This is a genomic window from Algoriphagus sp. CAU 1675 (assembly GCF_029222925.1).
Classification (GTDB): Bacteria; Bacteroidota; Bacteroidia; order Cytophagales; family Cyclobacteriaceae; genus Algoriphagus.
Window position 1 is genome coordinate 462,358 of record NZ_JARHUI010000001.1, and the last position, 459,306, is coordinate 921,663.

At 43.3% G+C, this 459,306-nt stretch carries 383 protein-coding genes, 9 tRNA genes and 1 pseudogene (1 of these 393 only partly in view); 212 read left to right on the plus strand and 181 right to left on the minus strand.

Annotated features, from left to right (window positions below; genetic code table 11):
• Both P2G54_RS02065 and P2G54_RS02070 read left to right on the plus strand, forming a co-directional pair.
• Positions 1 to 464, plus strand: the 3' portion of a protein-coding gene (locus tag P2G54_RS02065) for a dihydrolipoamide acetyltransferase family protein (RefSeq protein WP_275867695.1). It extends 709 nt beyond the left edge of the window; only the last 464 of its 1,173 coding nucleotides appear in the window; the start codon falls outside the window, past its left edge; its stop codon occupies positions 462 to 464.
• Entirely contained in the window at positions 461 to 706 is a 246-nt protein-coding gene (locus P2G54_RS02070; protein ID WP_275867697.1) for an acyl carrier protein, read from the plus strand. The genes P2G54_RS02065 and P2G54_RS02070 overlap by 4 nt, the downstream gene beginning before the upstream one ends.
• A gap of 7 nt (positions 707 to 713) precedes the next feature.
• Here the strand turns inward: P2G54_RS02070 and P2G54_RS02075 are convergent, their stop codons facing one another.
• Positions 714 to 1,667: a pyridoxal-phosphate dependent enzyme gene (locus tag P2G54_RS02075; RefSeq protein WP_275867699.1), complete on the minus strand. Its 954-nt coding sequence runs from the start codon at positions 1,665 to 1,667 to the stop codon at positions 714 to 716.
• Positions 1,668 to 1,764: 97 nt separating this feature from the next.
• Between P2G54_RS02075 and P2G54_RS02080 the strand changes: the two genes are divergently transcribed.
• Positions 1,765 to 2,439, plus strand: coding sequence for a peptidoglycan DD-metalloendopeptidase family protein (locus tag P2G54_RS02080; protein WP_275867701.1), 675 nt, complete (start codon positions 1,765 to 1,767; stop codon positions 2,437 to 2,439).
• On the opposite strand, the gene P2G54_RS02085 is transcribed toward P2G54_RS02080, so the two are convergent.
• Positions 2,425 to 3,195, minus strand: coding sequence for a type III pantothenate kinase (locus P2G54_RS02085; protein ID WP_275867703.1), 771 nt, complete (start codon positions 3,193 to 3,195; stop codon positions 2,425 to 2,427). The genes P2G54_RS02080 and P2G54_RS02085 overlap by 15 nt on opposite strands.
• Positions 3,196 to 3,270: 75 nt before the next feature.
• Between P2G54_RS02085 and P2G54_RS02090 the strand changes: the two genes are divergently transcribed.
• On the plus strand, positions 3,271 to 3,750 hold the full coding sequence (locus P2G54_RS02090; protein WP_275867705.1) for a GNAT family N-acetyltransferase: 480 nt from the start codon (positions 3,271 to 3,273) through the stop codon (positions 3,748 to 3,750).
• Between the two features lie 34 nt (positions 3,751 to 3,784).
• On the opposite strand, the gene guaB is transcribed toward P2G54_RS02090, so the two are convergent.
• From guaB to P2G54_RS02105, 3 genes are all read right to left on the minus strand, one after another.
• Positions 3,785 to 5,263, minus strand: a complete 1,479-nt coding sequence (gene guaB / locus P2G54_RS02095; RefSeq protein ID WP_275867708.1) for an IMP dehydrogenase — start codon at positions 5,261 to 5,263, stop codon at positions 3,785 to 3,787.
• 168 nt (positions 5,264 to 5,431) lie between these two features.
• A complete protein-coding gene (locus P2G54_RS02100) occupies positions 5,432 to 6,364 on the minus strand; it encodes a lytic transglycosylase domain-containing protein (RefSeq protein WP_275867711.1) in 933 nt (310 codons plus the stop codon).
• Positions 6,364 to 7,086 carry a TIGR00730 family Rossman fold protein gene (locus P2G54_RS02105; protein WP_275867712.1) on the minus strand — a complete coding sequence of 241 codons (723 nt, stop codon included), beginning with the start codon at positions 7,084 to 7,086 and terminating at the stop codon, positions 6,364 to 6,366. The genes P2G54_RS02100 and P2G54_RS02105 overlap by 1 nt, the downstream gene beginning before the upstream one ends.
• A 173-nt stretch (positions 7,087 to 7,259) precedes the next feature.
• On the opposite strand from P2G54_RS02105, the gene P2G54_RS02110 reads away from it, so the two are divergent.
• The 4 genes from P2G54_RS02110 to P2G54_RS02125 all read left to right on the plus strand — a co-directional run bounded on the left by P2G54_RS02110 (position 7,260) and on the right by P2G54_RS02125 (position 9,412).
• Positions 7,260 to 7,859 (plus strand): YkgJ family cysteine cluster protein, encoded by a 600-nt coding sequence (locus tag P2G54_RS02110; RefSeq protein WP_275867714.1) that lies wholly within the window; start codon positions 7,260 to 7,262, stop codon positions 7,857 to 7,859.
• A gap of 63 nt (positions 7,860 to 7,922) precedes the next feature.
• A complete protein-coding gene (locus tag P2G54_RS02115; RefSeq protein WP_275867716.1) occupies positions 7,923 to 8,294 on the plus strand; it encodes a phage holin family protein in 372 nt (123 codons plus the stop codon).
• The gene (locus P2G54_RS02120) at positions 8,278 to 8,661 is read left to right on the plus strand and encodes a hypothetical protein (protein WP_275867718.1); all 384 of its coding nucleotides are present in this window, start codon (positions 8,278 to 8,280) and stop codon (positions 8,659 to 8,661) included. The genes P2G54_RS02115 and P2G54_RS02120 overlap by 17 nt, the downstream gene beginning before the upstream one ends.
• Complete coding sequence (locus P2G54_RS02125; RefSeq protein ID WP_275867719.1) at positions 8,633 to 9,412, plus strand: geranylgeranylglyceryl/heptaprenylglyceryl phosphate synthase; 780 nt, start codon at positions 8,633 to 8,635, stop codon at positions 9,410 to 9,412. The genes P2G54_RS02120 and P2G54_RS02125 overlap by 29 nt, the downstream gene beginning before the upstream one ends.
• Here the strand turns inward: P2G54_RS02125 and P2G54_RS02130 are convergent.
• From P2G54_RS02130 to panC, 6 genes are all read right to left on the minus strand, one after another.
• Complete coding sequence (locus tag P2G54_RS02130) at positions 9,398 to 10,324, minus strand: AraC family transcriptional regulator (protein WP_275867721.1); 927 nt, start codon at positions 10,322 to 10,324, stop codon at positions 9,398 to 9,400. The two genes, P2G54_RS02125 and P2G54_RS02130, sit on opposite strands and share 15 nt — an antisense overlap.
• Positions 10,325 to 10,461: 137 nt before the next feature.
• Positions 10,462 to 11,601 (minus strand): acyl-CoA dehydrogenase, encoded by a 1,140-nt coding sequence (locus P2G54_RS02135; RefSeq protein WP_275867722.1) that lies wholly within the window; start codon positions 11,599 to 11,601, stop codon positions 10,462 to 10,464.
• A 95-nt stretch (positions 11,602 to 11,696) separates the two neighbouring features.
• Positions 11,697 to 12,386 (minus strand): zinc metallopeptidase, encoded by a 690-nt coding sequence (locus P2G54_RS02140; RefSeq protein WP_275867724.1) that lies wholly within the window; start codon positions 12,384 to 12,386, stop codon positions 11,697 to 11,699.
• Between the two features lie 32 nt (positions 12,387 to 12,418).
• Positions 12,419 to 13,423 carry a lysylphosphatidylglycerol synthase transmembrane domain-containing protein gene (locus P2G54_RS02145; protein ID WP_275867725.1) on the minus strand — a complete coding sequence of 335 codons (1,005 nt, stop codon included), beginning with the start codon at positions 13,421 to 13,423 and terminating at the stop codon, positions 12,419 to 12,421.
• On the minus strand, positions 13,423 to 13,770 hold the full coding sequence (gene panD, locus P2G54_RS02150; protein ID WP_275867727.1) for an aspartate 1-decarboxylase: 348 nt from the start codon (positions 13,768 to 13,770) through the stop codon (positions 13,423 to 13,425). The genes P2G54_RS02145 and panD overlap by 1 nt, the downstream gene beginning before the upstream one ends.
• 25 nt (positions 13,771 to 13,795) lie before the next feature.
• Positions 13,796 to 14,644 carry a pantoate--beta-alanine ligase gene (gene panC / locus P2G54_RS02155; RefSeq protein ID WP_345795460.1) on the minus strand — a complete coding sequence of 283 codons (849 nt, stop codon included), beginning with the start codon at positions 14,642 to 14,644 and terminating at the stop codon, positions 13,796 to 13,798.
• A 125-nt stretch (positions 14,645 to 14,769) separates the two neighbouring features.
• Here panC and P2G54_RS02160 point away from each other — a divergent pair, with 125 nt between their 5' ends.
• From P2G54_RS02160 to glmS, 3 genes are all read left to right on the plus strand, one after another.
• Positions 14,770 to 15,582 carry a glycogen/starch synthase gene (locus tag P2G54_RS02160; RefSeq protein ID WP_275867729.1) on the plus strand — a complete coding sequence of 271 codons (813 nt, stop codon included), beginning with the start codon at positions 14,770 to 14,772 and terminating at the stop codon, positions 15,580 to 15,582.
• Positions 15,509 to 16,906: a DUF4270 family protein gene (locus P2G54_RS02165; protein WP_275867731.1), complete on the plus strand. Its 1,398-nt coding sequence runs from the start codon at positions 15,509 to 15,511 to the stop codon at positions 16,904 to 16,906. The genes P2G54_RS02160 and P2G54_RS02165 overlap by 74 nt, the downstream gene beginning before the upstream one ends.
• A 122-nt stretch (positions 16,907 to 17,028) precedes the next feature.
• A complete protein-coding gene (glmS, locus tag P2G54_RS02170) occupies positions 17,029 to 18,870 on the plus strand; it encodes a glutamine--fructose-6-phosphate transaminase (isomerizing) (RefSeq protein ID WP_275867732.1) in 1,842 nt (613 codons plus the stop codon).
• A 35-nt stretch (positions 18,871 to 18,905) separates the two neighbouring features.
• Here glmS and P2G54_RS02175 read toward each other — a convergent pair whose 3' ends face one another.
• Complete coding sequence (locus P2G54_RS02175; protein WP_275867734.1) at positions 18,906 to 19,130, minus strand: Kazal-type serine protease inhibitor domain-containing protein; 225 nt, start codon at positions 19,128 to 19,130, stop codon at positions 18,906 to 18,908.
• A gap of 80 nt (positions 19,131 to 19,210) precedes the next feature.
• Here P2G54_RS02175 and prfA point away from each other — a divergent pair, with 80 nt between their 5' ends.
• Together prfA and P2G54_RS02185 are read left to right on the plus strand one after the other, a co-directional pair.
• A complete protein-coding gene (gene prfA, locus P2G54_RS02180; RefSeq protein WP_275867736.1) occupies positions 19,211 to 20,287 on the plus strand; it encodes a peptide chain release factor 1 in 1,077 nt (358 codons plus the stop codon).
• A gap of 85 nt (positions 20,288 to 20,372) precedes the next feature.
• Positions 20,373 to 20,897, plus strand: a complete 525-nt coding sequence (locus tag P2G54_RS02185) for a GNAT family N-acetyltransferase (RefSeq protein WP_275867738.1) — start codon at positions 20,373 to 20,375, stop codon at positions 20,895 to 20,897.
• Positions 20,898 to 20,916: 19 nt separating this feature from the next.
• On the opposite strand, the gene P2G54_RS02190 is transcribed toward P2G54_RS02185, so the two are convergent.
• Both P2G54_RS02190 and P2G54_RS02195 read right to left on the minus strand, forming a co-directional pair.
• Positions 20,917 to 22,155, minus strand: a complete 1,239-nt coding sequence (locus P2G54_RS02190; RefSeq protein ID WP_275867739.1) for a cystathionine gamma-synthase family protein — start codon at positions 22,153 to 22,155, stop codon at positions 20,917 to 20,919.
• Positions 22,156 to 22,371: 216 nt separating this feature from the next.
• On the minus strand, positions 22,372 to 25,185 hold the full coding sequence (locus tag P2G54_RS02195; RefSeq protein ID WP_275867741.1) for a YCF48-related protein: 2,814 nt from the start codon (positions 25,183 to 25,185) through the stop codon (positions 22,372 to 22,374).
• A gap of 141 nt (positions 25,186 to 25,326) precedes the next feature.
• Between P2G54_RS02195 and P2G54_RS02200 the strand changes: the two genes are divergently transcribed.
• From P2G54_RS02200 to P2G54_RS02225, 6 genes are all read left to right on the plus strand, one after another.
• Positions 25,327 to 25,983 carry a DUF3365 domain-containing protein gene (locus P2G54_RS02200; protein ID WP_275867743.1) on the plus strand — a complete coding sequence of 219 codons (657 nt, stop codon included), beginning with the start codon at positions 25,327 to 25,329 and terminating at the stop codon, positions 25,981 to 25,983.
• Between the two features lie 171 nt (positions 25,984 to 26,154).
• Positions 26,155 to 27,111: an SUMF1/EgtB/PvdO family nonheme iron enzyme gene (locus P2G54_RS02205; RefSeq protein WP_275867745.1), complete on the plus strand. Its 957-nt coding sequence runs from the start codon at positions 26,155 to 26,157 to the stop codon at positions 27,109 to 27,111.
• A gap of 19 nt (positions 27,112 to 27,130) precedes the next feature.
• Positions 27,131 to 28,444: a Gfo/Idh/MocA family oxidoreductase gene (locus tag P2G54_RS02210; RefSeq protein ID WP_275867747.1), complete on the plus strand. Its 1,314-nt coding sequence runs from the start codon at positions 27,131 to 27,133 to the stop codon at positions 28,442 to 28,444.
• Between the two features lies 1 nt (position 28,445).
• On the plus strand, positions 28,446 to 29,357 hold the full coding sequence (locus P2G54_RS02215; RefSeq protein ID WP_275867749.1) for a TIM barrel protein: 912 nt from the start codon (positions 28,446 to 28,448) through the stop codon (positions 29,355 to 29,357).
• A gap of 10 nt (positions 29,358 to 29,367) precedes the next feature.
• Entirely contained in the window at positions 29,368 to 30,405 is a 1,038-nt protein-coding gene (locus P2G54_RS02220) for a YCF48-related protein (RefSeq protein WP_275867751.1), read from the plus strand.
• Positions 30,406 to 30,567: 162 nt separating this feature from the next.
• Positions 30,568 to 31,302: a 1-(5-phosphoribosyl)-5-[(5-phosphoribosylamino)methylideneamino] imidazole-4-carboxamide isomerase gene (locus tag P2G54_RS02225; RefSeq protein WP_275867753.1), complete on the plus strand. Its 735-nt coding sequence runs from the start codon at positions 30,568 to 30,570 to the stop codon at positions 31,300 to 31,302.
• Between the two features lie 51 nt (positions 31,303 to 31,353).
• On the opposite strand, the gene P2G54_RS02230 is transcribed toward P2G54_RS02225, so the two are convergent.
• Complete coding sequence (locus P2G54_RS02230; RefSeq protein ID WP_275867755.1) at positions 31,354 to 31,701, minus strand: hypothetical protein; 348 nt, start codon at positions 31,699 to 31,701, stop codon at positions 31,354 to 31,356.
• 73 nt (positions 31,702 to 31,774) lie between these two features.
• On the opposite strand from P2G54_RS02230, the gene P2G54_RS02235 reads away from it, so the two are divergent.
• Together P2G54_RS02235 and P2G54_RS02240 are read left to right on the plus strand one after the other, a co-directional pair.
• Positions 31,775 to 32,113 (plus strand): tRNA-binding protein, encoded by a 339-nt coding sequence (locus P2G54_RS02235; protein WP_275867757.1) that lies wholly within the window; start codon positions 31,775 to 31,777, stop codon positions 32,111 to 32,113.
• Positions 32,114 to 32,171: 58 nt separating this feature from the next.
• The gene (locus tag P2G54_RS02240) at positions 32,172 to 33,680 is read left to right on the plus strand and encodes a peptidase S10 (RefSeq protein ID WP_275867759.1); all 1,509 of its coding nucleotides are present in this window, start codon (positions 32,172 to 32,174) and stop codon (positions 33,678 to 33,680) included.
• A gap of 47 nt (positions 33,681 to 33,727) precedes the next feature.
• Here the strand turns inward: P2G54_RS02240 and P2G54_RS02245 are convergent, their stop codons facing one another.
• The 6 genes from P2G54_RS02245 to tpiA form a co-directional block, all read right to left on the minus strand.
• Complete coding sequence (locus P2G54_RS02245; protein ID WP_275867761.1) at positions 33,728 to 35,257, minus strand: GH3 auxin-responsive promoter family protein; 1,530 nt, start codon at positions 35,255 to 35,257, stop codon at positions 33,728 to 33,730.
• The gene (lptB, locus tag P2G54_RS02250; RefSeq protein WP_275867763.1) at positions 35,257 to 35,994 is read right to left on the minus strand and encodes an LPS export ABC transporter ATP-binding protein; all 738 of its coding nucleotides are present in this window, start codon (positions 35,992 to 35,994) and stop codon (positions 35,257 to 35,259) included. Before lptB ends, P2G54_RS02245 begins: the two co-directional genes overlap by 1 nt.
• 1 nt (position 35,995) lies before the next feature.
• On the minus strand, positions 35,996 to 37,720 hold the full coding sequence (gene recJ / locus P2G54_RS02255; protein WP_275867765.1) for a single-stranded-DNA-specific exonuclease RecJ: 1,725 nt from the start codon (positions 37,718 to 37,720) through the stop codon (positions 35,996 to 35,998).
• 102 nt (positions 37,721 to 37,822) lie between these two features.
• The gene (locus P2G54_RS02260; RefSeq protein WP_275867767.1) at positions 37,823 to 38,017 is read right to left on the minus strand and encodes a hypothetical protein; all 195 of its coding nucleotides are present in this window, start codon (positions 38,015 to 38,017) and stop codon (positions 37,823 to 37,825) included.
• Position 38,018: 1 nt separating this feature from the next.
• A complete protein-coding gene (prmA, locus tag P2G54_RS02265) occupies positions 38,019 to 38,846 on the minus strand; it encodes a 50S ribosomal protein L11 methyltransferase (RefSeq protein ID WP_275867769.1) in 828 nt (275 codons plus the stop codon).
• Positions 38,847 to 38,851: 5 nt separating this feature from the next.
• Positions 38,852 to 39,613, minus strand: coding sequence for a triose-phosphate isomerase (tpiA, locus tag P2G54_RS02270; protein ID WP_275867771.1), 762 nt, complete (start codon positions 39,611 to 39,613; stop codon positions 38,852 to 38,854).
• A gap of 68 nt (positions 39,614 to 39,681) precedes the next feature.
• Here tpiA and P2G54_RS02275 point away from each other — a divergent pair, with 68 nt between their 5' ends.
• The gene (locus P2G54_RS02275; protein ID WP_275867772.1) at positions 39,682 to 40,185 is read left to right on the plus strand and encodes a regulatory protein RecX; all 504 of its coding nucleotides are present in this window, start codon (positions 39,682 to 39,684) and stop codon (positions 40,183 to 40,185) included.
• Here the strand turns inward: P2G54_RS02275 and crtD are convergent.
• Positions 40,182 to 41,651 carry a 1-hydroxycarotenoid 3,4-desaturase CrtD gene (gene crtD / locus P2G54_RS02280; protein WP_275867775.1) on the minus strand — a complete coding sequence of 490 codons (1,470 nt, stop codon included), beginning with the start codon at positions 41,649 to 41,651 and terminating at the stop codon, positions 40,182 to 40,184. The genes P2G54_RS02275 and crtD overlap by 4 nt on opposite strands.
• 330 nt (positions 41,652 to 41,981) lie before the next feature.
• On the opposite strand from crtD, the gene P2G54_RS02285 reads away from it, so the two are divergent.
• The gene (locus P2G54_RS02285) at positions 41,982 to 43,043 is read left to right on the plus strand and encodes a hypothetical protein (RefSeq protein ID WP_275867777.1); all 1,062 of its coding nucleotides are present in this window, start codon (positions 41,982 to 41,984) and stop codon (positions 43,041 to 43,043) included.
• 241 nt (positions 43,044 to 43,284) lie between these two features.
• Positions 43,285 to 44,220, plus strand: a complete 936-nt coding sequence (locus P2G54_RS02290) for a hypothetical protein (protein ID WP_275867779.1) — start codon at positions 43,285 to 43,287, stop codon at positions 44,218 to 44,220.
• Between the two features lie 653 nt (positions 44,221 to 44,873).
• On the opposite strand, the gene P2G54_RS02295 is transcribed toward P2G54_RS02290, so the two are convergent.
• On the minus strand, positions 44,874 to 45,404 hold the full coding sequence (locus tag P2G54_RS02295) for a transposase (RefSeq protein ID WP_275867781.1): 531 nt from the start codon (positions 45,402 to 45,404) through the stop codon (positions 44,874 to 44,876).
• A 199-nt stretch (positions 45,405 to 45,603) separates the two neighbouring features.
• Complete coding sequence (locus tag P2G54_RS02300; protein ID WP_275867783.1) at positions 45,604 to 47,070, minus strand: glycine--tRNA ligase; 1,467 nt, start codon at positions 47,068 to 47,070, stop codon at positions 45,604 to 45,606.
• A 213-nt stretch (positions 47,071 to 47,283) separates the two neighbouring features.
• Here P2G54_RS02300 and P2G54_RS02305 point away from each other — a divergent pair, with 213 nt between their 5' ends.
• Entirely contained in the window at positions 47,284 to 47,943 is a 660-nt protein-coding gene (locus P2G54_RS02305) for a hypothetical protein (protein WP_275867785.1), read from the plus strand.
• Complete coding sequence (locus P2G54_RS02310; protein WP_275867787.1) at positions 47,940 to 48,593, plus strand: hypothetical protein; 654 nt, start codon at positions 47,940 to 47,942, stop codon at positions 48,591 to 48,593. The genes P2G54_RS02305 and P2G54_RS02310 overlap by 4 nt, the downstream gene beginning before the upstream one ends.
• A gap of 327 nt (positions 48,594 to 48,920) precedes the next feature.
• On the opposite strand, the gene P2G54_RS02315 is transcribed toward P2G54_RS02310, so the two are convergent.
• From P2G54_RS02315 to P2G54_RS02335, 5 genes are all read right to left on the minus strand, one after another.
• A complete protein-coding gene (locus P2G54_RS02315; RefSeq protein WP_275867789.1) occupies positions 48,921 to 49,460 on the minus strand; it encodes a hypothetical protein in 540 nt (179 codons plus the stop codon).
• Entirely contained in the window at positions 49,453 to 50,853 is a 1,401-nt protein-coding gene (locus P2G54_RS02320; protein ID WP_275867790.1) for a hypothetical protein, read from the minus strand. The genes P2G54_RS02315 and P2G54_RS02320 overlap by 8 nt, the downstream gene beginning before the upstream one ends.
• Positions 50,854 to 51,199: 346 nt before the next feature.
• Positions 51,200 to 52,909 carry a GMC family oxidoreductase gene (locus P2G54_RS02325; RefSeq protein WP_275867792.1) on the minus strand — a complete coding sequence of 570 codons (1,710 nt, stop codon included), beginning with the start codon at positions 52,907 to 52,909 and terminating at the stop codon, positions 51,200 to 51,202.
• Positions 52,902 to 53,456 (minus strand): gluconate 2-dehydrogenase subunit 3 family protein, encoded by a 555-nt coding sequence (locus P2G54_RS02330; protein WP_275867794.1) that lies wholly within the window; start codon positions 53,454 to 53,456, stop codon positions 52,902 to 52,904. Before P2G54_RS02330 ends, P2G54_RS02325 begins: the two co-directional genes overlap by 8 nt.
• Positions 53,457 to 53,554: 98 nt before the next feature.
• Positions 53,555 to 55,603: an alpha-L-fucosidase gene (locus P2G54_RS02335; RefSeq protein ID WP_275867796.1), complete on the minus strand. Its 2,049-nt coding sequence runs from the start codon at positions 55,601 to 55,603 to the stop codon at positions 53,555 to 53,557.
• Between the two features lie 131 nt (positions 55,604 to 55,734).
• Here P2G54_RS02335 and P2G54_RS02340 point away from each other — a divergent pair, with 131 nt between their 5' ends.
• On the plus strand, positions 55,735 to 57,975 hold the full coding sequence (locus P2G54_RS02340) for a TonB-dependent receptor (RefSeq protein ID WP_275867797.1): 2,241 nt from the start codon (positions 55,735 to 55,737) through the stop codon (positions 57,973 to 57,975).
• Between the two features lie 4 nt (positions 57,976 to 57,979).
• Here P2G54_RS02340 and P2G54_RS02345 read toward each other — a convergent pair whose 3' ends face one another.
• Positions 57,980 to 58,300 (minus strand): Rieske (2Fe-2S) protein, encoded by a 321-nt coding sequence (locus P2G54_RS02345; protein ID WP_275867799.1) that lies wholly within the window; start codon positions 58,298 to 58,300, stop codon positions 57,980 to 57,982.
• 110 nt (positions 58,301 to 58,410) lie between these two features.
• Here P2G54_RS02345 and P2G54_RS02350 point away from each other — a divergent pair, with 110 nt between their 5' ends.
• On the plus strand, positions 58,411 to 59,157 hold the full coding sequence (locus P2G54_RS02350; protein ID WP_275867801.1) for a hypothetical protein: 747 nt from the start codon (positions 58,411 to 58,413) through the stop codon (positions 59,155 to 59,157).
• Between the two features lie 34 nt (positions 59,158 to 59,191).
• On the opposite strand, the gene P2G54_RS02355 is transcribed toward P2G54_RS02350, so the two are convergent.
• The 3 genes from P2G54_RS02355 to P2G54_RS02365 form a co-directional block, all read right to left on the minus strand.
• Positions 59,192 to 60,334, minus strand: coding sequence for a cysteine desulfurase family protein (locus P2G54_RS02355; RefSeq protein ID WP_275867804.1), 1,143 nt, complete (start codon positions 60,332 to 60,334; stop codon positions 59,192 to 59,194).
• A gap of 40 nt (positions 60,335 to 60,374) precedes the next feature.
• The gene (gene glmM, locus P2G54_RS02360; RefSeq protein ID WP_275867806.1) at positions 60,375 to 61,769 is read right to left on the minus strand and encodes a phosphoglucosamine mutase; all 1,395 of its coding nucleotides are present in this window, start codon (positions 61,767 to 61,769) and stop codon (positions 60,375 to 60,377) included.
• A gap of 67 nt (positions 61,770 to 61,836) precedes the next feature.
• Entirely contained in the window at positions 61,837 to 62,067 is a 231-nt protein-coding gene (locus P2G54_RS02365) for a hypothetical protein (protein WP_275867808.1), read from the minus strand.
• Positions 62,068 to 62,138: 71 nt separating this feature from the next.
• On the opposite strand from P2G54_RS02365, the gene mazG reads away from it, so the two are divergent.
• From mazG to P2G54_RS02395, 6 genes are all read left to right on the plus strand, one after another.
• A complete protein-coding gene (gene mazG / locus P2G54_RS02370; RefSeq protein WP_275867810.1) occupies positions 62,139 to 62,939 on the plus strand; it encodes a nucleoside triphosphate pyrophosphohydrolase in 801 nt (266 codons plus the stop codon).
• 120 nt (positions 62,940 to 63,059) lie between these two features.
• Positions 63,060 to 63,440, plus strand: a complete 381-nt coding sequence (locus P2G54_RS02375; protein ID WP_275867812.1) for a RidA family protein — start codon at positions 63,060 to 63,062, stop codon at positions 63,438 to 63,440.
• Between the two features lie 5 nt (positions 63,441 to 63,445).
• Complete coding sequence (locus tag P2G54_RS02380; RefSeq protein ID WP_275867814.1) at positions 63,446 to 63,931, plus strand: hypothetical protein; 486 nt, start codon at positions 63,446 to 63,448, stop codon at positions 63,929 to 63,931.
• Between the two features lie 77 nt (positions 63,932 to 64,008).
• Complete coding sequence (gene fumC / locus P2G54_RS02385; RefSeq protein ID WP_275867816.1) at positions 64,009 to 65,409, plus strand: class II fumarate hydratase; 1,401 nt, start codon at positions 64,009 to 64,011, stop codon at positions 65,407 to 65,409.
• Between the two features lie 349 nt (positions 65,410 to 65,758).
• Entirely contained in the window at positions 65,759 to 66,574 is an 816-nt protein-coding gene (locus P2G54_RS02390) for a Dam family site-specific DNA-(adenine-N6)-methyltransferase (protein WP_275867818.1), read from the plus strand.
• An 8-nt stretch (positions 66,575 to 66,582) separates the two neighbouring features.
• On the plus strand, positions 66,583 to 68,898 hold the full coding sequence (locus tag P2G54_RS02395) for a DGQHR domain-containing protein (protein WP_275867821.1): 2,316 nt from the start codon (positions 66,583 to 66,585) through the stop codon (positions 68,896 to 68,898).
• Positions 68,899 to 70,075: 1,177 nt separating this feature from the next.
• Here the strand turns inward: P2G54_RS02395 and P2G54_RS02400 are convergent.
• The 3 genes from P2G54_RS02400 to P2G54_RS02410 form a co-directional block, all read right to left on the minus strand.
• On the minus strand, positions 70,076 to 71,392 hold the full coding sequence (locus tag P2G54_RS02400; RefSeq protein ID WP_275867823.1) for a serine hydrolase domain-containing protein: 1,317 nt from the start codon (positions 71,390 to 71,392) through the stop codon (positions 70,076 to 70,078).
• A 61-nt stretch (positions 71,393 to 71,453) separates the two neighbouring features.
• A complete protein-coding gene (locus P2G54_RS02405; protein WP_275867826.1) occupies positions 71,454 to 72,248 on the minus strand; it encodes a helix-turn-helix domain-containing protein in 795 nt (264 codons plus the stop codon).
• A gap of 165 nt (positions 72,249 to 72,413) precedes the next feature.
• Positions 72,414 to 73,931 (minus strand): sulfatase, encoded by a 1,518-nt coding sequence (locus P2G54_RS02410; protein WP_275867828.1) that lies wholly within the window; start codon positions 73,929 to 73,931, stop codon positions 72,414 to 72,416.
• A 704-nt stretch (positions 73,932 to 74,635) separates the two neighbouring features.
• Between P2G54_RS02410 and P2G54_RS02415 the strand changes: the two genes are divergently transcribed.
• The 3 genes from P2G54_RS02415 (at position 74,636) to P2G54_RS02425 (ending at position 77,620) form a co-directional block, all read left to right on the plus strand.
• Entirely contained in the window at positions 74,636 to 74,854 is a 219-nt protein-coding gene (locus P2G54_RS02415; protein WP_275867831.1) for a hypothetical protein, read from the plus strand.
• On the plus strand, positions 74,811 to 77,006 hold the full coding sequence (locus P2G54_RS02420; protein WP_275867833.1) for a tetratricopeptide repeat protein: 2,196 nt from the start codon (positions 74,811 to 74,813) through the stop codon (positions 77,004 to 77,006). The genes P2G54_RS02415 and P2G54_RS02420 overlap by 44 nt, the downstream gene beginning before the upstream one ends.
• 140 nt (positions 77,007 to 77,146) lie before the next feature.
• Positions 77,147 to 77,620 carry an acyl-CoA thioesterase gene (locus P2G54_RS02425; protein WP_275867834.1) on the plus strand — a complete coding sequence of 158 codons (474 nt, stop codon included), beginning with the start codon at positions 77,147 to 77,149 and terminating at the stop codon, positions 77,618 to 77,620.
• Between the two features lie 239 nt (positions 77,621 to 77,859).
• Here the strand turns inward: P2G54_RS02425 and P2G54_RS02430 are convergent, their stop codons facing one another.
• The 6 genes from P2G54_RS02430 to P2G54_RS02455 form a co-directional block, all read right to left on the minus strand.
• Entirely contained in the window at positions 77,860 to 79,392 is a 1,533-nt protein-coding gene (locus P2G54_RS02430) for a GMC family oxidoreductase (protein WP_275867836.1), read from the minus strand.
• 6 nt (positions 79,393 to 79,398) lie between these two features.
• Positions 79,399 to 79,815: a hypothetical protein gene (locus tag P2G54_RS02435; RefSeq protein ID WP_275867838.1), complete on the minus strand. Its 417-nt coding sequence runs from the start codon at positions 79,813 to 79,815 to the stop codon at positions 79,399 to 79,401.
• A gap of 181 nt (positions 79,816 to 79,996) precedes the next feature.
• Positions 79,997 to 80,662, minus strand: coding sequence for a heme exporter protein CcmB (locus P2G54_RS02440; protein ID WP_275867840.1), 666 nt, complete (start codon positions 80,660 to 80,662; stop codon positions 79,997 to 79,999).
• 24 nt (positions 80,663 to 80,686) lie between these two features.
• The gene (locus P2G54_RS02445) at positions 80,687 to 82,201 is read right to left on the minus strand and encodes an amidase family protein (protein WP_275867842.1); all 1,515 of its coding nucleotides are present in this window, start codon (positions 82,199 to 82,201) and stop codon (positions 80,687 to 80,689) included.
• A gap of 70 nt (positions 82,202 to 82,271) precedes the next feature.
• Positions 82,272 to 84,059, minus strand: coding sequence for a patatin-like phospholipase family protein (locus P2G54_RS02450; protein WP_275867844.1), 1,788 nt, complete (start codon positions 84,057 to 84,059; stop codon positions 82,272 to 82,274).
• A gap of 85 nt (positions 84,060 to 84,144) precedes the next feature.
• On the minus strand, positions 84,145 to 85,269 hold the full coding sequence (locus tag P2G54_RS02455) for a P1 family peptidase (protein WP_275867846.1): 1,125 nt from the start codon (positions 85,267 to 85,269) through the stop codon (positions 84,145 to 84,147).
• A 213-nt stretch (positions 85,270 to 85,482) separates the two neighbouring features.
• On the opposite strand from P2G54_RS02455, the gene nth reads away from it, so the two are divergent.
• The 3 genes from nth to P2G54_RS02470 are packed head-to-tail and all read left to right on the plus strand — an operon-like array spanning position 85,483 to position 89,149.
• Positions 85,483 to 86,154, plus strand: coding sequence for an endonuclease III (gene nth, locus P2G54_RS02460; protein WP_275867848.1), 672 nt, complete (start codon positions 85,483 to 85,485; stop codon positions 86,152 to 86,154).
• Positions 86,154 to 87,929: an asparagine synthase (glutamine-hydrolyzing) gene (asnB, locus tag P2G54_RS02465; protein WP_275867850.1), complete on the plus strand. Its 1,776-nt coding sequence runs from the start codon at positions 86,154 to 86,156 to the stop codon at positions 87,927 to 87,929. The genes nth and asnB overlap by 1 nt, the downstream gene beginning before the upstream one ends.
• Positions 87,926 to 89,149 (plus strand): glycosyltransferase family 4 protein, encoded by a 1,224-nt coding sequence (locus tag P2G54_RS02470; RefSeq protein WP_275867852.1) that lies wholly within the window; start codon positions 87,926 to 87,928, stop codon positions 89,147 to 89,149. Before asnB ends, P2G54_RS02470 begins: the two co-directional genes overlap by 4 nt.
• On the opposite strand, the gene gldB is transcribed toward P2G54_RS02470, so the two are convergent.
• Complete coding sequence (gene gldB / locus P2G54_RS02475; protein ID WP_275867854.1) at positions 89,112 to 90,116, minus strand: gliding motility lipoprotein GldB; 1,005 nt, start codon at positions 90,114 to 90,116, stop codon at positions 89,112 to 89,114. The genes P2G54_RS02470 and gldB overlap by 38 nt on opposite strands.
• Before the next feature lie 122 nt (positions 90,117 to 90,238).
• Entirely contained in the window at positions 90,239 to 92,611 is a 2,373-nt protein-coding gene (gene ppsA, locus P2G54_RS02480; protein ID WP_275867856.1) for a phosphoenolpyruvate synthase, read from the minus strand.
• Positions 92,612 to 92,969: 358 nt separating this feature from the next.
• Between ppsA and P2G54_RS02485 the strand changes: the two genes are divergently transcribed.
• The 3 genes from P2G54_RS02485 to P2G54_RS02495 all read left to right on the plus strand — a co-directional run bounded on the left by P2G54_RS02485 (position 92,970) and on the right by P2G54_RS02495 (position 95,498).
• On the plus strand, positions 92,970 to 93,557 hold the full coding sequence (locus tag P2G54_RS02485) for a YceI family protein (protein WP_275867858.1): 588 nt from the start codon (positions 92,970 to 92,972) through the stop codon (positions 93,555 to 93,557).
• A gap of 12 nt (positions 93,558 to 93,569) precedes the next feature.
• Positions 93,570 to 94,844 carry a hypothetical protein gene (locus P2G54_RS02490; protein WP_275867860.1) on the plus strand — a complete coding sequence of 425 codons (1,275 nt, stop codon included), beginning with the start codon at positions 93,570 to 93,572 and terminating at the stop codon, positions 94,842 to 94,844.
• Between the two features lie 63 nt (positions 94,845 to 94,907).
• A complete protein-coding gene (locus P2G54_RS02495) occupies positions 94,908 to 95,498 on the plus strand; it encodes a hypothetical protein (protein WP_275867862.1) in 591 nt (196 codons plus the stop codon).
• 6 nt (positions 95,499 to 95,504) lie between these two features.
• Here P2G54_RS02495 and P2G54_RS02500 read toward each other — a convergent pair whose 3' ends face one another.
• From P2G54_RS02500 to uvrA, 6 genes are all read right to left on the minus strand, one after another.
• Positions 95,505 to 95,891 carry a VOC family protein gene (locus P2G54_RS02500; protein ID WP_275867865.1) on the minus strand — a complete coding sequence of 129 codons (387 nt, stop codon included), beginning with the start codon at positions 95,889 to 95,891 and terminating at the stop codon, positions 95,505 to 95,507.
• A gap of 33 nt (positions 95,892 to 95,924) precedes the next feature.
• Entirely contained in the window at positions 95,925 to 97,715 is a 1,791-nt protein-coding gene (locus P2G54_RS02505; protein WP_275867867.1) for a M14 family metallopeptidase, read from the minus strand.
• A gap of 120 nt (positions 97,716 to 97,835) precedes the next feature.
• Positions 97,836 to 99,497: an alpha-glucan family phosphorylase gene (glgP, locus tag P2G54_RS02510; protein ID WP_275867869.1), complete on the minus strand. Its 1,662-nt coding sequence runs from the start codon at positions 99,495 to 99,497 to the stop codon at positions 97,836 to 97,838.
• A 101-nt stretch (positions 99,498 to 99,598) separates the two neighbouring features.
• Complete coding sequence (locus P2G54_RS02515; RefSeq protein ID WP_275867871.1) at positions 99,599 to 101,257, minus strand: carboxylesterase family protein; 1,659 nt, start codon at positions 101,255 to 101,257, stop codon at positions 99,599 to 99,601.
• A 157-nt stretch (positions 101,258 to 101,414) separates the two neighbouring features.
• Positions 101,415 to 103,946: a M14 family metallopeptidase gene (locus P2G54_RS02520; RefSeq protein WP_275867873.1), complete on the minus strand. Its 2,532-nt coding sequence runs from the start codon at positions 103,944 to 103,946 to the stop codon at positions 101,415 to 101,417.
• A 145-nt stretch (positions 103,947 to 104,091) separates the two neighbouring features.
• Entirely contained in the window at positions 104,092 to 106,908 is a 2,817-nt protein-coding gene (uvrA, locus tag P2G54_RS02525) for an excinuclease ABC subunit UvrA (RefSeq protein ID WP_275867875.1), read from the minus strand.
• Positions 106,909 to 107,096: 188 nt separating this feature from the next.
• Here uvrA and pnuC point away from each other — a divergent pair, with 188 nt between their 5' ends.
• Entirely contained in the window at positions 107,097 to 107,714 is a 618-nt protein-coding gene (gene pnuC / locus P2G54_RS02530; protein WP_275867877.1) for a nicotinamide riboside transporter PnuC, read from the plus strand.
• Positions 107,701 to 108,219: an ATP-binding protein gene (locus P2G54_RS02535; protein WP_275867879.1), complete on the plus strand. Its 519-nt coding sequence runs from the start codon at positions 107,701 to 107,703 to the stop codon at positions 108,217 to 108,219. The genes pnuC and P2G54_RS02535 overlap by 14 nt, the downstream gene beginning before the upstream one ends.
• Before the next feature lie 3 nt (positions 108,220 to 108,222).
• Here the strand turns inward: P2G54_RS02535 and P2G54_RS02540 are convergent, their stop codons facing one another.
• Both P2G54_RS02540 and P2G54_RS02545 read right to left on the minus strand, forming a co-directional pair.
• Positions 108,223 to 109,302: a serine hydrolase domain-containing protein gene (locus P2G54_RS02540; RefSeq protein ID WP_275867881.1), complete on the minus strand. Its 1,080-nt coding sequence runs from the start codon at positions 109,300 to 109,302 to the stop codon at positions 108,223 to 108,225.
• On the minus strand, positions 109,299 to 111,368 hold the full coding sequence (locus P2G54_RS02545) for a prolyl oligopeptidase family serine peptidase (protein WP_275867883.1): 2,070 nt from the start codon (positions 111,366 to 111,368) through the stop codon (positions 109,299 to 109,301). The genes P2G54_RS02540 and P2G54_RS02545 overlap by 4 nt, the downstream gene beginning before the upstream one ends.
• A 148-nt stretch (positions 111,369 to 111,516) precedes the next feature.
• Between P2G54_RS02545 and P2G54_RS02550 the strand changes: the two genes are divergently transcribed.
• Positions 111,517 to 112,848, plus strand: a complete 1,332-nt coding sequence (locus P2G54_RS02550) for an acetylxylan esterase (RefSeq protein ID WP_275867885.1) — start codon at positions 111,517 to 111,519, stop codon at positions 112,846 to 112,848.
• Between the two features lie 57 nt (positions 112,849 to 112,905).
• On the opposite strand, the gene P2G54_RS02555 is transcribed toward P2G54_RS02550, so the two are convergent.
• Together P2G54_RS02555 and P2G54_RS02560 are read right to left on the minus strand one after the other, a co-directional pair.
• A complete protein-coding gene (locus P2G54_RS02555) occupies positions 112,906 to 115,230 on the minus strand; it encodes a hypothetical protein (RefSeq protein WP_275867887.1) in 2,325 nt (774 codons plus the stop codon).
• 215 nt (positions 115,231 to 115,445) lie between these two features.
• A complete protein-coding gene (locus P2G54_RS02560) occupies positions 115,446 to 116,987 on the minus strand; it encodes a M20/M25/M40 family metallo-hydrolase (protein ID WP_275867889.1) in 1,542 nt (513 codons plus the stop codon).
• A gap of 360 nt (positions 116,988 to 117,347) precedes the next feature.
• On the opposite strand from P2G54_RS02560, the gene P2G54_RS02565 reads away from it, so the two are divergent.
• From P2G54_RS02565 to P2G54_RS02590, 6 genes are all read left to right on the plus strand, one after another.
• Positions 117,348 to 118,235 (plus strand): EboA domain-containing protein, encoded by an 888-nt coding sequence (locus tag P2G54_RS02565; RefSeq protein ID WP_275867891.1) that lies wholly within the window; start codon positions 117,348 to 117,350, stop codon positions 118,233 to 118,235.
• Positions 118,236 to 118,279: 44 nt separating this feature from the next.
• A complete protein-coding gene (locus P2G54_RS02570; RefSeq protein WP_275867893.1) occupies positions 118,280 to 119,191 on the plus strand; it encodes a TatD family hydrolase in 912 nt (303 codons plus the stop codon).
• 2 nt (positions 119,192 to 119,193) lie between these two features.
• Positions 119,194 to 120,108 carry a UbiA-like protein EboC gene (gene eboC / locus P2G54_RS02575; RefSeq protein WP_275867895.1) on the plus strand — a complete coding sequence of 305 codons (915 nt, stop codon included), beginning with the start codon at positions 119,194 to 119,196 and terminating at the stop codon, positions 120,106 to 120,108.
• 80 nt (positions 120,109 to 120,188) lie between these two features.
• Positions 120,189 to 121,343, plus strand: a complete 1,155-nt coding sequence (locus P2G54_RS02580; RefSeq protein ID WP_275867897.1) for a 3-dehydroquinate synthase — start codon at positions 120,189 to 120,191, stop codon at positions 121,341 to 121,343.
• 20 nt (positions 121,344 to 121,363) lie between these two features.
• Positions 121,364 to 122,578: a metabolite traffic protein EboE gene (gene eboE / locus P2G54_RS02585; protein ID WP_275867899.1), complete on the plus strand. Its 1,215-nt coding sequence runs from the start codon at positions 121,364 to 121,366 to the stop codon at positions 122,576 to 122,578.
• On the plus strand, positions 122,578 to 123,951 hold the full coding sequence (locus tag P2G54_RS02590) for a nucleotide pyrophosphatase/phosphodiesterase family protein (protein ID WP_275868435.1): 1,374 nt from the start codon (positions 122,578 to 122,580) through the stop codon (positions 123,949 to 123,951). Before eboE ends, P2G54_RS02590 begins: the two co-directional genes overlap by 1 nt.
• Positions 123,952 to 123,956: 5 nt before the next feature.
• Here P2G54_RS02590 and P2G54_RS02595 read toward each other — a convergent pair whose 3' ends face one another.
• The 8 genes from P2G54_RS02595 to P2G54_RS02630 form a co-directional block, all read right to left on the minus strand.
• On the minus strand, positions 123,957 to 124,541 hold the full coding sequence (locus tag P2G54_RS02595) for an HD domain-containing protein (protein WP_275867901.1): 585 nt from the start codon (positions 124,539 to 124,541) through the stop codon (positions 123,957 to 123,959).
• Positions 124,541 to 125,434, minus strand: a complete 894-nt coding sequence (locus tag P2G54_RS02600) for a YitT family protein (protein WP_275867902.1) — start codon at positions 125,432 to 125,434, stop codon at positions 124,541 to 124,543. Before P2G54_RS02600 ends, P2G54_RS02595 begins: the two co-directional genes overlap by 1 nt.
• A 230-nt stretch (positions 125,435 to 125,664) precedes the next feature.
• The gene (locus tag P2G54_RS02605) at positions 125,665 to 129,288 is read right to left on the minus strand and encodes an amidohydrolase family protein (protein WP_275867904.1); all 3,624 of its coding nucleotides are present in this window, start codon (positions 129,286 to 129,288) and stop codon (positions 125,665 to 125,667) included.
• A gap of 97 nt (positions 129,289 to 129,385) precedes the next feature.
• Positions 129,386 to 130,159, minus strand: coding sequence for a DUF6090 family protein (locus P2G54_RS02610; RefSeq protein WP_275867906.1), 774 nt, complete (start codon positions 130,157 to 130,159; stop codon positions 129,386 to 129,388).
• Positions 130,160 to 130,163: 4 nt separating this feature from the next.
• Entirely contained in the window at positions 130,164 to 131,210 is a 1,047-nt protein-coding gene (locus P2G54_RS02615) for an adenylate/guanylate cyclase domain-containing protein (RefSeq protein ID WP_275867907.1), read from the minus strand.
• Positions 131,203 to 131,601 (minus strand): response regulator, encoded by a 399-nt coding sequence (locus tag P2G54_RS02620; protein ID WP_275867909.1) that lies wholly within the window; start codon positions 131,599 to 131,601, stop codon positions 131,203 to 131,205. The genes P2G54_RS02615 and P2G54_RS02620 overlap by 8 nt, the downstream gene beginning before the upstream one ends.
• Before the next feature lie 10 nt (positions 131,602 to 131,611).
• Positions 131,612 to 132,973, minus strand: a complete 1,362-nt coding sequence (locus tag P2G54_RS02625; protein WP_275867911.1) for an ATP-binding protein — start codon at positions 132,971 to 132,973, stop codon at positions 131,612 to 131,614.
• Positions 132,974 to 133,044: 71 nt separating this feature from the next.
• Positions 133,045 to 136,692 carry a two-component regulator propeller domain-containing protein gene (locus tag P2G54_RS02630; RefSeq protein ID WP_275867912.1) on the minus strand — a complete coding sequence of 1,216 codons (3,648 nt, stop codon included), beginning with the start codon at positions 136,690 to 136,692 and terminating at the stop codon, positions 133,045 to 133,047.
• A gap of 744 nt (positions 136,693 to 137,436) precedes the next feature.
• Between P2G54_RS02630 and P2G54_RS02635 the strand changes: the two genes are divergently transcribed.
• From P2G54_RS02635 to P2G54_RS02650, 4 genes are all read left to right on the plus strand, one after another.
• Positions 137,437 to 138,639, plus strand: a complete 1,203-nt coding sequence (locus P2G54_RS02635; protein ID WP_275867914.1) for an FIST N-terminal domain-containing protein — start codon at positions 137,437 to 137,439, stop codon at positions 138,637 to 138,639.
• Positions 138,640 to 138,654: 15 nt separating this feature from the next.
• Positions 138,655 to 139,977 (plus strand): adenylate/guanylate cyclase domain-containing protein, encoded by a 1,323-nt coding sequence (locus tag P2G54_RS02640; protein WP_275867915.1) that lies wholly within the window; start codon positions 138,655 to 138,657, stop codon positions 139,975 to 139,977.
• A gap of 77 nt (positions 139,978 to 140,054) precedes the next feature.
• Positions 140,055 to 142,235, plus strand: coding sequence for a hypothetical protein (locus P2G54_RS02645; protein WP_275867917.1), 2,181 nt, complete (start codon positions 140,055 to 140,057; stop codon positions 142,233 to 142,235).
• A 17-nt stretch (positions 142,236 to 142,252) separates the two neighbouring features.
• Complete coding sequence (locus P2G54_RS02650) at positions 142,253 to 143,728, plus strand: hypothetical protein (protein ID WP_275867918.1); 1,476 nt, start codon at positions 142,253 to 142,255, stop codon at positions 143,726 to 143,728.
• Positions 143,729 to 143,731: 3 nt separating this feature from the next.
• On the opposite strand, the gene P2G54_RS02655 is transcribed toward P2G54_RS02650, so the two are convergent.
• Positions 143,732 to 143,896, minus strand: a complete 165-nt coding sequence (locus tag P2G54_RS02655) for a hypothetical protein (RefSeq protein WP_275867920.1) — start codon at positions 143,894 to 143,896, stop codon at positions 143,732 to 143,734.
• 245 nt (positions 143,897 to 144,141) lie between these two features.
• Between P2G54_RS02655 and P2G54_RS02660 the strand changes: the two genes are divergently transcribed.
• Positions 144,142 to 145,068: a bile acid:sodium symporter family protein gene (locus tag P2G54_RS02660; RefSeq protein ID WP_275867922.1), complete on the plus strand. Its 927-nt coding sequence runs from the start codon at positions 144,142 to 144,144 to the stop codon at positions 145,066 to 145,068.
• A gap of 186 nt (positions 145,069 to 145,254) precedes the next feature.
• On the opposite strand, the gene P2G54_RS02665 is transcribed toward P2G54_RS02660, so the two are convergent.
• The 13 genes from P2G54_RS02665 to P2G54_RS02725 all read right to left on the minus strand — a co-directional run bounded on the left by P2G54_RS02665 (position 145,255) and on the right by P2G54_RS02725 (position 164,813).
• Positions 145,255 to 148,713 (minus strand): ATP-binding protein, encoded by a 3,459-nt coding sequence (locus P2G54_RS02665; RefSeq protein WP_275867924.1) that lies wholly within the window; start codon positions 148,711 to 148,713, stop codon positions 145,255 to 145,257.
• A 375-nt stretch (positions 148,714 to 149,088) separates the two neighbouring features.
• A complete protein-coding gene (locus P2G54_RS02670; protein ID WP_275867925.1) occupies positions 149,089 to 151,539 on the minus strand; it encodes an ATP-binding protein in 2,451 nt (816 codons plus the stop codon).
• 213 nt (positions 151,540 to 151,752) lie between these two features.
• A complete protein-coding gene (locus tag P2G54_RS02675; RefSeq protein ID WP_275867927.1) occupies positions 151,753 to 152,556 on the minus strand; it encodes a DUF6090 family protein in 804 nt (267 codons plus the stop codon).
• Between the two features lie 29 nt (positions 152,557 to 152,585).
• The gene (locus P2G54_RS02680; RefSeq protein WP_275867929.1) at positions 152,586 to 153,362 is read right to left on the minus strand and encodes a hypothetical protein; all 777 of its coding nucleotides are present in this window, start codon (positions 153,360 to 153,362) and stop codon (positions 152,586 to 152,588) included.
• A 43-nt stretch (positions 153,363 to 153,405) separates the two neighbouring features.
• Positions 153,406 to 155,862, minus strand: a complete 2,457-nt coding sequence (locus P2G54_RS02685) for a CehA/McbA family metallohydrolase (protein WP_275867930.1) — start codon at positions 155,860 to 155,862, stop codon at positions 153,406 to 153,408.
• Between the two features lie 115 nt (positions 155,863 to 155,977).
• Complete coding sequence (locus P2G54_RS02690) at positions 155,978 to 156,442, minus strand: nuclear transport factor 2 family protein (RefSeq protein WP_275867932.1); 465 nt, start codon at positions 156,440 to 156,442, stop codon at positions 155,978 to 155,980.
• On the minus strand, positions 156,439 to 156,975 hold the full coding sequence (locus P2G54_RS02695; RefSeq protein WP_275867934.1) for a DsrE family protein: 537 nt from the start codon (positions 156,973 to 156,975) through the stop codon (positions 156,439 to 156,441). Before P2G54_RS02695 ends, P2G54_RS02690 begins: the two co-directional genes overlap by 4 nt.
• A gap of 34 nt (positions 156,976 to 157,009) precedes the next feature.
• Positions 157,010 to 159,043, minus strand: a complete 2,034-nt coding sequence (locus P2G54_RS02700) for a S9 family peptidase (RefSeq protein ID WP_275867936.1) — start codon at positions 159,041 to 159,043, stop codon at positions 157,010 to 157,012.
• 41 nt (positions 159,044 to 159,084) lie between these two features.
• Complete coding sequence (locus tag P2G54_RS02705) at positions 159,085 to 160,716, minus strand: arylsulfatase (protein ID WP_275867937.1); 1,632 nt, start codon at positions 160,714 to 160,716, stop codon at positions 159,085 to 159,087.
• A 2-nt stretch (positions 160,717 to 160,718) separates the two neighbouring features.
• Positions 160,719 to 162,104, minus strand: coding sequence for a sulfatase-like hydrolase/transferase (locus P2G54_RS02710; protein WP_275867939.1), 1,386 nt, complete (start codon positions 162,102 to 162,104; stop codon positions 160,719 to 160,721).
• 6 nt (positions 162,105 to 162,110) lie between these two features.
• A complete protein-coding gene (locus P2G54_RS02715) occupies positions 162,111 to 162,923 on the minus strand; it encodes a peptidylprolyl isomerase (protein ID WP_275867940.1) in 813 nt (270 codons plus the stop codon).
• A 41-nt stretch (positions 162,924 to 162,964) separates the two neighbouring features.
• Entirely contained in the window at positions 162,965 to 164,032 is a 1,068-nt protein-coding gene (locus P2G54_RS02720; RefSeq protein ID WP_275867942.1) for a DUF3500 domain-containing protein, read from the minus strand.
• Positions 164,033 to 164,048: 16 nt separating this feature from the next.
• Positions 164,049 to 164,813: a hypothetical protein gene (locus P2G54_RS02725; RefSeq protein ID WP_275867944.1), complete on the minus strand. Its 765-nt coding sequence runs from the start codon at positions 164,811 to 164,813 to the stop codon at positions 164,049 to 164,051.
• Between the two features lie 382 nt (positions 164,814 to 165,195).
• Between P2G54_RS02725 and htpG the strand changes: the two genes are divergently transcribed.
• From htpG to P2G54_RS02800, 15 genes are all read left to right on the plus strand, one after another.
• Entirely contained in the window at positions 165,196 to 167,082 is a 1,887-nt protein-coding gene (gene htpG, locus P2G54_RS02730; protein ID WP_275867945.1) for a molecular chaperone HtpG, read from the plus strand.
• Between the two features lie 307 nt (positions 167,083 to 167,389).
• Positions 167,390 to 167,641, plus strand: a complete 252-nt coding sequence (locus P2G54_RS02735) for a hypothetical protein (RefSeq protein WP_275867947.1) — start codon at positions 167,390 to 167,392, stop codon at positions 167,639 to 167,641.
• 114 nt (positions 167,642 to 167,755) lie between these two features.
• Entirely contained in the window at positions 167,756 to 168,955 is a 1,200-nt protein-coding gene (locus P2G54_RS02740) for a 6-bladed beta-propeller (protein ID WP_275867949.1), read from the plus strand.
• A 218-nt stretch (positions 168,956 to 169,173) separates the two neighbouring features.
• Positions 169,174 to 169,338: a hypothetical protein gene (locus P2G54_RS02745; protein WP_275867950.1), complete on the plus strand. Its 165-nt coding sequence runs from the start codon at positions 169,174 to 169,176 to the stop codon at positions 169,336 to 169,338.
• A 45-nt stretch (positions 169,339 to 169,383) separates the two neighbouring features.
• A complete protein-coding gene (locus P2G54_RS02750; protein WP_275867952.1) occupies positions 169,384 to 170,541 on the plus strand; it encodes a DUF4221 family protein in 1,158 nt (385 codons plus the stop codon).
• 108 nt (positions 170,542 to 170,649) lie between these two features.
• Positions 170,650 to 171,066 carry an Rrf2 family transcriptional regulator gene (locus P2G54_RS02755; RefSeq protein ID WP_275868437.1) on the plus strand — a complete coding sequence of 139 codons (417 nt, stop codon included), beginning with the start codon at positions 170,650 to 170,652 and terminating at the stop codon, positions 171,064 to 171,066.
• A 74-nt stretch (positions 171,067 to 171,140) separates the two neighbouring features.
• On the plus strand, positions 171,141 to 171,413 hold the full coding sequence (locus P2G54_RS02760) for a DUF2061 domain-containing protein (protein ID WP_275867953.1): 273 nt from the start codon (positions 171,141 to 171,143) through the stop codon (positions 171,411 to 171,413).
• Entirely contained in the window at positions 171,388 to 172,092 is a 705-nt protein-coding gene (locus P2G54_RS02765) for a phosphoadenylyl-sulfate reductase (RefSeq protein ID WP_275867954.1), read from the plus strand. The genes P2G54_RS02760 and P2G54_RS02765 overlap by 26 nt, the downstream gene beginning before the upstream one ends.
• Before the next feature lie 144 nt (positions 172,093 to 172,236).
• Positions 172,237 to 173,136, plus strand: coding sequence for a sulfate adenylyltransferase subunit CysD (cysD, locus tag P2G54_RS02770; RefSeq protein WP_275867956.1), 900 nt, complete (start codon positions 172,237 to 172,239; stop codon positions 173,134 to 173,136).
• A gap of 96 nt (positions 173,137 to 173,232) precedes the next feature.
• Positions 173,233 to 174,495, plus strand: a complete 1,263-nt coding sequence (locus P2G54_RS02775; protein ID WP_275867957.1) for a GTP-binding protein — start codon at positions 173,233 to 173,235, stop codon at positions 174,493 to 174,495.
• Positions 174,496 to 174,606: 111 nt separating this feature from the next.
• On the plus strand, positions 174,607 to 176,706 hold the full coding sequence (locus P2G54_RS02780; protein ID WP_275867959.1) for a nitrite reductase: 2,100 nt from the start codon (positions 174,607 to 174,609) through the stop codon (positions 176,704 to 176,706).
• Positions 176,703 to 177,467 carry a uroporphyrinogen-III C-methyltransferase gene (gene cobA / locus P2G54_RS02785; RefSeq protein WP_275867961.1) on the plus strand — a complete coding sequence of 255 codons (765 nt, stop codon included), beginning with the start codon at positions 176,703 to 176,705 and terminating at the stop codon, positions 177,465 to 177,467. Before P2G54_RS02780 ends, cobA begins: the two co-directional genes overlap by 4 nt.
• Positions 177,468 to 177,508: 41 nt before the next feature.
• The gene (locus tag P2G54_RS02790) at positions 177,509 to 178,084 is read left to right on the plus strand and encodes a bifunctional precorrin-2 dehydrogenase/sirohydrochlorin ferrochelatase (protein ID WP_275867963.1); all 576 of its coding nucleotides are present in this window, start codon (positions 177,509 to 177,511) and stop codon (positions 178,082 to 178,084) included.
• 165 nt (positions 178,085 to 178,249) lie between these two features.
• On the plus strand, positions 178,250 to 179,503 hold the full coding sequence (metK, locus tag P2G54_RS02795; protein ID WP_275867964.1) for a methionine adenosyltransferase: 1,254 nt from the start codon (positions 178,250 to 178,252) through the stop codon (positions 179,501 to 179,503).
• A 156-nt stretch (positions 179,504 to 179,659) separates the two neighbouring features.
• On the plus strand, positions 179,660 to 181,834 hold the full coding sequence (locus tag P2G54_RS02800; RefSeq protein ID WP_275867966.1) for a bifunctional alpha,alpha-trehalose-phosphate synthase (UDP-forming)/trehalose-phosphatase: 2,175 nt from the start codon (positions 179,660 to 179,662) through the stop codon (positions 181,832 to 181,834).
• Positions 181,835 to 181,884: 50 nt separating this feature from the next.
• Here the strand turns inward: P2G54_RS02800 and P2G54_RS02805 are convergent, their stop codons facing one another.
• The 6 genes from P2G54_RS02805 to P2G54_RS02830 form a co-directional block, all read right to left on the minus strand.
• The gene (locus tag P2G54_RS02805) at positions 181,885 to 182,742 is read right to left on the minus strand and encodes an N-acetylmuramoyl-L-alanine amidase (protein WP_275867967.1); all 858 of its coding nucleotides are present in this window, start codon (positions 182,740 to 182,742) and stop codon (positions 181,885 to 181,887) included.
• 121 nt (positions 182,743 to 182,863) lie between these two features.
• A complete protein-coding gene (locus P2G54_RS02810) occupies positions 182,864 to 184,645 on the minus strand; it encodes a glycoside hydrolase family 15 protein (RefSeq protein ID WP_275867969.1) in 1,782 nt (593 codons plus the stop codon).
• A gap of 135 nt (positions 184,646 to 184,780) precedes the next feature.
• Positions 184,781 to 185,347 (minus strand): nicotinate (nicotinamide) nucleotide adenylyltransferase, encoded by a 567-nt coding sequence (gene nadD, locus P2G54_RS02815; protein ID WP_275867971.1) that lies wholly within the window; start codon positions 185,345 to 185,347, stop codon positions 184,781 to 184,783.
• Between the two features lie 4 nt (positions 185,348 to 185,351).
• On the minus strand, positions 185,352 to 185,924 hold the full coding sequence (gmk, locus tag P2G54_RS02820; RefSeq protein WP_275867973.1) for a guanylate kinase: 573 nt from the start codon (positions 185,922 to 185,924) through the stop codon (positions 185,352 to 185,354).
• Between the two features lie 5 nt (positions 185,925 to 185,929).
• On the minus strand, positions 185,930 to 186,202 hold the full coding sequence (locus tag P2G54_RS02825) for an anti-sigma factor (RefSeq protein ID WP_275867975.1): 273 nt from the start codon (positions 186,200 to 186,202) through the stop codon (positions 185,930 to 185,932).
• Between the two features lie 15 nt (positions 186,203 to 186,217).
• Complete coding sequence (locus tag P2G54_RS02830) at positions 186,218 to 186,811, minus strand: sigma-70 family RNA polymerase sigma factor (RefSeq protein WP_275868439.1); 594 nt, start codon at positions 186,809 to 186,811, stop codon at positions 186,218 to 186,220.
• A gap of 122 nt (positions 186,812 to 186,933) precedes the next feature.
• On the opposite strand from P2G54_RS02830, the gene P2G54_RS02835 reads away from it, so the two are divergent.
• The 12 genes and pseudogenes from P2G54_RS02835 (at position 186,934) to P2G54_RS02890 (ending at position 205,987) form a co-directional block, all read left to right on the plus strand.
• Entirely contained in the window at positions 186,934 to 187,770 is an 837-nt protein-coding gene (locus P2G54_RS02835) for a lysophospholipid acyltransferase family protein (RefSeq protein WP_275867976.1), read from the plus strand.
• Between the two features lie 33 nt (positions 187,771 to 187,803).
• Positions 187,804 to 190,062, plus strand: a complete 2,259-nt coding sequence (locus P2G54_RS02840; RefSeq protein WP_275867978.1) for a UvrD-helicase domain-containing protein — start codon at positions 187,804 to 187,806, stop codon at positions 190,060 to 190,062.
• Positions 190,063 to 190,150: 88 nt separating this feature from the next.
• Positions 190,151 to 190,786, plus strand: a pseudogene (locus tag P2G54_RS02845) (DUF4290 domain-containing protein); the annotation flags it as partial.
• Positions 190,786 to 192,090: a UDP-N-acetylglucosamine 1-carboxyvinyltransferase gene (murA, locus tag P2G54_RS02850; protein ID WP_275867981.1), complete on the plus strand. Its 1,305-nt coding sequence runs from the start codon at positions 190,786 to 190,788 to the stop codon at positions 192,088 to 192,090. The pseudogene P2G54_RS02845 and the gene murA, both read left to right, overlap by 1 nt.
• Positions 192,091 to 192,337: 247 nt before the next feature.
• Positions 192,338 to 194,056, plus strand: a complete 1,719-nt coding sequence (locus P2G54_RS02855) for an IlvD/Edd family dehydratase (protein ID WP_275867982.1) — start codon at positions 192,338 to 192,340, stop codon at positions 194,054 to 194,056.
• Positions 194,057 to 194,133: 77 nt separating this feature from the next.
• Positions 194,134 to 194,895 carry an SDR family oxidoreductase gene (locus P2G54_RS02860; RefSeq protein ID WP_275867984.1) on the plus strand — a complete coding sequence of 254 codons (762 nt, stop codon included), beginning with the start codon at positions 194,134 to 194,136 and terminating at the stop codon, positions 194,893 to 194,895.
• 171 nt (positions 194,896 to 195,066) lie between these two features.
• Positions 195,067 to 195,708, plus strand: coding sequence for a hypothetical protein (locus P2G54_RS02865; protein WP_275867985.1), 642 nt, complete (start codon positions 195,067 to 195,069; stop codon positions 195,706 to 195,708).
• A gap of 290 nt (positions 195,709 to 195,998) precedes the next feature.
• Positions 195,999 to 201,095, plus strand: a complete 5,097-nt coding sequence (locus P2G54_RS02870; protein ID WP_275867987.1) for an adenylate/guanylate cyclase domain-containing protein — start codon at positions 195,999 to 196,001, stop codon at positions 201,093 to 201,095.
• 37 nt (positions 201,096 to 201,132) lie between these two features.
• Positions 201,133 to 203,322 (plus strand): lipoxygenase family protein, encoded by a 2,190-nt coding sequence (locus P2G54_RS02875; protein WP_275867989.1) that lies wholly within the window; start codon positions 201,133 to 201,135, stop codon positions 203,320 to 203,322.
• 4 nt (positions 203,323 to 203,326) lie between these two features.
• Positions 203,327 to 204,466 carry a hypothetical protein gene (locus P2G54_RS02880; RefSeq protein WP_275867991.1) on the plus strand — a complete coding sequence of 380 codons (1,140 nt, stop codon included), beginning with the start codon at positions 203,327 to 203,329 and terminating at the stop codon, positions 204,464 to 204,466.
• Positions 204,467 to 204,578: 112 nt separating this feature from the next.
• Positions 204,579 to 205,496, plus strand: a complete 918-nt coding sequence (locus P2G54_RS02885; RefSeq protein WP_275867992.1) for a Nif3-like dinuclear metal center hexameric protein — start codon at positions 204,579 to 204,581, stop codon at positions 205,494 to 205,496.
• A 50-nt stretch (positions 205,497 to 205,546) separates the two neighbouring features.
• Positions 205,547 to 205,987 (plus strand): DUF2059 domain-containing protein, encoded by a 441-nt coding sequence (locus P2G54_RS02890; RefSeq protein ID WP_275867994.1) that lies wholly within the window; start codon positions 205,547 to 205,549, stop codon positions 205,985 to 205,987.
• Between the two features lie 32 nt (positions 205,988 to 206,019).
• Here the strand turns inward: P2G54_RS02890 and P2G54_RS02895 are convergent, their stop codons facing one another.
• The gene (locus P2G54_RS02895) at positions 206,020 to 206,613 is read right to left on the minus strand and encodes a gluconate 2-dehydrogenase subunit 3 family protein (RefSeq protein WP_275867996.1); all 594 of its coding nucleotides are present in this window, start codon (positions 206,611 to 206,613) and stop codon (positions 206,020 to 206,022) included.
• Between the two features lie 3 nt (positions 206,614 to 206,616).
• Complete coding sequence (locus P2G54_RS02900; protein WP_275867997.1) at positions 206,617 to 208,323, minus strand: GMC family oxidoreductase; 1,707 nt, start codon at positions 208,321 to 208,323, stop codon at positions 206,617 to 206,619.
• 200 nt (positions 208,324 to 208,523) lie between these two features.
• On the opposite strand from P2G54_RS02900, the gene P2G54_RS02905 reads away from it, so the two are divergent.
• The 4 genes from P2G54_RS02905 (at position 208,524) to P2G54_RS02920 (ending at position 213,054) form a co-directional block, all read left to right on the plus strand.
• Entirely contained in the window at positions 208,524 to 209,018 is a 495-nt protein-coding gene (locus tag P2G54_RS02905; protein ID WP_275867999.1) for a DUF1648 domain-containing protein, read from the plus strand.
• Between the two features lie 61 nt (positions 209,019 to 209,079).
• The gene (locus P2G54_RS02910) at positions 209,080 to 210,369 is read left to right on the plus strand and encodes a M20/M25/M40 family metallo-hydrolase (protein WP_275868000.1); all 1,290 of its coding nucleotides are present in this window, start codon (positions 209,080 to 209,082) and stop codon (positions 210,367 to 210,369) included.
• Between the two features lie 6 nt (positions 210,370 to 210,375).
• On the plus strand, positions 210,376 to 212,241 hold the full coding sequence (locus P2G54_RS02915; RefSeq protein WP_275868002.1) for an alpha-amylase family protein: 1,866 nt from the start codon (positions 210,376 to 210,378) through the stop codon (positions 212,239 to 212,241).
• 12 nt (positions 212,242 to 212,253) lie between these two features.
• Positions 212,254 to 213,054, plus strand: coding sequence for a glycoside hydrolase family 25 protein (locus P2G54_RS02920; RefSeq protein WP_275868004.1), 801 nt, complete (start codon positions 212,254 to 212,256; stop codon positions 213,052 to 213,054).
• An 86-nt stretch (positions 213,055 to 213,140) separates the two neighbouring features.
• Here the strand turns inward: P2G54_RS02920 and P2G54_RS02925 are convergent, their stop codons facing one another.
• Positions 213,141 to 214,775, minus strand: coding sequence for a sulfatase (locus P2G54_RS02925; RefSeq protein WP_275868006.1), 1,635 nt, complete (start codon positions 214,773 to 214,775; stop codon positions 213,141 to 213,143).
• Positions 214,776 to 214,917: 142 nt separating this feature from the next.
• Between P2G54_RS02925 and P2G54_RS02930 the strand changes: the two genes are divergently transcribed.
• Together P2G54_RS02930 and P2G54_RS02935 are read left to right on the plus strand one after the other, a co-directional pair.
• A complete protein-coding gene (locus P2G54_RS02930; RefSeq protein ID WP_275868008.1) occupies positions 214,918 to 216,432 on the plus strand; it encodes a Gfo/Idh/MocA family oxidoreductase in 1,515 nt (504 codons plus the stop codon).
• A 51-nt stretch (positions 216,433 to 216,483) separates the two neighbouring features.
• Positions 216,484 to 217,419, plus strand: coding sequence for a TIM barrel protein (locus P2G54_RS02935; RefSeq protein ID WP_275868009.1), 936 nt, complete (start codon positions 216,484 to 216,486; stop codon positions 217,417 to 217,419).
• A 36-nt stretch (positions 217,420 to 217,455) separates the two neighbouring features.
• Here the strand turns inward: P2G54_RS02935 and P2G54_RS02940 are convergent, their stop codons facing one another.
• Positions 217,456 to 218,610: a DUF4221 family protein gene (locus P2G54_RS02940; RefSeq protein ID WP_275868011.1), complete on the minus strand. Its 1,155-nt coding sequence runs from the start codon at positions 218,608 to 218,610 to the stop codon at positions 217,456 to 217,458.
• Between the two features lie 86 nt (positions 218,611 to 218,696).
• On the opposite strand from P2G54_RS02940, the gene P2G54_RS02945 reads away from it, so the two are divergent.
• Entirely contained in the window at positions 218,697 to 218,921 is a 225-nt protein-coding gene (locus tag P2G54_RS02945) for a VF530 family protein (RefSeq protein WP_275868013.1), read from the plus strand.
• An 82-nt stretch (positions 218,922 to 219,003) separates the two neighbouring features.
• On the opposite strand, the gene dnaN is transcribed toward P2G54_RS02945, so the two are convergent.
• From dnaN to P2G54_RS02970, 5 genes are all read right to left on the minus strand, one after another.
• A complete protein-coding gene (gene dnaN / locus P2G54_RS02950; protein ID WP_275868015.1) occupies positions 219,004 to 220,128 on the minus strand; it encodes a DNA polymerase III subunit beta in 1,125 nt (374 codons plus the stop codon).
• Between the two features lie 214 nt (positions 220,129 to 220,342).
• Positions 220,343 to 222,031 carry a gliding motility-associated ABC transporter substrate-binding protein GldG gene (gene gldG / locus P2G54_RS02955; RefSeq protein WP_275868017.1) on the minus strand — a complete coding sequence of 563 codons (1,689 nt, stop codon included), beginning with the start codon at positions 222,029 to 222,031 and terminating at the stop codon, positions 220,343 to 220,345.
• The gene (gldF, locus tag P2G54_RS02960) at positions 222,028 to 222,747 is read right to left on the minus strand and encodes a gliding motility-associated ABC transporter permease subunit GldF (protein WP_275868019.1); all 720 of its coding nucleotides are present in this window, start codon (positions 222,745 to 222,747) and stop codon (positions 222,028 to 222,030) included. Before gldF ends, gldG begins: the two co-directional genes overlap by 4 nt.
• Positions 222,744 to 223,655: a gliding motility-associated ABC transporter ATP-binding subunit GldA gene (gene gldA / locus P2G54_RS02965; RefSeq protein ID WP_275868021.1), complete on the minus strand. Its 912-nt coding sequence runs from the start codon at positions 223,653 to 223,655 to the stop codon at positions 222,744 to 222,746. The genes gldF and gldA overlap by 4 nt, the downstream gene beginning before the upstream one ends.
• A gap of 157 nt (positions 223,656 to 223,812) precedes the next feature.
• Positions 223,813 to 224,511, minus strand: a complete 699-nt coding sequence (locus P2G54_RS02970; protein WP_275868023.1) for an SDR family NAD(P)-dependent oxidoreductase — start codon at positions 224,509 to 224,511, stop codon at positions 223,813 to 223,815.
• A gap of 149 nt (positions 224,512 to 224,660) precedes the next feature.
• Here P2G54_RS02970 and P2G54_RS02975 point away from each other — a divergent pair, with 149 nt between their 5' ends.
• Together P2G54_RS02975 and P2G54_RS02980 are read left to right on the plus strand one after the other, a co-directional pair.
• Complete coding sequence (locus P2G54_RS02975) at positions 224,661 to 225,950, plus strand: amidohydrolase (protein ID WP_275868025.1); 1,290 nt, start codon at positions 224,661 to 224,663, stop codon at positions 225,948 to 225,950.
• Positions 225,951 to 226,070: 120 nt separating this feature from the next.
• The gene (locus P2G54_RS02980; RefSeq protein ID WP_275868027.1) at positions 226,071 to 227,354 is read left to right on the plus strand and encodes an amidohydrolase; all 1,284 of its coding nucleotides are present in this window, start codon (positions 226,071 to 226,073) and stop codon (positions 227,352 to 227,354) included.
• 93 nt (positions 227,355 to 227,447) lie between these two features.
• Here P2G54_RS02980 and P2G54_RS02985 read toward each other — a convergent pair whose 3' ends face one another.
• From P2G54_RS02985 to P2G54_RS03015, 7 genes are all read right to left on the minus strand, one after another.
• Positions 227,448 to 227,651, minus strand: a complete 204-nt coding sequence (locus P2G54_RS02985; RefSeq protein ID WP_275868029.1) for a hypothetical protein — start codon at positions 227,649 to 227,651, stop codon at positions 227,448 to 227,450.
• A 10-nt stretch (positions 227,652 to 227,661) separates the two neighbouring features.
• Positions 227,662 to 229,200, minus strand: coding sequence for a glutamate--tRNA ligase (gene gltX, locus P2G54_RS02990; protein WP_275868031.1), 1,539 nt, complete (start codon positions 229,198 to 229,200; stop codon positions 227,662 to 227,664).
• 166 nt (positions 229,201 to 229,366) lie between these two features.
• A complete protein-coding gene (locus P2G54_RS02995; protein WP_275868033.1) occupies positions 229,367 to 229,651 on the minus strand; it encodes a hypothetical protein in 285 nt (94 codons plus the stop codon).
• Between the two features lie 84 nt (positions 229,652 to 229,735).
• Positions 229,736 to 230,101: a 50S ribosomal protein L19 gene (gene rplS, locus P2G54_RS03000; protein ID WP_275868035.1), complete on the minus strand. Its 366-nt coding sequence runs from the start codon at positions 230,099 to 230,101 to the stop codon at positions 229,736 to 229,738.
• Between the two features lie 50 nt (positions 230,102 to 230,151).
• Positions 230,152 to 230,868: a tRNA (guanosine(37)-N1)-methyltransferase TrmD gene (gene trmD, locus P2G54_RS03005; RefSeq protein ID WP_275868037.1), complete on the minus strand. Its 717-nt coding sequence runs from the start codon at positions 230,866 to 230,868 to the stop codon at positions 230,152 to 230,154.
• Between the two features lie 3 nt (positions 230,869 to 230,871).
• The gene (gene rimM / locus P2G54_RS03010) at positions 230,872 to 231,402 is read right to left on the minus strand and encodes a ribosome maturation factor RimM (protein WP_275868039.1); all 531 of its coding nucleotides are present in this window, start codon (positions 231,400 to 231,402) and stop codon (positions 230,872 to 230,874) included.
• Between the two features lie 14 nt (positions 231,403 to 231,416).
• Positions 231,417 to 231,974: a 30S ribosomal protein S16 gene (locus P2G54_RS03015; RefSeq protein ID WP_275868041.1), complete on the minus strand. Its 558-nt coding sequence runs from the start codon at positions 231,972 to 231,974 to the stop codon at positions 231,417 to 231,419.
• A gap of 194 nt (positions 231,975 to 232,168) precedes the next feature.
• On the opposite strand from P2G54_RS03015, the gene P2G54_RS03020 reads away from it, so the two are divergent.
• The 3 genes from P2G54_RS03020 to P2G54_RS03030 all read left to right on the plus strand — a co-directional run bounded on the left by P2G54_RS03020 (position 232,169) and on the right by P2G54_RS03030 (position 235,169).
• Positions 232,169 to 232,240: transfer RNA gene (locus tag P2G54_RS03020), tRNA-Arg, on the plus strand.
• Between the two features lie 214 nt (positions 232,241 to 232,454).
• Complete coding sequence (locus P2G54_RS03025; protein ID WP_275868043.1) at positions 232,455 to 233,825, plus strand: S8 family serine peptidase; 1,371 nt, start codon at positions 232,455 to 232,457, stop codon at positions 233,823 to 233,825.
• A 117-nt stretch (positions 233,826 to 233,942) separates the two neighbouring features.
• Positions 233,943 to 235,169: a S8 family serine peptidase gene (locus tag P2G54_RS03030; protein WP_275868045.1), complete on the plus strand. Its 1,227-nt coding sequence runs from the start codon at positions 233,943 to 233,945 to the stop codon at positions 235,167 to 235,169.
• Here P2G54_RS03030 and P2G54_RS03035 read toward each other — a convergent pair.
• Entirely contained in the window at positions 235,144 to 237,354 is a 2,211-nt protein-coding gene (locus P2G54_RS03035) for an adenylate/guanylate cyclase domain-containing protein (RefSeq protein ID WP_275868047.1), read from the minus strand. The genes P2G54_RS03030 and P2G54_RS03035 overlap by 26 nt on opposite strands.
• Before the next feature lie 1,095 nt (positions 237,355 to 238,449).
• On the opposite strand from P2G54_RS03035, the gene P2G54_RS03040 reads away from it, so the two are divergent.
• On the plus strand, positions 238,450 to 238,677 hold the full coding sequence (locus tag P2G54_RS03040) for a hypothetical protein (protein WP_275868049.1): 228 nt from the start codon (positions 238,450 to 238,452) through the stop codon (positions 238,675 to 238,677).
• A gap of 228 nt (positions 238,678 to 238,905) precedes the next feature.
• On the opposite strand, the gene P2G54_RS03045 is transcribed toward P2G54_RS03040, so the two are convergent.
• Genes P2G54_RS03045 through P2G54_RS03065 form a run of 5 tightly spaced genes read right to left on the minus strand, consistent with a single transcriptional unit; the run spans position 238,906 to position 243,235 of the window.
• Positions 238,906 to 239,778: an SMP-30/gluconolactonase/LRE family protein gene (locus tag P2G54_RS03045; RefSeq protein WP_275868051.1), complete on the minus strand. Its 873-nt coding sequence runs from the start codon at positions 239,776 to 239,778 to the stop codon at positions 238,906 to 238,908.
• Between the two features lie 27 nt (positions 239,779 to 239,805).
• Complete coding sequence (locus P2G54_RS03050) at positions 239,806 to 240,690, minus strand: sugar phosphate isomerase/epimerase family protein (RefSeq protein WP_275868053.1); 885 nt, start codon at positions 240,688 to 240,690, stop codon at positions 239,806 to 239,808.
• Positions 240,691 to 240,696: 6 nt separating this feature from the next.
• Positions 240,697 to 241,488: an SDR family oxidoreductase gene (locus P2G54_RS03055; RefSeq protein WP_275868055.1), complete on the minus strand. Its 792-nt coding sequence runs from the start codon at positions 241,486 to 241,488 to the stop codon at positions 240,697 to 240,699.
• A 1-nt stretch (position 241,489) separates the two neighbouring features.
• The gene (locus tag P2G54_RS03060; protein ID WP_275868057.1) at positions 241,490 to 242,524 is read right to left on the minus strand and encodes a zinc-binding dehydrogenase; all 1,035 of its coding nucleotides are present in this window, start codon (positions 242,522 to 242,524) and stop codon (positions 241,490 to 241,492) included.
• 3 nt (positions 242,525 to 242,527) lie between these two features.
• A complete protein-coding gene (locus P2G54_RS03065; RefSeq protein WP_275868059.1) occupies positions 242,528 to 243,235 on the minus strand; it encodes an orotidine 5'-phosphate decarboxylase / HUMPS family protein in 708 nt (235 codons plus the stop codon).
• A 257-nt stretch (positions 243,236 to 243,492) separates the two neighbouring features.
• Here P2G54_RS03065 and P2G54_RS03070 point away from each other — a divergent pair, with 257 nt between their 5' ends.
• Positions 243,493 to 245,421 carry a beta-L-arabinofuranosidase domain-containing protein gene (locus tag P2G54_RS03070; RefSeq protein ID WP_275868061.1) on the plus strand — a complete coding sequence of 643 codons (1,929 nt, stop codon included), beginning with the start codon at positions 243,493 to 243,495 and terminating at the stop codon, positions 245,419 to 245,421.
• Between the two features lie 72 nt (positions 245,422 to 245,493).
• On the opposite strand, the gene P2G54_RS03075 is transcribed toward P2G54_RS03070, so the two are convergent.
• Both P2G54_RS03075 and P2G54_RS03080 read right to left on the minus strand, forming a co-directional pair.
• On the minus strand, positions 245,494 to 246,564 hold the full coding sequence (locus P2G54_RS03075; RefSeq protein WP_275868064.1) for a membrane dipeptidase: 1,071 nt from the start codon (positions 246,562 to 246,564) through the stop codon (positions 245,494 to 245,496).
• Between the two features lie 3 nt (positions 246,565 to 246,567).
• Positions 246,568 to 247,278 (minus strand): SAM-dependent methyltransferase, encoded by a 711-nt coding sequence (locus P2G54_RS03080; protein ID WP_275868066.1) that lies wholly within the window; start codon positions 247,276 to 247,278, stop codon positions 246,568 to 246,570.
• A gap of 87 nt (positions 247,279 to 247,365) precedes the next feature.
• On the opposite strand from P2G54_RS03080, the gene P2G54_RS03085 reads away from it, so the two are divergent.
• Positions 247,366 to 248,700 carry an amidohydrolase family protein gene (locus tag P2G54_RS03085; protein ID WP_275868068.1) on the plus strand — a complete coding sequence of 445 codons (1,335 nt, stop codon included), beginning with the start codon at positions 247,366 to 247,368 and terminating at the stop codon, positions 248,698 to 248,700.
• Positions 248,701 to 248,765: 65 nt separating this feature from the next.
• Here P2G54_RS03085 and P2G54_RS03090 read toward each other — a convergent pair whose 3' ends face one another.
• Entirely contained in the window at positions 248,766 to 249,524 is a 759-nt protein-coding gene (locus P2G54_RS03090) for an alpha/beta fold hydrolase (RefSeq protein ID WP_275868070.1), read from the minus strand.
• A gap of 111 nt (positions 249,525 to 249,635) precedes the next feature.
• Positions 249,636 to 250,352 (minus strand): pyridoxine 5'-phosphate synthase, encoded by a 717-nt coding sequence (locus P2G54_RS03095; protein WP_275868072.1) that lies wholly within the window; start codon positions 250,350 to 250,352, stop codon positions 249,636 to 249,638.
• A 57-nt stretch (positions 250,353 to 250,409) separates the two neighbouring features.
• On the opposite strand from P2G54_RS03095, the gene P2G54_RS03100 reads away from it, so the two are divergent.
• The 3 genes from P2G54_RS03100 to P2G54_RS03110 are packed head-to-tail and all read left to right on the plus strand — an operon-like array spanning position 250,410 to position 252,037.
• A complete protein-coding gene (locus P2G54_RS03100) occupies positions 250,410 to 250,862 on the plus strand; it encodes a GatB/YqeY domain-containing protein (RefSeq protein WP_275868075.1) in 453 nt (150 codons plus the stop codon).
• A gap of 1 nt (position 250,863) precedes the next feature.
• Entirely contained in the window at positions 250,864 to 251,412 is a 549-nt protein-coding gene (locus P2G54_RS03105; protein WP_275868077.1) for a CvpA family protein, read from the plus strand.
• Positions 251,396 to 252,037 carry an aminodeoxychorismate/anthranilate synthase component II gene (locus tag P2G54_RS03110; RefSeq protein WP_275868079.1) on the plus strand — a complete coding sequence of 214 codons (642 nt, stop codon included), beginning with the start codon at positions 251,396 to 251,398 and terminating at the stop codon, positions 252,035 to 252,037. The genes P2G54_RS03105 and P2G54_RS03110 overlap by 17 nt, the downstream gene beginning before the upstream one ends.
• Here the strand turns inward: P2G54_RS03110 and P2G54_RS03115 are convergent.
• The 4 genes from P2G54_RS03115 to P2G54_RS03130 form a co-directional block, all read right to left on the minus strand.
• Entirely contained in the window at positions 251,985 to 252,638 is a 654-nt protein-coding gene (locus P2G54_RS03115; RefSeq protein WP_275868081.1) for an outer membrane lipoprotein carrier protein LolA, read from the minus strand. The genes P2G54_RS03110 and P2G54_RS03115 overlap by 53 nt on opposite strands.
• 32 nt (positions 252,639 to 252,670) lie before the next feature.
• Positions 252,671 to 255,142: a DNA translocase FtsK gene (locus P2G54_RS03120; RefSeq protein ID WP_275868083.1), complete on the minus strand. Its 2,472-nt coding sequence runs from the start codon at positions 255,140 to 255,142 to the stop codon at positions 252,671 to 252,673.
• 54 nt (positions 255,143 to 255,196) lie between these two features.
• Positions 255,197 to 256,237, minus strand: a complete 1,041-nt coding sequence (locus P2G54_RS03125) for a quinone-dependent dihydroorotate dehydrogenase (RefSeq protein ID WP_275868086.1) — start codon at positions 256,235 to 256,237, stop codon at positions 255,197 to 255,199.
• A gap of 66 nt (positions 256,238 to 256,303) precedes the next feature.
• The gene (locus tag P2G54_RS03130) at positions 256,304 to 257,278 is read right to left on the minus strand and encodes a YpdA family putative bacillithiol disulfide reductase (RefSeq protein ID WP_275868088.1); all 975 of its coding nucleotides are present in this window, start codon (positions 257,276 to 257,278) and stop codon (positions 256,304 to 256,306) included.
• Between the two features lie 325 nt (positions 257,279 to 257,603).
• On the opposite strand from P2G54_RS03130, the gene P2G54_RS03135 reads away from it, so the two are divergent.
• From P2G54_RS03135 to ftsZ, 15 genes are all read left to right on the plus strand, one after another.
• Positions 257,604 to 257,972 carry a BlaI/MecI/CopY family transcriptional regulator gene (locus P2G54_RS03135; RefSeq protein ID WP_275868090.1) on the plus strand — a complete coding sequence of 123 codons (369 nt, stop codon included), beginning with the start codon at positions 257,604 to 257,606 and terminating at the stop codon, positions 257,970 to 257,972.
• A 2-nt stretch (positions 257,973 to 257,974) separates the two neighbouring features.
• On the plus strand, positions 257,975 to 260,002 hold the full coding sequence (locus tag P2G54_RS03140; protein WP_275868092.1) for a M56 family metallopeptidase: 2,028 nt from the start codon (positions 257,975 to 257,977) through the stop codon (positions 260,000 to 260,002).
• Positions 260,003 to 260,450: 448 nt separating this feature from the next.
• Positions 260,451 to 260,885, plus strand: coding sequence for a division/cell wall cluster transcriptional repressor MraZ (gene mraZ, locus P2G54_RS03145; protein ID WP_275868095.1), 435 nt, complete (start codon positions 260,451 to 260,453; stop codon positions 260,883 to 260,885).
• A 4-nt stretch (positions 260,886 to 260,889) separates the two neighbouring features.
• Entirely contained in the window at positions 260,890 to 261,801 is a 912-nt protein-coding gene (gene rsmH, locus P2G54_RS03150; RefSeq protein ID WP_275868097.1) for a 16S rRNA (cytosine(1402)-N(4))-methyltransferase RsmH, read from the plus strand.
• Positions 261,798 to 262,178, plus strand: a complete 381-nt coding sequence (locus P2G54_RS03155) for an FtsL-like putative cell division protein (RefSeq protein WP_275868100.1) — start codon at positions 261,798 to 261,800, stop codon at positions 262,176 to 262,178. Before rsmH ends, P2G54_RS03155 begins: the two co-directional genes overlap by 4 nt.
• Positions 262,178 to 264,286, plus strand: coding sequence for a penicillin-binding protein (locus tag P2G54_RS03160; protein WP_275868102.1), 2,109 nt, complete (start codon positions 262,178 to 262,180; stop codon positions 264,284 to 264,286). Before P2G54_RS03155 ends, P2G54_RS03160 begins: the two co-directional genes overlap by 1 nt.
• Positions 264,287 to 265,750, plus strand: a complete 1,464-nt coding sequence (locus tag P2G54_RS03165) for a UDP-N-acetylmuramoyl-L-alanyl-D-glutamate--2,6-diaminopimelate ligase (protein ID WP_275868105.1) — start codon at positions 264,287 to 264,289, stop codon at positions 265,748 to 265,750. It begins immediately after the preceding gene.
• A 1-nt stretch (position 265,751) separates the two neighbouring features.
• Positions 265,752 to 266,963: a phospho-N-acetylmuramoyl-pentapeptide-transferase gene (gene mraY, locus P2G54_RS03170; protein WP_275868108.1), complete on the plus strand. Its 1,212-nt coding sequence runs from the start codon at positions 265,752 to 265,754 to the stop codon at positions 266,961 to 266,963.
• Positions 266,964 to 266,968: 5 nt separating this feature from the next.
• A complete protein-coding gene (murD, locus tag P2G54_RS03175; RefSeq protein WP_275868110.1) occupies positions 266,969 to 268,321 on the plus strand; it encodes a UDP-N-acetylmuramoyl-L-alanine--D-glutamate ligase in 1,353 nt (450 codons plus the stop codon).
• Complete coding sequence (locus tag P2G54_RS03180) at positions 268,318 to 269,484, plus strand: FtsW/RodA/SpoVE family cell cycle protein (protein ID WP_275868112.1); 1,167 nt, start codon at positions 268,318 to 268,320, stop codon at positions 269,482 to 269,484. Before murD ends, P2G54_RS03180 begins: the two co-directional genes overlap by 4 nt.
• A gap of 3 nt (positions 269,485 to 269,487) precedes the next feature.
• The gene (gene murG / locus P2G54_RS03185) at positions 269,488 to 270,597 is read left to right on the plus strand and encodes an undecaprenyldiphospho-muramoylpentapeptide beta-N-acetylglucosaminyltransferase (protein ID WP_275868441.1); all 1,110 of its coding nucleotides are present in this window, start codon (positions 269,488 to 269,490) and stop codon (positions 270,595 to 270,597) included.
• Positions 270,594 to 272,003: a UDP-N-acetylmuramate--L-alanine ligase gene (gene murC, locus P2G54_RS03190; protein ID WP_275868114.1), complete on the plus strand. Its 1,410-nt coding sequence runs from the start codon at positions 270,594 to 270,596 to the stop codon at positions 272,001 to 272,003. The genes murG and murC overlap by 4 nt, the downstream gene beginning before the upstream one ends.
• Positions 272,000 to 272,758 (plus strand): cell division protein, encoded by a 759-nt coding sequence (locus tag P2G54_RS03195; protein WP_275868116.1) that lies wholly within the window; start codon positions 272,000 to 272,002, stop codon positions 272,756 to 272,758. Before murC ends, P2G54_RS03195 begins: the two co-directional genes overlap by 4 nt.
• A 10-nt stretch (positions 272,759 to 272,768) precedes the next feature.
• Complete coding sequence (gene ftsA, locus P2G54_RS03200; protein ID WP_275868118.1) at positions 272,769 to 274,085, plus strand: cell division protein FtsA; 1,317 nt, start codon at positions 272,769 to 272,771, stop codon at positions 274,083 to 274,085.
• Between the two features lie 112 nt (positions 274,086 to 274,197).
• Entirely contained in the window at positions 274,198 to 275,847 is a 1,650-nt protein-coding gene (gene ftsZ / locus P2G54_RS03205; RefSeq protein ID WP_275868120.1) for a cell division protein FtsZ, read from the plus strand.
• Positions 275,848 to 275,850: 3 nt separating this feature from the next.
• Here the strand turns inward: ftsZ and P2G54_RS03210 are convergent, their stop codons facing one another.
• Positions 275,851 to 276,375, minus strand: coding sequence for an NAD(P)H-dependent oxidoreductase (locus tag P2G54_RS03210; protein WP_275868122.1), 525 nt, complete (start codon positions 276,373 to 276,375; stop codon positions 275,851 to 275,853).
• A 93-nt stretch (positions 276,376 to 276,468) separates the two neighbouring features.
• Here P2G54_RS03210 and P2G54_RS03215 point away from each other — a divergent pair, with 93 nt between their 5' ends.
• The 4 genes from P2G54_RS03215 (at position 276,469) to P2G54_RS03230 (ending at position 279,872) form a co-directional block, all read left to right on the plus strand.
• Positions 276,469 to 277,287 (plus strand): purine-nucleoside phosphorylase, encoded by an 819-nt coding sequence (locus tag P2G54_RS03215; protein WP_275868124.1) that lies wholly within the window; start codon positions 276,469 to 276,471, stop codon positions 277,285 to 277,287.
• Positions 277,288 to 277,401: 114 nt separating this feature from the next.
• Complete coding sequence (locus tag P2G54_RS03220; protein WP_275868126.1) at positions 277,402 to 278,136, plus strand: ThuA domain-containing protein; 735 nt, start codon at positions 277,402 to 277,404, stop codon at positions 278,134 to 278,136.
• 76 nt (positions 278,137 to 278,212) lie between these two features.
• Positions 278,213 to 278,794 (plus strand): NifU family protein, encoded by a 582-nt coding sequence (locus tag P2G54_RS03225; protein ID WP_275868128.1) that lies wholly within the window; start codon positions 278,213 to 278,215, stop codon positions 278,792 to 278,794.
• A 10-nt stretch (positions 278,795 to 278,804) separates the two neighbouring features.
• Entirely contained in the window at positions 278,805 to 279,872 is a 1,068-nt protein-coding gene (locus P2G54_RS03230) for a DUF3810 domain-containing protein (RefSeq protein ID WP_275868130.1), read from the plus strand.
• A gap of 21 nt (positions 279,873 to 279,893) precedes the next feature.
• On the opposite strand, the gene P2G54_RS03235 is transcribed toward P2G54_RS03230, so the two are convergent.
• Together P2G54_RS03235 and dusB are read right to left on the minus strand one after the other, a co-directional pair.
• Positions 279,894 to 280,787, minus strand: coding sequence for a DMT family transporter (locus P2G54_RS03235; RefSeq protein ID WP_275868133.1), 894 nt, complete (start codon positions 280,785 to 280,787; stop codon positions 279,894 to 279,896).
• Between the two features lie 111 nt (positions 280,788 to 280,898).
• Entirely contained in the window at positions 280,899 to 281,888 is a 990-nt protein-coding gene (gene dusB, locus P2G54_RS03240; protein ID WP_275868135.1) for a tRNA dihydrouridine synthase DusB, read from the minus strand.
• Positions 281,889 to 281,925: 37 nt separating this feature from the next.
• Here dusB and P2G54_RS03245 point away from each other — a divergent pair, with 37 nt between their 5' ends.
• The 5 genes from P2G54_RS03245 to P2G54_RS03265 all read left to right on the plus strand — a co-directional run bounded on the left by P2G54_RS03245 (position 281,926) and on the right by P2G54_RS03265 (position 285,967).
• Positions 281,926 to 282,885 (plus strand): CPBP family intramembrane glutamic endopeptidase, encoded by a 960-nt coding sequence (locus tag P2G54_RS03245; protein ID WP_275868136.1) that lies wholly within the window; start codon positions 281,926 to 281,928, stop codon positions 282,883 to 282,885.
• Positions 282,854 to 283,060, plus strand: coding sequence for a DUF2007 domain-containing protein (locus tag P2G54_RS03250; RefSeq protein WP_275868138.1), 207 nt, complete (start codon positions 282,854 to 282,856; stop codon positions 283,058 to 283,060). The genes P2G54_RS03245 and P2G54_RS03250 overlap by 32 nt, the downstream gene beginning before the upstream one ends.
• Positions 283,044 to 283,883, plus strand: a complete 840-nt coding sequence (locus P2G54_RS03255) for a phosphatidate cytidylyltransferase (protein ID WP_275868140.1) — start codon at positions 283,044 to 283,046, stop codon at positions 283,881 to 283,883. The genes P2G54_RS03250 and P2G54_RS03255 overlap by 17 nt, the downstream gene beginning before the upstream one ends.
• 69 nt (positions 283,884 to 283,952) lie before the next feature.
• Positions 283,953 to 285,230 carry a Glu/Leu/Phe/Val dehydrogenase gene (locus tag P2G54_RS03260; protein WP_275868142.1) on the plus strand — a complete coding sequence of 426 codons (1,278 nt, stop codon included), beginning with the start codon at positions 283,953 to 283,955 and terminating at the stop codon, positions 285,228 to 285,230.
• 74 nt (positions 285,231 to 285,304) lie between these two features.
• Positions 285,305 to 285,967 carry a phosphatidylserine decarboxylase family protein gene (locus P2G54_RS03265; protein ID WP_275868443.1) on the plus strand — a complete coding sequence of 221 codons (663 nt, stop codon included), beginning with the start codon at positions 285,305 to 285,307 and terminating at the stop codon, positions 285,965 to 285,967.
• Between the two features lie 32 nt (positions 285,968 to 285,999).
• On the opposite strand, the gene P2G54_RS03270 is transcribed toward P2G54_RS03265, so the two are convergent.
• The 4 genes from P2G54_RS03270 to P2G54_RS03285 all read right to left on the minus strand — a co-directional run bounded on the left by P2G54_RS03270 (position 286,000) and on the right by P2G54_RS03285 (position 288,978).
• Positions 286,000 to 286,467, minus strand: coding sequence for a Clp protease ClpB (locus P2G54_RS03270; RefSeq protein ID WP_275868144.1), 468 nt, complete (start codon positions 286,465 to 286,467; stop codon positions 286,000 to 286,002).
• Between the two features lie 98 nt (positions 286,468 to 286,565).
• Positions 286,566 to 287,261: a tRNA (5-methylaminomethyl-2-thiouridine)(34)-methyltransferase MnmD gene (gene mnmD / locus P2G54_RS03275; RefSeq protein WP_275868146.1), complete on the minus strand. Its 696-nt coding sequence runs from the start codon at positions 287,259 to 287,261 to the stop codon at positions 286,566 to 286,568.
• Positions 287,258 to 287,740: a 2-C-methyl-D-erythritol 2,4-cyclodiphosphate synthase gene (gene ispF, locus P2G54_RS03280; RefSeq protein WP_275868148.1), complete on the minus strand. Its 483-nt coding sequence runs from the start codon at positions 287,738 to 287,740 to the stop codon at positions 287,258 to 287,260. The genes mnmD and ispF overlap by 4 nt, the downstream gene beginning before the upstream one ends.
• Positions 287,737 to 288,978, minus strand: coding sequence for a pitrilysin family protein (locus tag P2G54_RS03285; RefSeq protein WP_275868150.1), 1,242 nt, complete (start codon positions 288,976 to 288,978; stop codon positions 287,737 to 287,739). The genes ispF and P2G54_RS03285 overlap by 4 nt, the downstream gene beginning before the upstream one ends.
• Positions 288,979 to 289,182: 204 nt before the next feature.
• On the opposite strand from P2G54_RS03285, the gene bshC reads away from it, so the two are divergent.
• The 14 genes from bshC to P2G54_RS03355 all read left to right on the plus strand — a co-directional run bounded on the left by bshC (position 289,183) and on the right by P2G54_RS03355 (position 308,056).
• A complete protein-coding gene (bshC, locus tag P2G54_RS03290; RefSeq protein WP_275868152.1) occupies positions 289,183 to 290,742 on the plus strand; it encodes a bacillithiol biosynthesis cysteine-adding enzyme BshC in 1,560 nt (519 codons plus the stop codon).
• On the plus strand, positions 290,739 to 291,329 hold the full coding sequence (locus P2G54_RS03295; RefSeq protein ID WP_275868154.1) for a 5-formyltetrahydrofolate cyclo-ligase: 591 nt from the start codon (positions 290,739 to 290,741) through the stop codon (positions 291,327 to 291,329). Before bshC ends, P2G54_RS03295 begins: the two co-directional genes overlap by 4 nt.
• Before the next feature lie 4 nt (positions 291,330 to 291,333).
• Positions 291,334 to 291,831, plus strand: coding sequence for a hypothetical protein (locus P2G54_RS03300; RefSeq protein ID WP_275868156.1), 498 nt, complete (start codon positions 291,334 to 291,336; stop codon positions 291,829 to 291,831).
• A 573-nt stretch (positions 291,832 to 292,404) separates the two neighbouring features.
• Positions 292,405 to 295,611, plus strand: a complete 3,207-nt coding sequence (locus P2G54_RS03305) for a SusC/RagA family TonB-linked outer membrane protein (RefSeq protein WP_275868158.1) — start codon at positions 292,405 to 292,407, stop codon at positions 295,609 to 295,611.
• 18 nt (positions 295,612 to 295,629) lie between these two features.
• Positions 295,630 to 297,273: a SusD/RagB family nutrient-binding outer membrane lipoprotein gene (locus P2G54_RS03310; RefSeq protein WP_275868160.1), complete on the plus strand. Its 1,644-nt coding sequence runs from the start codon at positions 295,630 to 295,632 to the stop codon at positions 297,271 to 297,273.
• An 18-nt stretch (positions 297,274 to 297,291) separates the two neighbouring features.
• Positions 297,292 to 298,239, plus strand: a complete 948-nt coding sequence (locus P2G54_RS03315; protein ID WP_275868162.1) for a hypothetical protein — start codon at positions 297,292 to 297,294, stop codon at positions 298,237 to 298,239.
• 138 nt (positions 298,240 to 298,377) lie between these two features.
• Positions 298,378 to 301,170, plus strand: a complete 2,793-nt coding sequence (locus P2G54_RS03320; RefSeq protein ID WP_275868164.1) for a 2-oxoglutarate dehydrogenase E1 component — start codon at positions 298,378 to 298,380, stop codon at positions 301,168 to 301,170.
• A gap of 73 nt (positions 301,171 to 301,243) precedes the next feature.
• Positions 301,244 to 302,761, plus strand: a complete 1,518-nt coding sequence (gene odhB / locus P2G54_RS03325; RefSeq protein WP_275868166.1) for a 2-oxoglutarate dehydrogenase complex dihydrolipoyllysine-residue succinyltransferase — start codon at positions 301,244 to 301,246, stop codon at positions 302,759 to 302,761.
• Positions 302,762 to 302,871: 110 nt separating this feature from the next.
• The gene (gene lpdA / locus P2G54_RS03330) at positions 302,872 to 304,269 is read left to right on the plus strand and encodes a dihydrolipoyl dehydrogenase (RefSeq protein ID WP_275868168.1); all 1,398 of its coding nucleotides are present in this window, start codon (positions 302,872 to 302,874) and stop codon (positions 304,267 to 304,269) included.
• An 84-nt stretch (positions 304,270 to 304,353) separates the two neighbouring features.
• Positions 304,354 to 305,127: a Rossmann-like and DUF2520 domain-containing protein gene (locus P2G54_RS03335; RefSeq protein ID WP_275868170.1), complete on the plus strand. Its 774-nt coding sequence runs from the start codon at positions 304,354 to 304,356 to the stop codon at positions 305,125 to 305,127.
• 210 nt (positions 305,128 to 305,337) lie between these two features.
• A complete protein-coding gene (locus tag P2G54_RS03340; protein ID WP_275868171.1) occupies positions 305,338 to 305,997 on the plus strand; it encodes a DUF2589 domain-containing protein in 660 nt (219 codons plus the stop codon).
• A gap of 33 nt (positions 305,998 to 306,030) precedes the next feature.
• On the plus strand, positions 306,031 to 307,182 hold the full coding sequence (locus tag P2G54_RS03345; RefSeq protein WP_275868173.1) for a hypothetical protein: 1,152 nt from the start codon (positions 306,031 to 306,033) through the stop codon (positions 307,180 to 307,182).
• An 11-nt stretch (positions 307,183 to 307,193) separates the two neighbouring features.
• Positions 307,194 to 307,727 (plus strand): DUF2589 domain-containing protein, encoded by a 534-nt coding sequence (locus P2G54_RS03350; RefSeq protein ID WP_275868175.1) that lies wholly within the window; start codon positions 307,194 to 307,196, stop codon positions 307,725 to 307,727.
• Positions 307,727 to 308,056: a hypothetical protein gene (locus tag P2G54_RS03355; protein WP_275868177.1), complete on the plus strand. Its 330-nt coding sequence runs from the start codon at positions 307,727 to 307,729 to the stop codon at positions 308,054 to 308,056. The genes P2G54_RS03350 and P2G54_RS03355 overlap by 1 nt, the downstream gene beginning before the upstream one ends.
• Here the strand turns inward: P2G54_RS03355 and P2G54_RS03360 are convergent, their stop codons facing one another.
• The 4 genes from P2G54_RS03360 to P2G54_RS03375 all read right to left on the minus strand — a co-directional run bounded on the left by P2G54_RS03360 (position 308,057) and on the right by P2G54_RS03375 (position 312,454).
• A complete protein-coding gene (locus tag P2G54_RS03360) occupies positions 308,057 to 308,911 on the minus strand; it encodes a pirin family protein (RefSeq protein ID WP_275868179.1) in 855 nt (284 codons plus the stop codon). It lies immediately after the preceding gene.
• Positions 308,912 to 308,987: 76 nt separating this feature from the next.
• Positions 308,988 to 310,280: a Zn-dependent hydrolase gene (locus P2G54_RS03365; protein WP_275868180.1), complete on the minus strand. Its 1,293-nt coding sequence runs from the start codon at positions 310,278 to 310,280 to the stop codon at positions 308,988 to 308,990.
• 73 nt (positions 310,281 to 310,353) lie between these two features.
• The gene (locus tag P2G54_RS03370; protein WP_275868182.1) at positions 310,354 to 311,355 is read right to left on the minus strand and encodes an acyl-ACP desaturase; all 1,002 of its coding nucleotides are present in this window, start codon (positions 311,353 to 311,355) and stop codon (positions 310,354 to 310,356) included.
• Positions 311,356 to 311,572: 217 nt separating this feature from the next.
• Complete coding sequence (locus P2G54_RS03375) at positions 311,573 to 312,454, minus strand: ATP-binding protein (protein WP_275868183.1); 882 nt, start codon at positions 312,452 to 312,454, stop codon at positions 311,573 to 311,575.
• Between the two features lie 260 nt (positions 312,455 to 312,714).
• Between P2G54_RS03375 and P2G54_RS03380 the strand changes: the two genes are divergently transcribed.
• The 4 genes from P2G54_RS03380 (at position 312,715) to P2G54_RS03395 (ending at position 320,156) form a co-directional block, all read left to right on the plus strand.
• Positions 312,715 to 313,965, plus strand: a complete 1,251-nt coding sequence (locus P2G54_RS03380; RefSeq protein ID WP_275868185.1) for a dipeptidase — start codon at positions 312,715 to 312,717, stop codon at positions 313,963 to 313,965.
• 143 nt (positions 313,966 to 314,108) lie between these two features.
• Positions 314,109 to 314,234 (plus strand): hypothetical protein, encoded by a 126-nt coding sequence (locus P2G54_RS03385; protein ID WP_275868187.1) that lies wholly within the window; start codon positions 314,109 to 314,111, stop codon positions 314,232 to 314,234.
• 3 nt (positions 314,235 to 314,237) lie between these two features.
• Complete coding sequence (gene clpB, locus P2G54_RS03390) at positions 314,238 to 316,856, plus strand: ATP-dependent chaperone ClpB (RefSeq protein ID WP_275868189.1); 2,619 nt, start codon at positions 314,238 to 314,240, stop codon at positions 316,854 to 316,856.
• 183 nt (positions 316,857 to 317,039) lie between these two features.
• Entirely contained in the window at positions 317,040 to 320,156 is a 3,117-nt protein-coding gene (locus P2G54_RS03395) for a glycosyl hydrolase (protein WP_275868190.1), read from the plus strand.
• Positions 320,157 to 320,281: 125 nt separating this feature from the next.
• Here P2G54_RS03395 and P2G54_RS03400 read toward each other — a convergent pair whose 3' ends face one another.
• A complete protein-coding gene (locus P2G54_RS03400; protein ID WP_275868192.1) occupies positions 320,282 to 322,459 on the minus strand; it encodes a DUF5916 domain-containing protein in 2,178 nt (725 codons plus the stop codon).
• Between the two features lie 70 nt (positions 322,460 to 322,529).
• Positions 322,530 to 324,923: a TonB-dependent receptor gene (locus P2G54_RS03405; RefSeq protein WP_275868194.1), complete on the minus strand. Its 2,394-nt coding sequence runs from the start codon at positions 324,921 to 324,923 to the stop codon at positions 322,530 to 322,532.
• Between the two features lie 264 nt (positions 324,924 to 325,187).
• Here P2G54_RS03405 and P2G54_RS03410 point away from each other — a divergent pair, with 264 nt between their 5' ends.
• On the plus strand, positions 325,188 to 325,766 hold the full coding sequence (locus P2G54_RS03410; RefSeq protein WP_275868195.1) for a DsrE family protein: 579 nt from the start codon (positions 325,188 to 325,190) through the stop codon (positions 325,764 to 325,766).
• Positions 325,767 to 325,867: 101 nt separating this feature from the next.
• Here the strand turns inward: P2G54_RS03410 and P2G54_RS03415 are convergent, their stop codons facing one another.
• The 3 genes from P2G54_RS03415 to P2G54_RS03425 form a co-directional block, all read right to left on the minus strand.
• Complete coding sequence (locus tag P2G54_RS03415; RefSeq protein ID WP_275868197.1) at positions 325,868 to 328,792, minus strand: prolyl oligopeptidase family serine peptidase; 2,925 nt, start codon at positions 328,790 to 328,792, stop codon at positions 325,868 to 325,870.
• A gap of 132 nt (positions 328,793 to 328,924) precedes the next feature.
• Complete coding sequence (locus tag P2G54_RS03420; RefSeq protein ID WP_275868198.1) at positions 328,925 to 330,631, minus strand: amidohydrolase; 1,707 nt, start codon at positions 330,629 to 330,631, stop codon at positions 328,925 to 328,927.
• A gap of 64 nt (positions 330,632 to 330,695) precedes the next feature.
• Positions 330,696 to 332,777: a T9SS type A sorting domain-containing protein gene (locus tag P2G54_RS03425; protein WP_275868200.1), complete on the minus strand. Its 2,082-nt coding sequence runs from the start codon at positions 332,775 to 332,777 to the stop codon at positions 330,696 to 330,698.
• Positions 332,778 to 332,870: 93 nt separating this feature from the next.
• Here P2G54_RS03425 and murF point away from each other — a divergent pair, with 93 nt between their 5' ends.
• Entirely contained in the window at positions 332,871 to 334,166 is a 1,296-nt protein-coding gene (gene murF / locus P2G54_RS03430; RefSeq protein ID WP_275868201.1) for a UDP-N-acetylmuramoyl-tripeptide--D-alanyl-D-alanine ligase, read from the plus strand.
• 54 nt (positions 334,167 to 334,220) lie between these two features.
• Positions 334,221 to 334,898: a DUF2461 domain-containing protein gene (locus P2G54_RS03435; protein ID WP_275868203.1), complete on the plus strand. Its 678-nt coding sequence runs from the start codon at positions 334,221 to 334,223 to the stop codon at positions 334,896 to 334,898.
• On the opposite strand, the gene P2G54_RS03440 is transcribed toward P2G54_RS03435, so the two are convergent.
• From P2G54_RS03440 to P2G54_RS03470, 7 genes are all read right to left on the minus strand, one after another.
• The gene (locus P2G54_RS03440) at positions 334,893 to 335,708 is read right to left on the minus strand and encodes a Cof-type HAD-IIB family hydrolase (protein ID WP_275868205.1); all 816 of its coding nucleotides are present in this window, start codon (positions 335,706 to 335,708) and stop codon (positions 334,893 to 334,895) included. The two genes, P2G54_RS03435 and P2G54_RS03440, sit on opposite strands and share 6 nt — an antisense overlap.
• Positions 335,708 to 335,980: a hypothetical protein gene (locus P2G54_RS03445; protein WP_275868207.1), complete on the minus strand. Its 273-nt coding sequence runs from the start codon at positions 335,978 to 335,980 to the stop codon at positions 335,708 to 335,710. The genes P2G54_RS03440 and P2G54_RS03445 overlap by 1 nt, the downstream gene beginning before the upstream one ends.
• 17 nt (positions 335,981 to 335,997) lie before the next feature.
• Positions 335,998 to 336,426, minus strand: a complete 429-nt coding sequence (locus P2G54_RS03450) for a hypothetical protein (RefSeq protein ID WP_275868208.1) — start codon at positions 336,424 to 336,426, stop codon at positions 335,998 to 336,000.
• A 146-nt stretch (positions 336,427 to 336,572) separates the two neighbouring features.
• Entirely contained in the window at positions 336,573 to 338,180 is a 1,608-nt protein-coding gene (locus P2G54_RS03455; RefSeq protein ID WP_275868210.1) for a PKD domain-containing protein, read from the minus strand.
• A 470-nt stretch (positions 338,181 to 338,650) separates the two neighbouring features.
• Positions 338,651 to 338,727 (minus strand) — tRNA-Ala (locus tag P2G54_RS03460).
• A 48-nt stretch (positions 338,728 to 338,775) separates the two neighbouring features.
• Positions 338,776 to 339,396 (minus strand): recombination mediator RecR, encoded by a 621-nt coding sequence (gene recR, locus P2G54_RS03465; protein ID WP_275868212.1) that lies wholly within the window; start codon positions 339,394 to 339,396, stop codon positions 338,776 to 338,778.
• A gap of 10 nt (positions 339,397 to 339,406) precedes the next feature.
• Positions 339,407 to 339,691 (minus strand): ATP-dependent Clp protease adaptor ClpS, encoded by a 285-nt coding sequence (locus P2G54_RS03470; RefSeq protein WP_275868214.1) that lies wholly within the window; start codon positions 339,689 to 339,691, stop codon positions 339,407 to 339,409.
• 62 nt (positions 339,692 to 339,753) lie between these two features.
• Between P2G54_RS03470 and P2G54_RS03475 the strand changes: the two genes are divergently transcribed.
• Entirely contained in the window at positions 339,754 to 341,196 is a 1,443-nt protein-coding gene (locus P2G54_RS03475) for a sodium:solute symporter (protein WP_275868215.1), read from the plus strand.
• A gap of 1 nt (position 341,197) precedes the next feature.
• Here the strand turns inward: P2G54_RS03475 and P2G54_RS03480 are convergent, their stop codons facing one another.
• Positions 341,198 to 341,536 carry an MGMT family protein gene (locus tag P2G54_RS03480; protein WP_275868217.1) on the minus strand — a complete coding sequence of 113 codons (339 nt, stop codon included), beginning with the start codon at positions 341,534 to 341,536 and terminating at the stop codon, positions 341,198 to 341,200.
• A gap of 104 nt (positions 341,537 to 341,640) precedes the next feature.
• On the opposite strand from P2G54_RS03480, the gene P2G54_RS03485 reads away from it, so the two are divergent.
• From P2G54_RS03485 to thrC, 6 genes are all read left to right on the plus strand, one after another.
• Entirely contained in the window at positions 341,641 to 342,318 is a 678-nt protein-coding gene (locus P2G54_RS03485; protein ID WP_275868219.1) for an SDR family NAD(P)-dependent oxidoreductase, read from the plus strand.
• Between the two features lie 16 nt (positions 342,319 to 342,334).
• Positions 342,335 to 342,790, plus strand: a complete 456-nt coding sequence (locus tag P2G54_RS03490; protein WP_275868220.1) for a nuclear transport factor 2 family protein — start codon at positions 342,335 to 342,337, stop codon at positions 342,788 to 342,790.
• 6 nt (positions 342,791 to 342,796) lie between these two features.
• Positions 342,797 to 343,252 carry a hypothetical protein gene (locus P2G54_RS03495; protein WP_275868222.1) on the plus strand — a complete coding sequence of 152 codons (456 nt, stop codon included), beginning with the start codon at positions 342,797 to 342,799 and terminating at the stop codon, positions 343,250 to 343,252.
• Between the two features lie 393 nt (positions 343,253 to 343,645).
• Complete coding sequence (gene thrA, locus P2G54_RS03500) at positions 343,646 to 346,093, plus strand: bifunctional aspartate kinase/homoserine dehydrogenase I (protein WP_275868223.1); 2,448 nt, start codon at positions 343,646 to 343,648, stop codon at positions 346,091 to 346,093.
• Positions 346,093 to 347,025 (plus strand): homoserine kinase, encoded by a 933-nt coding sequence (locus P2G54_RS03505; RefSeq protein WP_275868225.1) that lies wholly within the window; start codon positions 346,093 to 346,095, stop codon positions 347,023 to 347,025. The genes thrA and P2G54_RS03505 overlap by 1 nt, the downstream gene beginning before the upstream one ends.
• Positions 347,026 to 347,030: 5 nt before the next feature.
• The gene (thrC, locus tag P2G54_RS03510; RefSeq protein WP_275868227.1) at positions 347,031 to 348,332 is read left to right on the plus strand and encodes a threonine synthase; all 1,302 of its coding nucleotides are present in this window, start codon (positions 347,031 to 347,033) and stop codon (positions 348,330 to 348,332) included.
• Positions 348,333 to 348,373: 41 nt separating this feature from the next.
• Here the strand turns inward: thrC and P2G54_RS03515 are convergent, their stop codons facing one another.
• Both P2G54_RS03515 and P2G54_RS03520 read right to left on the minus strand, forming a co-directional pair.
• Complete coding sequence (locus P2G54_RS03515; protein ID WP_275868228.1) at positions 348,374 to 348,709, minus strand: HopJ type III effector protein; 336 nt, start codon at positions 348,707 to 348,709, stop codon at positions 348,374 to 348,376.
• A 43-nt stretch (positions 348,710 to 348,752) separates the two neighbouring features.
• Positions 348,753 to 349,727, minus strand: coding sequence for a polyprenyl synthetase family protein (locus tag P2G54_RS03520; RefSeq protein WP_275868230.1), 975 nt, complete (start codon positions 349,725 to 349,727; stop codon positions 348,753 to 348,755).
• A gap of 146 nt (positions 349,728 to 349,873) precedes the next feature.
• Between P2G54_RS03520 and P2G54_RS03525 the strand changes: the two genes are divergently transcribed.
• From P2G54_RS03525 to P2G54_RS03535, 3 genes are all read left to right on the plus strand, one after another.
• On the plus strand, positions 349,874 to 350,356 hold the full coding sequence (locus P2G54_RS03525; protein ID WP_275868232.1) for a DUF4199 domain-containing protein: 483 nt from the start codon (positions 349,874 to 349,876) through the stop codon (positions 350,354 to 350,356).
• A gap of 79 nt (positions 350,357 to 350,435) precedes the next feature.
• A complete protein-coding gene (locus P2G54_RS03530; protein ID WP_275868233.1) occupies positions 350,436 to 352,133 on the plus strand; it encodes a 1-acyl-sn-glycerol-3-phosphate acyltransferase in 1,698 nt (565 codons plus the stop codon).
• A complete protein-coding gene (locus P2G54_RS03535; RefSeq protein WP_275868235.1) occupies positions 352,111 to 353,169 on the plus strand; it encodes an NAD(P)H-dependent glycerol-3-phosphate dehydrogenase in 1,059 nt (352 codons plus the stop codon). Before P2G54_RS03530 ends, P2G54_RS03535 begins: the two co-directional genes overlap by 23 nt.
• Positions 353,170 to 353,242: 73 nt before the next feature.
• Here P2G54_RS03535 and P2G54_RS03540 read toward each other — a convergent pair whose 3' ends face one another.
• Together P2G54_RS03540 and fbp are read right to left on the minus strand one after the other, a co-directional pair.
• Positions 353,243 to 354,409, minus strand: coding sequence for a PQQ-dependent sugar dehydrogenase (locus P2G54_RS03540; protein WP_275868237.1), 1,167 nt, complete (start codon positions 354,407 to 354,409; stop codon positions 353,243 to 353,245).
• 45 nt (positions 354,410 to 354,454) lie between these two features.
• Positions 354,455 to 355,516, minus strand: a complete 1,062-nt coding sequence (gene fbp, locus P2G54_RS03545; protein WP_275868238.1) for a class 1 fructose-bisphosphatase — start codon at positions 355,514 to 355,516, stop codon at positions 354,455 to 354,457.
• 58 nt (positions 355,517 to 355,574) lie between these two features.
• Here fbp and P2G54_RS03550 point away from each other — a divergent pair, with 58 nt between their 5' ends.
• Complete coding sequence (locus tag P2G54_RS03550) at positions 355,575 to 356,843, plus strand: aspartate kinase (RefSeq protein ID WP_275868240.1); 1,269 nt, start codon at positions 355,575 to 355,577, stop codon at positions 356,841 to 356,843.
• A gap of 82 nt (positions 356,844 to 356,925) precedes the next feature.
• Entirely contained in the window at positions 356,926 to 358,047 is a 1,122-nt protein-coding gene (locus P2G54_RS03555) for a Gfo/Idh/MocA family oxidoreductase (RefSeq protein ID WP_275868242.1), read from the plus strand.
• A 12-nt stretch (positions 358,048 to 358,059) separates the two neighbouring features.
• On the opposite strand, the gene P2G54_RS03560 is transcribed toward P2G54_RS03555, so the two are convergent.
• Genes P2G54_RS03560 through P2G54_RS03570 form a run of 3 tightly spaced genes read right to left on the minus strand, consistent with a single transcriptional unit; the run spans position 358,060 to position 359,916 of the window.
• Positions 358,060 to 358,554, minus strand: a complete 495-nt coding sequence (locus P2G54_RS03560) for a GNAT family N-acetyltransferase (protein WP_275868243.1) — start codon at positions 358,552 to 358,554, stop codon at positions 358,060 to 358,062.
• Between the two features lie 8 nt (positions 358,555 to 358,562).
• A complete protein-coding gene (locus tag P2G54_RS03565) occupies positions 358,563 to 359,438 on the minus strand; it encodes a fructosamine kinase family protein (RefSeq protein WP_275868245.1) in 876 nt (291 codons plus the stop codon).
• Positions 359,431 to 359,916, minus strand: a complete 486-nt coding sequence (locus P2G54_RS03570; RefSeq protein WP_275868246.1) for a low molecular weight protein-tyrosine-phosphatase — start codon at positions 359,914 to 359,916, stop codon at positions 359,431 to 359,433. Before P2G54_RS03570 ends, P2G54_RS03565 begins: the two co-directional genes overlap by 8 nt.
• Before the next feature lie 180 nt (positions 359,917 to 360,096).
• Between P2G54_RS03570 and P2G54_RS03575 the strand changes: the two genes are divergently transcribed.
• Genes P2G54_RS03575 through panB form a run of 4 tightly spaced genes read left to right on the plus strand, consistent with a single transcriptional unit; the run spans position 360,097 to position 363,625 of the window.
• Entirely contained in the window at positions 360,097 to 361,326 is a 1,230-nt protein-coding gene (locus P2G54_RS03575) for a glycosyltransferase N-terminal domain-containing protein (protein WP_275868248.1), read from the plus strand.
• Complete coding sequence (gene rsgA, locus P2G54_RS03580) at positions 361,326 to 362,249, plus strand: ribosome small subunit-dependent GTPase A (protein ID WP_275868249.1); 924 nt, start codon at positions 361,326 to 361,328, stop codon at positions 362,247 to 362,249. Before P2G54_RS03575 ends, rsgA begins: the two co-directional genes overlap by 1 nt.
• Before the next feature lie 56 nt (positions 362,250 to 362,305).
• On the plus strand, positions 362,306 to 362,797 hold the full coding sequence (locus P2G54_RS03585) for a phosphoribosyltransferase family protein (protein ID WP_275868251.1): 492 nt from the start codon (positions 362,306 to 362,308) through the stop codon (positions 362,795 to 362,797).
• A 6-nt stretch (positions 362,798 to 362,803) separates the two neighbouring features.
• Positions 362,804 to 363,625 carry a 3-methyl-2-oxobutanoate hydroxymethyltransferase gene (gene panB / locus P2G54_RS03590; protein WP_275868252.1) on the plus strand — a complete coding sequence of 274 codons (822 nt, stop codon included), beginning with the start codon at positions 362,804 to 362,806 and terminating at the stop codon, positions 363,623 to 363,625.
• Between the two features lie 38 nt (positions 363,626 to 363,663).
• Here panB and P2G54_RS03595 read toward each other — a convergent pair whose 3' ends face one another.
• The 6 genes from P2G54_RS03595 to P2G54_RS03620 all read right to left on the minus strand — a co-directional run bounded on the left by P2G54_RS03595 (position 363,664) and on the right by P2G54_RS03620 (position 369,919).
• Positions 363,664 to 364,872, minus strand: coding sequence for a glycoside hydrolase family 57 protein (locus P2G54_RS03595; RefSeq protein ID WP_275868255.1), 1,209 nt, complete (start codon positions 364,870 to 364,872; stop codon positions 363,664 to 363,666).
• Positions 364,869 to 366,158, minus strand: a complete 1,290-nt coding sequence (locus P2G54_RS03600; RefSeq protein ID WP_275868256.1) for a glycosyltransferase family 4 protein — start codon at positions 366,156 to 366,158, stop codon at positions 364,869 to 364,871. The genes P2G54_RS03595 and P2G54_RS03600 overlap by 4 nt, the downstream gene beginning before the upstream one ends.
• A 12-nt stretch (positions 366,159 to 366,170) precedes the next feature.
• The gene (locus tag P2G54_RS03605) at positions 366,171 to 368,087 is read right to left on the minus strand and encodes an amylo-alpha-1,6-glucosidase (protein ID WP_275868258.1); all 1,917 of its coding nucleotides are present in this window, start codon (positions 368,085 to 368,087) and stop codon (positions 366,171 to 366,173) included.
• 102 nt (positions 368,088 to 368,189) lie between these two features.
• On the minus strand, positions 368,190 to 368,330 hold the full coding sequence (locus tag P2G54_RS03610) for a hypothetical protein (RefSeq protein ID WP_275868259.1): 141 nt from the start codon (positions 368,328 to 368,330) through the stop codon (positions 368,190 to 368,192).
• Positions 368,331 to 368,421: 91 nt separating this feature from the next.
• Positions 368,422 to 368,497, minus strand: a tRNA-His gene (locus P2G54_RS03615).
• Between the two features lie 78 nt (positions 368,498 to 368,575).
• On the minus strand, positions 368,576 to 369,919 hold the full coding sequence (locus P2G54_RS03620) for a dihydroorotase (RefSeq protein WP_275868261.1): 1,344 nt from the start codon (positions 369,917 to 369,919) through the stop codon (positions 368,576 to 368,578).
• A 45-nt stretch (positions 369,920 to 369,964) separates the two neighbouring features.
• Between P2G54_RS03620 and P2G54_RS03625 the strand changes: the two genes are divergently transcribed.
• From P2G54_RS03625 to P2G54_RS03640, 4 genes are all read left to right on the plus strand, one after another.
• Entirely contained in the window at positions 369,965 to 371,314 is a 1,350-nt protein-coding gene (locus P2G54_RS03625; protein WP_275868263.1) for a DEAD/DEAH box helicase, read from the plus strand.
• 188 nt (positions 371,315 to 371,502) lie between these two features.
• A complete protein-coding gene (locus tag P2G54_RS03630) occupies positions 371,503 to 371,742 on the plus strand; it encodes a hypothetical protein (protein WP_275868265.1) in 240 nt (79 codons plus the stop codon).
• A 90-nt stretch (positions 371,743 to 371,832) separates the two neighbouring features.
• The gene (locus P2G54_RS03635) at positions 371,833 to 372,942 is read left to right on the plus strand and encodes a DUF4221 family protein (protein ID WP_275868266.1); all 1,110 of its coding nucleotides are present in this window, start codon (positions 371,833 to 371,835) and stop codon (positions 372,940 to 372,942) included.
• A gap of 2 nt (positions 372,943 to 372,944) precedes the next feature.
• Complete coding sequence (locus P2G54_RS03640) at positions 372,945 to 374,078, plus strand: alpha/beta fold hydrolase (RefSeq protein ID WP_275868268.1); 1,134 nt, start codon at positions 372,945 to 372,947, stop codon at positions 374,076 to 374,078.
• Between the two features lie 32 nt (positions 374,079 to 374,110).
• Here P2G54_RS03640 and P2G54_RS03645 read toward each other — a convergent pair whose 3' ends face one another.
• Positions 374,111 to 375,607 (minus strand): M28 family peptidase, encoded by a 1,497-nt coding sequence (locus P2G54_RS03645; RefSeq protein ID WP_275868270.1) that lies wholly within the window; start codon positions 375,605 to 375,607, stop codon positions 374,111 to 374,113.
• Positions 375,608 to 375,802: 195 nt separating this feature from the next.
• Between P2G54_RS03645 and gcvP the strand changes: the two genes are divergently transcribed.
• Positions 375,803 to 378,685, plus strand: a complete 2,883-nt coding sequence (gene gcvP / locus P2G54_RS03650) for an aminomethyl-transferring glycine dehydrogenase (RefSeq protein ID WP_275868272.1) — start codon at positions 375,803 to 375,805, stop codon at positions 378,683 to 378,685.
• A gap of 56 nt (positions 378,686 to 378,741) precedes the next feature.
• Here gcvP and P2G54_RS03655 read toward each other — a convergent pair whose 3' ends face one another.
• The 3 genes from P2G54_RS03655 to P2G54_RS03665 form a co-directional block, all read right to left on the minus strand.
• On the minus strand, positions 378,742 to 379,185 hold the full coding sequence (locus P2G54_RS03655; RefSeq protein ID WP_275868273.1) for a DUF1569 domain-containing protein: 444 nt from the start codon (positions 379,183 to 379,185) through the stop codon (positions 378,742 to 378,744).
• Between the two features lie 109 nt (positions 379,186 to 379,294).
• Positions 379,295 to 381,679, minus strand: a complete 2,385-nt coding sequence (locus P2G54_RS03660) for a ribonucleoside-diphosphate reductase subunit alpha (RefSeq protein ID WP_275868276.1) — start codon at positions 381,677 to 381,679, stop codon at positions 379,295 to 379,297.
• 36 nt (positions 381,680 to 381,715) lie between these two features.
• Complete coding sequence (locus P2G54_RS03665; protein WP_275868278.1) at positions 381,716 to 382,696, minus strand: ribonucleoside-diphosphate reductase small subunit; 981 nt, start codon at positions 382,694 to 382,696, stop codon at positions 381,716 to 381,718.
• Between the two features lie 588 nt (positions 382,697 to 383,284).
• Between P2G54_RS03665 and rplU the strand changes: the two genes are divergently transcribed.
• From rplU to P2G54_RS03680, 3 genes are all read left to right on the plus strand, one after another.
• Positions 383,285 to 383,596, plus strand: a complete 312-nt coding sequence (gene rplU / locus P2G54_RS03670; protein ID WP_275868279.1) for a 50S ribosomal protein L21 — start codon at positions 383,285 to 383,287, stop codon at positions 383,594 to 383,596.
• Positions 383,597 to 383,630: 34 nt separating this feature from the next.
• Complete coding sequence (gene rpmA / locus P2G54_RS03675; protein ID WP_275868281.1) at positions 383,631 to 383,891, plus strand: 50S ribosomal protein L27; 261 nt, start codon at positions 383,631 to 383,633, stop codon at positions 383,889 to 383,891.
• A gap of 154 nt (positions 383,892 to 384,045) precedes the next feature.
• The gene (locus P2G54_RS03680; protein WP_275868283.1) at positions 384,046 to 387,111 is read left to right on the plus strand and encodes a glycosyl hydrolase; all 3,066 of its coding nucleotides are present in this window, start codon (positions 384,046 to 384,048) and stop codon (positions 387,109 to 387,111) included.
• A 42-nt stretch (positions 387,112 to 387,153) separates the two neighbouring features.
• On the opposite strand, the gene P2G54_RS03685 is transcribed toward P2G54_RS03680, so the two are convergent.
• From P2G54_RS03685 to lipB, 6 genes are read right to left on the minus strand one after another with little or no spacing between them, the layout of a single operon-like run.
• Positions 387,154 to 387,783 (minus strand): rhomboid family intramembrane serine protease, encoded by a 630-nt coding sequence (locus tag P2G54_RS03685; protein ID WP_275868286.1) that lies wholly within the window; start codon positions 387,781 to 387,783, stop codon positions 387,154 to 387,156.
• Between the two features lie 2 nt (positions 387,784 to 387,785).
• Positions 387,786 to 388,772, minus strand: coding sequence for a polyprenyl synthetase family protein (locus tag P2G54_RS03690; RefSeq protein ID WP_275868288.1), 987 nt, complete (start codon positions 388,770 to 388,772; stop codon positions 387,786 to 387,788).
• Entirely contained in the window at positions 388,735 to 390,936 is a 2,202-nt protein-coding gene (gene rnr, locus P2G54_RS03695) for a ribonuclease R (RefSeq protein ID WP_275868290.1), read from the minus strand. Before rnr ends, P2G54_RS03690 begins: the two co-directional genes overlap by 38 nt.
• Before the next feature lie 54 nt (positions 390,937 to 390,990).
• Positions 390,991 to 391,740, minus strand: coding sequence for a 3'-5' exonuclease (locus P2G54_RS03700; RefSeq protein ID WP_275868292.1), 750 nt, complete (start codon positions 391,738 to 391,740; stop codon positions 390,991 to 390,993).
• 12 nt (positions 391,741 to 391,752) lie between these two features.
• On the minus strand, positions 391,753 to 392,154 hold the full coding sequence (locus tag P2G54_RS03705; RefSeq protein WP_275868295.1) for a hypothetical protein: 402 nt from the start codon (positions 392,152 to 392,154) through the stop codon (positions 391,753 to 391,755).
• 1 nt (position 392,155) lies between these two features.
• Entirely contained in the window at positions 392,156 to 392,872 is a 717-nt protein-coding gene (lipB, locus tag P2G54_RS03710; protein WP_275868297.1) for a lipoyl(octanoyl) transferase LipB, read from the minus strand.
• 88 nt (positions 392,873 to 392,960) lie between these two features.
• On the opposite strand from lipB, the gene P2G54_RS03715 reads away from it, so the two are divergent.
• Both P2G54_RS03715 and P2G54_RS03720 read left to right on the plus strand, forming a co-directional pair.
• On the plus strand, positions 392,961 to 393,317 hold the full coding sequence (locus tag P2G54_RS03715; RefSeq protein ID WP_275868299.1) for a YraN family protein: 357 nt from the start codon (positions 392,961 to 392,963) through the stop codon (positions 393,315 to 393,317).
• Positions 393,318 to 393,337: 20 nt separating this feature from the next.
• Entirely contained in the window at positions 393,338 to 393,865 is a 528-nt protein-coding gene (locus P2G54_RS03720; protein ID WP_275868301.1) for a YSC84-related protein, read from the plus strand.
• Here the strand turns inward: P2G54_RS03720 and P2G54_RS03725 are convergent.
• Positions 393,862 to 394,722, minus strand: coding sequence for a hypothetical protein (locus tag P2G54_RS03725; RefSeq protein WP_275868303.1), 861 nt, complete (start codon positions 394,720 to 394,722; stop codon positions 393,862 to 393,864). The genes P2G54_RS03720 and P2G54_RS03725 overlap by 4 nt on opposite strands.
• A gap of 133 nt (positions 394,723 to 394,855) precedes the next feature.
• On the opposite strand from P2G54_RS03725, the gene P2G54_RS03730 reads away from it, so the two are divergent.
• Positions 394,856 to 396,058: a pyridoxal phosphate-dependent aminotransferase gene (locus tag P2G54_RS03730; RefSeq protein WP_275868305.1), complete on the plus strand. Its 1,203-nt coding sequence runs from the start codon at positions 394,856 to 394,858 to the stop codon at positions 396,056 to 396,058.
• Positions 396,059 to 396,141: 83 nt separating this feature from the next.
• A complete protein-coding gene (locus P2G54_RS03735) occupies positions 396,142 to 396,852 on the plus strand; it encodes a glycosyltransferase (RefSeq protein ID WP_275868307.1) in 711 nt (236 codons plus the stop codon).
• Here the strand turns inward: P2G54_RS03735 and P2G54_RS03740 are convergent, their stop codons facing one another.
• Positions 396,853 to 397,638 carry a glycosyltransferase family A protein gene (locus P2G54_RS03740; RefSeq protein ID WP_275868309.1) on the minus strand — a complete coding sequence of 262 codons (786 nt, stop codon included), beginning with the start codon at positions 397,636 to 397,638 and terminating at the stop codon, positions 396,853 to 396,855.
• Between the two features lie 246 nt (positions 397,639 to 397,884).
• Between P2G54_RS03740 and P2G54_RS03745 the strand changes: the two genes are divergently transcribed.
• From P2G54_RS03745 to P2G54_RS03765, 5 genes are all read left to right on the plus strand, one after another.
• Entirely contained in the window at positions 397,885 to 398,919 is a 1,035-nt protein-coding gene (locus tag P2G54_RS03745; RefSeq protein WP_275868311.1) for a DUF4421 domain-containing protein, read from the plus strand.
• 87 nt (positions 398,920 to 399,006) lie between these two features.
• The gene (locus P2G54_RS03750; protein ID WP_275868313.1) at positions 399,007 to 400,551 is read left to right on the plus strand and encodes an aldehyde dehydrogenase family protein; all 1,545 of its coding nucleotides are present in this window, start codon (positions 399,007 to 399,009) and stop codon (positions 400,549 to 400,551) included.
• 167 nt (positions 400,552 to 400,718) lie between these two features.
• Positions 400,719 to 400,793: transfer RNA gene (locus P2G54_RS03755), tRNA-Val, on the plus strand.
• Positions 400,794 to 400,818: 25 nt separating this feature from the next.
• A tRNA-Val gene (locus P2G54_RS03760) sits at positions 400,819 to 400,893 on the plus strand.
• A 777-nt stretch (positions 400,894 to 401,670) separates the two neighbouring features.
• On the plus strand, positions 401,671 to 402,408 hold the full coding sequence (locus tag P2G54_RS03765) for a hypothetical protein (RefSeq protein WP_275868315.1): 738 nt from the start codon (positions 401,671 to 401,673) through the stop codon (positions 402,406 to 402,408).
• Positions 402,409 to 402,498: 90 nt separating this feature from the next.
• Here the strand turns inward: P2G54_RS03765 and P2G54_RS03770 are convergent, their stop codons facing one another.
• Entirely contained in the window at positions 402,499 to 404,325 is a 1,827-nt protein-coding gene (locus tag P2G54_RS03770; RefSeq protein WP_275868317.1) for a TonB-dependent receptor, read from the minus strand.
• 156 nt (positions 404,326 to 404,481) lie between these two features.
• Between P2G54_RS03770 and P2G54_RS03775 the strand changes: the two genes are divergently transcribed.
• A complete protein-coding gene (locus P2G54_RS03775) occupies positions 404,482 to 406,440 on the plus strand; it encodes a M1 family metallopeptidase (RefSeq protein WP_275868319.1) in 1,959 nt (652 codons plus the stop codon).
• A gap of 39 nt (positions 406,441 to 406,479) precedes the next feature.
• Here the strand turns inward: P2G54_RS03775 and P2G54_RS03780 are convergent, their stop codons facing one another.
• A complete protein-coding gene (locus P2G54_RS03780; protein WP_275868321.1) occupies positions 406,480 to 406,869 on the minus strand; it encodes a VOC family protein in 390 nt (129 codons plus the stop codon).
• 120 nt (positions 406,870 to 406,989) lie between these two features.
• Complete coding sequence (locus P2G54_RS03785; RefSeq protein WP_275868323.1) at positions 406,990 to 408,636, minus strand: S41 family peptidase; 1,647 nt, start codon at positions 408,634 to 408,636, stop codon at positions 406,990 to 406,992.
• Positions 408,637 to 408,796: 160 nt separating this feature from the next.
• Here P2G54_RS03785 and P2G54_RS03790 point away from each other — a divergent pair, with 160 nt between their 5' ends.
• The 5 genes from P2G54_RS03790 (at position 408,797) to P2G54_RS03810 (ending at position 413,744) form a co-directional block, all read left to right on the plus strand.
• Entirely contained in the window at positions 408,797 to 409,555 is a 759-nt protein-coding gene (locus P2G54_RS03790) for a hemerythrin HHE cation-binding protein (RefSeq protein WP_275868325.1), read from the plus strand.
• On the plus strand, positions 409,555 to 409,968 hold the full coding sequence (gene ruvX, locus P2G54_RS03795) for a Holliday junction resolvase RuvX (protein WP_275868327.1): 414 nt from the start codon (positions 409,555 to 409,557) through the stop codon (positions 409,966 to 409,968). The genes P2G54_RS03790 and ruvX overlap by 1 nt, the downstream gene beginning before the upstream one ends.
• The gene (gene def / locus P2G54_RS03800) at positions 409,965 to 410,519 is read left to right on the plus strand and encodes a peptide deformylase (RefSeq protein ID WP_275868329.1); all 555 of its coding nucleotides are present in this window, start codon (positions 409,965 to 409,967) and stop codon (positions 410,517 to 410,519) included. The genes ruvX and def overlap by 4 nt, the downstream gene beginning before the upstream one ends.
• Positions 410,516 to 411,313 carry an amidohydrolase gene (locus tag P2G54_RS03805; protein ID WP_275868331.1) on the plus strand — a complete coding sequence of 266 codons (798 nt, stop codon included), beginning with the start codon at positions 410,516 to 410,518 and terminating at the stop codon, positions 411,311 to 411,313. The genes def and P2G54_RS03805 overlap by 4 nt, the downstream gene beginning before the upstream one ends.
• A 199-nt stretch (positions 411,314 to 411,512) precedes the next feature.
• The gene (locus P2G54_RS03810) at positions 411,513 to 413,744 is read left to right on the plus strand and encodes an NADP-dependent isocitrate dehydrogenase (protein ID WP_275868333.1); all 2,232 of its coding nucleotides are present in this window, start codon (positions 411,513 to 411,515) and stop codon (positions 413,742 to 413,744) included.
• A 38-nt stretch (positions 413,745 to 413,782) separates the two neighbouring features.
• Here the strand turns inward: P2G54_RS03810 and P2G54_RS03815 are convergent, their stop codons facing one another.
• Positions 413,783 to 414,655: a trypsin-like peptidase domain-containing protein gene (locus P2G54_RS03815; protein WP_275868335.1), complete on the minus strand. Its 873-nt coding sequence runs from the start codon at positions 414,653 to 414,655 to the stop codon at positions 413,783 to 413,785.
• A gap of 254 nt (positions 414,656 to 414,909) precedes the next feature.
• On the opposite strand from P2G54_RS03815, the gene gap reads away from it, so the two are divergent.
• Positions 414,910 to 415,914, plus strand: a complete 1,005-nt coding sequence (gap, locus tag P2G54_RS03820; RefSeq protein WP_275868337.1) for a type I glyceraldehyde-3-phosphate dehydrogenase — start codon at positions 414,910 to 414,912, stop codon at positions 415,912 to 415,914.
• A gap of 94 nt (positions 415,915 to 416,008) precedes the next feature.
• On the plus strand, positions 416,009 to 416,629 hold the full coding sequence (locus P2G54_RS03825) for an LON peptidase substrate-binding domain-containing protein (protein ID WP_275868340.1): 621 nt from the start codon (positions 416,009 to 416,011) through the stop codon (positions 416,627 to 416,629).
• A gap of 11 nt (positions 416,630 to 416,640) precedes the next feature.
• Here P2G54_RS03825 and P2G54_RS03830 read toward each other — a convergent pair whose 3' ends face one another.
• From P2G54_RS03830 to P2G54_RS03850, 5 genes are all read right to left on the minus strand, one after another.
• Positions 416,641 to 419,202 carry a M1 family aminopeptidase gene (locus tag P2G54_RS03830; protein WP_275868342.1) on the minus strand — a complete coding sequence of 854 codons (2,562 nt, stop codon included), beginning with the start codon at positions 419,200 to 419,202 and terminating at the stop codon, positions 416,641 to 416,643.
• 113 nt (positions 419,203 to 419,315) lie between these two features.
• Positions 419,316 to 419,388: transfer RNA gene (locus tag P2G54_RS03835), tRNA-Lys, on the minus strand.
• A 39-nt stretch (positions 419,389 to 419,427) separates the two neighbouring features.
• A tRNA-Arg gene (locus P2G54_RS03840) sits at positions 419,428 to 419,501 on the minus strand.
• 13 nt (positions 419,502 to 419,514) lie between these two features.
• A tRNA-Pro gene (locus P2G54_RS03845) sits at positions 419,515 to 419,588 on the minus strand.
• Between the two features lie 44 nt (positions 419,589 to 419,632).
• A tRNA-Lys gene (locus P2G54_RS03850) sits at positions 419,633 to 419,705 on the minus strand.
• Between the two features lie 269 nt (positions 419,706 to 419,974).
• On the opposite strand from P2G54_RS03850, the gene P2G54_RS03855 reads away from it, so the two are divergent.
• Positions 419,975 to 420,559, plus strand: a complete 585-nt coding sequence (locus P2G54_RS03855; RefSeq protein ID WP_275868345.1) for an SH3 domain-containing protein — start codon at positions 419,975 to 419,977, stop codon at positions 420,557 to 420,559.
• A 35-nt stretch (positions 420,560 to 420,594) separates the two neighbouring features.
• Here the strand turns inward: P2G54_RS03855 and P2G54_RS03860 are convergent, their stop codons facing one another.
• A complete protein-coding gene (locus P2G54_RS03860; RefSeq protein ID WP_275868347.1) occupies positions 420,595 to 421,758 on the minus strand; it encodes a homogentisate 1,2-dioxygenase in 1,164 nt (387 codons plus the stop codon).
• A gap of 142 nt (positions 421,759 to 421,900) precedes the next feature.
• On the opposite strand from P2G54_RS03860, the gene P2G54_RS03865 reads away from it, so the two are divergent.
• Together P2G54_RS03865 and P2G54_RS03870 are read left to right on the plus strand one after the other, a co-directional pair.
• Positions 421,901 to 422,701: a glycoside hydrolase family 16 protein gene (locus tag P2G54_RS03865; protein ID WP_275868349.1), complete on the plus strand. Its 801-nt coding sequence runs from the start codon at positions 421,901 to 421,903 to the stop codon at positions 422,699 to 422,701.
• Between the two features lie 72 nt (positions 422,702 to 422,773).
• Positions 422,774 to 423,427 carry an MCP four helix bundle domain-containing protein gene (locus P2G54_RS03870; RefSeq protein WP_275868351.1) on the plus strand — a complete coding sequence of 218 codons (654 nt, stop codon included), beginning with the start codon at positions 422,774 to 422,776 and terminating at the stop codon, positions 423,425 to 423,427.
• On the opposite strand, the gene P2G54_RS03875 is transcribed toward P2G54_RS03870, so the two are convergent.
• The 5 genes from P2G54_RS03875 to P2G54_RS03895 are packed head-to-tail and all read right to left on the minus strand — an operon-like array spanning position 423,428 to position 428,777.
• The gene (locus P2G54_RS03875; RefSeq protein ID WP_275868353.1) at positions 423,428 to 424,333 is read right to left on the minus strand and encodes a TIM barrel protein; all 906 of its coding nucleotides are present in this window, start codon (positions 424,331 to 424,333) and stop codon (positions 423,428 to 423,430) included. It lies immediately after the preceding gene.
• A gap of 56 nt (positions 424,334 to 424,389) precedes the next feature.
• The gene (locus P2G54_RS03880) at positions 424,390 to 424,947 is read right to left on the minus strand and encodes a gluconate 2-dehydrogenase subunit 3 family protein (RefSeq protein WP_275868355.1); all 558 of its coding nucleotides are present in this window, start codon (positions 424,945 to 424,947) and stop codon (positions 424,390 to 424,392) included.
• A 12-nt stretch (positions 424,948 to 424,959) separates the two neighbouring features.
• Positions 424,960 to 426,639, minus strand: coding sequence for a GMC family oxidoreductase (locus P2G54_RS03885; RefSeq protein ID WP_275868357.1), 1,680 nt, complete (start codon positions 426,637 to 426,639; stop codon positions 424,960 to 424,962).
• A 26-nt stretch (positions 426,640 to 426,665) separates the two neighbouring features.
• Positions 426,666 to 427,544 (minus strand): TIM barrel protein, encoded by an 879-nt coding sequence (locus P2G54_RS03890; protein WP_275868359.1) that lies wholly within the window; start codon positions 427,542 to 427,544, stop codon positions 426,666 to 426,668.
• 6 nt (positions 427,545 to 427,550) lie between these two features.
• Positions 427,551 to 428,777 carry a nucleoside permease gene (locus P2G54_RS03895; RefSeq protein WP_275868361.1) on the minus strand — a complete coding sequence of 409 codons (1,227 nt, stop codon included), beginning with the start codon at positions 428,775 to 428,777 and terminating at the stop codon, positions 427,551 to 427,553.
• Positions 428,778 to 429,030: 253 nt separating this feature from the next.
• Here P2G54_RS03895 and P2G54_RS03900 point away from each other — a divergent pair, with 253 nt between their 5' ends.
• Genes P2G54_RS03900 through P2G54_RS03915 form a run of 4 tightly spaced genes read left to right on the plus strand, consistent with a single transcriptional unit; the run spans position 429,031 to position 432,485 of the window.
• On the plus strand, positions 429,031 to 430,200 hold the full coding sequence (locus P2G54_RS03900) for a Gfo/Idh/MocA family oxidoreductase (RefSeq protein WP_275868363.1): 1,170 nt from the start codon (positions 429,031 to 429,033) through the stop codon (positions 430,198 to 430,200).
• 35 nt (positions 430,201 to 430,235) lie between these two features.
• Positions 430,236 to 431,288: a sugar phosphate isomerase/epimerase gene (locus tag P2G54_RS03905; RefSeq protein ID WP_275868365.1), complete on the plus strand. Its 1,053-nt coding sequence runs from the start codon at positions 430,236 to 430,238 to the stop codon at positions 431,286 to 431,288.
• A 26-nt stretch (positions 431,289 to 431,314) separates the two neighbouring features.
• Entirely contained in the window at positions 431,315 to 431,740 is a 426-nt protein-coding gene (locus P2G54_RS03910; protein ID WP_275868367.1) for a c-type cytochrome, read from the plus strand.
• A gap of 1 nt (position 431,741) precedes the next feature.
• The gene (locus P2G54_RS03915; RefSeq protein ID WP_275868370.1) at positions 431,742 to 432,485 is read left to right on the plus strand and encodes a DUF1080 domain-containing protein; all 744 of its coding nucleotides are present in this window, start codon (positions 431,742 to 431,744) and stop codon (positions 432,483 to 432,485) included.
• 272 nt (positions 432,486 to 432,757) lie between these two features.
• On the opposite strand, the gene pafA is transcribed toward P2G54_RS03915, so the two are convergent.
• A complete protein-coding gene (pafA, locus tag P2G54_RS03920) occupies positions 432,758 to 434,386 on the minus strand; it encodes an alkaline phosphatase PafA (RefSeq protein ID WP_275868372.1) in 1,629 nt (542 codons plus the stop codon).
• A 113-nt stretch (positions 434,387 to 434,499) separates the two neighbouring features.
• Between pafA and P2G54_RS03925 the strand changes: the two genes are divergently transcribed.
• A complete protein-coding gene (locus P2G54_RS03925; protein WP_275868374.1) occupies positions 434,500 to 436,098 on the plus strand; it encodes an aminopeptidase P N-terminal domain-containing protein in 1,599 nt (532 codons plus the stop codon).
• A gap of 451 nt (positions 436,099 to 436,549) precedes the next feature.
• Here the strand turns inward: P2G54_RS03925 and P2G54_RS03930 are convergent, their stop codons facing one another.
• A complete protein-coding gene (locus P2G54_RS03930) occupies positions 436,550 to 437,146 on the minus strand; it encodes a carboxypeptidase-like regulatory domain-containing protein (protein ID WP_275868445.1) in 597 nt (198 codons plus the stop codon).
• A 157-nt stretch (positions 437,147 to 437,303) separates the two neighbouring features.
• Here P2G54_RS03930 and P2G54_RS03935 point away from each other — a divergent pair, with 157 nt between their 5' ends.
• The 3 genes from P2G54_RS03935 (at position 437,304) to pruA (ending at position 440,108) form a co-directional block, all read left to right on the plus strand.
• On the plus strand, positions 437,304 to 437,687 hold the full coding sequence (locus P2G54_RS03935; protein WP_275868376.1) for a metalloregulator ArsR/SmtB family transcription factor: 384 nt from the start codon (positions 437,304 to 437,306) through the stop codon (positions 437,685 to 437,687).
• Positions 437,688 to 437,694: 7 nt separating this feature from the next.
• Complete coding sequence (locus P2G54_RS03940; protein WP_275868447.1) at positions 437,695 to 438,390, plus strand: YjjG family noncanonical pyrimidine nucleotidase; 696 nt, start codon at positions 437,695 to 437,697, stop codon at positions 438,388 to 438,390.
• An 83-nt stretch (positions 438,391 to 438,473) separates the two neighbouring features.
• Positions 438,474 to 440,108: an L-glutamate gamma-semialdehyde dehydrogenase gene (gene pruA / locus P2G54_RS03945; protein WP_275868378.1), complete on the plus strand. Its 1,635-nt coding sequence runs from the start codon at positions 438,474 to 438,476 to the stop codon at positions 440,106 to 440,108.
• A 61-nt stretch (positions 440,109 to 440,169) separates the two neighbouring features.
• On the opposite strand, the gene P2G54_RS03950 is transcribed toward pruA, so the two are convergent.
• Entirely contained in the window at positions 440,170 to 441,345 is a 1,176-nt protein-coding gene (locus tag P2G54_RS03950; RefSeq protein WP_275868380.1) for a hypothetical protein, read from the minus strand.
• A 153-nt stretch (positions 441,346 to 441,498) separates the two neighbouring features.
• Positions 441,499 to 442,245: a 3-oxoacyl-[acyl-carrier-protein] reductase gene (gene fabG / locus P2G54_RS03955; RefSeq protein ID WP_275868383.1), complete on the minus strand. Its 747-nt coding sequence runs from the start codon at positions 442,243 to 442,245 to the stop codon at positions 441,499 to 441,501.
• A gap of 294 nt (positions 442,246 to 442,539) precedes the next feature.
• Between fabG and lpdA (P2G54_RS03960) the strand changes: the two genes are divergently transcribed.
• The 8 genes from lpdA (P2G54_RS03960) (at position 442,540) to P2G54_RS03995 (ending at position 453,672) form a co-directional block, all read left to right on the plus strand.
• Positions 442,540 to 443,937 (plus strand): dihydrolipoyl dehydrogenase, encoded by a 1,398-nt coding sequence (gene lpdA, locus P2G54_RS03960; RefSeq protein ID WP_275868385.1) that lies wholly within the window; start codon positions 442,540 to 442,542, stop codon positions 443,935 to 443,937.
• Positions 443,938 to 444,458: 521 nt separating this feature from the next.
• Positions 444,459 to 444,926 carry a hypothetical protein gene (locus P2G54_RS03965; RefSeq protein ID WP_275868387.1) on the plus strand — a complete coding sequence of 156 codons (468 nt, stop codon included), beginning with the start codon at positions 444,459 to 444,461 and terminating at the stop codon, positions 444,924 to 444,926.
• Positions 444,927 to 445,139: 213 nt separating this feature from the next.
• Positions 445,140 to 447,125: a M12 family metallo-peptidase gene (locus tag P2G54_RS03970; protein ID WP_275868390.1), complete on the plus strand. Its 1,986-nt coding sequence runs from the start codon at positions 445,140 to 445,142 to the stop codon at positions 447,123 to 447,125.
• Between the two features lie 129 nt (positions 447,126 to 447,254).
• Positions 447,255 to 447,671, plus strand: coding sequence for a DUF2721 domain-containing protein (locus P2G54_RS03975; protein ID WP_275868392.1), 417 nt, complete (start codon positions 447,255 to 447,257; stop codon positions 447,669 to 447,671).
• Positions 447,672 to 447,706: 35 nt separating this feature from the next.
• Positions 447,707 to 448,720 (plus strand): GntG family PLP-dependent aldolase, encoded by a 1,014-nt coding sequence (locus P2G54_RS03980; RefSeq protein WP_275868394.1) that lies wholly within the window; start codon positions 447,707 to 447,709, stop codon positions 448,718 to 448,720.
• 83 nt (positions 448,721 to 448,803) lie between these two features.
• Positions 448,804 to 450,066, plus strand: a complete 1,263-nt coding sequence (locus tag P2G54_RS03985; RefSeq protein WP_275868398.1) for a replication-associated recombination protein A — start codon at positions 448,804 to 448,806, stop codon at positions 450,064 to 450,066.
• A 199-nt stretch (positions 450,067 to 450,265) separates the two neighbouring features.
• Positions 450,266 to 451,597 carry a pitrilysin family protein gene (locus P2G54_RS03990; RefSeq protein ID WP_275868401.1) on the plus strand — a complete coding sequence of 444 codons (1,332 nt, stop codon included), beginning with the start codon at positions 450,266 to 450,268 and terminating at the stop codon, positions 451,595 to 451,597.
• Positions 451,598 to 451,623: 26 nt separating this feature from the next.
• Positions 451,624 to 453,672, plus strand: coding sequence for a pitrilysin family protein (locus tag P2G54_RS03995; protein ID WP_275868403.1), 2,049 nt, complete (start codon positions 451,624 to 451,626; stop codon positions 453,670 to 453,672).
• A 33-nt stretch (positions 453,673 to 453,705) separates the two neighbouring features.
• Here P2G54_RS03995 and P2G54_RS04000 read toward each other — a convergent pair whose 3' ends face one another.
• Entirely contained in the window at positions 453,706 to 455,346 is a 1,641-nt protein-coding gene (locus P2G54_RS04000; protein ID WP_275868405.1) for a M61 family peptidase, read from the minus strand.
• Positions 455,347 to 455,481: 135 nt separating this feature from the next.
• On the opposite strand from P2G54_RS04000, the gene rpmH reads away from it, so the two are divergent.
• Genes rpmH through P2G54_RS04025 form a run of 5 tightly spaced genes read left to right on the plus strand, consistent with a single transcriptional unit; the run spans position 455,482 to position 458,929 of the window.
• Positions 455,482 to 455,640, plus strand: coding sequence for a 50S ribosomal protein L34 (gene rpmH / locus P2G54_RS04005; protein ID WP_275868407.1), 159 nt, complete (start codon positions 455,482 to 455,484; stop codon positions 455,638 to 455,640).
• A gap of 48 nt (positions 455,641 to 455,688) precedes the next feature.
• Positions 455,689 to 456,072 carry a ribonuclease P protein component gene (rnpA, locus tag P2G54_RS04010; protein WP_275868409.1) on the plus strand — a complete coding sequence of 128 codons (384 nt, stop codon included), beginning with the start codon at positions 455,689 to 455,691 and terminating at the stop codon, positions 456,070 to 456,072.
• On the plus strand, positions 456,072 to 457,733 hold the full coding sequence (locus P2G54_RS04015) for a S41 family peptidase (protein ID WP_275868411.1): 1,662 nt from the start codon (positions 456,072 to 456,074) through the stop codon (positions 457,731 to 457,733). Before rnpA ends, P2G54_RS04015 begins: the two co-directional genes overlap by 1 nt.
• A 3-nt stretch (positions 457,734 to 457,736) precedes the next feature.
• On the plus strand, positions 457,737 to 458,423 hold the full coding sequence (gene tsaB / locus P2G54_RS04020; protein ID WP_275868413.1) for a tRNA (adenosine(37)-N6)-threonylcarbamoyltransferase complex dimerization subunit type 1 TsaB: 687 nt from the start codon (positions 457,737 to 457,739) through the stop codon (positions 458,421 to 458,423).
• Positions 458,420 to 458,929: a DUF2480 family protein gene (locus tag P2G54_RS04025; protein WP_275868415.1), complete on the plus strand. Its 510-nt coding sequence runs from the start codon at positions 458,420 to 458,422 to the stop codon at positions 458,927 to 458,929. Before tsaB ends, P2G54_RS04025 begins: the two co-directional genes overlap by 4 nt.
• Positions 458,930 to 459,306: the final 377 nt, after the last annotated feature.

Consider the following 459,306-nt stretch of genomic DNA (forward strand, 5'->3'; position numbering starts at 1 on the left):
AAGTTCCTGATCTGAATGCCGTCTGGGATAATGGACTGGTTCGTAAAAATGAAATAAATATAGGCTTTGTGGTTTCTCTTCGCTCCGGAGGGATAGTGGTACCCAGTATTCTTCAGGCGGATTCAAAGACGGTTGACGAAATCATGGACGCCATCAATGACATCATACCAAGAGCAAGAGCTTTTCGCTTGAGGAGTTCTGAGCTGAGTGAATCTACATTTACCATCAGCAGTATAGGTGAAGGAGGAGCAGACAAAGTTTACGGGATCATTTACCCACCCCAAGTTGGAATTGCTGGATTTGGTGGGATCAGTGAACAGGCATTCGCTGTAAATGGGATGTTGGGAATACACCCCGTCATGGACATCACTCTTGCAGGAGATCATCGGGCGACTGATGGTCTGATTGGGAGCAGATTTTTAGGAGCCCTTACTAAATACCTTCAAAATCCAGAAAACTTATGAATCAAGAGGAACTTAAGAATACAGTTTTTCAATTGCTAAAAAATATCGCACCAGAAACGGAGCCAAGCCAACTCATGCCAGATGAAAGTATCCGGGAAGCTCTCAACATAGACTCCTATGACGCCCTTCAGTTTATCGTGGCATTGTGTGAAAAACTGGATATCGATATTCCGGAGGAAGATTATGGAAAAACCAGAAGCTTGAAATCCCTGCTAGAGTATCTTTCTAGCAAGGTTGGTTGATGTACTTTCAAAATGGCAATTTTGACAAATCCACATTTCCTCCTGAAAGAATAATGCCTACCCTTTTCCCGGCAAACTGTTCTTTTCTTGCCAAAAGAGCTGCCAAAGGAACAGCGCTGGAAGGTTCGATTACGATTTTCATTCGTTCATAGACCAAACGCATGGCTTCTACAATTTGGTCTTCGGTGGCGATAAGGATATCATCTACATAATGCTGGATCAATTCAAAGTTCAAGTTGCCAAGGGATGTAAGTAGCCCGTCAGCTATGGTTTTGGGATTGGTTTGGGGAATAATATGTCCTGCGTGAAAAGATTTATAGGCATCATCGGCACCTGCAGGTTCTGCTCCAATCACTATAAGTTCAGAATCCCAATAATGGGCTAGCAGGGCAGTTCCCCCAAGTAAACCTCCCCCTCCCACCGGAGCCATCAGAATATCTAGATTTGGCTGGTCTTCCAGAAATTCCAGGGCACAAGTTGCCTGGCCTTCGATGACATCCAAATAATCATAGGGAGGGATAAAGGTGGCCCCTGTTTTTTTGACAACTTCTTCCAGGGTGGTTTCCCGGGATTTGAGGTTGGGTTCACACTCTATGATTTCACCCCCATAGCCCTTGACGGCTTTCTTCTTGATTTCGGGCGCATTTGAAGGCATCACGATATAGGACGGTATTCCCAATACGGAGGCAGCTCTTGCCAATGCTGCTGCATGATTCCCACTGCTGTGAGTGGCTACACCTTTGACCTTGTCCTCATCGGGCAATTTCATTACCGCATTTGCTGCACCTCTTGCCTTGAAAGCTCCTACCTTCTGAAAATTTTCACATTTGAACCAAATTTCACAACCGGCGATCCCATTAATGGCTGAGGAGGTCATTATCGGAGTTCGATTGATGAACGGCTTGATTCTTATCAAGGCAAAGCGGATATCGTTCAGCGTAGGAAAATGCGGCATATTCATAAGGTGAAAATTAGGTACTGAGAATTAAAAATACAGCCCCTGGACGAATAAAATTTCCCTCACTTTTTCAATAGACCAAAAAAAGCTTTCTTCGGGAATGGATTGGTTAGATTTGGATGTTTTTCCCATCATGGGAAAAAAGCTGGATAAGAATAATACCCTTGAGCTGGATTTCTCTCCTTCAAACAAGGCCTTGGAATCTGTGGACTTAGGGAATACACAAGTCTTTGATTGCTTTGTATTTGAGCAACTGGCAAATGCCGGAAAGGAATTCGGAATAGGTGGTTACCTTGAAAAAAGAGCGATTTACAGTAGGTCTGCCGTTTTTGCGACAGCTGAGGAGGATTTTCGGAATATCCATTTGGGCGTTGATATCTGGACCAAAGCAGGGAGTCCGGTTTATGTCCCTTTAGATGGGAAAATCCACAGTTTTCAGGATAATTTAGGGTTTGGAAATTATGGTCCAACCATCATCTTGGAGCATGAAGTGAAAGGACAAAAGCTTTTCTCTCTTTATGGACATTTGCAAAAATCTGACTTAGTCAGCCTCCATGTGGGGAAGGAGTTGAAAGCAGGGGAGGTATTTTGTCATGTCGGACCTTTTCCTGAGAACGGGGATTGGCCCCCTCATTTGCATTTTCAATTGATGCTGGACATGAACGGTAATTTTGGGGATTTCCCCGGAGTAGCTTCCGAAAGAGATCTGGAAAAGTTCAAGGCACTCTGCCCCGATCCGAATGTCTTCCTGAAATTCGACTCAACTGTTAGCTAAAGTGATCAGGCGAAGTCCCTCAAGTGTGAGATTTTTATCGACTTCATCAAACTCTTTCTCTAAAGTGGTCAAAATTGCGGATAATCCTCCGGTAGCAACAATTCGGAAATTCAGGTTGGCTTCCTTTTCAATAATTTCAATCATACCCTTTACCAGCCCGGTATACCCATACAATAGGCCTGCTTGAATGGCATGCGAAGTGTTTTTTCCGATAGCTGATTCAGGAAGTTTGAGTTCCACTTCAGGGAGTTTGGCGGTATTCATAAACAAGGCCTTAATGGCAGTTTTTAGTCCGGGGACAATATTTACTCCCAAAATCTTTCCCCGATCATCCACAACAGTAAAGGTCAAGGCTGTTCCGAAATCCACAATAATTACTGCGTTTTGGTAACGGGAAAAAGCCGCCATCACATTACAGACCAAGTCAGTTCCAATTTCATTGGGCCGGGTTGGCTTGATGGGGAGTTTCGCGTAACTCTTCGGGGAAATTATATACGGGGTAATGCCGAAGTAATTTTCGCAAAACTGATTGATCAATGAATTGATTTCAGGAACGACTGAGCTGAAACCTATGACTTTGATTTCTGATGGTTGGATACCATGCTCCAAAAAATAAAGAGGGACCTTTTTCCCAAGTTGGGAAATCAGCTTGGGCGTTTTGGTTTCCAGACGGAACTGATTCGTCCATTTGTTGCTTTTTTCGTCAAAAAGCGCAAAAACCACATTGGAATTACCGGCATCAATAGCTAAAAACATGTGTTTATCAGGTTTTGACTAATTTAGGCTTTCCGTAAAGGAAAAACCAAATTAACCCCTTGACATAATCGTAATATGTATTCACTCAGAGAAGGAAAAATAGAAGATCTACCCCGTGCACTCGAATTGATTAAAGAATTGGCCTTGTATGAAAAGGCTCCAGAGCAGGTTACCAACACGGTGGAAATGATGAAAGTTGATGGTTTTGGGCCTCATCCGGTTTATGGGTTTTTTGTCTGTGAAAAAGAAAGTAATGGAGACATCATTGGGATTGCGATCTATTACTATCGATACAGCACTTGGAAAGGAAAAAGACTGTATTTGGAGGATATTGTTGTGACTGAATCAGAAAGGGGAAATGGAGCCGGTAAGATGCTTTTTGACCGTGTAATGGAAAAATCCCTGGAAGCCAATTGTACAGGTATGATGTGGCAAGTGCTGGACTGGAATGAGCCTGCGATTAATTTCTACAAAAAATATGGAGCCGATCTTGAGGCAGGATGGCTGAATGCCCACCTGCAGGATTATGAGATCAAAAAATTGCTAAATAAGTAAAAGAAAACCCGGCCAATTGGCCGGGTTTTTATGTTTAGGACTTCAAGCTGTAGTTTGGAGCCTCACGAGTGACGGATACATCATGCGGATGGGATTCTTTGACCCCTGCGGCAGTGATTTTTACAAATCTTCCGTTCTTTTGAAGGTCTTCAACTGTTCCTGTACCACAATAGCCCATACCAGCTTGCAGTCCCCCTACAAGTTGATATAGAACTTCTGCTACTAGGCCTTTGTAAGGAACTCTACCTACGATACCTTCTGGCACCAATTTCTTGATATTGTCTTCTGCATCCTGGAAGTAACGGTCTTTGGAACCTGATTCCATGGCTTCCAAAGAGCCCATTCCACGGTAGGTTTTGAACTTTCTTCCTTCGAAAATGATCATTTCCCCTGGAGCTTCCTCAGTACCGGCCAACAAAGATCCGATCATGATGGAACTTGCTCCGGCAGCGATGGCTTTAACCAAGTCTCCTGAATATCGGATTCCACCATCTGCAATAACTGGAACGTTTCGGGTTTTGAGGGCTTCAGCACATTCAAATACTGCTGAAAGCTGAGGGACACCTACACCCGCAATTACTCTGGTGGTACAGATAGATCCCGGTCCAACTCCGACTTTAACCGCATCTGCTCCAGCTTCTGCCAAAGCAATGGCCGCCTCAGGAGTTGCGATATTTCCTACAATCACCTCTAAGTCCGGGAAAGCGTCTTTGATTTTTTTACAGGTATCAATCACTCCACGGGAGTGGCCATGGGCTGTATCGATGGATACTACGTCCACACCGGCACTTTTCAACGCCTCAACGCGTTCCACGATATCAGCGGTCACACCAACTGCCGCTCCCACTCTCAATCTTCCATATTCGTCCTTACAAGCATTAGGCTTGTCTTTTCTTTTAAGGATATCCTTGTAGGTAATCAAACCGGTTAGCTTGTTTTCCTCATCTACAATTGGAAGTTTTTCGATTTTATATTCTTGAAGAATTTCCTCTGCCTGCTCCAATGAAACCCCAGCTTTTGCTGTTATAAGGTTTTCAGTGGTCATGATTTCCTTGATAGGACGGGAAGGATCTTTGATAAATCTCAGGTCTCTGTTAGTGATGATCCCTTTGAGGACACGGTTTTCATCAACTACCGGGATACCTCCGATGTGATACTCCCTCATGATATGTTCTGCATCCCGTACTTTGGCTTCGATATGCAAAGTAATCGGGTCTAAAATCATACCGGCTTGGGAACGCTTTACTTTACGAACTTGGGCGGCCTGATTTTCAATGGACATATTCTTGTGAATAAAGCCCAAGCCTCCTTCAAGTGCTATGGCTATAGCCAACTCAGCCTCTGTTACCGTGTCCATAGCAGCGGAAACAAGAGGGATGTTTAGTCTGATTTTTTTGGTGAGCTGGGTGGAAGTGTTGGTATCGCGTGGAAGCACTTCGGAATAACCCGGAACAAGGAGCACATCATCATAAGTGAGTGCTTCGTAGAGGAACTTTTCGGAGTTTCGATTCATGGCAAATATTGGTTGTAGGTAACCCTATTTGCCCGTCAAAGTTACAAACAAAATTCATTGAAATTATAAGAGTTTAAAAAATAGTATTGAAATCTTCGATTTTTCCTTCTGATTTTGGAATAAGATTCTAAAAACCATAATTCTCTAAAAAGCTACGGGCAGGGTGTTTTAGTATTCCGGAAGGATCAACTCATAGGTTTTTCCTCTTCTTACATTGAGGTTTTTGTCTCTTAGCCAAGGGTTGTAGAGTTTAAGGTCTTTGTAGGATGAGCCATGACTTTTTGCCCATTCAGCTAAATTTTTGATATCAGCATTGACCTGAATGGTTTTTAGAGGAGGGGTTTGATAATAATCTGATTCTCTCAATGAAAAGCCGAAGTTCTGTGGGTTTTCAAATATCACCTTGAAGGCTAGGATGCGGAACATGTAGCGGCTGGTTTCCTCATTGAGAAGGAGGTGGTAGTAATCATCCTGCAACTGTTCCTGCTGTCTTCTTGAAAATCCATTTTGACCCATATTGTAACTTGCAGCTACAGCTGTCCAATTCCCGAATTTTTCGTGGGCCTTTTTCAGGTATTTTGTTGCAGCAACCGTTGATTTTTGGAAATGGTATCGCTCGTCCACATCCCGGTTGATTTCAAGTCCATATTCTTTTCCTGTAGATTCCATAAACTGCCAAAAACCCTTTGCTCCAGCAGGGGAAGCTACATTCATCAAACCGGATTCGGCTATTGCCAAGTATTTTAAATCTTCAGGAACCTCGTTTTGGCGAAGAATCTCTTCGATTTCCTCTAGGTATTTTCCTGAGCGTTTCATTAGCAAAATCATATTCGACTGCCAATATGCATTCACATAGATTTCCCTTTCCAAGCGCTCAAAAACGTCTTGTATTTCCAGAGGCACTTTTTCTCCAGCAAAAGTCAAATCTTTTGGGATTTCAAAAATCCGGATGGAATCCAAGGGACTCATGGGTTGGTTCGATACGGAAGGGGAAAAGGGTATAGCCTGAGGGGATTGAGATGGTTTGAACCATAAAAATCCGATCAATACCAAACAAAGGACGGTAAGAGAAAAGTGAATTACAGGCTGGAATTTTTTCATCAGAAATTAGGACTAAGTAGGTATTTGGTGTAGAAGTCATCTATTACTTTGACTGCTTCCGTGGCATTGTCCACCAATGCAAAAAGCTCAAGATCTTCTTCCTTTATGTATTGATGTTCGAGGAGGGTCTTTTTAATCCACTCCACCATTCCTCCCCAGTAGGACTTTCCTACCAAAACAATTGGGAATCGGCCGATTTTATTGGTTTGGATCAAGGTAAGTGCCTCGAATAGTTCGTCCATTGTACCAAATCCTCCGGGTAAAACCACGAAGCCTTGGGAATACCGGACAAACATCACCTTTCGAACGAAGAAGTAATCGAATGAGATTAGTTTGTCCCGATCAATATAAATATTGTGGTATTGCTCAAAAGGGAGTTCGATATTTAAGCCTACGGATTTTCCTCCTTCGGAATGAGCTCCTTTGTTACCCGCTTCCATGATACCCGGACCACCGCCCGTGATCACCCCATATCCGTGCCGGACGAGTTTGGCCGCGATTTCTTCGGCGGTTTTGTAATGTTCATGATCTCGGGAAGTCCTGGCTGACCCGAAGATTGTAACGCATGGGCCGATTTTGGCGAGCTTTTCAAAACCTTCCACAAACTCAGCCATAATTTTGAAAATTGCCCAGGAATCTGAACTTTTAATTTCAGACCAATCTCTTTCTTTGAATGCTTTACGGATTTTTTCCTCTTCCTTGTTTTTTACTTTCTCACTCATTTTTCAGGGTATTTGTTTAAAGAAAACGATCGTTGGCCAGAATCGGTCCGATAATTTGGCAGTATTAAAAATAGATCGATTTAACCTATTGATAATCAAAGTAAAAAAATCTTTTTAGAAATGAATCAACGAGCGGCTCCTCAATTAAATTTGCGAATTATTTGACATAAGAGATGAATCTCGCAAAAAAATCTCAGGCCGTTTTGGACTTGTTTGGGACCCTTGAGTCAGAGGCAAAAAAATATGTTTCTGAAGGAGGCTTAAGCTGTATCAATGGTTGTGGGTTTTGCTGCTCTAATCCCAAAATTTCTGCATCCCCGCTGGAGTTTTTACCCTTGGCCTTTGATCTGTATGAAAAGGGCCTTGCAGAAGCGAGCATCAGGATTTTGGAGGCAAATCCAGAACCTTCCAATTGCATCCTTTACCGTCCTCAATCTGAAGACGGCAAAAAAGGCTTTTGTAGCAATTATAGGAATAGGGGGATGATCTGCCGTGTATTTGGTACTTCTGCCAGAAGGAACAAATTCGGTAGAAAAGAACTCATCACCTGTAAGGTTTTAAAAGAAGAGAAAAGTGGGGAATTTATGGTCGCCAGTGAGCGGATTAATGAGGGTTTGGATATTCCCATGGCCGTATCCTATTACACCCAACTCAGGGAAATTGATGAATCCCTTTGTGATGAATATGTGATCAATGAAGCCATCCGAAGAGCTTTGGAACTGGTGCTTAGGTTTAAGTTTTATGAAGAAGGGGAGATGAACCCTGAAACCTGATTTTTTTGGTGCTGGCATTTCGAGTATATTAGTATTCGTTTCAAACAGCAATCAATTTCTTATATGCTCAATGTTGGGGAAATCGTACAGACCGTAAAAAGTCTGATAGAAACCAGAATAGACCTGGTTAAAAATGAAATCCAGGATCAAATGCTTGGGATTGTATCCCGTGTAGTTTTGCTTATGGCCATGGGGGTTTTGTTTTTGTTGGCTTTTTTGTTCTTTAGTCTTGCACTTGCATTTTTATTAAGCACGTATTTTGGGTCTCCTTTTATGGGCTTTTTAATTGTAGGGTTTCTTTACATAGTATTTCTTTTGATCTTATACCTTTTCAGGGATTCCTTGAGTATTCAAAACAAGGTTCAGGTAGGAATGAAGAGTTTTATTTTTAGAAAATCTGAAGAAAAGAAAGAAGACGATGAGCAAGGAGCTTGAGAATAAAGCGCAGGAGTTGGAACAAACGCTCCAGAAGCAGCTCGAATTACTGAAAAAAGATTCCGAAGATTGGGTAAAGGTTGGCGGCGCAATATTGGCTGGAGGCTTACTTGCCTACTCTGTCGTGAAACTCTCCAAAAAACGAAAAGACAAAAAAACCGACAAAGCATTGGAGGTTTTGGAGAGGGAGGGTTTACTCGATAAGGAATTGGAAGAAAAAATCACTCAGCCAAAAAGATCCTCATTTTGGCCCAGTTTAGGTCAGCGTCTCCTGATTTTGGGGATTGCATTAGCTAAAGAGAAATACTTAAAAAATCTGCTGGAGCCAACTTCTGAAGATGATCAAAGCCCAAGAAAAGGTCGCTAAACTCCTAAGGATTTTAACAAAGAGCCGAAAAAAGGGAGTGGCATGGTTAGTGGACCCCGAGAAGCTAACATCAAGTTGCTTTGACTTTTCAGATTTTGGCTGGGTTTCAGAAAGCAGCTTGGATTTGATTTTGGTTGGTGGGAGTAGTCTACAAACCGATAATTTCGATGAAGCTGTTTCCAATTTGAAAAAGCTCGCCGGAAAAATCCCTGTTGTCCTATTTCCAGGCTCTCAACTACAGATTTCAACCCACGCAGACGCCATATTGTTTTTGTCCCTTTTATCGGGGAGAAATCCTGAATTTCTGATCGGTCAGCAGGTCAAGGGTGCACCAAAGGTTCAAAGGTCAGGTTTGGAAGTGCTTCCGACAGCATATCTTCTTGTAAATGAAGGTGAACTGAAAAGCGTGCACCAAACTAGTCAGACGCTTCCTATTCCAAACTCTGAAATAAATGAGGCTGTTGCAACCGCATTAGCGGGAAGTTATATGGGGATGAAGTTTTGTTTTTTAGATGCAGGAAGCGGCGCGGAGAAGACGGTTTCCTCAAAAGTCATCCAGGCCATTCGATCGGCCATTTCTTCCCCCTTGATTGTAGGTGGAGGGATAGACAATCTCCAAAAATTAAATGAGGTTTTTGAAAGTGGTGCGGACCTAATCGTCGTAGGTAACCAAATAGAAAAGGACCCCGGATTTTTATCTGAGGTCCTTAAATATAAAGATTGGTATAATTTATCCCTACACGTTGATTAGGGACTCTCTTCTTCTCATTTTTCCAGCCGGAACACCATACATCATCTTGAATCTACGGCAGAAGTAAGCAGTGTCTTTGTAGCCTACTTCCTTACCAATATCCCTGATGGATTTTTTGGTGGTTCTCAACAATTCAACTGCGGCCTCCATTCTTTGGTATTCTATGTAATCCTGAGGATTGATTCCAGTCAGCATTTTGAAATACTGTCCAACATAGTCTTCAGAAACATTGGCCACTTTTGCCAATACCTTATTGGATAAATCTCCACCCAAATTGGTTTTGATGAAGTTGAATAGATCTATCAATCTTGGGTCTTTGAAATAGGTGGCGTTGGTGGAGAGTTCTTCTAGGAATAATCTGTTTTTCAGAATATGCCTCAAAAGTTCAATCACCAAAACCTCCGTCAAAGCTCTCAGAGCTCGCTCTTTTCCTACATTGCTTACTTCCAATTCCTTGGCCAAATCTTCAATCAACATGGCAATCCGGTCGTTGAACCGGATAATAAATGCCGGAATATCCAGCGAATTAAAGAAGTTGACTACATCAAATACCTTGGACTCAAAACTGATGACTGTTATACAATCATCTTCAGCATTTTTGATATCCTTGAAACTGATACTTTGCAGATATTTCTTTTTGTTGTCCTGAAACTGATCCATGGTGACTTCAGTCTTTTTTGGGCTGCCACCAAAAGTCAGGGTCGTTTTCTTTTCCCCTGGGAGGAAGAGAATTTCTCCTTCATTGACCAATTCTTGATCTTCACCAAACTTCAAGGTTCCATGATGGAGAAGGATCAACATGTTGTCGAACTCCTTGTGATTGCTGATGGTCACAGGTTTTTCGATTAGATAATTGGACCCTCGTAAAAAGCGAACATTTACTGATTCAATTACCTTGTTGTAATATTCCATTATTTTTTTGAATAAAAACTGAATGCAAAAATATGATTTTTCTAATTCATAAACATTAAAAAATCAAATAAAAAATACCTTAATTTTAAAATTAAGGTATATAATTGGAATAATGCCTTTTGAATAATGAAATTTGCTTATCGTAACAATCCTCTGGATATGACTATTTTTTGAATTTCGGAAGTACCTTCATAAATCTGAGTGATTTTAGCATCTCTCATCAATCTTTCTACGTGATATTCCTTTACATATCCATACCCTCCGTGTACTTGAACAGCTTCTATTGTGACATTCATAGCGACTTCTGATGCATATAATTTAGCCATTGCGGAGGCATGTGCATAATCTTCTCCCTGGTCTTTTAACCATGCAGCTTTGTACACCAAAAGACGGGCAGCTTCAATTTGAGTTGCCATATCTGCTAGTTTAAATTGAATTGCTTGATGTTGGCTGATAGGTTTACCAAAGGCTTTTCGTTCTTTGGAATATGCCAAGGCCAATTCATAGGCTCCAGAAGCAATTCCCAAGGCTTGGGCTGCGATTCCTATTCTACCTCCATTCAGGGTTTCCATTGCAAAAGTAAATCCGAAGCCTTCCTCTCCAATTCTGTTTTCAACCGGAACTTTTACATCTGTAAACATCAAAGAATGAGTGTCTGAACCACGAATCCCTAATTTGTCTTCTTTTTTTCCAATCACAAATCCATCCCATCCTTTCTCAACAATAAAAACAGAAATGCCTTTGTGACCCTTACTGGCATCGGTCTGGGCTATGACTAAATATACACTTGCGGAAGAACCGTTTGTAATCCAGTTTTTGGTGCCGTTCAATAGATAATGATCCCCTTTCAGTTCGGCGGTGGTTCGCTGGGATGTGGCATCGGAGCCTGCCTCTGGTTCTGATAGACAGAATGCTCCCAAGATTTCACCCGTAGCTAGTCGAGGGATGTATTTTTCTTTTTGAGCTTCGGTTCCGTATTTTTCCAATCCCCAAAGGACCAATGAATTATTGACAGACATACACACGGAGGCAGACGCATCGACTTTTGAGAGTTCCTCCATGGCTATGACATAGGAAAGTGTATCCATTCCCCCTCCGTTATATTTGGGGTCGACCATCATGCCCATGAAGCCTAATTCTCCCATTTTTTGTACCTGCTCTTTGGGAAATTTTGCTTCAGAATCCCGTTCAATTACCCCGGGAAGTAGCTCTGTTTGGGCAAATTCTCTAGCGGCCTCCTGTACGGCCAAATGTTCTTCTGATAGTTGAAAATTCATGTCGTATTCTTGGGTTTATTTCGGAAGGGGAATTTATGTTAAAAAAAGAAAAGGGACAAAAACCTGTCCCTTTCCGAATTTTATTTTGATTTGAATCAATCTCGATTACCAAAGAAAACAAATATGTAGTATGCTAATGTTGCCAGTGAGGCGAGTGCAGCTACCACATAAGTCATTGCGGCCCATTTTAGAGCATCTCTTGACATCGCATACTCTGATCTTGTAACAATATTTCTATTTTGGACCCATGCAAGTGCCCGGTTTGATGCGTCAAACTCCACCGGCAAGGTCACAAGGGTAAATAAGGTCATAATACCGTAGGCACCAACCACGATGAATCCTACAAATTCATAAGGAAGTCCTAGAGCAAATCCTCCAAATAGGGAAGCTAGTAATACGAAATTGAGGATTTTACCTGATATGTTCTGTAAAGGAACAAGTTTGGATCTTAGGTTAAGCCATGCATAGGAAGTAGCATGTTGCACTGCGTGGCCGCACTCATGGGATGCGACGGCTGCAGCGGCGGCATTTCTACCATAAAATACATCAGGACTGAGGTTTACAGTCTTGGTTAATGGATTATAATGGTCCGTCAATTGACCTTCAACAGATACCACCTGTACATCATGGATATTATTGTCTGCCAACATGAGCTTGGCAATTTCAGCCCCCGAAAGGTTGGCTTCCAGAGCGGTTTGCGAATACTTGCGGAATTTACTTTTCAGCTGATTGCTGACTATGAAGCCAGCGATGGCGAAAACAACTACGATTAATATTAATAGCATAAATTATTTTGTTTGCTTGGTTGGTTACGAAATTAGGCTTTGCCGGGTTTAATCCAAGACGGTTTTCTTATTACAATCAACCAGCTTGTCAAACCGGCAACAAGTACTAAAATTACTTGGGTTCCATGTATGATGGCTGCGAATATTTTACCGTCTTCTTCCGATATTCCGAATTGTATCAAAATAAAGGCCACCAGTGCATGAAAGGTTCCAATTCCCCCCTGAACGGGTGCAACCATGCCAATACTTCCCATTACCATCACCAGTAGGATTTCGCCTGAAGACAAATTGGCAGTACTTGGAATGCCGAGGGATACTGTAAACATGGTCAGGAAATAGATTATCCATATGGCCGCTGAACTGGCCCAAAAGCCAACAGGATTGGATAGACTTCCAATAGCCTTGAATCCTGAATATATTTCCTTGAAAAAATGTTGGGCTTTCTGAATAATCCCGTGGTCCCTGTATTTTCTGAAAAGCAAAAAAAGAAAAATTGCAAAGATCAAAATACCGCCAATAAATATTGGGAGGTTCGAAAGCAATTTTTCCCCGAGAGTTTGAAGATCAATCAGTTGATTTGCAAGCTCTAGAAACAGGTTTGATTCAACAAAAAAGGCTAGTAATATGGTGGCAAGGAGAAACAGCAGGTCAATACTTCTTTCCACCAGGACTGTTCCGACCAAGTGACCCAAAGAAACCCTGTTGGTTCTTGTAAGGACTCCACATCGGGCGACTTCTCCTGCTCGGGGAATTAGCAGATTTGCCAAATACCCAACCATGACAGCATGATAAGCTTCTCCCGAGCTTACTTTTTTGCCTTCCTCCTGACGGATCAACAAAGTCCACCGCCACCCTCTCAACCAATAGCCAAAAAGGGCAATTGACAGGGAAGCACCAATCCAGTACCAATTACTGGATCGAATTTGTGTCAATAGTTTTGTGATGGCAATGTCTTTATACAAAAACCAAAAAATCCAAACAGCAATCCCTAGTGAGACTGTAATTTGAATGGTTTGTTTGATTCTTGAATGAATCATCAAATCAATTTATTTCTTTCATCCGGAAAAATGACGACTGGCTTAAATTTTTTTGCTTCCTCGAAATCCATTCCTGCATAGGAGATGATAATTACTATGTCTCCAACTGCTGCTTTTCGAGCTGCTGGTCCATTAAGGCAAATCTGCCCGCTTCCTCTTTCGCCTTTTATTACATAGGTTTCTAGGCGTTCGCCATTATTCACATTGACGACTTGGACTTTTTCGTTTTCGATGAGGTTTGCAGCGTCCATCAAGTCTTCGTCAATGGTAATTGACCCTACATAGTGAAGTTCCGCCTGGGTGATTTTCACCCGGTGGATCTTGGATTTCATGATTTGGATTTGCATCGGTTTAGTTTTTCAGGGCGCAAAATTAAGAATTAATCGGCATGTTGTCGATCAATCTCACTTCGCCAATGAAAGCAGCAATGCAAACAGAACAGTTAAGGTTTGGAAGCCATGCCTCCAAAAGATCGAAACTTTCTGTCTGAACCAGCTCAACATATTCCAATTGAACTGCCTCTGTATGCTGAAAGTTTACACGGATTTTTTCCTGAATGGATTTCCAGGATTTCCCTTTTAAAAGTTCCTCTTTGGCAAGCATAAGACTTTGAAAAAGTAAAAGGGCTTTTTCTCTTTGTAAAGGGCTGAGTCTTCTGTTTCTGGAAGACATAGCTAGTCCGTCGGATTCTCTTCTAGTGGACACTGTTTCGAGCTGGACGGGAAAGGATAAGTCCTGAACAAGACTTCTGATGACGGCTACTTGCTGAAGGTCTTTCTGTCCAAAAAATGCAACATGAGGCCGAATGATGTTGAAAAGTTTTGATACAACAATTCCAACTCCGTTGAAATGTCCTGGTCTGAAGGCTCCTTCTAGGATTTTTTCCAGTCTTCCAAAATCAACCTTGAGTTGTGGCTGAGTTGGATACATGGTCTCAACGGAAGGTAGGAACACAAAATCAACTCCTTCTTTTTCAAGCAAATCTACATCTGCTGCAGTACTAATCGGGTACTTTTCGAAATCTTCAGGATTATTGAATTGAGTTGGATTGACGAATATCGAGACAACGCTTACCTCACATTGTTTTTTACATTTTTTAACAAGATCCAAATGTCCTTGGTGAAGAGCGCCCATGGTTGGAACCAGGCCGATTGTTTTGTTGGATTGAAGAAGCTGAAGCCAGATTTTTTGCCATTCAGCTCCTGTATGGATAAGCTGCACTGCTCAGGGAAGTCTAATGGGTAAATTGTAGCAAAAGTAGATTAATATCCAGAAAAACAAGGCTTTTCAGGCTTTTTTTATTACCTTTGTGCCGTTGTTATCACTTCAAATTAAAATTACATAGCATGTCTAAATTACGTATCCTCTACGTTGCCAGTGAAATCAACCCATTTCTCCAAACTTCAGAAGTAGCCAATTTCTTAAGATCTCTTCCTCAAGCCATGCAAGAGCGTGGAATGGAAATCAGGATTTTGGTGCCTCGGTTTGGTTTGATTAACGAGCGGAAAAACAGGCTTCACGAAGTGGTTAGATTGTCAGGTATCAATATTGCAGTTGGTGAAGAAGAAAAGCCTTTGGTGATTAAGGTTGCTTCTATTCCTAATGCAAAATTGCAGGTTTATTTCATTGACAATGAAGATTACTTCCAGAGAAAGAGCGTGTTTCATGACAAGCAGCAGAGGTTTTATGAAGACAATGATGAGCGAGCCATATTCTTCTGTAAAGGTGTAATTGAGACAGTTAAGAAATTGGGTTGGGCTCCAGATATTGTTCATTGCAATGACTGGATGACTTCCCTGATCCCGATGTATTTAAAGACCACTTATAAGAACGAGCCACTTTTTAAGGACACTAAATCTGTATTTGCGATTTACAACAACGGATTTTCTCATACCTTTGGCGACGATTTGTTAAACAAGGTTAAGATGGTGGACATAGATGACACTATTTTAGCACCTTTGAAAAGCAAAGACTTCGAAGGCTTTATCCGTATGGGTATGGAATATGCAGATATGGTTGTTAAAGGCAGCGAAGTCTCTGAAGAATTAAACCAACTAATCGAGGATTTCTCTAAAGACAAGAAGTTTGAAATCAGCATTGAAGCAGAAGAACAAGCTCACGAAGAGCTCTACGGCATTTACACCAGTCTTGCCGGCTAAATTGGCCTTTGTGGCCCTCTTGTCCCTAATTTTATCTAGTTCTTGCTCTGACCCTGCTAGGGTCGGCATCGAATTGACTCCCGGTAACAACCAAATTGGGGTTTCCTTCGTGGATTTCGAATTGCCGGCCGAAGTGGTTTTGTTGGACTCCTTCAATACTACTAACCAAAGCGTATTGGTAATTGGAGAAGAAGTAGACTCCTATTTCGGAAAGACTTCTGGTACCGGGTTTTCCCGTGTGTATATAGACCAGGCGGATGACCGTCCCGGACTAAACGCCATTCTAGATTCGATATTTTTCAAACTAGATGTGGTGAGTGTCAACGGACAAAATCTCGAGGAGCCAAAATTCTATTCTATCCACAAGCTAACGGAGCCATTATTGGACACTCTGTACTATAATTTTAACTCGCTGGCTTATGAGGAGGCACCGTTTTCTTCTTCAGAAGTGGAATTTGGAGAAACCAAGGATACTACACTTACTTTTCTGGTAGAAGAAGCCTTTGCAGAGGAAATCTTCGGCAAGATGAAAAGGGGTAATGAATTTGACGACCTATTTAAATTCAGGGAATATTTTCCGGGAATTGCTGTAAAAGCACGCGAGGGGGATAATACGACAATTGGTGTAAATCTTGGTTTTAATACAGGCATATTCACCTATTACCATAACGAAGGAGATACCGTTTCTACCCTTTATGAGATTACAACTGCCTCATCAAGATCTTTCAATGGAGTGGTAAGTGATCGATCAGGCACTCCCACAAGTGTTGTCACAGAAAGGAGTAAAAGCTACAGTACTGGGGAATTTGTAGGATTAAAGTCCAACTTGGGTCTGACCATTAAAATAGATACGTCCCCTTTTGATGCTTTTTTGGATACCTTATCTGGTGTCACTTTCAATAATGCGACGTTCGAAATCGGAGAGATTAATGAAGTTCCTGAAGGACAAAATCCACCGGCATTCTTTGTGATGTATTTTACGGATGATACAAACCAGATTTTGTATCGCTCAAGTGATAATCAACCAATGACTGTGCAGAGAGATGGACAGCCTCAGACCGAAATTGTGAACGAGGATGGAGCTAAAGAACCGGTAATTCGTGCTCCTGCCATTGCCTCTTTTGATTCGGAATCTAAAAAGTATATCGTTCCCATTACTTCTCATGTCAATGCGCTTTTTAGAAATGAACTTCTGAGAAAGGATTGGTTACTTTATGCAAACACTCCGGATTTACCGGGAGATGATTTCAAGAAATCATTAAAGCAAATGGTCGTCAATAAAGGGAAAATTAAAGTTCGAGTGATTTACTCCAAAACGAGCTAATTCAATCGATTTCATAAAATAAGCTAGAGCCCACTTTGAAATTTTAAGAAAGTGGGTTCTTTTTTTTGGCATGAATAGTGTTTATTTGTCAAAGTATAACCAACTGTTACTAATTTTTCAATATGTGTGGAATTGTTGCATATGTTGGGCAACAGGAAGCGTTGCCCATAATTATCAAGGGACTTAGAAGACTAGAATACCGTGGGTATGATAGTGCAGGTGTCGCCTTACTAGACGGAAAGGGTCTTAGTATTTACAAAAAGAAGGGGAAAGTTTCTGAATTGGAAAACTTTCTGGAGTCCAACGGGGAAATCAAATCCAAAATCGGAATCGGCCATACGCGTTGGGCTACCCATGGAGAACCCAATGATGTAAATGCCCACCCTCATTATTCGGCGTCCGAAAAACTCGCAATGATCCATAATGGGATTATTGAGAATTACGAAGTATTAAAAAAAGACTTACTTCAAAAGGGATACACCTTTCAATCGGAAACTGATACAGAGGTTTTCATCAAGTTTATTGAAGATATCCAAGAGCATAATCAATGCACTCTGGAAGAGGCTTTGCGCTTGGCTCTGCACAAAGTTGTAGGAGCTTATGCCATCGTATTGATCAATAAAGAAGAACCGGACACCTTGATCGCAGCCAGAAAAGGTTCACCTCTGGTTATTGGAGTTGGAGAAAATGAATATTTCCTTGCTTCGGATGCAACTCCAATCATTGAGTATACCAATAAGGTTGTCTATCTGGATGATTATGAGATCGCTGTGATCAGAAACAATCATCTTCAGATCAAGACCATCGAAAATGTGGAAACCAACCCCTACATCAACCAGTTGGAGATGGAGCTTGAAGCGATAGAAAAGGGCGGTTTTGAGCATTTTATGCTCAAAGAAATTTACGAGCAGCCCAAGTCCATAGCGGATTGCCTACGTGGAAGACTTGATTCCAAGTCAGGCAGATTGGTTCTTGGAGGGCTAAGGGATTACATGAATAAATTCCAAAATGCCGATAGGATTATTATCACTGCCTGTGGTACCTCCTGGCATGCAGGTTTAGTTGCGGAATACTTGTTTGAAGAATTTGCCCGAATACCTGTGGAGGTAGAGTATGCCTCTGAGTTCAGATATAGAAATCCCGTAATCAATGAGCGTGATTTTGTGATTGCAATTTCCCAATCCGGAGAAACTGCGGATACTCTGGCTGCCATTGAATTGGCTAAGTCTAAGGGAGCCACCATTTTTGGGGTTTGTAATGTGGTAGGTTCTTCTATTCCAAGAGCCACTCATGCCGGCTCTTATACCCATGCAGGTCCAGAAATTGGGGTAGCATCTACTAAAGCTTTTACTGCCCAGATTTCAGTTTTAGCAATGATGGCAATGAAACTCGGCTATCAAAGAGGAACCTTGTCAGAAAGTGAGTATCTAAAACTTTTACATGAACTTGAAGCCGTTCCCTCCAAGATTGAGAAAGTACTTGAGAGTAATGATCAAATCCAGTATATCGCAGGCGAATACAAAGATGTAAGCAATGCGCTTTATTTGGGTAGGGGGTATAATTTCCCAGTTGCCTTAGAGGGAGCTCTGAAGTTAAAAGAGATTTCCTATATCCATGCTGAAGGATATCCTGCTGCGGAGATGAAACATGGTCCAATTGCATTGATAGATGAGGAGATGCCGGTAATTTTCATTGCTACTCAGGATAGTTCCTATGAAAAAGTTGTCAGCAATATTCAAGAAGTGAAGGCAAGGAAAGGGAAAGTGATCGCTGTTGTTACGGAAGGGGATACCCAGGTCCGGGATATGGCCGATCACGTAATCGAGATCCCTCAAACACATGAGGCATTTGTGCCTTTGGTTTCTGTGATTCCATTGCAACTTCTGTCTTACCATATCGCTGTAATGAGAGGATGTAACGTGGATCAACCTAGAAATCTAGCCAAGTCTGTTACTGTGGAATAAACATTAAAAAAGGCCTCTTTAGGGGCCTTTTTTAATTAATTATTCAGGCATTCCCCTTGGCCCCAGCTTTTTAGGCCACTTGATTTCGCATAGCAGGCATTATAATAGGTTTGCCCATCACAACCGCACACTGGGTCATAGACTGCAGCACAGCCAGTCGAAAAGTCAATTAGATCCTTGTCAAAGCAATTGTTGGCTGGTTCATCTTGGCATGAAAATCCCAAAAATGCTATCATGAATATCAATACTAGTTTTTTCATAGGTGGTTGGATGAGTTTGAAATTCTAAACGGCGTATTCCTCCCATGAATTTCACTATTTTTGCCCAGTAAGAAAACAGTATGCTAGACAAATTACAAACCATTAAAGATCGATTCGAGGAAGTAGGTCAATTGATCATACAGCCGGACTCCATGTCAGATATGAGCAAATATGCCAAGCTGACCAAGGAATATAAGGATCTTGAAAAAATCGTACAGGTGTATGATGAGTACAGGTTGGTCTTGCAGAACATTGAGTCCACCAAGGAAATCCTCGATAAAGAAAAAGATCAGGATTTCCGCGATATGGCGAAAGCCGAATTGGAAGAGCTGAAGGATAAGAAGGAAAATTTTGAAGAGGAATTGAAGCAACTTTTAATTCCTAAAGATCCCAATGACTCCAAGGATTGTATTCTTGAAATCCGAAGTGGAACCGGAGGGGATGAGGCGGCAATTTTTGCAGGAGATTTATTTAGAATGTATGAGCGTTTCTGTGAAATGCAGGGTTGGAAATTGACAGTTTTGGATTTGACATTTGGTTCTGCGGGAGGCTACAAGGAAATTATCGCTACAGTTTCGGGAGCTGATGTATATGGGATGCTGAAATATGAATCAGGAGTACATCGTGTTCAGCGTGTACCAGCCACAGAGTCCCAAGGCAGAGTCCATACCTCTGCGGCTACTGTGGCTGTCTTGCCGGAAATGGATGAAGTGGAGGTTCATCTGGATATGAATGACATCAGGAAAGACACGTACTGTTCTTCAGGTCCGGGTGGTCAGTCTGTAAACACCACCTATTCTGCAGTCCGACTGACGCATATTCCAACTGGAGTGGTGGTGACCTGTCAGGATGAAAAATCTCAGATCAAAAACTTTGAAAAAGCCTTGAAAGTTTTGCGGTCCCGATTGTATGAAATGGAACTGGCTAAACATAATGAGGCAGTAGGAGCTCAAAGAAAATCCATGGTTGGAAGTGGTGATAGATCTGATAAAATCAGAACTTATAATTATCCACAGTCCAGAGTCACCGATCATAGAATCAACAAGACGGTTTACAATTTACCTGAGGTAATGGACGGGCATATCGGTGAATTTATTTCTGCACTTAGAATGGCAGACAACCTAGAAAAGATGCAGAGCTCTGGATTGGAAGATTAAGGCCTGTTATTTGCATAATAGTTTTTGGATTTTCGCGGAATCTTCATCGGTTCTGCTAACTTGATTGCTTAATTTTCAACTGCCTATGAATATTTCCGGAGAAAGAGGGATTTGTTTGGAAACTTGGTGCGAAAGGCATTTTCATCAACTTTATCCTCTTGCCAACAATCCCAAAATAGCGATGAATCTCAGGGATAGTTTTCCCCAGCCCTACACGATTCATGATGCCCGTCATTGGATTGAACATAATCAGAAGTTCAATCCTGCTCAGAATTTTGCGATTGAGTTTGAAGGGAAGTTGGCGGGAGCCATTGGGTCGGAAAGAGGCAAGGATGAACTTCGAACCAATATGGAAATGGGCTTTTGGATTGGAGAACCATTCTGGGGAAAGGGAATAGCTACGGAAGCAGTCCGACTCTTTACCGAATACCTTTTTGAAAAATTCGATGTCCAACGAGTGTTTGCCCAAGTCTATGATTATAATGGAAAATCCATGAGCGTCCTCGAAAAGGCTGGATATATACCCGAAGCCATCCTAAAAAATGGTTTTATTAAAAGAGGAATTGTCGGTGACTTATTTCAGTATGTAAAAATCAGAGGCGAGGAATAATTCCCCGCCTCTTTTATTTTTAAACTTTTTCCAGGGCAGTTTGAATGTCCCAGATTAAATCTTCATGATGTTCGACCCCTATTGAGAGACGGACTAGTTTCTCTGAAATTCCCAAAAGGTTACGGTCTTCCTCGCTCACATCACTGTGGGTCATGGTAGCCGGATGCTCTGCCAGGGATTCGGTACTTCCCAAAGACACTGCAAGCTTAAATAACTTTAGATTATCCAAAAACTGGAAAGCTTCTTCCTCTCCTCCTTTGATATCAAAAGACACCATGGCTCCTGCACTGCTCAGTTGCTTTTTGAAAATAGTATACTGAGGGTCCCCTTCCTTTAAATGTCCTAGGTAATATACTTTTTCCACCTTTGGGTGTGAAGCCAGAAAATCCGCAACTTTTGCAGCATTTTTAGCCTGTTGGTTCATTCGGACTTTGAGTGTTTCCAAACTTCTCATGAGCAACCATCCTGTCCAAGGTCCAGCCATATTCCCCAGGAAAGTCCGAAGTGTCCGAACCCTTTTCATCAGGTCTGATTTGCCCAAAACAGCCCCGGCGATCAGATCTGAATGCCCCCCAATGTATTTGGTAGCGGAATACATGACTAGGTCAGCACCATGCTTTAATGGGTGTTGCCAAAGTGGACCCATGTAAGTATTGTCAACTACCAAGGGAACCTCCCCAGAATCTTTCGCAAGTTGATCAGCGATCTTTTTGCATAGAGCAAGGTCAAATAGGGCATTGGTTGGGTTGGCAGGCGTTTCCACATAGACCAGTTTCACCCTGTGTCCTTCGGCCTTTTTGAGAACGTCTTCTTCAGAATCCGAAGTTGTAAAACCTATTCCTTTTATTCCATATTGGGGCAGGACCTTATTGATAAAGTGATCTGTTCCACCATAAACAGGCATGCTGTAAAGAAGGGCATCTCCTGGTCTCAAAAATTCCAATAAAACGGTAGAAATGGCGGACATCCCACTTTCAAAAACTGCACATTCATCTGCTCCGTCCCATAGAGACAAGCGTTCCTCCAAAATCTGAAGGTCTGGATTATTCAGTCGGGAATAGATCAGTCCAGGCTGTTCACCTGGTGATTTTTCCCTTTTCCCATAAGCTAGTTCAAAGAAATCTTTGCCTTCACGGGCATTTTTGAAAACAAAGGTGGATGTCTGAAAGATGGGACATTTTACGGCTCCTTCTGAAAGCTCAGGCTTATAGCCATAAGACATCATCAAGCTTTCCGGATGAAAGGATTTCATAGTCATACTTGGGTATTTTTTTCCAAATCACCGCAAAAGATATGGGATTGTCAACCTTTGAATCCTAAGGAAATTTGGAGCGAAATTAAAGAACAGGGCTTAATTTGGAGAATTTAGAATAAACAGGATTAAATTCTTGACTTACCAAATAAAATTTCGATTAAGAGGAGGTTTTGAAGCCTTGCCTTTGACTTCATTTGTCTGATGATTTTTTCAAAAAAATCATTTCACGACTACTTTTTTTACAGTTTGGCTCTTTTGGCCAATTAATCGTACAAAAAGAATTCCTCTAGGTAACTCACTGAGTTCAATGGAGGTCTGTCCTTGATTGATTGGATTGGCAATCAAGATTTGTCCCAATGAATTCAGTAATTCAAATCGGGACCATTGGGAAAGGGAGCTGGATTCGATAGTTAGTTGACCTTGGCTTGGGTTCGGGTAAATTTTCAAATTCTTCAAATCTGGATCTGGCTCCAAAGCTGTAACCAAACTAACAATAACTGGGAGTATCCTGGCGGGGCCAAAATCACAGGTGTTTTGTGCTCTGACTTGAAGTTCGTAATCTCCTTCTTTTTCCCACAAAACTCGGATTGTCCCGGTTCCTTGTCCCTCCACAATGCGAGCTCCGTCACCGATAATCGTCCATTTGTAAGTCAGTGTAGGGTCGGTTTCAATTTGGTAAAAACTCTCTCCCGGAGCAAGGATAGATTCCCCATCAATTTCTCCAGGTGCCTCTGGTAATTCGTTGACAAAAATTGTTAGCTGAATCAATTCAGCTTCACCACATACATTTTGAGGCAATGCCGTCAAGGTTTGAAGTCCAAGTTCATTCCATATTACCGTTACCTCCGAGGTTCCCTGTCCGGCAACAATTTCTCCTCCAGTAGCTTGCCAAGTATAATTCACTCCCTCCAAATTTGGAAGGCTAAATGTCGCTTCTTTGGTTTCACAAACGGATGCGTTCCCCTCTATCTCTAAACCATAGGGAGGTATGTCGCTGACTATCACTTCCATATATGAGGTTTCTCCTGCTCCACAGAAATTACTTCTACTGACAAATATCCCTTGTCTACCGGTTCGGGTCCATAAAACTTCAACCTCATTACTTCCCTGACCAGACACAATTTCCCCTCCGTCAACTCTCCAAACTAATTTTGAATTTGGAAGATTTGAATCTGGTATTGTATAGGTTTGGGTGTCTAAGCAACTAGAAGTAGGCCCGGAAATTTGACTGAGTCCACTTGGAATTTCGCAAATGAACCTGAGTATGGTTCCATCCTCACCTACAGCAAAGGCAGAATTAAGAGTACCGGTACTGATGCTGATCAAGTCTCTGCTGGTTCCGCTGTCAAAGAATTCCCAGTCTTCTCCTCCGTTATTACTTCCCAGGGTGATTCCATTTTTCCCCGAAATATACCCTCCATCTGCTCCGAAAAAATCTACCGAGAGGAGGTCTTCCTTTGTTCCGGAATTGATTTGTCGCCATGTTCTTCCTTTGTCTTCGGTTTTGAATATCGTCCCTTGATTCCCGACTACAATTGCTTGATCTGCATTGAGCTTGGCAAGAGCATTTAAGTGTTCAGTTGTGAATTGGGGAATGGTTTCCCAAACAGCCCCACCATCCGACCAGGAAAGCTGCCCATTTTCTCCGATGGCAATTCCGTATTGATTATCGAAGAAGATTAAGTTTTTCAGGTTTTCACTCGTGTTCGATTGTAAAGACAAATCCCACGTGAGAGCAGTGTCAAATGAACGGGAAATGAAGCCCCCATTTCCGGCAACGTAAATAATCGATGGAGCGAAAAGGTACATTCCGTTGATTTGGTTTGGGGTCGAAATCGAAGAATTGACCCAGCTGGATCCGGTATTGCTTGTTCTGTAGATTTTTCCTCCTTCCCCGGATACATAGCCAAACCCAGTATTCCAAAAGTTCATTCCCACGATATCCAATGGCTCTGGAAGTGGCCTGCTAACCAAGCTTAGGGCTGCATTGGAGGTGACATAAAAGGCACCGTTTTCTCCTCCAATAAATCCGACACGGTTGGATTTAAAATCTGCTGTTGAAAATCTGTTTCGGATTCCGGCAAGCCTTTGGGAGTAGGAACCTCCCCCATTGGTAGAATAAACGAGGTATCCGTTTTGTCCGGTAACCAATAGCTGGTTAGTACCCGGTCTATAATGTACATCCGTAAGGTTTCTGGTATTTCCTGTTCCTAAATTAACCTTCCCAAAACTTGCTCCTGAATTAGTGGATCGAATTGCAGTTGCTTCATCTCCAACAACTGTAACTATTCTAGTGTCCAGGGGGCTTACTGCCACTTTTTTCAAATTGGTTGAAACCCCTGAACTGATAGGTTTCCAAGTTTGCCCTCCATCTGTGGATTGGATGATCAATCCTCCGTTACCCACGGCATGACCCACTAGGGGGGATGAAAAGGCAATGCCATTTAAATCTTTTGTGGTCCCGCTGTTCATGAGTCTCCAGCTTCGACCACCGTCTTGGCTTCTTAGAATTCTTCCGTTTGCACCCGCCAAAAAAGCAGTGTCTGAATTGTAAAAATGGAGCTCATGAAGCGATGTTATTAATCCCGAAGTAACCGATGTCCAGGTTTCTCCAGCATCTTCGGAATGGATAATCTTACCTTCTTTTCCGGTGATTAATATTGAATTTTGATCCGAGAAGGCTACGGAATAGAAGTCCGAGGTTAAACCTGAAGTTTTCAATTCCCAGGTTTTTCCAGAATCGGAGGTCTTGAGAATCAGGCCAGATTCTCCCACTGCTATTCCAAATTGATCATCCCAAAAGGCAATGGACAATACCCTCTTTTCTAAGGTATAAGAAAGCTCTTCCCAATCGACCCCACTGTTACCAGTACGGATAAGCAGGTTTTCACCTCCAGCAAAAGCCAAAGTATCATTTACCCAGTAGACTGTCTCAAGATCCAGGCCCCAACTTTGCATTCGGGTCCAGGTTTGTCCAAAACTTACTGTTGAAAAAATGAAAGACAGAAAAAGAAGACCCAGGGTTTTTTTCATTTGAAATTTGGGTTGGTTTAACAAAAATAAAGGATTTCATCGCTTCTCAAAGTGTAGATGAATTAGGGTTCAGAAGATTCGACTAAATCATGCAAAAATGAATTCTGATTTGTAGCTTTAATTAACAAATCTTCCACTCCAATGAATAAATCTCTAATCCATTTTATTGTCGTCCTTGTGGTTTTTGGTTCTTGTGGGCCTAGGGAACAAGTCTCCAAAGATGTATTTGAGGAGGTAAATCAGGCAATGGAGGTGAAGAAACTTTCGGAAGCAGAAATCATCGAGGAAGCATTGATTTGGGGGGATTCCATAAGTATGGAAGCCCAGCAGCAACTGGTTTCCAATCTTCAAAAAGCCATTGCAGAGAAAGGTGTGGCAGGGGCGATTGAGTTTTGTAATGTTCAAGCCACCCCAATCCTAAAGGAAGTTGGGCAGAAATATGGAATAGAAATTCGCCGGGCATCCAATCGCTACCGAAATCCTGCCGACCAGCCTGACGAAGATGAAAAGCCTATCCTGGAAGCGTATGAATATAATGTGGAGAATCAAATCGAATCAGAACCCAATATTCAGAAGATCCAAGGGGGCGAGACATTTTTATATACAAGAGCCATTTTAATCCCAGTGGGATTTTGTCTGAGCTGCCATGGGGATCCGCAAAAGGACATTGAACCTGCAACCTTGGAAAAAGTCAATTCTCTTTATCCTGAAGATAAGGCCCAAGGTCACAAAGTTGGAGACCTTCGGGGGATGTGGTCCATTAGAATTCCAAAAAGAGAAGTGGTAAAGCGGATGTGAATCAAATATTTTTTTATTTTCTTGTTTTCTAACAAAGGTTTTTTTGCGAATAAATGAATTCCATCGCAAAGACTGGCAACAAGCTACTATTTCAGACAAAGCAGCATGGTTTGACCGTTTATCAACTACTTCCTTTAAAAACCACTTCAGACAATTAATTTAAGGAAACCTATGATTAAGAAACTTTCCATAATCCTGACGCTTTTGCTACCTGCTTTCCAAGTAGAGCAGTCTGTTTTTCAAGCTTATACACAAAAGATTCCCGGAACCCAGGTCACATTTGACATGGCTCCTATCCCCGGAGGATCTTTTACTATGGGATCTAACTCCAGCAAAAATCAAGATGAACAACCTGAACATGCGGTAAAACTGGATCCGTTTTGGATGGGAACTCATGAAGTAACCTGGGATGCATTCGAACTTTTTCTTGACAAAAATTACGAATTGGCAATTTCTGAGGGACCGATTGGGGAAATAGTAGACGGACTTACCCGTCCCAGTATCCCATATCTGGATATGACTTTTGGGATGGGAAAGGAAGACAAACCGGCCATAGGGATGACCCAGTACGGTGCTATTCAGTATTGCCATTGGCTCTATCTGAAAACCGGGATTTTTTACAGACTTCCCACAGAAGCAGAATGGGAATATGCCGCTAGGGCAGGGTCTGAGTCCAGGTTTTTCTTTGGGGAAAATGAAGCTGAATTGGTAGAATATGCCTGGACCAAGGAAAATTCACCAGAAAGTACCCAGAAGGTCGGACAAAAGAAGCCGAATCCTTGGGGCCTATATGATATTTATGGAAATGTCTTGGAATGGACCTCCGACCAATATGATCCTACATTTTATCAGGACTCTCCGGGACAGAATCCATCCAATCCATCGCTAAAATTATATCCGCGCGTAGTGCGTGGAGGAAGTTTTAAGCATGGCGCTGATGAAATCAGCTCTTCCAAAAGATTCGTGAGTGACCCAAAATGGAAGCAGATCGATCCCCAGATTCCAAAAAGCCAATGGTGGTTCCCAGAAGCTCCATTTTTAGGATTGAGATTGGTCCGTCCCCTGAATCCTCCAAGTCCAGAAGAAATAAAAGCATATTATACAGCTTCACCAATTGACGATTATTAACCCTAAAATCAACCTACCTATGAAAAACCAGAATTCCCGCAGAGATTTTATCAAAACCTCCGCTCTTGTTACGGGAGGCATGCTGACTTCTCCCTTTATTGTTCCCGGAGCTTATGCTGCGCCTGAAAACCATCTTAAACTTGCCTTGATTGGTTGTGGAGGAAGAGGAACCGGAGCGGTTTTCCAGGCATTTGAAACTGGGCATCCCATCAAGTTAGTAGCCATGGCAGATGCTTTCAGGGATCGCCTTGACAATAGTTTGAAGCCTATTCTGGATAAATATGGAGCGGAAAAGGTGGATGTTCCAGAAGATCGGAAATTTGTGGGTTTTGATGCCTACAAGCATGCCATAGCCGAAGCTGATGTAGTAATACTCGCTACCCCTCCAGGTTTCAGACCTTCCCATTTTGAAGAGGCCGTGAAGCAGGGGAAGCAGATTTTTATGGAAAAGCCAGTAGCTACAGACGCTGCCGGTATCCGGAGAGTATTGGCAGCTGCTGAAGAAGCGAAAGCCAAAAAGCTGAATGTGGTCGTTGGTCTACAAAGGCATTATCAAAACAATTACCGAGAAACCATCAAGCGGATTCATGATGGAGCTATAGGAGATGTTATTGGTGGACAGGTCTATTGGAATGATGGTGGCGTATGGGTAAGGGAACGTAAACCGGAACAGACTGAAATGGAATACCAGATGAGAAACTGGTATTATTTCAACTGGCTTTGTGGGGACCATATCACTGAGCAGCATGTCCATAATATCGACATTGCCAACTGGGTGAAGCAAAGCTACCCTGTGAAAGCAGAAGGTACGGGTGGACGATTGGTACGTACAGGAAAAGATCACGGGGAGATTTTCGATCATCATGTTTTGACTTTTACCTATGCAGATGGTTCTGTTATCCACAGCGAATGCCGCCATTTTCCGGGTGCTACCAATAGAGTGGATGAAAGTTTCCAAGGATCTAAGGGGAAAGTGTATCTAAGTGCTGGAAACCACGGAAATATTACTGATTGGAAGGGTAATGCTATTTATACCCACAACCGTGATAATAATCCTAATCCTTATCAACAAGAGCATGATGAGCTTTGGGCTGCTATAGTCAAAGGGGAATACAAATTTGCAGATGCTGAAAATGCGGCAAAAAGTACCATGACAGCAATCATGGGTAGATACGCAACCTATTCCGGAAAAGTATTGACTTGGGATGAGGCACTGAATGGAACGGTGGACCTGTTCCCAGAGACCCTAGCTTGGGATGCAATGCCTAAAATCCTTCCAAATGAGGAGGGTTATTATCCACATGCAATTCCCGGAAAAACAAAAGTGATCTAAGATGAAAAGAAGAGGATTTATCAAAAATATTGGCTTAGGAAGTGCCGTATTTGGACTTTCAGGAGCTGCGGGGTTTCCTGCTTTTGCAGAAGAAAGAAAGGCATCGGCATTCAAAATGGACTTTGCACCCCACTTCGGGATGTTTAAAAATTCGGCTCCCGGTGGAATTGTGGATGAATTGAAGTTTATGGCTGATCAGGGATTCCGTTCATTGGAAGATAATGGCATGCTGGGAAGGTCTGTAGAAGATCAAAACTTGATTGCCAAAACCATGGAGCAACTCGGCATGAGGATGGGAGTATTTGTTGTGGATGGAGGGGACAATTGGAAAGTATCTTTGACTACCGGGAAGCAGGAGTTTTTGGACACCTTTCTTGATACTTGTAGGAAATCGGTGGAGGTTGCCAAGCGGGTAAATGCCAAATGGATGACTGTAGTCCCTGGTTATTTCGAAAGAAGGTTGCCTATGGGAGTACAAACAGGAAATGTCATTGAAGCGTTGAAAAGAGGGGCGGAAATATTTGAACCTCACGGTTTGACAATGGTATTGGAGCCTTTGAGTGATAATCCAGATCTGTTTTTGCGGCATGCAGATCAGAGTTATATGATCTGTAAGGCTGTGGACAGTCCAGCCTGCAAAATCCTGTACGACATCTATCATATGCAGCGAAATGAAGGCAACTTGATCGCTACTATGGAGAAAACCTGGGATGAAATAGCATACATTCAGATCGGTGACAATCCCGGAAGAAAAGAGCCGGGAACAGGAGAAGTCAACTTTTCCAATGTCTTCAAGTTCATTCACGAGAAGGGCTTTAAGGGGATATTGGGAATGGAACACGGAAATGCCCTCCCTGGGAAAGACGGAGAAATGGCCTTGATTGAGGCCTACCGAAAGGTTGATATTGCATAATCCAAAATCAATGATCCGAAAAAATCTCCTTGCGCTATCAGTTTTGATAGCGCTTTTTTCCTGCCAAAAAGCCGAAGTAAAAAGAAAAGCAAGTGCTCCGTCGGGCTGGGAAATATTTGAAGCTCCGGTAAAAGCTTCCTTGAGGGGGCTTGCACCAGTGGATGAGGATGTGGCCTGGGCCAGTGGAAGCGGAGGCACTTGGCTTCGAACAATCGATGGAGGAAAATCCTGGGAGTTTGGAGTGATTGACGGCTTGGATACGGTAGATTTCAGGTCCATTTATGCTTTTGATGCCGAGAAGGCAGTGGCAGTCTCTGCCGGTCAACCAGCAGTAATCTACAAAACCACAGATGGGGGTAAAACCTGGGAATTAAAGCATCAGGAATCTAAAGCCGCTTTTCTGGATGGGATTTCTTTTGCTAATTCCAACAGGGGCTATGTATTCGGTGATCCTGTGGACGGCAAATGGATGATTCTGGAGACCCTGGATCAGGGAGAAAGCTGGAAGTCTCTGGATTCTTTGCCGGAGGCAGCTGAAGGAGAGGCCGGCTTTGCCGCTAGTGCTTCTTCTCTTCTGGCTGAGGGAGATCAAATTTGGCTGGGGAGTGGGGGGTCGTTTTCAGCCCTGTATAGTTCAGCGGATAAAGGAAAAAGCTGGGAAAAGATAAAAAACCCTTTGATTCAGGGAGAATCTTCCCAGGGAGTTTTTGCGCTGACCAGTTTGGGAAAAGGAAGAATTGTGGCAGTTGGAGGAGATTTCTTAAAAGAGAATTCCAAGAAGGGAAATCTGGGACTTTTTGATGGGAAAGAGAAAACCTGGCTGCAAACTCAGGAATCCCCAGAAGGTTATAGGTCCGGGGTGGCCTATTTTCCCGAACAGGATTGGGTAATCACAGTTGGGCCTTCCGGAGGGGATTTTTCCAAAGACGGTGGGCTTAATTGGCTTAGTTTATCCGAGGAAGGCTTTCATTCTGTGAAGCTGAGCAATAATGGAAAGGCAATATGGGCTTCCGGAGGAGGAGGGAAAATAGCCAAAATGAAGTATTAAAAAAGAAGTTTGAGTTTGGAAAGCACTTTTCTGACCAGACAATTTTTTATCAAAAAAATCTAAAGTTTTAAAAGCAGAGATGCTTGGATAGTAAGTCCCTGTATTATCTTTAGGAGAAAGTATATTTTATTGATTATTTGAATATTCAGAATCGGTCTCAAAATGTTTGAAATAGTTCCATCAATTTGGCTCATCAACGGGAAATGTGTTCGCCTCGAAAGAGGGGATTTTTCCACAGAAGAGGTGATTTCCAACAATCCATTGGAGATTGCACAAAGGTTTGAGTCTATTGGACTAAAGCGTCTCCATTTGGTGGATTTGGATGGTGCCAGAAGAGGAGAGCCCAAAAACTACCATATTCTGGAAGCCATTGCGGGTTATACAAATTTAAATATCGACTTTACTGGAGGAATCACTACGGATGGGGATGTGATCAAGTCCTTCGAGTTTGGGGCTAAGAGTGTCACTATTTCATCCGCTGCTGCAAATTATCCAGAGCGATTTGCAGGTTTCATTATGTCCTACGGAAGGGAGAAAATTAATTTAGCTGCCGATACCAATCCAAGCGATCATAAAATCAAAATCCGAGGATGGTTGAAAAAAACCAGTATTGATCTGTACGAGCATATTGAGTTTTTCTATGAGCGGGGGCTCAAATACCTCAAGTGTTCGGATGTCAGTCGGGACGGGGTTATGGAAGGGCCAAATTTTGAATTGTACAAAGAAATCATGAAGCGCTTCCCTTCAATCCATTTGGCTGCAAGTGGAGGAGTTCGAAACATAGATGATTTCAGAAAACTCCGGGATATAGGTGTTCATTCCGCAGTATTCGGAAGAGCTTATTATGAGGGAATGATCAGTTTGGATGACTTACAGGCCTTTTTGGCGGAGATATAAAAAAAAGAGGCAAAACTGCCTCTTTTTTATTGTTATATAAGAAAACACAAATTAGTCTGCTTTGAATTTGTCCACTACGTAAAGGAAAATATTAAAGGACAAAGTGGATGGAACAGGTTCAACTTTTTTCCCTTCCGGGCTGATCACAATTTCTCTTCTTATCGGAGTTGAATTAATTGGAAGAGGAGTTTGCTTTGGAGTCACAACTTTCGGGATAACTACCTCATTGGAAGTAGTATGATCCTCAACCACAGGTCGATCCAAAACTCTTGGGTTTTCGAACTCTACTTTCTCTTGTTCAGTCTGCGCCAAAGAATCTCCTGCCCAAAGGCACATTCCCAAAACAGCAACTGCACAAGTGCCTATTTTTTTAAGTGGAAATGATGAATTGTTGAACATTTCAGTAATTGGATTGCTGAGGGTTAACTTTTAGGTTTGTAAAAGGTTCCTAAAAATAGTAAAAAAATTGTCTATGCAAACGATTGACATGGAAGATTTCGCCAAAATTGATTTGAGGGTGGGGACAATTATTCAAGTAGAGAATTTTGCGAAAGCCCGTAAGCCAGCCTATAAAATTTGGGTGGACCTTGGTGAAACTATTGGCATAAAAAAATCATCCGCTCAAATCACCCAAATTTATAAACCTGAAGAGCTCCTCGGAAGACAGGTGATTTGTGTAGTCAATTTTAAGCCGCGCCAAATTGCCGACTTCATGTCAGAGATTCTGATTACAGGATTTGGGACAGAAGAAGGAGGGATTGTCCTGGCGGGTGTAGAACGCCCGGTTCCCAATGGAGCAAGGCTTCATTGAGGTTTTCTAATTATCTTCAGGGGTCTTAATTTATTTTCTCCCAATCAGTTTCAGCATCATGAAATCCCTTCTTTTCCTTTGTCTATTATTTTCAAGCCTTTTTGGCCAATCTGCTATTGCCCAGGATTCGACAAAAGTCATCCCTGAACCCAAGCGCTTTGAGGCGAGCCATACTGGAACTTTCAATAATCAGAAGATCAACTATAAGTCTGTGGTGGAAGAGACTTTCCTTCGGAATTCAAAAGGTGAGGTGGCAGCTTCCCTTTGGAGTACAGCCTATCTGAAAGATGGAGCAGAGCCCTCTTCGCGTCCTGTGACCTTTATTTTCAACGGAGGACCGGGTTCGGCTTCAATTTGGCTTCATATGGGATTTTTTGGCCCAAAAGTCGTCAAAGTGGATTCTGAGGCACAAGAAGATGACGGTGCCGCACCTTACAGGGTTGTGGACAATACTTCAGCCCTTTTGGATATCACGGACTTGGTATTTGTGGATCCAATTGGTACGGGATATAGTCAGGTGCTTGGTGCGGGGAAAAATGAGGACTATTGGGGATTGGTAGAGGATGCCAACTCCATCGCGCAGTTTATCAGAATTTGGATCAGCAAAAACCAGCGTTGGCAGGCCCCCAAATTTTTAGCTGGGGAAAGTTTTGGAACCACCCGTGCAGCGAAGGTAGCCGAGGTACTGGAGGGAGATGGCCAGCATGTTGCCCTAAACGGGATCATTTTGATTTCCCAGGCCTTGGATTATCAAGGCTCGTCTTCTTGGGAGGATAATTTGACTTCCTTCTTTACCTATATTCCTGCTATGGCTGTGACTGCCAGATATCATGGAAAAGCCGGTCAGGGTAAATCCATTTCAGAATTTGCTGCCGAGGCACGTGATTTTGCTTATACTACCTATTTGCCCTATTTGTATTTGGGGGCAAAGAATTCACCGGAGAAAGATGAAGAGATAGCAGAGAAATTGGCCTATTTCACAGGCTTGAACAAGGCTTATATCCTGCGCTCGGACAATCAGATCCAGATGCACCGATTCAAAAAAGAATTGCTGAGGGAAGAGGGGAAAGCAATTGGGACTTTGGATGGGAGATTTTCCTCGGAAGAGACGGACAAAGCTTCCGAAGGCCCAGTACTCGGGGATCCCAGTGATTATATGACCGAAGGGGCCTATACCGCGGCTTTTAATCACTACCTCGATGTCGGGTTGAAGGTGAAAATGGATCGGCCCTATCTGGCGTCCAATAGTCAGATTGGAGGGGCTTGGAGATGGAGGCCTGTTCCTGATGGACGCTATTGGGAGCCAAGTTTTGTAAGTACTGCAAGAGCATTAAGTGAGGTGATGCATCGCAACCCTAAAATGAAGGTAATGGTGGCAAACGGATATTATGATTTGATCACTCCGTTTTTTGATGCTGAGTTTACCTTTGCCAGATATGATTTTCCTCAGGACCGCATCCAAATGTACTATTATGAAGCCGGCCATATGATGTACAACCGGCAAGAGGATTTTGACAGTTTAGCCCAGGATATTCGAGGCTTTATGAATGGAGTCTTGAAAAGATAAAGTAGGTCTTCCCTGTTTTGGGCTGAATCTTTAAACCATCCCGTGGTTTAGGAATTTCTGTCCAACAAAGGGAGGATTTCTTCCAGGTATTCACGGGTGTTCGAAAGTCGGGGGACTTTGTGTTGTCCTCCGAGTTTTCCTTTACCCCCTAACCATTTTTCAAAAATTCCAGTTGGGGCATGGTGAACCAGTGGTTCCCGGAGTGCCAGATCCTTATACCTTTTGGCATCATAGTCAGAGTTGATTTCCCGTAAATGCCTATCCAATATCTCGTTGAAAAGCTGTGGATCATCGGGTGGAGTGATAAACTCAACTACCCACTCGTGAGCGCCTTTTGCACCAGTTTTGTCAAAATACAATGGGGCTGCGGTAAAATTGGAAATGGTGGCATGGGTTTGTTCCGCCGCAAATTGAATTGCCTTCTCCGCATTTTCCACGATTACTTCTTCTCCAAAGGCATTGATAAAATGCTTGGTCCGTCCCGAAATCTTGAACCGATAAGGGCTGGTCGAGGTAAAACGTACCGTGTCTCCAATTTTATATCTCCAAAGGCCACCATTGGTACTGATCACTAAAGCATAGTTTTTTCCAGCTTCCACTTCTTGCAAAGGGATGATTTTTGGATCTTCTTTTTCCCATTCTTCCATGGGAATGAACTCATAAAAAATCCCATAATCCAAAAGCAAGAGTAATTCGTCAGAATCAGGCTGATCCTGTAGACCAAAAAAGCCTTCAGAGGCATTGTAGGTCTCCATATACCGCATTTTTTCGGAAGGGATCAGCTCATGGAATAAGGAACGATAGGGCCCAAAAGCTACAGCTCCGTGAAAGAAGACTTCAAGATTTGGCCAAACCTCCAGGATATTTTTGGCCTTTTTGATTTCCAGAATTTTGCGGAGCAAAACAATGGTCCAAGTTGGGACTCCGGCAATGCTGACCACATTTTCATCCATGGTTTCCCTGGCCATTTTTTCAATTTTGGCTTCCCATTCTCGCATGAGTGCAGTTTCTAGGGAGGGAGTCCGAACAAATTGGGCCCAGATGGGAAGGTTTTGCATAATTACGGCTGAGATGTCGCCAGCTGATGCTTTTCCCTGTGGGTTGAAAGGGTTCTTTTCCAAGGCTCCCCCGATGGATAAGCTCTTGCCGGAAAAGAGTTTGGAGTCTGGAAAATTGTTGACATAGATAGATACCATGTCTTTTCCGCCTTTATAATGACAGTCTTCCAGGCTTTCCTGAGATACCGGGATATACTTGCTTCGGGAAGAGGTGGTCCCTGATGATTTGGCAAACCAGTCGATATCGGTGTTCCAAAGGACATTTTGTGTCCCCTTCATAGTCTTGTCTATATACGGCTGAATCCCTTCATAGTCCAAAACCGGAACTTTCCGAGCAAAATCCTGATAGGATTGAATGGACGAAAAACCATATTCGTTCCCAAATTCAGTGCGCTTTCCAGCCTCCAACAGGGATTTGAAAATTGCCTGTTGAGCTTCAATGGGGTTTTTCTTAAAGTTCTCTATTTGACCCAGTCGGCTTTTAAAAATCCAGGTCATGAAGCTGTTAAGCACTTCCATCAGTTAAAAACTTTACGTTTCAGCTCAAAATGGCTTCCTAGATAAACTTTTCTTACCTGTTCATCAGCTGCCAATTCTTCTGCTGTCCCAGCTTTTAGTAGTTTGCCCTCAAACATTAAATAAGCTCTGTCGGTAATTGAAAGGGTTTCGTTGACATTGTGGTCTGTGATCAGAATCCCGATGTTTTTGGTCTTCAGTTTGGCGACTATGGTTTGGATTTCCTCAACCGCAATCGGGTCTACGCCTGCAAAGGGCTCATCCAAAAGAACGAATTTGGGATCTACTGCCAGAGCACGGGCGATTTCTGTCCGCCTTCTTTCCCCACCCGAAAGGACCATTCCCAGATTTTTCCGCACATGGGTCAAGCTAAACTCCTCGAGAAGACTGTCAACCTTTTCCTTTTGTTGTTGCTTAGGCAAGTCGGTCATTTCCAGCACTGCCATGATGTTTTCCTCCACAGAAAGTTTTCTAAACACGGAGGCTTCCTGCGCCAAGTACCCAATTCCTAATTTGGCCCTTTTGTACATGGGAAGACTTGTAATGTCCTCTTTTTCCAGAAAAATCTTGCCTTCGTTGGGTTGGATCAATCCCACAATCATGTAGAAAGAGGTGGTCTTTCCAGCGCCATTCGGTCCCAAAAGTCCGACGATTTCCCCTTGCTCGACCTCGACGGAAATATCGTTGACCACTCGTCTTCCTTTGTAAATTTTTACCAAATGTTCTGCCCGGAGTTTCATCTTAGTCAAATTTGATGTCTTTCACATAAAGTTGCAAACTGCTTTTATCTCGGAAAAAATTCTCACGCAATTCAACAACTATATCAAAACGCATTTTTCCCCTGAGCATGTTAACAGTGGTAAGGTCCGGATCCTTAGCTCGGTCGGCCATTCCAAAGCCCAGACAAACCGGAGTAGTCAATTGCCCGTCCTGTACAATTTTAAACCGGAGGTGCTTGTCTTTCAATACGGTGACTTCCTCGGCGTAGACATTGGAAATCCTGAAGATCGGTTCAGTGTTCCCGGGACCAAAAGGAGCCATCTGTTTTAGAATATTGTAGAACTTATAATTGATTTGGTCCAAAAGCAACTCGTCGTCAAATTCGATGACAGGCTTTCGATGAATTTCCTCAATTCTCCTTTTTACCACTTCTTCAAACTTGGCCTGAAAGGCCGGTACATTGTCCACGGAAAGGGTAAGTCCGGCGGCATACTTGTGACCACCAAACTGGTCTAGCAAATCACTGCATTCTGCTATGGCCTCATAAATATTGAAGTCTACCACCGAGCGGGCACTTCCGGTTGCCTTAGAGTTGGATTCTGTCAGGATGATGGTGGGGCGATAGTATTTTTCTATACACCGGCTCGCCACGATACCAATCACTCCTTTGTGCCAGTCTTCCTTGAAAAGAACGGTGGAGTTCCATTCGGCCATTTCCTCTCTTTCTGCGATCATTTCAAAGGCCTCCTTGGTGATGTTTTCATCGAAGTTTCTTCGAGTAGCATTTACCTCATCTACCAGTTTTGCCCTTTCAATAGCCTCCTCCAGATTAGTGGATATTAGGAGTTCCACAGAAGCCTGAGCATGCTCCAACCTTCCGGATGCATTGATTCTGGGACCGATTTTAAATACTATATCGGAAATTCCGATTTCCTTCTCGATTTTGCTTCTCAGGATCAAAGCCTTGAGTCCTGGACGTGGGGTATTGTTGATCTGATCCAATCCATAATATGCAAGGATTCGGTTCTCTCCTGTGATCGGAACTATATCGGCGGCAATACTTACAACCAAAAGATCCAGATAAGGATAAAGACCGGATTCATCCATTCCCCGGCGCTTGGCGACAGCCTGAATAAGTTTGAAGCCAACTCCGCAGCCACTTAATTCTTTGTAGGGGTAGTTGCAGTCCTCCCGTTTTGCGTCCAGTACAGCTATGGCATTGGGAAGCTCTTCACCCGGAGTATGGTGGTCGCAAATGATAAAATCCACACCCAAATCAGTAGCCAGGTTGACTTTGTCTATGGCTTTGATTCCACAATCCAGGGCAATCACCAATCCGAAATTATTTTCTGCGGCAAAGCGCACTCCTCTTTCAGAAATCCCATATCCTTCTTTGTACCGGTCCGGGATGTAAAAATCTATTTCCGGATAAAAACCCTTCAAAAAGCTGTAAACTAGAGCAACTGCGGTCGTACCGTCTACATCATAATCTCCGTAGACCAGGATTTTTTCTCCGTCCTGAACCGCTTTTTCTATCCTCTCCACTGCTGCATTCATATCTTTCATTAAGAATGGGTCATGCAGCTGGCTTAGGCTTGGTCTGAAATAATCCTTGGCTTGGTCAAAACTCTCAACCCCCCGATTGATTAGCATATTTGCCAAAATTGGGTTCACGTTGATTTCTTTCCCCAATTTTTCAATAGTGGCTTGAGTGGCTTTTGGTTTCTTTTTCCAGACGTACTCCATAGGGTTAAATTACGAAAGAATTTGGGTTAGGGGTGCCTAAATGCGATAGGAACATTGAGGATAAAAGGTCAGGTAAGTAGAAAAAGTTTCCTCAATCCCTTTTTACAATGCTGATCCTGAGTTTTTGTATTTGTACCAATAATAGCCCGGGAATATCAGCGCTTTCAGTTTCCAGTCGTTTTTTTCTTGAATGGATAACTTGGGGTTTTCATGAACCTTTCGATACATTTTGCCTGCCAATAGCGTATGACCGATCAAAGCGGCGAAAAGCAGGGCATAAATAATTAATTCTTGCATATCAGGATTTTTGAAGGATCAGGGCCGCCCAATTGTCTTTGCTTTGCTTGTTGATCAAGGATAATCCCAGAGGAGAGGCGACCTCCATTAGGTCATCAATATCTTCGGTATAAAATCCACTTAGCAGCAGATATCCTTTAGGCACAAGCAAGTCGGCATAAATTTTCATCTCATCCAACAATACATTTTTGTTGATGTTGGCGAGAATGAGGTCAAATGGGCCTTTGGGTTTTATTTCCCGAATAGTCCCGAGACCCATTCTTGTTTTCAGCCCGTTTAGGTCAAAGTTTTCGTTCCCGTTTTCTACACACCAGTCATCTATATCAAAGGCCTCAACCTCCCTGGCTCCGAGAAGATGAGCCATGATAGCTAGGATGCCTGTTCCTGATCCCACATCTAGAACCCGTTTTCCCCGATGGTCCAGCATTCCCTGATGTCGCAGCATTTGGAAAGTGGTAGCATGGTGGCCGGTACCAAAGGACATCTTAGGATTGATGACGATTTCGTGTTTGAATCCCGGTTTGGGTTCATGAAAGGAAGCTCTTACATAAACCAGATCATCTACGGCGATGGGGTCGTAGTTTTTTTCCCATTCCTCATTCCAGTTGACTTTGGCCATGGTTCCCTCGAAAACCTCAATCCTTCCCTCTTCACGGTATTTTTCGATCACTCCTTCAAAGGCTTCTCTGTCAAAACTTTCAGAAGGTGCATAAATATCAATTCCTTCCTCTGTTTCGAGGAAGGAATCAAAGCCAATTTCAGAAAGTTCAGCAATCAGGATTTCCCGGAATTCATCCAGGCATTTGATTTTAAACTCCAGGTAATCCATTTACATCAATAAGATTTAATGATTTCTAAGAAGTCACGTGATTTAAGGGAAGCTCCTCCAATCAATCCTCCGTCCACGTCCGGCTTGGAAAGCAATTCTGCTGCGTTCCCTGCATTCATGCTTCCTCCGTAAAGGATTGGAATATTGTTCGCAACCTCTTTTCCATACTTGTTGCCCAAATGTCTCCTAAGTGCAGCATGCATTTCCTGAGCTTGGTCAGCTGTGGCGGTTTTTCCGGTTCCGATTGCCCAGATAGGTTCGTAGGCAATGACTACTTTGGAGATTTCCTCAGCTGTCAAGTCGAAAAGGCTGTCCGTAAGTTGGAATTTCACATTCGGCTCGTGCGTACCGGCTTCTCTTATTTCCAGAGATTCTCCGCAGCAGAAGATCGGAGACAAGCCATTAGCCAAAGCTTGCTTGACTTTCACCGCTAACAATTCGTTGTCTTCTTTAAAATATTCTCTGCGCTCGGAATGTCCAATGATGACATATTCCACTCCAAATGAGGAGAGGATTTTGGCAGATACTTCTCCTGTATAGGCTCCGGACTCCTTGTCGGAACAGTTTTGGGCTCCAACAGCAACTCCGGAAGTTTCTCCTATTAGTTTTTTTACAGGGTGTATGTGAGGAAATGGAGGATTCAGAACCACCGTAACATCCTGGATATTTTCGTCTTTGTACATATTGACGATTTCCGAAGTTAGTTTTTGACCTTCTTCAAAGGTCATGTTCATTTTCCAGTTTCCGGCGATGATTTTTTTGCGCATGATCGATATGAAAATTTACTAGGTTTGAGAAAAGCAGTAAACTGTATTTTCGTCTAAAAGTAATCAAAATGTCCGGTTGGGGAAAAAATTACCCGGACCAGAGTCCAAAAAAGCCCTGGTCCTTTGAAGAAGCCAAGGAAAAACTGGCTTCCTACTGTGCATATCAGGAGCGTTGCATATGGGAAGTCAAAAAGAAGATGTATGAGAAGGGAGTCAAGGATGAGGATAAGGAGGAGTTGATCGCCTATCTGATCTCTGAAAAATTCCTGGACGAGGAGCGCTATGCAATGGCTTTTGCCCGGGGAAAGTTCCTTCTCAAAAGGTGGGGAAAAAGCCGAATTGCCCGGGAGCTGAAAATGCGTCAGATTCCTCAAAGCCTCATCCAAAAAGGATTGTCGGAAATTGATCCTATTGACTATTATGATACCCTTTTGGCTGAGACCGAGAAGAAGTGGGAAAGGACCCCGGAAAAGGATCCCTTCAAAAAGAGATTCAAAGTCATCGGCTACCTGATGGGCAAAGGTTTTGAACAAGACTTGATCCAGGAGGCTATCGAAAATTTGAAAACCTAGTTTGCATCAGGAATCATCTCGGTCATGATCTTGGCAGATAAGAGCGAAAGGGGAATGCCTCCTCCGGGGTGGACACTTCCACCACAGAAATACAGGTTTTTTATTTGTGAGGAATAATTGGCATGCCGGAGAAATGCCGCAAATCTGTTGTTGGAACTATTGCCATAAAGTGCTCCCATGGCGCTTGAAGTTTTTGATTCTATACTTCTAGGTTCCAGGATTTCCTCAACTTCGATCAAACTTTCCAGATTGGTTTTTAAGATTCGATTGATTTTTGAGATGATATTCTTTCTGGCCTCGGGGATAAGTGTATCCCAATCCTGTCCTTGATTGTTGGGGACGTTGATCATGGTAAACCAGTTCATGCACCCCTCGGGAGCATCATCTTTCTTGTAAGTGGAGGTGATGTTAATATAAACTGTAGGGTCTTGATGGATGGTCCCTTTTTTAAATATGTGCTCGAATTCAGCTTGATAGTCTTCACTGAAAAGGATGTTGTGCAGGTCAAGTTCTGGGAAATTTTTTTTGATGCCCCAATAAAAGATCAGCGCTGAACTTGACTTGGGTTGTTCCAATAGCTTTTTAGGTTGTTTTTGTTTTCTCAATATGGTCTTGTAGGCATTGACCATATCCATGTTGTTGACTATGTAGTCTGCCTTATGTAATTCCCCTTTAGAAAGAACCCCCACGGCCTTTCCGTTTTCTACCAGCACTTCTTCAACGGGGGAATTGAAATTGAATTTTACTCCGAGGGAAAGTGCCAACTCGTAAAGGCTTAGGGTAATGTCATGCATCCCTTTTTTAGGGAAGTAGGCCCCGATGTTGAATTCCAAATGGGGAATGATATTTAGTGTGGCCGGGGTTTGGTACGGATCGGATCCATTGTAGGTAGCATACCGGTTGAAAAGTTGCACCAATTTGGGCTGGGTAAAAAGTTCTTCATTGGCTTGGTTCATGGTGGAGAATAAGCCAAGTTTTCCCATTTTAAGGTAGGATTTCATTGCCTGAGGCCCAATCCAAGTACCCAAGCGATGGAGAGACCGGTGCATAAAGAGAGGTGCCAGGTGGTCATAGATTAATTCCGCCCGTTTCAGTGCCTGCTTGATGTTTTTCGCGGGTTCACCTAGTTTAGTCTCTACTTCCTCTGCAAATTGGTCCTGATCTGCCCAAGCCTTAATGCGCTTACCATCTTCCCAGAAATAATGGCAGGCAATGTCCAGTTTCTGGTAATCAAAATGCTCGCTTGGATTTTTGCCTGCCAAATGGAACAATTCCTCAACCTGCTCCGGCAATGTAAAAAGCGATGGCCCCGCATCGAAACGATAGCCTTGGATCTCGATCTCAGAAAGTTTCCCCCCCGGATAGGCATTGGCTTCGAAGACTTCTACTTGATAACCTTTCAGGGCCATTCTTATAGAAGATGCGATTCCGGCAATTCCGGAACCTATGATCAATGATTTTTTCATAAGGTTAATCCGATGTATTAAAATCAGGATTTTGAATCAAATTGTTTAAGGATAAAGAGGGAAATTTAAAATTCAGCTTAGACCAGACCCAAATGTTCTATTTAGGATTCTTTGACCACTCGGCATCTTCTTTTTAGTCTTTGATTTGAAGGAAATGAGAAATCGGGCCATGGATAGATTATTTTTTGGTGGGGCCACGGTGTGATCATGGAAACTCGGAGACTTAACCCCCGACTTTTTTCCCTGAGGAATATCACCTCTCTATGTGACCCGAACTACCCTTACTGGGATTTAGGATGAGTAAATTCAATATAAACAAACCATACAACTATGAAAGCATTCAACACAAATCTTTTGGGATTGACCCTATTGGGGTTGACCCTAAGTGCCTGTAGTCATATGGGTCCTTATGAAACGGTTGACGTGGTCAATGAACAAGCTTCAGCTAAGTCGGAATTCAACTTGATTCCTTTTGGTTCTCCAAGACTTTTAAACGCAAGAGAGTATGAAGGGGCTGATTGCGCCCTGGAATGTATCGTGGCAGGTACTGGGGATTACTTTGTCAAAACTGACACGAAAATAGCTCAGGGAGATGGCAACGGAGGTGGAGAAGGTGGCCCGGGTGGTGAAGGTGGTCACGAAGATGGTCACGATGAAGTAGGTATCACCGATACCCACGAAGAAGGTGAAGGCGGTCATGATGGAGAAGAAGGGGAAGGAGGCGGAGTGAAGAAGGAAATCGTCTACAGGGCTTACAATACTGTAAGTGAGTTTATCGTGGAGGTGGATTACAACATCCTGTCAGAATCAGGACATCCCAATCCAAAGACTTCTATTACGATCACTATTAATGGTGATGTCGCGGAATTTCATGAGATTTCCAAAGGCACTACGGTGTCACATTCCTTCCCGCTAGGGGAAGACTGGGAAGCTTGTGATCTGATGGAGTTTTCTGTGGAAAGCCACGGCGGCGGTCCTAAAGTGTCTTGGATAGATGAGACTTACTCCCTGTTTGATATCTGTTGTGCGCCTGCATCCTTATCCTATCAGACAGAGGATAATTTGAACATCAAGTTTTTCTACAATTCCAGTGAGCTACTCCAAGATGCCGTAGTGCAATTCAACTTCCCACAAATATTGCCTTTGGGAGAAAACGGCAGCTACACTGCGCCAGATGGAAAGGTCTATTCTGTTAATACAAAAGGAAGAAGCTCCGTATTGACTTGGATCGGTAAGGTGCGATGTGGTCCAGGCAGGACTTCCTTCCGATTCTCCGTACTTCCGGACTGTAACGCCAGCGGCAAAGCACTAATCTGGACGGATGCATCCGTCAATGGTGTCAGTGTGAAAAACAAAATGACGCCTAACATTGTAGCTACTTGCAATCAGTAAGTTACGGTTCAGTTCTAATCCCTCAAGCCTAACTTGGGGGATTTTTTTTGCTTGCTATTAAGTAGGATGATTACCTATGAAACCTCAAAATTTTAAGAATTTGGCCGATTTTATGCCAAAATCCCCCTTTAAAGGCTTTAATGGGCGATTTCCAAGAGAAAAAAAATTTTTAAAATAAATTAAAAAACATTTTTTTGTATATAAAATGCATTTATATTTGATTTAAGTTAACGCAACTCGTATGAAAAAAACTTTTACTTCAGGCTTTTTGGGATTGGTGATCTCAGGCTTGCTTTTAGCTTCTTGTAGCCAGATGGCTAGCTATGAAAATGAAGATTTGACACTGGAACAAGCCAGTGCAGACAAGGCGGGATTCAGATTGAATCCTTTTGGTACTACCAATGGAAATGAGAATGCATTTGTGGATTATTATCAAGGAGCTTGTGAATCAGAATGTATTGATCCTAATGATCCAGAAACCTTTTTTGTGTTAAATGGAAGAAAGAATTTTAATAGCAGTGGTCAAATTTTTATAGATTATTCTATATATCATGATGCTTCTGAAATTTATTACACTTTTACAATTGGAACGAATAATTCATCAGAACCCTCTATTGCAACTTTTAATGGTGAATTAGTGGATGCCCCTTCTTATTCTGTCAGCTATCCATTAGAAGAAGGATGGCAAGGATGTGATTTGGTGGAGAGAACCTTTACATTGACCCGTGGCGGTGGGGGAGGAGGGACTACCGTTGTGGAAATTCCTACTAGTTATAATCTGATTCCTATTTGTACTGGTGAAGAAGAAACATGTGATGAGGCTTTTTCTTATGAAAGAGACGAAACTGATCCTAACATTATTACTTTCAAATACACACCTTCTACAACCATTGAAAATGCTGAAATTCAGTTAACCGTTCCTCATATTGAAGCATATGAGCCTATGGATGGCAGAACTTACACTGGATTTGGTGAAGAGGAAGAAAATGTATTAAGATGGAATGGAAAATTAACCTGTGGTGAAGAAATAACCTTTACGATTAAATTTACCCCCATCTCTTGTACTGCAGCAGGGCCTGGAAATGGCTTAGTAAATCTTGTCTCGACTTTTAATGTAAAAGGTTTTGGAAATAAACTTACTGGCAAACCTCTTACAGCACATTGTATTCCTGATTAATCGAAAAATAATCTTATCTATAAATCCCTAAGGTTCTCCTTAGGGATTTTTTTTACCCGCTCCTCGGGATTTGCAATCCCGAGGTATTAACGTAGGATTTGCAATCCGAAACACACTAATCCAAAAGGAGCTAGTTCTATTTTACCTCTTTACTTTTCATAAAAATCATGACCATGATTCAGGTTTGTTTTTCTTCTTGTTTTGTAAATCCTTTGGATGTTAAACTAAAAGTCGGATTAAAAACCCTTCAATATTGCTTCGGAATTGCAAATTCCGAAGAGCAGAAGAGGTTCTTAGGTAGGAGCAGGATTTGTAATCCGAAATCCATTCAACCAAAAGGAACAAGGTCTAACATTCCTTTCCTGACCCCATAAAAATCACCCGCTCCTCGGGATTTGCAATCCCGAGGTATTAACGTAGGATTTCCAATCCGAAATACACTTAATTCAAAAGTAGCTAGCTCTATTTTACCTCTCTCTTTTCATAAAAATCATGGCCCTGATTCAGGTCTAGTTTTCTTCTTTTTTTGTAAATCCTTTGGATGTTAAACTAAAAGTCGGATTAAAAACCCTTCAATATTGCTTCGGAATTGCAAATTCCGAAGAGCAAAAGAGGTTCTAAGGTAGGAGTAGGATTTGTAATTCGAAATCCATTCAACCAAAAGGAACAAGGTCTAACTTTCCTTTCCTGACCCCATAAAAATCACCCGCACTACTCCAGATATATTCTTCTTCTTTATCTACAAAACCAGCTTTTACTGGGTTCTGATGGATATATTCAGCTTTATTGTCAAAAAAATCGACAGAATAAATCTCCTCTCCATGGTAGCCTTCCTCCCAAAACCATATTCTGTCTTCAATACTGAGTAATTTACAAATCCATTCTCTACGACTTTCTTTTGGATTGGTTTGAATTGCTTGGAAAATGCTTTTTGAGGTAAATTTTTTTAAGTCTCGAATTACATCACTCAGATTCTCTTCTTTTGCTCTCAAAATCAAATGACAGTGATTGGTCATCACAACCCAAGAAAAGATTTCTAACCCTTTTTGGTCTTGACAAAACTTTAGACCATCGATAAATTTTTCCCGGTAAATATCACGTGTGAAAACATCTACCCATTGGTGCACGGTAAAAGTCACAAAATGAACAGCACCTTGATCCTGAATTTGATAAGAAAAAGCCATTATGAAAATTAAAATTGACGGATTAAAAATCCTACCATACAGCTTCGGAATTACAAATTCCGAAGAGCCTTAAACTAATGCCTCTCCACCTCCCGCTACTCGGATTTACAATCCCGAGGTACTACCGTAGGATTTGCAATTCGAAACAAAAAAGCCTGTCTGACTAGTCAAACAGGCTTTTTTGTAAAATATTTCCGAATCAAATCTTCTCAAAAATCCTTCTAAAGCTGGTTGCCTCAGCGATTCTTCCATGCAAATCGGAGATAGCTACCCGCTCCTGCTCGGTAGTATCTCTGTGACGGATGGTGACCGTATTGTCTTCCAAAGTCTGATGGTCCACCGCAATACAGAAAGGAGTTCCGATCAAATCCTGACGAGTATAGCGCTTCCCGATAGAAGCAGCATCTTCATAGATGATGTTGAAATCATACTTAAGCAAATCCACGATTTCTTGGGCTTTTTCAGGCAGTCCGTCTTTCTTGGTCAAAGGCAAAATCGCAGCTTTCACCGGAGCTACCGCAGGATGGAATTTCAGATAGGTTCTGCTTTTCTCTTCCGTTGTTTCCTCGGTAAAGGCATTGCATAGGGTCAACAAGAACAGTCGGTCGGCACCGATGGAAGTCTCGATCACATAGGGAATGTAGTTTTGGTTCACTTCCGGATCGAAGTACTGCTGCTTTTTCTTGGAGTATTCCTGATGGGATTTCAGGTCAAAGTCTGTTCTGGAGTGGATTCCTTCCACTTCCTTGAATCCAAACGGGAATTCGTATTCTATATCCATGGCGGCATTGGCATAGTGAGCCAACTTCTCATGGTCATGCTTTCTCAGTTTGGCAGCTGGGGTTCCCAAAGCCAAATGCCAGTTCATCCGGGTTTCTGCCCATTGCTTGTACCAATCTAGCTCGGTGCCAGGACGCACGAAGAACTGCATTTCCATCTGTTCGAATTCACGCATACGGAAAATAAACTGGCGGGCTACGATCTCATTTCTGAAAGCCTTCCCGATTTGGGCAATTCCAAAAGGAACCTTCATTCGGGCTGTTTTCTGCACATTGAGGAAGTTGACAAAAATCCCCTGTGCCGTCTCAGGCCTCAAGTAAATGGTAGAAGCATCTTCGGCCACAGATCCAACTTGGGTGGAAAACATCAGGTTGAATTGACGTACATCGGTCCAATTGGAAGTGCCGCTGATCGGGCAGGTGATGCCAACATTGACGATCAGGTCACGAACTCCATCCAGGTCTTCCGCTTCCAGCAGTCTGGCCAAAGCTGCAGTCAGTTCCCTGGCCTCCTCTACTTTCCCTTCATTTTCCAATTTGGCAGCATGCTCTTCTACCAGCACGTCGGCACGGTAGCGCTTTTTGCTGTCCTTGTTGTCAATCATGGGATCATTGAAGGAATCCACGTGACCGGAAGCCTTCCAGGTGGTCGGGTGCATAAAAATCGCCGCATCGATCCCCACGATATTGGCATGCAGGCGGGTCATGGTTTCCCACCACAATCGCTTCAGGTTGTTTTTCAACTCTACCCCATAGGCCCCATAATCATAGACTGCCTGTAGGCCGTCGTAGATTTCCGAACTAGGGTACACAAACCCATACTCCTTGGCATGGGCAATTATATCTTTTAGTTGGGCGTTTTCCGCCGGAGTCGCTGTCTTTGCCATAGGGCGCAAAATTAAGGAAACAAATTGATATGAAAGGGTTTCTTAAAGTGCTTTAAGGCAAACAAAATGAAATCTACCCTACTGAATCTATCAATTATGGAAAACTTGGACTTGAATGATAGAAGTTCAAAAATTTTACAAAATAACCGAATAATAAAACTAAAGAATTTAATTTTCGTTGACTAGGCTACTGTTCAACTAATCCCATTTTATATGAAGAAATGTTTTCTATTCTTTTTGTCTTTTATGTTGTTGTCCTTCGGTGGATTTGCCCAGTTGGAAAAAGGAAATAAAGTCATTGGAGGATCAATTAATTTTTCCAGCCAAAGTTCTGAAGCATCAGGTCCTTTTGGAGTGTCCTATGACACGGAAAACAGAAACTTCGAATTAAGTCCGGATTTCGGGATTTTTATCATTGACAATTTGGTCCTGGGGTTGACCATCTCCTATTTCAACAGAAATTTTACCATGGATTATACAAACTATAAAGTTGAAAATCTAAGCTCTGGTTGGGGTGCTGGACCCTATATCAGAAAATATTTTCCTTTAGGAGAACAGTTTGCTTTTTTCGGACAGTTGGGCATCTCATTTTCCGGGTCAAGTGAGGAGTATAAAAATGAAAATATAGACACTCCATTTTCCCAAAAGTCGAAGTATAGTGTTTTCGGGGCCAAGACGGATGTTGGTTTTTCCTTCTTTCCCAAGAAGTGGATAAGTCTGAACCTGATGGTAAACCCATTAAATTTTACACAGACTATAAACAAGCCTGAAAACAATCCTGACAATTCCAGGTCGGTCAGCAATAATTTTAGTTTCAATGTTAATACCTCTTCCATTCTTTTGGGGGCTCACTTTTTTATATCTAAAAAATGAAGAAGATTCTAATTGTATTGATCCTGAATTTTGTTGGTGGATTTTCTGCCTTTAGCCAAATGCAGAAAGGAGCTTGGATGCTGAATGGTGAATTGGGACTTTCAAGAATTCGAAATTTGACAAAATCCAATGATCCGGGTTTTCAAACTATGAAATCTAACCCCGTAACAAGTTTTATACTGAATCCGGGTATCGGATATTTCGTTTCCGACAAAACGGTATTTGGAGTTCAAGGACTTCTGGGAAATACGTGGAAAAAAGACGATAGTGATGTCTCAAATTCACCTAATAGCTACAATGTTTTTTCCTTTGGAGGAGGTGTCTTTTTGAGGAATTATGTCCCTTCAGGAGAAAAAACAGCGTTTTTCTGGGAACTTGAATCTGATTATTCGAGAAGGAATTATGTTTGGAGATATAAGAACCCCAGTAGTAAAGAAGTTTCGGGCAGGGATAAATGCATTTCTGCAGGAATGAACTTAGGGCTTCAGTACTTGATCAGCAATCGAATTGGGGTTCATGTTTCAACTCCCATCTTGCAATACACCTCTAGACTAAAAGGGTATTCCAAAGATTTCGAAGGATTTCCCGAGGATTATTTTTCCATCCAATTTTTAAAATCCTTCAACCTAGGAGCATCTATTTTTCTTTAAACCCTAAGCCTCTGAAATTTAAATTCAGAGGCTTTTTTACGTAAAGAGAGTAGTGATTTCCTGTCCCATCACAGAGATAATTTCACAATGGTAACAAATCAGTAAACAAATTGATTTGGAGGGAGAAGCTATTCGGAATTGATGAGGGATTTCTGGAGAATTATCATTTGCATGAAAAATAAAAAAGCCCAAATCTCTCGACTTGGGCCATTCATAATTCAACATTTTCAATTCACCTATCTTAAGGATTTTCTTACATAAACCAAGAACTGACTTCCAAAACAAATGAGGGGATTCAGGAAATTCTGCTCAGAAGGGGGAATTAGATTAGTCAGTAATCACTAAATAGAATTCAATAAAACATTTAATCGCCCATCCATTTAGTTTGTCTCTTTTAAACAATATTAATGTTTCAGCATTGTTTTGTTTGTCAAAAATGTAAGCATAATCATTAATTATTATAGGCTCAGAAATTGACCTTGTAGGATAATACGACCTGGAATTATTTTTTTTTAAAAGATTTTGAGTTAACTCAACATTGGAAGGCAACCTATCTTGTTCAATTGTCTTTATGGAAATTCCACTTGCAGCAACTTTTAATTCTCCCACAATTTCTTGTAGCGAGGATTCTTCAAATGAACAAGGAATAGTATTTTGTTTAAACCTTAAATCAATTAATTCAATCCAGGACTTAAAATCAATGGTTTGATAATAAATAGTGAAATCTATTCCCCTATTGGAAAATAAAGACTCTATTACTTTGTACTGTTCCTCTGATAACCCATTATCAATCTCCTGAGCCTTGACTTTGGCGAAACAAAGACTAATAATAAGCATGGCAGTAATTTTTGAAAATATACTATTCATTACAATTTTCTTTAATGCCCTTAGCTAGACTATTGGCAGTAGCTTCATTTTCCAAAGTCGTAGCAATTGCATCCCAATCTCCATTTGGAATCAAAGGTACTATATCAGAAATGGGATCAGATGTCCCATTCTTTAGTAATCCACCAAACCCCATTTTATAATAGTAGTCAAATCCCAAATTTCCACTTGTTGGTCCAAAATTTTTGTCCCAATTATATAGTGATACAGCCATACCAAGAAGATATTGGCTCATCATTCCATGGTGTGCATCATTCACATTATTATTATGGCAAATATAATAATTATTTAGTTCTATGACAAATTCATAGTTTGTTTTGGATAAATACATAATGTAGGCATGAACCGTTTCATGAATTATTGTTCTTGCAATACTTAGTGATGTTGCATTTTCAATATAGGAATTGTCTAACTGAATTGTTATGTACCCTTCTGAATCTGGAGTAATTGTTCTTGCATTAGGCCGAGTTCCATTTGAATTCATTGGAAGGTTAACATCTTCAATATAATAATAGAATTTTCCTCCTTTCTTAAACAAATCAAGCATCCACGGAAAAATATCTAAACTACCTAAGCCAGTTAGGTCTGTTAGTTTGTTAGCCCCTTTACCTAGTTCTATAAAAATTATTTCAGCACATTCATTGTCTAACTGGTTAATAATAAATTCACTTGGTGCTGGAGCTGATGGTGGATTATAATCACATGACCCACATCCTGAACCAGATGGATCCAATTCTGAGCCATCATAATAATATGTTCCATCAACATAAACTGTTCCGGCGGTAGGAAACTCACCAGCAGCTCCAGTGCAAACAGTTTCGGTTATAGTTGTAGTATTAATTTCAATCCCGAAAGTTCCTTCGATAGGGGTGTAATACACCACCTCCCTAGTTATTTGATAACAATCACCTTGGGTCCTTGTATTTGGCAGGATATCTTTTCCATAAAATATCACTTTTCTTTCATCATTTGGTGAAAATTCAAACGTGACAAGATGATGTTCATCATAAGTTAATAGGTCAACTTTTCCTTCCCAAAATTCATTTATAGCATTATAGGAAATAGAATTAAAATCCATTTCTGAATTTCTATTATTTGGAAAATACCTTGCTATCAGAGGATCAAATCTATTATCTGTTAGATTTTTGATAAACATGATATTTTGGATAACAAAATCTGCTGGATTCCTATCAGGAAAACTGTCCAACATACTTTTTGGGAAGTATTTTGTGGCATTTTCCAAACTCACTTCAAAAACCTCTCTTCCATCCGGGAAAAAATAATGATGAAACTGGTCCCAATCGGGTTCTTTTTCGAAAAAGGGAAGGATTAGTTCCTGAGATTCAGTTCGGAAGTTAGAGCTTCTTTCAGGCAACCGAAGTTTGGTTTTGTTGGCCTCAAACCACTCCCGGACCTGGGCTAATTGGGGAGTTTCGGATAGCTCCAAAGAAGGAGCTTCAGGTTCTTCCACACAGGAGGTGAAAAGAAGAGTCATCGCAACTAACAGGCTGAAAATGCCAAAGTAGCCAGATCTAGCTATCTTTTTGAAATGGGGGGGGGGGTAAAAGAGTCGTTCATAATTTTAAACAATAGTTTTTGAATTAAAAGATTCTGTAAAATAGAAAACTAATTAATTAAAAAAAATCAATTACAGGGAGAATTTTAAAAAAAAGCCCAAATCTCTCGACTTGGGCCATTCTTAATTCTAAATTATCAATTCATCATTTCTTACTCTCCGCCACCGCATGGTGTGCAGCTCTCGCCGCAAAAGCCATATAGGTCAGCGATGGGTTCTGCGTAGAAGTGGAAGTCATGGATGCTCCATCGGTTACATAGACATTTGGTACGGCATGCAACTGATGATTGGCATTGAGCAGGGAAGTCTTAGGATCATTACCCATACGTACACCGCCCATTTCGTGGATGTCCAGACCTGCGGCCTGCTTGCTGTCGCTGGATCGGATATTGGTGAATCCGGCCTTGTCAAACATCTCGGTCATCTGCTCGATGTAGTCCTTGACCATTTTCTCATCATTGTCATCATAATCCACACTGATCCTGAGCTGAGGCATGCCCCATTCGTCTTTCAGGTTAGGATCCAAAGCCACATAATTGCTTTCCTTCGGAATGGTTTCCCCCATCATATGGGAACCCACATACCATGGTCCGTATTGGTCAGGATTAAGCAGGTTGTTTTTCAGATCCATGCCTATGCCTTCGGTATTGGGTCTCACTCCTCTACCGGCAGAGAATCCGGCTGCATATCCTCTCAGGAAGTCGGTTTCCTGCTTGTATACATTTCGGAATCTTGGAAAATATCCGCTGGTCGGTCTGCCTCCGGAAGTCGCGTATTCGGAGTAACCTTCGTATTCTGCCGAAACCCGAGCCCGGTAATTGTGGAATGCCACATATTTACCAAGCAAACCACTGTCATTGCCCAAACCATTCGGGAAACGGTTGGAGGTGGAATTCAACAAGACCAGGTTGGAATTCAGGGCAGCTGCATTCAGGAAGATCACATCTGCATAAAACTCCTCTGTTTCCTTGGTCAATCGGTCGATGATGCGTACACCGGTTGCTTTTCCTTTTTCCTCATCATAAATGATGGAATGTACAATCGCATCCGGTCTCATGGTCAGGTTTCCGGTTTTTAGAGCCCATGGAATAGTGGATGAATTGGAACTGAAATATCCCCCGAAAGGACAACCTCTCTGGCATAGATTTCGGTTTTGGCAGAGGGTTCTACCCTGTTGCGCATAGTAATCCGCATTTCCATGAATATGCGCACAACGGGAAGAGATCATGTGGCGATCATTACCATAGTGCTTTTTAAGTTGCTCCTGGAAATACTTCTCCACCACATTCAGTTCATAGCCCGGCAAAAACTCCCCATCAGGAAGATGAGCCAAGCCGTCCTTGTTTCCGGAAACCCCGGCAAATTTCTCCACATGGCTGTACCAAGGCGCGATATCCTTGTAGCGAATCGGCCAATCCACGGCAAATCCGTCTCGGGCAGGTCCTTCGAAGTCAAAGTCTGACCAGCGCTGTACCTGTCTTGCCCAAAGCAGGGATTTTCCCCCTACCTGATAGCCACGGATCCAGTCAAAAGGTTTCTCCTGCACATAAGGATGCTCAGTGTCCTTTACAAAAAAGTGCATGGCATCCTCCCGGAAAGCATAGCATCTGCTGACTACCGGATTTTCTTTTTTGATATCTTCAGGGATCTGTCCTCTATGCTCAAATTCGTAAGGGAGCATGTTGGTGGTAGGATAATCCTTGACGTGCTCCACGTTTCTCCCTCTTTCCAGCATCAGGGTTTTGACGCCCAAGTCGCAAAGCTCCTTGGCAGCCCAGCCACCGCTGATACCTGAACCGATCACAATCGCCTGATAGGTTCGCTCTTGTTTGCTTCGAATATTGAGATTAGCCATTTATTCTAGGTTTTTGTAGGTCTGAGATCAGGACAGCACCATTGTACTCGCCTGGAATGAGAGAATAGGGAATGATTTCGGTTTGGATGTATTCAGAGGCCATGTAGCCCTGGATGGTAAAGCGCTTGGTAGTATTCAGGAAATAGCTAAGCGCTTTGTTTTCTTCTCCTTCCAGTTTGGTTCCTGCAAGGATGAGTTCTTCTTTTTCCTTTGAGCTCAGGGCATCAAATTTTTTACCTGTAGCACTTTTCACATAGTTGGGAAATGCAGCCAGTCCCTGGGTGAAGAGTTCCTGATTGGAGGTATCCATGCAGTCATTGACCATGACCAGAATAAAATCCGGAACCTCAATATCCAGGGCTCCTTTGATTTCTCCGGCAGGAATTATGGTATCTGAGATTGATCCCAAAAGGGTTTTCTGAGAGGCAGTTACTTTCAGTTTTTCGTAGGCGGCAAGGATATCATCGCTGCTGAAATCACAGGAAGGGATCAAGGCAAGTCCCCCGGAGATCAGTGCAAGATGCCGCAGGGCGATCCGTCTGTTCATAGGTTGGTAAGATTGGGTTTAAAGCGATAAGGGCAAGAAAGTAGGAATTTTTTTCTCAAAAACCCACCTCTTAGCCCTAATCGGTATTTCTAATTGTATTATCGGGTCAAAACCCCGACTTCACCAAAGGTCGCAGGATTGTCATCGACAGTTTTCAAAGCTTTTAGGCGGATATATCTACCATTCTGTTTTTCGAATTGTACTCTTTGTTCGATGGGACTGTTGACGATATTATCGAATTCTCCCCGGCTGACTTCCTTCCAGGTCTTTCCATCCGTACTCAGTTCCAAACTGTACTCCTGGATAAATCCACTTGGATACCGGGCCTGCATGGGTAGGTAAGTCAATCCAGTAAGTTCAAGGGATTCTCCCAATTCTATGGTCAGGGAATTGTCAGTGGAGGTGAAATAGCTGTTTGGGTTTTCATCAAAGGCTTTTTCCCCATCTTTCTGAGAGGAGTTCCAAAGAGCCTTGGCAAGATCCAAATCCACTTGCAGGGTCTCACTTTTTTCTTTTTTGACTGGGTCGTAAGAAATGGCTTTTAAAGTTGCCGCTGCATCAATCGTGAATTCCTGGGAATAAATTGGGCTGGATGGGTCTGGCTCGGTCCCGTCCAGGGTATAGTAGACTTCCAAACCTTCATCCAAGGCTTTGAGGTTTACCTCCCCGGATTTTTTCCTGCCGAAAGCCGGAGGCAACAATAGCTTGGGAGCATTGTAAATCCCCAATTCCGAGATCAGGGGAATATTCTTCCCGTCAATGAAATTCACTCTGGCTTTTTCCGCAGTCACATCCGGGAATCTCAGGATTCTTTTGTAGCCAATGGTGGTTCCCTCGGCTATTTTCTTCCATTGGCCATCAGTTTCTATCTCAAGTTCGAAGGCTGTCACCCGCTGACCCAAGGGAGTATATTCCTGCAAAAGCAGACGGTTGAAAGTAACTCCCTTTCCAAAATCCAGTTCCAAAGAGGCTTGAACCTGAGCATCCGGTAGGGTCCAATAGGTTTCATAATCCCCATCAATTGCCAGTTCGGCTTCATAGCCTTTACCTCTCTCCAGATCTGCACTGATTCTTGCATCCAGAGCCAGGTTGTTTGCGAAATCCTCCCGGATTTTTGCGGCCATCTTTAGGATGGCTTCCTCGTCCTTTTCATGGATCAGTCCGCGGGTATCCACCGGGAAATTGATCAATAGGGAGGAGTTTCTCCCGATACTGTTGTAGTAAATCTCCATGAGTTGGGGAAGGCTTTTGACCTTGTGATCCTCATAGGCATGGTAATACCATCCCGGACGGATGCTGACATCCGATTCAGCAGGAACCCAATGAGTTCCGTTTTCCTGACCGGTAGCCCATTTTTCAGAAAATTCCGGCATTCCTGCATATACAGAATCCCGCATCAGGTTGGACCAGGTGGTTTCGTAGGCAAAACCATGTTCATTTCCTACCCAGCGTACGTCCGGACCGGCATCGCTGAATAGCATGGCATTGGGTTGTAAATCCCGAACCAGGGCATGGGTATTGGGCCAGTCGTAATAGGTCAGTTTATCGACTTTACGCTCTTCATTGGCACCGCCGTACCAGCCTGTTCCTCCATTGGCTCCGTCAAACCAGACCTCGAAGATATCCCCATAATTGCTCAGCAATTCGGTCAGTTGGTTTCTCATGTAGGTGATGTATTCCGGTTTGCCATAATCCGGATGGTTTCGGTCCCAAGGAGAATAGTACAAGCCAACTTTGAGCCCGTATTCTCTGCATGCATCTACAAATTCACGGATCAAATCCCCTTTTCCATCTCTCCAGGGGCTGTTTTTGACAGAGTGCTCGGTATAAGCCGAAGGCCAAAGCACGAAACCATCGTGATGTTTGGCGGTAATGATCAATCCTTTCATCCCGGCTTCTTTGGCAATCCGGGCCCATTGTCTGGCGTCCAGAGCGGTGGGATTAAACTGTTCCGGTTTTTCATCCCCAAATCCCCATTCCCGGTCTGAAAAAGTATTCATATTGAAATGAACGAAACCATAAAATTCTAGCTCCTGCCAAGCGATCTGTCTTGGATGGGGTACTGGCTCCACGGCTGTGGGTGGAGTGACTTTTTCCTGGCAAAAAGTAAGGAGTAAAAGTAGGGTAAGGAAGAGTGGATTTTTCATAAATCAATATTGAATCAGCAGTCTAAGAAATTTGGGGCGCAAAGGAAAACCCAAAATGATTTACTCCCCGAAATCCTATCTAAAGTGTCAATAAGCACAGAATCTCTGTCTGAAAGCCTTACTTTTGCGGGATGAAAAAGTTGCTCACCCTATTAACAGTACTCATAAGCCTCCATCTTCAAGCTCAGGTTCAGCTAAAGGTGATGGATGCCATTACACTCAAAGCCCTGGAAAATGTTCGGGTAAAAACTGCCCAACAGCCCATTTTCAGAACTGATGCAGAAGGAATGATCCTGCTGGAGCAGGAAGGAACCCTAAAGATTTCCTTTGCCTTGGAAGGCTATGAAAACCTTGAAAAAACCTTCCAGCCCGGAAATTATCAGGTGTTATTGATGCCTCAGACCTTGAACCTTTCTGCGGTTACAGTTTCTGCCTTTGAAACAGAACGCCCGGTTCTTGAACAGTCTGCATCCGTTGTTTTGGTCGGTGAGCAGGATTTCAATCGCTTTAATGAGACTTCCATCGTCTCCTCTTTTAATACCAAACCCGGAGTTCGGATCGAAGAACGGGCACCTGCCAGTTACAGGATCTCGATTCGGGGAAGTTCCCTACGTGCTCCATTTGGGGTTCGTAATGTCAAGGTTTATTGGAATGATGTGCCATTCACCTCTCCTGACGGAACCACCGCCCTGAATCTTCTGGACCTGTCCAATATCAAAACAGCCGAGGTGATCAAAGGCCCAAGCGGAAGTATTTATGGCGCTGGAAACGGTGGGGTCATCAATCTCTATAGCCGTGCCAATCCCGTGGGAGGAAAGATCAGCACGGATTACCTGGGAGGAAGTTTTGGTTTAAGCCGATACCGACTGGGCATTAGCCAGCAGGTTGGAGAAGGTGGTTTTGAGGCCTCCTATGTCAGCCAAAAATCCGATGGATATAGAGAGCATTCCGCTGTGGATAGAAAGGTTTTCCAGTTGGGGGGATATTTTCCGGTTTCCGAAAGGCAGGAAATCCGTACCCAGTTGTTGATCTCAGACCTCAACTACCAGATTCCCGGTGCTCTGAATGCCACTCAGTTGGAAGAAGAACCGAGACAGGCTCGTCCGGGGTCGGTAGATCAAAACAGCTCCATTTCCCAGCAGTCTGTCACCGCAACCTTTGGGCATGTGTATCGCTTCTCTGATAAAACGAGCAACACTACCACCCTTTACCTGAATACCAATGATTTCGAAAATCCATTCATTCTGGATTACAAAAAGGAATTGGGATTTGGTTTTGGAGGAAGAAGCAGATTTACCCTGGATACCGACCTGAATGGAAAGGCCCTTCGCCTCATAGCAGGTGGAGAATATCAAACCAGTTTCACGGATGCCCAGAATTTTGGCAACCGATCCGGAGTAGCCGATACGGTTCGTTTCGCGGATAAACTCCGGGCCACACAGGGATTTCTCTTCCAGCAGGCTGAGCTGAATGTTACCGAAACATTGCTCCTGACTTTAGGTTTGAGTGAAAACTTCTCCTCCTTTGAAATCGATCGTCAAATCGATGCAGCCGGAGGTCCTAGGGGATTGCAAACCCGTAAATTCGATCCGATTGTAGTTCCTAGAATTGGTTTGAATTACCAATTCAATGAATTCTCGGCAGTCTATGGTAGCATCAGCAGTGGATTCTCTCCTCCAACCATTGATGAGGTGAGAACCAATGAAGGTAGTCTCAATCTGGACTTGGAAGCTGAAAAAGGAGTGAATTACGAGGTAGGATACCGATTGGGCAAGGAACGCCTGAACCTGGATGTGACGGCTTTCAGTTTCCAACTGAAGGAGACGATCACGACCTATACCAATGAGCAGGGAGTGGTGCTTTTCCGCAATGCCGGCTCTACCAACCAAAGAGGAGTTGAGATGGCTCTGGACTATGCCTTGGTCAAAAACAGCGAAGGCTTTGTCCGAAACCTGAATATAGGAACAGCCTATTCCGGGCATTTCTTCAAGTTTGAGGATTATAAGAAGCGAGACAATGATTTCTCAGGAAACGACCTCACCGGTGTGTCTCCACATACTTTGGTAAGCCGTCTCGATCTGAAAACCACGCCGGGTCTCTATCTGAATTTCACCCACCAGTTTACCGATAAAATCCCGCTTAACGATGCCAATACGGTGTATCAGGATGCGTTTAACCTGGTCAATTTCCGATTGGGCTGGTTCAAAAACCTGAGCGATAAATGGGAAATCGAAGGATTTATGGGAGCAGACAATTTGTTTGATGAGAGCTATTCCCTTGGTAATGACTTGAATCCTTTTGGCGGGCGATATTACCAGCCTGCTCCGGGCCGTAACTGGTACGGAGGTGTGAAGCTTGCTTTCCTTTACTAAGATTTCAACAAAGAATTTTCAATCCCCTCTCGGTCAGTTCCGTAGGGTAAATGGTCAGGTCCCCGCAAAATCCAGCGAGGACCTGTCCTGTTTTTAGGTCAAAGCGATACCGGTGGAGTGGGCAGATCAACTCTTCCGAACCATGGAGGCTACCTTGAAGCAGGGAAGCACCCCGATGAGGACAGGAAGCTTCAAAGGCATAAATGGCATCTGCCGTTCTTAAAACCGCAATGCTTTCTTCTCCAGTAGGAAATTCAATGATTTTATTTTCAGGCAATAATCTGAGAGCTTCCTCTTTGGATTTGCCTAAATAATATTCTTTCATAGCAATTTTTGAAAGGCTAAAAGGGGAAATTCTACCAGTTGAATAGAAATGATTGGTTTTCCCGTTTTTGTTAATGAACTTTTAAAGGAAGTAAGAAAAACCATACAATCATGAAGAAATTCCTTTTGATTCCCTTGCTCTTGATTTTTGGCTTGGTACAGGCGCAAAGTCTGGAAGGTGCCTGGAAGATGACCCATCAAAACGGGCAGCCGGTTACCGATGTGGAGTATATCAAGATTTATCAGGATGGCTACTTTGCATTTGGGGCAAAGCAAGTTTCAGACAACCATTTTATCGGAGCAGGCGGAGGTCCTTTTTCTTTTGAAAATGGAGATTACGTAGAGACGTTGGATTTTTTCACACTGGATCCCTTTCAGGTAGGCACAGTCAACAAATACAAGCTGGACTGGGTGGATGGAAAAATCGTCATCTCCTCCGATATCCGCGGGACTATTTTGGTTGAAATCTGGGAAAAGGTTTCAGATGAAACCGATGATTTGACCGGCAACTGGGTGATCACAGGGAGAAAGCGCGGAGAGGAAATCTCCAGATCTACTCCCGGCGCCAGAAGAACCATCAAAATCTTGTCCGGTGGACGCTTTCAATGGGTGGCTTTCAATTCAGAGACCAAGGAATTTTCAGGATCGGGTGGAGGCACCTATACCGCCAAGGATGGAAAATACACCGAAAAGATCACTTTCTTCTCCCGGGATGACAGCAGAGTGGGGGCAAGTTTGAGCTTTGATTATGAGGTCAAAGACGGGGAGTGGCACCACAGTGGGCTGAGCTCAACAGGTAATCCCATCTATGAAATCTGGACGCCTTACGCTATTGGCTATCCCGGAGCAAAGAAATAAGACAAAAAAAAAGGAGCCCGAAAGGCTCCTTTTTTTATGCTTCTACTGCATATAATTCTTTCAGCTTTCTGACCACATAATCCACTTCATCAGTAGTATTGAATCGGCTAAAGGAGAAACGAACGGAATCTCTTTCCGGATTGTGGTTGAGTGCCCTTAAGACATGAGAACCTACGGTTGCACCAGAGCTGCAAGCAGAACCACCGGAAGCAGATATTCCTTCCAAGTCCAGGTTGAACAGCAACATCCCTCTGTTTGCTTCAGAAGGAGGAAGGCTCACATTCAATACGGTGTAAAGGGACTGGTCCAAATCGGCGGACATTCCGTTGAATTCCACACCGGGGATCTCCTGAGAAAGCCGCTCGATAAAGTGTTTTTTCAGTTGCTGGATATGGGACTGATGTCCGGCCATGTCTTCATAGGCCAGTTCCAGGGCTTTCGCAATTCCGATGATCCCGATTACGTTTTCGGTTCCGCCTCTCATGTTCCTTTCCTGGGCTCCTCCATGAATAAATGGATGGATTTTCTTGTCCTTTTTGACATACAGGAAGCCAGAGCCTTTCGGGCCATGGAATTTATGTCCCCCTGCTACAATGGAATCCACTGGTAGGTTTTTCAGATCATGCACATAATGTCCCATGGTCTGAACTGTATCGGAATGAAAGAATGCTCCGTATTCCCGGGCCAATCCTCCGATTCTTTCCAAATCATTGAGATTACCGATCTCATTGTTGGCATGCATCAGGGAAACCAGACTGTTTGGATTGGCCTTCAACAGCTCTTCCAACTGATTCAGGTCCAATTCTCCCTGCTCATTTACATCCAGAATGCTCAGTTTGATGCTTCCCTTTTTCTCACAAACTTCAAGCGTATGAAGCACTGCGTGATGCTCCAAAGGAGAGGTGATCGCATGGGTAATCCCATGGCTTTCCATTCCACAGACTAAGGCGGTATTATCCGCTTCTGTACCTCCTGAAGTAAAGAAGATCTCGGAAGGGGAGGCATTCAACAATTCAGCGACTTTTTTTCTGGCTCGTTCTATGGCAGTACGTACTTCTCTTCCGTGACTGTGTACCGAAGATGGATTGCCATAGTGATTTTTCATAAAAGGCAGCATGGCTTCGATCACCCGATCGTCCATCGCTGTAGTCGCCGCATTGTCAAAATAAACTTTCATTCTAATTGGATTTGGGTCGCTGGGTTAAAGGGATTCCGGATCAGATCATCGAGGAGCTTACCACTTCCTTGATGTCCTGCATGATTTTCTTTGCCAAATGCTCAGCAGTGGCCTCGGAATCAGATTCAGAATAAATCCGGATGATCGGTTCTGTATTGGATTTTCTTAAATGGATCCACTCTTTTTCAAATTCGATCTTCACGCCGTCAATGTCATTGATCGGGTGCTTTTTATACTTTTCCTTGATTTCTACGAGGATCTTGTCCACGTCGATATCAGGGGTCAGTTCTATCTTGTTTTTGGAAATGTAATAGTTTGGATAAGTTGCTCTCAATCTGGAAATAGACTTTCCGAACTTGGCTAGATGGGTCAGGAAGAGCCCGATACCCACCAATGCATCTCTACCGTAATGGGAGGCAGGATAGATGATGCCACCATTTCCTTCTCCACCGATGACTGCATCCACTGCTTTCATCTGGTTGACCACGTTTACTTCACCTACAGCCGACGCGGTATATTGTCCTCCTCTTTTTTCGGTCACGTCCCTAAGGGCTCGGGTTGAAGAAAGGTTGGAAACCGTATTCCCTGGAGTATGGGAAAGTACATAATCTGCGACTGCTACCAGAGTGTATTCCTCTCCAAAGGCAGATCCGTCCTCGTTTATAAAGGCCAGGCGGTCCACATCCGGATCCACGACAATACCCAGGTCAAATCCTCCCTTTTCCAGTTTCTGGGATATATCTCTCAAATTCTCTGGAAGGGGTTCCGGATTATGCGGGAAGTGTCCATCCGGGGTACAGTACATTTCCTCGATCACTTCCACACCCAGGGCCTGGAGCAATTTCGGAACTGCAATTCCTCCCGTGGAATTTACTGCATCCACCACGATTTTGAACTTGCGGGCTTTGATCGCTTCCACATCAACCAACTCAAGATCCAGCACATGCTGGATATGGCGGTCTATGTAATCATCGATTTGGGTATAGGAACCCAGTTTTTTTACTTCAGCAAAGGAAAAGTCCTCCTTTTCCGCTCTTTCCAACACATCCTTGCCTTCTGAATCGGAAATGAATTCTCCTTTGGCATTCAGGAGCTTCAGAGCATTCCACTGGATTGGGTTGTGACTGGCAGTTAGGATGATGCCTCCTCCGGCTTTTTCCAAAGGCACGGCAAATTCTACGGTAGGAGTGGTACTAAGTCCCAGATCGATCACGTTGATCCCCATTCCCTGAAGGGTAGCGGCAACCAATCTGGAGACCATGTCCCCGGAAATTCTTGCATCGCGGCCGATCACTACTTTGGGGTTTCCTGTTTTTTCGATCACCCAAGCACCATAAGCAGAGGCAAATTTTACTACATCAATTGGAGTGAGTCCATCCCCCGCTTTTCCTCCGATGGTACCTCTGATCCCAGAGATTGATTTAATTAGAGACACGAATTCTAATTGGTTTTGTGAAAAATTTTTAACTGAAAAAATCTTGCCAAGCCGGCAAGATTTGAGATTATTTGAATTTTGCTAGGACTTTGTCGACCTCATTGTCGGGATTGCCACAACTGCTGTTGGCATCCACTGTTTTTCCGCAATAACTGCAGGTTCCCCCATCTTTGTTCAGATAGGGATTTTGTGAGGCACAGGTACCTTTAAACTCCCCGTTTTTCACGAAAAGCAGCCTCACAGACATCAACACGAAGAACAAGGCCACAAAGCCCAGGGTAATCAATACAGTTGCCATAACGGATAAATTTGCGCAAATTTAAAGCTTTACTTTGAAACGTCCACAAATCAAGCTTAGTTTCCCTGACTATGTCCAATTTGAGTACCCGTGCCGAGCAGCTGGCGGCTTTTGATCGCTTATTGACCATCATGGATGAGCTTCGCGCCCAATGCCCCTGGGATAAAAAGCAAACTACCGAGAGTCTCCGCCACCTGACCATTGAGGAGACTTTTGAACTTTCGGATGCTATTTTGGAGGGAAATCCGGAGGAGATCAAAAAGGAACTGGGGGACATCCTCCTGCACATTGTTTTTTATGCCAAAATCGGTTCGGAGGAAGGAAACTTCGACATGGCCAGTCTGATCCATTCCCTTTGTGAAAAACTGATCCGAAGACATCCTCACATCTATGGAGATACGGAAGCAAAGGACGAAGAGACCGTCAAGCAGAACTGGGAAAAAATCAAGCTCAAGGAAAAAGGAAATGTATCCGTATTGGGAGGAGTGCCCAAATCCCTTCCGGCCCTGATCAAGGCGATGCGCATCCAGGAAAAAGCCCGGGGAGTGGGATTCGACTGGGAAGAAAAACATCAGGTCTGGGAAAAAGTGGAGGAGGAAATGCAGGAGTTCAAGGCGGAATTCAATGCCGCTGAGGAATCGGAAATTGATCAGGAAAAGGCCACAGCCGAATTTGGGGACCTGCTTTTTTCCCTGATCAATTACGCCAGATTCATCGATATCAATCCGGAAGAAGCGCTGGAGCGGACCAACCTGAAATTCATCAAGCGTTTCCAGTACCTGGAAAATGCAGCCCGGGAAGCTGGGAAAAACCTTTCCGATATGACCCTGGCTGAAATGGATGTGTATTGGAATGAAGCGAAGAAAAAGTAGGCAGTCCCCTATCGCGGACAGTTTGCCCTAGGCAGTGGAGCTTCGAAAAATTGGGTCTGGGGGCTAATTTCCACGGACTTTTGAATAACAAAAAAATCAATAAAAAGTAAGTAATTACCCATGGCAAATCAAATCATTTTCACGCCGGAGGCTCCGGCACCTATCGGTCCTTATTCCCAAGCGGTATTGGCAGGGAATACCCTTTACGTATCCGGACAAATCCCTTTGGATGCAGAGACTGGGGACTTGATCAACGAAAACATCACCGAGGAGACCCACGCGGTCATGAAAAATCTCGAAGCAGTTTTAAGAGCGGCGGGCTTTGGCTTTTCCGATGTGGTGAAATGCACCATTTTCATCAAATCCATGGATGAGTTTGCGACGATCAACGAGGCCTATGGGCAGTATTTCAAGTCCAATCCCCCAGCACGGGAAACGGTGGAGGTGAGCAAACTTCCCAAAAACGTCAACGTGGAGATTTCCTGTATCGCAGTCAAATAAAAACCTTGAACTTGCTTCCTTTCCATAGCGAAACCCTGGTCAGTGCACTATCCAAAGCCGAAGTCCTCGAGCAGCTGAACAAACAGACCCGAGAAGTGGATTTTCTCGACAAGAGAAGTCAATACGACCAAGCGGTCCTCTTCAACGGAATGGTGGGAAAGCACGGCTTTCGGATTTCCAAAGTGGTGCAAAAAGGAGACAGTTTCTTACCCTTGATCCTGGGAAAAGTCGAGGATACGGCAAGGGGTTCCATCCTCTTTTTGCAGTACAGGCTTTTCCCGGGAGCTTTGTTTTTCATTGTCTTTTGGTCCATAGTCCTACTGGCTTTTTCCGCTTTTTACTTTGCTGTGCTGCAGAATTTCCTCTTTGGAGGCATCTGTTTGGCAGTGGCAATAGTGAACTACCTTTTGGCGATTTTTTTCTTCAGACGCCAGGTCAAAATTTCCAGAAATGCCTTCCATCAACTTATCAACCTTCAAATGAAGGATTAAGGCCTTGCGCTTTAGGGAAAAAGGGCTTTTGGACTTAATTTAGCGTTCCGAAATTCAACTCAATAAATCCATATCTTATGAGCATTCGTATCGAAAAAGACACCATGGGACCTGTGGAGGTTCCTGCTGACAAATACTGGGGCGCACAAACCCAACGATCCATCAACAATTTCAAAATCGGTGGCGAAAAAAACCGCATGCCGATCGAGATCATCCGTGCTTTTGCCATCCTGAAAAAAGCCGCTGCCCAGACCAATGCCGAACTGGGCGTATTGGCTCAGGAAAAAGCAGATATCATCTCTACCGTATGCGATGAGATCCTGGCGGGCAAACTGGACGACCAATTCCCCTTGGTGATCTGGCAGACCGGTTCCGGTACCCAGTCCAACATGAACACCAATGAGGTGATCGCTTACAGAGCACATGTACTGATGGGCGGTTCTTTGGAAGATGCCAAAAAATCCATCCACCCGAATGACGATGTCAACAAGTCCCAGTCTTCCAATGACACCTATCCTACGGCCATGCACATCGCAGCCTACAAGATGGTCGTGGAAACCACCATTCCTGGGGTTCAGAAGCTGAGAGATACTTTGGCGGCAAAAGCTGAAGCCTTCAAAAACGTGGTGAAAATCGGTAGAACCCACTTTATGGATGCGACTCCACTTACCTTGGGTCAGGAGTTCAGCGGCTATGTGGCCCAGTTGGATCATGGACTGAAGGCCTTGAAAAATACCTTGAGTCACCTATCTGAACTGGCCTTGGGCGGTACAGCAGTAGGTACCGGTCTGAACACCCCGCAGGGCTATGCGGAATTGGTAGCGAAGAAAATCGCCGAACTTTCCGGTCAGCCTTTTATCACTGCCCCTAACAAATTCGAAGCTTTGGCGGCACATGATGGCATGGTAGAGACCCACGGAGCCTTGAAGCAATTGGCTGTTTCCCTGATGAAGATCGCCAATGACATCCGCATGCTTTCCTCAGGTCCGCGTTCCGGTATCGGCGAAATCCTGATTCCTGAAAACGAGCCGGGTTCTTCCATCATGCCGGGCAAGGTCAACCCAACCCAAGTAGAAGCCATGACCATGGTTGCTGCCCAGGTGATGGGCAATGACGTGGCCATCTCCATCGGCGGATCGAATGGACATTTTGAACTGAACGTTTTCAAGCCTTTGATTGCGGCCAACTTCCTGCAGTCTGCCCGCCTGATCGGGGATGCCTGTGTGTCCTTCAATGACAACTGTGCGGTCGGCATCGAACCGAACACGCCGATGATCCAGCGTCACCTGGAAAACTCCCTGATGCTGGTCACTGCCCTAAATACCCATATCGGTTATGAAAATGCGGCAGCTATCGCCAAAAAAGCACATAAAGAAGGTACCAGCCTTCGTGAAGCTGCCATCGCCTTGGGCCTACTCACCTCCGAGCAATTCGACGAGTGGGTGAAGCCAGAGGATATGATCGGGAGCTTGAAGTAATTTCGGTCCATAGACCACAGTCAACAAAGCCTTCCCAGCAATGGGGAGGCTTTTATTATTAAGGCATACAGATAATAAGTGACTAAAACAGGAAAAATATGTGCTTTTATTATTGTGTTTTTAGGTAAAGTTTTCTTTTTTAAGGAATTCATTTTTAGCCATGATTTTTTCGGCCTGTTTTTAGCGGGATGAAAGGTGCTAAAAATCTGCTGGGGGAAGTTTTTTGGAAATGGGGAAAAATAAAAGACAGAAAATACAATCTGAAAGAATAATTAGTTACAACATATATCACTTTAAAAGGCTTGCTCTCATCGTTTGCTAAATGTGATATCATTAAATAAATAGTAGAGTGTTAGAATTGAATGATATAGCAAAACCAATTTTGAGATGGGCTGGCGGGAAATCTTGGCTACTAAAACATCTTAATGAAATTCTCCCAGAAAAGGGATTTAACAACTACCACGAGCCTTTTCTTGGAGGAGCATCAATATTTTTGGCTTTGAATCCAAGGTTTTCTTTTTTATCAGACTTGAATGTGGAACTCATTGAGACATATGAGACACTTCGTGATTTTCCGGAACAAGTGATTTCAAGCTTGTCTAAACATATAAACGAGGAGGATTATTATTATTTTCTACGAGATTTTGAACCGCCAAATCAAATAGAAAGAGCTTCAAAATTCATTTTCTTGAACCAAACATCTTACAATGGGATATATCGTGTCAACTTGAAAGGAAAATATAATGTCCCTTATGGTCATCGATCAAAAAAAATTCTTGAGCCTGATAAATTAATTTCAGTAAGTAAACGCTTACAGGCAGTTAAATTTCAAAAAGGTGATTTCTCAATTGTTCTGGAAAATGTTAAAAAAAATGATCTTGTTTTTCTTGACCCTCCATATACTGTCTCTCATAATAACAATGGTTTTATAAAATACAACCATAAACTTTTTTCCCTTGATGATCAAATTCGGCTTAGCATGGTCATTGATGAAATAAAGATTCGGGGAGCATACTATATTTTAACAAATGCAGCACACGAAAGGATCAGGGATATTTTTGATAAAGGTGATACCCTATTAAAAAAGAGCAGGGCAAATCTAATTGGAGGTTCTCAAGCTCAAAGGGGAACTACTGAAGAGTATATTTTTACTAATACCTTATAACCTATTTTATGACAGAAGATCAAAAGGAAAAATTTTGGAGTTCTCTAGTTAACTCGAAAAATATAAGCTCTACCCTCCAAAGGAGAAAAAAAACAGATTTATATGAAAGCATTTTCCCTGAATCGCTTGATCGGTATAAAATTGAAGGTTGGGAAATTGATAGAGAGTTTAAAACAAAAGTCCGGATAAAAAAGCCAAAATCATTTGATATGGCTTTTGAGGACATGGTTTGGTCAACTTTCGCAAACCTTGGATTTGATTTAATGAATAAGGATAGGAATTTCAGGATGCCTTATTCTGATGATTTTACATTAACCCAACAAATAGATGTGTTTGCGGCTGATCAAGAAACAATAATTTTTGTGGAGTGTAAAGCCTGCGAAGGAGAACCAAAAAAAGGGAACTTTAAAGAGGTTATTGAGGCAATTGGCGGTAAAAAGGATGGTATTCATAAGGCAATTCGGATGCTTTTCCCAAATCACAAATTCAAAGTGAAATTTATTCTCGCAACAAACAATTATTACCTCTCAATGCCAGATATTGAAAGGCTTGAAAATTTTGGGATTTTACATTTCGATGAGGAGACTATTCAGTACTATCAAGATCTCACCAAGCACTTAGGTGTATCAGCAAGGTTTCAATTATTGGGGAATCTTTTTGAAGGTCAGGAAATACCAGAGATTCAAAATCAGATTCCCGCCATTGAAGGTAAAATGGGCGGACATACATATTATTCTTTTTCTATCGAACCTGAAAAGCTTTTAAAAATAGGTTATGTCCTACATAGAAATAAGGCTAATAAAAAACTGATGCCGACCTATCAACGCCTCATTAAGAGAACTAGGTTAAATTCAGTACAAGGTTTTGTCGAGGGAGGTGGTTTCTTTCCAAATTCAATTATAGTAAATTTATTGACGGAAGGGAAAAAAATTCGATTTGAGAGAGCAAATACACAAGTGATTGATGCCATCTCTCGGATTGGGATTCTTTTCTTGCCAAAGAAATATAGATCAGCTTTTATAATTGATGGGCAACATCGGCTTTATGGATACGCAAATTCTGAGTATCAAAAAACTAATTCAATACCTGTTGTCGCCTTTGTTAATCTTGACCGAAAAGATCAAGTTCGTTTATTCATGCAAATAAATGAGAATCAGAAACCTGTCCCTAAAAATCTAAGAAACACTTTAAACTCCGATTTACTTTGGGATTCTGATAATCTATCCGATCAAATAAAAGCATTAAAACTTACTATTGCTCAAGAACTTGGAGAAGATAAATCTTCGGCACTTTATGATAAAGTAATTGTTGGGGAGAATCCAAAAACAAGTACACGTTGTATAACAATTGACACAATTAAAATTGGGCTAGACAGAAGTAATTTTTTTGGACAGTTTGGCAAAACGTCAATTAAGGAAGATGGTACTTTTTATAAGGGGAACAATGATGAGACTTATGATATTTTGTTTCCTTTTTTAAAGGATTGTTTTCAATACATAAAAGAGTGTCTCCCTGAGGAATGGCAAAAAGGTGAAAAGGATGATGGTTTTTTATCTATAAATGCTGGAATAGAAAACCTTATAAGAGTATTCAATGATATCATTGATCATTTAACTTTTACTGGAAAAATAAAACCAAAATCAGATTCTCTTGACTTTATTCTTTCAGAAGTAAAATATTATTTGGACCCATTAATTGATTACTTCAGAAGTTTATCACCTGAGCAGAAAATAGACCTAAGAAAAAGCTATGGAACAGGGGGTAGAGTTAGATATTGGCGAATTCTTCAAAAAGCAATTAGCGATTCAAGAAAAGATTTTTCACCTAAAGGGTTGACTAAATATTGGAATGATGAGGCAAAAGCTTTTAATGAAGAATCGTTCAAAATGATTCGCGATTTAGAGACACATATGAAGTCGGATTTTAGAAAACAGTTAAAAGTACATCACGGAGATAATTGGTTTAAGGTCGGATTACCTAAAAACGTTTATGATGAATCAATCAAGAGAGCAGCCGACAAAAATTATGAAGCTAAAACAAAATCTGAAGAGGTTGAGCCTTGGGATTGTTTGAACATCATAGATTATCGTAAAATAGCAACTTACGGAAGAAACTGGAGTGAAATTTTTGAAAAATATTATACTAAACCTGGGGAAGAGAAGATTAGTGGAGGAAAAGAGGCTAAAACAGCATGGATGCAAAAACTTGAAAGAATTAGAAATCAAAACGTGCATTCATATAGTGTAAAAGAAGATGAATATGAATTTCTAATTGAGCTTAACGAATGGCTAATAGAGAAAAAAATTGAAACCGATTTGGGATGAAATTATATAGTCCTCGTCCAGGCGTGGATTCAACCTTAGCCCCCCTCCCAGGGAGTAGAATTTAAGTTGAAACTAGGCCTAGATTGCATCCACAGCTTTTCTATTCCCCCACTAGGCTTTTTTTTCACCCCACCTAGGCGTAGTTTGAAAAACAACCCGCTGTTCGGGATTTCCAATCCCGAAACCCCATCTGGGAGTAGATTTTAAGTTAAAACTAACTCTAATCCCGACCGCTGTGCGGGAGCATTTACACTTTTCTATTTCATTTATTCCAAAGGGCCCAAGGGGGTACTTCCCAAGTGGGGGAGGGTACTTCGGAAGTACTCCTCCCCACTTCCGAAGCCCTCGCGTGAACCTTTTTACTCCTCTCTTGAACCTCTGAGGTCCTCGCTTGCACCTTTTTGGCGAACGGTCGGACCTTTTTGCTCAATCAGTTCGACTTTTTGGCGAATTAGTTCGTCTTTTTACTCAGTGAGTTTACCTTTTTGGTGAATTAGTTCTATTTTTTGCTGAAAGCGTTCACCTTTTTGGTCAATTAGTTCAGCTTTTTGGTGAACCAGTTCGACTAGTTGCCGAAATCTTGTCAGGTTTTGCTCAGTGAGTTCGCCTCTTTTGAAAACGCTTTCGCCTATTTGCCGAATTAGTTTACCGATTAAAGAAATTAGTTTGTCTGAAAGATGAACTGTTTCGCCTTTTTGCTGAATTAGTTTACAGAAAAAGGAAACTGGTTTGCCTCAGAGATGAACTGTTTCGTCTTTTTGCCAAGCGATTTCAGCTTTTTGGCGAGTATTTGTCAGGTTTTGCTCAGTGAGTTCACCTTTTTAGTTCAAATCTGTTTTCCTGACTAGGTGTAATCCCAACAATTTTACAGGGACATCTACTTAACTGTTAGCGATTATAAACGGGGGTGAAAAGGAATTAGAATCGAACCCTTTCTTCCTTTGAAACAGGAATGGTCCGAAGACCATTCCAGCCTGATTCAGGGAAATTGGTTTTTGTTACTTTTTGACGACAAAAAGTAAAGAATAGAAAAGCAATTGAAGAGTTCAAGATGGGTTACTACCCCGACTAGGTGTAGTGCCAACAAAGTATGGGGCCTTATACATCTTCTGGTCCAACCTAATATGCAATTCCCTTTCCAATCAGACCCTGAGGCTAAGTCACCCGCTATACTTTTTTATTCCACCCTCTTCCTTGCCCCCCCCACGACTATGCCCTTCCAACCCATTCGTGCATCATAGCTTCCTGCTTCATTTTTCACAAACTCAAAGGATTCCCGGGATTTGGGGTCTTCAAAAAACACGGTAGGCGATTCCGCCTGAAGCGTGGCAATAATCTCCCCATCCTGCAGGACCACCAAACCGCCGTCTTGGATCGCCACTTCCAGGACCAAGCCATCAAAGTCGGGAAAGGTGTAGGCACCCACATAGTTTTCCAAAACGGATTCCGCCACTTCTATGGCCTTTCGGTTGATTTCCTCGGGATAATTCACCGGTTCGGACTTCATCATCTTAGCCAAATCCTCGACGGCTTGGAAAAAGGGCATTTCATCATAATTGGCTAAGAGTACAAAGCCAAAATCGTGGTTTAAATCCCGGTAAACCTGCGCCCGAATCCCCCGGGAACCGCCATCCTTTTGGATGATTCCCTGATGCTGCAAGGCGCTGGCAAAGGGCTCTTGGGAGACGGCATCCAGGAACTTCTTTAAATCGGAAGTGGTCGAAAACAAGCGGGCCGTACGGAACTCATCCCTCGAAATATTAGGCACTTTCACCAACTTGGAATCCTTCAGCACATGGTTCTTGGCCAAATGGGTGATTTGGGAATCTTGGGTATAAAAATGGACTCCGCTATGGTCCATGTGCAAGGGCACAAAGAGTTCATCCACCACACATTGGGCAAAGGGCTTGCCGTAAATCTGGGCCACAATTTCATACAGGAGTTCATACCCCACATTTGAATATTGCGCATCACTGCCCGGTTCAAAAAGCAAGGGTTCCTTTTTGGCCAGTGCGATGATTTCGGTGGGTGTCAGGTCGATTTCCTCTCCTTCCAAATGAGTTAACTCTCGCGGTAATCCGGATCGATGATCCAAGAGCATTTGCAGCGTGATTTGGTCGCCTTGGGGAAACTCGTCAATAAAAGCATCCAGGGTCTGGTCCATGGATAAGTTACCCTCCGATTCCAATTGCACCAAGAGATAATGGGTCATCAGTTTCGAAACAGAGTGGATATCGAATTGGGATTCCGTAGTCACTAAGGTGGAACTGGTATCTCCCTGAAGATTGTAGGCTTGATGGAGGATCACTTCATCCCCTTGGTAGGCCAGCACGACTCCATTGAACTGCTTCAAGGCTGTCAGTTTGGAAAAATAGGTGTCCACTGAATCCCGAACTCCAGATCCTTCGGAGGCTATTCCTTGATCTTCAGCCGTATTTCTTTGCCCGCAGGCCATTCCCATCAACAGGATAAACAGAAATCCTAGGTACCGCATATGCTTTAATTTTGTGCAAAGAAGGAGCATTCGTGGCTGATAAAATTGTAAAAATGGAAACCTACACATGCCGCAGCATAAATTCGGGCAGCTTATTGAAGAAATGCAGGGGCTGAACCCCGCAAACTTTCTTGAAATCGTTGATAAAATGGGGTTGGTCAAAATAGCCGTACAAATACCCCAATTCGGTCAGGGAAATTTCAGGATTGCTTGCTTTGTACTTGACTAAATCCAAAATGCGGACGGTGATGATGAACTTTTTTAAGGGATAGAGCACCTCTTTCCTGAATACTTTGCCCAAATATTGGCGGGAACGGCCAAACCGATGGCTGACTTCGCTTACCGAAACCTTGCCCTGATGTTCATACACATAGTCACATATTTCCCGGGCCAAGCTCATCGATGGAGATGTTTCCACCGAATGCGATGCCATAAAGCCCTCTGCCAATTGGAAGCGTTCCGCCAGGGAAGAAGCCTCAAACAAGGCTTTCCATAAATTCCCCAGCTTTTCGTTTTCGATATCGAGGATCCCGGTTCCGTTTAACTCCGAAAAAAAATGCCCATTGGCCCAAGGTTGTACCTTGATTGTAAAAAAGGTGAGTTCATCCTCCACTTCAATGCGATAGGGGGGCTGCAAATCATGGATAGTAAATACCTGGTGATGGATGGGCAAGACCGTAGCTTTTGGACCATAGCATAAAGCACCCTTGGCTTCTTTGAAAAAGACCAAATCATAGCAGCAATCATCGATTACCGGAATGCTGTGAAATCTGGAACCCTTTTCTAGGTGGATGTAATAACACTCCTTAAAAAGGGCATTGAAGGGTTTCTCTGGATGATAATTTTGAATGACCAAAGCGGCAATAGTGGAGTTGCGCCTTAAAAATACCGAAAGTTGCCCAATTCAATACTCCTCCTTCATTTGGTACGACTCCCAGCTTAAGTGTAGTCACGACAAAGTACGGGAGCTATCTACTCTGCTGTTCGGGATTTGCAATCCCGAACCCCTATCAGAGGATTTTTAATCTTTATTTTCACTTGTCCCTTCAAAAATCCCGGTGTTTCCCCTTTCCAAAATTAGTTGCAGTTCAGACAAAACCCTCGGATCTCGATCGGCCACATTGATTGATTCGTAGGGATCATTGACCTCATCATAGAGTTCGTATTTAGGTTGAGCTTCCCTGAAATAGCGCGTCAATCGGTAGTTTGCTGTCCGGACGGAATTGCCTTGATTGAAATAGCTGTAGGCGGTATTTCTCCAGGTTTCCAGATTCGGATTCTTCATCAAATCCAAGAGGCTTTTCCCATCCAAATCCCGGTCAGGCTCTTCTCCGATCAACTCCATCAGGGTGGGATAGATATCCACCGAGCTTACGATTTGCTGGATTTCAGTGGCTGCCATTCCGGGAGCTTTGATCATCAGTACCGAATGCAATGACCGATCAAACAAGGTGTGTTTTCCCCAAACCAACTGATCCCCCAAATGCCATCCATGGTCTCCCCAGATGACTACAAGGGTGTTTTCAGCCAAGCCCAAGCGCTCCAGTTCCTCCAGAACCTTCCCTATCTGTGCATCCACATAACTTACAGAAGCAAGGTAGGCATGTCGGAGTTTTCGGGCATAGGAATCCGAAAGTGCATGATCCAGACTCGCTTTTTCCTCACCTAAAGCATATTGGTTGAATTCCCCGCTTTCGATCAGGCTCGCCTTGCTGGATCCCTGGGGAATGGCCGCAAAGGGAGCCAGGGGAATAATGGACTCCGTGTATAAATCCCAATATTTTTTGGGAGCAGTAAAGGGAAGATGGGGCTTGAAAAACCCAACTCCCAAGAAAAATGGCTGGTTTTTTTCTTTCAGTTCCTGAAGTTTGGCCATAGCCAGATTAGCAGATAATCCATCTGCATATCCTTCGTCTGGGACATCGGCCATTTCGTAAGGTTTTACCTGCTTGTTTCTGTCGGTTCGGTTGCTTCCATCCGCATAGCCAAAAAACGCATTGTGACCTGTTTCCCATTTTCCGGGATCAAAAATCATTTCATCCCAGCTCCCCGGTAGTTCGATCAAATCACTTTTGGGTTCCTCGTATTCATAGACATAGCCATCCGGATGATGGGAAATTTTTCCAATTCCCACCGTATAAAAACCCTTTTCCCGAAGGTTTTGAATAAATGTTTTGGGGCGTTGGTCTTTGGGCTTTTTCGCCAGCTGGTGTACGGCTGCCATATTGCCCAGTTCTACCTTGGATTTTGGGAGTTTTCCCACCAGCATGCTGTATCTGGAAGCTCCGCAGGTGGGCACTGTGACATAATGGTTTTTGAAAACCGAACTTTGAACTGCAAACCGGTCCAAATGAGGAGTGATGGCATAGCTTTGCCCATAAGCCCCCAGTTCTGGTCGGAGGTCATCCACTGCAATAAAGAGGATATTGGGTTGCTTGGGGCTGACATTTTGAGAAAAAACCTCGGAAAAAGCCAAGAGACAAAAAGAGACAATCAGGCTCAGATGGAGCATATAAAGGGGGAGATTTTTCCGGTTCATTTGCTTGTTTTCAATGGATACAGCAACTCGATCTTATAGAAAAGGAGGATCCCAAGGATGTTAAAATATAGCTTAATTTCCTGCAATAGTAAAACTCCGTATCGATGCGCAAATAGAATCTGACTTAGAAGCCCCCCTATGGGAGAGGCATGTTAATTGGGATTAAGCATAGATTGGAACTATTCCTTTTTATCCAACCGAATTTGCAATTCACAGGTGAGTTAGATTCAAAAATTACTTAAATGTGCTATGGCTAATTTTTCCACAGCTAAAGCGGACTCTTGCTTAGGGTTTATTTAGGGTAAATTGATATTTTGTTTATTTCAAAGCTATATAAACCCTATACTATAGTTAGCTAAAAACTAAAGATACTATTCAATTAACTTGAGAATGCTTTCATTACCCTACGGCTGCAGAGGATGGACTTGGATTGGATGGGTCTTCGATAGGAATCAGAAGCAATTCCAAGTCTGAAAGGAGATCCTTCAGTTGTATCCCGGACTAGGCCTAAATTGATAGAAGGCTTATTCTTTTTCCAAAAGGGATATGCTATGAAAAACCGTATTCAAGTTCCTTTATAACAAAAGCCAAAAAATCCTTCTCGACTAATTCACAAGTATCATAAAATCAATCCCTAGCAGAAAGTTTCCTTTTTCATGAGCTCTGTTTATATTCAGCTTTACTTTTTCTAAACAAACCAGCCTATGAATCCCAAAAACCCCAATCTCTGGGTTTGGTTTATCGCACTTATTGGAGCATTGCTCTACATCCAAACACTTGGCTATGGATACTCTGCGGATGACGGTATCTATGCCTATTTCAATCGGGTGACGCAAAAAGGATTGGAGGAATTGGACCGAGCTCTTTCGCTATGGCTCTATGAACTTCATTTCTCAGGGGGAATCCAATACCAGCATCTATAGACCCTTTACCTTACTGACATTCGCCTTGGAGTATGCGGTTTTTGGAGAATTTGAGGCTAGCCATGGACATGCGATCAATGTCATTCTCTATTTTATTGCTTTGGGAGTGGTTGGCCTCTTTTTGCAGGAACTGGCCAAACTCAAATCCATCCCGACTTGGGTTCCTCTGATGGCTTTGGCTATTTATGCATTGCATCCTATTCATACTGAGGTAGTGGCCTCTGTTAAAAGCAGGGATACCCTACTGGCTACCACCTTTGCCTTTTCGGCCATTTTGATCTGGCTCCGGTCCCGGGAAAAGATATCCGTTCCCGTTTGGACCCTGATTTTGGCTTTGTTTTTCCTTTCCCTGATTTCCAAAGAGGAAAGTTTGCCGCTATTGGCTTTGGTGGGGCTGGTTTCCTGGTTCTTTTTGAAAAGGAATGTTTGGGAATCGGTGCAATCGGTACTGCCATTTTTGATTCCCACGGCTCTTTATTTGGGGCTCAGGGCATTGTTTTTGGATTCAGTAGATGAAAGCTATTCCTCACAGATCAATTCGGTGCTTTTTGCAGCAGAAGGAGGGGAGCGATTGGCTACCAACCTGTATTTCTATCTGCTCTATCTGAAGCTTCTTGTTTTTCCTCATCCGCTTTCCTGGGATTATTCCTTCTCCCAATTGACTATACAGAGTTTTTCCAATCCATTTGTTTGGCTCAGCTTGGGGGTTTTTGTATTCCTAGGGTATGTGGCGTTCAAAGGCTTTAAAAGCAGAAACCTAATCAGCTTCGGAATTTTATTTTACCTGACATCCTTTTCCATTTTTGCCAACCTAACTACCTCTCTGACAATTGGAGCCAATATTGGAGAGCGCTTTCTGTTTATTCCTTCCTTGGCTTTTTCCTTCTTGGTGGCTTGGGGGATGTATCAATTTGCCAATTTAAAATGGAAGAAAAATCCTGCATTATATGCCTTCTTGATCATTTGTCCGGTTTTGGTTGCTTTTACCTGGAAGACCCTGGACCGAAGCAAGGTTTGGGAAGATAATATGAGCTTGACTGCATCGGGGATCAAAACCGCGCCAAATAGCTGGAGAGCGCATATGATGCATGCCGAAGAACTCAGGTTAAAGGGAAAAGAGCTGGAAAAAACCAGCCCGGATTCGGCCCGTCCATATTTTGAAAAGTCTGTGGTTCATTATGACAGGAGTTTTGAAATCCTGGGGCCAAATCCTCCGGTTTCCCAATATTACAATACACTTGCCGAGTCCCTGATTGGAATTGGGGATTCAGTGAGAGCCAAGAAGGTGTTGAAACTAAGCACCCAGAAAGCACCCAGGTTTCATTATGCTTGGTTTAAACTTGCCATATTGGAATTTGTGGAAGGGAACTACGGGGAAGCAAAAAATCTCTATCTCCAGTCGCTCAAGGCAGAAAACCCGGAATACTTTGCTACTTATAAAAACCTGGCTCAATGCTATCTCAAGCTAAATCAAAATAGGGAAGCCATTGCCAATTTTGAAAAAGCTTTGGAATATCAGAAAGACGAGGAAATCAATAAAATTTTGGCATACCTCTACACTGAGGAGGGAATGACAGAAAGAGCGGAAGCATTGGTAGGTGGGGATTCCACTTTCAATGTCCAGGAAACTGCCTTTTTACTTCGCTTACAATCCGGAAATGAGGCCTTTGAAAGAAGGGATTATTCCGAGGCAGCTGCTAAATACCAAGAGGTGGAGAGCCAAATACATGACTTTGGAGGACTTGAAAAGTATCCCTTTTTCTATGAGGCCTTTGGGAAGTCCCTGCTGGAAACTGGCGACACGCTAGGTGCAAAAGCGAAATTTCTCAAGGCGTTTCAGGCAAACCCAAACAATGCCATGGTCTTGACCAATTTAGGGGTCATTGCTTATTTTAAGGAGAAAAAATACACGGATGCGGAAAGGTATTTTAGACAGGCCATTACCAACAATCCGGAGGATCCTTTTACTGCAAGAATGAATTTGGGGACAGTCCTATTGATTCAAAGAAAGGAAAAAGATGCAGTTCAAGTCTTAGAAGATGCTTTGAATTATGGATCCAGCAAAGCCCTGCTCTCCAATCTTTACCTGGTACACAAATCCTTAGGCAATACCGAAAAAATGAACCATTACCTCCAGCTTTTGAGGCAGTGATCCTTTGGATATTCTTCCCTTTTATTCTCAGCCCATTCTACCTAAATCCAGACAATCTTTTTTATCTTAAATCTATGAAGTGGATTCTCCCTTTGCCCGAATAGCTGGGGCTGAATCTCAAAAAAACAAACCTTGATCCTATGCCTTCCCACAAAACAACCTTTCAATTTATCAGCGAACCCAGAGATGTGAATTTCGGTGGAAATGTACACGGTGGGACCGTGATGAAGTGGATTGACCAAGCTGCTTATACCTGTGCAAGAAACTGGGCCGAGAGCTATTGCGTGACCGTCTATGTGGGAGGGATCCGTTTTTACAAACCCATTGGGATAGGGGAAGTCATCAAGATCGATTCACAGGTCATTTATACCGGGAGTTCCAGCATCCACATTATGGTGGAGGTGTATTCCCGGAATTTTGATACCAAGAAGTTCGAGAAAAAGACGCATTGCATTATCATTTTCGTGGCCGTGGACGAAAAGGGGAATCCCAAAAAAGTAAAACCTTGGGTGCCTAAAACCGATCAGGAAAAGAAGCTCCAAGAGTATGCGCTCAAGTTGAAAACCCTCCGGGAAGAAATCCACGAGGAGATGCGGCCGTTTTTTAATGAATGAGGATTATGAGCTATGATTTTTAACCACGAATTGTTTTGACAGGTGTTTATTTGAAGCAAGAATTGGTCTACACCAAAATAATGTAGTTGAGTTTGGATCTTGTTCTTTTTTCCCGAAAAATCGGGACAGGCATTGGCAAAAAAAGAAACAAAAAGCCAAGCTGCACCCCGATAGGTATTGGGGTTCCGCGCAGAGCCCAGCCCACTGCACTTTTCAAACCACTGATTCTCGCAGTGAATTTAAACCTTACTTTTCAGGTAGTCAGAAAGCCGGAGCGTAAGCGCAACCAAAGTCAAGGTTGGATTGGCCGCTCCTCCGGTAGAAAAACAAGAAGCTCCTGCTATGTAGAGATTGCTGATTCCATGAACCTTGCAGTTGGCGTCCACCACTCCTTGGCCCGGGTCCTCATGCATCCGGGTCGTGCCCATGTGGTGCCATCCTCCGCCTAAGATGGAGGGCCATTCATCATTGGTATCATCCTGCAGCCAATCGATTACCCTCACTCTTCCAAGTCCGGAAATTCCTAGTTGCTGTCCGATCAGGTCATACAATTTCCGGATACTACGTTTTTCCAGAGGCGTCAGTTCCCAGTTTAGAATTACCCGTGGCATGCCTAATTCATCCCTTTCTTGGTCGAGGGTAACTCGGGAGTTTGGATTGGGGGCCTGCTCCATTCGGGTAAAGAGGTTGAATCGAGCATACTTTTTCAGATCTGATTCCGAAGGACCCTTTTCGCTGAAATTCTTTTCACGGTTTTCCCATTTTTCCACGGAGGCTTTTGCATCATCGGAAAAGGTGTCAATAAAGGCCGGAGGTCTGCTTCCTGTAAATGGGGAAAGGGAAGCGGTACCGTTGAGGATTTTTGACTCTTCCTGCATTTGCTTGGTCACCGCAAGTTCCGCACGCATCTTTACGGTGAAAAATTCCCACATATACAGCTTCAATGCAGCTTCTTGGGTTAAAAACAGATCCCCTGAATCCACTTCTAAATGCTCCATAAAATAGCGGCCGACCTGATCGTGATCATTACCCAAACCGTTCTTTGCTATGGAATTTGAGGCTAAAAGAAGCCGTGCATTTTGGATGGAAGAGCAGGCCAGGACCACTGTTTTAGCCCGAACGATATGTTCTTTTCCTGCCAGATTTTTGACTTTTAGTTCTTTTACGCTTTGGACCTGTTCATCTGCAATGATTTCAGTGACATTTGCATAAGAGTATAAATGGATATTTTTTGATTTGAGGATTTCCTCTTTGTACTTGGACCCAAATCGGGTAGGAGGACTAAACTGCCACACCTTGTTCCAGATCACCTGATTATCAAAGGGAAGGGGCACCAAGCTGTCATCCTTCTTTTTCCAGTAATCCAGATTGTATTGATAGGGCCCTAAATCCAGGATTTTTTGTGCCCGCTCGTAAAAAGGATCCAAGTCTGCTCTTTTGATGGGCCAACCGCTGTGAGGCACCCAATCTCTTTTTTCAAAATCTATGGGATCAAAGTCAGAACAGAAGCCCGACCAATGTCCCGTGGTCCCCCCGAAATAATGAAGACGGGCTGATTGGAGGGGGAAATACCGCTGTCCGGTGGTTTTTCCTCTGTATAGGTCCTGAATTTCGGTTTCTACTTGAAAGCCTCCTCCTTCCAGTAGGATTACGTTCTTGCCGGAATTGTTCCATTCCAAAGCCAGGCTGATCCCAGCTGCTCCGGCTCCCACAATACAAATATCGCCCTCGAGAATTGATCCGGTTTCAATTGTTCTTGCGTCGGTATGCATGGTAGATTAGTCTTGGGAGCTTGTTTGTGAAAGAGAAAACAGAGCACATTGACGTGCCTCGGTGATGGAGATGATCCAACCATTAATCTTGATGGTCCGGCCATTTTGAAAATCCCCTGCAACCTGGCTTTGTATAGCCTCTTGAATGAATTGGATATCGGAAGTGGATTTGATTTCATTTCCTAGGCTATCCCGTAAAAGCAATTTCTGAAGGGTTTCCAACTTATCTTCCTCCGGCCTGATCTGCCGGTAAGCACTACCAATTTCATGGAGGGTCGTGGAATCACAAAATTGAATCAATGTGCCTGGAAGGGATAAGGTGCTGGTCAGTTTGGGATCCGGTTTTGAACATGCAGTATGCAAAAGCGGAAATGCCGTCACAGACAATAAGGAGATTTTCAGAAAGGATCTTCGGTCAATCATTAGGGAGAGGGGTGATTTAATTGAGAAGATTTTAAAAATGTAAAATATTTATGAAGAAAAAAATGGGATTTATTTAAACAGATTTCGAGAGGTGGGCCTCCATGTCTCATCAAAGATCCCGAGCGAGACTGCCAGCTGCTACTTGCCTACTGTTTACTTTGACCTGAGCGAAGTCGAAGGTTCAACTCCTCCACAAATAGGGAAACAAAATATAGCCAGCAGCTCCTACTATGGCATTGATGGCCAAAAGGCTAATCAGTTTATCTGCACTGACCGACCAGTCCAATCCATCGAGGGCATTTTTGGAAATCCGAATGGCCATCAACAAAATCGGAATGATCACCGGGAAACTCAAAATCGCCATTAAGGTAGCATTGTTTCCGGCTTTGGAAGCAATCCCCGACACCATGGTCAGGCTGGCCGAAAATCCCATGGCACCCAAAATCAAATTCAATAAAAACAGTCCCTGATCCTGTACGGGATTTCCCAAGATCACCGAGAACACTCCATAGCCCAAAAGGGCCAAAATCAGGGTCAAGCCTGTGTTATAAATGATTTTCGAAAGGATAATTGCCTCGGGTGAAGCGATCATGTAATAGTAGAGTTGCCTTCCCTGATGCTCCTGAACAAAACTTTTAGCCACCGCATTGACCGCCGAAAAAAGAATGATGATCCAGTAAAGGGCATTCCAGGTGGGAACGGAAAGGTTTCCCATTTTGGCACCCACACTGAGGTAGGTGATAAATACCGCCGAAACCACATAGAGCAAAATCCCATTAAGGGCATACTTTTGTCTCCACTCCAGCGTGATTTCTTTTCGGATCAAAAAGGAAATTTCCTTGAACATGGCCCAAAGATAGGGGATGGAAAATTAATGTGGAGCTTTTCTGTGATGGGTGCCCTGTTCAAATCCATAGACCAGTTGGATCAACTTGGGCTCATCAAACATTCTTCCCAGAAACTGCAAACCAGCCGGCAGGTTTCCACTGACAAAACCCATTGGAACCGTAAATGCCGGTTGCCCGGTATGGGGAGCGATAATCTGGGAATTGTCCCCTTTGTATTCCTCCTGAAAATGGTCAATTCTGGCCGCTGGGTGATTCCAGCTCGGATAGACTAAAGCATCCAAATTCAATGAATCCATCACATGCTCAATTGCTTCTCGAAAAGCAATTCGTCTAAGGTCTGTAAAAGCATCTCCGCAAGGGATTTCAGATTCTTCCCATCTTCCCTCGTTGGTCAGAAAGAGATCTATGCGTGACCGGGTATAGTCCGATTTGGTGCCTATACGAATTACATCCTCCAGAGTCGAAACTGTGTCCCGTTTGACATAGGTGGCCAAAAAGTCTTCCAGATCCTGTCGGAAACTGGCGCACCATTGATTTTGACGGAGCTCCTGGAAATTGGCTACTTCCACCGAATCCACAATGACGGCTCCCAAACCTTCCATATCTTTCAAGGCCTGATTGAAAAGTGCGGAGATTTCCGGATTGGGATCGTTTTCACTTAAAGTTCGGAATACTCCAATTCTTGCATTTTCCAATCCATCTTTCTTTAAGAAAGCGGTATAACTAGTGGGAATTTTCCCTTCAGAATGCCGGGTGATGGGATCTTTTGCATCATATCCTGCTATAACATCCAGCATCCGGGTGGCATCTTCCACGGTTCTGCACATAGGGCCAACTACGTCGTTTCTCAGATAAAGCGGGACGATCCCTTCTCTACTGATCAAGCCTAAGGTGGTTCTGAACCCTACCAAGGAATTGTGAGAGGATGGGCCCCGGATAGAATTTCCGGTATCAGTCCCCAGACCCACAGTTCCCAGGTTTGCAGCAACAGCAGCTCCGGTTCCCCCACTGGATCCGGCAGGGACGTGCTCCAAATTGTAAGGGTTATGCGTGGTTCCTTTGGTGGAGCTTTCGGAATGCATGGGACTGAATGCCCACTCTGCCATATTGGATTTAGCCAAGACGATCGCTCCGGCTTCTTTCAATTTCTGAATGATAAAGGCATCGCTTTCGGGGAAAAAGTCAGCCAAGGCCAAGGCTCCAGCTGTGGTAGGTAGGCCAAGGGTATTGATGTTGTCCTTGACGATGACCGGGATGCCGTGGAGGGGTCTCAGTTTTCCCGTTTGGGCAAATTCATTGTCCAGTTTTCGGGCATCTTCCAATGCCTGGGGATTGATTTCGGAGATGGAATTGATCGCGGAATCTTTGCTTTGGATCCGGTCTAGGTAGGCCTGAACCAATTCTTCCGCATTGTAATCACCTTCCGTGTAGGCTTGGTGGATTTCCGCAATGGTCAATTCTTCCAGAGATATTACTTTCTTTTCCGAACAGGAAAAATGCAAAGCGAAAAAAAGAGTGAAATAGAGCCAATTCTTCATTCAGGAAATTAGAATAATTCCTTGGTTTGGTGAAATATTCTTTTTTTAGAGTCAAAATGGAATATTCAAATCAATCTTTTTTTGATTTTTTTATCCAAAACTGCTCCTCATCAGGCAGGCTGTCTAAATATTCCTGTGTCTGTTTATAGCCTTTATCCAGAATTTGCTTCCATTTTTTATCATCCATAAATCCTACTCCTTTCAGGTTTAGTTCGAAATAATGGGATACCTTGGACTTGGTTACTTCCTGCTTTTGGAGGCTGTTGAGGGTCAGGGAATTGATGATCAAGGAACTTATCCCTGGGATTTTAAAGCGTTTTTTGCCTCTTAATTTGTCCCAGAAAAGTGCCCATCCACTTGGGGTTTCCTCATAATTAACTTTTCTGTCCGGAAGGCCGGAAAGAGAAACCGCAATGATCTTGGACACAGGATAGCGATACATGGGTTCAATGGGAAGATTGTCCATCACTGCTCCATCCACATGCAAATAGTGGTCGATGACTACGGGAGGGAAGACGCCGGGGATGGCAATACTGGCCATGACTTGCTTCCAAATCAACCCTCGCTCATGGATTTTGGCAGAGGCACGGGAGAAGTTGGTGGAAACGCAATAGGATTGAACCCAAATGTCTTCCAAGTCATAATCCCGATACATGTTTTGGGCGAATCTTCGGATTTTTTTCCCGGATAAAAAGGAAACCGAAGGCATGGTCATGTCATTGGAGGTGAGTTTGGATTTGACGGCCAATTGGGTTACCTCCTCGATTTTTTTAAAATCAAAATCAGCAAAGCTCATGGAAATCCCATAAATCGCACCGGCACTGGTTCCTCCCAGAAAATCAATTTCAACTCCCCGCTCTTCCAGGGCCTTCACTACTCCAAGGTGGGCATAACCCTTTGCTCCTCCGCCTCCAAGTACCAAACCAATGGCATTGTTGGTAATGATTCTGCAGAACCTTCGGATGTCCCTCAGGTTGTTTTGCCGTACATGGATATGCAGGTTGACATTTCTGGAATCCAGCCAGCGGTGGGTTCCTTTCGGAAAAGGAGCGTCTTCCTCATGCAATAGCAAAAGGTAGATTTTTTTGTTGAGTATGTTCTTGGAATATAGCTTGAGTTCCTTTTCTATAGGGTGAAGTCTGGAATCCTCCTGAAATCCAGTAGCTAAAATCACCAGATCCGCATAGACCATGCATTGGTGGGACCATTCGGGATGGGTTTCACTGCAAACCAAAATATTGATCCCCTCGTGCTGTTCGAGGGAGTCAAAAAATGCCTGGTCGGCATGTTCTGCCTGGGACTCGAAATCATATACCTGAACCGGGATATGGGATTCCCGGAAATATTTCTCCATATCCACTGTCCAGGGACTGAGATCAAAGTCTGGTTGTAGATTGATCAGGGCAATGTTTTTGGGAGGAGTAGATTGGTTTTTTTGAAAAATATTTCTCCTCAGACGGTTGATTACAAATTGGGTCAGGGAGGTGGCCAGGGAAGGGTTGGCAGCAACCAGAGCGAGATATTCTTCCTGGGTAAATTCCAGTACAACAGACTTTCGAATGGCAAGAACCGAGGCCATTCTCGGTTCCCCTGTGAAGAGGGCAAACTCCCCAACGGGCTCGCCTTCTCCGATATCCCCTAAAATCCTGGTTCCTTTGTCATCTTCCAGGATGGCTCTTAGGCGGCCCGATAGAACGATGTAGAGGACGTTTTCCTTTTCCCCTTGATGGAAGAGATAGGCACCTGTTTCCAGTTCTTTTTTTGAGCCGATCTCAAAAATCTGGTCCAGGGTTTTCTCATCCATTCCTCCAAAAAGCTGGTGGAAAAGTTTGTGGTAATGGGCGTTAAAATTCTGCATACAATGCGCTTATTATCTTGGGTTTATCGGTTATTGCTTCTTTTCTTGAGGGAGGGAATTCTCTGTTAAAATTCCGGATTGGAGATTATTGGTGGGCTGCAGTCACCCATTTGACCACTTCTTCTTTGGGCAGGGCTTCTACCAGATGGCCGTCCTTTCCTTCCATAGTTTCTGCCGCAAAAAGTGAATTGACAATTGCTTCTTCAGTAGCCTCAATCACTGCCAAAAACAGGGAGGTCATGTCGTCATTTCTGAGGTATTCAGCGCTTTCAAGTTGGTTTCTCTCCGCTGAATATGGAGAGCGTAAACCTTCAGAGGTTGAAAAGGCGATCACATAATCTCCTGAGCCGTTTGAGGCGATCCCACCGGTTTTTGCCAAGCCCATCATGGCACGCTTGGCCATGCGTTCCAAATTTCTTTCCAATACCGGGGCGTCCGTCGCAATCACGATCATACAGCTGCCGTCGGATTTTTCGAGGGCATCTTTGAAAGGGTATTTTCCAAGCTTTTGTCCTACCGGTACTCCGGATACTTGAAGATTTCCGCCAAAGTTGGTTTGCACCAATACCCCAATGGTATAGCCTCCCAAGCTTTCGGGCAGCTTTCTTGAGGAGGTTCCGATTCCACCTTTCCAGCCAAAGCACACTGTCCCGGTTCCGGCACCCACATTTCCTTCCATGACGGGTCCTTCTTTGGCGTTTTCAATGGCCTGCATGACTTCCTTTGGGCTGATATGCATTCCCCGGATATCATTGAGAAATCCATCATTGGTTTCCCCTACAACGGCATTCACAGATTGTACTTTTTCATTTCCGGGAAGGGATAGGGTATATCGAACCGCTCCTTCTATTCCAGCTGCAACGGAGAGGGTGTTGGTCAGGATGATGGGGCTTTCCAATGTTCCAAGTTCCTGCACTTGGGTGACTCCGGCGAGTTTCCCGAATCCGTTGCCTACGAAAATGGCAGCAGGCACTTTGTCTTGGAAAATATTTCCCCCATGTGGCAAAATAGCTGTGACTCCTGTCCGGATCTCATCTCCTTGGATTTTGGTAAGATGTCCAACTTTGACTCCCGGTACATCCGTGATAGCATTGAGAGTGCCAGGTTTCAGGATTCCAAAAGGGATACCCAGTTGACGGGGACGGGACTGGGAATAAAGCGAGGTGGACATACACAAAATAGAAATCAGGGTACTATAAAGTAGCTTCATTGCATAGAAATTGAAAAGCCTGAATATAGGATTTTTGTAGAACTTCAAACTAATTCGTATTCCTAAATTGTTCTTTGGAGTGTTCCAGAACCCTTGAAAGAAATTGGTATTTAGTCGGGATGGAAATCTTGACTTATGGTGCATATTTATATTTTCACCAAGTAGTTTTTCTATTTATGGTTATCTTAATCCCCACATTCATTTATTGACCAAATGCTGAAAAAAGAACGCTACGAGGCCTTTATCAATTACTTTTCGGAACACATGCCGGTCGCCGAAACCGAGTTGCAATATGAAAATCCATTCCAGTTGCTAATAGCGGTAGTGCTTTCAGCCCAATGTACCGACAAGCGGATCAATCTGGTGACCCCTGCGTTATTCAGGGATTTTCCAACTCCTGCGCATTTGGCTGCCTCCAATTTTGATGAGCTTTTTCCCTATATCAAGTCAGTTTCTTACCCTAATAATAAAACTAAACATTTGTTGGGGTTGGGGAAAATGCTGGTGGAGGATTTTGGAGGGGAGGTCCCCGAGACTGTGGCAGACTTGATAAAACTGCCTGGCGTAGGTCGAAAAACCGCAAATGTGATCACCTCCGTGGTTTGGAATCAGCCAAATATGGCCGTGGATACCCATGTATTCAGGGTGTCAAGGAGGCTGGGTTTGGTGCCCATGACTGCCAAAACTCCCTTGGAAGTAGAGAAGCATCTTGTAAGGAACATTCCCAAGCAATACATTCATGTGGCACACCATTGGTTGATTCTACATGGGCGCTACATCTGTTTGGCCAGAAAGCCAAAGTGTGAAGAATGTCCCATCACTCCGATTTGTAAGTATTTTGAGAAGCATTACGGGAAGGCCGTAGTTGAAAACAACAAAGACTGATGTGTGGCATTCATCTGATATGGGGAAAAGGTGCCAATGAGGCGAGCATTCAGAAAATGCTTGAAATGAGCCGTCACCGTGGACCGGATCAAGAAGCTTCTTATTCTCCCTGGCCTGGACTTTGGGTGGGGGCCAGCAGACTGAAAATCCTCCATACCGGGCCGGATGCAGATATGCCTTTTTGGTCTCCGGACGGGAGATCTCTTTTGCTTTGGAATGGGGAGATTTACAACTACAAGGAGCTCAGAAGTCTTCTGGTCAAAATGGGAATTGAGTTCATTACCCAGTCCGATACAGAGGTTTTGCTTCATTGGCTTCGCCTTTATGGAACCAATGGTTTGGAAAAAATTGAAGGCATGTTTGTTCTGTTTTTTCTGGATTTGAGTTCCCAGTCCGTTTTGGTAGCACGGGATAAAAATGGGGAAAAGCCGCTCTACTATTCCCAGAATCAGGATGTGTTGGTCATCTCTTCCGAATCCAGGGCAATAGCCGAGTTCGGTGGTAGTCAGTTTGACAAGCGGCAGATCGAGAATTATTATTTTCTTCGCACTCCACTTCAGGGAAAGACCTTTTTTAAGGGAGTGAAGGAGTGGAAGCCGGAGCGTTACAGTGTCATCAAACAACATTCTGCATTCCGATGGGATCAGATTCCTTTTCAGGCCAAGAGAAATGATACTCCCAATCAGAATGGATTTAGAGAAGCTTTGCTTAATTCCATTCAGAAGCAATTTCATGCTGATGTGCCGGTAGGAATGATGCTCAGCGGTGGAATGGACAGCAGTTTACTCTACGCCATGTGGTATAGAGAGAGCGGTATACCCTTGAATGCCTATACCATTCAGCTTGAAGAAAAATACAGGAAGAAATATGAGGACTCTACCTATGCTTCGCGCCTTGTAGAAAAGTTTCCTGCTCATCACCACCTGATCCCAATAAATCAAACAATATTTTTCAATAATTGGGAAGCCTATTTGAACGCGGTGGATTTACCCATTGGGGATTCAGCGGGCTTTTTGACCTGGATGATTGGAAAGGAAGCGAAAAAAGATGTAAAAGTCCTGGTTTCCGGTGCTGGAGCAGATGAGCTTTGGGGAGGCTATCAGCGGCACAGGGCTTTTGACCAGTACCTTGAGCATAAAAACTTTCTGCTGAAATACCGCAAGCTTTTTCAGTCCTTGCCATTAGGGAGGGGATGGAAGAAATTTTTCAATGCTCTGGATTCCAATCCTCGAAAGACCTTTTTGAATTTCTCCGCCTTGGAACCTGTATCTGAGGATATGTATTCGGATTATGAACGGGTATTTGATACCAATTTGCCTTGGTATAAGCAGATGCTGGATTTTGACCGTAAGGTCTATTTGGTTCAAGATGTATTGAAAATCCAGGATAATGCCCTGATGGCTCATGGTCTGGAAGGAAGAAGTCCCTATTTGGATCAGGAGATGATTGATCTCTGGGAGCAGGTAAGGGATGAAGAGCAGCTCAAGGGCAAACCCTGGATCAAGTCTTGCCTGAATGATCTGCAATTGGGTTGGTTGGCCAAGAGAAAAAAGATGGGCTTTGGATTGCCTCTGGCAGAGTGGTTTGCAGAAAAGGGTGAATTTTCAAAGCGGGTTTTTTCTGCCTTGGAAGAGTTTCAGGAAGAGTATGGGGACTATTTTCCATCGGAAATGAAAGCCTTATTGACGGATAAGGATACAGCCGGGAAGTATCATTTTTTAACCCTTTATAATCTGTTTCTTTTGGCAGAATGGGTGAAATCGCAAAAGTTATGAAGGTCATTTATATCCATCAGTATTTTCGAACCCCTCAGGAAGGCGGGGCGGTCAGGTCTTATCATCTGGCAAAAGGAATGGTGGATGCAGGAATAGAGGTGGAGGTGATTACCGGAGGAAATTCCAGGGTTTATGATCAGCGATGGATTGATGGAATCAAGGTGCACTACTTGCCTGTGGCCTATCATCAGGGATTTGGTTTTGGGAAAAGGATATTTGCTTTTCTGAGCTTCGTACAAAAAGCCAAGCGATTGCTTCCCAAACTTGGGCGACCGGATTTGCTCTACATCACCTCTACTCCCTTGACTACCGGGCTCATAGGTCTGTGGGCAAAACGGAAATTGGCTGTCCCCTATATTTTTGAGGTGAGGGATCTATGGCCTGAGGCACCTATTCAGGTCGGGGCTATCAGGAACTCCCTCTTAAAAAATTACCTGTACCGTCTGGAAGCCAGAATTTATACAAATGCGCTGAGCATAGTGGCTCTTTCCCCAGGAATAGCAGCATATATCCGCAAAGTGAATCCTCGTTTTCAGATCAGTCTGATTCCCAATTTTTCGGATTTGGAAAGGTTTTACCCTCAGGCAAAAGACCCGAAACTTTTGGCCAAATATGGATTGGAGGAACGGTTGACCATTGCCTATACCGGGGCGATCGGACAGGTCAATGCGGTGGAAGAGCTTTTGGATCTGGCCGAATTGAGCAAGGAAAAAGGGAAAAACTGGCAGTTTCTGATCATGGGAGAAGGCAGCCATGCGGAAGCACTTCGAAAATCGGCTGAAGAAAGAGGTTTGCAGAAAGTAAAATTCCAGCCCTTTGGACCTAAGAAAATGGTAAACGAGGTGCTGGGCTTGGCTGATTTTGCCTGGATATCCTTTGCTCATTTTCCAGTATTAAAGACCAACAGCCCCAATAAGTTTTTTGATGCACTTGCGGCGGGAAAGGCAATTTTGGTCAACCATAAAGGATGGGTATTCCAACTCGTGAAAGAGCATCATCTCGGAGTATCCTGTCTTCCGGGACAAATGAACCAAACATTGGAAATCTTGGAATCACTGGAATCCAATCCAATGGAAATTCAAAAAATGCAGGCCAATTCCCGAGCCTTGGCAGAGACTCATTTCAATAAAGAGCAGGCGGTCAGAAGATTGCTTCATCTGCTGAATCCCGGAAAGTTTCCTCCTACTGCGGGGGACGAGGTCTATATCCTGACTGCCTGAAAATTTGTTCTGCATCCGGATTTGCCATGAGTTCGGGAAGTCCTACGTCTTGATTTATTCTATAATCATCCACAATATTCCAGCCCAGCCATCTGCCTAACCTTCCGGGAGCTTTGGTACTGATGGCGTCCGTAAAAGGGGCTTCGCCTATATACTTTCGGATTTCGAATGGATTGGTCTCGTAGATCAGTTCATTTTCAACAAAATGAGACCAAATGTATTCTTCGTTGGCATAGGATTCGGATATTTCATCTGGGGTATAGCCTATGATGTACTGATCGGAGGTACACGGGAGTATGGCTTTGGTGAAATGATAAGCCTTGCCATAATAAATCATCTCCGCCAAAAGGGTGTTGTCATTGGGGTCGGTTTGGTTGAAACCGGAAGAAATAGCCGTGACAATCATCGGTACGATGTAGGGCCTGTCGTAGCGCTCCGCCATATACCTGGCCAGATCCGGCTGGAATTCATGGGTTGGGGGAAGAAAATAGTCCAGTCCTATGACAATAAGGTCTTCTGTAACCACCAAATCGGAATTGAAACCTGACACGAAAGTATAGACTTGTGGGGCCTGAAATTCAGGGAAATAATATTTGATGTATTTAAAGGCGTTTTCCAGATCATTTTGAATATCCGAAATGTCTGTAAATTCCAATTTTACCGAATCATAGAGTACCCTCATTGCCGAATCCTGATGTGCCAAAAGCAACTCATTGGCCAGGGTGTCGAGGCTTGGATAGAGTTCTGCCTGAAGGTAAGTTTTTGTGAAATCCGGATACTTTTCGAAGAGATGTAGAAAATCCTTTTGGCTTTTTGCCCCGAAAAATTCATCCTCAAGCCGAACTACCTCAAGATTGAGAGGTTGGTCCAGGATGGCCTCATCCAGTTCACAGGTTTCTTCTTTTTTACTGCAGGAAAAAACAAAGAATAAGAGTGATAAAATGAATGAAAATCGAAGGAGTCTCATGTGTTGGTTAATTTCAGAAACTAAAGTAAGGATTCCCTATGGATTGCACAGGTATTTACAAGTGAATCCCTTTTTTGTTTAGGAGAAACGAAAGCATGCTCCAAAAATTTTTGAAGCCGGGTTCAGGTGTTTTTTGATTCGGCGAGCAACATGTTTTCAATTCCTTTCATCAAGGCGTCGGGATTGAAGGAAATACTATTGATTCCCTGTGCGATCAGGAACTGAGCAAAGTTGGGGTTGTCACTGGGCGCCTGTCCGCAAAGTCCGATTTTTTTACCGGAGTTTTTTGCAGCGTGGATGACTTCGCTGATCATGCTTTTTACGGCAGGGTTGTTTTCGTCGAAGAGGCCGCTGAGGACTTCCGAATCCCGGTCTACTCCAAGAGTTAATTGGGTCAGGTCATTGGAGCCTATGGAGAATCCATCGAATATTTCCGCAAATTCCTTGGCCAGGATGACATTGGAGGGGATCTCTGCCATTACGTAAATCTCTAAGTCCTTTTCTCCTTGTTTGAGGCCAAAGGATTCCATGATCTTGATGACTTTTTTGCCCTCTTCCAGCGTGCGGCAGAATGGGATCATGAGTTTCACATTGTGGAAGCCCATTTCTTCCCTGACCCGTTTCATTGCCTCGCATTCCAGGCGAAAACCTTCCTGATAGCGCTCGTTGTAATACCTGGAAGCCCCTCTAAATCCCAGCATGGGATTTTCTTCCTCCACTTCAAACTGCCGGCCCCCGATGAGATTTGCATATTCGTTGGTTTTGAAATCACTCATCCGGACGATCACATCCTGGGGATAAAAGGCTGCGGCAATCATTCCAATAGATTGGGACAGCTTGTCCACGAAATATTCCTTTTTGTCCTCATAGCCGAAGCAGAGTTCCCGGATTTGCTTTTTGACAGCTTTATCCTTGAGCTTGTCAAAGTGTACTAAAGCCATGGGATGGATCCGGATGCTGTTGTTGATGATAAATTCCATCCGCATCAAGCCAACTCCCCTATTGGGATAAAAGGATAGATTAAAAGCCTGTTCCGGGTCCGCCAGAATCAACATGGGATCGGTTTTGGGCATGGGCATATTTCGGAAGTTGTGCTTTCTGGTTTCCCAGTTCAACTTCCCCTTATAGACTTTCCCTGTCTTTCCACCTGAATTATCCAAAGTGATCAGATCCCCGGTTTTGAGGAGGGAAGTGGCATTTTCAGCCCCCACGACTGCAAGGGCTCCAACTTCCCTAGCGACGATTGCGGCATGGCTGGTACGTCCTCCTTTGGCGGTGATGATGGCTCCAGCTTTTTTCATAATGGGATCCCAATCCGGGTTGGTCACTTCAGTAACTAGAATTTCCCCTTTTTTAAGGAGTTGTGCTTCTTGGGGAGATTGGAGTACCCGTACTTTTCCCGAAATAATCCCAGATCCAATAGAATTACCTCGCACTATTTCTTCGCCCTTTTCCTTGAGCAAATATTCCATAACAAGGAAGGGGTCCCGTTCGGAATGAATGGTTTCGGGCCTTGCCTGCACGATGTAGAGCTTTTCGCTTTTTCCATCCTTTGCCCATTCTATGTCCATGGGAACTCCATAATGCTCTTCAATCAAAATAGCCCAATCGGCAAGTTCTGTTATTTCTTCATCATTCAGGACGAACTGACGCTGTTTTTGAATAGGAGTTGGGGTATTTTTGACCCCGCCAGTTTTGGAATAGATCAGGGTTTGGGTTTTGGAGCCGGTTTTTTTGGAAAGTATGGCTCTTTGTTTCTTTCTCAGGCCTGGTTTATAAACCAAAAATTCATCCGGGATTACTTTTCCCTGAACGATATTTTCCCCCAGCCCCCAACAGCCAGTGATCAGGACCACCTCTTTGAATCCTGATTCCGGCTCGATGGAAAAACAAACACCGCTGCTGGCTAAATCCGCCCGGACCATGACTTGAACTCCTACAGATAAGGCAATTTCAATTTTATCGAAACCTTTGTCGATTCTGTATTTGATTGCCCGTGCGTTGTAAAGAGAAGCAAAACAGGAACTGACAGCATGAAGCAAGGCCTTCTCTCCTTGAATATTGAGAAAGGATTCATGTAGTCCTGCGAAACTGGCACCGGGAAGGTCCTCGGCTGTAGCGCTGCTTCGGACTGCCAAATCAGGCTTGAATCCATTGGATTTCTCTAATTCAGCATGTGCCTTTCGGATTTCCTTTATAAGTTGTTCGGGAATATTTCCACTCAGGATTTTCTTTTTAATCCCATTGGAAATCGAAAGAAGATTTGAGTAATTGACTTTGTCGAGTTTGTCCAGCTTTTCCTGTATCACTTCCGCAAGCCTGTTTTCTTCAATAAAAAGTCTGTAAGCGTCCGCAGTAAGTGCAAATCCATCGGGGATTCGTATGCCTTTTGGGGTCAAATTTTGATACATTTCACCCAAAGAGGCGTTTTTTCCTCCGACTAAGGGCAGATCTTTAATCCCTACCTGCGAAAATTTTTTGATCAAGGCTTCCATGATTTTTGAATGTATACAAAAGTTAAGGAATGATTTTCTTATAACTGAAAGGAATTATTCATTCTTCTTTTGTTTAGAGTCAAAACAAAATTCTGAATTAGTCTTCTGCTTTAGTATTGTAGTAAATAAAGAGGAGAGAAGGCAAAACAATTATGTATATATGACTATACCTATAAAAATTGTACTTGATTGATATTTAAGAGAGTTTTTTTAAAAAAAAGAATATTGAATCTAACAAGTAGAGCCCGGAAATTAGGTGATAAAAATCACTTTTTTCTGCAATTCTTGTCAACTTTTAGTTCCGTTGGTGCCTCTACATTTGATCTATCAAAAGGAAAAAACCAAACCTTTAAACGTTATGAAAAGGTCAAATCTAATAGGAAACCTGATACTTATGGGACTGTTGCTATTCCTTGGTCTACAGGTTCAAGCACAACAAACATTCAAGCTTTCTGGAGTTCCTGAGATAAAAGTCTCCGGTACATCTACCATCCATGACTGGCACATGGTTGCAAAAGATGGAATTAAAGGCCAGGCAAGTGTAAGTCTGGAAAACAACAAGATCTCCGGGATTCAATCCTTGGTGCTGGAAGTGCCGGTAAAGAGTCTGAAAAGCGGTAAGTCCTCTATGGACAAAAATGCTTACGAGGCCCTTGTTATGGAAAAATTTCCAGTGATCCGGTTTCAACTCCTTGAGGTCAACCAAATCACAGGCGATCTCATCAAAGCCAAAGGTAAGTTGACGATATCCGGCACTTCTCGGGATATCACAATGGATGTTCGCTATAAATTGACAGGGAACACGGTACAGTTTACAGGAACCCATCCCATAAAATTCACACAGTTTTCATTGGATCCGCCTACTGCGGTATTCAATACCATAAAAACCGGGGATGAACTCAACATCTCCTTCAATACCACATTTTCCCAAGAAATTAATCCTTAATTCAAATTAGCTATGAAAAAGCATCTAACATGGTTAAGTGCTGGAGCATTTGTGCTCGCATCTTTGACCTCCGGGGCGGTTTTTGCCCAGGATCAGGAAACCGACCTTCAGTATTTTAGACAAAACAGCAAAGAAGGTCTGAATGTATTCGAAACTCCAAAAGAGGCAAAAGGTACTTTCGAGAAAGTAAAAGTAGTAGTAGGGGGTGATTTTGCACTGCAATTCCAGTCTATCAACCACTCCAATGCATTGAACAATCTGGTGGATCTGGGTTCTAATATCAACCTTCCAACTGCCAACTTGAATATCAATACCCAATTGGCTGATGGATTGAGATTGCATCTGAGAACTTATCTCTCTGCCAAACACCACAACGAAGCTTGGGTAAAAGGCGGTCACATGCAAATTGACAAGCTGGACTTCATCAAGCCGGGCTTCTTGGAGGAATTCATGAAAGTTGCCACCATTACCGTCGGTATGGATGAGTTCAACTATGGTGATGCTCACTTCAGAAGATCCGACAACGCAAGGGTACTATTCAACCCATTTGTAGGTAACTATATCATGGATTCATTTTCAACAGAAGCATTTGGTGAAGTGACTATTCAGAGCAATGGATTCATCGGAGTGGTAGGTGTGACTAACGGTAAACTTAACCAGAGCGTGGTAGTAAATTCAACTACTGACAACAAACTGTCCTTCTATGGTAAACTTGGCTTTGACAAGCAGATCAATGAAGATTTCAGATTCAGGTTGACAGGTTCTTGGTACATGAACAATGGGCTTTCTACCGGTACTTACCTATACGGTGGTGACCGTGGCGGCTCCAGATACTATGGTATAATGCAGGCATTGGAAGGTACAGCCAGTGACTTTGAAGGCAGATTCAACCCAAGATTTAAGCAAATGACTGCGATACAAATCAACCCTTTTATTAAATTTAAAGGATTGGAGTTCTTCGGAATTATCGAAAATGTTGGAAACTCCGAAGATCAGGGTAACGGATCTTTCACCCAATTGGCTGGTGAAGCGCTCTATAGATTCGGAACTACCGAGCAGTTTTACCTAGGTGGCCGTTACAATACTGTATCAGGAAATTCAGTTGAAAACGGAGACGATATTAAAATCAACCGTGTGAACATTGGCGGTGGTTGGTTTATGACTAACAACGTGTTGATCAAGTTGGAATACATGAACCAGCAATATAAGGAGGGCTTTGCCGCTGACAGCAAATACAACGGCGGTGAATTCAAAGGTGTGAATATTGAAGCTGCTATCAGCTTCTAAGAGTAGAATTTTAAAAATCAAAGCCGGCTCCTGAAGGAGTCGGCTTTTCAAACGTTTCAGGCCATGTTGACAATTCCCAGTATCTGGCTTGCTTTGGGCATGTTGCTAGCAGCACCTGCCAAAGACAAAGAGGTGACCCGATGGAAAGTATCTACCGAAAGTGTAGTGGAAATCCTTGGGAGTACCAACGTAAACGAATTTGAATGTAAATCCATCAGCTACCAAGGACAGGATTATCTACTGGAGACTTTTTATCCTGACAGAAACCAAGTGGAATGGACCGGGGAAATTGTTCTCTCTTCCGGAAATTTTGATTGCTTCAATAAGCTGATGACCCGAGATTTTTACCAAACTGTGAAGGGTGATGAGCATCCAGAAATCCGCGTTCGCTTTTTGGACCTAGTCCGTGAAAACCGCAACTCTTCCCATGAGACTCTAAGTGGAAACGTGGAGATCACATTGGCAGGTGTTTCCAGAAGATTCCCGATTACCTGTGGTTTGATCTCTTCCAAAAACGGCAAAGCCGTTCTCAACGGTGTACAAACCGTGACTTTTTCAGAATTTCAAATTGACCCTCCCGTCAAGTTTTTCGGAACTGTAAAAGTGCAAAACGCCATCAGCGTGCAATTTGGCTTGGTGCTGGAGGAAGCTTGATCGGACTTATACTGTCAATTCTATCCAATTTCCTTCCGGGTCTTCTATGATACTTTCATAATACCCGTCACCAGTAGTTCGGGGTTCTCCGATTATGGTAACTCCTTCTTTTCGGAGTCGGTGGGTATAGGCGTCCACCAGTTCTTTTGATCCTAAGGAAAGGGCAAAATGCGCCAAGCCGATTCTATTGCCCCTATTTTCGCCATGAATAGGAATATCCGCTCTGTGCATCAATTCCAATCGGCTACCGGAGTCAGTACTTAAAAAATAGGAACTAAACCCCTTCTTAGCATTGGTATATTTTTCACCTGCGGAAAAGCCCAGACTGTTGCAATAAAAGTCCTTTATCCGCTCCAAGTCATTTACCCATATAGCGAGGTGTTCAATTGTCATTTTTGTGGTTTTAAATGTAAAGGCTTTTGCTTCTCAGTCCCATTCTCTACCAACTGGGATCACTTTCCAGTTTTGGTCAAAGTAGGGAGTCTGTGAGTAAAACCACTGATACATAGCCCGGGGCGATTTGGCAAATTCCGGATCAGTAGCTTTTTTCTCCTCAAACCTGCTTTTTAATTCAGGGTTCTCCTGCAGCATTTGGGCTATCAACGGCTCCATGATATAGGTCTCCATGTATTCAGTCTGGCTGAAGATAGTATTGAAATATCCCCATTGGAAAAAACTGTCTACTGATTCGGGTTCCATCAGAATGACTGCAAGTTCACCCAAAGCTTGGTCCGTTTTAATCCTTGCGGATCCGGCCGGAAGGGTAATGGTCCTGCTTTCCTTTTCCAGTTCAAAGGACTGTACTCTCATTTTTCCCTCATAAGGCTGAGTTCCCATTTTATAAGTTGTCACTTTTGGAAATTCCAAAGTGATGCTCTTTGGAGAAGAAAGGATTTCCAGTTCTATGCCATGGGTTTTGAGTTTGTCAATCAGGTTCCCCCATTCCGAAGAGATCCAATAGGCTTTGGGCACGGAGACATCATAGGCAGGCTTGTCCATGAGAAGGGAGGGGACTTGCTGGGTAATGGATTTCCCTTCCCAGATGACATAGTCATTCCCGGTAATAGTGGATGTTTCTTTTCTTGATGCTATGCCCTTAAACTCCATGGTATCGGCCGGAGCATCCCGAAATGCATATTTAACAGTCAGGGATTCCTTGGCTTGAGCTTTGTCTTTTTTTACTGCTTCCTGAACCTCTCCAAAATGATCTGCTATGGTCCAAATTGCCTGCTCCAAGAAGATATAGGTTCCCAGGACTCTTTGCTTAAATGGCTTTAAGGAATGGTTTTCGATCAAAATCGAGGGTAAATGCCGGATATCCCCATAGGTGTGTGAGAATCTAGGGCTAAAAGAAAAAGCAACATTGCCTTCTGAAAAATCCTCATTGTTGGCTGCAAAGAGCAAAGGACCGGGGATATGGCCCCAGTCTTTCAAAGCCTGATCAACTTCCGGCTGGAAAATTTGAGAAAGGAATTCGCTGATCGCCGGGGAATAGCCTCCGGTTTTTACATATCCGTAGGTCACATCATATTGGTAATCGGCCCCGTCAGTCACATGCACATCCACGTACAAATCCGGGTCGTAGGCATTGATGACTTCGATGACCGCTTTTGCTCCGGCAGTTTCTATTTTCGTAAAATCCCGGTTGAGATTCAGGTTTCGAGCGTTGGTTCTCCATCCCATAATTTTTGGCCCACGCTGGTTGACACGGCTAAACTCACTGGCCCGCTCATGTCCGTCTACATTGAGTATAGGAATGAACAATAGATTGGCTTCATTGAGCAATTCCCGCTTTCCCCCGAAAGCAATATCACGAAGCAGCATCATGCCGGCGTCTTTTCCATCGATCTCACCGGCGTGAATTCCTCCGTGGAATAAAATCAGCGGCTTAGGAGATTGTGCCAACTCGGCGGCGGTGAAGTCCTGGTCTGCCGATGCAATAATCATCTGAATAGCCCGGCCCTGTTCACTTTTTCCGATCTGATTCATGGCAAAAACCGGAGTGGCTTCCACTAGTTTTTCACACCAGGCCATCGTTTCATCATAGTCTGGCGACTCAGTTAAGTCGCTCAATTCCCCGGGAGTAATCCAGGGATTGGATGGGTCTGCAATGAGACTTTCGGATTTGCCATTCCAAGGAAGCAATGGAGGAAGAACTGCCTGTGCGGAGGCCTTGGCGGATGCCAAAAGAAAAAGAAAAAGAAGCCGGATTTTCATACAATTGGGATTTAACGGAAAAATAAAAGCTCAGATCGGATTTTCCGACCTGAGCTTTTTGATTTATGTGATTTTGTTCCTCTGGGGAAGGTTTCATTCTATTGAAGAAGACTCCATGGCTCAATTTGAATTGTACATGAGCTCGTAATATTCCTTGGCCATTCTGTTGCTTTCAAAGTGGGCTTTTACGTCGCGCATGCCTTTTTGAACCAATTTTCTCCAAGCCTCCTCATTGGAATAGTACAAGGGCAAAATTTCATTTTCCAAGACTTCGAATAGTTTATTCATGTCATAATTGTCTTGCTCTTGAATATTCATGGCAGAATAATTGGCGGGAGGGACGATAAAACTGTTTACGTCACGATCTGCGAATTCGCAGATCCAACCGTCAAAAGTCGAGAAATTGACACCTCCATTCATCGCTGCGGTCATCCCCGAAGTTCCTGACGCTTCTCTAGGAACTCTGGGATTATTGAGCCAAATATCCGAAGCTTGCTTCAATCGCTTGCTTAGTGTGAGTTCATAGCCCACGCAAACCGCCACATTGGGATAGTTTTTACTGAGGTGGACCAGGTGATTGAATACGGAAATAGCGCCATAATCCATGGGGTAGGGTTTTCCAGCCCAGATGATCTGCACAGGACGTTTGGTATTCTTCATCAGCTCATCAAATCGCTTCAGATCTTGTGTGATAAGATCAGCCCTTTTGTAGGTGGCAAACCTTCTTGCCCAGACTATGGTCAGTATATCTGGATCGAAGAGTTTGCCTGTCTGGTCTGCCACAATCTCAAAAGCACGTTTTTTGAGATACCTCTTGCGATCCTTGAATCTTTCTACATCCTCTTCTTCCAAGGATCGATACAGTTGTTTGTCCGCCCAATATTTGAAATTTTGGGCGTTGGTGATGTGTGTGATCTCAGGAATATCCGAGTATTTACTCCACATATCCCTACTTACCTGCCCGTGGAGTTTGGATACTCCATTGGCTTTTCGAGCGAATCTCAGAGCTGCCAAACTGTGATTGAATACATCCCCTTCCATTCCGGTAAGCTGTCGTACTTCATCCATGCTAAAGCCGTTGAAAAAGCTCATTTTATTGAGCAGAGACATATCGTGTTTTTCGTTTCCGGCCTCTTCTGGCGTATGGGTTGTGAAAACCAGCCTTTTCTTTACTTCTTCCTTGCTTCCGAATTTTTTCATTAGGTGGAATACCGAACTCACTGCATGGGCCTCATTGAGGTGGTATACATCCGGATTGAAATTCAATTCATCCAAAAGCTTGGCCCCTCCGATTCCCAGTAGGAGGCACTGGGCTACCTTGGCGGCAGTATCAGAGTCATAGAGTTTGTGGGTAATGGTCTGACTCAGGTAATCGTTTTCAGGTAAGTCGGTACTCAATAAAAAAAGTGGAGCCGAGTTGAAGGTTTCTGGCGCCAAGTACCAAGCTTTTACCCAAACAGGGTTGTCATGGACGATAATTTGGTATTTGATCCCTGTATCCTGTAGGAAGCTGTAGGTCTTTTCGTACCACTCTGGCTTGAGGGTTTGATCTTGGTTTCGGCTTTGATCATAATATCCGTACTTCCATAATATACCTATCCCGATAAGATTTTGGCGGAGTTCGTATGCACTTCTCAAGTGGGAACCAGAGAGGAATCCCAGTCCCCCCGAATAAATTTTCAAAGGTTGGTGTATGGCAAACTCCATAGAGAAGTATGCTACGCGTTTGGAGTATTCTGGAGCAGTCTCGTATGGGACGCAGAAGTTTCTAAAATCAATCATATTTCTGGTTTGAAGGACGCCAATTTATAGCAAAAGCGTTCCCCATCACAAAGAGTAGAAGAAAAAAACCGGTTGTTTTTTATGCAACCGGTTGAAATTGATTAAGATGGCAATGCTGCTAGCCCATTTTGGTCAGGTTTGTTTTTTACTTCACAATTATCGTTCAAAACCATCGTAGCTCCTTGGTCGGAATTGTACACCGGCCAAGAGGGAAGACTACCTTCATTTGGGTTCCCTGTCCGCATGAACGCCAATAGGGAAGAGGACATCTTTTCAGAAAGAGCCCTAGGTCGGCTACCTCCCCCCGTGTGGGTGTACATGCGGTCTGTATTGTCAAACCAGAAGCAAATGTCTATGCAGTGAAATGCCTTCATTCGCCCGTCATACAGGTTTGGTTCCCAACCGAACCAAGCCAGATAAACCGGTGCATCTTGCTGTGATTTTGCATTGGCCGTACGGATAGCTCCCTGTCGGTTGGAGAGGATCATAGCCCAGATATCCGCAGGAGATTCATTTGGAAAATCTTTTCTATAGGCATCTACAATTGCTTGGGATTGATCTCCGAACCTTCCCTTGATTTGCTCTACTACCCCATCGAAGTCGATTTTTTCCAACTCGGCATTGGTTCGGGTCGGATTCCATTCGTGGAAAGTAGTACATACCATCAATGGCATTTCCTCGGCATGGGTAGAGGTTTCTGAAAAAAACTCGCCTTTGGGAATATGAATTCCATCGGCAACTGGTCCAAAACCACCCCGGAATCCGGGCTGAGGAAATTCTTTTCTCATTCGGTCCAGAGCTTTGTTGGCTACATCCAGATATTCCCTCCATGGCATTTCGTGGAGTTTGTCCAAACTATCGGGAGTCAATCCAGCAGCTTCCATGACGTATTTTCCCAAAGTTCGGCTGTAATCCTGGTCATTGGCTGTCAGCATGCTGCCGCTGAGGGCCACTCCTTTATGAACCAATCCTTTGGAGGCTGGCATGGCCATGGAGCAGGTTACTTTGGCACCTCCTCCGGATTGACCCATAATGGTGACATTGTTCGGATCTCCTCCAAAATTGGCAATGTTGTCCCTTACCCATTGGAGGGAAGCAATGATGTCCAACATGCCTACATTTCCGGAATCCTTGTATTTTTCGCCTCCTACTCCAGAAAGGTCTGTAAATCCTATTGGTCCCAATCTATGATTGATGGACACAAATACCACATCGCCTTTTTTGGAGAAATTCTCCCCATGGTACCCATCTTGCTCGATTCCGTTCCCGTTGGTGAAACCCCCTCCGTGAAGCCAGACCATCACCGGGCGTTTTTTGCCATTGGCAATAGCGGGAGTCCAAACGTTGAGTTTTAAGCAGTCCTCACTGACATCATCATAATTCCAGTGGTCAGCAAAGGAATAATGGACATTGGCGTAGCGGTTGTCCATGATTTGGGGTGCGGTATTTCCCCACCAAAGGGTAGGTTTGACGTCGGTCCAGGGCTCTGGTTTTTTTGGAGCCATGAACCTGTTTTTACCTGAAGTGTCTGCTCCATAGGGAACTCCCAAAAATGTATAGACACCATTTAGGATATAGCCTCTTATTTTCCCAAAACTTGTTTCGGCTATGGCAATATCATCTCCGATTTGGAGAAACTGATCCTGTGGAGCCTGATTGGAGTCTGTTGGATTAGTGCTAGCATGGGAGGCAAAAGGAACTGTGGCCGCTAGGGTGCCTACCCCAACTTTTTTGAAAAAATCTCTTCTGTTTGTTTTCATGGAGGTCTTGGTTTAAAGGGTTATTGTTTCATTAGGAAAAAATAGAAAAAGAAATTGAAAATCAAGCGGATAATTTGACCGATGGTGTTTTGCAAGGCAAAAAAATAGCCGGCTACCCGATGGGAAGCCGGCTATGGCAATTTTTCAATGCCTTGATTTATTGTCCAACCATAAATATGGCATTGCTCAAGACCAGTTTTCCGGATTCCCAGAAACCTCTGAAAATCGGGTTGTCTACAAAATAGACCATATGGCCACGTCCCTGTCTTTCAGAGCCGATTGCCATGGATTCACCCATTTTAGACTTGATTTTATAGCCGATGTATCCGGTTCTATAGGAATCATTGGAAAGGATTTTTCCTGCATTTACTCCATTGGTCAGGTATGCGAACTTACTGGAGTTGTTTTTCAGCGTGAAGAATTTTCCTTCGGTTCCATAGCCCAATGGATGGGTTTCATCCATTTCCACCTCATAAATGGCTCCGGCCGCTCCACCTGCAATTGCTAGTCGCTCTCCTTCCTGATAAGGGGCCAGACGCTCCATTTTTGCCAAGGCTTCTGCAGCTTTTTCAGCTTCTTTTTTCTCCTCTTCCGTGTCATAGGTTTTCAGGGCAAAGCCTTCCTGGTTGGCAAAGAAATTCAAAGCCCCGTCTATGGCAATCAGTTTTCCTCCAGCTTTGACCCAAGCGATTACTTTTTCCTGTGCTGCTTTGCTGAGGCTGCCACCTCGGGTTGAAGGCAGGATCAATACATCGTACTTGCTTAGATCATAGCGGCCCAGATTTTCCATTTCCAGGTTGGAAAGCGGGTAGTTTAGATCTGTTTCAAAGAAATGCCAGATTTCTCCATAGTTTAGGGAGGAGGTTCCATCACCTCCGACCAGTGCAACCCTCGGTGCCTGGATAATTCGGATATTTGGAGAGCCAAAGTCTTTTCCTTCCTCCATGTACCCGGTTTGGGTTGTCTCCAGGGTTATGCCAAATTTATTGGCTGCCTCAGTCACCTTTTTGTCAAAGTCAGCTACGTATTCATTACCTCCCTTGGTGATCAGCAAGGTTCCAGCCGGGAAGCTTTTTCCTTCGGTCTTGAAAGGAAATTCAGGGTATTTCACGCGGATTCCCTGATTAAGAAGTGAGGCCAAGAAGGCAGCATCTCTTGTTCCGTTCCATCTTGCTATGTAGGCAACAGGGGTTTTTCCAGCTACATTTTCAGTAAATGCCGGTTTTTCATAAGAAGATGCCGGATCCAATCTGCTTTCAAGGGCATAGGCTTTCAAATTGTAGGCATAGGGAAGTGCCCAACTGGTGATATCATAAGTAATGCTGTCATTCAGCTGTGGGTTGGGCTCAAAAAACACCTGTGCCAAAACGGACTTAGGCTGATAGGCAGAGATCACAATATCTTGATTGCTTGTAGCGAAGGAGGCGGCTTTTCCACTTTGGTACTCATAGCCTTTTAGACCGGATTTGTTTCCAGCCGTTCCATAGCGAATGCCGTTTTTGTCCAATAGTTCCAAAAGTTTGGCTACCTGAGCAGGATTGCTGTCTCCTTTGATGACGAAGCTCTTGTACTTTCCCTTGGGGTTGGATGCGTTTTCTTTGTAAAATTTTGCGTATTCCTCCAGTAGCTTGTCAGCATTTTGACTGGTCACTTCTGCTGCGGACATGGCTGCGGTGTAATGACCCTCGATGCGGTAGCTCAGGGTAACCGTATCACCCACAGCGTTGAATCCACCTCGGCCGGCCTGACCGCCACCACCTTGCTCTATGGTCATCCCAATAGCTCCGTTGTACATGGGATAGGTGTCTCCGTAAGATGGATAAAGCAGGTCGAAACGCTCTTTGGTGAAGTAGAAGCGACCCATTTCGTCAAAATACTTCGCCGTGTTTTTACCGAAAATATCCTGGAATTCATGCTGCCACACAGTCAATTGCTCATGCAAAGGCTCGGCTGCAGGAGCCATGTAGAAGGGATTGTTGATGCCCTGCTCATGGAAATCCAGATGCAGTTGAGGCATCCATTGCTGATAGATTTTCAGGCGTTGCTGGGATTCGACCTGTACCTGCCATGCCCAGTCTCTGTTGAGGTCAAAGAGATAGTGGTTCGCTCTTCCTCCTGGCCAAGGCTCATTGTGCTCCATGGACTGTAGATCCGGCTGCAGGGTAGTGTTCATCTTCTGGTTGTACCACATGGCATAGCGGTCACGGCCATCAGGGTTGATGGCAGGGTCCATGATGATGACCTGGTTTTTGAGCCATTCCTGGGATTTGGAATTGCTCGGATCGGCAAGGGTATGGAAAGCAGAGATGGCGGCTTCCATGCCTACGGATTCATTTCCGTGCACATTGAAAGACATCCAGTTGATAGGAATAGCGGTGGAAGGGGTGCCTTCCATCAGTCCGGCTCTTTTGAGGTTGTCGGTACGGATTTGTTCCAGATTTGCCATGTTTTCCGCACTGGAAAGAATAGCAATAATCAGGGGGCGCTTTTCATTGGTCTCCCCGTATTGGATGAGTTTTACATTTGGGTTTTGGGCAGCTACATGCTCAAAGTAATCCAACATTCTATGGTGAGGGGTAAAGCGGTCACCGGGTTTGTAACCGAGAAACTGCTCCGGAGTCTGGATCTGTGCCTTGGCAAAGCCAATAAAGGCCAGAAGAATCAGGGTAAAGAGTAGGGATTTTTTCATACAGGAAAATTTCTTTGAAAGCCGAATTTAGAATTAAATACCTGCACCCAAAAACCGAAGATGGAAAAGAGGTATTTCAGTCGGACTGGTGATTTTCCTTCTGATTCGTAAAAAATATTGGATTGCCTCGACTTTAAGGGAGAGGTTAAATGAAACTCTCCCTCAAATACTTCGCAGTATAATTCCCTTCTTCTTTTGCCAAATCCTCTGGGGTTCCGGCAAATGTCAAATGTCCTCCTTTATTTCCTCCTTCAGGACCCAAGTCAATTACCCAATCGGCAGATTTGATTACCTCGGTGTTGTGCTCGATGATGATCACGGAGTGACCCTGGTCAATCAGGGCATTGATGCTTTGAAGCAACTTGCTGATATCATGGAAGTGTAGCCCCGTAGTTGGTTCGTCGAAAATAAAGAGGATATGATCCCCTGATTTTGTGCCGCCTTTTCCCAGAAAAGAAGCCAGTTTCACCCGCTGGGCTTCCCCTCCTGAAAGAGTGTTGGAGCTTTGTCCCATGCCGATATAGCCCAAACCTACCTCTTGCAAGGGCAAGAGACGGTTGATGATTTGGGTTTTTCCCTTAAAGAATTCCAATGCTTCATCGATGGTCATATGGAGGACATCAGAGATGTCTTTGTCCTTGTATTTGACATCCAGGATCTCATTCTTGAATCGCTTGCCTTTGCAGGATTCACAGGTCAGGTGGATATCTGCCATAAACTGCATTTCCACAGTAATGGTCCCTTCCCCTTGGCAGGCTTCGCAGCGTCCACCATCCACATTGAAGGAGAAAAAGGCAGGCTTGTAGCCCCGTTGTTTGGAAAGCGTTTGTTCGGAGTAAAGAGTTCGGATGGCATCATAGGCCTTGACATAGGTCACCGGATTGGAGCGGGAGGATTTACCGATTGGATTTTGATCCACAAATTCCACCTGCGTAATGCGCTTGTAATCCCCTTCGAGCTTTTCGTATTTGCCGCTTTCATCGATTACCGTTCCCAGCATTTTGCCTAGGGCAGGGTAAAGGACTTTCTTGATCAGTGTGGATTTGCCAGATCCTGAGACACCAGTGACCACAGTCAGTGTATTCAAAGGGAACTGTACCGTAAGATTTTTCAGATTGTTTTCCTTTGCACCTTTGACGATGATGGAATCCTTCCATTTGCGGTTGCCTTCCTTGTTGAAAATCTTTTCCTCTCCCCTCAGATACCTTGCTGTATGGGTTTGGGCACTGGTGATCAGTTCCTCTATACTACCCTGGAAGAGCAATTCCCCTCCATGTACCCCGGCATCCGGTCCAATATCAATGATCTGGTCGGAGGCTTTCATCACTTTTTCCTCATGCTCTACCACAATCACGGTATTTCCCAAATCCCGGAGGGATTTCAAAACCCCAACCAATCGATCCGTATCCCGTGGATGAAGGCCTATGCTGGGCTCATCCAGAATATACATGGACCCCACCAAAGCCGAACCTAATGAAGTTGCCAGTTTGATGCGCTGATATTCCCCACCGGAAAGGGTGGAGGTGAGTCGGTTTAAAGTCAAATAACCCAAACCCACCTGATCCATAAATTCCAATCGGCTGCTGATTTCTTTGAGCAAACGGTTGGCAACTTTGGCCTCGTGTTCCGCAAGTTTCAGCTGTGAGAAAAATGCCAAAGCCTCATCGATTGGCATCAGTACCAAATCGGTGATGGACTTCCCGTTGATTTTGACATAGGAGGCATCTTTTCTAAGACGGGTTCCCCTACACTCAGGACAGGTCGTTCTCCCTCTGAAACGGGAAAGCATCACTCGGTACTGGATTTTGTGGGTTTTGGTTTCCAGTTCCTTGAAAAAGGCATCCAAACCTTTGAAATACTTGTTTCCGGTCCAGAGCAGTTCCTGCTCCTTTTCGCTCAGGTCTTCATAGGCCCTGTGAATCGGGAAGTCAAACTCAATTCCTTTTTTCAACAAAGGATCCAACCAAGATCTGGAGGATTCTCCCCTCCAAGGAGCAATTGCTCCTTCGTAAACGGAAAGCTCTTTGTTGGGAATCACGAGGTCCGGATCTATTCCCAAAACATTTCCAAAACCTTCGCAGCGCTTACAGGCTCCGTAGGGATTGTTGAAGGAGAAAAAGTTCACTGATGGAAGTTCGAAGCTCATGCCATCCAACTCGAATCGATCCGAAAACTCCCGGGTTTCCTTTTCTGGAACAGTGATTTTGCAATCTCCATGGCCTTCGAAAAGTGCGGTTTGGACCGAATCTGCAATGCGGAATTGATTGTCCTCATCGTCCTTACGAACCGAAACGCGGTCAATGAGGACTTCATACTTGCCTTTGGGTATTTTCTTTTCGGAGAGTAAGTCTTCAACAAAATAAGCTTCCCCATCAATCAAAATTCGGGTATATCCTTTTTGAAGCAGGATTTCCAGTTCCTGCTCAACTTTTCTTCCCCGAGCGACTTGAAGTGGGCAGGAGATCATGACCTTTTCTCCTTCTTCCAAAGAAAGGATGTAGTCCACAATGTCAGAGACCGTATGGTGTTTTACCTCCTTGCCGGAAATGGGGGAATAGGTTTTCCCGATTCGTGCAAAAAGAAGTTTCAAGTAATCGTAAATCTCGGTGGTAGTACCCACAGTCGAACGTGGGTTTTTGGTGCTGACTTTTTGCTGAATGGCGATCGCCGGAGCCACTCCCTTGATGTACTCTACATCTGGTTTTTCCATTCTTCCCAAAAACTGACGGGCATAGGAACTCAAACTCTCCACATACATGCGCTGTCCCTCTGCAAAAAGCGTGTCGAAGGCCAAAGAGGATTTTCCGGAGCCGGAAAGCCCCGTGACCACCACAAATTTATTTCTGGGGATGGCTACGCTCAGGTTTTTGAGATTGTTGACCCGGGCGTTTTTGATGATGATGTATTCCTTAGGGTCGAGAGAATCGAGATCTGTTTTTGCAGAAAGGGTGCTCAAAGTCATAGCCGGCAATTTACAAATGAAACAGGGGAAGTCCTCGAAAAGTTAGAGACGAAGTTGGAAATGTTCGCAGGATATTGGTCATGAAAGATCAGGGTTTTCTGATTAGAGGATGGTTTTAGCAGTTTGATTAGCCTTATAAGACTAACCCGCTTGAAGACAAAGACAACAAATTTCCTTTTCTTCGCAGTATGGATTTACAATTTCTCGAGGAAGGGATTAGGGAAGGCCTGGCGGCAATGACTTGGCTGGAAGCAGTGGCCGTGTTTTTTGGGATTGCCTCTGTGTTTTATTCCATGCGGGAACATATTTGGGTGTATCCTACCGGGATTATATCTACTCTGATTTATGTGTGGATATGTTTTCAGTTTAAACTTTATGCCGACATGGGCATCAATGCCTATTATTTTTCCATGTCCATCTATGGATGGTATGTGTGGAGCCATCCCCAAAAAGATCAAAAGACCTTACCCGTCACCTGGCTTCAGCCGAAGGGTTGGTTTTATTCACTACTGATCTTTTTTGTCTCGTATGTTGTTTTGGTCTACGTGTTGACCAATTATACTGACAGTGACGTCCCTTATTGGGATTCTTTTACCACAGCTTCGGCTTTTGTGGGGATGTGGCTGATGGCAAAAAAGAAAGTGGAAAACTGGATTTGCTGGATCATTACCGATTTGGTGTCGGTACCCTTGTATTTCTATAAGGGACTAATTTTGACCTCTTTCCAGTTTCTTTTTTTTACCATATTGGCCGTGATTGGATTATTTGCCTGGATCAAATCAGCTAGAAAGTATGAAGTCGCCTAAACGAGTTTTGATTCTAGGTCCTGAGTCCACGGGCAAAAGCACTTTGGCTTCTGATTTGGCCGCTCATTTTGGAGAGCCTTGGGTGCCGGAATTTGCGAGGGAATACCTTGAAAATCTGGATAGGCCCTATGAATATGAGGACTTATCCACAATGGCTTTGGGGCAAATTGAATCAGAGGATAGTCTTGCCAAGCAGGCTAGGGAATTTCTGTTTTGTGATACGGATCTGAGAGTTATCCACATTTGGTCGGAACACAAATATGGGAAGACAGAGTCGTGGATTTTGGAAGAAATTGCAAAAAGATCTTACTCCCGAATTTTACTAACAGATATAGATCTCCCTTGGGAGGAGGATCCTTTGAGGGAGCATCCTGAACCTAAGATGAGAAGCTATTTTTTGGAAAAGTATAAACAACTTGCCATGGAAAGTGAAATTCCATTTTTGCTGGTTAGTGGTGGCCGATCCAAGCGATTAGAAAAAGCCCTGGAATTTATCCAAGGCTAACTTTTACCATTTTCCTAGGGATAAGGTAGCAGCTTCCACCAGACGCATCATGTCAGGATGGGCATTGTTGTTGAGGATGATGATGGTTTTGTTTTCCTCGATAAAGCGGACAATGATGGTCTTATATCCAGGATTGCTTCCCGTGTGCATAACCATTTTTCCAAAGGGACTTTTCGGCTCAATTTCCCAACCAAATCCATAATAGCTTCTCGTTCCGTCATTTAGTTTGAAGGGGGTAAAAGCCTCCTGCAGTTTTGAGTTGGGAAGCAGGCGTCCGCTATACAAAGCCTGATCCCAAATCAGCAGATCCTGGGCATTGCTGCTTACTCGGCCAGGACCTTTTCGGTTTCCCAACCAGATGGTATAATCTGAAGAATGGAAGCGGTTGGCATTGACATATTTATTGGTTTCATCCAACAGATGTCCCGCTGCAAAATTTGGGACTGCGGCCTTTTCCTTAGGACTTCGGATATCCGTATTCTTCATGCCCAAGGGTTTAAATATCCATTCCCTGGCCAATTCCACAAAATCTGCCCCCGCTGCTTTTTCCACAATGCTTCCAAGTACCACATAGCCTGTATTGCTGTATTCGTATTTTTCTCCGGGTTCAAAAAGCTTGGGGGGTGCATACTTTCTCAGATAATTCAAAATTTCAGGATTTCCGGCCACCTTGTTTTTGTCCCAGTGCTCATCCATAATGGCTTGATAGTCCGGTATGCCTGAGGTATGGGTGAGGAGATTTCTGATGCTGATGCCCTGATAGGGGATGTCCACATACTTGGAGACCGGGTCATCGAATTGCAACAACCCTTTCTCCTGGCAGAGCATAATCAGCATGGCGGTGAACTGCTTGGATATGGAGGCCATCTCAAAGATGTCATCAGTTTGAAGAGGGATTTGTTCTTCAAAACTTCTCATTCCAGCGGCTTTTTCAAAAAGAATCTCTCCTCCTTCTGCTACTAAAATTACACCGGAGAAGCCTTCCGAGGAAGCGCGGATAAAAGCATCTTCCAGGATTTTTTCTTGGGCAAAAACATTCAGTCCTGCTAGTAGGAAAATTAGAAATGTGGATAACTTTTTCATTTTTTATTCATTTGGTCTTGAATGAACTGAAAGGCTGCTTCATAAGCAGAAACCCAGTTGCGGTGTAACAAGAAGGAATGGACCTCATCTGGAAATACTAATTGTTCCACATGAACTCCTTGCTTTCGCAGGACCTCTGCGAGTTCCACACTTTCAGAAAAAAGAACATTTCGGTCATCATCACCATGTATGAGCAACACCGGATCTTTCCACTTATCCACATGACTCATTGGGGAAGATTTGAAAGCCAATTCAGCCATTTCCGGGAATTTTTCGGGTTGATACCAGGAGGCAAATACCGGGATGTCATTGTTCCAGTTGTGAACCCCGTGAATATCCACTCCGGCCAGAAATTTGCCGGGGCTTTGAGAGAGGGCATGTGCCGTCAAAAAACCGCCATAACTACCTCCCCAAGGGATTATTTTGGACTTATCCACATCGGGACGGCTGGCTAGGTAATCAGCCACTGCCATTACGTCCCTTACTTCACTTGCTCCTCCGGCTCCATAATTTTCTTCCTCTCTGAATTCCAGCCCATAGCCAATTCCGCTTCGGTAATTGAGAGAAACTGCAATAAAGCCCTTAGAGGCAAAATACTGTTGCATGGCGTAGGCATTGCTGTAGTATTGGGAGTAATTGAATCCCAATAACATCTGTCTGCGGCTACCGCCGTGAAGAAAAATCACCGCTGGGTACTTCTTGGATGGGTCATGGTCGGAAGGAAGGAATACCTGCGCTCTTGTCTTGAAACCATCGCTTGCTGTGAGGTCAATCCCAACTGGAGTGACTAGATTTTGTGGATAACTTTTAGGATAATGATTTTCTGCCAAGGCGGATTGCTTCCCATATTGGCGAATTTGGGGCCAAGCAGGTTGTGTAGCTGAGGCAGAAATAAAGGCAAGACCATTTTCCAGGCTAACGGGTCCCCAGTTGATTTTTCCTTTTTCGGAAAGGTCTTCCAAAGAATAGTTTTGTAGATCCAGTCGAAGGATTTTTCTTCTTTCGATATCCCCGATATTGGTGGTGAGCAGCAATTCCCCCTTGAGGTACGAAGTGTTCACTTTTTCCACAATTCCATGACCGGGTGTGAGGTGTTGGGTTTCTCCCGTAGCGGGGTTCAGTGCATACAATTGGACCCAGCCATTGCCTTCCCAAGGGAAGACCAATTCTCCCTTCGGGGTCCACCAAAGTCTTTCATTTTCGGCAGGGAGATCTCTTACAACCACACTGCCAATTCCTGCCGGTGCCTTCCAAACCTCCTTTGCCTGTAAGTTATCCACATTCAAAACACGGATGCTCCAGGGATTGGCCTCTCTATGCGAAGTGAAAGGAAGTTTGTTGTTCACGTTAGGGACTCTTAAGTAGGCCAGCTTTTTCCCATCTGGACTCCAACTCGGGTAGGAATCATGGTCCAGGCTTGTCTCGGGATAAGTCAAGGTCTTCTGCTCCATGTCCCAAAGTCCCACATAGGAATGGTCTCCCCGGTTGGACACGAAAGCCAGTTTTTTTCCATCTGGGGAAAAAGTGTAGTGAGAAACCGAACCCCTTGCAATAAACAACTGCTTATTTTCCCTGCTTGAATCGCCGAGGTTTTTGATATAGAGGTTTTTGCCGATTTTGAAAACAACTGAGGAACCATCTGGAGAAAACTCGGGGCCTGAACCAAGGGTCAGTAAACTACTTTCCATGGAACTGAGGTCGATTTTATGGATTTTAAAATCCGTGTTTTCCTGAAGTTGGGCTGGATTTGCTGCCTCTCCTGCAGGGTTCCGGGAATTTCCTCTCACGAAAAGGAGCGTCTTGCTGTCCGGTGAAAAAGTCAGGTCGGCGATTCCCACTCCAATATCCCCTTGATAATCGGTGATTTGGCTTGCCTTAAAATCAGGCGCTTTTGCAAAGAAAACATTTCGTTCTCCTTCATCATTGAAGACCCAGGCGATGCTCTTGCCGTCGGGGGAGGCAACCAGGTCTGTTGGGAAGGGTGCGGCTAGGTAGTCGGCGATACTTTGAGCCTGGGTGAAATGTAGGCAAAGAGCGAGAAGGAGAAGCAACAAAGGTTTTTTCATAGTCAATCCGTATACAATCTAAGTTAAGGATTATCCCGAATGAAATTTGGTCTTTTGTATGCTTTGGGCACAATTCCTTGCCAATGGTCAAAATGATCAGGGATTTAGGATGGGAATCCTTAAATTTTCCGTATACATGTGATCTGCTATGAAAAGACTTATCTTTTTTGGAGGACTTTTTTTATTCCTCAATACCTGGACATATGCTCAGGTTTCCCAAGCCTATAGGGACAGTATCAATCGTCTTTCAAAAGAAGACCATAACCTGATGATGCAGAGGCTCGGAATTGATAGTCTTCGACCGGGGCCTTCAGGCAATCCTCAGGCACCGAATGCGGCAAATTCGGATGAAAGTAAAGTTAGGCTCGTGAATGTTCCTGACCCTTTGATTTTTGAAGATGGATCAAGAGTTAAAAATCCAAGTGACTGGGATAGGAGAAAATCGGAGCTGTTCGAACTTTTTGACCGGGAAATGTATGGTCGTACTCCTAAAACAATACCCGGAGTCCGATGGGAGATAGTCTGGGAAAAAGATACTCTGATAGGAGGGATCTCTACTCATTATAAGAAAATGAAAGGAATTGTGGATAACTCAAGTTATCCGGCAATTTCGGTTTCCTTGGATTTCGAGTATGCCCTTCCAAAAAATGTGGATAAGTCGGTTCCTTTGGTTTTGGAGTTTGGATGGGTTTGGCCTTTAGGAGTGCAAAGACCTCCGGCTCCTCCCGGACCCACTTGGCAAGAGCAAGTGTTGGCTCAAGGATGGGGATATGGAATTCTTATTCCTACCAGTTACCAAGCCGATAATGGCGCAGGATTGAATTCGGGTATTATTGGTTTGGTAAATAAAGGGCAACCAAGAAAGTTGGATGACTGGGGAACCCTGAAGGCATGGGCCTGGGGAGCGAGTAGGGCCTTGGATTATTTATCCACAGATCCAAAAGTGAATTCAAGAAAAGTAGCAATCGAGGGATTGTCACGGTATGGGAAAGCTGCCTTGGTGACTTTGGCATATGACGATAGATTTTCAATTGGGCTAATTGGTTCATCAGGTGCCGGCGGTGCCAAATTGCTGAAACGTGTTTTTGGAGAACAGGTAGAAAATCTCGCTGGCTCCGGAGAATACCATTGGTTTACCCCGAATTTCATCAAATATGCTGGGCCTTTGAACCAAGATGATCTGCCCATTGATGCCCATGAATTAATTGCACTCTGTGCTCCTAGACCTATGTTTATTTCGGTGGGCTCTCCAACTGTGGAGGGACAGTGGATTGATGGAAAAGGTATGTTTGATGCCGCGGTTTTGGCAGGGCCTGTTTATGAGCTTATGGGAAAAAAGCCCTTGCCTGTGAGTGAGTTTCCACCTATTCAAACGAATTTGGCAGAAGGAGACTTGGCATTCAGACAGCATGAAGGAGGACACACGGTTGGCCCTAATTGGCCCTATTTCATAGAATTTGCCAAAAGGTATTGGGAGTAAAAAGAAAAAAACCTCTGCTTAAAAGTAGAGGTTTTTCTTACTTGTAAGTATTCAGAGTTATTCCCAGATGTAGATTTGTGAACCAGGAATTCCCTCAAAAGTCAATCCTCCGGTTCTTAATGAACTTTCAAATTGCTTGGCTACCGCGATTCCGTGTTGCCCAGAAAAGCGGATTTTTGAGTTTTGGATCAACAAGGATCCTTGAGGAACATTGTCCACAGTGATTGCCGCAGAGAAATTGTTGCTCATGGTTTTTCCGGCATGAAGAATTTCTGCATACTGAATATAATTTTGAGTATTGTCTGTAGAATATGTGATGCCATACCATGAACCACTGCTTTCTTCAGTTCCTTTAATAGTTACCGGAATATTCGGTTGTCCTTCGATTGTCAAATAGCCTAAACGTCCGTTGGCATTTTGGACATCAATTCTTGAACCTGGTTGCATTTTGATCGTCACTCCTTCCTTAATTCTCATTCCAGATTGGATCAGAAGGTCTTTCCCTAATCCTTTGATTACATAAGGGGTTTGGTTGGCAAAACCTTTCCATACAATTTCCCCACCGTCTTTGGCCAGAGCAGTAAATCCATCCACTGCCACCTCGTTGAAGCCGTTGTTGTCCATCACGGTCATGTAATCTAGATATTCAACCATAGCCGCAGAAACAGACAATGGGTGGCCAGCTTGGTTTCTGATGATGTTTCCACTCATCTGAAGTTGCAGGTTAGTTGCCACGGCTTCCATCCCATGTCCATCTCCGTGATCTATTACAGTTCTTTCCATTTTCAAGAATGCCTTATTGCCCAGTTTGATGGTAGCTGCTTCCTGTCCTGCAATTGGATTGCTCCCAGCGTGGTTGATCCGAGCCCAAATGATACTGCTTAATTGCGTATTGGAGTTCTCAATATAAATGCCTCTCCAGGCGCCTGCTTCCTTGGTCTTTCCTTCGATTACCACAGGGGCGGTTTCTTCTCCAAGAATTCTTAGGGCAGAAGATGCAATGACCCGAATGGCTTTGTCATTTGCCATGTTGAGGTGGGCACCATTGGAAAGAGAGAGGGTCGAACCATTGTAAATAACCAAGTCATCCAACACATCATATTCCACATCAAAAGTTGGCCAATAATTCTGGAGGCCGTTAAGAATTTTTCCTTCAGTCACCTGTATGGCGCCATTCTGAAACTGATTTTCAGAGAACAAATCTGAAACTATGCGAGCAGGAATTTGCAATGGAGAGGTGCTGTTGTCGAAAACCTGGTTGTTTTTGAATTCGGAAATAGTGGATCCGATTTCCATGATCACACCTATTCCTTCATTGTTGTGGATTTTTGAGTTGGAAAGGAAAATAGAAACTCCCTCGGCGAACTTTATACCATACCCTAACTTTCCAGCATCTCTTATTTCAATCCCTGATAGGTATTCTAATTGGTTTTGAGAAAGAATTTTGATCCCGTCCCAGAATCCTTTTCCGGGGGTTTTTCCCTGGAAAACGATGGGATTGTTTTCATAGTCAGCTGAATAGGCTTTTAGAAAGCCATTTTCTGCAATAAGCAATTCAGCACCTTCTTCAAATCCGATGCGAACGCCGGGCTCAACGGTTAGTTTTGCACTTCGAACCGCAATGTCTTTGGTCACTAAGTAATCCAGTTTGTTGGCATCCGATACAAAAACATTGGTAAGAGTCCGGTCTTCCAAAATATCTGCATTAAGGATTTGAGGGTCCTCATTGGAGCTCCCTGATATGATGGTGATTTTCACCAGATCCTCGGACTTTTGGCTTCCTGAAGTCAAGGTCAATTTTAGCGTATAGTCCCCAACCTTGTCAGGGCTGAATTGAGCCAAGAGCAGTTCAGAGTTTTGAAGGCTTGCAATGCTGGCATCAGGCTTACTGATGATTTCCCAAAGAACAGTGGTGGCTTGTCCATTTTCAAACACTGAATTTGTGCCGTCAAGGGCAATAGACTGGGTCAATTCTGTTACTCTGTCTTCTCCTGCTTTAGCTACCAGGTTAGGAAATGGATTTTCATTGATGGTGATGGTTACTCGATCTGTATCCTCCCAGTTTAGGAAAGAAACGGTAAGTTGGAAGACATAATCACCGGTTTCAGAAGCCACAAATTCTACCTCCGCTTCATCAGTTGCTGAAATGGTCACCTCTGCACCTGAGGGTTTTTGGAGTAATTCCCATTCGTAACTCATTCCTTGGCCTGTAGAGTTGGTTGAGTTGCTCCCATCCAAAAGGCTAGAACTCCCTAAAAATCCCTCCGCTGCATCTCCTGCATCGGCTGTAAGGGGGTTGACGGGACCGTTGTTTTCTTCCATACAACTCGCCACAGCGAATATTACTGATAGCCAAAAGGCCATCACTTTGAATTTTGACATAATTAATAGATGGTTTAGTTAATCTGAAATGGAATGATTTCCCTGCATGGATTGGAAAAGGCACAAAGAGGTTGCACTGAGGGGGAAAAATCAGAGGGTTTTTAAAGGGAAAAATTTTCTGATTAAAAAACTCACTTAGAAATTGTTGTGGACTGATTAAAAAAAAAGAGGCTTCCAATTTCTTGAAAGCCTCGGGATTTAAATTTTTTATATAGTTAATCCATTCCTCCTTTTCGGGTGGGAGATCTTTTTACTGGCCAAGTGGTAGGCTCACCGTTTCTACCCACTGGGACACGCACTTCTCTGGAAACCAACTCAGGCTCTTCGCAAGCCATGTATACCATGATTGCTGCCATGATAACGTTGTTTTGCACATCGTCAAAAACAATCTTGTCATAGGTGTCCAAATTAGTGTGCCAAGTGTAGTTGAAGTAGGACCAGCTCAGGGAACTTAAGCTGAATGCCGGAACTCCTGCGGCTACAAATGAGGCGTAATCAGAACCTCCTCCACCAGGATTTCCAGGGAAGGTGGTTTGGATATCTTTTGTGATTTCTCTAGGCACTTGGTTCATCCAACGGCCTAAGTATTCATAGCTGTCCACAAAACCCTGTCCGGACACATTGGCTACGCGTCCTGTTCCATTATCCTGATTAAACAAGGCCTGGATTTTATCCATCATTTCCGGGTGATCTTCTACGAAAGCTCTTGATCCGTTCAGTCCTTGTTCCTCAGATCCCCAGTGTCCAACCAAAATGGTTCTTTTTGGATTGGGATATACTTTTTTCAGGATCCGCATCACTTCCATCATCATAATGGTACCGGTTCCGTTATCTGTGGCCCCAGTGCCCCCGTCCCAAGAGTCAAAATGGGCGGAAAGCATCACGTATTCATCAGGCTTTTCAGAGCCTTTGATTTCGGCTATTGTGTTGAAAGTTGGTACAACTCCAGTCTCTGTAGACTGTGCATTTAAGTTAATTACCGGCTTCTTTCCACTTTCCGCTAAACGGAAAAGCATTCCATAATCTTCCAGGGAAAGGTCAACAGTCGGTACTTTTTTGGTGTATGCCGAAAAGATTTTATTTGCGCCAAATCCCCTTGACCAATAGCTGGTGATGATACCCAATGCTCCTGCATTTTCAAGAGCTGCCGGCAATTCACGTCTTCCCAGTCCTGTTTTTTGAACCCGATTAGTCCAAGCCTCTTCGAAGGCAGCACGTTCCGCTTTCATTTTTTCAAAGGATTCTTCAGTGGCCCATTCTTCCCAGTTATAATCAGGTCGTCCTGTAAGTTGGGGAGCTGAGATCATCACGTATTTTCCTTTGGCATTGGGTAGCCAAGCCTGAAAAGCAGCTGAGTCAGCCAAGTCAGGAAGTAAGATTACCTCCCCTTTTGCTCCTCCTTTGGGAGAGGAAGGTGACCAGGCAAGCTGGGTTCCTGCCAGAGAGCGAACCCAAGGTTCCACCATATCGATATGGGTGATTCCTCTGTCCCATCCTCGCCATTCTCCCCACTGTTCATTTCGGGCTTCTATTCCCCAATTTTGGTAGTTTTCCACTGCCCAAGCATGGGCTTTTTGCATTTGGGGAGACCCAACCAGACGGGGGCCGATGCCATCCATTAGCTCATGACCCAAAGTTTTCAGATGGGAGTTTTCCCGGGCTTCCTGAATTATGTTTTCAATGACTTGGTCTTGGGCTTGTGTCTGTATGCCAAAAAGCAATAGGAGCCCCAATCCTAAAAAGAAGTGTTTTTTCATCTGTATGTTTTTCTTTTAAATGTTCAGATGGAATCTCGCATGGAAAATAAGCATCTCAGCCTGAGACGTTCTTTTCATGCTTGATTTCATGTTCTTTGAGTTTATATAAAATAAAAGTATTTCATGTGAGGAGAATTATTCCAACCGTTGGTGGATATTTGGGGGAGGCCAAATGAAATTTCGGAAAAAAGCTCGGGCTCTAAGATTTCCCTAGTCAGACCATCTATCCTCTCATATTTCTGATTTTTGTCAGAAATGCCTGTTTTTACCTCCCATTCTTCCCATTTCTGTTGGAAATTCTCAAGCTTTTGGACTTACTTACGAATTATTACCGGCAAACCATCAATAGCCCTTTTAACAATGCAAGCCCCAACTATCCTAATCGAATTTTTACTGCAGATTCTCCAAAAAAAAGCGGAGGAGAAAGCAATGAATTGGCTTCTTCAGAAAGCAGAGAAGATCCAAAGCACCGGCAATTCCACCCAGTTTTTTCTTGCCTTCAGTCAGGCATCGCGACAGTTTACCAAGAATAAACTCGAGTTGAATGCCGAAGAAATACAAGCCGCAGATGATTTAGTTTCCGGTTTTTCTCCGGATCAATGGAACGAGTTACAGACTGCCCGAACGGTTTTGATGTTGCATTTTCCACAGGAAAAGGAAAGTTGGTTTCATGCGATCAATCAGCTTTTTGAAACAGCCGATATGCATGAGCATCAGGCCTTGTTTGCCGCATTGCCCTTAATGCCTTTTCAGGAAGAATTGCTGCCCAGGGCAATTGATGGATGCAGAACCAACGTGGCTTTGATTTTTGATGCCATAGCTTTGGACAATCCTTATGCTCCAAAGTATTTTCCGGAGGCAAACTGGAACCAATTGGTGCTCAAGGCAATTTTCATGCAGCGGCCACTCTATAGGATCCAAAAGCTGGATGAGCGAAGAAATATGGCATTGGCGAATATCGCTAGAGATTTCGCACATGAGCGCTGGTCAGCCGGAAGGATGGTAATGCCTGAACTCTGGAGGCTGGTTGTTCCGTATTTGAACGAGTACTTTCTAGAAGATTTGGAGCGTGTTTTACATTCCAATGACATGCTGCAGATTCAGGCTGCGGTACTTGCCCTTTACGAATCCGACAATGAGAGGGCTAAAGAAATACTCCTGAATTATCCGGAAATTATTGCCGATATCGAGCAGGGGAAGCTTTCCTGGAGGTCAATTGGGGAAGAATTCCAAGAGACCAGGTTATAAGCGCTCCTATATTTACTTAAATTCACACTCAAATTTTCAAGAAAATGGAAATGTATATAGACCCACATATTCACTTGGTTTCCAGGACTACAGATGATTATGAGGCGATGAGAAAAGCCGGGATTGTGGCTACAATCGAACCTGCTTTTTGGCTGGGACAGCCTCGGACAGAGGTAGGTTCTTTCAAGGATTATTTCAGTACCCTGGTAGGGTGGGAAAGATTTAGGGCAAGCCAGTTCGGGATTGTTCATTATTGCACCATGGGCTTGAACTCCAAAGAAGCCAATAATGTGCCCTTGGCTGAGCAGGTTATGGAGCTTTTGCCTTTGTATGTTGGAAAAGAAGGAGTGGTGGCTATCGGTGAAATAGGATACGATGATCAAACCGAGGCTGAGGACCGATTTTATCGTTTGCAGCTAGAACTTGCCAAGGATGTGGATCTTCCGGTATTGATTCATACCCCTCATAGAGATAAGAAAAAGGGCACCACCCGAAGTATGGATGTGGCTGAAGAACACGGAATGGATCCGGGTTGGGTTATCGTGGATCACAACAATGAGGAGACAGTCAAAGAGGTTTTGGATAGAGGCTATTGGGCCGGTTTTACCATTTATCCCCACACCAAGATGGGCTCTGAGCGCATGGTGGAAATTGTCAAACAATACGGACCGGAGCGAATTATCGTCAATTCAGCGGCTGACTGGGGAATTTCTGATCCTTTGGCTGTGCCAAAAACTGCTCATTTGATGCGAAAAATGGGAATCCCTGAAGAGCATGTTCGCATGGTGACCTATCAAAATGCTCTTTCGGCGTTTTCGCTTTCCGGTCAAATGGATGAAAACGACTGGCTCAATGCTCCTTCCATTGATCAAACCAAAAAGATGAGCGGTAATTCAGTACTCCGAGGAGGGCAGGTTCCGAGAGTGGAAGGACCTTCCGACCGTGTAGAAAATTGATCATGCCGAAAAATGGAATTTTCCCTTATTTACAACTTACCCGTCCAGCTAATGTAGTCACAGCGATTGCAGATATCTGGGCGGGTTTTGCCATTGCTGGAGCCTGGACTTATATCATCTCTGGGAGTTCGGCAGGGAGTGGGCAGCTTTTGCAGGATCTGGCTTGGCTTTCTCTGAGTACCATTGGGCTGTATGCAGGAGGTGTAGCCTTCAATGACGTGGCAGATGCAGAATTGGATGCGATTGAGCGGCCTGAGCGGCCTATTCCCAGTGGAAGGGTCAGTAAAAGATCGGCATTTTGGATGTCGTTTTTCCTGTTGCTTATTGGGGTGAGTTCGGCCTTTATGGTCAATTTTTTAGCAGGAGGAATAGCCCTCGCTGTGGCTCTTTTGGCTGTTTTATATGATTATTGGGGAAAACACCAGAAAATCTTTGGTCCAATCAATATGGGGCTCTGCCGATCCGGAAATTTACTTTTGGGGGTAAGTGTCATTCCGGTTGTATTGGAATCCTATTTATTACTGGGTCTGATTCCTTTGGTCTATGTTGCCTCTATTACGATGATCAGCCGTGGTGAGGTTCATGGGAAAAACAGGAAGGCACTTTATGCAGGTTTGGGGATGTATGCTTCGGTCATTCTGGTCATTCTGGGGTTGGCTGTTTTTGAGAATTCAAACTATTGGCAAGTACTTCCTTTTTTGGGTTTGTTGGCTTACATGATTTTTCCGCCTTTGATAAAAGCCATTCATACCCAAGAGCCCAAACTGATTGGCAAATCGGTCAAAGCAGCCGTTATTTCCCTCATTATTGTCAATGCATCCATTTCTTCTGCCTTTGCAGGATGGTTGATTGGAATAATTGTTTTATTGTTACTCCCGCTTTCCCTTTGGCTAGCCAAAAAATTTGCAGTAACCTGACCTGATTTTAAATCAATTTCAAGCGGTTTTTGTCTTTTCTTCGGGATCGCGTACATTAAAAACCTATTGCCCACAATACCATGAATACTATTCTAGAGCAGACTTTTTCGGTGCCTTTTAGGTATCCGGTTTGTTTTTCCGAAGGCCTTTTCAATCCTTCCAATACCCTGTTCGTGGATGTCTTGGCCAAAGACAGAAAGCCCAAGGTCTTTTTTGTGATCGATAGCGGTGTGTCAGATACTCACCCAAGCCTGAAAGCGGAGATAGAAATCTATGCCAATGCCTATTTAAACGAGTTTACGCTTTGTGCTGCTCCCATGGTGGTTCCGGGTGGAGAGGAATGTAAAAATGATGAGTCAATTTACAAGAGAGTGGTAGAGGCGACCCATATTCACGGGATAGACCGACACTCTTATATCGCTGTTATCGGTGGTGGGGCGGTACTGGATATGGTGGGCTTTGCTGCGGCGATTTCTCATAGAGGAATTCGGCTCATCCGAATACCGACTACGGTGCTTTCGCAAAATGATTCCGCTGTCGGTGTCAAGAACAGCATCAATGCCTTTGGTAAAAAGAACTATCTAGGGACCTTTACTCCACCCTATGCAGTTCTGAATGACTTTAATTTTCTAAAAACCCTGGATGACAGGGATTGGAGAGCAGGCATATCTGAAGCTATAAAAGTGGCCTTGATCAAGGATCTGGATTTTTTCCTCTGGTTGGAGGAAAATGCCGAGGGTATGGCCAGAAGGGAAATGGAACCTATGAAAGCCCAAATTATCCGAAGCGCCCAGATGCACATGGACCATATTGCAGGAAAAGACCCCTTTGAGTTTGGCTCTTCAAGGCCCTTGGATTTTGGGCATTGGGCCGCACATAAACTAGAACATCTAAGCAATTACCGAATCCGTCACGGAGAGGCTGTGGCAATGGGAATTGCTTTAGACACTGCCTATTCCTACTTGCAGCAACGCATTTCCGAAGCAGATCTTCTTCGAGTTATCAAGCTCATGAAGACATTAGGCTTTGAATTATATGCTCCTGAACTTTCTGGGGAAAACCTGATTGATGGGCTAAAGGAGTTTCAGGAACACTTGGGAGGACAGCTGACAATTATGCTACTCGAAAAGCTCGGAAAAGGTGTGGAAGTGCATGAAATGGATCATCAGCTTATCCTTAATTCTGTAGAAATTCTTAAGGGCTTTCACCTCAATGAAATGCTTGTCAAAAGCTAAGTTCATAACCATTCTTTTTCATGAAGATTAATGATTTCCACCTTAGTTACTGTAGCAATATTCATCCCGGCGAAAGCTGGGAGGCCACCTTTGAAAACCTGAAGAAATACATCCCAGAAGTTAGGCAAAGACTGGGAGTGGAAGGTGCCTTTGGTATTGGTTTGAGACTTTCCAATGAGGCAAGTTTAGTGCTGAAGGAGGAGGGAAATCTTAAAGAATTCATGGGTTGGATGGATTCTGAAAATGCTTATGTTTTCACCTTAAACGGGTTCCCTTATGGGGATTTTCACCGTCAGGTGGTCAAGGAAAAAGTTCATTTTCCGGATTGGACTACTACCGATCGCAGGGATTATACCATTCGCTCCTTCAGCATTCTTTCCCGTCTTTTACCATACGGAATGGATGGAGGGATTTCGACATCTCCTATTTCGTACAGACATTGGTTTAAGACTGAGTCTGAATTTTCCGAAGCCATGGAAACTGCTACCCTTCATCTTCTTGAAGTAGTGGAAGAACTGGTGAAAATCCGAAAGGAAACAGGTAAAAATCTCCATTTGGATATAGAACCTGAGCCGGATGGGATTTTGGAAAACTCCGATGAAATGATCTGGTTGTTCACAGATTGGTTGTTGCCCAAAGGGAAACCTTATTTAGCCAAGCGCTTCGGAATAACCGAGGAGGAAGCAGAACTCGTATTGAAAAACCATATCCAGGTTTGTTACGATGTTTGCCATTTCGCAATTGTCTATGAGAGACCTGCTGATACTTTTGCCAAATTCGAAAAAGAAGGAATCAAGATTGGGAAAATCCAGATTTCGGCTGCCTTAAAGTTGATATTGCCGGGAGAGTTTTCTTCAAGGGAAGGACTGAGAGAAAAACTTCAGCCTTTTGCTGAATCCACCTACTTACATCAAGTGGTGGGAAGAAATTCCGACGGGAGTTTACATTCCTATTCGGATTTACCTCAGGCTTTGGAAAAGCTGAATGATTGTGGTGAAGAGGAGTGGAGGATACATTTTCATGTTCCTGTATTTTTAGACAATTATGGTTCTTTCTCTTCCACTCAGAGAGAGATATTGAGTGTTTTGGAGCATTTGAAAGATAATCAGGAGTTGACCAATCACCTGGAAGTAGAAACGTATACATGGGAAGTTTTGCCTGAGGATACCCGACTTGGATTAGGAGAGTCTATTTCAAGGGAATTGGATTGGGTGATTCAAAATTTGAGTAGATGATGAAAAAAACTGTTGTTCTGGATGTAGTGGCTTTGTCCCAACGAGTGATTGGAGCGCATACTCCTTTCTTGAAAAAATGGACCCAAGAAGCTAAGTCTGCTGTGGTAGAACCGGTTCTTCCTGCCGTGACCTGTTCTGCCCAGTCTGTTTACCTCACTGGGAAATGGCCCTCTGAAAACGGGATAGTAGGCAATGGTTGGTATTTCAAGGATGAGTGTGAGATCAAGTTGTGGAGGCAGTCGAATAAACTGGTACAATCCGAGAAAATCTGGGAAGTTCTTCGTAGGGAAAATCCCGGTTTTACAGTAGCTAATCTGTTTTGGTGGTACAATATGTACTCTTCGGTGGATTTTGCGGTGACCCCAAGACCCTTGTACTTACAGGACGGGAGGAAGCTTCCGGATTGTCATACCCAGCCCATGGAATTAAGGGAGAGGTTGCAGCAAGAGCTAGGTCAGTTTCCCCTGTTTTCTTTCTGGGGTCCCAATGCCAATATTGAATCTACCCGCTGGATAGCAAATGCTGCAAAAAAGGTCGATGAATGGTACAATCCAACCTTGAATCTGATTTATCTCCCTCATCTGGACTATGGGTTGCAGAAATATGGAATTGATTTTGACAAAATCGGAAAAGACCTTCAGGAGATAGATGCCATTTGTGAGGACTTGATTACCTATTTTGAAGCTCAGGGAATCCAAGTCATCCTTCTTTCTGAATATGGGATCACTTCAGTCAGTAAACCCATCCATATCAACCGAATTCTTAGAAACGCGGGATTGATTCAGGTCAAAGATGAGTTGGGTTTGGAAACTTTGGATGCAGGCACTTCCAAAGCCTTTGCTGTAGCAGACCATCAGGTCGCCCACGTGCATGTCAATGACCCTTCGGTACTTTCACAGGTTAAAAAACTTTTGGAGGAGACTCCCGGTATTGAGTTGGTATTGGATGAGGAAGGTAAAAAGAAGTATCACTTGGAGCACGAGCGCGCAGGTGATTTGGTAGTCGTTGCTGATCAGGATTCATGGTTTACTTATTATTTCTGGCTAGACGATGCCAAGGCACCTGATTATGCGAGATGTGTGGATATTCACCGTAAGCCAGGATATGATCCGGTAGAGCTAGTGATGAATCCTGAGATAAAATTCCCGTTATTGACTGTAGGAGCTAAAGTTTTAAAGAAAAAACTGGGATTCCGTTATTTGATGGATGTGATTCCTTTGGATGCGACCTTGGTAAAAGGAGCCCATGGGAGGATTCCGGAGTCGGACTTGGACAAGCCTGTTTTCTTCACCAAGAATCAAGACCTGCCTCAAGAGGGTAAAATTCAGCCGACAGAGGTGTTTGACTGGATTCTAAAAGCTGTAAAGGGTTAAAAATCTTACTTTGTGATGATCAGTTTTTCTCTTACTGACTGAATATTCATTTGTTTGATGGGCTCCCTGTATTTTTTACAATACTCTGTATGATAATGGTGCTTCTCCAAAAAAGTCAGTTGGACCTCATTCCAAGCCTGGTCCGAAAGATCGGGGTTGAAGTGGCGGAGTTCTTTTAAAAGGGCATTTCCCTGGATTTCAAACTGGTCTGTTCCCAGATATTCAAGGTCTGCATCGGCCAGGATTTGTTCCAATTGGTTGGTGGGACTTTGAGGGATTTTGGTGGCCATGATCATCCCGCAGATTTTTTTCATGTCCTCATCATTGAGGTCTTTGCCTAAATAATCTCTGGCAATCCCGCATCCTCGGATCTCATGGTCTTTGGGATTGACTATGAATCCTGTATCGTGAAAAAGTGCAGCCAGTTTGAGCAACAAAAGGTCTGCTTCGGATACTCCTGCCTCACCGGCCAAAAAAATGGCCTTGCTCATCACATATTCTGTATGAGCTAGATTATGGTAGGTCAAGTAGGGAGGAAGCTTTTCCAGTATATCCCTATAAATCGTCTTTTTAATTTCTTCAAAAACCATTAGACATGCTTTTTTCCGACTTGTTTGATAATTCCGCCTTTAACTTCTTTAATTGTCTGTACATAAAAGAATGCTTTTGGATCAATTTCCTGAATTGCGACTTTTATTCTATGCACTTCTAAGCGGGTAACGACTGTCATGATGATGTCACATGGATATTTGATGTGAAATGTTTCAGGCAAATAGCCCCGCTCACCTTTATAAACTGAGATTGCCTTTCCAAAATCCTTGACAATCAATTCTTTTACTTTTTCGTGCTCCTTGGAAATAATGGTCAAAGCGGTGTATTCCTCAAAGCCCTCTACTACATAATCGGTCGTTTTGATAGCAGTGAAATAGGTTAGGATAGAATACATTGCCGGTTCAACCCCAAAAACAAACGCTGCTGCCAGCATGATCAGTGAATTCAGAAATAATGTGATTTCACTGGCCGTAAAGGCTGTATTTTTATTGAAATACTCCGTAATGACCTCAAAACCATCAATCAATCCTCCCCCTCTGATGATCAGGCCTATTCCGGTTCCCATGAGAAATCCACCAAAGACAGCGATCAATACCTTGTCTTCGGTAATGGTGGGAATTTCAAGAAAATAGAGCACGATAGTCAGAAGGAATACCGAGAATGTAGATTGTACGGCAAAGGTTTTGCCAATTTTTTTATATGCCATTATTAAAAACGGCAAATTGATTAAAACCAGAAGTAAGTTAAGGTCAATTCCAAAGCCCAAATTGACCAAAATTGCAATACCTGTTACCCCTCCGTCAAGGAACTTATTTGGCAATAAAAACGACTCCAAAGCGATTGCAGCCAATGCTACTCCTGATAAGGTATAGGTGATGGCTGAAGGGGAAAATATGGATTTCCAGTCTATTGAATTTTGTGTATTGGCCATTGGATATAAACCTAATAGAAAAAATTAATTGAAAAAGGGAGATAGACTGGTATTCATTGAAATTTAGAGGATTGCTATCTGAAAGAAAATAAAATTTTAGTGGGCTTACAACATATTCTAATAATTATTTCCCTATTTTTTGGTAAAAATCAATGATTTTTGAGCCGAAGGGAACTAAAATCTCTTAAAAATTAAAAGAGCCGGGAATTTCCCGGCTCTTTCCTTTTTGCTTATTCTTTTACCGAGGTAGTGACCTCTGGGGCTGGTTTAGTCCAGGGGCTTACATCCATCTTTCTTGGTGTAGGAAGTATTTCATCCAAGGTGTTTCCATCGTAAACTCTTCCGTTTTTCACCACATGACTTATAGTGTTGGTGTTTCGGATGTTTTCCAATGGATTGGATTCCATGATCACTAAATCCGCCAGCTTGCCTGGTTCAATACTACCAAGTTCCTTATCCAATCCAAGAGCTTCAGCTCCAAGAATGGTGGCTGTTCTCAGTGCATCATGGGTGGACATTCCTCCACTTGCTACAGACCAAAGCTCCCAATGGTAGCCAAGCCCCTGTAGCTGTCCGTGAGACCCGATTCCTGCCAAACCGCCTTGTTTCACTATGGAATTGATTCCTTGGGCATGCTTGCTGAATACATGATCCTCTGGAGCAAACCAACCTCCCAATCCTCCCGCTCTTCTTCTGGCTTTTGAGTTCAACTCTTCATAAGGAGTAAAACGGTTTAGCTTAGGGTCGTGAAGCGGGCTTTCCGTAGTATAGTAATAATTCTCAGCCCAAGGCCCTCCATAGGCTACCAAAAGTGTAGGAGTGACAGCCATTTTGCTTTCTGCAATGGTACGGGTCACATCGGAGTAGAGTGGATGGACAGGAATAGCATGCTCATGGCCCGGGTAGCCATCAAACAGTTGGGTCATATTGAGTTTATAATCCAGCCCCCCTTCTGTGGTGGGCATGAGTTGCTGTTCTTTGGCAGCCATGATCACCCATTGTCTATGTTCCCGGTTTCCAACCAGATACATTTTGATGTATTGGGTGTTGAAATATTTACTGTATTGTTTGAGTACATTTTTTGTCTGTTCCAAGGACTTTAGGTTGTACATCCAGTACCCGACACCTGGTCCAGTGGAATAAACTCTTGGACCGGGCACCATTCCGGCTTCAACCATGTCACCGTAGGTCAGTACGTCAGTGGTTGCGGTTTGAGGGTCTCGAGTGGTTGTAACCCCATAGGCGAGATTTGCAGCATAAATCCAAACAGAGTTTTTATGCAAACCCCAAGTAGGCCACATATGGGCATGTGTATCCACAAATCCAGGCGTAATGGTTTTTCCGCTTGCATCTATGACTTTTGCATTGCCTGCCTCCAAAGTTCCAGTTTGGCCTACAGCCTTGATCCGGTTATCTTCAATAAGGACATCTCCATTTTCAATTACTTCTGATCCTTTCATGGTTACGATTCGGGCATTTTTCAAAAGGATACTTCCTTTCGGAGTGTCTTTTGCATAGTAAACCTTGATTTGGTATTCAGAAGGCTTATAGCTTTCTTTTTCTTTTTGTTCAGCCTTGTAGATACTGTCTGCTTTGGCTTTCTCCTTGTCTTCTTTGAAAAGCTTGGCTATACTTTCTTTTTGTGCTTTTGCAAGTGAATCGGCCAATTTTACAGCTGCTTCGCCTTGGGCTTTCAAAGTCGCCACGCTGTCAGCATCAGCCAACTTTTTGGCTTTTTGAGCAGCAGAAACCGAATCTTCGACAAACTCTGCCCGATCAATATCATATACCCAGTGTCCATTGCCCAGAGACCAGTGAACCTTTTTGCCATCGGCTTCCCAAGCAGGCCATTCACCGCCTATTTCCGTAAGTTGGCGGGAAGGGAAACTGCTGGATTTTGGATCAGCTACATTGATGGTTGGAGTTTTTCCCACTGTAGGGACAGTTACCACATATACATTGTTGTTGACCTGTGCCAAAGCCAGATTTCCTTCTGGGGCCATCAAAATTGTGCTTGCACTGGATGGGCGCATCTGTGGTTCTCGAGAACTGGATCCCTCAGGAAGCATGCAGTAGTTCACGGCATCTGCATTGGATATAGGCATGCCCATGACATAGCGAACGGTGGAAACTTCCTCCAAAGGTCCATGGTCATGGTCAGCATGGGGGTCTGCAGCTGATCCAAAGGGGGTAATTCCTGTAATCTTTACATGGGTCTTTTCATCTGTTCCGTCCCATTTTACAGACATCAGAGCTCCACCCGGTCCATTCAGATAAATTCGAGAAGGGTCTTTGGTGAAATGCGCATTGCCGTAGTTTCGGGCATCCATAATTTTTTGGGAAGTTCCTCCATTGGCAGATATCCAAACCAATTCTGCTTCCGCCCCATCTACAAATGGCCCTTCTGATTCAAATAAGGCACGATTCGGTCCTTTAAACACCACGATTTTATTGTCCGGGCTCCATACTGGACCCATATATAGGGCGCTTTCCGAAGTCAGTTTGGTTAGAGAGCCTTTGCCTGTAAGTGAAGCTTTGTATAGATGTCCTCCCAGTTTCTCATCCCAAGTAGTAAATACCAATTGGGTGCCATCTGGGCTCCAGGTAGGCATGGCTTCTGTGAAATTATGATTGGAAACTCTCTTTGGTGTTCCTCCAGGAAAATCCATTACATAAAGTCTGTTCAAGGCAGTGAATGCCAGTTTTTTCCCGTCTGGGGATGGAACGGCATCCCGGATTTGAGTGGCTAGTTTGGCGGTAGTATCCTTGATTTCATAATTGAAATATAACCTTGGTCCCATGGCCAATTTCACATCTGCCTCGAAGGGGATTTCTTGGGCATCACTGCCGTCAACTGGCAATTTCCAGATTTTGCCCCCATAGGAAGCAATTACGTTTTTGCTATCCGGTGTGAATGCCATGGCAGGTAAAACACCTTGTGGCGCGATAGATTCCTGCTCGTCCCGCTGTACTGGATAAGCCAGCCAGCGCTCATCTCCTGTTTCTAGGTTTCTAAGTACAAGCCCGGTTTTGTCCTGCCATCTTGAACCATAGACCATCCACTTGCCATCTTTGGAAAGTGTGGGGGTAAAGGCCGAACCATATCGGGAGGTGATACTGGTGATTTCTCCCTTATCAAAATCATAGGTCCCAATTTGGTATTGTGGAAGTAAAGCATTGTAGTTCCAAGATCCGGTTCGATGTGAAAAATAGACCTTTTTCCCGTCAGGACTTACGAAAGGATCTATGGTTTTCATGCTGGAAGGGTTTTCATTGAGCTGGATTCCTCCTCCCCCGTCTTTATGGTACATCCATAGCTTGGTGATACGGCGTCCTTTGCTGACCACGATGTATTCCCCGTCTGGAGTCCAGGCAGCACCTGGTACATCTCCGTTTTTGTCTTTGGTTACCTGTACGGTATCCTTTTTTACCATATCAATGTACCAAAGGTTGTCATTTCCGGCACGGTCTGAGGTAAATAGGATTTTTTCTCCATCTGGAGAAAAACGCGGGTGGGTTTCGTATGCAATTCCGGTTGTAATTGGAGTAGCCTTACCTCCTTCAACCGGAATTGTATAGATATCTCCCATCAGGTCGAAGGCAATGGTTTTTCCGTCTGGGCTGACATCCACACTCATCCAAGTCCCTTCGGTGGTGGAGAATTTAACCTCGCGCTCGGGTTTTAAGGGAAGATCTTTGAATTTAGGGTAATCCAAAGAGTCTTTTTTGGTACTGTCGCTTTGGATCAATTCCTCTAAAGGGAATAGGCCATTGTCGGATTTTGGGACGATTGCAGCCATGCTGATCGAAGCGCCCAAGGCCACTAAAAGAGCCGGTTGGGTAATTTTTTTCATATTCATTTGGGTTTTCGACTGGAAAATCTACTTGGAAAATTTATTATTCTGAAAGAAAATGCTGTAGATGACTTGAAATGGCCCGAATTCGGACAGTTTATCCATCATCTTGCGAATCTAGGCCTATCTCATTTTTCTGTTTGATCAATTCCCTTTCAATTAACCCAATCAGATTATCTAAAGAAGGAATTAAATTTTCAATCCGGCTTTTGAACACATAGGTGCTGTTTTTTTGGATTTGGATCAGATGTAAAAATTCATCCTGATAGATCACCTTTGGGTCTGAAATTTTATTCTGGATTGATTGCTCATTATTGCCGAGAGTGAGAACCATCCGGGAAGTGATGTTTTCTACCAAATCATTTTCCAGGGATTCTTCTGAGTTGATTTTCTCGAAAATTTTTTCAGTTCTCGGGATGATAAACTCGTATAGGTCTGCCATTTGAGACCGGATGGAATCATTGGATATTTTGTCGATTCCTCCGGACTTGATGGAGCCATATGTTCCAGAATTATATTGAAACAAAACTTCGTAGCGAAGTGCTGCAAAATACTGGTTTAGCGTATCCAGATTTTCTTCTTTGTTTTCGCGAAATTCCAAAAGTCGGTTTGCGGCTTTTTGTTTGTTTTGGAGTCTGGGGATTTGATTGGAGAAGTAGCGTTTGTCTTTTTCTAAGGTGTTTTTCAGCTCACTAAGCATTTTTAATTCGTATGTTTTGAGCTTTCTCTCCTCATTCCATGTATTTATTTGCAAAGCGATCAGGATCCCCACCACGACCAAGATGATTTCGCCAATAGCATAAGTCAGGTATTTGGAAATCTGATTTTTATGGATCAGAGACATTCGGAATTTGCGCAGGAAAGAGACCATCTAATTATTTTGATGAAATGACTTCCAAAACTTGTACAGGTCTCACTTTATTCTTCAGGGACATTTCGCCGATTTGTTCAAAGACAAATTTGTCTTTGAGGTGCTGAGCAGGACTCTCCAAAATCAGAATTTGACCGGGTTTTGCAGCGGTCTGAAGGCGGGAGGAAACATTGACTGTGTCCCCGATTACGGTGTAGTCCAATCTGCGAAGTGAGCTCGAGCCGATATTTCCCGAAACCATTTCTCCTGTGTTGATTCCAATGGAAACGCGAGGCCGAAAGTTTGTTTTTTCGGAGTAAACCGGGATGGCTTCCATTTTATCCCGGATGGCCAGGCAGGCTCTGATAGCCCTTTCGAAATGATTTTCTCCCTGAAAAACAGCCATAACAGCATCCCCAATGAATTTGTCAATGCTTCCTTTCTCTTCAATGATTTCTTTGACCATGAGATCAAAATATTCATTGAGCAGATTGACCACCAGATTGGGTTCTTCACTCTCGGATATTTTGGTGAATGCACAGAGGTCTATAAAGCAAACCGAAGCCTGTATGGTTTCATTTTCCATCAAGCTGGCTTCGTTTTCACGGCTCCCCATAAAATTCAATACGGTCTCGTCCACATACATTTTGAGGATGTTGTTTTCTTTCAGAGCTCTTAGGTTGGATTTGATTTGTTGAATGTGTTGGATTGTTTTTTCAAGTGTGATTTCCAAATCCCGAAAATCCACCGGTTTGGTGATGAAGTCGAAAGCACCCAAGTTCATGGCGGTACGGATGTTTTCCATATCACCATAGGCCGAAATAATTACGGTTTTCAGCAGGGAGTTTTTTTCTTTGACTTTTGAAAGGAGGGTCAGACCGTCCATTTCTGGCATATTGATATCACTGAGGATCACATCTATGTCAGGATGGGCATCGAGAACTTCCAAAGCTAATCTTCCATTCAGGGCAAAGTAAAATTCAAATTCTTCACTTCGAATCCTTTTCCTGAACTTTTGCCTGATCAGCATCTCCAAGTCCGCTTCATCATCGACAACGAGGATTTTAACCATTGCTTTGAGAGTTATGCTGAGATATTAAAGTGACAATTTCCGCTCTTAGAGACTCAAAATCAATGGGTTTTGTGAAAAATTCTTTTGCGCCTGAATTCATGGCTTTTTCGAAGTTTTCTGAATCACCATAAGCGGAGATCATACTTACATTTATTTGGGGAAAGCGCTCTTTTATGTTTTTCAGAAGTTCTAGCCCTGTCATTCCTGGCATGTTGATATCCGAAAACACATAGACCACTTTTGGAGGGTTTTCATGACCTAGTAGTTCCAGAGCTTCGTTTCCCGAAAAGGCAAAGCAAAGTTCAAGGCTTCCGCTTCTGACCTCTTTGCGAAACTTTTGGCGGAATAGCAATTCCACATCTCTTTCATCGTCAACAATTAAAATTTTCATGGTCTTTATCTTAAGGTAAAATAATAATAAACTCTGTATACTCCCCTGGTTTGCTTTCCAGGTTCAGTTGTCCACCATGTCCTTTGGTGATGATTTCATAGCTCATTGAAAGTCCCAGTCCTGTACCTTTTCCTGTGGGTTTGGTAGTGAAAAAGGGTTGGAAGATTTTGGATCGAATTTCTTCCGAAATCCCATTTCCATTGTCTCTGACACGTATTTCAATTCCTTTTTTCAGTTTTTTAGTGGTGACAGTTACTGTGGGAATAAAGGTTGATGTATTTGTTTTGGCTTCTGTCAACATGCTTTTTTTCTCCGCTGCCGCATAAAATGCATTATTGATCAGGTTGAGCAATACCCGTCCTAAATCTTGTGGGATGACTTCGATTTTGGGAAGATTGGGATCTAGATCCAATTTGAAGTCAGCCGTAAATGCCTTGTCTTTGGCCCTCAGTCCATGGTAGGATAGCCTCAGGTATTCATCTGCCAAAAGATTGATATCGGTTTCTTCCTTTTGACCTGCGTTGGCTCTGCTGTGTTGCAGCATTCCTTTTACGATAGAATCTGCCCGTTTTCCATGGTGGGCAATTTTCCCCAGATTCTCGATGACATCTTCTGCAATTTCCAGGGCCTCTTCTGAGTTGCCTTCCCTCAACTCAACTTTCATTTCCTGAAGCAATTCAGTGCTTACCTCTGAAAAGTTATTCACAAAATTGAGCGGGTTTTGGATCTCATGCGCAATCCCTGCAGTCAGTTCACCCAAAGAAGCCATTTTTTCAGCATGAATCAGTTGTTCCTGTGCTGCCTTTAATTCCTCCAAAGCCACAACCAGTTCTTCTTTTTGGCGCATGATCTCAGCGGTTCGTTCGGCTACCTGGATTTCCAACTGCTCTTTAATAGCCTCCGTGATTTTGTATTCCTTTTCCTTTTCTTCCGTCTTTCTCCTCTCCAGTTCCAGGGCCTTTCTCTGCTTGGTATTGTTGATCCACATCGCAATGGCCCAGATCAAGGCAAATACCTTGACGGTCCCAAAATATCCCTCCAGTGATTGATAAAGGGATTCACTGATGAATTCCGTCAGATCGGTGAGTAATAATACCCCCATGATCGGGAGCCATGCATAAATCAGCCCTTTTCGATGGTGTAATTCGGGATTGCGAAGAGAGACATAGACGATCAGTGCTGCAAGGATATAGGACAGGGCTGAAAACAAGTAATCCAACAAAGGGATATTTAATGCTTCCAAAGCAAGTAAGGCAACCGAAGCAATCATTCCTCCATTGAAAATCCGCTTCCATTCCTCAGAGACCGTATTTAGGCCGAGTGGCATTTTCAAGTAATAAAGCAGAATCAAGGATATGATATTGATATACATAGCTTGTTAATTCAATGGGGCAATTCTCCAGTTATTAATAAAACCCTTAATTTATGGATTTGACCGCATTATTAAATGGGTAAATAAATTCTGAACTGAGTCCCTTGCTCTGAGCCAGTATTTGTATTCACACTGAGCTCTCCACCATGGGATTTGACTATATCGTAACTCAAAGATAAGCCTAAGCCAGTACCCTGCCCGGTTGGTTTTGTAGTAAAGAAAGGTTGGAAAATCTTCCCGACAATTTCATTGGGTATTCCAGGGCCGTTGTCTGCAACCACAATCTCTATTCCTTTAGGGAGTTTTTTGGTAGATACCGTGACCTTGGGTTTATAGTCGGAAGGGGCAGATCCTGATTTTGCTTTTTCGTTGACGGCGTAAAACGCATTGTTGAACATATTGAGGAGGATCCTTCCGATTTCCTGAGGAATTACCGTGACCAGAGGAAGCTTGGGGTCCAGATTTGTTCCAAAATCCGCATTGAATTCCTTGTCTTTGGCTCGGATTCCGTGGTAACTCAGATGGATGTATTCCTCTGCCAAAGCATTGATGTCTGTTGGTTCTTTTTCTCCTGAACTTGTCCGGCTATGTTGAAGCATCGCCTTTACGATGGAGTCGGCCCGCTTACTGTGAAGGGTGATCCTATCCAAGTTTTGTTTGATATCATCAGCAATGGCCTTTGCTTCCTCCAAATCTCCATTGTCCATTTCCTCACTCATTTCATCGAGAAGTTCATGACTAACCTCGGAGAAATTTTTCACAAAGTTCAAGGGGTTTTGGATTTCATGCGCGATTCCTGCAGTCAGCTCACCCAAGGAGGCCATCTTTTCTGCCTGTATCAATTGGGATTGGGTTGATTTTAGGTTTTCATGTGCTTTTTCTAATTCATTATAGGCTTTTTCGATTTCTTTGGCGTGTGCAAGTTCCCTCTCCTTCACTTTTTCTTGTTCGGCTTTGATTACCTGGTTCCGCTGGTAGATATGAAGAGGATACAATAGAGAAAGACCAAGAATGGTATAAATTGCATAAGCCCACCAGCTTCGGTACCAAGGGGGGAGTACCGTAAAGGTGAAGCTGATCGGTTCGGTCCACTCTCTTGCCTCTACAGAAGCTGGCCCGGTATATCTAGCTTTCACCTTGAAGGTGTAATCTCCTTCCTGAATATTTCCGAAAGTCGCACTGGTTTTTTTCAGAATAGGACTCCAATCCTCATCATATCCTTCCAGCATGTATTGGTATTCGACCAAGAAAGGCCTAGACAATTCATTCGACCCAAATTCAATATTTATATGGTTGTGCTTGTAGGGGAGGGTGAGGTTCTGCGGAATTGGGAAAAAGCCCGAAACTCCATCAAAAGTCAGTCCTTCAAATCGTTGCTGAAGAGCTTCGCGCTGCTCTGGTTCCAGCAGCCTACCCAGGGTAATCAATTGGTCTGTCGTTTGGGTAAAGAGATCCGAAGAAGAATTTTCATCTCCGAGGGTGTGCCAAGGAATGATCTCTTCATTGATCCGGATTTGCTTAACAAGCAAATCTGGTTTTTTTGGGTTTTGGGAAAGTTTGCTGATTTCAAATCTTGAAAGAGCAGTCTTCACGCTTCCAGTTCCTGCCCAGAGTATCCCTTTTTTGTCAAGAAAAAGACCATTTTGTCCATCGGTAAGATCCTTGACGGGGTATCCTGTATTGGAATTGAAAATCTGGATGTTTTCAAGTTTGGTAAAGGTCTGTCCGGGTATTGGAGCATCGAAAAGTGTGATGCCTTGATTGGTTCCAATAGCAATTTTTTGATCTGAAATTGGGACAACCTGCAAGATCATATCATCGGCAAGCCCGTTTTGGGAGGTAAAGGAAAGAAATGCTTCAGCCGGTAAATCATCAGGAGAGGAAGCGATTAGATCCACATTTTTTTTGTCCAAAAAACTCAATCCATGCTTGGTTCCTACCCAAAGGTTCCCATTTTGATCTTCTGCGATACTGAGTACTTCGTTGTCTGCCAATCCTTGGGAGGTGGTGAAATTGATGAAACTCTCTCCATCGAACCGACTGAGTCCCCCATCTAGTGCCGCAATCCATATACCTCCGTTTTGGTCCTCCAGAATTCCGAGAATATCATTGCCCACTAAGCCTTGGTCCTTGGTAAAGTCCGTCAGGGTTTTTCCATCAAATCTGCTGAGTCCACTGTCAGTGCCGATCCAAATGTTTCCATTGCTGTCCCGCTTGAGTGCATAGACTTCATTTGAAAGTAGGCCATCCTCTTTTCTGAGGTTTAAAAAACCGGTTCCGTCGAAAATGCTGATCCCATCCCCACTAGTGCCAAACCAAATCCGCTGCCTTTCGTCCTCGAGCATACTGAATACCAAATCTCCACTCAAGCCCTGGGCTGAGGTATAGGTTTCAAAGGAATTTCCATCAAACCTACTCACCCCATCTCCAGCCGTTCCAAACCATTTTGTCCCTTGATGATCCTCTAAAATACTGAGCACGATATTGCCGGCTAAACCCTGTGCAGTCGTATAGTTTGTAAAGCTTGTACCCTCCAAAATGCTCACTCCACCCCCGTCGGTGGAAAACCAAAGCTTCCCGCTGTGGTCTAAGGAAATGTCCAGAACGTTATTGTCGGCAAGTCCTTGTTCCATTGTATAGGAGACAAATTCACTCCCGTCATATCGACTGACTCCGTTTTCGGTGGCAATCCAAATATTACCGCTCAAATCCTCTACAATAGCTCGGATGACATTACCGGTTAATCCATCACTGGAATTCAGGGTTTGAAAGTTTTTTCCGTCAAAAACACTCACTCCTCCCCCTATCGTCCCTAACCAGAGTTTACCCTCCTTATCAATAAAAACTGACCTTACCCGGTCCGATGCCAATCCGTCTTCCTGGGTGTAATTCGTGAACTTTTCCCCATCGAACTTTGTCAGTCCCCCACCATAGGTGCCAAACCATAGGTTGCCCTCGCTGTCTCCCTGAATGCTGACGACCATATTGTTCCCAATTCCATCGTCTTCGGTAAAATTGGTGAACGTGCTTCCGTCAAACCTGCTTGCTCCGGCACCGCTAGTTCCGAACCAAAGATTTCCGCTTCTATCTTCAGCAATACTGAAAACTATCCCGTTACCGAGCTGTTCGGCCCCGTAGTTGGTGAAGACCTTTCCATCAAACTTGCTGACTCCATTGTCTACCGTTCCCACCCAGATGTTTCCCTTGGAATCCTCGAAAATGCTTCGGATGCTGTTGCCGGCCAATCCCTGTGTGATGGTGTAATTAGTAAATTCCAGACCATCAAAGCGGCTAATTCCGTTCCCGTTTGTCCCAAACCAAATATGCCCCCTGCTGTCAACAATACTACAATTGACAGCATCGAGCGCCAGTCCATCATCTGTGGTATATTTTCGAAACTGGGAAAGCCCTCCATTACCCAAGTAGAAGGGTTTGCCAAGGGAGTTGAGAATGGGCTTACCGTTTTCGTCCAGTAATCTGGGAAGAGGGACTGAAATAGGAGGAGAGGCAAGCTGTGCAGAAGCCAAGCCTTCTATTAGTTTTGGGATTTGGTAAGAGTGGGGTTGATTATCTTCAGGGAGTTCGGCAAGCCGGGTTTTTTGGAGGCTTACTTTGGAAACGGATTGGGCGCTTGGAGCCTGATTCTTTTCCCCTGATGGAGCGCATGCAACAAACAGCAGGCAAAGGATTAAATGCAGGTTCCGGAAAAAATGCTTCATAAGATTAAATCGAACTTTTTACTTTAAAAGTGTTTAATTCACTCAAGTTGTGTGGCTCATCAAAGGCTTGAAGGGAGCTTTCCCAGATTGGAATAGAGGGGTATATGCATTACATAATTCCCAATCCCCTAGGCTGGGAAAGAAAACATAGCTGAATCAGACAATTTTGAATTTTAACTTCCCTCCAAAATTATCAGGGGCACAATTCACATTTGAAAAATCTTAGATATTCAAACTCCGAACTGTCGATTCCCGAAATTTTTCGGTTGGTTCACTGAGATAAAAACCCCGATTTAGGTTTTCCCGGATCAGGGCTTTTCTCTGAATATTGGAAAAATACAAAATGATATGACATAGAGGACATCAGGAAGGGTTTTTTATTTGCAAAACCAATCTCTTTTGCGTCTCTATCCTATCAAAAATCTGCTTTGATTAGCTAAGAACCAATTTTATGTAGAATTTTAGTAATCTAGGTGAAATCTGGTTTAAAGTATTGGAAACCAATTAATCACAAATTGAGAAAAATGTATTGGGATTTTCATCTAATTTAGGAAAGTCAAGTGTTCTTGAATTGAGCAGCATAAAATAATCATATCGGATTTTTTGAGGGATGATTAAGTTTTTGGGAGAAACCTTAGATTTGATAAAAATTCTTTTTGCACAATTATTCTTGATAAATTATTACGTAATTACAAGTACTTCTTAAGTAAATCATATTTTAATCATAAAAATTTTTTATAGAAAATGAAAACAAAAGTTGGAATAGGAGCCAGTAATCAAACTAATTCATTTGCGGCTGGAAAAGAAGCTGCAATGCAAGCCATGGAGCAGGGGGGGATTGACCGCCCGGATTTTGCCTTGATATTTTGTGGAGGAAAACATAGCCCGGAGGAGTTTCTGAAAGGGGTGAATGAGATAATTCCGGATACTCCTAAAGCAGGAGGTTCCTCTTTTGGGATTATAACAGATAGTTTTATCGGGTACGACGGATTTGAAGTTGGGGTGACGATTTTTAGTTCTGATAAAATCAGATTTGAGATTTTTTCCCAGGGCGGGCTAAATGAGAATGAATATGAGGCAGGACAGGGTTTGGGTCAAAAGCTTCAGGGAGCATTGAAAGATGACTCGCGTGGGCTATGGGTTTTCTATGATTCCAGTAAGCAACAAAATCCACCAATGCTCAATTTCGCTACACCCTTATTTGCAGCTTTGGAGCAATACCTTCCCTCAGATCTTGCTGTTGCCGGTGGAGGATTTTTGTCAGACATGATGCTGAGCTCCACCTATCAGTTTGTAAACAATGAAATCTACTCGCAGCATGTAGTGGGTATTTTGGTTTCTGGAGAATGTAAGATGGAAACTGCCATCTTGCATGGTTGTCAGCCGTGCAGTGATTACATCACCATCACCAAAGCAAATGGTCCTTTAGTCATTGAAATCGACAACCAACCTGCCTTGGAAATGATTGATGAGCTCCTGGGCCCGGATCATGGGGTGAAGTTTAAGGATTTCGCCATGAATGTGACCTTGGGAGTCAACAGAGGTGACAAGTTTGGGGATTTCAAGGAAAGTGACTATGCGAATAGACTGACCCTTGCCGTAGATGAAGGAAGTAAGGCTTTGGTGATGTTTGAACCGGATCTCACTGAAGGCACAGAGGTGCAATTGATGCGAAGAAATATGGAGCCAGATTATGTTGAAGAGGTTATTGAAGAAGTCAACAAAAAGCTTTCGGGAAGCGATCCCGTTTATGCTTTTTATATCAATTGCGGAGGAAGAGCCAAGCCATTTTCAGGGGTGAATTTTGAGGATGCAGCCGAGGTACAAAAAGCAATTGGGCCAATTCCGTTGTCTGGGTTTTATTCAGGTGTGGAGGTGGCCCGAGTGGGACAAAACCTGCAGCCTTTGGATTGGACTGGAGTACTTTCTGTTTTGGCAGAGGTTTAATAAAAATTATTTTAAATGAGTTCTCAGTCAAACGACGATTCAGCCCAGCGGGAGATCAATTACTATAAAGAAAGGCTCAAGAAGCTCACAAGCTCCTATATGAGCCTTGAATATAGGAATTCGGACCTTACCAAAGATGTCCTTCAGATGAGCGAAGGACTGAAGGTCATCGCTGAATTGCAGCATGAAAAGGCTGAGAGCAATATGGATCAGTTGTTGGACGGACTGGCCGAAAGCATCAATATCAGGCTCAAAATGGATGTGACCCTGGTGCTGGTCCCTGTCCAGGAAGGAGAGTTCGTTTATCAAGCCAAATTTGTCAAAGCTTATGCAGGTTATCCTGTAAATGAGGTAAAGGGGAAACTGATTACTATTCCTGAGCAATTTTTCGAATCCCGAAAAACCATCATTTTCAATCAAGATTCCAGTGAGGATGAATTTGTCCTGACCTTGTTGAAGGAGTTTGACATGCAGCAATTTATCCTTACGCCAATCATTCATGATCGGAAGGTTTTTGGGTATTTTTTTGCGGCACGGAGGTCCCAGTTACTTCAGTCAGGGACAGGAATTTTGCCTTATCACCAGAATATTTTGGAGGCGATGAGTGGGGTGGTTTCGGCTGTTCAAAATCAGATTGACAGAAATATTATTTTGGAAAGGCTGGTAGAGGAACGGACGAAGGAACTCAAAAGGGAAAAAGAAATCAGTGAGGAGCTTTTGTTGAATATCCTTCCTTATGAGACTACTCAAGAACTGAAAGCCAATGGTTTTGCCAAGGCCAAGGATTACAATGTGGTGACCGTGCTTTTTACGGACTTCAAGAACTTCACTCAGTTCAGTGACGGGATGCCTTCACATATGCTGGTGGCCGAAATCGATTTTTATTACAGGGCATTTGACAAAATCACCGCCAAGCATGGGATCGAAAAGATCAAAACCATCGGTGATAGCTACATGTGTGCTTCAGGGCTTCCTGTGGAGAAAAAACGCCATGCCCAGGATGCAGTATTGGCTGCTTTGGAGATTCGTGATTTTGTAAGTGCCGTAAAGGAGGAAAGATTAAAAGAAAACAAACCGTTTTTTGAAATCCGAATTGGTTTGCACAGTGGGCCTGTGATTGCCGGGATAGTGGGGATCAAGAAGTTTGCCTACGATATCTGGGGAGATACAGTCAATGTAGCTTCCCGAATGGAGTCTTCAAGTGAGGCTGGAAAAGTAAATATCAGCGATGTCACTTATCAATTGGTCAAAGATGAATTTGACTGCTCCTATCGAGGTAAGATCAACGCCAAAAACAAAGGAGATATCGACATGTATTATGTCGAAAGATTAGCTTGATTTTGAATTGCCTGCATTACCATAAGGGTAATGGAAATTGTTTATAACCTGATTTTTTACCAAAAACTTAACACACTATGAGTCAATTTGATTTTCCAAGAATCAACTTTCACGGTTCTGTTCTCCTCGATGTACCAACGGGTAATAATGGGAAGTTTTCTCCTTTAAAAATTTACAACCAAGATGCTGCGCTTCCTTATCGACCTCCACGGGTAAATATTTCCCCGGATCTTATCCCAAAAATTCAGTCACTAGGATATGATGTCCAAATGGATCCAACGGGTCAGGGTTACGTAGAAATTGCTTCTGTAACGGATGAATGCTATGATGCATGGGCAATTTGTTTGCTGGGGAAATCTGGTTATGATGATGATTATGTTACGCTTTACCAAAACGTTCCTTTGGATGGGCCAAGCCCACAGCCCTCACTTTATGATGGATTGGTACAACCGGGGTATTGGAATTATTTTGGAGACTTGAGTGTCTATGCTGAGGATATCCGGATTACTGGTATTCAGATTCCTGATAATCAGGGGAGGGTGACTACATACACGCCTGATAATAGTGCTGGATGTCCGGGAGGTTTAGCACAGCTTTTAGGTCAATCTTTTTCTTTCCATCAGCAATTTTTTGATCCAAATAGTAGGACAACTGCAATGTTTTGCGATGTAGATAGCATCAATGATACATGCACTCAACTTTTCATATCCCTTGCGGGGATCTATGGAAAACCCAATGGGCAGGAAAAGACCTTTTTATCAGGAGTTCCTTGTAAATCTACCTTTACTTGGCTATCCCTTAGCAAGGTTTTAAACTATAATAATGAACTCCTCATGCCAATGAGTGGAGGAACCTATTTTGAGTCGACCATTGCCCTAAATGCAGACCAAACCGATGCCGCTGTTCAGCAGGATTTGAATCAATATGCAGGATTTCAGGTGGATGCCCTCTCTATGAAAATCTTACTTCATCAGGTGTATGAGGTCAGGAATCCGGATTATTCCAAAATGCCTACAACGCCTTTGGGAAACAACCAAACCTCGGTTTATAAGAACCCGGCAAGGGTTGCATTTTCCGGATCACTTTGTCCTTTTGTGGAAGGGGTGGATATGAAAACCCACAATGTGGCCAGAATTTTAAAAAATGAAATTGCGAATAATCCGGCCATTAAGTATGCCGAGTCCAATCCACCGATCCTTGCTCCAACCCCGATGGGCACTGATGAAAAGCCTTTGTCTCTACCAAAAACGGTTCAGCTTCCTCCGGCATTTGTTCGAGTAAATGACAAGGCAAATGTTATCAGCCTTGATGTGATCAATTCCATTTGTGAGTACGGAGTAGGATTTGGACCCTACAGCGATTATGGAGGCGATACGTCTATCCCTCCTTTTATAAGTTGGAAGAATTACGATTTTGGTCAATTGACCCTTATGTTTATTCCGGATGACGGGACAGCCCCTACGAAGGTGGGGAGTATAAATCATGCTCAAGACTATAATATGAGTACGTTCCTGGCCCGGGGAGGAGTAATGGATTTCCCTGTACCAAGTGGAATTTCGGATTTCTCCAAAGGACGGTTTGCGATCTATACCAGTGATCAAAAGGAACTGTTTATGGAGGATGATTACCTGATTATGTCTGACCAGCAAGGGTCATATGCAGAGCAAGGGCAGCTGGCTTCAGAGGGATATAAATCTGACGGAGCTGGGAGAGGGCCAGTCATTTTAAGGTGTTTCTACAGAGGTACTCCTTTAACAAATCCGACATTGGGTAAAATCCGAAATGGGAATACCAATAAGTTTCAGGATTTTTATTTTTCGGATGGGGTGTCTTTTGAATATTTTACAAAAGAAGCGGGATGCGTTCAGTATGTTTTAGGAATCACGCCCGAACAGTATAATGTACCAAGTACGCAGAAAGAAAGATTGTATTTTGCCGCAAATGGATATACCGTGTCCACTCGCGTACTTTCCGCGGATAAAGAATTAGAAGTTTATCTGAATGGGACAGAACCACTCACTTTCCAGGTTTTGTATGACAATATTCTTTCGAATTACAACAATGTACTTCCCATCATGAATGCAATTCTCCCTTTCCAAGAGGAGGTTTGGAGTGAACCGTACACCATGCGTCGCATGCTGATGCTTACCGATGAAAAAAACTGGGGTGGCTATATGTATATGCCTGTCACTCGGGAGCTTTCCAAGAATCAGCAGGCCTTATTGCAAATGTGGGCAAAACTTAAAATCAATTCCTAATCTCAACCCTTTGTAATATGAACTATTCAATCTTTCGAGTATTAGGACTCTTCCTGCTACTTCTTATCAATCAATATTGCGCTCAGCCTACACAAAATGAATCCACTACTGAGATGCTGGAAATGACTGGATCTCCCTTATATACTAAGATTCAGGGGATTTTAGAATTAGATCCCGAGGATAGTACTGTTTCGGATTTCATACAGGTAAGCTTGGAAGAAGTAGATCCAGGTTTTGATATGCCAGAATTACAAAGCCCTGTCTATGCAATATTCGGCAAAAAGTGGGTTGTATTTGGAGGGAGAAAAGGGGGTTTGCACAATATGAATAATGATCCTCCTGCATTTCCTAATTTAATGGCGAATGATTCCATCTGGGTGGTGGATTTCGAGAGCCAAAAATCTACGGGGGTTCCTATTCCTATTCCTTATTTTTATCAGCTTTCAGGCAGCAGTATGCTCCACTATCAGGAGGGAGAAACGCTTTATGCTTCCGGAGGATATACGAATGACGGAACAGGAACTGTCAGTAACATCACTTCCGATTACTTTTTCGAAATTGATGTTCCTAATCTCATCCAATATGTGCTTTCCGGAGGTGCAAATCCAGCCTTGGATCAGATTTTCACCAAGGTAATTCAAGACCCATTTTTACAAGTAACTGGTGGAGAAATGATGGTGGCAAATGGAAACTTTTATCTCATTGGCGGTCAAAACTATGTGGGTTCATACCTTCCAGGGAATACAGGAGAGTATACTTCTGCTCTACGGAAGTTTAGGCTGGTTCAGGAAGGAAGCGGTTGGGGAATCGCAGATACACTATCGGTGATTGATTCAACGAGGCTACATCGAAGGGATTACACCTTAGCTGAGGTGATCACACCGGGACCGGATTCCTTGGGTGCAGTGATTTATGGTGGTGTATTTAATAAACAGGGGTTGGGTTATCCATCGCCAGTTTATCTCAATGATCTTGGCTCTGGAAATCCTGAGGTCACCTTGGATACAATCACCTCTCAAAAAGTGAATTTTTATTCTGCTGCACAGATAGATGCCGTTTTGGCTTTTGGTGACTATCGAGTAAACAGAGTGAGCATTTTAGGAGGAATTACCTATCTGACGTATGACGCGAATTCTGGAACGTTTATAGAGCCGGATATTCCTTTGCCTTTCTCCAACCTGATTTCGACGTATTATACAAATGGGGAAGATGAAACCATCGAGTTGGTTCAGACTCCTCCTCAGGCACAGATGCCTGGTTTTTTGGGAGCCAACGCCATCTTTTTCCCACTTCCTGAATTGCTCTATGGGGAGGCTGCATCCATCATTGATTTGAATAAGGTGTTTCAAGGTGATCCGAGCGGACCGGTATTGGTCGGCTATATGTATGGAGGAATCAAATCTCCCGTTGCCAATCCCATGTCGGGCATGCAGAATTACAATACGAGTATTAACTCCAAGCTATATGGAGTCTACATGAATCTAGCCTATTAGGAATTAGAGCAAGTTGAACAATGCCTTCAAATTCTCAGAGTTTACTGCTGCTTGAAGCACGGAATGCAGTGCCAGATAAGTGCCGGCCAATAGCAGCAGAATACTGGACTCAATGATTAATTTGAAGGAGTTGATTTCAATTCCTGAGTTCTTGTAAGTTTTCGCCATGACAATTAGATGTCGAATTGAAAAAATGTGGCACTGAGGGAATAGTCCTCACTTAAATAACAGATGGTATCTTAATTTAGAGAAAAGAACTTTAAAATCAAGGAAAAACAAAATAAAATTCCTGTAAAAATTAAATTTTACCGAAAATTCTACTTAGAAAAAGCCAATTTTGTTGTAATTCGCACATCTGTTCCGAATGTCCAATTTTGGAAAGGTATTGCCTTTCCATAACCTCTTGAAGTGATTTGAAAAAGATCGTTTTTCCTGTTTTACTGGTTTTTGTGGTGCTACTTGCCATGCTTTACCCAGAGATTTTTTTGAATTGGAGAGGTTTTGAAAGCTCCCTTCTCATAGTACCATTGTTGCAGGTTATTATGTTTGGGGTAGGTACAGAAATGAGCCTGCGTGATTTTCTGGGAGTGATCCAGATGCCCAAAGGAGTGATTGTGGGGATGATTTGCCAATTCACCATCATGCCGCTTTTGGGATTTACCTTGGCCAAGGGTTTTGATTTTCCTTCAGAGATAGCTGCTGGACTTATTTTGGTGGGAAGCTCCCCAAGTGGTTTGGCTTCTAATGTCATGTCTTATTTGGCAAAAGCCAATTTGGCTCTTTCGGTAACCATGACTGCTGTAGCAACTGCAATAGCTCCGGTACTCACTCCGTTTTTGATGAGTATGCTCGGTGGAGAATTCGTTCCGGTTGACTTTTTCGGCATGATGTGGAGCATAGTCCAGATCGTAATTATTCCAGTTTCCTTGGGGTTGGCATTCAATGGCTTCATGAAAGGGAAGATCAAGTGGTTGGATCAATTGATGCCCGGAATATCCATGGGGGGTATTATTTTGATTATAGGCGTGATCACGGCCAACGGAAGGGAAAGTTTAATGGAAATAGGATTGTTGCTCATTCTTGCCTGTTTTCTTCACAATGCCCTTGGTTATATTCTTGGGTTTTTTGCTTCAAAATTGGCGGGCCTGGACCAAAAGTCCTGCAAAACCATCGCATTGGAGGTGGGCATGCAGAATTCAGGACTTGCTTCGGGTATTGCACTTCAAATGGGAAAAATAGCAACCGTAGGCTTAGCTCCGGCGGTTTTCGGACCTCTGATGAATTTTACCGGCTCACTCTTGGCTTCCTATTGGCGGAAAAAGTCAGAGGAAAATCAATGATTAGATTTCCCTCGTTTCTTTATGGGGAAAAACTCCAAAGCTCTCTTGTCAGGGTGAGCATTCATTCTACAATTTTGATTGGTAAGTCCAAGACTTGGAGTTTTCGACAGTATAGCTTGTCATGGTAAATGCTATCCCCGTGCTATTATTAAAGCCGTTGTTCTCTTTTTCCAAAGGTGAATCCTGTTACTCCGAAGTTTTTAGATAAATATAGAATGTGGTGCCTTCTCCTTCTTTGCTTTCCACTTTCAGTTCCCCTCCATGCGCCTTGATGATGTCATAGCTCAAACTCAACCCTAGCCCAGTCCCTGAACCGGCAGGTTTGGTCGTGAAAAATGGCTGGAAAATTTTGTCCCTCACCGAATCCGGGATTCCATTCCCATTGTCTCTCACAAATAATTCAACTCCGTTTTCGGATTGCTTGGTACCTACAATAACGGTAGGCTGGTATCCATTTATTCCTTTCTTGGCTTTAGTATTCACTGCATAAAATGCGTTATTTACCAAGTTGAGGATCACTCTTCCTATATCTTGAGGAGCTACTTTTATTTTTGGAAGATTGGAGCCCAATTCGAGTACAAAGTCTGCATTAAAAGATTTGTCTTTGGCACGAAGCCCGTGGTAAGATAGCCGTACAAACTCATCTGCTAAGGCATTGAGATCGGTTTCTATTTTTTCACCTGAACTGGATCTACTATGCTCAAGCATTCCTTTGACGATGGAATCTGCCCGCTTCCCGTGGTGGTTGATTTTGGAGAGATTTTTTTTGAGTTCCTGAGCGATGCCTTTTACCTCATCCAGGTTTCCATTTTCGATTTCCTCGTTCATTTCTTCCAAAAGTTCCTCACTGACTTCTGAGAAGTTGTTGACAAAATTCAGCGGATTTTGGATCTCATGGGCGATTCCTGCAGTCAACTCCCCTAGAGAAGCCATCTTTTCGGACTGGATCAATTGTTCCTGAGTGGATTTCAGGTCTTCAATGGATTTGTTCAACTGGGCAGTTCGATGATTGACCCGCTCCTCCAATATTCGGTTTTCCTTTTTGAGGTAGTAAGATCTGACTTGAACGATGGTATAGATCACTAAGGCCAAAAAGGCAGCATAAATTAAAAATGCCCACCAGGTAAACCACCAAGGAGGGTTAATGCGGAAGCTATAGGTGCTTGGTTCACTCCAGTTACCATTAAATCCTTTTGTAATTACCTTAAATGAATAATCTCCTTGTAAAAGGTTAAAGTACGTTTTGGAAACTGGTGCCTTGGTGATTTCTGACCATTCTTCATCCGCTCCTTCTAAAATGTAGCGATATTCGATTTCATCCCTACTTTTTATAGCCGGATTAGAAAAAGTGAATGTGATCGAGTTCTGATCGTAAGGAAGTACCAAACCCAATGGAATCTTTGAATTTCTATCCAAACTATCCCATTTGATATTGTTTTTCGCGAGGTAGTTCCTTGCGCTTTCCAAGTCCTGTGGAAGGCTATCAAGCTTTGAAAGGAAGAGACTTGATTCATATTTGGCAAATAGATGGGCGCCCTGATCCATGATTCGTATCCCTGTGATCTCAATTGTAGGAGTTGTCTCATTTTCAAATCTCGGATCATTGAGATTGACAGTTAGGACAGGAGCTGCCCCCCACCAAACTTTCCCATCGCTGGTTACCTTGGCAGTCATCTGATTGTAATCGGTATATGGAAAACCTTCAGCCCGTCCGTAATTCATAAATCGCCAGGCTTGATTGGGATTTTCTTGGGAAGGCTTTTCAATAATTGCGATCCCATTGGAAGTTCCGAGTTGAATTCTTCCTTGAGACTCAACCATATCATACAGTGATTCGGGTTGGAGTCCATGATCACCATTCACATTTATTACCTGGTTTCGATCTTTGTTAATAATGGAGATTCCTCGTGCACCTCCAATAATCATTCCATCCTCAGAACTTCTAATAATGACCGATTGATCTGCTGTGGACAAGCCCTCTATGGTTCCTATAAAAGTGACCGTATTTTTCTCAGGATCGATGTAATTAATGCCGGTATTTGTTACAATCCAGAACTTCCCGAGATGATCCTTTTCGAGCCCCCATACCGTACTCGAGGCCAAACCCGAATATTCATCAAGCTTTTTCATGGTCCCTTCTTCTTGGTCAAATACAAGTAGACCATCATTGGTACCGATCCACATACTTCCATCTTCATGTAGCCTGGCGCGCCAAAAGAACCGTGCTGTTTCTGCACTTCCTTGATAAGAAGTGATCGTGCTTTCTTTTAGGTTTAATAAGCTGAATCCGCCTGCAGATCCAATAAAAAAGATGTCCTCTGAAATCTTCGAAATACCCCGATGATCATTAGCTCCATTTTGCCGAGGAATTTCCAAATACTTGATAGTCTTGGTGGAAGGGTCGTAAATGTTGAGTCCACCATAAGTGGCGAGCCATACTCGATGCTCTTTGTCTTCTTCAATTCCCCAGACATTATCATTTATCAGGCCATCATTGGAAGAAAGGTGCCTGGAATCCATTCCTAAGGGATCGTATAGCTGAACCCCTGATGAATAGGTGCTTTCCCAATACACCTCATTCATATGATCAAATAAGGACATAGAGGGTGCACCCGAGCCAGTCTTTATGGAGTTTGTTTGAAGGGATTTTATGGTAGATTTCGAAGGGTTGTAAATTGTGAAGCCGTTAGTATACCCAAACCACACCTGACCCCTTGAATCAATATTTACATCTAGTGAACCTCCAGAATATCCCTGTTCTTCCCCTAAGATTGAAATAATGCCTTTTTCCAAAGAAACATTTGTAGCACCCCTCTCAAAGGTAGTTAGCCAAACGGAACCATCAGGAGCTTCGGTGATATGGAAAAAATCACCTTCTAGACCCTCGTCTATACCTAATAGTTTTACACTTGTTCGTTCAGGATTAACAATGGCAATTTCACTGCTCATAGGGATCCAAAGGTTGTTTTTCGAATCTAAGCTTACTGTACTGAAGGCTAAACGTAATTCTGAATCAAAGACTAAGGATGAAAGGGTTCGATTTTTTAGATCTATAAACTTGGGACTATCTCCAATTCTGCCGCCCCAATAATTACCATCTTGATCGACCGCTCCTCTTGTGAAGCCCAAGGGGATTTCAAAATTTTCCACCAATTCAGTCTCAGGATCCAGGATCATAAATCCATTTTCCAAAGTTGTAATAACCAATCTTCCTTGGGGGTCATAATCAAGATCGACGATGATATTGGTAACCCCTGAGGAGAATTCAGTAATCACGATTTCATATAAGTGAAACTCACTTCCTATAAATTTCACCAATCCGAGCTCGGTACCAATCCAATGGGTTCCATCTGGCCCGATTATTTGGGCTTTAATGCTTTTACCGGGAAGGCCTTGTGCATCGGTTAACCCTAAAATTCCCGCCTTTGTACGATCAGATTTTTCCATCGTCCCAACTTGTGAAATAATCGGCTCAGGCAAAGGGAAAATGGTGCTTTTGATGGAGTCCATCTCCAGTTCGATAGTCAAAGGCACTTCTTTAAGATTCTCAAAGGAAAAAGATATTTCTGTGAGCGGTTTTTGAAGCGGTTCTTCTTCCTCCAGTGAAAATGGTTTTGAGGGTAATTGATCCCAGTTAAAACGCATTGTTTTTCCTATTGGAACGTACTCTTGGGGAATAATTTTCCACTCTATGGGCTTACCCTCAGGAATTTTAAAAGGGGTCGCGGTAGGAATTTTGAATCCAGATGGGTTTTCTGGAACCGGAATTTCTTCATTTGATTGGCATGAAACTGCAAATCCCAGAGAGAATAAAAAAAGTAAGCGAAAGCAAAATAGATGTGTACTTTTCGTCATATCCAGTTAGTTATAATTTGAAATTCGAGAAGGATTTGAGCCCCAATTCCATCCTCGAAGAAAACTTGATACCTCTCAGTCCAATAGGGTTTGGCAATTTTCAGGTCACTATTGGGGATTTGGGCTAAGTCAAATTCATGGGTCTTCGATAAATGCATGTTTGGGTTAGTTTGGGTAGGGAAGAGAAATTAGAAATGTGGTGCCTTTGGTTTCTTCTGTTTCGACCGATAATTCTCCCCCATGGCCTTTGACAATATCGTAGCTGATTGAAAGACCCAGCCCGGTTCCCTGACCGGAAGGTTTTGTCGTAAAGAAAGGTTGGAAGATTTTGCTTTTGATTTTGGAAGGGATTCCCCCTCCGTTGTCCATGACGGAAATTTCTACCCGTGCATCCTTGCCCAATTCCGGCTTTAGGTATCGGGAGCAAACCTTTACTTCGGGGGTATAATCCGGACCACTGATTTTTGCCTTTTCATTGACTGCATAGAATGCATTGTTGATCAAATTGAGTAGAACTCTTCCGATCTCCTGGCGTACCACTTCAATTTTTGGGATATTCGGATCCAAATCACAGGAGAAGTTGGCATGGAAGCTTTTGTCTTTGGCCCGCAGTCCATGGAAACTGAGTTTCAGGCATTCTTCAGCAAGTGCATTTAAATCGGAAGGTTCTCTTTTGCTTTCACTTTTGCGGCTGTGTTCCAGCATACCTTTGATAATGCTTCCTGCTCTTTTTCCGTGGTGGTGGATTTTGGACAGGTTGTCCTTCAGTTCCTGAGCGAGGGCTTTAATTTCATTCAGATCTCCTTTTTCAATTTCTTCAGTCATTTCATCCAATAGCTCTTCACTTAATTCAGAGAAGTTGTTGACGAAGTTGAGTGGGTTTTGGATCTCATGGGCAATCCCGGCAGTAAGCTCGCCTAAGGAGGCCATTTTTTCGGATTGGATGAGTTGCTGTTGGGTTAATTTTAGATCTCTCAGGGTACGTTCCACCTGAACCTTGGCTGTTTCCAGCTTGACAAAATCCATGTATCTGGCATACGCGGTAGAAAATGTGTCCGCCAAAGACTGAACTAGTTGGAGCTCTTCCTCTTTCAGAGGTGTAGGATTTCCTACATAAAGCATGCCTTTCAAAAAGGGTAGGAAGTGGAGATAAATGCCATCCTTGGGAATGTTTTGTAGGTATTGTTCTTTGGTTTTGATCACCCCCTCTTCGATGAGCGTGTCGGCTTGGATCTGAAAATCCTCGTCCACCCATCGGGTCACATAGCTGATTCCTTCAGTCCAATGATGAAAAACTTCTTTTAGGTTTCTGGCCTTGGAATAGACCAAATCAAATGCTGCAATCGCCTGTCCGTCTGGGGTAGACAGATAGGTGTGAAATTTGTTTTTCTGATCGTCCATGATAAAGACCCCGCATCGGATGAAGGAAATCCCCATACTGGTGAGTTCTTTCCAGATCAGAGGGGTAATCCTATTCAGGTCATCTGCGGTCCGCATGGAGGCAATATCTGCACGAAGCCGATCCAGAGAGGCTTGTTTGATGGCTTCCTTGGTCTGATTTTCTGCTTTTTGAAGGTCCAGAAATCGGGTATAGGTCTGTTCAAATACCCGGGCAAACCGGATCAGGATGTTGTTTTCTGAGATAGAGAAGGGCTGCCCATAATATCTTCCCATATACATCCCGGTATGGGTGTTGAATGCTGATGAAATACAATAGGAAGGACCTCCCAAAACAAATTCTTTTCTTTCCTTGGGGATACTGATCAGGCTTTCAGGATGGTTAAAGAGATGAAGAAACCATTTGTCTTTTTCTTCTTTGGAATAGTGATGGGTAAACAGTTCGATCTTTTCTTCCCGGGCTTTGACAAGATCCCTTCCGATCTGGGAGGATTCGTAATAGGGCATCAGTAGCCTAGAGGAATAGTTCCGGTCTTTGTTTTGGATCCAAACTTCTATATCCTTTGAGTCGGCTTTTGGGATGAGAATGGTGACCGTATCGGTTGCCACTTCCAGTTGCATCAGATTGTCAAAAACAGCATTGACTACCTCCTGAAGTTCCTCACTTTTGTGCATGGCCATGGACCTTGATCGGACCCGTTCCAGGGCTGCCTCTATTTCAAATTCCCTCTCTATAGTTTGTAAATTCTCTTCACTTTTCCTGAGCTCTTTCCTCAACTGAAGGTTTTCTTCTGCCAGTCTTTTGTTTGAAGGGAATTCACCCTCTGGAATAGATTGATGCTGCTGTACTATTTTCCAGCCAAAAGGAGTTTCACTCAATATTGAAGAAATCCGGATAGGGGAGTAGAAAGTCCAGATTCCGTCCTTCAAAAAATGCAAATCTGCCTCTTCTTTGACCAACACCAGATCGCCTACAGGTACCGAAATGATTTTACGACTTTCCAGTCTGGTTTCATGGTTGCCTTTTCTTAATCCGGCTTGAAAAGCTAACGGACCGTCTTCTCTTCCATGTGAAAGCCCTGTTTCCGAAATTCCTATAAATTCAAAATGGTCATCCAAAATGGAAGCAATGGTTTTATAGTCCCCCGAAAAGTAACTTTTCCAGTAGATATGGTATGTTTCTAGGGCTTCAGCCTCTTTTTTTTGGATAGCTACCATGCCAAACCATTTGAGGTCAAGGAGGAATTCTTAATTCTTGTAATCAAGACTAAATGTTTTGAAAAATCATCCGTAATGTATAGGATAATTTAAAGAATTTTTTTTAGTAAATCCTTAATAATCAACAATTAAAAGATTTTTGCTGAAGCCAAGAATGATTATGGGGTACTTCGGTTCTTGATGGTGTGTTTTTGACGGATTTTTCTGAAAAAATTAATCATGGAGATGTCGGTTTATTTCTTCTTTAAGTGCCTTCAATTGCATGGTTCTGACTTCCAGTTGCTCAATCATGTTAAATGTCCTCCCCAAGTCTCCAATCACATAGGATTCAAATTCGGTCTTTTGCAAAAAGGAATTGATCTCTTTTTGAGGATCAACTCCCCTTTCATCTTTGATTGATTCCAACAAGGAATAAAATCCTTTGTTACCCTCATTTATCAATATCTGCTCAGCAGATTCCATCGCCAAAAAGCTATTGGGGACCCCAGCCATCAAAGGTTCAAAGGAATTTTCTATGATGCGTAAAATAGAGGTAAGTACATCCTCAAATTGCTTGAAGTTGGTGTAATATTCAACGAGCTGCTTCAGAAGTGGCTTGTTGGAAAAATTATCGAAGGCCCCGGCACTTTTTGCTGCCTCAAAAGTTGCGTCAAAGCTGATGGCAGACTCGTTGTAATACAAGGGTTCGGTATGTTTCCCAAAATCAACAGAAGAAATTGGCTGAGCCGGATTTCTGATTTGGGATAAAAACCAAGTTAGGTTATCCATTCGATTTTGGTAGAAAATGGTCTGGGATTCCAGTTTTTGCTGATCATTTTCCAAGTCAATTAAGATGGATTTGTAAAATGTTGTTTCCCTGTGTCTATTGGCCCGTTCCTCTTTCCAGGTATTGATTTGGAGTGCTATTAAAATTCCTATAGTCACCAAAATAATTTCTCCCGCCGCATAGGCCAAATACCGGGTGACCCGATTTTGGGAGAAAAGAGATAGGCGGATTTTTCGGAAAAAGGAGATCATAGGCTTACTGAGTGATGCAAAAGTTTTGTTTAGGGGAGTTCATATTCCTTGTGAATCAATTCCAATAGATTTAAAGCATCTTCCCTCAGAGATGCTGCCCGCATACTGTTTCCTAGACACATTTTTGATAAATAATGGACTTGGAAGGCCAGCTCATTCAGGGTCTGAAAATCATCTGTGACCAGCTTTGGATTTGTTGTCGGAAACACAAAATTCATCTCTGCATCCATCGTGGCATTCAATTCCTGGGAGTTAAAAACCTTACCTCCCATTTCCCGAAAAGTAGATTTGGTTTGGTTGTCCTTTTCGTCCCAATCCTGAAGCACTCTCACCTTTTTTTCATACTTGAGCAATTCCTCGACGACCACTCTTTTTTTGATCAGACGAAGATTCCCCGCGTTTTTTAATTGCTGAATGGTGCCATCCGAGTACACAAATGGGCTTTCGTTGAAGACTTGTCTGGCTAAATAATAGATTTGGTTTCCCAAAAGGTGATGATCCTCCGAAACTAGCATCCCTGCCAAGGAGTCCATCAAATGACCTTTGACCTTTTTAAAAGAAATGTAGGTATTCAGGTTTGCCGTGTCTGATTTTAGGTCTTCAATCAAGGAAAGCATGTATTCCTTTTCGATCGTTTTGTTGCTTAAAGATTCGCGGTAATTCTCGGCGAGAAACCCACAGAATACAGCCAAAAAAAGCATAAAGAATTCTTTGAAATAGGAGGTCCAGTTTTTTTTCTTCCAGGGGCTGATTACCTCTTCATTTAAGGCGTCTGGATGATTTTCTGAAGTTTGATTTTTCTCCATTTCTCTAAAGAATCAGTATAGGAAATTTATTCTTTGATGGCATTTATTTTATCATTTCCCTAAGTCTCTTTCTGGCTTCCTCAAACCGACTCATCATTCGATTCATTTCAGTATCGCCGTAGGCAGCTTTAGATATTCCTTCAGCTGCATCAATCGCCCGAATGAGATCTGCTGCAGCTGCTTTACGCGAATTTGGATCGGTACTACCAATAGCTTCGATCCATACTGGAGAGCTATGCGCAAAAGGACGTGCGTGCATACTGGGCCAGGAGTCTTCTCTTTGTTCGCCCGCATAGGCACGTATCGCAACCCATCCACCCTCGGGAAGTGTCACTTTTCCTTTATAATTTCTCGTCTCTCCGGCATTTACTTCATCCAGCTTTTCGACAACCTCCCCGTTTACGATCAACTCAACCACATCAATAGCACTGGTGCTTGCCAGCGTAGCGGTCCAATCTTGGGTACCACTGGAAACGACATCTCCGGGTTTTGCCTTTTCTCCCACTTGGAAAAGTAAGGCAGGACCCGTCGTTACAAATCCTTTTCCGGCCATCGCCGCCTCAAGTACTGCTTCAGAAGTCATTTCTTCACCTTCCAACCGCACGTAATTTCTTCCGGTGCCGACTGCCATGGTACGATGGAAATCCACCCACATGTCTGTCCCTGACATGGCAGCTACAGGACGCCCGATATTCAGAAGTCGATACCAAACATGACTGTTTCCCAAAGGACTTGTCCAGGCACAGACCATTTCAAAGCCGATGCGCTCAGCTAGTACCCCATCAGAAATTAGCTCAATTGGAATTGGATTGTCATCTAAATGGTCAAAAGGATCTAAATCTTCGGTTATGGGGTGGACATATGTAAGAAAAGCTCCTGTTTGATCTGCAAAGTCCACTACCTCTCCATTGCTTCGGTCCGGGTCACCAAGTTTGGGATTGGTGGGTCCCCAAAACCACGGGGCGTAGGCTTTATCTGTTCCCAATAAGCTTACATGGCCATGAAAGTGTGATCTCACTTCTTGGCTTTGAGTGACAATTCGGCCATCTTTTTCTGTTTCCTTCCCAATCAGTGAGGCGTCGATTCTCCGTTCCCAACGGTTCCAAGACATGGGAGCCAGCAGATCAAGGTCCTCGCCTTCCAAGGCCTGAAGGGCGTCTTGATGTGTAGCCCGATGGTGTCCATCACCATTCAGGTGCACGTGGTGATCTGCCGATGCATAGCCTGCAGCCTTTGCATCCCAAATCGGACTGATGGTTAGGCTGACTTCTGTTGATCCTCCATCAATTACCTGGATGGTGGACTGAGTAATTGGGGTCATGGGGCCTTGGACACCTATAACTTGATAATTTCCTGCAGGAAGTGAAAAGCTGGCTTCTCCTTCTAAATAAAAATAATGACGGCCTGTTTGTGGATCTACATACGTGGCATTTTCATGGGAAGGGACAGGATAGCCATCCTCTCGAAGGATGGAGATCCGTGCCGTAATGGGTTTTCCAGATTCATCGGTCACGTTCACTTTCAGAGATCCACTTGCCTCTCTCAAATCCCAATTTAGAATTTTCACCTCCTTGGCTTCTCCTCCATAGGTCGGAATTTGCATCAGTTTGAATTGCCTGTTTTCATCCAATTCGACGAAAAAAATCTGCTCACCATCAGCGCTAAAGGCCGGAGTTAGGGCAAAAGGATTTCCATCTGTAAGGCGGTGTTTCACCCGAGGATCATCCAAATCCATGGTCCAAAGGTGATAGTCATTGTCAATGGGCGCGCTGTAAACGATCAGGCGCTGAGCGGGATGGGCATCTGCAGTCAAATGGTAGGTGAGCGTCTGTGCGAGGGCAATAGAGTCGGTGTTGTTTTGAAAGTTCCTGATTCGAAGTACCCGGTGGGCACCGTTTCCATGGAGGTACATTAGGCTTTCGCCATCGTTTAGCCTTCGGGGATTTCGTTCTACCTGGCGGAGATCGGTCAGCGGTTCGTCTTCTCCGGAGAGGAGGTGATAGCGGCGAAGATTCAGTGAGCCGGTTTTTCCGGAGGTATAATAAATCCATTCTCCATCAGATGAGAATTCCGGGTCTAATTCGATAGTCTCAGTATCAATTCTTTTCTCCTCCCCACTTGCCAAATCGCGAACAATTATGGCTGTGTTTTTCCCCTCATCTCTTACAAAAGTCAGTTTTTTCCCATCGGGTGACCATCTCGGTCGAGAGTCGATACCCGAACCTTTTGTCAATCGAATAGCAGTTCCGGTTTCTAGATTTAGGTTCCAAATCCACCCTCGGGCGGCGAAGGCCAACTGCTTTCCATCCGGTGCAGGAGCGGGATCTGTCGGACCGTAAACCAGAATGGGCAACTCATGCTGTTCCAGGTAAACATGATGTCCAAAGTCAGAGAGCTTGGAATAATGATTGGTCCACTGGGCTGAAACAACCGTCAGCGTAAGGACTTGTACTAAAGCTGAAATCAATAGGCCAGCTACTCTACGTGTGAGATTGTACATTTTGAATTAGGTTTATTCTGCATGAAATACTTCTTGCCCTTGATTTTTCTTGAAAAGAGAAATGGACTTTAAAATGAAATGTCAATCATCTCATTTCCCGTAATTGCGTAATCGATTACTCATCAGTTAAGGTCACAAACAATTGGGATTGAATCAGCCAAGTCCCTGATTTTTTGGTCCATTGTGCGGAATATTTCCCGCCCACCATAGCTTCTTCTGATCCTTCCTGATATCCTTTCCAAGTACCTGTTTCCCAAGCCAATTGTGTGTCGGGATTAACGATGATTTCATCGGGGGTCCGCACCCAAAACATTCTTGATCCCGAAACTTTTTGGATATACTCTATCAATGCTTCTTTTCCTGAAATCAAGGTTCCGGCACCTGTGGTGATCAGTACATCATCTGTTAAAAAGGTATTGTTGAGTTCTTCGTCAAATGCTTTCAATGCTAGATTGGATGCCTGCCGCTGAGTCAAAATGGCTTCGGTCTCAGGGTTTGACTTTTGTGCGTATCCGGGAATGGATAGAAACCCGAAACAAAGCAAACCTATTCCTTGAATGATAGTTTTAAGTGAGGTCATAATACAATTACTTGGTAACCCTTTTGAGTTAAATCTGTGGTTGCTGTAAATCGGGAAGCTGCCAATCTTACTCCCGGATAGATCATTTCAGGAACAAGATTTTGTTTCATCATAGATTGACCACAGACGATCACTTGAACTCCATTTCTCTGAAACTCCTCCAATAAGGCTGCATTAGGATTAGGCAGACCAAATCGCTTCTGGTATTCTTTATTGGAAAGGACCAAGGGAGTAGAACCACTGAATATCACCAGGGCCAACTCTATATTTTCGGCGGGTACTCCGGCATATACGTGGAGATTGTACATTCGAGCAGCATAGTCGAGATCTTCCCCCACTTCTTCTTTGGATTTTAGTTTATTGCCCAATTCAACTACCAGTTTATACTTTTTCGTTGGATCGGGTTTTTCTACCTCAAATGGGACTTCTATAACACCTCCATATTCTTGGATCGCTGGGAAGACGAAGGATTGGGAAAAGCCTTGGGTAAAAGCACTCAAAAAGAGTATTAGGGAAAGGATTTTGTTTTTCATCTTGTTTTGGGAAAGAGTAAAAAAAAGGATCTGCTTATTGCAGATCCCGATAATGATTAAACCAACTTAAAATCGCCGCACTCTTACTCATCAGCATGCTGGGCCGATTGACCAAGCCATGAGAAGCATTCGGGATACGAACCATGGCAGACTCTACACCTTGTAGTTTGAGTGCTGCGTAATATTGTTCGGATTCCGAAATCGGAGTTCGGAAATCCTGCTCCCCGGTCAATAGCATGGTTGGGGTTTTTACATTGCCTACCAAAGAGAGAGGGGATCTTCTCCAATAATTTTCAATGTCTTCCCAAGGCTTTGCACCGAACCAATATTTTGTGAAAAAGACAGGGTTGTCTGCATGAAGCACAAAACTAGTCCAATTAATAACCGGCTTGGCAACCACAGCGGCTTTGAAGCGATCTGTTTTGCCCACGATCCAAGCAGTCAATACTCCGCCTCCTGATCCCCCGGTCACAAAAAGATTATCCGTATCGATGTATCCTTTTTCAATCACCGCGTCCACTCCTGACATCAAATCTTCATAATCATGGTTGGGGTAATCGTGGTGAATAGCATTTCCGAATTCCTGTCCATATCCCGTACTTCCGCGAGGGTTGGTGTAAAGAACCACATAACCTGCAGCGGCATAGGCTTGGATTTCATAGGCAAATGAAGGACCGTACATGGCAAAAGGTCCGCCGTGAATTTCCAGGATGAATGGATATTTTTTTCCTGGATCAAAATCTGGAGGAGTGACTATCCAACCCTGAACTTTTTTCCCGTCAAAACTGGATTTCCACCAGATTTCTTCGGTTTTACCGATTTTACGATAGGAGAAAAGGTCATCGTTGACAGCCGTCAATCTTTTAGTCTGTCCATCTGCCCAGATAGCCAGGTCAGCAGGATGCTCAGGACCGCCTTGGGTATACGCAAATCGGTTTGTGGAGGAAACGGTAAATGTGCCTGCATTGTAAGGTCTTCCCAAATCCAGTCCGCCAAGCCCTTCTACGACAGTTCTGATTTTACCGCTGAGGTTTACATGCCCAATTTTGGTGTCCCCAAATTCATCGTATTGAAAATAGATCCCTTTTCCATTGGCTTCCCATTGGGGATTGCCGGCATCGCGATCCAGGTCGGCTGTAAGGTTTTTGACCCCAGAGCCATCGATATTCATTACATAGAGGTGGGTCACCTGATAGCCTTGGAAAGTGTCGTCATTTCCAGTGAAAGCGATCAGTTTGCCATCTGGAGAGATGGTGGGGTTGGAGTCTGGGCCAAAGCGGGAAGTAAAGGCTTTGATCTCACCACTGGAGAGGCTCAGTTGATAGATTTCAGAGTTAGCTGGTTCAAATTCACTGTTTTCCTTGAGATTGGCCGAGAAAAAGAGGCTTTTTCCATCTTTTGCCCAAACAGGGTTTCCATGATTATTGGAAGTAAATGTACGCTGGCGTGGAGTGCCCCCATCTATTCCCAACGTGAAAATCTGACGGTGACCAGGCTTAAGGTACCCTGCTCCATCACCTCTATAGCGCATTTCATCTATGTAAATAGGTCCTGGATTCCAATTGGCACCCTCTGGTTTGGAAGGAACTTGTAGGAGGGACTTTTTAGCCTCCGGTACAAATTGAGTGAATGCCAATTGCTGATCATCCGGACTCCAGGAAACCGCCCCTGGAGGGGTGGAGGTATTGGTCAGGACTTGGGTTTCTCTACTGTCGACCATCATTAGGTAGAGCTTTACCTTCTCGTCATCCTGGTTGGAAAGGAAGACAAGTTTTTTCCCGTCGTTGGACCATCGAGGTGCATAATCCCGCTGATTTCCCTGGGTGAGTTGACGGATTTGGCTTCCGTCTGCATTGCTGATCCAGATGTTGGAATAGTCCCGGTCAGTCATGATGTCTTTGAAATTCCGGACATAAGCGATCTGCGACCCGTCTGGGGAAATTTGAGGGTCTGTGATATATTCCAGGTCAAAGAGATCGGTGAGTTCTAGGTTGGTTTTTTCCTGGGCCTGGACGTTCAGCCCCAAGCTGAGTCCAATTGCCAAAACCAGAATCCATTTCGTTTTCATGTGTACAATAGTTAAGTTATCTTTTTTGAGTTCTAAACTTGTCAACCTCCGGCTTGAGGGGTGGGTATAACGACCCCTACTTCTTCAGCGTATTTCTTCCATTCCTGAATCATTTCCTCTAATTTTTCCGGGTGACTTGCCTTTAGATCGATTTGCTCTTCCCTGTCTTTCGCTAAGTTATAAAGTTCGAAATTTTTCGGATCAAATGGACTTCTTAGATTCACCAGTTTCCAGTCACCCTTTCGGACCATGACATAGCCCCTGTGTTCCAGAGCAAATACATAAGTAGAATCATGGATCTGCTGTTTCTCAGCAGAGAATAGAGGAAGGAGGGATTTTCCCGGTAATGGCTTCACCTTCTTTGATTTCCAAGTTTCGGGATAGGAAACTCCTGCCAATTGATAAAAGGTAGGTGCCAAATCCATCACCGTCACAAATTCGTTATTGATCTGACCTGCTTTTTCAACTTGGGGACCGGAAATAATCATGGGTGCGACCATCCCTCCTTCTGTGGTATAGCCCTTGAAATAACGGAATGGGGCATTGCTGCTTTCCGCCCATTGGGGGCCATAGGAAATGAAGGAGTTTTCCGTTCCCATTTCCTCATAGGCATCTGTATAATTTTCTTTTAGGAAAGGTCCAAAACTGGAATGGTAAAAGAAGTCTTCCGCAGCGGCTCCATTGTCCGATACGAAGACAATCAGGGTGTTTTCATACAGTCCTTTTTCCTTGAGATAACTGATTAATCGGCCTATGTTGTAATCGAGGTTATCAACCATTCCCGCATAAAGCTCCATCTTCCGGGCTTCCTTCTTTTGTTCTTCCGGAGTGAGGGAATCCCAAGGAGCAACCCGAGGATGCAAAGCAGGAAGAGCGGCATTGAAAGGAATGATTCCGGATTTTTTGAGGGATTCCAGCCTTTTTTTTCGAAGGACTTCATATCCCTCATCGTACCTGCCTTGGTATTTATTCCAAAATTTTTCGTCTACCTGGAGCGGCCAATGTGGAGAAGTGTAGGCGGCAAAGGCAAAAAACGGTTGGCGATCTTCCCGATTGGATTCGATGTAGGAGATCAACTTGTCTGTATAAAAATCAGTAGAATAAGCACCTTCCGGCCAGCTTGCTTTTTGGCCGTTTTCGGTGTAAGGTGACTCCGGTGCCTCTGGAAAAATCCCCCGACTGCTGTAATGATTGGCACCTCCCTCAAGGGTTACGAAGGATTTTTCAAAGCCCTTTTGATGCGGATTGTCTTCGGGTTTCAAACCCAAATGCCATTTACCAACGGTATAGGTATGATACCCGGCTTCTTGCAAGAGTTCGGGAATAGGAACAATCCGGTCGCTGAGATGTCCTTCATATCCCGGAACCTCCGTGACCAAATCCTGAGACCCCATCCCGGCGACATGATTGTAATTCCCAGACAACATCATGGCTCGGCTGACCGCACAAAAAGGAGCTGTAGTATATTGGCTAAACCGAATGCCTTCCTCTGCAAGCCGATCCAGGTTTGGGGTTTCCATGTCTCCACCAAAAGACCCCAAATCTCCATAACCCAAGTCATCCGCCACGATTAAAAGTATGTTGGGTCTTGGCGGATTTGTACTCTTGATTTCTGGGCTTTGGCATGAAAAAATCAGAGCTAAGAGGAAAAAAGAGAGAGGTAATTTTCGCATGATTAGGGGATATTCCTTTTTTCTTCCAAATGTCTGTAATGACTATTATCCTGAGGGCCTCGCACTACTATACTTGGAGGCAAAGGTCCTAATTGCTGCACAGCCAAATCCATTGCCCGTATCATCTGGGCAAGTTTTTCCGGGTTTTCTTTGGCGAGGTTGGTGCTCTCTCCGGGATCTGTTCGAAGGTTGAACAGAAGGGTGTCGTGTGCGGGAACACCTCTCATCCATGGGGCACCTTGAAAACCTCCGAAAGGTCTTTTGATTTTCCATCCGTCTTGCTGATAGGCCCGTTGGTCCGCTCCCATGTAATAGATAAACTCATTGCCTTCCCGAAAACCATTTTCAAATAAAACTGCGCTTAGGTCTTTGCCATCAATGGCTCGGTCCTGAGGGATTTCAGCTCCAACCAAGTTGCAAAAGGTAGGAAACCAATCCATCTGGGTAGCCAGGTCTTCATAGACCTGACCGGGATCAATTTTCCCTTTCCACATGGCCACCGTGGGCACTCGTACTCCGCCTTCGAAGGTAAATTGTTTGCCTTCCCGAAGTGGACCGGCCGAACCCCCGTGGTCTTCCATGACCAACCAGGGGCCGTTGTCTGAGGAAAAGACGATCAGGGTGTTTTCCATCAACCCTTTTTCTTCCAGCTTTTGAAGAATTTCACCCACGCTCCAGTCGATTTCCTGAATCACATCTCCATATAGGCCCCGCTGGGAAGTCCCCTCAAACTCCGGAGAAGCATAGATGGGTACATGGGGCATGTTGTGCGCCAGATAAAGTAAAAAGGGGCTTCCTGCAGCTTGATCAATGAATTCTAGAGATTTTTGTGTGTAGGTTTTGGTGGTGAAGCGCTGATCAACCTGAATAGAGTCTACTTCATTGTCCTTCATATAGACAACAGATGCCATGTCATTACTATAGGGAATCCCATAGTACCTGTCAAAGCCCTGATTGAGCGGAAGATACTTTTCTCTGTGTCCCAAATGCCACTTTCCGACTATGGCGGTTTGGTATCCTTTTTCTTTCAAGACCTCTGCAAAGGTGATTTCCTCTGGTTCCATCCCGGTAAAGCTCTCCGGGAAAAATACCTGATTGATCCCCATGCGTTGAGGCATTCTCCCGGTTAGTAAACCAGCTCGGGATGGACTGCAAACAGGTGATGCTGAAAGGAAATTGGTAAATTTAATCCCCTCAGTTGCCATGCGGTCAATATTGGGTGTTAGGATATCCCTTGCTCCGAAGCAACCCAAATCTCCATAACCCAAGTCATCGGTGAAGATGAACACAATATTGGGCAATTGATTTTCTGTGCTTTCTTTTGGTGCTTCCTTACAGGAAATCAGAAGAACAAACAGGAGGGCCAAATAAGGGGAAGGGTTATTCATGCAGGACTAGGGTTTAGGTGGATTCAACCATTTCATTTTTAGAATGTATACATTTTCAACTGGGCGATCTCGTTGATCAGTCTCTACAGCTGCGATAGCGTCAATCACCTCCAGACCGGAAGTCACCTGACCAAAAACTGTATAGTTCTGGTCTAGATGGGGGGTGCCCCCAATTTCTTTGTACACCTGACGGTGGGCTTCAGGGATGCTGTACTTTTCAAAAGCCTGTTGGTCCACTTTTTCCTCAAATTTTTTGGAAAGTGCCTGCACCCGCAAACTGTCTTTTTCCTCCCGAGCCTGACTTAGGGAGTCTAAAAGACCTTTGTTCGCTGGATTGTTGACAGCATAGTGCCTTTGAAGAAAGGAATTGATCCGTCCTTGATTGTGTGTCAAAAGGCTGTCGTTTTGGATTTTTCCCTGAACAATATAAAACTGGGTGCTGCTGGAGGCTCGTTGTGGATTGTTGGTTCGGGCTGCTCCCAAAGCTCCTTTTTTATGAAAGAGATCAGGATAGAATTCAGCAGGGATCTGATAGGGAAGATCGGAGTTTCCCAATGCTTGCCCAGTTGCTGCGGTTTTGCTTTGGGTATCTCCTCCCTGAATCATGAAGTGCTCAATCACCCGGTGAAAAAGCAGGCTATCATAAACACCCTCTTGTACGAGCTTGAGAAAATTGTCCCGGTGTTGGGGAGTTTCATGATAGAGCTCCAAAACCAAGGTTCCTTTGCTGGTCTGCAATTCGATTTGCGGACGCTCCTGGGCAAGTATAGGATTCCAAATTCCTAAAATAAACAGAAGGGTAATCCAGGTGTTTTTCATATTGGCATTAGGGGGATTAGAACAAGAAAATACTCAAAAAATCAATGGTGGTGTGCCATACGGTGATTTTTTAAGATGTCCACTCCAAAATCATTTCCTTTTTCCCTCAAGATGGAGTGGATGTGGTTGGCATTGTCCAGAAAACCAACGTTGTCATATTCGATCAGAAAATCGGGGCTATGAATGACGTAGTAGTGGGGTTTCATGGGTTCATAACTCCCAATCCAGGCAAAATACACCTCGTCCATCCCATGGGCATGTAACTTGGCCAGGTATTCCTCCGCCTTTTGATGGTCTAGGTTTTGGATGTATTCCTCGATCAGGTAATGGAGTATTTTTTGCTGGGCTTCACTCAGTTCTGACCCTTTGATACCTTTAAACTCTTCCAGCCACTGGGGTCGATTCGGACTGGTAAAGATGTCTCCGGGAACGTCTCCCTCAAGGGTTGCTTTTGCTTTTTGCTCCTCATCCAGGGAATTGACAAACCAAAAACCATAATCTTCCTCTTTGCTCAGCGGGCGTAAGCCTGCATATTGGGTGACTTCGACTACCGCGGGGTCTGAGCCCAAAAAGAGTGGAGTCATGGAAAACTCATTTCCCGAAACTGTCAGATTGATGGAAATATGATGCCCTTCAAATTTCAATCCCCACTTTTCGTCCATTTCCGGATTGCCTAAAATGGCGAGGAAGTAATTTCCATAATCCCAATTGAGTGTACGGATCATTTTGATGGAGTTTTCAGGGATTTCCCCGTTTTGGAATTTTATCTCAAACAATTCATGAAGGATATCGTCCACCTGCATGATGGCAAAGGTTTTCAGATAACCCTGGGAGCTAAACATGTTGCTCAGGATTTTATGAAACGCAATTTTGCTCTGCTCAGACAGGTCTCCATAGCGAAGACCAGCACGGGGGGCCAAGCCAAGGGGAAGGTTGGTCCATTGGGTTCTTGCACTGTCGGTGAACTCCAACATAGCCTGAGCTTTTTCTGCATCATTTAAGGTTTGGATAAAAGAAGTGCTCCATTCCCTCAAGCTACTGACCGTTTGGGCGGAAGCAGAATACAGGAATAGGAAAAAGATAAAGAGGGTTGAGATAATGCGTTTCATAAAATTTTTGTTCGGTTTAACCTAAGAGAAATCTAACTGTTCTTTCCCAGATTGGGGAATCGGTAAGAAATAAATGGAATAATTGAACAGGAATATAAAGTCCAAGAGCCAATGCATAGGGACAGGTTTTTTTCTTTTCCCGAATATCCCGAAGCAGCAAATAGGATAGTATGGAATCCACCAAAATGAATGCTACCACTGCGGAAGGAAGTCCAGGGCCTATGCTATATATTCCGAATAGAAAAATCAGAATCCGATCCACCGTTGGTCCCAGGAATGTGAGTGAGGCTGCGATCATGAAACGCGCATGGATAGAGTGGTTTTTTCTGTGCCAGATAGCAAGACCGTAGAAAACTCCAAGCCAAAACACATAAATGAAGGCTATGGATATAAAGGAAGCGATCCTGCTTCTGCCTTCTTCTAGAGTTTCTGAGGAAGTTCCCTGAACTAGTTCATTTTGCAGGCTGGAAATCTCCACTTCGTAGCTCCATTTCATGATCATCCAAGTGCTGAGAAGAACCAAGGGTAAAATAATGTAACTCATCCTTCCGACTTTTCGATGGAGCTGCAATTTTTTGTTTCGGATCAAAAGCGGCTGGGAAATTACCATTCCCATCCAGATTGCCATCAATCCAAAATGTAGATGTAGGACAGAAGGTTGTGGAAGATGCAGCCTGCTGAAATAAGTGACGTAAAATCCCGCGGCAGTCAGTGGGATAAAGGTTAAAAGCCAGTACCCTAAATTTGGATAGAGTTTGTACGCATTCTCCTTTACAGCCATAGTGAACAGGATTAAAAATATAAATGCCTCTTAATTTCCAGACCTTGGCTTAGTCGATTTTGAATGTAAGGCAGGGCATAATGGGTTAAAATTCTTAGTCAGTCCATATACCCAATAAAAGGTAATGGAAAAATCTAATTTTTCTATAAATAATTCAGGAATTATCAATTAAATCTTTGGAAAAGCCTTTAGTTTCTAAAATTATGTTTGATAAACAATTTTATCTTTTGTCTCTGACTTTAGATTGGCTTCAGCCATTTAGGTTGGTGTTTTCCTTCATTTGTCCTGCCAATTCTGCCAAGATGTCATTTTTTGTCGCTTGGAACGAGCATTGATACTTCCCTGATGTCAAATTTTGTGTTTAACTAAACTGATTTATACCATGCAGGAAAAAGGAAGTATTTCGATCCATACCGAGAATATTTTCCCAATCATCAAGAAATTCTTGTACTCTGATCACGAGATTTTCCTTCGTGAACTCGTCTCCAACGCAGTGGACGCTACCCAAAAGATCAAGCGACTGGCTACTTTGGGACAGTATACCGGTGAACTCGGAGACCTGACTGTAGAAGTGGCTTTTGATGAGAAAAAGAAAACCATCACCATTTCGGATAAAGGACTTGGGATGACCGCCGAGGAAATCAAAAAGTATATCAACCAAGTAGCCTTCTCAGGTGCCGAGGAATTCGTGGAGAAATTCAAAGACTCCAAAGATGCCAATGAAATCATCGGTAAGTTTGGTCTGGGCTTTTACTCTGCCTTTATGGTGGCAGACCGTGTTGAGATTAATACGCTTTCCTATCAGGAGGGAGCCGAGGCGGCAAAGTGGACCTGTGACGGTTCTACCGAATTCGAGATCAGCGAAGGTACCCGCAAGCAAAGAGGTACGGATATTATCCTCCATATCAACCAGGATTCTGAAGAATTTTTGGACAAGTGGAAGCTTCAGGGAATCCTGGACAAATACTGCAAGTTCTTGCCTGTTCCGATCAAGTTTGGCACCAAGACCGAATCTGTGGAAGATGGAGAGGATGACAAAGGCGAGAAGAAATGGAAGTCCGTCGAAGTGGATAATATCATCAATACCACTTCTCCGATCTGGACCAAGTCACCTAGCGAGCTGAAGGACGAGGATTACCTGGCATTCTACAAAGAGCTGTATCCTATGAGTGAGGATCCTTTGTTCTGGATCCATTTGAATGTTGACTATCCATTCAACTTGACTGGGGTACTCTATTTCCCTAAGGTGAAGAATGACTTCGAACTGCAACGAAACAAGATCAAGCTTTTCAGCCGTCAGGTATTTATTACTGATGAGGTGAAGGATATCGTGCCTGAATTCCTCATGCTGCTGCACGGAGTGATCGATTCCCCGGATATCCCGCTCAACGTGTCCAGAAGCTTCCTTCAGGCAGACAGTAATGTGAAGAAAATCAACAATTACATTACTAAAAAGGTGGCGGACAAGCTTTCTGAACTGTTCAAAAAGGATAGAAAAGCTTACGAAGCCAAGTGGAACGACATCGGGCTGTTTGTGAAGTACGGCATGATCTCCGAGGATAAGTTTTATGAAAAAGGCAAGGAATTTACCCTGCTGAAAAACACCAAGGACGAATACTATACTTTGGAGGAATATACCGAAAAGGTAAAGGCCATTCAGACCGACAAAAACGAGCAGTTGATCTTCCTTTATGCCACAGATGTCAATAAGCAGGACAGCTTTATCGAGTCTGCCAACAAGAAAGACTTTGATGTCCTGGTCATGGACTCTCCGATTGACAGCCACTTCATCCAGCACATCGAGTCCAAACTGGAAAAGACCCAGATGAAGCGGGTGGATGCGGATGTGGTTGAGAAACTGATCCAAAAAGAAGACACCTATGCAAATCTGCTGACCGAAGAGCAGAGCAAATCTGTCAAGGAGCTTTTCGAAAAAGCCATCAATAGCCAAACTTACTCCGTGGAAGTAGAAGGATTGAGCCCTGAGGAAATGCCGGTGACCATCACCATGGAAGAGTGGATGCGCCGAATGAAGGATATGGCACAGACCGGAGGCGGACCGATGAGCTTCTATGGAGCTATGCCGGACAGCTACAAGGTCGCTATCAACGGCAACCATCCTGTGGTGGATAAGATCCTCAAAGCCGATGGAGAAGAAGCCCAGCTCAAATTGGCCAAGCAGGCATTTGACTTGGCTTTGCTTTCCCAAGGCTTGCTAACAGGCAAGGATCTGACCGCTTTTGTGAAAAGAAGTGTAGAGATGATCTAAATCTTTGAGGTCAATTAAACCCCAAAGATTTTATGAATCCCCGGCCTTGGTCGGGGATTTTTGTTTGAGCAAAAATCCTCAAATCAATACAAAGGATTGGAATTTTATAAGTGTTTGAATGTCAAAGTTTAACACTTTTTACAACTAATAAAATAAAAATAATAGGGCTGAAAATCAATAAGTTAAGAATTGTGCTGAAAAATAATTAGGTGTAATCTTGACTTTTCGGAAAGGGGGAGCAAGTTTAGTTCAAGTTTTTAGCGCTAAAGCTTTTTAATTGATTTGTTTAACTTAAAAAGGATTTAAAATGAAAAAGAATTATTTGGGCTTCATAGCTCTGGCAATTGTTAAAGTATTTGTTTTTAACCTTGATCCAACGCCCGTTAAAGCAGGGAAAACTTATCTTAAAGAAATAGAAGCGACAATTGTTTATGGGACAACAGGCGAAGGAGGAGTTGAAATTGCAGGAGTCGAGATTCCAGTTGGGTTGACTGGTTCATTTGGAACTGATCCGATTGGAGTTTTCGAAAAATTGCTCTTGGGCTTTAGCTACCTGTGATGATAGTCAAGCGGGATATACTCCTTTTGATTAAAGAATGGCCGGATTTCACTTTGTCAGCCCAGATTTTTCTTTCTCTTCTTCTTTTAAGTCTTTACTAGGTTTTGTTATAAAATGAGAAGTTTTGCTTTAATTTTATTAGTGTTTGTTTTTTTCGCTTGTGCTAAAGAAAATTCATTCGACAGCTATAATTCGCTAAAAGAGGGTTTAATTAATATTAAAGTAGAGGATTTAAACTTCCGAAAATCCATAGTGATTGATTCAATTTTTAATATTAATAAAATTGTAAAATTAGAGTCAAATGAAGATTCTTTCATAGGTTCCTACGATAAAATACTGATTGATGAGGATCGTATTTTCATCATGGATTCAAGTATTTCCTTCTCGATATTTGTTTTTGACTTTAGCGGAAATTTTCTTTTCAAGATTTTTTCTTTCGGAGAGGGTCCTGACGAATATCTTGAATTAAGAGATTTTACTCTATCTTCTGCTAATAATACAATTGATATTTTGGATTTTGGAGGGAAGAAAATCCTGAGTTTTAGCAAGGAAAATGGAGAGTTGTTAGATGTCAAATATATTGATGTAAACACATATTTTAGATCTTTTGAAAGAATTGGCAATGGTTATATCTTCAGCCATGCAAATACTTGTGGTTTTATAGAAGATTGTTTTAATGTTTCTTTTTGGTCTGATGACTTGATCCTTGAGTCAAGATCATTTGAAATGAATGAGTATCTTAAAGGATATGATTTTAAAGGCGATCCACAATTTTCCCGGAGTTATGATCGAGTATTCTACAAAGAAATTTTCAGTGATACCATTTACGAAGTTCAACAAGATTCCAAGCAGCTGAGAACTGCATTTTCAATTGATTTTGGCAAGTTTAGGTTGCCGGATGATTTTAAATATTCTCGAAAAAACTCAAATCTTGCCGAAGCCCTTCAATATTCATTAAATGAAAATATGACACTTGGAATCAAGGATTTCTTTGTGTCAGATCAGTATCTTTATTTTACCTATGGGACACCAGGATTAAGAGAAGTTTTAATTGATTTAAAAACTTTGGACAATGTTTCCTTTCAGCGGTATATTACATCCAACTTTCTCTATACTGGAACCGTACGTGCAATACATAAAAATCAATTGGTGAAAGTGATTTCTTCTGAAGAAATAATTTCCATAGTAAGTAAATTTTATAATACTAAAGATTCTCTAAAAATACGACAGGAGTATAATGAATTTTATACTTTGGCTAAAGATATTGATTCTGGTTCCAATGGACTAATAACATTTTTGGATCCAGATTTTTAATTAGGTTAAATAAAATTATTTATTAAGTGATTGTATGTTTAGTTTAAGTTTTTAACGCTAAAGCTTTTTAATTGATTTATTAATCTTTAAAATTTAAGTTATGAAATCAAAATTATTAGCCCTAGGAGGCCTGTTACTCCTTCTATTTGCTCTTGAATTTTCTATTAACCTCGTTTCAAATAGAGGAGCGGAACTATCCACAATATTTAATATGACCAATGCGCAAAGTCTGGATGATGAAGGTGGTGGTGAAAAGACAGAGTGGTTTTATTTTGACTGTGAATATGTTCAAGGAAAGTATTGCAGCTCTGTTTCGAGTGATTCATCATGCGGTAAATCAAAGACAAAGCCTCTTGGGGCTTGTTGAAAAAGATTATTTGTAAAATCCGGCTCAGAGATTAACTCTGGGCTGGAATATTTTTATCCGAATGAAACAATATAAATTCTTCTTAAAAAGTAAATTAGTTCTATTTATAATTTCAAGTTTTTGTTTTGGGTCTTGCGATGATTCAGCTAAAAAGGATGTCGTTTTTAAGACCTCCATTCAGCCGAAATACATTGATACCGGCAAATCTCTTGGCCAATTTTATTTTTTTAATCAGGTACGAAACGATTCTCTTTTTCTGTTCAATGTATTTAATCAATCATTGGAAGTAGTGGATCTTCGGGTAGATTCAATCATCCATTCTTTTAAATTTGAATTCAATGGGTTAAACGCTGTGAATGATATCAGTAGCTTCTATTTTCACAACAAAGACTCCATTTTCTTAGCTGAAGAAAATTCGGCTATTGTTTTAGTAAATGGTAAAGGGGAATTAAAGAAAAGGTTCACGGACTTAGAAGGTAGTTTAGAGTCTGTTGAGAGAGCTGAATTGTACGATAACCAGCCTTCATTTAGATTTAGTTCCCAGCTTATATTTAATCCGTCCCAAGATGAATTGTTGCTGTACTTTATGAGCTTTGATCAAACTGAAAAGAGAAAAATTTTTGCTTCTTACTCCTTAAATTCTGGTGAATCCAGATCATTACCTATTTACTATCCAGAAATTTATCAAGAACGGAGATTGGATTTGAGCAAGCTTTTTCTTACTTCCGCTACAATGGATAGTGAAGGTTTTGCCTATATTTTTTCTGGAAGCCCAATGGTTTATCGATATAGCTATAGCGAGAATAAAGTGACTTCAGTTGAAGCCAATCCTCCATGGAAAAAGACTGTGGCAGATCATATCCCTTTTGGTGAAATGAGCACAGAAGAAAAGCAGGCTTTCATGGCGGACAATCCTTTTTACTATAAGATTTATTTTGATCCTTATCGAAATTTATATTACAGGTTAAGTAGTCCACCAAGACCAAATTCATATGAAGATGACTTTCATTACGTGAATTATAATAAGATTTTGGTATCTGTTCTTGATAAAGATTTAAGGCACATCTCCGATTTTTTCTTACCGAAGGAGAATATTTATAATGTTGGGTTCTCTTTTATTACTTCTGAAGGTTTATGGATCAGCTACAACAGTAAGAATCAAACTGATGAGCAATTTATTAAAGGGGATTTAATTACAATAGAAGAATTTGTTCCCTAATTTTTTTGACGAGCTTGATCATAATCTTAAAATAACCCCAGACCATCGGGGATTTTTCATTCCCCACCCCCGTACTAGGCTATTTGGGAAATTCCTTTATTTTTGAATATGCTTTCCAAAAAGACCAAGTATGCCTTGCATGCCCTAACCTACCTGGGCAAACATAAAGATGAAGGAACTGTCCTGATTCATGATATCGCAGAAGAGTACGGCATTTCTCATAAGTTTTTGGAAAACATCCTGCTCGAACTCCGAAAGGCAGGCTATCTCGGCAGCAAGAAAGGAAAGGGTGGAGGATATTACCTGATCAAAGAGCCCAAAGACATTCCCCTTTCCCGTATCATCCGCCTCTTGGATGGCCCCATTGCCCTGCTTCCCTGCGTGAGCCTCAACTACTACGAACCTTGCTCCGAATGCAAAGATGAATTCAAATGTGGGATAAATAAGGTGATGGTTCAGGTTCGAGACGAAACGCTTAAAATACTGGAAAACAAGAGTTTAGCAGATATTTTGTCTGGAGAATAAAATTTTTTTCCAATAAACCCTATAAAATAAATAGGGTTTATATACTTTTGAGACTTCAACCTGTCAGTAGTTTTATGATTTTAGATCAGCCTATCAAAAAATGGTTCGTCTCCAAGAAGGGGTCAGACAGTAATCTTAAAAGTTTGTTGAAGTCTATTTCCTGGAGAATTGTCGGCACGCTCGACACCATCATTATTTCTTTTCTAGTTACCGGACAATTGACCATGGCTCTTTCCATAGGTTCTGTTGAGGTGGTTTCCAAAATCCTCCTTTACTACCTCCATGAAAGAGTGTGGGAGTCTGCTACCAAATCAAAAATCAATGAACCGGAAAAAGAATATGCTTGAACTCGAAGAAAGGCTAGAGCAACTGAATCCTGTTGAAGGCTTGACCTTGCTGGCTGATCTGTTTTCCGGGAAAGTTGTTTTTTCTACTTCCTTGGGTCAGGAGGATCAGGTGATCACTCAAATGATTGCTTCCCAAAACCTTCCCATCCGGATATTTTCCTTCGATACAGGCCGCCTTTTCCCCGAAACCCTGGATTTATTGGCCCGGACAGAAAGTAAATACAAGACAAAGATTCAGGTCTATTATCCCAATACCTCCGCTGTGGAGAACTGGGTACAGGAACATGGGATCAATGGCTTTTATGAATCTGTGGAAAATAGGAAGTCCTGTTGCTATGTCCGTAAAGTTGAGCCTTTGAAAAGGGCATTGGCTGGAAATGAAGTTTGGGTCACTGGACTTAGGGCGGAGCAAAGTCCCAACCGGAGTGCCATGAAGCGGATCGAATGGGACGAGGCCAACCAGATCCTCAAATACAATCCCTTGCTGGACTGGACCTATGAACAAATGATCCAATACCTGAATGAAAATAACATTCCCTACAATCCATTGCATGACAGGGGTTTTATCAGCATCGGATGCGCTCCTTGTACCCGGGCTCTATTGCCGGGGGAGGATGCCCGGGCCGGCCGCTGGTGGTGGGAAGAATCCAAAAAAGAATGTGGACTTCATTCCAGGTAGCAGTAGACAGTTTGCAGATTAGTTGGTCAACACCCGAAAGGGCTATAGAGAAGACCTTGAATTTGTGTAAAACATCTATTCCTGAAAACTGAAAATCGCTTGTCGAGTAAGTCCGAAATCAAATATCAGAAATCAAAAATGACTATGTCAAACCTATTTATACCCAATCCCAAAGAAGCAGAGTCCATACATATCCTTCGGGAAGTGGCCGCTCAATTTGAACGTCCGGTTTTGTTGTTTTCCGGAGGAAAGGATTCTATCACCTTAGTGAGGCTGGCTCAAAAAGCCTTTTTCCCTGCGAAAATCCCTTTTCCTTTATTGCATGTGGATACCGGACACAACTTCCCGGAAACTATTGAGTTTCGAGACCAATTGGTGGAAGAACTCGGTCTGGAATTGATCGTCCGTAAGGTACAGGACTCCATAGATCAAGGAAAAGTCAGGGAAGAGAGAGGCCGATATGCCAGCCGAAACAGTCTTCAGACGACCACCCTTCTGGATGCCATCGAGGAGTTCAAGTTTGATGCATGTATTGGAGGTGCCAGACGGGATGAAGAAAAAGCCCGTGCGAAGGAACGTGTATTTTCCGTTCGGGATGACTTCGGACAATGGGACGAGAAAAATCAGCGTCCGGAATTATTCGACATGCTTAATGGCAAGATTCACGTGGGGCAAAACGTTCGTGTGTTCCCGATTTCCAACTGGACCGAACTGGATGTCTGGGAGTATATCCGAACAGAGGACATCAAAATCCCAAGCATCTACTTTGCCCACAAGCGGGAAGTGTTTTTCCGAGATGGACTGATTTGGACGGCCAATGAGCATGTCTTTCGGGAAGACCATGAAGCAGTGGAAGAACGTATGGTCCGATTCCGGACCGTGGGTGATATGACCTGTACGGCAGCAGTGCTCTCGGAGGCAACTTCCCTGGATGATGTGGTTTCCGAAATCAGGCAATCCACTATTTCCGAAAGGGGAGCAAGGATTGATGACAAGCGATCCGAAGCTGCCATGGAGACCAGAAAAAAGGTAGGATACTTTTAACCTTTATCTATGCTGCTCTCAAGAAGCAGCACCCACAAAAATCATGTCCTGCATCTAGGGGGCCGGGGCAACAAACCAATAAATAGAAAATGTAAAATGGATATACAAGGAAGAAAATTGATCAAAATCGCCACAGCCGGATCTGTGGATGATGGGAAAAGCACCCTGATCGGACGCCTGCTTTACGATACCAATTCCCTGACCACTGACAAGATTGAGGCAATCGAGCGGAGCAGCAGGCAAAGAGGCTACGATTACCTGGATTTTTCTTTGGCTACCGATGGCTTGGTTGCAGAAAGGGAGCAGGGTATTACTATTGACGTGGCACATATTTATTTTTCCACAAACAAGACCAATTTCATCATTGCAGATACTCCAGGCCATGTGGAATATACCCGAAACATGGTGACCGGGGCTTCCACTTCTCAGGTAGCCATTATTCTGATCGATGCTCGAAAGGGAGTGATTGAACAGACTTATAGGCATTTCTTTATCAGCAACCTGCTGCGAATTTCACATGTTGTTGTAGCGGTCAACAAGATGGATTTGGTGGAGTATGAGGAAGATGTGTTTCTGAAGATCAAGGCAGATTTTGACCAGCTCGTAGCAAAGAGTGATTTCAATGAGGATCAAATTACATTTATCCCTGTTTCCGCCTTGAAAGGTGAAAATGTAACCCGCCCGTCTGAACATATGTCTTGGTATGTTGGGAATACCCTATTGGACCATTTGGAGGTTTTAGAGCCAGAGGACCTTCAGCAAAGTAATTTGGCCAGATTCCCTGTTCAATATGTGATTCGCCCAAAGACAGAAGCCTATCATGATTTTCGTGGCTTTTCTGGGAAACTTTATGGTGGCAAGTTTCAAGTGGGTGATGCGGTGACTGTATTGCCATCTGGAAATGAGTCTAGAATTAAAGGCATCCATTTTTTTGATCAGGAGCTGGAAGAAGTTGCGCCAGGATCTTCCGTAGTAATCACTTTGGAAGATGAAGTGGATTGCAGTAGAGGAGATATGATCGTGAAAAAGGGTGAAGAGCCCAGAAGTGAGAAGATCCTCTCGGCTACAATTTGTCAGGTAAACAGCAAGCCCCTACGTGTAGGCCAAAAGTACATCCTGCAACATGGGGTAAACCGCGTCCTTGCGAAGGTGGATCATATTGAAGCAAAAGTCCATGCAGACTTTTCAGGGGAGGAAGAAAGTGAGCAATTGAAACTGAATGATATCGGAAGAGTTCACTTCCGCCTAAGCAAATCCATTCATATGGATTCCTATCAAAGCAATAAATCCAATGGGGCCTTTATCCTGATTGATGAGGGGACTTTTGACACGGTAAGTGTGGGGTTCATTGAAAATTGATAAATCTCGATAAACCCCTTTTTAAGGAAACTTAAACCAGTCCGGTCTATCCCGGGCTTTTTATTCAAACCTAAAACCTACAAAACCCATAGGGTTATTAAATAAAAGCCTATGCAGAGCTTTCGAACCGAACTCGAAAACCCGATTGTTGAAAAAGATATTCTTGAGTTGGAGCGTAAAATTGCCCTTTTCAAAGAAGGGAAGATTGATGAAGAAAAATTCCGAAGCCTTCGCCTAGCGAGGGGTGTATATGGACAGCGTCAGCCCGGAGTGCAAATGATCCGGATCAAGCTCCCTTATGGAAGGGTGACGGCCCCCCAATTGCGAAGAATTTGCAAGGTTTCCGAAGAGTACTCCACAGGAAGATTGCACATCACTACACGGCAGGATATCCAAATCCACCATGTGAGTTTGGACCGGACGCCTGAGCTTTGGGCCGAACTCGAAAAAGAGGATGTGACTTTACGAGAAGCATGCGGAAACACCGTTCGGAATGTAACAGCATCCGAACTAGCGGGAATTGATCCAAAGGAGCCATTTGATGTGACTCCCTATGCGGATGCTACTTTCCGGTATTTTCTCAGAAATCCCATTTGCCAGGAAATGGGTAGGAAGTTCAAAATGGCCTTCTCTTCTTCAGAAGAAGATACGGCACTGACCTACCTGCATGATTTGGGTTTTATCCCCAAACTGAGGGAAGTGGGGGGAAAGCAGGTCCGTGGGTTCAAGGTCCTACTGGGAGGAGGTTTGGGTTCCCAGCCCAGGCATGCGGACATGATCGCTGAGTTTTTGGAAACTGACCAACTTATTCCATTCATCGAGGCAGTATTGAGAATCTTTGACCGATATGGAGAACGATCCCGAAGAAATAAGGCCCGGATGAAATTTCTGTTGAAGGACATGGGGCTGGAGGCATTTCTAAGTTTAGTTGAAAAGGAAAAAACTGCGCTTCCCTTCCAATCCTTTCCTTTGGACTTTGAGGATTATGAAAAAGGGAAAACCCTTCCAAATCCAGCTTTCGTTAAGGCAGATCAGGATTTGGGTCTTGACTATGAACTATGGAAGCTGACCAATGTGCTTCCTCAAAAGCAGGAAGGTTATGTGGCAATTGGAGTGAAAGTTCCTTTGGGGGATTTTTACCTTTCCCAAGCAAGGGCCTTGGCCGATTTGATCGAAAAGTATGCAAACAAGGAACTGCGGTTTACGCTCAGGCAGAACTTCCTGATTAGGGATGTACGGGAGGATTTGATTCCTTTTTTCTATCAGGAACTCCAGAAAATAGGTCTGGGACAAAGGGGCTATAATACCTTGGGGGATATCACTGCATGCCCGGGTACAGATACCTGTAATTTGGGGATTGCCAGTTCTACGGGAATTGCTGTAGCGTTGGAAAAAATAATCCTTCAGGAATACCCACAATATTTACAAAATAAGGATCTGGTGATCAAAATATCCGGCTGTATGAATGCATGCGGTCAGCACAACATGGCCCACATTGGATTTCAGGGCATGTCCATGAAGGTCGGTAAGACGGTCATTCCAGCATTACAGGTATTGCTAGGGGGAGGAAATCTCGGAGATGGAAATGGACGGTTTGCGGACAAAGTGACTAAAATTCCCAGCAGAAGAGGACCTGAAGCTTTGCGGATTTTGCTGAATGATTTTGAGCAAAATTCCGGGGAACTTGATTTCCTAGCCTATTATGATCAACAAGGCCAACTCTATTTCTATGAGTTGCTGAAAGGACTGGCTGATCCGACCAAAGTGAAGGAAGAAGACCGGGTGGACTGGGGGCATGAGGACAATTATGAGGTGGCTGTTGGAGTTGGAGAGTGTGCCGGTGCGGTCATTGACTTGGTGGCTACCTTGTTGCTGGAGGCCAAGGAAAAATTGGATCTCGGACAGGAAGCTCTGGAGCAAGGGCGTTGGTCTGACAGTATTTACCATCACTATGCAGGACTGATCAATGCTGCCAAAGCGGTATTGTTGGGAGAGGATATCAGTACCAACAGCTACGCCAATATCATCGCTCTCTTTGACGAACATTTAGTAACCAGCGGAAAGATAAAGTTGGAGGGTACGTTTGCGGAGCATGTTTATAGGATCAACCAAGAGCAGCCTTCTGAGCAGTTTGCAAAAGCTTATGCAGGCCAAGCCCTAGAAATCTTTGGAGTGATCAAGAGCTATAGAGAAGAGGAGGTGCAGGTATGATTGCCATCAGTCCAAAAGTAACTTTGGTGGGTGCAGGTCCCGGAGATCCGGAACTGATTACCCTAAAAGCCATTTTGGCTCTGAATACTGCCGATGTGGTATTGTATGATGCCTTGATAGATCCTGTTTTGTTGAAGCATGCCCCGGCAACGGCCCTGAAGATTTTCGTGGGAAAACGCGTAGGAAAACATTCCATGCCTCAGGAGGATACCAACCACCTTTGTGTGACCCTGGCCAAAAAACACGGTCATGTAGTCAGGCTAAAGGGAGGAGATCCTTTTGTGTTTGGCAGAGGCTCCGAGGAGGTAGATTATATTGAGGCATTCGGGATTCAGACTTCTATAGTCCCTGGGATCACATCTGCTATTGCGGTTCCTGCAATGGCTGGAATTCCTGTGACCAAAAGAGGGGTTTCGGAGAGTTTCTGGGTGGTGACAGGCACGACCACCTCAGGTGAGCTTTCCCGAGATTTGTGGCTGGCTTCGCAATCAACTGCTACTGTTGTGGTTTTAATGGGGACAAAGAAACTGGCTGAAATTGTCTCCATTTACAAAAATGCCGGGAAGGAAAACCTTCCCATAGCGATCATTCAAAGTGGAACCACCCGGGAGGAAAAGATCACTGCTGGATTCATTTCGGATATTTTGCCCAAAGCCTTAGAAAATCAGGTTCAGGCTCCTGCGATCATTATCATCGGGGAAGTAGTCCGGGAAAGTTTGAAACTTGCTGAGGTATATCGCGAAGTGATTCAATTAAAGTAAGTAGTCCGAGCAATCAGTATGCAGTTCAAATAATCCATTTCATGAACGAACTCTATCCCGTCTTCCTCAAAGTCCACGAACTCAATATTCTTTTGGTTGGTGGAGGTGCTGTTGCGACTGAAAAGCTACAGTTTTTACTCAAATCAAGTCCCAAAGCCCATGTGACGGTGGTGTCAAAAGCCTTTAGTTTGGACTTTCTGGAAATAGCCTCCCAAACTGATACAGTGACTCTCATCGAGGATGCTTATGATGAAAAATACTTGGGGGGTAAACATCTCGTCATTGCGGCCACAGACGATAAGACTGTCAACGAGCAGATTCAAAGGGAATCCAAGGAGCGCTTTCTTTTGGTTAATGTTGCCGACACTCCCGAGCTATGTGATTTCTTTCTGGGAGGAATCGTGACCAAGGGCAATCTCAAAATTGCCATCAGTACCAATGGCAAGTCTCCAACTACTGCTAAGCGATTGAGGCAATTCCTGGAAGATGTGCTTCCGGAGGAAATCGATGAACTATTGGAAAATCTCCATGCCTATCGAGAGACGCTCAAGGGAGACTTTGAATACAAGGTAAAGGCAATGAATGACCTGACAGAGGCTTTGGTGAAAAGGGTATAGGTAAGGGGTTTTATTCAGTTCGGTCAAATGTTTAAGTCAACATAGGTACCAAATCCGGTTGGAGTGATTCAGATACCCTTCCCTCATATCCTAATCCCTTTTTTTATTTCCCCGGCATCCCCTATTTTTGGGCTTTCTTAGAAGAACGCATTACAACAAACGTTTATGGCATATTTATTTACCTCAGAATCAGTTTCTGAGGGGCATCCGGACAAGATTGCTGACCAGATTTCTGACGCACTGATTGACAACTTTTTGGCCTTTGATCCCAACTCCAAAGTTGCTTGTGAAACGCTGGTGACCACCGGACAGGTAATCTTGGCAGGAGAGGTGAAGTCGGAAATCTACCTGGATGTACAGAAGATCGCAAGGGACGTGATCAACAGGATCGGTTATACCAAGAGTGAGTACATGTTTGAGGGGGATTCCTGTGGGGTTTTATCTGCCATCCACGAACAGTCAGCGGATATCAACCAGGGAGTGGAGCGCCAAAACCCGGAAGATCAGGGTGCTGGTGATCAGGGGATGATGTTTGGGTATGCTACCAACGAGACCGAAAACTACATGCCTCTTCCCTTGTATCTTTCCCATTTGATTCTTAAGGAATTGGCAGAATTGAGAAGGGAAAACAAGGAAATTACCTACCTGCGTCCGGATTCAAAGGCACAGGTGACCATAGAATATAGTGATGAAAATGTGCCTCAGCGAATTGATGCCATCGTAGTTTCTACACAGCATGATGAGTTTGACTCGGAAGCAGCTATGCTTGCCAAAATCAAATATGACATCATTTCCATTCTAATTCCCCGAGTAAAGGCCAAACTGGATCCATCCCTGCACGGGCTTTTTACCGATCAGATTACTTATCATATCAACCCTACCGGGAAGTTTGTCATCGGAGGGCCACACGGGGATACAGGTCTGACAGGAAGAAAAATCATCGTGGATACCTATGGAGGTAAAGGAGCCCATGGTGGGGGAGCTTTCTCAGGAAAAGATCCTTCCAAGGTGGACCGGTCTGCAGCCTATGCCACCCGTCACATCGCCAAAAACATGGTGGCAGCCGGGGTAGCTGATGAAATGTTGGTTCAGGTTTCCTACGCAATCGGAGTTGCCAAGCCTATGGGTATTTATGTCAATACCTATGGGACCTCCAAAGTTGGGATGTCAGACGGGGAGATCGCCAAGAAAGTGGAGCAGCTATTTGACATGAGTCCTTACGCCATTGAGCAGAGATTGAAGCTGAGAAACCCAATCTATGAGGAAACCGCAGCCTATGGCCATATGGGTAGAAAAAATGAGGTGGTGACCAAGACCTTCTATTCTCCATACAGAGATGAGATTAAGATGGAGGTTGAGCTTTTCACTTGGGAAAAACTCGACTATGTAGATAAGATCAAATCAACCTTTGGTCTTTAAAGATTTCAAGCCCCGGATTTTCCGGGGCTTTTTTGTTGCTGTTGGTGGGGAATAAACCAGTTTGTTTCCCGGGATTTTACCATGATTTATTTATATTTAAGCATATCACCTTTTTGTTGAGGGCTTGGCCCTTATCATGTTTTTAAACTTCATACCATGGCAAAAACAATCATCGTTTCCAATCGGCTTCCCATCAGCCTGCGTCACCGCAACGGGCGGTTTGAGTTCAAACCTTCTGCCGGAGGTTTGGCGACAGGTTTAGGATCTATCTACAAGACCGGGGACAATATCTGGATAGGTTGGCCGGGAAATACCGTGGATGATCCCGAGCAGCGGGCAGAAATCATCCTGGAACTCCATGAACTCAAGATGGCACCAGTTTTCCTTTCGAGGGAAGATGTGGAGCAGTTTTATGAAGGTTTCAGCAATGAAACCCTCTGGCCGGCATTTCATTATTTTACCCAATACATGGTCTATAATCCTGAACACTGGGAGGCTTATGTTCGGGTAAATCAGAAATTTTGTGAGGCCATTTTGAAAAAGGCTGATCCGGATGACACCATTTGGGTTCATGATTATCAGTTGCTCCTATTGCCTCAGATGCTGCGGGAAGTACTCCCAAATGCTACGATTGCGTTTTTTCAGCATATCCCATTTCCTTCTTATGAGATCATCCGGATGATCCCCTGGAGAAAAGAACTTTTGGAAGGAGTTTGTGGGGCGGATTTGATCGGATTTCATACCTACGATGACATGCGCCACTTCCTGAGTGCGGTAAGTAGGATCACCGGACTTTCCTCTGAGAGTGGATATATACAGGCCGAAAACCGCATCATCAATGTGGATTCATTCCCTATGGGGATTGATTATGACAAATTTGCGAAGCAGGCGAAAAGTAAAAAGACCCAAAACATCGTCCGGGATTTCAGAAATCAAGTCGGAGACCAAAAACTGATTCTCACCATTGACCGATTGGATTATTCCAAAGGAATCCCTCAGCGCTTGCATGCTTTCAATCAGCTTTTGCTAGACCATAAAGAACTTCATGGCAAAGTGTCCATGATCATGATTGTAGTTCCCAGTCGTGACAAGGTGCAATCCTATAAGGAACTCAAGGAGGAAATTGACCTGCTGGTAGGGAGAATCAACTCCGATTACTCTACCCTGAATTGGGTTCCCGTTCATTATTTTTATAGGAGTTTCCCTTTCGAAGAACTCAGTGCTTTCTACAATTTATCCGATATCGCCTTGGTCACCCCACTTCGGGATGGGATGAATTTGGTGTGTAAGGAATATGTGGCCAGTCGAACTGACCAGACGGGAGTTTTGATTCTTTCTGAAATGGCCGGAGCATCTAAAGAGTTACAGGATGCTATCCTCGTAAACCCCAATGATCAACGGGGAGTAGTGGATGCGATATACCAAGCCCTGACCATGAAGCTTGCCGAGCAAAAAGCCCGTGTTGTTTCCATGCAGGAAACCTTGCAAAAATACGATGTATTTCAGTGGGTGAAGGTCTTCATGGATCGGGTGGAGCATGTGAAGGGCAAACAGGCCGAACTCACTTCCAAAGATGTGGATGCCAAAGTCATCACCGAAATCCAGAGCAAATTCAAATCCTCTGTCAGTCCGGTATTATTTCTGGATTATGACGGAACTCTTACCGGATTTACGGCAAACCCACAGGATGCTTCACCGGATTCTGAATTGAGGGCCTTGATCAAAGGACTCAGTACCAAAGCGCAGGTGGTGATCATCTCAGGAAGGGATAAGGACACCTTGGGGAAATGGTTTAAGGGAATGTCTATAGATATGATTGCTGAGCATGGTGTATGGGTGAAGCATAAAGAGAGCAAAGCTGAGTGGGAACTGTATGCCGATGTGGATGCAAGTTGGAAAGAGGACATCAGAAAAGTCATGGAATATTATGTGTTGAGAACGCCCGGGGCCTTTATAGAGGAGAAACACCATTCCTTGGTTTGGCATTACCGCAAAGTGGAAAGCGGACTCGGTGATCTCAGAATGCGAGAGCTTTTCAGCCACCTGAAGTATATGGCAAGAGGACATAATCTCCAGGTATTGGAAGGAAATATGGTATTGGAAATCAAGCGTCCGGATATCAACAAAGGCCGAGCGGCAACTTCCCTCATGAAAGGTCATGAATATGACTTTGTACTTGCCATTGGAGACGATTGGACAGATGAGGATACCTTTAAGGCTATGCCAAAAAATGCCTATTCCATCCGGGTAGGTTATGCCTACACCCAGGCCAATTACAATATCAAATCTTTCCGCCAGGTAAGAAACTTATTGGCTAAGTTGATCCAATAAGGGGTTTCTGATTTTTAATAAAGCCTGTAAAATACCTCTGGGAGTCTATCTCAGAGGTATTTTTTATACAGGTTGTACAAGATCAGCTGGTCCAAATAGGAAAGGTCTTTGTCCACATCCCGTTTGATAAAGTGGAGTTTAAAGGAAAGTATGGCTGCTTCAGGATCACTGATGTCATATCCGATGATCCGGAGTGCATCCATGGCGTTGAAATTTTCAGGCAGGGGATGTTTTGACTGCTCAAAGCCTGGACTCATAAGTTCCTCATCATACCAAAAACCAAACCCCGCATCCGCCAGTCGTTTCCAGGGGAAATATACGTTGGGGTCAACTTTCCTGCCGGGAGCCAAATCCGAATGCCCTATGAAATTCGCAGTAGGGATGTTGTACTTTTCTTTTAGGCGCCCCAATAGCAGCAGCAAACTTTCAATTTGCTGTTCGCTGAAATATTCCGAGCCATTGTTGTCCAGTTCTATCCCTATGGAAGATGAGTTCAGATCGGTGTCATTTCCCCATTTTCCCCGGCCGGCATGCCAGGATCGCAGGTAATCGTTGAGCATCTGCACGATGGTTCCGTCCCTTCCGATCACATAGTGGGAACTTACCTGGGTTCGGGTGAGTGTAAAAGTCGTGATGGTTTGGTCCAGGGATTCCTGTGCCGTATGGTGAATGACCACGAAATTGGGTCTCCGTATACTGAAATTCGTCGTCCCAATCCATTGGTCATTGATAGTCAGGCTATCGGTATTTGACTGTTTTGTGCTGGGGATTTCCAGAAGGGATTGGATTCTATCTTTTACCTGTTTTTCATGGGCTTTGTTATTGAGAAAGTAGCTGTCTCTGGTGCAAGAAAACAGAAGGGTTTGGGTCAGTAACAGGACCGGAACAAGCAATCGCTGAACACGCATGGCATGGGATTTTTAGTAAGCCAAAACTAATTATAGGAGTATACAAAACCCAGTTGGATTATGGGAGTGGATAAAGATGTGCCCAGTCCGGTATTTGTTGCTGTAATTCCTGAAATTCAGCTTAAAGAAAATTAGGTCTATCCAGTTTTTTTCCAATTCTAAAGGCCGCGTTCATCAATCCTACATGGGAATAAGCCTGCGGGAAATTCCCCCATTGACTTCCTGTATGCTGATCCACATCCTCAGAGAATAGACTCAGGTGGTTGCAGTATTTGGAAAGGGTTTCAAAACCTTCCACAGCCTCTTCCAGTCGGTTGACGCAGGCAAGGGCTTCAATATACCAGAAAGCGCAGATCAGGAAAGTAGTCTCCGGCACCCCAAAATCATCCATATGTTTGTAGCGGTAAAAGAGATAGTCTTTGGCCAGCAATTCCTTTTCCAACTCCTTCAGGTGGTTGTTGGCCCGCTCCAGATCATCTCCGAAATACCCCATGGTGATCAACTGGAGAGTGGAGGCATCCATGTGCTTGGCTCCAATGGCCTGTGCATAGGCCTTGCGGTCCGGAAGGTAGCAGGCTTCGATTTTTTTTGCGGCCTGATCCCGGAGGTATATGGCCTTTTGGTACATGGTGTCGTTATTGAGTCTTTTGCCGATTTTGGCAGCAGCACAGGCTCCCGCCCAATGAAACAAAAAGGTATAGCAATGCTCCTGGGCCAGGTTTCTGAACTCCCAAAGTCCTGCATCTTTTTCATCCATGGTGGCCTCTATTTTGTCCAGGAGATTCATGATCATGGGTGCGGAATAGCTTCGCTCGGATTCTGTAAATCGCTGGTCTGAATATAGGGGCAAGAGGGAGACCAGTACCTGACCATATAGATCATTTTGGATATGGGTATAGGCTTGGTTTCCAAATCGGACCGGTTTGTTTCCAAGATAGCCTGCCAGTTCGCTGATCTCCTCGGTGAGCAGGGAATTTCCAGTGATAGAGTACAGGGGTTGATACCTCCCCCCCGGGCCTGTAGGCAGATTTTGGATGTATTCGAAGTATTTTTCCAGTTCCTCAAAGTGCCCGATGCTGTTGAATGCTGTCAGGGTATAGTAACTGTCCCGGATCCAGCAATAGCGGTAGTCCCAGTTGCGGGTAGAGCCTGGGGATTCCGGAAGAGAAGTAGTGGATGCAGCAATGATGGCTCCGGTGTCTTCAAATTGGTGGATTTTTAGGATTAGGGCAGATCGCAATACCAGCTTTTGGTGAAAGTTGGAAATGCTTGTGGATTTGACCCAGGATTGCCAATAATCTGTCGTGGATTTGAGAAAGCGCTCACAGGTAGATTCTATGGGGGCTTCCAAAGGTCTCCCATAGGTCAGTACCAGGTAAACCGGTCTTTGCAGCACAAAAGATTTCCCTTCACAGATGTAGCTGAGTGGGGCATTGGTGGTCAGACGGATTTCATGGTCTATTCCCATGAAGCGGATATGGTTGCTGCCTTGGCTGGGGCTGAGCTGAACCTGTCCCCGCTCGGTGACCGGTTGGCATTTGATTTTGATCCGTGGGGATCCTGCCAGGGGCTCGATCTTACGGATGAGCATCAGGGGTTTGTAATAGCGATCGTAATTTTTGAACCTCGGGGCAAAGTCCGTAACCAGATAAGCCTCTTCTCCAGTGCTTATCTTGGTCTGGAGAATGTTGGTGTTTTCCACATAGGACTGGTAGGTCTCGAAAGTATCCGCATGGGGAAGAATGGTGAATTCCCCGCCCTTTTCCCGATCGAGCATGCCTCCGAAGATAAAGTCAGAATCAAATCTTGGGAAACAGAGCCAGGAGATATTGGTGTCCTTTTCTACATGGGCGATGTAGGCACAGTTGCCGATGAGTCCGGAGTCATAGGTATGTTTCAGCATAGCATATAGGTTTGGATTAAAAAAGTGAGGCTACAGGGTCAGTAGTCAAGAAAGTAAAAAAGGGGATAGGATGCAAAAATATCAGGCTCAATTGAGTCTGTCCATGTATTATGCTATTTGAAAAAGTGAGGCGACTTACAAATACAGCTTTTTGTCCCGGATATACTCTTCTACTTTCTGGGGGAGCAGGTATTTGACGGAATAGCCTTTTTGAACTGATTCGCGGATAAAAGTCGCCGAAACATCCAGTAGGGGGGCATTTACCCAATGCACAGCAGGATGGTCAAATTCCTGTTTTTCTCCGGGTCGGGGATATACATAGATTTCATAATGCTCCAGAATCTGTTCGTAGTTTTTCCATTTCTTGAACTGACTGAGATTGTCCGAGCCCAAAAACAGGCAAAACTGGTGCTGGGGGTGTTGTTCACTCAGGTAGGTCAGCGTGTCGATGGTATAGCTGGGGCGGGGCATGTGAAACTCCACGTCACTGGCCCGAAAATGATAATTATCTTCTATTGCCAACTCCACCATACGAAGTCGGTCGTGCTCGTGGATAAGGGACTTCCGCTTTTTAAAGGGATTCTGAGGGCTGACCACAAACCAAACTTCATTCAGATCAGTGCGATCGTAAATCGTATTGGCAATGATTAAATGCCCGATATGGATAGGATTGAAGCTGCCGAAAAAAAGTCCGATTTTCAATGGATTAGGAAGCTAGGAAGTCCTTGACCAGTTTTTCGGCTTCGGCTGATGATTTTTCAAAGTCATCATTGACCACGGTCACGTCAAACTGGGGTTCAAACTTCATTTCAAATTCTGCCTTGAATACTCTTCTGGAAAGGGATTCTTCGGATTCCGTACCCCGGTCGTTGAGGCGGGTTTTGAGGACATCCATAGAGGGGACTTTCACAAAAATCGCCAATGCCTGATCCCCGAAATATTTTTTGAGTGCCAGACCTCCTTTGACATCTACGTCAAAAATCACGGCTTTTCCGGAATCCCAGATACGCTGGATTTCCTCTTTTAGGGTGCCATAAAAATTGCCTTCGTATACTTCTTCCCACTCGATAAAGGCGTCCTCGTCAATTTTTTTCTTGAAATCTTCCTGGGTCAGGAAGTAGTAATCTTTGCCATGCTCCTCATGTCTTCCTCTTTTGTCCCGGGTACAGGCGGATATGGAAAAACCCAGATTGGGGACGTGTTGGATGAGGTGTTTGACCAAAGAGGTTTTTCCGGATCCTGAAGGAGCGGAAAAAATGATGGCTTTGCCTTGCGTCATTTTGCTTACTTGATGTCCTGAATTTTTTCGCGGATGGACTGCGCCAGTTCTACGGGCACAGACTGCTTGGTGCATTTGGTTTTGAGTACTTCCCGGATGGCCTGCTCCAGGTGAAAGTGCTCAAAGCAGGGTTGGCATTTGTCCAGCTTTTCCTGAAGAATGTCCTTTCCGCCATCTCCCATTTCTCCGTCCAAAATACTTTCCAGTAGCTGAAAGCACCTGCTGACATCACTGCACTGCATTTTCCGCTGTCCGGATGAATCTTCCTTCATATCCATATGTAATCGTATTTATTATTCCTCCTCGTCCGTATTGTAGCCCATATGCTGGGCATATCCTTTTAGTTTATCTTTCAACAAATTGCGGGCTCTGTGAAGCCTGGACCGAACAGTCCCGATAGGAATATCGAGAATTTTGGCCATCTCCTCATAGGTAAAGCCCTCCAGATCACACAGAATGATCACCGTCCTAAAGTCCACAGCCAGACTGTTCAGAGCATTGGAAATCTCATCCCCCAACATGTCCTTGACAGATTCTGCCCGGAGATCAGTGGTTCCCTGGAAATCAACATCATCTGAGTTGTAATAAGTTTCAACTTCCTGATAATCTACTTTAGCAGGCTGCTTACTTTTCTTACGGTACTCATTGATAAAGCTGTTTTTGAGGATTCGAAACAGCCATGCTTTGGCATTGGTTCCTTTTTCAAAGGAATTGATAAAACGGTAAGCTTTGAGATAGGTGTCCTGTACCAAGTCCTTGGCATCATCCTCATCGAAGGTGAGCCTGTAGGCAAAGTTGTACATGGAGTCTATGTGCGGCATAAACTCACCATCGAAGATGGCGTTTTTCTCTTCTTGAGAATATTTTCTGCGCTGAACTTCCGACATATGATTCAAAAGTAATGATTGGGTCAATTTATAACTAGGAAACGGGAACTTTTCCCCTCTTTTCCTTTATTTTGTCCTCAGAAAAGGCTTTGAAAGCCACCCCACTCCCTGGATTTTACGGTATGTTTTTCTTTCGGCTGCTTTCACGTCTTCCGCTTTCGGTTTTGTATCTCTTTACTGATGTACTTTATCTTTTGGCCAGGTTTGTGATCCGGTACAGAAAGAATGTCATCGAAGAGAATCTGCGTTTTGCTTTTCCAGAACTAAATGAACTAGAGCGAAAAACGATCCGAAACCGTTTTTACAGGAATTTCACTGACACATTTGCCGAAACCATCAAAATGCTGACAATTTCGGAAAAGGAACTTCGTCAGAGATTCCAAGTGGTCAATCAGGAAGCCATAGACGGGGAGGTTCTGGCCGGGAAAAGTGCTTTGATGATGGCCGGTCATATTTTCAACTGGGAAATGGCCATCTTGGGAGTAGCTTTGCAGACAAAGGTCACTGCAGAAACCGTTTATCTCAAACTGAACAATCCCTTTTTCAATCGTCTGATGTTGGAAATCCGCACCCATTTTGGAGGAGTGATGACCGAAAAGAAGGATTTTCGAAAAAGTATGATCAGTTTGCGGTCCGAACCGAGGATTCTCCATTTGGCGGCAGATCAGCGGCCTCCGGGAAAGGAAAAGCGCTATCAGCGCTTATTCATGAACCGGCCAGCCTATTTCTTTGAAGGGGGAGAGTTTATGGCCAAGCGGATGGGCCTCCCGGTTTTTTTTGGAAAAATAACCAAGCTCAAAAGAGGGCATTACCGCATGGAATTCTCCAAACTGGCAGAGCCTCCTTATGAGCAAGATGCACCGCATAGCATCACAGATGAATTTTGCAGAAGACTGGAAGAGAATATCCGGAACCAGCCAGAACTCTACCTTTGGAGCCACAAGCGCTGGAAGGTTTGAACTAACTGAAGTATAGAAGAAGTTGTAAATAAGATGGATTACCTAAAAGAACTCAATCCTCCTCAGCGTGAAGCAGTAGAGCATACCGATGGTCCGGTGATGATTATCGCGGGTGCAGGATCAGGCAAAACCCGGGTACTGACCTACCGGATAGCTCACCTGATTTATGCCAAAGGGGTGGATCCTTTCCAGATTCTTTCCCTGACCTTTACCAACAAGGCGGCCAGTGAAATGAAGCACCGGATCGAATCCCTGGTGGGATTGGATGCCCGTAATACCTGGATGGGGACTTTTCACTCCGTCTTCGCAAAAATTCTACGGGTAGAGTCCGAAAAAATAGGCTACCCCTCCAATTTTACGATTTACGATACCGATGATTCCAAGTCTCTGATCCGGACCATTGTCAAGGAAATGAGACTGGATGATAAAGTCTACAAACCCGGAGTGGTACTTTCCCGGATTTCCGGGGCCAAAAACCGCCTGATTTCCTGGCAGACCTATCTCAACGATCCCTTTGTCAAAGCCGACGATGAAGCGGCGATGAAACCCAAAATGGGGGAAATCTATCAGCGCTACCAGGACCGGCTCTTCAAGGCCGGAGCCATGGATTTTGACGATTTGCTCTTCAATACCAATGTGCTCTTCAGGGATCATCTGGATGTGCTCAACAAGTATCAGCAGCGCTTCAAATATGTGATGGTGGACGAGTTTCAGGACACCAATCTTTCCCAGTACCTCATCACCAAAAAACTTGCGGCTGTACATCAAAACATCTGCGTAGTAGGTGATGATGCTCAGAGTATCTATGCCTTCCGGGGAGCGGATATTCAGAATATTCTCAACTTTGAAAAGGATTACCCGGATCTGTTTGTGGTCAAGCTGGAGCAAAACTATCGTTCTACCAAGACTATTGTGGAGGCGGCCAATTCCATCATTGACAAGAACAAAGCCCAACTGAAAAAACTGGTTTGGACCTCCAATCCCGATGGAGACCAGGTGGAATTGATCAAAGCAACTTCAGACAATGAAGAAGGCAGAATTGTTGCGACAACCATCTTTGAGGAAAAGAACAACAAAAAGCTCAACAACAGTGATTTTGCTGTCCTTTACCGGACCAACTCCCAGTCCCGTGCGATAGAAGAAGCCTTACGTAAAATGAATCTGACCTACAAGATTGTAGGTGGTCTTTCCTTTTATCAGCGCAAGGAAATCAAGGATTTGATGGCGTATTTGCGCTTTACGGTCAATCCCATTGATGAGGAAGCCTTCAAGCGCATCATCAATTACCCAAAAAGAGGAATAGGGGATACTTCCGTGGAAAAAATTCTGGTTGCCGCCTATGACCATGATGTGCCCCTTTGGGAGGTAGTCCAAAATGCTCCCAGCTTTCTTTCAGGCAGGGCAGGAACATCGGTGGATGATTTTTCCACAATGATCAAAGCCTTTCAAATCGAGGTGGAACGCAAAGATGCCTATGAAGCAGCTAGTTCCATTGCCAAGCAAAGCGGATTGCTAAGGGAACTTTATGAGGACAAGACTATAGAAGGACTCAACCGATACGAAAACGTCCAGGAATTGCTGAATGCGATCAAAGAGTACGTGGACAATGAGGAAAATGAAGATAAAAGCTTAGGCGCATTCCTTCAGGAAATTGCCTTGTTGACCGACAATGACCGGGACAAGGATACCACAGACGCGATCACCCTGATGACCATTCACTCTTCCAAAGGGCTCGAGTTTAAGCAGGTGTTTGTGGTAGGAATGGAGGAAGACCTGTTTCCTTCTCAGATGATGATGCAAAGCCGGGAAGATTTGGAGGAGGAAAGAAGGTTGTTTTATGTGGCCACGACTCGGGCTATGGAAAAACTCTACTTGACCTACGCCCTGACCCGTTACCGTTTTGGTCGCCTGCTCAACTGTGAGCCAAGCCGTTTTCTGGAAGAGGTGAACCCAGATTGCATCAAGGTCAATAAGCGGATGGCTACTAGGGAAATGCCGGGTGCCTTTCGGTCGGAAGGTCTGCCTGGAAGTTCTGGATTTATAGGGATCAAAAAGAAACCTGAGACCCGTGTAGCTCCTACGATGAAGGTTCATACGCCAAGCCCTGATTTCAAGCCCAGCAATACCAATAACCTGAAAGCAGAACAATTGGTAGAGCATCCAAAATTTGGATATGGCAAGGTGCAAAAAGTTGAAGTGGAGGGGCTTAACCGGAAAGCTACTATCCAATTTGAGCATTTTGGAGAAAAAACATTATTACTTAGCTTTGCGAAGCTCAGAATAATAGATTAATCACCTGCCTCCCTACTCTTTGGTAGATTTTTTGTTACCTGTAGAAAGACAAAGGCGGAGGCCAAAGCGAGCTAATTGAACAAGACATAAACAATTCATTTTGAAAGAATACGGAAAAAATATCCAAGGGCTTGTAGATCATATCTGCAGCATCGAAGATCGTGAAAAGCGTACCCAAAGCGCCTATACAGTGGTTGAGGTCATCAAGCAACTTAATCCTAGCCTAAAGCAGGAAAACGACCAAAAGATTTGGGATGATCTTTACATCATGTCAGATTTCAAACTGGATGTGGATGGTCCTTACCCTATGCCAGAAAAGGAACTGCTTGGAAAGAAACCTTTGCCGATTGGCTATCCTAAAGGAGAGGTGAAGTTCAAACACTATGGTAGAAACATCGAGAAACTGATCGAAAAAGCCATTGAGATCGAGGATGACGAAGAGCAGGAAGCAGCGATCATTTACATAGGTCAGCTTATGCGGAGTTTCCATTCCACTTGGAACAGGGACAATTTCGATGACGGAATTATCCTGGATGATATCAAAACCCTATCCAAAGGCAAGCTTCACATCGACCTGGAGAAGGTGAAGGAAAACGGACTTTTTGAATCCAATACCCGTCGGGACTTCAAAGTGCCTATGCAGGAAGAGTCTGGAGCAAAAGGCAAGCGAGGCCACCAAGGCAAAAGAAGAAACAACGGCCACAACAAAAAACGCAGAAATTAATGGCATCTTTTCGCGTCAAAGGGGGAAATCACCTGAAAGGAGAGATCATTCCCCAAGGAGCAAAAAATGAGGCGCTTCAGATTCTCTGCGCAGTATTACTAACTCCTGAAAAGGTCACCATCCACAAAATCCCCAATATCCGGGATGTCAACAAACTTATCGAGTTGTTGGGGGATATGGGTGTTAAGGTTACCAAATTAGGGCCTGAATCCTATTCATTTCAGGCGGATGATGTAAATCTTGATTACCTGGAAACAGATGAATTTCTTCAGAAGGCATCTGCCCTTAGAGGTTCTGTGATGATACTGGGGCCGCTATTGGCCCGTTTCGGTACGGGTAAACTTTCCAAGCCGGGAGGGGATAAAATCGGTCGCCGCCGTATGGATACCCACTTTTTCGGATTCCAGAAGTTGGGGGCAAAATTCCGATACGATTCCAAGAATGAGATCTTCCACATTGACGGTAAACATCTTAAGGGGGCCTATATGCTTTTGGATGAGGCTTCCGTGACAGGAACTGCCAATATCGTGATGGCTGCTGTTTTAGCTGAGGGCAAAACAACCATTTACAATGCCGCCTGTGAGCCATACTTGCAGCAGCTCTGTGATATGCTCAATAGAATGGGGGCAAAAATCACCGGAGTAGGTTCCAATCTTCTCAATATCGAAGGTGTGGAAAAACTCGGCGGTACGGAGCACAAAATGCTTCCGGATATGATTGAGATCGGTTCATTCATTGGGCTGGCTGCGATGACCCAATCCGAAATCACCATCAAGGATGCACAGATCCACAGATTGGGGATCATCCCAGACACTTTCAAGCGGATGGGTATCCACATGGAATTCAGAGGAGATGATATCTACATTCCATCACAGAAGCATTACGAGATTGAGACCTTTATCGATGGGTCGATTTTGACCATTGCGGATGCCATTTGGCCGGGCTTTACCCCAGATTTGCTGAGTATAGTATTGGTTACAGCCACACAGGCCAAAGGGACGGTGTTGGTTCACCAGAAAATGTTTGAATCCCGTCTCTTCTTTGTCGATAAATTGATCGATATGGGAGCGCAGATCATTCTTTGTGACCCGCATAGAGCAACTGTGATTGGTTTGGACAGGAAATATCCACTACGTGGAATCCGAATGACTTCACCAGATATTCGTGCCGGGGTTTCCTTGCTAATCGCTGCACTTTCAGCCAATGGTACTTCCATCATCGATAATATTGAGCAGATCGACCGGGGATACCAGTTTATTGACCAGCGTCTCAATGCACTGGGAGCTGAGATCGAAAGGATCTGATCGGATCAAAAATGAGAAGAAAAAGAGGCTGGTGATTTTTCACCAGCCTCTTTTTTTATGCCTTTTCTTTCTTCTGGAGCGGAAAGGCGAAATTGCTTTAGAGGAGGAGTGATTCGGTTCTGATTTTTCAGCCTATTGGGTTTATTATGAAATACCTTTTTCTTTTTAGCTCCATTCATCAGATCGCACAGGTTCTGTTTTGATTTTTTTGGTAACTTCTAGCCAATTATCTCAACCCAAATTACCTATGTCAAAGAAAAAGCTCCGTAGCCAAGAATGGTATGGACGTACCGGAAAAGACGGTTTTATTTATCGGTCCTGGATGAAAAATCAGGGGTTTCCCCATCATCTTTTTGAAGGGGACAAACCTGTGATCGGGATTTGTAATACCTGGTCCGAACTCACTCCCTGTAATGCCCATTTTCGGGACTTGGCTCAAGCCCTTAAAAGAGGGATTTGGGAGGCGGGGGGATTCCCCTTGGAGTTCCCGGTGATGTCTCTGGGTGAATGCTCCATCAAGCCCACGGCCATGCTGTTTAGAAATCTGGCATCCATGGATGTGGAAGAAAGCATCCGGGCCAATCCCATGGACGGTGTCGTACTCATGTGCGGTTGTGATAAAACCACCCCTTCTTTAGTGATGGGAGCGGCCTCAGTTGACTTGCCGACCCTTGTTCTATCGGGCGGTCCTATGTTGATTGGAAGATTCAAAGGAAAGAAAATCGGCACTTCAGACGTGTGGAGATTTGCCGAGGAATATAAAATGGGAAAACTTTCCCAAGAGGATTTTATTGAAGCGGAGGCGGCGATGTCCCGTTCGGTTGGGCATTGTGCTCCCATGGGAACGGCCTCAACCATGGCTGCCATGGTAGAAGCATTGGGGTTGGCCCTGCCTGATAATGCCACTATTCCGGCAGCGGATTCCAGGAGGAAAGTTTTGGCGCATATGGCCGGAATGAGGATAGTGGAAATGGTCAATGAGGACATGAAAATGAGTAAGATTCTGACCCGAAAGGCATTTGAAAATTCCATCATGGTCAATGCCGCTTTGGGTGGTTCCACCAATTTCATTCTTCATCTGACAGCAATTGCCAAACGTATCGGTGTGGATTTGGACCTGACGGATTTTGATGAGTTTTCCTCCAAAGTCCCCTTGATTGCCAATGTGCAGCCTTCCGGGGAGCACTGGGTGGAGGATTTGTTTTATGCAGGTGGTTTGCCTGCAGTTATGAAGGAGATTGATAAAATCCTTCATACCGAAGCACTTACGGTTACCGGAAAAACTTTGGGAGAGAATATTTCCAAAGCTGAATGTTATGACCGGAACCTGATCGGAACTCTCGAAGCACCAATCAAACCGGATTCTGGAATCGCTGTACTAAAAGGAAACCTCTGTCCCAATGGAGCAGTGATTAAACCCTCTGCCGCAAGTCCTCAATTGCTCAAGCATACCGGGCGTGCGGTTGTGTTTGAAAATATAGATGATTACAAAGCCAGGATAGACAGTCCGGAATTGGATATTGACGAGACTTGTGTGATGGTCATGAAGAATGTCGGTCCAAAAGGCTACCCGGGAATGCCTGAAGTGGGCAATATGGGCCTTCCCAAAAAACTTTTGGAAAAAGGAACCAAAGACATGGTTCGCATTTCCGACGGACGTATGAGTGGAACTGGTTTTGGAACAGTAGTACTGCACGTTTCCCCCGAATCAGCCATTGGAGGGCCATTGGCATTGGTGCAAAATGGGGATATGATCGAATTGGATGTGCCCAATCGAAGTTTAAACCTCCTGATATCGGAGGAAGAATTTGCAAAAAGAATGTCGGAGTTCCAGCCGGTCGAACTTCCTTACGAAAGGGGGTATGTGAACCTTTTCCTAGACAAGGTTAATCAGGCCCACGAAGGGGTTGATTTTGATTTTCTTCAGGGAAGCTCTGGTTCCGAAGTGAAAAGGGATTCTCATTGATTTTAAAATCTTTTTCGGGTTTTCGGTGTACAACCGGAATCCCGAAAAGAAATATTGAATACTAAAACACCATTACTATGAAAGGCCATAAAGTCGCGATTGTCACTGGAGCGGGCCAGGGAATTGGTTTGGAGATCGCTAGAAAATTAATTGAAAACGGGAATCACGTAATCCTCAATGATCAGGAAAAAAGCCTGACAGAAGAGGCCGTCGCTTCTCTGAGCAGGATGGGTACAGGATCCGTAGTTGGATGTTCCGGAGATGCTTCTGAGGAAGAAGTGATCCGTGAGTTGGTAGACCTGGCTATGAAAAACTCTGGTCGAATAGATCAGCTGGTAGCCAATGCAGGGATCACCCTTTTCGGGAGTTTTTTGGAATATACGCGCGAGGATTTTTTGGAAGTGACCCGGGTCAACCAATTGGGGACTTTCTTTTTGTCCCAGGCGGTAGCCAGGGTGATGAAAAACCAGCAGGGAGGAGGTTCTATTTTGCTGACTTCTTCTGTGACTGCACACCAAAGCCATGAAAATCTCGCAGCTTATGCGATGAGTAAGGCGGCCATTGAAATGTTGGCAAGAAACCTGGTTTTGGAGCTCGCTCCTTTCGGAATTCGGATCAATGCCTTAGCTCCGGGGGCGACCTTGACTGAGCGAACCACCTCCGAACCGGAATATGCCAAGACTTGGTCCAACCTGACTCCATTGGGAAGGCCGGCATCCACAGTGGATATTGCAGAAGCGGCGGCATTTTTGTTGTCCGATGCGGCAAGACATATTACCGGGCAGACCCTAATCGTAGACGGTGGCTGGACCTGCATCAGTCCCTCTCCCTATGTCTAATGAGATAGGAAGTAAAGCAAATTGCAAACCTCTCAGACAAAAATTCTGCTTTATTGACAGAAGGGCGGAACTGTGATTTTTGTGTTGTATATAAACTGAGTTTCTATACAACATAGCCTCTTAAACATTCAAATGATCCCGTAGTTTATTTTCAAACCACCATCAATTCTTATGAAAAAAATCCTTCTTGCTTGCCTTCTAATCTGGACGATCAGTTCCTGTGAACAAAAGTCGGAAATGCCAGATACTCTACCTTATAGAGTTGCCAAAGCCTATGGCTTTGAAAATTTTGACCAAGTTAACTCCATTGCCTATACCTGGAATGTAAGGAGGGATTCCGTCACTGTGGTTTCCCGAGATTGGAAATGGAACATAAAAGACCGTACGGTATATTATACCGGATCTGATACTTCCTTTACCTATTCCCTTGATGCAGACTCTCTACCCCAAAGAGACGGGGCTTTTATCAATGACAAGTATTGGTTGATGTTCCCCTTTCAGCTAGCTTGGGATACGGGCTATTCTTTTGAAACTCACGAAAATGTTGCTTCTCCGCTTAAGGGAATTCAATCCACCAAATTGACCATTCTCTATAATTCAGAGGATGGCTATACCCCTGGGGATGCATATGATTTGTATCTGGATGAAAACAATATGATTTTGGAGTGGACTTTTAGAAGGGGAAATGGAGAAAATGGAGCTACTTGGACTTGGGAAAATGTACAGGATTTTGGACCGATCAAACTCACGATGGATCACATGAATGGTGAAGGAGAGCGTTTTATTTGGTTTACCAATGTAGAGGTCAATTGACCAGAAAATCCAAGTTAAACTTTAGAAGCCCGTATGGAAAAAACCATGCGGGCTTATTTTTTTCTGTATTCCAATATGATTTTGGGATTTTTTAAGTAAAAGATAAGTGAAACAAAGCTTGAAAAATAAATAAAAACAAAGTAAAAATATAAAAATAGTTATAATGAATAATCTAAATAATTCTATTAAATTTTAGAAAATCGTTGATTGTCAGATTCTTAAAATTTTAAGAATCATTGGTTCTTGGTTTTGTTTTGGGAGTTTTTTTATAGTCTTAATTATACGACCCTATGTCTGAGAAACTCATTTATGAGAGTAAAAAGTCAAAAATCTATTTTTTTGATGACTCGGAATGGCAACAGCCTGTTCTTTTAAAAGTTTTAAACTATGAATTCCCTACCCCAAAGGATATTTCTCAGTTTTATAATGAGTTTGAAATTATTGAAAGCCTGAATATCAAAGGAGCACGTCTGGCTTTGAAAAGGCTAAAGTATCAGGGGAAACACGCCATGTATCTGGAGTGGGTACAGGGTAATACGATCAAGGATGCATTTAAAGGAAAGCAGGAGAGTCTCGATAGTTTTTTGAAAATCGCTATCCAGGTCACTCGGGTGATTAGCGAACTCCACGAGCAGAATATCATTCATAAGGACATTTCCGGAAATAATATCATTGTAGACCTTTCCAATAATTGGGTTAAGATCATAGATTTTGGAATTGCCTCTAAGCTGACGCTTAAGGAACAAAATCTTGGAAACCCGGAGCATTTGGACGGGACTTTGGAATACATCAGCCCAGAGCAAACCGGAAGGATGAACAGAGCAGTGGATTACAGGACAGACCTGTATTCTCTGGGAATCGTATTTTATGAGATGCTAACCGGAGTTACTCCATTTGAGGGCATGGATCCCATGGGGATAGTTCATGGCCATATTGCGGTCACTCCGGTTCCTGTTCACGAGCGCAATCCCAAAATTCCATTGCAGGTCTCGGAGATCATTTCCCACTTACTAGCCAAGGCATCTGAAGACAGATACCAATCTGCTTTTGGGCTGGAGTATGATTTGGAGCTTTGTTTAAAACAGTTGAATGAACAGGGAGAGATTGATTCCTTTCCTCTTAAATCCAGGGATTTTTCGGGGAAATTCACCCTGCCTCAAAAGCTGTACGGAAGGGATAAAGAACTAGAAACCCTGATGGCAAAATTCGATGAGGTTGCCAGAGGAAATCTGGAGGTGGTATTGGTTTCAGGATATTCCGGAACGGGAAAATCTGTTTTGGTACATGAGATCCACAAGCCTATCACCCAGAAAGCCGGGTATTTTATAGAAGGGAAATTTGATCAGTTCCAAAAGGCCATCCCTTATTATGCCTTGTTACAGGCTTTTGGCGAGTTTGTGGAGATTTTGCTGGGAGAAAATGAATCTCGGCTCAGGGAATTGAAAGAAAGCATAGTTCGGGCAATTGGGGAGGAGGGCAAGGTGCTAACTGATGTATTGCCCAGTCTTGAACTGATCATAGGTCCTCAACCCGAAATCCCAGAATTGGGGGGTAATGAAGCTCAAAACCGATTTAATTACGTTTTCCGAAAATTTGTAAATGCCGTCTCTACCGAGTCCCATCCAATCGTAATTTTTATTGATGACCTACAGTGGGCAGATTCGAGTTCCCTGAGCTTGATCCAATCCCTGGCTACAGATCCTGACAATGACTACCTGTTCTTTATTGGAGCCTATCGGGACAATGAAGTCAGTCCTTCTCACCCCTTTATGATGATGGTGGAAAACCTTCGGCAGGAAAATGTAGAGGTGTTTGACTTGAAAATCGGGAACCTGTCTTTTGAAAATTTATCCCAGCTAATCGCGGACTCATTGGATAAGAATCCCGGAGATATCTTTGATCTGGCTGAGCTGGTTTATAAAAAGACTCAGGGAAATGCCTTTTTCCTGACCCAATTTCTAAAATCCATTTTTGAGGATGGCTTATTGGAGTTTGACCGGGCGACCAATACCTGGGTTTATGACCTGAGGAGAATCCAGGAAAAGAACATTACCGATAACGTAGTGGAATTGATGGCTTCCAGAATTCTTAAATTACCGGAGGCGAGTAGGGAAATTTTAAAATTGGCGGCTTGTTTTGGGAACAAGTTTGATTTGCAAGCCCTTTCATTGATCCATGAAAGTGAAGACTCCCAAAGTCAAGCCGATCTAAAACCAGCATTGTTGGAGGGGCTGATCCTGCCAAAGGGAGATTCGGGATACAAGTTTGCCCATGACCGGATCCAACAGGCGGTATATAGCTTGATTCCGGATTCAGAGCGGGATTCTACCCATCTTAAAATTGGCCGGCAATTCCTAAGAGGAGCAAGCCCTGAATATCTGGAAGACCATTTGTTTGACATTGTCAACCAACTCAACAGTGGGGTCTCTCTTTTGACAGATTCCAATGAGCGGGAAGAACTCTGCCGCCTAAATCTGAGAGCGGGAAAAAAAGCCAAGGAATCCTCGGCCTTCAGGCTAGCCTTCGATTATCTCATGGCAGGGATAGGACTGCTTCCTCCAAATCCCTGGGAGAGAGAATATGATATAACCTTGCAGCTGCATGCACTTGCTGGTGAGACATCCTACCTGAATGGGGACTTCAGTCAAATGAATGAGATGATCGGTCTTGTTTTGGGGAATGCTTCAAATATCCTGGACAAAGTCAAATCCTATGAAATTAGGATTTTGGCGTTTAAGGCAGAAAACAAACTCATAGAGGCGATCAATACGGGGCTTGAATTTTTGGAGCAATTGGGTGAAAAATTCCCCAAAAAACCCAATATGCTGCACGTGATGCTTGCCTTGATCAAGTCAAAGATTGAACTGAGGGGGAAAGACAATACCATGCTTTCCAATCTGCCGATCATGACCAATGACCAAAAGATCGCAGCTATGCGAATTATGGCAGACATCGCTTCCTCCAGCTATTGGGCAACACCAACCTTGTTTCCATTGATCATTTTCCGAATGGTTCATATTTCTCTGAAATATGGAAATACAGCTGTTTCCTCTTTCGCATTTGGAACTTATGGGGTGATCATGTGCGGAGTCTTGGGGGCTATGAAATCCGGGTATCAGTTTGGAAAACTCGGGCTGATTCTTTTGGAAAAGTTTAAAGCCAAAGAATGGAAGACGCAGGTTTATACTCCGATTTATTGTTTGATTGTCAACTGGAACGAGCACATTGACAAAACCCTCAAGCCTCTTCAGGAATCCTATCATATCGGTATGGAAACCGGAGCGATTGAGTTTGCCTGCATCAATACCAATATTTACTGTATTCATAGCTATTTGGGAGGCAGGCCACTGGAAAGACTTGAAGTAGAGACCCGTGCCTATAGCGAGAGTTTTGCGCAGTTTAAGCAAGAGACCAATTTCAATTACAATGAGGTCTATAGACAGGGAATGCTCAACCTGTTGGGTAGGTCACAAGATCCCGTCAAGCTTAAGGGCGAGGCCTACGATGAGGACAAAATGATGATCCAAAACCGGGAGAGGAACGATCAGACCGGGACATTTTTTATGCACTTCAATAAGCTTATCCTCTGCTATCATTTTGGGAGATATGAGGAGGGACGAGTCCATGCCCAAGAAAGCAGAAAATTGCTTGAGGCAGTATTGGCTAAGTTTGAAATCCCCAATCATCATTTTTATGAAGCATTGACTTTGTTGGCCCTATGTGATACAACTACCTATGGTTCGAAAAGAAGATCGATGCTTTCCAGGGTCCGAAAGAATGCCGCTAAACTGAAAAAGTGGGCAAAGGATGCACCGGAAAATTACCAGCACAAATATGATCTGATCATGGCAGAACGCATGCGTCTGAAAGGAAATTTAAAAGAAGCGGCCCTACTTTATGACAAGGCGATGAGAGGTGCAAGTGAGCAGAATTTTATCCATGAGGAAGCCATAGCGGGAGAGCTTGCCGGGAAATTTTATATACGCTTGGATGCAGTAAACCTCGCTGAGCATTTCCTTAAGTCTTCTTACAATTCTTACAGGGAGTGGGGAGCACATGCCAAGCTAAGTATGATGGAGCAGCAATTTCCCCAATACGTCAGTTCCATTCACAACCGGCCCGGACTCAATGAGATTGTCATCGACAGCTCCTCTTCGGTTGGGAATAGCAGCATGATGCTGGACCTTTCCACTGTTTTAAAAGCCTCTTCTTCGATTTCACAGGAAATTGTCCTTCAGAAACTTCTCAAAAAGCTGATGAAGATCGTAATGGAAAATGCCGGTGCGGACAGAGGAGTCCTGTTGCTGAAAGACGGAAATGAGTTCTTCATTGAAACCATTGCGCAGGATGGGGGGCAGGAGGAAGAAATTCTCCAACATCTGAATTACCAAGGATCCGGGCTATTGTCTGAAAAGGTGATCTCCTATGTGACTCAATCCGGGAAAAGTCTGGTTCTTCAGGATGCCAAAAATGACCATAAATTTACCAATTGCCAATACATTAAAAACGCTCCTGTACAATCCATTCTCAGCTTACCGGTAATCAATCTGGGCAAGCTGACTGGGGTTCTATATTTGGAAAATAACCATTCCACGGCGGCCTTTACCCAAGACCGGGTTGACCTGCTGGCTTTGCTTTCCGGTCAAATCGCGGTTTCTCTAAACAATGCCCTTCTTTATGAAAACCTGGAGCAAAAGGTGGCTGAGCGGACCTTGGAATTGGAGGAAGAAAAAAGGAAGTCCGATGAATTGTTGCTGAATATTTTGCCTTTGGAAATTGCTGAGGAACTGAAGGTCAGTCGAATTACTACCCCACGCCATTTTGAAAGTGTTACAGTCCTGTTTACCGATTTCAAAGGGTTTACCCAATTGAGTGAGATTCTTTCCCCAAATGAACTGGTGGAAGAACTCGGGACCTGTTTCAGTGCTTTTGACCGGATTGTGGATAAATACAAAATTGAGAAAATCAAAACTATTGGGGACTCCTATATGTGTGTGGGAGGCTTGCCGGTAGCCAATAATACACATGCTTTTGACACGGTATTGGCGGCTCTTGAGATTCGGGATTGGGTGGATCAATACATGAAGAATGCGTTGGCCAATAACAAACCGGTATTCCAAATCCGAATAGGGTTGCATACCGGACCGGTGATCGCTGGTGTGGTAGGTCATAAAAAATTCGCCTATGATGTCTGGGGAGATACTGTGAATACAGCCGCACGTATGGAATCATCAGGAGAAGTTGGGAAGGTGAATGTTTCCGGACAGACCTTCGAAATCATCCAAAATGACTTTGCCTGTACTTACAGAGGCAAAGTTGAAGCGAAAAATAAAGGACAGATTGACATGTATTTTGTTGAGCGGCCAAAGGATATTCAGTATGCCTAGGCTTCCAAAATTTCTTTTTAACTAAAAACCAGTCTATATGAGTCTATTTCCAAAGGGAGCTACAGAAGAGGATATCGAAAGGGTTTATCTGGAAGCCCACAAAGAAACGAGAATTGATTATTCCAAGACCGGAGGTTTTTTTGGTCCCAAACTTAGAAACATCAACCATCTCGAAGTGGGAAGGTCCAAAGTGATCAACAGTTGGTATGTGAGGACCGCTGAATACATCCTTGTTTTTTATGAACGGACTCTCGAATGGCTGAAAAAAGTAAACAGGGCTTTATATCCCAGAAAAACCACTATTTACGGAAAGAGAAAGGATGCCTATATCACCGGCAAATTAACCTTTGCGATGCGTGATGACTATGCTATTCCACTTCATAATATGCCGGTTCGGTTTTGGGCCAGAACCTGGTTTGGGGGTTGGAGACTTTTTGCCGAGGGGTATTCTGATAGGGATGGTCTTGTCAGAATAGACTATGATTATCTGGAATCCAGGCGCTTTCGATACAAGACCTTTCATTTTGAGATATGTCAGCTTTCCCATTTCTTTTTTAATCCCAATGACCGGGTAGGGAGCATTGAATGGGAGGTGTTTGAGCGAATCAAGATTCCCAAAAGTGATCTCACTGGGATGGGTTATAACATTGGGAATTTGCAGTTGTTTTTCTGGGAATACAGACGTGACGTGGCCTTTCCAAGAGTCGTCATAAATGATCATGATGAGGATTCCCCCGAGTATTATTCAGATGGGAGAAATGACGCCATCCAACAGCAATTTGTTCCTATCGAACTGACCAAAGAAAAACATTTGGTACAGATCAAGCTCGATCCGGATTCCATTTCCATACCCTCCATTCAGGCTGATTATCCCAAAAATCTGACCGTGGCCATGGAAGAAAAATTGCCTTACTCCACCCGTTGCGATTATTGGTTTGGAAGGAGAATGATGAATGGGATGAACTGCGCCACATTCTTGCCGGACGCCAAAGAAGCAGAGCGGTATTGGGTAAAGTATTTTGGTGCCTGTGACTATGAGGTAAACGATGAATATGCTTTTCCTACGGTAGAGATTAAGTTCCACATTCCCAAAGGCGGTCTGCCTATTCCGGAGGAAATCATCACTACAGGCCCGGTGAGCAGTCATGATAAAGACCAGTTTATCAAGAGGAATTTTACTCCTGCTGATGGGGATCGGTGGGAGCAGGCAAAACGAGTGGCGAGGGTTTCAGGAGGCTTGTCCACTGAGCTTGATGATCATTTTGCAGGTACCCATGTAAATACTGAGCAGTTTTCCATTGCCGCTAGGAGAAATCTCAGGAAGAGTCCATTGGCAACTTTGCTTTTCCCTCATTTGAAGGAAGTGGCTTTGATCAACCATTCTGCAGATTCCATTTTGATTGGGCCGGGATATATCCCCAAGGCTTCGGCCCTCACGGCAAGAGGAATTGTGCAACGATGTACCGATATGATGGGAGTAATGGATTGGAAAAACTGGGAGCCTATGGAGGTGATCAATGAACGCCATACCTATGCAAAAGCCGAGAACTTATTTTGGGAAGTGGTAGGAGAGTTTGTCGACAACTTCTTTGAAGAACATGAAGTGGGAATCATCGAGGAATGGTTTGAGGTTTTTCGTTTTAGTGAGGATTTGGTTCAAAATAGTGCGGAAGCATTTCATAGCTCCATCAATTGGGGGACGTTGACTAAAGAGGAAAAAGAGCGGGAAGAGAAAAGGGTGGAGTATTACCACGCTCGTTTTCGCTTTGACCCGGATTTGGAAAGAGTCAGATATAAGGGAAAACTCAGAGCGATGTCTCCCATTACTACCAATCCACTTGCCCCCGAACCCGGGGATATGGAAAATCTCAAGCAAGCCTGCAAATATGCGATTATGATGGCCACCTTCATGCATACCTGGGTCAATGAGCATCAGTATGAGGATATAGGAGAGATTCTTTACAGTAGTTTGGGACTAAGATTTGGAGAGCATAAGGATGGGATATTCAGAGATGAAAGTGACTATTCCATTTCGCCAGACCTGACCCGGGCCACCCAGATGATGTGGTTTAGCAACTTGCTTTCCAGAACTGAATACGGGTTTATTACCCGAAATGAAGAGAACGATATCGATCCTCTTTTTAGGGATATTCTGGAAAAGAAAAGATCAGAGTTTAAAAATCTCTACGTGGAAATTGACAACATCGAATCCCGAACAAATATCTAAAGCTATGAGCAACACCGGAAATCATCTCAGTCATACCGTCAACAGAGGACTTCGTGGTCTTTGGGACAGAGTTTATTTATGGTTTTTCAGCCAGGGATTCAGTTGGGCGATCACACTCATGCTAAGTTTTCCCCAGCGGAAAAGAATGTCTCATGACAATGGGGTAGGAGGTACGGGAAAGATCACCATAGTAAAGGATCAGCAGTTTCCTTCCCATCCTTTTTTTAGCCCGGGAAGGGTTTTTCCAGCCAGAATCCGCCATGCATCGGCTACATTTTTAGATGATGCGATGAACTGTATCCGCAGTATGTCCATCAAGTTCAGTGATGAGCATTTCAAAAGCCCATTCGATATAGAAATGAACACGGGGGAAATCAGCCTTTTTTGGTCAGCGTATAGCTTTATGCAATTTGCAAAGCTCCGTAGGGAAAAATACGGTGTGGAATACATTGACTATTACAAGAAATATCCTGAGGGACTAAAGGGTGCGGAAGTTGCTTTGCGCAGGGACCCCAGTTCTTTCCATAACCTCCGGTATTATTGCAAAACCCCTTTTCTGTTCATTGGAGATGATGATATCAAGCGCTATGCGAAATACAGGGTTCGTCCTTATGACGATGAGCCCGAAACCGGGATCAACAAAAATCCAAGTGAAGTCGATGTTGGAAATCAGCGTATCAGGCCCAATGAAAAAAGAGGAAGGAACTATCTCAAATACGAATACGAGGAGAGAGTTCGTAAGCAGGGAGCAAAATACATGATGCAGATCCAGACTAGAATTGCCCAAGACGATGATGATCCCGAAATCTTCAACAATATGGTTCCTTGGGATGAAATAGCTCATCCATGGCATGACTTGGCAGTGATTGAAATTGATAAAACCCTGGACTGGAAAGAAAGTACACTTACCAGCTTTTCATTGAATCACATGCCGAAAACCCTGGGGGTCCTTCCGGCAAAGAGTATTTATGATTACAATAGTCTGAACTACATGCGGGCACATTCGGAAAAGGCAAGAGTTGCCCGGCTGCTTTCCTATAAGGTGTTTGGCTTCCCCAAGCCTATCCCAAATGACAACAACCGGAACTCCGGGGACTGGGCAAAAATCCAAAGAGAAAAAGTCTCTAACCTGAGCAGAAGTTGAGTAAATTAAGTGGTTCCGTAATTTGATTTGATTCTAGCCGTTTGAATAACTCAAACGGCTTTTTTTTACAGTATTTCCCTATCTTCCATGTCATAGAATTCAACCGGAAAAAATGATGGACAAAAAACTTAGCGCAGCTGCGAAGCCAAATGAAAGAAGACAATTTCTCAAACTATCAGGAGCGATGCTGGGAGCCGGATTGATTGGGAACCCCTTTGATGCTTTCTCTTTAGAGCCTCGTAAACCCTGGACGGTTGGGGAAATCATGGATGCATTTATCGCTCAGGTACCCAATGGACCTTTTGAAAAGACAGTCGATACGCTCAAGGTTGGGTCTAGAGATACTGTGGTGACCGGAGTAGTGACCACTATGTTTACCACTATGGAGATCATTCAAAAAGCCATAGAGCACAAGGCCAATTTGATCATCCCTCACGAACCGACCTTTTTCTCAGGAAGCGATGAAACAGACTATTTGCAGGAGGATCCGGTTTTTCGGGCGAAGTATGACCTGATGGAAAAGCATGGGATTACGCTTTGGAGAAACCACGATTATGTACACCGCATGCAGGATGATGGCGTTCGGGTTGGCGTGGTCGGAGATTTGGGTTGGGAAGAGTATTATCAGCCCAATAGTCCCATTTTACATATACCAAAAACCAATCTGAAAGATCTGATCAATCATGTCAAAACCAGTTTGGGGGTTCCTGCTATGCGCTATGTGGGGGATTTGGAACAGTCCTGTAGCAAGGTGCTTCTGTTGCCGGGAGCAGTTGGAGGAAGGATGCAGATTACCCAAATCATGGAGCATCGCCCAGATGTGTTGGTCTGCGGAGAATCCAATGAATGGGAAACTCCAGAGTACGTTCGTGCAGCCAATGAAATCGGAATGAAGCTTTCCATGATAGAAATCGGACATTCTGCAAGCGAGGAAGGAGGTTCTGAATTTGTCAAAAACTGGCTGAATCAGCACATGCCAGGCCTGCCCGTGTACCATATTCCATCTGGAAATTCCTTGCAGGTATTTTAAGCCCAAAAATATAATCGCTTTTAGAAGAATAAATCCGTAAAAATAATCCCATGAAAAGAATCCTGTTCACCCTTTTTATTCTCCTTGTTTCAAATTTGTCTTTTGCCCAAAGTCAACAAAAAGAGACGGTATTTCAACTGATGGATGCCATGAAAATAACGGATAATATGAATCAGATGATTGATGTAATGATGAAGAACCCGATGTTTTCCTCAGCTAATATTCCTCAGGAATTCTGGGATGAATTCAAAGCAGAATTCTCTTCTGGGGAATTGATCCAGGAAATTGCCGCGGTTTATAAAAAGTATTATTCAGAGGAGGAAATGGTCGGTTTAATTCAATTTTACTCTTCCCCAATTGGGCAGAAGACTTTGGAAATTACCCCTGCATTGACCGGGGAAACCATGCAAATAGGTCAAAAATACGGAATGCAGGTGGTTCAAAAGATCAGCGAAAAATTAAAGGCCAAAGGTTATACGATATCCCAGTAAAACAAAAGCCGGAATTATTCCGGCTTTTTTCTTTACAAACTCCAGGTATTTCCCACCTCCGAGAGGGGAATACAACCCAGATATTCTCCAGGGATGGGGTCGTAGCTGAGGACATTTTTTCCAATTTCCTCCGAACTGAAATACGCCCAAAGAGCGGTTGACTTTAACCCTCGATAGAATCCAACAGGTTCTCTCGGGCCAACTGCTCCACCCCAAACAGTCTTAGGGAATTTGGGTGAATTGGCTTCGTGATCTTTGAAGCAAGCTGCTTTGTCTTCAGCTGAAAGTTCGGCAAATACTTTTCCGTACTTTCCCTTGCAGTCTGCATTGAACTTTTCGATATCGGCTACGACTTGCTTTTGTCCGGCCTCATCGTAGGTTTTAGCATACATCAGATCGATGAAAACATCTGCTTTCACATCCAAGCCACCGGGTGTTTCGGTTTTTGGAAGTAGAAAATCCACAAAAGCCGAGATAAATCTGGCTTGATCCTCACTCAAAAATAGAGGAGTCCAAGTCAATCGATCGGTTTTTGCACAAGCCTGAAGCAAGCTGAGCAAAGTAGGAGCCCCGGCTGCTGCACCGAGCGCCAAAGCTGATTTTTTGAGTGCGTCGCGTCTATTCATCGCTTAGAGATTCATTTTTTTAAGTTCAGACACCGCATGATTGGCAGCTCGGGCAGTGAGCGCCATGTAGGTCAACGAAGGGTTGACACAGGAAGAGGAGGTCATGCAGGCACCATCAGTAACGAATACATTGGCGCATCCGTGAATCTGGTTATTTCCATTGAGCACTGACGTCTTCGGATCACGACCCATTCTGGCTGTTCCCATTTCATGAATCCCGAAGCCCATTTCGTGCTTGTTGTCAAATTCCATGATGTCTTTTAGTCCAGCTCGCTCCAGCATTTCTTTCGCATCCTGTCGAGCTTGATCGTTGAGGGCAAGTTCATTGGCCTTCCATTCCGCATCGATAGAAAGCGTAGGCTGACCCCATTTGTCCAGAACGTCTTTGTTGAGGTAGACTTGGTTTTCATGGTAAGGAAGACATTCGGAGAATCCAGTGATGAAAAATTCCCATGGCCCGGGCTTCATCAGACTGTCTTTGAAGTCTCCCCCAAAGGCTTCCTGATTGCTTCCCGCTCCCCAGCCTGATCTTCCACCACCACCTTGGAATCCAAAGCCGCGAACAAATTTGTCGGATTGAGGCCCATCTTTCAGATTGACATAGCGAGGAATATAAATCCCGTTGGGTCGGCGTCCCTTGTAGTATTGATCTTCGAAGCCTTCTACCGTTCCCATGGCACCTACGCGATAGGTATGATCCATCAGGTTGTGTCCCAATTCTCCGGAATCATTTCCAAGACCATTTGGAAATCTCGAAGAGGTAGAATTCAATAAAATCTGAGTGGTACTGAGGGTGGAGGCATTTACAAAGACAATTTTTGCCTTGTAGACAATGTCTTCTCCAGTTTCTGCATCGATAATTCGGACTCCGGAAGCTTTCCCTTTTTGCTCGTCATAGACAACAGATTGAACAATAGAAAAAGGTCGGATAGTCAAATTCCCCGTGGCATTTGCAGCCGGTAAGGTCACTGCATTACTGGAGAAATAAGCTCCATACGGACAGCCTCTATCACATCGGTTTCGGAACTGGCATTTACCCCGGCCATTCAAGGGTTCGGTCAGGTGAGCCACACGGCCGATGATCATATTTCTTCCTTTGAATTCTTTTTCTATTCGCTCCTTGACGTGTTTCTCCACACAGTTCAATTCCATTGGAGGCAGAAAGTGAGAGTCTGGCAATTGTGGAAGACCAATAGCTTCCCCACTGATCCCGGCAAATTTCTCAACATGGGTGTACCATGGTTCGATATCCTTGTACCGGATGGGCCAATCTACTCCATGACCATCTTTGGCATTAGCTTCAAAGTCTAGATCCGACCAGCGATACGTTTGCTTTCCCCAAAGCAAGGATCTTCCGCCCATTTGATGGGCGCGAACCCACATGAAGGGCTTGACTTCCGTGTAGGGATTTTCCAGATCATTTGCATGGAAATGCTCATTGAAGGCTCCGATAAACCCGGAACGTCCTCCTTTTGGGTGCTTTGCTTTTTGTTCGGGAGTGAGACCGCCTCGGAGTTCGTGTTCCCAAGGATCAAGCGTCATAGTGGGATAATCCACCACATGCTCTACAATACGTCCCCGTTCCAGAACAAGGGTTTTGAGGCCGGCTTCGCAAAGTTCCTTTGCGGCCCAGCCACCGCTGATACCCGAACCGATGACAATTGCGTCATAGGTCAGGTTTTTATCGGCATCGATATTAAAATTGGCCATAGGTTAATAGGTTTATTGAGAGGATAATAATAGGTAAAAAATGGGGGAAATACAGGTCGGGCGATCAGCGCGTGTATTGAGCTGAAAAAACTTTTAAAAGAGTTCCTTATTTTACTAAAGGCAGAATCAAAAGCTGCTATCTATTTGAAAAAGGGAATTTTAAGTTTAAAATAGGGAAGTCAATCAGTGAAATCTACCAAATGAAAAAAAACAGGATTCACCCTTTTGATCTGATCCTTGATATTCTTGGAATAATCGGAATCCTGGCCCTTTTTGCTATTCCTGCCATTTTTTATCAAGAACTTCCAGACAGCCTGCCAAGACATTTTGGTTCGGATGGTATGCCAGATGCCTATGGGGGAAAAGGGGTGATTTGGGTTTTGCCAATTCTTGGATTCTTCATGTACTTGGTCCTTCGATTTATCAGTACCCTTCCCGAATTAATCAATCTGCCATTCAAAGTAAATCCAAGTGAAGGCGAATCTCAGAAGAGGAAATATGGCAGAATGATTCGAGTCCTGAATGTGGTTCTAATTTTCACCTTTGTTTTTTTAACCTTCAATACAATTCAAATCGGTTTGGAAAATAATACTCAAATCCCTTCAGAGTTCAAGCCTATAGCCTTGCTTTTACTTTTTGGGATTCCGTCAATTTTCCTAATTCCTGATTGGTTGAAATCACGAAAATTTAAATAACACCTTCTATTTGGATTGGAATCTCCTTGTCCCCACTCTCTTTTTAAGCTATTTTTCTGACATGAAAAAAATCACCCTTCTTTTGATTCTTGCGGTAGCACCGCTTTTCACTTTTGCTCAGCAAAAACTGAATAAAGACGAGAAAAAACTCATCGAACTGATTGATAAAAATTACCAAGAGACGGTATCTCTCCTGGAAGAAGTGATCAATATCAATTCCGGATCCCTCAATTTGGAAGGAGTGCGGGAGGTAGGTCGTGTTTTTGAGCGGGAGTTTCAGAAAATCGGTTTTCAAACTGAATGGGTGGAAGTGCCTTCTGAAGTGAACCGGGCGGGTCATTTTGTAGCTACCCGAAAAGGAACCAAAGGAAAGAAACTATTCATGATCGGACATTTGGATACCGTTTTCGAAAAAGACATGCCCTTTTCTCCTTTTACCTGGCTGAATGACAGCACAGCTACCGGTCAGGGTGCCAATGATATGAAAGGAGGCGATGTTTTGATTTTTGCCAGTCTTAAGGCCATGCACCAACTTGGGCTTCTTGATGACAGAACCATTACTGTGTACTTTACAGGAGATGAGGAAAGTTCCGCAGATGTGGAGACTTCAAGAAAAGATTTTATAGCACGGGCCAAGGAACATGAGGTTGCTTTGGCTTATGAGACAGCTCAGGGTTTTAGTGCGGTGACCGTAGCCAGACGTGGTGCAAGTGGATGGACTTTGAAGACAAGTGGAAGACAGTCTCATTCCAGTGGGGTTTTTCGCGAAAGTGTTGGCTATGGCGCCATCTATGAAGCTGCCCGAATTTTGGACGGTTTCCGGGAAGCTTTGTCGGGAGAAAAATACCTGACCTTCAATCCGGGACAGTTTATAGGTGGTTCCGATATCAGTTATGACCCAGTAACTGGAAAAGGAGAGGCCTTGGGTAAAACCAATATTGTGGCAAGGGAAGCCTTTGTTACCGGGGATTTGAGATTTCTGGGAGAGGCCCAGAAAGAAGCTGCCCGTGAAAAAATGAGAGAAATCGTTGCCAATCATTTGAACCAAACCAATGCAGAGATCACCTTTAATGACATGCTTCCTTCCATGGAGCCAAGTGAGGGAAATTATGCATTAGCTTCTATTTTGAATCAGGTGAGCTTGGATATGGGATTTGGAGAAGTGAAACCAGGTGACCCGGGAAGCAGAGGAGCAGGAGATATTTCTTTCGTTGCTGAGTACCTGGATTGTCTGGATGGTCTTGGTGCATCTGGTTCAGGTGCTCATGCCCCGGGTGAAACCATCAACATGAAGCAATATTCGGATTTGATCAAGAGAAATACCATCTTATTATACAGATTGACCCGTTAATCTAAAATGAAAAAATCCCTGGCCCTGTTGACTTGGGTTTTGGCAGCCTCATCTTGCCAAAGTCCAAAACCTCAGCAACCTGCCCTTCACGATATGAGATCTGAAAAAGTAGTCGTTTATCAGGTGTTCACCCGCCTTTTTGGCAATATGAATACTACCAACAAACCCTGGGGAACCAAGGAGGAAAACGGGGTCGGTAAATTCAATGACTTTACAGATACTGCATTGGAGGAAATCAAAAAACTGGGGATTTCGCATATCTGGTATACGGGTGTACCCCATCATGGGGTGATTGGGGATTTTCCGGAAATCGGGGTGAGTTCGGATGATCCGGATGTGATCAAAGGCCGGGCTGGTTCGCCTTATGCCGTAAGGGACTATTACCAGGTCAATCCAGATTTGGCGGAAGATGTAACAAAGCGAATGGAGGAATTTGAAGCCTTGATCGCCCGTACTCATAAGCATGGAATGAAAGTGATTATCGACATCGTTCCAAACCATGTTTCCCGGCACTATGAAGGAAAGAATAATCCGGCAGGCGTCCGGGATTTCGGTGCGGACGATGATAAAACCGTCGAATACGCTAAAAACAACAACTTTTACTACATCCCTGGAGAAGCTTTTCAGGTACCCGAACCCAAAAACGGTTATCAGCCTTTAGGCGGAGAAAAGCATCCCTTGGCTGACGGAAAATTTGACGAAAATCCAGCCAAATGGACCGGAAACGGTTCCCGTTTGGCTCAACCGGATTTCTACGATTGGTATGAGACGGTCAAAATCAATTATGGAGTAAGTCCCGATGGGAAAAAGGATTTCGACGAACTCCCGGCAGGAGCCGATTCTTTGGATTGGAAAGCGCATTATGAATTTTGGCAGGGGAAGGAAGTGCCGGATTCTTGGATAAAATTCAGGGACATCACTCAGTTTTGGCTAGGCAAAGGCGTGGATGGATTCCGCTTCGACATGGCCGAGATGGTGCCCGTAGAGTTTTGGTCCTACCTCAATTCCCATATCAAAAAGACTAATCCGGAAGCATTCCTCTTGGCGGAAGTGTATAATCCCAGCTTGTATCGGGACTACATCCATAAGGGGAAAATGGATTACCTCTACGACAAGGTGGAGCTCTACGACACCCTGAAGCATATCATGCAAGGTCACGGTTCCACGGATAATCTGGTGCCGATTTTGGAAGGGCTAAAAGACATCGAGCATCACATGTTGCACTTCTTGGAAAATCACGATGAGCAGCGGATTGCCAGTCCGGAATTTGCCGGAAATCCCTGGAAAGCCATGCCTGCTATGGTGGTTTCGGCGACCGTTTCCACTTCTCCGACGATGATTTACTTCGGACAAGAAGTCGGCGAACCCGGAGCGGAGGATGCAGGCTTTGGAGATCCGAGCCGAACCTCGATTTTTGATTACATCGGCGTGCCCCAGCATCAGAAGTGGATGAATGGGGGGAAGTTTGATGGAGGGCAGCTTTCAGACAATGAAAAAGCCCTGCGGAATTACTATTCCGAGGTGCTGAACTTTACCCGAAACAGCTCCGCACTGATGGGAGAATACCTAGAGCTTCATACGTTCAATCGGCATGAAAATCCAGACTATACGAATAAGGCTTTTGCTTTTGCCCGCTGGGATGAAAGTCAGAAGCTGATTGTAGTGACAAACTTTGACGAATTTCAATCGGTGAAAACCACCTTGAAACTTTCTCCGGACCTATTAAAATCTTGGAATCTGGAAAAAGGAGAGCGGGAGCTCAGAGAGTTGATGTTTGGGAAAAAGAAGACTATGCTGCGAGTGACTGACACGGGCGCTGAGATCGATTTGGAATTAGGTCCTTGGGAGTCGGCGGTTTTTGAGGTAAAATAAGGTTTTCAAAATATGCCCCGAAAAAAGGCTTCCAATTCTTGGATTTGGGTAATTTTCCTAATCCTTTTGACCCTGATTGGAGGTACGATTTTTCTTGTCAAATACAGTAAATGGATTAAACGGGAACTATCAGACTATACCCGGAAGACGCCACCCTGGACCGAAACACTCAAATTTGAACAAGTATTTAATCATTTTCAGAATGGGATTCTAGGAGTTGACATTTCCCAGTACCAAGGAAAAATTGATTTCAAAAAGTTATCCCTTCAAATCAAAAATCATCCTATCCAATTCTTAGTTTTTCGTGCTACAATGGGAGATGATGGGTTGGATAGAAGGTTTAAGGAAAACTGGGAAGCTTCCAAAAATTTACCAGTAGTCCGAGGGGTTTACCATTATTATCGCCCTAATGAAAACAGTACCCGGCAGGCGGAGAATTTTATCCAAACTGTCAAATTGGAATCGGGCGACCTAATCCCGGTTTTGGACATAGAAAAGCACAGTACCATTCAATCTAGAGAACGATTGCGGCAAGGAATCAAAAATTGGTTGAATCTGGTGGAAGCCCATTATGCAGTAAAACCTATGATCTATACGGGTGACCGGTTTTTCTGGGAGGTACTCCATAATCAAGGATTTGACGAATACCCAATTTGGGTAGCGAATTATAACCGGGTTTTAGAACCTGAAACCAAAAATTGGGTGATTTGGCAGTTTTCAGAAAAAGGGAGTATAGAAGGTATTGGAGAGCGAATAGATTTGAATATCCTGCGTGGCGGAAGGTTCCAATTTCATAAATTGAAAATGCCTTAACTGCAAAGCTTTTTAATCCAGTTTTGCACCTAGTGACCTAGCGCCCCACTTCCCGAAAAATCAGTCCTAAAACTTATTACGCCAAGTTAATCCAATACCCGAGTAATCTCAGCTGCCTCATACCCTATCCGATGGGTATTCACATAGAGTGAATCCCCTGCTACAGCTTCAAACGGCCCGGTGTAAATCTTCCAGGAATCAGACGTTGATTTTCTCCAGCCGATCAAAGCAGAGGGAGTTGGGCAGTTTAAACTGACTTTACCCTCAGAAAAACTTATTTCAGCAGCTGAAGTAATCGGCGGATTTTCGGCTCCATTCCACATAGCTTTCACCATTTCCATTTCATTCATCGCTCCCTTGTCCCCATACTTAGCGATCCAGTCCTCATGTGCTTTTCGCAGCTCTTTCAATATATTGGCATACTCAGGATTGCCAACCAGATTGGTGAACTCCCAAGGATCATTCTGGGTATCGTAGAGCTCTTCCTCGGGTTTACTTTTAGCAAACCATCGGGACTGATTTTCATTCAATGCTCCCTTTTCATTCAACTCCAACAAATGCACCATCAGGGGATTTTGGAGTCGGTAGCGGATATTTTGATAATTGGATTTCTCAGGCATGTAATTTCGGATGTATTTAAATCGCCCATCAGAAACAGCCCGTACCCGGTCGTATTCAGAGTCCATCCGATCCCTGGCGGCATAGATATATTTCCGAGGCTCGGCTTTTTGCTCTCCCAAAAAGGCCTGTCCCTGCATGCTTTCAGGAATGGGAATTCCCGCCAACGAAAGGAGTGTTGGTCCAAAATCAACAAAGCTGACCAATTCCTCGGTGTTGGTTCCACCTTCCAGCCAAGGAGCTTTGACCAGCAAAGGCACCTTCAATCCCCGATCGTACAGTTCCCGCTTAAAATAAGGCATCCCATCCCCGTGGTCAGAGTAAAAGAAAATGATGGTTTTGTCATAGAGTCCATCCTCCTTGAGCTGCCGAATCACTTCCCCAACTTGCTCATCCATCCGCATTACATTGGTTATAAAACGGGCAATTGTTCGCCTCGTAATGGAGTCATCCGGGTAAACCGGAGGTACAGTCACGTCCTTTGGGTCCACCAAAAGGCTATCCTTGCCTTCCCTAGCCCAAACTTGGGATTCGTGAGTAGTCGTGAAATTGAATATTGAAAAGAAAGGTTGATTGGGATCTTTGCGGTTCCTCCAGTGGGCTTTGTTGCTGCTGTCGTCCCACATCATGACTGGACTTCGGAACTGATAGTCCTCTTTTGAGTTGTTGGTGACATAGTATCCGGCTTGACGTAGGTAAATCGGATAGGGTAGCATTCCTTCAGGCAATACTGTTGAGTACCCTTTGAATCCCGGAGGATAGGCATCCCCTGCAGCTTGGGATGGGGCCAAAGTACGCATGTGCATGGCTCCAATGGAAGTTTGATAAGCTCCCGTGATCAAAGCTGCCCGGCTGGGAGCGCAGACACCTGCAGTAGAAAAAGCATTTTGGTATTGGAGAGATTCGGTCGCCAAAGCATTCAAATTGGGGGTCCTACCCCCGGTACCCCAATAGCTTTCCAGATGCTCCGGAGACATATCCTCACAGACTATCCAGAGAATGTTGGGTTGTTTGGGGAAGGTGGTTTTTGGTTGGGTCTCTTGGGGTTTTTGACAAGAAAAAATAACCAAGCCAAGAAGGAAAAGGATTAAACTGAATTTCATAGGTTAATGGGTTAGAGTGAGTTTAAGATATTTATTTTTATTGAAAACCCAGTAATCACTTTTGACTGGTCTGGAGCTAATTAGTGGTTGGATTACTGATTCTTACTGGGTAAATTCCCTTTTCCACCCAAACAACCTTACCATGCCCAAGTCAGAAAAGCTCAATCGCAGGGAGTTTATCAGCTCTGCGGCTACAATTGCAGCTTCTATCTCTATTGTGCCTTCCTCAGTAATCGCCGGGACAGGCCATATTCCCCCTTCTGACCAACTGACCGTAGCCAATGTAGGCTGTGGGACCCAAGGTCTGAGGGAAATGAGCAGCCTCCTTACCAATCCCAAGATCAGAGTTGTAGCAGTCTGTGATGTGAATAAATTCTCCACAGACTATATCGATTGGTCTCCGTATGGAATCCGAAATGATATTCGAAAAACCATAGGGGATGATTCCTGGTGGGAAGGAAAGCCGGGCATTCCCGGTGGACGGGACATAGGGCAGGAGTATGTGGAAAAATACTATGCTAAAAACAAGGCCTCTGGCAAGTACAAAAGCTGTGTGAGCTATGAGGATTATCGGGAGCTTTTTGCCAAGGAAAAAGGAATCGATGCAGTCAAAATCATGACACCCGACCATACCCATGCTCCCATTGCTCTGGCAGCTATGGATGCCAAAATGCATGTGGTCACCCATAAACCCATTGCCAATCGGCTTTTGGAAGGAAGAAAGGTTATCCAAAAGGCTAAAGATTCAGGATTGGTTTCCCATCTCCTAGCTTGGTCCGATCGGCCTGAATATAGACAAATCAAAGCGTGGATGGATGCCGGTTTGATCGGAGAACTCCAAGAGATCCACAACTGGTCTTATCGACCTGTTTGGCAGCAATGGACCAAAATACCTACAGAGGCTCAGCCTATCCCTGAGGGATTCAACTGGCAGCTTTGGCTGTCATCAGTTCCGGATATGCCTTATCATAAAAACTACACACATAATGTCTTTCGAGGCTGGTATGAATTCGGTGGAGGATCGGTAGCAGATATGGGGCATTACAGTTTGTTCCCACTGTTTGAGACCTTGGGAATTGACCGAAGCCCCGTGTCGGCTAGGGCTTTTGGTACTACCACCAGAGAAGAAATCAATCAGGTGTATCAATGGGTGAAAAATGATGTTGCCTTTCCGGCAAGCTGCCTGATCAAGTGGAAATTCCCAGAGCAGGAAAGCTTACCCGGTTTTGATCTTTTCTGGTATGATGGGGGTATGAAGCCCTTTGCCTGCGAAGAGTTGGAGGAGGATGGAAATGACACTCCTGAGGAAGGACTTTTGATCGTAGGCAGCAAAGGAAAAATTCTGGGAGGCTTCAGGGGAGAAAACCCTGTGCTACTACCTGAATCGAAAATGATGAAAGGGAGAGATTCTGAGCGAATTAATTCCCGCGAGGTAGACCGAAAAACCGATCAATGGGTAGAGGCTATGCTGGAAGGGAAACAGACCCCGGGTAGCTTTACCCGAGCCCAATGCATTACGGACACCATCAATTTGGGAGCGATTGCCTTGAGAGCCGGAAAAAAAGTGGATTTTGATTCCAATCTGGTCAAAATCACCAATGATGAAGCTGCGAATCAGTTCTTGACCAGAGAATATAGAAAGGGATGGGAAATTTAATTTCTGTTTCTTGGTCCTTTAAACTTACAATTAACTCTTAACCTAAATAAAATGACAAACCGAAGAAATTTCCTTAAAAACGCAAGTTTGGCCACAGCGGCACTTGGACTGGGATTGCCTCAATTGAGCTTTTCTATGAATCGTGCTGATGTCCCTTTCAAAATCTCCCTTGCGGAATGGTCTCTCAATCGACTGATTTTTGGAAAACAACTTGATCACTTGGATTTTCCTCTGGAAGCTAAAAAGCACGGAATCCATGCCGTGGAATATGTGAACCAGTTTTTCATGGATAAAGCCCAGGACATGGCATATCTCAAAGAAATGAATACCCGCTGTGAAAACGAGGGTATCACGCAGGTGCTGATCATGGTGGACCGTGAGGGAATGCTTGGTGCCCGCTCTGAATCGGACCGCATGAAAGCCGTGGACAACCATAAAAAATGGATTGAGGCAGCTAAGTTCCTGGGTTGCCATACTGTCCGCGTCAATGGTTACTCAGACATTGCCTGGTCTCAAAACCCTGCGGATGCAGCCGAAGCCTCCAAACTTGTCAGTGATGGTATCCGAAAAGTCTGTGAGTTTGCAGAGCCCCACGGGATCCATATTGTGATCGAAAATCATGGAGGATTCTCTTCCAATGGTAAGTGGCTGGCAGAAACCATCCGAAATGCAGATCACCCACTTGCGGGCACACTCCCTGACTTTGGTAATTTCCGAATCAGTACGGTAGATGGGAAGGCGATTTCCTATGACTCCTATCGGGGCGTGGACGAACTCATGCCATTGGCGACAGGAGTGAGTCTCAAGCCTAAAGTTTGGGATGATGCAGGAAATGAATACGATTTGGATTACGAGCGTATGATGAAGATTGTCCTGTCCCATAACTATCACGGTCATGTGGGCATTGAGCATGGAGAGAAGGACCGGGAGTGGGAGAGTATTGTTGAGATCCGGGAGATTCTGGAGAAACTCCAAAAGTCCATGTAAGGAAAGAGGCTACTCGATTTGGGTAGCCTCTTTTGTTTAGTTTTCTTCTAAAGTGATCAACTCAAATTTCAATTGATCCTCTTCGTTTTCCGGATTGTCGGGATGGTTTAGGGAAAGATAAAGTCCTTTTTCTCCCACGAAAGAATTATCAGGGAGGTAGGTTCCTGCTTCAAAAAGAGACTCTGTAAGAAGATTTAACTCATCATCAAAGACCATGACCACAAAAGGTCCGGGATTGGTTCTCAAAGCGTTCAATTGTTCATCCGATTCAATAGGGATCGTCGGAAAACCAAACCGATAATATACATTTCGATAAGAATCATAAAGGATGGAGCCATATCGTGAAGATGCACGTGAATATCTGGTAAATTCTTCTGGGGAGCTATCTGCATTAAAACTGGGGAGAATATCATCCAAATAAGTGCTTTTCGCATCTATGAATTGAATAGGAGTATCATAGGAAGAAGAGTGAAAAAGGCGATGATCTCCCAATAAGGAATAGACAATCTTGTCCTTACCCTGGGCCCTGCTATAGTCAATCACCTTTTGTCCCGTGTGTAAATAATCTGAAGGGAAGAAATGGTTAAAAAAGTTTGTTTTCCCAGTGGTCAGATCAATTTGATATCCCATAGCCTTGGAAGAGAGCTCTTCACCGGTAATTAGCCGGATATTTGCACCAAAACGGTGGTTTACTGCTAGGAGATTTCCATCGATTACAGGAGGTGAAATCATATAGGAATTGTGGACAAATGCCGATCCGCCTTCATCCGGAATTTGATAATCTATTCGTTGCTGAATCTCACCATCCGAATTCACCAAGTTGATTGTAGAAGTAAAGGGAGGATTAAAAAGAAAAATACTATCCAAAGAATGAACATGGAAACCAAATATTGGTCCCACGCCATTTGGACCCTCATTGTCAAAGCGGAGGTCCTTAATTTTTAGACCAGTTTCAAAGTCATAAATCTGGAGGCTGTTGAGATTCCAGATGACATTGAAAAGGTATTCCTTTTCTCCTTTGAAGTATTGCAAGCCCTCACTGATATTGGGGGTTTGGTCATCAATTGGGAAGGAGATTTTTTCTCCGGAGGGTGTCAAAGCCCAGGTTAATTCCTTTTCTTTCTTTTGGCAGGAAAAAGAGAAGCCAATAAAAAGGAGCAGGAAAAAGAATTTTAAGGTAAACTTGTGCATGCTAAAAAGGTTTAGCTGCTAAACTAAATCTTTTTCTTCAAAAAAATGGTTTAAAAAACTAGATCCCCACTCTCCCTAAAAACACTATGGAACATCAGCCCAATAATCCCCTTCACGGACTTCGTCTTGATACCATTTTGGAACAATTGGTAGCGCATTATGGATGGGAGGAACTAGGGGAACGGATCACCATTCGTTGCTTTACCCATAATCCTTCGATCAAATCCAGTCTTACTTTCTTGAGAAAAACTCCCTGGGCAAGAGAGCGGGTTGAAGGCTTGTATTTGAAGATGCTCAGGGATACGAAATAACACTTGAGGTTTTTCAACCCTCAACGAATAAAAAAGCCCGAATCATCGATCCGGGCTTTTGCTTTATGGTTTGTGGTTAAGATTATACGTAGTTGTTGAGCATCACTGGCATTACCAGCATCAGGATGTCCTCATTGTCGTCCTGCTCAGCCGGAAGGATCAATCCTGCACGGTTTGGAGCGGAGAATTTCAGACTAACTTCCTTGCAACTCAGGTTGTTGAGCATTTCTACCAGGAATTTGGCATTAAAGCCGATTTCGATATCCTCTCCATCGTGCTCACAGGAAAGACGCTCATTGGCTTCATTGGAGAAATCCAAGTCTTCCGCAGAGATCATCAATTCTGATCCGGTCAATTTCAATCTCACCTGATGGGTGGTTTTATTCGCATAGATCGCAATACGCTTCAAAGAGCTCAACAAATCCTGACGGTCAATAGTCATGATATTTGGATTGTCAACAGGGATTACATTTTCGTAATCCGGGAAACGCTCGTCTATCAGACGGCAGATCATTTTGATGTTGTTGAACTTGAAATAGGCATTGGACTGGTTGAACTCCACACTTACCGGAATGTTTTCGGATGGAAGAGTAGATTTCAGCAAGTTCAGCGCTTTACGAGGGATGATCAGGCTAGCAGCATTGGAGGATGCTACATCTACTCTTCTGTAGCGCACCAATCTGTGTCCGTCAGTGGCTACAAAGGTAGTGTTGGTTGGGCTTAAGTTGATATAAACCCCGGTCATTGCTGGTCTCAATTCATCTGAACTGGTAGCAAAAATCGTATTGGAAACTGCTGAAGAAAGCACCTCAGTGGACATATCCACAGTAGTGGCATTGCTTACTGTAGGTATTTTTGGGAAATCCGTTGCGTTTTCACCGGCCAATCGATAGCGTCCGTTGTCAGAGCTGATTTCCACCGCATAGGTGTCATGATCGATGCTGAAAGTCACCGGCTGTTCAGGCAGGTTTTTCAGGGTGTCAATCAGGATCCTTGCAGGCACTGCGATATTTCCATCCTCCTTGGCTTCCACGTGGATTTCAGTGATCATGGAGGTCTGCAAATCCGAAGCAGTGATGGTCAACACACTATCCTTGATTTCAAAAAGAAAGTTTTCAAGAATAGGAACTACTGGATTGGTAGTGACTACACCGTTGATCGCCGAAAGCTGCTTGAGAAGGGCAGATGAGGAAACAATAAATTTCATATGTTATTTATTTATTTTTCAGAGGCCATATGGAATCTCGCTTGACAAATGCTCATTAGATAGTGTGCATTTGGGACCCGCTTGATTTCATATCGTAGGGCTTATAAATAGTTTACTTTTTGGAATGGGGGTAAATTTATAAATAAAATCGAATTGGTAAGGAGGGAAGCAGCATTGATTGGAAAATAATTCCCATCATTTTAGCCTTTTTTCCCTAGTTTATTTTCTTGGAATACTTTCGCTTTCTCCTTGTTGAAATCAAACCACCAACTACGATCAATACAAGCACAGGAGCCAGTACATTCAAAGTCTGCCAATATGTTTTTTGCTGGGCGGTTTTGACCTTGTTCAAAGGCCTGATTTGTAATGTCCTCGTCCGGGTCGAAATGATTCCTTCTGGATTTTGAAGGTATTGGGCAAGGTTTTTCAAAAATAATTTGTTGGCAAAAGTCGTCTGGTTGAATGGGTCTTCACCCAAAGTCAGAGGAGCACCCGATTGAATCGCTTTTTGACTTTGGAACAATTCCCCGTCCCCGATCACGACTACTTTTCCGGTACCGTTTTCTTTGAACTCATCTTTCGAAAATCCTTCTGGCAGGAATCGGTTTTTAAACAAAGATGTAAACTCTCCTTCCAGTAAATAGGCCAAAGGAAGATTTTGAAGGGGAAAATCCTTGACTTCGGGTTGCCTGTCCAAATCACTGAAGGCTACCCGAACGGGAGCAGGCAAAATTCTGGAAAAATCTGAAGTGAAAAGTAATGGAGTTTTTTTGATCCCCTCTGCCATCACCGTGTCCAGGGATGACGCAAACCTAAAATACACCACGTCCAGCCCTTTTGTGATCGGGTGCTGCTGCACACGGGAGGCCTGAATATAAAAGGGCCAAGGCAGTGGAACCAGCTGTTCCTGGTTGCCAAAATTGCCGCCCATTACAGGGAAATACCCAAAATTCAGGTCTTGGATCAGGTCATTGTTGATCCGGATTCCGTATTTGAAAAGAAGATTTTCCAGTCCGTTTTCCAAAGGCATTGCGAATGTTCCTTCTCCTCCAGCCTGTTCCACATCCACTGACACGCCGTCAGCTAAAACGACCAAATTTCCACCTCTTAGCACATATTGATCCAGAAGGTAAACTTCCTGTTCTGAGTAGCTTTCCTGAGGTCCTTCAATAAATAGAACACTGAAGTTTTGGAGGTCTTCCACCTTTTTGGCCTGTTCCATCGGGACTTTGAAAATCTCGAACTCTCCATCCAATGCCTCTACCAGTCCGAATCCTTCGTCCTCCTGCATTTCGCCATGCCCCATTAGAAGGGCTATGGCAGTGGAATTGGGATTAATCAATTTCCGGATGGCATTAGCCAATTCGAATTCCAGGTTTTCGATGGAGGAATTTAGAATTTGGTCCTCGTTCATCCCTCTTTCTCCTTTGAGGATCAGCGCGCCGGTTTCATAGGTGTCATCACTTACCAAAATTCCGGGGAAAATCAGTTGGGCCTCCTGCCCGGTATTTCTTGCAATGGTTAAATTGGTGGGATTGATCCCGTAATCGACCAAAGAATAAATAAACTCTTCCTGTAGGGAATCCACTACACTCAATGGATCAAAATAGGAAAAGCTGATCTTCTGATTTGAGTAGGCATTGAAGGTACGTACGGTTTCCTCAATGGATTTTTGAAGTCTGCGCATTCCTCCGGGCAGGTTTTGTCCAGTAAGCAATATGTCTACGTGGAGGGGCTGGTCCAGCTGATCCAAAAGTTGCAAGGTAGCCGGGTGCAATGAAAAGCGCTTTTCTTCCGTCAGGTCTATTCTGAATCGGACTAGATTGGCCAGGAGAAATAGCAATACGATTCCTCCAAAAAGAAACAAAATTGATCGGGACTTATGGATTCCGGGCTTTTTCATTTGCTTTTCAAAATCAAAATGGAAGTACCCAAAAATGTCCAGATCATACCGAGGAGGAAGAAGATATCTCTGCTGTCTACCACTCCTCTGCTCAGACTGTTGTAATGATAGCTGAGGCTTAGTTCTTCAATCCAAAAGGCTAGGTTTCCTGAGAGCATTTCTGCTAGGGCTGTAAACCCGAAATACAGAAGAAAACATAGAAATACCCCCAGCACAAAGGCAACCACCTGCTGGGACGTGAGACAACTTGCAAATAGCCCCACTGAAGCAAAGGTCGCTCCGATCATAAGTAATCCTATCCAGCTTCCAAAAAAGCCTGCAAGGTCCAAGTTACCAGGAGGGTCTCCCAATTGACTGATGCTATAAGCATACAGAAGGGTGGGTAGAATTGCCAAAACAACTAAGGAGACCAGTGCCAAATATTTTGCCAGGATGATCTGCCAAAGCGATAGGGGGGAGGTTCTCAATAATTCCCAGGTTCCGTTTTTTCTTTCATCAGCAATGGAGCGCATGGCAATTGCCGGAACCAGAAAAGTGAAAACATAAGGAGTAAAGGAAAAAAGGGCTTCCAAATCGGCATATCCATATTCCAAAACTGAGGATTCAGGGAAGACCCAAACTATCAGGCCCAGAGCAACCAGGAACAAAGCCAAAATCAGATAACCGGTAAGGCTACCAAAAAAGGCATTTATTTCTTTGAAAAAGAGACTTTTCATGTTGCGCTTGTGATTTCTCTAAACAGGGTTTCGAGATTCTTTTTCTCTTGATTGAGGCTGATCAGATTCAGGTTTTTTTGGGCCACAATCTGCATCAAAGCCTTGCGGGCTTCGGCAGGATCAGAGGTAGACAGGATCAGTTCCTGATTACCTTTTTTCCCAAAACTGCAATTTCCAAGACCTTCAAACCACTCCAATTCCAAGGATTCTTGGGTTTCCAGAATAAGCTGGGTTTGGGTAGAGGAGGCTTTCAGCTCTGAAAGGGGGCTTGCAGCTAGGGTTTTTCCTTGGTTGATGATGACTACATCTTGGCAGATCGCTTCCACTTCCTGCATGATATGAGTGGAGAGGATCAGCGTTTTGTTCTCGGCAATCTCACGGATTAGGTTTCGGATATCCACAAGCTGATTGGGGTCAAGTCCTGTGGTAGGTTCATCCAAAATGACTACTTCTGGGTCATGAACCAATGCTCTTGCCAAGCCAACTCTTTGGCGGTAACCTTTGGAGAGCTGGCCGATTTTTTTGTGCTGTTCTGGGACTAGACCTGTTTTGCGAATCAGAAGATCCACTCTTTCTCGGATTTCCGAGGACTTCATGCCATAGATCCCCCCCGAAAATTCCAAAAACTCCCGTACATACAAATCCAGATATAAGGGATTGTGTTCTGGAAGATACCCGATTTTGGAACGGGTTTTTTTTGGGTTTTCCAGTGTGTTTTCACCCAATATTCTTACTTCTCCGGAATCTGCGGAAAGATAGCCCGTGATGATTTTCATGGTAGTGGATTTTCCTGCCCCGTTGGGTCCAAGAAAACCCAAGATTCTCCCAGGACTGGCCGAAAAAGTCACCTCATCCAGTGCTTTCTGAGTTCCGTACAATTTGCTTAATCGGGAGACTTCTAAAGACATAGGCAGAAAAAGAGACCAACCGGGAGTTCACCCGCATGGCATGGGCAAAAACCCGGTTGATAAGGTCTAAGGCAAAAATAGAGAATGCCTTTTGAATGGCAAGTATTCAGGAAGTAGTTTTCATGAACCAATTTTGAATTACATGCCGATTATCCTCTTATTTTTTACCTTTTGGACGCAATGGCCTGCATTCTACATCTGCTACAAAGTAATTGGGATGTGTTTCCAGTGTTTGCACGATAGTCAGGGCAACATCCACAGGGCGCATCATATTTTCGTGAGCAGCCATACCAGGGATTTCGTCAAAGAAATTGGTCTGAACCGAACCTGGGTAAATAGTGGAAACTTTAATACCGAAATCTCTCAGCTCCAAGTATAGGGAATGAGAAATACCTCTCACGGCATGTTTGGTGCCTACATAGCCAGCAAAGTCCTTTACTCCGTTTAGGCCAGCAATGGAAGCTACGTTGATGATGTGTCCTTCGTCAGCCTCTTTCATCCCAGGGATCAATCTTTTGGTGGTGTAGAAGATTCCGTGGACATTAGTGTCAAACATAGCTTTCCAGTCATCTGAGGAGAAGGTTTCCAATGGTCCCGCTATTCCAAAACCTGCATTGTTGATCAAAATCCGGATATCTCTACCAAGCTTTGCAACGGTGTCTTGGAATGCTTTTTCTACTTGTTCCTCCACCGCTACATCGCAAGTGAAAAAATGGAAGTTTTCATGCTCCAAATCCGGGGTATTTCGTCCCCAACCCGCTACAGTTACTCCTTTGTCCAATAAAAGTTTTACCACTTCCAGGCCAATGCCTTTGCTTACGCCAGTGACTACGGCTATTTGATTTCTAAGATCCATATGAATTGATTTTATCTATAAAAACAGAAAAGGCTCAAAGAGTTCTCTTTGATTCCAAATTCTTCCATTTATCCAAAATTTAAATTTGCCCAGAGTCAAATTTTTTACCTTGTAGAAATTGTGAAATCGAACATCAACCTTATTTAACTATGAAAAAACTCATTCTTCCCTTATTTCTTCTAAGTGGAATGGCTTTTGGGCAAACGAAACTCCGTCCCGCCATCGATAAGAAAGCCGCCGAAATCGAATCCAAGGTCATCGAGTGGAGAAGGGATATTCACCAAAATCCGGAATTGGGTAACCATGAATTCAGAACCGCTAAGAAAATTGCCGACCACCTTCGGTCTTTGGGAATTGAAGTGACTGAAAATGTAGCCGTGACTGGAGTGGTAGGTTACCTCAAGGGAGGGAAGCCAGGTCCTACTGTAGCCCTTCGGGCTGACATGGATGCGCTTCCGGTTACAGAGCGTGGAGACTTGCCTTTCAAATCCACCGTAACAACTACCTATAATGGACAGGAAACCGGGGTGATGCATGCCTGTGGTCATGATAGCCACGTAGCTATTTTAATGGGTGTAGCAGAAATTTTAGCCAGCATGAAAGACCAATTGGCCGGAACTGTGAAATTTATTTTCCAGCCAGCGGAAGAAGCTGTTAATGAGCCGGGAGTCACTACTTGGGGAGCCAAGCAAATGGTGGAGGAGGGAGTGATGGAAGATGTGGATGCCATCTTTGGTTTGCATATTTCAGCACAAACTGAAGTTGGGAAAATCGGTTACAGACCAGGACCTGCACAGGCTGCAGTGGACAATTTGGAAATCATTGTCCATGGAACACAGGCACATGGAGCTTCTCCTTGGTCAGGTGTGGATCCAATTGTGACGGCCTCTCAGATCGTGACCGGTTTGCAGACTATTCTTTCCCGAAGTGTGAATGTCACCCAAAACCCTGCAGTGGTTACGATAGGAGCTATTCATGGAGGAATCCGTCAGAACATCATTCCTGAAAAAGTGGAAATGATAGGAACTATCCGGACTTTTGGGGATGAGCAGCAGGCATTGATTCACAGAAGAATCACCGAAATCGCTACCAATATTGCAGAAAGTGCTGGCGCCACAGCAGAAGTAAATATCCAGAAGCTGTACCCATCAACTGTGAATGATCTTGAACTGACAGCCAAAATGGTGGCTACTCTGGAAGCAGCTGCTGGAAAAGAAAATGTCCGTGTCAATCCTCCTGTGACAGGTGCTGAAGATTTCAGTTTCTATCAGCGGGAAAAACCAGGTTTGTTCATTGGCTTGGGAGGTATGAAAAAGGGAGGTGATCCTACCAAGACACCTTCTCACCACACCCCGGATTTCTACCTGGACGAAAGCGGCTTCATCCTTGGCTTGAGAGTAATGAGCTACTTTGTGGTGGATTATATGGGAATGAAATAAATCGAATTTGGAATTTGAAAAGGCCCGGTTCTCACTTTAGACCGGGTTTTATTTTGGCTTTTTCTAAGCCGACCCAGCTTTGATTTTTGCTATCTTAGCAAGAATGCTAAAATATCACCTATGAAAAAGTTTCTTATACCCCTGTTGTTGCTTTCAGGCACTGCATTTTCACAGACCAAACTCCGTCCCCAAATTGATAAACAAGCTGATGCTATTGAGTCACAGGTGATCGAATGGAGAAGGGATTTTCACAAATATCCTGAGCTTGGGAATCAAGAGTTCAGAACTGCAAAAATCATTGCGGATCATCTGCGTTCTCTGGGAATGGAGGTAACTGAAAATGTAGCGGTTACTGGAGTTGTCGGTGTTTTAAAAGGAGGGAAGCCAGGGCCTATGGTTGCTTTGAGAGCTGATATGGACGCCTTACCGGTTACCGAACGAAATGATCTTCCTTTTAAGTCGGTGAATACTGCCACCTACAATGGACAGGAAACCGGAGTAATGCATGCCTGTGGACATGATTCCCATGTGGCCATCCTGATGGGAGCTGCCCAAGTCCTGGCGAGTATGAAAGATCAACTCCAGGGATCTGTAAAATTTATTTTTCAGCCTGCTGAAGAGGGTGTTTACGATGGAAGTACTGCCGGTGCCGAATTGATGGTGCAGGAAGGAGTCATGGATGACGTGGATGCCGTATTCGGTCTACATATCTGGTCTCAGATTGAGGCGGGGAAAATCGGTTATAGATCAGGTCCGTTTATGGCTGCGGTGGATAATTTGGCAATAACTGTTCACGGTACCCAAGCTCACGGAGCTTCTCCTTGGTCTGGGGTGGATCCAATTGTTACCTCTGCCCAAATTGTCAACGGTCTGCAGACCATACTTTCGCGTTCTGTCAACGTGACTGAAAATCCGGCTGTGGTTACTGTAGGTGCAATTCATGGAGGAATCCGTCAGAACATCATTCCTGAAAAGGTGGAGATGATTGGAACCATTCGAACTTTCGGTGCTGAGCAGCAAGCTTTGGTTCACAGAAGGATTACAGAAATCGTCACCAATATTGCAGAAAGTGCAGGCGCCAAAGCCGATGTGAGTATAGGAAAGCTTTATCCTTCTACTGACAATGATCCTGAACTGACTGCTAAAATGTTGCCTTCTCTTCAGTCTGCTGCTGGTGAAGGAAATGTAATTGCCATGCCTCCTGTGACCGGGGCGGAAGATTTTAGCTTTTTCCAGAGAGAGAAGCCTGGAGTTTTTATTTTCCTTGGGGGAATGAAAAAAGGTGGGGATCCATTGACCACGCCTTCCCACCACACTCCTGATTTTTATTTGGATGAAAGTGGGTTTAAGTTGGGAGTTAAAGCCCTTAGCTATTTTGTGGTAGACTACATGGGGATGAAATAATTCACTTCCTAAATGAATTGATCCCAATTCCTTTAAATACGACAAAAGCCCCGATATGGGGCTTTTGTCGTATTTACTCTATCCAATGGAATATTACTCAGACTTTCCTTCCTCTAGATCCAGATCATCCCGGTCTTTGAGCTTTTTGTCCTCTACATTTTTGTTCAAAAACTCGTTGATCTTATCAATTGGGAAGGTGGAGGAAATTTCTCCAAAGGAGTCAATTTCCATTTTAAAACCTTTTAGTTCCTCGTGAACTTTCGGGTCCTCGCTTTTCTTTTTTTTCTTCTTGGTCATGGTTGATTCCTTATCCTACCACAGTTAGCGTGGCCAAAGCGTATCGAATACGCTTGGCGACTTCAGTTACACCTAAGATAGCAAATATTTCCATCAAATCCGGACCTGCGCCTGCTCCAGTTACTGCAAGACGGACCGCCTGCATGACTTTTCCTAATTTGATTCCTTCTGCTTCTGCCGAGCTTTCAAGCATGGTTTTGGCAGTGGACGCATCGAAGTTTCCAGAGTATCCCTCCAGGGAAGTGGCATAATTTAATAAGACTTTCACTGCCTCCTCGTTCCATTTTTTGGAAGCTACCTGCTCGTCAAAGGAAGCAGGAGCAATAGCAATGAACTTGTTGTCATTCCACATATCGGCGGGGAAGGTGCATCGTTCTTTGGTCAAAGAAGCAATAGCTTCTGCCTTTGCCTGATCCAAGGCAATTCCATCTGCTTTGGCATCTTCTATTATGAAAGCGGCAAGAGCCGCATTTGATTCGGTACGGAGGTATTGCTCATTGAACCATTTCGCCTTGGCGATATCAAATCGGGTTCCGGATTTACCGATTCGGTCTATGGAAAATGCTTCGACCAGTTCTTCCTTAGAGAAAATTTCCCGGTCGTCACCTGGGTTCCAGCCCAAAAATGCTAAGAAATTCAGGAAGGCGTCTGGCAAATAGCCTTGCTCTCTAAAACCAGCAGCGGTTTCACCGGTTTCTTTGTTTTTCCAGTTGATTGGGAATACGGGGAAGCCAAGCTTATCTCCATCCCGCTTGGAAAGTTTTCCGTTTCCATCCGGCTTCAAAAGCAAAGGAAGGTGTGCGAACTCAGGCATGGTGTCTTCCCATCCAAAGAATCTGTAGAGTAAAACATGAAGAGGGGCTGAAGGCAACCATTCTTCCCCACGGATCACATGGGTGATTCCCATCAAATGATCATCTACGATATTTGCCAAATGATAAGTCGGCATTCCATCTGACTTCATCAGGACTTTGTCGTCCAGGGTGGAAGAATGAACCATAACCCAACCTCTGATTAGGTCATTGAGACGGACTTCCTCTTTTCGAGGCACTTTTACACGGATCACATACGGCTCACCGGATTCCAGACGCGCCTTTACTTCCTCCTCAGGAAGGGTAAGGGAGTTTTTCATCTGTGTCCGGGTAATGCTGTTGTATTGAGGAGTGACTACTCGGGCAGCAGTCAAGCGCTCCCGCATGGCTTCCAGTTCCTCGGCGGTGTCAAATGCATAGTAGGCATGCCCCTTTTCAATCAAATCAAGAGCATATTGCATGTAATCGGCTTTTCGCTCAGACTGTCGGTAAGGCCCAACTGAACCTGGATTCCAAGGGCTTTCGTCTGGAGTGATTCCCAGCCAGTCCAGGGATTCCTTGATGTATTCCTCAGCTCCTGGGACAAAACGGGTTTGATCGGTATCCTCAATTCTCAACAGGAATTTCCCTCCGTTTTTCTTGGCAAAAAGGTAGTTGTAAAGGGCGGTTCTTACGCCTCCGATATGCAAAGGTCCCGTTGGGGACGGGGCAAATCGAACTCGAACTTCTTTGTTCATGGGTGTAGTTTTCTCAGCTAAATTCCCGAAAATCCGGGTTTGGTTTGTGAAAATCAGGTTGCAAAGATAGGGAATTGTAGAGGAAAGGGAGAACAATAGACAGAAGAAGAGTTATCCTCCCTGAGAAAAATAAAACCTATTGATACACCTCTTTAAAATTATTCTTTCAAATTTTTCGCTCCAACCAAGCCAAAATCCCAAACCAGAACAAAAACTTAATCGCCAATCCCAGAAACAGATAAATAACCCATGATTCCGGTGAGATACTGGGAAAAAATTGCTCCAAATCTGAGTCGATCTCAATAGCCCAATCCGAAAAAAAGCCCTCACTCCCCAGATAGGCCATATATCCCGATCCTACGGCCAAAATAACTAACAGGACTTGAGCTATTCTGAGAAAGGTTTTGCCGAGGATGGCACCGGGGTCTGTGTAGGAAATTGTGGAATTCATAGTGGTAGAGTTTGCTACAATTTACCAAAAACCAAAAAAGGAACCCTTTTGAGGTTCCTTTTTTATGTTGACAGGAATGAAATCTTAGTGTCTCACCTGGATTTTTTCCTTGATACGTGCAGCCTTACCCTGACGTCCTCTCAAGTAGAACAGACGGGCTCTTCTTACTTTACCTTGTCTCAACAGTTCGATTTTTTCGATTGATGGGCTAAGGATAGGGAAGATACGCTCCACGCCGATACCGTTGGAGATTTTTCTCACGGTAAAGGTTTCACCATTGGAGTTAGGGTTTTTACGCTGGATCACAGTTCCCTGGAACTGCTGGATACGCTCCTTATTACCTTCTTTGATTCGTACGTGTACGTTAATGGTATCACCAGCTTTGAAAGAAGGGAATTTGGCTCTTGCCTCGCTGTATTCCGCTTCTACAATTTTCATTAGTTCGCTCATAGCTTCTATGTTTTATGCTTTCGCTGTTAGCCAACACGTGGCTTATTCAATTACTTTTTGTTCGATTTCAAATCGCGCTCTCCCAGTCCTGATTTGGCCAATAGGTCTGGCCTTCTCTCCCGGGTTCGGCGAACCGACGCCTCAAATCTCCATTCGTTTATCTTGGCTTCATGACCTGAGAGCAATACATCCGGAACTTTCATTCCTTCAAACTCCGCCGGTCTGGTATAGACAGGGGGTGCCAGCAGGTCATCTTGAAAGGAATCCGTCAATGCAGAGGATTCATCATTGAGTACTCCGGGTATCAGTCGGATCACCGCATCTGCAACCACGGCTGCTGCCAATTCTCCTCCTGATAGCACAAAATCACCAATGCTGATTTCCTTGGTTATGAACCGTTCTCTTACCCTTTCATCAACTCCTTTGTAATGACCGCATAGGATCAGGAGGTTTTTTTGAAGGGAAAGAGCATTGGCCATAGGCTGATCGAAAGTTGTACCGTCGGGAGTCATATAGATGATTTCATCGTATGATCTTTCCTTTTGTAGTGTTTCGATGCATTTGGCGATGGGTTCGATCATCATGACCATCCCGGCACCGCCTCCAAAGGCATAATCATCTACCTGCTTTTGCTTGCCAGTGGCATAGTCCCGCAGGTTGTGTACACGGATAGTGGCCAGTCCTTTTTCTTCCGCCCTTTTGAGGATGGAATGGGAAAAAGGTCCTTCCAAAAGTCCCGGTACAACACTGATAATGTCAATGTGCATGACTCAGTCTTCCAGATAAATGTCAAGTAAACCTTCGGGTAACTGGCAGAAAACTTTTTTTGCTGCCTTATCCACCTTTTGGATGATTCCGTCCTGAATAGGGATCAGAACTTCCTTTCCTTGGTGTTTTACTCCGAGGAGATCCTGTGTTTCGAGATCATAAATAACCTCAACAGGTCCGATCAGTCCTTTGGTCTCATCATAGACCTCAAACCCGATCAACTCGTGGTAATAGTATTGATCTTCTTCCAGTTCTGGAAGCTCTGAAAGAGGGAGGTATATTTCCGACCCAACCAGAGGTTCGACCTTTTCGATCGAATCAAGTTCTTCGAATTTGGCAAGGGCCCTATTTCCGGGTTGGAGCTCAAAGTGCTCCAAGAAGAAAGGAACCAATCTGCCTTTTTGTTCGAGGAAGAGGTGCTCTAGATGTTCGTAATCCTCTGGATATTCCACATCTAACACCACGTTTACTTCACCACGAAGTCCATGAACTTTGGCGATCCGCCCAATTTGAAAGCATTGATCCTTGTTCATGGGGATTTACTCTATTAAGCTTGTGCTTCGTCGCCTTCTGCGGAAGCCTCTGGAGCTGCCTCTTCACTAGCTTCTTCAGCTGGAGCTTCGGCTGCAGCAGCTGCTGCTTTAGCCTCTTCTTCTCTTGCTTTGATAGCGTCAAGACGAGCCTGGTTCTTAGCGGCTTCAGCTTCCAAAGCTTTCTGACGAGCAACTTCTTTAGCCTTACCGATAGATTCTACTTTTCCTGCGATCTTCGCATCCTTCTCGGCCAACCATGCTTCGAATTTTGCATCTGCTTGTTCTTGAGAGATCGCGCCTTTGATCACACCAATTTGAAGGTGTTTTTTCAGCATGACACCTCTGTAAGAAAGCATAGCTTTCACGGTATCAGTTGGCTGAGCTCCGTTCAACAACCAAGTAAGAGCGCGCTCATTGTTGATGTTGATAGAAGCGGGGTTTGTGTTCGGATTGTAAGTTCCGATTTTTTCGATGAAGCGTCCATCTCGTGGAGCTCTTGCATCAGCTACAACCACGTCGTAGATAGGCATTTTCTTTCTACCTCTTCGTGCTAATCTGATTTTAACTGCCATAATTTGTAATATTTGGTTAGTGGATGGAACCCGTCCATCCTAATTTTGGAGTGCAAAGATATGGTAAATACTTGGAATGCCATAAGTTGGCTCAAGAATATTTGTCGATTAGAGGCCTTTTATTTTATCTTGCGTTCTAGTTGTGGGATTGGAATTCTTCCTTTTGCTAAGAAGTGATCAGACAAAGCTCATTTGGCCCCGTAGTTCAACGGATAGAACAAGCGTTTCCTAAACGTTAGATCCAAGTTCGATTCTTGGCGGGGCTACTTTTTGATTTTATAATAAACAGGGTTTAAGGACACCTGTTTTTTTGTCCTCCACCAAACTAAGGTCAGTAATTATTGAAAAACTGGATTTTTAAAGGGGGGATGCTTTCTTGAGATTGAGAAGAACAATTGTTGGATTATTCGATGTTTTTTTGAATGATTTTTATAAATTGAGTCTAATTGCTTGATTTTTAAATATTTAAATTTTCAACTTATGAAATATTTTAATCTTCCTTTTTTACTTGTCTTTCTTTTTGTCAAATGCTCTTGTAGCCCAGATGGAAAGCCGGTTGATGAACCAATTTCAGCCTTAGAGGAGCTGGAAATTATTTTTAAGGATACAGTTCAATTCAGATCCTTGAAACAACTTCGGGACTGTGAGGATTTTCAGTCGGGAAATTGTAAAGGCGTAATTCAACAATTAAAGGCCAAAGTGTCAAATGAGCTTAAGCATGAGTTTTCCCTGGATATAGATAAAGACCAGCTCCTGATCAAAATGTATTCAGGCCAAGTCTCTGTATTGGTTACGGATTTGAATGCAAGCCAAAAGAAAGGTATTGTCGAAAAAATCGATCAAAAGCCCAATAAGTTTGGAGCGCAAAACTCAATCGATATTCAAGGTAGGAGACCCATGATGCAGGCTGCCTTTATTGAGCAGGGGAGAAGGCCCATGATGCAGGAGCAACTCCGCTATGATTCGAGCAGTAGTACAAGCAAATACATCCAACTGATCCGTTCCAATGAATCATCTTTCCCAAACAAGAATACAAAAGTTTGGATCATCGATACAGGAGTTGATACCAAACATCCCGATATCAATTCTGTAGTAGATTCTTTGAGTATTTCCTTTGCCAAAAATGCATCCGATCCCTTCGTGGATGAATCGGGTCACGGAACCTTCATCGCTGGTATAATCGGAGCCAATAGCTCCGGCACTTCAGGTGGAGGTTACCATATGAATGGGGTTTATCCCGGGGCAAATCTGGTTTCGGTGAAAGTGTTTGATAAGCAATTAAACACGACCGACAAGCGGGTAGAACTGGCCTTGGAGCATGTTTTGTTTAATGGTTCGCCCGGGGATATTGTTAATTTGAGTTTGGGAAAACCGGGAACTGGACAGGACTTATGTTCTTCAGGAAAAATCAGTCAAGCCATAGAGGATTTGGTCGATGCAGGCATTTATGTGGTCATGTCGGCTGGGAATGATGCTGAACCCTCAGAAGGGAATTTTCCAGGTTGCATTAACTATTCCAATGGCAACGGTGCCCAAACCTTTACTGTAGGTTCTGTTGAAGGGGGACTCTCCGGACAGCCCTATCTCTACTCCTTCTTTTCTAATTTTGATAACAGCCTGACAAACCGAATCATTGATTTTGTAGAGCCTGGAGAATACATTTTTACCACCGCTCCAATGGTCGGGGGCTCTGATGCCATGTATACTTTAGTTTCCGGTACTTCTTTCTCTGCGGCAATTTTCTCTGGAATTTTATACCATGACACTCAAGTTGGGATTCTCGATTCTCTTCAGCGCGGAGCAGTTCCGGGGAATCCCGACCCGTATTATTTCATTGGGAAAGTTCATTGAGGTTAAGGCTTAAAAAAAGGGAATTTCTCCTTGATACTTTGGAATACTGCTTTTCGTAAGCAAAAATTAAAATAATTGAATTTTAGTTAGTTATAACACAACTTGACACTTACGACTATGAAAAAACTGCTTTTTTTCCTGTTCCTGATTGTTTTTTCATCAGAGGGATTTAGCCAAAACCAAAACTTTGTTGTTGTCTTTAAAGATAGTTTTGAACAGCCTGTTCGAATAAATCAAAGAAGAAATTCCAATAGGGAAACCCAAGCGAGCCAGAATGAAATCAGCCGAAATCAAAAATTAGATAGGGTTGATGATTTTTTAGGACAAAAAAATGTAGCTACCGGAAGGGCTAAGAAATTTGTAGATGGAGCAGTGGGTTTTGTTGCTGCATTGAGTCCGGCAGAAGTTCAGAAAATAAAGAGTGACCCTGCTGTAGATCGGGTTGTGGAGGATTTTACCATGCAGGGGAGACCCAGAATGCAGGGCACCAGGCCTCGGATGCAGGGGGAGAGCTTAGGTGATTTATTGTATAACGAACAAACCAAATCCAGTTGTGCCATCCCGCTTATGGGAGGGGCTCAGGAGTCAGGTTTACAGTCTTCTATCTGGGTAGTCGATACAGGTGTAGATGCAGGGCATCGGGATCTGAACGTCAGTAGAAACCGAAATTTTGCCACTTCTTTCGTTGATAACGAACCCAACCCTTTTGATGACGGAGCCGGACATGGAACCCATTGTGCAGGATTGGCTGCAGGAACCGGTGCTGGAGATCCCGGGATTACTGGTATGTCACCGGGCGCTGAAATTATCTCTTTAAAAATTTTGGATCGCAATGGAATGGGAAATTGGTCCAGTTTGGTACTGGCCTTAGATCATATAGAGAAATATGGAGTTGCCGGTGATGTTGTGATGATGAGTCTGGGAGCTTCCGTGGGTTTGAATTGTTCCAATTTTGAACCTTTCCTTAATGAAATGATAGTGGATTTGGGTTCGAAAGGAATTTTTATAGTGATGTCTGCTGGAAATGATAGTGCTGCAGCAAATGAAAATCTTCCAGGATGTATCAATGGACCCAATGTATTTACTGTTGGGGCGATGTCCTTTTCTTGCGAAGCCTTGGGAGTCTGTAGCAGCTTGTCAAATCTGGGAAATCCTCCAATTGATTGGTTTGCTCCGGGCGATAACTTGATTTCTACTTTCCCGGGTAATCAGTATCAAGTCATGTCAGGAACCTCGATGGCAGCCGCTTTGGTTGCAGGAGTGATTCACTCCAAAGGCGGTACCCCTAGAGCAATCCAACAAGTAAGCTGTGGTGGACTTACCTATTCCGTTGCAGGTCGCTAGATTGAAGCGTTTGATTTGCCTGGATTCGTTCCTTTTGGATCATTTCCAAAATAGATAAGACCTTGGGTTCTTTCAGGTAGTTTTTAAAGATGGGGTTGTTAATGATGTAAAAATCATCCCTTAAACCTTTTGCCTCTGCGATAAATAGGTAATTGATGGCTTGTAAGCGATCCCCTTTAATGGCTTCCAATTGGGCAAGATCAAGATACAAATTGAAATCATCCCCGAAATGCTCCATCGCAAGCATTCGGACGGAATTAGCTTGTTCCCAAAGTTCTTCTGCTTTTTGTCTGTCATTTTCTTCTTTGAAAATATAGGCAAGCAGAATGGGGGAGGTGAAATATTCATCCTGTTCAAATTCAGGGGTTTTTTCAATGCTTTTTGTTAAAAATTCTTTTGTCCGATCCCAATCCCCAGAAAAGAATGCGATGGTTCCAGCAGTAGAATACTCCAAGGCAGTTGTGTCTTTATCTCCAGTAAACAGGGAGTCAATGAAGTTTAAAGCACGGTTTTGATTGCCATTTTCAATTTCTATAAAGGCTTTTTGTTCGATAGTTATTGGATCTTTTTGAAGAGAAGATGAACGATCGAGCCAATCGTTTGCTAAATCAAATTGATCCAATACCCGATAAATCCATCCAGAGATTTGATAGGGGAGAAAATTGGTAGGATTAAGAGCGACGGATTTTTTTTGAAGTTTCAGTGCTTCGGTCAAATTTCCGGCGACGAAATAAACGGTAGCGAGGTTGCCGATGGCAGAGCTTAAGTTTGGATTTGACGCTAATGCTTTTTCAAATGAGATTTTAGCGTATTCATTTTGCCCTCTGTAATAATAGACATTGCCTTGAGACTTGAATCCTTCTGCCAAATAAGGGTCGATTGCTAATGCTTTGCTACTCATTTCCAAGCTGGAATCCTGCCATTGATCCCCTTCTCCATAGTAGCTCAATTGGGCATAACAATCCGCTAGGCTTGCATAGGCCAAGGCATAATTAGGGTCCTCTTTTAATGCAGCTTTGAAGTATTCAATTGCCTCCAATACGGATTGTTTATCGTAGCGGGAATATAATTCCCTTCCCTTCAAATGGAGTTCATAAGCTTCAAAACTGCTTGTTTGTGTTTTAGAGAGCAAACTTCGCTCTTCCGAACTTAGGCTGCTGTTCAGTACCCGGGCGATTTCAGTGGCAATATCGGCTTGAACTTTGAAAATATCCGTGGCTTCCCGGTTGTAGGTCTCGGCCCAAAGATTTCGACTTTCCTCTGGGTCGATGAGTTGCACATTGATTTGGATTCTGTCTCCGATCCACTGTACGTTACCTTTCAGGATGGTACTCACATCCAGTATTTTGGCGATGGAGTCAAGTGGGAAGTCCGTGTTTTTGAAGCCTTGTACTGCTTCTTCACTGATGACTTTGATGCTTCCAATTTTTGAAACCTGGCTAATTACATCTTCGGTTAATCCTTCTGAGAAAAACTCTTGATCCGGATTTTCAGAACTGTTTGCAAAGGGTAAAATGGCAACCGATTTTTCCTTTTCCCAGATTGGATTATTCCAAAAAACAGAGTAGATCAGGTATACCAGAATGAAGGCCGTAGCTCCTAAAACTGCCCAGAATTTCCAAGGATTTTTCTCCTGATATTGGATGTTCTTAATGATTTCCGTTCGCTTGGGAATAGCCAGAGGCGCATTGGTGACTGCAAATAATTCAACCGGATGATCTACATTTTTAAGGCGAAAAGGTCCCAGTCGGCTGGTATGGAACTCAGAGTTAGGGGGTATTTGATCTTTTACCTGCTCGGATATTAGTAAGCAGTTTGGTACGCCTATTCCTTGAATTCTGGAGGCAAGGTTTACCGCGTCCCCAAAGACATCCCCCTTGTCGAATATGATGTCTCCTATATGAAGTCCAATTCGGATGGACATATCCGGGATGAGGCTTTGCTGACGCTGAATTTCCAAACTCGCAGCAAGGGCTTCAGGGACCGTTTCGAAGACCGCTAAAATCCCATCTCCCAGTTCTTTGATGATTTTGCCCCGAAAATTGGATAAAACTTCCTGGTGGATTTGTAAGTTTTGGCGCATCAGCGCAAATGCCTTATCCTCATCCTTGCCCATCAGGCGGGTGTAGCCGACTATGTCTGAAAAAAATACAACGGATTGCTTTCTGCTATAATCTAGACTCATTTTATAGGCTATGGATGGAGCAATGATCTTTTAAAGATATGGGCTTTTGGGTTTTTCAAAAATCAGCCTTTCCTCGATTGTGGGCATGATGATATCACATAGAATAATCCAATTTAACTTAATTTTATTACAATGAAATGAAAGTGGAAGTAAATTTCATTGGAATGGCCAAGCTCTTTTCAGTATTTTCCAAGAACATTCGTAAAGGTCAATTTACTTCGACCGTGTTGATAACGAGTTATTTTAGGAATTTCTTCATAATCCACCTCGGAACTGATAGAAAGCCTCCACGGTGGGAAACCCTTTCACTTCGATCCGATTGAAGATTTCCTGTCTGATTTCTCTCTTTTTTTTAAGCTAGGGTTTCCGGAGCGTTTTTCCTTTTGATCAAATAGCAAGTCGTTTTATTAAGTGGGTGGCCATCCTGTATAAGAATGTAAATTCCTGTGTTTGATTCCGAAGAATAATACCTAATCAAAAAGACCGGGAGTTTAATTGAAAATGCCTTCTTACTTCAATTTATTTGAACGGCTATTGAAACGCTTTTCAAGTAGATTGATGAACAAGAAAGGTGTCTCCTGTTTTTAAAAGGCAGAAGTCGGAATTAAAAATGCCCCATTTCTGGGGCATTTGTCTCAAAAAAAAATCCTAAAAATCTCCTCTTACCTCACCAAAGAATAAGAGAAGTTGCTAAATGCATCGCTATGTTATGGCTTTGCAAGAGAGTTGTGGAAATGTTTTTTGAATTTTGAGTATCAATGATTTGATACATAATTTATTCTATCACATAAATTACATGAGGGTAAGATATTCAAGGTATTGTATCTGTATAAAAATCAGGTAAGTACTTTCGATTTTCACTTTTCAAATTAAAAATTGAATTGTCGATTTTTTCGGGCTGAAAAATAGCATTACTGCCCAAAATTTAAGGTTAAATGACTCCGGGTTTAGGCCCATAATGAGGGAAGTATTCCCTTTGATTTAAGTATTTGATACGAGAAAATCATGATACGTTTTTCGCTGCCCTCATGAATGGCTCAAATTTCAGCGAGTTAATGGTTATTTTAAATTATTTGAGTTTTATTCTTTTCCGGCATGAAAAATTTTGTGGTTAAGGTCATTGCAGTTCTGCTGATGATGCTTGGGTACGCAGGGTCATTTTCTGATAAAGGGAGTTCTGGTATTGGATTCAATAGGTTTGATCCTGAAGGCACCCTTTTTCTTTTTTTTGAGGCATTCCCTTGGTGGATGAACGTAACTTTCATTTTAATAGGAATGCTGGTTTTCCACGGCAATGGTGAAAGTGTGAGAAGATGGAGATAGACAGCGCCTCCAATTTTTTTGACCTTTCTTCCCCGTTTGATAAAATAGTAGCCAATTTGAATTATTATTTTAAATAGACGGGCTTCTGGTTCCTAGTATTGAATAAAAACCTTGAATGATTGGTTGAGGAGCAAATAGAATCTGTTTAAAAGAAGATGTAATTGTATATCAGTTCCTACGTTTGAGTCAAACTGGGTATAGTTTTGATTGATTTTTTAAACAGTGAGATTAAAAGGTCACTAGATTTGGCAAATACCCCTTCGAATTAGTCTGAATCAAAAAAACATCCCCACTTTCAGGGTACTTTTCAAGCTCGTTTTCGTTAAGGTTTTCTTGTGCAGTGGTGATCAACAACATATCCAGATTTTCTCCGCCAAAGCAACAGGAGGTTACATGGGGAACGGGTAATTTTACCTGTTCCAATAATTCACCTGTTTTTGGGTTCCAACGGTAAACTCCAAAGCCTCCATAATGTGCCACCCAGAGCATGCCTTCTCGGTCTATGCACATTCCATCTGGAGTCCTTAGTTCCTTGGGTACCTCAATGGCTATCCGCCGAAAATTGATTTCACCGCTTTCAGGATTAAAATCAAATTCCTGGATTTGATGAGTAGGGCTGTCAATAAAATAAAAGGTGCGGTTGTCTTCTGCCCAAGCCATTCCATTGGAAATGGTCAGGTCGCTAAGTTTCTTCTTTGGGATTAAATCCTTACCAATTGAATACATGGAACCAGCACCTTTAGTGAACAGTCTGCTTAAGGTTCCAATCCATATCCGCCCTCTAGAATCTACTTTTCCATCATTAAATCGGTTCAGCTCAAGTTCTGACTCAACTTCGCATAGCCATTCCAACTTTTCGGTTTCAGGACAGAAGCGGGCAATTTTCCGATCTAGACCTAAAATCAACAATCCATTTTGGTCACCCAAAACCACGGTCAGTCTATGTGGAAAATCCCAGGTTTTGGTTGTGGAATTGGATAAGTTATGCTCGAATAATTTTCCGTTTTCAATATCCACCCAGAAAAAACTTTGCCGGCCGGAATGCCAATAGGGGCCTTCGCCTAGAAAACATTGAGCAGGAAATAAGGAAGTAGCTGTCATGGGTGATTTTTAGTTTTTATAAGAAAATCAATGCCAGTATTGGGAAATTTTTTTCTTTAAAAAAGCAACACTCCGCTCCAATTGGTCCATGCCGTCCACACCATCCTCGATACTGATCCAAGAATCAAAGCCCACACGTTTGAGTTCGGAGAAAATAGCATCGTAGTCGTTCATTCCCTTTCCGATTTCTCCATGGCTCAGCCGCTTGGCATAGCCCAGCGCACCGCCTTCTTCTTTTCTGAGATCTTCCAATGTTCCGTATTTCAAATACCGATCACTGGCATGCATGGTCACTACACGCTCAGAGATGTCATACAAGAGGTCCAAGGGATCTTCACCTGCCAGATAGGTATTGCTCGGGTCATAGTTGACTCCGAAGTTAGGGTGATGGATGCTGTTGACCAACTTGGTGAAAATGGCTCGCTTTTGGGCAAATTCCGGATATTCCCAAAAGTCATCTTTGTAGTGGTTTTCAATGATTAGGGTGATGCCGAGTGATTGGGCGTAAGGGAGGCAGGCTTCAATGCTTTCTTTGGCCAATTGGATTCCCTCCTCCACAGATAGTTCGGGGCGATATTGCCCGGAAAGCACTCTACAATATTTTCCTCCCAAAACATCGGTCATTTCTATCCATCGTTTTTGCTTTTCGATTTCTTTTTCACGGAAGGCTTTGTCACGGTGTGTGAAGTCGGGAGAGCAACACATCATGGGAATCACCATGCCTTCATCTTCGACCATACGGCGGAATTCGGGCCAGTTTTTCTCGTTTTCCATTTCCAAAAAACCCGCATACCATTCCAGACCATCGATGTTCAAAGGTGCGGCAAGTTTGACCCAGTCCGCAATTTTCATACTTCCATCCTTACAGAGAGCCTGCATAAAGGCTTTTGGAAAAGCAGCTAGTTTGGGCATAATGGCTTATTTAATGGTGCTGGTGTCTTTAGGGGCATTTCTGCCGATCATGGGGTATTGTTCGAGGTCTACTACTTGACCGCTGATAGGTCCGCTTTCATCAGAAAGCCAATACACAGCGGCAGCGGCGATTTCCTCCGGCCAAAGTATTCGTCCTGCCGGGGCATACATTTCAGGAAGGCTTTCAAACCAGGTTTCTGACAATCCATGCTCTTTTTTTCTCTCTCTTTCCCGCTCGGTCAAAACCCATCCCGGGTTGATTTGGTTGACGCGGACCCCATGTTCCCTGATCAGGACATCTCCCAGATTTCGGGTGAGGGTCATCAGTCCCCCTTTGGAAATGCTATAGGCTAAAAGGTTGGGTTCTCCGCTCCAGGCATTGACCGAACCTATATTTAAGATAGTCCCCCGATTTTTGCTGAGTTCGGGCAAAGCTGCTTGGATCAGTAAAAAGGGTGAAATGGTATTGACATCGAGTACTTTTTGAAGAAATTTTCGGTCAGTGTTTTCAATGTTTGAAGTGACCACCCAAGCGGCGTTATTGACCACGGCATCTAACTTTCCCCAGGAGTCTATGGCAAGTTGAACCAATCGTTGGACACAGCCTTCATTGGAAATATCTTCCTGATGAAAAACCGCCTGTTGAATACCAATCTCCTCGAGAACTTCATTTCCCAAATCCTCTTCCAAACCGTGAAGGACGATTTTGGCGCCTTCAGCAGCACAGCGCTTGGCAATCGCCTTGCCGATTCCCGTGGTACTGCCAGTGACGATTATGACTTTGTCTTTTAGTCTCATGTTAAACTGGCTTTAAAACTGATTTTACCACTTGCCCGGAATGCATTTTTTCAAAAGCCTCATGCCATTCTGTGATGGGCCAAACCCCACCGATGATGGGTTTGACATTCAGTGCTCCACTGGCCAGGAGAGCAATTACTCTTTCCCAAATTGGCCAGTTGTGGCTGAAACTCCCCTGAAGTCTCACATTTTTCTGGACTATGGGGTCTAGGGAGAAGTTGCAGGGCTGTGGACCCCAGCCAACTTTGGTGATTTGCCCATTTGGTCGAACCAATTTCATGGCTATTTGCAAAGTGGCGCTCACACCTGCTGCATCGATGATGAGATCTGCACCCAAACCATCCCGTTTTTTTGCCCAGGCTTCTGCATCTCCAATGATGACTTCACATCCGTAGAGTTTGGCTTTTTCCAGTCTTCCCCGGTCGGATTCCAGTCCCAAAACAGCCACTTCTGCTCCGCAAAGTCTTGCCACAGCGGCACAAAGAATGCCGATAGTGCCCGGACCTATGACCACTACCCGGTCTCCGGGTTGGATTCTGGAATTTCCCACCACCGCATTGTAGGCTACACAACAGGGCTCGGTCAAGCATGCCTCTTCAAAAGACAAATTGTCCGGGACGGCATGAAGGCAGCGGGCGGGCACCCGCACAAAGCGAGTCATGGCTCCATTAACTCCATATCCAAAGCCTTTTCGGGTAGGGTCCAGGTTGTAAAGCCCGGTTTTGCTCATGGGATTTTCGGTATCAATGACGGCAGCAGTTTCAGAAACTACCCGGTCACCCACTTTCCATCCCGATACTCTTGTTCCCAAGGCAGCGATTTTTCCCCCAAACTCATGACCCAAAACCACGGGATAATTCACTGGCCAGCTATGGTCGGAAGTCCACTGGTGCAGGTCACTGCCACAGACCCCAACATTTTCTACTTCGAGAAGAATATCGTCTTCACCGATTTCCGGAATGGGAATTTCCCTGATTTCCACGGAATGTTTTTGTTCAGAGTAGTTGACTACTGCTGCTGATTTGGTACTGGACATAGCTTAGAGTTTGGATGGGGAAATAGTTTCTTGAGCATGGATGGCTTCACAGATCATCCGGAGGGACCCTTCCAGATCTCCGTCGGCTGTTTTGAAGGAATCGGCATCAATCGTAAGAGGGGCTCCTAATACCACCAAAGGGGCTCCGTATTGGGGACATTGAATGGCTTGTTCAAGGGAAAGACCCCCTACGGCCTGCACCGGGACATTAACTGCCTTTACCACTTCCCTGAGTTGATCCAAAGGACTGGGCATTCTGTGCCCAGCCGCTGCAATTCCTCTTCGTTCATCGTATCCAATATGATGGATGACGTAGTCACATCCCAAGTCTTCCAGAAATTTGGCTCCTTCGACCATATCCGGGCATACCATGTTGTCACCCATGACTTTTACACCGAAGTCTTTTCCTGCTTGGACTACGCATTTGATGGTTTCAGCATGTGCCCGGGCCATTACTACTACATGAGTTGCACCGGCTTTGGCCATCATTTCTGCTTCCAGATAGCCTCCATCCATGGTTTTGAGGTCTGCTACAATGGGGATGCCAGGGAAGGCTTCCCGTAATTTTCGGACTCCATGAAGTCCCTCTGCCAAAATCAGTGGGGTTCCGGCTTCCAGCCAGTCCACGCCGGCTCTCATGGCCAAAGCCGCTGTTTCCAGGGCTTCGTCGATGTTGGTCAGATCCAGGGAGATCTGCACAATAGGTTTCATAGTGTTTGGGTTAAGGTTAATAGACTTGAAAAAGTCAGTACCTTAAATATATGTTTTTTTCTACATGCATCTTTCGTGCTCTTTCATGGACGGTAGGATGTGCCAAATTTGAATCCATACGGAAATTTCCGTAATCTGTACCTTCTTGTTAAAAACACATTCTGTCATGAAATCGAGCACGACGGAAGTGTAACACAATGGAATACTACTATTCATACAAGATTCCATGTGACCATTTAAAAGAAAATTTTGAAAACATGAAAAAACAATTTTTGATCGGCCTGTTGGGATTCCTTACGGCATGTGGAATGAAAGATCAAAATGAGGTCAATAAGCTGGAAGCGGTCAGTTTTTCCCAGGTGACTATCACTGATGAGTTTTGGAAGAGTAAAATGGAGAAAATAGCCGAAATCACCATTCCCGTGATGATCTATCAGACAGAAGTGGCTACGGGAAGAATTCGGAATTTTGAAAAAGCGGGCCGGAGACAAAACGAGGCTCATGAGGGGATTTACTATGACGACAGTGATGTGTACAAGGCCTTGGAAGCAATTGCTTATTCTCTAAAAACCTATCCGGATGCAACCCTAGAAGCCAAGGCTGATGAATGGATTGATAAGATCGCTTCCGCACAAGAGGAAGATGGATACATTAACACCTATTATTCTCTAATGGGCTTGGAAAATCGCTGGCAGGATATGGAAAAACATGAGGCTTATTGTGCCGGCCATTTGATAGAGGCGGGGGTAGCTTATTATCAGACTACGGGAAAGAGAAAATTGCTGGACGTGGGAAGGAGAATGGCAGATCACATGGATGTGGCCCTACGACAGGCTGGGAAACCCTGGGTAGTTGGACATGAAGAAGTGGAGTTGGCTTTGGTGAAATTGTATAAAGTTACCGGGGAGGAAAAGTATCTTGAATTGGCGGATTGGTTTTTGGATCAGAGAGGTAGGGGGAATGGAAAAGGAACGATCTGGGACAACCCCAAATGGGGAGCAAAATACGCTCAGGATGATGTTCCTGTAAAAGAGCAAAAAGAAATTACCGGGCATGCAGTACGGGCCATGTACCTCTACACTGGAGCGGCAGATGTGGCAGTGGCCAGACAGGATTCGGGCTATACCCAGGCCATGAAGACAGTTTGGGAGGACGTAGTTTTTCGAAATATGTATGTGACGGGTGGGATAGGCTCCTCTGGTACAAACGAGGGATTTTCTTTTGATTTTGATCTGCCTAATGAAAATGCATACAGTGAAACCTGTGCCTCAGTAGGAATGGTGTTTTGGAATCAGCGCATGAATGCACTGGAGGCAAATGCACAATATGTGGACGTGTTGGAACGTAGTCTTTACAATGCGGCTTTGGATGGATTAAGCCTGAAAGGGGACCAGTTTTTCTATGGGAATCCTTTGGCCTCTGAAGGACAGCACAGTCGAAGGGAATGGTTTGGTACGGCTTGTTGCCCATCTAACATTTCCAGACTGGTGGCGTCGGTAGGGGATTATATCTATGCTAGAAATGAAACCGGGGTTTGGGTCAATTTATTCATCGCTAACCAGACCGAATTTGATTTTGGAGGCAAGAAAGTACCAATGGAACTGAAGGCCAATTATCCTTGGGAGGGCGAGGTGACCATAGCAGTAGATCCAAAAGAGTCAACCCGTTTTCAGCTTTATTTAAGAGTCCCTGGTTGGGCAAAAGGAGAAGCAGTTCCGGGAGGATTGTACCGTTTTGGCAAAGATCCAAGTCCGGTAATTTTGTTGATAAATGGGGAGAAAGTTGACCTGGTTGAAGAAAACGGATATCTCCTAATTGACCGGGAGTGGAAGAAAGGGGATTTGATTACCTACCAGTTGCCGATGGAAGTTTTTGAAGTCTATTCCCGTCCGGAAGTGGTGGCTGACCGTGGAAAGGTTGCTTTGCAGAGGGGACCTATTGTGTACTGCGTGGAGGGGGCAGATAATGGAGGAAAAGTATTAGATGCGCTAATTCCGGAAGAGGTAGACTACAATGTGAAAGACTACGCAGTTCTGGATGAAAAGGTAAAAGCTCTCGAATTTCAGGTTGGTAATAGTACTGGAGAAGGCAGTCGTTCTCTAACTGCTATCCCCTATTATACCTGGGCTAATAGAGGGAAAAATGAAATGCAGGTGTGGATAAATAAAGCCGCCTCAAACAACTAAATACCAAAAAGAAAACAGCCCGGGTTCTTTCCTGTTTTTGGAAAAGGCCTGGGCTGTGTTTTTGAAAGGAATTTACTTCCAGTTTTTTCGGAGAAAAGTCAGCCAGTTGCCATGCATTACTTTTTGGACGTCACTTTCCGAATACCCTCTTAGTCGGAGGAGATCCGGGATTTTCTGCAAATCGACAATGGTCTCCAAATCATGGGGACATTGTTCCTTTCCAAAAGCTCCGTCAAGGTCCGAACCTATTCCAATATGATCCGCATTTCCCGCAATTTGGCAGATATGATCCAGATGATCCAAAACTGTTGAAATAGTGACATCTCGTTCCTTTGGGGTGCTTTTCCCCCGGATCCAACCTGGGCTGAGCATCCATGCATCAAAAGCTCCTCCTATCACCGCGCCTCGTTCGATCAATGCTTTGATCATCTCATCCGAAAACTGTCTGTTGTGATCCACCAAGGCCCGGCAGTTGTTATGGCTGGCCCAGACCGGTCCCTGATAAATTTCCAAGGCATTCCAAAAAGCCAGATCACAGAGATGGGTTGCGTCCAGGATGATTCCCAGCTCATCCATTTTTCGGACCAATGCTTTGCCTTCTTCATTCAAAGGTGCGGAGGCATCCGTCCCGTGAGCATATCTCCCCGGACCATAATGAGCAGGTCCCAATGCTCTCAATCCGGACTCATAGGCTTTTTCCAGGTAATCCAAATTAACAATGGAATCGGCCCCTTCCAGAGATAGGATAAAACCAACCGGTTTTTCTGAAGTATCACCTCCCGAGTTCCAAAGGGCAAGATGCTCTTCAAGCTGGCTTAGATTTCTGATTTGAGCCATTTCTCCTTTCTCGACCATAGCCATATACCAGGCTAACTGACCCTGAGTTTGAGCCCAAGCCTGCTCCGGTGAGTGCCAGCCGGGCAGGGAATTGTCAGGAGCTACATAGCGGGCTATCTGTGTAGCCACAACCAGACCTATATTCCCTTTTCGGAGTTCAGGAAGGGAAACCACCGCCTTTTCCCGGTCAGGTTTATCTGTGAGTCCTTTTTCCCTAGTATTAATTTCGGATACAGGGCGAGTGAGGTCTCTGTTCCATTCCAGGGCATTCATACTCAGGTCAAGATGGGCATCTATTGTAAACATGGATTAGAAACTTTGAAGGATGAAAACGGTTGGGATCTTATGAAGGTCAATAGGGAATTTTTTCCATTCGGAAACAGGCTTGGTTAGAATCAACTCATCTGCTGCAGTTAAATTTTTGGCAATGCAGAGTTTGGTCTGAGGGGACAGGATCTGAAGCAAATCCTGGAGCAGGCGATTGTTTCGGAATGGAGTTTCCATAAACATCTGGGCCCTTTTTTCCTTCAGGGATTCCGATTCCAGCTTTCTTAAGGCCAGCGCACGTTCTTTTTTATCAATCGGTAAGTAGCCGTGAAAAGCAAATGACTGGCCTGAAAAACCAGATCCCATCAACGCCAAAAACATGGAACTTGGCCCGGAAAGGGGGACTACCTGAATGCCTTTTTGATGGGCATAGGCAACAGCAAGGGCTCCCGGGTCGGCAATTCCCGGACAGCCGGCCTCCGAAATTACTCCTACATCTGTTCCGTTTAATAAGGGCTGCATCATTTTGGCTACAGCCTCAGATGAGGTGGATTTGTCCAAAATATCCATCTGTACTTCTTCCAGATTTACTCCCAGTTTCAGACTGGAAATATAGCGTCTTGCCGTTCGGGCATTTTCAACCAGATAAACTTTGGTATTGCTGATGACTTCTTTGACTTGTGGAGAAATGACAGACAGTGCAGTGTTTTCTGCAAGGACGTTGGGAATGAGGAAGAGTTTTCCTTTAGGCATCTTAAAAGCTTGTTGGTGTACGAAAGTTAAAATTTAAAGGCCAAAATCATTAACTTTTGATGCTTTATCACTCTCTTAATTCTAATTATGAAAATCAAGTCATTGCCCCTGATGGTGTTTTTGATTAGCACCCAGGTCGCATTTTCCCAGCAAATGAAGGCCTTGGTTGGAGGTACCTTAATTGATGGATTTGGAGGAACTCCCATCCAGAATTCCGTTATCCTGATCGAAGGGGAACGAATAAAAGCTATTGGCCAGGTTGGAAGTTTGGAAATCCCGGACGGAGCAGAGCTAATTTCTACCGAAGGCATGAGCGTGATGCCGGGACTTTGGGATATGCATGTACACTTAATGCTGAATGGGCACAGTGATTATACCCACTGGGACAGTACTTATATAGATATGCTCGAGTCCGTAATCATGCCCTCTTCAGCGCATCAGTTGCTGATGGCTGGAGTGACCAGCGCGAGAGATTTGGGAGCACCGTTGGAAGCAAGCATCAATGTTCGGGACAAAATCAACAGTGGAGAAATACCTGGTCCTACCATTTATGTTTCCGGGCCCTTTATCCAGAAAGCACCTTATCCTAATACAGAAGCCTTCCGTTGGGGAGTAAATGGAGCCGCAGATGCCCGCGCAAAAGTCAAAAAGCTAGCAGATGCAGGAGTGGATGTGATCAAATTGATTGATCAGGATCAGATGACCCTGGAAGAAGCTAAGGCTGTAGTGGATGAGGCTCATAAGTATGGACTTCTTGTGGTAGGACATTCCCACCGCCCTGATGAAATCCGAGTAGGGATTGAAATCGGTGTGGATAATTTTGAACATACAGGATTGAGTTCAGCACCGGAATACCCGGAGGACATTATGCTCATGTTGAAAGAAAGAGCTGCGAAAATGAACTTGGGTCCGCTATTCTGGACACCAACGGTGGAGGGACTTTACAACTATGAATATGTTAGGGACAATCCGGAGAAATTGGACGATCCTAGTTGGCATTTGGGGCTTCCTGATTCAATCGTGAGGGATATCAAAGCCTCTCTTCGCTTTCCTGGAAGGATGTCCTATTTCCAATTGACCCCTGTGAGGAAACCAACCCTAGACCGAAAATTTGCTCAGCTCAAAGAAAGTGGAGTCGTGATGCTGATTGGGACCGATAGTGGTATCCCAATGAAGTTTCACAGTCAAAGTACCTGGAATGAGCTGGATGTTTGGGTGAACCATTTTGGAATGGACCCTCTTTTGACAATCAAGGCTGCAACCTACTGGCCAGCCGTAGCGATGAAGGTGGATAAAGATTACGGGACCATTTCCGAAGGAAAATATGCCGATATCATTGCAGTCAGAGGAGATGTGCTGCGCTATATCAACCTATTGCAGGATGTCGATATGGTGATCAAACACGGGAAGCAGGTGAAGTAGGCAGTCTGTAAATGGCAGCAAAATCAAAGGGGAGAAATCTATTGTGATTTCTCCCCTTTGATCGTTTAGCCCAAAAATCGTCTCATTTCCTGTACTACGGCATGTGGCTGTTCGGCATGCAGCCAATGCCCGGCATTCTGTACAAATTCCAGCTCATAATTGGGGAAATGTTCCAGTATATCCGGAAGGTCTTTTTGTTGGATGTAAGTAGAATTGGCACCGGCAAGGAAAAGGGTAGGACCTGGATACACGGACCCCTCTGCCAATTCTTCCCCTACGTTTTCTATGTTCTGAGTAATTACAGGCAGATTGATTTTCCATGCAAAACCATTACTGTCCCTGGTAAGGCTTTTCAGTAAAAATTGACGAATTCCTAGAATGGAAATGTATTTGGCTAATTGATCGTCGGCCTCTTTTCGAGACTGAATAGTTTTCAAATCGAGGGAATTCAATCCTTCCAAAATCGTTTGGTGGTGGACTGGGTAATATCTGGGAGCTATATCTGCGACGATTAGTTTTTCGACCCGCTCAGGATACTGAGTAGCAAAGTTCATCACTGTTTTTCCCCCCATTGAATGGCCCATCAGGAATACTTTTTCCAAGCCTTCTTCGTCCAAAAGTTCCCGTAAATCTTCAACCATCACCTTATAATTCCACTCATCTGAATGAGGAGAATCCCCGTGATTTCTTTGATCGACTAAATAGAGAGTATATTCATTTTCAAGTTCACGGGCAATGCTAAACCAGTTATCAGCAGAGCCGAAAAGGCCATGAAGGATAACCAGAGGCGGGCCAGTACCGGATTTTTTAAAGTTTAATTTCATAGTATTTTTTTTGTCCACAGTCCACAGGCCAGATGTGACAGCCATTTTTGGAACGAATTGATGATTTAGTATTCCCCGACTTTCAAATTTTAAAATCTTTCAATTTTCAATTCAAATTTCCAACTGCCTTCTATACATCTGAATCGTGTTTTCCAAGCCGTAATATAAGGCATCACAGACCAGGGCATGGCCGATGGAAACCTCATCCAAATAAGGGATGTTTTTCTTCAGAAAGGCCAAATTGTGAAGATCTAGGTCATGACCTGCATTGAGCCCCAAGCCTAATTCCTGGGCTAGTTGAGCTACTTCCACATAAGGTTTTACGGCTTTCTCTCTGTCTTCATGGTAATGTGAGGCATAAGGTTCAGTATAGAGCTCTACTCGGTCCGTACCGGTCAACTTTGCAGGTTCGAAGTATTTTGCCTCAGGATTGATAAATATTGAAACACGTGTTCCGATTTCCTTGAGTTCTGCTACGATGTCCCGAAGCATAAATTGATTTTCGATGGTGTCCCATCCGGTATTGGAGGTGATTGCATCGGGTGGATCCGGTACAAGGGTTGCTTGGGCGGGTTTCACTTCCCGAATCAGCTGCATATAGCGCGCGTCAGGATAGCCTTCAATGTTAAATTCAGTCGTAACCACCTTTGCCAGATCCAACACATCCTGATACCGGATGTGGCGTTCGTCCGGTCTGGGGTGAACCGTAATTCCCTGTGCCCCAAATCGTTCACAGTCCAAGGCGACCTTGACAACATCGGGGTTATTGCCTCCTCTGGCATTGCGAAGTGTGGCAATCTTGTTAATATTTACACTTAATTTGGTCATATACAGGTCGAAAAGGTATTTTTGTCTGATATAAGAATTAACACAAACTTAGGACTAATGAGTTTAAAGCAGAAGATAGAAAGTGAAATAAAATCGGCAATGATCGCAAAGGACAAAACAAGATTGAGTGCTTTGCGTGCCATCAAGTCCCTGATTTTATTGGAAGAAACCAAAGAAGGGGCAAAAGCAGAAATCAGTGCTGATGATGAATTGAAGCTTCTAACCAAGGCTGCCAAACAGCGAAAGGACTCCGCTGATATTTATGAGCAACAAGGAAGAGCTGACCTGTATGAAGTGGAAATGGCAGAGCTGAAGATTATTCAGGAATTCTTGCCAAAGGCCTTGAGTGAGGAAGAACTTGTGGAGGCTGTTAAGGCTATTATCGCCGAAACAGGAGCTTCCGGTCCAAAAGATATGGGGAAAGTAATGGGTGTTGCCAGTAAAAAACTTGCCGGAAAAGCAGATGGCAAAGCGATTGCTGATCATGTCAAAGCCTTATTGAATAGCTGATTTGGACTCGCTGGTTGATATTATCATTGTAGTCGTGATGGTCTTGGGTGCCTATGAGGGATACAAGCATGGCTTCCTCTTTGGCATCCTCGGATTGGTAGGATTTGTTGTTGCTGTAGTCTTGGGATTTTATTTCATGGACCCAATGGCCGATTGGTTGGGTGAAAACGTTCAGGATTTCAATCTTACCTATCCGATCGTCGCATTTCTGATTATATTTTTTTTGAGCCTGATTATCATTCGTGTGGCAGCCTGGATCCTCAAAAAGCTCATGGATTTAACCATTTTAGGAACCTTTGATTCTTTTGCGGGTATCCTATTGGGTGTGGTGAAATCAGCTTTTTTCATCAGCTTGTTTCTATGGCTTACCCAGGAATTTGATCTGGATCTTCCTAGGGAATGGAAAAAATCCTCGGAGGTCATTCCCTTCATCGAGCCTTTGGCTCCAGCAGTAATCCAAATTCTCGAACCTATATTCCCCTCGATGGAAGCCACACAGGAAAAACTGGAAGACCTGGTTGAAAAGCTGAAGGATGTTACTTCTGATTGATAATTTTGATTCCTTCAGCTACATGTTGGCTGATTTGATCCGTCAAAGCGGGCAGGAATTAGTAGTACTTAGAAATGATGTTTCACCAGAGGAATTGGCTGAAATTCCATTCAAGGGTTTGATCCTTTCACCTGGACCGGGTAAGCCCTCAGAAGCAGGCAATCTCATGCAGATTTTGAAAGATTGGCATGACAAAGTCCCGGTGCTTGGGGTCTGTCTGGGTCATCAGGCTATAGGAGGATTTTTTGGTGCCGATTTGGTGAAAAATACCGTCCCAGTCCATGGCAAAGTCCACAAAGTAAGTAAAAACAGAAGAGACCGGTTTACGGATTTGTTGCCCAAGGAGTTTAATGTGACTCGCTACCATTCCCTTCAATTGGCCAATTTGCCGGGATGTTTGGATTGTATCCTTGAAACAGAGTGCGGGGAAATCATGGGCATTTCCCACAAAACCTTACCTATTTTGGGTGTGCAGTATCACCCTGAGGCATTGCTGACAGAGTTTGGTTTGGAATTGATAAAGAATTGGATTTGGGCTTCTGGTTTGGTGGATTTGAATTCCTTAGAACTGCTCAACGCAGATCAATCACCTCAATACCAGGATATTTTTTCAAATCAAAAATAAAGTAATTGGAGGCCAAGTTGGCATTGGAATTCAAATTTCTAAAGGTGTAAGAAAACATTCCTCCCTGTCCGTCAAACATCTCCCATCCCAGTAAATCCTTGGTGTTTTTGTCAATCATTAATTTGACCCGTTCGAACGGACGATTGGATTCGGTGGAAATGAGCTCTACAACCTGGACGGTTTTGCCCTGGTATTGTTTTTCACCCTCCAGCTTGTAATCAAATCCGGATTCATACATCCTGTAAATATTGGAGGGAGTCAATTCCCCTTCCATTTGAGAGACATCATTGATGGTGACTTCCTTATAGCCATCTGATTGGATAAAGGTCCAGACAGTTTTGCCATCATTATAGATTTCCTGTTCGGGAAGTTTGAGCCTGTATTGCTCTCCTTTTACTGCAATGTCACCGGATTGCCGGTCACTGGCTCCCACTTCATCCTGATAAGTGAAGTCGAAACTGGCAGTGAAGCCGTTCATACTTTTGAACTTTTGACTCATGGCGTCCAAGACGGTTTTTGCCTTGGGGTCTTTTTGGGCTGAAGCACTCAAAATCAAAATGAAGTTGAGCAATAAAGTAAAAAACAGGGTGTTTTTATTCATGATTTGGACCGTGAAACTTGTAAAATGGTCTTTTACAAACTATTCAATAACTGTTCCAAACTGGCCTCGTCCTGAATGAGAACTTCTCTGGCTTTGGAGCCTTCAAATGGACCGACGATTCCAGCAGCTTCCAGTTGATCCACAATCCGACCAGCCCTGTTGTAGCCCAGTTTCAATTTGCGCTGAATCAAGGAGGTACTGCCTTGCTGATGCATTACGATCAAACGGGCGGCATCGTCAAAAAGAGGGTCTCGGTCAGATAAATCCACATCACCAATGGAGCCTTCCCCTTCTTCTCCCTCATATTCAGGCAGCAGATAGGCATCAGAATAACCTTTTTGCTCGCCGATCCAATCACAGATTGCATCGACCTCAGGGGTATCCAAGAAGGCACATTGTAGACGGATCATTTCTGAACCTTGGGAAAGCAGCATATCTCCCATTCCGATCAATTGGTCAGCTCCACCTGCGTCCAAGATGGTTCTGGAGTCAATTTTTGAAGTTACACGGAAAGAAAGACGGGCAGGGAAATTGGCCTTGATTATACCGGTGATGACGTTCACAGAAGGTCTTTGGGTCGCTACTACCAGGTGAATACCAATCGCACGGGCGAGTTGTGCAAGTCTCGCAATAGGCCCTTCAATTTCCTTGCCTGCGGTCATCATCAAATCCGCCAATTCGTCTATGACCAAAACAATGTATGGCATGAAATAATGGCCCTTTTCAGGATTGAGCTTGCGGGCAATGAATTTTGCGTTGTATTCTTTCAGATTTCTACAACCTGCATCCTTCAGTAAATTGTATCGGTTGTCCATTTCGATACAAAGGGAATTGAGGGTATAGATCACCTTTTTGGTATCGGTGATGATGGCTTCCTCCGAACCCGGAAGTTTTGCCAAAAAGTGCCTCTCAATCTTATTGAACAAGGTCAATTCCACCTTCTTGGGATCGACCAATACAAACTTGAGCTGAGAAGGATGCTTTTTATAAACCAGGGAGGCCAAAATCATATTCAGACCAACGGATTTACCCTGCCCTGTAGCACCGGCCATCAGCAGGTGAGGCATTTTTGCGAGATCAGCAACAAATACCTCATTGGAAATAGTTTTACCTAAGGCAACTGGAAGGTCTTTATCGGAGCGCATGAATTTTTCCGTTCCGATTACTGCCCGTGCAGGAACCAATTCCCGGTTTTTATTAGGTACCTCAATACCAATTGTGCCTTTTCCTGGGATAGGAGCAATGATTCTGATGCCAAGAGCAGCCAAACTTAGGGCAATATCATCTTCCAGGTTTTTGATTTTGGAAATCTTGATGCCTGCCATGGGTACGATTTCATAAAGGGTAACAGTTGGGCCGATCGTGGCTTTGATCTCCTGTATTCCTATTTTGAAATTTTCGAGGGTCTCTACAATCTTGTTTTTGTTTTCTTCAAGCTCCTGTCGGGTTACCGTGACTTTCTGTAAATCATATTCATTTAACAAGTCAAGGGTAGGATACTTGTAGTTGGGCAGGTCAAGAGTCGGGTCATAAGGGTCCAGGTTTTCAACCTCTACGGCGGTTTTTTCCTCACCCTCGGGCTTGCTCACTGAGAAATTTTTCTCTTCAATAAGAATGGGTTCCTCCTCCGTGATTTCATCCAGAATATTTACCTGAGGGACATCAAAAAGGTCGTCTTCTAATTCCTCCTTGGTATCATCGGATTCCTCATCGGGATTTTCGGAAACAATCCAGCTGCTGCCGTCATCCTCAAATCCTTCCTCGTCCTCGTCTAAATCAAATGGGTTGTCGACCTTGCTTTCTTCAGTAATTTCCGCTGAGGCCGGAGATAGGGTGTCGTCTTCGATTTCGCTGGCTTTTACACTGAACCAATCGAGTTTGTCAATATCGAAAAAGAAGATTACGAAAATCAATAGGGCTCCACCGATTAGGATGAAGGTCCCCCATCCCAGAAAATCTGCCGAAAGCTTGGCCAGCTCAAAGCCAAATCCCCCGGACAAAAAGCTCCAGTAAGAATATCCCTGAACAAGAATGACTATATAGCCTGTCAGAAGGCCAAGCCAGAAGGTGAAAAAGAGGGCAAAGCTACTGTAACGGGTCAGTGACACAATTGAAAACTTAAAAGCCCATCTGAATCCAAGAATAAACAGGAAAGGAGGGACGAGGAAAGCCGCAATTCCGAACCAGCGATAAATCAGCCAATGCGCTGCCTGTGCTCCCAAATATCCCAGCCAGTTTTTTGATTCCCGGGCAGTTTCCCGGAGTTCTTCAGAGGGATTGTTCATGACCAAGCTTTGGTCAGAGGTCCCGTTGAAGAGATAGCTCAAAAATGCGATAAAAAGGAAAATACCACCGGACATGAGAAGGATTCCAAAAGTCATGGTGAGCTTTGAGCTTTTCAGACTTTGGAATGAAAATTTGGGGCCTTTAAATCCGGAAGGCTGTTTTTTTGAATTTTCTCCTTTTTTGCGAAAAGTATTTGTTTTGGGTGAATTGGTGGCCATGGAATCGATTTGTATCCGATTTTAAGTTAAGGCTTTGCTTCGAAGATTGGCAAATTACCTGGAAAAATAAGTCAATAGTCCTTTTTTGATTTTTTTGATTAGGCCAGGTCCCTCATAAATCATGCCTGAGTATACCTGAACCAAACTGGCTCCGGCTTCAAGTTTTTCAATGGCATCTTCTGCCGAAAAAATTCCTCCTACTCCAATGATTGGGAAGGCTCCATTCGATTTCTGATGCAAATATCGGATTACCTCGGTGCTTCTTTTTCCCAATACTTTTCCGCTGACTCCTCCGGCTCCAATGGCTTCCACTTCTTGGGATGGGGTTTTCAGCTGGGAGCGGTCTATGGTGGTATTGGTTGCAATCACTCCGTCTATTTTTGTCTCCTGTACGATTTCCACGATATCGTCCAATTGGCCTTCGGTCAGATCGGGTGCGATTTTTAACAGGATCGGCTTTGGTTTTTCTTTGCTGTCATTGGCTTTTTTTACAGCCTGTAGGAGCTGCTTGAGGGGCTCCTTTTCCTGCAAATCCCTAAGATTTGGGGTGTTGGGTGAACTGACATTGACTACAAAATAATCCACATAGTCATGCAAAGCCTCCAAACAGAAGAGATAGTCATCCACCGCATTTTCATTCGGAGTGACTTTGTTCTTCCCGATGTTTCCTCCCACGATCACATCAGATTTTCTCTTCTTCAGACGCTCCACCGCTTCAAGTACACCTCCGTTGTTGAATCCCATCCGGTTGATCAGCGCTTCATCTTGGGGAAGTCTGAATAGGCGCGGCTGGGGATTTCCATCCTGAGGCTTAGGAGTAAGGGTCCCAATCTCAATAAAACCAAATCCAAGTTTGGCCATTTCATCGATCAACTTGGCGTCTTTATCAAAGCCAGCGGCCAAACCAACCGGGTTTTTGAATTTTAATCCGAAAACCTCACGCTCCAATTTCGGGTCCTCAAAAGAATAGACGGATTTGATGATGGAGCCAACAATTGGAAAGTTGAAGGCGAATTTGGTAAGGTCAAAGGTGAAATGGTGAGCGCTTTCCGGGTTTTTGGTGAAAAGGAAAGGCTTGATAAGGGATTTGTACACGGATGGGGAGGATTTGTTTTCAGCGTTCAAAGTTAAGCAATGGCAAAGTTTTAAAATGCCTATTTCTTAGGATTTCAATTTGTTTGCGATATCCTTCATAATTGACTCCGCATGGACGAGGCTGTTTTCAATGAAAAACTCCCTGGTATTCAGTCCTCCGCAAACCACCCCGGCAAGATAGACTCCGGGCACATTGGACTCTTGGTTTGCCTGATCGTAGCAAGGCTGGCGTTTTTCGTCTAGGCTGAGTTCTACTCCCAATTGATTCAACAATGCAAAATTGGGTTTGTATCCGGTCATGGCAAGCACCCAGTCATTGTCAATGGTAACATCTCCCTCGGGAGTACTGATGGTCACCTCATTCGGTTTAATTTCCTTGACTCTGGATCTGGTGAATGCTTTAATGGAACCTTCTTTGATTCGGTTCATGATGTCAGGTCTCACCCAGTATTTCACATTTTCATCCACTTCATCTTCAAGCAGGACCATGCTTACCTCTGCACCTTTTCTCCAAGTTTCCAATGCTGCATCCACGGCTGAGTTGGCGCCTCCAACTACCAGAACTTTCTGGGCAATAAAGGGCCAGGGTTCTTTATAATAGTGTAATACTTTTGGGAGTTCCTCCCCAGGGACATTCATAAGATTGGGTAAATCATAAAAGCCGGTAGCCAAAACGATCTTTTTGCTTCTATAAATGCCCTTTGAAGTGCTTACCTGAAAAAAGTCTCCTTTGTTTTCTAAGGTTTGAACCGCTTCGTAAAGATTTACTTTCAGTTTGAAATAGAAATAGATCCTCCGATAATACTCCAAAGCTTCGGTGCGGGTGGGCTTATTCCCAATGGACATAAAGGGGATCCCGGCCATCTCCAAACGGTCGGAAGTGGAGAAAAAAGTCATATTGACCGGGTAATTATAGATGGAATTGGTCAAGGCGCCTTTTTCCAAAATCAAATAATCCAATCCTTGTTTTTGGGCTTCCACTCCACAGGCCAGGCCGATGGGGCCTCCTCCTATGATCAGAACGTCAAATAGTTTTTCCATTGGTTTAGATAGGTGTGATGCTTTCAATCTGTAGGTAAAATTATTGAATTCTGAATCAAATCATCTTTTAAAATAGACTTATCCCTCATTGTCCGTTTCCATTATTTACTATCAATCTAGAGGGTATTTATTAAAAAAGCTTTTTCGGGGGTAGAATTTGTGAAGGATATCTTTTCTCCAAAAATCTTTGAAATCCCGCTTATTCAGATGAAAGGGGATAAAACCTTCCCTATTAACAATTTTTAATACGACAATCTTCGTATAAAGCTTTGTAATTACGATGATCTTCGTATAACTTTGTACGAAAGCTATCGTAAAACGAGCCATGAGCAAACCAACTGAAGCAGAACTTGAGATTCTTTCCCTCCTCTGGGAGATGAATGAGGCAACCGTCAGACAGATCCATGAACGTCTGTCCGAGACAAAGGAGACCGGTTATACCACTACATTAAAGATCATGCAAATCATGCATACCAAAGGGATGGTGACCCGGGACGACAAGAACCGAACGCACATTTATCGGCCCGCTACCAATCAAAAGGAAACTCAACGATCCTTGATTAAAAACCTGATGACCTCTGCATTTGGGGGATCGGCAAAATCCCTAGTGATGCAGGCCTTAGGGCAAGAAAAACCCTCTAGAGAGGAATTAGATGAGATCCGTGCATTTTTAGATCAACTCGAAGACAAATAAGCATGAACCTACTAAATGATTGGATTCCGGAAAACTTGCTGCAGGCATTGGGATGGACCCTGGTGCATTCGATTTGGCAGCTGATTCTTGTTTCAGGACTACTTTGGCTGGTGTTGAAATTATTCTCAAAAAAGAGCCCGGGCTTTAAATATTGGCTATCTACCGGAGCTTTGGCAATTGGGTTTTTGGCTTCCGTCAGCACCTTTTTCTACGAACTGTCATTACTTTCTTCCTATGAACCCGGTGTAATAATCCAAGAGGAAATCCTGGTCTTTCAAGGGGTGGGTTCTGAACCAATATTTACTGAAAATTCACTTAGCCTTCTGGTAAACTGGATTGAGCTTAGATTGCCTTTGTTGGTGAACTTCTGGTTTGTCGGGGCTATGCTCTTTTTGTTCCGTTTGTTTAATAGTCTTTCCGAAATAAGAAGCCTGAAAAAGACAAGCCAAATTTCCGAAGATCCTTCGCTCGATAAGACCCTGAATAGGTTGGCAGAGAAATTAGGGATCACCCGAAAAATCGAACTTCGGCTTACTTCCAACGGGCTTTCAGCCATCACGTTCGGATTTTTAAAACCTGTGGTTCTAATTCCGGCAGGATTGATTTTTCAGTTGAGCCAAAGTCAATTGGAAGCGATCATAGCCCATGAATTGGCTCATATCAAGCGCAACGATTATCTGATAAATATAATCCAGTCCTCTTTGGAAGTACTTTTCTTTTATCATCCTTGTTTTTGGTGGATGAGCAAAACCGTCAAAGAATTACGTGAAAATGCAGCGGATGATTTGGCTATTCGAGCCGGGGTTGAGCCCAAGGTACTGGCTTACAGCTTGGCAGAGCTGATCAATTTTGCAAAACAAAATCCTCCTGAATTAGCCCTTGCCGCGGCTAAAAGAAGAAATCCAACTTTGAATAGAATCAAAAGAATCCTGGGATTCCCTTCCCAGATATATCCACAAAACCCTATTATTTCCATACCCATGTTACTTACACTCATACTCAGTGCAGGCCTGATGGCCAGTGCACAACAGGATGCCCCGCTAATTGCGGAGGCCATTTTGCCTGAAGTTTATTTAGAAAACCCTGATTTGGGTTACCTTGAGCCAATTCAAAAGAAGGCTCCTGTCAAAGATTCATTAGTCTCCGACACCACTATCCAAGACAAGAAAGTGGTCAAAGTGGATGCTTCCAGCCCCATGATTTGGACAACAAAGGAAGGACAAACTTTTGTGCTCAGAGGAGACGGAAACAATAAGTTTGAATATCGGATCAAAGGGGACACCTTGATCTCTGGGAAGGATACACTTATCCTGAAAGGCAATTCTGCTATGGTTTTCCGGAATGGAATTGATATGGATCTCAGTACCATGCCACGGTTGGAATTGGCAGATGCACCGGAGTTTCCGGGAAATGTGGCCATTTTAGAAGCTCCTGCGATGGATTTTGAAATACCGGAATTTCCGGATATGCCTGAAATGGCCTTAGCTCCGATTATGGAAATGGATGAGTTTCCAATGGTTATGGTATTTCGAGGTGATTTCCCCGTGATCATGGATTTTCAGGATACTACCAAGATGACAGAGACTGAGCGAAAGAAGTGGAAAAAGGAGCAGGAGGAACGGGTAAAAGAATGGGCCCAACAGAATGAAAAGCGTGCAGAGGAGTGGGCTAAAGTGGCTGAGGAGCAAGCCAAAGAATGGGCTAAGAAAAGTGAAGAATGGGCGGCTCAATGGAAGGAGAATGAGGCCGAGAGAGAAGCCAAAATAGCGGCTTGGAAAAAAGACATGGAGCCTAAAATGAAGGAGTGGGAAGAGAAAATGAAGGATTGGCAAAAGGAACAAGAGCCAAAATTCCGTGAATTTGAAAAGAAAATGAAAGAATGGGAAAAGTCCCAACAGCCCAAAATCGAGGAATTCCAAAAGAAAATGGCAGAATGGCAAAAAGAGAATGCTGACAAAATGAAGGAACTCCAGGAAATGATTCAGCAAGAGCTGAAAAAGAACCAAAACGAAAAGCAGAATAACAATTAATTTGTGTGTTGATACCTTAGAAAAAGCACCGGTCATTGATCGGTGCTTTTTTGCTTCATGCATTTTGGAAGCGAACAGGCGATTTTCAAATTCCCAAGTGAAAACCTTCAATTTGATTTTAAGACATAGAGATTGGCCGGATTTTTATGGGAATTTGCCCCACTTTTTTTATGTCTTGATGGAAATCTTTTTGTTTTTGAAGGTGCTTCAGAATAAAAATGCCCTCTATTCACAGATTTAGCCATTTTTTGGGGTGTGAAAATATTGGCCTAACCGGCTGAGATTCAATAAAAAAATCCTTGAAATTTTTTTGGAAATATTGGCTTGGATCAAACTTTTGGCTACTTTTAAGATAAAGTGGGAAAAAGTGGGGCAAAGTGGTAGAATGTGAAATCTGTTTTATTACTTTTGTCTTTACTACAAACTCGTCATTTAAGAGAAGTAAGAGATGTTTAACAGTCAATACGAATGCAAGCTAGATCCTAAGGGGCGTCTGGTGTTGCCCTCCAAGATTAAAGGGGCGATACCGGAGGCGAATGGGACTACTTTGATGCTACGTATGGCCGAAGACAAATGTCTTGCGCTTTATCCGATGGTGGAGTTTAAAAAGCTTGAGAATCAGATCAAAGCCTTGTCCATCAACAATCCGGAACAGCGAATGCTGCAAAGGACATTTTTCATCACAAGTGTGGAAGTGGAACTGGACAATGCCGGTCGATTGCTGATTCCCAAGTTGTACCAGTCCTATGCAGGTTTGGAAAAAGATGTCGTGGTGGTAGGTATGGGTAGTAGAATCGAAATCTGGAATCCGGACAACTATCTCAAGAATATTATCGCTGACCCGGCGGACTTGTCAAGTCTGATGGAAAAATATCTCTCCTGAAGCTATGACTGAGTCTGTTTACCATATACCAGTGATGCTTGCCCAATGCACTGAAGGATTGGCTATTGACCCCAACGGGATCTATGTAGACCTCACCTTTGGTGGAGGAGGGCATTCGAGAGAAATTCTAAAGCATCTCGACAAAGGTCATTTGTATGGATTTGATCAGGATGAGGATGCGATGGCCAATATTCCTGATAGCGAAAATTTCACTTTTGTGCAGGCCAATTTTAGGGATTTGAAAAAATACCTGAGGCTATACGGAGTAAAAAAGGTAGATGGCATTTTGGCGGACTTGGGAATTTCTTCCCATCAGATTGATGAGCCCGGAAGGGGTTTTTCGACCCGGTTTAGTGGGGATTTGGATATGAGGATGAATCAGTCCGGAGTTTTGACTGCCAAGGAGGTTTTGAATACCTACGAAGAGACAAAGCTTCACAAGATTTTTGGAATCTACGGTGAGGTGAAAAATGCCAAAACCCTGGCTCAGGCAATAGTGGCCGAGCGTGCTGCAAAGCCTTTTGAAACAACCGAGGGTTTCACTTCCTTCCTCAAAAAGTTAGCTCCACGAGGAAAGGAATACAAATATTTCGCTCAGGTCTTTCAGGCATTGAGAATAGAAGTAAATGATGAAATCGGAGCATTGGAAGAAATGCTCCTTCAGGCAGTGGAAGTCCTGAAACCAGGTGGAAGATTGGTGGTGATGAGCTATCACAGCTTGGAGGACAGATTGGTAAAAAATCTGATCAACAAGGGGAAGTTTCAGGGAGAGCTTGAAAAAGATTTCTTCGGAAACCCAATCCGTTCCCTGGATCCGGTAAGTAGGGGGGCAATCGTGGCAGATGCCGCAGAGGTGGCTTCCAATCCAAGGGCAAGAAGCGCAAAACTCAGAGTAGCAAGTAAAAGAGAGAAATGAGCCAGAATACTTTTAGGAATAAGCTGAAGTCGGGAAACAAACCCAAATCGGGTGGAGGGAAGTCTATTTTCTCCTGGTTCGAGGAGAAGTTTGATGTGACCAAAATTCTTGGAGAGGGAGTTCCAGTGCAGTTGGTGCCTCCGGTAGGTTTTGTGGCTCTTTTGGCCTTAATCTATATATGGAGTAATCACAGGGCCGAAAACATGGTCCGAAAAATCGAAAAGGCCCAACAGGAGGTAGAAGACCTGCGAGCAGATGTAACTACACTGGAGGCGGAATACATGCTGAGCAGAATGCAGTCTGAATTGGCTAAAAAAGTTGCAGAACAAGGAATCTATGAATTGAATCAACCACCGGTGAAAATCGAGGTAGAATAGTGAATATCAAATCTTCCATAGTGCTCCGTGTCAGGGTTGCATTTATCCTGATTGCGCTGGTTGCAGCAGCGATACCGATCCGTATTGCCATAATCCAGTTCGAGGAAGGGGATAAATGGAAGGCAAAGGCAGAGACTATTAATTTCCAATACAGGGAAGTACCTGCAACCCGGGGAAATATATATGCAGCGGATGGAAGCCTTTTGGCTACCAGCTTGCCATTCTATAGGGTAGCAATAGATCCTACGATTGCTAAGCCTGAAAGATATGAGGCGGGAATCGACTCTCTTTCCAGATTGCTTTCGGGATTTTTCAAGGATAAGTCTGCCACGGCTTACAAGCGCATGATCACAGATGCCCGTAGGGACAATAAGCGCTATTTGGTACTGAACAGAAAGCAGATTGGCTATCAGGCCATGCAGGAAATGTCCAAATGGCCCATTTTCCGTGGAGGAAGATTAGGGGGAGGAGTACTGTTTGAAAAAGTAGAAAAGCGCTACAGACCATTCAATTCCCTGGCAAGCCGTACGGTTGGCTTTTTGAATGAGGATGAATATGGAGCAGGAATCGAGTACAGCTTCAACGAGTTTCTGAAAGGGCAGGACGGCAAAGCTCTTTTCCAGCGATTGGCGGGGGGGAGTTGGAAACCGGTATTTGACGCTGAAGATGTCAAGCCGGAAGACGGTTACGATGTGGTGACCACCTTGGATGTAAATATTCAGGATGTCGCGGAAACTGCCCTGCTTCGCCAGTTGATAGACAGAAACGCTGATTTCGGTTCGGTGATCGTCATGGAGGTAAAAACCGGGCAGATCAAAGCCATTGCCAATCTCCAGAAAAACAAAAGTGGAAACACTTATGGGGAAAACTACAATTACGCCATCGGTGATCAGGGCAATACAGAACCTGGGTCCACTTTCAAATTGCTTTCCATGCTGGCGCTTTTGGAAGAGAATAAGGTGAGCTTGAACGATCAAGTGGAAACCGGAAATGGAGCTTTTAGATTTCATGACCGGATTATGAGAGACGCCAAGAATGGGGGTTATGGCACCATCACTGTTCAGGAGGCATTTGAAAAATCCTCCAACGTAGCAATCTCCAAATTGGTGGAAGAAAATTTCGGTGCTAGTCCATCCAAGTTCATGGCTTATGTAGAAAAAGCAGGTCTTTCCAAGCCTTTTGGGTTCCAACTGGCAGGGGAGGGAAAGCCATATTTCAAAAAGCCCGGTGAGAAAAACTGGTATGGGACATCTCTCCCATGGATTTCCATTGGCTATGAAATCAAACTCAATCCATTGCACACGTTGGCTTTGTACAATGCCGTGGCAAATGATGGGAAAATGGTAAAACCTCACATCATTCAAGCGATTGTGAAGGGGAATGAAATTCATCAGCGATTTGAAACCGAGGTCATCAAGAGTAGCATTGCCTCCGACAAAACCATTGAGCAGCTTCAGAAATTGCTCGAAGGGGTGGTGGAAAATGGAACTGCCAAAAATATTGCAAATGCAGATTACAAAATCGCCGGAAAAACTGGTACTGCACAAAAGCTAATTGATGGCAGGTATACCCAAAAGTATTACACCAGTTTTGCAGGCTACTTCCCTGCAGATCGTCCTAAGTATTCCATGATAGTGGTCATTGACAACCCAAGCGGCTTTGCTGCTTATGGGGGAGATGTGTCAGCCCCGGTTTTCAAAGAGATCGCAGACCGTATTTATGCATTGGATATCGAATTGAATCCAAGTAATCAGTCACAGATTTTGAAGGCTGAGGCCTCCAAATCTTCTCTTCCCTATGTCAAGGCCGGGAAGGCAGAAGATATCCATTTGATATTGGAAAAGTTGGGTGTAAAAGCCAGTCCGTCCCAATCCGAAGAGTGGGTAAAAGTGTTGGCCAATGAAAGCAGTGTACAACTTCATGGAAATGATACTGACAAAGCGGTGGTGCCGGACGTGTCTGGTTTGCCCCTCAGGGATGCATTGTTCATCCTGGAGAATAAAGGAATCAAAGTGAATTACAGCGGAAAAGGTCTGGTTCGGCAGCAGTCCATCAATCCAGGGACAAACCTTTCCCCAAATACAGTGATCAATCTGGTACTAGGATAAATGAAAGTGCTCAAGGACATATTATATAAGGTATCACTTACTTCTACCACCGGAGATATGGAGGTAGGCTTGAAGGATATTGTTTTTGATAGCAGAAAGGTGCAGGGGGGAAGTGTCTTTGTAGCCATTTCTGGTACCCAGGTAGATGGTCATGAATACATCGAGTCAGCCATTAATAAAGGTGCTGTTGCAATCGTAGCTGAGCGTTTACCGGAAAACTTCCAAGAAGGAGTCACTTATGTACAGGTGGTGGATTCGGCCAAAGCCTTGGGAATCATGGCTGCAAACTTTTATGGAAATCCATCTCATCATATCAAAGTAGTAGCTGTCACTGGAACCAATGGAAAAACCACCACGGTCACTTTGTTGCATCAGCTATTTCAGGCCATGGGCTATAGTGTAGGGTTGCTTTCAACTGTTGAGAATAAAATCAACGAGGAAGTAATTCCTGCTACTCATACCACTCCGGACGCTGTGAGTGTTCAGGCATTGCTCAGAAAAATGGTGGATACGGGTTGTACCCATTGTTTCATGGAGGCAAGCTCCCATGCCATTGTGCAAGAGAGAATTGCCGGATTGAAGCTTTCCGGTGCAGTGTTTACCAATATTACCCACGATCATTTGGATTATCATCAGACTTTTGATTTGTACATCAAGGCCAAGAAAAAATTGTTTGATGAGCTTCCAAAAGATGCGTTTGCCTTGGTTAATGCAGATGATAAGCGTGGGTCGGTCATGTTGCAAAACTGTCCTGCTACCCATCAGACCTATGCTTTGAAGTCTCCAGCTGATTTCAAGGCAAGGATTATATCCAATACCCTGGAAGGTCTGGAATTGGATATTAATTCCAAGCAGATCTGGTTCCGAATGATCGGTGCTTTTAATGCCTACAATTTGTTGGCGGTTTTGGGTACGGCTGTACTCCTGGGAGAAGATGAGGATGAAGTATTGAGAGAGTTGTCCGGAATCAAAGGAGCCAAGGGGAGATTCGACCGGATTTTTGTGGGAGGAATAACTGCAATCGTAGATTATGCCCATACACCCGATGCATTGGACAATGTGCTTAAAACCATCAATGGGGTTCGCACCGGAGGAGAGCAATTGATCACAGTGGTAGGCTGTGGTGGAAACAGAGACAAAACCAAACGTCCCGTGATGGCTAAAATCGCGGTTCAGGAAAGTGACAAAGCTATCCTCACCTCTGATAACCCAAGGTTTGAAGATCCTATGGAAATCCTGAAGGATATGCAGGCTGGTGTAGGTGCATCAGAAATTAGAAAGACATTGACGATTGTGGATAGAAGAGAGGCGATCAAGACTGCCTGCATGCTTTCACAAAAAGGAGACATCATTCTTATAGCAGGAAAGGGGCATGAGGATTACCAGGAGATCCAAGGAGTAAAGCATCATTTTGATGATGCAGAAGTAGTAACAGAATTATTAACCCAATTGACAGGAAACTGATATGCTATACCCCATTTTTGATTATTTAGATCAGGTTATGGATATGCCGGGAGCTGGTGTTTTCCGCTATATTTCATTCCGTGCGGGGATGGCAGCTGTGCTCTCTTTGATTATTACCATCACATTTGGTCATCGCATAATCAATTGGATCAGAAACCGTCAGATTGGTGAAACTGTCCGTGATCTGGGGCTGGAAGGGCAATCCCAAAAGAAAGGAACCCCAACCATGGGTGGGCTGATGATCATTGCTGCTATCCTGGTCCCGACACTCCTTTTTGCAAACCTGAATAACATCTACATCATCCTTTTGCTGGTCTCTACAGTTTGGCTTGGGGGGATCGGTTTTTTGGATGACTACATCAAAGTATTCAGGAAGAACAAAGAAGGGCTGGCGGGTCGCTTCAAGATCATTGGCCAGATTGGAATAGGCATAATCGTAGGTGCTACACTTTATTTCCACGAAGACGTGGTGATCCGCGAATTCCAAAACCCGGTTTCCATAGAGGAAGGAGTGATTGAAACTCCGGCATACCAGGATGTGAAGGTGGCAAAAACGACGATCCCCTTTGTAAAAAACAATGAGCTCAATTATGAGCATATCCTGGGATTTTTGGGAGAAGCAGTTACGCCTATTCTATACATTCTGGTGGTCATTTTCATCATCACTGCAGTGTCCAATGGAGCCAATATTACAGATGGGATTGACGGACTGGCGGCAGGAACTTCGGCCATCATTGGTTTGACCATTGCCATTTTTGCCTACCTGAGCGGCAATGCCATTTTCTCTCAATATCTGAACATCATGTACATCCCCAATTCTGGGGAGCTGGTGATTTTCGCTTCGGCATTCATTGGAGCCTGTGTGGGATTTCTATGGTACAATGCCTACCCGGCCCAGGTTTTCATGGGAGATACTGGAAGTTTGATGTTGGGCGGAGTAATCGCTGTATTGGCGCTGACCCTTCGAAAGGAGCTTTTGATTCCGATCATGTGTGGGATTTTCGTAGTGGAAAATCTAAGTGTCATGATGCAGGTCAGCTACTTCAAATACACCAAAAAGAAATACGGAGAGGGTAGACGGATTTTCCTGATGTCCCCTTTGCACCATCATTACCAAAAGAAAAATATCCCAGAGGCTAAAATCGTAACCCGGTTTTGGATAGTAGGGATTCTTTTGGCAGTCATCACTCTTGCCACACTGAAACTGAGATAATTCAAATGAAAAACATAGCCATACTAGGAGCAGGAGAGTCTGGATTGGGAGCAGCAATGCTTGCCAAGAAGGCTGGCTATGCCATTTTCGTTTCAGATGCCGGAAAAATCCAGGATGCAAGAAAGGAAAAACTCCAGGATATGGGGATTCCTTTTGAAGAAGGAGTGCATACCCAAAAACGGATTCTGAGTGCTGACTATATAATCAAAAGTCCTGGGATTCCTGAAAGTTCCGAGATCGTCAAAATGGCATCAAAAGAAGGGATTCCGGTCATTGATGAACTTGAATTCGCGGCTATGTTCAGTAATGGAAAAGTGGTAGCCATTACCGGAACCAACGGCAAAACCACTACTACTTTGTTGACCTACCATCTGATGAAAAACGCAGGGTTGGATGTGGGGCTTGCCGGAAATGTAGGACAGAGTTGGGCTGCACAGTTGACAGAAGGAGATCACGATTGGTGGGTTATTGAGTGCAGTAGTTTTCAAATAGACGGGTTGCTGAGCTTTCGACCCACTATTGCGATGATTACCAATATCACTCCGGATCACTTGGACCGCTATGGTTACAAAATTGAGAATTACATCAATTCCAAGATGTCCTTGTTCAAAAACATGACTTCCAAAGGTCAGGCGATTTACTATGCTGAGGATCCCTTGACTTTGCAAGGTTTGAAAGGTAGGAAAATCAGGGCCACACAATACAAGATTTCTCTGAAATCTGCATCAGATAGGGGGGGATTTGAAAATGGTGAAATGTTGGTAGTTCATGCAGGTGATAAGACCGTCGAAATACAGAAGGAGGCTTTGCCCCTTCCAGGGACCCATAATGTACTTAACTCCCTATTTGCGGCCACCGCTGCTGTTCTGGCAGGAGTCAGTCAGGAACAATTAATTGAGGGATTTAAGTCCTTTAAAAATGCTCCGCACCGCTTGGAGCTGATCCGGGAAGTATCAGGTGTAAAGTTTGTCAATGACAGCAAAGGGACGAATGTGGAGGCCACCTTTTATGCATTGGGAAGTTTTGATGGCCCACTGATCTGGATAGCAGGAGGTGTGGATAAAGGTAACGATTACAGTGTCCTCACCCCTTTGGTTAGAGAAAAGGTAAAGACACTGATCTGCTTGGGTAAAGACAATGAAAAATTAAAGAAGGCTTTTGGAGCAAATGTTCCAGAGCTAAAGGAAACCCAAGACATAGCGGAAGCAGTCAAATGGGGGCTTGAAGTTGGAAAGCCCGGGGACGTAGTGCTTTTGTCTCCTGCCTGTGCAAGCTTCGATTTGTTTAAGAATTACGAAGATCGTGGTAACCAGTTTAGGGCTGCGGTTGAAAATCTGAAATCCCATATCAACGCATGAACCAGTTTAAGACATGGATAGATGAGCATTTCAAGGGTGACCCGATTATTTGGGGCATCGTGATATTGCTTTCCCTTTTCAGTATTCTGGTGGTTTATTCGGCCACGGGGTCCTTGGCATACAAATATGCCGGAGGGAATACGGAATTGTATCTTTTCAGACACGCCACATTGGTATTTGTTTCCCTGACGGTAATGTGGCTTGCTCATAAGGTTCCTTATCGCAGCTATGCATTATACGCACGCCTTGCGATGTATCTATCCATGCCATTGTTGCTGATCACCTATCTCTTTGGATCCAATATCAATGAGGCCAACCGATGGTTGACTATTCCGGTGATCAATCAGGCTTTCCAGCCTTCCGATTTGGCGAAACTGGCTTTGATTTCTGCCTTGGCAGCCATGTTGGCAAAACGCCAGAACAACATCAAGGATTTTAAAAACACCTTCCTCCCCATCATCATTGCCATTGGAATTATCTGTTTGCTCATCGCCTTGGCCAATATGTCTACGGCAATTCTTCTATTGAGTACTTGTTTGCTCATCATGTTTATCGGAAGGGTACCGATGAAATATTTGGTCATGGTGGTCATGGTTGGAGTTTTGGGTTTGACTTCAGCGGTTTTCCTTGGACAGAGGGGAGAGACATTTGTTTCTAGAATTGAAGCCTTTATGGATAAGGATGACGTGCCCTTTCAGGCGGAACAATCCTATATCGCGATTGCAACCGGAGGTGTTACCGGAAAAGGTCCTGGTAACTCCGAGCAGCGGAATTCGCTCCCACACCCGTATTCGGATTTCATCTTTGCCATCATTATCGAGGAATATGGAATGATTGGAGGAATAGCGGTGCTGTTCCTGTATTTGGCATTGCTTTACAGGGGTATGAGGATTGTCGCCAATTCAAACAAGGCATTTGGAGGCCTGCTCTCGGCCGGACTTAGTTTTGCCTTGGTCATACAGGCTTTGGTCAATATGGCCGTTGCGGTTGGTCTGGGTCCAATCACAGGATTGCCTTTACCGCTTCTGAGTATGGGAGGGACATCCCTGGTATTTACCGGGATTGCCTTGGGAATTATCCTCAGTGTAAGCAGGGGAGACCATCAGGATGAAATGCAGGCTGGTTCAGCCATGGCCAATAAACCAAAACTTAAAACTGCTTAAGCTATCGCAAAGAAAGAGACATATCGCCTGTTGATCAGCGGAGGAGGAACCGGAGGACATATCTACCCGGCAATCGCGATTGCCAATGCCTGGATGGAGCATCATCCGGACAGCGAGATTCTCTTTGTGGGTGCTTTGGGCAAAATGGAAATGCAGAAAATCCCGGAAGCAGGATACCAGATTGTAGGTCTGCCTGTGGCAGGACTTCAACGGAGCCTCAGTCCGGCAAATCTTAGCTTCCCATTCAAATTGCTCAAAAGCTTGAAAAAGGCTTTCGGTATTGTGAAAGACTTTAAGCCCCATGTCGTGGTAGGTGTAGGAGGCTATGCCAGTGGGCCTGTCTTGTATGCGGCTCAGCGAAAAGGAATACCAACTCTGGTGCAGGAGCAAAATTCCTATGCCGGATTGACTAATAAAATTCTAGCCAAAGGAGCTAAGAAAATATGTGTTGCCTATCCTGATATGGACAGATTTTTCCCGGCTGAAAAAATAGCCTACACCGGAAATCCGGTTCGGAAAGACATCCTGAATCTGGAAGGAAAAAGGGAAAAGGCCCTGGAATATTTTGGACTGGATCCTGATAGAAAAACCGTATTGGTTTTGGGAGGCTCTCTAGGAGCGAGAACCTTAAATCAAGCGGTTTTGAAGGATATGGAAAGTTTTGACAAAGAAGGCTACCAGGTGCTTTGGCAGTGCGGGAAATTTTACTTCAAGGCAATGTTGGAAGCAACTGAGTCTGCTGGGTTGAAGCATATCCATTTAAGGGAATTTATCCGAGAAATGGATTTGGCCTATGCAGCAGCAGATGTGATTGTTTCCAGAGCAGGGGCCTTGTCTGTGTCTGAACTTTCACTGGTAGGAAAACCGGTGATTTTCGTTCCCTCTCCCAATGTCGCAGAGGATCACCAGACAAAAAATGCCGAGGCTTTTGTAAGCCACAATGCAGCTTGGATGCTTTCGGATTCCGAAGCTGTAGGGCAATTAAAAAACAGAACCGATGAGTTGCTTTCTGATTCAGAAACGGCGACTTCTTTGGGAGAGAATATAAGAAAACTGGCAAAGCCGGAGGCGGCTGAAGCCATCATAAATGAATTAGAAAAGCTGATAGCATGAGCTTGGCAGGTGTAAAATATGTGTATTTCCTTGGAATCGGGGGTATTGGCATGAGTGCCTTGGCCCGCTGGTTCCGTCATGAGGGATATTTTATTGCCGGGTATGACCGTACGCCTTCTGTGCTGACCGATCAACTTTCCTCTGAGGGGATGAAAATCAGTTTTGAGGATAAGATTGCTACAATTCCAAGCCAAATTTTGGATCATCAATCCAATACACTGGTCGTTTGGACTCCTGCAATTCCTAAGGATTCCGAACTGCTGAATTTCTTTGTTGAAAACCACTTTAATCTCAAAAAGCGCTCAGAGGTACTGGGTATGCTTACTGAGTCACATTATACCATTGCAGTGGCAGGAACTCACGGTAAGACCACCACATCTTCCATGATAGCCCATTTGTTTAAGTCTGCAGGTAAGCCAGTGACTGCATTCTTGGGGGGGATTACTCAAAACTATCAAAGCAATCTCATCCTAAGCAATAAGAAATCCAAGGAAGCAGTAGTGGTGGTGGAAGCGGATGAGTTTGACCGCTCATTCCTGAGACTACACCCGAATGAAGCCGTAGTGACTAGTGCTGATCCTGACCATTTGGATATATATGGTGATGAGAGCACCATTTTGGATGGTTTCAGAGAATTCATCCATCTCCTTGACAAGAAAGGATATTTGTATATCCAGGAGAATGCCTCCTTTAGGCTCGGGGAAGAAAGCCTACCAAAGTCCCGTGTGAAACATTACGGGCTGAGATCCAGTGGAATTCATGCAGAAAATATACAAGCCAAACCAGGTTCATTTGTTTTTGACTACCTGGATGGAAAAAAAGTAATCAAAGGGCTCGAGTTATTTATTCCGGGATTTCATAATGTGGAAAATGCGCTTGCTGCAATCGCAATAGCCTTGGATCATCAAATCTCCGAAGATCAAATTCGTATTGGAATTAGCTCCTTCAGAGGGGTGAAAAGACGGTTTGAAATACATATTAATGAGAGAGGAAGGGTTTTCATAGATGATTATGCCCACCATCCCGAAGAGATCAGGGCTTGTTTGAGTTCGATAAGAGCTATGTTCCCCGGGAAGAAATTGACGGTGGTTTTTCAGCCTCATTTGTTTTCTAGAACCCGTGATTTTGCTACAGGATTTTCGGAAAGCCTGTCCCTGGCAGATGAAGTGGTATTGTTGGATATCTATCCTGCCCGAGAACTTCCAATTCCGGGAGTGAACGCAGCGATGCTGATGGAGGATATCAAGGTTTCTGAAAAAGTTCTTGAATCGAAAGAAGGATTAATGGACTATTTGGAAAAATCATCTCCAGAAGTCCTGGTGACTTTGGGGGCAGGGGATATTGATCGATTGGTTCCAGGGATAGCTGATTGGATGCGTAGTCAACTAAACTCAGAAGCAGTATGAAAAAGGCAAGGTTGAAAAAATCAATGGCTTTTCTCCTGCTTTCCGCCATTCTGGTAGGATTCATTGGCTTTGTTGAAAAGCAGAGTTTGTACAAGACCTACCAGGGAACACAGATTTCGATCAAAGGGGTAAGTGGCGTCTATTTTGTCGAGGAAGAGGAGATTGAACAGATCATCAAAAGTGCCTTTCCATCTCTTAAGGTAGGATTGATGTTGGAAGAAGTTCCGCTTAAAGAACTTGAAAGGCGAATCGCTGGTCATCCATTTGTCAAGTCTGCAGAGGTAACCCTCGGCCAGAAAGGAATACTGAATGTTAGTATTCAGCAATACCAGCCAATTGCAAGGATCGCAAGGCCTTATGCTTCGGATGGTTACATCACCACTGAAGGTAAGGTGATTCCTACCTCTCCTTCTTACACGAGTCGGGTTTTGATACTGGAAGGGAAACTGGCTGAGCGCATGATTGAGAAAGGAAATGTGGAAGTCGAAATGCCAGAGGTGATGGAATTGATCAAATACATCACGGAGGATGATTTCTGGAATGCCCAGATCACGGAAGTGGAACTCAACTCAACCACAGATATTCGACTACACCAACAAGTAGGGCGACAGGTGATTGAGTTTGGAGATGCGTTGGATCTGGAGGACAAGTTTGAGAGAATTCAGATTTTCTATAAGGAAATATTGCCCCGGAAAGGCTGGGATGCCTACAAAAGGGTAAGCGTAAAATTTAAGGATCAAATTGTTTGTGAATAAAAGCTTGGGTATGGAAAACGAAAAACTAATAGTAGGACTTGACATCGGAACAACGAAGATTTGTGCCATTGTAGGTCGGAAAAATGAGTACGGAAAACTCGAGGTCCTTGGGATGGGTAAGGCTGTCTCTGACGGAGTAGACCGTGGTGTCGTAACCAATATTGACAAGACGGTACATGCCATCCAAAAAGCAGTCGATGAAGCATCTGAAATGGCAGATGTGGAAATCGGTGAGGTGATTGTAGGCATTGCCGGTCAGCATATTCAAAGCAAAATCCAAAGTGGAAGCATCATGCGTCCACCTACTGAGGATGAGATTACAGTGGAAGATGTCCGTAGGCTTTCTTCAGAAATGGAGAACATCTTGGTGCCTCCGGGCAACCGCATCATTCACGTAATGCCTCAGGCCTATACGGTGGATTATGAAGGGGGAATCAAGGATCCTGTGGGAATGTCCGGTTCACGCCTGGAAGCTGATTTTCACATCATCACTGCCCAAACCACCGCTATCAATAATATCAACCGCTGTGTACGCAGGGCGGAGCTCACTTCCCAGCAATTGATCCTAGAACCTCTTGCGAGTTCACTTTCTGTATTGAGTGAAGAGGAAAAAGAAGCAGGCGTTTGTTTGGTTGATATCGGAGGGGGAACCACCGATGTGGCCATTTTCTACGAAAATATCATCCGTCATACCGCTGTGATTCCTCTTGGAGGAAATATCATCACCAAAGACATCAAAGAAGGATGTATGGTGATGCAAAATCAGGCAGAGCTTTTGAAAACCCGATTCGGAAAAGCTATCGCCGAAGAAGCGAATCCAAATGAAATTGTGTCTATTCCCGGTTTGAGAAACCGTCCTCCAAAGGAGATTTCCATCCGTAATCTGGCCTCCATCATTCAAGCTAGAATGGAGGAGATCATCGAGATCGTTCAAAACGAAATTATGCAGAGTGGGCATTATAAAAAGCTTGCCGCAGGAATTGTGATTACAGGGGGAGGCGCTCAGTTGCAGTTTGTAAGTCAATTGTTCGAATACTTAACAGGCTTGGATACCCGAATAGGGTATCCAAATGAGCACCTCGGAAAATCGGTAGTGGAGGACGTGAAAAGCCCCATGTATGCTACCTCCGTTGGTCTTGTATTGGCAGGATTCAAGGCTTTGGATGATCGGGAGGAAGGCTATAAGAAACGTGTGGCAAATGCAGGAAATGGAACTGCAGCCAAACGCGAACGAAAGGAATTTAATCCAAAAGATATATTCCGAGAAATCGGGGATAAGCTCAAAAAGATTATCCACGAGGATATAGGAGAAGACAATTATTACTAGGGCTTATGATTGGGGGGAGATAAATGGCCTTGCTGTTTATTTCCCTTTTATACCCTGCTTTTAACAAAAACCTGAAAACTAATTCACCAAATAAATAAATATGTCAGATAACATGAAAGATTACAGATTTGATCTTCCAAAGAATCAAAAGTCGATTATCAAGGTAATTGGCGTTGGTGGTGGTGGTTCTAATGCCGTCAACCACATGTTCAGCCAAGGGATCAAGGATGTGGAATTTGTGGTAGTCAACACAGATGCACAGGCTTTGAAATCAAGCCCGGTTCCTTTGAGACTTCAGCTCGGGGCCAACCTGACCGAAGGTTTAGGTGCCGGTGCCAATCCGGAACAAGGCAGAAATGCCGCCTTGGAATCTCAGGATGAAATCCGCGAGTTATTAGCGGATAATACCAAGATGGTGTTCATTACCGCAGGAATGGGTGGAGGTACCGGTACCGGTGCAGCTCCTATTATTGCTAAAATCGCCAAAGAGCTCAATATTTTGACCGTAGGTATCGTGACAGCTCCTTTTATGTTTGAGGGGAAAAAGAAAATGACCGTAGCCCAAAACGGAATAGAGTCATTGCGCGAAAACTGCGATACGGTATTGGTGATCCTCAACGACAAATTGAGAGAAATTTATGGCAACTTGGCCATTCGTTCAGCTTTCGGAAAAGCAGATGATATCCTTTCTACTGCTGCCAAATCCATAGCAGAAATCATCACCATCCACCAAGATGTAAACGTTGACTTTGAAGACGTGAAAACCGTGATGAAGGATGCCGGTGCAGCTGTAATGGGTTCGTCTACTCAGGAAGGAGAGGGACGCTCCATCCGTGCTGCAGACGCTGCGATCTCTTCTCCATTGCTCAACAATGTGGACATCAAAGGAGCTCAGAAAATCTTGCTTTCTATCATGTCTGGAGAAGACGAAGAACTCTCAATGGATGAATTGAGTGAAATCACCGAATACATCCAGGAAAAAGCAGGAGACAATGCTGAGGTGATTTTTGGACAGGGTATAGATCCGGAATTGGGCTCTGCTATCCGAGTGACTGTGATTGCTACTGGTTTTGAAATGGACAAACTTGCGGGAGCTTCTGCCCCCTTGCAAAACAACAATACAGTAAGCACTCCAGCTCCCATCCCTGCAGCTCCAGTGACTCAATCCGTTCAGACTGAAGAAGAGCCTGACTCTGTAAAAACTGTCATCAATTTAGATTCTGGAAAAAGCGAGAAAGTAAAGGAAGAGCCGGTAAGCAATGGAACTACTTTCGTGTTCAATACTCCAAATGTTCCGGTAAACAAAGAGGTGAATCCTTCTCCGGCTCCTGAAAAGCCAAGAACTGAGAGCTCATTTACTTTTGACTTTACAAAAAAGCAGGAGGAAAGAATTGAGGCTAAGCCTATCCAGCCTGAAAAAATTGTTCATGACCTGTACGAGGAGGAAGAGAAAAAGGAAAATAACCTTCCAAAAGAATCAGAGCCTGCTGCTCCTGTATATGCCAACGATTACTACGAGCAAATGAAGCAAAAGGCTATTCAGAGAGCTCATGAGCGTTTTGAAAAGCTGAAAGGATCTCGATCTTACAATCCTACTCCTGAGGAATTGAAAGAAAAGCTGGAAGTTCCGGCTTATCTAAGAAAGAATGTGACATTGAACGAACCTGAGCACAGTTCAGAGAACTCCATTAGCAAGTTCAATATCAATGATGATAATGAGATTCTAGGAAATAACAGATTCCTGCATGACAATGTGGACTAAGTCCTAAAAGTCAAGCAGCATGTCTGCCTGGGTTTGCAGCAGTTCCAAATACAACCTGTTGGTGAGCAGGTTATCTGACATATTTTGCTCTATTTTGGCAAGTTTAGGCTTAAGAGCAAGGACATGCATTCCCAGATAGTGGAAAATGTCGGTGAGGTGGCTCAAAGCGATGCCACCCCCGCCAATTCCTGATGAAAGGCCGACTAAAGCGGCCTTTTTGTTTCTAAAAGTATTGGGATAGGTCATCCCGTCAATAAAGGTTTTTAGGATCCCAGGAAAGGAACCGTTGTATTCGGGAACGATAAATACAAACTTTTTGCCCTCGGCAATTTTTCTGTGAAATTCATTGTAGGCCTCATTTTTTCCATTGTTTTCATAAAGGGCCGTTTCTATAAAATCAGCAGGTAACTGCTCCAATTCCAGAATTTCGGATTCAACTTCACGCTCCTTTAAAATCCCCTGATAGATCTGGGCGATTGTTTTTGAAACTGAATTCTTCCGGTTGGTTCCAACGATGATCTTTATCATTTTTAATTTGTTCTGAATGCTATACAAGGAGCGGGGGCTAAAAGTTCGAAGCTGACCCAATATTCCTATATTTGTGCATACCTGTTTTTGATTATGAATTACCTGACTCAAATTTCTGAAGCCACTGATTTTATTAAAAATCTTTATTCCAAACCCATTGAGACCGCCATCATCCTGGGTACTGGTTTGGGCAAACTGGGAGAGCAAATTGAACCGGAACTGGAAATCGATTATTCAGATATTCCTCATTTTCCTGTTTCCACTGTTGAAAGCCATTCTGGAAAACTGATTTTTGGAAATTTGGGAGGGAAAAGTGTCATGGCAATGAAAGGCCGTTTTCATTATTACGAGGGCTACTCCATGAAGCAGGTTACTTTCCCTGTTCGGGTGATGAAAAAACTTGGAGTGAAACGTCTGTTTGTATCCAATGCATCCGGAGGACTAAATCCCGCACAAGAAATCGGGGACGTAATGATCATTAGTGATCACATCAACCTTTTTTCCGAAAATCCACTAAGAGGAATCAATCCGGAGGAGTTTGGTCCGCGATTCCCGGATATGAGCGAAACCTATTCACAGCCCTTGATTCAAAAGGCCCTTGAGATTGGTGAGGAATTGGGATATAAGCTACACACCGGTGTTTATGTGGGAGTTCCCGGTCCCAATCTGGAGACACCAGCAGAATACAAATACCTGAGAATAATCGGTGGGGATGCTGTCGGAATGAGTACGGTTCCAGAAGTGTTGGTTGCACATCAGATGGGGATAGAAGTTTTTGGTATTTCTGCAATCACGGATATAGGAGTGGAGGGAAGAATCAAGAAGGTTAGTATTAAAGACGTGCTGGAGGCAGCAGCAAAGGCTGAGCCTGTGATGGCTCGGGTTATCCGGGAATTGGTAGAAAGGCTCTAATCCTGTGGGAGTTTCTATACATTTTAAACCGATGAAATAAAAGAATGGGGGAGTGTGATTGAATTTTGTATTTTCAAACCAAACATATTTAATCAACAATCAAACCCATTTCCTATGAAGCTTAAAGTCACATTACTTGGCTTATTTCTAGCCTTCTCCCTGATGGGACAGGCATCGGCTCAACAATTTCGCGCCTTGGTTTTTAGCAAAACAGCCGGTTTTCGGCATCAATCTATTCCAGATGGGGTAGTAGCTTTGAAAAAACTGGGTCAAACCCATGTTTTCAATGTCCATACGACTGAAGATGCGAATTTTTTTACTGATGAGAATCTATCCAAATTCGATGTGATAATCCTGATGAGTACCACGGGAACCATTCTCAACGAAGATCAAAAGGCTGCTTTTCAGCGGTTCGTTCAAAGTGGAAAAGGTGTAGTGGGGATCCATTCTGCTACGGATACAGAATACGAATGGCCTTGGTATAATCAGATGATTGGCGCCTACTTCCTGGCTCATCCAAAACAGCAAACTTTGAGACTTGAAGTCAAAGATTCAAATCATCCGTCTACTTGGCATTTGCCAAAAAATTGGCTTTGGACTGATGAATTATATGAATTCAAAGAAATCAATCCGAAAATCAATGTGCTGTTGAATGCCGATGAATCCACCTATCAGGTAGCCAAAGGAAACGGTGAAAACCATCCCATGGCTTGGTATCATGAGTTTGACGGTGGAAGAGTATTTTATACTGCATTGGGCCACGTGGAGGCTGCTTATCAGGATCCGGATTTCTTGAAGCACCTTTATGGCGGGATTTGGTATGCGGCTAAAGGCTATCCTCTGAAGTAAATTTTCTAATGGAAAATGTCATTTTCTGGAACTTCTAGCGCTTGAATGGGTTTCTATCTCAAAAATTGATTGAATCATGCTAAAAGCACAAGCCAGACCAGTTCACCTCTATATGGAGGCCAACCCCAATCCGAATTCGTTGAAATTTGTAGCCAACTTTATGCTGGTGGATGATGGGGTAAGCTTTGACTTTCCAGACGCAGAAAGTGCACAGGCTAGTCAGCTTGCTCAGGAGTTGTTCAATTTCGCAGCGGTTCAGCGCGTGTTTATTGCTTCCAATTTTGTGACTGTGACGAAGTCCGAGGAAGTAGAATGGCCGGAAATACAAACCATCATACGTGACCATATAAAACAATACCTTGAGTCCGGCAAAAAAGCAGTTCAGGTGGTGTTTGACAAGGACCCGCTCTTTGATGAAAATGACTCCGAAATCGTAAAAAAAATCAAAGGAATCCTGGATGAGTATATCAGACCTGCAGTGGAACAAGACGGCGGGGCAATTGTATTCCACTCCTTTCAGGATGGTGTGGTGAAGGTCTTGCTTCAGGGCTCATGCTCTGGTTGCCCTTCCAGTACCATTACCTTGAAAGCTGGGATTCAGAATTTGCTGACCAGAATGCTACCTGAAGTCAAAGAGGTACAAGCAGAAGGTATTTAATCTGTTTTTCATGGGAAAAAGAGACTGGTCCTGGACAATATTGGGTGTATTTGCTCTTTTGCTTCGTTTCCTGGCAGTTCAATTTCCTGAAGCCACAGATGAAATTTATTCAAGAACTTTCTTTCCGGGAATCCGGAATGTGATAGATATGACACTGGGGAAGTTGCCTTTTCCCAGTGTTTATCTTTTTATACTGGCAGTGTTTCTGATTTTAGGCCGCTTTTTTCTTCAGTGGAATAAAAAGTCCGGGGCAAAATCAAAACTGGTTTTTTCTGTTCGATCCCTTTTGAACTGGGCCGGTGCTTTGGTTTTCTTCTTTTTGATGCTTTGGGGCTATAATTACCAGCGGACTTCTATTATCAAACAGTTAGGCTTGAAACCGCAATCTCTGGAACTTGAGGAAATCAAGGAAGAGCTATCAATTACCCATAGGCTTGCAAGGCAGTTTAGAAGTCAGATTAGTGCGGATTCCAGTGCCATTCTAGATGTTTTGTCCTATGGGCAATTGGAAGAACTGGTGCGACAAAATATGGGTGAAAACCTGGATCTATTGGGATTGAACTTTACCGGAAAGCCAAGAACCAAGCTCTTTCCCCCTCCGGGATTTATGAGGAGAATGGGGATTCTTGGTATTTATTTTCCCTTTACCGGAGAAAGCTATATAGATCCGACACTGCATGTTTTAGAACAGCCTTTTACAATAGCTCATGAAATGGCCCACAGTTACGGTATTACCAATGAAGGGGAAGCAAATTTCATTGCATGGGTAATTTGTACGAATTCCACTGACCCCTTGTTGAAATATTCAGGGCATTTGAGATTGTTGTTGTATCAGATTCGCGATTTTTCAACTATGGCTCCGGAGGAATTTAAAGAATGGCTAAAAGCTCTGGACCCGGGGATCCGCAACGACATAGTCTCCATACAGGAATTGAATGCTAAATATCCGCCCATTTCTCTGGAGTTGAGCAGAAAGGCAAATGATGTGTTTTTGAAAAGCCAGGGTGTTGCTGCTGGGATCAAAAGCTATCAGCAATTGCCGATGCTTGCATTCGCATGGAGAAAGCGAATGAACTGATTGCCTTAAAGGCTTTGAGAATTACTTCCTGTTGCCTACCCAGACTCCCAAAATCACAGCGGCTATTCCCAGATAATGCCCGAAAAGTAATACTTCTCCGTCCCAAACTCCCCACATGATGGCTACTATTGGTATAAGGTAGGTGACTGAACTCGCAAAAACAGGGCTGGCTGTTTTGACCATCATATTGAAAAGAATCAAAGCAAGGGCGGTGCCCATGATTCCCAGTAAACTTACATAGCCCAAAGCTTTCCACGCTCCATCAACGGTCATTAGCTTGTAGGAGAATTGGGTGCCGGCCATCAAATAGATCAGGGCAACCGGTAAAACCAAAAGCAGGGAAATGGCTGTGATCTCGATAGGTTTCAGTTCTACAAATTTGAATTTGATTAGGTTTAGATTGAAGCCATAACACAAACAGGCTAGGAGTACAAAAAATGCATAGGTGTTGATCTCTGTCAATGCACCCATTCCATTCTCTTTGACAGCCACCAGTACAACTACTCCCGCAAATGCAATTGCCAGTCCCAGCGCATTCCTTCGGGTGATTCGGGACTTCCAGAAAATCGCTCCAACCAAAACCACAAAAAGAGGAGTCAAGGCATTGAGAACTCCGGTTAAAGAGCTACTGAGTTGGGTTTGGGCTTTCGCAAATAGAAAGGCCGGAATAAAACTCCCCAACAAACCCACTAGGATCAGGTTTTTAACCTGTTTCTTATTCACTCTCCTGACTCTTGGAAGAGAAAGAGGTAGAAGAAAGGTCGCTGCAGCCACAATTCTGTAGGCTCCCAATTCCCCCGGAGAAAAAACTGTCAGTCCTCTTTTGATTAAAATAAAGGAGCTTCCCCATACCAAAGCCAAAACGATTAGAAATCCCCAGTTTTTTAAGGTGTTTTCAGATGGATGTGAGCTCATGAAATAAAGGCAGGTTGGATAACTAATTCGCAAAAGAAGCAATTCCCCAGCAAAAAATGGATGAAAAAATAACCTCAGAATTCATTTTCTGAGGTTTGGTCATTTATTGATTTAAAATTCATAATCGGCATAGACTTCCGAGACCTGTTCCATGATTTCCAAAACCTGCTCATAGGTTTCGGCGGTGACCATTTGGGTTCGGAAACTCTTGAAATTTGGCATTCCCCGAAAGTAGTTGGTGTAATGTCTTCTCATTTCCAAAATTCCCAGTTTGTCACCCTTCCACTCCACGGAGAAATCCAGGTGTTTTTTCGCAACCGCAAGTCGCTCATTCAGGTCTGGAGCTAGGAGTTTCTCTCCAGTAGCCAGGTAATGTTTGATTTCGTTGAATATCCAAGGGTAGCCAATCGATGCCCTACCTATCATCATTCCGTCCACATTGTATTTGGCTTTGTATTCAGCAGCTTTTTCAGGGGAGTCAATATCCCCGTTACCAAATACCGGGATTTTCAGGCGGGGATTGTCTTTGACCAGATTGAGATAGCTCCAATCTGCCTCCCCTTTATACATTTGCTGTCGGGTACGTGCATGGATACTGATAGCCTGTATCCCAACATCCTGTAATCTTTCTGCAACTTCTACGATTCGTATGGTGTCATGGCTCCATCCCAGTCGAGTTTTAACGGTAACAGGGATTTTTACGGCTTTGACAATCTCGGCTGTCATGGAGACCATTTTGTCAATGTCCAACAAGATGCCTGCACCGGCTCCTTTACAGGCTACTTTATGCACCGGGCATCCATAATTGATGTCCAAAATATCGGGGCCTGCTTCTTCAGCAATTGCAGCGGCTTCCCGCATGGATTCGATTTCGTTGCCGAAAATCTGAATTCCAATCGGACGCTCATAATCAAAAATATCCAGCTTTTGTACACTCTTGGCCGCGTCGCGGATAAGGCCTTCGGAACTGATAAATTCCGTGTACATGAGATCTGCTCCGTTTTGCTTACATACTGCCCGGAAGGGAGGATCACTGACATCTTCCATGGGGGCCAAAAGCAAGGGGAATTCCCCTAACTCCAACTTTCCTATCTTTACCACTGCAAATTCTAAATTTGGCGTAAATTTAAGCTCAAATATGGAGATTTACGAAACCCACAAAGAAATAGCCAAGAGAAAGAACTGGCTTTTGTCCTTGGTTGTCATTGTTTTAGTTGCTTTTGGCATCCTGATTTTGTTGCAGGGATTGGCTTTAGGCCTAGTGCCAGTGTTGTTCAATCTATCGATGGAAGATATCCTGGGCTTAATGTCTGGAGACTTTTCTGTTCCAAACGGGAGGATGGCCATGCTCTTTATTCAAGGCCTGGGCTCTGGAATTGGCTTCTGGGTGGCAGCTTGGGTGGTGATTCATTGGATAGACAAGGCAAATTTGCATTGGGGTCTTCAACTTTCCCGATTTAAAGCCGACAGGATGGGATTAGTACTCATCATTACTTTCGGAGGAATGCTCTTTAATGCGCTTTTGGTGTATTGGAACGCCCAGCTTTCCCTCCCGGAATCCATGGCAGGGCTTGAGAATTGGATGAAGGAAATGGAAGCCCAGTTGATGGAACTGACCAAGTTCTTGACGGATTTTCAGAGTGTGCCTGAACTGCTGATGGGAATTTTGGTAATCGGGATTTTTGCAGGAGTGGGAGAGGAGATGTTTTTCAGAGGGGTAATTCAGCCCAAAATGCACCTTTACACAGGTTCGGCTCATTGGGGGATTTGGATGACGGCAATCATTTTCTCAGCTATTCACATGCAGTTTTATGGATTTTTGCCCAGGGTGTTTTTAGGAGCGCTGTTTGGCTATCTGTATTTGTACTCAGGAAGTTTACTATACCCAATTTTAGCTCATATTTTCAATAATTCCTTCACGGTACTCTTGGTGTATTTTTCCAATAAGGGAATGGTAGAATTCGATATTGAATCCACAGATACAGTTTCCTATCCTGCTGCGATTTTAGGCTTTTTGGTTCTTATGGGAGGAATCTATTATTTTAAGAAAAAGAATTCCAACGAACATGCAGAACTGGATCAAGGTTTTCGAGAGTAATCAGCAGGTCAGAGCAGAAATAGTTAAAGGGATTCTGGAAGAAAATGAAATACCTGCAGTTGTTCTTAATAAAAAAGAAACGGTGTACCACGTATTCGGTACCTACGAAGTCTTGGTGAATCGGGACCAATTGCTGCAAGCCACCAATCTAATCCAAAATGAGATCAAGTTTTAATATCAATAATTACAGCAATCTCGCCCAAAGGGCAATTACAGCCTCGATTGGAGCGTTGGTGGTGATTTTCTCTTTGATATTTTCGGACTGGACTTATTTTCTGGTTTTTGCCTGCATTCTGGGTTTTGCCCAGATGGAGTTTTACAAATTGTGCGGGTTGGACGGAATGTTGCCTTTGAAAACCTTCGGGACAATTCTGGGACTCCTGATATTCACCATGACTTTTTTGATTGAAAAGGAGCAGTTTCCGCATGAATATCTCTACCTGATTTTCCCGCTGGTTTCCCTGACCTTTTTTATCAAGCTTTACAAGAAGACAGATAAAAAACCATTTACAGGGGTAGCATTCACCTATTTGGGGATTTTCTATGTAGCAGTTCCTTTTTCCCTGATCAATTTGGCAGTGTTCTCTGTGGATCAGGTTTATCACTACGAAATCATTCTCGGTTGCCTGTTGATCTTGTGGGCAAGTGATACGGGGGCTTACTTTGCCGGGACCAAATTCGGGAAGACCAAACTGTTTGAGAGAGTGTCGCCTAAAAAGTCCTGGGAAGGATTTTTGGGAGGTGCTTTTTCTGCTATAGCCGTAGCGTTTTTAGTGGCAAGATATTTTCATGCTATTCAGGACTGGAAATGGCTGGTGATTTCAGGAATCATCATAATTGCAGGTACATATGGAGATTTGATTGAATCTCTGTTTAAGCGCTCCATTGAGATCAAGGACTCCGGAAAAGTATTGCCGGGACACGGGGGATTTATGGATCGTTTTGATGGATTGTTATTATCAGCCCCTTTTATCACTGCTTTTTTGAAAATCTTCTAATTCCCGCCCGGGGAATATGAAAAACTACTTAAGTTTGTATAGCATTTCACTATTCTAATATAACCCAATATGGCTTACATTGAACCGGCTCCAATTAAGGATAAAGAGAATCCGTTGGAGTCAATGATGGAACGTTTCAACATAGCAGCTGAAAAGCTGGGACTTTCCGATGAAGTTTACAACGTGTTGAAAAATCCAGCCAAACAAGTAATTGTTTCCCTGCCCATTACCATGGACGATGGGAAGATCAAGGTTTTTGAAGGGATACGGGTAATTCACTCCAATATCCTTGGACCTGCCAAAGGTGGGATCCGTTTTGCACCTGATGTGCACATTGATGAGGTTAGGGCGCTTGCAGCCTGGATGACCTGGAAATGTGCCGTAGTCGACATCCCTTATGGTGGTGGTAAAGGAGGTGTAAGATGTAATCCCAGGGAGATGTCCAAAGGGGAGATCGAGCGACTGATGAGGGCTTATACAATGGCCATGATTGATGTGTTTGGCCCGGATAAGGATATTCCAGCACCGGATATGGGTACAGGGCCAAGAGAAATGGCCTGGTTGATGGACGAGTACTCCAGAGCACATGGGATGACTGTAAACTCAGTTGTGACCGGAAAGCCCCTGGTTTTGGGTGGTTCCCTGGGTAGAACAGAAGCCACCGGTCGCGGTGTGATGGTTTCTGCCCTGGCGGCGATGCAAAAACTCAAAATCAATCCATTCCAAGCTACCTGTGCAGTTCAGGGCTTCGGAAATGTGGGGTCATGGGCAGCGAGATTGTTAGAGGAGAGAGGTTTGAAGGTCGTAGCAATTTCAGACCATACAGGTGCATTTTTCAATGAAAAAGGAATCAATATCCTTGAAGCTATCGAATTCCGTGATTCCAACGGAGGAACTTTGGAAGGTTTCAAAGGCGGAGATCGCATGGATGATGCGATGGATTTGTTGACCTTGGAAGTGGATGTATTGGTGCCTGCTGCGGTTGAGGATGTGATCACCATCAATAACGTGGATAAGATCAAGGCTAAATTGATCGTTGAGGGAGCCAATGGACCAACTTCAGCAAAGGCTGATGCCATCATCAATGAAAAAGGAATTATGGCTGTGCCGGATATTCTTGCCAATGCGGGCGGTGTAACTGTTTCCTATTTTGAATGGGTACAAAATCGTCTTGGCTATAAGTGGACTGCTGATCGGGTTAACCGAAGATCCGACCGGATTATGAAGGATGCCTTTGACAATGTTTATCTGGCTTCCCAGAAGTATGATGTTCCTATGCGAATCGCGGCATACATTGTTGCCATTGATAAAGTTGCAAAAACCTATACCTTCCGTGGTGGTTTTTAAAAAGTATCAATTCCGATAATAGTTTATCTTTGAGGCGTAGGAAGTACCTACGCCTTTTAGTTTATTTGCTTATGATGACTATTCACAAAGAAGGACGGGTCTTGCTTTTTTGGCTGATGATCCTGTTGGTTGCTGCCAACTATCTTCTATACTATTTTCTCCCGGATCAGCAATTTTGGCTGAATGTAAGTATGCTGGGAAGCATGGTGATCTACTTGTTGATCCTGCAGTTTTTCAGAAATCCAATTATCAAATTGCCCAATGAGCCAGGAGTGGTATTTGCGCCTGCAGATGGCAAGATTGTGGTGATCGAGGAGGCTTTTGAGGATGAATACCTTATGGAAAAGAGAAAACAGGTTTCCATTTTCATGTCTCCTGTAAACGTGCATGTCAACCGTTCACCGATAAAAGGCGTGGTAGAATTTTTTAAATATCATCCTGGGAAGTATCTGGTAGCCTGGCATCCAAAATCCAGCACCGAAAACGAGCGAACCACCATGGTCATAAAAGCTGAGGATGGAACAAAAATTCTAGTAAGACAAATTGCGGGTGCTTTGGCTAGAAGGATTAAGTGGTATGTGAAAGAAGGAGATAGCTTGGAGCAGGGAGGAGAATTCGGCTTTATTAAATTCGGCTCCCGAGTTGATTTGTTTTTGCCGCTTGATGCTGAGATTTTGGTAGGAATGGACCAAAAAACAAAAGGGGCAAGAACTCCGATAGCAAGATTGAAAGCATGATTAGAGAAAGCTCCTGATTGCAGGAGCTTTTTTTATATCCTTTTGTAAAGGCGCTTGACCCAAAGTCCTAATCCCAGTGTACTCAAGAAAAAGATCAGGGAAATCCACTCGAAGGTCCTTCTTTCGGAGACTTTTTGAGCAATGGTCTTGTCCCGATCTGCAAGGGCACGCTTGAGCGTCTGTACGTCTTGTTCCAAATTGAGGGTAATTGTTTTGTAATCCTCTTTTTCCTGTCCGATTACTGCGGATTTGATCTCTCCGCTAAGTTTGATTTCCTCTATGATTTGATTGTCTTTTGAGATAATTCGCTTGAGCCAATCGTTGGTTTCGGACATGTCTTTTTTTGTCCTATTTCCGAAGATTCCTGATTTCTTGCTTTCCGAGTTTTGCCATTGTTCAAAAAGTATTTCTCGTTCATTTACCAATTTTTCCAGCTTGGCGCTTTCTGTTGGTTCGGTTTGAAATAGGATAACAAGTAGGGAAAAGACTAACAGAGGCATAGTTTTGAAATTTGGTCCACTAAAAACAAAACCCAAGCCAACTTGGGCTTGGGTTCGTTTTTATTCTAATGGATAGACTTGCGCGTTTCTCCCAATTTTTATTCTGACCAGGAAGGTTTCCAAGCTCTTGTCATTTCCTTTTTACCGGGAGGTCCGGGAAGGCTTTCTACCTCCAATCCTATGGATTTTAAATCTCTTTTCAATTGTCCCATGGCACAGTAAGTAACAAAAGCTGCTCCGGGATTCATGGAGTCTTCTACCTTTTCCAGTAATTCTTTCCCCCAAAGTTCGGGCTGCTTGCTCGGTGCAAATGCATCAAAAAAAACCACATCCGAAGGGTAAAGTTGAGCATCTTCCAATGTCACCTGGTCTTTTTTGAAATTGAAATATTCGGATACAGGTCCGCCCTCATTCCAGGGAGCTTCATGAAGAGCCTGAAAATACTTGTGATAATGCCAGATGGAATGGTCGTGCTCGATATAGTTGAGTTGAGAATAAATTTCTTTGGAAACAGGGAAGGGTTCTATGCTGTGGTACAAAACCGGGATTTGGTTTTGTTCGGCCCAAACCAAAGTCAACCAGGCATTGAGGCCTGTACCGAACCCAACTTCAAAAACCCGGATGGGGTATCTTCTGGGATTTCTTGCTAGCCAAGAATCCAGTCCATACAACATGAAAACGTGGATGGATTCTCGATATGCTCCATGGAAGCTGTGGTAGGTTTCCTTCAAACCCTCATGATAGAGGGAGTGAGATCCATCCTCGGTAGTGATTATTTTGATCGAATCGCTCATTTTTGATGAATTAAAGCCACACAATAGGCAGAGACTCCTTCTTCTCTTCCTACAAACCCTAACCATTCTGTGGTGGTGGCTTTGATGGAAATCGAAGACTCGGGAATTTCCATTACTTCGGCCAGGCAGGACTTCATGGCAGGGATATGTGGGTTCACCTTCGGGACCTGAAGGCAGATGGTGCTATCGATATTGCCTATTTCATATCCTGCTCCTCTGATTAGCTTCATGACTTCCTTGAGGAGGATTTTGCTGTCGATTCCTTTGTACTTGGGGTCTTTGTCAGAAAAGTGATAGCCTATGTCTCGCATATTGGCCGCTCCAAGTAGGGCGTCACAGATCACGTGAATCAATACATCCGCGTCTGAATGTCCGACTGCACCTTTTTCATGGTCAAGCTTGATCCCGCCAAGCCAAAAATCATAGCCTGCTTGAAGTTGATGTACATCGTACCCAAAACCTATTCTAAATGGATTCATTTATGTTCTGATTGATAGTATAAAACTGATGCTTGCTCTTCTATTAAATATTCTTTTGCTCTTTCCATAATTTCGTCGGAAGTGAGAGCTGATTTGATTTCAAATTCCTGCCAATACAAGTCTGGATGTCCTAAATTGGCATAAAAGGCAAGATTCATCACCCGATTGATCAATTGGATTGATTCATAGGTTTTCATTGCTTCTCCTTGATTCTTGATTTTTTGGAGGGCCTTTTCCGGAATTCCATTGTTTAGAAAATCTCCGATTATCTCATCCAGTGCCTGTTCTGCCTCTTTTGCAGATACTCCTTGTTCCATTTTTCCCGAGAATATCAATAATCCCGGATCCAATGAACCCAATACATAAGCTCCTGCCGAGGCGAAAAGTTTTCCGTTTTTGATCAGCCTTTGTTCCAAGATGGAGGATTTGCCAAATCCCAGATAATCAGTGATCAAGTCTGCTTCCAGATACCCCTTTTCGGATTTCCCGGGCATTTTGAATGCTTTATAGAGAGCATCTGTTGGAACAGCGTAATTGACTTCTCGGGTTCTTTTCGATTGTTGTTCAGGTTCTTTTTGGGAAGAGTGGGAGCGGATAGCCGCTGCGGGGATTGGGCCAAACCATTTATTGGCCAATTGTTTCACCTCCTCTGTATTTACAGCTCCCCCGATGACTAGAATTGCATTGTTGGGGGCATAATTCCTTTTGTAAAAATCCCAGACATCATCTTGAGTGTATTCTTCGATATCGGAGGTTCTTTGTCCAATAGTTGGCCAACGGTAGGAATGTTCCAAAAAGGCCATGTCCCGCATATGGTGCCATACATCACCATAGGGTTGATTGAGATAGCGTTGTTTGTATTCTTCCAAAACTACTTTTCTCTGGGTCTCTATTGTCTTTTCTGTAAGTGTCAATTGTAGCATCCTGTCAGATTCCAGCCAAAAGGCAGTTTCTAAGTTTGATGCCGGCAAGGTCATGTAGTAATTGGTGATATCCGGGCTGGTGAAGGCATTGCAGCTTCCTCCAACCCGTTCCAGTGCCCTGTCAAAAACAGGCACATTGGCGGAACTTCCAAACATCAGGTGTTCAAAAAAATGGGCAAGCCCGGTTTTACCGGCTACTTCATTTCGGGATCCGACTTTATAGAGTAAGTTGAAAACAGCAATCTTGCTGTTATGGTCCGGGTGGATGATGACTTCCAGCCCGTTGTCTAGGAAAAATCTTTCGTATTGGAGCATAATGATCAGGAAGGCAAATCTAAGGCTTTTAGATTTTTCAATCCTTTACTGAAAAAGCCAATTGGTTAAAAATTGTTCCATTTTTCCATACAACTGACGGAAACTTTTCCCCGTTGGTAGAAGAAGTCTCTAATTTTGATAAAAAAACTGAACTTTGACTACCTTGCAGTAGTTTGAACCCGAAAGATTTATTCCCTTTATTTCATGAAAAAGCATTGTATTGATCTTAGACAAACAGGCCAGTTTTCATCATTTTTTTTAGACTATATAGAAGGGAAAGATGCGCTAAGACCATTTTATTCACACTTGCCCAAGCTGGAAAGCTTTAGAGATGCAATTGCTGCCAAGTCTTTTTCGAGCCAAGCAAGAGAGGTGTTGGTTGAGTCTCTCCTCCGGCAATATGAAGGGATGGAACTTTCACCGAAAGCTCAGTCTAATCTTGAATCGCTGGATGCAGCCAATACCTTTACGGTAACGACTGGACATCAGCTCAACCTGTTTACAGGTCCGCTTTATTTCATCTATAAAATCGTTTCTACAATCAAGCTTGCTTCTGCTCTAAAGGAAGCTTATCCGGAATATAATTTTGTTCCGGTGTATTGGATGGCAAGTGAGGATCATGATTTTGATGAGATCAATTATTTCAAGCTTGACGGAAAAAAATTCCAGTGGACTTCTCAACAAACTGGTGCGGTAGGGGATTTTGATCTTGATCAGGGCTTCAAGGATTTTCTAAAGACGGTTCCCTTTGCCCATGAAGTTTTCAAGAAAGCATATTCTTCATCGGGAAAACTTTCGGAGGCAGTGCGCAAGTACGTTGACGGACTATTTGGAGAGGAAGGCCTAGTAATAATTGACGGCAATGATTCTGCCTTAAAGGCCCAGTTTTCTAAGGTAATGTTGGAGGATTTGTTTGTCCACAGTCCTTTTGTGGAAGCGACTGTAAAGACAGAGGCATTGGAGTCTTTAGGCTATTCAGGTCAGATTTTTCCTAGGGAAATCAATTTCTTTTATCTGGACAAGGGAGTTCGGGAGCGAATTGAACAGCATGGGGATAGATATGTGGTATTAAATACCGAATTGAGTTTTTCATCTGAGGAGATCAAGGATAAAATCAGAACCAATCCTGAGCAGTTCAGTCCCAATGTGGTATTAAGACCTTTGTACCAGGAAATGATTCTTCCTAATCTCGCGTATTTGGGCGGACCTGCCGAGGTGGTGTATTGGTTACAATTGAAGGGAGTTTTTGATCATTTTCAAGTACCGTTCCCGGTTTTGCTCCCCAGAAACTTTGCATTGGTACTATCCGGAGAAATGCAGCGTAAAATTGAAAAGATGGGATGGGGTCCGGCTGATTTGTTTCAGAATTTTAAAGTTTGGGCTCGGGAGTTTGTGGAAGCAAATGCCAAGCTTGATATAAGCCTTGAGAAGGAAAGAATTGAGATTGTGGAAATTTTTGATAAAAAAGGAGAAGAAGCTGCTGATTTGGAGAAGAGTCTCATGAATTCCTTTGAAGCCGCCAAAATCAGATCTCTCAAAATCCTTGATCAAATGAGCAGAAAGCTCAGGAAAGCGGAAGAAAGGAGACAATACATCCAATTAGAGCGGGTTTCTGCTATCGAGGATTATCTCAAGCCAGGAGGTAGTCCACAAGAAAGAGTAGTAAATATGATGCAGTTTTATCTAGCAAACCCGAATTTCATCCATGATTTGATGGAGGTTTTTGATCCTTTGGACTTTAGGATGATGGTATTGGAAGAATGAGTAGTGAAAAGGAGCTTTTAAGAAAGGAATACAAGCAAAGAAGAAAAGAGCTTTCACGAGAGGAATTGGAAAGACTTTCTTTGAAGGTTTTTTCCAAAGTGGAAGCTTGGCTTGCTACACATGATACCTATAGGCATTTCCATTTGTTTTTTCCAATACAAAAACAAAAAGAGCTCAATACCTACCCCATTCTTGAATTACTGCAAAGAGAGGATAAAACGGTATACACTTCACGTGTAATACCGGGAAAGGCGATGCTTGAGACATTGGTTCTTCCTGCTCATCCTGAATTTGAAGAAGATGATTGGGGAATTCCAGTGCCTAAAGATGCAAAATTAACCGATCCGGATTTAGTGGAGGTGGTTTTTGTCCCTTTGTTGGCCTTTGACGAAAAGGGGAATAGGATCGGGTTTGGGAAGGGATACTATGATGTTTTCCTTTCCTCATTAGATAGGAGAGTTTGCAAGGTTGGTTTAAGTGTGTTTCCTCCAGAAGGCCTTATACCAACTAACCAACATGATGTTCCTTTGGACTTTTGCATTACTCCTGAAAAAGTCTTTACTTTTTCTCAGAATTCTTCTTTTTAAAAATATGAGATCAATTTACATTCTGATATTTGGAGTTGTTCTGGCACTATTTACTTCATGTAGAGAGGCCAAGGCCCAAATAGGAGACTATAATACCATGGTTGGGGTTACAGGCGGTACAAATATAGGAGGGACTGTAAAGCAATTTGTCACTAGAAATGGTGCAGTTGACTTGATGGTTTATAAAAGATGGAAAGGATGGGTTGGGGCATTACTTTTTGAGCACCATATGAATATTCGAGAGTTTGAAGGGTTGGAATGGTACGTAGGGGCAGGGGTTCATTATGGGATGTGGAAATTGGGAAAAGGGGAGCCCCCATGGGTTTACAAGAGTACACAGGACTATACCGCTTATGGAGTTGACGCCATCGTCGGATTAGAGTACAATTTTGACAGGACTAATTTCTATATCGGCTGCTATTGGAAGCCTGCCTATAGTTTTCAGGATTTTACCGATCTCTGGGGGGATGATGCGGCCTTTACCTTGAGATATTCGTTCTGATTTGAAATGTTGGTAATAATTTGAACCAACCTTTAATTTTTTTTCAAAAAAATAGCCGAATCACCTAATAAAAAGAACCATAAAATTCGGTTTGATTGAATTTTTGATTTCTAAAATTTGATGAATTTTAATAATTCCAAATTTACTTTAGTGAAATCCGTTAAACCTGAATGAAAATTTCAAAAAAATGCTTTTGAAGGCCATGAATCACGGTTTTTAATTTTTTTTCAGGTTATAATTTTTTTTTCAATGTGTAATCAAAGCAGATTTTCAGAAGATTGTTCTGTGAATGTAAAAAAATCATCATGAATCGGTTAAAATTTGTTAATAATACTTACTTTGCCAAATAATCCATTTTTAATGCCATTTAAACTAAAAAATCACCGTTGAATTTTAAAAAAATGAAAAAATTGTATTTTAAAAATTAAAAATTGACTTTATATTATTTTAAATTTAAAAATTGAATTAAATAAATAATAAATTATACATAAAGTATTTATTTAGTCTTTGCTACGTATTTTGAATTTCCGATCAAACAGATTTTCTTTACGAATCAACTAAACTAAATACCTTATGAGAAAAGCTTTACTCTTTGTTGTTGCGCTTTTCACCATGGCCCTCAATTTTGAGGTGTCGGCGCAACAGCGGGTAATTACCGGAACGGTAATTTCCGACGAAGATGGACTAGGCTTGCCGGGTGCAACCGTCCTCGTGAAGGGTACGACAGTGGGTACTACCACCGATTTGGATGGTAATTATTCCATCAGCGTGCCTGCGGGTTCTGATGTCCTGATTTTCTCTTTTGTTGGTCTTGAGACCAAAGAAGAGGCGATCGGTAATCGGACCGTAATCAATGTAACCCTGACGACCGATGCTGCTCAACTATCCGAAGTGGTAGTAACAGCGATTGGTATCGAAAGGGAAAAGAAAGCCTTGGGTTATGCAGTTACCTCTGTTGGTAACGAGCAACTTGAAAACCGTCCTGAGCAAGACGTAGCCCGCGTATTGCAAGGAAAAGTGCCTGGTGTGAACATCACTTCCACCAACGGTATGTCTGGTTCTGGTACCAACATGGTAATCAGAGGTTATTCCTCTGCCACTGGTTCTAACCAGCCTTTGTTCGTTGTGGATGGTGTGCCATTTAATACCAGTACAAATGCCGAGAACGGATTTACTACTGGTGGTGCTGTTACTTCTTCCCGTTTCTTGGATATCGATCCAAACAATATCGAGGCGATCTCTGTATTGAAGGGTCTTTCCGCAACAGTACTTTATGGTGATCAGGGCCGTAACGGTGTAGTTTTGATTACTACTAAGTCCGGTGCTTCCAAGCGTAAAGCTGCCGAGGTTACTATCAACCAGTCCGTATTTACCAACGAAGCTGCTTCCTTGCCTACTTATGGTCAGGTTTATGGTAACGGTTTCCAGCAGGCTCCTGGTTTCTTCTTCTCTAACTTCGGTCCGAGAATGGATTTGGGACTTACTGTTAATCACCCATATGCAACCTCTTCTGTTGCCGCAATTAGAAACGCGTTCCCTGAGTTTTTCAATGCAGATGGAACCCCTGTTAAATACGAGTACAAGGCTTATGCTGACCCTTCTGAGGTTTTCTTCAGACAAGGTTTGATCAGCAATACTTCAGTTCAAGTTTCTGGCGCTTCTCAAAACACCAGCTACAATGCTAGCTTTGGTTATACTGATGAGCAGGGCTTTACTCCTGGAAATGATTTGAAGAAGTACAACTTCGGATTAGGTATAAACTCTGCGGTTACTGATAAGCTTTCTGTGAAGTCTTCCTTCACTTTTGCAATTACCGATCTACAGACTCCTCCAGTTAACGCAGCATTTGGTTCCGGACCATCTGGAGGTATTCCATCTGTCTTCGCTCACGTTTTGTATACGCCTCGCTCAGTGGATTTGGGAGGTCTTCCTTGGGAAAATCCAGTTGACAGAAGCTCTGTTTACTACAGAGGTGGTAACGATATTGTAAACCCAATTTGGTTGGTAAACAATTATTCAAACACATCTGACGTACACCGTTTCTTCAATTCCACTTCCTTGAACTACGATATCAATGACGACTTCTCAGTGACGTACCGTATCGGTTTGGATACCTATACAGAAATGCAGGAGGCAAGATATAACAAGGGAGGACCTTCAGCTAGTTTGGCTACCCAATCAGGTTACTATCGTACCACAAACATCACTAATACCATTTGGAACCAAGACTTGGTAATCAACTGGAAGAAGCAGTTTTCTGATGATTTTGGTATGAGTGCATTGATCGGTGGAAACTCTCGTTATGACAGTTACATGCAAAACGGAGTGGCTTCTCAGGGCCAATTGGCTTTCGGTCTATTCCGTCACTCAAACTTCACACAGTCATCTTCTAATGATGCTTATACCGGTAGTTCACTGAATAGAACTCAAGAAGAAAGAAGAATGGGGGTTTATGCCAACGTGACTTTGGACTATGCAAACTACCTTTATTTGAATCTTTCCGCCCGAAATGACTGGACTTCAACCGTAGAGAAGGAAAACAGAAGAATCCTTTATCCAGGAGCATCTGTTTCGTTCATTCCTACCACTGCATTCAATTGGAATTCCAGCACTTTAAATGACTTGAAATTGAGATTGGGTTATGGTACTTCTGCCGGTTTCCCTTCTCCATACAGAACTAGAAACGTTTTGGCACAAAGTGCAAGAGCATTTGACAGGGATGGAACTGTAACTCAGACTCACTCCGTATCCAACTTGTTGGGTAACCCTAACTTGAAGCCTGAGCTTCATGAGGAAGTTGAATTTGGTGTTGAAGCTGTAATGTTCAATAACAAATTGACTTTCGATCTTTCTTTGTACCAGAAGAACACCAGAGACTTGATCACTCAAGCTCCAATTGACCCATCAACTGGTTTTACATCTACAGCTATCAACATTGGTAGAATCCGTAACAGAGGTGTCGAATTCCAGGCAACTGTTACTCCGGTATCAACTGCTTCTGGATTTACTTGGAATTCCACTGTAAACTGGGGTATGTACAGATCTATGACCATGGAATTGGGTGGTGGATTGGAAGAGATCGTTGTTGCTGGTTTCACTACCTTGGGTAACTTCGCTATTCCTGGACAGCCATTCAATATCATCAAAGGTATTGGTTTTGATAGAGATGAGCAGACTGGACAGCCGATCATTCTTTCCAATGGTTTGCAAAAGCCTGCCGCTGATTTGAAAATCCTTGGCGATCCTAACCCAAGATGGAATGGTTCCTGGATCAACAGCTTCTCCTACAAAGGATTCACTTTGAGTGCTATGATGGAGTACAGACATAAAGGTGCTATCTTCTCAAATACTGTTACTGCAACATTGGCTCGTGGTGTGACCAAAGATCCGGTTGCTGACAGAGAGTTGACCTTTATCATGCCAGGTGTGAAGGAAGACGGAACACCTAACGACATTCAGATCACTGCTTCTGACTACTTCTTTGCAGGTTATCAGGGTGCTACCGATGAGCCAAACGTATTCGATGGTTCTATGATCCGTCTTCGTGAGGTTTCTTTGGGCTATGAATTGCCTTCTTCTTTGATGGCGAAGACTCCATTTAAGAGAGCTTCCATAGCATTGAGTGGTACCAACCTTTGGTTCCTTGCCTTGAACTTCCCTCCAAACATGAACTATGATACAGACGTGTTGGGAACAGGTGTTGGTAACGGTTTGGGTTTTGACTTCGTAACTGGTCCAAGCTCAAGAAGATTTGGTGGAACTGTAACCCTTACATTCTAACCCCAAACAGACAATACAATGAAAAGAAAAATATATAGTTTATTGCTGGCTGCCAGTACCCTGTTTGCGGTTTCCTGTGATTTAGATCTATTGGAAAACCCAAATGCGGTTAATGCGGATACAGCATCTCCTGACTTCTTGTTAAACAGAATTCAGTTGGACTACCAGTCTCTCTTCAATACCATTGGGGATGACGGTATGCGTTTGACCCGGATCATCAACCAAGGTTCGGCTCAGTATGAAGGAGCTTACACTCCTACCACTACCAATGGTTATTGGTCTAATGCCTATGCAAATATCCTTGCTGATATCCAGTTTTTGGAGCCCTTGGCTGAAGAGGCCGGGTTCAATAGACATTTGGGTATTGCGAAGACCATCAAGGCTATGGTACTATTCAACCTTGTAGACTCTTACGGTGATATTCCTTATTCTCAGGCTTTGGATCCAAACGAGTTTAACCCAGCAACCGACTCTGGTGAAAGTGTTTATAGTGCTGCCTTGGCTGCTTTGGAAGAGGCAAAAGTTCATTTTACTGAAACTTCTTCCGGCACTCCAAACGATTACTATTACGGTAGAAGCTACACCAAATGGGTAAGATTGGTTAATACTTTGAAATTGAGATATTACCTCAACACTAGATTGGTAGATGCCGGTGCTTCTACTTCCGGAATCAATGCTTTGATTGCTGAGGATAATTTATTGAAGGCTGGTGATGATTTTGTTTTCCGATTTGGAACTACAAATGCTGATCCGGATTCCCGTCACCCACGATTCGCCGGTCAGTATACATCTGGTGGTGGTGATTATCAGTCTACTTACTATATGTGGCATTTGACAGAGGCAAAAGGATTTGATGATCCAAGAGCGCGTTATTATTTCTACCGTCAGGTTACAGTAAACTCTACTAATCCTGATGAAATCGAGTGTATCACTCAAATTGCTCCTGCTCATTATTTGGTAGGTAATTTTATCTACTGTCTACCTGGTGAGAGAGGCTATTGGGGACGTGATCATTTGGATCCAGACGGTATTCCACCAGATGGTTTGAAGCGTACTGCTTGGGGATTGTATCCAGCGGGTGGTCGATTTGATGACGATTCTGCTGCGCCTGTGAATAACCCTGCCTTGGGTGCTCAAGGTGCAGGTGTTCACCCAATCATGTTGGCTGCTTATGTAGATTTTATGTTGGCAGAGGCTGCATTGGAATTAGGCACAACTGGTGACGTTAAGGATTATTTGTTGTCCGGCATTGAGAAGCATATGAATTATGTTAGAAAATTCGCCAAGGATTCTCAGGAAGGGGCTAAGGTAGTATCCTACACTGATGATACTCGTTATGAGGAATTGGTTGATGCTTACCTTGATTATGTCGATGGGGAATACACAGATGCCGAATCAGATGATGACAAAATGGATATTATCGGTAGAGAGTACTGGTTGTCCTTGTTTGGTAATGGTGTTGAAGCCTATAATTTGTACAGAAGAACTGGTAAGCCAGACAATATGCAACCTGGTTTGGAAGCGAATCCGGGTGTTTTCCCTCGTTCATTCTTCTATCCAAACAACTACATGGTAACCAATACCTCTGCGGTTCAAAAAGCGGATCAGTCTGTTCAGGTTTTCTGGGATAAAAATCCTGCAGGTAACGCTTGGGTTTACTAATCAAAAAATTGAGAAGATATGAAAATGTTAAAATATAGTTTTGGTTTGTTGGCTAGTGCGCTGATTCTCCTAAGCTCCTGTAGGGATTTTGTTGATCCAAATATTCCTTATTCAGAGTTTGATACTGGTGCTTATTTGAGAACCATTGCAAGAACCAGCACAACTTTCAACCTGTACAATTTGCCAGGATCTAAATTTGCTTTGACCCTAGAGGCAGTTGATATTGAAGATGGTGCTACTGTTGAAACGGTAGAGATTAGAGTACGTCACAGAAGATTGATCCCAGGTGTTGGTTTGGAGTATACTCCTACCAATGATGTTTTGGTAAAGACTCTTCAAAAATCTGATTTTGCCCCAAATACAGAATCAAGATTCTTGAGAACTACCTTTGAAATTCCTGCAGCGGAAGCAATTCAAGCTGTTGGTCTTACTTTGGGTGATATCGAAGGAGCCGATGTTTTCGAATTCCGCTTGGTATTGAATGATAAGTTTGGAAGAAGTTTCTCCAGTGACAACGTTACTACAAACGTTGCCGGTGCTCCTTTCTATGCTTCTCCATTCCAATATAATGTTGCGGTAGTTTGTCCTTCTGATTTGGGAGGTACCTATGATTTCGTTCAGACAAATATGGAATCTCCATATGGAGATTGTGACGGCGAAATTACTGGAACAACCACTTGGACTCCTGTTGCAAGTTCTCCTGGTGCTTATTCGATTACCGATGGAACCTTTGGATTCTTCGATTGCTATGGAGATTCTTGGGGTAATGGTAATGTCCGTATAAGTGATGCTTGTGGGAAACTTACCATGTCCGGAACAGATAAATATGGAGGAACCTATACCATGACTGTTATCAGCGCAAATGAAACAGATTTGGTATTCCAGTGGCTTAACTCTTATGATGAAACAGGATTGGTTACTGTTAAATCTAATGCAGGCAAACCTTGGCCAGCAGATTTGAGATAATACTCATTGGATAAAAAAAAAAGCAGCGCATTTGCGCTGCTTTTTTTATTTCTTAAAATATATATTCGGAAAAGCAAATAAGCGATTTTTTATTATCCTTTTTAACTTTTAGCTTTGTCTTGTTCCCAATAGATAACCATGGACCAATTCTCTTACATCGCCAATGCTCATGTATCCTATATCGATGAGCTCTACAATTCTTATAAAAAAGACCCCTCATCCATAGATCAAAGTTGGAAAGAGTTTTTTGATGGCTTTGATTTTGCCATTACCCACTTTGGAGATTCAGAGGGTGTCACATCGGTAGCAACTCCTTCCGAGACCACATTAGCTAAAAATGGTTCCCTCGCAACCCCAGGAACCATCATGGACATGGAGCAACTTCCCAAGGAAATCAAAGTACGCGCTTTGATCCATGCACACCGCTCCAGGGCTCATTTGCGGTCCAAAACTAATCCAGTTAGAGAAAGAAGAGACCGAAAGGCTCTGATTGATCCTCAGGACTTTGGATTGGGACAGGAAGATATGAATACCGAATTTCAGGCTGGAAATGAAATTGGTATTGGCACAGCCAAGCTTTCTTCCATCATTGATGCACTGAAGACTATTTATGAAGGCCCAATGGGTTTTGAATACCTTTATATCCGGGACCCGGAGATGTTGGATTGGTTCAAAACCAAAGTGGAAAAAGAAGCTTTGGCCTTTAATCCTTCAAATGATGAAAAGAAGAGGATCCTTTTCAAGCTCAATCAAGCTGTTGTTTTTGAAAATTTCCTTCATACAAAGTATTTAGGTCAGAAACGTTTTTCTCTTGAAGGAGGGGAAAGCACCATTCCATTTTTGGATGCAGTGATCAATACATCGGCTCTTTTTGGAGTTGAAGAGGTAATGATTGGTATGGCACACCGTGGCCGTCTCAATGTCCTTGCAAATATCATGGGTAAAACCTACGAACAGATTTTTTCTGAATTCGAGGGTACTGCTAAGCCTGATTTAACGATGGGGGATGGAGACGTGAAGTATCACATGGGGTATTCCAGTGATATAGTTACTCCAGATAATAACAAAGTTCATTTGAAACTTGCCCCCAACCCATCCCACCTTGAGGCAGTGAATCCAGTTGTGGAAGGGTTTATTAGAGCTAAAATAGATTCTCAACATAAAGGTGATTCCAGAAAAGCATTGCCAATCCTTATTCACGGGGACGCGGCAGTTGCCGGTCAGGGCATTGTTTATGAGGTGACTCAAATGGCCGGCCTAAAAGGCTACAATACCGGAGGCACCATTCATTTTGTAATCAATAATCAAGTTGGTTTTACCACTGATTTTGATGATGCACGTTCCTCTATTTATTGTACGGATGTAGCTAAAATTATTGACGCTCCGGTTATTCACGTCAATGGAGATAACGCTGAAGCAGTGGTTTTTGCCGCTAAATTAGCTGCTGAATTCCGCCAAAAATTCGGTAGGGACATTTTTGTGGATATGGTCTGCTATAGAAGACATGGACACAATGAATCTGATGAACCGAAATTCACTCAGCCTGAATTGTACAACATCATCTCTAAGCATCCCAATCCAAGAGAGATCTATGTCAAAAAACTTACTGAGAGAGGTGATTTTGATGCCAAGATTGCGGCTCAGATGGATGAAGAATTCCGTCAGCTGCTTCAGGATAGATTGAATATGGTAAAAGAGAAACCTCTTCCATATCAGGCCACCAAATTTGAAAGGGAGTGGGGTAATTTAAGAAGATCTACTCCAGAGGATTTTGATCAATCCCCAGAAACTGGTATTTCCGAAGATGTAGTTACTAAGGTTGCAGAGGCTTTAACCGTAATTCCAAAAGGATTTAAGGCTATCAAGCAAATTGAGGTTCAGATGAAGCAGAGAAAGGATATGTTCTTCCAGTCCAAGGAGTTGAACTGGGCCTCTGCTGAACTTCTAGCCTATGGTTCACTTTTGTTGGAAGGTAAAAACGTGCGGATTACCGGACAGGATGTTCAAAGGGGTACTTTCTCCCATCGTCATGCAGTAATTCATGACGCGAATACCAACCAACCTTACAATTCATTGAAAGAATTGAAGGATCGTAAAGGTCAATTCCATATTTATAATTCCTTGCTGTCTGAATATGCAGTTTTGGGATTTGAATATGGCTATGGAATGGCCAATCCAAATTCACTCACCATTTGGGAAGCCCAGTTTGGAGACTTTGCAAATGGAGCTCAAACCATGATTGACCAGTTTATCTCATCAGGTGAATCCAAGTGGCAAAAACAAAACGGATTGGTAATGTTGCTTCCTCATGGCTATGAAGGTCAGGGGCCTGAGCACTCCAACGCCCGTCCTGAACGGTTTTTACAGCTTTCTGCTGAATACAATATGGTAGTGGCTAATATCACTGAGCCTTCCAACTTCTTCCATCTTTTGAGAAGGCAATTGGCTTGGGAATTCAGAAAACCTTGTGTAGTGATGTCTCCAAAATCTCTTTTGCGTCATCCTAAAGTGGTTTCTCCAATTTCTGAATTTACTTCGGGGCATTTCCGTGAAATTATTTCCGATTCCACTGTAGCTGCTAAGGATGTCAAAAGAGTGATCCTTTGTTCAGGTAAAATCTACTATGATCTGGAAGAAGCGCGTGAAAAAGAGAAAATCAAGAACGTAGCAATTATCCGAATCGAACAATTGCACCCGCTTCCTAAAAAGCAACTTTTTGAAGTGCTTAGTAGCTATAAAAATGCTGAAGTTGTATGGGTACAGGAAGAGCCTGAAAACATGGGGTATTGGAATTACATGCTTAGACTTTTGTACAAAGAACTTCCTATGGAAGTAATTGCCCGTAAGTCTAGTGCTTCTCCGGCTACCGGTTATAACAAGGTACACGTAGAAGAACAAAAAGCGATTGTTTCCAAAGCTTTAAAAGTATAATTATTCCTATACAATAATCCCGATTAATCATTTTGTCCCTTTTACCCAGTGTAAAAGAATAAAAGAAAAAGACATGAGCAAAGAAATCAAAGTTCCGGCTGTAGGCGAATCTATCACAGAAGTGACCGTAGGCCAATGGTTTAAAAAAGATGGAGATCAAGTACAATTGGATGAAGTCCTATGTGAGCTTGAATCTGACAAGGCTACTTTTGAACTTCCCGCTGAGGCTGCCGGTACTCTTCGGATCAAAGCACAGGAAGGGGATACCCTGGAAATCGGTGCTGTGATCTGTGTGATTGAAGAGGGAGCTGGTGTAAGTGCTGCTGCACCAGAAAGCCCCGCACCTTTAGCTGGAACTGCTACCACATCCAAAACCGGAGAGGTCAAGGAAATGGTAGTGCCTACTGTTGGTGAGTCCATTACTGAGGTTACTCTTGCCAACTGGATCAAGAATGACGGTGATTATGTAAAATTGGATGAAATCATTGCTGAGGTTGATTCAGATAAGGCGACTTTCGAACTTCCGGCTGAAGCCTCAGGGATTTTAAGACATGTTGCCAAAGAAGGCGATACCCTTGAGATCGGAGGGATGATATGTAAAATTGAAGTGACAGACGGAGCGCCAGAAGCTCAAGCTTCTTCTCCAGCAACAACTGAGGCTGCTTCCGCTCCCCAGGGTGTTGGCAAAGAGAATTATGCCACTGGACATGCCTCTCCGGCTGCCGCAAAAATACTAGCAGAAAAAGGTGTTGCAGCATCGGGTGTTGCAGGAACAGGAAAAGATGGAAGAATCACTAAGGAGGATGCTATCTCAGCCCAAAAATCTGCTCCGAAACCCGCTAGTCCTGCACCAGCTGCTACCCCAGCACCGGCCGTATCTGTAGGTGGAAGCAGAGACGAGAGAAGAGAAAAAATGTCTTCCCTACGTAAAACTGTTTCCAAAAGATTGGTTGCTGTGAAGAATGAAACTGCCATGCTTACCACTTTCAATGAGGTAAACATGAAGCCTATCATGGACTTGAGGTCCAAATTCAAGGAGCAGTTCAAAGAGAAGCATGGTGTAGGCCTTGGTTTTATGTCCTTTTTCACCAAGGCTGTCTGTGTAGCTCTTCAGGAGTGGCCAGCAGTGAATGCTAAAATTGATGGTAACGAAATCATTTATCATAATTTCTGCGATATCTCTATTGCCGTATCAGCGCCTAAGGGACTGGTTGTTCCGGTAATCCGAAATGCAGAGCAAATGAGCTTTGAACAAATCGAGAAAGAGGTGGTAAGATTGGCGACCAAAGCTCGTGATAACAAATTGTCCATCGAGGAAATGACTGGGGGAACTTTCACCCTCACCAATGGAGGGATTTTTGGATCCATGATGTCCACGCCGATTATTAATGCCCCTCAGTCTGCGATCTTGGGTATGCACAATATCGTTGAGCGCCCTATGGCCGTCAATGGAGAAGTGAAAATCCTACCTATGATGTACTTGGCACTTTCTTATGACCATAGAATTATCGATGGCCGTGAGTCTGTTAGTTTCCTTGTTCGAGTAAAGCAATTACTTGAAGATCCTACAAGACTCCTTTTTGGAGTTTGATCCGGAAGTGGATTCAGGAATAACTAAAATAGGGGCTGAGTTTTATCAGCCCCAAATCTTATGAAAAGGCAGGTTTTACAACTTGTTTTGACCCTAAAACCTAAAGAATTATGTACGACGTAATAGTTATCGGATCAGGACCGGGAGGATATGTAGCCGCTATCAGAGCTGCGCAACTTGGTATGAAAACCGCTATTGTTGAAAAATATTCCACCCTTGGAGGAACTTGTTTGAATGTGGGTTGTATTCCTTCTAAGGCACTTTTAGATTCTTCAGAGCACTATCATAATGCCGCTCATACCTTCAAAACACATGGTATAAATCTATCCAATCTCAAGGTGGACCTTAAGCAGATGATTGACAGAAAGAATGAGGTTGTGAAGCAGAATGTGGATGGTATCCAGTTCCTGATGAAAAAGAACAAGATCGATGTTCATCAGGGAATTGGCTCCTTTGTGGATGCTTCTACTGTCAAAGTCACAAAAGAGGATGGTTTTTCCGAAGAAATCAAAGGGAAAAATATCATCATTGCTACAGGATCAAAACCTTCTTCTTTGCCATTTATTAAACTGGACAAGGATAGAGTAATCACTTCTACAGAAGCCCTTAATTTAAAGGAAATTCCAAAGCATCTGGTCGTGATTGGAGGTGGTGTAATTGGATTGGAGCTTGGCTCAGTGTATGCTAGGCTTGGAGCAAAAGTTTCTGTGATCGAATTCATGGATTCCTTGATCCCTACCATGGACCGGACTATGGGTAAAGAACTTCAGAAATCCCTGAAAAAAATCGGTTTTGAATTTTACCTGAAGCACAAGGTCACTTCTGTTGAAAAGAAGGGCAAGGAAGTAACTGTAAAAGCCGATAATGACAAGGGTGAAACCGTGGAAATCAAAGGAGATTATGTGTTGGTTTCCATTGGAAGAAGACCGTATACCGATGGTTTGAATGCGGAGGCTGCTGGAGTTAAGTTGACTGAAAGAGGTCAGATTGAGGTCAATGATCATTTGCAAACTTCAGTTCCTTCAATTTATGCCATTGGGGATGTGGTTAAAGGAGCCATGCTTGCTCACAAAGCCGAGGAAGAAGGTGTATTCGTAGCAGAATCCATCGCCGGTCAAAAACCACATATCAACTATAATCTGATCCCTGGCGTAGTATACACCTGGCCTGAAGTAGCTGCAGTAGGCTATACTGAAGAGCAACTGAAGGAAAAAGGTATCAAATATAAGACCGGTAAGTTTCCATTTATGGCTTCAGGAAGAGCTAGAGCCTCTATGGATACCGATGGATTGGTGAAAGTTTTGGCCGATGCCCAGACGGACGAAATCTTGGGTGTCCACATGATTGGTCCAAGAACTGCAGACATGATCGCAGAAGCGGTGGTAGCCATGGAGTTCAGAGCTTCAGCTGAGGATATTTCTAGAATGTCCCATGCTCACCCAACCTATACAGAAGCCTTTAAAGAAGCCTGTTTGGCAGCTACAGAAAACAGAGCGTTACATATTTAAAAAACATAGATTCTTATTTGATAGGCCGTTTCCAATCTTGGAAATGGCCTTTCTTTTTTACTCAAAAAATTCCTTACTTCCATTATGAAGTTCAAAATAGCCATTCTTGGTGCAGGAAATGTTGCCTGGCATTTAGCTCCGGCATTGGAAAATGCAGGTCATGAAATAACAGAAGTCTATGCCAGGGATATTGAAAAAGCGGTCAAGATTACAGAACGTCTCTATTCAGCAGTGCCCAAAGCGGATTTAGATTTCTCTGAAAGTGAAGCTGAGATTTTTATTTTAGCTGTAAAAGATTCTGCTATACCCGAAGTCGCAGATGCGGTGATTCTGCCCGAGGAATGTATTTTGGTCCATACTTCCGGGGCCATTCCACTGGATATCCTGGGATATAGTTCTGCAACTTACATTGGTATATTTTATCCACTTCAATCCTTCACCATGGGGAAGAAAATGGATATTTCAGATGTCCCGTTTTTGATTGAATCTGAGGACCAGGACACTTTGAGGAAACTCAAGAAATTGGGAAACAGTCTTTCCCAAATGGTTTATGTGGTTAGATCCAAGGATAGGAAGGCAATTCATGTGGCTGCAGTATTTGCCAGTAATTTTTCAAACCATATGATCCGGATTGCTGAGGAGATTATGAGAAGACAAGGCTTGGACTTTGAAATGCTCAAGCCTCTAATCATCGAAACCATTTCCAAGAGTCTTCAAATTGGGGCCAAAAATGCTCAAACCGGTCCTGCTATACGGGAGGACTATGAGACCCTGGAGGAGCATCATAGATTTTTGAATTATAACGAGCAGCTGGCTGAAATCTACCGCCTGATTTCTCAGGATATTATTGATAGTTGATTAATTATTTTATTGGATTATAAAATTTGTTATTGATTTAATCGAAAAATCACTTGTATTATTTCATGATTTTTCAATTTTTTACGCTCATAAGACTTTGATTTTGAGATAAATACATTATATTAAATAGCTGTTCTCGATTTTAAAGGGTATCCTTTAATCTTTTGATTTTGAATTTCTTTTTTTCTATCCACTATAAATATTTTAATCATGAGCTATGCAAATCGTACGTTAAGATCCCTTCCTTTTGGAAGAATTATCAGTGGGCCAATGATTGCCGCCATTCAGGCACAGGGCCTAGCTGCTAAGTCAACGGTAAACTTTATCAAAGAAGTTGGATTCAAAAGAGCATCGGATGATGCAGCTGCAAATGAAGCAGCCGATGAACAAGGTAATATGGGGGATGTGCGCAATGTGACTTTTAAGTATAAAAGGAAAAGCGCTGATGGAATTGGGGATAATGTTGATGATGGTACAGGAGAAGAAGAGGTATCACTCACTGTTCCTATCCTTACAATAGTCCCTATACCATATATCCGGATCGAGGAGATGACTATTCAATTTACTGCAAATATTACTGAGCAACAGGAATACAGAAGCTCCAAAGCCACTAGCAACAGTGTAGCTACAGACACTAACTTAAATTTTAAAGCTGGTGGATTTTTATCTCCAGTAAAGTTTTCCATGAATGCGAAGGTTGCTACTCGCCATAATTCCAGTAGCACCTCTAGTTCCAGGGTCAATAATTCTACCCAATACACGGTTGATATTAATGTGAGAGCTGTTCAGGATGAAATGCCTGCAGGCTTGGCCAAAGTACTTCATATTATGGAGCAAGCAATTTTGGAAAAGCCAGCGGTTACACCTTGATATTAAATTTATTTTTTTTCTAATCAACAAGCTATGAGCCAGTTGAACCAGATCATTGCATCTTTACTCAGCGACATCAATGAGGCTAAGTCAAAAGCTGATGAGGCATCCAGAAACCTAGCCCAGGTGTATGCAGCTGATGAAATTTTAAGGTATTTCCCGGTTCCAAAAATTGGGATTCAAAATCTTGAAGTCGAAATCAGGTACGCAATCGAATCAATAGATGAAAAGCCGGTCCAAAATAGTCAGTCTCTACAGAGACTGACTGTACTGGCCCAATCTTTTGCAAAAGACACTGCAAAAGCAATTCAAATCAGTCTTACTAAGGCCGTAAGCGAAAATGAATTGTATAAGGACTTAGGAGGGGGATATCCTTCGGGGGAATGGGAGAAAAATCTTGCAGATGCTCTTGAAGAATCTCTTTCGGTTGTAACAAAAATTGGAGTGGACGTTCCCAAATCTCTCTTATTAGCCCAACAGGAAATTACTCGGCAAATATCTGATTTTATTCCAGTTGCCTATAAGTCAGAATCCTTGGCAGCAATACCAACAATCACTGGAGAGTATCAAATCATTGGTTTGGATAAATCAGGAAAGAGGGACTTTGTAGTATCAAAGAAATACCCGTCACAAAATGAAGCTTTGGCAGATGCTAAGATCCTTAATGCTTCCATTATTGCAAAAAAGACAGAAGTAGGTGAAGTAAAGAAATTGCCGGGGACCCAAATGAACTTGGCAGAACTAAAGGCCGGAAACAAATTGTTTTCTCTAGAAATTGACTCAAGGAAAGTCGCCAGCCTTCAGCCAAAGGATTTTTTGGAAAAATCGATTTTGGAGAAGGGTCAGCTTTTAACTTCATCCAAAAGGATCAAACCTGTCTGGATGGGTGGAAGGCTGTCAGGGGCGAGACCGATCAGCCGTCCGACAGGTGTAGCATCGAATGAATTAAAGGAAGATAATTCCTTAAAAATACTTACGGACAAAGTATTGAAGAGTCGAATACCAGAGTTTGGATTAGCTGTGGAAAAAATCCTGAATGAAAATGTTGTTACTACGATTCAGGTTGCCGTGGAAAGTGAGAAATTGAAGCAAGTGAAGCCTGAAAACCTTGCAACCATCCGCTTTTCTTTAAATGCCCAAGACTTTACCATGCTGGAAGACGAAAACCAAAAAACTTTTCTTTAATCTGAAAAAACATGATAACGCCCAGATATATTTCAGAGCTTTTAGGGGCTCCCATGGCTGCTATAGTGCAGGCAGAAGCAATTGCTGCAAAGGCAACGGCTGATTTTATCAAGGAGGTTGGATTCACCAATGAAAACGATTCTTCCGATCCGGAATTTGGCACTGTCCGAAACATTTCTTTTTCCTATAATCGAATCAATGCGGATGGAAGCTCGGATATTGCCAGTATCTCTGTTCCACTTTTGACGATCATCCCGATTCCATCCATTCAGGTTGCGGAAGCTGAAATTGAGTTTGACTTGGCATTGACCCAACCAGATGCCAAAAACTCAGGTGCTTCAGGTGCGGGAGGGAGGTTTGTTACCTTAAAGGACCATTTTAAGCTTAAAGGAATTATTGGGAAAAAACCAGGTGCATCCAATGCAGCGGGATCCAACAATGCTACCGCCAATATGAATGTAAAAATCAAATTGGCTCAGTCCGAACTTTCAGTTGGGATGGTTCAGCTTTTGAATATTTTGGATAGTGCTAAAAAAGAAAATTAATGGCAAACTGGTTTAGCAAACTGAAAGAATGGGCGGCAAGTATTTTCTATAAATCCTCGAACCTTGAAGCTGCTACAGCTACAGAGGATTTAGAGGTAACTCCTTCTTTGGACATTTCAAGACGGCCGGGGATCAACTGTCCTGAGTGTAAGACAAGACTAACTGTAAGCATCCAAAACCTAATCAATTATGAACCTGTAATTTGTCACAATTGTGGTCTGGAGCTTATTGTGGATGAAGAAAAATCCAGGAGTTCTATCGAATCTCTACGAAAACTTCAACATGGCCTGGATGAGGCTGCAAAAGTGCGTCAGCAAGGCCAATTGTAATTAACCGTTCCAAGTGCCGAATTTTCCATTTTGGTAATCCTGGTAAGCCTGATAGATCTGCTCTTGGGTATTCATGACAAAAGGACCTTGAGCAACCATAGGCTCATTAAATGGTGCAGCATGTCCCAAGATCAAAATGGAGTTTTCTAGAGCTTCTATCTCAATGCTTGTTCCGGAATTGGTGAATTCTACCAGGTTTCTAAACGGAACTTCCTCTCCGTTTACCTTTAGAGTACCTCTTACTACATAAAAGAAGATGTTTTCAGAGGAAGGGATTTCTTTCGTAAACTTTGCACCTTCCTGCATATAAATAGTACTCATGCTGAGCGGAAATGTCTCTTCAAAAGCTCCTTCAATTCCGTTCCATTCCCCAAATAATTGCTGGATTTTTACTTTTCCTCTATCCATTTCCGAGCTTGGAATCTCTTCTTTTTGCAATCCAACATACTTAGGCTCTATCATTTTTTTTGAAGCAGGAAGATTTAACCAGAGTTGAAGGATTTCGAGATCACCTCCCTTTCTTTTGAATTCTTGGCTGGATACCTCTGCATGGATCAGTCCCCTGCCTGCAGTCATATACTGAACTCCACCGGGGCCGATTACCGATTCATGGCCAGAGGAATCTTTATGAAGAATATCTCCTTCCAAAATAAAGGTTACAGTTTCCATTCCCCTGTGGGGATGTGGACCGAAGGGTAAGCCCCTGTTGTATTCCGGGTAGGTTTGAAAACCGTGATGATTCAAAAAAATAAAAGGATCGATTTGGTCCAGATGCCGGGTAGGAAGTGGACTATAAGTGACCAAATCGGCGATGGGCCTGTATTCGGCCTTATGAATTCTCTTAATGGTTCTCATCCTAAAACAGTTTTTGTTGTATATACATTAAATAAAAGTTGACTGAAAAAAGTTTGAATTAATTCCTCTTTTCTGACTATTTAAGTTGTTTGTCCAGCTGAAGTATGGTTTGCAGGAGGACCTGTACCCCGTTTGCTATATCTTCCGGGCTGGAATATTCCTGGGGAGAGTGGCTGATCCCATCCTTACTTGGAATAAAAATCATTCCCATAGGAGCAATTCGGGCCATTTCTTGTGCATCATGTCCAGCCCCACTTGGAAAACTAAGTGTAGTTAAGCCTAATTTTTCAGCCTCGGTTTTTATGATTTTCCGTATATTTTCATCCGCCAAAGCTGGCTTACTTGCAACTTCAGTGTGAGTGATGCTTACTTCTATCCCTGCTTCCTCGGCAAGCTGTTTGGCTTTTGCCTCCAGTTCTCCGTAAATTTTCCAGATTTTTTCGGAAGACAGATCTCTGAGTTCCACGTTGAGTTTTACTTCTCCAGGGATCACATTTCCCGCTCCCGGAAAAGCCTGGATTTTACCAACTGTCCCCACCTGTCTTCCCTCGTGGGAATTGACGATTTCATTGACTGCCAATACAAATCTGGACGCTGGAAGCATGGGGTCTTTCCGCATATTCATCGGGGTGGTTCCGGCATGATTAGCGAATCCTTTAAAGGTGAACTCCCACCATTCGATAGCGACTATTCCTTCCACAACACCAATGTCCAATTTCTGGCGATTAAGATTTCCCCCTTGTTCGATATGCAGCTCAAGAAATGCTGCCAAATCTCCGGGATTCCTTTTTACTTCCTGGATTCTGTCAGGATTCCCTCCCAGTACCTTTATCCCTTCATAGTGAGATATTCCGGCATTGCTAACCACCTGAAGGGCCTCTTTGCTTAAGGCTCCAACCAGAGCCCGGCTTCCTACTACCCCTCCTTCTTCATTTGTGAAAATGATGACTTCCAACGGGTGGTCAGTGACGATGTTTTGATCATTTAGAGCCTGAATGACTTCAATTGCACCCAATGAACCCACAGGACCGTCGTAATCTCCTCCGTTGGGCACTTCATCGATGTGAGACCCAAAAGCAATAGGTTTCATCATGGGATTTTTCCCGGATCTTTTTCCTATGATGTTTCCTGCAAAATCCACCGAAACCTCCAAACCGGCATTTTCCATCAGGGAAATCACATATTTTCTAGCTTCGACATCATGTTTGCTATAGGCCACCCGGTCGGAACCTCCAGCCTCATTTTTGCCATAGGTTGAAAGTTTTTGAAGGGTTTGAGATAGCCTTTCTTGGTTTACTTGGGCCTTTGTATTGGAAAGTGATGAGATCAAAAAGGCCGAAATAAGGAATAAGAGGTAGGAGTTTTTCATGGGTGTTGAAAATTATGCATAAGCAATTTAGCGAAAAAAAAGCCCTTCTTTTTAGAAGGGCTTGGGTAGTGGCTTATTTCAGCCATGCAAGTTGGATATCGTCCGGAGCTTTCATTCTGTCCGCAAGACGCATGTATCGGTCGCTCAGGTTGGCAAGGTAATCTTGGGCTTTGGAAGCCAGATCATTCAATCCCGTCAGGGCTTCGATCTTCCATAGGTCAACCAAGTGCTGGATAATTCTGGCATAATCCCATCCGGTGTAAACTCCGATTTTTTGGGTGATTGCAGAGAAATCCTGATAGAGGTTGGGTCTGCTGCCACCATCTCCCATCAATACTGCCGGCATGACAATTTGCTTTCTCATCATTTTTTCGAAAGCAAGAATTGCTCCGTTGGGATCAATTTCGAATATCCTTGACATGAAAGACTTATAGGCTTTTTCATGCCTTGCTTCATCTCCCGCGATGGTTTTACAAATCCTTGAAAGAACATGGTCTCCAGCTTTATCGGCAAGTTTACCGGTGTTCACGTGGGAGATTTTGGTAGCTCTTTCCTGAAATGAAGTATATATCATCGCCTGATAAGGGTCAGATTCTGATTTTGGATCGAAGCCGTTGGAAATTAATCTATGGATCGTTTGCTCTACCGCCTTCATGTCGATTCTACCGGTCAGATATAGGTATTTGTTCAGTAGATCTCCATGTCGGTTTTCTTCCGCAGTCCAAGCTTTGGACCATCTTACCCATCCAGATGGTGATAGCAAACTTCTTTCCTCATTGATTCCTTCAAGCAGGTTGAAATAAGTCTGATAGGAGGGAAGGGCTTCTTCGGTAATCATGTTCCCAACAAGGGAGGTAAGTACTGTATCTGGAATCCCTTCAGCTCTTTTTTGGAGAAGCTTGATGTCTTCCAAGGCTTCTGGGTTTGCCATGTCAGGGAGAAAATCGGAGGGCTGCCAACAATCATCCGGGTCCACCAAGATATTGTTCACTGCATCCCCAACCAATTCATCCAGTTGGGAGATAACCTCCATGTTCTTTTCTAATTCGTAATTGATTTCTCCTGATTTCTTCATGTGAACTGTATTAACTCAGATTGAATTTTTCCCTTTTGGGGGTCTTTTGATTTACAAAGGTACTGACATTTAAGCAGAAACTTCCTTGAAATACGTTAATCCCCCTTAGAGTTTGTTAAAAAAGGTTTGTAAATGGCTGTTTTTACTGATGATCAGCTGTGGGAAACATTAGCCTCCTTTTGAAGGCTAATGTTTTGGATGGAATATTCCCTAATCCTTAGAAGTCAAGTTTATATGCTACTACTTTATTTTTGTAAAAAGTAGGGACATAAACAATCATTTCCTCTGGATTGTATCCAATATCAGCAGTGTTGGATTCTTCAGCTTTGGTGTCCAACATGAGTGTTTGTCCATCCTTAGAAATAAACCAAACTTCACCTATCCATCTGGAGGCAACAAAATTATCGTCTCCCAGAATCACCAGGCCATCACCTCCAGTTACCTGATCGTTTACTAAACTGGTGGATCCATCAGAATTCCACTTGATCAGTCCCGAACCGTCCAGTGCATAGATGGTTCCGTCCTTGGCTATTGCAATCCCGTTGATGGATTCATGACCTTCGGATAGTGTGGACACAGCTCCATTTTCAAGAAGATGGACCTTGCCGGTATTCATGTCGGTGAAATAAACTTTTCCCTCATAAGTGGCCACATCATTCAGGAAGCTTGCTCCTTCCACTGGAAATTTTTGGGTGATTTCAGCAGTGGCAAGATCGATTTCTACCAATTCGTCAATATCAGTTACGTAGAGATGTCCGTTGGCAATCCCCATCCCTTTAGGGGCATTCAATCCAGTTACCCAATCTTGGGTAATGATACTGCCGTCTTTTCCTATGATGGAAATGGTTCCGTTCCCGTCTTTTTCCAATGGGTTTTGTCCGAAGATATTGGAAGTATAGATGGTACCTGTTGCTTCATCAAAAAGCACTGACTCCACGGTTTCCAGTGTTTCTGGGCTTTCCCAGAGCTTGGTCAGGCTAGGGGTTTTTGCGATTTCCGTTTCCATGGTGTTTTCGGTTGTTTCGCTTGATTTTTCAGGTCCGCACTGGGCAAACAACAAGCTAGTTGTGAGTCCTATCAATCCGATCTTTAGTTTCATACTCAAAGTCTTTTGTTTGGGTTTTATGAAAAGTTTTGAAAAGACTAAGTTCGGGAATTTGTGATCCAAATAAAATCCTGAATTCAATAATTTTTGAAGGGCTTTTCCCAAGAAAATCAACAAAAAGAGAAGATGGGCATTAAATCTTTTGAATGTTATTGTTATACAAGTCTTAAAAAAATAACCGCTAGTGGATTTTTAGACATCCAATGTGGAAAAGGGATTATCTTACCTTTTCAAAAAAATAAAAACACCAACCTATGAATAAGTACCTTTCACTGGCTTCATTAGTAGCGCTCCTTTTCAGCTGCCAAGCTCAAGAGCAATCTATAGATTATACAAAAATGACGGATGAAGAGCGCCTGCAGGCAGCTAAGGAAATCGCCCATAATACAATAATGGTGGATGGTCATGTGGATTTACCCTATAGAATGAAGGTGGGGGGATTTACCCTGCAGCGTGAGATTTTGGACGTTTCCGTCCGTACTCCGGACGGTAATTTCGATTATCCAAGATCCAAGGAGGGTGGCTTGGATGCCCCATTTATGTCTATCTATATCCCGGCCGGAAATCAGCAAATCCCAGGAGCTTCCAAAGCCCTTGCAGATTCCCTGATCCTGATGACCGAGCGATTGGCAGCTACTTTTCCAGATAAATTCGCCATGGCCTATAGCCCGGCTGATATTGAGGCCAATTTTGCAAAAGGGCTGATCTCTTTACCAATGGGTATGGAGAATGGAGCTGGCTTGGAAGATGATATCAACAATATTGCCTATTTCCATGAAAGAGGAATCCGCTACATCACGCTAACCCATGGAAAAGCCAACCTGATCGGGGATAGCAGTTATGATACTTTGAGACCTCATGGAGGACTAAGTGAATATGGAGAGCAAGTAGTGAAAGAAATGAACCGGGTTGGGATCATGGTAGACTTGAGTCACGTGTCCGATGATACCTTCAAGGATGCTTTGGCTGTCACCCAAGTACCTGTGATCGCGTCCCATTCTTCTGCCAGGGTTTTTACTCCGGGATTTGAGCGAAATATGAGTGATGAACTGATTAAAGCGATGGCTGAAAATGGAGGTGTGATGATGATCAATTTCGGGGGGTCATTTATAGATTCTGCCTATGCTGCTGGATCTGCAAAAGTCCGTGAGCATATTGTAAACTGGCTTGCTGAAAACGACCTGAGAAGAAGGGATTCTGCTGCACAGGCCTATATTGCAGCGTATTCCGCAGCCAACAATCCGTTTCCTACAGTGCAAAAAGTCGCCGATCATATTGACCATGTTGTCAGTTTGGTAGGGGTTGACCATGTCGGATTTGGTTCTGATTTTGACGGTGTGGGGGATTCTTTGCCTACCGGATTGAAAGATGTTTCCATGTTCCCTAATTTGATTGCTGAGTTGTTGAAGCGGGGGTATTCCAAGGAAGATATCGAAAAGATATGCTACAAAAACGTATTCCGGGTATGGAAGGCAGTGGAGGATTTTGCAGCCTCACATCAATAATTTGAGTCAAATATCAAAGCCTTTTGAGGAGGATTGAATAGTCCTGCTCCCATTTCGGGAGCAGGATTTTTTTTGGCTATTTCTCTGGGTTTTTCTGACAAATTTTCCTGGTTTTGGGCTTGCTGGGTAGTTTTCCAGTCATTATGGCTGAAAAAATGGCTTTGGAAGTGGATTTGATCAATACAGAAAAAGAGAAGGGACTGGTCAAGGATCCGGGAAGAGGAATGCCTTTCCATCCCTTTGAAACTAACCACGAACAAACCAACTAGTACATGGATTTTAAACAATTCACAATCAAATCCCAGGAAGCAATCCAAAAGGCAGCCGAGCTGGCAATGGAGGCGGGACAGCCTGCAATTGAGACAGCTCATTTGTTGAAGGGGATTTTGTCCGAGGATGAAAACGTAACCGAATTTCTTTTCAAGAAACTCGGAACCAGTAAGCAATCGGTTACCCAAAAGTTGGATGCACAGTTGGCTAATTTCCCCAAGGTAAGTGGAGCCAATCAGCAGCCCTATCTTTCAAATTCAGCCAATCAAGCTTTGACCAAAGCCAAGGATTATCTGAAGACTTTTGGGGATGAATATGTGGCAATAGAGCATTTGATGCTGGGTATCCTGGCAGGAAGTGATGCCGCCGCACAAATACTAAAAGATCAGGGCCTGTCAGAAAAGCCATTGATTGAAGCGATTAAAGAACTTAGAAAAGGAAATAAAGTGACTGATCCCAACGCAGAAAGCAAATACAGGGCTTTGGAAAAGTATTCCAAAAACCTAAATGAACTGGCCAAGAAAGGAAAGATTGACCCGGTAATTGGCCGTGATGAAGAAATCAGAAGGGTGCTTCAGATTCTAGCACGTCGTACCAAAAACAACCCAATTCTTCTCGGGGAACCGGGTGTGGGTAAAACGGCGATTGTGGAAGGTTTGGCCCAGAGAATTGTCTCCGGCGATGTACCTGAAAACCTGAAGTCCAAAACCTTGATCTCCTTGGATATGGGCTTGCTTGTGGCAGGGGCAAAATACAAAGGTGAATTTGAGGAAAGACTGAAAGCCGTCATCAAGGAAGTGACCGATTCAGAAGGGGAAATCATCTTGTTCATCGATGAGATCCATACACTGATTGGAGCCGGTGGAGGCGGAGAAGGAGCTATGGACGCTGCCAACCTTTTGAAGCCAGCCTTGGCAAGAGGGGAACTCCATGCAATCGGTGCGACTACGCTCAAGGAATACCAGAAATACATCGAAAAGGATAAAGCTCTGGAAAGAAGATTCCAGGCTGTTATTGTGGACGAACCTGATGCTGCGGATGCCATTTCCATCTTAAGAGGTATCAAGGACAAATACGAATTGCACCATGGAGTTCGGATTAAGGACGATGCGGTCATTGCTGCTGTAGAACTTTCCCAACGCTATATTTCTGATCGTTTCCTTCCTGACAAAGCCATTGACTTAATGGATGAAGCGGCGGCAAAACTGAGAATGGAGATTGATTCTCTTCCTCAGGAACTTGATGAACTCAACCGCCGAATCATGCAATTGGAAATCGAGAGAGAAGCTATTCGAAGAGAGAAAAACAAGGATAAGGAGACTATTCTGAGTAAGGAGATTGCTGAGCTTTCAGAAAAGCGCCAATCCGTGAAAGCCAAATGGGAAAGCGAAAAAGCTGTGATCATGGGCATTCAGAGGGAAAAGGAAAATATCGAGAAATTCAAGTTGGAAGCTGAGCAGGCAGAACGTTCCGGAGACTTTGGAAAAGTAGCCGAGATCCGGTACGGAAAAATCGTGGAAGCTGAGCATAAACTTGATTCCTTTAAAAACCAATTGTCTGAAATGCAGGCTGGGTCGCCTTTGCTAAAAGAGGAAGTGGATCAGGAGGATATCGCTGCGGTAGTTTCTAAATGGACTGGAATCCCTGTTAGCAAAATGGTCCAATCAGAGCGGGAAAAGCTTCTTCATCTCGAAGATGAACTCGGAAAAAGAGTGGCTGGTCAGCAGGAGGCAATTGCTGCTTTGTCAGACGCAGTGCGTAGAAGCCGTGCCGGTCTTCAGGATCCCAAGCGCCCAATCGGTAGCTTCATCTTCATGGGTACTACTGGTGTGGGTAAGACCGAATTAGCAAAAGCACTTGCCGAATACCTCTTCAATGATGAAAACGCCATGGTCCGAATCGACATGTCTGAGTATCAGGAGAGACATGCAGTGAGTCGTTTGGTGGGAGCGCCTCCGGGATACGTGGGATATGATGAAGGTGGACAATTGACAGAGGCGGTGAGAAGAAAGCCTTATTCTGTAGTCCTTTTGGATGAGATAGAAAAAGCCCATCCCGATGTGTTTAATATCCTACTTCAGGTGTTGGATGATGGTAGATTGACCGACAATAAAGGTCGAATCGCCAACTTCAAGAATACAATTATCATCCTGACCACCAATATCGGTTCCCATTTGATTCAGGAGCGATTTGCTGAGATGAATGAATGGAATAAAGACGAGGTTTTGGAAAAGACAAAGGCTGAAGTTTTTGAGCTTTTGAAGAAGTCAGTAAGACCCGAATTCCTTAACCGAATCGACGAAACGATCATGTTTGAACCCCTCAATAAAAAGGTGATTCGTAAGATCGTGGATATCCAATGGAAGGAAATCCAGAAGAGAATGGCCGAGGCTCATATTGAAATTGAGGCAACACCTGAGGTTCTGGATCATCTGGGAGAGGTTGGTTTTGATCCAAACTTCGGAGCTAGACCCCTGAAGCGAACCATGCAGAGATTGATTCTGAATGAACTTTCCAAACAGATTTTGGCAGGATATATCAAGAGTGATTCTGCAGTTCTGGTTGATTTGGATGCAGACAAGCAGGTTTACTTCAAAAATGTGGATTTGGTGGATGTGTAATTCCGCTAAGGAATTCTGTCCCTGACAATCGGCTTTAATAGCTTTAGACCCTTGGGAGATCGGAGTACTACCGATTGTCCCAAGGGCTTTTTTTTGTTCAGATGCTTTACCAAATTGGTAGAATTCATTTAGCTTTTTCAGCCAAGCTTAGCTAAATTCCAATTCAACCATCAACCCTTAATTATGAAACGTTTTTATCCATTGCTCTGGGCACTTTTCCTCTTTGGGATAGTTTTTACCCCGGCTCATGCGCAAAAAAACAAAAAAGCTTCAGCAGTCAGTCCAGAGCCTGTTTATGATCCCTCGCTTTACAATGCCATGGAATTCCGATTGGTGGGGCCTTTCAGAGGAGGAAGGGCCACAGCAGTGGCTGGTGTGGTACAAGAGCCACTCACGTTTTATATGGGGGCTACCGGCGGGGTTTGGAAGACGACTGATGCAGGCGAAAGCTGGTTCAATGTATCGGATGGGTTTTTCGGTACCGCTTCAGTAGGTGCTATAGCAGTATCCGAGTCTGACCCCAATGTGGTGTATGTTGGGATGGGGGAAGCTCCCGTAAGAGGAGTGATGACTTCCCATGGAGACGGGGTGTATAAATCCACGGATGCAGGGAAAACCTGGAAGAAAATAGGATTCTCTGAAATCCGACAAATTTCAAAAATAGTAGTGCATCCAACGAATCCCGATATTCTATTGGTTGGGGGACAGGGAAGCCCTTATGGAGCTACAGATGCCCGCGGAATTTATCGCTCTGAGGATGGTGGAGCCACTTGGGACAAAGTCCATTATGTGGATGAAAACTCTGGTGTTTCTGATCTGAGTATGGATATGAAAAATCCACGGATGATTTACGCGGCCTACTGGGATCATCGCAGATTTCCTTGGAAGGTACAGAGTGGAGGTCCCGGTTCAGGGATCTACAAGTCTTCGGATATGGGTAAAACTTGGGAAAAGCTTTTCGAAGGTCTTCCAAAAGGAATAATGGGAAAGATTGGTATTTCAGTTTCCAGAGCTAATTCCAATACAGTTTGGGCTATAATTGAAGCTGAAGACGGAGGCCTTTATCGTTCAGATGATGCTGGGAAAAGCTGGAAATTGATTAACGGAGACCGCTTGCTTCGTGCACGATCTTGGTATTACATGCATATTTTGGCACATCCTACAGAGCCGGAAACAGTGTACATTATGAATGCTCCTTTGGTGGAATCTAAAGATGGAGGAAAAACATTCGTCAATCTTCGCACAAGACATGGAGACAACCATCAGCTTTGGATCAATCCAACACATCCTCAATACATGGTGAATGCCAACGATGGGGGAGGAAATGTTTCCATTGATGGTGGAAAAACCTGGTCCCGTCAAGACAATCAGCCAACAGCACAGTTTTACCGGGTGAATGTGGATAAGCAGTTTCCTTATCGAATTTATGGAGGACAGCAGGATAATTCCACTGTTTCCATCGCATCCCGTGCCAATGGAGCGGGGATTGGCTGGGATGAGTTTTATCCAGTTGGTGGAGGTGAATCAGCCTATTCCGCATTTGATCCAGAAAACCCCATTTATATTTACTCGGGTTCTTATCAGGGAATCATCACGGAGTGGAACAGCCATACTAAGCTGGAAAAAGATGTGATGGCTTATCCTTATCTGGGTTTGGCCTCCAATCCCCGTGAGGTCAAATACCGATTCAATTGGAATGCTCCTATCATTGCTTCCAAGCATGATCCAAGTGTGATTTACCATGCGGGAAATGTGATCCTTAAAACCAGAAATCGTGGCTTGAGCTGGGAGGAGATTTCTCCTGACCTGACTAAAAATGACACGACTCATATAATCCCTGGCGGTGGTCCGATCACCAATGAAGGTGCAGGGGGAGAAGTGTACCATACCATCATGTATCTGGCAGAATCTCCACATACTCCAGATGTATTATACGCTGGAGCAGATGATGGCATGCTCCATGTCACAAGAGATGGAGGGAAAAGCTGGACAGATATCACGATCCCAAATACTCCGGATGGCATGGTCAATCAGATTGAGGTTTCCCCTCATGACCCTGCCACAGTCTATGTAGCATTCAATGGATATAAATTCAATGATTTTACCCCTCACGTTTTCAAGTCTACCAATTATGGAAATACTTGGACTAGGTTGGTAGACGGAATAGGGAAAGAAGCCCATGTCAGGGTCGTGCGGGAAGACCCAAATCAAAAGGATCTATTATATGCAGGCACCGAAACAGGATTGTATGTATCCTTTAATGGCGGTCAGTCTTGGGAAAAATTCCAGTTGAACCTTCCTGTTGTCCCCATCAACGATCTGATGATCCAAGACAATGACATGATCATTGCCACCTCAGGAAGATCTTTTTGGGTCATGGACGATTTGAATCCCTTGTACGAATTGAAAGAGGCTGCAAATAAAGATTTTTACGTTTATCAGCCTGAGGACGCTATTCGTGATTTAGCTGCAAGAGGAAATAATAATCAAATAGGCCAGAATCCTTATCCCGGTTTTTCGGTGATGTATTATTTGAAAGACAATGTAGCTTCAGTAGTGCTTGAAGCGGAATTCAGGGATTTGGATGGGAATGTACTGAGGAAGTTTACTACAGATTCCAAAGCCAAGACTGGCAAAATCAAGAAAAAATCAGGCATGAATCGCTTGAATTGGGATTTGACATTGGATGCATTTGAGAGCGTGGAGGGAGTGTTCTCCGGTATTGGTTCCTCAGCTCAAAGAATAATCCCCGGAAAATACCAAGTAGCGCTGAAGTACGGTGATCAGGAGATCATCAAGGATTTGGTGGTAAAGGCTGATCCAAGATGGACAGCTACTGCTGCGGATTACAAACTCCAAGATGAAACTTTATCGTCCTTGCGTGAGGCTATTGTTGATACCCGTGAAATGGCTGAAAATCTCCGAAGCCTTCGAGGCCAAATCAAGGATCTTCAAGATCGGGTAGAAAAGGAGAAATATGCGGATTGGCATAAACAGGCGGAAGCTGTTGTCAAACAGATTGATGCTGCCGAAGCTGAGTTGATCCAAACTAAGCAGAAAACCTTTCAGGACGTGATCAACTTCCAGAATAAGTTGGATGCTGATCTTTTGCATATCTACGGAACCATAAATGAAGGAGAGCCTCCTGTTACCGAAGGACAAAAGCAGCGTGCCATGGATCTTCTCGAAAAATATCAGGATGTCAAAGCTCAGGTTAAAGGAGCTATAGATGGTGTGAAAGCCCTCGAAAAATCCATCATAGACCAAAAAATCCCGTTTTTGAATCCAAAGAACAAGTAAGGATCAATCCAGCCCCGTCCCAAAAGGATGGGGCTTTTTTGCCTAAAATAATGAAATAGGGGGATCAGGTGTAAAGCCAAAAAAAGAGGCTGTCTTTTAAAGGCAGCCTCTTTTCGTTGATCATTTTAAAGATTCCACCAATAGGTGAATTTGAGAACCACTGATCTGTTTTTCGTGTAGAAGGGAGCGGGAAGGTAATTGTCTGTGTAAACGATGAACAAATCCGATGCTGGCTTGAATCTCCACTGGAACCGGGTGTTTAGATTGATGTTTTCAATCTGCTCATTGTACTGAACAAAGGCAGTGAAAAATAAAGTATTGGTCATGGTGACATCCACTCTCGGGCCAACCAACCAGAAGTTGGTATTCCCCCAAGGTTCTGGCAGGTTGATTTGGTTGAAATTGGTGTTGAGTGCAATACTGACATAGGGCTGGATTCTATATCCTAAATCCGTGGTAAAATTGTATCTGCTTCCATTGGCGAAATATCCACCCATTCGGGTAGAAAACCCATAAGTGAATACGCTTTGTGGTTTTGAGGTGTACTCGGTTCCCCATGCTTTCCATTTATGCTCGGTTCCCGGTTCAAGGGTCAACTTACTAAAGTTGGTGGGGTCAAATGGTCTCTGGAGTTTAATGAAATCATTGGCTACCCAAAGCATAAATGTACTTTGGCTTCTCCACTTTACATTATAAGCGATGAAGTTTGTATTGTCGGTCTTTTCACCCTTTTTGTTGAAAAAGAAAGTATTGCCAATATCAGGTCCATGACTCAGGATTTTCTCACTGACCGGAAACCAACGATAACCAACGGTTGGATTGATTTTAGTGTATCCTCTTCTAGGAACATAGCCCACCTCAGCGGTATAATCTTCGGAAACCAATTCATGTTGCCAGTTCCAGGTCAGATTTCCAGAGGCGTATTTTAGATTGGCAGCATGAACGAAACCGTTTCCTAAATTATCAGGACCAAAACTTTGCAGGATCATTGCTTTTCCTGTCCATAAATTATTTGAAGAGGCGAGGTTGTATTCAAGACCTGCATTTCTGTTAAACTGGGAATAAACCTGGCTATCCGAGTTGGGATCAGGGTTATAGTTGAGGGATTGCTTGTTAATGAAGATCCCTGTGATATTACTTCTTGCACCAACTTGTCGTTGCAGGGCCATGACAGTGAAGTTCTGGGAAGGAAGGTTTTCTTCACTGACTTCCCCGGTTTGCATGTTCATAGCGCCGATTCTCCAGTCTTTATTGATCTTGCCACTCAACCTGGCACCAAACTGAATGGGTGCATTGAGCCCTATCCTTCTCGAGAAGAAAGGGCGTATAGTAGCGTAGCCGAAATTGGCGAATAGGTCTCCGTTTTCCAGAAAAAACTGCCGTCTTTCCGGGAAGAATAATTCGAATCTGTCCAAGTTGGTCACCTGGCGGTCTACCTCAACTTGAGAAAAGTCTGGGTTGACCGTTAAGTCCAAATTCAGGGAAGAGGTCAGGCCGATTTTGGCATCCATACCGATTTCCCTCCGGTATACATTTTTCCCCTTTGAGTCATAGTCTTTGGCCAAGCCGGTAAGGGCGTAGGGGATTACAGATACATTGGCTCCAGTTTGTGGAGGAGGATTGTCCCAAACCAGGATTCCTGTATAGGCAAGTGACGCAGAAGGGAATTGTCGTGGAACGGGTGCCCATCCTGATTTTTCAGTGGTTTTAAGATCAAGTCTTGAAAAGTTGATCCCCCATTCTGTGATTCCTTTTTTGTATCGAATGGATTTGAATGGGATGGCAGCCTCAAAAACCCACTTGTCTTCATAGTTTTTGACTTTGGAGGTCCATTTGTTGTCCCAGCTCAGGTCCACACTTCCTCCGTTGTACATGATTCCATCCCATTGGGCTCCGGCAGCATTTGCCCCAAATGAAAAACCATTGGTTTGGTCATCAAAAGGATCCATAAACAAGAGAAAGTTGTCATTTTTTCCAAAGGAAAAATCTCTTCTGAGGGACTCCACCATATAAGGCCCTTCTACTGCATGGTGGTTGACAACAATGAGGTAGAGGTTTTGATCATCATAGGTCATTCTTACGTCCGTTTTTACCTGGGCAAAAGAAGTGTCCATTGGAGTGATCATAAAAAAGTCAGTGGCAACTTCTGCCTCTTCCCAGGCTTTTTCATTGAGGATTCCGTCAATGATCACCTCGGAGCTCGCCTTTTGAATATGAAGGCGGTAAGAATCGTTGATTTTTTGAGGGAAGGCTGCAAAGCCCAGCCCTATGCTGAATAAAATGGTAAGTAAGGAGGTACGCATGATTGGGTGAATGACTTTGAGATTAGCCCTTCCAAGAGGTCCTGATTTCAAAGTATGATTAGCTATTGAGTTACTGTTTGATTCTGTAGGAGAATGTCAGGTTGATTTGTCTTCGGACAAATTGAGAACTTCCTTCCGTAAAGAAGTTTTCTCCTTCAATGATGTATCGGTTTTTTCTTGAATTGAGAATGTCATTTGCGGTTAGGGTCAGTCTGCCTCTTTCCTCTAAGATTTGCTTGCTTGCCGATAGGTCCATGAAGAAAATACCTTTCCGGATGCCTTGGGCTGTTTTTTGGCGGGCATCGAAATTTCCCCTCAATTGAAGGTCCCAACCATTGTCAAGTGTGAATCGGGAGGTTTGTCTCATCAACCAGGAAGTAGTTTTTGCCTGGAACTCTGCTTCGATATTGCTTCCGTCAATATTGGCGTGGAAGAAATTTAGGTTCAGATCCAGTTTCCACCAGGGTTTTGGTCGATAATCCGCACTGAATTCCAAGCCATAAGACTGCTCTCCGGTTAGATTGAAAGGAAGGGTTTCCGAAAATCCATCCTCATTTACAATTCTGATCCGTTCGATTTTATCGGTTGTATTTCGGTAATAGGCGGTAGAAAAGAGTGTTCCCTTTTCGAAATACTTGATGTGGCCAAGCTCAAAAGCATCGGTGAATTCCGGATTCAGGTCAGGATTCCCACTGAAGAAATTCCGCTGGTCCGAGAAGGTCACATAAGGGCTTAGGTCGTTGTATACCGGTCTCCGTACCCTTCTGCTGTAACTAAGCTGAAAAGCGTTTTCTTGGGTGATATTGTAAGTCACGTGGGCGCTTGGGAATAGATTGGTGTATTTTCTGGGATTCCGTTCATTGGTTTCAGCCAGAATGGTTTCCACATCAGTGTGCTCAGCTCTTAACCCTCCTTGGTAACTCCAGTTTCCGGTTTTATTACCCAAAATCCCGTAAGCGGCCAGAATATTTTCATTGTACAGGAAAATATTGTCCAGTCCTGGCAGTGGTAGGAAATTTCCGCTTTCATCCTTTTCCTTAACAATAAAATCGTTCTTCATTTCTCGGAAACTGGTACGGAGACCGGTTTCAAATTTCCCTTCTTTAGAAATGGGTTTTACATAATCCAACTGCAGAAGGTATTGGTTTTCGTATTCGTCATTGAGAGAGGTCTGAACTAGATCCTCGCTGGGGATTTCCTGACCGGATGGTGTAAAGGAATATTCAGTAAATAGCTGATCTGAATTTTCCCAATAATTCAAATAGGTGAAGGCAGCTGTCAGCTCGTGGCCTTTCTGCTCAAAATTCCGCTTGTAACTCACAACCACCTCAGAGTTGGGTTCCTGTTCGGTCTCATCCTGCTTTCTCAAACTATACCCCAAATAATTGTCTAAGGTATTGAGATAATCTTCATAGCGGATATTCGTAATCCGGTGGGCATCACTTCTTCTCCAGAGATAGGAAAGCGTCAAAATGCTTTGCTCATTGAAATAATAATCCAATCCCCCCCGAATGTTGTTATTGTAGCCTCTTACTTTTCCGGAGTTGTTTTGGCTTAGAATGTAGGTATTCCCATTCTCATAAACTTCCTGATAAAGTTCGCTGATATAAGGTTGATGTCTTCTGGCAAATCCGTAATTGATAAACCAATTGATGCGCTTGTGGCGATAGTTGAGATTAGTGGAAAAACCAAGATTCAGGGGAGTTCCCCCAATTACCTCAAAAGATCCGTTGAATCCCTGTTTGTTGTCTTTCTTAAGGATAATGTTGATTACTCCAGCGATACCTTCGGCCTCATACCGGGCAGAGGGATTGGTGATCACTTCCACTCTTTCCACCATGTTGGCCTGAAGCTGTCTTAGTCCTGAACTGCCTTTGAAACTAACCAGTCCAGAAGGTTTTCCATCAATGAGAATACGGACATTGGATGAGCCCCTCAATCTAACATTGCCTTCTGGGTCTACCGCCACGGAAGGAAGATTCATCAAAATATCGGAAGCGGTCCCCCCGGCGTTTGCAAGATCTTTTCCTACATTGAAAATTCGCTTGTCAAGAGCAAGTTCCATCAGGGTTTTTTCTCCCTGAACCGTCACCTCTTCCAGGTCAGAAGCAGTTGCAGAAAGGGAAATATCGCCCAAGTCAAAATTTGGGTTCTCTCGATTGATGGTAAAAAAATCGCTCTTAAATGCTTCAAATCCCATGAATTCGACTAGTGCATAATATCTTCCAAAAGGGAGATCAACAGTGAACTTTCCATTGTCTTCTGAAATCCCTCCTCCGACTAAGTTGTCACCTTCTCCATAAACTGCGATGGATGCAAAGGGCAGGGCTTCCTTACTGCCGGCATCAATGACCTTCCCTCTTAATTTCCCGGGTTGGTTTTGTGCCAGGGACGGGAAAACAAAAGCAAAGACGGATACCTGCAGAAAGCAGATACAGAGATAAGTGGAGATTCTGGGTTTCATAGGTTTGATAGTAAGAGGAAAACTCCAAGGAGATAATCGAGGAATTCCAGAAAAACAAAAATATCAATTATGTTTCTCTTAATTAAGTAATTTTTTTACAAATGGTGTCAATTCTTTTCGAAATCAGCTAGTTAGGGAGAAAGATAGTCGAGATTTCATTCAGTAGAGTTGAAATTACGTTAGCGGAAAGATTAATCATCAATTCCAGTTACTGAAATTCCAAAGAAGGGAAGTAAATTATAAATCTTTTAAAACCAGATGTATATGAAACTGCCAATTACTCTTGTTCTATTGATGTTCACTTTAGGATTAGTGAAAGCACAAAATGGGCTCCCTCCGTATTTGGAGGGGAAAGTGAGCTACCCTGTTTTTGATTTTGCTCCCTTTGCCGGAGTGATAGAAGTGGAGGATCCTGAGTTGACTTACAATCCTGAATTGGATTACAAGGTGATTTTGGATATCTATGGGAGAGTGAGGGACTCCTCTATGGTTTTTCCAAGCTTTGTGGATTTAGCCAGGACTTACAACCTACATGTTGCAAATGGGGTGCCTAAGGAAAAATTACACATGGTGGCAGTAGTCCATGGGGGAAGTGTGATAGCCATTTTGAATGATGAGGAGTATGAAAGAAAATATGGGATTCCCAACCCGAACAAGGAAGCTATAAGACAAATGGCTGAAGCGGGGATAAGGTTCTATGTGTGTGGGCAGAATATGGGAATGTTCCAATTTCGAAAGGATCAGATTCTCCCTCAGGTAAAGGTCGCTATTTCTGCCAAAACCACTTTTGTTACCTTTGGCCAACTAGGCTATACCTATTTGGATATTGGAATGGATAACTGAGTTATTTAGAGATTCAATTTTGAGTACTTCAGTAGGAAGAAAAAAAAATCCCCTGATGCGAATCAGGGGATTTTTGGTTTAATAGCTATTGATAGGGATTTTCAAAAAGCTCTTTTTTCCAAGTGCTCATCCAAATCCAGTCGGTTGATTCCTTTTTTCATCCAATCCGGTGCGGTTTCGCCCTTGAGGTGGTGATTGAAGAATTCCATCATTCGGACGCTGTAGTCCTTTCGGTTTTCCAACTTGCCCAAGACATGGTTTTCGCCTTTGTATTGTACCAGGATAACTGGTTTTTTCAGCCTTCTCAATGCTGAGTAGTATTCTATCCCTTGAGTAAAGTCCACTGCTCCATCCTTGTCATTGTGTAGCATCAAAAGAGGGGTTTTGACGTTTTTCACATGGTAAACAGGGCTGTTGCGTTCATAGGAGTCCCAGTTTTCCCAAGGTCCTCCTCTGAATCTGCCTTGAGAAGCCTCGAAAATAGACATGTTTCCACTTCCCGTATTCCAATAAATCAAATCGTACATGGAAATCATATTCGTCAGAGGGGCTCCTGCAGCAGCAGCTTTGAACATGTCCGTCTGTGTGATCAGGAATGAAGTCTGGTACCCGCCCCAGGAATGTCCGTGGATTCCGATATTGTTTTCATCAATTACCCCAGTTTTGATTGCTTCTTTGACAGCCGGGATTACACACCAAACCGCAGACATGCCAGGGTCATCGAGTTTATAAACAATGTCCGGGATAAATACGGCAAAACCGTTAGAAGTATAAATGTTCGGGTTCCATCCTGTTCCGCTATAGCCTGGATTGGTCCAGTTGTGACGGGTCTGGGATAGTTTTTCGTAGTAATACACCACAGTTGGGTATTTCTGTCCTTCAACATAGCCTGCCGGTAGGAAAATGGTTCCTTGTAATTTGTCTCCTTTGTCAGATACATAATCGACTAAGCGTGTGCCTGCGGACCACTGGTATTTGGAAGCATCTGGGGCATTGCCTGTAACCTGGGTTGGATTAGCCAATGAAGCATCGGTCAGGTAGACCTGAGTAGGTTCATTAAATTTTTCTTTGTAGAAATAATAACGGTCCGAATTCTTTGCTTTGGAAAGGGTGCCGAAGTTGGCATCATCCCAAACAAGTGATTTGGCACCCACAGTCAAGCCTCCTTTTTTGGCAGGGCTTAACAGCGCAATCCCACTCTTTTTGGTCCATTCTCCATACATACGGATGTAGGTGGGTTTGCTCAGATCAATTCCTTTTTCCTCTGGATCCAAATTGAATCGGTACTGATAGCGGATCTGGTCATTACGTCCGTTCACCGTCAGGTTTTTAGCCTGCTCTTTGGTGGATAGGGGAACCTGCCAAATATCCCATCCATCCCGCAGCAAGACGTACTTGCTATCGCTGCTCCATCCCAGAGGATTCTGAAGCGGTTTTTCAACGTTGTGATCATCTTCCGTGTTTACAAAGGTAACAGGCAGATTTTCGGTGATGTTGGTACTGGTTCCGGAAGCAATGTCATAAATGAAGAAGTGTCCATCCATTCCGTACAGGAGTTTGGTTCCGTCCGGAGATTCCCTAGGGAAAGAAGCAAAGGAAGGTTGGTAAAACTTCGTGAATAGAGGCTTGCGAACTCCTGTACTGAGATCTACCAAATAATAATCCCTGTAGTTCTGTCCGTTCAAATTCATGTCCAACTCATAAGGAGTAATGTCAGACCCCAAGGCATATTTTTGCTTTTCTAGGATGTTCAGATCCTTCATGGTGCTATCCTGAAGCTGAATATGCTTGCCTGATGCTACATCATACATGGACCAGAAGCTGTAATTCTTGTCCATGTTTTCCATGACTTGCTGACGGGATTGGAGTCGGCTGTCATTCCAGTGCCAAATGGTCATGTCTGGCTTATCGGCCTCGTTTTTCTTTAGACCTTGAGTTTTTCCTGAATCCAATTTTGCAATGGCTTTTTGCAAATCCGAAATGCTCTTTATGGTGGTGTCCGCCATGATTTTCTTCATGGCTGCTGATTCAGCTGCAGCGACGGAGTCCTTATCCACCTCTTTTTTGGGTTCCTCTTTCTTTTCTAATTCAAGTGGATGAATTCCGTAGAAAAGTCGGGTTAAATCCTCCGACCACATAGGACGGCGGTTTTGGGAGATGGTATAGCCTTTGGCAAAATTCAGGGAATCCTTGGATGGGTCATAGATGCTGACCTGCGGAGCATTTAAGTTCTTAACTCCGATCACCTGTCCTTGGTCCTGCTTGTATTTTTTGTCCTTGACCATTTTCAAGGCAGCAAATCCATCCCCTTTTTCCGTCCAGTTGAGTGAACGGTAAGTAGCTTTGTCCGAATCCAAGACCTGTATGCTGTTGGTGCTTAGGTTCAAAAGGTATAAGCCATTGCCGGATTGGTTGGCTGCATCCACGCTATAGGCTAGGTGTGAACCCGCTTTGTTGAAAGCAAAGTCAGACACATTGCCCAGGTTTTGGGTCTTTTCTGTTGCCAGATGGTAAATCAACAGATCGGATCCTTTGCCATCTCCATTGCCTTCTTTAGGAAGGTTGATTGCCAGATGGCTGGAAGCTTTTCCGTTGAATGCATAGCTGCTCGCATTTTCAAAGGTCTTGCTGTCCTCCGAGCCAAGCTTGATCAAGGTGACTTTGTTGCGAAGGGGTTTTCCTTTACTTTTTTCATTCGCTTTTTTCTCCTTGAAGGTAGGGTATTCGGTATAGGCAAACCATTTTCCGTCTTCGCTAAACTCCATGGAAGGGGAGTTGGTAGAACCGATTTTAAACGTCTTTTTGCTGGACTCATCCCCGACTTTTTGAAGGATGATCTCGCCGTCCCCTTCCAGGGCAATCAGGCCATAAGCCATCCATTGTCCATCCGGTGAAAGCCGGAATGCGGAACCGGGCATATATTTCCAGCTAGGGATGTCTTTCCAGGACATGGGTTGCTGTTCCTGGGCTAGGGCAAATGTGGCTGTCAGGCAAAACAACCAGATCCAAAGTGAAAGTTTTCTCATGTGTTAAAAGTTTATTAGACAGGGAAAATAGGAGTTTTTTCACTAATGAAAATTGAAAACTTGAATGAACGGCAAAAAAAAGACCTGCCAGATTTTTAATTACTGACAGGTCTTTTTATTTAAATTTTCTGCTTACTGTTTATTGTAAACTACTTTACCTCCTACTACAGTCATTTCTACCTTGGTTTCCAAAATCTCGTCTTCTGGAATTTCCATGATATTTTTGTCGAAAACGGTGAAATCAGCTGCTTTCCCTACCTCAATGGATCCTTTGAAGTTTTCTTCAAATTCGGCAAAGGATCCGTCCAATGTATAGGACTTCAAAGCCTGCTCCCGGGTCATTTTTTGGTCCCCCTCGTAGCCTCCCTCAGGAAGTCCCTGGAGGGTTTTTCGGGTCACAGAAGCATAGAAAGAAGGAATAGGATCTACCGGTTCCACAGGAGCATCGGTTCCATTGGCGATGCGGGCGCCCGTCTGGAAAAGCTTCTGCCAAACATAGGCTCCATCGATGATTCGCTTTTCACCCAATCGGTCTATTGCCCAAGGGCGGTCTGAACTCAAATGAATAGCCTGCATGGCTGCAATTACACCCAGTTCACCGAATCTTGGAATATCATCCGGATGAAGGTGCTGGGCATGCTCGATGCGGAAACGGTGGTCTTTGGTATCAGGAAATTTGGCGAAAGCTGCTTCATAACGATCCAAAATCTCCTGATTGGCACGGTCACCAATGGCGTGGGAGTTTACCTGGAATCCCAAAGGAAGGGCTTTTTCAGAAACTTCGGTTACCACTGACATAGGCAAAGTTTCATGACCTCTATGACCTGGTTTGTCTGAATAATCCTCCAGCAACCAAGCTCCCCAAGGTCCTAAGGCTCCGTCACAGTTTAGCTTGATGGAGCGGACCGTGACAAAATGATCCGAATCGATCATTGGTCCTTTTTGATACCATTGCTCCAGTAATTCCGGCTGTCGCCCGGTCAACATGATGTACATTCTGGCGGTAAGCTTGCCTTCGGCTTTGAATTTTTGAACCAAGTCGATTACGTCCTGACCGGATCCTGCATCGTGGAAAGAAGTAATTCCTTTTTCAGCCAACTCTTTTAAGGCCAAAGTCAGGGCTTCTTCCGCTCTTTCTGGGGTTTCTCTTGGGATCAATCGACTGACCAATCCGGAAGCTCTTTCTACCAAAACTCCAGTTGGATTTCCAAGTTCATCGCGCAGCACTTCTCCACCTTCTACTTCCTGGGTGGGATTTTCGCTCCGCAAAGAGGTGATTCCTGCCAGCTCCATGGCTTTTTTATTCACAAAAGAAGCATGTCCGGATGCATGGGCCAGGTAAACCGGATTGTCAGGAGTGACAGCGCTTAGTGCATCATGGGTCTGGAAGCCTTTGACGGTTTTGTCCGGCATTTGGAGCCATTTGTCCTGGTGCCAACCTCTACCGGTGATCCATTCGCCTGGCTCTGCTTTTGATGCAGCTTCCGCTACTTTTTCTACCAGTTCGTCGTAGGTTTTGACGTACATCAGGTCGATCTCCAGCTTATTGTAGCCTATACCCATCAAGTGGGCATGAGACTCAATAAAACCCGGAGTCATGGTCTTACCTTCTAGGTCAATTACCTCGGTCTGGTCACCTATGTACTGCTTTATGTTTTCCGAACTTCCTGCATCGAGGATCATTCCGTCTTTGACTGCTACTGCTTCTACTTTGGGATTGGATTCATCTACTGTATAGATAATCCCATTGATGAAAACAGAGTCAGCCGGATTTTCAGGTTGAGAGGAACAGGAGAATAGAAATATCCCCAGGATTCCAAGTAAATAAATATGCTTCATGGATTTATGATTCTGGTACGAAAGCTAGGAATTTTGGGGATTTCTTACCAAACCAATCCTGTAATTAGCGGATCCAGACCTTTCGGGATTCTGTGATTCCGCCTTCAACTTCAAGCCTTAGGATGTAAAGTCCCGGAGCCAAAAAGCCAGATTCTACCTCCAGTACTTGGTTGGCATTGATTTTCAGTCCGGAAATTAGCACCTGGCCCATAGATGTGAATAGGGAACCTGTGGCCGGGAGATTGGATATGATTCGTATAGGTCCATGGCTTGGGTTAGGGTAAACTTTCAGTCGGAAATCTCCCAAGCTTGGCTCTTCAAACTCGGCAGCATCCAAATAGATCAAACCACCGGCCCTAGTCCCCAAAATAAGATCAGGACTTCCATCCAAAAGAGGCTTAACTAAAGTAATCCAGGTATTCCTTCCCAAACGGGTAGGAAGGAAAAGATCTCCAATCTGTACTTGGATTTCATCTGTTTGGGGATTATTCATGAAGTCCTTCACTCGGATCAGAATTCCTCTCTGGTCAACTGCAAAAAGGTCGGGCTCGGAAGTAGAATCAACAGAAATGCTTAAGTTCCTTGTGGCAGGATTGTCTACAAAGCCTAAAAAGTCCGCTTCTTTCAGGGTGGCGGTTTGTTGGGTGAAATCCACCTCGTACCAATCTAATCTCCCGTTTTGCCCGGCAACCAATAGGTGATTTTTTCCGCCGTAAACAAAAAACTGAAGATAATCTCCTCGGCTGGGCTTATATCCTGCCAGCTCAAAAATTGGAGTATTTGCCCCGTTCAAATCCAGAATAATTTGGTTGGGAATGTTGCCTTCATATCGGATTCCGGAAGCCAAAAAGTAGGATTTGCCCTGAGCATCTGAAAAGCGCAGAAGCTGAACATCCAGTAATTGCTGTGCTCTGAGATTCAGATAATTCCTTTCCTCAAGGGAAAAAGTGCCTTCGGGAAAAGAGAAACGGCTTATTTCAGCAAATACTCCGTCCACTTTGGTGATATTTGAAGTTACGAGTAGTTCCCCGGCTGATTCATTTCCCTGGAACAAGGGGCGCGCATTTTCGCCCAGGTCAACCTGCATATTTTGCAGTATAGGTTGATAATCCTCAAACCCTTCATTTTGGAAAATGGACTGAGCAAAATCAATCCCATAAATCAAAGCCTGCTCATTGGTGTTGAGGCTGATTACCAACTTACCGTCCAAAAACTGTGGATTGTGGAAAATGGGGAAGGAAGGTAATGCTCCCAATTGGGGGATTTCATTACTGAAGGAATTGAAGGTTGCCTGACTTTGGGTTCCTTGGTTTGGTAAAAAATAGAGTTTGTCGCATTCATCCCTACCCAAGAGAAGATCTGGGGTTCCATCGCCATCAAAGTCACGGTAAAGTATGGAATGCCCCCCGGAATGCTGGATACGTTGGTTTTCATTTTCAGTAATCCTGGAATCGAGATCCAGTCCGGAGCAGGTTTGTCCGAAGGAGATATTTCCGCAACTGCAAAATTCAAAATTTCCCCAGTGGGTAATTGGAAAGGCGAAACCATCTATATCGGGTGTTCCTTTTCGTTCCACGGAGGTGTTTTTGTAAAATTCCAGATAATCTCCTGAGGCAAAATTGAAGATGACCAAGTCCAAGTCTCCGTCATTGTCAAGGTCTTGGATCAGAGGGGTGTCCAAATTGTTGGCTTGAATATTTGCTGCCCCGTCCAAACGCAGGAAGTTTTGTGCCGTTTCCCAAGAAATTTGCCCAGAGGAGGAGGTATTACGGTAAGCCTTGATCCCTAATGCAGTGGAGGTGAAGAGGTCCTTTTTCCCATCTAGATCATAATCGGCCAAGACCATAAATCCACTGATATCTGGAGGAAAGAGGTAGCTCAGCTCTGGGAGATGGATGAAGGATCCATTTTCTTTTTTGAAAACCATCAATTGGCGGGAATTGATGTCCCAGATCACCCATTCCTCCTTTCCATCTTGGGTAAGGTCTATGGATTGTATCTGAGCTGAATTGATTCCCCCGGCAAATGGGGAAGGGAGGGGCTGACCATCGACTTTCATTGCCGGAGCCTGGTTGATCCTGTAAATCTGCTGTCCCAATAAGTTTTGGGAAAGGGTGATAAGCAGGATGATCAGAAGTCTTCGCATGGAGGATTTGATAGTCAATGCTAAAATTAATACGGAAGCTTCACTTCAAAGATGTGATGATTCCTTTATTTTGGGATAAAATTTCTTTCCTAGATGAACATCGCGATTTTATATCAACTATTTCAGAAAAGTACAGGAGTCAGCACCGATACCCGGAAAATCGAAAAGGGGAATATCTTTTTTGCACTGAAAGGCCCCAATTTCAATGCAAATGAATTCGCTGCCAAGGCTTTGGAAATGGGCGCTGCCGCTGTGGTAGTGGATGATCCTGAATATTTTGAGGAAAATGATGAGCGATATTTTATCTGTGAGGATGTGTTGACGGCTTTGCAAAAGCTGGGGAATTATCATAGACACAAACTGGATATTCCATTTATTGCCTTGACCGGTTCAAATGGGAAAACAACCTCTAAGGAGTTACTGAATGCTGTATTGAAACAGAAGTTCAAGACCTCTGCAACTGTTGGGAACCTTAATAATCATATCGGTGTGCCTCTCACACTCTTGGCTATACCCCAAGATGCAGAAATTGCCATCATCGAAATGGGAGCCAATAAGCAAGGAGATATTCAGGAGCTATGTGAAATTGCCGAGCCTACTCATGGATTTATAACCAATATAGGGAAGGCCCACTTGGAAGGGATGGGTGGCCCGGAAGGGGTTTTGAAGACAAAAACCGAACTTTATCAGCACCTCCTGGACAATAAGGGAACTGTATTTATCAACTCCCAGGACCCTGTTCTTTCCAAAATGATCAAGCGATTTCCTAATCCGGTTCTATATCCGGCGAAGGGGGATTTTTGCGAAGTAAACTTCAAAGGTGCGGATCCTTTTGTGAAGTTTTCGGTGGAGGGATTGGATGAGGTTTACCAAAGCGGATTGATCGGAGCATACAATTTTGGGAATATCGCTACGGCTTTGACTGTTGGAAAATACTTTGGAGTTCCTATGGATAAAGCCATCGAGGGAGTGCTCAGTTATCATCCTTCAAATATGCGGTCCCAATTGCTCGAAAAGCGGAGCAATCTGATTATTCTCGATGCATATAATGCAAATCCCTCCAGTATGGAAGTTGCGGTTAGGACTTTTGGGGAAATGACAGGGAAGAAACATAAAATGGTCATCTTGGGGGATATGTTTGAATTGGGGGAACATGCAGAAGATGAACATAGAAGGCTGGGTGAGATTGTGAGCCAATACCCGATTGATAAGGTTTGTTTTACCGGGAAATTGACTGTTGCAGCTTTGGAAAAAGCCCCGAAGGCCCTCTATTTTCCGGATCCGTTTTCTTTGAGAAACTGGCTTCAGGACAGTAAATTGGAGGATTACCTGATCCTGATCAAAGGGAGCCGCGGGATGAAGCTGGAGACCTTGGTGGATTTTATCTAACAAAGTTTACTAGCCCTGGTTATTACCAAGTGCTACTCCAAAAATGCTTTCCATATGAGACCCTATTTGAAATTCCTTTCTGCGCTCGCTGAAAACAACCGTAAAGAGTGGATGGATGCCAATAAAAAGTGGTATCTGGAAACCCGAGAGGAATTTCTGGAGGATGTGGATGTCCTTTTGAAGCAGTTGACCGAGTTGGAACCTAGGCTATCTGCATTCAAACCCAAGGATTGTGTATTTAGACAAAACCGAGATATCCGATTTTCAGCCAACAAAAATCCCTACAAAACAAATTTCGGAGCTTATTTTTCTCCCAAAGGTAAAAAGTCGGAGGGACCTGGGTATTACCTGCAGATCCAACCCGGGAATTCATTTTTGGCAGGAGGGATATGGATGCCCATGGCTGAGACCCTGAAAAAGATCCGACAGGAGATTGATTATTCAGGGGCTGAGCTGGAACAAATTGAGTCTGATCCGGAGTTTCGCAAATTTTTTGAGGGAATTGAGGGGGAAAAGCTCAAAACCAGTCCCAGGGATTATGATTCAGATCATCTATACATTGAATATCTGCGGCTGAAAAGCTTTACAGTTTCCCATCCCATTGCCGATCGGGATATAGATTCCGGTAAATTTATCATCCAGGCTATGGAAGGCTTTAGAAAAATGAAGCCCTTACAGGATTTTTTGGAAAGAGCTTTAGAAGATGTGGAGGACGGATCCGGGATCTTATAAATTCAAGAGCAGTTTTTCTAGGGAGCTGGCCACGCCGTCTTCTTTGTGGTGAAGGGTGATTTCATTGGCAACGGCCTTGACCTCTGGACGTGCATTATCCACCGCTACTCCCCAGCCAACCTTTTGAAGTAAATCAATGTCGTTGTAGTTGTCCCCAAAGGCTATTACATGTTCCGGTCCGAAATCATAGAGGTGGTCTAGAACCAATTGCAGTGCAGTAGCTTTGGAAATCTTTTTGGGAGCGATCTCGATATAGGTGTCTTTGGACCGATAGAGGTGTAAATCCTCAGAATGGCTGAAATGCAGCTCCCCAAAAAGCCAGCTGATTTCCTGAGATTCCCCCATGCACATGACTTTGTGGACACCAGAATCATTTTTGGACAACAAATCCAGCACTTCCTCTCCACTTTTCCATGTAGGCTGGACTTTGGTGTTTTTAATTTCACGCTGAGCCCAGTAATCGTCTTTGGGTTCATACCAGTTTTCACCTTGATACAGGCTGACATGAATAGAGGAGTTTTTGCTCAATTCAAGGATTTTGGAAACCAGGGGAAGAGGGATTTCCACAGAATCCAACACTTCTCCAGTTCCATTGATCACATAGCCTCCGTTATAGCAAATTAAAGGTTCCTTTGTGCGGTTTAGGTCACGCAGGAGATGCCGCATAGCATCCGGCATTCTGGAACTCGCCAAAATCACCGGGAAATCCTGTGGGAGTCGGCCAATTGCGTTTTTTAATCTTGGAGAAAGATCCCGCTCAGCATTGAGCAGGGTTCCGTCAATATCGGTACAGAGGGCTTTTAAATTCATTAATCAAGTTTGGACCAGTCGATTTCGTCCGCAAAGTTGGCGAAAACTCCGAATCCAATGATGGAGATGATAATAATTCCAATTGCAAAACCAATCAGTTTGACGATCAGTTCCGCTTTTGCCCAGTTGGCCTTACTTGGTTCAGTATTATTGTCCACTGCCCAAACAATCAGCATAATAAACCCGATCAGAGGGATTTTGGTGACAATCACATTGATGACCCAGTCTCCAAGTGAAAGAGGTGGTCTTTTGAATTCTTCAGGGATGATCATGGTGTTGTGGTTTTGGTTTATAGGAAATCAGCCGTATTGAAAGTGTATTCCTGCATTGCGAAATTTTCAGGATTTCGAGGATCACTTTGAATAAACTGAACTGTAATTTGCTGATAATCTGTTGATTTTTCGAAATCTCTGATGTAAAGTTCAGCGCATTTTCGAGCCAGTATTTCGGGTTGGTTGCCCAAAATCATTGGATCACCATTTTGGAGTTGGAGAAAAATAACGGATTCCGAACTATCCCCTTCAGTTGAATTGCTCAGGTTTACACTCATCCCTTGGAAATTTCCGAGTGCACGAATTTCCTCAGAAGGCAAAAAACCTTCTCCCATCAAAGTTTCCATTCCTTTAAAGGCGAAGTGGATGATTTTTTCAGGATTGCAAGAGCATGAAGAAATGCTTAAAAGGGAAATAATCAGCCAAAAGGAAGCTAGTTTGTTCATAGCGCAGCATAAAAATGAAATTTAAGGATTAAAAAGGTTCCTTAAAAGAGCTTTGGAGGAAAGCAAGCCTGATAACCCAATTGGATACTACAACAGTGGAGTTACATAAAAAATCCTTTTCTAAAAAAAGGCAGAGAAAATCCTCTCTATTTATTGATTAGCTTGATTACTTCAGAGTTGTCTCCATAGATTACTTCCAAATAAGAGAGGCCTATAGGGAACTGGTTAAAATGTTCCGATAGCAGGACTTTACCAGAATCAGGCAGATCAACTGAAAAAATGGCCAAGGTACGATTCGTATCATACACCCTCAGAAATACTTTTCTGTCCTCAAAAAGTACTGGTTTTTTCAATTTCAAGTAGGAATTTCCATCAAAGCTGGGGTTGGGATACACTTCCCAAAGACTCACGGGTTTTGGGTTGATTTCTCTTTGCACCAGTTTTACGGTGGAGAAATAAACTGCATCTTCTGTAGCTTTTTTAAGTCTATAGTAAATGGATTGGCCGAAAAACGGAAGATTTTTGTCGGTAAAACCATAGGAGGTTGCGTCGATTTTTATGTCCGATATTGCCACTGAGCCTATAGTTTCAAAATCTTGGTCGGATGAGGTTTTTCTTTGGATTTCAAAGCAGCCTTTTTCAATCTCTTTATTGGTGATCCAGGTCAAGTTTACTTCTTTTTGGTCGGAGCCTAATTTGGCTTCAAAATCCCCAAGATTCATGGATAATATTGATGCAGCTTCAACCAAAAACTCCACTTGGTTCGAGCAGTTGTTTGCATCGGTAACCACCAATCTATAGGTGCCATCGCTCAGGTTAGAGATGTCTTTTTGGGTAGTAGTACTTCCATCCGGGAAAGTCCAAAGGTAGGAATAGGGAGCAGTGCCTCCGGTTACGTTTTGCACGGTAACACTTCCTGTATTTCCACTGAGTAAATCAGGATAAACGGTGGCCTGGATTTCAATATTTGACGTTATCACCACTTCTTTGGTGATGGTGTTAATGGATGTGCCGTCATCTACAATCAGGGAAACCGGGTATGTACCGGAGCTTGGAAAACTAAAGGAAGTAATGCTATCATTGGAGTCAATAATGGCATCCCCATCAAAATCCCAGAAATACTGATAAATAAAAGGTGCTGTTCCACCGATAGTAGTGCTTGTAAACTCAACAGTGTTGGTGCAATTGGTGTTTGGATTAAAGTTAAACCTAGGATTCAAAGGCAAAGTCACATCAAAACCTAAGGCGTTAAAATAACACTGTGCGTTTTGGTTACTTTTACTTGGAGGACCACAATCAGCTGGGTTGTTGGGTACATTCCCTGTGATCCAATACATGAATACATTTTTGATCTGGATTTGATCTCCCCAGTACCAAGAGAAATCTCTTACTTTAACAGGAACTCCTTGTTGGATTTGTTGATGAACAAAGAGACAGTTCCATTGATCGGTCATATACGGCTGACCCTCTACCCAGATGTCAAAAGACATGTATAAATTATAGCCATTTGCAGTAGATCCTCCCAGGGTTACCCATAGCTCTCCATCCACCAGATCTCCGATTTCATAATTATCTGTTACAGTAAATGGCTCTCCATTACTATTGCGGAGTTCATAACTTGTTACAATAATATTTTCTTGGCTACAACTTGGGCTGCTTGTCTGTGCAAAAAGGGTAATAGAATTCAATGTTGCTGCTAAAAACAAAGCAATCGGAAAAAATGATCTAATATTTAGTATACACTTGTTTAGCATGCCTTTGTTTGGTTTTCAGGCTATAACAAATTTATGTAAAGCATTTTTATCTAAAAAAATATTTTGACATAAAATATTGAAAATCAGTCAAATAAATTTCAAAATGCAAAAAAATTGAAATGAAAAACATATATGTATAATTCATGAATGGTTAAAATTATTTGTATCTATTTTTTTGTTTTTCAGCATTTCTTAAATGCTTCTTGCAGAAATAAATCATGATAAATTATAGTGTATTATTTATTTTGTTATACCAATAATTATTGGGCTGTTTATAAATAGGTTTAGGTTTGATTGGAGGGGTAGAAGTGTCAAAATCCAGAATTTAGGCTGAAGCTTTTCAATTTATTTGATTTAGCAATTCCTAAAGTCTCGAGAAACGGCTGGTTCTCAAAAGTGATTTCTATTAGAATGGATCAGGGAAAAAACAAAAAATAAAAAAAAAGGCAAGTCAAAATGACTTGCCTTTGTGGTGGAGAATAACGGATTCGAACCGATGACCTCTACACTGCCAGTGTAGCGCTCTAGCCAACTGAGCTAATTCCCCAATCGGAGTGCAAATATATCACGAGGTTTTTTCTGCGCAAATAAAAATTTACTCAGAGTTGTAATTTATACGCGTTAGGATACTTCTGCCCAAAGTGACTTCATCTGTAAACTCCAGCTCGCCCCCGACAGGAATCCCCCGCGCTATCGTGCTGACCATAATTCCTTTTTCTTTGAGGCGTTTGGCAAGATAGAAGGAGGTAGTGTCACCTTCCATGGTGGCACTTAAGGCTAAGATCACTTCCCTTACCGGTGCGTTTTCAACAGATTCAATAACCCGTTCCAATAGGGACTCAATGGTTAGATCTTCTGGACCTATCCCATGGATTGGAGAAATCACCCCTCCCAAAACATGGTACTTGCCATTGAACTGATTGGTGTTTTCAATGGCTAATACATCCCTGATATCTTCTACTACACAAATTAATCCTGAGTCCCTTCTAGGACTTTTACAGATGCTGCATTGCTCTTCATCCGAAATGTTGTGGCAAGTTTGGCAGTATTTGATTTCCTGCCGCATCCGGGTCAGAGCAAGGGACAAAGCCTCCGTATGGGCTTCGTTCTGTTTGAGTAAGTGTAGCGCAAGTCGAAGGGCTGTTTTTTTACCTATTCCCGGTAGACGGGAAATTTCAGTTACAGCGTCCTCGATGAGTTTGGATGGGAAATTCACAAAAGGTGGATTAAACGATAGTAGCTTGGATTCCTGCGTCTAATATAGCTTCGCACATGGGTTTTAATTCCTCCTGGCTCCCTTTTTTTACAGCGCACTTTCCTTTGTAATGGATGATTAAGGTGCATTGTTCTGCCTGTTCCCGGGTATGTCTGCAGACCTTGACCAATACATTGGCAACATGATTGAAAGTATTGACATCGTCATTGAAGACAATCAAGTCATGCGCATCCAGATCCAGCAATTCCTCCAACAGGATCTCTTCTGTTTCTACATTGGGCAATGGCGAACTCAAATGAATCATTTTGCAAAATTAAGAATAATGGACAAACTTAGCGACCCTTACCTTTTGCAAATATGAACCCTCAAATAGTCCTCTTTGTTATTTCCTGCTATTTTTTTCTATTGTTTTTGATATCATGGTTTACTTCCAGAAAAGTTACTGCGGATACTTTCTTTACAGGTGACAGGCAGTCCCCCTGGTTTCTTGTTGCTTTTGGAATGATTGGAGCATCCCTTTCAGGGGTAACCTTCATCTCTGTACCCGGGGAGGTCGGCAATTCCAATTTTTACTATTTTCAGGTGGTATTGGGCTATACTTTGGGGTATTTTACCATTGCCAAAGTATTATTGCCTTTGTACTATAGGCTCAATTTGGTTTCGATCTATTCTTATCTGGAAACCCGCTTTGGGTTTTGGTCTTATAAAACCGGAGCATTTTTCTTTATACTTTCTCGGACTTTGGGGTCCTCACTTCGGGTTTTTCTTGTTGCTTCCGTACTGCAGTTAATACTCTTTGATTCCTTGGGTATTCCGTTTTGGGTTTCCGTTCTGATTACTGTAGGATTGATCTGGCTCTACACACACCGCGGGGGTATCAAAACCGTGGTTTGGACCGATACACTTCAGACATTTTTTATGCTGGCAGCTGTGGTTGTTTGTATCAAGTTGGTCGGTGATGAACTGAGTTTTTCCGGAGTTTCCGATTATTTCAAGGCGGTTTCAGGGGATAGCCGATCCGAGATTTTTAACTGGGACTGGAAGGCTGGAACGAATTTCTTTAAGCAATTTATCTCTGGTGCATTTATCACGATCGTGATGACAGGACTCGATCAGGATATGATGCAGAAAAACCTGACCTGTAAGAATATAGGTGAGGCACAGAAGAATATGTTTTGGTTTACAGTGATCCTGGTGATTGTAAACCTGTTGTTTTTGTCTTTGGGAGTGATGTTGTATCTCTACGCGGAGACCAAGGGAATCAGCATTCCCGCCAAGACAGATGAGTTGTTTCCGATGTTGGCAACCCAGCATTTTTCGGCATTTGTGGGAGTGGTTTTTGTATTGGGAATTACCGCGGCAGCCTATTCCAGTGCAGACTCTACGCTGACAGCCCTCACTACTTCTTTTTGCATTGACTTTTTGGAAATCGAGAAGAAGTATCCAGCAGACAAACGCGTTTCCATCCGCAAGAAGGTACATCTTGTCTTTACATTCGTAATGTTTATGGCGATTCTGGTGTTCTATTGGATCAATGACCAAAGTGTCATCAACTCCGTTTTTATTGTGGCGGGATATACCTATGGTCCCCTCTTGGGATTGTATGCCTTTGGTCTGTTTACCTCTTGGCAGGTTAAGGATCGATGGGTTCCCCTGATGGCAGTCGCTGCTCCAGTCTTGACTTTTCTAGTCAGCTCAAATTCCGAAAAATGGCTATGGGGCTATAAATTTGGTTTTGAGGCCTTGATTTTGAATGGGCTGTTGATGTTTTTGGGGTTATATCTGGTACGAAAGAAGTAATTTAAAGCTTCAATCCCTGTTCTGGGTCCCAAAACAGTTCTTCAAAGTTTTGGATTTTGTCATTTTCCACATGAACACCTTCAGACTCCAAAAGCTCTTGCATCCGGGTAGGGGTTTCAAAGTGATGCTTTCCAGTAAGTATCCCGTTTCGGTTGACTACTCTGTGAGCAGGTACATCGGGCAGGGTATGGGCGGCATTCATGGCGTATCCCACCATTCTGGCCCCACTTTTTAGGCCTAAATAATGTGCTATTGCTCCATAGCTGCAGACCCTTCCCGTGGGGATTTCCCGGACCACTTGGTATACCAAGTCAAAGTAGTTTGGTTTTTCTGTTTTCATCGGTGCTCTAGGGGTTCAGGACTCGTGGGTTTTTGGAATATTCATAAAAGGAATCGAAAAATAAAGCCTAATTTTAGCAAGAATCAAACGAGTTTCAAGTTACAATGAGTCGAAATATCATCATTACTGGAGCGGCCGGGAATCTAGGTTCAGCTGTTGTGGAAAAATTTAAGAGAGAGGGGTATCATGTCATTGCCTTGGTGCAGCCAGGCAAAGATGAAATGGTAGAGGAAGCCGATGACAATTACGAGGTAGATGTGACTGATGAAGCTTCTGTGACTGAATTTGTAAAAGAATATCAGCTTCAATATGCCGAACTTGATGCCTTGGCCCTTCTTGTTGGAGGGTTTGCCATGGGTGACTTGGAAAATACAGGTCGGGCGGAAATTGAAAAGATGTTCGCGTTAAACTTTTTCAGTGCTTACAATTTGGTCAGGGCATTTTTCCCAATTATGAAGAAACAGCAAAAAGGGACCTTCCTTTTTGTGGGAGCCAGACCAGCTCTTGAGCTGGGGAAAGCTACTCAAACTATCGCCTATGCCCTGAGTAAAAGATTAGTCCTCTCTCTTGCAGAGATTTTGGAGGTGGAAACCATAGGTACCTCCATTCAGTCCCATGTATTTGTCCCAAGTATCATTGATACACCCCAAAATAGAGAGGCTATGCCCGATTCGGATTTTTCCAAGTGGGTTAGTCCTCAAGAAATTGCGGAATCCATGCATTTTGCGGTCAATAATCCTGCATTGAGCAATATGACCTTCAAACTCTACGGTGAAATTTAACCCCGGAAATACCATAATGAATATCAAAATCATTTTAGTTGCCCTTTTAGTTGGTGCCACTTTTCAAGCCGGCTTTGCCCAAAGCCCTGAAGAGGAAGTCAAGCAAGTAATTGCTTCTCTTTTTGATGGAATGCGCTCAAAAAATGCCCAGCAGGTTGCCGATGCATTTTCTCCCGAAGCGCAGATGCAGACCGTTTTGGCAAAACCAGAGGGAAGTTCGGTGGGGAGTAATTCGGTTTCAGATTTTGTCAATAGAATAGCATCTACCCCTTCTGAAACCCAATTGGATGAGCGGATTTTGGACTATCAGATCAAGGTAGATGGTACCATGGCCTCGGCTTGGACTCCCTATGAGTTTTATGTCAATGGAAGCTTTAGCCATTGTGGTGTAAACTCCTTCCAGCTGGTCAAATTTGCTGAGGGCTGGAAGATTGTCTATATCATTGATACCCGTAGAAAAGAAGGTTGTTGATCAATGATGTCGGAATTTAAAGAAAGGGTTTATCAGAGTGCTATTGCCCTGTTGAAGGATAAAATTCGTTTGCTTCAAGAGGAGAGAAAGGCTATTTCGGAGGGAATTCTGGAAGATTCAAAAAGCAGTGCTGGAGATAAATATGAGACTGGCAGGGAAATGATGACCCAAGATCTCAATCACGTGGAAAGCCAATTGAAGCAAATTAACCTGGATTTGGAAGAATTGTATCGCCTGCAGTCCATCAAAGATTCAACGGGAGCTATTCGGGAGGGGTGTTTGGTAAAGTTGGGTACAGATTGGTTTCTGATTAGTGTCAGTATAGGTCAATTGGAAGTTGATGGAGAGAAGGTGTTCTTACTGAGTAAAAGCTCTCCATTGGGCCAGTCCTTACTGGGGAAGCAGGAAAATGACTCTGTTCAGTTAAGGGGAAAAATTGTCTCCATCGGCTCAGTTTTTTAACTATTTCAGTTTCTGTTTTCCAGATAAAGATTCGTTGACATATAAGAAAAGGGAAGTGTGGGTGCGTTAAATTTTTTGAATGATTTTTGAGAAATTTCAATTTTTTAACCAAAAATTCTAAAAAAATGAAAATAATAATTGGCTTTATTTGGCATAAAGGAAATATCTCCTTAAGATTGTCAGGTCAATTTGCTTGTCATGGTATTTGCATCTAACACATTTTTTATGAACGGAACCGGCTCTCCAAAGGAGTCAGGCACGATCACTTTTTTTGCCATGTACACCACAATGACCACCACCACAACGGGGGGCTCCCGTCTGTAATTTTAGAGTACCCGCCCCTTAGGCCTTTTCAGGCCAGATTTAAGTTTCCAGTCAAAGCATCTCTCAATTATGAAAATTATCAAGTTTGGAGGTTCATCCGTAGCGAACCCCGACAACATCAAAAAAGTATTTTCCATTATTCAGGATAAATTGAAAAGGCACGAGGTTTCCGTGGTTTTTTCGGCATTTGGAGGGGTTACAGAAAGTTTGCTGACCATAGCCAGATTGGCAAGGGAAGGGGATCAGGTTTATCGGGACCTCCTACAGACCTTGGAGGAAAAGCACTTGGATATTGTCCGTCAGCTGATTGCAGTTCAGAATCAATCCACTGTGATGACTTATGTCAAAGTCCGGTTCAATGAATTGGAGGACTTGTTTCATGGGATTTATTTAATCAAGGAAAACTCTACCCGTACTTTAGACTACGTGGTAAGCTTCGGAGAACGTTTATCCGCCTTTATTTTGGCAGAAGCCTTGGTTGCCAGGGGTTTGAAAACCATTTTTTTGGACGCTCGGGAAGTAATTCGAACCAATGACCGATTTGGACAAGCCCGTGTTGATTTTGAAGTTACCAATGCACTCATCAGGGATTATTATCAAAAGCATGACGGGATCAAGGTGATCACCGGGTTTATCGCTTCAACCGCAAAAGGAGAGACGACTACTCTTGGTCGTTCTGGCTCAGATTATACAGCTGCGATATTTGCCGGAGCCCTGGACGCGGATGATTTGGAAATCTGGACAGATGTTTCAGGAGTTCTGACTTCAGATCCCAAACTTGTTTATACAGCCTTTACCATCCCTCAGTTGAGTTATAATGAGGCTATGGAGCTTTCTCACTTTGGGGCGAAAGTGATTTTCCCGGCTACCATGCAGCCGGCGATGAAGAAGAATATTCCGATATACATCAAGAATACCTTTGAGCCTGAAAATCCTGGAACTCTGATCAATGGTGAAGTGACCAACGGAGCCTTGATCAAGGGGATCAGTTCCATGTCCAATATTTCTATTGTCACAGTACAGGGGGCAAGTTTGTTGGATGGAGTAGCGGGGAGTCGCGTCTTCAAGGCTTTGGCTGAAGCTAAAGTGAATATTGTCCTGATTTCTCAGGCATCATCCGAACACAGTATCTGTCTTGCCATCAAGACCGGTGAAGCTTACCTGGCCAAAGAGGTGGTGGAAAAAGAGTTTTACTATGAGATCAAATCCGGAGAAATGGATGAGGTATCTCTGATGCACGGATTTGCAACCATAGCTGTGGTTGGCGAGAATATGAAACAAAACCCCGGTGCTTCTGGACGGATGTTCCGGGCGCTAGGCCGAAATAATATCAACGTAGCCGCCATCGCACAGGGAAGTTCGGAGCTTAATATTTCCGCAGTAATTCCTCAACCGGATTTGCAAAAAGCTCTAAATGCCCTTCATGAAGCATTCTTCCTTTCCGAAAACAAGGTACTTCACGTATTCTTGGTAGGAACAGGTTTGATTGGTCAAGCATTGATCAAGATGATCGCAATCCAGCAGGAAAAATTAAGAGGGGAAAGTGAATTGGATATACAAATCCATGGCCTGGCAAATAGCCGTTTCATGGCATTTCATGAGGATGGGTTTGATTTGAAAAATCCATATCAACTGAGTGATTCGGATCAAAAAATGGATTTGGAAAGGTTTGTCCAGATGATGGAGGAAATGAACTTCTCCAACTCGGTTTTTGTGGACTGTACCGCAAGCCAGGATGTAGCCGATGCCTACAGCAGAATTCTTGAGGCAAAAGTTGCCATAGTGACTCCAAATAAGAAAGCCAATTCAGGCTCTATGGAGCAGTATAGGTCTTTGAAAAGACTGGCTAAAAAACGTGGAGTAAAGTTTCTCTATGAGACCAACGTGGCTGCTGGTCTTCCGGTGATCAACACCCTTTCAGATCTAATGCTGAGTGGGGATAAAGTGATCCGGATCGAAGCTGTATTGAGTGGCTCCATGAATTTTATATTCTCTGAACTTGAAAACGGTCAGCCATTTTCGGAGGTCGTGCGGATAGCAAAAGAAAAAGGATATACCGAACCAGACCCTAGAGATGATCTTAGTGGAATGGATGTTGCCCGAAAGATTTTGATTTTGGGAAGAGAGGCAGAACAGGAGTTGGAATTTGAGGATATCAGCATTCAGAGCATGGTTCCGGAGGATTGTCAGGATGCCAAATCTGTGGAGGAGTTTTTTGCAAAATTGAAGGTTCACGATGCCGAATTCGCCAAGATGCTGAAGGAGGCCAATAAAAAGGGAGAGAAGCTTCGATTCATGGCGACCCTTGAAAATGGTAAGGCGAAAGTGGGATTAAATTCCCTGCCCAATGCCCATCCTTTCAGTAGTTTGAGTGGCAGTGATAATATGATTCTGTTGACTACAGAGCGTTACCTGGATCGTCCAATGATTATTCGTGGCCCTGGAGCAGGTGCAGATGTAACTGCCGCGGGAGTGTTTGCGGATGTGATTCGAATCGGTAACTACACCAGGGAGTGATGGAATGGGTCAAAGCATTTGCTCCGGCTACAGTAGCCAACGTGTCCTGTGGATTTGATATCCTGGGTTTTGCCATCGATGGTATGGGGGATACGGTCAAGCTTCAAAGAAGAGAGGAACCCGGACTTCGGGTGGTATCCATTCAGGGTGATCAAGGAAGACTTCCCTTGGATGTTGAGAAAAACACTTGTGCTGTAGCTATTCAGGCCATGTTGGACGAATTGGGCCAAGATATAGGATTGGATATTTTCTTGGAGAAAGGTCTCCCTCTTGGTTCAGGAATGGGCTCCAGTGCAGCCAGTGCCGTCGCTGCTCTGGTAGCGGCTAACCGTCTTCTTGGAGAGCCTTTTGAGAAAAAAGATCTTCTGCCTTTTGCGATCGCAGCAGAAAAGGCTGCCTGTGGTGCAGGTCACGCGGATAATGTGGCACCGAGTTTATTGGGAGGCTTTGTACTGATCCGGGATTACCATCCTCTGGATGTAATCAGGCTTCACGTGCCAGAGGGGCTTTTTTGTACCTTATTGCATCCTCATTTTGAGCTGCGGACTGCTGATTCCCGCTCAGTATTGCGAGACCAGATTCCATTGAAGCATGCTACCCTACAGTCAGGTAATGTAGCAGGATTAGTTGCAGGCCTTTTTCTTGAGGATTTTGAGTTGATATCCAGGTCTCTCAAGGATGTAATTGCTGAGCCGTATCGGGCTGTATTGATCCCTGGGTTTTATGAAGTGCGGGAGGCTGTTAAAGCTGCCGGGGCCTTGGGTATGGGGATTTCAGGCTCGGGGCCTACGCTTTTTGCTCTTTCCAAAGGTTCTGAAAAAGCTGAAGCTATCGCCAAAGCGGCAGAGGAGGTTTATAGAAGTATTGGGTTGGGAGTGGATGTTTATTTTTCCGAAATCAATACGCGGGGAGGTTATGTCATTGAAGAATAAGTAAAATGAAATATTACAGCACCAATAATCCTGAACATCGAGTTGGCTTATCAGAAGCCGTGATCAAAGGACTTGCTCCCGATCAGGGGCTTTATATGCCAGAAACCATTCCGGTTTTGTCCACGGAACTTATTCAAAAGCTTCCGGAGATGTCTTTCCGGGAAATTGGCTATGCTGTGATTGGAGCCCTTTTCTCTGAAGATTTGAGCCAGTCGCAAATCAAGGAGTTAGTGGATCATACCTTGGTTTTTGACGCTCCGGTGGTCAAGGTGGAGGAAGATGTTTACAGCTTGGAATTGTTTCATGGACCGACTCTGGCATTTAAGGATTTCGGTGCGAGATTTTGTTCGAAGTTGATGAGTTTGCTTTTGGCAGGCTCTGAAAAAAAGGTCCGTGTACTCGTTGCCACTTCAGGAGATACGGGCAGTGCCGTGGCGAATGGATTTCTTGGAGTGGAGGGGGTTGAAGTGATTATTCTATTTCCGAAAGGTAAAGTGAGCCAGCTTCAGGAAAAGCAGTTTACTACTTTGGGACAAAATATCACTGCCTTGGAGGTCGATGGTGTTTTCGATGATTGCCAACGCATGGTCAAGGAAGCCTTTCTGGACCCGGAGCTGAATCAGTCTTTGCTGTTGACCTCTGCCAATTCTATCAATATTGCAAGATGGATTCCTCAGGCTTTGTATTATTTCTATGCTTGGTCCCGCTTGCCAAAGACTGGGAAAAAGATTGTTTTCTCTGTACCAAGTGGGAATTTCGGAAATCTTGGAGCTGGAATTTTAGCTCAGAGAATGGGCCTGCCGATCGACTATTTTGTAGCGGCAACCAATGTGAACAAAGTGGTTCCTGATTACCTGAGCGGCGAATGTTTTCTTGCCAAACCCTCCATCCAGACCATCTCCAATAGTATGGATGTAGGAAATCCGAGTAACTTTTCTCGATTGATCGCCCTTTTCGGAGGGGATGAATCACTCTTGAGGGAAAAGGTAAAAGGGTATTTCTACGATGATTCTGAGACCGTAGGAGCAATCCAGAAAGTCAAGGCTTTGGGATATGTTCTAGATCCTCATGGCGCTGTGGGATACTTGGGCTTGAAGGATTTTATGAAGGAGAATCCTGGATTTGTGGGGGTGTTTTTGGAGACAGCCCATCCTGGAAAATTCCATGAAGTTGTGGAAGAGGCACTAGGTTTACAATTGGAGTTGCCGGATCGCCTTGCTCAATTTCTAAAAGGAAAGAAAAATGTTCTATCCCTTGGAAAGGACTTTGGGGATTTTAAGGAATTTCTGAAAAAATTAGAGGCCTAAGAAAGCCTCTTTTTTTGTTGGGGTATGAAAATACTTTTGTTTTATTTTTTGGTGAGGGGGTTTCCTTCAAAGTGGATTCCTTCCCAGCCATGTTCCATAAAATTCCGGATGTTTTGATGGTCAGACCCCTCTGGATTTTGCAGAACCTCTTCCCGATAATATTCCCCAAACAGCTGGAGCGTTGACTTCTTGTCCAAATCCATCAGTTGGGCAAAGGCGAAGATTTTGCATGAACCGTTGTTTTGGTTGGCTTCATTGGTGGTTTTTCCATTGGTGAAGCGAGTAGGGGTAAATGCGTAATGCTCGTCTATGTAGGCAATTACCTCGGGGAATAAAATGGATTCTGGAGAGCTTGTGATTTTTTCAATCAGGTTCATGATTGGGCAGAATAAGGTGAAAGGTTAATCGCTGGAAAAAGAATTATTTTTTCCGTTCTATGGAATAGCTGACTAAATCCGAGAGGGATTGCTTGTAGTTGGAATCAGGAAATTCATTCAGGATATCCAGAGCCTCTTGGTAAAAAACGTTCATTTTTTCTTTGGCATATTCCAGTCCCCCGCTTTTCTTGACAAATTCGATGACCTGACTGACAGCTTTTTTGTCTTCCGATCTGTTACGGATCAAATGGATGATTTTTTTCTTTTCCAACCAGTCTGCTTTGTTAAGAGCAAAGATCAGCGGGAGCGTCATTTTCTTTTCCTTGATGTCTATTCCAACGGGTTTGCCGATTTCCTCGTCCCCATAGTCAAAAAGATCATCTTTGATCTGGAATGCCATTCCTACCTTTTCGCCGAATTCCCTCATTTTACTTACCGTTTCTTGGTTGCTGTTGGTGCTTGCAGCACCCACGGCACAGCAAGATGCCATTAGACTGGCAGTTTTTTGACGGATGATGGTATAATAGACTTCCTCGGTGATATCGAGTTTTCTTGCCTTGGCCATTTGCAATAGCTCACCTTCCGACATTTCCTTGACGGCATTGGATACAATCTGTAGCAAATGGTAATCACCATGTTCTACAGAGAGCAAGAGTCCTCTGGAAAGCAAATAGTCTCCTACCAATACGGCGATTTTGTTTTTCCAAAGAGCATTAACTGAGAAAAAACCTCTGCGGTAATTGGCGTCATCGACCACATCGTCATGAACCAAGGAGGCGGTATGAAGCAATTCGATCAAAGCAGCCCCTCTGTGTGAGGATTCGTTGATTTCACCACAAACTCCTGCCGTCAAAAAAACAAACATCGGACGCATTTGCTTTCCTTTACGCTTGACAATGTAGTTGGTGATATGATCCAAAAGCTTGACCTTGCTTTTCATAAAATCCCGAAATTTTTGTTCGAAAAGAACCATTTCGGTTTTTATGGGAACTTGTATTTGTTTGAGGTCAGGTTTCATGCAGTCTTTGGTGCCGTAAAAATAATACCCTTTCTCACATCGGCAAGGGAATCAGAGTCATTGCTTTTCTAACACGTAAAATGAATAATCGTTTTGCAATTTTATGTACTTTGTATAAGGTCTTGTAAACCAAAACTTAATCTTTTATGAAAAACTGGAAAATTGAATTTAAATGGGGGGCGATTTTCCTTTTGACTACGCTTCTTTGGATGGTCATGGAAAAATCTTTGGGATGGCATGATGAAAAAATTGCAGATCACGCTGTCAATACCAATTTCTTTGCCATTCCGGCAATTTTGGTTTATGTGTTCGCCTTGTTGGACAAAAAGAAAAATTTCTATCAGGGGACTATGAATTTTAAGCAGGGTTTTGTTTCGGGAATGGTCATTACCTCGGTGGTAGCGGTATTAAGTCCCCTCAACCAATACATAATCAGTACGGTAATTACCCCGGAATATTTTTCAAATGTGATCGAATATTCGGTGAAAAATGGGCTGATGACGGAAGAGGCTGCAACCTCCTATTTTAATTTGAACTATTACATGCTTCAATCCGTCATTGGGGCAGTTGTAATGGGAACTTTTACCTCGCTTGCCTTGGCATTTTTGATGAAATCAAAAGCCAGATAGGTCCTTCCTAATGTTGGTTTCTGTCCCAATGGATCGTTCTATTTGATTATCTTTGGACGTATTTTAAAAGAAAAGCCCCTTGGAGGATAAATACATCAAACATAAATACGCTCCAATTATTCCGAGTAAGGAAGAATGGCCTGTTGTGAAGCTGGCGAGAGAGCGGAAGGAGTTTGTAAAAAAAGTGTCCGAGAAATCTCAGGAAAGGATTCTTTCCTTGACTGGAAACAACCCTGATATCCTAAAGGAAGAGTTGGAGACTACTCTTTACAGAGAGAAATTACGGATAAAGGAAAACCCCTGGGCTGTTGATCCCGATGATGAGGCTGATTTTTGGAAGGAAATCAAATCCTCCTTGTTACAAAGTAACCCTGAAGTAAAGTTAACAAAAGCTGAAAGGCTTGAGGAATACAAGAAATTGGTGGGAATGATTACTTCCCGGTATTCGGAGGAGATAGCCAGTAACTTCAAACCTGCACATTATAAATTCACTCGAAGTGCGGTTGCCTTTGGGTTTTCCAGGTTGCTCAATGCAGCTAGGGTAAAAGGACTTCGTTCAATTTTCAGCAACCAATATACCCTTCAGGATAAAATACAGATTCGAGGTGAAACCGACCAGTTGAGGGATTTGGCAACCAAAGGAACGATTGTCATGGTTCCAACCCACTTTTCCAATTTGGATAGTATTCTGATTGGCTGGACTATTTCGGTTTTGGGGCTTCCTCCATTTATTTATGGAGCAGGTTTGAACCTATTCAATATCTCGATTTTTGCCTATTTCATGAATGCTTTGGGAGCTTACAAGGTGGATAGAAGAAAGAAAAACCTGATGTATCTGGAGACCTTGAAGACCTATTCCAAAGAAGCTCTTCAGTTCGGTTGTCATAGTTTGTTTTTTCCGGGTGGAACCCGAAGCAGAAGTGGGAATATTGAATCCAAGTTGAAGTTGGGATTGCTCTCAACAGCCATTGAGGCCCAAAGAGCCAATTACCAATCCGGCTTAGATGATATTTCAGGAAAGATCTTTATCGTACCGGTTACGATCAATTACCATTTTGTTTTGGAGGCGCCAAGTTTGATCCGGGATTATTTGAGCATTACCGGGCAGGAGCGCTACTACAAAGAGAATGATGAGTTTTCCAACTCTTACAAAATCTCCAAATTCCTGGTGAAGTTCTTTACCAAGGGCTCTGACATTTCCGTTTCGGTGGGAAGGGCGATGGATGTATTGGGGAATTATGTAAATGAGGAGGGTGAGACTATCGATAGAAAAGGGCGCCTTATTGATACCCGGGATTATTTTGTTTCGAATGGGAAAATCACTGTGGACCAGCAGCGGGAGGAAGAATACACCAATATGCTGGGCAAGCGTATCGTAGAGGAATTCCATAAAATCAATCGGGTCTTCAGTTCACATTTAGTGGCATTTACTGCTTTTGAACTCATTAAATCCAGAAACAAGATGATGGATTTGTTTGACCTGATCCGGTTACCAGTAGATGAGATTTCAATTCCTTATGAGGAGTTTAAAAGTGCCTGTCAGAGGGTTCTGGATAGAATTTTGGAATTGAAAAAAGAAGGGCAGATCAATATTGCCCCGCACATGAAGAAACCCATGGATGAGATCATCAAACATGGCTTGGATAATGTGGGAATGTATCATGCCAAGCGTCCTTTGATTTTCACGAAGCAAATGGATATCACCACTGAGGATATGAGCCTACTTTACTTTTACCACAACAGACTTGATGGATATGGACTCGAAAAACTCTTCTAATGTGAAAAAAATCGGAGTAGTCGGTGTAGGGAGTTTTGGAACTGTCATTGCCAATATGCTTGCCGAAAAAAGCAAGGTAATGGTTTATGCCCGGAAAGAAGAAGTGGTAGAGGAAATCAACCGAAGCCATCATTCCCAAGGTCGGAATTTTAATGAATCCATTGTTGCGACTCACGACCCGGAAGAGATATGCGCCTCATGCGATGTTCTCTTTTTTATGGTGCCTTCCTCGGGTTTTCAGGAAGTAGTCCGGACTTTTTCTCCCTATTTGCATCCCTATCATTTATTGATACATGGGACTAAGGGGCTTTGTCTGAACTTATCCCCTGGGGAATCTCTGGAGACCATTCAGAAAATCAAAAGAAACCAAATCCTCACCATGAGCGAGGTGATTCAGCAAGAAACGGTGGCTGTCCGCGTGGGATGTCTTGCTGGTCCCAACCTCTCCAAAGAACTCAGTCAGGGACAGCCGGCAGCTACTGTGGTGGCAAGTAAGTACAATGAGGTGATTCTGGAGGGACAACGGCTCTTGAGATCAGAGAAATTTCAGGTCTATGGCAATTCGGACATCATCGGAGTAGAACTGAGTGGAGTCCTGAAAAACATTATCGCTATTGCTTCAGGAGCCTTGGCAGGTTTGGGCTTGGGAGAAAATGCAAAAGGCTTGCTGATTTCCCGTGGGATGGTGGAGATGGTCCATCTCAGCAACGCCTTGGGAGGAAGTGTGAAGTCAGTTATTGGATTGGCTGGTATTGGAGACTTGGTTGCTACTTGCAATTCTGTAGATTCCCGAAATTTCACGGTAGGATATCGTCTTGCAAAGGGGGACTCTCTTCAGAAAATTCAATCAGAAATGGAGGAAGTGGCTGAGGGGATCAATACCATAAAAATCATCAAGGCATTTTTGTCTACCACAAACTTAAGGGCTCCCATCACTGAAAATCTACACAGAGTGCTTTTTGAAGATTTGGAAATAGAAGAAGCACTTCAATTTCTGATGAAATATCCATTTAATGTGGATGTGGATTTTGTCTAGCTCCTAGAGAAGAGACTAAAAGAAAAGCCTTCTGTTTTTTACAGAAGGCTTTTATTTTATTCATAGGTCCGAATTATCGGATTGGGATCAATTTTACCATCAATCCGGTAGCTTCTGTTATTGCGTAGATATAACCGTCAGGACTCTCGGATACTTGTCTTACTCTTCCAATATCCTGAAGCATGATTTCCTTGGAGTTTACAGTAGTTCCATCCAAATCCACTCTGTTGATGTGCATTTTTGCTAAGGCTCCGATCAGGATGTCTCCTTTCCATGCTGGATATCGATCTGAAGTGACCAAGGTCATCCCGCAAGTTGCAATTGAAGGTACATAGTAGGTTACAGGTTGCTCCATGCCTTCCTTTTCAGTGATGTCGGTGATTGGAGTGCCATCGTAGTTGATGCCGTAGGTGATCACAGGCCATCCGTAATTTTTCCCTTTTTCAAGCAGATTCAGTTCATCTCCACCCATAGGTCCATGTTCCACTTCCCAAAGTCTGTTATTCGCTTTGTCGTAGATCAAACCTTGAGGGTTCCTGTTTCCATAGGTCCAGATTGAAGGAACAGCACCTTCCACATTGACAAAAGGATTGTCAGCTGGAATTCGTCCGTCATCATGGATTCTATGGATTTTACCGTGAGCATTTGTCAGGTCTTGAGCATTTTCGGGCTTGTTGCCTTTGTCGCCGTTTGAGAAATACAGATATCCGTCATTGTCAAAAACAATACGGCTTCCAAAATGTCTTCCACCTTCCCATGGAGGTCCGGCAGTGATCAATTCTTCCTGCTGTACTGCATTGGTTCCGTCCAGCTTAAATCGCATGATGGTCAGCGCACCTTTGTTGTCCGGGAAATTCTTGGCGTAGGCAATGTAAATCCAGCCATTCTCCTCATAATTCGGATGTGCTGCAATGTCCAGTAATCCGGCCTGGTTGACTTCGTGGACTTCTGGAAGGCCTTGGACTTTTTCTCCAGTAAACTGGTCATTTTTGAAGATGAGGATTTCTCCTTTTCGTTCGGTGACAAGCATTCTTCCGTCAGGAAGCCAAGTCATTCCCCAGGGATTTTCAAAGTCTGAATAAAGAGTGTCTACTTTAATCAGTAGTTTTTCAGTTTGGACTGCAAAGGTTTCATCAATAGGCTCCTGGGTCACTTCAGCCTGTTTGGATTCACAGGAATTCAGCATTAAAATTCCTGAAGAAATTGCAGCCACTACAAAATGGGATTTTTTCAGTTGCATTAGTTTTGGTTTTAAAGCCCTAAGATAAGAATTTCGAAGATAAGCTTAGCCTTCTAATGATTCAGACATTTGTTGAGACAATGGAAGTTTTGATTTTTGCAACATGCTTTGTGCTTCAAGGACCATTTCAGAGGAACCGATCAAAAGCGGGGTTCTTTGGTGAAGTGACTTCGGTATGATTTCCAGTATTCTTTTTTCTCCGTCAATTGCCAAAGCTCCTGCCTGCTCAGCAATAAATGCCAGCGCATTGGCCTCATAAAGTAGGCGGAGTTTCCCTGATTGATTCTTTAAAGTTGCGGGGTAAATATAAATGCCTCCTTTGAGCAAGTTTCGGTGAAAGTCCGCTACCAGGGAGCCTATATATCTCGAAGAATAGCCGTTTTGCTTGCATTGGAGGATATAATCTTTTATCCCGATTTGCCATTCCGGTTCGGAGCCTTCATTTATGGAGTAGATTTTCCCAACCTTCGGAGCTTTGATGTTTGGATGTGAGAGGAAAAATTCTCCCAAGGATGTTTCATAGGTGAATCCATTGACCCCAAATCCGGTAGTATAAACCAACATAGTGGATGAGCCATAGAGTACATAGCCTGCGGCTACCTGTTCCGAACCGGGCTGCATAATATCCTCTTCCTGTATTGGGCTCCCAATGGGGGTTTTTCTTCTATAGATAGAAAAGATAGTGCCTATACTGATGTTTACATCAATGTTGGAACTTCCATCAAGAGGATCAATGGCCACGACATATTTCCCGGAACTATTTTGTAAATCAATGACGGCGTCCTCCTCCTCTGAAACTATGGCACAGACTTCGCCTCCTTTACTAAGCGCACGGATGAAACGGATGTTTGCGATGACATCAAGTTTCTGCTGTTCTTCGCCTTGAATATTGGTTTGGCCAAAGGCCCCGCCAATATTGGCAAGTCCTGCGCGATTCGTCTCACGATTGACTATCTTCGCTGCTAAGGCGATGTCCCTCAAAAGTTGGGATAGTTCTCCTGAGGCGAATGGGAAATCACTTTGTTTAAGCTTGATAAAACGATCCAGGGTGGTGCCGACTGGGTAAGCCATTCCGGACTGGTCTGGCTGGTAAGGTAGAATTTGCATCTATTGGAAAAATACAATATTTGGGTTTATACTCTCCGAAAATTAGGAATAAAATCTTATGCCAAAAACATTGGTTTACAAATTTGGTGGCGCTTCTGTTAAAGATGCTCCTGCAGTTAAAAACATAGCTGAAATTTTACGTAATCGATTGCGAAAAAATATGTTGCTGGTGGTTTCTGCCATGGGAAAAACCACGAATTCTTTGGAAAAATTATTGGAGTTGAAATTGAAGGGAAAGGATTTTTCTGAGAATAGTTCAATTATTAAAGACTATCATTTGGGGGTTTGTTCGGAACTTTTCGATAACGGACATGTGATTTTTGCTCACTTGGAAAATCTCTTCATCCAGTTGGGAAAAGAACTGGAGCGGGAGTTGACCGAAAAGAACTACGATGAATTTTATGACAGGATTATAGGCTATGGGGAATTGCTTTCCTCAAGGATTGTTTCGGAATATTTATGCGATCAGGGTTTGATTGTCATTTGGCAGGATGCGCGGGAAATTGTTGCCACAGACAGTAGTTTCAGGTTCGCGAAAGTCAATTGGGAAGGAACCAAAAGAAATTGCAGGGTACAGCTTCAGCCTAAACTGGATCAGTACCCTGTTTTGACTCAGGGCTTTATTGGAGCTGATGCCAAGGGGAAAATGACCACTTTAGGCCGGGAAGGATCTGATTTCACTGCAGCAATACTCGGTAATTGTCTAAAAGCTGCCTCTGTTACGATTTGGAAGGACGTGCCCGGAGTTTTAAATGCTGACCCCAAATTGTTTGAGGATACTCAGTTGTTTTCTGAATTGGACTATAGCGAGGCCGCACAGATGACCTACTATGGAGCTTCAGTGATCCATCCCAAGACGATTAAGCCTCTGGCCAATTTGAATATCCCGCTTTATGTAAGGTCTTTTTTGGATCCGGATTCTGATGGCACAAAAATTTACGGAGGAGCTAAACCGAACAACCTACCTGTAATAGTTTTGAAGAAAAACCAGGTTTTGGTGAGCTTCCGGGTGACGGATTTCACTTTTGTGGAAGAAAAACATATAGAGCAGATTTTTGAACAATTGAATTTCCTCAAGTTAAAAGTCAATATGCTTCAAACCTCTGCGATCAGTGTTTCAATCGTCATCGACTCGGAGCTTTTCAAGCTAGAAAATTTGCTCAAAAACCTCCATCCTTATTTTGATGTCCGCTACAACGAAGGCTTGGAATTGCTGACCATCCTGCATCCTGAAAGAAAATTGGTTGACTCCCAATTAGCGGATTTTGAAGTTCTGTTGGAGCAGGGGACAAGAAATACTTTTCAAGTGGTAAGAAGACCGATGTAAATCCTGTTTCCACTCGAAAAAAATGATCGGAGAAACTCCCCTATTTTTCTTATTTTGATCAATCAAACCCAAAACCTAATCTATGAAAACGAGAAGAAATTTTCTTCAGGCAGCAGGATTGTCTGCCGTTGCTTTGAGTCTCCCTTCCTTTCCCGGATATGCTGCTTTATCCAAATCAGAACCACTAAGTAAAAATTCCCAGGATCGGGTTTTGCGGGTGGCCATCATGGGTTTGGGGAGCTATGGGACCCGGGTAGCTGAAGCCATGCAGGACTGCAAGCGTGCAAAACTAGTGGGCGTAATCAGCGGTACCCCATCCAAAGTTGAGACTTGGAAATCCAAGTACGGGATCCCGGATAAAAACTGCTACAATTACGAGAATTTTGATGCAATCAAGGATAATCCTGACATCGATGTGGTCTATGTAATCACTCCAAATGCTTTGCACAAAGACCAGGTGATTCGGGTTGCCAAGGCCGGGAAGCATGTGATTTGTGAAAAGCCCATGGCAGTGAATGCAGCTGATGGGCAGGCAATGGTAGATGCCTGCAAGGCTGCTGGAGTCTTTTTTCTGATCGGATACCGGATGCATTTTGAAGCAAACACCCTGGAAGTGGTCCGGATGAGAAAGGCTGGAGAGTTTGGTGAAATCAAATTTTTCCAAGGTCTGAGTGGATTTAGAATTGGAGATCCCACGCAATGGAGACTAAACCCTGCCCTTTCCGGTGGAGGAGCCATGATGGATATCGGGATTTATTCCATCAATGGGGCAAGATATATGACAGGGGAGGAGCCAATTTGGGTGACGGCACAAGAAGTGAAAACGGATCCTGTCAAATTTAAAGAAGGGATTGATGAGACCATTACTTTCCAGATGGGGTTCCCAAGTGGTGTAATTGCTTCCTGTCTTTCTACCTACAGCATGAATAATTTGGACAAGTTTTTCCTCAATGGAACCCAGGGATTTGCGGAGATGCAGCCTTCCACTGGCTACGGTCCGATTGAAGGAAGAACTCACAAAGGGCCGTTGGGAAAGCCCCACGTAACTCATCAAACCACACAGATGGATGCAATGGCAGCCATTATTCTGGATGGTGCCCAACCTGAGATTCCGGTGGATGGTGAAGAGGGAGTGAAGGACATGAAAATCATCGATGCCATCTTCGAAGCTGTAAAAACCGGCAAGAAGGTAAGTCTTGTCTAAAAAATCCTTTAATCAGAGCATTAGCTGCACAAAAATCAAACCCAGCCACCGGTCAAACTTGGTGGCTGTTTCTTTGAAACGGGCGACCTCTTTGAATCCAAGCTTCATGTGGAAATGATAGCTGGATTCATTGGAACCGTCAATTCCTCCCACCATGGTGTGATATCCTTCTTTTCTGGCGATTTCAATCAAATTTTCCATCAGCATTTTTCCTATTCCTTTTCCTCTAAGCCCGTTTGAGATATAAACGGAATGTTCTACTGTAAAACGGTAACCAGGTTTTGATCGAAAAGTACCATAGGTCGCAAAGCCATGGATTTTCCCATCTGATTCCGCTACCAATATTGGAAATCCAGCCTGTTGTTTTTGCTCAAACCAATGGGTTTGTTCCTCTAGGCTTTTTGGGGTATAATCATAATTGACCGTGGAGTTTAGTATCTCGAAATTGTTGATTTCAAGGATTTCCGGCATATCTTTCTTTTCTGCCGGACGGATCAGTACAGCCATTACCTATTTTATTTGATGAAACGGTTGATGATTCGCTCTATAGCGGGCAAATAGGCAGTTCCAAACAGGTTCAGGTGAACTAGCAAGGGGTAGAGATTGTAAATTCCCATTCTGGATTCAAATCCGGGTTCCAAAGGAATTATGGATTCATAGGCTTCATAAAACCTGGTATCAAATCCTCCGAAAAGCCTTGAAAAGGCAAGGTCCATTTCCCGGTGCCCATAATAAACTGCCGGATCAATCAGGCAGGGATCTCCTTCTGAAGTACAGATCACATTGCCGGACCATAAGTCTCCATGCAAAAGAGAGGGTTTTTCTTCTGGGAAAACTGATTCCAATTTCGGATAGATATCCTGGAATTTTCTCAAAAAATCCAGAGGGATCAGTCTTTCGAAATAGGCCTTTCCGAGTAATGGTTCCAGTCTCTGTTCTATAAAAAAGTCTACCCAGTTGTCTGTAGGTAGGTTTTTCTGATGGAGAGATGCGATATAATTGTCCTCAATAAGTCCAAATTTAGCGCTATTGCTCAGGTGAAGGTGTGCAAGTCCCAATCCTAGATTTTCCCAGTAATTCAATTGGATTCTTCCTGGTTTTATAAATTCTGACAGAAGGAAATTATAGTCTCCTACCCGGCCACAACCTTTGACTTCAGGGATTTTTAGGAAGGTAGCCCCCCGGAGGAGGTCCAAACCCTCGGCTTCCTTTTTTAAGGTATCAGTTTCATGATCAAAGTTGAGTTTTAGAAAAAAAACGCCTTCTGAACTGTCCAGTCGTATTCCTTGGTTGTGGTTGCCTGCCGCAACTAAAGAAGCTGACTTTAACTCTGCCATTGGGCCGAGGCTTTCAAAAAGTACTTGTTCGTAGATCTTGTTTAGATCAAACATATATTTGGTGTCTCTCCCTTACATTGGTGAGGAAGTGATCGATGGCCTCATCGAGAATTTTGTAAATCTCCTCAAAGCCATCTTGTCCGCCATAATAAGGGTCTGGAACAGGTAGTCCATTGCTTCCGGGCACAAAATCGCGCATGAGATGGATTTCCTTTTTAGGATAGCCAAATCTTACCTTCAGATTGTTGAGGTTTCTAAGATTGTTGTCGTCCATCGCTATGATGTAGTCGAAATCCCTGAAATCTGTCCTGTTGACCTGTCTCCCTCTGTGGTTGATTGGTATCTCGTATTTAATGGCGCACTGGATAGTTCTTTCATCAGGAAGCTCCCCGATATGAAAATCAGAAGTTCCCGCGCTATCCGATTTGAAATGTCCGTTAAGCCCACTGATTTTAAGTTTGTGGTCAAATATGGCCTCGGCAAGTGGAGACCTGCAGATATTGCCTAGACAAACGAAAAGTACTCTAATCATGATAAACTACGGTGGAAAATGATACTTGGGATGATCCTTATCTTTGAAAGTAGGGATTTTTCAGATTAAAAACATGCCTTGTATTTTCTTTTTTACAAATTCTCCTGCATTCATTCAGTTTGTAGGATGCTCGCTTATCAGAAGAAGAAGTTTTCCAAAATGAAAAGCTATTTTTGAAAAATGGAATGGATCTACAGGATAGCAATTGGATTGGCAGATTTGCTTTTGCCCTTGGTGGCACTCTTCATTCCCAAAATCAACACGTTTTATCAAGGAAGAAAACAGCTTTTCCCCAAGCTTAAAGAATTCCGAAAAGCAAATTCAGGACCCCTGATTTGGTTTCATGTAGCATCCCTTGGAGAGTATGAACAGGCAAAACCTGTTATTCAGGAATTGAAATCCAGAAAGCAGGATATAAAGATAGTCGTGAGCTTTTTCAGCCCTTCAGGGTATATTCCCAGCTCCAAAAAACCTCAACCAGGGGTGGATTTTATCACCTACCTGCCCTTGGATACTTTGGCAAATGCCCAAAGGTTCATTGACTTGATCCAACCCGAACAAGCCTATTTTGTAAAATACGACCTTTGGTATCATTTCCTGAAAGTGGCTAAGGAGCGGGAAATAAGTTTGTATTTGATAGCGGCCTCTTTTAGGCCTGAGCAGGTCTATTTCAGAAGAGGAGGGTTTTTTAGAAAAGTGTTGTATTTCTTCGATCATATTTTCACTCAAAATCTCCAAAGTATTGAGTTGTTGAATTCCATAGGGATTGATTCGGTAAGTTTGACTGGAGATACCCGCTTTGACCGGGTGAATGACACTGCCCAAAGCCCTAAAGAATTTCCCGAAATTGCCCATTGGAAAAAAGAAATGCCAGTTGTGGTGCTGGGCTCTGTCTGGCAGGAAGACATGGACTTGTTGATTCCTTTGATCAATTCAACTAGGGGCTATAAGTGGATTGTTGCTCCCCATGACCTAAGCCCTGCCCCTATGCATTCTTGGGAAAATTCACTTGAGGTTAAATCAATTTTTTATTCCAAGTGGGATCAAAGCGAAGATTCTGACCTTTTATTTATCGACAATATCGGGATGCTATCTTCACTTTACCAATTTGCCAAAGTTGCCTATGTGGGTGGCGCATTTGGAAAGGGGCTACATAATATTTTGGAAGCTATTGGTTTTGGAATCCCAGTGATTTTTGGGAAAGTCCGACGAGTTTCCAAATTCCCCGAAGCTGTCGAAAGTGTGGAAATGGGCTGTGGCTTTGAGGTAGGGACATTTGAGGAATTAAATAGTATTTTTGGGATGTTGGAGCAGGAGGAAAATTACCTTCTGGCGAAAAATGCTGCGGAGAACTGGGTTCAGTCAAACTTAGGTGCAGCTAAGAAAATTGTGGATTTTACAGTTAACTAATGAAAGGTAGAGTCGTCAAATCAACTGGGAGCTGGTACACTGTCAAGGTGGAAGGGAAGCTGATTTCCGCACGGCTCAAGGGAAAATTCAAACAGGACGAGCTCAAGCTGACCAATCCAATAGCTGTGGGAGATTGGGTTGAGTTGGAAATGGAGCCAGGTCAGCAGACTGGTGTGATCCGTCAAATTCTCCCTAGGGAGAATTACGTGATTCGAAAGTCCACCCGTAAGCAGCATTTTTCCCATATTATCGCCAGCAATTTGGATCAGGCGATCTTGGTGGTGACCATGAAGAACCCCAGAACATCCTTGGGCTTCATCGACCGTTTTCTGGTTAGTACAGAAAGTTTTCGGATTCCGGCTTTGATTGTAGTCAATAAGATGGATTTGATCGAAGGAGAGGACGCCTCGGATTGGCTGCAGGATATTCACGAAATATATGAACCCCTTGGTTATCCTGTTTTGGAGGTTTCTGCCTTAAATGACAAGGATTTAAGGAAGAAATTTTTGCCTTATATCCAAGATAAGTCTAGTCTGATTTCGGGGCATTCGGGAGTAGGGAAATCTACTTTATTGAATGTGCTGGTGCCAGAAGCGAGCCAAGATACCAAGGAGGTTTCGGGCTTTAGTTCCAAAGGAGTCCATACCACCACCTTTGCCGAAATGTTTTTTCTTCCTGAAGGAGGAGATTTGATAGACACTCCGGGCATCAAGGAGTTTGGGATTTTGGATATTGAGGAGCACGAGCTTTCTCATTATTTCCCGGAAATGCGAAAGTATCTGGGGCAGTGCAAATACAACAATTGCCGTCATGTCAACGAGCCGGGTTGTATGATCCTGAAAAAACTCGAAGAAGGATATATTCACCCCTACCGATATCAGAGTTATCTCAACATTCTCAGCGAAGAAGATTCATTCAGATAAGGCTTAATTTTGAAAGGAACCTAAATTGGCCTAATTTTCATTTTTGAAAAACACCCATGAGCGAAGTACTCAATCACAAACAGATCAAGAAAAAAATCACTCGTATAACCTATGAGATCTACGAGCGCAATATCCATTCATCAGGAGTGGTTTTTGCCGGGATTTCTGGAATGGGAATGACCTTGGCAGATTTATTGGCCAATGAGCTCAGAGCCATTTCTAGCTTACCTGTCGAAGTGGTCGAGGTAATTCTTGACAAAAGAGATGTGGCAAATTCCTCCACCAAACTATCTGCCGATATTGACCTGGAAGGAAAATCCCTGATTTTGGTTGATGATGTGCTCAATACTGGAAAAACCCTGGTTTATGCTATGAAGCCCTTTTTGGACCGAAAAATCCATAAAATGGAGCTTGCCGTTTTGGTAAACAGAGCCCATGGGCTTTTCCCACTCAGACCGGATTATACCGGATACGAACTTGCAACTACACTGAATGATCATATCCTGGTTGATTTTTCAGGGGATAATTATTCAGTCCATCTTCAGTAAAACCTAATGTCTGTTCATTCCTCTTCAAGTATCAAGCGAGTCACCACCCATATTCTTCAGGAAATGAAGGATAGAGGAGAGAAAATCTCCATGCTCACGGCCTATGATTATTCCATGGCTAAAATCGTCGATGCAGCTGGGATTGATATCGTATTGGTGGGTGACTCGGCATCCAATGTGATGGCCGGACACGAAACCACCCTCCCGATTACTTTGGATCAGATGATTTATCATGCCTCATCCGTGGTCAGAGCCGTGAAGCGTGCATTTATTGTTGTGGATATTCCTTTTGGTAATTATCAGGGAAACAGCTCAGAGGCGCTGAGGTCAGCAATCCGGATCATGAAAGAATCAGGTGCCCATGCAGTCAAAGTGGAAGGGGGATCTGAGATCAAGGAATCAGTAAGCAGGATTCTTAGCGCAGGAGTACCGGTGATGGGCCATTTGGGCTTGACGCCACAATCGATCTATAAATTCGGAACTTATACGGTTCGTGCAAAGGAAGAAGCAGAAGCCAATAAGTTACTGGAAGATGCCAAAATGCTGGAGGCCTGTGGCTGTTTTGCCATTGTCCTGGAAAAAATACCTGCGGCCTTGGCCAAACAAGTAGCAGATAGTGTCAGTATCCCTGTGATTGGCATCGGTGCAGGAGGTGGGGTTGATGGGCAGGTGTTGGTGATGCACGACATGCTCGGGATCACACAGGAATTCAAACCAAGATTCCTTCGTCGGTATGCAGATCTTGAAGGGATCATGATGGAAGCCTTCGGCAATTACATTAGGGACGTAAAAAGTATGGACTTCCCGAATGAATCGGAGAGTTACTGATAAAAAAAAAGACCGGGTTTTAATCCGGTCTTTTTCATTTACAAGGTGGTGGCAACTTTTTCTTTCTCTTTAATCCTCAAAATAAAATCACTCAGGACATTCATGTAATTGATAAATGCCTCATACGGGGAGTCATAGGGGCTGAAGTAGGCATGAATGTCTCCGTCAGAAAAGAATTTGGTACACATATAGTAGAAATGGTCGGAAGTCTGAAGGTAATCCCAATCTCGTTGAATCTCCGGATCATCTATTCCCTTGACTTTGTTTTCCAGTTCATATAGCCGCTCGAAGGCTTCATCTTGTAAGTCGTTCCCCAGCCAAGCTGTAAGGTCCCGCTCTTCATCCGCCCAGGAGATTGGGGTGGGGACATGGATTTTTCCGACTGGAGAAAGCGCAGCGGCAACTTCTGATGGAGTGGAAAAATTGAAATCAGAATGTTTGAAGATTTCCTCTGGGAGGCGCTTCATGAAATCGAATATTCCTGTCTCAGCCCATTGGTGTTCTCCAAAGGTTTCATAATCCATAAAGAGATTGATCACTTCCTCCTCTTTCGGTATGGCATTAATCCACTTGATAAATTTCTCAGTTGTCAAAGGATAGTCCTCCCAAGAGCGATTTCCAAATCGGAAGGCAATGTCATCACTGAGCTGGAAATTCTTCAGGAGTACTTTCAGTTTGGGTTCGATGGAATTACAATAGAGGTAGTTTGGGCTTTTCCATCCCAAGATATGCTTGGCGCCTTCGGTCAAGATGGTTTCATATCCCATTTCCGCAACCATAGCTCCGATCTGATCCGAATAGATCAACTCTGTATTTCTAAATGTTTTGGGAGTATAGCCATTGAATAGCTGCTTGATTTTATCTTGGTGTTTTTGTACCAGGCGCTGAAATTCCTCTTTGCTTTTCAGGGAAGCCAATGAGTGGGCATAAGTTTCATTCAACAATTCCACATGTCCTGTTGCCACTAATTTCTGAAAACTTTCAAGTACATCTGGAGCATATTCTTCCATTTGATTCAAAAAAGTACCAGAAATGGAAAAGGCTACCTTGAATGCTCCCTTGTGTTGATTGATCAATTCTAACAATAAGGCATTCATAGGCAGGTAACATTTTTGAGCTACCTTACGAATGATGCTTCGGTTGCTGAAATCATCCCAGTAATAGTGATCATCGCCTATTTCGAAAAAACGATAGGGCTTGAGGCGATAAGGTTGATGGACTTGAAAGTAAAAGCAGATGGTTCTCATGATTGTTTAGATAAAATATTTTGATAAACAGTGACCAGCTTGGCCGCCACATGTTCCCACTTCAATTTTTTCAGTTCTTCGCTTCCCAACTCTTTAAACATGCGGGAAATCCCGTCGTAGTGGAGCAATGCGAATATGGAATCTGCCATGGAGTCGATGTCCCAGAAATCCACTTTGATGGCATTGTTGAGTACTTCGGCTACTCCGGATTGCTTTGAAATAATTACCGGAGTATTGTGTCTTACCGCTTCCAGAGGGGAAATTCCAAAAGGTTCGGAAACTGAAGGCATCACATAGACATCAGAAATGGCATACATGTGATCCACGTCGTCCCCTTTTAGAAATCCAGTGAAATGGAATTTCGTGCCAATTCTGAGTTCGGCTACCCGATCAATCATGCGGTTGAGTAGGTCTCCAGAACCTGCCATGACAAAGCGCACATTAGGGTCTCTGTCAATGACTTTTTTTGCGGCTTCGACAAAATATTCAGGTCCTTTTTGAAATGTGATCCTGCCCAAAAATGTGACGATTTTCTCCGGTACAGTTTTATTATAGCTGGATTTGATGATGCTGGCATCCAGTACTGCATTATGCAGGACACTTACTTTATGTTCCGGTATTCCGTAGTATTTGACAATGGTGTTTTTGGTCAGTTGACTAACCGCCAAAATGTGATCGGCGGCCTCCATTCCAGCTCTTTCGATGTCATATACGGGTTGATTTACAGACTGGCCGGATCGATCATATTCCGTGGCATGGACATGAGCAACCAGTGGTTTTCCACTTATTTCTTTCGCAGCAATACCTGCCGGAAAGGAAAGCCAATCATGGGCGTGAATGATGTCAAAGTCACTTCGGTCTCGGGCGATTTGGGCTCCTGTCAATGCATATCTGGAAACTTCCTCCATGAGGTTTTTTCCATACTTTCCGCTGAATTCGTATTTGGTGGAGAAAATACTTTCATCCACATCGCTTCGGTCATGTATCGCATAATCTGTGAATTTTTCAAATGCTTCAGGGCCGAGGTAAGGGACTAAAAAGCTGCTGACTTCCAGATAGGTTAGGTTTTTCCAAAGCTTCTTGAATCTTTTTTCCCGGTAGTCAATGCTGACATCGCTGGCATTGACAAAGCTGGCCAATGGTTCTTCGTCTCCCCAGAGTTTGGGTACCACAAAGATGATGTCCTGATTGTGGTGGGCCAAGCCTTTGACCAATCCATAACATGCAGTTCCAAGTCCTCCCGAGATGTGTGGCGGAAATTCCCACCCAAACATTAAAACTTTCATAAAAAAGTAATTTTAGATTCTTTTTACCAATTCCATCATTCTAAGTAATTCAGCAACGCTCCAGGCCTGGGAAATTGAGCCTTTAGGTCTATGGGGCGCATCTCCATCGTATATTTCCGCAACGGTTCCTACGCCGTATTGGGTCATTACTCCATCAAAGCCTTGAATGATTTTTTTGATGAAGTTTGCTCCGGATTTACCATGGAGCTTTATATAGGCTTCAACAAAATGACCTAGGGGCCAAACCCAAACGGTGCCGTTGTGATATGCATTGTCCCGACTGATTTGATTTCCGAAGTAATACCCCTTGTAAGCTGGATCTTCTGGAGAAAGAGTCCTTAAACCTCGATTGGTGAGGAGCTTTGATTTCGTGATTTCCAGAATTTCATCAATCTGGTTTTCGCTTAGCATGGTGTAGGGTAAAGAAGTGGCAAATACCATGTTCGGTCGAATAGACCAATCTTTTTGACCCGCATTGACTACATCGGCAAGATATCCTTTGTCTTCATCATAAAACTCATTTAGGAATGAGTCCTTTACTTTTGAAGCTAAGGCTTCTATTTCGGTATCACCGGTTAGTTCATGGTAAAAGCATAATGCATTGTACCATAGCGCCTGGATTTCTACAGGACAACCCATTCTTGGAGTTACTGGACCATCCGGGGTCACAGCGTCCATCCAGGTAAGGGCAATCCCTTCCTGTCCTCCGTAAATCAGGCCGTTTTCAAGCATATGAATGTTGAAGTCTGTTCCAGTTCGGTAGCCGTCAATGATCCCTTTTAATTTGTCCAGGTATCTGGTTTGTATTGTTTTTTTATCTCCAGTAAAATAAATGTATTGCTGCAGGGACCAGAAAAACCAGAGGGGGGCATCTATCGAGTTCATATTGGTCATTGAGCCGCTTCCTATGTTGGGGAAAAGTGGGCCTTTCAGATCTCGGGACATAGTGTCCATGATGTTTAGGAAAGTCTCGGTATCCCCGGTGGCAAGCGTCAAGCCAGGTGCCGCAATGAAGGTGTCTCTTCCCCACCATCCAAACCAAGGGTATCCGGCTATGATTCTGGTGTCCCCGTTTCTCAGGCGGATAAACTGTGTAGCGGAGTTTTTTAGACAATTTTCAAAATTGTTTCTTGGGATTCTCCGGGCAATTTCCTTTTCGAAGGCATTTTGTCTGGTGGAGGGATCTGCTTCTGTCAGTCCGGCAGAGAAGATTACAGATTCGCCTTTTTTGATATCGAATTCAAAATATCCTGGAACATACAAATCCTCTTGATATTCATAGCCCCGATCCCGCTCTTGAATGTATTCAATATTGTAATACCAATCCGGGGCAGGTACGAATTCATTTTCTTTCGAAAGTTGCAGGTAAAGGGGATCGTATGCTTCGTAAAGTTGAAACTTGGCTCCGTCCGGAACCGGTTCAAATTTTTTGTTGATGAAGTTGTTTGCTTTGGAAAGATTGTGATATCCTCTAAAAGCCAAGAAGGGTGCGATCCGGATTTTGGTAGGCGAATGAGCATCGAGCAGGGTGTATCGGATCATCACACGGTCCCGGTTGGTATCAAGGATCAATTCCTTCTGAAGCAAAACTCCTCCAACCCGGTAGGTGAGTTTGGGGATAGGTTCGGAGTCAAAATCCTCTAGGTATTTGTGTCCTCTTGGTGAATAGTTTCCGGGGAATTTGCTGATGCCAAGATTGAAGCTCGCTCCATGCTGAATTACGGTCTCGTGTACGGTTGAGAGCATGACATGGTTCTGTGCGTCGATTTGAGGCTGTGGGACCACTAAAAGTCCATGGTATTTCCGGGTGTTGCATCCAATAATGGTGGTACTGGTATAGGTACCGGAGCGATTCGTCCGAATTGTCTCTCTTTCCAGAGAGTAATTCAAATTTATCAATTGTGTTTTATCAAAATGGATATAACTCATAGGGTAAAAGTTGTATTCCTTGAAAATAGAGTTTTGTAATGATAGAAAAAATCAAAAGCAAAAAAATAAAGGTTATGTTTCCATAACCTTTAGCGAATTGTCTTAAAATCGAATCGGATCTTTTTGAATTTCCTCAAAATTCCTCAGCGATTCTTCGAATTTCATCATGTAGCTTTTTACCATTTGGATATTGATGGGTTTTACTACCGGAAATCTGGGAGTGGATTGGAACAAAGTAAACATCCTCAAGTTGGTTTAGTTTGAACAGTTTTGGTCAAATGTTGTGCCAATGAAAACCTGTGTAAATGAAAAACCCCTCATAATGAGGGGTTTTGGGTGAAAGACCGGATTCGAACCGGCGACCTCTGGTGCCACAAACCAGCGCTCTAACCAGCTGAGCTACAATCACCATTTTTAGCTTTTTTGGGGCTTTTCTCCCAATTGGTTTGCAAAAGTAAGTAGAATGATTGTTTAGCGCAAGAAGCCGTTTATTTATTTGTAGAAAAAATAATCCGTTCTCCTTTTTTCTCCTCGTGGAAGATGCCTTCCTCATAAACTAAGTGTCCAGAAACGATCGTATGGGACACTTTTGACTGGAAAGTATGTCCTTCAAAAGGAGACCATCCACACTTTGCAAGGATGTTTTCCTTACTTACGGTCCAAGGATCGTTGAGATCAACCAGTACCAAATCAGCATAATATCCTTCACGAATAAAACCTCTGTCAACTATCCGGAATAGCTTGGCCACATTGTGGCTCATTTTTTCCACGATTTTTTCAAGGGAAATTTTTCCTTGGTGGTAGAAGTCTAACATCGCTACCAAGCTGTGCTGGATCAAAGGACCGCCAGAAGGAGCTTTAGTGTAAGGCTGGGATTTTTCTTCCAAGGTATGTGGAGCATGGTCTGTAGCGATCACATCAATTTTGTCATTCAAAACCCCTTGGAAAATCCCATCCCTGTCTTTGGCCGTTTTGACCGCAGGGTTCCATTTGATAAGATTCCCTTTGGTCTCATAATCTTCTTCCGAAAACCACATGTGGTGGATACAGGCTTCAGCAGTGATTTTCTTTTCCTCGAGAGGGATTGTGTTGTCAAAGAGTTCCAATTCTTTGGCAGTACTAATATGGAGGATATGCAGTCTGGTACCATGCTTCTTTGCCAAGGCTACCGCCCGGCTGGAGGCATCGTAACATGCTTCCTCTGATCTGATTTTTGGATGGAATTTCACAGGAATATCCTCTCCATATATTTCCTTGAAGGCTTCCAGATTTGCTTTGATGATATTGTCGTTTTCGGAATGGATAGCGATCAGCATTTTACACTCCCGGAAAATTCCTTCCAGAACCTCCGGGTTGTCCACCAACATGTTTCCTGTAGAAGAGCCCTGAAAAACTTTGACCCCGCAGACATTTTCTGGGTTTACCTTGAGGATTTCTTCCAAATTGTCATTGGTAGCACCGAAAAAGAACGAGTAGTTGGCAAGAGAAACTTGGGAAGCCCGCTTGTATTTTTCCTCCAAGAGTTCAATTGTAACAGACTGGGGTACCGTATTGGGCATTTCCATGTAGGTAGTCGTTCCTCCGGCTACACCTGCCTTGGCTTCTGTGTAGATTTCTGCCTTGTGCGTCAATCCTGGTTCACGGAAATGCACCTGATCATCAATAACACCCGGAAGCAGGTGCTTTCCCTTTGCATCAATATGGATATCTGCCGTTTCACTGGACAGGTTTTGGCCGATTTTTGCAATACGACCTTCCTGGATCAAAACATCTCCCGGACTTATCCGGCCTTCATTGACTATATTTGCACCGGTGATCAGAATACTTTTCATCTTTTCGCTATTTCAATTTCGTTTTCCCCCCAAAATTAATGAATCATGAGCAATGAGGCGGTAGGTTTTGATGTATTTAAGCTGAATCGGCAACTATTGGACGCAGTGACCGAGTCTGGCTATACCAATCCAACAACGATTCAGGAAAAAGCGATCCCTTTGGCGTTGGCTGGTCATGATGTTTTGGGAATTGCCCAGACAGGAACCGGGAAAACGGCAGCATATGTTCTGCCTTTACTGATGAAGGTAAAATACGCCCAGGGTACTTTGCCAAGGGCATTGGTCCTGGCACCCACTCGGGAGTTGGTCATGCAGATAGAGGAGGTTTGTCATCAATTGGGAAAATACACAGACCTAAGAATCGTAAGCCTTTATGGGGGAATTGGGCCGAAAACCCAAATAGAACAGATTGAGGCTGGGGTAGATCTTATCATTTCCACACCTGGACGCTTCATGGACCTTTACAAAAAAGGAGTAATTCTGACCAAGGAGCTTAAAACCATGGTTCTGGATGAGGCGGACAAAATGATGGATATGGGATTCATGCCTCAGATCCGGGCCATTTTGGAAGTTATACCGGTCAAGAGACAAAACCTGCTTTTCTCAGCGACTTTTGCACCTCGTGTCGAGGGACTTGCTGCGGAGTTTCTGGAATTTCCAGAAAGGGTGGAGGTGACTCCCTCAGCGACCACCGCAGAAACCATTGCCCAGGTCAAATACTTTGTGCCAAATATCCGGACCAAGCTTCACTTACTAGAGCATCTTCTACTGCTGGAGGAAGTGACCAGGGCTATAATTTTTACCCGAAGCAGAAAAAATGCCGAGGAGGTGTACCAATTTCTGTCCAGGAGCAAATTTGGCCAGGTGCGTGTCATCCATGCCAATAAGGGACAGAATACCCGGATCAATTCCATGGATGACTTCAAAGCCGGGGATGTCAGGATTTTGGTGGCAACTGATGTGGCTTCCCGTGGATTGGATGTGTCTATGGTTTCCCATGTGATCAATTTTGATGTGCCCTTGATTTATGAGGATTATGTCCACAGAATCGGGCGAACAGGCCGCGCTGAAAAGGAAGGAAAGGCGATCACTTTTATCAACCCCGCAGAAGCTTGGCATTTTGAAAAGATTGAACAATTAATCAGGATGGAGGTGCCTGAATTGGCAATTCCGAAACCGGTGACCATTACTGAAACTCCATTTGCTGAAAAGCAGATTTATGCCCGGGAACTGGATAAACTGAAACAGAAAGAAAATCCGGATTACAAAGGAGCTTTTCATGACAAGAAAGCCAGACCGAAAAAGAACATCGGCAAAGGAGAAAAAATCAAGGCGAGAAAGTCAGGAAATAAAAAGAACAGGAATCAGTTGAAGACTAAGAATAGGAAGAATTAATTAAAAAAAATTCTTCCTGATATTCAGTAATTTAAACTAACTAATTATTTTTTTTTTTTTTTTCTAAAATCACTTGCGAGTTCAAGAATTAGGCTTTAGTTTTAAAGATCAAGGTATTGGCCAATCACCGATTTTTCCCCGGAGTCAAAATGGCTTCGATAAGCGATGTTTTACTAAAATCAAACAAAATGAAAAAGACGATTTTAAAACTTGGAATTTTAGGCTTTAGCATTATCGGTGCATTTTTTATGAATGTTTCAGAAATTGAAGCCCAAGTCATTGGAGGCGAAGATGATGGTTGTCCTATGATAATGATGGGAATGGAATTTCCTTGTAAAAGGATTTGGTGTTCGACAACCATGTCTATGTCTGGGTGTGGGGCTGGTTATTCAACAAGCCAAGATTGCGATTCTTGGGCGAATTGTTGATCATCAAGAAACTAGAAAAAAATAAATAAAAAAAATAATTGAACAAGAAGCCGTCAGATTTGAATGACGGCTTCTTAATTAATAAAAATCATGAAAATTAACATTGGATTTTTTTTCTTTATTGTCTTGGTTTCATGTTCAAAATCAAAAAAACCAGATAACATTACTTTTGATAAAGATGAAATTGGGATTTCAATTAACTCAGAATACTTAAATTCCTATCAAGTACAATCATCCATTTCGAATGAAAAGGATCTAATTCTAGTAGGCTATAACGATAAAAGGCATAGCTTAGATTTTTTTAATCTGGATCAAGGTGAAGTTATAGTATCAAAAAAATTAGAGTTTGAGGGCCCAAACGGGATTGGTAAAATTGAGTCAATTTTTGTTCAATCTTCAGATTCCATTTTCGTCTACGAATTAGGTAAACTTCATCTTTTAAATGGTGATTTGAGTAAAAATCAATCTTGGGACCTATTTCAGATTTATGGCGAATTGAACTTCGGGATTCCACAGTGTAATTTTTATTTCAAATTATACTATGATTCAGAACGCCAATCTGTGTATTTTTTTATGAATAAAATGGGAGTTGACCCCAATGAGTTAGGTGATTTACCAATTATGACTTCCTTGAATTTGGAAACTACTGAGGTAGAGATATTGCCTATTTATCATTCAGAATATTTTAAATCTGTTGCGGGCCAGGTAGGATTTATGACATATTTGGGCTTTTACGGGAAGCTTGACAGTCAATTGATTTTCAATTATCAGTATGAGTCTTCAATTAACGCCTTCCATCTGGAGGATAAAAAACTGAGTAAAACCTCAAAGTCTGGATTAGAGGTAGTACCAACTATTCCTCGAACCAACGATCCTCAAGCCTATGATCAGCATGCCATTGAAAACCCACATTTTTTATCACCAATTCCTGATCCTTGGAGAAACTTGATTTACAGTATTGTTTGGGATAGCCCAGATGCTAATTCTTACAAAACCTACTTGGATAAAAGCCAGATTTTGAGAGTCTTTGATGAAAATTTAGAGCTAATCCAGACTGTCCCTCTTCCAGACCGCACTTACCAAATTAACAATTGGTTTGTCAATGAAAATGGACTTTATCTCAATAAAGCTCACCCAGGAGACTCTCTTTTAAATGAGGATTTTTTGATGTTTGACGTATTTAAGTTTAAAGTAAATTAATCATGAGTCTTTTTGGTTTCATATTCCTTTTATCTTTTGGTCATTCAGATTGGATAGAAGTTCCCTTGGATCATGAAGACCCCTATTCCATAAAAGTCAAAATTGAATATTCTATTCAACAACCTTTTGACTCTAAAAAGAAAACTATCATTACTCATGCTGATCCACTTGATGATTATTTAGGATTAGGTGACTTGATAGAATTGGAATTTACCGGATTCAATCTGATAAAAATCCATGGAAGGTATTCTTCCCCTTATTTGAACCAATTTATTGAAGAAAACACCGGTATAGAATCTGATAAAAAATATCTCTGGTTAAGTCGAGGTCAAATCATCAAAGATATAGAAGTGGTCCGAAAAGAAATTTTAGGGGATGATTCAGCAATTTTAATCGGGTTTGGAAGTGGTGCAGGCCTTATTCACTACTATCTTCATGAATTTCCAAATAATGTAGAAAAGATGGTTAGTTTAAATCCACTGCTTCTAGACATTCCAAAAAATCTAAGCTTTTGGGATCTTTTAGAAGGGTTTGATTCAATTTTCAAAGAATACTCAACTGATCAAATTGTAAGATTCTCAATTACATCTTCTGAACCTTACTTTTTTATGGACAAGCCTATTCGAGATAGTTTGCTAGAATCGAGAATTAAAGAATTTGTAAAAACTTCTTTTTCAGAAAGTCAAAAAGAAATAAGTCTAGGATTAGAAGCAAGAGCTTTTGAGCATTATTTGGATATTGGAATCTATGATTTAGGGCTATTTGGCCATTTTTTGGGCTTACTCTCTTCAAGTCTAAGATCGAATACAATGTCTTTGGAATACTTCAACGGGACAAATTACGATCGTGGAAAAGCATATTCCTCCAAAATAATTTTGGTGGGTGGGGTTTACAATTTGCTTTTAGACCCTAAATCATTTGATGTTATTGGAGAGTTTTACCCCAATGCTTCTGTACATTACCTTAGAGATGGGTATGATTTTTCGGAAACTCGAAAGCGCAGAATATGGGAAGCATTGATTTCTAGTTTATGCTCAGATGATGTTTCGACTAAGATTGAAATGTTTAAGTTATTGCAAGAACATGAATTACTATTTCAGGAAAAAAATTACAATTCTATCCGAGTAGGAAAGTAAAAAAGGGTCTCAGCTGAGACCCTTTTCCAATCTTATCGCTCTCCTCGAGTGTTCGTTCCATCTACTCGAGTTCGCTTTTCTCTATTTGCCAGATCCCAAGCTGTGTGGAAAATCAAATGCGCCCGCTTAGTCATCAGTGGGAATTCGATTTTATCAACTGTATCTGTCACCTGATGGTAATCATCGTGAACTCCGTTGAAGAAGAAGATCACCGGAATATCGAACTTCGCAAAGTTATAATGATCTGATCTGTAGTAGAATCTGTTTGGATCATCTTCAGCATCATAGCGATAGTCCAAAATCAAGTCCGTATAGGTGATGTTGTTATACTCGTTGATTTTTTTCAAATCGGTAGAAAGCATCTCCGAACCGATCACATAGACATAGTCCTTGTTTTCTGCATCCTGGTATTCATAATCAATACGACCCACCATGTCAATATTGATGTTATTTACAGTATTGGCGATTGGGAAGATTGGGTTTTCGGAATAATACTGAGAACCCAACAATCCTTTTTCTTCACCTGTCACATTCAAAAACAGGATAGATCTTCTTGGTCGATTGCCTTCTTTAGCGGCAGTAGCAAAAGCTTGCGCAATTTCCATCACAGAAACAGTTCCCGAACCGTCATCATCTGCTCCGTTGAATATTTCCCCTGTGGAGCTAACGCCTACGTGGTCGTAGTGTGAGGAAATAACCAAGACCTCATCCTTCTTGTCAGTTCCTTCTAAGAAGCCCATTACGTTGTATGCTTCAACAGGAGTCACAGTTTTTTGAACATGGAATGAAGCTTTTTGGGATTTGATGGACTCAGGGTTGGATTTTGCAGCCTCTTTCAAATCTTCTACTGGAGTTCCGAAAAGTTGCCCCATTTTTTCAGAGCTGACCATGTAGATGGGTCTTTGTTCGGTTTCTCTCTCAAAACCGATTCTTCCTTTTCCTGCAAGAGTCTTGGATCGATTGGCGATTCGGTCAAAGTTGGCCTGACCTTCCATGCTTACAATCACAATACCCGCTGCACCGGCATCCATTACTTTTCCCACTAGGCCGTTACTTCTTTGGCCCACGGCCCAGATTCCGACCAGCTTGTCTTTCACATCAACTTTAGCCAGGTTTTCATCATTGACCAAGCCGAGGAAAACCAATTCTGTTTTAACAGCTTTTTTCATGTCGCCGTCACCGTTGAATACAAAGTCTTCGTTTTCTGCCAACTTCGTTTTTCCAATCTGGAGAGTCACTTTTTCATATCGGGTGCTGACCAAAGGAACCTTTTGGAAATAGCTTCCATCAACTGGTCCAGCCAGACCGAGTTCTTTGTAAAAGTCAGCCAGATAATTGGCGGCGATTAATCCTTCTTCAGACCCGGTATCTCTTCCTCTCATTTCATCGGATGCGAGAAATGTAAGGTATTCTTTGAGGTCTTCAGCCGTAATGGTGTTGGCGTATTTTACTTGTGTTGGGTTTTGCGCTAATGAGGTCCACGCCAGACCCAGTGCAAGCGCTCCTGTTAATAAAAGTCCTTTTTTCATTGATTTGGGTTTTACAGAGGCTAAACTTATATAATTTTTCAACCCATACATCAACCGCTTGTAAATATTGCTGCAAGGCCGGGTAAATATTTGAAAGGATCAAAAGTATTATACTTCAATAAATTGTACCTTTGCACCCGGAAATTAATCGTGTTTCTTAACCCAAATATTCATTAAAGCTTCCCCATATCCTATATGAAGATTAACCTTTCTAATGCTGTCAAATTTGAGAGCAGACACAATGGCCCGACAGAAGCAGAAATCGCGGTGATGTTGAAGAAAATCGGAGCCTCTTCCCTAGAGGAATTGATCAATCAAACTGTACCCGAATCCATTCAACTGGAAAGACCTCTGAATTTGCCCCCGGCGAAACTGGAGTCTGAGTTCTTGAAAGACTTCAAAAAGCTTGCGTCCAAAAACAAGGTTTTCAAATCCTTCATTGGAATGGGCTATTACGACACCATGGTTCCAAGGGTGGTTTTGAGAAATGTACTGGAAAATCCGGGGTGGTATACGGCTTATACTCCCTACCAGGCTGAAATCGCGCAGGGTAGATTGGAAGCTTTGATTAATTTCCAGACCGTAGTAATGGATTTGACAGGCATGGAGCTAGCCAATGCATCCTTGTTGGATGAGGGAACAGCTGCCGCAGAAGCCATGACTATGCTACACTCGGTGAAATCAAGAGAAAAAAAGACTGCGAATAAATTTTTTGTTGATGAGAAGGTTTTTCCTCAGACGAAAGCAGTTTTGATTACCCGGGCAGAGCCTATCGGAATTGATTTGGTATTTGGGCCGATTGCTGAACTGGACCTAACTGACCCGGAACTTTACGGGGTGATGTTCCAGTACCCAGACAGTGACGGAGCTGTAAGAGATTATTCATCGCTGATCGCCTCAGCTAAAGAGAATAAAGTACTGACAGCCTTTGCGGCAGATTTGTTAGCGCTGACCATTTTGACCCCTCCGGGTGAAATGGGAGCGGATGTAGTTATAGGTTCTTCTCAAAGATTTGGTGTGCCAATGGGTTATGGTGGACCGCATGCTGGGTATTTTGCCACCAAGGACGAATACAAGAGACAGATTCCGGGAAGAATCATCGGGGTATCTGTAGACCGAGCTGGAAACAAGGCTTATCGAATGGCTTTGCAGACCAGAGAGCAGCACATCAAGAGAGAAAAAGCTACTTCCAATATTTGTACCGCTCAGGTTCTTTTAGCGGTAATGTCCAGTTTCTATGCAATTTACCATGGTCCAGAAGGCCTGAAAAATATGGCTTTGCGTACCCATGGTCTTGCAAAGTTGACCGCTCAGGTTCTTCAGGAAATGGGCTTCAAAACAAGTGAAGAAGCTTATTTTGATACCATCAAAATTAAAATGAATGCAGTGTCTCAGGAAAGAGTAAAAGGATTGGCTCTTGCTTCTGAGATGAACTTCCGATATGAAGAAGGAAATATTTTCATCTCCTTCGACGAGACCAAGACTTTGGAAGATGTTGCTGAGATCGTGAAGATTTTCGCTGTTTCCAAAGGGATTACTGTTCCAAGTCTGGATGAGAAAGTTTCTGCTTTGGAGCTTAATTTTCCTGAGACCTTGGTTCGAAAGTCTGACTATCTGACTCACCCTGTATTCAACGAGTACCACAGCGAACATGAAATGCTTCGCTACATCAAGCGATTGGAAGCAAAAGATCTTTCTTTGGTTCATTCCATGATTTCCTTGGGTTCTTGTACCATGAAATTGAATGCGACAGCTGAAATGATTCCAGTCACCTGGCCTGAATTTGGTCAGATTCACCCATTTGCTCCTTTGGATCAGGCTTTGGGTTATCAGGAATTGTTCCAAAATCTGAGAACTTGGTTGACCGAGATTACCGGATTTGCAGATACTTCCCTTCAGCCAAATTCCGGTGCGCAGGGTGAATATGCAGGACTGATGGTGATCCGTGCTTACCATATCAGCAGAGGGGAAGGGCACAGAAATGTGGCTTTGATCCCAACTTCCGCCCATGGCACCAACCCAGCTTCAGCCGTAATGGCAGGAATGAAGGTTGTCTTGGTGAAGTGTGATGAAAAAGGAAATATTGATCTGGATGACCTTAAAGCAAAAGCAGCAGAGAATGCCAGTAATCTTTCTGCTCTTATGGTGACTTACCCATCCACTCACGGGGTGTTTGAGGAAGCAATTCAGGAAATTTGCGCCACTATCCATGAGCACGGTGGTCAAGTATATATGGATGGAGCTAATATGAATGCTCAGGTAGGATTGACTTCTCCGGGTAGAATCGGAGCAGACGTTTGTCACCTCAATCTCCATAAGACCTTCTGTATTCCTCACGGTGGAGGCGGACCTGGTATGGGACCAATTTGTGTGGCTTCACACTTGGCTCCATTCTTACCTGGAAATCCAATTGTCAAAACGGGTGGTGAGCATGCAGTGTCTTCTATCTCTGCCGCTCCTTATGGAAGTGCGAGCATTTTGCCTATCTCCTATGCCTATATCAACATGATGGGTGGGGACGGGTTGACCAATGCCACCAAAATGGCCATCCTCAATGCCAACTACATTAAAGAAAGACTTTCTGAGCATTATCCCATCCTTTATACAGGATCCAAAGGTCGTGCTGCACACGAGATGATCGTGGATTGTAGAGGCTTCAAGGAATTTGGTGTCGAAGTGGAGGATATTGCCAAGCGATTGATGGATTATGGATTCCATGCACCCACTGTTTCTTTCCCTGTGGCGGGTACCTTGATGATCGAGCCTACTGAATCAGAGACTAAGGCTGAGTTGGATAGATTCTGTGATGCCTTGATCTCTATCAGAGCCGAAATCCAGGAGATTGAAAATGGAAGTGCAGATAAAGAGAACAATGTTTTGAAAAATGCTCCTCACACCGCTGCTATGGTAATGGATGAGGGCTGGGATCTTCCTTACACAAGAGAGAAAGCGGTGTTCCCATTGAGCTATGTGAAAGACCATAAATTCTGGCCTTCCGTGAGAAGAATAGACTCTGCTTATGGAGACAGAAACTTGGTGTGTAGCTGTATTCCAGTAGAAGAATATGAAAATGCATAAGTGGGTTTACTTATGTCAATTGATAAAAAAGGTCTCAAATTTGAGACCTTTTTTTATTACCAAATTCCAAACTGATTGAAATGATGCTGAAAATGCTTGTGGTGAAAAAGCTCCCATTCCATATGGTTTAAATATCCAAAGCGGGGATGGATGGTTTTGAGTTTTGTGTTGTTCCAATAGGTGGTATTGTACTCCTCGATGGCTTGGAGTAATTTGGTCTTGGCCGTTTCCAGATCCGGGAACCGGAGGGGAGGCAAGCCGCTCTCGCTGCCTTTCATCTTGATTCCTTTGGGAAATTCCATATCTGTGTGCAGTAATTTCCGCTTCATTTCCAGCTGGGCTTCATTAGGCTCAAACTCTGGAATCTGGATTCTTCCGGAAGAAAGTTTAAGAGTTAGGGTTAAATGCTCCACCATGTGTTGCGGAGTCATCTCTCCAAATTGAGCGCTGGATTTTTCGTTTAGCTTCTCCAGTTTTTCTTTAAAATAATTAATATCCATGGTGATTTTTCATTTAAGCTACTTATACGAGAGCATTTTTGTTGCATTTGGGTAAAAAAAAAGCGCTGGGAAACCCAAACGCTTTTTTGAATTGACGAACTCTAAAATTTTAACTTCCGCACATTTCGCAGTTGTCCGGATCGTCCAGTGAACATGCGATTGCATCTTGTTTTTGTGCCTTGGCCTGCAGTTCGTCAGCTTTTGGCTCCAAAGCACTTTTGTCCAATGTGAATTTGATAGCAGAGGCAGCAGCCTGAGATCTGAGGTAGTACATACCGGTCTTCAGACCTTTCTTCCAAGCGTAGAAGTGCATGGAGGTGAGTTTCCCGAAGTTAGGATCCTGCATGAACACGTTCATACTCTGAGACTGGCAAATGTATGCTCCACGGTCCGCAGCCATGTCGATGATAATCTTTTGGGAAATCTCCCAAACGGTTTTGTAAATATCCTTGATGTGCTGAGGAATACCTGGAACAGACTGTACAGAACCATTGGTAGCGATAAGTCGGTTTCTCATGGTGTCATTCCACAAACCAAGTTGGATCAGGTCCTTCATCAAGTGCTTGTTTACTACAATAAATTCACCGGAAAGAGTTCTTCTTGTGTAGATATTGGAAGTATAAGGTTCAAAGCATTCATTGTTTCCAAGAATCTGAGAAGTGGAAGCTGTAGGCATAGGAGCTACTAGCAGAGAGTTTCTAACTCCATACTTAACCACTTTTTCTTTCAAGTCTGTCCAATTCCATCTGCCGGATTTTGGAGTTACTCCCCACATGTCGAACTGGAATATTCCCTTTGAAGTCGGCGAACCTTCATAGGTTTCGTAAGTTCCCTGTACTTTGGCAAGCTCCATGGAAGTTTCCATAGCAGCAAAGTAGATGGTTTCAAAGATGTCCTCGTTCAGTCCTTTAGCTTCTGGGGAATCAAATGGCATTCGAAGCATGATGAAAGTATCCGCTAGCCCTTGAATTCCCAAGCCGATAGGTCTGTGGCGGAAGTTGGATCTTTTAGCTTCTTCTACTGGATAGTAGTTGACATCAATTACCTTGTTGAGGTTTCGGGTAGCAACTTTGGTGATTTCATAAAGCTTCTGATGGTCAAAGAAAAGCTTGCCATCTGGCCCTTGGGATACAAATTTTGGCAATGCAAGTGAGGCCAGATTACAAACTGCAACTTCGTCCGGTGCAGTGTACTCAATGATTTCAGTACAAAGGTTGGAAGACTTGATGGTTCCCAGGTTTTTCTGGTTGGATTTACCGTTTGCGGAATCTTTATACAGCATGTATGGAGTCCCAGTCTCAATCTGAGATTCGAGTACTTCGAACCAAAGCTCCTGAGCCTTTACAGTCTCTCTTGCTTTTCCTTCACGCTCATATTTTTCATACAGTCTTTCAAATTCTTCACCGTAGCAATCGGAAAGTCCAGGTGCTTCATTCGGACAGAAAAGAGACCAATCTTCATTTCTTTCTACACGCTTCATGAAAAGGTCCGGAATCCACAATGCATAGAATAGATCTCTTGCACGCATTTCCTCTTTCCCGTGATTTCTTTTCAGTTCGAGGAAGTCTTTGATATCCGCATGCCAAGGCTCCAAGTAGATAGCGAAAGATCCTTTTCGCTTACCTCCACCCTGATCCACGTAGCGGGCAGTCATGTCGAAGTTTCTCAACATTGGCACGATACCGTTGGATACGCCATTGGTACCTTTGATGTAGGAGCCTTTGGCACGTACATGGTGGATAGACAACCCGATACCTCCTGCAGACTGAGAGATTTTAGCACACTGCTTTAGCGTGTCATAGATCCCGTCAATACTATCATCCTTCATGGTCAGTAGGAAGCAGGAGGAAAGTTGTGGCTTTGGTGTTCCCGCGTTGAATAGGGTAGGGGTAGCATGAGTAAACCACTTCTCGGAAAGCAAGTTGTAGGTTTCGATGGCAGAATCAATATCCTCCTTGTGAATACCAACAGCCACGCGCATCAACATATGTTGAGGCCTTTCTACCACTTTTCCATCAAGACGGATCAGATAACTTCTTTCCAGTGTTTTATAGCCGAAGTAGTCATAGCCGAAATCCCTCTTGTAATCTATAGTCTCGTCAAGTTTGGCTGCATTCTTTTTGATGATTCCATAGACTTCCGGATCAATCAAGGCAGCGTTTTCACCCGTAATCGGATTGACATAAGTGTACAGTCTTTTCATAGTATTTGAAAAAGACTGGCTAGTAGTTTTGTGAAGATTGGAAATAGCAATTCGGGCTGCAAGGATTGCATAGTCTGGATGTTTGACTGTCAGTGAAGCGCAAACTTCCGCAGCCAGGTTATCCAGCTCTGAGGTTGTCACGCCGTCATACAATCCATCGATTACCTTTTTGGCAACCTCTATAGGTTGGATGAACTTAGGGTCCAGTTCATAGCAAAGGTTTTCAATCCTTGTTGTGATTTTGTCGAATCTTACCGACTCTCGTCTTCCGTCTCTTTTTATTACTAGCATATTCAGGTAAGGTTAATTGGTTGGGTAAAGTGGTTATTAAAAATCTTCTCCCATGGAGAATCTTGGGGTCGAATCTGAAGTGTCTGCGGATTTCATAACTCCGGCTTTCTGGTAATCACCAACTCGCTTCTCGAAGAAGTTGGTTTTGCCCTGAAGAGAAATCATGTCCATGAAATCGAATGGGTTGGTACTGTTCCAAACTTTTTCGCAGCCCAATTCAACCAACAGGCGGTCAGCAACAAATTCGATGTATTGGCACATGAGGTCAGAATTCATACCAATTAGTCTTACTGGAAGGGCATCGGTTACGAATTCTTTTTCGATGGCAACTGCATCCATAATTATTTCCCGGACAGTTTGCTTAGGAAGCGGGTTAACCACATGATTTGTGTACAGGTGGCAGGCAAAATCACAGTGAAGTCCTTCGTCTCTTGATATTAGTTCATTGGAGAAGGTCAAGCCAGGCATCAGGCCTCTTTTCTTCAACCAGAAAATAGAGCAGAAAGAACCTGAGAAGAAAATGCCTTCCACAGCTGCGAATGCAATCAATCTTTCTTGAAAAGAACCATTGTCAATCCAGCGCAAAGCCCATTCAGCTTTTCTTTTCACGCAGTCGATGTGTTCTATGGCGTTGAGCAGTCGGTCTCTTTCGACAGCATCCTTGATATAGGTATCAATTAGGAGGCTATATGTTTCTGAGTGGATGTTTTCCATGGCAATTTGAAAACCATAGAAAAATTTTGCTTCGGTATACTGAACCTCTGCTACAAAGTGCTCTGCAAGATTTTCATTTACGATCCCGTCACTGGCTGCAAAAAAGGCCAACACGTGTGAGATAAAATGTCTTTCCCCGTCATTTAGGTTTTTCCAGTCTCTCATATCCTGACCGAGATCGATTTCTTCGGCAGTCCAGAAACTAGCTTCTGCTTTCTTATAAAATTGCCAGATATCTGTGTGTTGAATAGGGAATAAAACAAAGCGATTCTTGTTCTCAACTAAAATCGGTTCTTCTTGCATCGTACTCTTTGGTTTATTTGGTTTCAGTTTTAAAATGGTTTGATTCAGAGAGATAACTTTGAAATCAAGCACCAGTTGGAGACTAAAAGCAACCCAGCGATGGTTGCCTTTGAACAAATATGTGAACCAAAAAGCAGAAATAAAACCCTGGATTTGGCGTTTTAGGGTAGTTTTTGAATAAAAGTCAAAAAAACAATAAGATTCAATAAATCAATAAATTAAAGACTCATACAAAAAGTATAAGATTAATTAAAATGGCTGATTTTAGAGGTTTTAAATTTTTTGAGAAATTTCAAAAAAAATAAATTCAACAGAATTCAAAGATTTTTTGACCGTCGTTCAGCTTGATGAGATTTTATTATACTCATTTAAATCCCTGAATTTCAGTATTTATTCAGACTTCACTCTCACTTGATACATTTGGTATTATCTAGATTTGAGGGCTGGAAACGAGTAACTGCAAATCTCTTCAATAAGTCATTATAATCCCATGAAAGAAGTTAGGATTATTTTCAGAGGCTGTTTTTTTGTTCCGATACTCTTCCTTATATTTGCACTCCGATTTTGTTAAAGAATCTTTAGAAACACATGTACGCAATTGTAAACATCGCTGGTAAGCAGTTCAAAGTAACAAAAGATCAGTTCGTCTACGCTCCTAAATTGGACGTAGAGGCTGGCGCTTCCGTGGAATTTGACCAAGTACTGTTGGCTGAAGCTGACGGTAATGTGTCTGTAGGTGCACCTGTGATCGCAGGAGCCAAGGTGTCCGGAAAAGTTCTGGATCATGTAAAAGGTGACAAAGTAATCGTCTTCAAGAAGAAGCGTAGAAAAGGCTACAAAAAGAAGAACGGTCACAGACAGGATTTCAGCAAAGTATTGATCGAAAATATTACACTGTAAGTTTTCTTTTTGAAAACCATAAACGAATAAAACCATGGCACACAAAAAAGGTGTAGGTAGTTCCAAAAACGGTAGAGAGTCACATTCCAAAAGATTGGGTGTGAAAAAATTTGGTGGCGAAGCAGTTATCGCCGGAAATATCATTGTTAGACAAAGAGGTACCAAGCATCATGCGGGTAACAACGTGGGTGTTGGTAAGGATCATACTCTGTTTGCTTTGGCAGACGGTGTTGTGACCTTCAAGAAAAAGTCTGACGGCAAGTCATACGTGAGCGTATTGCCAGCTGAAGCTTAAGCTTCCAAAACCTATTCAAGAGCCTCTTCCATTCGGAAGAGGCTTTTTTTTTGCTCGCCAGGAAGTATATAGACCATTGATCAATTTTTTGCGCATAGATCAAAAGACATCATCTAATTTTTTAACTTCAACCAACCACCAAATTAAATTCCATATGAAAAACAGAATATACCTGGGTTTTTTGGGGCTGTTGTGCTGTCTAATTTTACAAAACAATCCAAGCCAAGCCCAACAGGTACCAGACCCAAAAATTTATGAGGCCTTAAAATGGCGATCCATTGGTCCTTTCCGTGGAGGCCGGGCTGATGCCGTAACAGGTGTTTCGGGCTCAGACCATACGTATTATTTCGGCTCTACAGGAGGTGGAGTTTGGAAAACAGTTGACTCGGGTATTACCTGGAAACCCGTATCCGATGGTTACTTTGGAGGATCCATTGGAGCTGTGGCAGTTTCCCAAAGTGATACCAGTGTTGTATATGCTGGAGGAGGGGAATATACCGTAAGAGGCAATGTTTCTTTCGGATATGGAGTTTGGAAAAGTAAAGATGCCGGAAAATCATGGGAAAGAGCAGGTCTTGACAAAAGCCGTTTTGTGGCAAGGTTGAAAATTCATCCTACCAACCCTGAAGTGGTTTATGCTGCTGTTTTGGGAGATATCTTCAAGCCAAATGAAGAGAGAGGTGTTTATAAGTCTACAGATGGAGGAGCCAATTGGGACAAGGTGCTTTTCGTATCTGACATAGCCGGGGCCATTGATTTGGTTTTGGATCCAAATGATCCTGAGACATTGTATGCGACTACCTGGGAGTTAAAAAGAACTCCCTATTCATTAGAAAGTGGGGGGCCTGGCTCCAAAATGTTTAAATCCACCGATGGAGGTAAAACTTGGGAGGATTTGACCAAGAAGGAGGGCTTCCCTACAGGAGTATTGGGAATCATGGGAATCGATGTTTCTCCATTAAATTCCAATAAGGTATTTGCAATCATTGAAAATGAGAACGGAGGAGTTTTCGTATCTGAAGATGCTGGAGAGACTTGGACTAAAACCAATGAAGACAGAAATCTGAGACAAAGAGCTTGGTACTATTCAAGAATTTTTGCTGATCCTCAGGATGAGGAAACAGTTTATGTACTGAATGTCAGCTATCATAAGTCAACTGATGGAGGAAAGACTTTCACTAGTGCAAATGCGCCTCATGGTGACCATCATGATTTATGGATAGACCCTAACAATAATCAAAGAATGGTGATTGCAGATGATGGTGGAGCCCAGGTATCTGAAGATGGGGGAAAAACCTGGTCGACCTACTACAATCAGCCAACCGCACAGTTTTATAGAGTAATCACCGATAATTCTTTTCCGTATAGGATTTACGGTGCTCAGCAAGACAATTCCACATTAAGAATCCGTCACAGAAAAGATGGAATGGGAGGGATATCAGAAAGCGACTGGGAAGAATCTGCCGGGGGAGAGTCAGGATGGTTGGCCCCAGACCCTGATAATAACGACATTGTATACGGAGGTTCTTATGGCGGCTTGTTGATTCGCTTAGATCATGACAAAGGTATAGCCAGAAATGTCAATGTTTGGCCTGACAATCCTATGGGACATGGAGCTGAGGGAATGAAATATAGATTCCAATGGAACTTTCCGATCTTCTTCTCTCCTCATGATTCCGATTTGATCTATACCGCAAGTAATCAGCTTCACAGATCGACCAATGAAGGACAAAGCTGGGAGGTTGTTTCTCCCGATTTGACCAGAAATGACAGGAGTAAATTGGGGCCTTCAGGTGGACCGATCACTAAGGACAATACCTCTGTCGAATATTATGCGACCATTTTTACTGCAGCAGAATCTCCGCTGAAAAAAGGTGTAATCTGGGCAGGTTCAGATGATGGGCTGGTGCATGTGACTACTGATAACGGTGTGACTTGGAATAATGTAACACCCAAGGATATGCCTGAGTGGTTACAGATCAACAGTATTGAAGCAAGTCCATATGATGCAGGAGAAGCCTATTTTGCTGCAACCGGTTATAAAAGCGGAAACTATGAGCCTTATCTTTATAAGACAAAGGACTACGGAAAAACTTGGACTAAGATTACTTCAGGGATAGATCCGGAGCATTTCACCAGAGTGATTCGGGTAGACCCTGTGAAGAAGGGAATGCTCTATGCGGGTACAGAAACTGGGATGTACTACTCTAAGGATGACGGAGCTAGCTGGCATTCTCTTCAGATGAACCTTCCTATTGTTCCTATTACGGATTTGGCTGTGAAAGACAATAACCTGATTGCGGCTACACAAGGAAGATCCTTCTGGATTATTGATGACCTGACAGTACTGCATCAAGTAGAGCCTGGAATTGAAAACAAAAACCTTCATCTATTTAAACCCCAAGACTCTTATAGAATCGATGGAGTAAGTAGAAAATCTAACACCGAAGGAACCAATCGTGCAGGAGGTGTTTTAGTTTATTATTTCTTGAAAGAGAAGCCGAAGGATGAACTGAAAATCGAATTTCTTGATAGCAGAAACAATGTTTTAAGAACTTTCTCTACGAAAGGTTATCTAGGAGATACCTTGAAGGTGAAAGCTGGAAGTAATGAGTTCAACTGGAATCTTAGAGTGGAAGATGCAGAAGGTTTTGATGGACTGATCATGTGGGCAGGAAGCCTAAGAGGTCCGGCTGTCGTTCCGGGAGACTATAAAGTGAAAATGACTTTGGATGGCGAAACTCAGGTTCAGGACTTCAAAGTATTGGCTGATCCTCGCTATGGAACATCCCAGGCTGATTTGGAAAAGCAATTTGAGTTCTTGATGAAAGTCAATCGAAAATTGACCGAGACACATCAAACCATCAAATTGATCCGACAATATCGAGAAGCATTGGATAGCTTGGAAACTAAACCGGCAAATCTGGAGCAGATCAAAGCCGAAATGAAAAGTATAGAAGAAGAACTATACCAAACCAAAAACAGCAGTCGCCAAGATCCATTGAATTTCCCGATCAGGCTCAATAACAAGCTAGCTCATCTCAACAATGTGGTGGGAAGCGGAGATTATCCGCCAACCTACCAATCAGAGCAGGTAAGAGGTGAAATTACAGAATTGATTGATGTGCAATTGGCCAAGTTTAAAAAGCTGGAACAAGAGCAAATATCCAAAGTCCTCAATATTGATGAAATGAGGACGAAGTTGGATATCAAGAAATAATGTCAAAAAAAGAGCCTTCTGATTTAGAAGGCTCTTTTTTCATCAAAACGGTCTATAACTTTTAATCTGTTCCAGGAAGTGGATCGCACTATCAGGCGACAGAATCAAAATGAATATCATTCCGAAAATAGCCCCGAAAAGATGGGCATCATGGTTGATCCCGTCATTTTCATTTTTCCCTTTTACATAGGAATAAATCAAAAACAATCCCCCAAGGATAAATCCCGGAAGGCAAATGATTCCGAATAGGCAAATGTCTGCCAAAGGTAAAATGATAATACTTGCAAAAACCGTTGCCGCAGTTCCTCCGGAGGCTCCCAGTGCTCTGTAGTAGCTGTTGTCCCGATTTTTGAGATAGGTGGGAATATCAGAAAGAATTATGCCTGCGATATAAAAGAGCACAAAAGTCAATCCTCCGGTCAAAACTCCGAGTTTGTAGCTCAGGTACTGCTCAACCACTCTTCCAAAGAAGTAGAAGGTGAACATATTAAAAAGGAGATGGATGTAATCCTTATGGATAAATCCGGAAAGCACAAAACGGTCCCATTGTCCCCGGTGTTTGATTTTATAAGGAATGAACATCCAGCGCTCTATAAAGCTAAGGTTGTTAAATCCATAAAAACTACTGATCACTGTTACCAGAATCAGCATGACGGTGATGGAAATGCCCATGATTATTTTTCGCGGTGAATTAGGTCCTGAGTAATCTGCCTCAGCTCGTTGAAGTACTCTGCTTGTTTGAACTGGATTGAATTGAATTGCCTGAACCCTTCCTCGAAATACTCATTCATTTTTGCCTCAGTGAGGGCCTTGATACCCAATCTTTCGTAAAGGGATTTGACTGCATTTACCTTCTTTTCCTTGTCAAATTCTTTTTTAGAAAGCCAATATTTCAGTTCCTCAGCATCACTTCCTTTGGCCAATTCTAATGCTTTGATCAGTAAATAGGTTTTTTTGTTGGCGATGATGTCTCCTCCTACCTGCTTTCCAAATTTGGACTGGTCTGCAAATACATCCAAGAGATCGTCTTTCAGCTGAAAACCTATTCCTATATTAACTCCAAAGTCATACAGCTTTTGAGCGTCTTCTGGGGAGGCCTCAGCCAGTACAGCACCTAATTGAAGAGAAAGTCCAAGGAGTACTGCGGTTTTCAGACGGATCATCTGGATGTAGTCACCTGCTGCCACAACTTCCTCTGATTCGAAATTCATGTCAAATTGCTGGCCTTCACAAACCTCCGCTGCGGTTTTGTTAAATAGGCGTAGCGCTTCTGGCAGGTGTTTGGCTTCAGTCTGCAACAGAAGATCATAGGCTTTGACCAGCATCACGTCTCCAGAAAGTATGGCTACATTGGTATTCCATTTTTCATGCACAGTAGCTTGTCCTCTTCTCAAAGGGGCTTCATCCATGATGTCGTCATGCATGAGGGTGAAATTGTGAAACACCTCAATGGCAGCTGCAGGACCAAGCATTTTCTCTAGGTCATTTTTATAAAGACTGTACGCCATTAGGCTCAGCAGGGGGCGGATTCTTTTCCCTCCTAAGTTGAGGATGTAGGTGATCGGTTCGTATAGTTCCTTAGGGGAATCTCCAAAATTTTGTTCCTGGAGAAAGGTTTCAAGTTTATCTAAAAGAGCGGCTGCGAGGCTTTTTTCCTTCATGGTCTGCAAATTCCAAATCGATTGTTCTTCGGTCAATATCAGTATTAACTACTCTGACCATTACTTTGTCACCCAAAGTGATCATTTTTTTTGTTCTCACCCCAATGAGACGCATGTTTTTCTGATCGAAATCGTAATAGTCATCGTCCATGTCCTGGATTCGAATCATGCCCTCGCATTTGGTTTCAGTGATTTCCACAAAAACTCCCCATTCGGTAATACCGGAAATGATTCCATCATAATCCTTTTCTTCCGCCAGGGACATATATTCCACCTGCTTGTATTTGATAGAGGCCCGTTCGGCATCTGCTGCTCTTTTTTCACGTTCGGAGGAATGGACACACTTTTGTTCCCAGCTTTCGGGATCTGGAGATTTACCTCCCTCAAGGTAGTGTTCCAGCAGACGGTGCACCATCATGTCAGGATATCGGCGGATAGGAGAAGTGAAATGAGTATAATGGGCAAATGCCAAACCAAAATGTCCTTTTGGTTCTGTGGTGTATTTGGCTTTTGCCATGCTTCGGATTGCAAGTTGCTCTAGGACATTTTGCTCGGGTTTTCCCTGGATCTCATCCATGAGTTTGTTGAGAGCTGAGGAAATTTTGCCCTCTGATTCCACTTGGACCGCATGTCCAAATCTTTTGGCAAATGAGGAGAAAATCTCAAGCCTTTCCAGATCCGGGGAATCGTGGGTCCTGTAAACAAATGTGTCAGCTCCCTTTCGTTTTTTGAAGATAAACTCTGCCACATATTTGTTGGCGAGAAGCATAAATTCCTCAATCAGTTTGTGAATATCCTTTCGCTCTTTGACCATAAGGCCGAGTGGAGTTCCTTTTTCGTCCAGCTTGAATTTTACTTCCACTGTCTCAAAATTCACCGCACCATGGTCAAATCGCTGTTTGCGGACCTTTTTGGCCAGTTCATTGAGCAGGCTCAGTTCTTCAAAGAAATCTCCGCTTTGCTGGTCAATATTTTCCTGGGCTTCCTCGTAGGAAAACCTCCGGTCCGAGTGGATGACTGTTCTTCCGATCCAATGATTGACCACTTTTGCATTTTTGTCCATTTCAAACACACAGGCAAAAGTCAATTTGTCTTCTTTGGGGCGAAGAGAGCAAAGACCGTTGCTCAGTCGCTCGGGGAGCATAGGAATCGTCCTATCCACCAAATAAACCGAGGTTGCTCGGTTGTATGCTTCTCTTTCCAGTGCAGTTTTAGGTTTGACATAATGCGTCACATCGGCAATGTGTACGCCTATTTCTAGGTTGCCGTTTTCCAATTGCCTGTAAGAAATGGCATCGTCAAAGTCCTTTGCGTCAACTGGGTCAATTGTGAACGTGGTTACATCTCTGAAATCCTTGCGTGAATTAATTTCCTTGGCTGTGATCTTATCAGAAATGGAATTGGCCTCTGAATCGGCTTCTTTAGGGTATTCAAATGGAAGCCCAAATTCCGCCATGATGGAATGGATCTCCACTTCATGCACACCAGCTTTACCCAATACCCGGATTACTTTTCCAGTTGGATTTTTGTCATTTTCCCTCCATTCGGTCAGTTTGACAATGACCTTTTCGTTATGTTGCGCACCTAATAGGTCTCCTCTGTGCACAAAAATGTCTTTGTGCATTTTTTTGAAATCAGGGACTACAAAAGCAAAACGGGGAGATATTTCTACTCTTCCCACAAATTCATCTCTGCAGCGCTCGATAATCTCCAGAACCCGGCCTTCGGTCCGGCCAGTTTTTCCTTTTACAGGGTATATCATGACCCGGACTTTATCTCCGTCCAAGGCTTGCTTGAGGTCTGCCTCTTTGACCATGATGTCTTCCTCGCAAGCTTCCGGATCATCTGGGACTACAAATGCAAAGCGGGGATTGACATAGTCAACCACTCCTGTGATAAATCCCGGCTCTTTTGTTGAGGAGAAATAATTTCTCGGGGACTTGGATACAGCACCTGAATCCAAGAGCTTGAAAAGAATGGGTTCCACAGCTCCTTTGCTGAGTGAATCTCTGATTTCAAGCTTTTTTATAATTTGTTTGGCATTGAATTCCTTACCGTAGTTTGAATCTAAAAAGGAAAGGATTTTGCGGGCAAGACTTGCGGAATCGTTGGTTTTGCCCTTGGTATGCTTAGGTGATTTTTTCTTATTTGGTTTTCTTCCCATGATTTGGGGTTTTGATTAGGGTTAAGGTAAAAAGATTTAAGCCCCTACGCTCAATTATTTTTTGGGTTCTTTTTTTGAATCCTCCAGACGCAATATCTCTATTTCCAATTCATCCAGCTGGGGATGCATGGCTAAATAGACTCTTGCGGTTACTTCAACATCTTTCAGGCAGTACTTTTTGATTTTTTCAAGGTCGTTTTCAAGATGAAAAGCCGCATTGACCTGAGATCCATCCAAGGAGTCTTTGGAAGAAGGGATCCCAAAAACCGAGGCGAGTAATTCCAGTCGGGTGTAGTGTTTGTAGTCGCCAAATTTCCAAAGTTCCATGGTGTCCAGATGACGGACTTCCCAGGGTTTTTTACCTGCGATTTGTAAGGGTTCGGGTAGGGGAATTCCTTGGATCAGCATTCTCCGGCACAGGTAAGGGAAGTCGAATTCTTTCCCATTGTGTGCACAAAGGTTCCACTTTTTCTTCTCCAATAATCCAGAAAAGGCCAAAAGAAGTTCCCTTTCGTCAGGATCAGAAAAAACTTTGGAACGAAATGTCAGCTGCTTATCCTTCTTTTTCCATTGGAAATAACCTACTCCCACGCAGATCACCTGTCCGAATTCCGCATGGATTCCTGCCCGGTCAAAAAACAGGGATCCAGGCTCATGGTTACCCTGCTCAGACTGTATGAGTCTTTCCTTTTTAATCCACTCTTCCTGAAGCCTTGGATGGAGGTCTTCAAACTTCTGCGTCAACGAAGCGGTCTCTATATCCAAAAAAAGGATGTCTCCTATTTGATCGAAAAAATTTGCCATTTTGCTTGTCAATCAACTGTGTAAAACGCCTTCCAGCCCCAACTCGGGGATCATTTGTCGGAAGGAGGCATCAAAACTGCCCGGTGTAAAGATAAACTTTTTGTCAAAAATCTGATCCACAATATAATAGCTCACCCAAAATTCATTGGTTAGCGCAAAAACAGCTGGGTCAATCGGTTCAATTTTAGCTACACATTGAGGGCCAAGCTCCTGGATCATGTGCCTGAGAGTGGAGGTTTTGCGCATTTCTCCCTCAATTTCACCGTAGCCTTTGGAGGTAATCATGACCGTATTTAATTCAACCAGATTGAAATTGATGATGTAAACGGCCCATTCTGCACCTGCAGGGGTTTCCTCTTTTGCTATGGCAAGTTTTACACCGGTTACCGGTGAGAAGTCAATATCTTTCTTCATTTTAATTTAGTTCCATTTCGAAAAGCTCCACGAGATGTCTTTTCACTTTTTCCTTCACTTCTTCCATATCCACTGGGTGACCTAATTCAAGATGTAGAGAGGTTACGGCCTTGTCGTCAATTCCGCAAGGAATGATATTTCCGAAATAATTTAGGTCTGCGTTGATGTTGAATGCAAATCCATGCATGGTCACCCACCTGCTGGATTTTACGCCCATTGCACAGATTTTCCGTGGATTGATCTGGTTGACTGCATCTAGCCACACTCCGGTCAGTCCATCGATTCTTCCTGCTTCAATTCCGTATTCGGCCAAAGTCAGAATGATGGCTTCTTCCAATAAACGAAGGTATTTGTGTATATCGGTAAAGAAATTGTCCAAATCCAAGAGTGGGTATCCTACAAGTTGGCCTGGACCATGGTAAGTGATGTCACCGCCTCGGTTGATTTTGTAGAATGTGGCTTCTTTTGATTTTAGCCCTTCTTCATCGAGTAGGAGATTTTCTTCTTTACCGCTTTTTCCAAGGGTATAAACATGGGGATGCTCCACGAACAGCAGATAATTGGGTGTTGGGAGCTGTTCGTCCTTGGGTAGATTCCGGTTTTTGATTTTTAAAGCTACGGTTTCCCCGAAAAGGTTTTCCTGATAGTCCCAGGCCTGCTGGTAATCCATCAAGCCGAGGTCTCGGAATTCTACCTTTTTATTGATAATTTCATTCATCTGCTTTCCTTCTGTAAAGGGATACTTTTCAACTTATAAGAGACTGAAATCGTTCTTTTGATTTTTCAAAATTAAGCAATTATCCAAGATGGCTGAACATAATGATTCTGGACGCAAGGCTGAAACTTTGGCAGCCGAATGGCTGCAGGGAAAAGGCTATGAACTGATCGCTCAAAATTATCGATACAAACACGCGGAAATTGACCTGATCCTGAAGCATAAAGGCTTATTGGTATTTGTGGAGGTCAAATTCCGCTCTGGAACCGGTTTTGGTTATGCGGAGGAATTTGTGGACTATGCCAAAAAGAAACTTCTGGTGAAAGCTGCCGACCAATACATTTATGAAACTGATTGGCATAATGACATCCGTTTTGATATCGTTGGCGTTTATAAGGATAGGTCTGGAACCATCAATTTCAGGCATTTTGAAGATGCGTTTTACTGAAAAATTTAAATCAATTCATTATGAAAAAGTTAACATTCACCCTGCTTGCTTTTCTACTTGTAGTTGGAGCTTATGCACAGAGGGATCAAAAAGACCAAAAAATCATTGAGGATTCCATGGAAGCAAAATCGGACTTTCTCAAGGATGATCCGGATTTGGCTTCATGGTTTAGTTCTTCATATGGCTACATTATTCTTCCCAATGTTGGGAAAGGAGGTCTGGGGGTTGGCGGAGCTTCTGGAAACGGTGTAGCCTTTGAGCAGGGTTCAAGGATCGGTTTTGCCAGAATGACCCAAGTCACCATTGGTTTTCAAGCGGGAGGGCAGGCCTACAGCGAGGTGGTCTTCTTTGAAGACAAGGAGGCATTTGACAGATTCAAGTCCAACAAGATTGAAATGTCCGCTCAGGTTTCTGCAGTCGCCGCTGCCTCAGGAGCTTCTTTGAATGCCAAGTATGTGGATGGGGTAGCCGTGTTTACCCGAACCAAAGGAGGGCTGATGTATGAGGCCTCAGTAGGAGGACAGCAGTTCAGGTTCCGTAAGGATTAATTTGAATCCCTTCGGTAAATCAAGTTTCCGTCCTTGTCCCATTCTGCACGGATATAAGGGCGGAAATTTTCTTGATAGGGCTCTTCAGGATATTGGATTTCCCGCTTTCTTATTGCCTGTGTGTTATTTGTGTCCCAGTATTCAGTCCAAAGGCCGACTTTTTGTCCATATCTATACTCTCCAGTGACAGCGATTTGCCGGTCTTCATAGAAGTAAAAAAAGTTTCCTTCCTCTAGGCCATATTGTACCGGAATTATTTTTTCGATTGTATTGGTACTTCTGTTGTAATAGGAAATTTTGGATTCCCTTGGCCATCCTTCCTGAAAGTGGTTTTTATCCTGAAGTACATTTTTTCCATCAAAAAGCATCCAGGTTTTATGTTTCATTCCATAGTAGAACATCCCGCTTTCTACCACTACCTCATTTATTTGTCGCTCATAAGGGCCATGAAGGAGGTATCCGCTTCCGGGAACAAATCCCTCGGTTCTGATTTGCTTTTCCCGTGGGTCAAACCAATAAATGTCCCGGATATAAGGGTCCGGCTTGCGCTCTGCATCTGTGAAGTTGAAAAGCTCCACAATTTCTTGCCCCCTTAATTCTTTTCTGAGGTATCCTCTTTGGGTTTTGATCCCAAACCAGATGTTTTTGCGCTCTTTTTTCTTTTTTTCTTTTTTTTCTTCCTTTTCGGAGGTGTCGTCAAAAAGGAGCAAGGGCATAGTGGTTGGAAGAAGACTGTTGCTGACTACTCCGCTTGAATCAGGGTCTGTTTTTTGGGATTCGGATTTGGATTCCTTTTGCCCATAGGAGAGAGGGCTAATCAAAACCAGGAAAAGGACGACTAAACAGATGCGCTTCATATAGAAAAAAAACGAATATTATCTCGGTGTATTTTATTCAAAAATAACATTTCAGCATCAAATCCTCTTGTTTGTTTATAATTTATAATCTTCTGCCTATTTTTGAGAAATTTGTAAAAAAACCGAAGAAAAAATGAATTCTATTCTATCAGATCGCATCTTGAATATGGAGGAGTCAGCTACACTGGCAATGGCAAAAAAAGCCAGAGAGCTGAAATCTCAAGGAATTGACATCATTGGGCTGAGCCTTGGTGAGCCAGATTTCAAAACTCCCAAACATATTCAGGAAGCTGCAAAAGCTGCTATAGATGAGGGGAAATATTTTGCTTACCCACCAGTGGCAGGATATCAGGATCTGAGAGAGGCGATTGCGAAAAAACTTCGTGAAGAAAATAATATCAGCCAGGCAAAGGCCGAAAACATTGTGGTTTCTACAGGAGCCAAGCATTCCATTGCCAATGTGTTCATGTGTATGATCAATGAAGGCGATGAAGTAGTGATTTTCTCCCCATATTGGGTGAGTTATGCCGAAATTATCAAATTGGCTGGCGGTGTTCCTGTATTGATTGAGGGAACTCTTGAAAACAATTTTAAAGCTACCGCACAGCAGTTGGAGCAAGCGCTGACTCCAAAGACAAAAGCTATTATTTATTCTTCACCTTGTAATCCAACAGGATCTGTATTCAGTAAAGAGGAGTTGACAGCTATTGCTGATGTTGTTAAAAAGCATGAAAACCTGATGGTGGTGGCCGATGAAATCTATGAACTCATCAATTTCACAGGAAAGAACTTCAGTATCGCTTCTCTTCCGGGAATGTTTGAGAGAACGATCACCGTAAATGGATTCTCCAAAGGATATGCAATGACGGGCTGGAGAGTGGGATATATCTGCGCTCCTCTTGAGGTTGCCAAAGCAGTGGAAAAAATGCAGGGGCAGTTTACTTCTGGTGGTACTGGGATTGCCATGAGGGCAGCTCTAGAAGCTATTTCCGGAGATCAGACGCCTTCCAAAGAAATGGCAGATGCTTATTTCAAAAGAAGACAGATCGTATTGGACTTGCTTCAGGAAATTCCGGGAATCAAAACCCATGTTCCTGAGGGAGCTTTCTACTTTTTCCCTGATGTGACTGCATTTTTTGGTAAGTCTGCCCACGGACATACCGTCAAAAATGCGGATGATCTTTGCCTGTACCTTTTGGATGTTGCCCATGTCTCATTGGTGACGGGTAGTGCCTTTGGTGCTCCTAACTGTGTGAGATTGTCTTATGCAGCTTCAGAGGAGGATTTGAAAGAGGCTTTGAAACGAATGAAGAAAGCACTAAGCGAATTAGCTTAGGCGAGAATAATCTAACCCCGGTGAAAATCGGGGTTATTTTTTTGCCTTATGATAAAAACCTAATTTTGGGGAAATTATTCCAAATGGCTGAAGTACTAGTAATCACCCCTGTCAAAAATTCCATTGAGACCACCCTGGATACAGCAAAGGCAATTGCTGCTTCAGATGTCCCTGTCAGGCATTTGATTTTTAATGATTTTAGTACCGAAGAGACCAAAGCTCAATTAGAGGAGCATAAGGACAAAATCGGCTACGGGCTTGTTCACTTGGAGGAAATCACGGATACTCCATCACCGAACTATAAGTTGGTTTTGCAAATGGCCCAAAAGGCCGCGTTGGAAAAAAATATTCCGCTTTTAGTAGTGGAATCAGATGTAGTAGTCAAACCAAATACAATCAGTCAACTTTTATCGCATCAAAAAAGCCATGGCAAACCTGGGTTGACCGGATCGGTCACCGTAGATGAAAAAGGACAGGTGAATTTTCCCTATTTGAAATTTAAACGAGTAAAGAAGGCAGAGATCGAAACCCAAAGAAGTCTCAGTTTTTGCTGTACTCTTTTTTCTTTGGAGTTTTTGAAAGCCTATGATTTTGCGGGATTGGATGATGCAAAGGATTGGTATGACACGTTCATTTCCAAAAAATCTCTGGATCTAGGATTCAAGAATTATGTCTTGATGGATGCTCCGGTTTGGCATCGTCCACATGCAAGTCGGCCATGGAAACAACTCAAATATAGCAATCCTCTGAAATACTATTTTCTGAAATTCTGGAAGGGGCTGGATAAGATCTGATCACAACTTCCCCAAAAGCTTGAGGAGCATGTTGTAAGGCTTGGACCAAGTGCGCTGAAACCGAAGTGGCCCGTTCAGTTCCCTTTTGAAAAAATCAGCATGGTGCTGATTTAAATAAGCGATCCTCTCCCTTTTCTTCTCATTGCCACCGGTTTTTTTTCGTTTGCTTTCCGGAGTCAGTCTGTAGTAGAAACCAACAAAAGGAAGTCGATAGGCATCCCCACCATTTTTCAGCATCTTGATCCAGAACTCCCAATCTTCTCTGCCCATTTTCATGTCTTCGGAAAAACCTCCGCAGCTTTCCCAGTCGGATTTTCTAAAAAGAGCGGACACAAAAATCATATTATCCCTGGCAAGTAGATTTCTGCTAAATGGCTTTAATTTCCAGGGCTTGGTGCCGTTTTGGTTAAATTTCACCGCTTCGCAATAGACGACCTTGTAGTTGGGGTTTTCTTCCAGTTGCTCTACAGCCTTTTCAATATACTCTGGGGCAATGAGGTCGTCTCCGTCAAGAGGGAGGATGTATTTTCCCTTGGCTTTTGAAATTCCTTTATTTCGTGCAGCCGTAACGCCTGAATTTTCCTGATTAATGACTTGGACTTCAGGATATTTTTTGGAAAGAGCTTCAGCAATTTCTGCACTTTCGTCCGTTGACCCGTCGTTTACAATTAGGATTTCTAGAGGCCGATAGGTAGATCTTATGGCTGATTCAACAGTTTCGGTCAGGTATTTTGCCTGGTTGTAGCAGGGGGTGATTATGGAGACTAAAGGGCGCTTGTCAATCATGATTCTATTGCGAAGTTAAAGTTTTTTTTGGTAGGGGAAATCCATGGAAAAGACACTATTGGAAATTAAGAATCAATACATTATGAATCAATGGGTCAAAAAAATCCAAGTTATAATTTGAATAATTAAATGATTGTTCTAATTTAGTCCTGGTGATTAAACAACTTTTGTCTGAATTTCTTTTTGAAAAACCGAGGATTTAAACATTCTCCTTTTTCTGATCAGTTTTCTAAAATCCGGGCTTTTATGCCCGGATTTTTTTTATGGATGATTTTAGGGAAATTGCCCGAGATGAATTTGGGTGGAAAAAAGCAATTTTTATTTCTGGTTCTGATGCTCTGGTCAGTGGTAGCCTTAGCAGAAAGCTTCCTGATTGATACGGCGTATATCCAAAAGCAGGAGAGTATGCTCGTCACTCGCTTGTATCTCTCCAGCAAATTCACGGATTTTTCATTGAAGGACCCGGATTCCGGATTGAGGTATATGCCCAATTCCGGATTGAATTTGGGTGTTGGGGCCACTTACCGAAAAATGACCCTAAACCTGGCATTTCCTCCAGGCTTCTTAAACCCAAAAAGGGAGAAGGACTGGCCGGGCTACCTTGACCTCCAAGTTCATATTTATCCGGTTAATTGGATTGTAGATCTTTTTGGACAGTTCTATAATGGATATAAGATCAGGGATTATTACAGTCCGGGACAAGATTATTCAAGAGAGGATATGAAAGTCAGGAAGATGGGGTTTCATGCCCAATATGTTTTTGCAGGAGAAAAGATTTCCTTCGCTGCGGCAATGCAGCAGTCTGAAATTCAAAAAAAATCTGCCTTCTCACCTCTTTTGGGATTTGAAGCTTACCGGGTTGTCGTAAAAGGAGATTCTCTTTTGCTACCCGAGGATTCGCAGTTTCTCAACAACTTCTCCAGGGGAGATTTTCTTCAATTTGGTCCAAATGCCGGTTTGTTGGGGACTTTGGTTTTTGGGAAAGGTTTCTTTTTGACTGGCGCACTTTCGGGAAATTTAAGTCTGGGCTATGGTAGCTACGAGCGGGCCCGAGAAAAGAAAGTATGGGGGATCACCCCTTCGTATTTTTTCAGAGGTTTTGCAGGGTATAATTCCAGAAGGTTTTCTGTTAATCTGAATTACGTATATAAGCGGTTGGCTTTGTCGGGGAATTCGGAGCTCAACCAATCTGCAAATACGGGCAATTACCGATTCAATCTGGTCTATAAAATTCCGACCGGTAAAAACTTTAGGAATAGATTTCCGAAGTTTCTTCGCTGAGATTTATCAGTTAAGGATAAAACGCAGAAAGGTATAGCCCTGATTGAAATATTTTTAGCTTTGGAACGGAATACAAATAACCTAGATATGACAGATCAATTTGGTATTAATGAATCTCTGAAAAGATTGGGAGTAAAGGATGAAAACCTCGGTGCTTCTACTGGTTTAGACTGGCTGGACTCGGGGGATGCATATATATCATCCATTTCTCCAGCAGATGGTAGAGTGATAGGCAAGGTCCAAGTGACCGACAAGGATACTTATGAGCAAGTGATAAGCACTGCTCAGATGGCTTTTGAAAAATGGAGGTTGGTGCCAGCTCCAAAGCGTGGAGAAATAGTCCGCCAAATTGGAAATGCTCTTAGAGAAGTGAAAGCGGATTTGGGTAAACTGGTTTCTTACGAAATGGGGAAATCCTATCAGGAGGGTTTGGGAGAAGTTCAGGAAATGATAGATATCTGTGATTTTGCTGTAGGTCTTTCCCGCCAACTTTATGGACTTACCATGCATTCTGAAAGACCTGGTCACAGAATGTATGAGCAATGGCATCCATTGGGAATTGTTGGGATTATTTCCGCATTCAATTTCCCTGTTGCAGTTTGGTCCTGGAATGCTGCTTTGGCTTGGGTTTGCGGAGATGTTTGTGTCTGGAAGCCTTCTGAAAAAGCCCCTCTATCTGGAATTGCCTGTCAGATGATAGTTGGGAAAATTTTTGAACAACACGGAATGCCTGAAGGGATTTCTTCATTGATAGTTGGGGATTACCGAGTCGGAGAGCTTATGTCTCACGATACACGGGTTCCATTGATTTCCGCCACTGGTTCAACCCGGATGGGGAAGCTTGTTGGGGAAGCAGTCGGTGCCAGGTTGGGTCGTTCTATTCTTGAATTAGGTGGAAATAATGCCATAATAATCACAGAAAATGCTGACTTGGACATGGCGATCCGTGGTGCATTATTTGGCGCTGTGGGAACTGCCGGCCAAAGATGCACTAGCACCAGAAGGTTGATCATTCAGGAAAATGTTTACGAAGAAGTGAAAAACCGCTTGGCTTCAGCCTACGGCAAATTGGTAATCGGAAACCCTCTGGATGAAAGAAATCATGTTGGTCCTGTCATAGATACCGATGCGGTCAAAATGTATCAGGCTGCGATCCAAAAAGTTCAGGATGAAGGTGGAAAAGCCGTTGTGGAAGGAGGAGTTTTGGAAGGGGAAGGGTATGAATCTGGGTGTTATGTGAAACCGGCAATCTATGAGGCTGATAATCACTTTGAAATTGTGCAGCATGAAACCTTCGCACCGATTTTGTACCTGATCCGCTATAAAACCATACAGGAGGCTATTGCCCTACACAATGGAGTTCCACAAGGACTTTCTTCGGCAATCATGACTACCAATATGCGAGAAGCGGAAGCTTTCCTGTCTGTAGCCGGGTCGGATTGCGGAATTGCCAATGTGAACATTGGAACCTCAGGAGCTGAAATTGGCGGTGCCTTTGGAGGTGAAAAGGAAACAGGTGGAGGCCGTGAGTCTGGGTCGGATGCCTGGAAGGCTTACATGCGTCGACAGACCAATACGATTAACTATTCCACAGATTTGCCTTTGGCCCAAGGAATCAAATTTGATATTTAAGAGAAGAGGGCTCCAAGCACTTCAAATGGTTTGGGGCTCTTTCTTTTTATTCAAAAATATTTTTACTCATTTTCAGAGAATTAGGAGTTTTGTTTTGGAAAATGTTTGGCTAAATCAAAATTGAAATTACCTTTGCATTCCCTTTCGAACGGAAAGAAAATGATAATGGGAGCTTAGCTCAGTTGGTTCAGAGCATCTGCCTTACAAGCAGAGGGTCGGGGGTTCGAATCCCTCAGCTCCCACTTCCATTATTTTAATATCCCATTAGGGAGCTTAGCTCAGTTGGTTCAGAGCATCTGCCTTACAAGCAGAGGGTCGGGGGTTCGAATCCCTCAGCTCCCACAAGAAGCCTCAGGTAATGCTGGGGCTTTTTTGTTTTTATCCGTGTTGGGTATTGCCAAGTGTTAAAAGCGATGTGTTTTAGCTCAGCTGGTTCAGCGCATTCCGATCTACAATCGGAAGAGTCGTGGGGTTCGAATCCCTCAGCTCCCACAAGAAGCCTCAGGTAATGCTGGGGCTTTTTTGTTTTTATCCGTGTTGGGTATTGCCAAGTGTTAAAAGCGATGTGTTTTAGCTCAGCTGGTTCAGCGCATTCCGATCTACAATCGGAAGAGTCGTGGGGTTCGAATCCCTCAGCTCCCACAAGAAGCCTCAGGTAATGCTGGGGCTTTTTCGTTTTTATCCGTGTTGGGGTTAATGTCAGTATAAAAAGCGATGTGTTTTAGCTCAGCTGGTTCAGCGCATTCCGATCTACAATCGGAAGAGTCGTGGGTTCGAGTCCCTCAGCTCCCACAAGAAGCCTCAGGTAATGCTGGGGCTTTTTTGTTTTTATCCGTGTTGGGTATTGCCAGTGTTAAAAGCGATGTGTTTTAGCTTAGCTGGTTCAGATCATTCCGATCTACAATCGGAAGAGTCGTGGGGTTCGAATCCCTCAGCTCCCACAAGAAGCCTGTGGATAGGCAGGTAACCTTTAAAATGGCCTTCTTTATTCAAAAAAAGAGAAGTACACTGATGTCCTTAAAATTGAAAGTTTTTCTTTAGCCTCCTTCAAAAAAACTTCCGTGACAGAATACTTAAAATAGTCATGCTTCGTTCTGTTGTGAAAAATAAAGGATTAGTATGAGGTGTTTAGGTTTATTAATTTTTTGGCTAATAAGTCATGTAAGCCTTGGTCAAAAGAACGTAGGAGTAACATTTGGATATCCCCAATACAATTGGTCTATTGGGACTGATGGAGATCAGGTTTATTCTGAAGCTTCAAAAACCTTTGCGTTAGGGGTTGAACTGGAAGGCAAAATTGGTAGAAATCTCAAGTGGGCAATTGAAACGGGATTTCATAAAATAAACAATGATTTAAAGCCTAATCGGGAATTTGTGTCCATTAGCCCAGGCTTTAAACCAATTTATATATTCAGTGGAACTCCAAAATTGAAATATCAAATTCCATTTGAAGAATCAAGATGGGGAGCTTTTGTGGGTTTTGGGCCATCAGTCTCTTGGGTAAATGGAAGCGATCGTTCATTTGATAATTCTGATTTTAGAATTGTTTCTCAGGAAACAATTGATTCGGAAGGGATTCCCACTTTTATTCCCTATTCCCAAAGTCCGTATCAGGGAACTGAGAAGGTTAGTCAACTCCGTTTTATGCTCAAACCTGAGTTTGGTTTGACTTTTTCTGCATCTGAATTTTCATCGGTTATTTTCCGAGTCCAGTTTGGGGTGGATTTTGGAGATCCTTTTTTAATTCGGGACTTTGATAATTTCCAAGTTCAGGATGGTCTTAATTCTTCCTTCAGACATAGCTTGGCAGCAGATTACGTTGCTTATCAATTGGGTTATAAGATTAGGATCAAATGAATTGCCTTCGAAAATAGAATTGGGTGACTGATCCTCAGGCAAGGGTTTGCTTTGAGTAAAAAATAAATGGGGCTCCAAGCCCCATTTTGATTAATCCAGGTTCAGCATGAATCCAGCTCTAAACCATCTTCCGGGCATTTGTACTGTCCCGGCCTCGATATAGTCTGTATTGGTGATATTAGATGCTTCCGCAAAGAAGCCTACCCTTCCTATTCTGTTGTAATCCAAACGCATATCCAACAGGAAATAAGGATCCTGATTCATTCGTTCTATATTTCTGATTTTTGTGTTCCATTCCAATTTTGGACCGATTCCTGTCAGTATTCCAGCGATTAGCTGGTTTTTCAATGCAGTTAAAGCATAACGGGTTTCGGTCCCTGCTTGCTGGATCAGATTTGCATGGATATAGTTATAGGAGAGTATCAGTTCCTTGATCTGGAAAAGCTCTCCGCTGGGATTGACTCTATAGCCTAAAGCAGCTTCAATTCCGTCAAAGGTTACTTGGTTGAAGTTTTGTGGCTGCCAAGGGTTTTCTGTACTGCTTCTTGTCCACTCAATCAGGTTATCTGTACTTCTGTTGAAATAAACCAATTCGGCAGTAAGCCCGGATTTGTTCCATTTTGCACCTATCTCATAGGTTTCTGCTTGTTCTGGAACCAGTTGATCATTGCCAATATTTGTCGGTCCCACATAATACAAATCTGTGTAAGTAGGGATTCTATAGCTGATCCCGTATCCTGAGTAGAATCTCAGGTTTTCTGTAGCCTGAAAACCAACTTCCGCACCGGGGAAGTGCTTCCAGCCATATTCAGTATAATAATTGGAATACAAGCCTGCCCTCACATCAAAACTTTCACCAAGGTTGACCAACTGTTCCAAAAAGATGCCGCTCAAGTTTCTCTCCCGGTTTCCGAGATTGCTGCTTTCTATTTTTTCTTTTCGGGTCTCCAGTCCAAACCCAGTGGTTCCCAATTTGGATTCAAAACTTCCATTGGTTTCCAATGCAAATACATTTGTGCTGTGATTGTTTTGGAAAAACTCCGGTTCATTTCTTTTTAAAAGAAACTCATCGTCATTCTTTCTCCAATATCCCCTGGTTTTCAGTTGAAACCCTTGCAGGTTCAGTGAATGGCTTAAAGATGCCAAGGTTGTTTGGATGCTTTCCCATTGATCTGGAAAAGCACTGGTATAAAATCCATTGGCTCCGAAAGCCCGATCCGTATAAGCGATCATTCCTCTTAATGAATTGGATTCGTTCAAGTCCAATCCACTTTCGTAAAAGAGGTTGGTCACTTTATAATCGGAGTTGTACCAATGACCATTTGATTGGTCATGTGAGACTGATAGATTCTGTTTGTAGTTTCCTGTTGGTAAGGAACCTGCGAAATTGACTCCTTTCATTCCAAAATCTCCGGCATAACCCTGCATGCGAAGGCTTTTTTGAGCGTTCAGCTCTGTAATGATATTTACGGCTCCTGCATAGGCATTTTGCCCGAAAATTCTTGAACCGGGGCCTTTGAGAACTTCCACTCGTTCTATGTTTACTAGTGGCACAGGAATGTTCATCATGTGGTGGCCAGTTTGTGGATCACTCAATTTGATCCCATTTAGGAGCATCAGGGTTTGTTCAAAGGATCCACCACGGATGCCTATATCTGCCTGAACTCCGGTTACGCCCCTTTGCCGGACATCTACCCCTGGTACGAAACTAAGAACTTCCTGTAGGCTTCTTGCTGGGGTGGTTTCCAGTTGGGGTTTTGTAATGAGGGAAATGTTTTTGCTTTGCTTCGAAAATGGAAGTTGAATTCTATTTTCCTGAATCAATATTTCCTCCAGATTTTGACTGGTGGTGTCATTTTGGGCAAAGCCTTTCAAAGAGAAAAACCCAGCAAAGATAAATAGGATTGTTTTTTTCATGGATGAATGCGTAATGGTAGTTCAAAGTTGAATCATTATTAATCCAAATTCAAACTGTTTGTTTTTCTAAAAAATCGTTAAACTCCCTTTAAATAATAAGAAGTAGATTGGCGAGCAGTTGGGCTTGCTTATTTTTAACAAATAAAAAAAATAAGTATGAGAAGGATAATTTTAACAGGCTTGCTTTTATCCGGCTTTTTAATTTCTGGAGTAGAAAGTAGTCATGCCCAGCAGGGTTTAGACAACAATCAAAAGGATTTCGGGGAGTTTATGGATAGAAAGGGTACTTTTACCCGAACTGCCTCAGGTAAACCCAGTGAAAATTACTGGCAGAATTCCGCGGACTACCAGATTGAAGCTACTTTGGATGATGAAAAGCATACGCTGACCGGGAAAGTGGTGATCACATATACCAACAACAGTCCCGAACAGTTGGATTTTGTTTGGCTTCAATTGGAGCAAAATCGATTCACTCCAGATTCCCGTGGTACTTTGACCACACCCGTACAAGGAAACAGATACAATGGGGATACAGATGGAGGCTATGAGCTTTCCTCCCTTCAGGCGAAAGTTGGACCAAAGGGAAGCGTTTCTTCCAAACATTTGATAACGGACACCCGAATGCAGGTTTGGTTCTCGGAACCACTTCCGGCTAAAGGAGGAAAGGCAACCATTTCAATGGGCTTTTCTTTTAATATCCCAGTAAAAGGAATGGATAGGATGGGAAGATTGGAAGTGGAAGACGGTTGGATTTATGCTTTGGCACAATGGTACCCAAAAATGGCTGTTTTCGATGATATCGAAGGCTGGAATGTAGAACCTTACCTGGGCGCAGGGGAGTTTTATCTAGAATATGGAAATTTTGATTACAAAATCACTGCTCCATACGATCATATTGTGGTAGGTTCCGGAAAATTGATGAATCCTAAGGAAGTATTGAGCAAAGAGCTTCAGGCTCGCTATGCTAAAGCCATGGAAAGTGATGAAACGGTATATTTGGTTTCTCCTGAGGAAATCAAAAATACTGAGTTGACCCGACCCAAGCAGGATGGTTTTATCACCTGGCATTTTCAAATCCAAAATTCAAGGGATGTGGCCTTTGCTTCTTCCAATACATTCATTTGGGACGCAGCAAAGATCGATCTCCCAAGCGGCAAAAAGAGTCTGGCTCAGTCGGTTTATCCAAAAGAGTCCGATGGGCAGGCCGCCTGGAGTCGCTCTACAGAATATAGCAAAGCATCCATTGAGCATTATTCCCAAATGTGGTATGAATTTCCTTATGAAACGGCTACCAACGTGGCAGCTGACATTGGAGGAATGGAATATCCCGGTTTGAATTTTTGTAGCTATAAATCCACAGGGGCGGGTCTTTGGGGTGTGACAGACCATGAATTTGGACACAACTGGTTCCCTATGATTGTTGGTAATAATGAGCGCAGATATGCTTGGATGGATGAAGGCTTCAATACCTTCATCAACCATTACAGCTCGCTTGCTTTTAATAATGGAGAGTATGGCTCCACCTTGAACCAAACTAGGAGATTCAACAATTACTTTCTCAATGAAAACCGGGAAGGAATAGATAATTACCCGGATGTGACCAATTTGTCCAATTTGGGAATGGTAGCATATATGAAGCCCGGAATTGGGTTGATTATGCTTCGGGAATATATTTTAGGACCGGAGCGGTTTGATAATGCTTTCAAATCCTATATCAAAACCTGGGCTTACAAACATCCTCAGCCTTCTGACTTTTTCAATCATATGGAAAATGTCTCTGGGGAAAACTTGTCTTGGTTCTGGAAAGGTTGGTTTTACGGGAATGGTAATATTGACCTTGCTGTCAACGCTGTTGTTCCTTATGGTGGAAATTACCTCGTCATTTTGAGTAATAAAGGCGATATCCCTATGCCGGTTTTGTTGGAAATTGAGTATGAAGACGGCTCGAAAGAACGTCAGATGCTGCCTGTAGAAATATGGCAAAGAGGTGATAATTGGAATCATCTAATCAGAACCAACAAAAAAGTGAAGGCGGTGGTCATTGACCCAGATAAGATTCTTCCGGATATCAATCTAGGAAACGATAATTGGCCTCAGCCAATTTATGACAATTGATTTATCTATGAAGCCCGGGTTTTTTAATCCGGGTTTTTTTTAGAAATCGTCATTGGCTTCTAACCAATACCCATCTGGATCTTGAAAGAAAATTTGGCGGATTCCGTCACTTCGAAAGTTGATTTTTCCCAATTCACCTTCCCAATTTCCATAGAGGTGGTTGATTTTGCGGAGCTTTTGGATGAAAGCATCCAGATCTTTCAGGCTAAAGCAGAGGTGATTAGTCTTGGATTTGTCAGCAGGAACTTTAAGCTCCAATTCTTCAATAAGATGCAAAGAGATGCCATCCCCGATTTCATACCAGGTATGCAATCCATCGTGAAAAGGTTCTTCGATTTCCTGTAGGCCTAGGACTCCTCCATAAAAGTCCATGCTTCGGTTTAGGTCGGAAACATGGATGGCAAGGTGATTGATTTTGATGGTTTTCATCAGTTTTTGGACTTGATTTTATCTCCCTAGCTTTTGACTTTAATTGGGTAGGATTGCACAAAATAAAAAGGGTAACCTTGATCAGGTTACCCTTTTTATCTAAGGTATGCTTTTTAATTTTTATTCGGTTCCATGTAGGTCCGTAGCCATGGCAATGCGATCTGCTTCATCAAATAATTTGAGGGCTTGCAAATACACTTCGTTGATGTCGTTGATGACCATGTAAAATGCATCGTCATCATAGAGTTGCCTTCCCAAGTGAGCTTTTACCAGTTTTTTGAGATAGGATTTCGACTTTTTGAAATCGGTGTCATCATAAGCTACTTTATTTTTCTCACCGATTTTGATCAGCTCTTGAAGCATTTCGTCAGAAACTTCAAAATTCTTGTAATAATCCTCCAAGCTGATACCTGTGAATTTATCCTTGTTCTTATTTGAATAATCAAGGATGAATTCTCTGGATGAATCTGAGTTGAACAGACGATTGACATAGGCGGAACTAAAGGTAGTATCCAATGGAACGAAGTAGTCTGGCATGATTCCTCCGCCACCGTATACGACCCTTCCTTTTTTAGTTTCGTATTTCAAACTGTCATTAAACTTGATGCTGTCTGCGGAGAAGAACTCTCCGTGCTCGTATCGTTCCATCCAGTCTCTTTCATAGGCTTCGAAGTTGGAGTCATAGGGCTTTTGAATGGATCTCCCGGAAGGGGTGTAATAGCGGGCAATCGTAAGTCGGAGTTCTGCTCCATCAGAAAGGTCGATAGGCATCTGAACCAGTCCCTTTCCAAAGGATCTTCTTCCTACGATCAGTCCCCGGTCATTGTCCTGGATAGCTCCCGCCAAAATTTCAGAGGCGGACGCCGAGCCTTCATTGACCAGCACGATCACAGACCCTTCTTCAAACATGCCAGGTCTAAAGGCAAATGCCTTTTGACTATACTGTTCTACCTTTCCTTCTTGTGAGACAATTAAGGAGCGGTCACCAAGGATTTCGTCCGCAATATTAATGGCAGCTCCCATATAGCCTCCCGGGTTACCCTGAAGGTCAATGATCAGCTTCGTCATGCCTTGCGATTTCAGGTCCATGACAGCCTCCTTAAATTCCTCATATGTAGTAGCCGCAAACCGGGTGATTTTCACATAGCCGATTTCATTGTTGACCATGTAAGAGGCATTGATGCTGTATTGAGGGATTTTGTCCCGGATGATTTCATAATTGATCAATTCGCTTTGGTTTTTTCTCTTGATGTCAACCAAAACTTTGGATCCTTTTGGACCTCGTAAAAGTTCAAATACATCCCTATTGGTAATTCCAGTGCCGGCAACTGTTTTCCCGTCTACTTTGATGATCTGATCGCCGGATTGGATACCCAAAGCCTCAGATGGACCTCCTGTCAGGGGAGCTACTACGTAAATGGTGTCCCTGATGATCCCAAATTCCACTCCGATCCCGTCAAATTCTCCGTCCAGCTGGGACTGAACAAGGGAAGCATCCCTTGCAGGAATATAGGAAGAGTGAGGGTCCAGATTTTCCAGCATTTTGGTAATGCCAAACTCAACCAGTTCATTGGTGTCCACACTGTCTACATAATCCCGGTTGATGTAAGTCATGATCTCCTGGATCTTGTATAGAGCAGCTCTAAGATCATTTTGATTGCTTTTGGGCTCGGCAAAGGTGGCGCCTATCCAAATTCCAGCTGAAATGGCTAGGGCAAGTATGATTGGGAGCCGGATTTGGGCTTTCGTGTTTTTAGTCTCGCTCACGGTGTTCTTATTCTGTGTTCAATTTCTCCTGATAAGCTACCTAGGATCGGTCGCGTTTAAAAGCTTGTTCTGATAAACTTGGCGTAAGTTTATACGAGGGGAACATATAAAGGTCAGATAAAATCCCCGAATTTCTGTTAAAAAAAATTATTTTTGTCGAATGCAGAACGGAGACAAAAGGAATAAAGTGTTAGTAGGGGATATTGTTTCCGAAAACTACGTCTTCGCCGCTGTATTACATTATTTTGGTATCAGCTTTTATCAATATCCTACCGAGTCCCTCGAGGAGGTTTGCAGAAAACACAAGGTCAACCCAAATCAATTAATTGCCGAGTTGGAATCTTGGGCTGATAGAAAAGAACCTTCTGCCGAGGAACTCTATCTCAATCCCATTGAACTTTTGGTTGCTTACTTGAAAAAGAAGCATTATTACTTTGTTCGACAGGAACTTCCTTTTCTTTCCAATTTAATTTCCGGGATAAATCCTGAGCCAGAATATGCATCCTTGATGGCCGACTTGAGGATTATGTTTCCACTTTTTGTCGAAGATTTTATCCATCACATTCACGAAGAGGAGAGCAGGCTTTTTAAGCGAATTGAGTTATTGCAGGATATTGAGGAGGGACATTTTGCGGTACATGATGCATTGAAGATCCTTGAACGTGACCCGGTACATCTTTTGGCCGATGCCCACGAGATCCATGATGATGAAATGGAGGGAATCCGAAAACTGACCTCCAATTATTCTCTTTCAAAGGAGGCTCCTTTGGCGATGAAAGTACTCTACCATGAGCTTCAGAATTTCGAAAAAGAGCTCATTACCCATGCTCAGATTGAGGACGAATTGCTTTTTCCAAAAGCTATAGAACTGGAAAAGGAAGCCTTGAGAAAAATCCGAAGTAAAATCAGGATAAACTGATGCCCAGAATTTTAGCAATTGATCTTGGAACAAAAAGAACGGGCTTGGCTGTTACCGATCCGTTGAAAATCCTCGCCAATCCCTTGGAAACTATTGAGACCCCCAAGCTGTTGGAGTACCTGAAGGCTTATTGCAGCAAGGAAGAAGTTGAGACTTTAGTGCTCGGGCTTCCGATACGGCTCAATGGGCAGGACAATGAAATGACGCCCAGAGTGTTGGCAATGAAAGAGAAGCTGGAAAAGGCTTTTCCTGACAAAAAAATTGAATTGGTGGATGAACGCTTTACTTCCAAAATGGCCATGCAGTCCATGATTGCCATGGGGAGTAAAAAGAAAGACCGGAGAGAAAAATCCGGAAACCTGGATAAGGTCAGTGCCACCATAATCTTACAATCCTATTTGGAAAGACAATGATTTACCCTATCGTCGCATACGGAAACCCGATTCTCAAAAAAGAAGCGGAAGATATTAAAGAAGGAACCGACCTGAACGCCTTGATTCAGGACATGTTCTCCACAATGGATCATGCCAATGGAGTTGGTTTGGCCGCCCCTCAGATCAATCAGGGGGTTCGACTTTTTGTAATTGACAGTAGTCTGATGCTGGATGAGGATGATGAGGAAAAAGGGATTCGACGTGCCTTTATCAATCCGATTATTTTGGATGAATACGGAGATAATTACGGTTTTGAGGAGGGTTGCTTGAGCATTCCTGACGTAAGGGCAGAGATCATCCGTCCCGAAAAATTAACCATTGAGTATTACGACGAAAACTGGAATCTGAAAGAAGAAGAGTTTTCCGGGATGACAGCTCGCGTAATTCAGCATGAATACGACCACCTTGAGGGGATTCTTTTTGTGGATTACCTAAAAGGATTAAAGAAAAGACTTCTTCAATCCAAGTTGATTGATGTCAGCAAAGGAAAAGTATCCACAGATTACAGAATGATCTATCCGCTCAAATGAGGAATCTTTCCCCATTGAAAATAGCCCTAGTGCAAACGGACCTTTTCTGGAAGGACAAGGTTGCCAATTTGGCTATGTTGGAGGAAAAAATCTGGGAGATTACGGAAAAGCCTGACCTTATCATCCTGCCCGAAATGTTCCCGACGGGCTTCAGCATGGATGCTCGCGAATTGGCTGAACCCATGAATTTCACCGTGACCAAATGGATGAGGCAATTGGCTGTTCAGACAGGTGCGGTCATAACAGGAAGTGTGATTATTTCTGAAGGAGGGAAGTTTTTTAACCGCCTGCTTTGGGTGGCTCCGGATGGGAAGGTTCATCACTACGACAAAAGACACCTCTTCCGAATGGCTGATGAAGAGAAGGTTTATTCTTCTGGAGGAGAAGTTCCCGTTTTCGAACTGAAAGGCTGGAAAATCTGCCCACAAATCTGTTACGATTTAAGATTCCCGGTCTGGTCCCGAAATAGGCTGAAAGGAGAAGAACTTGCCTATGATTTGATTTTTTATGTTGCCTCCTGGCCCGCAGCAAGGGGTGCTGCATGGGATGCGCTTTTGCCGGCTAGGGCTATTGAAAACCTATCTTATTCCATTGGGGTAAACCGGGTAGGTACTGATGGGAATTCCATTGCTTACAATGGCCATTCTGCCGCCTACGATTTTAAAGGACGGCAATTGGTTGAGTCGGGAGAAAAGGAGGGTATTTTTATGGTGGAATTAGACGGAGAGGAATTATTGGCCTACCGGGATAAATTTCCCGCATGGATGGATTCGGATTCCTTCTTGATTCAATGATTTTAGCCCAGTCAAAACGGGCTCTCATTTTATAGTCGGAATTTGAAACAAGGATATTTTCCGTATTTTAGCCGCGGAATTTTCAGTCCCTGCTTTTTCTTTTTTTCTAACAAAGAATAGCCCCCCAAAGACAGCATTCTGTTTTTCCGGAGCATGGAGGAAGCCGGGCTATTTTACGCTTCAGATACTATTAAACATCATGAGTAATCAAACACCCAAAATCCTCTACACACTGACGGACGAGGCACCTGCACTGGCAACCTATTCCCTTCTTCCGATCGTGCAGGCATTTACCAGTTCTGCTGATGTCAAAGTTGAAACCAGAGATATTTCCCTTTCTGGGAGAATCATAGCTAATTTTCCTGAGTTCCTTAAGCCGGAACAGCAGATTGCAGATGCTTTGGCTGAATTGGGAGAAATTGCAAAAACTCCGGAAGCCAATATTGTGAAACTTCCGAATATTTCAGCTTCTGTTCCTCAGTTGAAAGCTGCAATCAAGGAGCTTCAGTCCAAAGGCTATGCCCTTCCGGACTATCCAGAAGAGCCTAAATCTGAGGAAGAAAAAAATATTAAAGCCAAATACGATAAAATCAAGGGCTCTGCCGTGAACCCGGTATTAAGAGAAGGAAACTCTGATAGAAGAGCTCCTTTGGCAGTCAAAGCCTATGCTCGAAAGCATCCTCATTCCATGGGCGCTTGGACCGCAGAATCCAAATCCCATGTGGACAGTATGACTGAGGGAGACTTCTATGGAAGTGAAAAATCCCATACCATGTCCCAAGCCAGCACTATTTCCATTGAACTGGAAGGGAAAGATGGAAAAAATGAGGTGTTGAAGTCCGGACTGAAGTTGCTCGATGGTGAAGTGATTGACGCTTCTGTTTTGAGTGTTTCTGCTTTGAAATTCTTCCTGAAGAAAGCCATCGCTGATGCGAAGGAACAAGGAGTTTTGTTCTCTCTGCATATGAAAGCTACCATGATGAAGGTTTCAGACCCTATCATTTTTGGGCATGCAGTAAAGGTGTTTTTTGAGCCTGTTTTTGCCAAGTATCAAGCTACTTTCGATGAAATTGGTGTGGACGTCAACAATGGTTTTGGTGATCTATTAGCCAATCTAGATAAGCTTTCTGCTGATAAAAAGGCTGAAATCCTAGCTGATATTGATGCTTGCTATGCGGAAAGTCCAGATGTAGCAATGGTTAATTCCGATAAGGGAATTACCAATCTTCATGTTCCTAGTGACGTTATTATCGATGCGTCCATGCCTGCGATGATCAGAAGTTCAGGTAAAATGTGGAACAAAGCCGGGAAACTTCAAGATACCAAGGCAGTGATTCCTGACAGAAGCTATGCCGGAGTTTATCAGGCCACTATTGATTTCTGCAAGAAGCATGGCGCCTTTGATCCTTCCACTATGGGAAGTGTCCCTAATGTGGGCTTGATGGCTCAAAAGGCAGAAGAATATGGTTCTCACGATAAGACCTTCGAAATTCCTTTTACCGGAACTGTCAATGTGAAAGATGAAAATGGAACGGTATTGATCTCTCATGAAGTGGAGGCGGGTGATATCTGGAGAATGTGCCAGACTAAAGACGCCCCAATTCAGGATTGGGTGAAGCTTGCCGTTACCAGATCCAGGCTTTCCAATACTCCTGCGGTATTCTGGTTGGACTCACAGCGAGCACATGATGCCGAGTTGATCAAGAAGGTCAATAAATATCTTCCTGAGCATGATACGACCGGTTTGGAGATCCATATCATGTCTCCAATCGAGGCAACTAATTTCTCCCTTGCAAGAATCAAGGAAGGACTGGATACAATTTCTGTGACAGGTAACGTTTTGAGAGATTACCTGACAGATCTATTCCCGATTTTGGAATTGGGCACCAGTGCCAAAATGCTTTCTATTGTTCCTTTGATGAATGGAGGCGGTCTGTTTGAAACAGGAGCCGGAGGTTCAGCACCTAAGCACGTCGAGCAATTTGTGGATGAAGGACATCTGAGATGGGATTCATTGGGTGAGTTTCTCGCACTGGCAGTTTCCTTGGAGCATTTGGGACAAACCTTCCATAATGACACGGCTTTATTGCTGGCAGAAACTTTGGACCAAGCTACCGGAAAATGGCTTGAAAATGACAAGTCTCCTGCCAGGGTAGTTGGCAAACTGGACAACAGAGGAAGTCATTTCTACCTGGCCATGTACTGGGCAGAAGCCTTGGCTGCACAGAGCAAAGATGCTGGATTGCAGGCAAAATTTGCTCCTTTGGCAAAAGCCCTCTCCGAAAATGCAGATAAAATCGAAGCCGAACTGAATGGTTCTCAGGGCAAGCCGGTTGACATCGGAGGATATTACAGACCTGATGAAGCCAAAACTTCCAATGCCATGAGGCCAAGCCCAACATTTAATGAGCTTTTAGCTCAGTTGGCCTAAATCATAAAGCCGGATTAAAAAATCCGGCTTTTTCTTTTTTAAGACTCCTCAAAACTGATTTGGTGGTCCCGAAGAAACTTTTTAATGATGGATACATGGATGCATTCTCCCAAATGGATGAATGCATAGTCATTGATCTTTTTGGATTTACCGTGGGAGACTATTTCTTTTTCTTCAATGTCGAATCCAAGGTGTAAGTGCTTGGTTCTAGTTTGCATTCCCCATATTTTTCCCTCAGAGTCAAAAAGTGGCCCACCACTCTGCCCCCTAAGACCAGGGGTACTTAGTTCCATCCCATAAATCTGCCCTTTATTGTCTCCTAAAAAGCGGGTTAACATCCCTTCTATCGGAAACCTGGGGGATCTGGCAGCTCCTTCCTTGGTCCAAACTAGAGATTGACTGTTTTGGTCCAATCGGAAATTAGAAAATTCCGGAAAAGGAAAGCCCAAGCGGCAAAGCATGGCTCCGGGTTGGGCCATGCTGTCGTCCTGGAGAAATTTTGGCGTTTGGCTAATTTGGATTTGACTGAATCCTTCGAATTTGATCAATGCCAGGTCATAATCCGGGTGGAGGATAAAATTCAGTTTGCTGATTTGGTCCACGCAGTCCACAAAGGTGAGTCGCATTTCAGAAGTGGCATCGGATCTGAGTCCCAGTTTTTTTGCAAGCTCGGATCTTTGGGCATTTCCCAGAGAGTGGCTTTGTGATAGAAAACTGGCATACCTCTTATTGATCTGTTCGGCCTGACTGAGCCATTGTGCGACGTGTTTGCAGGTCAAAGCCCAGCCTTCCTTATTGACGAAAAACAGGGTCGCAGAACCTCTTTGAATCTGATGGCTTCCAAAATTCCTGGAGATGGAATGAATGGCACGTGTGTATCCAGCTACCTCTTGAATGGCATTGATAAACATAAAAATCAAGTTATTTATTTGCTGAAAGTAAAGAAATGGTAAAGCAATTCCATGGTGATCCAAAATTTTTCAAAATTTTTCATTTTCCGAAATCGTTTGAATTTGAGATAACCGTAACTCTTTACTTTCGGGCCCTCCAAGTGTTTGGGCTAGCCGAAAAATTGTAATAACTTAGCCATCCCTCAGAGATTTTATGCCGTATGGGCACTACCGAGGTGGTTTTGGAATCAAACCTATAAATAATCAAAATAATTATGAGCAAGATTAAAGTTGGAATTAACGGATTCGGAAGAATCGGACGTTTGGCTTTCCGTGTTGCACAGGAAAGAGAAGATATTCAGGTAGTGGCAATCAACGATTTGATCGACGTTGACTACATGGCCTACATGTTGAAATATGACTCCACTCATGGACAGTTCAAGGGAACTGTTGAAGTAAAAGACGGGAATTTGGTGGTAAATGGAAACTCAATCCGAGTTACAGCTGAGAAGAGTCCTGCAAACCTGAATTGGGGAGCAGTTGGTGCGGATTATGTAATCGAATCAACTGGTATTTTCCTGACTAAGGAAGGCGCTCAAGGCCATATCGATGCTGGTGCCAAGAAGGTAATCATGTCCGCTCCTTCCAAAGACGATACTCCAATGTTCGTAATGGGAGTTAACGAGGATACTTATACTGAAGACATGGTATTCGTTTCCAATGCTTCTTGTACTACCAACTGTTTGGCACCTATTGCTAAGGTGTTGAATGACAACTGGGGTATTGAAGAGGGGTTGATGACTACTGTTCATGCTACCACCGCCACTCAGAAGACGGTTGACGGTCCTTCTGCAAAAGACTGGAGAGGTGGACGTGGAGCCGGTCAAAACATTATCCCTTCCTCAACTGGTGCCGCAAAAGCTGTGGGTAAAGTTATTCCTGAGTTGAATGGAAAACTGACTGGTATGTCTTTCCGTGTTCCTACTCCGGATGTGTCTGTAGTGGATTTGACAGTAAGATTGAAAAAGCCAGCTAAATATGCTGATATCTGTGCAAAAATGAAGGAAGCTTCCGAGACTTCCATGAAGGGGATCCTGGGCTACACTGAAGATGCTGTTGTTTCCAATGATTTCATCGGTGACGCAAGAACCTCAATCTTCGATGCTGAAGCTGGTATCCAACTTTCCGATACGTTCGTGAAAGTGGTTTCCTGGTATGACAACGAGTGGGGTTACTCCAACAAAGTGGTAGACCTGCTTACCTACATCGCTAAGAAATAAGCTAAAGCCCCGATAAATTCGGGGCTTTTTTCTTGCTTTTTGAAAAAGGCAAGCCCACTATTTTTTAGATTTAATTTCCCTAAAGTGTGCGTATATGTTTCTTCCGCTTTTCCCATTGAAACTTGTGGTCTTTCCTGAGGAGGATCTTAACCTTCATATTTTTGAACCACGGTATAGGGAGTTGCTTTCAGATGTGGAAAAGCATAGGATCAGCTTTGGTATCTGTACTTATATAGATCAACTTACTGGATATGGAACGGAGGTCAGGTTGGTCAAGGTGGAGAAAAGGTATGACGACGGCCGACTTGACATCAAAACAAAAGGTGTCAGGGTATTTAAATTAAAGTCATTTGATAATCCCACTTCAGGTAAACTTTATGCAGGAGGGGAGGTCCAATTTCTCCAAAATGACCCGGTGGTTAGCGATGCCTTAAACAGGGAGTTTATTTTTTATCTAAAGGAAATGCTCTATTTACTGAACTACCCCGGAAAGGTGAATCCTGATACTGTCAATTCCTTCACTTATGCCCATAAGCTAGGTCTCAAGTTGGAAGAGGAATCCGAGCTTCACCAGATGGATAAGGAAAGTGAGCGTATGGAGTACTTGGTACACCATTTCAAGCGTATGATTCCGGTGATCAAAGCTGTAGAAGAGGCCAAGGAAAAGATAAAACTAAACGGTCACTTCAAGCATTTGGATCCTTTGAATTTTTAATGAGGAACTTTCTACTTAGAAGCCAGTTTTTGCACCCTTATCAGGTCATCTGTAGCCTGAAGGATTTTACTTTTTAGGACTGGATTGTAATCCGGATTAGCTTCCAGAAATTCCTTCACGGTCTCCGCAGCTTCAGGGCTTGTATGAAGCCCGGCTGTATTTGAAATCCATCCTTTGGGAAAAAATATGTCCCCTGTCCTCTGGATCTCCTCCATCAATTCAAGGGCAAGACGCACGTGCTTTACACTAGTTTTATGATTGAGTGGATGATGGATAAAACCACATGCTGCCAAAACCCAGGATTCTTTTTCCCGATTGACCGGGTCTTGGAAAGACAGGAAGAGTGTATCTCTTTCTTCAGGTTTTTTTGAAAGGGCAGGGCGTAAAAAGTCAAATCTGTTGAGCTTGTCAGGATTGGTGATTCGGGTTCGTTCCTCTGAAAGGATTTCTTCTGAATTCGGATGCTTGTACAGTGCGAGGGTCATCGCTATGTTGGTGAAATTATCCGGATTGAGTTTAAGGTTTGGGATTTCAAGTTTTTTACTCCATATCCTGTAAAGTCTTTCCTGACCGGATTCATTATAGGCGATGTCTGAGTATAGAGAGAACAGAGACTTTTTTACATTGGCAGGCAAGTCCTGATTTAGCAATTGCCATACTTCTTCTTCCAATTCAGGAAGGATCAGGTTTCGGTTTTCTTCTGAGAGGTATTTCCAGAAAAGGGAATTTAGCTCAGAGGAAAGGAGACGAATAATGATTTCATTGGATTCAGCGCTAATTCCTTTTCTGATTACTCCAGTAGTCTCTAGTGGAGAGATATTCCCAGATAGGGTGTTTTCAAACAAATTGATGTAAGAATGGGCTCGCATGACTTCATCATCCAGATTAGGGATTTGAAATATAAAATCAGTGCTGATAGGAAAGACCCCATAGCCGAGTCCGTTGCTATTGTAGAGTATGGCGATAGGCTTGTCAAGTCCCTGTAAATCTTCCACCTCCAGGGTTTTGCCCTGCATGTTCAGTGAAAAGGTTTTGATCTCTTCCGGATAGATCAAGGTGATGTCGAAAAGTTGGGGCCAGATTTTCTCGCTGCCATCCTCGGCTGTTTGGGAGATGGTTAAGGAGGATATTTTGCCTTCTGGAGTGAGTTCCAACTTTTCGGAAAGAATTGGTCTTCCTGATTGGTTTACCCATACATTGCTCCATTGTTGAAGGTCGACAGGAGTTTCTTTGTCCAAAATTTCTACAAGGTCATTCCAATTTGCATTGCCATTGGCAAAGGTTTTAATGTATTCCTGAATTCCTTTTTGGAAAGGTTTTTCGCCCATGACCGTTTCCAATTGACGCATCATAATAGGAGCTTTGTCGTATATGATTCTACCGTAAAGGGAACCCGCATTTTTGAGATTGGAGAGGTATTGCCGAATCGGATTGCTGCCTGCGGTTCTGTCTTCTGAGTAGGCGGCAGGATAATGGGCTGTCAAAAAGAGCAGTTCGTGATTGATGGTGGGGTAGTTGGGGTTGACGATTTTGCCTGCCATAAAATTGGCGAAGACTTCCTTCATCCATACATCATTGAACCATTGCATGGTCACCAAATCACCAAACCACATATGAGCAGTTTCATGGCCGATGAGTTTTGCCCTGCTCAGTAATTCCGAATCTGTAGCATTCTGATCTTGGAAAAGAGAGGATTCCCGGTATTGGATTGCACCTACATGCTCCATTCCTCCATATTGGAAAATCGGGATGGTTGCAAAATCGAGCTTCTGGAAAGGAAATTTGTACCCAGTGTAAGTTTCCAGATAGTCCACTGACTGCTGGTGGAGTTTGAATAGTTCAGGAATACTCGCTTCGATTTTTTCCGGATTGGTTTCTCTATAAAGGAGTGTTTGGGGGAAGTCTCCACTGGAACTGGCTGTTTCGAATTTTCCGGCAACAAATGAAAACAGGTAAGTACTCATCAAGTCCGACTTTCCGAAATGATGCGTAGTGTTTCCATTTACTTCCTTCTTGTTGATCAAAGGGCCTCCTGCCAATACTTTCCAGTCATTGGGAGCAGTGATGCTCAGGGTATAATTGGCTTTCAAATCAGGCTGGTCAAAACATGGGAAAAGCGTGCTTGCCCGGTCTGGTACAAGTAGTGTGTAAAGAAAATCGTCGTTTCTGTTGAGGGAAAGATCTCCAGCCACAAAGCTGATTTCTATAGAATTCTTTCCTTTTTGAAGATGTTCCTCAGGGATAATCAGATGTTCATTTTCATGTTGGATTTCAACGGGCTTTCCATTTACCAGTAGGGAAAGCAGGTTTTCTGATTTTTCATTGAAGTCAAGAATCAGCGGGGCTTTGGTGTTTGAGATTTTGGCTTCCAAAAGTAAGTTCGCTGGGATGGGTTCTGTTTTTGAGGAGGGAATAGAAAAGTCCAATTGATAATGGATGTCTGAGATTTGTCCCTTTCTAAAGTCTGTCAACTGGATAGATATTCCAGGGTCTAAAAAATGTTCCTGATCAATAGGGGCTGCGCAGGAAGTGATCAAGAATATATAATAAAGGAGGGTAAGTGACTGTTTCATGTCCTAAGAATCAGAAATATTATGCTGATTCACAAGGGATATTTGAGGACTTGAATTGCTCTTTTAGCAAAAAGGCTGGAAACGCAAAAAGCAGGCCTGTTGACCTGCTTTTGTGATCCCGCTGGGGCTCGAACCCAGGACCCTAACATTAAAAGTGTTATGCTCTACCAGCTGAGCTACGGAATCAAACAAAAAGCGGAACGTAATTCCGCTTGATTAATAAAGTGATCCTGTCAGGACTCGAACCTGAAACCTACTGCTTAGAAGGCAGTTGCTCTATCCAGTTGAGCTACAGGACCTGGATAATTAAAGTCGGGGTGGCAGGATTCGAACCTACGACCTCCACATCCCAAATGTGGCGCGATACCGGGCTACGCTACACCCCGAAATTTTTAAATACTTTTTTAACTCCTTGCAAGTTAAATCAATGTGATCCCGCTGGGGCTCGAACCCAGGACCCTAACATTAAAAGTGTTATGCTCTACCAGCTGAGCTACGGAATCATTATTTAAAGTTTGGATTTTTTAACACCCAAACCCCGATTTTTTACTTTTCAAATTGACTCCCTGACCTTGCTTTTTGTCAGATCATTGCCGTAATTGGACTGCAAATTTATGACACTGATTTATAAATGCCAAACCCCAAATCAATCTTTCTCACAAAACTTTTGATATTTTCTTTCTTTGTTTTGCAAAGTATTCATTGTCAGGCTGATGTAAATGAGCTTTACAAAGCAGATTCTTTGTTTGAGCAAAGGAGTTATCAAGAGGCAATGGAAATTTATTCATTAAACTACCAGTTGGGGCTTTACTCGCCTTCAATGTTGCTCAAAATGGCCTTTATCGCGGAAGGAATCGGGGATAAAGAACAGGCAACTTTGTACCTGAGTAAATACTATGATTTGAATCCCAATCCTCAGACCCTGACAAAAATTAAGAATCTTACCGGGCAGAATAATCTTTATGGCTACGAGGTGAGTGATGCCCGGCGTTTTGTGCTGTTTTTGGTAGAGTTTAAGGAATGGATAGTGGGAGCCATGGCGGCTTTTCTGCTGATCTCAATTTTCTCTATTTGGTGGACCAGTAGAAAAGAAGAAAAAAGTATCCATTACTGGCCAACGGTATTGTGGATGGTACTCCTTTTTATGACCAATAATTTCCTAAATGCTCCACGGACTGCTTTGATAACAAACAGCCCCACATTTATTGTGAGCAAGCCTACCGCAGGAGGAGCTATGGTGGACCAGGTGGAACCAGGTCACCGGGTGAAAATCAAGTCCTCAAAAGACCTCTGGTACGAGATAGAGTGGAAAAATAAAATAGCCTATATCAGGAAAGACAATGTCACTCGTCTTTAAAGCAAAATAGGCTGGTTTCAAACCAGCCTATTTTTTTATTCTGTCCAACTCATCGGATAATTTGGATCTACAAATTCCAAAGCATCGGTTGTGATTTGAAGAGGACGGAAGGTGTCCAGCATAACTGCATATTCCTCTGTGGATTTCGCACCGATGGATTTTTCTACAGTTCCCGGATGGGGACCATGGGGAAGACCACCCATGTGGATCGTAAATGATCCCCTGTCAATTCCTTTTCTGCTCATGAATTCCCCCTCTGCATAGTACAAGACTTCATCGGAATCGATGTTGCTGTGATTGTAAGGAGCAGGGATAGCCAGAGGATGATAGTCAAACAACCTTGGGACAAAGGAACAGATCACAAAGCCCCATGCCTGGAAGGTTTGGTGGACAGGAGGCGGTTGATGGATTCTTCCTGTAATGGGTTCAAAATCATAAATAGATAGCGCATAGGGATACAGGTATCCGTCCCAGCCCACTATGTCCAAAGGGCTATGGGCATAAGAATACTGATGCAACATTCCCTGCTTTTTGATTTGAACAAGATAGTCCCCCTTCTCTTTTTCAATATGAAGTTCATGAGGGGGCCTAATGTCCCGCTCGCAATAAGGAGAGTGCTCCAAAAGCTGACCGACTTCATTTCTGTACCGCTTTACAGTTTCAATGGGTCCGTGAGACTCGATGATCAATAAGCGGAGGGGACCTTCTTCTTTGAATTCAAATCTATAAATGGTGGTTCTTGGGATGACGATATAATCCCCTTTTCTGACTTCCAGTTTTCCAAATTGGGAATACAGAACTCCTTCTCCATCGTGCACATAGATCAGTTCATCTCCATCCGCGTTTTTAAAATAGTAATCCATCTTCCTGTTTTTTGGTGAACAGATGCCCATCATGACATCATTGTTCATCATCAGGATACGTCTTGCACTGAGATAATCTTCACCAGTGGTGTCCACTCCGGAAGTTTTGAGGTGAGTTTGGTTGAGGCCGTGTTCCTCAGCAATCTTCCAACTGTAAGGTTTTGGCGTGCCGATGGATTTCACCTCGTTGGGATTGTAGATATGGTATAGATTACTGTAAATCCCCGAAAAACCTTTGGAACTGACCAATTCCTCTTTGTATAGACTGCCGTCCGGTTGCCGAAACTGTGTGTGACGCTTGGGAGGTATGCTTCCCAATCTGTGATAGTAAGCCATTTATATTTGGGTTTTTAGACGTTGCTAAAATACAAATAATGCGTTGGTACCAAAGGCTCTAATGAGGAGCATTTCTCCTTCTGATTTACAAACCCTCCAAAATCCTTTTAGTTTTTGTATTTTCCGCAAGAATCTAACAGCAATGAAAAAAACAGTAATTCCATTTGTTCTCCTTTCTCTACTTCTGATCTCCGAACAGGGCTTTTCTCAGGCAAAGCTGCTATGGTCGGATGAATTTTCTGTTGACGGATTGCCGGATCAATATAAATGGACCTACGATGTCGGGGATCATGGCTGGGGAAACAATGAACTTCAGTTGTATGTGAAAGCCTCTTTGGAAAATTCCAGAGTTGAAAACGGGCATTTGATCATTGAGGCAAGAAAAGATGAATCAAAGACGAAAGGATATACCTCCGCTAGAATACTAACCCGTGGAATTGCTTCTTGGCAGTATGGATACATTGAGGTAAAGGCAAAGTTGCCAGAGGGGATAGGTACTTGGCCGGCAATCTGGATGTTGCCAGAAGAAAATAGGCATGGTGGTTGGCCCAAAAATGGAGAAATCGATATCATGGAGCATGTGGGGTATGACCCCGGTGTGGTTCATGGTACTGTTCATACGGAAGCCTTCAATCATTCGATAGGGACACAAAAGGGTAAACAGATCCAGGTTCCGGATTTTAATCAGGAGTTCCATGTATATGGGATTGATTGGACAAAAGAGAAGATTGATTTTTTGATGGATGGAGAAATCTATTTCACCTTTGAGAATACAGGAGGTGATTATAAAGAGTGGCCTTTTGACCAGCCGTTTCATTTGATTCTGAATATTGCGGTTGGTGGAAACTGGGGAGGGCAAAAAGGAGTAAATCCAGACATCTGGCCACAGCGTATGGAAATTGACTATGTCAGAGTCTTTGACAGGAAACCGATTAAAGACTAAGTTTCATGATATTTTTGGGAAGTAATAAGCTTTTCATTATTATATAAATCAATCATCGTTTGTGTTACTATCATGTCTGATTCTACTGTAAAGAGAAGGAAATTTAGAGCTTTGGCCATCATCAGTATATTGTTGCTGTTGATTTATGCCAAAAACCTGATTGAGCGCCAATCATTTCGCAGTATCAGTTCCACTTTTACCGAGGTTTACAATGACCGTTTGGTAGTGGAAGGTTATATTTTTGAAATTTCCGAAAAGCTGTTTTTAATCCAAAAACTGATTGATCATTGCGATATTGGCTATGATTACTCCAGAGTGATCAATGAAATAGAAGATCATGAAAAGGGGATTTTGGGTATTGTTGAGGAATTTGAAAAGACCAAGCTGACTGATCAGGAGGATGCATACTTAGGTGATTTCAAGGAAATCATTGTCAATGACCTGAATATCAAGAGTTACGATTTATTGTTTTCTGATTCGAATGGAGTCAATTTGGATCAGGTCAAACTGTATGATCAAAAAATCAGTCAGGCAAGACAGGATTTGGATGGTCTAAGTAAAATCCAGTTGGAAGAGGGTGAAAAATTAATCAGCAAAGCCAAGGTCCTCATTAACCGATCCCAGATTTGGGCTCAGTTTGAGGTGGCCTTGCTGATTATTTTAATCATTGTCATGTTCTTATTGGTGTTCAGAAAGTCTGAGGAAACCAAAGGGGTTATTTCATGATCAGATCGCGAGCTCTTTAAGATAGGCGGCATTTTTTTCTGCAGCCTCCATGGGATTGGTGCCTACAAATCGCTCCTGTTCTACTATAAAGTATTCCATTCCCAATCCCTGAGATTCTTTGATCAGTTTTGCGTAAGGGATTTCGCCAGCACCTAAGAGCACTCCCCGGTCATGAGGATTTCCCGTTCCGGATTCAGCATCTTTGAGATGACAAAATTTGAATCTTCCTGGATACTTGGCCAAATAAGCAGCAGGATCCACACCGGCAACATGCACCCAGTAAATGTCCATTTCGAAATCTACTAATGATGGATCCGTATTTTCCATCAGAATGTCCTGTGGGACAGCACCTTCTTGGGTAACGAAAGTGTAGTCATGGTTGTGGTAGGCAAATTTTAATCCGTAGCCTTTGAGGGTTTCTCCAATAGTATTGAATTTATCCGCCATTTCTTTGTAATCGTCAAGAGACTTTTGAGCTCCGATCCAAGGACAAATCAAATATTTCATGCCAACTTCAGCGGCTTGCTCAGCCTGGCCTTCCAGGTTTTCAAAGACATTGGTATGGGTAGAAACCATTTCTACTCCGATTTCTCCCATCAAGGATTTGAATTCTGTCGGCTGCATTCCCCATAGGATTCCTTTACCTCCGTCAAAACCCTCAAATTGTCGGTATCCATAACCGGCAAGTGCACGCATAGTACCTGCTGCATCCTCAGCCATATTTTCTTTTACGGAATACAGCTGGATTCCAAATGCGGAAAGGGTGGAGGCTACTGATTCAGGATCTGTGATCAATTCTTCATCTCCTTCTTTTTTGGCAGGACTGCAAAACTGCAGTGGCATAAAGGCTGCTCCGGCCCCCAGAAGGGCTCCCATTTGGATGAATTTTCTTCTTGGTTTGTTCATGTGTGAAAAAGCCTGCCTTATTTAGAGGCAGGCTGTTTATTAAAGTTGAAGTTTGATTAAATAGCGTAGGCTCTGTCTCCTTCCTTGAAATCAATGCAGGGGTCAAACCTACCGGGAACTTCCACATAGTTCAGGGCTTGAGTAGCCCCAATCTCTGAAGTAAAGTATCCCAATACAGTTAAGTCTCTGAGCATATTGATCACTTGGGGTTCTCTGGCTTCGCTGGATTTGTATTGCTCATAAAGACCGTTCAAATACGCTAGGCGATCTTCTGGATTGGCTTCCATGAAATCCTTTCCGTTCGAAGCCTTGAATTCTTTTCTGATCATATTCAATCCGTCCACAAAAGCCTTTTGCTGATTCGCATCGTAAGTATCCTTCACCATCATCACCATAAAGGAACCAATTCCAGTTGCTTTGGCTCCCGGTGTGTTAGTTTCAGGGATAATGGTATCCCCCAGTTCATCCATGAAAGCAATGTCTTCCGGGCTGAAGTTCAGTCCCTCAATCTGTTGTTCTGGAGCACAGCCAGTAAGGATTGCCGTAGCACCTACCATTGTGCCTCCCATCATGAGTATGACGCTTTTTAGTGCGTCTCTTCTATTCATTGTCATATTCTTGTTCGATTAGAGGTTTTGCTTTTTGAGTTCTTCTACGGCAAAAGCCGCTGCCCTTGCCGTCAGTGCCATGTAGGTAAGCGAAGGGTTTTGAGCCGCTGCAGAAGTCATACAGGCTCCATCTGTTACAAATACGTTTTTCGCATCCCAAACCTGGTTGTTTCCATTGAGGACAGAGGTTTTGGGGTCTCTTCCCATACGTGCAGTACCCATTTCGTGGATTCCTTGCCCGAAGGTGTATCCGTTATCATAAGTGCGAATATTTTTGAACCCGGCTACCTCCAGCATTTCTGCTGCATCCGCCATCATGTCCTTTCGCATATTCAGCTCATTTTCCTTGATCTCGGCATTCATTACTAGTGCCTCCATTCCCCATTTGTCTTTCACCGTATCACTTAATCTGATATGGTTTTCGTGGTATGGAAGAATTTCACCAAAGGCTGTAAATCCAGCACTCCACGGACCTGGCTGAGTCAAAGCGTCTTTCATAGGTGCACCGAAATTCAATTCGGCAACATCTCGGCCCCAGCCACTACGGCTAGCTCCTCCCTGGTATCCAAAGCCTCTCAAGTAATCTCGTTTTTCACCGTTTAGATTTCTGAATCTTGGGATATATAAGCCGGTTGGTCTTCTGCCAAAATAATATTTGTCCTCATAGCCTTCCATGGTACCGCTGGCACCAAGGCGGAAGTGGTGATCCATTACGTTGTGTCCAAGTTCTCCTGAACTTGATCCCAGTCCTCCTGGCCAAATATCTGTTGCAGTTCGCATCAGGATAGCTGTGGAATTGAAAGCAGAGGCACAAAGGAAAATGATTTTTGCATTGTACTCTACAGTCTGGTTGGTTTCGGCATCAAGTACTTCCACACCATTTGCTTTTTGCGTGTCTTTGTCATAGATCAATCGGCGAACGATAGACCAAGGTCTCAAAGTCAGGTTTCCTGTTGCAACCGCAGCAGGGAGGGTTGAAGCTTGAGTACTGAAATATCCCCCAAATGGACAGCCTAGAGAACATTTGTTTCTATACTGACAACCTGGACGACCTGGTAGAGGTTGGGTGATGTTGGCTGGTCGGCCAATTGTCCAGGTTCTTGCTCCTTTGTAATGCGCCTTGATTCTCTCAGCGGCATCTTTTTCCACACAGTTCATCGGCATTGGCGGCATAAATTCCCCGTCAGGAAGAATTTCCAATCCGTCCTTTGAGCCAGATACCCCGATGAATTTTTCTACGTAGCTGTACCATGGGGCTATATCATTGTATCGGATCGGCCAATCTACAGCGATGCCTTCTTTTGCATTTGCCTCGAAGTCAATGTTGGCCCATCGGTAGGACTGTCTTCCCCAAAGAAGTGAACGTCCACCTACCTGGTAGCCTCTAAACCAAGTGAAAGGCTTTTCCTCTATGTAAGGGGACTCACTTTCATGGGCCCACCAGTCGAGGTTCAATTCATTCAATACATAATCTCTTCTCAGGTTAGGGTGATTTTCCAACATCTCCTGAGTTCTTCGTCCTCTATGTGGTACTTCCCAAGGGGGAAGAGTTGCTGTCTTATAGTCCTTTACGTGCTCTACATTGGGGCCTCTCTCCAAAAGTAGGACTTTAAGTCCTCTCTCAGTTAGTTCTTTGGCGGCCCATCCGCCACTGATTCCTGATCCAACTACAATTGCATCATACGATTGGTTTGCCATAAAATGGTATTTTGGTTTAATAAATGTTATACGTCACAAACTTGTACTGCCTGGGCTAAAGCAGCAATCTTGTCCTCTGATTTTGGGATGAATTCATGGGATACATATCCCTGAAAGCCGGACTCCGCAATAGCTTTCATAATTGGCGGATAATAGATTTCCTGGTTTTCGTCCAGTTCATTTCTTCCGGGATTTCCAGCAGTATGGTAATGGCCAAAATATTGGTGGTTGTTTCGGATGGTCCGAATGATGTCCCCCTCATCGATTTGCATGTGATAGATGTCGAAAAGCAGTTTAAAATTTTCGCTACCAATACGTTTGCACAATTCAATTCCCCAAGCGGATTTATCGCACATGTAATCCTTGTGGTCCACTCGGCTGTTTAATAATTCCATTTGAATGATGACTCCATGCTTCTCAGCCAATCCCAGAATTTTTTTGATGCCGATCTCACAGTTTTTCAGTCCAGTTTCATCATCCATTCCCTTTCTGTTTCCTGAGAAAGCGATTAGATTTTTGTATCCGGCTTTTGCGACAAGCGGGATCACTTCGGTGTAATTTTTCTCCAGTTGATCGTGAAAATCAGTGTGGTTAAATCCATCGGCAATTCCGAGTTCTGCACCATTGCACATAGAGCAGTGAATGTCATGTTTCTTTAGGGTTTCCCAGTTGTCAGGACCAATTAAGTCAATGGCATGTACCCCAACTGTTTTAATTCCCACACAAAGTTCATCAAGGCTAAGAGGGCGCATGGACCATGCACATACTCCATGATTGATATTTCCTTTAAGCTGAAAAGTTTCTTCTTCTTTCCAATCAAGCGAAGACAGGGAGCCAAGTGCGGCACCTCCAAAAAGAACTTTTTTAAAGCTTTCCCGTCTTCCAGGGTCAATAGGTTTGGTCATTTTGGTTTAATTAAGAGGTTTTATTTGTTCCTTTTTAAAAAGGAGCATGAAAAATAGCAAAACCAAAACGGAAATACCAGAAGGAATCAGCCAAATCGACTCCCAAATATGTCCACCATCTATTACTTTATAATGATCTGAAATGTTTCCTGCTGCCCAGAACCCGATCAGCATCCCTACCCCATAAGTAGCAAGGGTGATCAAACCCTGTGCAGAAGATTTATATTTTTCTCCAGCATGAAAGTCTGTGTAAATCTGTCCGCTGACAAAAAAGAAGTCATAACAAACTCCATGGAGCGCGATTCCCACTAGTAGCATCCAAACTCCCTCATCCGCATTTCCATAAGCGAAAAACACATAACGAACCGCCCAGGCCAGCATAGCGACTATCAGGGTTTTCTTGATGCCAAACCTTGAGAAGAATACCGGTAATGCCAACATAAAAAGAACTTCCGATAGCTGTCCAATTGTCATTTTTCCTGTAGAGTTTTCCAAGCCAATTTCGGTGAGGAACGGACTGGCATTTTGATAATAAAAAGCCAGGGGGATACATATGAGGATAGAGGAGAGGAAGAAAATGGCAAAATTCCTGTCTTTTAGAAGAGAAAGTGCATCCAATCCTATTGCTTCCGATAACTTGAACTCTCCCTCTGATTTTGCTTTGGGAGGGGTCTTGGGAAGCGTGAAACTGAAAATCCCCAGAATGACCGAAACTATAGATGCCATTAGCCAGGTGTATTTTAACAATCCGTCCATAAGTCCATCCTGACTGTCCCAGGCCAAACTACTAATCAGGATCCCGGCCGCTATCCAACCTATGGTTCCCCAAACACGGATCGTGGAAAATTCCTTGGCCGGATTTTTCATTTGATTGAATGAGATGGAGTTTACAAGTGCCAAAGTCGGCATGAACAGGATCATATATATCAGAAGAACTGGGAAAAAACCACTAAAGTCTCCGGCTTGGTAGAGCAAGTACATCAATCCCGCACCGATCAGGTGAATGACCCCAAGGATTCGCTGGGCATGAAAATACCTGTCTGCTATCAGTCCGACTATAAAAGGAGCAATGATAGCTCCCAAGGATTGAGTGGAGAAGGCCAAGGAAATATCCTGGTCTCGGGCAGCCAAATTGGTCCCGAGAAAAGTTCCCATTGTTACGTACCAGGAGCCCCAGACAAAAAATTCCAAAAACATCATGGCTGAGAGCCTGAACCGGGTGATTGTGTTCATATTTGAAGGGTTGATCGTGGAAAAAAAACTGAATCCTAGCTTAAAATTTAGATTTCACTCTTTTTGCTGTATTTTAAGCAAGTCATTTGACTTTGTAAAATATGGCGGATAAAAATATTGTCTAAGCCACTCATAACACGAGGAGACTACTAGTCAATAAATCGCCTGATTCAATCGAAGTTCAGGGGATTTATTTTGGTAGAATCCATTAATTCAACAAAAAATTTACCTAAAAAACCTACCTAACTGACCTATGTCAACACCCAAGAAACTAAAAATCGGATTGGTTGGAGGTGGACCAGGCTCTTTCATCGGAGCCATCCATCTCAATGGCGCTTTAATGGATGGAATGTTTGAACTTGTGGCAGGCGCATTCTCTTCCAATCCGCAGAAATCCAAACAAAGAGGAGAGGAGTTGATGCTGGATCCTTCCAGAGTATATGCGAGTTACGATGAAATGTTTGAAAAGGAACTCCAACTTCCAGAGGCTGAGCGAATCGATGTAGTTGTCATTGTGACACCCAATAATGTACACTTTGACCCAACGGTGAAGGCACTGAAAAAAGGTTTTCACGTTGCCTTGGACAAGCCGCTTACTTTGAATTATCAGGAGGCAAAGGAATTGTACCATGCCGTAAAAGGATCGGATAAACTTTTCCTACTGACGCATACGTATTCGGGATATCCCATGATCAAGCAAGCCAAGCAAATGATTGCGGAAGGGAAAATCGGGAAAGTGAGAAAAGTGTATGTGGAATATCCTCAGGGCTGGCTATGGAAGCTACTTGAATCAGAAAATAACAAGCAGGCCGAATGGAGGACAGATCCTGCCAGAAACGGATTGGCAGGTTGTATGGGGGATATTGGTACCCACGCTTTCCACCTGGCTGAGTATGTTTCAGGCGAAAAAGTGTCCCACCTCTGTGCAGATCTTTACATCAAAGTGGAAGGTAGGCCAATCGATGATGACGGGGTGGTCTTGATGCGTTTTGAAAACGGGGCTTCTGGTGTATTAATGGCTTCCCAGACGGATACAGGTGTGGAAAATAACCTTAAAATCCGTGTATTTGGTGACAAAGGAGGAATAGAATGGCAGCAGGAAGACAACAATAGCCTGATTGTCCGGTATCCGGATCAACCAGCTCAGATTTATCGAGCAGGCACTGGATATTTGGGATCTTTGGCTCAGGAGAATACACGCACTCCAGCCGGACACCCGGAAGGATACGTGGAGGCATTTGCCAATCTTTACCGAAATTTTGCTAGATGTATCTATGCACAGCGTGCCGGAGAAAAGCCAAAGCCGGAATGGGAAGATTTCCCCGGTGTTGAAGATGGGATCCGGGGGATGGCTTTCATTGACCATGTTTTGGCAAGTACCCAGTCAGACCTGAAATGGACTCCATTTGTTGTAGAAAAATAAACTCTTAAACCTGAAATAATTAAAACCAAACCAAGATGAAAACAATCAAGGGACCGGCGATTTTTTTGGCTCAGTTTGCCGATGATAAAGCGCCATTTAACAACCTGAAAAATATCTGTGAATACATGGCCGAATTGGGCTATAAAGGAGTTCAGATTCCTTCCTGGGATGCCCGAATGATAGATTTGCAGAAAGCTGCCGAAAGCAAAACCTATGCAGATGAAGTTGCAGGAATTGTAGAAGAGACTGGTATGCAGATCACGGAGCTTTCCACACACCTTCAAGGTCAATTGGTAGCAGTTCACCCTGCTTACAATGAGCTTTTTGACGGCTTTGCTCCCGCAAACCTCAAGGGGGATCTAAAAGGAAAATGTGAGTGGGCTACCCAGCAGCTCAAATATGCAGCAAAGGCTTCCCATAATTTGGGATTGAATGCCCATGCTACTTTTTCAGGTGCATTGATGTGGCATACTGTTTATCCTTGGCCTCAGCGTCCTGCCGGACTGGTGGAGACAGGTTTTACCGAATTAGCCAAACGATGGACTCCGATTCTCAATGAATTTGACCAATATGGGGTAGATGTTTGTTATGAACTCCACCCGGGAGAGGATTTGCACGATGGGGTGACTTTCGAGATGTTCTTGGAAAAAGTGAACCATCACAAGAGGGCAAATATCCTATACGATCCAAGTCACTTTGTGTTACAGTGCCTGGATTACCTGCAATTCATTGATTTCTATCACGATCGGGTTAAAATGTTCCATGTAAAAGATGCGGAATTTAATCCGACCGGAAAGCAGGGAGTTTATGGCGGATTCCAAGGCTGGGTTGAAAGAGCAGGAAGATTCCGTTCTTTAGGTGATGGACAGGTTGATTTTGGCGGAATTTTTAGCAAACTTTCGCAGTACGATTACGAAGGATGGGCTGTACTTGAATGGGAGTGCGCAATCAAACATCCTGAACAAGGTGCTGCAGAAGGCGCGCCATTTATTGATGCTCATATTATCCGTGTGACCGAAAAGGCATTTGATGACTTTGCAGGCATTGGGGCAGATGAAGAATTCAATAAGAAAATTCTGGGAATCTAACTATTCAATTCAAATACCTTATTAAAATGAAAATTACAAAACCATTAAACCTTGGATTTGCAGCTTTAGCCGGTTTGGCTTTCGCTTGCGGTGGCGGTGAAAAATCTGCAGAATCAACCACTTCAGAAACTGCAGTGGCTCCGGCTCCAGCTAAAGAAATGAGCTTGGAGGAAAAATACCAGAATGATCCCGTTTACATCAAGGGGATTGAAAAAGTGAAGGGTTCTGATTGCGCTTCCTGCCACATGCTGGATCGTAAAATCGTGGGACCATCCTATGCCGATGTGGCCGCGAAATACGAAAGCACTGAAGAAAATATTGCTATGCTTGCAAATAAAGTGATTGCAGGAGGGGTAGGTACTTGGGGAGAAGTTCCAATGCCAGCCCATCCGGGTTTGAGCGAAGAAGATGCCAAAGACATGGTGAAGTATATACTTCTTTTGAAAAAATAAAATGAGAAAATCCTATCTAGTATTGGCTTTGGCAGCGGGTATCCTTGCCTCCTGTTCAGGCCAAAAATCTGAAGAAGCAGTCACTGAAGAAACTGCCGCAGCAGTTGAGGCTCCAGCTGAAGAGTGGATTAGCCTTTTTGATGGACAGACCTTCAGCGGTTGGCATAAATACGGCGGTGGGGAAGTAGGAAAAGCTTGGAAAATCGAAAACGGTGAACTATTCCTCGACGCTGCCAATAAAGACGGCTGGCAGACCGGAGACGGGGGAGATATTGTAACCGATGAGGAGTTTGAAAACTTCCACCTCAAATACGAATGGAAGATTGCTCCAAACGGAAACAGCGGTGTCATCTTCTTTGTCAATGAGTCCCCTGAATACCAGTATTGCTGGCAAACTGGCCCTGAAATGCAGGTGTTGGATAACGAAGGACATCCCGATGCCAAGATTATCAGTCATAGAGCAGGAGACCTTTATGATTTGATTGTAAGCAGCGAGGAAACTGTAAAGCCTGCAGGTGAATGGAATCAAGCAGAAATCATCGCCGACAATGGAAAGTTGGATTTGATCCTTAACGGTACCACCGTAGTCAGCACTACTCTTTGGACGCCGGAATGGGAGGCCTTAATTGCAGGAAGTAAATTCAAGGACATGCCTGGTTTTGGAAAATTCAAAAAGGGTAAAATCGCACTTCAGGATCACGGAGATCTGGTGTACTTCCGAAATATAGTTTTGAAGAAACTCTAAAATAAAAAGCCGATTTAAATCGGCTTTTTTTATGTTCTAAAGATTCAACCCCTGTTCTTCAAAGAGAAACCTGGGGAGTGTCGGGAGTAAAGATTTTTAGAACTCAAATTATTTTTCAACTTCCAATCCGATGCTATCTTGATTTTTTTACGAAGAAGGAAAAACATCCAACCTGATTTTACCTCGGGTTTTTCCGAACTGGAGTTGAGGCTTGTTAAAACAAAAAATCCCGGGATAAAACATCCCGGGATTGAAATTAGAATGATCTGTAATTAATCAAGTATCTCGGTTATTGGTTGCCCGGTAGCTCCATTGGGAAGCCTGATATTAAGCATCATGGAAAGCGTTGGGGCAATGTCGGTAATCGTGGCGTAGCGGCTGCTTGTTCCGGCTTTGACGCCCCAACCATAAAACAAAATAGGTACATTGGTGTCATAGGTAAAGCCAGTTCCGTGTGAGGTGCCTCTGCTGCCACCGCTAAGCCATCCTGGCTCTAAAATCATCAGCAGGTCACCAGATGCTTTTTGATTGTAGCCCATCTGCAACAGATTTGCTCTCCCTTTGGTAAAATCTGTGTTTTTCATTGAAGAAGCTGTGTATACCTCTTTGATTCCATTGAATCTCAAAAGGAAATTAGCGAGGTTATCCTGCATTTCGGAAAGATTAATGCCTCTATCCCTTGCAAGCCTGTGATTTAGGAATATTTGGTCATTAGAAACATTTATAATCCAGTTTCCTTCTCCATAAACCTGATTGGTGTATCCAATAAGTTGGCTTCGGACATAACCCACATTGATGTTTCCAGCAGGCACATTTTCACTTTGCATATAAGTAGCAATGTCTGCAACCCCATGATCAGCGGTTAAAAAGACCAAATATTCTCCCTTTCCATAGGTTTCATCCAAAAAGTTGAGGAATTTCTCAATCTCCAGATCAAGCCTCAGGTAATTGTCTTCCAATTCTTTTGAAGTAGGTCCAAAACGGTGTCCAATGTAATCAGGAGAAGAAAAGCTTACTGCTAGAAAGTCCGTTTCTCCTCTTTTTCCCAATTGCTCTCCTTCTATTGCTGCATAGGCAAAATCAAGTGTCAGTTGATTTCCGTAGGGAGTAGAAGCGACCAAACCGTATCCACCGTTGTCTTTTCTTAGGGCGGTTAGGTCATAGGGGAAAGTTGGAGTGTCTTTTCCGATAAAAGGTGCTTCGAAATCATTGTTGTCGTCAATACTCTGGATATAAGACTCAATTGGATAAAGGGTTGACCAAGTTTGGCTTAAATAACTGTCTGGTAATTTCCTTTCGTTAAAATCAACCACCCATTTCGGTAATTCCTCAAGGTAATAAGTGGAAGTCATGAACTCTCCATTTTCACTGTCATACCAGTAAGCATCACCTAAATGACCAGCTGGGAGACTCGCTCCTCTGTCCTTAATGGCTATGCCTACAACCTTGGATCGTTTGTTGGTAGCAAATCTAAGCTCATCAGTGATGGTAGTGGTCAGTAGGTTTCTGGGAGAAATTTTTCCGCTGGCTGCAGTTCCACCTACATTGCTTACCGTACTGTCTTCCGCGCAGTAAATGGATTTATCCAGGCTTCTTACGTACCAGTTGTTTCCAATAATTCCGTGGGTTGCCGGAGTTGCTCCAGTATAGACCGAGGCATGTCCAGGTCCTGTATAGGTAGGGATATAGTTATAATGGCCGTTTTTCATCATGAAGCCTTCTTCCATAAGACGATTGAAGCCCCCCTCACTATATCTGTCCGCAAAACGGTACAGGTATTCCTGCCTCATTTGATCGACGACTATTCCGACAATTAATTTGGGTTTAGGTTCAGTGGACTGAGCCAAGGCCAAATTGAAAATTAGGGACATAATTAGTCCTAGCAGACCGATTTTTTTCATTTTTGGAAAATTTTATAGTACCAAAGATAAGGATATGCCCCAATCTGTGGATTAAGACTTTGTTAAATGGCTAAAAGAATAGACATTGGAGACCCAGAATAAATTCCCTAAACATGAAAAAACTGCTTTTTTCCCTTTCCTTTTTATTGCTATTGACTGGTTCTTACGCCCAGTCCTATTTTGAAGATGGACTTAGTGCAGAATGGCACAGAGGAAGAAGAGATGCGATCCGTGAGATGATGCCTCCTAATTCGGTAGCTGTGATGTTCAATAATCCTGTAAAAAACAGATCCAATGATGTGGATTTCATCTATCACCCAGATACTGATTTTTTTTACTTAACAGGCTTAAGAGAACCCAATTCAGCATTACTGATTTTCTCTGAAAAAAGAATGATAGACGGGGTGGAAACCGATGAAATCATCTTTGTTCAACCCCGGGATCCTAGGGCCGAAATGTGGAATGGAAAAAGATTGGGTACGGAAGGGGCTAAAGAAAAGCTGGGGTTTGCATTAGCTTATGTTTATGACGATTTCGGCAAAAAGCCTGCTGTTGATTTTTCTGACTTTGAAAAGGTTCTTTCCTTCAATTTGAGTGGGGACATCGAAAGCGGGAGCAGCAATGTGCCTTTGAAGAGAATGGTGAATAATTTTAAAAAAGCATCTGGCTATCCAATGGAAGTTTCGGACACCCAGTTACAATTGTATGAACTGATTCGTTCTGCTGATGCTGAAAACTCAGACAACATAGTTCAGGTTATTGCTAGATATAGTCAAAGGAATCCGGATGTGGCCAATGACCCAATTATCAAAGATTTTCTAATCGCGGATTCTCCTGAAAAGCGAATGAAAGTCAAAGATCAGGTTCCCGGAACAAAGACAGATATTTTTTCACTGGACAAGATGCTTGAAGTGCTTAGGGAAGTGAAGACCGAAGAGGAAATTGCCTTGTTGAAATCAGCTGCCAAAATCTCGGCAATAGGCCAAGTGGAAGTGATGAAAGCTGCCAAGCCGGGGATGTCTGAAAGAGAAATCCAGGGGATTCATGAGTTTATCTACAAGCGTTATGGTGCTGAGGATGTGGGATATCCGTCCATCGTTGGAGGTGGAAATAATGGCTGTATCCTTCACTACATTGAAAATGACATGAAGCATGTCAATGATCGCTTGCTACTGATGGATTTGGGGGCTGAATGGAGAGGATATACTGCAGATGTGACCCGAACCATTCCTGTAAGTGGGCAATTTAATAAGGAGGAAAGAGCGATTTATGAATTGGTTTTTAAAGCTCAGGAAGCAGGAATTGCACTTTGTAAACCAGGGACCAGTTTTGCTGAAATTGGTCAGGTCACCAGACAAATAATCAATGAGGGGCTGGCAGACTTAGGTATTATTAAACGAGGTCAAAGTCACAATTATTTCCCGCATGGAACCAGCCATCATCTGGGTCTGGATGTTCATGATAGAGGAAGTAACGGTCCTTTGAAAGAAGGAGCGGTGCTGACTGTGGAGCCGGGAATCTATATCCCTGAAGGCAGTGATTGTGATCCGAAATGGTGGGGAATTGCTGTGCGGATTGAGGATGATATCCTGGTGACTTCCAATGGTCCGGTTAACCTTTCAGGGGATGCTCCAAGAACTGTCGAAGCAATTGAAGCAATGATGAAGATCCCAAGTATCCTAGAAAACTGGGTGTTGCCAGAGATCAATTGATTTCTCCCGCAAAGTCATAAAGAAGCAAAGTCATTGATTTTATAGACAAACAGCTTTCGAGATTAGTTCTTGGTTCAGTTTTAAAATTTAATTTGAATAGGGGACGGGTTTTTATGAAGCGGTTTAGGAGAGAATCCCGGAGATTGAATTAAAAGAATTGGGACTTGAGTTTCTATCTCAAGTCCCAATTCTTGTTTATTGGAATAAGCAGGAGGTGATTATAGGTATCGAGCAGTTAGTATTGTTGAACAAGATGCTTTTGATAGAACTGAAATCCCTAGAAAAAATAACACCTGTTCACCCCAAGCAAGTCAAGGCATACTTCTTGGAACTACTAGACTTAGAACTAGGATTATTGATCAATTTTAAGGAGGCAAAAATCACAAAGCGAATCATTTGAGCTGTAAATAATCTCTAATGATTCGCTTTGCGGATTTGCGGTAAAATTGAATTATTTACTCTTCAGATCCCCTCTTTTGATTGATCGGATAAACTGGGACCAGGCAAATGGATCCAGCAATCTCAATGGTCTAGGGCCGTACAAATCCTGGTTTTGCTGGAGCTGCCCCTGTTGGAAATAGCGGAAATTCTCGTTTCCGGAGGCCGGCATGGATTCTGCCCAACGAAGCAGCATTTCTGGGCTCATATTGGCTCGGCTGATGGACATAGGGTCTACCACCGTCATAGCCATTACTGCATTTTTAAACTCCTCCTCGGTAGGATAAGGCATTACTTCGATTTCTGCTAAGGCAATCTCATCCACTTCCATGGTAATGATTAGACTGATTCGGTCTTTTTCAATGTTTTCAGGCACTTTGAAGGATTGTCTTTTCAAACCGATGAAACTGAAAACTACACTGTCTCCTTCCAGAACTGGCATAGAAAAATAACCAAACCTGCCACTGCTGGTCCCTCTGCCTTTTTTCGGTACGTAAATATTCACCCCCGCTACTGCATCGGTACTGTCAGCATTAAGTATGATACCGGAAAGTTGAATTACTTTCTTTTCTCTTGCATCTTGTGCATGACTGTCCAGACTTGAAAAAATAAATCCAAGGAAAAGTAGGAGGAGTGATGGGAGTATGTAAGAACTTTTCACAAATCATTAGTTAATAGAAAGCAAACGAGTAGCTTTCTGACGAGATAATGCTCTAATTTCGGTCGATTTTTTATTTTCACCAGCAAATCTGCGTTAAAACTTACAAATGCGACTAAAAAACATCAGTTTGAATTATGGACTCAGGATCTTCAAGGCTTTGGGGGAGGAACCCCGGGTCAGGATTATCCATTTGCTCATGCTCAACAAGGAACTTTCTATCTCAGATCTGGAACATATCCTGGATTTTACCCAGACCAAAACCAGCAGGCATTTGATCTACCTGAAAAACGCGGGGCTATTGGGAAGTCGAAGGGTGGACCAATGGATGTTTTATTACATTTTGGAGGAATATCAGGAAATCATTCAGGCCATTTTTAAGTTTATCCAAAAAGATCCCAGTTTGATCAAGGATCAGGAGACCTATGAAATCCTGAAATCCAATCGGGAACTTGCAATCAATAAAATCCAAAACAATCAATACCGACGCTGATTACCCTGTGAAAACTTACCAACACATTTTCTTTGATCTAGACCATACGCTTTGGGACTATGATAGAAACGTTACCGAATCCCTATCCGAGCTTTATGAGCACTACCAGCTGAAGGCAATCGGAATTGAATCCTTCGAAAAATTCTTCGAATCCTTCCATCACGTAAATTTCCAATTGTGGGACTGGTATAATGTGGGAAAGATCGATAAGGATAACCTCCGGAAAGAGCGTTTTCCAAGAATATTTTCCCATGCAGGAGGGAAGCCAGAGGCTATTCCAGTTGAGTTTGAGGAGGATTTTATGCAAAGAACTTCTTCCAAACCCCATGTATTCCCTTATTCCAAGGAAATTCTCCATTACTTAAAGGGTAAATATAAAATCCATGTCATCACCAATGGGTTTAATGAATCTCAGGCAAAAAAAATGAAATCTTCCGGACTGGATGGTTTTTTTGAACTCATTGTGACCTCCGAGACCACCGGTCATAAAAAGCCTGATCCCAGGATTTTCCAGTTTGCCTTGGATCAGTTGAAAACGGAGGCGGAGCACTGTCTAATGATCGGGGACAATCCCGACTCTGATATTTTGGGTGCTCAGCGTGCAAATATCGACCAGGTGTTTTTTAACCCCGAAGGAAAATCTATAGATCTCCAGCCTACCTATACCATAGCGCATTTGCGAGAGCTTGAGGACCTTCTCTAGCGTCATTTGTGCTCATTAATACTGCCTAAATGAGAGCTATGGCTTATCTTTGGACTGTTCAGAATTCATAAAACTCAAATATCATGTTAAAAGGATTTTTCAACGTACCGACTCCTGTCAATGAGCCGGTAAAATCATATGCTCCGGGAAGCCCCGAAAGAAAAGAATTACAGGCAATGTTGGCAGAGCTTCGATCCCAAGAAGTAGATGTGCCGATGTATATCGGTAGCGAGGAAGTTCGTACCGGCAAAAAACACCCTATGTCTCCTCCCCATGACCACCAGCATATCCTGGGATATTTTCACGAAGGGGATGCATCTCATGTGGAGCAGGCCATCAATGCCGCTTTGGGTGCCAAGGAAGCTTGGGAAAATCTTGCTTGGGAACAGCGAGCAGCCATTTTCCTAAAAGCAGCTGATCTTTTGGCAGGACCCTATCGTGCAAAAATCAATGCTGCGACCATGTTGGGACAATCCAAAAATGCTTTCCAGGCTGAAATCGACGCAGCTTGTGAGATCATCGATTTTCTTCGGTTCAATGTGAAATACATGACCGAAATCTATTCTCAGCAACCACCAGTATCGGGAAATGGCGTATGGAATCGTGTAGAGCAGCGACCTCTCGAAGGCTTCGTTTTTGCCTTGACTCCATTCAACTTTACCGCTATTGCCGGTAATCTTCCTACATCTGCTGCCATGATGGGCAATACCATAGTCTGGAAACCAGCCTACACGCAGATCTATTCTGCGAATGTGTTGATGGAGGTTTTCAAGGAAGCAGGGGTGCCAGACGGGGTAATCAATTTGATCTATGTGGATGGTCCTTTGGCAGGAGAGGTGATTTTCAAGCACCCTGATTTTGCCGGGATTCACTTTACTGGATCTACAGGTGTGTTCCAAACCATTTGGAGGACTATCGGGGAAAACATCAAACTTTATAAATCCTATCCAAGAATTGTCGGTGAGACTGGAGGAAAGGATTTTGTCTTGGCCCATAAATCTGCTGACCCAAAGGCAGTGGCAGTTGGCCTGGTACGAGGAGCATTTGAATACCAGGGTCAAAAGTGTTCTGCAGCATCCAGAGCCTATATCCCTTCCAATCTTTGGGAAGATGTCAAAAAGTACATGCTGGAAGATCTGGCGACCATGAAAATGGGAGGTACGGAAGACTTCACCAACTTCATCAATGCGGTGATCGATGAGAAAGCTTTTGATAAAATCTCCAACTACATCGCCAAGGCCAAAGAAGCTGAAGGAGTGGAAGTAATCGCTGGTGGAAACTACGATAAGTCCAAAGGCTACTTTATTGAGCCGACGGTATTAGTGACGCAAGATCCAATGTACACCACCATGTGTGAGGAGATTTTTGGTCCGGTGTTGACAATCTATGTGTACAATGCAGAGCACTTCGAAACTGTGCTGGAATTGGTAGATCAAACTTCGCCCTACGCATTGACCGGAGCGATTTTCTCACAGGACAGATATGCTGCTGAACTGGCAACAAGCAAATTGAGAAACGCAGCGGGCAACTTCTATATCAATGATAAGCCAACCGGTGCGGTTGTAGGACAGCAACCATTCGGTGGAGCAAGAGCTTCCGGAACAAACGACAAGGCGGGTTCCATGATCAACTTGTTGCGTTGGGTGTCTCCACGTACGATCAAGGAAACCTTTGTATCTCCAACAGATTACAGATATCCGTTTTTGGGAGAAGATTGAGAATTATCAAAACTCAATTACCAAGTCTAAATTTCCAAAGCCTCAGAGATTTCTGGGGCTTTTATTTTTCTTGAACTTCCAATTTATAGATAGTAAAATGATCCTCTTCAGAATCAGGGTCGGATTTGGAGCCCCATAAGTAGCCTTCTCTAACCATCAAACTTGAAATGTTTAGGAATTGAGGCTTGGGAAAGTCGTCTAGAAATTGAAGATTTTCGTCCAAAAGCTGTATTCTACTCGGATTTTCCTTTTCAAACTCTTGAATCATTTTCCACCTTTCTTGTGGGGAAGTTGCCGTTTCTAACTTCCTGATTTGTTGATTATTGAATCCCCGCTTATATCCAATCAATATATATTCATCTGTTTTTTTGATACTTTCTATTTTTCCCAAATTAGTCAAAGCTTCCATTAGGTCCATGCCTTCTTCTCCTTCTGGATGTCCTTTATAACTTTTGAAATCGCCCAAGTTTAAGGCGATTTTTTGTTCGAAAGAAAATGGGGCTTCGCCATCAAAAACAAAAAGGGCAGACTCCCCTTCGAAGGCAACAATCAATTTATTTTGAGAAAAAATAAAATGTGAGACCCAAGTAGAGTGTGGGAAAATCAACCCATTTTGAAAAATGCTTTCTTCTGGAAATGATAGAAAATTTGTGATTTCTGATTTCTCTAAATCCAAATACCCGATCAATTTCAGGTTTTTAAGATACTCTTTTTGATAGCGGTTGTAATTGCCATCATCTGATCGATTATTGTAGAAAATTTTATTGTCTCTTATGATAATCTCATTGGTTGGCGAAGGAAAACTAGAATAATAAGGTGGTACACCTGTGAAAATTGTTTCTACCTCAGATCCATCAAGTGAAATTTTTTTGACTTGAGGGTTGCCAAAAGATAGAATCAAGCTTCCATCTTTTACTAAATGTAGAGGTGCGATTCGTCTAAGATGCCCCACAATTGTATTTCCATTAGCTATAAAAGAGTGGATTATTTCTCCCTGAAAATTCGCTGTAAATATTTCTTCATCATATTCCCCACTTTCTATGAAAAGGATTTTTTGAGTATATGGTGAGATGTCTTGTAAAATAGGTCTCCCTAAATAGGGAATCTGAATGGAGTCGACTACAGTAAGTTGATAATGTTTTGATTGAATTTCAGGTTCTAATTTCTTGTTGTTTTTTTGCGAGTAAGAAAAAAATAGAATTCCAAAAAAAAGGAGAGCAAATGAAAATTGGTTCATAGTTAGTCTAGAAAAAAACCAAGCTTAAAATACCTGTTTTTATATTCCTAGGAAATGGAGTGAAACTCTGTTTAAGAGTATTTAACCTAAAAAAAACGGCTGAATTTCTCCAGCCGCTCTAATTTCAAATTTTGAATTTCGAATCTCAAATCATCAGGTATACATCGCCCCATTCACATGAAGCACCTGACCTGAGATATAGGAACTCATATCCGATCCCAGGAATACGCAGGCATCTGCTACTTCTTCAGGTTTCCCCCCGCGCTTCATCGGAATAGCATCTCTCCAGCCCTGTACGGTTTTTTCATCCAATACGTCGGTCATTTCAGTTTCGATAAATCCCGGTGCGATGGCATTGCAGCGGATATTTCTAGAACCTAGCTCCAAAGCCACAGACTTGGTAAATCCGATGATACCTGCTTTGGAAGCTGCATAGTTGGCCTGACCGGCGTTTCCCTTCGCTCCTACAACAGAAGTCATATTGATGATGGAACCTGACTTGGCTTTCATCATGGTTCGAGTGGCAGCCTTCACGGTATTGAAGCAAGATTTCAAGTTTACATTCATGATTTCATCCCAGGACTCCTCAGTCATCCGCATCAACAAATTGTCTCGGGTGATTCCGGCATTGTTGATCAAAATATCCAAAGCCCCAAAATCAGCAACTACACTGTTGACCAATTCTTCCGCAGCTTGAAAGTCGGAAGCATCCGAGCGGTAGCCCTTGGCTTTGATGCCAAAAGCTGCCAGTTCTGCTTCCAGAGCTTGGCCTTTTTCCACAGAAGATAAATATGTAAATGCTACATTAGCTCCTTCCTGAGCATATTTGATAGCGATGGCTCTACCGATCCCTTTTGAGGCACCGGTAATCAAAGCGGTCTTTCCTGAAAGTAAACCCATGAAATTTTAAAATTTTGTTTTGCCAAAATTAGGAAAAAAGCCAAAAGAAACGTTTTCGTAGAAAAACCCATTTCCTTTTAGCCTGATTTTCAAGAAATAAAACTGCAATCTTCCGAAAATCAAAAATATTTTAAAGGAGATTTTGGTTATGGCGGTAGTTCGTTTGGGAAAATTGCTAACTCCTTGTTTTGAGGCTGTTTTTTGTCCCGATAAGTGCTTTTAACCAAATTTTTTTCTGAAGCCAAAAGGCCTATTTTTGCGTAATTTCAAATCGTTTTAAACCAAGATAAACATATGTCTTCTACCAAATTTGATTTAATCGTATTGGGAAGTGGTCCAGGGGGGTATGTTGCTGCCATCCGTGCATCACAATTAGGCTTGAAAACTGCCATTGTTGAAGCAGCGGAATTGGGTGGTATCTGTCTCAACTGGGGTTGTATCCCAACTAAAGCACTTCTTAAAAGTGCTCAGGTTTTTGAATATATCAATCATTCCGCAGACTATGGGATCACTGTGAAAGATGCCAAAGCTGATTTTGATGGAATGGTTAAAAGAAGTCGGGGAGTCGCTGATGGCATGTCCAAAGGTGTAAACTTCTTGATGAAGAAAAACAAAATCGAAATCATCGCAGGTTGGGGTAAAATACAACCAGGCAAAAAAGTCGAGGTAGCTGATAAAGACGGAAAGAAGACGGTTTATTCCGCAGACAATATCATCATTGCGACCGGCGCGAGATCAAGAGAATTGCCTTCTATGAAAATGGACGGTAAAAAGATCATTGGCTACCGTGAAGCGATGACTTTGGCGAAGCAGCCGAAGAAAATGGTGGTTGTAGGTTCTGGAGCGATCGGAGTAGAATTTGCCTATTTCTACAATTCCATCGGTACGGAAGTGACCATTGTTGAATTTATGGATCGAATTGTTCCAGTGGAAGATGCCGAGGTTTCTAAAACATTGGAAAAAATCTACAAAAAAGCTGGGATGACCATCATGACCTCTTCTGAGGTGACAGGAGTAGATACCAAAGGAACCGGTTGCAAAGTGACCGTGAAAACTGCCAAAGGAGAAGAAATACTGGAATGTGATGTGGTGCTTTCAGCAGCAGGTGTAGTATCCAACTTGGAGAATATCGGCTTGGAAGATGTAGGGATTTTGGTTGAGAAAGGAAAGATCAAAGTAGATGAGTACTACAAAACCAATATGCCGGGTTACTATGCAATTGGAGATGTAATTCCTGGTCCAGCTTTGGCTCACGTGGCATCTGCTGAAGGAATTATTTGTGTAGAAAAGATTGCAGGTCACAGTCCAGATCCTTTGGATTATGGAAATATCCCTGGATGTACTTATTGTTCTCCGGAAATTGCTTCTGTAGGAATGACTGAGGCAAAAGCAAAAGAAGCTGGATATGAGTTGAGAATCGGTAAGTTCCCATTCTCTGCATCTGGTAAAGCCTCTGCTGCTGGCGCAAAAGACGGTTTTGTGAAATTGGTGTTTGATAAGAAATACGGAGAGTTGCTTGGTGCTCACATGATCGGAGCCAATGTAACTGAAATGATCGCTGAGATCGTTGCCGTTCGTAAATTGGAAACTACTGGTCATGAATTGATCAAAACTGTTCATCCTCACCCAACCATGTCAGAAGCAGTAATGGAAGCTGCAGCTGCGGCTTACGATGAGGTGATTCACTTGTAATTGATCTTTTTTTCCATCTGGGGTTTTGTCCTCACAGCCCAATAAAAATTAATTGTCGTTGGCACAATCCCTACTGATTGAATCTTCATGAAGCATATTTGCCTAGTCAGAAATGCTGAAGATATTCGAAAATGGTCCGTGGTGACACGAACCTTGGCGAGATTCATTTTAAAAGCCCGTTTTAAAAAGCGGGCTTTTTTCATGATTTGGCTTTTGAGTATTTAACTGAGGGGAAGATAACGAGCTTGGCAGATTGAATTTGCATGTAACGTTGACTCTAGAAAATGAAGAGATTTTTTCTTAAAAGATTAGGGGATTTTATTTGGTGATTTAGTTTTTTTTTTAAATTGGACTAGGTAGCTGTATGTGTTAAAATGGGAATATTATTTTTTAGATATTTCTACTTTGGGTGCCAATCGGATTAGCGGATCACCAATTAGATCGTGATTGGATTTTTGTGTTACTATTGGACTGGGTGAATACCGGTATTGTTTGTCTTACTTATAAAACTGATTTTATTTATGAAAGCTGTAAAAGACTGGCGTCTATTGCCTCTGTTCTTGATTCTGTTATTTGGTTGTTCGAAGGATGAAAAGCCGAAATGCACTATCGATCAAGTAAACGGAAATCCCGAAAGTGTCATTGGAACTTGGCAATTGTCAAAACTTATTGAGTTTAACTTTTCTAACGGGAAGAAGAATCCTATTGATTTTTCCTGCAGTTCAATTACAATTACCTTTTTTCAAGATGGAGAATATCTATTGGAAGGAGGAGGAAATGGTTTTAGTTGGATTCCTGAGGATACAAAATATAACTTTGAATATGGTGAAGTTACCGGGGTGTTTGGGAACTCAACTCTTAAGATAGGAGATAAAATTTTGCCTTGTTTTATTGACAAAAATGTAATGATTTGGGATGAGTCTTGGTTGGATGGCGACTCCTATGAATTTTATAGAGTTGAGGGATATACTGATGAACGGGTTGAATAGTTAAATTTGAGATTATAGTATTTTTGATGGACTCAATCTATTTTATATTTCGAGCTTGTTTAATGTTTTTGAATTTTATTTATAAGTTTTATTTTGAATGATTGGTTATGAAATATCTTATTGCGTTATTGTTTTTAGTGTTTTCATTCGATGTTTTTTCGCAAAAAAAATATTATTTATCAGAAGATACAAAATTCTGATATATCGGAGAAATTGTTTCAGAAAGTAGATAATCTGTTTTTGATATCTAAAAGTAGAGCAGAAATCGAAAGTCAATTTTTTAATGCTGATGAAGTTTTACAGATGGAGTACAATAGTTTGAAATTTAATGAGTTGGGTGAAACTATTTTGATTGATTTACCTTTTGAAACTTATCAAATTGAGGTTTTGCTTGAACAGGTTCCTTCTTCGTTTTATTCTTATGACTTAGTGACTAGCGATGGTAAATCTACATCGACAAATGTAGGTTTTAAACACTATCGTGGGGTTGTGAAAGGAGATTTGAGAAGTATCGTTGCATTTAGCTTTTCTGAAAATGAAGTTGTTGGAATGATAGCAAACGATAAAGGAAATTTTAACTTGGTTCCCACAAATATTGGAAATTACCTGTTATTTAACGATCAAAATTTAAAGAAAATTGAGGGGCAAAATGATATTTGTGAAGGGAGTGACGATGTTGGCATGATTAATTATCCATCAAATATGTTGTCTGCTGAGAGTAAACTTTCCATTAATTCATCACTAAAATGTGTTGAGTTGTACTTCGAGACAGAATATGATATTTTTCAGAACAAAGGGAGTGTTTCAGCAGTAGAGTTTTATGTCTCATCTTTGTTTAACCAAGTAGCTATTTTATATGAGAATGAAAATATAGGTGTTGAGATTTCGCAAATTTTTGTTTGGACAAGTGCCGATCCTTATACGGCTACCGATAGACCAAGTTTGTTGACTAGTTTTCAAAATACCAGGACTAGTTTTAATGGCCATTTGGGTCAGTTACTTACTTTTCGAATTGGTGGAGGTAGAGCGGCTGATGGATTTAATGGTCTTTGTAATAGTAATGTGGCAAATAGGCTTTCTATTGCAGGGATTAATTCTAGTTTTAGTACCTTTCCAACTTATAGTAATTCTGTTATGGTAATTACGCATGAATTTGGACACCTTTTAGGATCAAGACATACTCATGCATGTGTATGGAATGGAAATAATACTGCTATTGATGGTTGTGGTGCAATTGAAGGAAGTTGTAGCGACCCGGGAAACCCAAGTGGGGGAGGTACAATTATGAGTTATTGTCATGTTATATCTGGTGTAGGTGTCAATTTTAATAATGGATTTGGACTTCAGCCTGGGAATGTAATTAGAAATTCAGTAGCTAATGCCAATTGTGTCTGCAATTGTGTTGATCCAAGTATTAGTGGTTCAAATTTTTTGTGTTCTACTGGGAATTTTACTTTGACAAGTCCACCTCCTGGCACTTCAATTAGTTGGTCGGTTTCTCCGGTTGGTCTTTTTTCTGGAAGTACTTCAGGAAGTGGATCTATAGCAACCCTTACTCCTTATCATCCTAATACTCGCGGTGGAGCAACACTAACCTTTAATGTGACTTCGGCTTGTAAAACAACTCAAGTAACTAAAAATATTTGGGTACAAGCTCCACTTTCTCCAGGCCCAATTATCGGCAATTCCTCTCCAGGGCCAGGAAGTATCTCTCCATATATGGTTGCTAGTTTGCCAAGTGGAGCTACATCGATGTCTTGGAGTTTGCCCTATTGTGTAGGTTGTTCTCAGCCATGGTCTTTCTATTCAGGCCAGACTTCTACCCAAATGACCGCAAATGTTGGTGATGCTGCGGGATATGTTCAGGCGATGGGTGTCAATCCATGTGGCACTGGCGGGGCATCGTTATTATATGTGACACCATCAGGCCCTTGTGATCCTTGTGCAAGAACATTTCCAAATCCAATTTCTAATGAAATGACATTGGAATGGTTTGATACTGACGGTATATTGATTGAAAATGAAGTTCCAGAATATAAAATTACCTTGTATAATGCTGGTGGTGGCATCATTATGACAAAGACTTCAAAATCTCCCAATCTAAATTTTGATTTGGCCCAACTCAAAAACGGATTTTATTTTCTTCATATAGAAAACAAGGATGGATTAATCAGGAAGCAAATTAGAGTGGAGAGGTAAGCTGTTTTTCAGGGAAATGTATTTTACAATCTGCTCCGAATTTCAATTGTCATATAAAAGCCCGTTTTAAAAAGCGGGCTTTTTTCATGATTTTTCTGAACTTAGAAGAGTTCAAACCAATGCTACTGAATGGAACTCCAACTCTCAACACCTGCCTTGCTTTTTTCAGCCATCACCTTACTGATGTTGGCATTTACCAATAGATTTTTGGCGATTGCCAACCTGATCCGGGGCTTGCATAAAAATTTCCTTAAGGATCCGAATTCAGAAATCATAGTCAAACAAATCGAGAATCTCCGTCTTCGGTTGAAGCTTATCAAAACAATGCAGCTTTTCGGAGTTTTTAGCTTTTTAATGTGCGTAGTTTGTATGTACTTGCTCTTTCAGGGGTTTACCGCTGCTGCAAATTGGGTGTTTGTGGCAAGTATGCTTTCCTTGCTAGTCTCATTGGTAATTTCTCTTTTCGAAATACAGTTTTCCACCAAGGCACTCAATCTGGAATTGTCGGGAATGGAGGATATATTCAAAAAGAGAAAAAAGAACTGAGGTGATAACAGAAAGAAAGACTAATAAAAATTACCATGCTTATTGACCTAAGAAGCGACACAGTTACCCGGCCTACCCCGGGAATGAAAGATGCCATGTTTACTGCTCCTGTTGGGGATGATGTGTTTGGGGAGGATCCTACCGTAAACGCGCTCGAACAAAAAATCGCTGACCTATTCGGAATGGAGGCGGGATTGTTTTGTCCAAGTGGAACCATGACCAACCAAATTGCGATTCGGCTGCACACCGGGCCGCAACGGGAAGTGATTTGCCATCAACATTCCCACATTTATTTATATGAGGGTGGAGGGATCATGGCTAATTCCCTGGCTTCTGTGAAACTGCTTTCTGGGGATTTTGGGAAAATCACCGTAGATCAGGTCGCTGAAAATATCAACCCCGATGATGTTCATGCACCTGAAACCACATTGGTTTCTTTGGAAAACACCATGAACAAGGGAGGGGGGAGTATTTACACCCTCGATGAGATCAAACCTATTCGCCAATTGTGTCAGGAAAAAGGACTGAAGTTGCATCTGGATGGAGCGCGTTTATTCAATGCCTTGGTTGAAACAGGTGAAAGCCCTGCTGATTGGGGAGCTCAATTTGACACCATTTCCATATGCTTGAGTAAGGGGCTTGGCTGTCCTGTGGGTTCTGTTTTACTTGGGTCCAAAGTTGATATCAAACGTGCGCGCAAGGTTCGCAAGGTATTCGGTGGAGGAATGCGGCAAGCCGGTTTCTTGGCCGCCGCAGGAATTTATGCTTTGGATAACCATGTGGAAAGACTTAAAGAAGATCACATTCGAGCTAGGGCTTTGGGTGATTTGCTGTCAAAACTTCCTGTGGTTTCCGAAATTTTTCCGGTGGCAACAAATATTGTGATTGCCCGATTGGAAGGAATAAAGCCAGAGGAGTTTATGGGTAAATTGCTGGATAAAAACATCAAGTCTGTCAAATTCGGAAAAGACTTGGTTCGCTTTGTGACCCATTTGGATTTTGGAGATGAGGAGTTGGAAGAGTTTGGAAGAAGAATCTCCGTCATCTAAAGACAATTTATGACAATATACAAAGGCCCTACCAGGCCTTTTTCTTTTCTGTTGTATCTTGTTTACTCAATCAGCCCTGTATCATGAATCCCACTCCATTAGCTGAACGAATGCGTCCAACCCGATTGGAAGATCTGATCGGTCAGGAGCATTTATCCTCTCCCAATTCATTTTTGTATAAGGCGATCAAATCCGGCAATGTTCCCTCCCTGATCCTATGGGGACCTCCCGGAGTGGGTAAGACCACCATCGCCAACATCATTGCCAATGAGATCAAGGCCCCTTTCTATACCTTAAGTGCCATCAGTTCCGGAGTGAAGGATATCCGGGAAGTAATCGAAAAGGCAAAGTTCCAAATGGGAGTGGTGTTGTTTATAGATGAGATTCACCGCTTTAATAAATCCCAACAAGATGCGCTTTTGGGAGCGGTGGAAAAGGGAATAATTCGCTTGATCGGTGCCACGACAGAGAATCCTTCTTTTGAGGTGAACGCGGCCTTGCTTTCCCGTTGTCAGGTTTTCACTTTGAATTCACTAGGGAAACCTGAGTTGGAGGCCATGGTGAACCAAGCCTTGGAGAAAGATGTGGATTTGAAAAAAATCAAAGTTGAGATCAAGGAAATTGATGCATTGTTGAGGATTTCAGGTGGAGATGGGAGAAAGCTTCTAAATCTCCTAGAAATCGTAATCGATGGCATCAATGAAAATCCCTGCGTGATCACCGATGAGAAAGTAATGCAGATTGCCCAGCAGAAAGTTGCACTCTATGACAAGTCTGGTGAGCAACACTACGATATAATTTCTGCTTTTATCAAATCCATCCGCGGATCTGATCCCAATGCTGCAGTTTATTGGCTGGCAAGAATGATCGAAGGAGGAGAGGATGTGAAGTTCATTGCTCGGAGACTGGTGATTTTGGCTTCTGAAGATATTGGTAATGCCAATCCGAATGCGCTTTTATTGGCAACTAATTGTTTTGAGGCGGTAAAAATCATTGGTTATCCCGAGGCGAGGATCATATTGTCCCAGTGCGTCACGTATTTGGCAAGTTCTCCAAAAAGCAACGCGGCGTATATGGCAATCAACCAGGCTCAGTCCATGGTCAAGCAGACAGGAGATCTCTCTGTTCCACTTCATCTGAGAAACGCACCTACCAAGCTGATGAAGGACTTGAATTATGGCAAGGCTTATAAATATTCCCATGACTTTCCTGGAAACTTTGTGCGACAGGAATTTTTGCCGGATGAGATCAAAAACACAAAGTTTTACGATCCGGGAGAAAATGCCCGGGAGGCTGAATTGAGAAGGTATTTGAAAAGTAAGTGGGGGGATAAGTATGAGTATTGACTTTGCAGAGCTTTATCCTAAATCAAAAAATCCTGCCGTGATTTTTTATTCGGCTCTTTTAGATTAATTAAGATCTCAAATGGCATTTTCATCTCGAAAATGCTGATTTTTGGCTGTATTGTTCGATTTTGAACAAAAAACCAAATACTAGGCTTTTGAGTATTAAAGTATAAAAGAAATTAAATTCTAAATTTTTGACATGAGAAAACTAATTGCTTTAGGCCTTCTTGTCGGGGTATTGAATACCCCTGTGTTGGCTCAGAAAAACATTGAATTCAAGGAATTCACTCTGGACAATGGTCTGCATGTAATCATGCATCAGGACAATAGCACTCCCATTGTGGTAACTTCAGTCCTCTACCATGTAGGGTCAAAAAATGAAAACCCGGAACGTACTGGATTTGCTCATTTTTTTGAGCACCTGATGTTTGAAGGTTCTGAGAATATTGAGCGTGGACAATATATGAACATCATCCAAAGTCGCGGAGGAACTCTCAATGCCTACACTTCCAATGATATCACCTACTATTACGAGCTGCTTCCATCCAATGAACTGGAGCTGGCGCTATACATGGAAAGTGAGCGAATGCTTCATTCCAAAGTTGATATTACCGGAGTGGAAACGCAGCGTGAAGTGGTAAAAGAGGAAAGAAGGCAGCGCTATGAAAATCAGCCTTACGGGACGATTTTGCCAGAAACATTGGTGAGGGCTTATTCTGAGCATCCTTATCGTTGGGCACCTATCGGCTCCATGGATCACCTGAATGCCGCAACAATTGAGGAGTTTCAACAATTCTACAAGGACTTTTATGTTCCTAATAATGCTACCCTAACTATTGCCGGAGATATTGACTATGCCACTACCGAGAGTTTGGTGAGAAAATATTTCACGGAAATTCCGAAAGGAAGTAAAGAGATATACAGACCGAATGTAATAGAACCTAAGAAGGTGGCGGAGATCCGGGACGTCATTTATGACAATATTCAGATTCCTGCGGTGATCCAAGCTTATAACCTTCCACCTAGAAATCATCCCGACAGCTATGCTCTATCCATGCTGTCAACCTACCTAACCGGCGGAAATTCCTCTTTGATGACCAAAGAGTTGGTGGATAAGCAGCAAAAGGCCTTGGTTATAGCTGCGATCCCTTTGGAATTGGAAGATGGCGGAATTTTCATCATGTATGGGATTACGAATATGGGTGTGGAGCCGAAGGATCTGGAAACGGAAGTGGATAAATTGATTAAACAGGTTCAGGATCAGGGAATCTCCGACGAGGAGTTTGCAAAGCTGAAGAATCAAATGGAGAATGCTATTGTCAGTGGAAACTCAACCATTGCGGGCATAGCGGAAAACTTGGCAGAAGCCAAAGTGATCTATGGTGATACCCAGTATATTAACCAGGTAATGGACTATTATTCAAAAGTCACCAAAGAAGATATTCAGCGGGTGGCGAAGGAATATCTGGACCTGAATGGTCGGGTGGTGTTGTATTATTTGCCAAAATCAGCTCAATCAGCGACTGAATAATTGTTTTACCTAAAGGATTTAATGACATGAAAAAATTAGCAATATCATTTGTTTTGACGCTTTTAGTGACAGTTGGACTTTTTGCCCAAGTGGACAGAAGCAAGCTGCCTGCATCCGGGCCTGCCCCGGAGATTAAAATCAAAGAAGCTGAGACCTTTACCTTGGCAAATGGGCTCAAGGTTTTTGTGGTCAATAATACCAAGCTACCCCGCGTGGCTTTCACTTTGGTATTGGAGCGTGACCCAATTTTAGAGGGCGATAAAGCTGGTATGACTGGCTTTGTTGGAGAAATGATGATGGGTGGGACAGCCAATCGTACCAAAGATCAGTTGGATCAAGAGATTGACTTCATCGGAGCCAGCTTGAGCGCTTCCTCTACTTCTCTTTTTGCATCTTCTTTAAAAAAGCATCAGGATAAAGTTTTGGAGTTGATGGCTGATGTCCTGTATAACCCAACTTTTCCTCAGGAAGAATTGGACAAGTTAAAAAAGCAATCCTTGACAGGTTTGGCTCAAAGTAAAGACAATCCTCAGGCGATTTCATCCAGGCTTGCTGCTGCAGTTTTGTATGGAAAAAATCATCCTTATGGCGAAATAGAAACTGAAGCAAGCATCAACAACATCACGGTTGAGGACATCAAAAAATACTACCAGACTTATTTCAAACCGAATATTGCCTATTTGGCGATTGTAGGAGATATGTCAAAAGCTGAGGCTGAAAAAGTGGTTAACGAGTATTTTGGCAAATGGCAAGGTGCTGAGGTTCCTAAGTTTACCTACCCTGTTCCAGAGAGAGCTTCAAAAAGAGCAGTTGCCTTGGTGGATAGAAGTTCCTCGGTTCAGTCTGTGATCAATGTGACTCAACCTGTACAAATGAAAATTGGCGATCCAGATTACATTTCCAGCCGATTGCTCAATCAGATTTTGGGTGGAGGGTCAGCATCCCGATTGTTTATGAATTTGAGGGAAGATAAAGGATATACTTATGGAGCCTACTCGTCTATCGGTTCTGATAAGTTGGTGGCTGCAATTTCTGCTACAGCTTCCGTTAGGACCGAAGTGACGGATTCTGCTGTTTACGAATTCATCTATGAAATCAATAATTTGGTTGAAAATGGAGTCACTCAGGAGGAATTGGACAAGGCAAAGGCTGAACTTTCCGGAAGTTTTGGAAGGTCCCTCGAGCAACCGAGTACTGTTGCCAGTTTTGCCCTAAATATCGATCGCTATAATCTTCCCAAGGATTATTATGCTACCTATCTTCAGAAACTGAACTCCTACACCGTGGAGGATATCAATGCCACAGCAAAGCGATTGATCGAGCCGGATAAATTTATCATCACGACTGTAGGTAATGGAGCTGAAATCAAGGAGAAACTAGAACAGTTCGGGGAAGTGACGATGTATGACAATATGGGATTTCCGGCGAAGGAAATTACCATGGAAGATGAAAGCATGACGGCTGAGAAGGTAGTGGAAAACTATATCAAAGCAATAGGTGGAGAAGAAAATGCCAGAGCTATTCAGGCTGTCAAAATGAAATTGGAAGCCGAAATTGGCGGTCAGAAATTGGGTATTAGTATGACTTATAATGATCCGGAAATGCGGTATTCGCAATCGACCAGCGTTTCAGGTATGGTTATGCAAACAGCTGTTTTGAAAGATGGGAAAGGTACTGCAAGTGCTCAGGGACAAACTATTGAAATGACTTCTGAGCAAGTTGATGGACAGTTGTTCTCTTCTTTCTTCATTCCCGAACTTTATGTTTTTGAAAAGGGCTACACTGCCAAGCTGGACGGCGTTCAGGATGTGGATGGTACCGTTGCCTATAAAGTAATGTTCAGTAGTCCGCAGGGAGCTACCTCTGTTAATTATTATGCAGTGGATTCAGGCTTAAAGGTGAAAAATGAAAATGCCGTAGCAGGAGATACTTATTTCTTGGATTATCAGAGGAAAAATGGGGTGTTGATTCCTATGTCACAGACTATCAAATTGGCGATGGTTCCAATGCCTTTAGAGGCAAAAGTCATATCACTTGAGATTAATCCTCCATTGACTGAGGGGGATTTTCAATAAAGATTAAAAAGCGGGAGTTAATTCCCGCTTTTTTTATTTCATCCACTTTTCTCTTTGGACTGTGGTCTTTCTAGTTTTTAAATGAAAGTGCGGAAAATAGTTTGAGTCTTGTACAGGAAAGCTAAAACTATACTGGGAGCCATTGATACGTTGAATTTCCAGTTGAACATTTTCATTGGAGGTTACAGATTGGATTTCATCCCCTACCATTACTTTAGAGTAGGCCGGACTGTCTGGATGGATTTTTCGAACCTTGTTTTTCTCTACTAAAATCCCGGCTTCCTTGATAAGAGGATTGTTGCTTGGGTGTTTTTCCAGAGAAATTCCAAGGAGGTGAAGATGTTCTTCCAAAAACTCCAGAATATTTTCTTTTCCGGAAATAAAGCGGGTGTAAAATGAGTCAAGTTCCTCGGAATCTCCTTTTTGCCGCAGCAGTTTCCAAAAGCTTAGATTTGAATAACCTTTTCCAGGTAAGCCGAAGCGGGTCCAGGCCATTTTCATGACTTCAGGTAGGGAGGAGCCATTTTTCAACAGCAATAAATCCAAGGCTAAGGCGATCAAAGATCCATTTGCATAAATATTAACCTTTCGGTCTGGTATCCCTACTTGATATCCGTCAAGCCACAAGTCAAAACTCGAGTCTAGGATACTTTGGTTTTTCCACCCGAAGTTTTCAGAAACTTTGTTAATGGTTTTTTCAAGTTCCTTTAGATAGTCTTTGAGGTCAAAAAAACCTGACTTCAGCAGATAGAGGTCACCCATATAAGTGGTGATCCCTTCGAGAACCCAGCCAGACTCGGTATAATTTTCCCTTGAGAAATCGTAAGGCAGCAATTCTTTGGGCCGGATGCGGCAGACATTCCAGGCATGGTAAAGTTCATGTGAACTTACTCCCATTAGCTCAGCCATTTGTTTTTCTTCTTTGAGACTTTCCGCCGGACCAAAGGTGATCACGGTTCCCTTTTTATGTTCGACTCCATGGTAATGAGGATAGGGAAGGAGCTGAAAGATAAAATGATATTCTTTCTCCGGGAATTCACCAAAGTCCCGTATCTGGATTTCTGATACAGTTTTCAGTCTTTCCAGAAATAGGTTTTTATCAAAGGTAATTTGCCCGTGAATCCAGCAATGGAATTGAATTTCCCCAACCTTGTATTTCCAATGGGTCAGTTTTTTTGCTGCTAGGACAGTGGAATCTGCCAGTTCCTGGAAGTTTTTTGCCTCAAAGTTATTTTTACCGGTTTTGGGGAGCGTACAGACTAAATCAGAGTATCCGCGAAGACTCAAATTCAAACCATAGGAGTATGGTTGGGTTCCGGAAATTTCTAAGCAGCAATTTACCAGGTTAAGATAAACTTGCTGTTCATCCACCCAAGAGGACCCTGCATCCATTTTCCCCGCATAAAATTCGTAAGCAACTTCATAAGTCCCTTCAGTTTTGGCTTCGAATGCCCAGCAATCTTTACTGATTTTCCGGTGGGCCTGTTCTTTTCCTTTTTGGTCTAGGACAGTGAGATTCCGAATAAATTGAGCGAAATTTGCCAACTGATACCTTCCTGCTCTCCAGGCAGGCAGCTGCATTTTGATTTTCGAAGGAAAGGTGACGGGTATTTTTACCCGGATTTCAATAATCTGGGAAGCTGGATTGGCACATTCTATTGTAAAGTTGATCATTTTAATGGGTTGACTTTCAACAAATGTAAATGCCTTGTTTGTATTTCAAAAAAGGCTGCATATCTTTGCAGTCCTTTTTGGAGGGTAAGTCCAAAGGAGCAATTTAAGAAAGCAATCAGATAAAGATATTCGATCATGAAAAGAACATTTCAGCCTTCTCGCAGAAAAAGAAAAAACAAGCATGGCTTTAGAGAAAGAATGTCCTCTGCTAATGGTAGAAGAGTACTAAAGGCCAGAAGAGCAAAAGGAAGAAAAAAATTAACTGTTTCCTCCGAAAAGACCCTGAAGAAGTAATTCTTTGAGGTAGTTTTCGTATGTTCACATGCGATTCGACTCCTTGTGATGAATTACAGACTTCCAAAAAGTGAGCGTCTTCACTCCGAAAAATTAATCAAGGAACTTTTTAACGAAGGTTCCTCTTTTTTTTTATACCCCTTCAAAATCCAGTACCTGATTCAAAATCCTGCTGGGGAAGAAACTCTTCAGGTCCTTTTTTCTGTTTCCAAGAAGAAAAATAAAAAGGCTGTTGTCCGGAATCTGATTAAGAGGCGGATGAGGGAGGCCTATAGGCTTAACAAACATTTACTTTCCGGACTTGACCAAGGGGTTTTAATTGGTTTGATTTACGTGGCTTCAGGTCCTCTGTCTTATCAGGAGATCGAGGCGAAGATCAAACAATCCCTTAGCAAGATTCAGGAGTTGATCCCGGGAAAAATAGAAGAATGATGAAAAGAAATTTCAATAAGTCCCTTTTGCTGGTTTTAGCTGGGACCTTCCTGCTTACTGGCTTTTTTGCATTTACAATCAAGAATGACAGGCTTTTTGCGCTAGCAAAGAATATCGACATTTTTGCTACCCTGGTCAGAGAGCTTGACTCCTATTATGTGGATGAAATTGATCCGGATGAACTGGTGGCAGTAGGAATTAATGCGATGTTGGAGGAACTGGACCCCTACACTGAATATATTCCGGAAGAGGAGACGGATGATTTCAGGATGTTGACGACCGGTGAATATGCTGGAATCGGAGCCTTGATTGGCAACCGTGAAGTGGGCAACATCATCATTATGCCTTACACTGGATTCCCGGCACAAAATGCAGGGTTGAAAATTGCCGATCAGATTTTGATGGTAGATACCGTGGATGTAGTGAAGAAATCCACTTCAGAGGTTTCAGAGTTGTTGAAAGGCCCAGCCAATACTCAGGTGAATGTGAAGGTCAAGCGAGATCAGGATACCTTGGTTTTTAACTTGGTCAGAAAGAAAATTTCCCTCAAAAATGTCCCTTTCTATGGAAAGGTGGATGAGCAGACCGGTTACATCAAACTTGGGGATTTCACTACAAATGCCTCCAATGAAGTCAGGTCGGCTTTGGTTGATTTGAAGAATCAGGGAGTAAGTCGTTTAGTTTTGGATCTCAGAGATAACCCAGGAGGTTTGTTGAATGAAGCGGTCGAAATTGTCAATCTCTTTATTCCTAAGGGAAGAGAGGTAGTGAAGACCATCGGGAAGCTTGAAAGTGTGAATTACACCTATAAAACCACCAAAACCCCGATCGCAAAGGATTTGCCATTGGTTGTCCTGATCAATGAAAGAAGTGCTTCGGCTGCTGAAATTGTTGCCGGTGCCTTGCAGGATTATGACCGCGCGGTGTTGATTGGAAGAAGGTCTTTTGGTAAAGGCTTGGTGCAGACCACTGTTCCTTTGACGTACAACTCACAAATGAAAGTAACTACTGCGAAGTATTACATTCCAAGTGGACGTTGTATTCAGGCAATTGATTATACCCAAAGCAGAGAAAATGGAGAGATAACAGTTGTGCCGGATTCTCTCAGAAAGGAGTTTACAACCAAAAATGGAAGAACTGTACTTGACGGTGCGGGGATTGAGCCGGATCAAACGGTAAGCTCTGTGTCCTATGCTCCGATTTCATACAGCTTGGTGGCTAGAAATCATGTCTTTGATTTTGCTACAGAATATTTCTATAAGCATAAGTCTATAGTTTCTCCTTCAGAGTTTGAGATTTCCGATCAGGATTATTCAGAATTCGTGACCTGGTTGGAGGGTAAGGAATACGATTACGTGACCTATCTGGAAAAATCTGTGGAGGACATGAAGAAGAATGCTGAGAAGGCTCCTTATTACGAGGAGATCAAAGGGCAGATTGAAGAAATTGAAAAAAGAGTCATGCATAGTAAGGAGCAAGACTTGGTGACTCATAAAGAAGAGATCAAGAAAATCATTTCAGAAGAAATTGTGTCAAGATATTATTTCCAAGAGGGAATGATTGAGGCTGGCCTGAAAGAGGATAAGGCTGTGCAGGAAGCTATTTCCTACCTGAGTCAGCCGGCTAAATTGCAAGAGGTTTTAACAGCGTCAGTAAAATAAGTCATGGTTTACATTTTGTCGATTGAAACTTCAACTGACAAATGTTCGGTTGCTGTGCATGAAAATTCTCAGCTGAAGTCTATTCGGGAGATTGATGAAAAGGGTGCGCATTCTGAAAAATTGCTTGCTCTCATTGAAGGTGTCTTGAATGATGCGGGGATTTCTTCTTCAGGTTTAAATGCAGTGGCAGTTTCAAAGGGGCCGGGATCTTATACTGGTTTGAGAATTGGGGTTTCTACTGCAAAAGGGTTGGCATTTGCATTGGGTATTCCACTTATTGGTGTAGATACTCTTCAGGCTTTGGCTTTGATGGGGCTGAAAAATGTGAGTGGAGGTGAGTTGGTCGCGATGCTTGATGCCAGAAGGATGGAGGTTTACAGCGAGGTATTCGATGGAGATTTGAAGCTTCTTCGGGGATTGGAGTCTGAGATAATTGATGCAGATTCCTTTTCAGAGTATTTGGAAAAAGGTCCTGTGTTTTTTGTCGGGGATGCAAATTCAAAAGTGAAAGAAGTCATAAAACATGAAAATGCATATTTTCCCCATATTGAGCTTTCTGCCGAATCGGTTGGTCAACTGGCGTATGAAAAATACCAAAAATCCGAATTTGAGGATTTGGCTTATTTCGTCCCAAATTATTTAAAGGAGTTCAAAGCGCTTCAGTCAAAGAAAAACCCATTATTGCCATGAGTGAAATTGTCAATAGAGTAGCACAAAGTTCGATTGTGTCCTTGGACCTCGAAAAAATCTACCCTCAGGAGGAGCGAGTGGTTTTTGATCTTGAGCCTTTTTTGTTTCAAGGTTTGGTTTTAAAGGAGAAAGACTTTAGGGCAGAACTGAAATCCTTGAACTGGGATGCTTATAAAGATAAGTGGGTAGCCATCAGTTGTTCGGCAGATGCAATTGTTCCCAATTGGGCTTATTTGCTAGTGGCTATTTATTTGGAGCCAGTGGCCAAGGGCTTTGTGATTGGAGGAAAAGAAGAGTTGGAAGCGTTAATCGCAGAAAAATGTATTGCTTCATTGGATCTTGAGGATTTTAGAGATAGGCCTGTTGTGATTAAAGGTTGCAGTGATTTTCCTGTTCCATTATTTGCCTATGGCAGATTGATCGCAAAGGTAATTGAGGTGGCAAAATCCTTAATGTATGGGGAGCCGTGCAGTACAGTTCCTCTTTATAAAAAACCAAAAGCCTGATTTTGAAGAGGCTGTGATTTTTTTGATAATTCTTGAGAATTTTTGTCTGAAAAACTCTTGCGTAAACCGCATATCTAGCCTATGTTTGCACTCCCAAATGAGAGAAAGTCTCATTAGCAATTGACAAAAAGAGAGGCGAAAAAAGATTTTGAAAAAAAATGTCTTTCCGGGTTTTGAATCAAAAATTAAATCCCGATATTTGCACTCGCTTTTGAGGAAAGCAATCCTCACAGACTCTTGAAAAGTCAAGAGAAAAGTTCTTTGAAGTGATGTAAGGCGAAAAAATAACCTGAGAGAGAAGGTGCCTTTAATTGGACGCGAGTCTGGTTAGGGGCGAAATAACGAACGATAATTTACAATGGAGAGTTTGATCCTGG

Coding starts and splice junctions, on each gene's coding strand:
- P2G54_RS02070 (WP_275867697.1), top strand. CDS start 461: ATGAATCAAGAGGAACTTAAGAATACAGTTTTTCAATTGCTAAAAAAT.
- P2G54_RS02075 (WP_275867699.1), bottom strand. CDS start 1,667: ATGAATATGCCGCATTTTCCTACGCTGAACGATATCCGCTTTGCCTTG.
- P2G54_RS02080 (WP_275867701.1), top strand. CDS start 1,765: ATGGATTGGTTAGATTTGGATGTTTTTCCCATCATGGGAAAAAAGCTG.
- P2G54_RS02085 (WP_275867703.1), bottom strand. CDS start 3,195: ATGTTTTTAGCTATTGATGCCGGTAATTCCAATGTGGTTTTTGCGCTT.
- P2G54_RS02090 (WP_275867705.1), top strand. CDS start 3,271: ATGTATTCACTCAGAGAAGGAAAAATAGAAGATCTACCCCGTGCACTC.
- guaB (WP_275867708.1), bottom strand. CDS start 5,263: ATGAATCGAAACTCCGAAAAGTTCCTCTACGAAGCACTCACTTATGAT.
- P2G54_RS02100 (WP_275867711.1), bottom strand. CDS start 6,364: ATGAAAAAATTCCAGCCTGTAATTCACTTTTCTCTTACCGTCCTTTGT.
- P2G54_RS02105 (WP_275867712.1), bottom strand. CDS start 7,086: ATGAGTGAGAAAGTAAAAAACAAGGAAGAGGAAAAAATCCGTAAAGCA.
- P2G54_RS02110 (WP_275867714.1), top strand. CDS start 7,260: ATGAATCTCGCAAAAAAATCTCAGGCCGTTTTGGACTTGTTTGGGACC.
- P2G54_RS02115 (WP_275867716.1), top strand. CDS start 7,923: ATGCTCAATGTTGGGGAAATCGTACAGACCGTAAAAAGTCTGATAGAA.
- P2G54_RS02120 (WP_275867718.1), top strand. CDS start 8,278: ATGAGCAAGGAGCTTGAGAATAAAGCGCAGGAGTTGGAACAAACGCTC.
- P2G54_RS02125 (WP_275867719.1), top strand. CDS start 8,633: ATGATCAAAGCCCAAGAAAAGGTCGCTAAACTCCTAAGGATTTTAACA.
- P2G54_RS02130 (WP_275867721.1), bottom strand. CDS start 10,324: ATGGAATATTACAACAAGGTAATTGAATCAGTAAATGTTCGCTTTTTA.
- P2G54_RS02135 (WP_275867722.1), bottom strand. CDS start 11,601: ATGAATTTTCAACTATCAGAAGAACATTTGGCCGTACAGGAGGCCGCT.
- P2G54_RS02140 (WP_275867724.1), bottom strand. CDS start 12,386: ATGCTATTAATATTAATCGTAGTTGTTTTCGCCATCGCTGGCTTCATA.
- P2G54_RS02145 (WP_275867725.1), bottom strand. CDS start 13,423: ATGATTCATTCAAGAATCAAACAAACCATTCAAATTACAGTCTCACTA.
- panD (WP_275867727.1), bottom strand. CDS start 13,770: ATGCAAATCCAAATCATGAAATCCAAGATCCACCGGGTGAAAATCACC.
- P2G54_RS02160 (WP_275867729.1), top strand. CDS start 14,770: ATGTCTAAATTACGTATCCTCTACGTTGCCAGTGAAATCAACCCATTT.
- glmS (WP_275867732.1), top strand. CDS start 17,029: ATGTGTGGAATTGTTGCATATGTTGGGCAACAGGAAGCGTTGCCCATA.
- P2G54_RS02175 (WP_275867734.1), bottom strand. CDS start 19,130: ATGAAAAAACTAGTATTGATATTCATGATAGCATTTTTGGGATTTTCA.
- prfA (WP_275867736.1), top strand. CDS start 19,211: ATGCTAGACAAATTACAAACCATTAAAGATCGATTCGAGGAAGTAGGT.
- P2G54_RS02185 (WP_275867738.1), top strand. CDS start 20,373: ATGAATATTTCCGGAGAAAGAGGGATTTGTTTGGAAACTTGGTGCGAA.
- P2G54_RS02190 (WP_275867739.1), bottom strand. CDS start 22,155: ATGACTATGAAATCCTTTCATCCGGAAAGCTTGATGATGTCTTATGGC.
- P2G54_RS02195 (WP_275867741.1), bottom strand. CDS start 25,185: ATGAAAAAAACCCTGGGTCTTCTTTTTCTGTCTTTCATTTTTTCAACA.
- P2G54_RS02200 (WP_275867743.1), top strand. CDS start 25,327: ATGAATAAATCTCTAATCCATTTTATTGTCGTCCTTGTGGTTTTTGGT.
- P2G54_RS02205 (WP_275867745.1), top strand. CDS start 26,155: ATGATTAAGAAACTTTCCATAATCCTGACGCTTTTGCTACCTGCTTTC.
- P2G54_RS02210 (WP_275867747.1), top strand. CDS start 27,131: ATGAAAAACCAGAATTCCCGCAGAGATTTTATCAAAACCTCCGCTCTT.
- P2G54_RS02215 (WP_275867749.1), top strand. CDS start 28,446: ATGAAAAGAAGAGGATTTATCAAAAATATTGGCTTAGGAAGTGCCGTA.
- P2G54_RS02220 (WP_275867751.1), top strand. CDS start 29,368: ATGATCCGAAAAAATCTCCTTGCGCTATCAGTTTTGATAGCGCTTTTT.
- P2G54_RS02225 (WP_275867753.1), top strand. CDS start 30,568: ATGTTTGAAATAGTTCCATCAATTTGGCTCATCAACGGGAAATGTGTT.
- P2G54_RS02230 (WP_275867755.1), bottom strand. CDS start 31,701: ATGTTCAACAATTCATCATTTCCACTTAAAAAAATAGGCACTTGTGCA.
- P2G54_RS02235 (WP_275867757.1), top strand. CDS start 31,775: ATGCAAACGATTGACATGGAAGATTTCGCCAAAATTGATTTGAGGGTG.
- P2G54_RS02240 (WP_275867759.1), top strand. CDS start 32,172: ATGAAATCCCTTCTTTTCCTTTGTCTATTATTTTCAAGCCTTTTTGGC.
- P2G54_RS02245 (WP_275867761.1), bottom strand. CDS start 35,257: ATGGAAGTGCTTAACAGCTTCATGACCTGGATTTTTAAAAGCCGACTG.
- lptB (WP_275867763.1), bottom strand. CDS start 35,994: ATGAAACTCCGGGCAGAACATTTGGTAAAAATTTACAAAGGAAGACGA.
- recJ (WP_275867765.1), bottom strand. CDS start 37,720: ATGGAGTACGTCTGGAAAAAGAAACCAAAAGCCACTCAAGCCACTATT.
- P2G54_RS02260 (WP_275867767.1), bottom strand. CDS start 38,017: ATGCAAGAATTAATTATTTATGCCCTGCTTTTCGCCGCTTTGATCGGT.
- prmA (WP_275867769.1), bottom strand. CDS start 38,846: ATGGATTACCTGGAGTTTAAAATCAAATGCCTGGATGAATTCCGGGAA.
- tpiA (WP_275867771.1), bottom strand. CDS start 39,613: ATGCGCAAAAAAATCATCGCCGGAAACTGGAAAATGAACATGACCTTT.
- P2G54_RS02275 (WP_275867772.1), top strand. CDS start 39,682: ATGTCCGGTTGGGGAAAAAATTACCCGGACCAGAGTCCAAAAAAGCCC.
- crtD (WP_275867775.1), bottom strand. CDS start 41,651: ATGAAAAAATCATTGATCATAGGTTCCGGAATTGCCGGAATCGCATCT.
- P2G54_RS02285 (WP_275867777.1), top strand. CDS start 41,982: ATGAAAGCATTCAACACAAATCTTTTGGGATTGACCCTATTGGGGTTG.
- P2G54_RS02290 (WP_275867779.1), top strand. CDS start 43,285: ATGAAAAAAACTTTTACTTCAGGCTTTTTGGGATTGGTGATCTCAGGC.
- P2G54_RS02295 (WP_275867781.1), bottom strand. CDS start 45,404: ATGGCTTTTTCTTATCAAATTCAGGATCAAGGTGCTGTTCATTTTGTG.
- P2G54_RS02300 (WP_275867783.1), bottom strand. CDS start 47,070: ATGGCAAAGACAGCGACTCCGGCGGAAAACGCCCAACTAAAAGATATA.
- P2G54_RS02305 (WP_275867785.1), top strand. CDS start 47,284: ATGAAGAAATGTTTTCTATTCTTTTTGTCTTTTATGTTGTTGTCCTTC.
- P2G54_RS02310 (WP_275867787.1), top strand. CDS start 47,940: ATGAAGAAGATTCTAATTGTATTGATCCTGAATTTTGTTGGTGGATTT.
- P2G54_RS02315 (WP_275867789.1), bottom strand. CDS start 49,460: ATGAATAGTATATTTTCAAAAATTACTGCCATGCTTATTATTAGTCTT.
- P2G54_RS02325 (WP_275867792.1), bottom strand. CDS start 52,909: ATGGCTAATCTCAATATTCGAAGCAAACAAGAGCGAACCTATCAGGCG.
- P2G54_RS02330 (WP_275867794.1), bottom strand. CDS start 53,456: ATGAACAGACGGATCGCCCTGCGGCATCTTGCACTGATCTCCGGGGGA.
- P2G54_RS02335 (WP_275867796.1), bottom strand. CDS start 55,603: ATGAAAAATCCACTCTTCCTTACCCTACTTTTACTCCTTACTTTTTGC.
- P2G54_RS02340 (WP_275867797.1), top strand. CDS start 55,735: ATGAAAAAGTTGCTCACCCTATTAACAGTACTCATAAGCCTCCATCTT.
- P2G54_RS02345 (WP_275867799.1), bottom strand. CDS start 58,300: ATGAAAGAATATTATTTAGGCAAATCCAAAGAGGAAGCTCTCAGATTA.
- P2G54_RS02350 (WP_275867801.1), top strand. CDS start 58,411: ATGAAGAAATTCCTTTTGATTCCCTTGCTCTTGATTTTTGGCTTGGTA.
- P2G54_RS02355 (WP_275867804.1), bottom strand. CDS start 60,334: ATGAAAGTTTATTTTGACAATGCGGCGACTACAGCGATGGACGATCGG.
- P2G54_RS02365 (WP_275867808.1), bottom strand. CDS start 62,067: ATGGCAACTGTATTGATTACCCTGGGCTTTGTGGCCTTGTTCTTCGTG.
- mazG (WP_275867810.1), top strand. CDS start 62,139: ATGTCCAATTTGAGTACCCGTGCCGAGCAGCTGGCGGCTTTTGATCGC.
- P2G54_RS02375 (WP_275867812.1), top strand. CDS start 63,060: ATGGCAAATCAAATCATTTTCACGCCGGAGGCTCCGGCACCTATCGGT.
- fumC (WP_275867816.1), top strand. CDS start 64,009: ATGAGCATTCGTATCGAAAAAGACACCATGGGACCTGTGGAGGTTCCT.
- P2G54_RS02395 (WP_275867821.1), top strand. CDS start 66,583: ATGACAGAAGATCAAAAGGAAAAATTTTGGAGTTCTCTAGTTAACTCG.
- P2G54_RS02400 (WP_275867823.1), bottom strand. CDS start 71,392: ATGCGGTACCTAGGATTTCTGTTTATCCTGTTGATGGGAATGGCCTGC.
- P2G54_RS02410 (WP_275867828.1), bottom strand. CDS start 73,931: ATGAACCGGAAAAATCTCCCCCTTTATATGCTCCATCTGAGCCTGATT.
- P2G54_RS02415 (WP_275867831.1), top strand. CDS start 74,636: ATGAATCCCAAAAACCCCAATCTCTGGGTTTGGTTTATCGCACTTATT.
- P2G54_RS02420 (WP_275867833.1), top strand. CDS start 74,811: ATGAACTTCATTTCTCAGGGGGAATCCAATACCAGCATCTATAGACCC.
- P2G54_RS02425 (WP_275867834.1), top strand. CDS start 77,147: ATGCCTTCCCACAAAACAACCTTTCAATTTATCAGCGAACCCAGAGAT.
- P2G54_RS02430 (WP_275867836.1), bottom strand. CDS start 79,392: ATGCATACCGACGCAAGAACAATTGAAACCGGATCAATTCTCGAGGGC.
- P2G54_RS02435 (WP_275867838.1), bottom strand. CDS start 79,815: ATGATTGACCGAAGATCCTTTCTGAAAATCTCCTTATTGTCTGTGACG.
- P2G54_RS02440 (WP_275867840.1), bottom strand. CDS start 80,662: ATGTTCAAGGAAATTTCCTTTTTGATCCGAAAAGAAATCACGCTGGAG.
- P2G54_RS02445 (WP_275867842.1), bottom strand. CDS start 82,201: ATGAAGAATTGGCTCTATTTCACTCTTTTTTTCGCTTTGCATTTTTCC.
- P2G54_RS02450 (WP_275867844.1), bottom strand. CDS start 84,059: ATGCAGAATTTTAACGCCCATTACCACAAACTTTTCCACCAGCTTTTT.
- P2G54_RS02455 (WP_275867846.1), bottom strand. CDS start 85,269: ATGAAGCTACTTTATAGTACCCTGATTTCTATTTTGTGTATGTCCACC.
- nth (WP_275867848.1), top strand. CDS start 85,483: ATGCTGAAAAAAGAACGCTACGAGGCCTTTATCAATTACTTTTCGGAA.
- asnB (WP_275867850.1), top strand. CDS start 86,154: ATGTGTGGCATTCATCTGATATGGGGAAAAGGTGCCAATGAGGCGAGC.
- P2G54_RS02470 (WP_275867852.1), top strand. CDS start 87,926: ATGAAGGTCATTTATATCCATCAGTATTTTCGAACCCCTCAGGAAGGC.
- gldB (WP_275867854.1), bottom strand. CDS start 90,116: ATGAGACTCCTTCGATTTTCATTCATTTTATCACTCTTATTCTTTGTT.
- ppsA (WP_275867856.1), bottom strand. CDS start 92,611: ATGGAAGCCTTGATCAAAAAATTTTCGCAGGTAGGGATTAAAGATCTG.
- P2G54_RS02485 (WP_275867858.1), top strand. CDS start 92,970: ATGAAAAGGTCAAATCTAATAGGAAACCTGATACTTATGGGACTGTTG.
- P2G54_RS02490 (WP_275867860.1), top strand. CDS start 93,570: ATGAAAAAGCATCTAACATGGTTAAGTGCTGGAGCATTTGTGCTCGCA.
- P2G54_RS02495 (WP_275867862.1), top strand. CDS start 94,908: ATGTTGACAATTCCCAGTATCTGGCTTGCTTTGGGCATGTTGCTAGCA.
- P2G54_RS02500 (WP_275867865.1), bottom strand. CDS start 95,891: ATGACAATTGAACACCTCGCTATATGGGTAAATGACTTGGAGCGGATA.
- P2G54_RS02505 (WP_275867867.1), bottom strand. CDS start 97,715: ATGAAAATCCGGCTTCTTTTTCTTTTTCTTTTGGCATCCGCCAAGGCC.
- glgP (WP_275867869.1), bottom strand. CDS start 99,497: ATGATTGATTTTAGAAACTTCTGCGTCCCATACGAGACTGCTCCAGAA.
- P2G54_RS02515 (WP_275867871.1), bottom strand. CDS start 101,257: ATGAAAACAAACAGAAGAGATTTTTTCAAAAAAGTTGGGGTAGGCACC.
- P2G54_RS02520 (WP_275867873.1), bottom strand. CDS start 103,946: ATGAAAAAATCCCTACTCTTTACCCTGATTCTTCTGGCCTTTATTGGC.
- uvrA (WP_275867875.1), bottom strand. CDS start 106,908: ATGACTTTGAGCACCCTTTCTGCAAAAACAGATCTCGATTCTCTCGAC.
- pnuC (WP_275867877.1), top strand. CDS start 107,097: ATGGATTTACAATTTCTCGAGGAAGGGATTAGGGAAGGCCTGGCGGCA.
- P2G54_RS02535 (WP_275867879.1), top strand. CDS start 107,701: ATGAAGTCGCCTAAACGAGTTTTGATTCTAGGTCCTGAGTCCACGGGC.
- P2G54_RS02540 (WP_275867881.1), bottom strand. CDS start 109,302: ATGAAAAAGTTATCCACATTTCTAATTTTCCTACTAGCAGGACTGAAT.
- P2G54_RS02545 (WP_275867883.1), bottom strand. CDS start 111,368: ATGAAAAAACCTTTGTTGCTTCTCCTTCTCGCTCTTTGCCTACATTTC.
- P2G54_RS02550 (WP_275867885.1), top strand. CDS start 111,517: ATGAAAAGACTTATCTTTTTTGGAGGACTTTTTTTATTCCTCAATACC.
- P2G54_RS02555 (WP_275867887.1), bottom strand. CDS start 115,230: ATGTCAAAATTCAAAGTGATGGCCTTTTGGCTATCAGTAATATTCGCT.
- P2G54_RS02560 (WP_275867889.1), bottom strand. CDS start 116,987: ATGAAAAAACACTTCTTTTTAGGATTGGGGCTCCTATTGCTTTTTGGC.
- P2G54_RS02565 (WP_275867891.1), top strand. CDS start 117,348: ATGCAAGCCCCAACTATCCTAATCGAATTTTTACTGCAGATTCTCCAA.
- P2G54_RS02570 (WP_275867893.1), top strand. CDS start 118,280: ATGGAAATGTATATAGACCCACATATTCACTTGGTTTCCAGGACTACA.
- eboC (WP_275867895.1), top strand. CDS start 119,194: ATGCCGAAAAATGGAATTTTCCCTTATTTACAACTTACCCGTCCAGCT.
- P2G54_RS02580 (WP_275867897.1), top strand. CDS start 120,189: ATGAATACTATTCTAGAGCAGACTTTTTCGGTGCCTTTTAGGTATCCG.
- eboE (WP_275867899.1), top strand. CDS start 121,364: ATGAAGATTAATGATTTCCACCTTAGTTACTGTAGCAATATTCATCCC.
- P2G54_RS02590 (WP_275868435.1), top strand. CDS start 122,578: ATGAAAAAAACTGTTGTTCTGGATGTAGTGGCTTTGTCCCAACGAGTG.
- P2G54_RS02595 (WP_275867901.1), bottom strand. CDS start 124,541: ATGGTTTTTGAAGAAATTAAAAAGACGATTTATAGGGATATACTGGAA.
- P2G54_RS02600 (WP_275867902.1), bottom strand. CDS start 125,434: ATGGCCAATACACAAAATTCAATAGACTGGAAATCCATATTTTCCCCT.
- P2G54_RS02605 (WP_275867904.1), bottom strand. CDS start 129,288: ATGAAAAAAATTACCCAACCGGCTCTTTTAGTGGCCTTGGGCGCTTCG.
- P2G54_RS02610 (WP_275867906.1), bottom strand. CDS start 130,159: ATGGTCTCTTTCCTGCGCAAATTCCGAATGTCTCTGATCCATAAAAAT.
- P2G54_RS02615 (WP_275867907.1), bottom strand. CDS start 131,210: ATGGTTAAAATCCTCGTTGTCGATGATGAAGCGGACTTGGAGATGCTG.
- P2G54_RS02620 (WP_275867909.1), bottom strand. CDS start 131,601: ATGAAAATTTTAATTGTTGACGATGAAAGAGATGTGGAATTGCTATTC.
- P2G54_RS02625 (WP_275867911.1), bottom strand. CDS start 132,973: ATGTATATCAATATCATATCCTTGATTCTGCTTTATTACTTGAAAATG.
- P2G54_RS02630 (WP_275867912.1), bottom strand. CDS start 136,692: ATGAAGCATTTTTTCCGGAACCTGCATTTAATCCTTTGCCTGCTGTTT.
- P2G54_RS02635 (WP_275867914.1), top strand. CDS start 137,437: ATGAAAACAAAAGTTGGAATAGGAGCCAGTAATCAAACTAATTCATTT.
- P2G54_RS02640 (WP_275867915.1), top strand. CDS start 138,655: ATGAGTTCTCAGTCAAACGACGATTCAGCCCAGCGGGAGATCAATTAC.
- P2G54_RS02645 (WP_275867917.1), top strand. CDS start 140,055: ATGAGTCAATTTGATTTTCCAAGAATCAACTTTCACGGTTCTGTTCTC.
- P2G54_RS02650 (WP_275867918.1), top strand. CDS start 142,253: ATGAACTATTCAATCTTTCGAGTATTAGGACTCTTCCTGCTACTTCTT.
- P2G54_RS02655 (WP_275867920.1), bottom strand. CDS start 143,896: ATGGCGAAAACTTACAAGAACTCAGGAATTGAAATCAACTCCTTCAAA.
- P2G54_RS02665 (WP_275867924.1), bottom strand. CDS start 148,713: ATGCGTTTTAACTGGGATCAATTACCCTCAAAACCATTTTCACTGGAG.
- P2G54_RS02670 (WP_275867925.1), bottom strand. CDS start 151,539: ATGGTAGCTATCCAAAAAAAAGAGGCTGAAGCCCTAGAAACATACCAT.
- P2G54_RS02675 (WP_275867927.1), bottom strand. CDS start 152,556: ATGATCTCCTTTTTCCGAAAAATCCGCCTATCTCTTTTCTCCCAAAAT.
- P2G54_RS02680 (WP_275867929.1), bottom strand. CDS start 153,362: ATGGAGAAAAATCAAACTTCAGAAAATCATCCAGACGCCTTAAATGAA.
- P2G54_RS02685 (WP_275867930.1), bottom strand. CDS start 155,862: ATGTACAATCTCACACGTAGAGTAGCTGGCCTATTGATTTCAGCTTTA.
- P2G54_RS02690 (WP_275867932.1), bottom strand. CDS start 156,442: ATGACCTCACTTAAAACTATCATTCAAGGAATAGGTTTGCTTTGTTTC.
- P2G54_RS02695 (WP_275867934.1), bottom strand. CDS start 156,975: ATGAAAAACAAAATCCTTTCCCTAATACTCTTTTTGAGTGCTTTTACC.
- P2G54_RS02700 (WP_275867936.1), bottom strand. CDS start 159,043: ATGAAAACGAAATGGATTCTGGTTTTGGCAATTGGACTCAGCTTGGGG.
- P2G54_RS02705 (WP_275867937.1), bottom strand. CDS start 160,716: ATGCGAAAATTACCTCTCTCTTTTTTCCTCTTAGCTCTGATTTTTTCA.
- P2G54_RS02710 (WP_275867939.1), bottom strand. CDS start 162,104: ATGAATAACCCTTCCCCTTATTTGGCCCTCCTGTTTGTTCTTCTGATT.
- P2G54_RS02715 (WP_275867940.1), bottom strand. CDS start 162,923: ATGAAAAACACCTGGATTACCCTTCTGTTTATTTTAGGAATTTGGAAT.
- P2G54_RS02720 (WP_275867942.1), bottom strand. CDS start 164,032: ATGAAACGCATTATCTCAACCCTCTTTATCTTTTTCCTATTCCTGTAT.
- P2G54_RS02725 (WP_275867944.1), bottom strand. CDS start 164,813: ATGGCTGTAAAGGAGAATGCGTACAAACTCTATCCAAATTTAGGGTAC.
- htpG (WP_275867945.1), top strand. CDS start 165,196: ATGCAGGAAAAAGGAAGTATTTCGATCCATACCGAGAATATTTTCCCA.
- P2G54_RS02735 (WP_275867947.1), top strand. CDS start 167,390: ATGAAAAAGAATTATTTGGGCTTCATAGCTCTGGCAATTGTTAAAGTA.
- P2G54_RS02740 (WP_275867949.1), top strand. CDS start 167,756: ATGAGAAGTTTTGCTTTAATTTTATTAGTGTTTGTTTTTTTCGCTTGT.
- P2G54_RS02745 (WP_275867950.1), top strand. CDS start 169,174: ATGCGCAAAGTCTGGATGATGAAGGTGGTGGTGAAAAGACAGAGTGGT.
- P2G54_RS02750 (WP_275867952.1), top strand. CDS start 169,384: ATGAAACAATATAAATTCTTCTTAAAAAGTAAATTAGTTCTATTTATA.
- P2G54_RS02755 (WP_275868437.1), top strand. CDS start 170,650: ATGCTTTCCAAAAAGACCAAGTATGCCTTGCATGCCCTAACCTACCTG.
- P2G54_RS02760 (WP_275867953.1), top strand. CDS start 171,141: ATGATTTTAGATCAGCCTATCAAAAAATGGTTCGTCTCCAAGAAGGGG.
- P2G54_RS02765 (WP_275867954.1), top strand. CDS start 171,388: ATGAACCGGAAAAAGAATATGCTTGAACTCGAAGAAAGGCTAGAGCAA.
- cysD (WP_275867956.1), top strand. CDS start 172,237: ATGTCAAACCTATTTATACCCAATCCCAAAGAAGCAGAGTCCATACAT.
- P2G54_RS02775 (WP_275867957.1), top strand. CDS start 173,233: ATGGATATACAAGGAAGAAAATTGATCAAAATCGCCACAGCCGGATCT.
- P2G54_RS02780 (WP_275867959.1), top strand. CDS start 174,607: ATGCAGAGCTTTCGAACCGAACTCGAAAACCCGATTGTTGAAAAAGAT.
- cobA (WP_275867961.1), top strand. CDS start 176,703: ATGATTGCCATCAGTCCAAAAGTAACTTTGGTGGGTGCAGGTCCCGGA.
- P2G54_RS02790 (WP_275867963.1), top strand. CDS start 177,509: ATGAACGAACTCTATCCCGTCTTCCTCAAAGTCCACGAACTCAATATT.
- metK (WP_275867964.1), top strand. CDS start 178,250: ATGGCATATTTATTTACCTCAGAATCAGTTTCTGAGGGGCATCCGGAC.
- P2G54_RS02800 (WP_275867966.1), top strand. CDS start 179,660: ATGGCAAAAACAATCATCGTTTCCAATCGGCTTCCCATCAGCCTGCGT.
- P2G54_RS02805 (WP_275867967.1), bottom strand. CDS start 182,742: ATGCGTGTTCAGCGATTGCTTGTTCCGGTCCTGTTACTGACCCAAACC.
- P2G54_RS02810 (WP_275867969.1), bottom strand. CDS start 184,645: ATGCTGAAACATACCTATGACTCCGGACTCATCGGCAACTGTGCCTAC.
- gmk (WP_275867973.1), bottom strand. CDS start 185,924: ATGACGCAAGGCAAAGCCATCATTTTTTCCGCTCCTTCAGGATCCGGA.
- P2G54_RS02825 (WP_275867975.1), bottom strand. CDS start 186,202: ATGGATATGAAGGAAGATTCATCCGGACAGCGGAAAATGCAGTGCAGT.
- P2G54_RS02830 (WP_275868439.1), bottom strand. CDS start 186,811: ATGTCGGAAGTTCAGCGCAGAAAATATTCTCAAGAAGAGAAAAACGCC.
- P2G54_RS02835 (WP_275867976.1), top strand. CDS start 186,934: ATGTTTTTCTTTCGGCTGCTTTCACGTCTTCCGCTTTCGGTTTTGTAT.
- P2G54_RS02840 (WP_275867978.1), top strand. CDS start 187,804: ATGGATTACCTAAAAGAACTCAATCCTCCTCAGCGTGAAGCAGTAGAG.
- murA (WP_275867981.1), top strand. CDS start 190,786: ATGGCATCTTTTCGCGTCAAAGGGGGAAATCACCTGAAAGGAGAGATC.
- P2G54_RS02855 (WP_275867982.1), top strand. CDS start 192,338: ATGTCAAAGAAAAAGCTCCGTAGCCAAGAATGGTATGGACGTACCGGA.
- P2G54_RS02860 (WP_275867984.1), top strand. CDS start 194,134: ATGAAAGGCCATAAAGTCGCGATTGTCACTGGAGCGGGCCAGGGAATT.
- P2G54_RS02865 (WP_275867985.1), top strand. CDS start 195,067: ATGAAAAAAATCCTTCTTGCTTGCCTTCTAATCTGGACGATCAGTTCC.
- P2G54_RS02870 (WP_275867987.1), top strand. CDS start 195,999: ATGTCTGAGAAACTCATTTATGAGAGTAAAAAGTCAAAAATCTATTTT.
- P2G54_RS02875 (WP_275867989.1), top strand. CDS start 201,133: ATGAGTCTATTTCCAAAGGGAGCTACAGAAGAGGATATCGAAAGGGTT.
- P2G54_RS02880 (WP_275867991.1), top strand. CDS start 203,327: ATGAGCAACACCGGAAATCATCTCAGTCATACCGTCAACAGAGGACTT.
- P2G54_RS02885 (WP_275867992.1), top strand. CDS start 204,579: ATGATGGACAAAAAACTTAGCGCAGCTGCGAAGCCAAATGAAAGAAGA.
- P2G54_RS02890 (WP_275867994.1), top strand. CDS start 205,547: ATGAAAAGAATCCTGTTCACCCTTTTTATTCTCCTTGTTTCAAATTTG.
- P2G54_RS02895 (WP_275867996.1), bottom strand. CDS start 206,613: ATGAATAGACGCGACGCACTCAAAAAATCAGCTTTGGCGCTCGGTGCA.
- P2G54_RS02900 (WP_275867997.1), bottom strand. CDS start 208,323: ATGGCCAATTTTAATATCGATGCCGATAAAAACCTGACCTATGACGCA.
- P2G54_RS02905 (WP_275867999.1), top strand. CDS start 208,524: ATGAAAAAAAACAGGATTCACCCTTTTGATCTGATCCTTGATATTCTT.
- P2G54_RS02910 (WP_275868000.1), top strand. CDS start 209,080: ATGAAAAAAATCACCCTTCTTTTGATTCTTGCGGTAGCACCGCTTTTC.
- P2G54_RS02915 (WP_275868002.1), top strand. CDS start 210,376: ATGAAAAAATCCCTGGCCCTGTTGACTTGGGTTTTGGCAGCCTCATCT.
- P2G54_RS02920 (WP_275868004.1), top strand. CDS start 212,254: ATGCCCCGAAAAAAGGCTTCCAATTCTTGGATTTGGGTAATTTTCCTA.
- P2G54_RS02925 (WP_275868006.1), bottom strand. CDS start 214,775: ATGAAATTCAGTTTAATCCTTTTCCTTCTTGGCTTGGTTATTTTTTCT.
- P2G54_RS02930 (WP_275868008.1), top strand. CDS start 214,918: ATGCCCAAGTCAGAAAAGCTCAATCGCAGGGAGTTTATCAGCTCTGCG.
- P2G54_RS02935 (WP_275868009.1), top strand. CDS start 216,484: ATGACAAACCGAAGAAATTTCCTTAAAAACGCAAGTTTGGCCACAGCG.
- P2G54_RS02940 (WP_275868011.1), bottom strand. CDS start 218,610: ATGCACAAGTTTACCTTAAAATTCTTTTTCCTGCTCCTTTTTATTGGC.
- P2G54_RS02945 (WP_275868013.1), top strand. CDS start 218,697: ATGGAACATCAGCCCAATAATCCCCTTCACGGACTTCGTCTTGATACC.
- dnaN (WP_275868015.1), bottom strand. CDS start 220,128: ATGAAATTTATTGTTTCCTCATCTGCCCTTCTCAAGCAGCTTTCGGCG.
- gldG (WP_275868017.1), bottom strand. CDS start 222,031: ATGAAAAAGCCCGGAATCCATAAGTCCCGATCAATTTTGTTTCTTTTT.
- gldF (WP_275868019.1), bottom strand. CDS start 222,747: ATGAAAAGTCTCTTTTTCAAAGAAATAAATGCCTTTTTTGGTAGCCTT.
- gldA (WP_275868021.1), bottom strand. CDS start 223,655: ATGTCTTTAGAAGTCTCCCGATTAAGCAAATTGTACGGAACTCAGAAA.
- P2G54_RS02970 (WP_275868023.1), bottom strand. CDS start 224,511: ATGGATCTTAGAAATCAAATAGCCGTAGTCACTGGCGTAAGCAAAGGC.
- P2G54_RS02975 (WP_275868025.1), top strand. CDS start 224,661: ATGAAAAAACTCATTCTTCCCTTATTTCTTCTAAGTGGAATGGCTTTT.
- P2G54_RS02980 (WP_275868027.1), top strand. CDS start 226,071: ATGAAAAAGTTTCTTATACCCCTGTTGTTGCTTTCAGGCACTGCATTT.
- P2G54_RS02985 (WP_275868029.1), bottom strand. CDS start 227,651: ATGACCAAGAAGAAAAAAAAGAAAAGCGAGGACCCGAAAGTTCACGAG.
- gltX (WP_275868031.1), bottom strand. CDS start 229,200: ATGAACAAAGAAGTTCGAGTTCGATTTGCCCCGTCCCCAACGGGACCT.
- P2G54_RS02995 (WP_275868033.1), bottom strand. CDS start 229,651: ATGAATTCCACAATTTCCTACACAGACCCCGGTGCCATCCTCGGCAAA.
- rplS (WP_275868035.1), bottom strand. CDS start 230,101: ATGAGCGAACTAATGAAAATTGTAGAAGCGGAATACAGCGAGGCAAGA.
- trmD (WP_275868037.1), bottom strand. CDS start 230,868: ATGCACATTGACATTATCAGTGTTGTACCGGGACTTTTGGAAGGACCT.
- rimM (WP_275868039.1), bottom strand. CDS start 231,402: ATGAACAAGGATCAATGCTTTCAAATTGGGCGGATCGCCAAAGTTCAT.
- P2G54_RS03015 (WP_275868041.1), bottom strand. CDS start 231,974: ATGGCAGTTAAAATCAGATTAGCACGAAGAGGTAGAAAGAAAATGCCT.
- P2G54_RS03025 (WP_275868043.1), top strand. CDS start 232,455: ATGAAATATTTTAATCTTCCTTTTTTACTTGTCTTTCTTTTTGTCAAA.
- P2G54_RS03030 (WP_275868045.1), top strand. CDS start 233,943: ATGAAAAAACTGCTTTTTTTCCTGTTCCTGATTGTTTTTTCATCAGAG.
- P2G54_RS03035 (WP_275868047.1), bottom strand. CDS start 237,354: ATGAGTCTAGATTATAGCAGAAAGCAATCCGTTGTATTTTTTTCAGAC.
- P2G54_RS03040 (WP_275868049.1), top strand. CDS start 238,450: ATGAAAAATTTTGTGGTTAAGGTCATTGCAGTTCTGCTGATGATGCTT.
- P2G54_RS03045 (WP_275868051.1), bottom strand. CDS start 239,778: ATGACAGCTACTTCCTTATTTCCTGCTCAATGTTTTCTAGGCGAAGGC.
- P2G54_RS03050 (WP_275868053.1), bottom strand. CDS start 240,690: ATGCCCAAACTAGCTGCTTTTCCAAAAGCCTTTATGCAGGCTCTCTGT.
- P2G54_RS03055 (WP_275868055.1), bottom strand. CDS start 241,488: ATGAGACTAAAAGACAAAGTCATAATCGTCACTGGCAGTACCACGGGA.
- P2G54_RS03060 (WP_275868057.1), bottom strand. CDS start 242,524: ATGTCCAGTACCAAATCAGCAGCAGTAGTCAACTACTCTGAACAAAAA.
- P2G54_RS03065 (WP_275868059.1), bottom strand. CDS start 243,235: ATGAAACCTATTGTGCAGATCTCCCTGGATCTGACCAACATCGACGAA.
- P2G54_RS03070 (WP_275868061.1), top strand. CDS start 243,493: ATGAAAAAACAATTTTTGATCGGCCTGTTGGGATTCCTTACGGCATGT.
- P2G54_RS03075 (WP_275868064.1), bottom strand. CDS start 246,564: ATGTTTACAATAGATGCCCATCTTGACCTGAGTATGAATGCCCTGGAA.
- P2G54_RS03080 (WP_275868066.1), bottom strand. CDS start 247,278: ATGCCTAAAGGAAAACTCTTCCTCATTCCCAACGTCCTTGCAGAAAAC.
- P2G54_RS03085 (WP_275868068.1), top strand. CDS start 247,366: ATGAAAATCAAGTCATTGCCCCTGATGGTGTTTTTGATTAGCACCCAG.
- P2G54_RS03090 (WP_275868070.1), bottom strand. CDS start 249,524: ATGAAATTAAACTTTAAAAAATCCGGTACTGGCCCGCCTCTGGTTATC.
- P2G54_RS03095 (WP_275868072.1), bottom strand. CDS start 250,352: ATGACCAAATTAAGTGTAAATATTAACAAGATTGCCACACTTCGCAAT.
- P2G54_RS03100 (WP_275868075.1), top strand. CDS start 250,410: ATGAGTTTAAAGCAGAAGATAGAAAGTGAAATAAAATCGGCAATGATC.
- P2G54_RS03110 (WP_275868079.1), top strand. CDS start 251,396: ATGTTACTTCTGATTGATAATTTTGATTCCTTCAGCTACATGTTGGCT.
- P2G54_RS03115 (WP_275868081.1), bottom strand. CDS start 252,638: ATGAATAAAAACACCCTGTTTTTTACTTTATTGCTCAACTTCATTTTG.
- P2G54_RS03120 (WP_275868083.1), bottom strand. CDS start 255,142: ATGGCCACCAATTCACCCAAAACAAATACTTTTCGCAAAAAAGGAGAA.
- P2G54_RS03130 (WP_275868088.1), bottom strand. CDS start 257,278: ATGGAAAAACTATTTGACGTTCTGATCATAGGAGGAGGCCCCATCGGC.
- P2G54_RS03135 (WP_275868090.1), top strand. CDS start 257,604: ATGAGCAAACCAACTGAAGCAGAACTTGAGATTCTTTCCCTCCTCTGG.
- P2G54_RS03140 (WP_275868092.1), top strand. CDS start 257,975: ATGAACCTACTAAATGATTGGATTCCGGAAAACTTGCTGCAGGCATTG.
- mraZ (WP_275868095.1), top strand. CDS start 260,451: ATGTTTAACAGTCAATACGAATGCAAGCTAGATCCTAAGGGGCGTCTG.
- rsmH (WP_275868097.1), top strand. CDS start 260,890: ATGACTGAGTCTGTTTACCATATACCAGTGATGCTTGCCCAATGCACT.
- P2G54_RS03155 (WP_275868100.1), top strand. CDS start 261,798: ATGAGCCAGAATACTTTTAGGAATAAGCTGAAGTCGGGAAACAAACCC.
- P2G54_RS03165 (WP_275868105.1), top strand. CDS start 264,287: ATGAAAGTGCTCAAGGACATATTATATAAGGTATCACTTACTTCTACC.
- mraY (WP_275868108.1), top strand. CDS start 265,752: ATGCTATACCCCATTTTTGATTATTTAGATCAGGTTATGGATATGCCG.
- murD (WP_275868110.1), top strand. CDS start 266,969: ATGAAAAACATAGCCATACTAGGAGCAGGAGAGTCTGGATTGGGAGCA.
- P2G54_RS03180 (WP_275868112.1), top strand. CDS start 268,318: ATGAACCAGTTTAAGACATGGATAGATGAGCATTTCAAGGGTGACCCG.
- murC (WP_275868114.1), top strand. CDS start 270,594: ATGAGCTTGGCAGGTGTAAAATATGTGTATTTCCTTGGAATCGGGGGT.
- P2G54_RS03195 (WP_275868116.1), top strand. CDS start 272,000: ATGAAAAAGGCAAGGTTGAAAAAATCAATGGCTTTTCTCCTGCTTTCC.
- ftsA (WP_275868118.1), top strand. CDS start 272,769: ATGGAAAACGAAAAACTAATAGTAGGACTTGACATCGGAACAACGAAG.
- ftsZ (WP_275868120.1), top strand. CDS start 274,198: ATGAAAGATTACAGATTTGATCTTCCAAAGAATCAAAAGTCGATTATC.
- P2G54_RS03210 (WP_275868122.1), bottom strand. CDS start 276,375: ATGATAAAGATCATCGTTGGAACCAACCGGAAGAATTCAGTTTCAAAA.
- P2G54_RS03215 (WP_275868124.1), top strand. CDS start 276,469: ATGAATTACCTGACTCAAATTTCTGAAGCCACTGATTTTATTAAAAAT.
- P2G54_RS03220 (WP_275868126.1), top strand. CDS start 277,402: ATGAAGCTTAAAGTCACATTACTTGGCTTATTTCTAGCCTTCTCCCTG.
- P2G54_RS03225 (WP_275868128.1), top strand. CDS start 278,213: ATGCTAAAAGCACAAGCCAGACCAGTTCACCTCTATATGGAGGCCAAC.
- P2G54_RS03230 (WP_275868130.1), top strand. CDS start 278,805: ATGGGAAAAAGAGACTGGTCCTGGACAATATTGGGTGTATTTGCTCTT.
- P2G54_RS03235 (WP_275868133.1), bottom strand. CDS start 280,787: ATGAGCTCACATCCATCTGAAAACACCTTAAAAAACTGGGGATTTCTA.
- P2G54_RS03245 (WP_275868136.1), top strand. CDS start 281,926: ATGGAGATTTACGAAACCCACAAAGAAATAGCCAAGAGAAAGAACTGG.
- P2G54_RS03250 (WP_275868138.1), top strand. CDS start 282,854: ATGCAGAACTGGATCAAGGTTTTCGAGAGTAATCAGCAGGTCAGAGCA.
- P2G54_RS03255 (WP_275868140.1), top strand. CDS start 283,044: ATGAGATCAAGTTTTAATATCAATAATTACAGCAATCTCGCCCAAAGG.
- P2G54_RS03260 (WP_275868142.1), top strand. CDS start 283,953: ATGGCTTACATTGAACCGGCTCCAATTAAGGATAAAGAGAATCCGTTG.
- P2G54_RS03265 (WP_275868443.1), top strand. CDS start 285,305: ATGACTATTCACAAAGAAGGACGGGTCTTGCTTTTTTGGCTGATGATC.
- P2G54_RS03270 (WP_275868144.1), bottom strand. CDS start 286,467: ATGCCTCTGTTAGTCTTTTCCCTACTTGTTATCCTATTTCAAACCGAA.
- mnmD (WP_275868146.1), bottom strand. CDS start 287,261: ATGAGCGATTCGATCAAAATAATCACTACCGAGGATGGATCTCACTCC.
- ispF (WP_275868148.1), bottom strand. CDS start 287,740: ATGAATCCATTTAGAATAGGTTTTGGGTACGATGTACATCAACTTCAA.
- P2G54_RS03285 (WP_275868150.1), bottom strand. CDS start 288,978: ATGCTCCAATACGAAAGATTTTTCCTAGACAACGGGCTGGAAGTCATC.
- bshC (WP_275868152.1), top strand. CDS start 289,183: ATGAAAAAGCATTGTATTGATCTTAGACAAACAGGCCAGTTTTCATCA.
- P2G54_RS03295 (WP_275868154.1), top strand. CDS start 290,739: ATGAGTAGTGAAAAGGAGCTTTTAAGAAAGGAATACAAGCAAAGAAGA.
- P2G54_RS03300 (WP_275868156.1), top strand. CDS start 291,334: ATGAGATCAATTTACATTCTGATATTTGGAGTTGTTCTGGCACTATTT.
- P2G54_RS03305 (WP_275868158.1), top strand. CDS start 292,405: ATGAGAAAAGCTTTACTCTTTGTTGTTGCGCTTTTCACCATGGCCCTC.
- P2G54_RS03310 (WP_275868160.1), top strand. CDS start 295,630: ATGAAAAGAAAAATATATAGTTTATTGCTGGCTGCCAGTACCCTGTTT.
- P2G54_RS03315 (WP_275868162.1), top strand. CDS start 297,292: ATGAAAATGTTAAAATATAGTTTTGGTTTGTTGGCTAGTGCGCTGATT.
- P2G54_RS03320 (WP_275868164.1), top strand. CDS start 298,378: ATGGACCAATTCTCTTACATCGCCAATGCTCATGTATCCTATATCGAT.
- odhB (WP_275868166.1), top strand. CDS start 301,244: ATGAGCAAAGAAATCAAAGTTCCGGCTGTAGGCGAATCTATCACAGAA.
- lpdA (WP_275868168.1), top strand. CDS start 302,872: ATGTACGACGTAATAGTTATCGGATCAGGACCGGGAGGATATGTAGCC.
- P2G54_RS03335 (WP_275868170.1), top strand. CDS start 304,354: ATGAAGTTCAAAATAGCCATTCTTGGTGCAGGAAATGTTGCCTGGCAT.
- P2G54_RS03340 (WP_275868171.1), top strand. CDS start 305,338: ATGAGCTATGCAAATCGTACGTTAAGATCCCTTCCTTTTGGAAGAATT.
- P2G54_RS03345 (WP_275868173.1), top strand. CDS start 306,031: ATGAGCCAGTTGAACCAGATCATTGCATCTTTACTCAGCGACATCAAT.
- P2G54_RS03350 (WP_275868175.1), top strand. CDS start 307,194: ATGATAACGCCCAGATATATTTCAGAGCTTTTAGGGGCTCCCATGGCT.
- P2G54_RS03355 (WP_275868177.1), top strand. CDS start 307,727: ATGGCAAACTGGTTTAGCAAACTGAAAGAATGGGCGGCAAGTATTTTC.
- P2G54_RS03360 (WP_275868179.1), bottom strand. CDS start 308,911: ATGAGAACCATTAAGAGAATTCATAAGGCCGAATACAGGCCCATCGCC.
- P2G54_RS03365 (WP_275868180.1), bottom strand. CDS start 310,280: ATGAAAAACTCCTACCTCTTATTCCTTATTTCGGCCTTTTTGATCTCA.
- P2G54_RS03370 (WP_275868182.1), bottom strand. CDS start 311,355: ATGAAGAAATCAGGAGAAATCAATTACGAATTAGAAAAGAACATGGAG.
- P2G54_RS03375 (WP_275868183.1), bottom strand. CDS start 312,454: ATGAAACTAAAGATCGGATTGATAGGACTCACAACTAGCTTGTTGTTT.
- P2G54_RS03380 (WP_275868185.1), top strand. CDS start 312,715: ATGAATAAGTACCTTTCACTGGCTTCATTAGTAGCGCTCCTTTTCAGC.
- P2G54_RS03385 (WP_275868187.1), top strand. CDS start 314,109: ATGGCTGAAAAAATGGCTTTGGAAGTGGATTTGATCAATACAGAAAAA.
- clpB (WP_275868189.1), top strand. CDS start 314,238: ATGGATTTTAAACAATTCACAATCAAATCCCAGGAAGCAATCCAAAAG.
- P2G54_RS03395 (WP_275868190.1), top strand. CDS start 317,040: ATGAAACGTTTTTATCCATTGCTCTGGGCACTTTTCCTCTTTGGGATA.
- P2G54_RS03400 (WP_275868192.1), bottom strand. CDS start 322,459: ATGCGTACCTCCTTACTTACCATTTTATTCAGCATAGGGCTGGGCTTT.
- P2G54_RS03405 (WP_275868194.1), bottom strand. CDS start 324,923: ATGAAACCCAGAATCTCCACTTATCTCTGTATCTGCTTTCTGCAGGTA.
- P2G54_RS03410 (WP_275868195.1), top strand. CDS start 325,188: ATGAAACTGCCAATTACTCTTGTTCTATTGATGTTCACTTTAGGATTA.
- P2G54_RS03415 (WP_275868197.1), bottom strand. CDS start 328,792: ATGAGAAAACTTTCACTTTGGATCTGGTTGTTTTGCCTGACAGCCACA.
- P2G54_RS03420 (WP_275868198.1), bottom strand. CDS start 330,631: ATGAAGCATATTTATTTACTTGGAATCCTGGGGATATTTCTATTCTCC.
- P2G54_RS03425 (WP_275868200.1), bottom strand. CDS start 332,777: ATGCGAAGACTTCTGATCATCCTGCTTATCACCCTTTCCCAAAACTTA.
- murF (WP_275868201.1), top strand. CDS start 332,871: ATGAACATCGCGATTTTATATCAACTATTTCAGAAAAGTACAGGAGTC.
- P2G54_RS03435 (WP_275868203.1), top strand. CDS start 334,221: ATGAGACCCTATTTGAAATTCCTTTCTGCGCTCGCTGAAAACAACCGT.
- P2G54_RS03440 (WP_275868205.1), bottom strand. CDS start 335,708: ATGAATTTAAAAGCCCTCTGTACCGATATTGACGGAACCCTGCTCAAT.
- P2G54_RS03445 (WP_275868207.1), bottom strand. CDS start 335,980: ATGATCATCCCTGAAGAATTCAAAAGACCACCTCTTTCACTTGGAGAC.
- P2G54_RS03450 (WP_275868208.1), bottom strand. CDS start 336,426: ATGAACAAACTAGCTTCCTTTTGGCTGATTATTTCCCTTTTAAGCATT.
- P2G54_RS03455 (WP_275868210.1), bottom strand. CDS start 338,180: ATGCTAAACAAGTGTATACTAAATATTAGATCATTTTTTCCGATTGCT.
- P2G54_RS03475 (WP_275868215.1), top strand. CDS start 339,754: ATGAACCCTCAAATAGTCCTCTTTGTTATTTCCTGCTATTTTTTTCTA.
- P2G54_RS03480 (WP_275868217.1), bottom strand. CDS start 341,536: ATGAAAACAGAAAAACCAAACTACTTTGACTTGGTATACCAAGTGGTC.
- P2G54_RS03485 (WP_275868219.1), top strand. CDS start 341,641: ATGAGTCGAAATATCATCATTACTGGAGCGGCCGGGAATCTAGGTTCA.
- P2G54_RS03490 (WP_275868220.1), top strand. CDS start 342,335: ATGAATATCAAAATCATTTTAGTTGCCCTTTTAGTTGGTGCCACTTTT.
- P2G54_RS03495 (WP_275868222.1), top strand. CDS start 342,797: ATGTCGGAATTTAAAGAAAGGGTTTATCAGAGTGCTATTGCCCTGTTG.
- thrA (WP_275868223.1), top strand. CDS start 343,646: ATGAAAATTATCAAGTTTGGAGGTTCATCCGTAGCGAACCCCGACAAC.
- P2G54_RS03505 (WP_275868225.1), top strand. CDS start 346,093: ATGGAATGGGTCAAAGCATTTGCTCCGGCTACAGTAGCCAACGTGTCC.
- thrC (WP_275868227.1), top strand. CDS start 347,031: ATGAAATATTACAGCACCAATAATCCTGAACATCGAGTTGGCTTATCA.
- P2G54_RS03515 (WP_275868228.1), bottom strand. CDS start 348,709: ATGAACCTGATTGAAAAAATCACAAGCTCTCCAGAATCCATTTTATTC.
- P2G54_RS03520 (WP_275868230.1), bottom strand. CDS start 349,727: ATGAAACCTGACCTCAAACAAATACAAGTTCCCATAAAAACCGAAATG.
- P2G54_RS03525 (WP_275868232.1), top strand. CDS start 349,874: ATGAAAAACTGGAAAATTGAATTTAAATGGGGGGCGATTTTCCTTTTG.
- P2G54_RS03535 (WP_275868235.1), top strand. CDS start 352,111: ATGGACTCGAAAAACTCTTCTAATGTGAAAAAAATCGGAGTAGTCGGT.
- P2G54_RS03540 (WP_275868237.1), bottom strand. CDS start 354,409: ATGCAACTGAAAAAATCCCATTTTGTAGTGGCTGCAATTTCTTCAGGA.
- fbp (WP_275868238.1), bottom strand. CDS start 355,516: ATGCAAATTCTACCTTACCAGCCAGACCAGTCCGGAATGGCTTACCCA.
- P2G54_RS03550 (WP_275868240.1), top strand. CDS start 355,575: ATGCCAAAAACATTGGTTTACAAATTTGGTGGCGCTTCTGTTAAAGAT.
- P2G54_RS03555 (WP_275868242.1), top strand. CDS start 356,926: ATGAAAACGAGAAGAAATTTTCTTCAGGCAGCAGGATTGTCTGCCGTT.
- P2G54_RS03560 (WP_275868243.1), bottom strand. CDS start 358,554: ATGGCTGTACTGATCCGTCCGGCAGAAAAGAAAGATATGCCGGAAATC.
- P2G54_RS03565 (WP_275868245.1), bottom strand. CDS start 359,438: ATGTTTGATCTAAACAAGATCTACGAACAAGTACTTTTTGAAAGCCTC.
- P2G54_RS03570 (WP_275868246.1), bottom strand. CDS start 359,916: ATGATTAGAGTACTTTTCGTTTGTCTAGGCAATATCTGCAGGTCTCCA.
- P2G54_RS03575 (WP_275868248.1), top strand. CDS start 360,097: ATGGAATGGATCTACAGGATAGCAATTGGATTGGCAGATTTGCTTTTG.
- rsgA (WP_275868249.1), top strand. CDS start 361,326: ATGAAAGGTAGAGTCGTCAAATCAACTGGGAGCTGGTACACTGTCAAG.
- P2G54_RS03585 (WP_275868251.1), top strand. CDS start 362,306: ATGAGCGAAGTACTCAATCACAAACAGATCAAGAAAAAAATCACTCGT.
- panB (WP_275868252.1), top strand. CDS start 362,804: ATGTCTGTTCATTCCTCTTCAAGTATCAAGCGAGTCACCACCCATATT.
- P2G54_RS03595 (WP_275868255.1), bottom strand. CDS start 364,872: ATGAGAACCATCTGCTTTTACTTTCAAGTCCATCAACCTTATCGCCTC.
- P2G54_RS03600 (WP_275868256.1), bottom strand. CDS start 366,158: ATGAAAGTTTTAATGTTTGGGTGGGAATTTCCGCCACACATCTCGGGA.
- P2G54_RS03605 (WP_275868258.1), bottom strand. CDS start 368,087: ATGAGTTATATCCATTTTGATAAAACACAATTGATAAATTTGAATTAC.
- P2G54_RS03610 (WP_275868259.1), bottom strand. CDS start 368,330: ATGTTTACTTTGTTCCAATCCACTCCCAGATTTCCGGTAGTAAAACCC.
- P2G54_RS03620 (WP_275868261.1), bottom strand. CDS start 369,919: ATGAAAAGTATTCTGATCACCGGTGCAAATATAGTCAATGAAGGCCGG.
- P2G54_RS03625 (WP_275868263.1), top strand. CDS start 369,965: ATGAGCAATGAGGCGGTAGGTTTTGATGTATTTAAGCTGAATCGGCAA.
- P2G54_RS03630 (WP_275868265.1), top strand. CDS start 371,503: ATGAAAAAGACGATTTTAAAACTTGGAATTTTAGGCTTTAGCATTATC.
- P2G54_RS03635 (WP_275868266.1), top strand. CDS start 371,833: ATGAAAATTAACATTGGATTTTTTTTCTTTATTGTCTTGGTTTCATGT.
- P2G54_RS03640 (WP_275868268.1), top strand. CDS start 372,945: ATGAGTCTTTTTGGTTTCATATTCCTTTTATCTTTTGGTCATTCAGAT.
- P2G54_RS03645 (WP_275868270.1), bottom strand. CDS start 375,607: ATGAAAAAAGGACTTTTATTAACAGGAGCGCTTGCACTGGGTCTGGCG.
- gcvP (WP_275868272.1), top strand. CDS start 375,803: ATGAAGATTAACCTTTCTAATGCTGTCAAATTTGAGAGCAGACACAAT.
- P2G54_RS03655 (WP_275868273.1), bottom strand. CDS start 379,185: ATGGATATTAATTATTTTAAAGAAAAACTGGAGAAGCTAAACGAAAAA.
- P2G54_RS03660 (WP_275868276.1), bottom strand. CDS start 381,679: ATGCTAGTAATAAAAAGAGACGGAAGACGAGAGTCGGTAAGATTCGAC.
- P2G54_RS03665 (WP_275868278.1), bottom strand. CDS start 382,696: ATGCAAGAAGAACCGATTTTAGTTGAGAACAAGAATCGCTTTGTTTTA.
- rplU (WP_275868279.1), top strand. CDS start 383,285: ATGTACGCAATTGTAAACATCGCTGGTAAGCAGTTCAAAGTAACAAAA.
- rpmA (WP_275868281.1), top strand. CDS start 383,631: ATGGCACACAAAAAAGGTGTAGGTAGTTCCAAAAACGGTAGAGAGTCA.
- P2G54_RS03680 (WP_275868283.1), top strand. CDS start 384,046: ATGAAAAACAGAATATACCTGGGTTTTTTGGGGCTGTTGTGCTGTCTA.
- P2G54_RS03685 (WP_275868286.1), bottom strand. CDS start 387,783: ATGGGCATTTCCATCACCGTCATGCTGATTCTGGTAACAGTGATCAGT.
- P2G54_RS03690 (WP_275868288.1), bottom strand. CDS start 388,772: ATGAAGGAAAAAAGCCTCGCAGCCGCTCTTTTAGATAAACTTGAAACC.
- rnr (WP_275868290.1), bottom strand. CDS start 390,936: ATGGGAAGAAAACCAAATAAGAAAAAATCACCTAAGCATACCAAGGGC.
- P2G54_RS03700 (WP_275868292.1), bottom strand. CDS start 391,740: ATGGCAAATTTTTTCGATCAAATAGGAGACATCCTTTTTTTGGATATA.
- P2G54_RS03705 (WP_275868295.1), bottom strand. CDS start 392,154: ATGAAGAAAGATATTGACTTCTCACCGGTAACCGGTGTAAAACTTGCC.
- lipB (WP_275868297.1), bottom strand. CDS start 392,872: ATGAATGAAATTATCAATAAAAAGGTAGAATTCCGAGACCTCGGCTTG.
- P2G54_RS03715 (WP_275868299.1), top strand. CDS start 392,961: ATGGCTGAACATAATGATTCTGGACGCAAGGCTGAAACTTTGGCAGCC.
- P2G54_RS03720 (WP_275868301.1), top strand. CDS start 393,338: ATGAAAAAGTTAACATTCACCCTGCTTGCTTTTCTACTTGTAGTTGGA.
- P2G54_RS03725 (WP_275868303.1), bottom strand. CDS start 394,722: ATGAAGCGCATCTGTTTAGTCGTCCTTTTCCTGGTTTTGATTAGCCCT.
- P2G54_RS03730 (WP_275868305.1), top strand. CDS start 394,856: ATGAATTCTATTCTATCAGATCGCATCTTGAATATGGAGGAGTCAGCT.
- P2G54_RS03735 (WP_275868307.1), top strand. CDS start 396,142: ATGGCTGAAGTACTAGTAATCACCCCTGTCAAAAATTCCATTGAGACC.
- P2G54_RS03740 (WP_275868309.1), bottom strand. CDS start 397,638: ATGATTGACAAGCGCCCTTTAGTCTCCATAATCACCCCCTGCTACAAC.
- P2G54_RS03745 (WP_275868311.1), top strand. CDS start 397,885: ATGCCCGGATTTTTTTTATGGATGATTTTAGGGAAATTGCCCGAGATG.
- P2G54_RS03750 (WP_275868313.1), top strand. CDS start 399,007: ATGACAGATCAATTTGGTATTAATGAATCTCTGAAAAGATTGGGAGTA.
- P2G54_RS03765 (WP_275868315.1), top strand. CDS start 401,671: ATGAGGTGTTTAGGTTTATTAATTTTTTGGCTAATAAGTCATGTAAGC.
- P2G54_RS03770 (WP_275868317.1), bottom strand. CDS start 404,325: ATGAAAAAAACAATCCTATTTATCTTTGCTGGGTTTTTCTCTTTGAAA.
- P2G54_RS03775 (WP_275868319.1), top strand. CDS start 404,482: ATGAGAAGGATAATTTTAACAGGCTTGCTTTTATCCGGCTTTTTAATT.
- P2G54_RS03780 (WP_275868321.1), bottom strand. CDS start 406,869: ATGAAAACCATCAAAATCAATCACCTTGCCATCCATGTTTCCGACCTA.
- P2G54_RS03790 (WP_275868325.1), top strand. CDS start 408,797: ATGCAGAACGGAGACAAAAGGAATAAAGTGTTAGTAGGGGATATTGTT.
- ruvX (WP_275868327.1), top strand. CDS start 409,555: ATGCCCAGAATTTTAGCAATTGATCTTGGAACAAAAAGAACGGGCTTG.
- def (WP_275868329.1), top strand. CDS start 409,965: ATGATTTACCCTATCGTCGCATACGGAAACCCGATTCTCAAAAAAGAA.
- P2G54_RS03805 (WP_275868331.1), top strand. CDS start 410,516: ATGAGGAATCTTTCCCCATTGAAAATAGCCCTAGTGCAAACGGACCTT.
- P2G54_RS03810 (WP_275868333.1), top strand. CDS start 411,513: ATGAGTAATCAAACACCCAAAATCCTCTACACACTGACGGACGAGGCA.
- P2G54_RS03815 (WP_275868335.1), bottom strand. CDS start 414,655: ATGTTTATCAATGCCATTCAAGAGGTAGCTGGATACACACGTGCCATT.
- gap (WP_275868337.1), top strand. CDS start 414,910: ATGAGCAAGATTAAAGTTGGAATTAACGGATTCGGAAGAATCGGACGT.
- P2G54_RS03825 (WP_275868340.1), top strand. CDS start 416,009: ATGTTTCTTCCGCTTTTCCCATTGAAACTTGTGGTCTTTCCTGAGGAG.
- P2G54_RS03830 (WP_275868342.1), bottom strand. CDS start 419,202: ATGAAACAGTCACTTACCCTCCTTTATTATATATTCTTGATCACTTCC.
- P2G54_RS03855 (WP_275868345.1), top strand. CDS start 419,975: ATGGAAATTTATTCATTAAACTACCAGTTGGGGCTTTACTCGCCTTCA.
- P2G54_RS03860 (WP_275868347.1), bottom strand. CDS start 421,758: ATGGCTTACTATCACAGATTGGGAAGCATACCTCCCAAGCGTCACACA.
- P2G54_RS03865 (WP_275868349.1), top strand. CDS start 421,901: ATGAAAAAAACAGTAATTCCATTTGTTCTCCTTTCTCTACTTCTGATC.
- P2G54_RS03870 (WP_275868351.1), top strand. CDS start 422,774: ATGTCTGATTCTACTGTAAAGAGAAGGAAATTTAGAGCTTTGGCCATC.
- P2G54_RS03875 (WP_275868353.1), bottom strand. CDS start 424,333: ATGAACAAACCAAGAAGAAAATTCATCCAAATGGGAGCCCTTCTGGGG.
- P2G54_RS03880 (WP_275868355.1), bottom strand. CDS start 424,947: ATGACAATGAATAGAAGAGACGCACTAAAAAGCGTCATACTCATGATG.
- P2G54_RS03885 (WP_275868357.1), bottom strand. CDS start 426,639: ATGGCAAACCAATCGTATGATGCAATTGTAGTTGGATCAGGAATCAGT.
- P2G54_RS03890 (WP_275868359.1), bottom strand. CDS start 427,544: ATGACCAAACCTATTGACCCTGGAAGACGGGAAAGCTTTAAAAAAGTT.
- P2G54_RS03895 (WP_275868361.1), bottom strand. CDS start 428,777: ATGAACACAATCACCCGGTTCAGGCTCTCAGCCATGATGTTTTTGGAA.
- P2G54_RS03900 (WP_275868363.1), top strand. CDS start 429,031: ATGTCAACACCCAAGAAACTAAAAATCGGATTGGTTGGAGGTGGACCA.
- P2G54_RS03905 (WP_275868365.1), top strand. CDS start 430,236: ATGAAAACAATCAAGGGACCGGCGATTTTTTTGGCTCAGTTTGCCGAT.
- P2G54_RS03910 (WP_275868367.1), top strand. CDS start 431,315: ATGAAAATTACAAAACCATTAAACCTTGGATTTGCAGCTTTAGCCGGT.
- P2G54_RS03915 (WP_275868370.1), top strand. CDS start 431,742: ATGAGAAAATCCTATCTAGTATTGGCTTTGGCAGCGGGTATCCTTGCC.
- pafA (WP_275868372.1), bottom strand. CDS start 434,386: ATGAAAAAAATCGGTCTGCTAGGACTAATTATGTCCCTAATTTTCAAT.
- P2G54_RS03925 (WP_275868374.1), top strand. CDS start 434,500: ATGAAAAAACTGCTTTTTTCCCTTTCCTTTTTATTGCTATTGACTGGT.
- P2G54_RS03935 (WP_275868376.1), top strand. CDS start 437,304: ATGCGACTAAAAAACATCAGTTTGAATTATGGACTCAGGATCTTCAAG.
- pruA (WP_275868378.1), top strand. CDS start 438,474: ATGTTAAAAGGATTTTTCAACGTACCGACTCCTGTCAATGAGCCGGTA.
- P2G54_RS03950 (WP_275868380.1), bottom strand. CDS start 441,345: ATGAACCAATTTTCATTTGCTCTCCTTTTTTTTGGAATTCTATTTTTT.
- fabG (WP_275868383.1), bottom strand. CDS start 442,245: ATGGGTTTACTTTCAGGAAAGACCGCTTTGATTACCGGTGCCTCAAAA.
- lpdA (WP_275868385.1), top strand. CDS start 442,540: ATGTCTTCTACCAAATTTGATTTAATCGTATTGGGAAGTGGTCCAGGG.
- P2G54_RS03965 (WP_275868387.1), top strand. CDS start 444,459: ATGAAAGCTGTAAAAGACTGGCGTCTATTGCCTCTGTTCTTGATTCTG.
- P2G54_RS03975 (WP_275868392.1), top strand. CDS start 447,255: ATGGAACTCCAACTCTCAACACCTGCCTTGCTTTTTTCAGCCATCACC.
- P2G54_RS03980 (WP_275868394.1), top strand. CDS start 447,707: ATGCTTATTGACCTAAGAAGCGACACAGTTACCCGGCCTACCCCGGGA.
- P2G54_RS03985 (WP_275868398.1), top strand. CDS start 448,804: ATGAATCCCACTCCATTAGCTGAACGAATGCGTCCAACCCGATTGGAA.
- P2G54_RS03990 (WP_275868401.1), top strand. CDS start 450,266: ATGAGAAAACTAATTGCTTTAGGCCTTCTTGTCGGGGTATTGAATACC.
- P2G54_RS03995 (WP_275868403.1), top strand. CDS start 451,624: ATGAAAAAATTAGCAATATCATTTGTTTTGACGCTTTTAGTGACAGTT.
- P2G54_RS04000 (WP_275868405.1), bottom strand. CDS start 455,346: ATGATCAACTTTACAATAGAATGTGCCAATCCAGCTTCCCAGATTATT.
- rpmH (WP_275868407.1), top strand. CDS start 455,482: ATGAAAAGAACATTTCAGCCTTCTCGCAGAAAAAGAAAAAACAAGCAT.
- rnpA (WP_275868409.1), top strand. CDS start 455,689: ATGAATTACAGACTTCCAAAAAGTGAGCGTCTTCACTCCGAAAAATTA.
- P2G54_RS04015 (WP_275868411.1), top strand. CDS start 456,072: ATGAAAAGAAATTTCAATAAGTCCCTTTTGCTGGTTTTAGCTGGGACC.
- tsaB (WP_275868413.1), top strand. CDS start 457,737: ATGGTTTACATTTTGTCGATTGAAACTTCAACTGACAAATGTTCGGTT.
- P2G54_RS04025 (WP_275868415.1), top strand. CDS start 458,420: ATGAGTGAAATTGTCAATAGAGTAGCACAAAGTTCGATTGTGTCCTTG.